Annotated in this window: 346 protein-coding genes and 4 pseudogenes (2 of these 350 only partly in view); 172 read left to right on the top strand and 178 right to left on the bottom strand. The window is 72.4% G+C overall.

The features are described 5' to 3' along the window. Positions 1 to 340, bottom strand: partial view of a hypothetical protein gene (locus NAEX_RS10925; RefSeq protein ID WP_096327449.1) — the beginning only. The gene continues 788 nt to the left of window position 1, outside the view; only the first 340 of its 1,128 coding nucleotides appear in the window; its start codon is at positions 338 to 340; its stop codon lies off the left edge, out of view. 547 nt (positions 341 to 887) lie between these two features. Continuing rightward, on the bottom strand, positions 888 to 1,616 hold the full coding sequence (locus NAEX_RS10920; protein WP_096327448.1) for a class I SAM-dependent methyltransferase: 729 nt from the start codon (positions 1,614 to 1,616) through the stop codon (positions 888 to 890). A 202-nt stretch (positions 1,617 to 1,818) separates the two neighbouring features. On the opposite strand from NAEX_RS10920, the gene NAEX_RS10915 reads away from it, so the two are divergent. The 6 genes from NAEX_RS10915 (at position 1,819) to NAEX_RS10890 (ending at position 7,043) form a co-directional block, all read left to right on the top strand. Further along, on the top strand, positions 1,819 to 2,319 hold the full coding sequence (locus NAEX_RS10915) for a GNAT family N-acetyltransferase (protein WP_096327447.1): 501 nt from the start codon (positions 1,819 to 1,821) through the stop codon (positions 2,317 to 2,319). A 334-nt stretch (positions 2,320 to 2,653) separates the two neighbouring features. Next, positions 2,654 to 2,893 carry a DUF6289 family protein gene (locus tag NAEX_RS10910; RefSeq protein ID WP_096327446.1) on the top strand — a complete coding sequence of 80 codons (240 nt, stop codon included), beginning with the start codon at positions 2,654 to 2,656 and terminating at the stop codon, positions 2,891 to 2,893. A 212-nt stretch (positions 2,894 to 3,105) separates the two neighbouring features. After that, on the top strand, positions 3,106 to 3,846 hold the full coding sequence (locus NAEX_RS10905; RefSeq protein ID WP_096327445.1) for a hypothetical protein: 741 nt from the start codon (positions 3,106 to 3,108) through the stop codon (positions 3,844 to 3,846). A 315-nt stretch (positions 3,847 to 4,161) separates the two neighbouring features. Next, positions 4,162 to 5,127, top strand: a complete 966-nt coding sequence (locus NAEX_RS10900; protein WP_096327444.1) for an alpha/beta fold hydrolase — start codon at positions 4,162 to 4,164, stop codon at positions 5,125 to 5,127. 258 nt (positions 5,128 to 5,385) lie between these two features. Next, positions 5,386 to 5,868 carry a hypothetical protein gene (locus tag NAEX_RS10895; protein ID WP_143140979.1) on the top strand — a complete coding sequence of 161 codons (483 nt, stop codon included), beginning with the start codon at positions 5,386 to 5,388 and terminating at the stop codon, positions 5,866 to 5,868. Between the two features lie 242 nt (positions 5,869 to 6,110). After that, a complete protein-coding gene (locus NAEX_RS10890) occupies positions 6,111 to 7,043 on the top strand; it encodes an AraC family transcriptional regulator (protein WP_096327442.1) in 933 nt (310 codons plus the stop codon). 15 nt (positions 7,044 to 7,058) lie between these two features. On the opposite strand, the gene NAEX_RS10885 is transcribed toward NAEX_RS10890, so the two are convergent. Continuing rightward, positions 7,059 to 9,224 (bottom strand): beta-propeller domain-containing protein, encoded by a 2,166-nt coding sequence (locus NAEX_RS10885; RefSeq protein ID WP_143140978.1) that lies wholly within the window; start codon positions 9,222 to 9,224, stop codon positions 7,059 to 7,061. 160 nt (positions 9,225 to 9,384) lie between these two features. Next, positions 9,385 to 11,166 carry a terpene cyclase gene (locus NAEX_RS10880; protein ID WP_143140977.1) on the bottom strand — a complete coding sequence of 594 codons (1,782 nt, stop codon included), beginning with the start codon at positions 11,164 to 11,166 and terminating at the stop codon, positions 9,385 to 9,387. A 403-nt stretch (positions 11,167 to 11,569) separates the two neighbouring features. On the opposite strand from NAEX_RS10880, the gene NAEX_RS10875 reads away from it, so the two are divergent. Together NAEX_RS10875 and NAEX_RS10870 are read left to right on the top strand one after the other, a co-directional pair. Next, positions 11,570 to 12,070: a hypothetical protein gene (locus tag NAEX_RS10875; protein WP_143140976.1), complete on the top strand. Its 501-nt coding sequence runs from the start codon at positions 11,570 to 11,572 to the stop codon at positions 12,068 to 12,070. A 451-nt stretch (positions 12,071 to 12,521) separates the two neighbouring features. Continuing rightward, entirely contained in the window at positions 12,522 to 13,739 is a 1,218-nt protein-coding gene (locus tag NAEX_RS10870) for a hypothetical protein (RefSeq protein WP_143140975.1), read from the top strand. A 50-nt stretch (positions 13,740 to 13,789) separates the two neighbouring features. Here the strand turns inward: NAEX_RS10870 and NAEX_RS49990 are convergent, their stop codons facing one another. Continuing rightward, positions 13,790 to 14,290, bottom strand: a complete 501-nt coding sequence (locus NAEX_RS49990) for a hypothetical protein (protein ID WP_170135638.1) — start codon at positions 14,288 to 14,290, stop codon at positions 13,790 to 13,792. On the opposite strand from NAEX_RS49990, the gene NAEX_RS10860 reads away from it, so the two are divergent. Next, a complete protein-coding gene (locus tag NAEX_RS10860; RefSeq protein ID WP_096327437.1) occupies positions 14,289 to 15,488 on the top strand; it encodes an ankyrin repeat domain-containing protein in 1,200 nt (399 codons plus the stop codon). The two genes, NAEX_RS49990 and NAEX_RS10860, sit on opposite strands and share 2 nt — an antisense overlap. 235 nt (positions 15,489 to 15,723) lie before the next feature. Further along, positions 15,724 to 16,785, top strand: a complete 1,062-nt coding sequence (locus tag NAEX_RS10855) for a hypothetical protein (protein ID WP_143140974.1) — start codon at positions 15,724 to 15,726, stop codon at positions 16,783 to 16,785. Positions 16,786 to 16,836: 51 nt separating this feature from the next. Here NAEX_RS10855 and NAEX_RS49985 read toward each other — a convergent pair whose 3' ends face one another. Both NAEX_RS49985 and NAEX_RS49980 read right to left on the bottom strand, forming a co-directional pair. After that, positions 16,837 to 17,598 carry an alpha/beta fold hydrolase gene (locus NAEX_RS49985; protein WP_218163361.1) on the bottom strand — a complete coding sequence of 254 codons (762 nt, stop codon included), beginning with the start codon at positions 17,596 to 17,598 and terminating at the stop codon, positions 16,837 to 16,839. Between the two features lie 445 nt (positions 17,599 to 18,043). Next, on the bottom strand, positions 18,044 to 18,313 hold the full coding sequence (locus NAEX_RS49980) for a hypothetical protein (protein WP_170135635.1): 270 nt from the start codon (positions 18,311 to 18,313) through the stop codon (positions 18,044 to 18,046). Between the two features lie 59 nt (positions 18,314 to 18,372). Between NAEX_RS49980 and NAEX_RS10845 the strand changes: the two genes are divergently transcribed. Then, positions 18,373 to 18,966: a GrpB family protein gene (locus NAEX_RS10845; protein ID WP_096327434.1), complete on the top strand. Its 594-nt coding sequence runs from the start codon at positions 18,373 to 18,375 to the stop codon at positions 18,964 to 18,966. A gap of 280 nt (positions 18,967 to 19,246) precedes the next feature. Further along, complete coding sequence (locus NAEX_RS10840; protein WP_170135634.1) at positions 19,247 to 20,113, top strand: sulfurtransferase; 867 nt, start codon at positions 19,247 to 19,249, stop codon at positions 20,111 to 20,113. Positions 20,114 to 20,271: 158 nt separating this feature from the next. On the opposite strand, the gene NAEX_RS10835 is transcribed toward NAEX_RS10840, so the two are convergent. Continuing rightward, a complete protein-coding gene (locus NAEX_RS10835) occupies positions 20,272 to 20,754 on the bottom strand; it encodes a nuclear transport factor 2 family protein (protein ID WP_096327432.1) in 483 nt (160 codons plus the stop codon). Positions 20,755 to 21,148: 394 nt separating this feature from the next. Further along, positions 21,149 to 21,934 (bottom strand): YoaK family protein, encoded by a 786-nt coding sequence (locus tag NAEX_RS10830; protein ID WP_096327431.1) that lies wholly within the window; start codon positions 21,932 to 21,934, stop codon positions 21,149 to 21,151. Positions 21,935 to 23,045: 1,111 nt separating this feature from the next. On the opposite strand from NAEX_RS10830, the gene NAEX_RS10820 reads away from it, so the two are divergent. Then, on the top strand, positions 23,046 to 23,699 hold the full coding sequence (locus NAEX_RS10820; RefSeq protein ID WP_096327429.1) for a hydrolase: 654 nt from the start codon (positions 23,046 to 23,048) through the stop codon (positions 23,697 to 23,699). Positions 23,700 to 23,748: 49 nt separating this feature from the next. Here NAEX_RS10820 and NAEX_RS10815 read toward each other — a convergent pair whose 3' ends face one another. After that, complete coding sequence (locus NAEX_RS10815; protein WP_143140973.1) at positions 23,749 to 24,645, bottom strand: helix-turn-helix domain-containing protein; 897 nt, start codon at positions 24,643 to 24,645, stop codon at positions 23,749 to 23,751. Between the two features lie 452 nt (positions 24,646 to 25,097). On the opposite strand from NAEX_RS10815, the gene NAEX_RS52035 reads away from it, so the two are divergent. Next, on the top strand, positions 25,098 to 27,443 hold the full coding sequence (locus NAEX_RS52035) for a M23 family metallopeptidase (protein WP_096327427.1): 2,346 nt from the start codon (positions 25,098 to 25,100) through the stop codon (positions 27,441 to 27,443). Positions 27,444 to 27,572: 129 nt separating this feature from the next. Here NAEX_RS52035 and NAEX_RS10805 read toward each other — a convergent pair whose 3' ends face one another. Continuing rightward, a complete protein-coding gene (locus NAEX_RS10805; protein WP_170135633.1) occupies positions 27,573 to 31,085 on the bottom strand; it encodes a serine/threonine-protein kinase in 3,513 nt (1,170 codons plus the stop codon). Between the two features lie 148 nt (positions 31,086 to 31,233). Continuing rightward, positions 31,234 to 32,139 (bottom strand): LysR family transcriptional regulator, encoded by a 906-nt coding sequence (locus NAEX_RS10800; RefSeq protein ID WP_096327425.1) that lies wholly within the window; start codon positions 32,137 to 32,139, stop codon positions 31,234 to 31,236. A gap of 117 nt (positions 32,140 to 32,256) precedes the next feature. On the opposite strand from NAEX_RS10800, the gene NAEX_RS10795 reads away from it, so the two are divergent. The 4 genes from NAEX_RS10795 (at position 32,257) to NAEX_RS10780 (ending at position 35,682) form a co-directional block, all read left to right on the top strand. Then, positions 32,257 to 33,036, top strand: a complete 780-nt coding sequence (locus NAEX_RS10795; protein ID WP_096327424.1) for an NAD(P)H-dependent oxidoreductase — start codon at positions 32,257 to 32,259, stop codon at positions 33,034 to 33,036. Between the two features lie 177 nt (positions 33,037 to 33,213). After that, positions 33,214 to 34,008, top strand: coding sequence for a hypothetical protein (locus NAEX_RS10790; protein WP_096327423.1), 795 nt, complete (start codon positions 33,214 to 33,216; stop codon positions 34,006 to 34,008). 637 nt (positions 34,009 to 34,645) lie between these two features. After that, positions 34,646 to 35,482: a DUF4241 domain-containing protein gene (locus tag NAEX_RS47635; protein ID WP_100793263.1), complete on the top strand. Its 837-nt coding sequence runs from the start codon at positions 34,646 to 34,648 to the stop codon at positions 35,480 to 35,482. Beyond that, the gene (locus NAEX_RS10780; protein WP_096327421.1) at positions 35,479 to 35,682 is read left to right on the top strand and encodes a hypothetical protein; all 204 of its coding nucleotides are present in this window, start codon (positions 35,479 to 35,481) and stop codon (positions 35,680 to 35,682) included. Before NAEX_RS47635 ends, NAEX_RS10780 begins: the two co-directional genes overlap by 4 nt. A 98-nt stretch (positions 35,683 to 35,780) precedes the next feature. On the opposite strand, the gene NAEX_RS10775 is transcribed toward NAEX_RS10780, so the two are convergent. The 12 genes and pseudogenes from NAEX_RS10775 to NAEX_RS10720 all read right to left on the bottom strand — a co-directional run bounded on the left by NAEX_RS10775 (position 35,781) and on the right by NAEX_RS10720 (position 65,537). After that, complete coding sequence (locus tag NAEX_RS10775) at positions 35,781 to 37,010, bottom strand: cytochrome P450 (RefSeq protein ID WP_096327420.1); 1,230 nt, start codon at positions 37,008 to 37,010, stop codon at positions 35,781 to 35,783. Next, positions 37,007 to 37,780: a thioesterase II family protein gene (locus NAEX_RS10770; protein WP_096327419.1), complete on the bottom strand. Its 774-nt coding sequence runs from the start codon at positions 37,778 to 37,780 to the stop codon at positions 37,007 to 37,009. The genes NAEX_RS10775 and NAEX_RS10770 overlap by 4 nt, the downstream gene beginning before the upstream one ends. Positions 37,781 to 38,061: 281 nt before the next feature. Next, positions 38,062 to 41,016 carry an acyltransferase domain-containing protein gene (locus NAEX_RS10765; RefSeq protein WP_245913674.1) on the bottom strand — a complete coding sequence of 985 codons (2,955 nt, stop codon included), beginning with the start codon at positions 41,014 to 41,016 and terminating at the stop codon, positions 38,062 to 38,064. A gap of 488 nt (positions 41,017 to 41,504) precedes the next feature. Beyond that, positions 41,505 to 42,842, bottom strand: a pseudogene (locus tag NAEX_RS54445) (type I polyketide synthase); the annotation flags it as partial. Next, positions 42,839 to 49,225, bottom strand: coding sequence for a type I polyketide synthase (locus tag NAEX_RS10755; RefSeq protein ID WP_096327417.1), 6,387 nt, complete (start codon positions 49,223 to 49,225; stop codon positions 42,839 to 42,841). The gene NAEX_RS10755 and the pseudogene NAEX_RS54445, both read right to left, overlap by 4 nt. Positions 49,226 to 49,374: 149 nt before the next feature. Beyond that, on the bottom strand, positions 49,375 to 53,568 hold the full coding sequence (locus tag NAEX_RS10750) for a non-ribosomal peptide synthetase (RefSeq protein WP_170135631.1): 4,194 nt from the start codon (positions 53,566 to 53,568) through the stop codon (positions 49,375 to 49,377). Then, positions 53,565 to 58,943 (bottom strand): type I polyketide synthase, encoded by a 5,379-nt coding sequence (locus NAEX_RS10745; protein ID WP_096327415.1) that lies wholly within the window; start codon positions 58,941 to 58,943, stop codon positions 53,565 to 53,567. Before NAEX_RS10745 ends, NAEX_RS10750 begins: the two co-directional genes overlap by 4 nt. Continuing rightward, positions 58,940 to 61,174, bottom strand: a complete 2,235-nt coding sequence (locus NAEX_RS10740; RefSeq protein WP_096327414.1) for a beta-ketoacyl synthase N-terminal-like domain-containing protein — start codon at positions 61,172 to 61,174, stop codon at positions 58,940 to 58,942. The genes NAEX_RS10745 and NAEX_RS10740 overlap by 4 nt, the downstream gene beginning before the upstream one ends. A 20-nt stretch (positions 61,175 to 61,194) precedes the next feature. Next, positions 61,195 to 62,541, bottom strand: a complete 1,347-nt coding sequence (locus NAEX_RS10735) for an NAD(P)/FAD-dependent oxidoreductase (protein ID WP_096327413.1) — start codon at positions 62,539 to 62,541, stop codon at positions 61,195 to 61,197. 88 nt (positions 62,542 to 62,629) lie between these two features. Next, the gene (locus NAEX_RS10730; RefSeq protein WP_096327412.1) at positions 62,630 to 62,884 is read right to left on the bottom strand and encodes an acyl carrier protein; all 255 of its coding nucleotides are present in this window, start codon (positions 62,882 to 62,884) and stop codon (positions 62,630 to 62,632) included. After that, on the bottom strand, positions 62,881 to 64,392 hold the full coding sequence (locus NAEX_RS10725; RefSeq protein WP_096327411.1) for an amino acid adenylation domain-containing protein: 1,512 nt from the start codon (positions 64,390 to 64,392) through the stop codon (positions 62,881 to 62,883). The genes NAEX_RS10730 and NAEX_RS10725 overlap by 4 nt, the downstream gene beginning before the upstream one ends. A 2-nt stretch (positions 64,393 to 64,394) precedes the next feature. After that, positions 64,395 to 65,537 (bottom strand): acyl-CoA dehydrogenase family protein, encoded by a 1,143-nt coding sequence (locus tag NAEX_RS10720; RefSeq protein WP_096327410.1) that lies wholly within the window; start codon positions 65,535 to 65,537, stop codon positions 64,395 to 64,397. Between the two features lie 216 nt (positions 65,538 to 65,753). Between NAEX_RS10720 and NAEX_RS10715 the strand changes: the two genes are divergently transcribed. The 3 genes from NAEX_RS10715 to NAEX_RS49970 all read left to right on the top strand — a co-directional run bounded on the left by NAEX_RS10715 (position 65,754) and on the right by NAEX_RS49970 (position 69,694). Beyond that, complete coding sequence (locus NAEX_RS10715; RefSeq protein WP_245913672.1) at positions 65,754 to 66,443, top strand: class I SAM-dependent methyltransferase; 690 nt, start codon at positions 65,754 to 65,756, stop codon at positions 66,441 to 66,443. Positions 66,444 to 67,634: 1,191 nt separating this feature from the next. Continuing rightward, positions 67,635 to 67,817, top strand: a complete 183-nt coding sequence (locus NAEX_RS49975; protein ID WP_096327409.1) for a hypothetical protein — start codon at positions 67,635 to 67,637, stop codon at positions 67,815 to 67,817. 368 nt (positions 67,818 to 68,185) lie between these two features. Continuing rightward, complete coding sequence (locus NAEX_RS49970) at positions 68,186 to 69,694, top strand: glycine-rich protein (RefSeq protein ID WP_170135630.1); 1,509 nt, start codon at positions 68,186 to 68,188, stop codon at positions 69,692 to 69,694. A 92-nt stretch (positions 69,695 to 69,786) separates the two neighbouring features. Here NAEX_RS49970 and NAEX_RS10695 read toward each other — a convergent pair whose 3' ends face one another. After that, positions 69,787 to 70,602, bottom strand: a complete 816-nt coding sequence (locus NAEX_RS10695; protein WP_211302391.1) for an arylamine N-acetyltransferase family protein — start codon at positions 70,600 to 70,602, stop codon at positions 69,787 to 69,789. A gap of 421 nt (positions 70,603 to 71,023) precedes the next feature. Here NAEX_RS10695 and NAEX_RS10690 point away from each other — a divergent pair, with 421 nt between their 5' ends. The 4 genes from NAEX_RS10690 (at position 71,024) to NAEX_RS10675 (ending at position 75,080) form a co-directional block, all read left to right on the top strand. Next, a complete protein-coding gene (locus tag NAEX_RS10690; RefSeq protein ID WP_096327406.1) occupies positions 71,024 to 71,962 on the top strand; it encodes a hypothetical protein in 939 nt (312 codons plus the stop codon). A gap of 737 nt (positions 71,963 to 72,699) precedes the next feature. Continuing rightward, entirely contained in the window at positions 72,700 to 73,008 is a 309-nt protein-coding gene (locus NAEX_RS10685) for a KGG domain-containing protein (RefSeq protein WP_211302584.1), read from the top strand. A gap of 290 nt (positions 73,009 to 73,298) precedes the next feature. After that, positions 73,299 to 73,706, top strand: coding sequence for a GFA family protein (locus tag NAEX_RS10680; RefSeq protein ID WP_096327404.1), 408 nt, complete (start codon positions 73,299 to 73,301; stop codon positions 73,704 to 73,706). Positions 73,707 to 74,372: 666 nt separating this feature from the next. Then, a complete protein-coding gene (locus NAEX_RS10675) occupies positions 74,373 to 75,080 on the top strand; it encodes a hypothetical protein (protein ID WP_096327403.1) in 708 nt (235 codons plus the stop codon). Positions 75,081 to 75,328: 248 nt separating this feature from the next. Here the strand turns inward: NAEX_RS10675 and NAEX_RS10670 are convergent, their stop codons facing one another. Further along, a complete protein-coding gene (locus tag NAEX_RS10670) occupies positions 75,329 to 78,241 on the bottom strand; it encodes a serine/threonine-protein kinase (RefSeq protein WP_096327402.1) in 2,913 nt (970 codons plus the stop codon). A gap of 91 nt (positions 78,242 to 78,332) precedes the next feature. Next, on the bottom strand, positions 78,333 to 78,962 hold the full coding sequence (locus NAEX_RS10665; RefSeq protein WP_143140971.1) for an RNA polymerase sigma factor: 630 nt from the start codon (positions 78,960 to 78,962) through the stop codon (positions 78,333 to 78,335). A gap of 118 nt (positions 78,963 to 79,080) precedes the next feature. Between NAEX_RS10665 and NAEX_RS10660 the strand changes: the two genes are divergently transcribed. From NAEX_RS10660 to NAEX_RS10625, 8 genes are all read left to right on the top strand, one after another. Continuing rightward, positions 79,081 to 79,476, top strand: coding sequence for a DUF6010 family protein (locus NAEX_RS10660; RefSeq protein ID WP_096327401.1), 396 nt, complete (start codon positions 79,081 to 79,083; stop codon positions 79,474 to 79,476). A 104-nt stretch (positions 79,477 to 79,580) separates the two neighbouring features. Further along, positions 79,581 to 80,399 carry a hypothetical protein gene (locus NAEX_RS10655; protein WP_096327400.1) on the top strand — a complete coding sequence of 273 codons (819 nt, stop codon included), beginning with the start codon at positions 79,581 to 79,583 and terminating at the stop codon, positions 80,397 to 80,399. Positions 80,400 to 80,755: 356 nt separating this feature from the next. Then, positions 80,756 to 81,175 carry a type VI secretion system baseplate subunit TssE gene (gene tssE, locus NAEX_RS10650; protein ID WP_096327399.1) on the top strand — a complete coding sequence of 140 codons (420 nt, stop codon included), beginning with the start codon at positions 80,756 to 80,758 and terminating at the stop codon, positions 81,173 to 81,175. A 7-nt stretch (positions 81,176 to 81,182) separates the two neighbouring features. Continuing rightward, entirely contained in the window at positions 81,183 to 82,913 is a 1,731-nt protein-coding gene (gene tssF / locus NAEX_RS10645) for a type VI secretion system baseplate subunit TssF (protein ID WP_096327398.1), read from the top strand. Further along, positions 82,910 to 83,923, top strand: a complete 1,014-nt coding sequence (gene tssG / locus NAEX_RS10640; RefSeq protein WP_170135629.1) for a type VI secretion system baseplate subunit TssG — start codon at positions 82,910 to 82,912, stop codon at positions 83,921 to 83,923. The genes tssF and tssG overlap by 4 nt, the downstream gene beginning before the upstream one ends. Beyond that, complete coding sequence (locus NAEX_RS10635; protein ID WP_170135628.1) at positions 83,920 to 85,284, top strand: FHA domain-containing protein; 1,365 nt, start codon at positions 83,920 to 83,922, stop codon at positions 85,282 to 85,284. The genes tssG and NAEX_RS10635 overlap by 4 nt, the downstream gene beginning before the upstream one ends. Next, on the top strand, positions 85,277 to 86,227 hold the full coding sequence (locus NAEX_RS10630; RefSeq protein WP_143140969.1) for a hypothetical protein: 951 nt from the start codon (positions 85,277 to 85,279) through the stop codon (positions 86,225 to 86,227). Before NAEX_RS10635 ends, NAEX_RS10630 begins: the two co-directional genes overlap by 8 nt. 302 nt (positions 86,228 to 86,529) lie before the next feature. Further along, entirely contained in the window at positions 86,530 to 87,804 is a 1,275-nt protein-coding gene (locus tag NAEX_RS10625) for an FG-GAP-like repeat-containing protein (protein ID WP_096327394.1), read from the top strand. Positions 87,805 to 88,216: 412 nt separating this feature from the next. Here the strand turns inward: NAEX_RS10625 and NAEX_RS10620 are convergent, their stop codons facing one another. Continuing rightward, entirely contained in the window at positions 88,217 to 88,792 is a 576-nt protein-coding gene (locus NAEX_RS10620; protein ID WP_143140968.1) for a hypothetical protein, read from the bottom strand. A gap of 194 nt (positions 88,793 to 88,986) precedes the next feature. On the opposite strand from NAEX_RS10620, the gene NAEX_RS10615 reads away from it, so the two are divergent. The 8 genes and pseudogenes from NAEX_RS10615 to NAEX_RS52850 all read left to right on the top strand — a co-directional run bounded on the left by NAEX_RS10615 (position 88,987) and on the right by NAEX_RS52850 (position 101,159). Beyond that, positions 88,987 to 90,741: an ATPase, T2SS/T4P/T4SS family gene (locus tag NAEX_RS10615; protein WP_096327392.1), complete on the top strand. Its 1,755-nt coding sequence runs from the start codon at positions 88,987 to 88,989 to the stop codon at positions 90,739 to 90,741. A gap of 90 nt (positions 90,742 to 90,831) precedes the next feature. Further along, positions 90,832 to 91,629, top strand: a complete 798-nt coding sequence (tssJ, locus tag NAEX_RS10610; RefSeq protein ID WP_096327391.1) for a type VI secretion system lipoprotein TssJ — start codon at positions 90,832 to 90,834, stop codon at positions 91,627 to 91,629. A gap of 18 nt (positions 91,630 to 91,647) precedes the next feature. Next, positions 91,648 to 93,012: a type VI secretion system baseplate subunit TssK gene (gene tssK / locus NAEX_RS10605; protein ID WP_096327390.1), complete on the top strand. Its 1,365-nt coding sequence runs from the start codon at positions 91,648 to 91,650 to the stop codon at positions 93,010 to 93,012. A gap of 3 nt (positions 93,013 to 93,015) precedes the next feature. Continuing rightward, positions 93,016 to 93,684, top strand: coding sequence for a DotU family type IV/VI secretion system protein (locus NAEX_RS10600; protein WP_096327389.1), 669 nt, complete (start codon positions 93,016 to 93,018; stop codon positions 93,682 to 93,684). 5 nt (positions 93,685 to 93,689) lie between these two features. Next, positions 93,690 to 97,244, top strand: a complete 3,555-nt coding sequence (locus tag NAEX_RS10595) for a type VI secretion protein IcmF/TssM N-terminal domain-containing protein (RefSeq protein WP_100793258.1) — start codon at positions 93,690 to 93,692, stop codon at positions 97,242 to 97,244. An 11-nt stretch (positions 97,245 to 97,255) separates the two neighbouring features. Next, positions 97,256 to 98,689, top strand: a complete 1,434-nt coding sequence (gene tssC, locus NAEX_RS10590) for a type VI secretion system contractile sheath large subunit (RefSeq protein WP_170135627.1) — start codon at positions 97,256 to 97,258, stop codon at positions 98,687 to 98,689. 23 nt (positions 98,690 to 98,712) lie between these two features. Then, positions 98,713 to 99,810, top strand: a pseudogene (locus NAEX_RS52855) (type VI secretion system ImpA family N-terminal domain-containing protein); the annotation flags it as partial. 359 nt (positions 99,811 to 100,169) lie between these two features. Next, the gene (locus NAEX_RS52850; protein WP_245913671.1) at positions 100,170 to 101,159 is read left to right on the top strand and encodes a type VI secretion system domain-containing protein; all 990 of its coding nucleotides are present in this window, start codon (positions 100,170 to 100,172) and stop codon (positions 101,157 to 101,159) included. A gap of 115 nt (positions 101,160 to 101,274) precedes the next feature. On the opposite strand, the gene NAEX_RS10575 is transcribed toward NAEX_RS52850, so the two are convergent. Next, positions 101,275 to 102,807, bottom strand: coding sequence for a serine/threonine-protein kinase (locus NAEX_RS10575; protein ID WP_143825554.1), 1,533 nt, complete (start codon positions 102,805 to 102,807; stop codon positions 101,275 to 101,277). A gap of 817 nt (positions 102,808 to 103,624) precedes the next feature. After that, positions 103,625 to 104,746 carry a hypothetical protein gene (locus tag NAEX_RS10570; protein ID WP_096327383.1) on the bottom strand — a complete coding sequence of 374 codons (1,122 nt, stop codon included), beginning with the start codon at positions 104,744 to 104,746 and terminating at the stop codon, positions 103,625 to 103,627. 146 nt (positions 104,747 to 104,892) lie between these two features. Between NAEX_RS10570 and NAEX_RS10565 the strand changes: the two genes are divergently transcribed. Next, positions 104,893 to 105,837, top strand: a complete 945-nt coding sequence (locus NAEX_RS10565) for a hypothetical protein (protein WP_096327382.1) — start codon at positions 104,893 to 104,895, stop codon at positions 105,835 to 105,837. Between the two features lie 278 nt (positions 105,838 to 106,115). Here the strand turns inward: NAEX_RS10565 and NAEX_RS10560 are convergent, their stop codons facing one another. Further along, positions 106,116 to 107,162, bottom strand: a complete 1,047-nt coding sequence (locus NAEX_RS10560) for a hypothetical protein (protein ID WP_096327381.1) — start codon at positions 107,160 to 107,162, stop codon at positions 106,116 to 106,118. Between the two features lie 114 nt (positions 107,163 to 107,276). Beyond that, the gene (locus NAEX_RS10555; RefSeq protein ID WP_096327380.1) at positions 107,277 to 107,561 is read right to left on the bottom strand and encodes a hypothetical protein; all 285 of its coding nucleotides are present in this window, start codon (positions 107,559 to 107,561) and stop codon (positions 107,277 to 107,279) included. Positions 107,562 to 107,725: 164 nt separating this feature from the next. Between NAEX_RS10555 and NAEX_RS10550 the strand changes: the two genes are divergently transcribed. Further along, positions 107,726 to 109,189 (top strand): Vgb family protein, encoded by a 1,464-nt coding sequence (locus NAEX_RS10550; RefSeq protein WP_143140966.1) that lies wholly within the window; start codon positions 107,726 to 107,728, stop codon positions 109,187 to 109,189. A 52-nt stretch (positions 109,190 to 109,241) separates the two neighbouring features. Here NAEX_RS10550 and NAEX_RS10545 read toward each other — a convergent pair whose 3' ends face one another. Continuing rightward, on the bottom strand, positions 109,242 to 109,652 hold the full coding sequence (locus NAEX_RS10545; RefSeq protein ID WP_096327378.1) for a hypothetical protein: 411 nt from the start codon (positions 109,650 to 109,652) through the stop codon (positions 109,242 to 109,244). Between the two features lie 164 nt (positions 109,653 to 109,816). Between NAEX_RS10545 and NAEX_RS10540 the strand changes: the two genes are divergently transcribed. Next, positions 109,817 to 111,370: a thrombospondin type 3 repeat-containing protein gene (locus NAEX_RS10540; RefSeq protein ID WP_096327377.1), complete on the top strand. Its 1,554-nt coding sequence runs from the start codon at positions 109,817 to 109,819 to the stop codon at positions 111,368 to 111,370. Positions 111,371 to 112,200: 830 nt separating this feature from the next. Then, positions 112,201 to 113,160, top strand: coding sequence for an SMP-30/gluconolactonase/LRE family protein (locus NAEX_RS10535; protein ID WP_096327376.1), 960 nt, complete (start codon positions 112,201 to 112,203; stop codon positions 113,158 to 113,160). A gap of 76 nt (positions 113,161 to 113,236) precedes the next feature. Here NAEX_RS10535 and NAEX_RS10530 read toward each other — a convergent pair whose 3' ends face one another. Continuing rightward, positions 113,237 to 114,382 carry a hypothetical protein gene (locus NAEX_RS10530; protein ID WP_143825553.1) on the bottom strand — a complete coding sequence of 382 codons (1,146 nt, stop codon included), beginning with the start codon at positions 114,380 to 114,382 and terminating at the stop codon, positions 113,237 to 113,239. 434 nt (positions 114,383 to 114,816) lie between these two features. Beyond that, complete coding sequence (locus NAEX_RS10525) at positions 114,817 to 117,453, bottom strand: serine/threonine-protein kinase (protein ID WP_170135626.1); 2,637 nt, start codon at positions 117,451 to 117,453, stop codon at positions 114,817 to 114,819. Positions 117,454 to 117,550: 97 nt separating this feature from the next. On the opposite strand from NAEX_RS10525, the gene NAEX_RS10520 reads away from it, so the two are divergent. Together NAEX_RS10520 and NAEX_RS10515 are read left to right on the top strand one after the other, a co-directional pair. Further along, the gene (locus tag NAEX_RS10520; protein ID WP_170135625.1) at positions 117,551 to 118,354 is read left to right on the top strand and encodes a hypothetical protein; all 804 of its coding nucleotides are present in this window, start codon (positions 117,551 to 117,553) and stop codon (positions 118,352 to 118,354) included. A 103-nt stretch (positions 118,355 to 118,457) separates the two neighbouring features. After that, on the top strand, positions 118,458 to 118,889 hold the full coding sequence (locus NAEX_RS10515) for a hypothetical protein (RefSeq protein ID WP_143140965.1): 432 nt from the start codon (positions 118,458 to 118,460) through the stop codon (positions 118,887 to 118,889). 242 nt (positions 118,890 to 119,131) lie between these two features. On the opposite strand, the gene NAEX_RS10510 is transcribed toward NAEX_RS10515, so the two are convergent. Beyond that, the gene (locus NAEX_RS10510; protein ID WP_143140964.1) at positions 119,132 to 119,695 is read right to left on the bottom strand and encodes a hypothetical protein; all 564 of its coding nucleotides are present in this window, start codon (positions 119,693 to 119,695) and stop codon (positions 119,132 to 119,134) included. A 287-nt stretch (positions 119,696 to 119,982) separates the two neighbouring features. Here NAEX_RS10510 and NAEX_RS10505 point away from each other — a divergent pair, with 287 nt between their 5' ends. Then, complete coding sequence (locus tag NAEX_RS10505; protein ID WP_096327370.1) at positions 119,983 to 120,465, top strand: carboxymuconolactone decarboxylase family protein; 483 nt, start codon at positions 119,983 to 119,985, stop codon at positions 120,463 to 120,465. A gap of 279 nt (positions 120,466 to 120,744) precedes the next feature. Next, a complete protein-coding gene (locus NAEX_RS10500) occupies positions 120,745 to 121,140 on the top strand; it encodes a hypothetical protein (protein ID WP_096327369.1) in 396 nt (131 codons plus the stop codon). A gap of 78 nt (positions 121,141 to 121,218) precedes the next feature. Here NAEX_RS10500 and NAEX_RS10495 read toward each other — a convergent pair whose 3' ends face one another. The 4 genes from NAEX_RS10495 to NAEX_RS53750 all read right to left on the bottom strand — a co-directional run bounded on the left by NAEX_RS10495 (position 121,219) and on the right by NAEX_RS53750 (position 130,896). After that, on the bottom strand, positions 121,219 to 122,235 hold the full coding sequence (locus NAEX_RS10495; RefSeq protein ID WP_143825552.1) for an IgGFc-binding protein: 1,017 nt from the start codon (positions 122,233 to 122,235) through the stop codon (positions 121,219 to 121,221). A gap of 460 nt (positions 122,236 to 122,695) precedes the next feature. Continuing rightward, positions 122,696 to 126,394: a hypothetical protein gene (locus NAEX_RS10490; RefSeq protein WP_143141530.1), complete on the bottom strand. Its 3,699-nt coding sequence runs from the start codon at positions 126,392 to 126,394 to the stop codon at positions 122,696 to 122,698. A gap of 530 nt (positions 126,395 to 126,924) precedes the next feature. Next, positions 126,925 to 130,455, bottom strand: a complete 3,531-nt coding sequence (locus NAEX_RS10485; RefSeq protein WP_170135624.1) for a M36 family metallopeptidase — start codon at positions 130,453 to 130,455, stop codon at positions 126,925 to 126,927. A 309-nt stretch (positions 130,456 to 130,764) separates the two neighbouring features. Then, positions 130,765 to 130,896 carry a hypothetical protein gene (locus NAEX_RS53750; RefSeq protein ID WP_256254130.1) on the bottom strand — a complete coding sequence of 44 codons (132 nt, stop codon included), beginning with the start codon at positions 130,894 to 130,896 and terminating at the stop codon, positions 130,765 to 130,767. 145 nt (positions 130,897 to 131,041) lie between these two features. On the opposite strand from NAEX_RS53750, the gene NAEX_RS10480 reads away from it, so the two are divergent. The 3 genes from NAEX_RS10480 (at position 131,042) to NAEX_RS10470 (ending at position 134,282) form a co-directional block, all read left to right on the top strand. After that, on the top strand, positions 131,042 to 131,419 hold the full coding sequence (locus tag NAEX_RS10480; protein WP_096327365.1) for a hypothetical protein: 378 nt from the start codon (positions 131,042 to 131,044) through the stop codon (positions 131,417 to 131,419). A gap of 355 nt (positions 131,420 to 131,774) precedes the next feature. Further along, positions 131,775 to 132,080, top strand: coding sequence for a response regulator (locus NAEX_RS10475; RefSeq protein WP_096327364.1), 306 nt, complete (start codon positions 131,775 to 131,777; stop codon positions 132,078 to 132,080). 318 nt (positions 132,081 to 132,398) lie between these two features. Then, positions 132,399 to 134,282: an IgGFc-binding protein gene (locus tag NAEX_RS10470; protein ID WP_100793576.1), complete on the top strand. Its 1,884-nt coding sequence runs from the start codon at positions 132,399 to 132,401 to the stop codon at positions 134,280 to 134,282. A 402-nt stretch (positions 134,283 to 134,684) separates the two neighbouring features. Here the strand turns inward: NAEX_RS10470 and NAEX_RS10465 are convergent, their stop codons facing one another. The 13 genes from NAEX_RS10465 to tssD all read right to left on the bottom strand — a co-directional run bounded on the left by NAEX_RS10465 (position 134,685) and on the right by tssD (position 151,023). Beyond that, positions 134,685 to 135,851, bottom strand: coding sequence for a hypothetical protein (locus NAEX_RS10465; RefSeq protein ID WP_096327362.1), 1,167 nt, complete (start codon positions 135,849 to 135,851; stop codon positions 134,685 to 134,687). Positions 135,852 to 136,137: 286 nt separating this feature from the next. Continuing rightward, positions 136,138 to 136,815 carry an IS630 family transposase gene (locus tag NAEX_RS10460; RefSeq protein ID WP_096327361.1) on the bottom strand — a complete coding sequence of 226 codons (678 nt, stop codon included), beginning with the start codon at positions 136,813 to 136,815 and terminating at the stop codon, positions 136,138 to 136,140. After that, the gene (locus NAEX_RS54440; RefSeq protein WP_476703776.1) at positions 136,706 to 137,149 is read right to left on the bottom strand and encodes a helix-turn-helix domain-containing protein; all 444 of its coding nucleotides are present in this window, start codon (positions 137,147 to 137,149) and stop codon (positions 136,706 to 136,708) included. Before NAEX_RS54440 ends, NAEX_RS10460 begins: the two co-directional genes overlap by 110 nt. Before the next feature lie 453 nt (positions 137,150 to 137,602). Beyond that, the gene (locus tag NAEX_RS10450; RefSeq protein ID WP_143825747.1) at positions 137,603 to 139,045 is read right to left on the bottom strand and encodes an IS1380 family transposase; all 1,443 of its coding nucleotides are present in this window, start codon (positions 139,043 to 139,045) and stop codon (positions 137,603 to 137,605) included. Positions 139,046 to 139,362: 317 nt separating this feature from the next. After that, a complete protein-coding gene (locus NAEX_RS10445; protein WP_096333576.1) occupies positions 139,363 to 140,766 on the bottom strand; it encodes an IS1380 family transposase in 1,404 nt (467 codons plus the stop codon). Positions 140,767 to 140,909: 143 nt separating this feature from the next. Beyond that, positions 140,910 to 141,665 carry an IS21-like element helper ATPase IstB gene (istB, locus tag NAEX_RS10440; RefSeq protein WP_096333575.1) on the bottom strand — a complete coding sequence of 252 codons (756 nt, stop codon included), beginning with the start codon at positions 141,663 to 141,665 and terminating at the stop codon, positions 140,910 to 140,912. Then, positions 141,649 to 143,163: an IS21 family transposase gene (gene istA, locus NAEX_RS10435; RefSeq protein WP_096327359.1), complete on the bottom strand. Its 1,515-nt coding sequence runs from the start codon at positions 143,161 to 143,163 to the stop codon at positions 141,649 to 141,651. The genes istB and istA overlap by 17 nt, the downstream gene beginning before the upstream one ends. Beyond that, positions 143,160 to 143,519 carry a hypothetical protein gene (locus NAEX_RS10430; protein WP_096332370.1) on the bottom strand — a complete coding sequence of 120 codons (360 nt, stop codon included), beginning with the start codon at positions 143,517 to 143,519 and terminating at the stop codon, positions 143,160 to 143,162. Before NAEX_RS10430 ends, istA begins: the two co-directional genes overlap by 4 nt. Positions 143,520 to 144,549: 1,030 nt before the next feature. Further along, positions 144,550 to 145,347 carry a PP2C family protein-serine/threonine phosphatase gene (locus tag NAEX_RS10425; protein WP_211302389.1) on the bottom strand — a complete coding sequence of 266 codons (798 nt, stop codon included), beginning with the start codon at positions 145,345 to 145,347 and terminating at the stop codon, positions 144,550 to 144,552. Positions 145,348 to 146,121: 774 nt separating this feature from the next. Beyond that, positions 146,122 to 146,895: an SIMPL domain-containing protein gene (locus tag NAEX_RS10420; RefSeq protein ID WP_096327357.1), complete on the bottom strand. Its 774-nt coding sequence runs from the start codon at positions 146,893 to 146,895 to the stop codon at positions 146,122 to 146,124. 109 nt (positions 146,896 to 147,004) lie between these two features. Continuing rightward, positions 147,005 to 147,706, bottom strand: coding sequence for a tail fiber domain-containing protein (locus NAEX_RS52030; protein WP_211302388.1), 702 nt, complete (start codon positions 147,704 to 147,706; stop codon positions 147,005 to 147,007). 70 nt (positions 147,707 to 147,776) lie between these two features. Beyond that, a complete protein-coding gene (gene tssH, locus NAEX_RS10410) occupies positions 147,777 to 150,407 on the bottom strand; it encodes a type VI secretion system ATPase TssH (protein ID WP_096327356.1) in 2,631 nt (876 codons plus the stop codon). A gap of 118 nt (positions 150,408 to 150,525) precedes the next feature. Beyond that, positions 150,526 to 151,023: a type VI secretion system tube protein TssD gene (tssD, locus tag NAEX_RS10405; protein ID WP_096327355.1), complete on the bottom strand. Its 498-nt coding sequence runs from the start codon at positions 151,021 to 151,023 to the stop codon at positions 150,526 to 150,528. 351 nt (positions 151,024 to 151,374) lie between these two features. On the opposite strand from tssD, the gene tssB reads away from it, so the two are divergent. Genes tssB through NAEX_RS10385 form a run of 4 tightly spaced genes read left to right on the top strand, consistent with a single transcriptional unit; the run spans position 151,375 to position 156,846 of the window. After that, a complete protein-coding gene (tssB, locus tag NAEX_RS10400; protein ID WP_096327354.1) occupies positions 151,375 to 151,884 on the top strand; it encodes a type VI secretion system contractile sheath small subunit in 510 nt (169 codons plus the stop codon). 37 nt (positions 151,885 to 151,921) lie between these two features. Beyond that, complete coding sequence (tssC, locus tag NAEX_RS10395; protein ID WP_096327353.1) at positions 151,922 to 153,412, top strand: type VI secretion system contractile sheath large subunit; 1,491 nt, start codon at positions 151,922 to 151,924, stop codon at positions 153,410 to 153,412. A 4-nt stretch (positions 153,413 to 153,416) separates the two neighbouring features. Then, on the top strand, positions 153,417 to 155,114 hold the full coding sequence (locus tag NAEX_RS10390; protein ID WP_096327352.1) for a serine/threonine protein kinase: 1,698 nt from the start codon (positions 153,417 to 153,419) through the stop codon (positions 155,112 to 155,114). 10 nt (positions 155,115 to 155,124) lie between these two features. Continuing rightward, positions 155,125 to 156,846, top strand: coding sequence for a penicillin-insensitive murein endopeptidase (locus NAEX_RS10385; RefSeq protein WP_096327351.1), 1,722 nt, complete (start codon positions 155,125 to 155,127; stop codon positions 156,844 to 156,846). Positions 156,847 to 156,966: 120 nt separating this feature from the next. Here NAEX_RS10385 and NAEX_RS10380 read toward each other — a convergent pair whose 3' ends face one another. Next, entirely contained in the window at positions 156,967 to 160,305 is a 3,339-nt protein-coding gene (locus NAEX_RS10380; protein ID WP_096327350.1) for an FHA domain-containing protein, read from the bottom strand. A 128-nt stretch (positions 160,306 to 160,433) separates the two neighbouring features. On the opposite strand from NAEX_RS10380, the gene NAEX_RS10375 reads away from it, so the two are divergent. Continuing rightward, positions 160,434 to 163,040 (top strand): type ISP restriction/modification enzyme, encoded by a 2,607-nt coding sequence (locus NAEX_RS10375; RefSeq protein WP_170135620.1) that lies wholly within the window; start codon positions 160,434 to 160,436, stop codon positions 163,038 to 163,040. Between the two features lie 81 nt (positions 163,041 to 163,121). Here the strand turns inward: NAEX_RS10375 and NAEX_RS47610 are convergent, their stop codons facing one another. The 4 genes and pseudogenes from NAEX_RS47610 to NAEX_RS10355 all read right to left on the bottom strand — a co-directional run bounded on the left by NAEX_RS47610 (position 163,122) and on the right by NAEX_RS10355 (position 166,930). Further along, on the bottom strand, positions 163,122 to 164,204 hold the full coding sequence (locus tag NAEX_RS47610) for a DUF4215 domain-containing protein (RefSeq protein ID WP_245913668.1): 1,083 nt from the start codon (positions 164,202 to 164,204) through the stop codon (positions 163,122 to 163,124). A 141-nt stretch (positions 164,205 to 164,345) separates the two neighbouring features. Then, entirely contained in the window at positions 164,346 to 165,236 is an 891-nt protein-coding gene (locus NAEX_RS10365; protein WP_256254088.1) for a DUF4215 domain-containing protein, read from the bottom strand. 31 nt (positions 165,237 to 165,267) lie between these two features. Further along, positions 165,268 to 165,582: pseudogene (locus NAEX_RS53745) on the bottom strand (DUF4215 domain-containing protein); the annotation flags it as partial. 79 nt (positions 165,583 to 165,661) lie between these two features. Then, entirely contained in the window at positions 165,662 to 166,930 is a 1,269-nt protein-coding gene (locus NAEX_RS10355) for a DUF4215 domain-containing protein (RefSeq protein ID WP_096327346.1), read from the bottom strand. 760 nt (positions 166,931 to 167,690) lie between these two features. Here NAEX_RS10355 and NAEX_RS10350 point away from each other — a divergent pair. After that, a complete protein-coding gene (locus tag NAEX_RS10350) occupies positions 167,691 to 168,941 on the top strand; it encodes a hypothetical protein (RefSeq protein ID WP_096327345.1) in 1,251 nt (416 codons plus the stop codon). A 448-nt stretch (positions 168,942 to 169,389) separates the two neighbouring features. On the opposite strand, the gene NAEX_RS10345 is transcribed toward NAEX_RS10350, so the two are convergent. From NAEX_RS10345 to NAEX_RS10320, 6 genes are all read right to left on the bottom strand, one after another. After that, a complete protein-coding gene (locus tag NAEX_RS10345) occupies positions 169,390 to 170,607 on the bottom strand; it encodes a TlpA family protein disulfide reductase (protein WP_096327344.1) in 1,218 nt (405 codons plus the stop codon). A 10-nt stretch (positions 170,608 to 170,617) separates the two neighbouring features. After that, the gene (locus NAEX_RS10340; protein WP_096327343.1) at positions 170,618 to 170,878 is read right to left on the bottom strand and encodes a hypothetical protein; all 261 of its coding nucleotides are present in this window, start codon (positions 170,876 to 170,878) and stop codon (positions 170,618 to 170,620) included. Positions 170,879 to 170,885: 7 nt separating this feature from the next. Continuing rightward, the gene (locus tag NAEX_RS10335) at positions 170,886 to 172,001 is read right to left on the bottom strand and encodes a hypothetical protein (protein WP_096327342.1); all 1,116 of its coding nucleotides are present in this window, start codon (positions 171,999 to 172,001) and stop codon (positions 170,886 to 170,888) included. Positions 172,002 to 172,016: 15 nt separating this feature from the next. Beyond that, entirely contained in the window at positions 172,017 to 173,315 is a 1,299-nt protein-coding gene (locus NAEX_RS10330) for a vitamin K epoxide reductase family protein (RefSeq protein ID WP_096327341.1), read from the bottom strand. A gap of 13 nt (positions 173,316 to 173,328) precedes the next feature. Then, positions 173,329 to 175,434 carry a serine/threonine-protein kinase gene (locus NAEX_RS53740; RefSeq protein ID WP_170135618.1) on the bottom strand — a complete coding sequence of 702 codons (2,106 nt, stop codon included), beginning with the start codon at positions 175,432 to 175,434 and terminating at the stop codon, positions 173,329 to 173,331. A 1,166-nt stretch (positions 175,435 to 176,600) separates the two neighbouring features. Continuing rightward, positions 176,601 to 178,127 (bottom strand): hypothetical protein, encoded by a 1,527-nt coding sequence (locus NAEX_RS10320; protein ID WP_096327339.1) that lies wholly within the window; start codon positions 178,125 to 178,127, stop codon positions 176,601 to 176,603. 77 nt (positions 178,128 to 178,204) lie between these two features. Between NAEX_RS10320 and NAEX_RS10315 the strand changes: the two genes are divergently transcribed. Beyond that, a complete protein-coding gene (locus tag NAEX_RS10315) occupies positions 178,205 to 178,696 on the top strand; it encodes a hypothetical protein (RefSeq protein WP_096327338.1) in 492 nt (163 codons plus the stop codon). A 233-nt stretch (positions 178,697 to 178,929) separates the two neighbouring features. Here NAEX_RS10315 and NAEX_RS10310 read toward each other — a convergent pair whose 3' ends face one another. Next, a complete protein-coding gene (locus NAEX_RS10310; protein ID WP_143140934.1) occupies positions 178,930 to 180,519 on the bottom strand; it encodes a GDSL-type esterase/lipase family protein in 1,590 nt (529 codons plus the stop codon). Between the two features lie 473 nt (positions 180,520 to 180,992). Between NAEX_RS10310 and NAEX_RS10305 the strand changes: the two genes are divergently transcribed. From NAEX_RS10305 to NAEX_RS10290, 4 genes are read left to right on the top strand one after another with little or no spacing between them, the layout of a single operon-like run. Next, positions 180,993 to 181,754: an MlaE family ABC transporter permease gene (locus NAEX_RS10305; RefSeq protein ID WP_143140935.1), complete on the top strand. Its 762-nt coding sequence runs from the start codon at positions 180,993 to 180,995 to the stop codon at positions 181,752 to 181,754. A 2-nt stretch (positions 181,755 to 181,756) separates the two neighbouring features. After that, positions 181,757 to 182,482, top strand: a complete 726-nt coding sequence (locus NAEX_RS10300) for an MlaE family ABC transporter permease (RefSeq protein ID WP_096327335.1) — start codon at positions 181,757 to 181,759, stop codon at positions 182,480 to 182,482. A gap of 2 nt (positions 182,483 to 182,484) precedes the next feature. Continuing rightward, positions 182,485 to 183,267 (top strand): ABC transporter ATP-binding protein, encoded by a 783-nt coding sequence (locus tag NAEX_RS10295; protein WP_096327334.1) that lies wholly within the window; start codon positions 182,485 to 182,487, stop codon positions 183,265 to 183,267. 9 nt (positions 183,268 to 183,276) lie between these two features. After that, positions 183,277 to 184,311, top strand: a complete 1,035-nt coding sequence (locus NAEX_RS10290) for an MlaD family protein (protein WP_096327333.1) — start codon at positions 183,277 to 183,279, stop codon at positions 184,309 to 184,311. 184 nt (positions 184,312 to 184,495) lie between these two features. Here NAEX_RS10290 and NAEX_RS10285 read toward each other — a convergent pair whose 3' ends face one another. From NAEX_RS10285 to NAEX_RS49965, 3 genes are all read right to left on the bottom strand, one after another. Then, positions 184,496 to 185,407, bottom strand: a complete 912-nt coding sequence (locus NAEX_RS10285) for a tetratricopeptide repeat protein (protein ID WP_096327332.1) — start codon at positions 185,405 to 185,407, stop codon at positions 184,496 to 184,498. Then, positions 185,404 to 185,979 (bottom strand): RNA polymerase sigma factor, encoded by a 576-nt coding sequence (locus NAEX_RS10280; protein WP_096327331.1) that lies wholly within the window; start codon positions 185,977 to 185,979, stop codon positions 185,404 to 185,406. Before NAEX_RS10280 ends, NAEX_RS10285 begins: the two co-directional genes overlap by 4 nt. Positions 185,980 to 186,050: 71 nt before the next feature. Continuing rightward, a complete protein-coding gene (locus tag NAEX_RS49965) occupies positions 186,051 to 186,896 on the bottom strand; it encodes a hypothetical protein (protein WP_096327330.1) in 846 nt (281 codons plus the stop codon). A gap of 233 nt (positions 186,897 to 187,129) precedes the next feature. Here NAEX_RS49965 and NAEX_RS10270 point away from each other — a divergent pair, with 233 nt between their 5' ends. After that, the gene (locus NAEX_RS10270) at positions 187,130 to 188,137 is read left to right on the top strand and encodes a hypothetical protein (RefSeq protein ID WP_096333573.1); all 1,008 of its coding nucleotides are present in this window, start codon (positions 187,130 to 187,132) and stop codon (positions 188,135 to 188,137) included. 81 nt (positions 188,138 to 188,218) lie between these two features. On the opposite strand, the gene NAEX_RS10265 is transcribed toward NAEX_RS10270, so the two are convergent. Further along, positions 188,219 to 189,064 carry a fatty acid desaturase family protein gene (locus tag NAEX_RS10265; RefSeq protein WP_245913664.1) on the bottom strand — a complete coding sequence of 282 codons (846 nt, stop codon included), beginning with the start codon at positions 189,062 to 189,064 and terminating at the stop codon, positions 188,219 to 188,221. A 122-nt stretch (positions 189,065 to 189,186) separates the two neighbouring features. Here NAEX_RS10265 and NAEX_RS10260 point away from each other — a divergent pair, with 122 nt between their 5' ends. From NAEX_RS10260 to NAEX_RS10230, 7 genes are all read left to right on the top strand, one after another. Beyond that, on the top strand, positions 189,187 to 190,194 hold the full coding sequence (locus tag NAEX_RS10260) for a fatty acid desaturase family protein (RefSeq protein WP_245913662.1): 1,008 nt from the start codon (positions 189,187 to 189,189) through the stop codon (positions 190,192 to 190,194). Continuing rightward, positions 190,191 to 190,931: a hypothetical protein gene (locus NAEX_RS10255; protein ID WP_096327329.1), complete on the top strand. Its 741-nt coding sequence runs from the start codon at positions 190,191 to 190,193 to the stop codon at positions 190,929 to 190,931. The genes NAEX_RS10260 and NAEX_RS10255 overlap by 4 nt, the downstream gene beginning before the upstream one ends. 54 nt (positions 190,932 to 190,985) lie before the next feature. Then, positions 190,986 to 191,906 carry a DUF4215 domain-containing protein gene (locus tag NAEX_RS10250; protein WP_245913661.1) on the top strand — a complete coding sequence of 307 codons (921 nt, stop codon included), beginning with the start codon at positions 190,986 to 190,988 and terminating at the stop codon, positions 191,904 to 191,906. A 125-nt stretch (positions 191,907 to 192,031) separates the two neighbouring features. Continuing rightward, complete coding sequence (locus NAEX_RS10245) at positions 192,032 to 194,200, top strand: FHIPEP family type III secretion protein (protein ID WP_096327328.1); 2,169 nt, start codon at positions 192,032 to 192,034, stop codon at positions 194,198 to 194,200. A 12-nt stretch (positions 194,201 to 194,212) separates the two neighbouring features. Beyond that, entirely contained in the window at positions 194,213 to 195,328 is a 1,116-nt protein-coding gene (locus tag NAEX_RS10240; RefSeq protein WP_096327327.1) for a tryptophan 2,3-dioxygenase family protein, read from the top strand. 4 nt (positions 195,329 to 195,332) lie between these two features. Further along, positions 195,333 to 196,487, top strand: coding sequence for an N-methyl-L-tryptophan oxidase (gene solA, locus NAEX_RS10235; RefSeq protein WP_096327326.1), 1,155 nt, complete (start codon positions 195,333 to 195,335; stop codon positions 196,485 to 196,487). A 119-nt stretch (positions 196,488 to 196,606) separates the two neighbouring features. Continuing rightward, positions 196,607 to 198,100: a GGDEF domain-containing protein gene (locus tag NAEX_RS10230; protein WP_096327325.1), complete on the top strand. Its 1,494-nt coding sequence runs from the start codon at positions 196,607 to 196,609 to the stop codon at positions 198,098 to 198,100. Positions 198,101 to 199,203: 1,103 nt separating this feature from the next. Here the strand turns inward: NAEX_RS10230 and NAEX_RS10225 are convergent. The 4 genes from NAEX_RS10225 to NAEX_RS10210 form a co-directional block, all read right to left on the bottom strand. Then, entirely contained in the window at positions 199,204 to 199,398 is a 195-nt protein-coding gene (locus tag NAEX_RS10225; protein ID WP_096327324.1) for an SEC-C metal-binding domain-containing protein, read from the bottom strand. Between the two features lie 138 nt (positions 199,399 to 199,536). Then, positions 199,537 to 200,736: a ComEC/Rec2 family competence protein gene (locus NAEX_RS10220; protein WP_100793234.1), complete on the bottom strand. Its 1,200-nt coding sequence runs from the start codon at positions 200,734 to 200,736 to the stop codon at positions 199,537 to 199,539. Between the two features lie 272 nt (positions 200,737 to 201,008). Beyond that, a complete protein-coding gene (locus tag NAEX_RS10215; protein WP_096327322.1) occupies positions 201,009 to 201,407 on the bottom strand; it encodes a hypothetical protein in 399 nt (132 codons plus the stop codon). 256 nt (positions 201,408 to 201,663) lie between these two features. Further along, positions 201,664 to 202,137, bottom strand: a complete 474-nt coding sequence (locus tag NAEX_RS10210; RefSeq protein ID WP_096327321.1) for a peroxiredoxin — start codon at positions 202,135 to 202,137, stop codon at positions 201,664 to 201,666. 81 nt (positions 202,138 to 202,218) lie between these two features. Here NAEX_RS10210 and NAEX_RS10205 point away from each other — a divergent pair, with 81 nt between their 5' ends. From NAEX_RS10205 to NAEX_RS10190, 4 genes are read left to right on the top strand one after another with little or no spacing between them, the layout of a single operon-like run. Beyond that, positions 202,219 to 202,446, top strand: a complete 228-nt coding sequence (locus tag NAEX_RS10205) for a hypothetical protein (protein ID WP_096327320.1) — start codon at positions 202,219 to 202,221, stop codon at positions 202,444 to 202,446. Position 202,447: 1 nt separating this feature from the next. Further along, a complete protein-coding gene (locus NAEX_RS10200) occupies positions 202,448 to 203,926 on the top strand; it encodes a sodium:solute symporter family protein (RefSeq protein WP_096327319.1) in 1,479 nt (492 codons plus the stop codon). Further along, positions 203,923 to 205,365: a formylglycine-generating enzyme family protein gene (locus tag NAEX_RS52025; protein WP_211302387.1), complete on the top strand. Its 1,443-nt coding sequence runs from the start codon at positions 203,923 to 203,925 to the stop codon at positions 205,363 to 205,365. The genes NAEX_RS10200 and NAEX_RS52025 overlap by 4 nt, the downstream gene beginning before the upstream one ends. 34 nt (positions 205,366 to 205,399) lie before the next feature. Continuing rightward, on the top strand, positions 205,400 to 206,377 hold the full coding sequence (locus NAEX_RS10190) for a hypothetical protein (protein ID WP_143825551.1): 978 nt from the start codon (positions 205,400 to 205,402) through the stop codon (positions 206,375 to 206,377). Here NAEX_RS10190 and NAEX_RS10185 read toward each other — a convergent pair. Beyond that, positions 206,346 to 207,110, bottom strand: coding sequence for a PP2C family protein-serine/threonine phosphatase (locus tag NAEX_RS10185; RefSeq protein ID WP_096327317.1), 765 nt, complete (start codon positions 207,108 to 207,110; stop codon positions 206,346 to 206,348). The genes NAEX_RS10190 and NAEX_RS10185 overlap by 32 nt on opposite strands. A gap of 80 nt (positions 207,111 to 207,190) precedes the next feature. Between NAEX_RS10185 and NAEX_RS10180 the strand changes: the two genes are divergently transcribed. Then, entirely contained in the window at positions 207,191 to 209,098 is a 1,908-nt protein-coding gene (locus NAEX_RS10180) for a hypothetical protein (RefSeq protein WP_096327316.1), read from the top strand. A 13-nt stretch (positions 209,099 to 209,111) separates the two neighbouring features. On the opposite strand, the gene NAEX_RS10175 is transcribed toward NAEX_RS10180, so the two are convergent. Then, positions 209,112 to 210,323, bottom strand: coding sequence for a VCBS repeat-containing protein (locus tag NAEX_RS10175; protein WP_143140937.1), 1,212 nt, complete (start codon positions 210,321 to 210,323; stop codon positions 209,112 to 209,114). Positions 210,324 to 210,689: 366 nt separating this feature from the next. Here NAEX_RS10175 and NAEX_RS10170 point away from each other — a divergent pair, with 366 nt between their 5' ends. From NAEX_RS10170 to NAEX_RS10155, 4 genes are all read left to right on the top strand, one after another. Continuing rightward, positions 210,690 to 211,178, top strand: a complete 489-nt coding sequence (locus NAEX_RS10170; RefSeq protein ID WP_096327314.1) for a hypothetical protein — start codon at positions 210,690 to 210,692, stop codon at positions 211,176 to 211,178. A 77-nt stretch (positions 211,179 to 211,255) separates the two neighbouring features. After that, positions 211,256 to 212,374 (top strand): hypothetical protein, encoded by a 1,119-nt coding sequence (locus NAEX_RS10165; protein ID WP_096327313.1) that lies wholly within the window; start codon positions 211,256 to 211,258, stop codon positions 212,372 to 212,374. 10 nt (positions 212,375 to 212,384) lie between these two features. Next, positions 212,385 to 212,762, top strand: coding sequence for a fluoride efflux transporter FluC (locus NAEX_RS10160; RefSeq protein WP_096327312.1), 378 nt, complete (start codon positions 212,385 to 212,387; stop codon positions 212,760 to 212,762). A gap of 436 nt (positions 212,763 to 213,198) precedes the next feature. Next, positions 213,199 to 213,588 carry a VOC family protein gene (locus tag NAEX_RS10155; RefSeq protein WP_096327311.1) on the top strand — a complete coding sequence of 130 codons (390 nt, stop codon included), beginning with the start codon at positions 213,199 to 213,201 and terminating at the stop codon, positions 213,586 to 213,588. 3 nt (positions 213,589 to 213,591) lie between these two features. Here NAEX_RS10155 and NAEX_RS10150 read toward each other — a convergent pair whose 3' ends face one another. Then, positions 213,592 to 215,490, bottom strand: a complete 1,899-nt coding sequence (locus NAEX_RS10150; RefSeq protein ID WP_170135616.1) for an amidohydrolase — start codon at positions 215,488 to 215,490, stop codon at positions 213,592 to 213,594. A gap of 463 nt (positions 215,491 to 215,953) precedes the next feature. On the opposite strand from NAEX_RS10150, the gene NAEX_RS49955 reads away from it, so the two are divergent. Both NAEX_RS49955 and NAEX_RS54230 read left to right on the top strand, forming a co-directional pair. Further along, positions 215,954 to 216,763 carry a hypothetical protein gene (locus tag NAEX_RS49955; protein WP_170135615.1) on the top strand — a complete coding sequence of 270 codons (810 nt, stop codon included), beginning with the start codon at positions 215,954 to 215,956 and terminating at the stop codon, positions 216,761 to 216,763. A gap of 13 nt (positions 216,764 to 216,776) precedes the next feature. Next, a pseudogene (locus NAEX_RS54230) lies at positions 216,777 to 217,738 on the top strand (ADYC domain-containing protein). 18 nt (positions 217,739 to 217,756) lie between these two features. Here NAEX_RS54230 and NAEX_RS10130 read toward each other — a convergent pair. The 6 genes from NAEX_RS10130 to NAEX_RS10105 all read right to left on the bottom strand — a co-directional run bounded on the left by NAEX_RS10130 (position 217,757) and on the right by NAEX_RS10105 (position 224,932). Continuing rightward, positions 217,757 to 218,578 carry a DUF2259 domain-containing protein gene (locus NAEX_RS10130; RefSeq protein ID WP_096327306.1) on the bottom strand — a complete coding sequence of 274 codons (822 nt, stop codon included), beginning with the start codon at positions 218,576 to 218,578 and terminating at the stop codon, positions 217,757 to 217,759. Positions 218,579 to 218,791: 213 nt separating this feature from the next. After that, positions 218,792 to 219,910 carry a rod shape-determining protein RodA gene (gene rodA, locus NAEX_RS10125; protein ID WP_096327305.1) on the bottom strand — a complete coding sequence of 373 codons (1,119 nt, stop codon included), beginning with the start codon at positions 219,908 to 219,910 and terminating at the stop codon, positions 218,792 to 218,794. Continuing rightward, positions 219,907 to 222,165, bottom strand: a complete 2,259-nt coding sequence (gene mrdA / locus NAEX_RS10120) for a penicillin-binding protein 2 (RefSeq protein WP_096327304.1) — start codon at positions 222,163 to 222,165, stop codon at positions 219,907 to 219,909. The genes rodA and mrdA overlap by 4 nt, the downstream gene beginning before the upstream one ends. An 18-nt stretch (positions 222,166 to 222,183) precedes the next feature. Further along, positions 222,184 to 222,783 (bottom strand): hypothetical protein, encoded by a 600-nt coding sequence (locus NAEX_RS10115; RefSeq protein WP_096327303.1) that lies wholly within the window; start codon positions 222,781 to 222,783, stop codon positions 222,184 to 222,186. Positions 222,784 to 222,879: 96 nt separating this feature from the next. After that, positions 222,880 to 223,887: a rod shape-determining protein MreC gene (mreC, locus tag NAEX_RS10110; protein WP_096327302.1), complete on the bottom strand. Its 1,008-nt coding sequence runs from the start codon at positions 223,885 to 223,887 to the stop codon at positions 222,880 to 222,882. 13 nt (positions 223,888 to 223,900) lie between these two features. Then, the gene (locus tag NAEX_RS10105; protein ID WP_096327301.1) at positions 223,901 to 224,932 is read right to left on the bottom strand and encodes a rod shape-determining protein; all 1,032 of its coding nucleotides are present in this window, start codon (positions 224,930 to 224,932) and stop codon (positions 223,901 to 223,903) included. A gap of 233 nt (positions 224,933 to 225,165) precedes the next feature. Here NAEX_RS10105 and NAEX_RS10100 point away from each other — a divergent pair, with 233 nt between their 5' ends. Genes NAEX_RS10100 through NAEX_RS10085 form a run of 4 tightly spaced genes read left to right on the top strand, consistent with a single transcriptional unit; the run spans position 225,166 to position 230,794 of the window. Then, positions 225,166 to 226,974: a peptidylprolyl isomerase gene (locus tag NAEX_RS10100; protein WP_096327300.1), complete on the top strand. Its 1,809-nt coding sequence runs from the start codon at positions 225,166 to 225,168 to the stop codon at positions 226,972 to 226,974. A 28-nt stretch (positions 226,975 to 227,002) separates the two neighbouring features. Beyond that, positions 227,003 to 229,714 carry a hypothetical protein gene (locus NAEX_RS10095; protein ID WP_096327299.1) on the top strand — a complete coding sequence of 904 codons (2,712 nt, stop codon included), beginning with the start codon at positions 227,003 to 227,005 and terminating at the stop codon, positions 229,712 to 229,714. Continuing rightward, positions 229,707 to 230,243 carry a GNAT family N-acetyltransferase gene (locus NAEX_RS52825; protein ID WP_245913660.1) on the top strand — a complete coding sequence of 179 codons (537 nt, stop codon included), beginning with the start codon at positions 229,707 to 229,709 and terminating at the stop codon, positions 230,241 to 230,243. The genes NAEX_RS10095 and NAEX_RS52825 overlap by 8 nt, the downstream gene beginning before the upstream one ends. 35 nt (positions 230,244 to 230,278) lie before the next feature. After that, positions 230,279 to 230,794, top strand: a complete 516-nt coding sequence (locus NAEX_RS10085; RefSeq protein ID WP_245913659.1) for an alpha/beta fold hydrolase — start codon at positions 230,279 to 230,281, stop codon at positions 230,792 to 230,794. A gap of 108 nt (positions 230,795 to 230,902) precedes the next feature. Here NAEX_RS10085 and NAEX_RS10080 read toward each other — a convergent pair whose 3' ends face one another. Then, on the bottom strand, positions 230,903 to 231,958 hold the full coding sequence (locus NAEX_RS10080; protein WP_143140941.1) for a hypothetical protein: 1,056 nt from the start codon (positions 231,956 to 231,958) through the stop codon (positions 230,903 to 230,905). Positions 231,959 to 232,101: 143 nt separating this feature from the next. Here NAEX_RS10080 and NAEX_RS10075 point away from each other — a divergent pair, with 143 nt between their 5' ends. Further along, positions 232,102 to 232,734: a hypothetical protein gene (locus NAEX_RS10075; RefSeq protein ID WP_143140942.1), complete on the top strand. Its 633-nt coding sequence runs from the start codon at positions 232,102 to 232,104 to the stop codon at positions 232,732 to 232,734. 116 nt (positions 232,735 to 232,850) lie between these two features. Continuing rightward, the gene (locus NAEX_RS10070; protein WP_143140943.1) at positions 232,851 to 233,612 is read left to right on the top strand and encodes a PP2C family protein-serine/threonine phosphatase; all 762 of its coding nucleotides are present in this window, start codon (positions 232,851 to 232,853) and stop codon (positions 233,610 to 233,612) included. Positions 233,613 to 233,710: 98 nt separating this feature from the next. Here NAEX_RS10070 and NAEX_RS10065 read toward each other — a convergent pair whose 3' ends face one another. After that, positions 233,711 to 235,069 carry a sigma 54-interacting transcriptional regulator gene (locus tag NAEX_RS10065; RefSeq protein WP_245913658.1) on the bottom strand — a complete coding sequence of 453 codons (1,359 nt, stop codon included), beginning with the start codon at positions 235,067 to 235,069 and terminating at the stop codon, positions 233,711 to 233,713. Positions 235,070 to 235,157: 88 nt separating this feature from the next. On the opposite strand from NAEX_RS10065, the gene NAEX_RS10060 reads away from it, so the two are divergent. Next, entirely contained in the window at positions 235,158 to 236,126 is a 969-nt protein-coding gene (locus NAEX_RS10060; protein ID WP_096327293.1) for a serine/threonine-protein kinase, read from the top strand. A gap of 158 nt (positions 236,127 to 236,284) precedes the next feature. Next, the gene (locus tag NAEX_RS10055; protein WP_096327292.1) at positions 236,285 to 237,433 is read left to right on the top strand and encodes an NAD(P)/FAD-dependent oxidoreductase; all 1,149 of its coding nucleotides are present in this window, start codon (positions 236,285 to 236,287) and stop codon (positions 237,431 to 237,433) included. Between the two features lie 292 nt (positions 237,434 to 237,725). Here the strand turns inward: NAEX_RS10055 and NAEX_RS49950 are convergent, their stop codons facing one another. Beyond that, positions 237,726 to 237,869, bottom strand: coding sequence for a hypothetical protein (locus NAEX_RS49950; RefSeq protein WP_170135614.1), 144 nt, complete (start codon positions 237,867 to 237,869; stop codon positions 237,726 to 237,728). A gap of 830 nt (positions 237,870 to 238,699) precedes the next feature. Here NAEX_RS49950 and NAEX_RS10050 point away from each other — a divergent pair. From NAEX_RS10050 to NAEX_RS10030, 5 genes are all read left to right on the top strand, one after another. Beyond that, positions 238,700 to 239,677: a hypothetical protein gene (locus tag NAEX_RS10050; protein ID WP_143140944.1), complete on the top strand. Its 978-nt coding sequence runs from the start codon at positions 238,700 to 238,702 to the stop codon at positions 239,675 to 239,677. 78 nt (positions 239,678 to 239,755) lie between these two features. Beyond that, entirely contained in the window at positions 239,756 to 241,621 is a 1,866-nt protein-coding gene (locus tag NAEX_RS10045) for an ABC transporter ATP-binding protein (RefSeq protein WP_096327290.1), read from the top strand. Between the two features lie 38 nt (positions 241,622 to 241,659). Beyond that, complete coding sequence (locus tag NAEX_RS10040) at positions 241,660 to 243,246, top strand: glycine--tRNA ligase (RefSeq protein ID WP_096327289.1); 1,587 nt, start codon at positions 241,660 to 241,662, stop codon at positions 243,244 to 243,246. Next, a complete protein-coding gene (locus NAEX_RS10035; RefSeq protein WP_096327288.1) occupies positions 243,243 to 243,524 on the top strand; it encodes an oxidative damage protection protein in 282 nt (93 codons plus the stop codon). The genes NAEX_RS10040 and NAEX_RS10035 overlap by 4 nt, the downstream gene beginning before the upstream one ends. A 94-nt stretch (positions 243,525 to 243,618) precedes the next feature. Continuing rightward, positions 243,619 to 243,840, top strand: coding sequence for an STAS domain-containing protein (locus tag NAEX_RS10030; RefSeq protein WP_100793238.1), 222 nt, complete (start codon positions 243,619 to 243,621; stop codon positions 243,838 to 243,840). A gap of 248 nt (positions 243,841 to 244,088) precedes the next feature. Here the strand turns inward: NAEX_RS10030 and NAEX_RS10025 are convergent, their stop codons facing one another. The 3 genes from NAEX_RS10025 to NAEX_RS49945 all read right to left on the bottom strand — a co-directional run bounded on the left by NAEX_RS10025 (position 244,089) and on the right by NAEX_RS49945 (position 246,663). Further along, entirely contained in the window at positions 244,089 to 244,604 is a 516-nt protein-coding gene (locus tag NAEX_RS10025) for a hypothetical protein (RefSeq protein ID WP_096327286.1), read from the bottom strand. After that, the gene (locus tag NAEX_RS10020; protein WP_143140945.1) at positions 244,601 to 245,425 is read right to left on the bottom strand and encodes a hypothetical protein; all 825 of its coding nucleotides are present in this window, start codon (positions 245,423 to 245,425) and stop codon (positions 244,601 to 244,603) included. Before NAEX_RS10020 ends, NAEX_RS10025 begins: the two co-directional genes overlap by 4 nt. A 1,031-nt stretch (positions 245,426 to 246,456) precedes the next feature. Next, positions 246,457 to 246,663 carry a hypothetical protein gene (locus NAEX_RS49945; protein WP_170135613.1) on the bottom strand — a complete coding sequence of 69 codons (207 nt, stop codon included), beginning with the start codon at positions 246,661 to 246,663 and terminating at the stop codon, positions 246,457 to 246,459. Here NAEX_RS49945 and NAEX_RS47590 point away from each other — a divergent pair. From NAEX_RS47590 to NAEX_RS10000, 3 genes are all read left to right on the top strand, one after another. Continuing rightward, complete coding sequence (locus NAEX_RS47590) at positions 246,607 to 247,437, top strand: DUF4184 family protein (RefSeq protein WP_256254086.1); 831 nt, start codon at positions 246,607 to 246,609, stop codon at positions 247,435 to 247,437. The genes NAEX_RS49945 and NAEX_RS47590 overlap by 57 nt on opposite strands. A 710-nt stretch (positions 247,438 to 248,147) precedes the next feature. Beyond that, a complete protein-coding gene (locus NAEX_RS10005) occupies positions 248,148 to 248,660 on the top strand; it encodes a DUF1993 domain-containing protein (RefSeq protein ID WP_096327282.1) in 513 nt (170 codons plus the stop codon). A gap of 217 nt (positions 248,661 to 248,877) precedes the next feature. Continuing rightward, positions 248,878 to 249,423 carry a hypothetical protein gene (locus NAEX_RS10000; RefSeq protein WP_096327281.1) on the top strand — a complete coding sequence of 182 codons (546 nt, stop codon included), beginning with the start codon at positions 248,878 to 248,880 and terminating at the stop codon, positions 249,421 to 249,423. 616 nt (positions 249,424 to 250,039) lie between these two features. Here the strand turns inward: NAEX_RS10000 and NAEX_RS09990 are convergent. From NAEX_RS09990 to NAEX_RS47585, 5 genes are all read right to left on the bottom strand, one after another. Continuing rightward, the gene (locus NAEX_RS09990) at positions 250,040 to 250,897 is read right to left on the bottom strand and encodes a hypothetical protein (protein WP_096327279.1); all 858 of its coding nucleotides are present in this window, start codon (positions 250,895 to 250,897) and stop codon (positions 250,040 to 250,042) included. A 923-nt stretch (positions 250,898 to 251,820) separates the two neighbouring features. Next, on the bottom strand, positions 251,821 to 252,873 hold the full coding sequence (locus NAEX_RS09985) for a M23 family metallopeptidase (RefSeq protein WP_096327278.1): 1,053 nt from the start codon (positions 252,871 to 252,873) through the stop codon (positions 251,821 to 251,823). A 160-nt stretch (positions 252,874 to 253,033) separates the two neighbouring features. Then, on the bottom strand, positions 253,034 to 254,479 hold the full coding sequence (locus NAEX_RS09980; protein ID WP_143140946.1) for a hypothetical protein: 1,446 nt from the start codon (positions 254,477 to 254,479) through the stop codon (positions 253,034 to 253,036). Positions 254,480 to 254,584: 105 nt separating this feature from the next. Further along, on the bottom strand, positions 254,585 to 254,848 hold the full coding sequence (locus tag NAEX_RS09975; RefSeq protein WP_100793241.1) for a hypothetical protein: 264 nt from the start codon (positions 254,846 to 254,848) through the stop codon (positions 254,585 to 254,587). Next, on the bottom strand, positions 254,845 to 255,180 hold the full coding sequence (locus NAEX_RS47585; RefSeq protein ID WP_100793242.1) for a hypothetical protein: 336 nt from the start codon (positions 255,178 to 255,180) through the stop codon (positions 254,845 to 254,847). Before NAEX_RS47585 ends, NAEX_RS09975 begins: the two co-directional genes overlap by 4 nt. A 421-nt stretch (positions 255,181 to 255,601) precedes the next feature. On the opposite strand from NAEX_RS47585, the gene NAEX_RS09970 reads away from it, so the two are divergent. Together NAEX_RS09970 and NAEX_RS09965 are read left to right on the top strand one after the other, a co-directional pair. Beyond that, positions 255,602 to 256,000: a BlaI/MecI/CopY family transcriptional regulator gene (locus NAEX_RS09970; protein ID WP_096327275.1), complete on the top strand. Its 399-nt coding sequence runs from the start codon at positions 255,602 to 255,604 to the stop codon at positions 255,998 to 256,000. Then, complete coding sequence (locus tag NAEX_RS09965; protein WP_143140947.1) at positions 255,993 to 258,557, top strand: M56 family metallopeptidase; 2,565 nt, start codon at positions 255,993 to 255,995, stop codon at positions 258,555 to 258,557. The genes NAEX_RS09970 and NAEX_RS09965 overlap by 8 nt, the downstream gene beginning before the upstream one ends. Positions 258,558 to 258,669: 112 nt before the next feature. Here the strand turns inward: NAEX_RS09965 and NAEX_RS09960 are convergent, their stop codons facing one another. Then, a complete protein-coding gene (locus NAEX_RS09960) occupies positions 258,670 to 258,858 on the bottom strand; it encodes a hypothetical protein (protein WP_096327273.1) in 189 nt (62 codons plus the stop codon). A 140-nt stretch (positions 258,859 to 258,998) separates the two neighbouring features. On the opposite strand from NAEX_RS09960, the gene NAEX_RS09955 reads away from it, so the two are divergent. After that, positions 258,999 to 259,544 (top strand): sterol desaturase family protein, encoded by a 546-nt coding sequence (locus NAEX_RS09955; protein ID WP_096327272.1) that lies wholly within the window; start codon positions 258,999 to 259,001, stop codon positions 259,542 to 259,544. 130 nt (positions 259,545 to 259,674) lie between these two features. Here NAEX_RS09955 and NAEX_RS09950 read toward each other — a convergent pair whose 3' ends face one another. The 4 genes from NAEX_RS09950 to NAEX_RS09935 all read right to left on the bottom strand — a co-directional run bounded on the left by NAEX_RS09950 (position 259,675) and on the right by NAEX_RS09935 (position 265,513). Then, the gene (locus tag NAEX_RS09950; RefSeq protein ID WP_096327271.1) at positions 259,675 to 260,151 is read right to left on the bottom strand and encodes a hypothetical protein; all 477 of its coding nucleotides are present in this window, start codon (positions 260,149 to 260,151) and stop codon (positions 259,675 to 259,677) included. A 332-nt stretch (positions 260,152 to 260,483) separates the two neighbouring features. Beyond that, entirely contained in the window at positions 260,484 to 261,047 is a 564-nt protein-coding gene (locus NAEX_RS09945) for an SRPBCC family protein (RefSeq protein WP_143140948.1), read from the bottom strand. Between the two features lie 212 nt (positions 261,048 to 261,259). Then, positions 261,260 to 264,109 carry a serine/threonine-protein kinase gene (locus tag NAEX_RS09940; protein WP_096327269.1) on the bottom strand — a complete coding sequence of 950 codons (2,850 nt, stop codon included), beginning with the start codon at positions 264,107 to 264,109 and terminating at the stop codon, positions 261,260 to 261,262. 153 nt (positions 264,110 to 264,262) lie between these two features. Continuing rightward, positions 264,263 to 265,513 (bottom strand): porin family protein, encoded by a 1,251-nt coding sequence (locus tag NAEX_RS09935; RefSeq protein WP_096327268.1) that lies wholly within the window; start codon positions 265,511 to 265,513, stop codon positions 264,263 to 264,265. Positions 265,514 to 265,566: 53 nt separating this feature from the next. On the opposite strand from NAEX_RS09935, the gene NAEX_RS09930 reads away from it, so the two are divergent. Continuing rightward, the gene (locus NAEX_RS09930; protein ID WP_096327267.1) at positions 265,567 to 266,619 is read left to right on the top strand and encodes an ABC transporter substrate-binding protein; all 1,053 of its coding nucleotides are present in this window, start codon (positions 265,567 to 265,569) and stop codon (positions 266,617 to 266,619) included. Positions 266,620 to 266,791: 172 nt separating this feature from the next. Here NAEX_RS09930 and NAEX_RS09925 read toward each other — a convergent pair whose 3' ends face one another. Beyond that, a complete protein-coding gene (locus NAEX_RS09925) occupies positions 266,792 to 267,193 on the bottom strand; it encodes a hypothetical protein (RefSeq protein WP_143140949.1) in 402 nt (133 codons plus the stop codon). Between the two features lie 111 nt (positions 267,194 to 267,304). Continuing rightward, positions 267,305 to 268,702, bottom strand: coding sequence for a HAMP domain-containing sensor histidine kinase (locus NAEX_RS09920; protein ID WP_170135610.1), 1,398 nt, complete (start codon positions 268,700 to 268,702; stop codon positions 267,305 to 267,307). 221 nt (positions 268,703 to 268,923) lie between these two features. Here NAEX_RS09920 and NAEX_RS49940 point away from each other — a divergent pair, with 221 nt between their 5' ends. The 7 genes from NAEX_RS49940 (at position 268,924) to NAEX_RS09890 (ending at position 277,331) form a co-directional block, all read left to right on the top strand. Beyond that, on the top strand, positions 268,924 to 269,634 hold the full coding sequence (locus NAEX_RS49940; protein WP_170135609.1) for a hypothetical protein: 711 nt from the start codon (positions 268,924 to 268,926) through the stop codon (positions 269,632 to 269,634). A gap of 113 nt (positions 269,635 to 269,747) precedes the next feature. Further along, positions 269,748 to 270,275: a cupin domain-containing protein gene (locus NAEX_RS49935; protein ID WP_170135608.1), complete on the top strand. Its 528-nt coding sequence runs from the start codon at positions 269,748 to 269,750 to the stop codon at positions 270,273 to 270,275. A gap of 561 nt (positions 270,276 to 270,836) precedes the next feature. Next, positions 270,837 to 271,400 (top strand): superoxide dismutase family protein, encoded by a 564-nt coding sequence (locus NAEX_RS09910; protein WP_096327264.1) that lies wholly within the window; start codon positions 270,837 to 270,839, stop codon positions 271,398 to 271,400. A 115-nt stretch (positions 271,401 to 271,515) separates the two neighbouring features. Beyond that, positions 271,516 to 273,204 carry a metallophosphoesterase gene (locus tag NAEX_RS09905; RefSeq protein ID WP_143140950.1) on the top strand — a complete coding sequence of 563 codons (1,689 nt, stop codon included), beginning with the start codon at positions 271,516 to 271,518 and terminating at the stop codon, positions 273,202 to 273,204. A 118-nt stretch (positions 273,205 to 273,322) separates the two neighbouring features. Continuing rightward, entirely contained in the window at positions 273,323 to 275,380 is a 2,058-nt protein-coding gene (locus NAEX_RS09900; protein WP_096327262.1) for an MYXO-CTERM sorting domain-containing protein, read from the top strand. 6 nt (positions 275,381 to 275,386) lie between these two features. Continuing rightward, positions 275,387 to 275,695, top strand: coding sequence for a hypothetical protein (locus tag NAEX_RS09895; RefSeq protein ID WP_096327261.1), 309 nt, complete (start codon positions 275,387 to 275,389; stop codon positions 275,693 to 275,695). A 610-nt stretch (positions 275,696 to 276,305) separates the two neighbouring features. Beyond that, the gene (locus NAEX_RS09890; protein ID WP_096327260.1) at positions 276,306 to 277,331 is read left to right on the top strand and encodes a hypothetical protein; all 1,026 of its coding nucleotides are present in this window, start codon (positions 276,306 to 276,308) and stop codon (positions 277,329 to 277,331) included. Positions 277,332 to 277,418: 87 nt separating this feature from the next. On the opposite strand, the gene NAEX_RS09885 is transcribed toward NAEX_RS09890, so the two are convergent. Continuing rightward, the gene (locus NAEX_RS09885) at positions 277,419 to 278,447 is read right to left on the bottom strand and encodes an aromatic ring-hydroxylating oxygenase subunit alpha (protein ID WP_096327259.1); all 1,029 of its coding nucleotides are present in this window, start codon (positions 278,445 to 278,447) and stop codon (positions 277,419 to 277,421) included. Positions 278,448 to 278,582: 135 nt separating this feature from the next. Here NAEX_RS09885 and NAEX_RS09880 point away from each other — a divergent pair, with 135 nt between their 5' ends. Beyond that, the gene (locus NAEX_RS09880; protein ID WP_170135607.1) at positions 278,583 to 279,575 is read left to right on the top strand and encodes an AraC family transcriptional regulator; all 993 of its coding nucleotides are present in this window, start codon (positions 278,583 to 278,585) and stop codon (positions 279,573 to 279,575) included. Positions 279,576 to 279,925: 350 nt separating this feature from the next. Here NAEX_RS09880 and NAEX_RS09875 read toward each other — a convergent pair whose 3' ends face one another. After that, on the bottom strand, positions 279,926 to 280,954 hold the full coding sequence (locus tag NAEX_RS09875; protein WP_096327257.1) for a hypothetical protein: 1,029 nt from the start codon (positions 280,952 to 280,954) through the stop codon (positions 279,926 to 279,928). Positions 280,955 to 281,088: 134 nt separating this feature from the next. On the opposite strand from NAEX_RS09875, the gene NAEX_RS09870 reads away from it, so the two are divergent. The 3 genes from NAEX_RS09870 to NAEX_RS09860 all read left to right on the top strand — a co-directional run bounded on the left by NAEX_RS09870 (position 281,089) and on the right by NAEX_RS09860 (position 283,409). After that, positions 281,089 to 281,643, top strand: a complete 555-nt coding sequence (locus NAEX_RS09870) for an RNA polymerase sigma factor (RefSeq protein WP_096327256.1) — start codon at positions 281,089 to 281,091, stop codon at positions 281,641 to 281,643. After that, on the top strand, positions 281,633 to 282,055 hold the full coding sequence (locus NAEX_RS09865) for an anti-sigma factor family protein (protein WP_096327255.1): 423 nt from the start codon (positions 281,633 to 281,635) through the stop codon (positions 282,053 to 282,055). Before NAEX_RS09870 ends, NAEX_RS09865 begins: the two co-directional genes overlap by 11 nt. A 97-nt stretch (positions 282,056 to 282,152) precedes the next feature. Next, on the top strand, positions 282,153 to 283,409 hold the full coding sequence (locus NAEX_RS09860) for a S41 family peptidase (RefSeq protein WP_096327254.1): 1,257 nt from the start codon (positions 282,153 to 282,155) through the stop codon (positions 283,407 to 283,409). A gap of 67 nt (positions 283,410 to 283,476) precedes the next feature. Here the strand turns inward: NAEX_RS09860 and NAEX_RS09855 are convergent, their stop codons facing one another. From NAEX_RS09855 to NAEX_RS09835, 6 genes are all read right to left on the bottom strand, one after another. Continuing rightward, a complete protein-coding gene (locus NAEX_RS09855; RefSeq protein WP_170135606.1) occupies positions 283,477 to 287,964 on the bottom strand; it encodes a serine/threonine-protein kinase in 4,488 nt (1,495 codons plus the stop codon). 255 nt (positions 287,965 to 288,219) lie between these two features. Beyond that, positions 288,220 to 289,062, bottom strand: a complete 843-nt coding sequence (locus NAEX_RS09850; protein ID WP_096327252.1) for a mechanosensitive ion channel domain-containing protein — start codon at positions 289,060 to 289,062, stop codon at positions 288,220 to 288,222. Beyond that, positions 289,062 to 289,322: a hypothetical protein gene (locus NAEX_RS09845; RefSeq protein ID WP_096327251.1), complete on the bottom strand. Its 261-nt coding sequence runs from the start codon at positions 289,320 to 289,322 to the stop codon at positions 289,062 to 289,064. The genes NAEX_RS09850 and NAEX_RS09845 overlap by 1 nt, the downstream gene beginning before the upstream one ends. Then, positions 289,300 to 289,875 (bottom strand): RNA polymerase sigma factor, encoded by a 576-nt coding sequence (locus tag NAEX_RS47580; protein WP_170135605.1) that lies wholly within the window; start codon positions 289,873 to 289,875, stop codon positions 289,300 to 289,302. The genes NAEX_RS09845 and NAEX_RS47580 overlap by 23 nt, the downstream gene beginning before the upstream one ends. A 55-nt stretch (positions 289,876 to 289,930) precedes the next feature. Beyond that, the gene (locus tag NAEX_RS47575) at positions 289,931 to 290,248 is read right to left on the bottom strand and encodes a hypothetical protein (RefSeq protein ID WP_100793246.1); all 318 of its coding nucleotides are present in this window, start codon (positions 290,246 to 290,248) and stop codon (positions 289,931 to 289,933) included. Between the two features lie 337 nt (positions 290,249 to 290,585). Further along, complete coding sequence (locus tag NAEX_RS09835; protein WP_096327249.1) at positions 290,586 to 290,996, bottom strand: hypothetical protein; 411 nt, start codon at positions 290,994 to 290,996, stop codon at positions 290,586 to 290,588. A gap of 1,068 nt (positions 290,997 to 292,064) precedes the next feature. Here NAEX_RS09835 and NAEX_RS09830 point away from each other — a divergent pair. The 4 genes from NAEX_RS09830 to NAEX_RS49930 all read left to right on the top strand — a co-directional run bounded on the left by NAEX_RS09830 (position 292,065) and on the right by NAEX_RS49930 (position 298,116). After that, on the top strand, positions 292,065 to 292,343 hold the full coding sequence (locus tag NAEX_RS09830; RefSeq protein WP_096327248.1) for a hypothetical protein: 279 nt from the start codon (positions 292,065 to 292,067) through the stop codon (positions 292,341 to 292,343). A gap of 918 nt (positions 292,344 to 293,261) precedes the next feature. Continuing rightward, on the top strand, positions 293,262 to 296,624 hold the full coding sequence (locus NAEX_RS09825; protein WP_143140951.1) for a serine/threonine-protein kinase: 3,363 nt from the start codon (positions 293,262 to 293,264) through the stop codon (positions 296,622 to 296,624). 195 nt (positions 296,625 to 296,819) lie between these two features. Beyond that, a complete protein-coding gene (locus NAEX_RS09820; protein WP_245913657.1) occupies positions 296,820 to 297,758 on the top strand; it encodes an ADYC domain-containing protein in 939 nt (312 codons plus the stop codon). 187 nt (positions 297,759 to 297,945) lie between these two features. Continuing rightward, positions 297,946 to 298,116, top strand: coding sequence for a hypothetical protein (locus NAEX_RS49930; protein WP_170135604.1), 171 nt, complete (start codon positions 297,946 to 297,948; stop codon positions 298,114 to 298,116). A gap of 96 nt (positions 298,117 to 298,212) precedes the next feature. Here NAEX_RS49930 and NAEX_RS49925 read toward each other — a convergent pair whose 3' ends face one another. The 4 genes from NAEX_RS49925 to NAEX_RS09800 form a co-directional block, all read right to left on the bottom strand. Next, positions 298,213 to 299,547, bottom strand: coding sequence for a hypothetical protein (locus NAEX_RS49925; RefSeq protein WP_170135603.1), 1,335 nt, complete (start codon positions 299,545 to 299,547; stop codon positions 298,213 to 298,215). 279 nt (positions 299,548 to 299,826) lie between these two features. Continuing rightward, positions 299,827 to 300,234 carry a hypothetical protein gene (locus NAEX_RS09810; protein ID WP_096327245.1) on the bottom strand — a complete coding sequence of 136 codons (408 nt, stop codon included), beginning with the start codon at positions 300,232 to 300,234 and terminating at the stop codon, positions 299,827 to 299,829. Positions 300,235 to 300,650: 416 nt separating this feature from the next. Next, positions 300,651 to 302,963, bottom strand: coding sequence for an nSTAND1 domain-containing NTPase (locus tag NAEX_RS09805; protein ID WP_096327244.1), 2,313 nt, complete (start codon positions 302,961 to 302,963; stop codon positions 300,651 to 300,653). Positions 302,964 to 302,977: 14 nt separating this feature from the next. Continuing rightward, positions 302,978 to 303,874 carry an SIR2 family protein gene (locus NAEX_RS09800; protein WP_096327243.1) on the bottom strand — a complete coding sequence of 299 codons (897 nt, stop codon included), beginning with the start codon at positions 303,872 to 303,874 and terminating at the stop codon, positions 302,978 to 302,980. Between the two features lie 140 nt (positions 303,875 to 304,014). Here NAEX_RS09800 and NAEX_RS09795 point away from each other — a divergent pair, with 140 nt between their 5' ends. Then, positions 304,015 to 307,299 carry a hybrid sensor histidine kinase/response regulator gene (locus NAEX_RS09795; protein WP_096327242.1) on the top strand — a complete coding sequence of 1,095 codons (3,285 nt, stop codon included), beginning with the start codon at positions 304,015 to 304,017 and terminating at the stop codon, positions 307,297 to 307,299. A gap of 336 nt (positions 307,300 to 307,635) precedes the next feature. On the opposite strand, the gene NAEX_RS09790 is transcribed toward NAEX_RS09795, so the two are convergent. Next, entirely contained in the window at positions 307,636 to 308,460 is an 825-nt protein-coding gene (locus NAEX_RS09790; protein ID WP_096327241.1) for a hypothetical protein, read from the bottom strand. A gap of 94 nt (positions 308,461 to 308,554) precedes the next feature. Between NAEX_RS09790 and NAEX_RS49920 the strand changes: the two genes are divergently transcribed. Genes NAEX_RS49920 through NAEX_RS09780 form a run of 3 tightly spaced genes read left to right on the top strand, consistent with a single transcriptional unit; the run spans position 308,555 to position 310,990 of the window. Beyond that, positions 308,555 to 309,697: a hypothetical protein gene (locus NAEX_RS49920; protein ID WP_170135602.1), complete on the top strand. Its 1,143-nt coding sequence runs from the start codon at positions 308,555 to 308,557 to the stop codon at positions 309,695 to 309,697. Between the two features lie 44 nt (positions 309,698 to 309,741). Continuing rightward, on the top strand, positions 309,742 to 310,296 hold the full coding sequence (locus NAEX_RS47565; protein ID WP_170135601.1) for an RNA polymerase sigma factor: 555 nt from the start codon (positions 309,742 to 309,744) through the stop codon (positions 310,294 to 310,296). Next, the gene (locus NAEX_RS09780) at positions 310,274 to 310,990 is read left to right on the top strand and encodes a hypothetical protein (protein WP_096327239.1); all 717 of its coding nucleotides are present in this window, start codon (positions 310,274 to 310,276) and stop codon (positions 310,988 to 310,990) included. The genes NAEX_RS47565 and NAEX_RS09780 overlap by 23 nt, the downstream gene beginning before the upstream one ends. 57 nt (positions 310,991 to 311,047) lie before the next feature. Here NAEX_RS09780 and NAEX_RS09775 read toward each other — a convergent pair whose 3' ends face one another. Then, positions 311,048 to 312,343 (bottom strand): VWA domain-containing protein, encoded by a 1,296-nt coding sequence (locus tag NAEX_RS09775; RefSeq protein WP_096327238.1) that lies wholly within the window; start codon positions 312,341 to 312,343, stop codon positions 311,048 to 311,050. Positions 312,344 to 312,892: 549 nt separating this feature from the next. On the opposite strand from NAEX_RS09775, the gene ligA reads away from it, so the two are divergent. Further along, positions 312,893 to 314,944: an NAD-dependent DNA ligase LigA gene (gene ligA, locus NAEX_RS09770; RefSeq protein WP_170135600.1), complete on the top strand. Its 2,052-nt coding sequence runs from the start codon at positions 312,893 to 312,895 to the stop codon at positions 314,942 to 314,944. Positions 314,945 to 315,101: 157 nt separating this feature from the next. After that, positions 315,102 to 315,815 (top strand): molybdopterin-dependent oxidoreductase, encoded by a 714-nt coding sequence (locus NAEX_RS09765; RefSeq protein WP_096327236.1) that lies wholly within the window; start codon positions 315,102 to 315,104, stop codon positions 315,813 to 315,815. Here the strand turns inward: NAEX_RS09765 and NAEX_RS09760 are convergent. Further along, the gene (locus tag NAEX_RS09760; RefSeq protein ID WP_096327235.1) at positions 315,802 to 317,061 is read right to left on the bottom strand and encodes a tyrosine-type recombinase/integrase; all 1,260 of its coding nucleotides are present in this window, start codon (positions 317,059 to 317,061) and stop codon (positions 315,802 to 315,804) included. The two genes, NAEX_RS09765 and NAEX_RS09760, sit on opposite strands and share 14 nt — an antisense overlap. Positions 317,062 to 318,479: 1,418 nt before the next feature. On the opposite strand from NAEX_RS09760, the gene NAEX_RS09750 reads away from it, so the two are divergent. After that, a complete protein-coding gene (locus tag NAEX_RS09750; protein WP_096327233.1) occupies positions 318,480 to 319,457 on the top strand; it encodes a TPR end-of-group domain-containing protein in 978 nt (325 codons plus the stop codon). Positions 319,458 to 320,158: 701 nt separating this feature from the next. Continuing rightward, positions 320,159 to 320,770 (top strand): hypothetical protein, encoded by a 612-nt coding sequence (locus NAEX_RS09745; RefSeq protein ID WP_096327232.1) that lies wholly within the window; start codon positions 320,159 to 320,161, stop codon positions 320,768 to 320,770. Positions 320,771 to 321,089: 319 nt separating this feature from the next. On the opposite strand, the gene NAEX_RS09740 is transcribed toward NAEX_RS09745, so the two are convergent. Both NAEX_RS09740 and NAEX_RS09735 read right to left on the bottom strand, forming a co-directional pair. After that, positions 321,090 to 321,506, bottom strand: a complete 417-nt coding sequence (locus NAEX_RS09740; protein ID WP_096327231.1) for a cupin domain-containing protein — start codon at positions 321,504 to 321,506, stop codon at positions 321,090 to 321,092. A gap of 4 nt (positions 321,507 to 321,510) precedes the next feature. After that, the gene (locus NAEX_RS09735; protein WP_096327230.1) at positions 321,511 to 322,359 is read right to left on the bottom strand and encodes a helix-turn-helix domain-containing protein; all 849 of its coding nucleotides are present in this window, start codon (positions 322,357 to 322,359) and stop codon (positions 321,511 to 321,513) included. A gap of 257 nt (positions 322,360 to 322,616) precedes the next feature. Here NAEX_RS09735 and NAEX_RS09730 point away from each other — a divergent pair, with 257 nt between their 5' ends. The 3 genes from NAEX_RS09730 to NAEX_RS09720 all read left to right on the top strand — a co-directional run bounded on the left by NAEX_RS09730 (position 322,617) and on the right by NAEX_RS09720 (position 325,136). Continuing rightward, positions 322,617 to 322,910: a hypothetical protein gene (locus NAEX_RS09730; RefSeq protein WP_096327229.1), complete on the top strand. Its 294-nt coding sequence runs from the start codon at positions 322,617 to 322,619 to the stop codon at positions 322,908 to 322,910. A 400-nt stretch (positions 322,911 to 323,310) separates the two neighbouring features. Continuing rightward, positions 323,311 to 323,763 (top strand): putative ABC transporter permease, encoded by a 453-nt coding sequence (locus NAEX_RS09725; protein WP_170135599.1) that lies wholly within the window; start codon positions 323,311 to 323,313, stop codon positions 323,761 to 323,763. A 431-nt stretch (positions 323,764 to 324,194) separates the two neighbouring features. After that, entirely contained in the window at positions 324,195 to 325,136 is a 942-nt protein-coding gene (locus NAEX_RS09720; protein WP_143140955.1) for a hypothetical protein, read from the top strand. A gap of 138 nt (positions 325,137 to 325,274) precedes the next feature. Here the strand turns inward: NAEX_RS09720 and NAEX_RS09715 are convergent, their stop codons facing one another. The 6 genes from NAEX_RS09715 to NAEX_RS09690 all read right to left on the bottom strand — a co-directional run bounded on the left by NAEX_RS09715 (position 325,275) and on the right by NAEX_RS09690 (position 330,997). Continuing rightward, positions 325,275 to 325,574: an aminoacyl-tRNA hydrolase gene (locus NAEX_RS09715; protein ID WP_096333566.1), complete on the bottom strand. Its 300-nt coding sequence runs from the start codon at positions 325,572 to 325,574 to the stop codon at positions 325,275 to 325,277. A 52-nt stretch (positions 325,575 to 325,626) separates the two neighbouring features. After that, complete coding sequence (locus NAEX_RS09710) at positions 325,627 to 326,361, bottom strand: hypothetical protein (RefSeq protein WP_096327227.1); 735 nt, start codon at positions 326,359 to 326,361, stop codon at positions 325,627 to 325,629. A 16-nt stretch (positions 326,362 to 326,377) separates the two neighbouring features. Beyond that, positions 326,378 to 327,451 (bottom strand): beta propeller repeat protein, encoded by a 1,074-nt coding sequence (locus NAEX_RS09705; RefSeq protein WP_096327226.1) that lies wholly within the window; start codon positions 327,449 to 327,451, stop codon positions 326,378 to 326,380. Between the two features lie 234 nt (positions 327,452 to 327,685). Then, entirely contained in the window at positions 327,686 to 328,078 is a 393-nt protein-coding gene (locus NAEX_RS09700; RefSeq protein ID WP_096327225.1) for a hypothetical protein, read from the bottom strand. A 127-nt stretch (positions 328,079 to 328,205) separates the two neighbouring features. Beyond that, positions 328,206 to 329,534: a restriction endonuclease subunit S gene (locus NAEX_RS09695; RefSeq protein ID WP_096327224.1), complete on the bottom strand. Its 1,329-nt coding sequence runs from the start codon at positions 329,532 to 329,534 to the stop codon at positions 328,206 to 328,208. Next, positions 329,531 to 330,997, bottom strand: coding sequence for a type I restriction-modification system subunit M (locus NAEX_RS09690; RefSeq protein ID WP_211302386.1), 1,467 nt, complete (start codon positions 330,995 to 330,997; stop codon positions 329,531 to 329,533). Before NAEX_RS09690 ends, NAEX_RS09695 begins: the two co-directional genes overlap by 4 nt. Before the next feature lie 68 nt (positions 330,998 to 331,065). Between NAEX_RS09690 and NAEX_RS47555 the strand changes: the two genes are divergently transcribed. Continuing rightward, a complete protein-coding gene (locus NAEX_RS47555) occupies positions 331,066 to 331,392 on the top strand; it encodes a hypothetical protein (protein ID WP_143825549.1) in 327 nt (108 codons plus the stop codon). 257 nt (positions 331,393 to 331,649) lie between these two features. Next, the gene (locus tag NAEX_RS09685; protein WP_096327222.1) at positions 331,650 to 332,312 is read left to right on the top strand and encodes an RNA recognition motif domain-containing protein; all 663 of its coding nucleotides are present in this window, start codon (positions 331,650 to 331,652) and stop codon (positions 332,310 to 332,312) included. A 464-nt stretch (positions 332,313 to 332,776) separates the two neighbouring features. Here NAEX_RS09685 and rpsI read toward each other — a convergent pair whose 3' ends face one another. Further along, complete coding sequence (gene rpsI, locus NAEX_RS09680) at positions 332,777 to 333,175, bottom strand: 30S ribosomal protein S9 (RefSeq protein ID WP_143140956.1); 399 nt, start codon at positions 333,173 to 333,175, stop codon at positions 332,777 to 332,779. A gap of 28 nt (positions 333,176 to 333,203) precedes the next feature. Then, the gene (gene rplM / locus NAEX_RS09675) at positions 333,204 to 333,638 is read right to left on the bottom strand and encodes a 50S ribosomal protein L13 (protein WP_096327221.1); all 435 of its coding nucleotides are present in this window, start codon (positions 333,636 to 333,638) and stop codon (positions 333,204 to 333,206) included. 292 nt (positions 333,639 to 333,930) lie between these two features. Between rplM and NAEX_RS09670 the strand changes: the two genes are divergently transcribed. The 5 genes from NAEX_RS09670 to NAEX_RS09650 all read left to right on the top strand — a co-directional run bounded on the left by NAEX_RS09670 (position 333,931) and on the right by NAEX_RS09650 (position 339,175). Further along, entirely contained in the window at positions 333,931 to 334,872 is a 942-nt protein-coding gene (locus NAEX_RS09670; RefSeq protein ID WP_170135598.1) for a GGDEF domain-containing response regulator, read from the top strand. Then, on the top strand, positions 334,872 to 335,789 hold the full coding sequence (locus NAEX_RS09665; RefSeq protein ID WP_096327219.1) for an NAD(+)/NADH kinase: 918 nt from the start codon (positions 334,872 to 334,874) through the stop codon (positions 335,787 to 335,789). Before NAEX_RS09670 ends, NAEX_RS09665 begins: the two co-directional genes overlap by 1 nt. A gap of 39 nt (positions 335,790 to 335,828) precedes the next feature. Further along, positions 335,829 to 337,562 carry a DNA repair protein RecN gene (gene recN, locus NAEX_RS09660; protein WP_096327218.1) on the top strand — a complete coding sequence of 578 codons (1,734 nt, stop codon included), beginning with the start codon at positions 335,829 to 335,831 and terminating at the stop codon, positions 337,560 to 337,562. 557 nt (positions 337,563 to 338,119) lie between these two features. Next, positions 338,120 to 338,302, top strand: coding sequence for a hypothetical protein (locus NAEX_RS09655; RefSeq protein WP_096327217.1), 183 nt, complete (start codon positions 338,120 to 338,122; stop codon positions 338,300 to 338,302). Positions 338,303 to 338,491: 189 nt separating this feature from the next. Next, positions 338,492 to 339,175 carry a hypothetical protein gene (locus NAEX_RS09650; RefSeq protein ID WP_096327216.1) on the top strand — a complete coding sequence of 228 codons (684 nt, stop codon included), beginning with the start codon at positions 338,492 to 338,494 and terminating at the stop codon, positions 339,173 to 339,175. Positions 339,176 to 339,309: 134 nt separating this feature from the next. Here the strand turns inward: NAEX_RS09650 and NAEX_RS09645 are convergent, their stop codons facing one another. Then, entirely contained in the window at positions 339,310 to 340,917 is a 1,608-nt protein-coding gene (locus NAEX_RS09645) for a serine/threonine-protein kinase (RefSeq protein WP_096327215.1), read from the bottom strand. 127 nt (positions 340,918 to 341,044) lie between these two features. On the opposite strand from NAEX_RS09645, the gene NAEX_RS09640 reads away from it, so the two are divergent. Both NAEX_RS09640 and NAEX_RS09635 read left to right on the top strand, forming a co-directional pair. Then, complete coding sequence (locus NAEX_RS09640) at positions 341,045 to 341,917, top strand: hypothetical protein (protein ID WP_096327214.1); 873 nt, start codon at positions 341,045 to 341,047, stop codon at positions 341,915 to 341,917. A 208-nt stretch (positions 341,918 to 342,125) separates the two neighbouring features. Continuing rightward, entirely contained in the window at positions 342,126 to 343,883 is a 1,758-nt protein-coding gene (locus NAEX_RS09635; RefSeq protein WP_143140957.1) for a CFI-box-CTERM domain-containing protein, read from the top strand. A 95-nt stretch (positions 343,884 to 343,978) separates the two neighbouring features. Here the strand turns inward: NAEX_RS09635 and NAEX_RS09630 are convergent, their stop codons facing one another. The 3 genes from NAEX_RS09630 to NAEX_RS09620 are packed head-to-tail and all read right to left on the bottom strand — an operon-like array spanning position 343,979 to position 345,987. After that, positions 343,979 to 344,443: a hypothetical protein gene (locus NAEX_RS09630; protein ID WP_096327212.1), complete on the bottom strand. Its 465-nt coding sequence runs from the start codon at positions 344,441 to 344,443 to the stop codon at positions 343,979 to 343,981. Between the two features lie 4 nt (positions 344,444 to 344,447). After that, positions 344,448 to 345,521: a PAAR domain-containing protein gene (locus NAEX_RS09625; RefSeq protein ID WP_096327211.1), complete on the bottom strand. Its 1,074-nt coding sequence runs from the start codon at positions 345,519 to 345,521 to the stop codon at positions 344,448 to 344,450. 1 nt (position 345,522) lies between these two features. Continuing rightward, positions 345,523 to 345,987: a DcrB-related protein gene (locus NAEX_RS09620; protein WP_096327210.1), complete on the bottom strand. Its 465-nt coding sequence runs from the start codon at positions 345,985 to 345,987 to the stop codon at positions 345,523 to 345,525. A 302-nt stretch (positions 345,988 to 346,289) separates the two neighbouring features. Here NAEX_RS09620 and NAEX_RS09615 point away from each other — a divergent pair, with 302 nt between their 5' ends. Beyond that, positions 346,290 to 348,125 (top strand): type VI secretion system Vgr family protein, encoded by a 1,836-nt coding sequence (locus NAEX_RS09615; RefSeq protein ID WP_170135597.1) that lies wholly within the window; start codon positions 346,290 to 346,292, stop codon positions 348,123 to 348,125. 13 nt (positions 348,126 to 348,138) lie between these two features. After that, on the top strand, positions 348,139 to 350,658 hold the full coding sequence (locus NAEX_RS09610) for a serine/threonine-protein kinase (RefSeq protein WP_096327208.1): 2,520 nt from the start codon (positions 348,139 to 348,141) through the stop codon (positions 350,656 to 350,658). A 116-nt stretch (positions 350,659 to 350,774) separates the two neighbouring features. Here the strand turns inward: NAEX_RS09610 and NAEX_RS09605 are convergent, their stop codons facing one another. The 13 genes from NAEX_RS09605 to NAEX_RS09530 form a co-directional block, all read right to left on the bottom strand. Further along, positions 350,775 to 351,446, bottom strand: coding sequence for a hypothetical protein (locus NAEX_RS09605; RefSeq protein WP_096327207.1), 672 nt, complete (start codon positions 351,444 to 351,446; stop codon positions 350,775 to 350,777). A gap of 126 nt (positions 351,447 to 351,572) precedes the next feature. Then, positions 351,573 to 353,189, bottom strand: a complete 1,617-nt coding sequence (locus NAEX_RS09600; RefSeq protein ID WP_096327206.1) for an adenylate/guanylate cyclase domain-containing protein — start codon at positions 353,187 to 353,189, stop codon at positions 351,573 to 351,575. Beyond that, entirely contained in the window at positions 353,186 to 353,887 is a 702-nt protein-coding gene (locus tag NAEX_RS09595; RefSeq protein WP_096327205.1) for a geranylgeranylglyceryl/heptaprenylglyceryl phosphate synthase, read from the bottom strand. Before NAEX_RS09595 ends, NAEX_RS09600 begins: the two co-directional genes overlap by 4 nt. A gap of 378 nt (positions 353,888 to 354,265) precedes the next feature. Next, the gene (locus NAEX_RS49915) at positions 354,266 to 354,787 is read right to left on the bottom strand and encodes an SMI1/KNR4 family protein (RefSeq protein ID WP_170135596.1); all 522 of its coding nucleotides are present in this window, start codon (positions 354,785 to 354,787) and stop codon (positions 354,266 to 354,268) included. Between the two features lie 104 nt (positions 354,788 to 354,891). Beyond that, positions 354,892 to 355,902 carry a hypothetical protein gene (locus tag NAEX_RS49910; protein ID WP_170135595.1) on the bottom strand — a complete coding sequence of 337 codons (1,011 nt, stop codon included), beginning with the start codon at positions 355,900 to 355,902 and terminating at the stop codon, positions 354,892 to 354,894. Between the two features lie 108 nt (positions 355,903 to 356,010). Then, positions 356,011 to 358,671, bottom strand: a complete 2,661-nt coding sequence (locus NAEX_RS09575) for a TonB family protein (protein ID WP_170135594.1) — start codon at positions 358,669 to 358,671, stop codon at positions 356,011 to 356,013. 28 nt (positions 358,672 to 358,699) lie between these two features. Continuing rightward, on the bottom strand, positions 358,700 to 359,473 hold the full coding sequence (locus tag NAEX_RS47550; protein ID WP_143140959.1) for an energy transducer TonB: 774 nt from the start codon (positions 359,471 to 359,473) through the stop codon (positions 358,700 to 358,702). Further along, a complete protein-coding gene (locus NAEX_RS09560; RefSeq protein WP_096327199.1) occupies positions 359,470 to 359,889 on the bottom strand; it encodes an ExbD/TolR family protein in 420 nt (139 codons plus the stop codon). The genes NAEX_RS47550 and NAEX_RS09560 overlap by 4 nt, the downstream gene beginning before the upstream one ends. Before the next feature lie 4 nt (positions 359,890 to 359,893). Further along, positions 359,894 to 360,619 (bottom strand): MotA/TolQ/ExbB proton channel family protein, encoded by a 726-nt coding sequence (locus NAEX_RS09555; RefSeq protein WP_096327198.1) that lies wholly within the window; start codon positions 360,617 to 360,619, stop codon positions 359,894 to 359,896. 12 nt (positions 360,620 to 360,631) lie between these two features. Further along, entirely contained in the window at positions 360,632 to 361,573 is a 942-nt protein-coding gene (locus tag NAEX_RS09550) for a hypothetical protein (protein WP_096327197.1), read from the bottom strand. A gap of 3 nt (positions 361,574 to 361,576) precedes the next feature. After that, positions 361,577 to 363,307 carry a porin gene (locus NAEX_RS09545; protein WP_143140960.1) on the bottom strand — a complete coding sequence of 577 codons (1,731 nt, stop codon included), beginning with the start codon at positions 363,305 to 363,307 and terminating at the stop codon, positions 361,577 to 361,579. After that, complete coding sequence (locus NAEX_RS09535; protein ID WP_096327194.1) at positions 363,304 to 363,732, bottom strand: hypothetical protein; 429 nt, start codon at positions 363,730 to 363,732, stop codon at positions 363,304 to 363,306. Before NAEX_RS09535 ends, NAEX_RS09545 begins: the two co-directional genes overlap by 4 nt. Before the next feature lie 48 nt (positions 363,733 to 363,780). Further along, positions 363,781 to 364,962 carry a hypothetical protein gene (locus NAEX_RS09530; RefSeq protein ID WP_143140961.1) on the bottom strand — a complete coding sequence of 394 codons (1,182 nt, stop codon included), beginning with the start codon at positions 364,960 to 364,962 and terminating at the stop codon, positions 363,781 to 363,783. Between the two features lie 898 nt (positions 364,963 to 365,860). Between NAEX_RS09530 and NAEX_RS09525 the strand changes: the two genes are divergently transcribed. Continuing rightward, positions 365,861 to 366,799: a helix-turn-helix domain-containing protein gene (locus NAEX_RS09525; RefSeq protein ID WP_170135593.1), complete on the top strand. Its 939-nt coding sequence runs from the start codon at positions 365,861 to 365,863 to the stop codon at positions 366,797 to 366,799. A 166-nt stretch (positions 366,800 to 366,965) separates the two neighbouring features. Here the strand turns inward: NAEX_RS09525 and NAEX_RS09520 are convergent, their stop codons facing one another. Beyond that, complete coding sequence (locus tag NAEX_RS09520; protein WP_143140962.1) at positions 366,966 to 367,328, bottom strand: translocon-associated protein subunit alpha; 363 nt, start codon at positions 367,326 to 367,328, stop codon at positions 366,966 to 366,968. A 426-nt stretch (positions 367,329 to 367,754) separates the two neighbouring features. Between NAEX_RS09520 and NAEX_RS09515 the strand changes: the two genes are divergently transcribed. The 3 genes from NAEX_RS09515 to NAEX_RS09510 all read left to right on the top strand — a co-directional run bounded on the left by NAEX_RS09515 (position 367,755) and on the right by NAEX_RS09510 (position 370,571). Further along, positions 367,755 to 368,039 carry a hypothetical protein gene (locus tag NAEX_RS09515; RefSeq protein WP_143140963.1) on the top strand — a complete coding sequence of 95 codons (285 nt, stop codon included), beginning with the start codon at positions 367,755 to 367,757 and terminating at the stop codon, positions 368,037 to 368,039. A gap of 351 nt (positions 368,040 to 368,390) precedes the next feature. Beyond that, a complete protein-coding gene (locus NAEX_RS49905) occupies positions 368,391 to 368,531 on the top strand; it encodes a hypothetical protein (protein ID WP_170135592.1) in 141 nt (46 codons plus the stop codon). Between the two features lie 336 nt (positions 368,532 to 368,867). Beyond that, positions 368,868 to 370,571, top strand: a complete 1,704-nt coding sequence (locus tag NAEX_RS09510; protein ID WP_096327189.1) for an ankyrin repeat domain-containing protein — start codon at positions 368,868 to 368,870, stop codon at positions 370,569 to 370,571. 255 nt (positions 370,572 to 370,826) lie between these two features. Here the strand turns inward: NAEX_RS09510 and NAEX_RS09505 are convergent, their stop codons facing one another. From NAEX_RS09505 to NAEX_RS09495, 3 genes are all read right to left on the bottom strand, one after another. Further along, positions 370,827 to 371,162, bottom strand: a complete 336-nt coding sequence (locus NAEX_RS09505) for a hypothetical protein (protein ID WP_096327188.1) — start codon at positions 371,160 to 371,162, stop codon at positions 370,827 to 370,829. 149 nt (positions 371,163 to 371,311) lie between these two features. Then, on the bottom strand, positions 371,312 to 372,703 hold the full coding sequence (locus NAEX_RS09500) for a sensor histidine kinase (protein ID WP_096327187.1): 1,392 nt from the start codon (positions 372,701 to 372,703) through the stop codon (positions 371,312 to 371,314). Between the two features lie 789 nt (positions 372,704 to 373,492). Continuing rightward, positions 373,493 to 374,875 carry a transposase gene (locus tag NAEX_RS09495; RefSeq protein WP_096325674.1) on the bottom strand — a complete coding sequence of 461 codons (1,383 nt, stop codon included), beginning with the start codon at positions 374,873 to 374,875 and terminating at the stop codon, positions 373,493 to 373,495. Between the two features lie 208 nt (positions 374,876 to 375,083). Between NAEX_RS09495 and NAEX_RS09490 the strand changes: the two genes are divergently transcribed. Then, a complete protein-coding gene (locus NAEX_RS09490) occupies positions 375,084 to 375,488 on the top strand; it encodes a hypothetical protein (protein ID WP_096327186.1) in 405 nt (134 codons plus the stop codon). A gap of 808 nt (positions 375,489 to 376,296) precedes the next feature. On the opposite strand, the gene NAEX_RS09480 is transcribed toward NAEX_RS09490, so the two are convergent. The 8 genes from NAEX_RS09480 to NAEX_RS09445 all read right to left on the bottom strand — a co-directional run bounded on the left by NAEX_RS09480 (position 376,297) and on the right by NAEX_RS09445 (position 386,831). Beyond that, complete coding sequence (locus NAEX_RS09480) at positions 376,297 to 377,874, bottom strand: cytochrome c family protein (RefSeq protein ID WP_143141257.1); 1,578 nt, start codon at positions 377,872 to 377,874, stop codon at positions 376,297 to 376,299. 5 nt (positions 377,875 to 377,879) lie between these two features. Further along, positions 377,880 to 379,586: a hypothetical protein gene (locus NAEX_RS09475; RefSeq protein WP_096327183.1), complete on the bottom strand. Its 1,707-nt coding sequence runs from the start codon at positions 379,584 to 379,586 to the stop codon at positions 377,880 to 377,882. A gap of 748 nt (positions 379,587 to 380,334) precedes the next feature. Beyond that, on the bottom strand, positions 380,335 to 380,973 hold the full coding sequence (locus NAEX_RS09470; RefSeq protein WP_096327182.1) for a SixA phosphatase family protein: 639 nt from the start codon (positions 380,971 to 380,973) through the stop codon (positions 380,335 to 380,337). Between the two features lie 231 nt (positions 380,974 to 381,204). Then, on the bottom strand, positions 381,205 to 382,083 hold the full coding sequence (locus NAEX_RS09465) for an efflux RND transporter periplasmic adaptor subunit (RefSeq protein ID WP_170135591.1): 879 nt from the start codon (positions 382,081 to 382,083) through the stop codon (positions 381,205 to 381,207). A gap of 284 nt (positions 382,084 to 382,367) precedes the next feature. Further along, positions 382,368 to 384,578 (bottom strand): peptidase domain-containing ABC transporter, encoded by a 2,211-nt coding sequence (locus NAEX_RS09460; RefSeq protein ID WP_096327180.1) that lies wholly within the window; start codon positions 384,576 to 384,578, stop codon positions 382,368 to 382,370. Positions 384,579 to 384,594: 16 nt separating this feature from the next. Then, a complete protein-coding gene (locus NAEX_RS09455; RefSeq protein WP_170135590.1) occupies positions 384,595 to 385,569 on the bottom strand; it encodes an efflux RND transporter periplasmic adaptor subunit in 975 nt (324 codons plus the stop codon). Then, positions 385,566 to 386,513 (bottom strand): ATP-grasp domain-containing protein, encoded by a 948-nt coding sequence (locus NAEX_RS09450; protein WP_096327178.1) that lies wholly within the window; start codon positions 386,511 to 386,513, stop codon positions 385,566 to 385,568. Before NAEX_RS09450 ends, NAEX_RS09455 begins: the two co-directional genes overlap by 4 nt. Before the next feature lie 90 nt (positions 386,514 to 386,603). Further along, a complete protein-coding gene (locus NAEX_RS09445; RefSeq protein ID WP_096327177.1) occupies positions 386,604 to 386,831 on the bottom strand; it encodes a hypothetical protein in 228 nt (75 codons plus the stop codon). Positions 386,832 to 387,549: 718 nt separating this feature from the next. On the opposite strand from NAEX_RS09445, the gene NAEX_RS09440 reads away from it, so the two are divergent. From NAEX_RS09440 to NAEX_RS09425, 5 genes are all read left to right on the top strand, one after another. Then, on the top strand, positions 387,550 to 388,371 hold the full coding sequence (locus NAEX_RS09440) for an OmpA/MotB family protein (protein ID WP_170135589.1): 822 nt from the start codon (positions 387,550 to 387,552) through the stop codon (positions 388,369 to 388,371). A gap of 26 nt (positions 388,372 to 388,397) precedes the next feature. Continuing rightward, entirely contained in the window at positions 388,398 to 388,547 is a 150-nt protein-coding gene (locus tag NAEX_RS49900; protein WP_170135588.1) for a hypothetical protein, read from the top strand. Positions 388,548 to 389,122: 575 nt separating this feature from the next. Beyond that, positions 389,123 to 389,899: a sel1 repeat family protein gene (locus NAEX_RS09435; protein WP_143141258.1), complete on the top strand. Its 777-nt coding sequence runs from the start codon at positions 389,123 to 389,125 to the stop codon at positions 389,897 to 389,899. A gap of 579 nt (positions 389,900 to 390,478) precedes the next feature. Beyond that, positions 390,479 to 391,135, top strand: coding sequence for a hypothetical protein (locus tag NAEX_RS09430; RefSeq protein WP_143141259.1), 657 nt, complete (start codon positions 390,479 to 390,481; stop codon positions 391,133 to 391,135). A 312-nt stretch (positions 391,136 to 391,447) separates the two neighbouring features. Continuing rightward, positions 391,448 to 392,566 carry a Type 1 glutamine amidotransferase-like domain-containing protein gene (locus NAEX_RS09425; protein ID WP_096327173.1) on the top strand — a complete coding sequence of 373 codons (1,119 nt, stop codon included), beginning with the start codon at positions 391,448 to 391,450 and terminating at the stop codon, positions 392,564 to 392,566. Positions 392,567 to 392,672: 106 nt separating this feature from the next. Here NAEX_RS09425 and NAEX_RS09420 read toward each other — a convergent pair whose 3' ends face one another. After that, complete coding sequence (locus tag NAEX_RS09420) at positions 392,673 to 394,883, bottom strand: DUF11 domain-containing protein (protein ID WP_096327172.1); 2,211 nt, start codon at positions 394,881 to 394,883, stop codon at positions 392,673 to 392,675. Between the two features lie 616 nt (positions 394,884 to 395,499). Here NAEX_RS09420 and polA point away from each other — a divergent pair. Continuing rightward, positions 395,500 to 398,169, top strand: a complete 2,670-nt coding sequence (gene polA, locus NAEX_RS09415) for a DNA polymerase I (protein WP_170135587.1) — start codon at positions 395,500 to 395,502, stop codon at positions 398,167 to 398,169. A 123-nt stretch (positions 398,170 to 398,292) separates the two neighbouring features. Continuing rightward, positions 398,293 to 399,090 carry a leucine-rich repeat domain-containing protein gene (locus NAEX_RS09410; RefSeq protein WP_096327170.1) on the top strand — a complete coding sequence of 266 codons (798 nt, stop codon included), beginning with the start codon at positions 398,293 to 398,295 and terminating at the stop codon, positions 399,088 to 399,090. A 26-nt stretch (positions 399,091 to 399,116) separates the two neighbouring features. On the opposite strand, the gene NAEX_RS09405 is transcribed toward NAEX_RS09410, so the two are convergent. The 6 genes from NAEX_RS09405 to NAEX_RS09380 all read right to left on the bottom strand — a co-directional run bounded on the left by NAEX_RS09405 (position 399,117) and on the right by NAEX_RS09380 (position 406,527). Then, the gene (locus NAEX_RS09405) at positions 399,117 to 399,659 is read right to left on the bottom strand and encodes a hypothetical protein (RefSeq protein ID WP_143141260.1); all 543 of its coding nucleotides are present in this window, start codon (positions 399,657 to 399,659) and stop codon (positions 399,117 to 399,119) included. A gap of 8 nt (positions 399,660 to 399,667) precedes the next feature. Beyond that, complete coding sequence (locus NAEX_RS09400; RefSeq protein WP_096327168.1) at positions 399,668 to 400,243, bottom strand: hypothetical protein; 576 nt, start codon at positions 400,241 to 400,243, stop codon at positions 399,668 to 399,670. Positions 400,244 to 400,744: 501 nt separating this feature from the next. After that, a complete protein-coding gene (locus NAEX_RS09395; RefSeq protein ID WP_170135586.1) occupies positions 400,745 to 403,492 on the bottom strand; it encodes a serine/threonine-protein kinase in 2,748 nt (915 codons plus the stop codon). 319 nt (positions 403,493 to 403,811) lie between these two features. Then, on the bottom strand, positions 403,812 to 404,843 hold the full coding sequence (locus tag NAEX_RS09390; RefSeq protein ID WP_096327166.1) for a ferritin-like domain-containing protein: 1,032 nt from the start codon (positions 404,841 to 404,843) through the stop codon (positions 403,812 to 403,814). 291 nt (positions 404,844 to 405,134) lie between these two features. Continuing rightward, positions 405,135 to 405,704, bottom strand: a complete 570-nt coding sequence (locus NAEX_RS09385) for an STM3941 family protein (protein ID WP_096327165.1) — start codon at positions 405,702 to 405,704, stop codon at positions 405,135 to 405,137. A 52-nt stretch (positions 405,705 to 405,756) separates the two neighbouring features. Then, positions 405,757 to 406,527 (bottom strand): hypothetical protein, encoded by a 771-nt coding sequence (locus NAEX_RS09380; protein WP_096327164.1) that lies wholly within the window; start codon positions 406,525 to 406,527, stop codon positions 405,757 to 405,759. A gap of 126 nt (positions 406,528 to 406,653) precedes the next feature. On the opposite strand from NAEX_RS09380, the gene NAEX_RS09375 reads away from it, so the two are divergent. Then, positions 406,654 to 407,841 carry a hypothetical protein gene (locus NAEX_RS09375; RefSeq protein ID WP_096327163.1) on the top strand — a complete coding sequence of 396 codons (1,188 nt, stop codon included), beginning with the start codon at positions 406,654 to 406,656 and terminating at the stop codon, positions 407,839 to 407,841. A gap of 30 nt (positions 407,842 to 407,871) precedes the next feature. Here the strand turns inward: NAEX_RS09375 and NAEX_RS09370 are convergent, their stop codons facing one another. Then, positions 407,872 to 408,942: a hypothetical protein gene (locus NAEX_RS09370; protein WP_096327162.1), complete on the bottom strand. Its 1,071-nt coding sequence runs from the start codon at positions 408,940 to 408,942 to the stop codon at positions 407,872 to 407,874. Between the two features lie 720 nt (positions 408,943 to 409,662). On the opposite strand from NAEX_RS09370, the gene NAEX_RS09365 reads away from it, so the two are divergent. The 3 genes from NAEX_RS09365 (at position 409,663) to NAEX_RS09350 (ending at position 415,743) form a co-directional block, all read left to right on the top strand. Beyond that, positions 409,663 to 410,949 carry a DUF1552 domain-containing protein gene (locus NAEX_RS09365; RefSeq protein ID WP_245913653.1) on the top strand — a complete coding sequence of 429 codons (1,287 nt, stop codon included), beginning with the start codon at positions 409,663 to 409,665 and terminating at the stop codon, positions 410,947 to 410,949. Between the two features lie 563 nt (positions 410,950 to 411,512). Further along, positions 411,513 to 413,432 (top strand): hypothetical protein, encoded by a 1,920-nt coding sequence (locus NAEX_RS09360; RefSeq protein WP_096327160.1) that lies wholly within the window; start codon positions 411,513 to 411,515, stop codon positions 413,430 to 413,432. 349 nt (positions 413,433 to 413,781) lie between these two features. Beyond that, positions 413,782 to 415,743, top strand: coding sequence for a S8 family serine peptidase (locus NAEX_RS09350; protein ID WP_096327158.1), 1,962 nt, complete (start codon positions 413,782 to 413,784; stop codon positions 415,741 to 415,743). Positions 415,744 to 415,794: 51 nt separating this feature from the next. Here NAEX_RS09350 and NAEX_RS09345 read toward each other — a convergent pair whose 3' ends face one another. After that, a complete protein-coding gene (locus NAEX_RS09345; protein WP_096327157.1) occupies positions 415,795 to 417,189 on the bottom strand; it encodes a Ca2+-dependent phosphoinositide-specific phospholipase C in 1,395 nt (464 codons plus the stop codon). 371 nt (positions 417,190 to 417,560) lie between these two features. Then, entirely contained in the window at positions 417,561 to 418,568 is a 1,008-nt protein-coding gene (locus NAEX_RS09340) for a hypothetical protein (protein WP_096327156.1), read from the bottom strand. Between the two features lie 58 nt (positions 418,569 to 418,626). Here NAEX_RS09340 and NAEX_RS09335 point away from each other — a divergent pair, with 58 nt between their 5' ends. After that, entirely contained in the window at positions 418,627 to 419,202 is a 576-nt protein-coding gene (locus tag NAEX_RS09335) for a 3'-5' exonuclease (protein ID WP_096327155.1), read from the top strand. Then, complete coding sequence (locus tag NAEX_RS09330) at positions 419,199 to 419,672, top strand: 3'-5' exonuclease family protein (protein ID WP_096327154.1); 474 nt, start codon at positions 419,199 to 419,201, stop codon at positions 419,670 to 419,672. The genes NAEX_RS09335 and NAEX_RS09330 overlap by 4 nt, the downstream gene beginning before the upstream one ends. A gap of 735 nt (positions 419,673 to 420,407) precedes the next feature. Here NAEX_RS09330 and NAEX_RS09325 read toward each other — a convergent pair. After that, positions 420,408 to 421,277 (bottom strand): PAS domain-containing protein, encoded by an 870-nt coding sequence (locus tag NAEX_RS09325; RefSeq protein WP_096327153.1) that lies wholly within the window; start codon positions 421,275 to 421,277, stop codon positions 420,408 to 420,410. Between the two features lie 93 nt (positions 421,278 to 421,370). On the opposite strand from NAEX_RS09325, the gene NAEX_RS09320 reads away from it, so the two are divergent. Further along, the gene (locus tag NAEX_RS09320; protein ID WP_096327152.1) at positions 421,371 to 423,203 is read left to right on the top strand and encodes a sodium:solute symporter family transporter; all 1,833 of its coding nucleotides are present in this window, start codon (positions 421,371 to 421,373) and stop codon (positions 423,201 to 423,203) included. 162 nt (positions 423,204 to 423,365) lie between these two features. On the opposite strand, the gene NAEX_RS09315 is transcribed toward NAEX_RS09320, so the two are convergent. The 4 genes from NAEX_RS09315 to NAEX_RS49895 form a co-directional block, all read right to left on the bottom strand. Beyond that, positions 423,366 to 425,822, bottom strand: coding sequence for a PAS domain S-box protein (locus tag NAEX_RS09315; RefSeq protein ID WP_096327151.1), 2,457 nt, complete (start codon positions 425,820 to 425,822; stop codon positions 423,366 to 423,368). Positions 425,823 to 426,156: 334 nt separating this feature from the next. Then, a complete protein-coding gene (locus NAEX_RS09310; RefSeq protein ID WP_096327150.1) occupies positions 426,157 to 426,627 on the bottom strand; it encodes a nuclear transport factor 2 family protein in 471 nt (156 codons plus the stop codon). Positions 426,628 to 426,826: 199 nt separating this feature from the next. Further along, positions 426,827 to 428,449 carry a hypothetical protein gene (locus tag NAEX_RS09305; RefSeq protein ID WP_143141263.1) on the bottom strand — a complete coding sequence of 541 codons (1,623 nt, stop codon included), beginning with the start codon at positions 428,447 to 428,449 and terminating at the stop codon, positions 426,827 to 426,829. Between the two features lie 930 nt (positions 428,450 to 429,379). Next, a complete protein-coding gene (locus NAEX_RS49895) occupies positions 429,380 to 429,706 on the bottom strand; it encodes a helix-turn-helix domain-containing protein (protein WP_170135585.1) in 327 nt (108 codons plus the stop codon). 610 nt (positions 429,707 to 430,316) lie between these two features. On the opposite strand from NAEX_RS49895, the gene NAEX_RS09290 reads away from it, so the two are divergent. Together NAEX_RS09290 and NAEX_RS09285 are read left to right on the top strand one after the other, a co-directional pair. Then, positions 430,317 to 435,386, top strand: a complete 5,070-nt coding sequence (locus NAEX_RS09290) for an AAA family ATPase (RefSeq protein WP_177326039.1) — start codon at positions 430,317 to 430,319, stop codon at positions 435,384 to 435,386. Between the two features lie 649 nt (positions 435,387 to 436,035). Continuing rightward, positions 436,036 to 437,259, top strand: coding sequence for a serine hydrolase domain-containing protein (locus tag NAEX_RS09285; protein WP_096327145.1), 1,224 nt, complete (start codon positions 436,036 to 436,038; stop codon positions 437,257 to 437,259). A 38-nt stretch (positions 437,260 to 437,297) separates the two neighbouring features. Here NAEX_RS09285 and NAEX_RS09280 read toward each other — a convergent pair whose 3' ends face one another. From NAEX_RS09280 to NAEX_RS09270, 3 genes are all read right to left on the bottom strand, one after another. Then, complete coding sequence (locus NAEX_RS09280) at positions 437,298 to 438,788, bottom strand: nitrilase-related carbon-nitrogen hydrolase (protein WP_245913651.1); 1,491 nt, start codon at positions 438,786 to 438,788, stop codon at positions 437,298 to 437,300. A 106-nt stretch (positions 438,789 to 438,894) separates the two neighbouring features. Next, positions 438,895 to 439,491 (bottom strand): PadR family transcriptional regulator, encoded by a 597-nt coding sequence (locus NAEX_RS09275; protein WP_096327143.1) that lies wholly within the window; start codon positions 439,489 to 439,491, stop codon positions 438,895 to 438,897. Positions 439,492 to 439,933: 442 nt separating this feature from the next. Further along, on the bottom strand, positions 439,934 to 440,491 hold the full coding sequence (locus NAEX_RS09270; protein WP_100793428.1) for a hypothetical protein: 558 nt from the start codon (positions 440,489 to 440,491) through the stop codon (positions 439,934 to 439,936). Between the two features lie 414 nt (positions 440,492 to 440,905). Here NAEX_RS09270 and NAEX_RS09265 point away from each other — a divergent pair, with 414 nt between their 5' ends. From NAEX_RS09265 to NAEX_RS09245, 5 genes are all read left to right on the top strand, one after another. After that, positions 440,906 to 441,916, top strand: coding sequence for a hypothetical protein (locus tag NAEX_RS09265; RefSeq protein WP_143141264.1), 1,011 nt, complete (start codon positions 440,906 to 440,908; stop codon positions 441,914 to 441,916). A gap of 73 nt (positions 441,917 to 441,989) precedes the next feature. Continuing rightward, the gene (locus NAEX_RS09260; RefSeq protein ID WP_170135584.1) at positions 441,990 to 442,571 is read left to right on the top strand and encodes an RNA polymerase sigma factor; all 582 of its coding nucleotides are present in this window, start codon (positions 441,990 to 441,992) and stop codon (positions 442,569 to 442,571) included. Beyond that, positions 442,561 to 443,376 (top strand): hypothetical protein, encoded by an 816-nt coding sequence (locus NAEX_RS09255; protein ID WP_096327139.1) that lies wholly within the window; start codon positions 442,561 to 442,563, stop codon positions 443,374 to 443,376. Before NAEX_RS09260 ends, NAEX_RS09255 begins: the two co-directional genes overlap by 11 nt. Before the next feature lie 68 nt (positions 443,377 to 443,444). After that, positions 443,445 to 444,467: a hypothetical protein gene (locus NAEX_RS09250; RefSeq protein WP_143141265.1), complete on the top strand. Its 1,023-nt coding sequence runs from the start codon at positions 443,445 to 443,447 to the stop codon at positions 444,465 to 444,467. Between the two features lie 62 nt (positions 444,468 to 444,529). Beyond that, the gene (locus NAEX_RS09245; RefSeq protein WP_096327137.1) at positions 444,530 to 445,156 is read left to right on the top strand and encodes a glutathione S-transferase family protein; all 627 of its coding nucleotides are present in this window, start codon (positions 444,530 to 444,532) and stop codon (positions 445,154 to 445,156) included. A gap of 132 nt (positions 445,157 to 445,288) precedes the next feature. Here NAEX_RS09245 and sigJ read toward each other — a convergent pair whose 3' ends face one another. Beyond that, entirely contained in the window at positions 445,289 to 446,173 is an 885-nt protein-coding gene (gene sigJ, locus NAEX_RS09240; protein WP_096327136.1) for an RNA polymerase sigma factor SigJ, read from the bottom strand. A 130-nt stretch (positions 446,174 to 446,303) separates the two neighbouring features. Here sigJ and NAEX_RS09235 point away from each other — a divergent pair, with 130 nt between their 5' ends. Next, on the top strand, positions 446,304 to 446,588 hold the full coding sequence (locus tag NAEX_RS09235) for a hypothetical protein (RefSeq protein ID WP_096327135.1): 285 nt from the start codon (positions 446,304 to 446,306) through the stop codon (positions 446,586 to 446,588). Positions 446,589 to 446,915: 327 nt separating this feature from the next. Here NAEX_RS09235 and NAEX_RS09230 read toward each other — a convergent pair whose 3' ends face one another. Further along, positions 446,916 to 448,079, bottom strand: a complete 1,164-nt coding sequence (locus NAEX_RS09230; RefSeq protein WP_096327134.1) for a cytochrome P450 — start codon at positions 448,077 to 448,079, stop codon at positions 446,916 to 446,918. Between the two features lie 25 nt (positions 448,080 to 448,104). Between NAEX_RS09230 and NAEX_RS09225 the strand changes: the two genes are divergently transcribed. From NAEX_RS09225 to NAEX_RS09215, 3 genes are all read left to right on the top strand, one after another. Further along, positions 448,105 to 448,905 (top strand): helix-turn-helix domain-containing protein, encoded by an 801-nt coding sequence (locus tag NAEX_RS09225; protein WP_245913649.1) that lies wholly within the window; start codon positions 448,105 to 448,107, stop codon positions 448,903 to 448,905. 1,048 nt (positions 448,906 to 449,953) lie between these two features. After that, a complete protein-coding gene (locus NAEX_RS09220) occupies positions 449,954 to 452,581 on the top strand; it encodes a serine/threonine-protein kinase (protein ID WP_100793429.1) in 2,628 nt (875 codons plus the stop codon). Between the two features lie 201 nt (positions 452,582 to 452,782). Further along, entirely contained in the window at positions 452,783 to 453,652 is an 870-nt protein-coding gene (locus NAEX_RS09215; RefSeq protein ID WP_096327131.1) for a sigma-70 family RNA polymerase sigma factor, read from the top strand. 605 nt (positions 453,653 to 454,257) lie between these two features. On the opposite strand, the gene NAEX_RS09210 is transcribed toward NAEX_RS09215, so the two are convergent. Continuing rightward, positions 454,258 to 454,716 (bottom strand): hypothetical protein, encoded by a 459-nt coding sequence (locus NAEX_RS09210; RefSeq protein WP_143141266.1) that lies wholly within the window; start codon positions 454,714 to 454,716, stop codon positions 454,258 to 454,260. 334 nt (positions 454,717 to 455,050) lie between these two features. Next, positions 455,051 to 455,332: a hypothetical protein gene (locus NAEX_RS09205; RefSeq protein ID WP_100793431.1), complete on the bottom strand. Its 282-nt coding sequence runs from the start codon at positions 455,330 to 455,332 to the stop codon at positions 455,051 to 455,053. Between the two features lie 126 nt (positions 455,333 to 455,458). Between NAEX_RS09205 and NAEX_RS09200 the strand changes: the two genes are divergently transcribed. Further along, positions 455,459 to 456,901 (top strand): IS1380 family transposase, encoded by a 1,443-nt coding sequence (locus NAEX_RS09200; RefSeq protein WP_143825747.1) that lies wholly within the window; start codon positions 455,459 to 455,461, stop codon positions 456,899 to 456,901. 244 nt (positions 456,902 to 457,145) lie between these two features. Here the strand turns inward: NAEX_RS09200 and NAEX_RS09195 are convergent, their stop codons facing one another. Continuing rightward, a complete protein-coding gene (locus NAEX_RS09195) occupies positions 457,146 to 458,561 on the bottom strand; it encodes an inorganic phosphate transporter (RefSeq protein ID WP_211302385.1) in 1,416 nt (471 codons plus the stop codon). A 287-nt stretch (positions 458,562 to 458,848) separates the two neighbouring features. Here NAEX_RS09195 and NAEX_RS09190 point away from each other — a divergent pair, with 287 nt between their 5' ends. Then, positions 458,849 to 459,715 (top strand): hypothetical protein, encoded by an 867-nt coding sequence (locus tag NAEX_RS09190; protein ID WP_096327128.1) that lies wholly within the window; start codon positions 458,849 to 458,851, stop codon positions 459,713 to 459,715. Then, positions 459,712 to 460,095 (top strand): hypothetical protein, encoded by a 384-nt coding sequence (locus NAEX_RS09185; protein ID WP_096327127.1) that lies wholly within the window; start codon positions 459,712 to 459,714, stop codon positions 460,093 to 460,095. The genes NAEX_RS09190 and NAEX_RS09185 overlap by 4 nt, the downstream gene beginning before the upstream one ends. A gap of 91 nt (positions 460,096 to 460,186) precedes the next feature. On the opposite strand, the gene NAEX_RS09180 is transcribed toward NAEX_RS09185, so the two are convergent. Beyond that, positions 460,187 to 461,373, bottom strand: the 3' portion of a protein-coding gene (locus NAEX_RS09180; protein ID WP_096327126.1) for a hypothetical protein. It continues 481 nt past the right edge of the window; the window shows 1,187 of its 1,668 coding nt (coding positions 482-1,668); its start codon lies beyond the right edge, outside the window — the gene reads right to left on this strand; its stop codon occupies positions 460,187 to 460,189.

Below are 461,373 nucleotides of genomic sequence, written 5' to 3'. Positions count from 1 at the left end.
CGGTCGTATCTTCGGTGGTGGTGCCGGTGGTCGTATCTTCGGTGGTGGTGGTCGTATCTCCGGTGGTGGTGCCGGTCTCGGAGTCCGTCGCCAGCGGCGAGGTCGACTCCTCGGGGGTGCCGGTCGTCGTCGTGCCGGTCGGCTCGGTGGTCTCGGGCTCCGGCTCGTCCTCGGTCGTGGAGGTCGAGCCGGTGGGGTCGGCGGTCGCCGTCGTCGCCGTCGTGTCGCCCGGACTCTCGCCGGGGCAGGCCGCGAATAGCCCGAGGCCCACGAGCAGCATGAGGGAGTCGAGGTGAAGGTCGAGCCGCTTCGGCAACGACAGGACAGGCCGCCTGGTCATATGAATCTCCGGGGGAAAGAGGGATAGCGCCCCGCGTCGCGGTCGAGGAGGGCTTGGCCGCGGGTGGACTTGCAGAGGTTAATTGCCGCCCGAACGCCGATCCGTCACGCGCAGATGACGCGATGCCCGGGCAGGGGGTCGGACGCCGATCGGACTCCCACAGGTGCTCCGGCGCACCACCGAGCGCCCTGGGCCGGCGCGGTCGTTCTTGAGTATGAATTTTCGGACATGTCCCCATAGACATACGCGCCGCGGGGGCGCTCAGCGCCGGCGGAAGGACGCGAGGAGCGTGTCGGCCTGGTCCGCGCGGATCTTGAGCATCGCTGGCACCCGCTCGACGGAGGAGGCTGCGACACCGGTGAGCGTAACCGAGAGCGCGACGACAGAGGATCGGGGTCGTCCGTGACCGCGAGCGGCGGCGCGGCGCGCCCGCGCAATGCATGACGGGCCGTCGTGAGCCGGACGCCCCGGCCCGGTGCGTCGACGCGCGCCGACGGAGAGGTCTTCCGCGGGACCTCTGCGCATCGCGGGCTCGTCGGCGCGAGCGTCAGCGGTCGGCCGCGACCAGGACGAACATCGGCCGCTCGCGCTCCTCCGCCAGCTCGGGCCGGGCGGCGACCTGCGCGTCGGTGGGGCTCCACTCCTCGACGTGGACGATCCGGAAGCCGGCCCGCACGAACAGGTTGAGGGTCGTCCCCAGCGTGCGGTGCTGCTTGACGACGCCCTCGGCGAGCCAGTTCGTGACCCGCGGGCCCTCGACGAGGTACCGGTCGAGCGGCCAGAACCGCCGACCCTCCGCGTCGACTCGCCAGCCCGGGCGACTCGGCGCGGTGTAGATCGGGTGCTCGGCCGAGACCACCAGGCGGCCGCCCGGCGCCAGCGCGGCGTGGACCCGGGCCAGCAGCCCGGCGAGGTCCACCACGTAATGCAGGGCCAGCGCGCTGTGGGCCAAATCGAAGCACGACGCCGGGAGATCGAGCTGCTCGAGGTCGGCGCGGCGGTACTCGATCGCCGGGTCGCCGGTGTCCGCCCGGGCGCGCGCCAGCATGTTCTCCGAGCGGTCGAGGCCGAGCACCCGCGCCGCGCCGTGCTCGCGGGCCCAGCGGCTGAACCAGCCGAAGCCGCAGCCGAGGTCGAGGACTCGCAGCCCCGCGAGCGGAGGCAGCAGCTCCCGCAACGCCGGCCACTCCGGCGCGCCGTCGAGGCCGTCGACGGAGCGTCCGAGCCGGCTGTAGCCGGCGAAGAATTGCGGGTCGTCGTAGATGTTCTGCGTCATGCGGCGGATGGCGTGTAGCACATCAGGGGGCCGAGATCCTTCAGCAGGGCGATGCAGGTCCCATGGTCGTTCGAACATGTTCATAGGAATGGATCGCATCGCCGGCGCGATCGCGTGTCCTTCAGACCATGTCCCGAGGGGGTCGCTTGACGGCTCGTGCTGTGGCATGTAATTTCGCCGAGGACCCGGAGGGTTCCAGCGAATGTCGCTCCTGACAGACGAGGCGCCGCTCGTGAGGAGCGCCGAGGCCGCGGAGATCGACCGCCTGGCCCGCCTCTGGTACGACGGCTGGCAGGACGCCCACGCGGCGATCTTGCCGGCGGAGCTGGCCCGATACCGCACCCTCGAGAGCTTCCGCGAGCGGCTGCAGGCGGCGCTCTCGACGGTCAGGGTGATCGACGGCCGCGAGGGGCTCGCGGGGCTCTGCATGATCAAGGGCGACGAGCTGTACCAGCTCTACGTCGCCGCGCACGCCCGCGGTACCGGGATCGCGGCCGCCCTGATCGCCGACGCGGAGGCCCGGCTGACCGCGGCCGGCGTGGCGCTCGCCTGGCTCGCCTGCGCGATCGGCAACGAGCGCGCGGCGAGGTTCTACGAGAAATGCGGGTGGCGCGGCGCCGGCAACAGGACAATTCCGCTGGACACGCCGAGCGGGGTGTTCCCGCTCGAGGTGTGGCGATACGAGAAGCGGCTGCGCCCGTAGGCGGGGGTCCCGGCGACCGTTCAGTTCGCCACGTGCGCGCGAACTGCGGGCGACCTCCCCGCAAAATCGAAGGCATCAGGGGGAAGCTGCGCGTTCGGTCGCTCTTCCGCGAGCGACAGCCCAGATCAGCGACGGCTCGTGCGCGCAGACCAGTTCGCGGCGAGCGCATGGGGAATTTCCGTTCGTGATCGCCGCACTGCCGACTCAAGCCCCAGACGGTGGCAGCATTTGGGGGGTGGCGAACCCACCATCACCTCTCTCGCCTTTCGCCGAATTGCGCTAAGCTGGACGGGTGCCGGGCCGCGGTGTCCGGCAAATCGCAAGGAGCGCACCCATGAACAAAGCCACACTCACCGCCCTCTTCCTGGCCTGCTTCGGGCTGGGAGCGCTGCTCTCCTCCCCCTCGGTGGAGGCGGCGAGCAACTGCACCTACTACAGCGACGCCGGCCGCACCACGGTCGTGGGCCAGTACGGCTACGATTGCTGCAACAACAAGATCGCCTGGGGCACCAAGACCCAGCATTCGAGCTGCGGCGCCTGCTTCATCTGCTACCCGCCTCCGCCGAATCCGTGAGGACAGGGCGGCGGGCCGCGTGCCGCCGCCTCCCGCCGCGCTGCGATCCGCGGCGGCGAGCCCGCGACCGGATGTCCTCCGGTCGCGGGCCAGGTCGGTGGTCCTTCACAGTGTCATGGCGCGCAGCCGGTCGCCGATCGACCGAGAGCGACGTGTTTGCAGGTCGGGAGAGAGGCTCTCCACGCGGACGGCGGCAGAAACAAGCAGCGCGGATGAGCCAGCCGGATCCGGTGTACATCGTCAGGGCGCCTGCCGCCGCCGCCGAACCCCGGCGCATGATCGGGGGCGCCGAGGTCGCGCGACGTAACCTGGTCGCGGTACAGTTGCTCGACATGGCCGTCTCGACCTGTCGCGGCTTCGGCCTCCTCCTCGCGCTCGGGGCGCTGGCGCTCGGCTGCAAGCCTGGGCCCGGTGACCCGGCGGGCGGCAGCACGGACAGCGCGGGCAGCACGGGCAGCACCTCGAGCACGACCGTGGGGGAAGACGGAACCAGCGGCGGGATGGTGCCGAATCACCTCTTTGGCACCTTTCATTCCCAGTCCTACACCGCCGGGCAAAAGTGGGAATCAGAGGTCGATGGCGGGATCCACTTGATTTGGTGGGGTAATGTCCTGATCGATCCGGACGGGACCATGGCGTATGAAGAGTACGCCTGTGGTCAACTGGTCGAGATACAGTCTTTCTCCTGGGTGATCGACGGAGACGCCATTCGCGTCGTCTCTGCGGATGGGGTCCCGTTCAAATATGCCGGGTCCGAGGTCGTCGAAGTCGAGATCGAACCGTCGGGCGTCTGCGGGGAGATCCTCATCTCGTCATTGACCCCGGCCGGCCATTCTCATACGGAAACTTGGGTTTTGGGGCATCTCTGCCCGGTCAACCCGGACCAACAGTCCTGCGACTTCGAGTTCGCCTGGTGCGAGGGCCCGCCCGAGCCGGTCGACGGGACCTGTTGAAGCGCGGCGGGTTCGGGCGGGGTGGGGGTCGGACGCGGGCCGGTGATCTGGGCGGGCGCGGAGCAGGCGAGCGAGGACGGGGGCGAGCATGGAGAGGAAGGGCGCGCGCGACGCAAGGGTCGACGATCCGGACGCGGCGCCGGCCGCCGCACGCGACCGTTCGCCGGGACGGAGAGCGCGCGGGGTGACGCGCAAGAACGGTCAAACGTCGCGGCGGCGGTGGACATACAGTCCGCTACCCGGCCGGGCCAAGAGCTCCCGCGACCGGGACGACCGCGACCACGGGCGTACGCCCGCACCGAACAGGAGGCTTGCATGAGACTCGCCGATGGCATCGATCTCCCGCTCACCGAGGAGCTGGCGAGGAACGTCGGCCCTGCCGGCATCGACATCGCCTACCAGCGCCTCGGCGACCCGGCCGGGCCGCCGGTGCTGCTGATCATGGGAATGGCCGCACAGCTGATCCACTGGCCCGATTCGTTCTGCCAGGAGCTCGCCGGCCACGGCCTGCACCTGATCCGCTTCGACAACCGCGACGCGGGCCGCTCCACGCACCTCACGAACGCGCCCGCGCCGAACCTGCCGGCCGTGCTCGCGGGGGACCTGTCGACCGTCAGCTACACGCTGAGCGACATGGCCGCCGACACGGTCGGCCTGCTGGACGTCCTCGGCATCGACAGCGCGCACGTGGTCGGTGCGTCGATGGGCGGGGCGATCGCGCAGACCGTCGCCATCGAGCATCCCGCACGCGTCCGCTCGTTGACGGCGATCATGTCGACCACGGGCGACGCGAGCGTCGGCCAGGCCGCCCCCGAAGTGCTGTCCGTCCTGTTCGCCGGACCGCCGGGAAACACGCGCGACGAGGTGGTCGCCCACGCGCTCCGGGTGTTCCGCGCCGCGGGCTCGAGCGGCTTCGACACGGACGAGGCCGAGCTCGCCGCGCGCGCCGGTCTGGCCTTCGACCGCGGTCACGACCCGCTCGGGATCGCCCGCCAGGCGGTCGCCTCGGTGGCCTCCGGCGATCGCACCGCTCGCCTCGCCGCGATCGCGGCGCCGACCCTCGTCATTCATGGCCTCGCCGATCGCCTGTGCGACGCGAGCGGAGGTCGCGCGATCGCCGCGGCCATCCCGGGGGCCGAGCTCTGGCTGGTCGAAGGGCAAGGCCACGACCTGCCGCCGGCGCTGCGGCCGGAGCTGGCGCGCCGGATCGCCGCGCACGTGCGGCGCGCTGAGGCCGGTCGTATCCGCAGTTTTCGTGCGAGCGCTCCAGGCGTCCAGTGACTGAAGGGGACGCCGCTCTTTACCGGGGCTCGCACGCCAACGCGAAGAGCTGCGCCACCTGATGTGCCCCGAATCGGGGCGGCGCGCCCGGGCGCGATTTCGCTCCCAACTTCTGGTGCTTCAGCCCGGTAGCACCAAAGCGTCGAGGCAGCACCCGCTCGAGCTCACGCATGGGCCATCGCGGAGGTCGCAATTCTTCGTAGCCGTCCGGCAACTTCGACCGCCATGAGAATGTTTTCCTGTTGTCTCCTCGGCTCCGTGCCTTTGCTGCTTGCGCTCATCGGCGGGTGTCGCGAGGACGATCCTTCCGACGGGAGCGACACCGACGCCGGGACGAGCAGCGGCGAGGAGCCGCTCTCTCTCCCCGCGGTGGGCGTCCTGGGGGACTGGTGCCCTAGCAATCAACCCAGCACGACCCTCAGCGTAAACATCGGCGTGGAACGGACGTGCGAAGAGACGATCGGGGAGGGTCCGGTCGTCAAGTACGACGTCGCGGGCCACAGCATCGACATGCTGAAGGCTGGTCAATCATGGAGCTCTGAGCAAGACTCGCTCGAGGTGTGGTGGGTCCCCGGCAGTATCGGCGGCGATATCCTCGCGGTGAGCGGCTCGCTCGAGGTTCTCTCGGTCTCGGAATCGCAGGCCGTTTTCCGCTACGAGTTCGTCAGAGACGACGGCCAGCCTTACGCCGGCGAGGCGACCGTGCTGATCTGTCGGCCCGATCCCCCCGGTTGTTCGTGATCTCGCTGATCGATCAGCCACGCGCAAGGTCCAGGACCACGGCATGCAAAGCGTCCGAGGATGCGTCGCTGTCGTTCGGTGACGAGGATCTTGGGGGCCGTCCGTTCCATGACGGTCTTCCGGCTGAACAAGCACCCCGGGGCGCGATTTCGCTCCAAACTTCTGTCGTTTCCAGCCCGGCAGCACTGGGCGGCGAGCCGGTCGCTGCCCATCATCGCTCTCGCTGAACGAGAGGAGCTGCGGTGTCCGAACAGCTCTCCGCATACGAGCAGCAGCGAGTGGCCTACGCCCAGGCGCACCTGGCGGCGCTCGCGTTCATCGATCGACACCTGTTCGAGCCGCTGGATCTCGAGCGCGTCGCCCGGGCGGCCGGTTACTCGCCCTGGGAGTTCTCGCGCCGGTTCGCCCGCATGCAGGGCGAGAGCGTGATGGCCTACGTGCGCGGGCGACGGCTCGAGACGGCGGCCGCGCGGCTCGTCGCCGATCCGCAGGCGCGGCTCATCGAGCTGGCGCTCGAGTGCGGGTTCACCTCGCAGGCCGCGTTCACCCGCGCGTTCACGCGGGCGTTCGGCGAGGCGCCGGGCCGGCTGCGGCGGAGCGTCGACGGAGCGTCGATGCTGCGCCGCCGTCGCGCGGCGCCGGGCACGAGGGCGCCGGTGCTCGCCGAGCGGATCGAGCAATTGCCGGAGCTCGCGCTCGTGGGCCTGTCCGGGCGCTTCTCGCCGGCGAACTACGTCGAATTCGCGGCGCTGTGGGAGCGGCAGGTGGCGCTGCGGCAGGCGGCCGGCCGCAGCCGCCGGGACGAGAGCTTCGGGGTGTTCTCGCATCGCGAGCCGGGCGGGGCCTTCGAGTTCGTCGCCGCGTCGCGGGCCTGGGCCGACGTCGCGCCGGCGCCGCTCGAGCGCGTGACGCTCCCGGCGGGGCGTTACCTGGTATTCCGGCATCACATGCACGAGGGGTCGATGCTCCCGCAGATGAACGCGGCGCAGGAGTCGATCGGCCGCGCGCGGCACCGCGTGGGAGCCACCTGGGACTTCGAGCACTATCCGGCGAACTTCGGCGAGGTGCGGTGGATCGATCATTATCTGCCGCTCGAAGCCGACATGCGCCGCGTCGCCCGCCCGGCCCCTGGCCGGCGGGCGGGCGACGCGCCTCACCGCGAATGGACGCGGTAGGTCGCTGCGTTCGTGTCAGTGCCCCGTCAACGGGATCGACGCGGCGGGGTGGGCCAGATCGTCGAGGTGCGCCACGTTGACGCGATCGCGGGCGATCGAGAACACCCAGTCCTCCATGAACACCGAGCGCTTGACCTTCGAGTTGGAGTCCGTCCACCAATTGCTGCACTTGCCGCTATACGTGTTCGGCGTCTCGGGCTCCTCGTGCGGGACGCCGCCCAGCGGGACGAAGCCGCCGTCCACGGTCACGCGGTAGACCAAGAGCCCGCTGAAGGTCATGAGGTCCCCGTATTGACCGCCCTGGCCGCCCTGACAGATGGTCATCGGCACCGCGAGCAGGTCGCGGGCCTTGAAGTAGGTGAACGCCAGGTGATCGGTGGCCGCGTCCGAGGTCGAACCGCGGGTGCCGATCACCTCCTTGTCGAGCACGTGGGGGTTCGCCAGATCGGTCACGTCGATGACCTGCAGCTGGATGCCCTGGAACCACGCGAAGTCGCCCTGATCGTCGGCGTCGTAGCCCATCGTCAGCAGGTGGTCCTCGTCCATGAGGTGCATGTACGTCGAGAAGCCCGGGATCTTGAGCTCGCCCTTGACGCTCGGCGCGCCAGGGTCGGAGAGGTCGAGCACGAACAGCGGGTCGGTCTTTTTGAAGGTCACCACGAAGCCGATGTCGCCGCGGAAGCGCACCGAGCGGATGTCCTCGGTCGGGGCGAGGTTGTCGACCCGGCCGAGCTCCACCAGCTCGTTCCCGTGCTCGCTCAGGATCGAGACGGTGCTGTGGACCTTCTCGTCCGGCAGGTATCCGGTGGTGGTGGCGATCCGCAGCGCGCCGTGCCGCTCGTCCATCGCGAACTGGTTGAGGACCCGACCCTTGACCACGCCGCTGGCGGCGTATTCCGCGGCGGCCCCGCCCGGTTCGAGCGCGAACTTGTGGATGGTGGTCGCCTGCTCGACGCCTTCCTCGAGCTCGGAGAACCAGGCGGCGTTCGGGTCGCGCTCGTGCCTCACCGCGACGTAGAACGAGTCCTTCGAGCCGTACACCGCGCCGGGGCGGCTCATGATCGTGCGGGCGGCCATGGGGGCCTCCTCGCCGATGGCGAAGGACACCAGCGACAGGAAACCGCGGGCGTCGCCGGTCTGCGCCAGGTACACGTCGTCGCAGTCCGACAGCGGGCCCTGCGTCACCTTCAGCCCGCCGCCCTTGACGTAGCGGGTGTCGCGGACCGACGGCAAGAGCCCGGACACCGGGGTCTTCTCGATGAGCTTCAGGTTGGCGAGGCGCACCTCCTCGAACAGCTCTTGCACCTCGTACGGCGTGAAGCCGTGGTCCTTCAGCCCGCAACCCACCGGCGGCAGCTCGTCTGGCCAGTAGGACAGGTTCGAGACGTCGAACTCGGGGAACACCACCGCGGTGTGGACGTCCCGCTCGATTCGGCGAGAGTTGAGGTACGAGCCGTTGAACACCAGCTCGCGCTTGAGGCGAGGCTTGGCGCGATCGGCGAGGTCCAGCACGGTGATCTGCAGCTTGCGCCCGTCGCCGGCGAACTCGCAATCGTAGCCGTACGTACACTCGCTGTCCAAGTCGACGGCGCCGCCGCCGGACCAGGGGTCGCCGAGCGACGGCTGGGCCGACTCGTCGAGGGAGGAGTAGATGACCGCCGTGTCCGCGTAGACGTACATCCGCCGCGGGGTGCCCTGGATCGGGAAAGAGGACAGCGCGTGCGCCTCGGCGGCGGGCCAGGCGTCGAGCACCCGGAAGCGACCGTCGGCGAGGACGTACAGGTAGCCGCCGTCGTTCTTCACGAAGTCGGCCTCGTCGACGTCGGCGACCTGCGTGTTGGTCTCCGAGTACTCGCTGGCGGTCGCGTCGGCCTCTTCCTCCTCTTCTTCTTCCTCCTCCTCCTCTTCCTCTTCGCCGTATTGCTCGCAGGAGTGAGTGGCCGCGAGCAGGGCCTCGTCCAGGTTGGCCTGCAGGCGCGTCTCCATGGCGTGGACGAGCCTGCCTTTCAGGTTGGCCGCGACGTCCTCGCACGAATCGGCGCGGACGAGCTCGGGCGAGGCGCCGTCGCGCTCCTGCCCGCCGGCCTCCTCGCTCGGCGCGTCCTCGCCGGACGCCTCGTCCGCGGGCGGCTGCCAGGCGCAGCCGAGCGGCCACGCCGCCAGGGACGTCAGGGTGAGCACGGTGATCCCTCGTGATATTCGCATCTTGAGCCTCCTCCTGCTGTGCACAGACCGGGAATGCGGGCAGGCCCGGCGAGGCGCCCGCCCGCGGGTTCGCAATCGACAGCGCCCGGCAGCGGTCGAGTGCGCCTCGGTGAAATCGCCACCGCCCGGCGGCGCCTCACTCGACAATCGCGGGTTCGTCCTCCTCCTCGGACCCGCCGTCGGCCTCCTCGTCCGCGAGCCCGGCGAGGCGCCCCGCGCGGCCCAGGGCCCCGAGGCGCTCGGCCAGCGGCGGCTCGGGCAGCTCGACGAGGACGCCGTCGGGCAACCGATCGACCATGAACACGTAGGCGTTCATGGCGTGGCAGACCGAATCGGTGCGCACGTAGCGTTCTCGCGTGTTCCAGAACAGGCCGCCGCGGGCGGTGTCCGGGTCCCGGGCCACGAACGAGTTCTCCGGGAAATACGTGTACTGCATCAGCAGGCGGAACAGCAGGACGACGGCGCCGCGGTATCGGGCGCAGCCGTCGAGGTCGCCGCCCGGACAGTCGAGGTAGAGCTCGGACAGGACCTCGGCCAGCCAGCCGTTGCCGCTGCTCGACAGCGAGGCCTGCCAGCGGCCGTGACGGTAGACGTCGGCGGGGTCGTCGATCTGCTGCGCGAGCAGCTCGTCCGCGCAATCGAACACGGTCCGGCGAATCGTCGCATCGTCGCTGGCGCGCGCGAAGTCGAACAGAGACAGGATCACCCACGAGCTCGAGATCGGGTTGGGCGCGCGATAGTCGTCGCCGAGGTAACAGCCCTCGCTCGCGACCCTGGCGGTGAGGCGCCCGGCGGTCCGCGCGGCGGCGTCGAGGTACGGCTCCTCACCGGTCGCTTCGTACAGGCGCGACAGCGCCGAGAGCACCTGGCCGGAGTAGAGCATCGACTCGCCGTCCGTCACGCTCCACGCGCCGTGCGCATCGAGGCGCAGCTCGGAGGCCACGCGGCCTTCGGGGCCCTGCATGGTCAATAGCCAATCCGCGGCCAGACGGGCGGCGTCGAGGTACGCGGCATCCCCGGTGAGGGCGTGCAGATCGATCAAGGTGAAGATCGACTTGGAGGCGGTGCCGACGACGAACCGCGGCTCGCGCTCCTGCCGGCCGAGGTCCAGCGAGTAGTGAAACGCGCCGTGGCCGGGCTGGTCCGGAGCGACGCGCTGCATCGACAGCAGGAACCCGGCGGCGCGCTCGATCGGCTGGCGCAGGCTCTCGTCGTGGTCGCGGGCGTAAATTGCGAGCAGCGTGTAGAGGGTGGACGCGGTGTAGATCGTGTGCAGTCGGTCTTCGAAGCCGTCGGTGGGGGCGTGGTAGTACTTGTGAACGCCGCCGAGCTCGGGATCCATCACGCGCAGGAGGTAGGCCTTGCCCTCGTCGATGCGCCGGCGCAGCATGGCCCGGTCGAGCACGCGCACGGGCACGAGGCCGCTGGCCAGCTCGACGCCCTGGCCCTCGTGCTCCACCAGCGAATACTCGTAGTCGGTCAGCTCGACGGCGAAGCGCGCCTCGGCCAGGCGCGAGCGAGCCGGACCGGAGGCGGCGAGGGCCCGCAGGGTGGCGTCCCGCAGGGCCACGCACAGCTCGTCGGCGGCCGCGGTCCCGCGGCCCACGACCGCACCTCGGTCGTACATCGAGACGGCGACGTGGAGCGGCTGCGCCGCGGTCCGCGGCAAGGTGCAGGGGACGTCCGAGTCGCCGGCAGCCACCTCGCGCACGAAGGCGACCGCGCGGTCGCGAAAGGCGGCATTGTCGAGCCCGTCGCCCGGCTCGGCGGCGCCGTCCCGCTCGCCCGGGTCCGGCTGGCAGGCCACGGCCGGGAGCGCGGCGATCGCCAGCCACGTCGCAATCGCGGTCGACCGCACGCGCGCGGCCGGATGTTCGACGTCCTTGCAATCGACCAAAATGCGTTCTCGCGGCGGCACTTCCGGCCTCGCTTCCAAGGTAGAGCCCGCAGACCCACGCAAACTATTCACCGGCGTGGGACGGCAGGGAGTAGACAGCGTTGATTTGCATGCTAGCGCCGGCCGCCGATGCGACAAGCAGGCGGCAGGTGCGACCCCGGAGCAGCCGACAGCGATCACATGGAGCGGGCACGGCCGCGCGTGGGCCGGGCCCCGGCGGCGATGCACGCGGGGCGCGCCCCGAGCCGAGCGCGTCGAGGCGCCCACGCAGCGGTCAGGGCGCCAGGCTCGGCGTCCGCGGGCCGTGGCGACGGAGCGGCCGAGCGAGCGCGAGAGCCGTGCGCGCGGTCGCGACGGACACCGCCGCCCACGAACCCGGCGGGCTTGACGAGGCCGGCGGTCGCTCGGCACGCTGGGTGCGCCCGTGGCGAGCTCCTCCTCTGATTCGATCCGCATGTACCTGGTGTTGATGGCCGCGATCGGGCCGGCGCTCGTCGCGTGGCGCGTGGCCGACACGATCGACTGGGGGCCGTGGTTCGTGCTCCTCGCCGCCGGCACGGTGGTCGCGGCGTTCGTCTGGCGCACGCCGCCGATGACCCGGGCGCGCGCGGCGGGCTTCTGGTTCGTCGCCATCGCGCCGCCGCTGTGGGTGCTGGCGGCCGGGCTGCTCGCCAACGCGTTCCTCGGCGGCGGGCCGCTGGAGCGCCACCCGTCCGAGGTGCTGCGCGAGGCGAGGGCGCGCAAGGGGGCGGACGCGCTGGTGTTCCGCGACTACCGACAGCGCAGCGACGAGCTCGAGGTCTCGCGCCTGAACCCGCATTTGGTCGGCCTGGCCGTCGGCGATCGCGTGGTCCTCGTCGTGCGCCCGGGCCTGTTCGGCTGGCCGCGCCTGGCGGGGATCGAGAAGGGCGCGCCGGCGGAGTAGCCGCGCGGGCGGCGAGCGTGCGACGGCCGCGGCGGGGTGGTCGCCGGCGCATGAAGTGCCATCAATGTCCCAAGGGACATTTTTTGCGACGGCCGCGAGCGAGCGACGGTCGTCGGGCGGAGGCGACCTCCCAGCGCCGAGGAGAAACTTCTCCGTCCGCAACTTCGCGGTGACGCGATGCGGTCGCCGCTGGCGAGAGGTCGGCCGTAGGCGGGCCGCCCCGAGTGGGAACCACGCGCCCCCGAGCGAAGCCGCGTCGGACTCGCCGCATCCGCGATCGCGGCCCGGCAGACTGCCCTGCGCCGACCCGACTCGTCGCAGCGCCGCCTTGCGCCGGCGCTGCGCACCTTCGGCGGATGCAATCCCCGCGCGACTTGATTCGCATCGGCCGATGTTTCCTCTCCGGCCTGACAACGACACGAGGCGCGCCCGGCGGGCGACGCTGATCGCCGTGACGCTCCTCGGCTCGGCCGCGGCTGCGTGCGGCGGTTCGACCCCGGGAGACGAGACGGGCAGCGGCTCCGACACCAGCGGGGGCACCACCGCCGAAGTAACGACCGCCGACACCGGCGGCGCGAACGGCACGGCGGACACGAGCACGAGCTCCACCGGGACGACCTCCGAACCCACGACCTCGACCACCGCGGCGAGCACGGAGGCCACCACGGTCGGGACCACGGCCACGACCACGACCACCGACGCGACCAGCGGGACGTCCGGGTCGACCACCGGCGACTCGCCCGCCTGCGTGCTCGCCGAGAGCGGGCCCATCGTCGTCGACGCCGACGACCAGGTGATCGAAAACCTGCACGTCGTGTCGACCCGCGGCCCGGCGATCACGGTCGAGGGGCACGCCGGAGTCACGATCCGCAACGTGTGGATCGAGCACGCGGGCGGCCCGGGGATCGCGATCGGGGCCGGCGCGGACGACGTCCACATCGAGAACGTCGCCATCGAGCACACCGGCGCGCCCGCCGAGGGACAAAACCCGTCGGACGGCCTCAACAACATCGAGTGCTACGGGTCGGCCCGCCCGGTCGTCAGCAACGCCCGCCTGGTCCGCGGCTCGAGCGGCATTTACCTCGTGGAATGCCCGGACGCGGACCTGAGCTTCCTCGAGGGCCACGACTTCCGCGGCCCGTTCCCGCGCGGGCAGCTCGTGCAGTTCGACAAGTCGAACGGCGGGGTGCTCGAAGATTTTTCAGTGATCAATCCCCAGGCCACCTCGTGGCCCGAGGACAACGTCAACATCTACCAGTCGGTCGATGTCGAGATCCGCCGCGGCATGATCGACGGCAACAACTCGCCGTCCGGGGTGGGGGTGATCTTCGACGGCGACCTGGCGCTCGGCGTCGTCGAGGACGTCGACGCGATCCGGATGGGCAACGGCTGCTTCTCGGACTACGCCGGGAGCGACGGCGTGGTGTTTCGTCGCACCCGCTGCCGCGAGAACATCTGCGAGGACCAGGGCCGCGGCCTGCCCCTGTCCAACGCGCTGATGTGGGCCGGTCACCCCGGATACACCAAGATCCGCCTCGAAGACTCGCATTACTTCGCGTCGTGCAACGGCAACCTGGTGTGGCCGGACGAGTCGTTCGAGGTGCTCGAGCTCGAGGAGCTCGACTTCACGATGCGCGAGCCGATCGTCGTCCAATTGTGCTGGGAGTGAGCGACGCTCGTGTCGGGCGATGTACGCGGCCGACACGAGGCAAAGGGCAGTCACGAGGGACGAGCGACGAGGGCGACGGACGCGGGCGATGCCTCGAGCGAGGAGGCGAGCTCGTCGTCATCGGGAAGCGCCTGGACGCAGGCCCAGGGAAGCGGGCGGTCCGGTGCGTCGCACGAACGCTTGCCATCGTCGCCGCTCCTCCCGTAGAACACGTTTCGCTGCGTCATCACTGATGTCCAAACTCGGCATTCACCCCTCGACCGAGCTCCGGGAGATTCGATGAAGAAGACGGCGAAGGCGAAATCATCCGCGTCGAAGACCGCACCCGCCAAGAAGGCGTCGGCGAAGAAAGCCACGACCAGGGCGGCGAAGAGATCGGCGGCGAAGAAATCGGCGGCGAAGAAGACGACGGCGAAGAAGGCCGCGAAGAAGACGGCCGCGAAGAAATCGACGGCGAAGAAGGCCGCGAAGAAGACGGCCGCGAAGAAGACGGCCGCGAAGAAGGGCTCGTGGGATCGCGGCGAGCATGTCGAGTCGCTGCGCCGGATCATGGCTGACCACTGGGAATTCGTGGACGCCTGGTTCGCGGACTCCGACCCGGAGCCTGACCGACGGCCGGAGCCGCCCCGGGCGCCCAAGGACGCCAGCGCCGCGCTGGCCCGCTGGGAAAAGGAGTACGGGGAGGCGTTCGAGGATTGCTTGCAGGCGCACTTCGCCGGCGGTCTCGCGCATCCGAGCCGGAGCTTCATGGAATACACGCTGCTCGAGCTGCCGCAGGCGTACGACCGGTGGAGCGGCCTCAACGACCTCGTCGACCAGGGCGTGTTCAAGGAGGCCAAGCCGCGCGCGCTCGCGGAGGACCAGGACAGCATCCGCTTCGTGTGGTGGAGCCGCGGCTTCATCCCCGTCGCCGAGGACGGCGGCGGCAACCTGATGTGCGCCGACCTGGACCCGGGACCGGGCGGCACCAGGGGCCAGATCATCAAGTGGGAGAAGACCGAGGGCCCGCTCGGCCCCCTCGCCGAAAACATCGGCGCGTACCTCGTCGACTACCGCAACTCCCTCGAGGACGGCTCGCTCGCGTTCGACGAGTCGGGGTTCCTCGAGCGCCGGAAGGTGCGCAAGAAGGGCTCGAAGACGCAGGAGGAGCTGTTCGCCGCCGTCGAGGCCGGCGACGCGGCGACGGTGTCTCGCCTGCTCGCGGCCGACAAGACGCTGCTCGAGGTCCGCAACCAGTACGACGAGCCGCTGATCATCCCGGCGATGCAGAAGAAGCACACCGAGGTCGTGCGGGCCTTTCTCGACGCCGGCGTCGACGCCAACACCCGCGGGCCGTCCGGCTCGCGCATCCTCGATTATGCGCTGAGCGCCCAAGCGGCCGGCACCGTGGCGCTCCTGCTCGAGCGCGGGGCCATCCCGCTGCTGGACGGCAAGTACGGCGCGCCCGAGAGCATCATCGCGTCCATGCTCAGCAGCGCGACCTTCTCGGACCACGCGCCCGAGGCCGACTACCTGTCGATGCTCGAGAGCCTGCTCCGCGCCGGCGCGGACCCCAACGTCGCGTGGTACGGGGAGACGCCGCTGATGAAGGCCGCGCAGTTCGGCAGCATGGCGCTGGTGAAGCGGCTGCTCGCGGCCGGCGCCAGCGTCGACGCGGTCGACGACAAGGGCAAGACCGCCGCCGGGCACGCGCGGTCGCGTCGCCGCAAGGAGGTCGCGGCCTTCCTCGACAGCCTCGCGGCTCGCTGACGCTCACCCGCGCAGGCCGCTCGAGCGACCGCGCGCAGGGGCGTGCGTGCGCGCGGCGCCGACTGGCGCTCGCCCACCTCGCCGACGCGCGCGCCCGTCACTGCCGCGATCGCGGCGCATGAATCTGCAGACCACCCGCGGCGCGCTCGTGCTGGGGGCCGTGAGCACCGCCGCGCCGCGCCCTTGACAGCACCCGCGAGGATCGGTGTTCCTGAGCTTCAGGGGGCGACGATTCATGCGAGGAACGGAGGCCGAGATGGACAGGACAGGCGTACGAGGAGCGGTTCGGCGAGCCGTCGCCGCGGCGCTCGTGCTCGGCGCGGCGGGGGCGAGCTGCACTTCGCAGCCGGCGACGAGCGGCACGGACACGCAGGCGAGCACCGGCGGCGACTCCGGCAGCTCCAGCGGCAGCGAGGGCACCACCAGCTCCGGGACCTCCTCCGCGACGACGGACGCCCCCACGAGCAGCACGAGCAGCGGGCCCGGCCCGGGCAGCAGCGACACCGGGACCACGGGCACCACCGGCGAGGCGACCGGCACCGGCAGTACCTCCATTTCCGACACGAGCACGTCCACCGGCGAGCCGGATCTGGGCCCGTGCCCGCCGGGGAAGTACCTCATTTGCGAGAGCTTCGACGACACCGAGGTGGGCGCGATCCCGCAGGGCTGGGTCCGCCACGGCGACCCGATCGCCGTCGCCGACGACGCGGCGGTGAGCGGGTCGCACTCGCTGAAGATGGGCCCGATCCCGGTGTGGGAGCGACGGATCTACCACGACGCGGCCGCGCTCGGCAGCGGACACTGGGGCCGGGTCCGCTACAAGGTGGCGCTCCCGGTGCCGGACGCGTTCGTCCATTCGACGATCGTGGCCCTCTACGGCAAGGGCCCGACGACCGGCGACCAGGAGGTCCGCGTCGTCGACACCGTGAAGGAGGACGCCGACGGCTGGAACAACGACGGCAACGGCAATCACTTCCAGTACCTCTACAATGTGCAGCCCAACGGCCCCGAGTTCGGCAAGGGCAGCGACTACGACTGGAAATTCGACGACCAGTGGCACTGCGCAGAGTGGCACATCGACGGGCCGACGCAGAGCTACGACTTCTACATCGACGGGGCGATCGTCGAGCAGATCAGCATCGCCAACGGGCCGGGCAATTACGCCGGCTCGGAGATCCCCGACGCCTTCAGCGAGGTGCGCATCGGCTGGGTCAACTACCAGGAGTCGCCCCCGGGCTTCACGGCGTGGATCGACGACGTCGCGCTCGACGACGAGCGGATCGGCTGCCAGGACTGACGGGCACGCGGGGCAGGCCGAGCTCGGCCTGCCCTGCGCGGAGCGCTCCGCTCAGGCCCGGGCGATCTGGACGAGGACGTCGTGGAGCCGGTCGGGCTGGGAGAAGAACGGCGAATGATCGGTGTAGAGCTCGTGGACCGCCTCGCACGGCATCGCCAGGACCATCGATCGCTGCGCCGCGGGGGTGATCGCCCGATCCTTCGCGCACGAGATGTAGAATCGCCGCACGCTGCCGTAGCCGGCGGCGGTCAGGGCGAGCGGCGTCGTGAACGGCGCGAGCGGGTTCGGCTTGAGCAGCGAGCGCGCGCGGTCGACGACCTCGCGCTCGCAATCGGCGTAGAAGATGTCCGCGACGGCGTCGCGGTTGACGTCGACGACGCCCTCCTCGGACCGGACGATCAGGTTCGGGGTCGCCAGCGAGTCGGCGTCCTTCAACGCGACGTCGAGCAACGTCGCGCCGTTCGGCAGCAGGAACGCCGTCAGGTAGACGAGCTTCTCGATCTTCGCCGGCCGCGCCTCGGCGACCATCGACACGACGGCGCCGCCCATGCTGTGCCCGACCAGCACGACCGGCCCGTCGATTGCGTCGAGCGCTGCGACCACGCGGGCGGCGTAATGGGCGAGCGTCACCGAGGCCGGCGCCGTCTCGTCGGCGCCGTGGGAGGGGAGGTCGAGCGGGGTCACGCGGTGCCCGTCGTCCGCCAGCAGCCGCGCCGTCGTCGCCCAGCACCACGCGCCGTGCCACGCCCCGTGTACCAGCACAAAGTGCTTCGACTCGCCGCTCGCTCTTTCGCCGCGCTCGTAGGATTTCATCACGTGTGCCTCATGCTCGATCGCTGGATCGCGTCTGTCGCACCGTAGTTGTGACGCTCGCTCACTGTCAATCCTCGCAGATTGCGGAGCGTCGTCGCGGACATATGTGCGGCGCACGGTCGAGCGCCGGACGTCCGTCGAAGGCCGCGCTCGGGAATGCACATGGCGTCGTCGTGCGGCGATGCCGGGGTGGTCTCGGCCCGCTCGGCGTCCGACGCGTGGGGTCGTCGATCGCAGCGAGGACCGCATCTGCGGCCCGATCGACCGCGACTGGCAGATCGCCAGGGCTTTGCTCCCTCGGCGTGGGCTGCCAGCGTTCATAAGATTTGGCCCGATCTGGATGAAGGCCGCGGGACCTATGAAGGCCGGCGTCCGCGCTCGCGCCCGAGCTCGCTCGGCGGGCAGCGTGAGGACACTGGCACTTGCCTGCGATCGCGCCGCCGTCTCACCCCGGCGCGTCGCGCTCCGCGCCGCCTTCGGCTCGCGCCTGCGTGCGCGACGGTTCGCGCCGCGGCCAGCGCGTCGGTTCGACGGTGCCGTCCTCGCAGACGGCGGTGCGGTGATCGCTGCCATGATTGCAGATCCGCGGCGTCCGGATCGACCGGCCCTGCGACGTCGCGGGCGGCGAGTCGAGGTCGGCCGGCGGCGGAAGTTCTCGTCGCCGACGCAGGATCACGGCATCGGGGACGAAAGATGCGCCGAGGCGACTCGACATGTTAGAAAACCTGCTGTTACCATGCCGGGCTCCCTTCTGAGCCGAGCCAGAGGTCGCCAATGTCCACCCGCGCCCCGAATCAGTCCTCCGAGGAGTACCTCGCCGCCGTGACCGTCGGGGAGCGGGTGCCTCACAACGGGCAGATCACCCTGATGGCCCCCGATCCGCAGTGGCCCGTCATGTTCGCCGAGGAGCAGGCCCGGCTGTCCGCCGTCCTCGGTGACCGCGCCCTGGTGCTGGAACACGTCGGCTCGACCTCCGTTCCCGGGCTGCCCGCCAAACCGATCATCGACATCCTGCTCGTCGTGCCCGATTCGAGCGACGAACCCGCCTACGTCCCGGACCTCGAAGCCGCCGGCTACGTCCTGCGCATCCGCGAGCCCGAATGGCACCAGCACCGCCTGCTCAGAGGCCCCGACCACCCCATCCATCTCCACGTCTTCTCTTCAGGCTGCCCGGAGATTGCGCGAATGCTCGGCTTCCGCGATCACCTCCGGGCCCATCCCGCCGCCCGCGATCGTTACGCCCAGGTCAAGCGCGAGCTCGCGGCCCGGACCTGGGCCCATGTCCAGCACTACGCCGACGCCAAGACCGACGTCATCGAAGCGATCCTGACGGAGGCCGGAGCGAAGCAGGGTCCAGGACTGCCGTGAGTCGGGCAGCGGCGGCGGCGTGGGCGGCCTGTTCCCATCACGAGCGCAGACGTTGACGTGCGGCGGCTGCAGGCCGGTCGGGCGCGCGGCAGGGCTTGCCCGCTGCGCTACAATGAGCGGGTGCCGCAGATCCAGCGTCCCCGGCAGTCCAGCCCCTCGTCGCCGCCGGCGGCCTCGACGGCGTCGATGTCCGCGAGCCCGACGCGTGCGCGCAGCGAGGATTGCGGGGCCGACCTGGGGAAGACCGACGCGGTCGCGGCGCCGCTGGAGGAGTGAGGCGATGATTCGTGCGTGGTCGATCGGGTTGATGTGTGTGGTCGGGAGCTGCAGCACCGGGACGGCCGCGAGCGAGGAGCCGCGCGCGCCGGCGGGCGTGGTGGCCGTCGACGCGTTGCTGCGCGCGCCGGCCGACCCGCAGCGCGTGATCGTCGATGTCCGCCCGGCCGAGGCCTACGCCGGCGGGCACATCCCCGGGGCGGTCCACCTCGACGTCAAGAAGCTGCGCGCCGAGGTCGACGGGGTGCCCGAACAGCTGGCGCCGCGGGCGGCGATCGAGGCGGCGATGGCGGAGCTCGGGGTCGAGCTCGGCGACGAGGTCGTGGTCGTCGACGAGCGTACGAGCCCGCCGGCGGCCCGTGTGGTGTGGACGCTGCGGTGGTTCGGCCACGCCGCCGACAAGGTCCAGGTGCTCGACGGCGGTCACGCGGCCTGGGTCGCGGCCGGGGGCGCGCAGACCGGCGAGGTGCCGACAGTCGCGACCGGTGAGGGGGCCCGGCTCGGCGAGGAGCAGCCGCAGCTCGGCGTCGACGCCGCGTGGATCGCCGCGCACCTGCACGACCCCGCGGTTTTGCTGCTCGACGTGCGCAGCGACGACGAGTGGGAGGCCGGACGGATCCCCGGGGCCTGGCACGTGCCCTGGCAGTCCGCCGTGACCGACGACGGCCGCCTCAAGGAGCCGCAGGCGCTGCGCGAGCTGTACGCCCGCGCCCTCGACAGCGAGACGGTGGTCGTCTACTGCAAGTCGGGCATGCGCGCGAGCCTGAGCTGGCTGGTGCTGCAGGTGCTGGGGCACGCCGACGCGCGCGTGTACGACGGCTCGTGGAACGAGTGGGGCGCGCGGCCGGATCTGCCGAAAGAGACGGGGTGAGGCCGCCGCTGGCGGCTTCGGCGTGTGACGCGAGCGGTCGCGGGCCGCCCGGGATGCGGGACCCGGTCGCGCGACTCAAGGGTGGCTGGCGCGATCGGGCTCGGCCGCTGTCTCAGGGGGCATGTCCTCGGGGACATGCCGCGATGCGACCTGCCGGATCACGCGGGCTGCTGCGGCTTACTGAACCACAGGGCGTTGACGATCAGCCAGCGCTCGCCGAAGCGGCCCATATGAAAATAGTCGACGAACCACGGGGTCTCGACGCGGACCACGGCGGCGGTGCCGGTCACGTCGAGCACGCGCACCGAGCGGTTCCACTGCTCCTTCGGCGTCTTGAGCGCGCCCTGGCGGGTCAGCTCGATGAGCTCGTCGGCGCTCATGCGCCGCAGCGGGAAGACCTCGCGCGAGGTCGGCCCGGCGCCGGCGACGGCCCGCTTGGCCAGGTCCGGGTGCAGCGCCCGCGCGACCCGGGCCGGATCGCCCTCGAGCTGGCCGTCGACGTAGTCGTAAGCGACGGCCTCGATCGCCGCGCGCGTCCTGGCGTCGATGGGGGCGGACGTCGCCGCCGGCGGCGGCGCGGCGGGCTGGGGCGCGGCGGTCGAGGTGAGGAACAGGGCGAGGGCGAGGGCGAGGGACGGCATGGCGCGATGTCGAAGGCCGAAATGCTAGCCGAGTCGCACCGGCGGCGCCGCGTGACGGCCCGACGATGGCCCATCGTTCGGCGAGAAGGCGGCGGCCCGTTCGCTGCGCGGGCCTCGCGCGCGCGGCGAAGGCTGCGAGGAATTCTCGCGCTCTGGTGAAACTTTCGCTGCGGGTCTCAATCCGGAGACCTGTCCTCGACGCCAGGAGGACGCGCCGCGAGGCGCTCGCGCGCGCGAATCGTCACAGGGTGGACTGGTTCGGGGGCCGTGCGTCGCGGGCTATCGCCGGGACCGTCGATTGCGCTCCTGTCGAATCGGACATGTTCTCGAGGTCATGTCGAGAACCGGCCCCGCGCGGGGCGCCATCGCCATCCTGTCCTTCGAGACATGTCTCTCACGGCAAGGCGCCGCCGGCGGCCGCGCGGGCGACGGCGCGGTCGCGTCGGCGGGCTCGTACCTCGCGGGCGATGCGTTCGGGCAAGAAGCTCAGGGTGATCGCCAGCAGCATCAGCGACGCGGGCAGCAGGAACACCAGGAACTCGAAGCGGTGGGCGAGCGGGACGGTCACCGCGGCGCCGGCGGCGAAGGCGGCGATCTTGCCGGCGCGCAGGGCGGCGTGGCGCTTGGCCAGCGCGAGCGCCTCGTCCTTGGAGAAGAACAGCTCGGCCAGGTGGATGCCGAGGTCGGTCGCGGGGCCGGTGAGGTGGGTGGTGCGGACCAGGAGGCCGGTGCTGGTGGCGATGGCGGCGTTCTGCAGGCCCATGGCGAAGCTGAGGATCGACAGCAGCAGGAAGTCGACCGGCTGGGTGACCGCGCCGCCGAACGTGCCGAGCAGCCCGAAGTGCCCGCCCACCGCGGTGAACAGCACCAGGCAGAAGGCGATCCACAGCGGCACGCCGAACAGCGGCCGCTTGCCCGCGTGGGCGCGCCCGTTGATGAGCAGGCCCGAGAGCATCGCCCCGCCGATGAAGCAGCCGAGCACGAGCGCGAACTCGAGGAACGGCATCAAGTGGACGACCTCCACGCCCAGCCGGGTGACGGTCCCTGTCACGTGTGTCACGTAGGTCTGGCAGGCCAGCAGCGCGGAGGCGTTCACGGCGCCGGCGGCGAAGGTGAACATCAGCCAGCTCGGGGCGTGCCGGGGCGAGAAGATCGATTCGGGTCGGTAGAGCGTCAGCATCGGCCTTGATCGCGTCTGTCGAATGCGGAGAGGCTATTTCGGTCCGCAGGCGCGACATGCCCCCATTGGGGCCGTGCGCCTGCTGCTCGTCGTCATAGTATAGTCGCGACACGATGAAAATCATCCCGCGATGGAAGAGCGCGGTCGGTATCGGTACACCTCCCCTCGCCATCGAGGGTGTCGGTGCGCGCCGGAGAGGTCCTCCGCGGCCCCCTGGTGCTGCACGGTGGGACCTACGAGGTGGCGGTCGAGCGCGTCCGGGTCCACTTCGACGAGCAGCACCTCACCCCACGCTGCCCAGCGCCGCGGCGCCGCCCGACCGCGAGAGCCGCCGCCGGGTGGCCGCCACGGAGCTGCCCCCGGAGCGCCGGTGCTGCGCAGCGGCGAGCGGCTGGTGCGAGAATTGGCGCTGCCGTTGCCCCGGAGCTCGAACCGAGCGAGGGGCCGCGAGCCTACGCGCTCCTGGCCGAGTCGCCGATCGCCGGCTTCGATTCGCGGGCGGAGCTGCCGCTGGAGATGATGTCCTGACCGCCGCGCTTCCGCCGCGAGCTGGAGAGAGGTCCGGCATCGACGCGGCGGGCGAGGGCGCCACGATGTGAGCGAGCGCAGATCGGCAGGGAGGATTGGAGGCGAGCCTCCGCGGGTGGTACGACGAATCCGTGTGCGCGGCGGAGGACGCGCTGGGGATCGGGTCGGTCGCGAATCATCGCCGGACCCGCGCCCACGGGGCCGTGAGGTGACGCGAATGACAGCCGGGAATGTGTGGCCATCGTTGCATCGCCGTCAGCGTGTCAGGGCCGTCATCGTTGCGGTGCCGTCATTCGCCCGGCCGCCGCTGCCGTGATTCTGTCCGGCCCGACAGCTCGCTCCGGCCGGGGCGTCCCGAGGTCAGGGGCCGGCAAAGGCGCGGGTCCGATACGAGGTGGTGGACTTCGCCGGCGGGTCGTCGTGCGAGCCGCGCGGAGGTCGGTGCCGGCCCGGAGCGCGGGGTCCGGCCGACCCGGCGCAGGGATCGACCAGGACGGCACGAGCGTGCAAGAACCCGCCGATGCTCCTGGCTAGATTCGGTCGGCGAGCGAGCCGCCTCGCGTGCGGCTCGCCAGGAGATGCCATGACTACCCGTAAAGCCGGCCTCGAGGCGTTGCTCACCCCCGACAATTGCGTCCTCGTGCTGATCGACCATCAGCCGTTCCAGTTCGCCAACCTGCACAGCCACGACCCGACGATGATCATCAACAACGTCGTCGCGCTGGCGAAGACGGCCAAGACCTTCGGCGTGCCGACGATCCTGACCACGGTGCTCGAGGAGCGCGGCGGCTACCTGATCAAGGGGCTGCAGGACGTGTTCCCCGAGCAGAAGCCGATCGACCGCACGTTCATCAACACCTGGGAGGACAAGCGGGTGGTGGACGCGGTCGAGGCGACCGGCCGCAAGAAGATCGTGATGGCGGCGCTGTGGACCGAGATCTGCCTGGCGATGCCGGCGATCCACGCGCTCGGGGAGGGCTACGAGGTCTACATCGTGACCGACGCGTCGGGCGGGGTGTCGCTCGAGGCCCACGAGATGGCGGTGCGCCGCATGATCCAGGCCGGCGCGGTGCCGATCACGTGGATGGTGTTCGGCTCCGAGCTCCAGCGCGACTGGGCGCGCGAGGTGAGCGTGCCGGCCCTCGCCGAGCACTTGATGACCCACGGCGGCGGCACCGGCGTGGCGTTCGCGTGGGAGATGCAGCTCCTCCGCACGGGCGGCCGCGGCCAGGCGTAGGCGCGGCCGAGGCTCGCGGTCGCTGCTGCGTGGCGGCGGCCGCCGGCGGTCACGGCTCGCGCCGACCTCGCCCGTGCACCCGGCGCCACGCGGCCGGGGTGGCGCCGACGACCCGACGAAACACGCGGGTCAGGTGCGACTGATCGCCGAAGCCGAGCTGCAGCGCGAGGTCGGCGAGCGAGACGTCGGCCCGCAGCAAGAGCTGCTGGGCCCGCTCGACGCGCGCGTGGAGCTGCCAGCGATACGGCGGCACGCCGGTCGAGGCCTTGAACGCGCGGCTGAAGTGCGCCTGCGACATGCCGGCGAGCGCTGCGAGCTCGCGCAAGCCGACCGGGGCCGACAGGTGCTCCAGCATGTATGCACAGACCTCGCGGAGCTGCCGCGGCGACAGGCCGCCCTTCGGCGAGGCGGGTGCGCGCGCGCGGACGGCTCGCAGGTACTCGACGACGAGCGCGAGCACGAGGCTCTCGCCGTAGAGCTGGCCGAACTCGCCGCCGCCGACGACCTCGGCCGAGAGGAGCTCGGCGAGGGCGAAGATCCGCTCGTTCGACAGCCATAGCCGCGGCGCGAGGTCGACGTCGTCGCGCAGCGGCTCGCCGAGGCGGGTCGACAGGTCGGCGGAATCGAACGACAGCGCCAGCTCGTGGCTGTACGAGATCCGGTCGCTGTAGCCCCATATGGGCATTCCCGCGGGGGTCAGGGCGAGGAAGCGGGCGCCGGGGTTGCGCGTGACCCCCGGCTTCCCGGGCGCGTGCCGGCCCTCGCAGTGCCCGCCCACCTGCTGCAGGAGGACGCCGAGCCGGGAGCGCGACCCGGTCAGGTCGAGGACGACGCGACCCTCGCCGGCGCTGTAGACGTCGATCGCGGCGACCTCGACGCCGCTCCAGACCTTCCGCACGGCACGGATCGCGCGAATACCCTCGCTGGCGGGGGGCTTGCCGGGCACGGCGGCCATCTTAGGCCAAACCCGTCCGGCGCGCGGGCCGGGCAGGAGGGCGCCGATTCGTCCCTCTTATGCCAAACCGGTCCGCCGCGGGTCGTCGGGCCGCGGGCGCACCCCTGCGTCGTGCCGGGCGCAGGCACATCCGCGCTCGCGGCTCCGACCCGCGTTCTTCGGGCGATTGGCCGGCGCGGAGTCGCGCGGAGGGACCGGCGGGGGAAAAAACGCGGCCGTCATGAACCGGCGAGGCACGAGCGGAACCACGAGGAGGAACGCCACGACGACACGCCGGCGCCAGGCCACTCGAGCGAGCGCAGGCGTGCCCATGCCGGATCTGCGGGCGCGACCGTTCGGGCTCGCGCCGGTGCCGACGAGCCGCGTCGTCGTGGTGCTCCTGCCGCCAGGCAGCAACCCCGAAGAAACCGTGCGCCGGCGCGACGCCGGGAAAGACGTGAGCCATGCCGATCGAATCGACAGATGCCATCAAAGGCGCTCCCCTGCCCATCGAGTTCGTGATCGAGCCGTTCGAGGACGGCAAGGTCCGTTGCCTCCGTGTCGCCCCACCGACCAATAAGGAGCCCGAGCGGGCGAAGCTCCATTTCTGGTCGTGGATCGACAACAACACCGCCAAGACCTTCACGTTGAAGGCGATCGAGGTGTCGTTCCCGGGGAGCGCGCAGGCGTCGAAGACGTTCCAGCGCGCCCTGAAGCTCGGGCCCGGCAGGACCCGCGTGCAGCTCGCGCCCGACGAGTGGGTCGCGCTGCAGGACATCCCCTCCACCGTCAAGGTCACCCTGCTGTTCGAGGGAGGCGAGCCGCCGGTCTTCCGCGTCTGGCCGCTCGCCGCCCACAACGTGTCGTACTCGTTCTTCGTCCGCCCCGAAGCCGACCCCGAGCTCGGCGAGTGCGTGCTCCTGCGCGAGCACGGCGGCGAGACCCAGTACTTCGGTCATGACGTGAACGTGCTCGGCTGGAGGGCCGACGGTACGCTCTCGTCGTACCGGACCGATCGGAAGCAGAACGACGACTACTTCGGCTGGGGACGCCCCGTTTATGCCATGGCCGACGGCGTCGTCGTGCACGCCCAGGACGACAGCGAGGACAACCTGGAGGCCGGCAATCGGACCTTCTACGCCAAGGACGGCGAGTTCTTCAGCGCCTACGAGATCGACGCCGTCGCGGTCGCGAGCCTCGCCGACGACAAGGAAGCGCTGTCCCGCATGCTGGTGGCGGTCGTGACGGAGGCGAACGTCATGCGTCTCATCGCCCTCGAGCAGACGAAGGACGGCGACAAGCTGAGCCTCCTCGCCGACGTGCCCGGCGGGCCGGCCGACCAGGTCTCGGTCGCGCGGCTGAGCAAGACCACCGCCGTCACGGCGTCGCTGCGCGGCGCGAGCGCGAGGCTGCAGCTGTGGCAACTGCCCGCAGGCAGCGCGGCCCTGACGGCGCAGGGCAGCATGAACCTGCCCGGCGTGGCCGAGGTGAAGGTCGTCGGGCTCAAGCCGAACCGGGCGCTGGTGGTGGCGCGCACGGCGTCGCAGAAGATGACGGTCCAGGTGTGGGGCATCCACGACGGCCAGTTCTCGGCCGCACCGATGGCCTCGGCGACCGACGTCTGCGCAGGAGCCTTCGACGTGCTGGCGGTCGAGGAGGGGGCGCGCGCGGTGACGGCGGCGCGCCAGCCCGGCGGCCAGCTCAAGGTCATCGTGTGGGAGTTCAAGCCCGACATCATCGCCGGGGTGCTGATCGAGCGCGAGGGCCAGGCCGTGGCGGGCGAGGTCTCGGAGGTGTCCCTCTCGGCGATGGAGAAGGACGACCTGGTGAGCACGGCGGTGCGCCGACAGGCGGACGGCGCGCTCGAGCTCATCACCTGGCAGCTCGGCGCGGCGGGGCAGATCGTGCAGCGCGGCAGCGTCGCGCTGGGGGACGGCGAGGGCGTCCAGGCGGCCGGCAACTTCCACAAATCGTCGGTGGCCACCGCGTTCCGGACGAAGGCCGGGACGCTGCGGATCCTGTCCCACGGCGTCGAGCAGGACGGCGCGACCGGGCCGGTGACGTACACGCTCCCCAACGTCCAGGACCGCGGACCCGTCGGGCCGATCGCCATCGACATCGTCCCGACCCAGATGCGAACCCTCGTGACGGCGGTGCGCGAGGCGACCGGGCGGCTCGCGGTCGCGCTGTGGCAACACACGGACAACAACTGCGTGTGGATCCTGCACGGCGAGGAGGTCGTGCAATACGCCCACCTCAAGCACGGCTCGGTCCCCAAGGCGCTGCTGACGGGGAAATATCCGGCGGTGAAGCGGGGAGACCCGATCGGCGCGATCGGCAATTCGGGCGCGTCCGGCGGGCCCCACTTGCACATTCACGCCCAGCGGATCCTGCCCAAGTTCACGAACGATCTGGACGGGCTGCGGGACAAGATCGTGGCCGCCGACGCGCGGGGCATCGGCCCGTTCCGGCCGCTGCAGTTCCACGGGGTGCAGGGGATGAAGCACGCCGGCGTGAAGCAGGGCGTGGCCCAGACCAACCCGCTGAGCCCGTTCTCGGGGCACGGCGCGGCCTTCGACGCCTACGTCGTATGGCCGTGGATCGGCGCTCACCCCAATTGCGGCGCGCTCTGCGGCAAGATCGGGCAGATCGCGGACGAGATCGCCACGCTGGAGGGCGACTTGCAACTCGAGCCCGCCCCGAGCCCGGGGCAGAAAGCCGCGATCTACGCCCAGATGGGGAAGCTCAAGAGCCAGCTGGCGCAGCTCAAGGCGAAGGCGCTGGCGCTCGGCTGCAGCTGCAGCGCGTGAGGGCGGGTCGCCTGTCGCAATGCTCGTCTGTCCCGGTCGACCTCGCCGCGGGGACCGTCGGGGCTGTCGGGCAGACGGCGCCGCCGGGTCGAGACCGCTCGTAGCTGTCCTCAAGGCCAGAACGTGCGATCACAGGGTCGCCCGCTGCCGCAGCCACGCGCGCAGCTCGGGCCCGCTCGGCGGCAGGATGTCGCTGAACTCGAGCTCCTCGCCGCTGCGGGTGCGCAGGGCCACGCCTCCGGGGGTGCGCGCGAGCGTCGGGTGCTCGCGCCCGACCGAGCCGGGGTAAATCGGCGCGTGCGTCCCGCTGGCAGGGTCGACGATCTCGAGCCCGCCGTCCTCGCCGAGGACCACCAGCGTGCGCTCGTCGAGGAACGCGAAGTCCCAGCCCGGCACGTCGCCGGTGCGCTCCGGCGCGTCGGGCCGGTCGAGCGACCAGCGCAGCAGCACCTCGCCGTCGAGCACCGCGACCGCCTGGCCCGAGGGGCTGTAGCGGATCACCGTTCCGAGCTCCGCGACTTCGCCGGCCACCGCGCCCGCCAGCTTCGTCTGCGCGCCGCTGCCGATGTCGAGGAGCGTCACCGCCGGCTCGCCGCGGCGGTACAGCGCCAGCGTCGCGCCCTCGGGCGCCAGCGCCAGCGCGGCGCGCTCGAGTCGGCGTGGATTGGCCGGTCGCGCCGGGATCAACGTCCGCGGCGTCCCCGCGCGGTCGATCGCCGTGACCGCGCCGCTCGAGCCGAGCGCCACCAGCACGCTGCTGTCGGGCGTGTAGTCGAGGAAGCGGTGGAAATCGACCCCCGCGAGCTCGCGCGGCGGCGCGGCCGGGTCGGTCCACTCGCGCAGCGTCCCGTCGGCGAAGCCGAGCGCGGAGCGGCTGCGATCGGGGGCGAACGCGCCGTCAGACAGCCAGTGCGGCGGAGTATCGAGCATGGCCGAACGGCCATGTCCGAAGAAGCAGCCCCCGCCTTCACCGTCGACCACCAGCGCCCGGCCGTCGTCGGCGACCGCGCCGACCACCCGCGTCGGCGTCCATGGCCCGCACGCCTCCGGCAGCAGCTCCTCGCCCGTCGCCTGGCCGATCCGCGTCACGCGGCCCTCCTCCTGGCGCACCACCCACGCGCGGTTGGGCGACCAGTCGGCGCTCGCGTCGCTCGACCCGGGCCGGACCGCGCGCACCGACGCCTGCGCCGGTTCGACGCGCGCCAGGCCCTCGGCACGGCGCAGCAGAAGCGTCCCGGCGTCGATCATCGGCGCCTCGCGCAGCGTCTGCGCCTGCGCGAACACCCGCGCGCCCGTGGCCACGTCGACCACCTCCAGCGCCTGGTCGACGCTCCACCACACCAGGTCGCCGTCGCGACTGGTCGTCGGGATGGCGACGATCGAGGACTCGCTGGACATAGCCCTGCGGACATATCGCGTCCAGCGATTGTGACCTTCGAGGTCCTCGGCCCAGGCGGTCGAGCTTCCGGCGATCATTCCGATGAACACCAGCGCGTCGCGGGCCGGGGCCACGAACTCCGCGTCGACGACCCGAGCCGGGCCGCCGCGCCGCCACACGAACGCCTTGCGCGCATGCCCCGGCCCCTGCTCGCGGTCGAGGCACAGGAGCGCGAAGGCGCGGCCGTCCGGCGTCCAACCATCGGTCCCGAGCGACGCGGCCTCGCCCGGCAATTCCGCGGCCTCGATCGCGCCGGTCTCGCGGTCCCACATCACCAGGGTCCGCTCGTCGCGCACGCCCGCGAGCATGCGCCCGTCCGGGCTCGGCTGGACCTGCTTCAGCCCCTGCACGGCCGCCGGCGCGTCGGGCCCCGGCAACGGCGCGGCTGTCCCCCTGGACAGATCGATCTGCGCCGCCGGCACGTCCAGTTTCGGCGTCCCCACCAGCGATGCGCCGCCCGGCGTCATGCGCCAGCGGTAGAACACGGCCGGCTTGTCGAGCTTCACCGCCACCTGCGCCGGCCCGGGCGCGCCCGGGCGGTGGACCGCGATCGCCGTCTCTCCCCCGTCGACCACGCGCACCGCCGCCCAGGTCGTCCGGTCGGGTGTCGCCACCAAAATGCCGCCCCCGCCGATCCGCTCGCCGTGGACCTGTCCCGAAGGCCATCTCCAGAGCTCCTCGCTCGTCGCCGCCAGCCATGTCCCGTCGGCCAGGCGCAGCGCGTCGCTGATGCGCCCCTTCGGCCCGGTCATCCACCCGCCGAGGCCGAGCTGCGCGTACGCGGCCGTCGCCAGCGCCCGCACCGCGTTGTCGCGGGCCGGATCGGGTTCGACCTGCGCCAGCGCCCCGAACACCCGCGTTGGATCGACGTCGAGCGCCAGCCGAGCCTGAGACATCAGCAGCGCCTGCGCGCGCTCTGCCGCGAGCTGCCGCGCCGACTCGGCCTCCGTCGCGCGCAGCTCCGCTTCCATTCGGCGCTCCTCCGCCACGTCCCGCGCCTGCCGCACGCGCACCTGCGACATCGCGTTCACGCCCGCCAGGATGACTGCGGCTGCGAGCCCGACCGTCGCCACCGCCCGGTGCCGCCGCCACCACAGCCGCGTCAATTCCCCCAGCGAGTAGTCGTGGGCGACGACCGCCTGCCCGGCGGCGAAGCGCCGCAGATCGTCGGCCAGCGCCTCTGCCGAGGGGTAGCGCCGATCTGGCGTCTGGGACATGGCCTTTTCGACCACCGCCACCAGCGCCGCCGGCACCTGCGGCGCCAGCTCGGCCAGCGGGCGGGGCTGCGCTCGCACCACGTCGTGCATCAGCTGGGCTGAGCGGCGGTCGTGGAACGGCGGCACCCCGGCCAACAGGTGGTAGAGCGTCGCCCCGAGCGCGTACACGTCGCTGCGGGCGTCGACCGGCTCGCCGCGGGCCTGCTCGGGCGGCATGTAGCGCAGCGTCCCCAGCAGCGAGCCCGCCTCCGTCATGTCCGACGCAGTGCCCGGGTCGTCGCCGGCGAGGTTGTCATCCGATGACCCTGGGGACAGGTCCTTGGCCAGCCCCCAGTCGATCACCACCGCCTCGCCGAGTTCGCCGATCAGGATGTTGGCCGGCTTCACGTCGCGGTGCACGATCGCCTGCCGGTGCGCGTACGCCAGCGCCTCGGCCGCCGTGACCACGTGGCGCAGCAGCTTCACCCGCGCGTCGAGGGCGTCGCCGCACTGGGCGATCCGCTGCTCGAGCGAGGAACCGTCGACCAGCTTCATGCACAGGAACGGTCGCCCCGCCGCGTCGCGCCCGAGGTCGTAGAGCGGCACGATGCCCGGGTGCTGCAGCCGGGCCATGATCGCCGCCTCGCGGACGAAGCGGCGCACCGCCCGGTCGTCGAACCGCAGCAGCTCCTTGACGGCGATGCGCCGGCCGAGCTTGCGGTCGACGGCCCACCGGACCGACCCGAGCCCGCCGCGGGCGAACACCTCGCCGAAGCGGTAGCGCTCGCCGGTCGGCTCCTCCTCGTGGCGTGCCTCCCAGTCGCCCTGCAGTCCGAGCCAGGATATCTGCTGCGACTTCACGGCGTCGGTGCTGCCGCTCGGCACGGCGTCGGCGCTGCCGCTCGGCGCGGTGGCTCCGAACTGCGACACGGCAGCGATCAGCCGGGCCTGCGCGCGGGCCAGGAGCTCGGGGTCGGGACCAGGTTGCGTGGGGAACGGTGACGCCATCGCTGGACGAGTGATGGTTCGCGGGGGTTTGATCGATGAGAAAAAATCAGCGCCGCCCGGGCGCGCGTCCGCGCGGCGCCGGCGCATGCAGGCGGCAAAGTCGCTGCGGGCACGGGGTCGCGGCGGGCCGGAGCTGTGGGCCGTGGCCTCACTCGAGCGCGCGCGCGAACGCCCGCACCCGCTCGCGGAACCAGGTGAGGGCCGGGTGGCGGGCGATTCGCCGGTGCCAGACCATCGCCACGGTGAAGCCGGGCACGGGGACGGGGGGCTCGAGCAGTTGCAGGCGGTCGGCGCGGTCGCGGGCGAGCCGTTCGGGGACCAGCGCGGCCATGTCCGAGCGGGCGACGAGCTCGGGCACCATCAGGAACGAGGGCACCGAGAGGACGACGCGCCGCTCGCGACCGTGGAGGGCGAGCGCGGCGTCGGTGGGACCGGTGAAGCCGCCGCCGCGCGGGCTGACGACCACGTGGTCGAGCGCGCACAGCAGGTCGAGGTCGATCGCGCCGGTCACCCGCGGGTGGTCCTTGCGGACGATGACGACGTAGCGCTCGTCGAGGACCTTGCGGCTGCGCAGCAGCTCGGGCGCGGTCTCGGGGGTGATGAAGGCGAGGTCGACCTCGCCGCGCTCGGCCTGGCCGGCGAGCTGGGCGGCGTCGAGGCTGCGCCAGGCGAGCCGCACGCCCGGGGCCTCGCAACGCAGGCGAAAGGCGAGCGGCATCAGCAGGGCGTATTGCATGTAGTCGGAGGCGGCGACGGAGATCGTCAGCCGGGCGGTGGCGGGGTCGAAGCTCCGGCCGGCGGCGAGCACGGCGCGCACGCCCTCGAGCGCCTCGTGCAGCGGCGCCTGCAGCTCGAGCGCGCGCGCGGTCGGGGTCATGCCGCGCTGGGCGGGGATCAGCAGCGGATCGCCGAGGAGGTCGCGCAGCCGCTGCAGCTGGGCCGACAGCGCCGGCTGGCTGAGGTGCAGGCGCCGCGCGGCCCGGGTGACGTTGCGCTCGGCGAGCAGGACGTCGAGCGCGACGAGCAGGTTGAGGTCGAGGCGGCTGCTATCCACCGCGGTGATAGCAGCACACAAGGCCGGCGATTTCAACGCGACGGCGGCCGGACTCAAGATCGGTGGCGTCCACCCCGGCGCGCGACGCCCGGTGGTCCCCCTCCCGAAGGACATGCCATGAAGATCCTCATCGTCTACGCGCACCCCGAGCCGCGCTCGCTCAACGGGTCACTCCGCGATCGCATGGTCGCGACCCTCACCGCCCAGGGGCACGAGGTGCTGGTCTCCGATCTCTACGCGCAGGGCTGGAAGGCCGCGCTCGACGGCGCCGACTTCCCGGCCGAGCCCGCGGGCGCGCCGCTCGACGTCATCGAGGCGTCGCACCGCGCGTTCGCCGAGGGGACGCAAACCGCCGACGTGGCCGAGGAGCAGCGGCGGCTGCTGTGGGCCGACGCGGTCATCCTGCAGTTCCCGCTGTGGTGGTTCTCGATGCCCGCGATCATGAAGGGCTGGGTGGAGCGGGTGTACGCGCACGGCTTCGCCTACGGGGTCGGCGAGCACTCGGACCGTCGCTGGGGCGACCGCTACGGCGAGGGGGTGTTCGCGGGCAAGCGGGCGATGCTGGTGGTGACGACCGGCGGCTGGGCCGAGCACTATCTCGAGCGCGGGATCAACGGGCCGATCGACGACCTGCTGTTCCCCATCCAGCACGGGATCCTGTTCTATCCCGGCTTCTCGGTGCTCGAGCCGTTCGTGGTCTACCGCGCCGGCAAGATGGACGCGGCGCGCTTTCAGAGCGTGGCGGCCGACCTCGACCAGCGGCTCCTGAATTTGTTCGACGAGCGGCCGATCGCGTACCGCATGCAGAACGGCGGGGACTACGAGATCCCGTCGATGACGCTGAAAGAGGGGCTCGAGCGCGCGGGGCAGCAGGGGTTCCGGCTGCACCGGAGCTGAGGGCTCGCCTCGCCGCCGGCATGGCGAGTTTGCGCGACCTCGTCCGGCGAGAGATGTTCTCGTAATCGCTTGAAGAGGGCGGCTGCCGGGCCGTCGAGACCGCGGCGCTCGGCCGGCGGTTGACACGAGGGCGCGGAGTTGTTCTCGTGACTTCGCATGCCCGCTCTCCGCCGAACCGTGCCCGCCGTCGTCTCCGCTGCGCTGCTCGCCTGCATTCCCGAAAAGGGCGGGACCACCGGCGAGACGACGACGCCGGCCACCGACGCCACGACCGGCGCCACGACCGGCGCCACGACCGGCGCCACGACCGACGTCGATCCGCCGACCACCGGCGGGACGACGCAACCGGCGGCGACGGACAGCGAGAGCACCACCACCGCCGCGGGCACCTCGACCGGCAGTGACTCCTCCGGCAGCGAGACCACCACCGGCTCGGAGACGAGCTCGGGCACGAGCGGCGACACGACCGACACCGGCAACGAACCGGTGCTGTGCGAGGGCACGAGCATGTCGTCGCTGCCCGGGGTGACGATCGTGTTCCCGCCGCAGCCGTGCACGTTCACGGTGGCCGAGGCGCAGAGCGGCGTGGTCTTCCACTACGAGGTCCACGTCGAGGCCGAGCTGCCGGACGTGCTGCGCTACCGCCAGGACGCCGGCGATTGCGACGAGCCGGGCCCGAGCGGCCTCATCGTCGCGCCGCAGATCTCCGGCATGGGCCAGGCCTACTGCTTTTGCAACCAGGGCCTGTGCCCCGGCCTCGACATCCCGCCGACCACCCTGCAGCCGGGCGTCTACCCCGGCGACCTCGAGTGGAAAGGCTTCAACTGGCAGGGCCCCCACGTCGACCTCGGGCCGCCCTTCCCGCCCGGCGAGTACGTCGTCCAGGAGCGCGCGATCGGCTCGTTCAAGAGCGAGGGCGCCGACGTCGACTACGAGGTGCTCGCGCAGCTCCCGATCACGCTGCTGCCTTGAGCCGATGCGGGGCGTTTCTTCACCTCGGCCGACTTGGTACTCGCCCCGATTCAACGACAAGAGCTCCCGTAAGAGCGCCTGTCTGCGGCGTCAGTCGAGGCCGCTCCTGGCTACGTGCTGCGAGAAATCCGCATCCGAAGCACCCCGACGCTCAACGTGGTCACAAGCTCTTCGGCGAGCTGTGCGATCGAGACGGATGCACCCCGCAGCTCGACCGTGCCGAAGCACTGCCGCTGGCCGCGGGGGGACGACGAACCAGACGACCAGCAGGGCGCCGAGCACGGGTGATCACGACAACCTCCAGATCGCCCGGGGCCGCGGCCTCGTCGTGCGCCTCGACGTGAACACCGGCGCGGCGCTCGGCCCGGCGGCGCTCGCCGAGCCGGTGAACGCGTCGCGCGGCGAAGTGGTGAGTTCACGAGATCGGCGAGGCGTACGTCGCTCGAATGAACGACGTGCTCGGGACCCTGGCCCAGCCGGCCGACGTGTCCGAGCCCGTCGTCGCGGGTCGCCGACCTCGATGGCTTGCGGCGCTCCCTGTCTCCGTGATAACCCGGAAGAGGCAGCGCACTCTGCCTTCTCATTCATGGCCAGGCCGCGGGAGCGAAAGGTCGTCCAGGGTGGTCCCTTCGCAGGGATGGAGGCCGAGCTCCTCGCGCCGGAGGGGGACGGCTGGCGCGTGCGGGTGGTGATGCTCGACCGTCCCTTCGAGACCGTGGTGCCCGGCGTGCACCTCGGTCTGGAACCGGCCCCGCCGCCCTCCGTCCGGATCCGGGCGATCGAGCTGCCGTGGGACCCCGCGCTGCTGTTCACCTCGCCCGACGCCGTCTTCGACCCACCCGGCGCAGTCGCGGTCCGACCGGGGCCCGCGTTGCTCCTGACGAGCGGACGGATCGTCGGCTTCGACCCGACCAACGCGGCGTTTCTCGCCGAGGACTACGCGCCTTACGAACGCTCCGTCGCTCCGGGCCTGTATCCTTCGTGGGTCTGTGTGGACGGGGGCACCGGGAACGTATGCGCGGTGAAGCACCGCTTCGCCGATCGACCGGTCGCGCGCTGGAGCGTCGCCGGCGTCGCCCTCGAGGAGCATCTGCGGATCGCGTCGCGCTTCAACACTCCGCCCGCGGAGCCGTTCGCCTACGAGTGCCGGGGCTTCGCAGCGTTCGTCGACGCGGACGCGAGGACGTGGATCCGCGAGCACGTGGACGCCCTTCGAGGTGCCGTCCTGGAGGCGATGGTGGGTGCCCCTGCCGACAGGACGGCGCGCGCGCCCGACCAGGTCCTGCGGCCCAGCGACGACGACCTCGGCCCGGAGTTGCTGGTGCTCAGGGCGCACGACGGCCGCCCCTGTCGCGCATGGTGGGGCGAGGACGACGACGGCAACCCGGTCGCGCTCGTGGCCGATCTGTACAGTCGCGGCTACCACCGCGCACGTGCGCGCCGGACCGCGCGCGCGCGTGCGAGCCGCCAGTGAGCGCTGCGAGGGCGCCGATCCTCGTGCTCGCGGCGGCCGACGTGGTGACGCAAGAGGCGCCGGCGGAGGTCGAGGCGAGCGCGCCGACGGGGCCGCCGCCGGCGAAGCAGGCGGCGCGCGGCAGCGCGGCCGGGGGCAACGTCGCCGCGAGCGGCGAGGAAGCGCCCGAGCCGGGGTGCCTCAAAGAACATGGTAGATAGGACATGTCCCATCAGACACTCTTATGAACACCCCGGCGACCGGAGTCCGCGGCGCGCGGACGAGCGCAAGGCCGCGGTGATGCGGCCTTGCGTGTGCCTCACGCGGCCGGGCCGAGGCGGACGGGCAGGTGGCTGAGCTTGCGCAGGAAGGCGTGGCTCTCGAAGGTCGGCGGGCCGGCGAGGGCGAGCTCGGGGTAGCGCGTGACGAGCGAGAGGACGGCGGTCTGGCTCATCATGCGGCCGAGCGAGGCGCCGGCGCAGAAGTGCGGGCCGCTGCCGAAGGCGATGCTCTGGGCCTGGCTGCGGCCGATGTCGAAGCGGTCGGGGTCGGGGAACACGTCGGGGTCGCGCAGGGCCGAGCCGACCAGGCCGATGACCATCTCGCCGCGGCGGATCTGCCGGCCGCCGAGCTCGAGGTCCTCGAGCGGGAAGCGCGGGACGCCGCCCTTGCCGAAGTGGTCGAAGCGCAAAACCTCGTCGACGGCGCCGCGGACGAGGCCGGGGTCGGCGCGCAGGCGGGCGAGCTGGTCGGGGTGGCGCAGGAGGTCGAGGACGGCGAAGCTGACGAGCTGGACGGCGGTGTCGGTGCCGGCGGTGATCATGCTGCCGGCGAGGGCGACGAGCTCGTCGCGGGTGAGCCGCTCGCCGGCCTCCTCGGCCTCGATCCAGGCGGTGAGCAGGCCCGGCTCGTGATCGCGGCGGCGCTCCTCGATGACCTCGTTGAGCATGTCGAGGCCGGCGGGGATCGGGGCGATGGTGGCGGCGAACTCGTCGGGCGAGAGGGCGACGCTGATCGAGTCGATGAGGGCGAGGCCGAACCGACGAAAGGTCTCCTCGTGGCGCTCGGGGATCTGCAGCATCCGGCCGATGACGCGCAGGGGGATCCGCTCGGAGAACTCGCGGGCGATGTCGACGTCGTCGCGGCCGGCGAGGCGATCGAGGACGTCGCCGACGATGGCGTCGACGTCGCGCTGGAGGCCGACGAGCGTCCGCGGGCTCATCGCCGGGGCGACGAGCCGGCGGATCCGCTGGTGGTCGACCTCGGGCAGGCGGAAGAGGCTGTTCTTCATCAGGGCCTGGTAGGCGGTCGGCTGCGCGCCGGCGGGCGGCGGGCTGGCGAACTCCCAGTGGCTGTCGTCGAGGCTGAACCGGCGGTCGCGCAGGACGGTGACGACGTCGTGGTAGCGGCTGACGACCCAGATCCGCGCGGGCTCCCAGCGGTACACCGGGGCCTGCTCGCGCAGCAGGCGATAGGTCGGGTACGGGTCGGCGATGAAGCCGAGGTCGCTGGGGTCGAAGACGAACGGTGCGGCGGTGGTGGCAGTCACGGGAGCTCCTGGGCGCGAGGCGCGGACAACAGACGCGAGAGCCGCGCGAGCAGGTCGGCCCGGGCGGTGTGGAGGAAGAAGTGGCCGCCGGGGAGGACGTCGAGGCTGAAGCTGCGCCCGGCGTGGACTGCCCAGGCCGCGACCTGCGCGGGCGGGACGCCGCGGTCGTCGCTGCCGGCGAAGGCGTGGAGCGGCAGCTCGAGCGGCGGCTCCTGGCGGTGGGCGTAGGTCTCGAGGACGGTGAAGTCGGCGCGCAGGACGGGGAGCATCAGGGCCCGCAGCTCGGGATCGGCGAGGGCGTCGTCGAGGACGCCGTGGCGCTGCTGCAGGGTGGCGACGAATTCGTGGTCGCCGAGGCGGTGCAGCGGGCTCGCGGGATCGGGCAGGTGCGGGCCGCGGAAGGCGGACACGCACAGGCGCTCGGGCAGCGGGCCGCGGCGGCGGCGAAGGGCGCGGGTCCACTCGAAGGCGAGCAGGGCGCCCATGCTGTGGCCGAAGAAGGCGAAGGGTCGGTCGAGCAGCGGGGCGGCAGCGGCGTCGAGGGCGGCGACGAGCGGCTCGACGGCGGTGAAGGCGGGCTCGACGAGGCGAAAGGCGCGACCCGGGAGCTGGACGGCGCAGACCTCGACGTCGGGCGGAAGACCTGCCGGCCAGGCGTGAAAGACGTGACCGGCAGCGCCGGCGTGGCCGAAGCAGAACAGGCGCAGGCGCGCGCCGGGGAGCGGGCGCGGGCTGTGGAACCAGAGCGCGGTGGGATCGCGGGCGGTCACGTGGCGGTCCTTTCGGGCGAGGCGAGGCGAGCGAGGAAATGGTTGGAGGGGGTGCGGTCGCGGGCGATCACGGAGAGGTCGCTTCGGGCGAGGCGAGCGAGGAAATGGTTGGAGGGGGTGCGGTCGCGGGCGATCATGGGAGGTCGCTTCGGGCGAGGCGAGCGAAGAAATGGTTGGAGGGGGTGCGGTCGCGGGCGATCATGGGAGGTCGCTTCGGGCGAGGCGAGCGAAGAAATGGTTGGAGGGGGTGCGGTCGCGGGCGATCATGGGGAGGCGGGCGATCACGCGGGGGTCCCTTCGAGGCGCGCGAGGAGGCAGGCGGCGAGGGCCCGGATGCTCGGGTGCTGCCAGACGAGCGAGGCGGCGATCTGCAGGCCGAGGCCGGCGCGCAGGGCGTCGCGCAGCTCGACGACCATGAGCGAGTCGAGGCCGAGGTCGGCGAACTCGCCGTCGACGGCGATCCGCTCGGGGTCGATGCGCAGGACGTCGGCGAGGAGGCCGACGAGGTGCTGCTCGAGCAGGCGCGGGCGCTCGTCGGCGGGGGCGGCGAGGAGGCGTACGCGGAGGTCGCCGCCGGCGGGGGCGGCGGTGGCGTGGAGGCGGACGCCTTCGAGCTCGGCGACCGGGTCGCCGTGCTCGTCGAGGATGACGAGGTCGCCGAGGACGACGCCGGGGTCGGCGGGGCGAAGACTGATATGACTCCAGAGACAGGTGCCGTGCGGGCGCGCGAGCAGGCGGACGCGGTCGATGCCGCCGCCGACGAGGGCGACCGGGGCGTCACCGGGGAGCACGGCGGCGGCGAGGACGTGGACGCAGGCGTCCATGACGGCCGGGTGCAGCGAGGTCAGGGCGCCAGGGGAGAGCGCGGGAGGGGCGACGACCCGCGCGAGCAGCTGCCGGTCGCCGCGCCACAGGCGATCGACGCCGCGGAAGGCGGGGCCGAAGCTGCTGCCGCCGGCTTCCAGGCGGGCGTAGAAGGCGACGAGGTCGATCGGCTCGCGGCAGGTCTCGCGCAGCTCGGCGAGCGAGGGAGCCCCGGGCTGGGAGGAGGCTGCGGGGGCCGCATGGACGCTGGCGGGGTGCGAGGATTGGGCAGGCGCGAGGTCGGCGGGGCGCGAGGGGCTGCGGGCGAGGTGCGGTGATCGGGCGAGCGCGAGGTCGGCGGGGCGCGAGGGGCCGCGGGCGAGGTGGGGTGATGGGGCGAGCGCGAGGTCGGCGGGGCGCGAGGGGCCGCGGGCGAGGTGGGGTGATTCGGCGAGCGCGAGGTCGGCGGGGCGCGAGGGGCCGCCGGCGAGGTGGGGTGATGGGGAGGGCGCGAGGTCGGCGGGGCGCGAGGGGCCGCGGGCGGGGTGGGGTGATTCGGCGGGCGCGAGGTCGGCGGGGCGCGAGGGGGCTGCGGCGGCCGGGCAGTCGCTCGTGAGGTGCAAGGATTCGCGGCGGTCGTCGAGGTCGGTGGAAGCGCTCGCGGGGCGAGCGTCTGCGCTGGCGAAGTGTGGTGATTCGGCGGGATTCGTGGCACCCGGGGATTCGACGGTGGCCGAGAGGTGGCGGGTCCACGGGTCGCGCGAACCGTGCGGACGGCTGGCGATCGTGATGCGCCAGCGGCCGTCGCCCTCGGGCACGAGCGAGGTCTGGAGCGCGCGGGCGGCGTCGTCGGTGAGGACGAGCGGGGCGGCGTGGTGGAGGTCGCTCAGGTGGAGCGGGGCGGCGGCGCCCGGCCCGAGGTCGAGGGCCTCGGCGGTGGCGGCGGCGACGAGGTCGAGGAGGACGGCGCCCGAGGCGACGGGGAGGTCGTGGACGCGATGGTCCCGCAAATAGGGGCTCTTCCGCGGATCGACCTCGCCGCGCCAGAGATGGCCGCCGGGCGGGTCGGCGAGATCGAGGTGCTCGCCGAGGCCCGCGGGCGCGGGCGCTGCCGCGGGGGCGCGACGCGGGGCGTAGTCGATCCAGTGGCGCTCGCGCTGCCAGGGATAGGTGGGCAGGGCCACGAATCGGCCCGCGGGCGCGTGCTGCTGCCAATCGATGGGGTAGCCGCGCGTGTGGAGGACGCCGAGGGCGGCGCGCAGGGCGGTGGGCTCGTCGAGGCCGCTGCGCAGGCTGGCGAGGGCGAGGTGCCCGGGGCCGGCGGCGCGCAGGGCGAGGTCGACGAAGCCGAGGAGGCTCGGGCGCGGGCCGATCTCGAGGAAGAGGCTGAAACCGTCGGCGAGGAGGCGAGCGATCGCGTCGGCGAAGCGCACGGGGGCGCGGAGGTTGTTGACCCAGTGGGCGGCGGTCAGGCGGGCGGAATCGAGGGGGCAGCCGCTGACGGTCGAGTAGAGCGGGACGCCGCCGGCGGTCGGCTCGAGGCCGCGGAGCGACTGCGCCAGCGGAGCGCACAGAGGGTCCATGTGCGGGCTGTGAAAGGCGATGTCGACCTTGAGGCGGCGAGCGTCGACGTGGTCGGCGGCGAGGCGCTCGAGGAGGAGGTCGAGGTCGGCGGCAGGGCCGGAGACGACGGTGGCGGCAGGGGCGTTGTGAGCGGCGACGACGAGCCGGCCGGCGAACTCGGCGAGGCGCGGGACGAGTTGCTCGGGGGCGAGGTCGACGACGGCCATGGCCCCGCGAGCGCGCGGGTCGGCGAGCAGGCGGCTGCGGGCGCAGACGATCCGGGCGGCGTCGTCGAGGCGGAGGGCGCCGGCGACGTGGGCCGCGGCGATCTCCCCGAGGCTGTGGCCGACGACGGCGTCGGGCCGGACGCCCCACGACTGCCACAAGGCGGCGAGGGCGACCTCGACGGCGAAGAGGGTCGGCTGGAAGACGTCGACGCGGGTCAGCAGATCGTCGTCGGCGAGGGCGGCCCGCACGTCGATGTCGCCGTGGCGCCGCACGGCGTCGGCTGCGTCGGCGAAGGCGCGGGCGAACACGGGCTCCTCGGCGAGGAGCTGGCGGCCGACGCCGGCACACCGGGTGCCCATGCCGGGGAAGACGAAGGCGAGCCGCGGCCGGCCGCCGGGACGCACGTGACCGTCGGCGACGGCGCGGTGCTCGCGACCGGCGAGCCAGGCGTCGAGGCCGGCCCGCAGCTCGCCGGCGTCGCGGCCGGCGATGGCGAGCCGGTGCGAATGATGGGTGCGCCGGCGGGCGGCGGTGTGGACGAGGTCGCGCAGGGCGGAGGCGTCCGGGAGGCGATCGAGCCGGTCCCGCACGCGCTCGGCGAGCTGGCGCAGCGCGCCCGGAGCGCGGGCCGACAGCGGCAACAGCAGGACGGGGTCGGCGGCGGGGCGATGCGCGGAGTCATCGCGGCCCGGGTGCGCATCCTGGAAATGCGGCGAGTTCGACGCGAGGGCGCCCGGCGCGGGCGGGGCATGACGGGGGGCGAGCGGCTGCGCGGGGCCGGGGGACGGCGAATGTCGAGTGGCGAAGTGGGGTGATTGCGGCGAGTCCGACGCGAGGGCGCCCGGCGCGGGCGGGGCATGACGGGGGCGAGCGGCTGCGCGGGGCCGGGGGACGGCGAATGTCGAGTGGCGAAGTGGGGTGATTGCGGCGAGTTCGACGCGAGGGCGCCCGGCGCGGGCGGGGCATGACGGGGGGCGAGCGGCTGGGCGGGGCCGGGGGACGGCGAATGTCGAGTGTCGAAGCGGGGTGATTGCGGGGAGTCCGACGCGAGGGCGCTCGATGCGGGCGGTGGATCAGCGGGGGAGGTCGAATCGCGGGGGGGTTCCTCGATCAGGACGTGGGCGTTGCTGCCGCTGAAGCCGAAGGCGGAGATGCCGGCGATCCGCGGGGCAGGGCCGGGCTCCCACGGGGTCGCCTCGGCGGCGACCACCAGCGGAGTGTCCTGTAAAGAAATGCGCGGGTTGAGGGTCTCGAAGTTGAGGTTCTTCGGGATCTGCCGGTGATGCAGGGCGAGGACCGCCTTTATCAATCCGGCGACCCCGGCGGCGGCCTCGAGGTGGCCGGTGCAGGTCTTGAGCGCGCCGAGGCGGCACAGCGAGCCGTCGTCGCGCGGCCGGCCGTACACGGCCTTGAGCGCCTCGATCTCGATCGGGTCGCCGAGAGGCGTGCCGGTGCCGTGGGTCTCGATGTAGGCGACCTGCTCGGGGGCAAGGCCGGCGCGGGCGAGGGCGTCGCGCAGGAGGGCCTGCTGCGAGAGGACGTTGGGGGCGGTGAGGCCGGTGGAGCGGCCGTCCTGGTTGATGGCGCTGCCGCGCACGAGGGCCCAGATCCGGTCGCCGTCGCGGCGGGCGTCGGCGAGGCGCTTGAGGACGACGACGCCGCAGCCCTCGCCGCGCACGAAGCCGTCGGCGGCGGCGTCGAAGGTGCGGCAGCGGCCGCTCGGCGAGAGGGCCTGGGCCTGCGCGAGCATGTGGGTGGCGACGGGCGAGAGGATCAGGTTGACGCCGCCGGCGAGGGCGAGGTCGCACTGGCGATCGCGCAGGCTGTCGCAGGCGAGGTGGACGGCGGTGAGCGACGAGGAGCAGGCGGTGTCGACGGCGACGCACGGGCCCTGAAGGCCGAGCAGATAGGAGAGCCGGCCGGCAGCGAAGCACTGGCTGTTGCCGGTGAGAGAATAGACGTCGAGGTCGGTCGGCTCGCCGGCGAGGACGCGCTGCTGATAGTCGAGGGTGGTGAGGCCGACGAAGACGCCGGTGCGGCTGCCGCTCAACGCCGGCTGAGGCTGACCGGCGTCCTCGAGCGCCTCCCAGGCGACCTCGAGCAAGAGGCGCTGCTGCGGGTCGAGGACGGCGGCCTCGCGCGGAGAGATGCCAAAGAAGCCGGCGTCGAAGCAATCGACGTGATCGAGAAAGCCGGCCCACCGGGTGGCCGGCGCAGCCTGCAGCGCCGGATCGAACGGCCAGCGCGCCTCGGGCAGCTCGCGCACGAGGTCGACGCCCCCCTGCAGGACGCGCCAGAACTCGTCAGGGCTGTCGGCGCCGCCAGGGAAGCGGCAGCCGATCCCGACGATCGCCAGCGGCTCGCGGACGTCCTGCTCGCGGGCCGCCAGCGCAGCCCGCAGCTCGGCGACCTTCTCGAGCGATCTTTTTAATAAGGTTCGAAAGTCAGGGGTCGAGGGGTCGCTCATGGCGGTCCGTGGCTAGGGTGCTCGGGGCGGGGGCGGAGCGGCAGAGGCCGCGATGGGGAAGGTGTTCCGAGGGACAGGTCGGGTGCCGGCGCGGCGAGCAAGGAGTTTGGTAATGTGTCTCTCGGGACAGGTCGGGGAAGAGCCTTGTCATGGGCCCCGAGGGGCAGGTCGTGTGCGAGCCTTCGGCGGGGTGCTGGGGCCCCTGGGGGTTGTTTCGAGAAGCGTGCAGCGGAGAGGGCTCTCGCTTTGTGTTCTGGGGGACATGTCCCTTCAAAAATGTCGGGAAGGTCATGTGAGAAGTTGCTCGCCGAGCTCGAGCAGCTCCTGATCGGACAGAGCGTCGAGGTCGAGGGCGGGGGCCTGGGCGGGGGCGGGAGCGGGGGCGGGGCGTCCCAGCCGAGGCGTTCGCCGAGGTGGCGGGCGAGGTCCTGGACGGTCGGCCAGGTCCAGATCAGGGTGGCCGAGAGGGTGAGGCCGAGGCCGGCCTCGAGGCGGTTGCGCAGCTCGAGGCCGAGCAAGCTGTCGAAGCCGAGCTGGCGGAACGGCAGCTCGCGGTCGACCCGCGCCGGGTCGATGCGCACGATCTCCGCGACCTGGGCGGTGATGAAGCGGTCGAGCGCGGCGCGGCGGCCGGCCAGGTCGCCGTCCTGCAGGGCGGCGCGCAGGGCCTGCGTGGCAGGGGCCGCGGGGCGAGTCCGCGGGCCGCGGCGCAGCAGCGGGGCGAGCACGGTCGAGGCGGCCCGCTGCGGATAGAACTCGAGCCACTGCTGCGAGTCGAGGAGGGCCACGCCGAGCTGCGAGCGGCCGCTGGCGATCGCTTCAAAAAGGATCGCGGCGCCGTCGTCGGGATGGATGTCGCCGACGCCGCGCGACGACAGGCGAGCGCCGGCGTCGGCGACGCGGCCCATGCCGACGCCGGAGAACAGGCCCCAGTCGATGCTGGTGGCCGGCAGGCCGAGGCGGCGGCGATGGTGGGCGAGGGCGTCGAGGGCGGCGTTGGCGGCGACGTAGTTGGCGAGGCCGGGGGCGCCGAGGACGGCGCTGACGGAGGAGTAGAGGACGAAGAAGTCGAGCGGGCGCTCGCCGGTGAGGCGGTGGAGGTTCCAGGCGCCGTACAGCTTGGGGGCGAGGACGGTGCGCAGGCGATCGAGGCTCTGGCCGGCGATGAGGCCGTCGTCGAGGACGCCGGCGGCGTGGAGGATGCCGCGCAGGGGCGGCAGGTCGGCGTCGAGTCGGGCGAGCGCGGCGGCGAGGGCGTCGGGGTCGGCGACGTCGACGCGGACGTGCTCGACGCGGGCGCCCTTTTGGGCGAGCGCGGCGAGGGCGTCGAGCTGGGCAGGATCGGGGGCGCTGCGGCCGAGGAGGGCGAGATGACGGGCGCCGCGATCGACGAGCCAGCCGGCGGCGAGCAGGCCGAGGCCGCCGAGGCCGCCGGTGATCAGGTAGGTGGCGTCGCTGCGGATCGGCGGCGGCTCGGCGGGCGGGAGCTCGACGGGGACGACGCGCGCGAGGTGGCGGCCGGCGCCGCGCAGGGCGACCTCCTCCTCGGGGTCGTCGGCGCACAGCTCGTCGACGAGGGCGGCCACGGTGGCGCGGTCGCCGTCGAGGTCGACCCGCTTGCACCGCAGCTCGGGGTGCTCGAACGGGACGGTGCGACCGAGGCCCCACAGGGGGGCGTGGGTGAGGTCGATCGAGGCGGCGTCGGGGAGGGCGGCGAGGTTCTGCGTGACGAACCACAGCCGCGGCGGATCGCGCCAGCCGAGGCGGGCGAGGGCCTGGACGGCGTGGAGGCCGAGGCCGTAGCCGCGGGCCTGGGCGGCGTCGAACGCGGCGAGTTCGTCGTGGAGGCCGACGCGGGTGCCACAGGTGACGTCGAGGGCGGCGAGGTCCTCGCGGGAGCCGACGCTGCGGTCATCGGCGGCGTCGAGGACGGCGCGGGCGGGAGGCGCGGACGCTTCGCCGGTGAGGGCGCCGAGGTGAATGAGGCCGCGCAGCGGGAGGCCTTCGCGGCGCTGCGCGAGCGCCTGGACGAGCGCGTCGGCGGAGGCGGCGAGCTGCGGCGGGAGCTGCTCGCAGACCTGATCGCGGGCGCGCAGGCCGGCGACGAGGGCGTCGGCGAGCGGGCCCGGGTCGGCGAGGAGCAGCCAGCGACCGGGACGCGCCGGGCCGGTGGCCGCAGGAGCGCGCTGCCACTCCGGGGCCATGGAGGGGATCGCAGGGCGCGGGGCGTGGCGCGCTCGCACGGCGGCGAGGTCGATGCGGCGCAGCTGCAGGCCGAGGGCGGACAGCAAGAGGCCGCCGTGCGGATCGTGGAGGTCGACGTCGGCGACGAAGCCGTCGGCGTCGGTGTGGCGCACGCGCACGTGGCTGTGGGCGACCCGGCCGGGGCGGGCGTGGAGGACGAGCCGCTCGATGCCGGCGAGCACGCGCGGGCCGGCGGCCCGATCGACGTCGCCGTGGGCCGCGAGCAGCACCTGGAAGGCGGCGTCGAGCAGGACGGGGTGCGGAGCGGCGTCGCAGGTCACGCCTTCCGGGACGGAGAGCTCGCCGAGCGCCTCGCCGGCGCCCGCCCACACGCGACGCACGGCCTGAAACGCGGGGCCGTAGGCGAGGCCGACGGCGGCGAGCTCTTTGTAATAGTCGGGGCCGTCGATGGCGGGGCGGGCTCGGAGGGCGGCGAGTGGGTCGAGAACCGAGCGCGCGGAGGGGCTGGCCGGAGAGACATGTCCTTCCGGACTGATCGGGGAGACGGCAGTGCGGGCCGCGGGCGTGTCGTGGCTGGTCGAATGGACATGTCCTTCCGGGCTGGTCGAGAAGCCGGCCGCGACGGCCGCGGGCGTGTCGTGGCTGGTCGAATGGACACGTCCTGGCGGGCTGGTCGGGGAGACGGCCGCGACGGCCGCGGGTATGCCAGGGATGGTCGAAGGGACATGTCCTGGCGAATTGGTCGGGGAGACGGCCGCGACGGCCGCGGGCCGGTCGTTGCTGGTCGAAGGGACATGTCCTGGCGTGCTGGTGCGTGCGCCAGCCCCGGGGGCGGCCGGAGTGGTCGGAGGGACATGTCCGAACGAGCTGGCCGGCAGCTCGCGGGGGCGGAGGGCGGCGGTGACGTGGACCTGCCAGGCGTCGTCGCCGGCGGGGCTGGCGATCTGGACGGTGAAGCCGTCGGGGTCGGCGCGCAGGACGGTCTGCAGCTGCACGCTGCCGCCGTCGGGGACGATCGCGGGGCTGTGGAGGGCGAGGTCGACGAGGGCGTGGGCGCCGGCGCCGACGGCCTCGGCGGCGGCGAGGGCCATGGCGATGAACTCGGCGCCGGGGACGAGGACGAGGTCGCCGAGGCGGTGGTCGGCGAGGTAGGGGGCGGCGGCGAGGTCGAGGCTGCGCTCCCAGAACCAGGTGCGGTCGAGCGAGGAGCGCAGGGCGCCGCCGAGCAGCGGGTGGGCGCCGTGGACCCGACCGACCGCGCCGCTGCGGGCCGGGGCGATCCAGTGGCGCGTGCGCTGCCACGGGTAGCGCGGCAGCGGGAGCGGGCGGCCGCGTCGCGCGTACAGCTCGGCCCACTCGACCGGGAAGCCGCGGGTGTAGAGGGCGCCGAGCGCGGTGAGGAGGACGGCGCGCTCGTCCTGGTCGCGCCGGCCGCTGACGACGGCGAGGTCGGACCGACCCCGCTCGTGGACCATCGACTCGACGAACGGCAAGAGGACCGGGTGCGGGGCGACCTCGACGAACACGGCCTCGCCGCCGACGAGCAGGCGATCGATCGCGGCGGCGAACTGGACCGGCTCGCGGAGGTTGCGGACCCAGTACTCGGGGCCGAGCTCGCGGCCGGCGACGTCGCGGAGGTCGACGGTGGAGGTCATCGGCACGCGCGCGGGCTTCGGCGCGAGGCCGTGCAGGGCGCCGAGCAGCGGGGCGCGCAGCGGGTCGACCTGCGGGCTGTGCGAGGCGACGTCGACCTTGACCTTGCGGCAGAACACGCCGTCACCGGCGAGCTCGCCGAGGATCTGCTCGAGCGCGTCGGGGTCGCCCGAGAGCACGGTGCTGCGCGGGCTGTTGCTGACGGCGATCGAGACGCGGTCCTCGCGGCCGCGCAGGCGCTCGCGCGCGGCGGCCTGCGACAGCTCGACGACGGCCATGGCGCCGCGCCCGCCGAGCGGGCGCATCAGTCGGCTGCGCACGCAGACGATCCGCGCGGCGTCGTCGAGGTCGAGGACGCCGGCGACGTGGGCCGCGGCGATCTCGCCCATGCTGTGACCGACGACGGCGTCGGGGACGACGGCCCAGGCGCGCCACTGAGCGGCGAGCGCGACCTGGACGGCGAACAGGACCGGCTGCAGGTGATCGATGCGGCCGAGCCAGGCGGCCTCGTCGGACCGGAGGGCGGCGATCGGCGAGAAGCCGGCGTGGCGCTGGACGGCGGCGTCGACGGCCTGCAGCGCGGCGCGGAAGGCCGGCTCGCGGGCGAGCAGTCGGCGGCCCATGCCGGCCCACTGGGAGCCCTGGCCGGGGAACACGAACACGACCCGCGGGCGGGCGCCGGCGTCGCGGCGGCCGGACTCGTCGAGGCTGGACTCGAGGCGCGCGAGCTCGGCGTCGAGCTCGGCGCAGTCGCGGCCGACCGCCGCGAGCCGCCACGGGTGATGGGCCCGACGCACACCTGCCCCCTGGGCCAGGTCGACGAGGTCGTCGTCGGCCCCGGGCTCGGCCAGCCGCGCCCGCCAGGCGCCGACGAGGGCCCGCAGGGCCTGCGGGTCGCGGGCCGAGAGCGGGAGCAAGACGGCGTCGGGGGGGTCGGCGCGGGTCGCATCGCGGAGCGCAGGAGCGGCAGCCGGCGAATCGCGGAGCGCCGGGTCGCGGGGCGACGCGTCGTGGAGCGGCGAATCGCGGAGCGCAGGAGAATCGCGGAGCGCCGGGTCGCGGGGCGACGCGTCGTGGAGCGGCGAATCGCGGAGCGCAGGATCGGTGTGCGACGAATCGCGGGGCGACGAATCAGGGTGCGACGCATCCGCGGAGGCAGGAGGGCGAGGCGCCGCGTCGCGGCGCTGCGATGATTCGCGGCGCGGGGCGACGCGCGCGACGGCGGGGGCCTCTTCCACGATGACGTGGGCGTTGGTGCCGCCGATCCCGAACGAGCTGATGCCGGCGCGGCGCGGCTCCTGGCCTTCGGGCCAGGCGGCCAGCGCGGCGTTGACGTGGAGGGCGCTGCCGGTGAGATCGATCTCCGGGTTGAGCTTGTTGAAGAACAAGCTCGGGGGGAGCTGGCGGTGGCGCAGGGCCAGGACGGTCTTGATCAAACTGGCGACGCCGGCGGCCGACTCGAGGTGGCCGATGTTGGGCTTGACCGAGCCGACGGCGATCCGGCGCGGCGGCTTCACGTCGCGGAACACGGTAGAGAGGGCGGCGAACTCGATCGGGTCGCCGAGGGGGGTGCCGGTGCCGTGGGCCTCGATGTACTGAATCGAGGCCGGGTCGACGCCGGCGACGCCGAGGGCCTCGCCGATCACCCGCGCCTGACCGGCCTGGCTCGGGGCGGTGAAGCCGACCTTGTGGGCGCCGTCGTTGCCGACGGCCGAGCCGCGGAGGACGGCGTGGATCGGGTCGCCGGCGGCCAGGGCGTCCTCGAGGCGGCGCAGGACCACGACGCCGCAGCCGTTGCCGAAGATCGTGCCGCGGGCGTCGGCGTCGAAGGCCCGGCAGCGGCCGTCGGGCGCGAACAGGGCCCCGGGCTCGTAGAGGTAGCCGGCGCGGTGCGGCAGGCGGATCGTGACGCCGCCGGCGAGGGCCAGGTCGCACTCGCGGTCGAGCAGGGCGGTGCTCGCCAGGTGCACGGCCACCAGCGAGGTCGAGCAGGCGGTCTGGACGGCGACGCACGGGCCGCGCAGGTCGAGCAAATAGGCCAGGCGGGTGGCGAGGTAGTCCTTGTCGTTGCCCATGAAGGCCTGGAACCACCCCGGCCAGCCCTGCGCCGCCGGGGCGCCGCGCAGGTTCTCGGCGTAGTAGGTGCTCATGGTCGAGCCGGCGTAGACCCCGATCGCGCCGGCGAAGCGCGCGGGGTCGCAGCCGGCGTCCTCGAGCGCCTCCCAGGCGCACTCGAGGAACAGCCGCTGCTGCGGGTCCATCAGCTCGGCCTCGCGGGCGCTGACGCCGAAGAAGCCGGCGTCGAACGACTCGATGTCCCCGAGGACAGGTCGCGCGCGCACGTACTCGGGCCGGGCGGCCAGCGCCGGGTCGACGCCCGCGGCCCGCAGGTCGTCGTCGCCGAGGCGGGCGACCGACTCGACGCCGTCCCGCAGGTTGCGCCAGAAGGTGTCGAGGTCGGGTGCGCCGGGGAAGCGCCCGGCCATGCCGACGATGGCGATCGCGTGCTCGGGGATGTCAGACATCGCTGCCTCGGTGGTCGTGGCGACGGCCTTGCGGGGCCAGATGAGGGTGGGCGCGGGGCCGCGTGAGGGGCCGGGCCGCGGTCGAGCTCGTGGCGTCGGCGCGCGCCGGGACGGCGGTGACGCGGAGGTCGTGCGTGAGCGGGAGCGCGTCAGGCATGGTCGCCTCCGCGGCCGCCGCGGCGCGCTCGCGCGGCCAGGCGGGCCTCGACGCGGCCCTGGGCCTGTTGGTGGATCTGCGCCGCGGCCTCGTCGGCGGCGCCGAGCTCGAGCTGGCCGGCCAGCACGCGCACGGTGGCGGCGCGGAACAGGGTGGTGACGGTGACCTGGCAGCCGAGCTCGGCGCGCAGGCGGCCGGCGATCCGCACCAGGTGGACCGAGGTGGCGCCGAGCTCGAAGAAGTTCTGGTCGCGCTCGAGGCGATCGACGCGCAGGACGTCGGCGACGATCGCGGCGACGCGCTCCTCGAGGCCGCTGGCGGCCGGCGCGGGGGCGTCGGTGTCGGCGACGCTGCGGGCGGCCAGGGCCTTGCGGTCGAGCTTGCCGTTGGCGGTGCGCGGCAGGGCGTCGACGAGGACGTAGGTGGCCGGGACCATGGCCTCGGGCAGGCGCGTGCGCAGCCAGGCGCGCAGGGCCGTGGGGCCGAGCGGGCCGGCCTGCGGGGGCGCGGGGTGGACGTCGGGCAGGCCGCCGACGTGGCTGTGGAGGACGACGTGGCCGTCGTCGAGGGCCAGCGGGCCGCGCACAGCGGCGTCGTCGAGGCCGCCGATCGGGCACAGGCCGAGGCCGTGCCGGGCGGCGGCCAGCATGAGGAGCTGGCTGGCGTAGCCGGCCTCGAGCAGGCAGAAGTCGCGGGCCTGGGCGCCGTAGAGCGGCTCGATCGCCCGCCGCTGGCCGACGAGGAGCAGCGAGAAGGCGGCGGCCGTGAACGCGGGGCGGTTGACGGGCGCGTGGATGCCGGCGTCGGGGAGGTCGTCGCCGAGGCGCACGAGGCGGTGCTCGACCGGGTCGTAGTGGTAGGCGCCGCCGTCCAGGCCCTCGACGCGACCTGGCTTGACGAACATGTACACCTGGACAGGGTAGAGGCTGCCGGCCGAGGGGTAGCCGCGGCGGGTCAGGTCGCCCTCCCGGTGGGCGCGCAGGCCGGCGAGGAGGCCGGCGAGGGCGGCCAGCGGGACCGGGTCGGGGCGGAAGCTGCGGTGGCTGCGGCGGGCGGCGACGAGGGCGGCCAGCGGGTCGCCGTCGGCGCCGGGCAGGGCGACGGCGGGGCGGCCGGCGAGGTCGCTGCGCAGCTCGTGGTGACGCAGCTTGAACTCGAGCTTGGCGGCCGGGTCGTCGAGCGAGGGGTCGGCGCCGTGCGGGCGCGGGGCGTCGGCTTCGGGCTCGGCCTCGGCCTCGTGCGGGACGACGAAGGCGACGAGGTGACGCGCGCCGCCCGGCTCGCCCCTGGCGATCACGGCGCAGGCGCGGACCTGCGGGTGCCGCCCGAGCTCGGCCTCGATCTCCTCGAGCTCGATGCGGACGCCGCCGACCTTGACCTGGTTGTCGGCGCGGCCGAGGAACTCGATGTTGCCGTCGGGGAGCCAGCGCCCGAGGTCGCCGCTGCGATAGAGGCGCTCGCCGGTGACGGGGTGGACGACGAAGGCCGCGGCGGTGCGGGCCTCGTCGCGCCAGTAGCCGCGGGCCAGGCCGGCGCCGCCGATCCAGAGCTCGCCGGGGACGTGCGTGGGGCACGGGCGCAGGGCGGCGTCGAGGACGTGGTAGCGGCTGTTGGTCAGCGGCTTGCCGTAAGGGATGCTGCGCCAGGCCGGGTCGACGGCGCCGATCGGGTACCAGATGTCCCAGATCGTGGTCTCGGTCGGGCCGCCGGAGGCGACCATGGCGACGCGCGGGAGGTGGGCGCGCAGGCGGTCGGGCAGGCCGACGGGGATCCAGTCGCCGGCGAGGATGACCCACCGCAGGGCCTCGGGGACGTCGCCGGGGCTGTGCTCGAGGTGCTCGACGAGCATCTCGAGGAAGGCGGGCACCGAGTTCCACAGGCTGACCCGCTCGCGCCGCATCAGCGCGGTCCAGTGGGCCGGGTCGCGCACGCTCGCGGCGTCGGGCACGACGATCGTGGCGCCGGCCGCGAGCACGCCGAAGATGTCCCACACCGAGAGGTCGTGGTGCAGGGCCGTCAGCGCGAGGCAGCGGTCGTCGGGGCCGACGCCGGCGCGCTGGTTGACGTCGAGCATGCGGTTCACGACGCTGCGCTGCTCGATCATCACGCCCTTGGGCTGACCGGTCGAGCCGGAGGTGTAGAGCACGTAGGCGAGGTCGCCCGGGCGCTGCGCCGGGGCCAGCGGGGCGTCGTCCTCGCGGGCGAAGTCGTCGCCGTCGACGCGCAGGCGCTGGACGTCCGCCGGCCACTCGAGGCGGGCGTCGAGGTGCGACTGCGTCAGCACCAGCTTCACCTCGGCGTGGGCGAGCAGCCAGTGGAGGCGCGCCGGCGGGACCGACGGGTCGATCGGGACGTAGGCGGCGCCAGCCATGTGGATGCCGAGCGCGGCGACGACCTGCTCCCAGCCCTTCTCCATCACGATCGCCACGAGCGCGTCCGGCACGGCCCCGAGCGCGCGCAGGCGGTTGCCGACCTGGCAGGCGCGGCGGTGCAGCTCGGCGTAGGTCAGGGTGCGGCCGCCGGCGATCACGGCCGGGTGGTCGGGCCGGCGCGGGACCTGGGCCTCGAACAGGCGGTGCAGCAGGACGTCGGGGATCGCCGCCTCGGTCCGGTTGGCCGCCTCGTACCTGGCCAATTGGTCAGGTGGCGTCAGCAGCAGCGGGCCGCGCCAGGCCTGCTCGTCGTCGGCGAGGCGGCGCAGCAGGCGGCAGTGGGCGGCCAGCATGTCGTCGACCATGCCGGGCGGGAACAGGCCCTCGACCGCGTCCCAGGTCAGGCGCAGGCCCTCGGCGTCCTCGTGGACCTGGTAGTCGAGCCACACCTGCGGGGTCTGGGTGAGGATGAACTCGACGCTGCCGAGCCGCCCCAGCGCGGTGTACAGCGGGGCGAAGCCCTTGGCGCCGAGGTTCAGCATGTTGGTGAAGACGATCGGCATGATCGCGCCGGCGTACTGCTGGCGGACCCGCGCCAGCTCGCGCAGGACCTCGATGCCGCTGACCTCGTGGTGCTCGAGGTCGTGCCAGAGCTGCTGCTGGATCGCCCGGGCGCGGGCCTCGAATTCGGCGTGGGCCGAGCCCTCGACGCCGAGCAGGATCATCGAGGTGAAGTCGCCGAGGATCGCGTCGACCTGCGGGTGCACCGGCAGGCGGTTGAACAGGGTGACGTTGAGGGTGAAGTCGGGGCCCTTGCCCCACGCGGCCAGGACCTCGGCGTAGGCGGCGGCGAGCACCGAGGAGACGGTCAGGTCGCGGGCGGTCGCGGCGGCCTTGAGCCGCTCCCACGTCGCGCGCTCGACCTTCGCGGTCTTGTGGACGAAGCGGGTGCGCCCCCGCGGGCCGCCGGCGGTGACCAGCTCCGGCGCGGGCGGGAGCTGCGGGACGCGCTGCTTCCAGTAGGCGAGCGACTGCTGGTAGGCCGGCGACTTGCGCAGCTCGAGCTCGGCGAGCACGTAGTCGCGGTAGCTCAGCTCGAGCGGCTCGAGCGCGGTGGTCGGGTCGAAGTAGACGCGGGTCCACTCGTCGAGCAGCAGCATGAGGCTGCCGCCGTCCATGTTGACGAGGTCGACGCTGAGGTGCAGGCGCGTGGCGCCGTCGGGCAGCAGGGAGGCGCGGATCTCGAAGGCCGGCCAGCGGTCGTTCGGCAGCACCTGGTGCGACAGCTCGTCGCGCACGGCGGCCAGGGCGGCGTCGACCTCGGCGGCCGCGCGCGCGCGCAGGTCGGCGACGGTGAAGCGATAGTCGGGGACCTGCTCGAGGATCCGCTGGCGGCCGTCGGCGGCGACGACCGAGTGCAGCATGTCGTGGCGCCGCACCATGCGGTTCCACGCCGCCTCGAGGCGCGGCAGGTCGATGCTCTTGCCGTCGACCTCGACGTAGAAGTGGATCGAGACGTCGCCCTGGTCGAACTCCGACATGCGGCCGACCCAGTAGGCCTGCTGGATGTCGGTCAGCGGGAACGGCTCGTGGCGGGCGGCGAGGTCGGGGGTGACGCGGGGGACGGCCGGCTGGGCGTCGGCCCGGACGTCGCGGCGCAGCAGGGCCAGGATCGCGGGCTTGTGCTGCTGGAGCTGCTCGCGCAGCCACGGGGTCAGCGCGCCGCGAGGCGCCCGCACGGTGAGGTCGTCGCCGTCGGCGGCGAGGCGGATGTTCTGCTGCGCCAGTTCGTTGAGGAGCTGTGTCACGTTCATAAGCGGGTCACTTCCCATTCCTCGGCGGCCCCGGCCGTGTCGCCGCGGTCGCGCATCGCCTCGACGAGGCGCTCTTCGGTCCATCGCTCGCCGAGCTCGCGGCCGAGCTGGCGCAGCGTCGTCCCCTGCAGGAACGACACCACCGGCAGCCGGACGCCGAGCCGCGCGTGGACCCGGTTCTTCAGCTCGATCGCCATCAGCGAGTCGACCCCGTGGTGCTTCAGCGGGGCGTCGTGATCGATCTGCGTGGGGGACAGGCGCAGCACTTGAGCGACCTGGTCGCGCAGGAACTGCTCGCACAGGCGCGCGCGCTCGGGCGGGGCCGCGGCCGCCAGCGCGGCCTGCAGATCGGGGTTGGGCTCGGTTTCGGCGATCTGCTCGCGCAGGCGCGCGAACAGGCCGCTCGTAACGATCTGCGGGTGGTACTCGAGCCAGCGCGCGGGGTCGAAGGCGGCCACGCCGAGCTGCAGCTCGCCGGCGGCGAGCAGGCGGCCGAGCAGCGGGCCGCTGGTCGACGGGTCGAGCGAGGCCATGCCCCGCTCGGCCAGGCGGGCGCCGCGGTCGGCTCGCGCCGCCGCCAGGCCGACCTCGGCGAAGGCGCCCCAGTGGATCGCCAGCGCCGGCAGGCCCGACGCGCGGCGGTGGACCGCGAGGGCGTCGACGAAGGCGTTGGCGGCGGCGTAGTTGGCCTGGCCCGGCGAGCCGAACAGCGACGAGGCCGAGGAGTAGAGGACGAAGAAGTCGAGCGGCAGGTCGCGCGTGGCCTGGTGGAGGTTCCAGGCGCCGCGGACCTTGGGCCCGAACACGCTGCGCAGGCGCTCGCGGTCCTGGTCGACGACGAGGCCGTCGTGGAGGACGCCGGCGGCGTGGATCACCCCGGCGAGCGGCGGAAGGTGCAGCTGCATCGACGCGAGCACGCGCGCGAGCTCGGCCGGGTCGGCGACGTCGGCCCGCTCGACCACGACCTGCGCGCCGGCCTCCGCGAGCGCGGCGATCGCCGCGACCTGGACGTCGCTGCCGACGCCGCTGCGGCCGACGAGGACGAGGTGGCGCGCGCCCGACTGCACCAGCCAGCGCGCGGCCTCGAGGCCGAGGCCGCCGAGGCCGCCGGTGAGCAGGTAGGTCGCGTCGGGGCGGGCGGTGATGCCGAGCGGAGGAGGCAACGGGCGCGGGACGATGCGGGCGACGCGACGGCCATCCGGGCGCAGGGCGACCTCGTCGTCGTCGCGGTCCGCGAGCAGCTCGCTCGCGAGATCGTCGAGGCCGTCGACCGGGACGTCGACGCGGGTGCAGCGGAGCTCGGGGTGCTCGTAGGCGACGGTGCGGCCGAGGCCCCACGCCATCGCGGCGGGGACGTCGAGCGGGAGTGATTCGCCGCCGACGTCCTGGGCCTGCCGCGTGACGAGCCACAGCCGCGGCGGAGCGTCGCGGCCGACCAGCGCCTTGATCGTGTCGAGGGCGCCGAGCCAGCCGCGCTCGCCGAGGTCGCTCGCGTGCCGCGGGAAGAGGCAGACGACGCCGCGGGCGGGCTCGGCGAGGGCGGGGCCGAGGTCGGCGGCGAGGCGATCGAGCGCGACGGCGGTGACGCGCTGGCGGCGACGCGCGAGCGCGGCGGTCAGCGGCGCGAGGTCGTCGGGGTCGGCGACGACGAGCCAGCGATCGGGTGCGGCCTGGGCGAGGCCGTGGGGCGCAGCGGAGGCGCGAGCGTCGCTCGGCGCGGTCGGCTCCCAGGCGACGGCGAACGCGGCCGGCTGGGCCTTCGCCTCGAGGCGCTGGACCCGGAGGCCGACGATCTCGGCGATGACTTCGCCGCCGGCCGTGAGCAGCTCGATGTCGGCGGTCGCGAACTCGCCGGCGCCGTCGCGCAGGCGGACGTGGCTCGTCAGGGCGGCGCCGGGGCGCGCGTGCAGGCGGACCCGCTCGACGGCGATCGGCAGGGCCGGGCCGCCGGCGCGCAGGCCGTCGGGCAAGGCGGCGAGGATCGTGTGAAGGCCGGCGTCGAGGAGGGCCGGGTGGATCCGGTGGCGCTCGGCGGTCGCCGCGAGCGCGGGCGAGAGGCGCAGCTCGGCCAGCGCCTCGCCGGGGCCGTGGACGAGCGACTGGACGCCGCGGAAGGCCGGGCCGTAGTCGAGGCCCTGGCGCGCGAGCATTTTGTAGAAGGCGTCGCCGGTCAGTGACTCGCGGCAGCGGGCGCGGATCTCGGCGAGGTCGCGGGTGATCGGCGGCGCGCCGTCGCAGCGGGTCGCGCGGGCGGTGGCGTGGATCGTCCAGGGGGCGTCGCCGGTGCGGCTGGCGAGCTGGATGGTGGCGCTGTCGGCTTCGGTGGTGACGGCGAGCTGGACCTGGCGCGGGTGCTCGGCGAGCACCAGCGCGGTGGAGAACGCGACGTCGGCGAGCCGGCATGGACCTGTCCCGAGGGACATCTCGGCGGCGGCCAGGGCCATCTCGAGGGTGGCGGCGCCGGGCAGCACCGTCGCGCCCTGGACCTTGTGGTCGGCGAGCCAGGGCGGGTCGTCGGCGGCCAGGTCGGTCTGCCAGAACTGCGTCGGCGTGGCGAGCGAGGCGGCGAAGCGGGACCCGAGCAGCGGGTGCTCGCGGCGGGCCTCGCCGGCGCGCGGGCGCTTGCGGGCGCTCGGCAGCCAGTGGCGCTGGCGCTGCCACGGATAGCGCGGCAAGGCCACGTGCGGGGCCTTGCCGGGCCACAGGCGGGCCCAGGCGACCGGGTGGCCGTGGACGTGCATCGCCGCCAGGCCGGCGAGCAGCGCGGCGCGCTCGTCCTGGTCGCGGCGCAGGCTCGCCAGCGCCAGGGCCGGGCCGTCGCCGGGCTCGCGCGCGTGGGCCTCGGCGGCCATCGCCGACAGGAAGGGCAGCACGACCGGGTGCGGGCTGACCTCGAGCAGGACGTCGTGACCGTCGCCGAGGAGGCGCTCGATCACCGGGGCGAAGCGGACCGGGTCGCGCAGGTTCTTCCACCAGTAGGCGGGGTCGAGCTCGGCGCCGTGGATCCGCTCGCCGGTGACGGTCGAGTGCAGCGGCACCGTCCCGGCCCGCGGGCGGATGCCGGCGAGGGCGCGCAGGAGGTCGTCGCGCAGCGGGTCGACCATCGGGCTGTGCGAGGCGACGTCGACCTTGACGCGCCGGCAGAACACCTCGCGCGCCTGCCACTCGGCGAGGCGGGCGTCGATCGCCGCGGGGTCGCCGGCGATCACGGTCGAGCGCGGGCCGTTGAGCGCGGCGACGGTGACGCGGCCGCCGTGGCGGGCCAGGGCGAGGGCGACGTCGGCGGCGGCGAGCTCGACCGCGGCCATCGCCCCCTGCCCGCCGAGGCGGCGCATCAGGCGGCTGCGCTCGCAGATCACCTGGGCCGCGTCGTCGAGGCTCAGCGCCCCGGCGACGCAGGCGGCCGCGACCTCGCCCATGCTGTGGCCGACGACGACGTCGGGCTCGACGCCCCACGCGCGCCACAGGGCCGCCAGGGCGACCGAGACGGCGAACAGGGTCGGCTGGACGACGTCGATCGAGGTCAGCGCCGGCGCGGCGGGATCGCCGGCGAGCACCTGCGACGGCGACCAGCCGGTGAACCGCCGCACGGCGACGTCGACCTCGGCCAGGGCGGCGCGGAACGCCGGCTCCTTGGCGAGCAGCTGCCGGCCCATGCCGGGCCACTGCGAGCCCTGGCCGGGGAACACGAACACGATCCGCGAGCGGGCGCGGACGCGGGCGCGGGCGACGTGGCAGTCGGCGTGGGCGTCGCCGTCGGCGAAGCTGCGCAGGCGGGCGGCGAGCTCGTGGTGGCTGGCGCCGACGACCGCGAGGCGGTGCTCGTGATGATCGCGGCGGCGGGCCGCGGCCGCGGCGACGGCGGCCAGCGGCGGGGCGCCGTCGGCCTGCAGCAGGGTCGCGAAGGCGCGCGCCTGGGCCTGCAGGGCCTGCGGGTTGCGGGCCGAGACGACGAGGAGCTGGGCCCGCGGGTCGTTCGCCGGAGCGACGGGCGCGGCGGGCGGCTCGGCGAGGACGACGTGGGCGTTGATGCCGCTGAGGCCGAACGCGCTGACGCCGGCGATCCGCGGCCGGCCCTCGTCGGGCCACGCGGTCGGCTCGGTCGGCACGGTCATCGCGTGGCTGTCCCACGGGACATGTTGGTTGCGGGCCTTGAGCGTCGGGTGGGGCGGGAACTCGCGCCGCGCGAGCACCAGCGCCGCCTTGACGAGGCCGGCGATCCCGGCGGCGGCGTCGAGGTGGCCGATGTTGGCCTTGAGCGCGCCGAGCCGCAGCGGGGCGGCCGGGTCGCGGCCGCGGCCGAGGGCGGCGGCGATCGCCCGCGTCTCGATCAGGTCGCCGAGCTCGGTGCCGGTGCCGTGGGCCTCGTGGTAGCCGACCTGGCGCGGCTCGACGCCGGCGTCGACCAGCGCGGCGCGGACCAGGGCCTCCTGGGCGGCGCCGCTCGGGACCGTGAGGCCGCCGCTGGCGCCGTCGTGGTTGATCGCCGAGCCGCGGATGACGGCGACGATCCGGTCGCCGTCGCGCTCGGCGTCGGCGAGGCGGCGCAGCACGATCATCGCCGCCCCCTCGCCGCGGCCGAGGCCGTCGGCGCCGGCGTCGAAGGTCTTGCACAAACCGTCGGCCGCCATCACCCGCGACTTCGAGAGGGCGATCGTCAGCTCGGGCGTGATCACCAGGCTGACGCCGCCGGCCAGGGCGAGGTCGCACTCGCCGGCCCGCAGGCTGCGGCAGGCCTGATGCACGGCCACCAGCGAGGAGGAGCAGGCGGTGTCGATCGCCAGGCACGGGCCCTGCAGACCGAGCAGGTAGGCGATCCGGCCCGGCGCGAACGACATCTCGTTGCCGGTCAACCAGTAGGTGTCGATCGCGGCCGGGTCGCCGTCGGCCAGCAGCTTGCCGTACTCGCTGCTCATGATGCCGGCGAACACGCCGGTGCGCGTGCCGGCCAGCGAGGCGGCGGCCACGCCGGCGTCCTCGAGCGCCTCCCAGGCGACCTCGGCGAGCAGGCGGTGCTGCGGGTCGATGCGCTCGGCCTCCCGCGGCGAGACGCCGAAGAAGGCGGCGTCGAAGCCGGCGACGTCGCGCAAGAAGTGGCCGTAGCGGCTGGCGACCTTGCCCGGCGCGGTCGGGTCGGGGTCGTGGTGGGCGGCGATGTCCCAGCGCTCGGCCGGGACCTCGACGCGGGTGGTGCCGCCGGCGCGGAGGAGCTGCCACAGCGCGTCGGTGTCGTCGATGCCGCCGGGCAAGCGGCAGCCGACGCCGACGATCGCGATCGGCTCGCCGCGGCCGCGCTCGAGCTCGTCGACGCGGGCCTGCAGCCGCTCGAGCGCGAGGAGGGCCTGCTTGAGCGGGGACAGGTCGGATGCGGTCATGGCAGGTACCTCCGGAGGTGCTCGAGCCGGCGCGCCAGCTCGGCCTCGGCCTCGACCTCGGTGAGCGCGGCGACCTCGCGGGCGCGGGCGTCGACCGGCGGCTCGGCGGCGACCGCGGGGAAGGCGGCGGCGAGCAGGCGCTCGGCGAGGGCGTCGAGGCGCGGGTGATCGAACAACAGGGTCGGGGGCAGGTCGCAGGCGAGCTCGCGCTGGAAGCGGGTCCGCAGGGCGAGGGCGGTCAGGGAGCTGACGCCGAGGTCGAACAGGCGGGCGTGCGGGGCGATCGCAAGGTCGTCGGGCAGCTCGAGGGCGGCGCGCAGGGCCTGCTCGACGTGGCGCTGCAGGCGAGCGCGGCGCAGGCCGGGCGGGACGTCGCGCAGGGCGGCGAGCAGGGCGCCGGCGCCCGGGTCGGGGGGGACGGAAGGGGCGGCCGTGGCGGCGTTCGAATCAATTTTTCCGGATTTTTCTGATTCTGCGTCCAGAAGCGGCGGTTCGGTGAGCCACTCGAGCCACATGCGCTCGCGCTGCCACGGGTAGGTCGGCAGCGAGACGCAGCGGCCGGCCGGAGCGACGGCGCGCCAGTCGACGGCCTCGCCGGCGAGGTAGGCGGCGGCCAGGCGGCGCAGCTCGGCGAGCTGGGCATCCTCGGAGCTCGCGGGGGCGATGCTCGGTTCGGCGGTGCTCGCCTCGCCCGCGAGCCAGCGCTCCAGCGCGTCGGCCAGCGCGGGGGCCGAGTCGCCGACCACCGCCACGCGATGCGCGTGGTGGCTGCGCAGGACCGCGGCGGTGAAGCAGACGTCGCGCAGGGCGGCGGGGTCGTCGCGATCGAGCCGGCGGAGCACGGCGATCATGCCGACGGCGACGGCTCGCAGGGCCCGCGGGTCGCGGGCCGACAGCGGCAGCACCCGCGGCCCGGGCGCGACCGGCAGCGCCTCGCCCGGCTCGGCGCTGGCGAGCACCGCGTGCGCGTTGACGCCGCTGAAGGACGTCGTGGTCACGGCGGCCAGGCGCGGCCGCTCGCGCGCCGGCCACGCGGTCAGCTCGGTCTGCGCGGCCAGGCCCAGGCCGGCGAGGTCGATCGCAGGATTGACGCGCCGAAGGTGCAGCGTCGGCGGCAGCTCGGCGTGGTGCAGGGCGAGGCAGACCTTGATGACGCTGGCGATCCCGGCGGCCGGCTCGAGGTTGCCGAGGTTGGTCTTGACCGAGCCGACGGCACACGGCCGCGAGCGCGCCGCGCCGCCGAGGGCCTGACCGAGCGCGGCGGTCTCGGTGGCGTCGCCCTGCGGGAAGCCGGTCCCGTGCAGCTCGACGTAGTCGACGTCGGCGGGGTCGACCGCGGCGCGGGCGAGGGCGTCGCGGATCGCGGCCGTCTGGGCCTCGGCCCGCGGGGCCATGATCCACGGGCCGCGCCCGTTGTGGTTGATCGCGACCCCGCGGACGAACGCGTACACGCGGTCGCTGGCGACGAGCTGCGAGCGCAGCTTGAGCACCACCAGGCCGGCACCCTCGCCGCGGACGAAGCCGTCGCCGTCGGCGTCGAGCGCCCGACACAGGCCTCGGGCCGACAGCACGCCGGCCTTCGACATGATGATCGCGCTGTCGGGCGCGAGGATCAGGTTGACCCCGCCGGCCAGCGCGAGCGTGCTGTCGCCGCTCCACAGGCTCTGGCAGGCCTGGTGCAGCGCGACCAGCGAGGCGGAGCAGGTGGCGTCGAGGGCGACGCTGGGGCCGCGCAGGTCGAAGGTGTAGGAGATCCGGTTGGCGGCGAAGGCCAGCGGCGTGCCGGCGGCGGCGTAGCCGTCGAGGCGGTCGCGGTCGCGCGACTGCATGCGCGCGTAGTCGTTCCAGGTCGCGCCGACGAACACGCCGGTGCGGCTGCCGGCCACCGCCTCGAGCGGGAGGCCGGCGTCCTCGAGCGCCTCCCACGCGACCTCGAGCAAGAGCCGGTGCTGCGGGTCGATCGCCCGGGCCTCGCGCGGGGACAGCCGCAGGGCCCGCCAGTCGACGCCGTCGACGGCCGGCAGGAAGCCGCCGCTGCGGCACAGGGTGCGCCCCGGCCGCTGCGGGTCGGCGTCGTACAGCGCCGCCGCGTCCCAGCGCGACGGCGGGACGTCGACGATCGCGTGCCGGCCGGCGCGCAGCAACTGCCAGTAGGCGGCGGGGTCGGGGGCGCCGGGGAAGCGGCAGCCGATGCCGACGACGGCGACGGGCTCGAGGACGGGCGTGGCCATGACGGTCTCCGCGCGGGCGCTCAGAACACCTCGGAGAACGCCGACGACGTCAACGAGCCGAGGTACTTGTGCCAGATGTGCTGGTCGTTGCGCTCGACCTCGCGGACGATCCGCCGCATCTCGGTCAGCACGGCCGGCTCGTCCTCGTCGTACATGTCGCCCTGCAGCAGCTTGAGCACGTCGATGCGGTGCCGCGGGTCCTGCACGAACGCGGTGAACAGCACGTTGAGGCGGTAGTAGAGGTTGATGAAGTGGTACCAGTTGCGGGTGCCGCGGCGCATCAGCGTCTCGAAGGTGCGGAAGCGGTCGTGGCGGAAGTCGCCGTGCTCGGCGGCGGCGAGGATGTCGTGCGAGATCAGCCGGCCGCTGTTGAGGGCGATGCTGACGCCGCTCGAGAAGATCGGGTCGACGAAGCGCGCCGCGTCGCCGACGAGGGCGAACCCGTCGCCGCAGATCTCCCGCATCGCGTAGCTGTAGTCGCCCTCCTCCTTGAGCGGCGTGACCTGCTGGGCCGCGCGCAAGCCCTCGTACAGCTCGGGGCGGCTCTGCAGGCACTCCCAGAAGAACTGCTCGCGGTCCTGCCGGCTCTTGGCGAAGTTCGCCTTCTGGGTGACGACGCCGATGCTGGTGACGGTCTCGGTGATCGGGATCTGCCACACCCAGGTGTTGGTCAGCGGCAGGAAGTGGATGAAGATGTACTCGGGCTGGCCGCGGCCGTGGGACAGGCGGGTGCGGTCGTAGCCCTCGAACCAGGTGTGCAGGGCGTATTGATTGAAGACCGGGTCGAGCACCTTGAGCTTGAGCTGGTTGCCGAGCAGGGTGTGCCGGCCGCTGGCGTCGATCACCATGCGCACGCGGGTGCGGATGTCCTGCTGGCCGAGCTTGAAGTGGACCGCCGGCTGGGTCGGGTCGGACAGGTCGACGCCGCGCACCCGCACGCCCTCGTAGACCTCGGCGCCGAGCTGGTGCGCGTGCTGCAGCAGCATCAGGTCGAACTTGGCCCGGTCGACGTGGAAGGTGTAGTTGCGGTCGACGCCGGCCTGCTCGCGCTCCTCGAAGCGGATGTCGACGTGGCAGTCGGCCGACAGGCCCTCGAACTGCATGGCGTAGACCGGCGCGCGGTCGGCCGACGTCCAGGCCGCGCCGTACTTCTTGGGGAAGCCGGCCTTCTCGAGCGTGTCGAGGAAGCCGATCTCCTTGAACACCCGCGTCGCCGCCGGCACCAGGCTCTCGCCCACGTGCGGCCGCGGGAACAGCTCGCGCTCGAAGATGACGCACTTGAGGCCCGCGCGCGCCAGGTACGAGGCGGTGGCCGTCCCGGCCGGCCCGCCGCCGATGATCCCGATATCAAAATCCACGTTCGACATTGACGATTCGCTCCACTGCAGACAAAAAGACTCTCCGGCCCCGCCGCGGGTGCGGCGGTGCGATTGCGGCGACCAGGCCCGGCGCAGGTCAGCCCTTCAGCGAGGCCACCAATGCGGTCAGCGCGCGCAGGTCCTTGAAGTGCTCGGCCGTGACCGACTCGAGCGGCACGACCACGCCGAAGTGCTCGCGCACGAAGCCGAGGAGGCGGGCGATCTCCAGCGAATTGAAGACGCCCCACTCGAGCAGCGGCGTGTCGGCGTCGAGGCCGATGTCCTTGCCGTCGAGGATCTCGCGGGCGACGTATTGTTTGAGGGTTTGTTCGATAGCGACGGACGTGCTCATGGCTGCTCTCCCTGAGATGAAGACGAGGCCGCCGCGAGCCGCGCCAGCGCGAGGCGGTCGACCTTGCCGTTGCCGGTCCGCGGCAAGGCGGCGATCGGCGTGAAATCATCGATGATCATGTATCTCGGCAGTCGCTCGGCGCAGTGGCGCTTGAGGCCGAGCAGCGACAGCTCGGCCGGCGGGGCGACGACGACGAAGGCGTGGAGGCGGGCGTCGATGCCGACGCCGCGCACCGCGACCGCGACCTCGCGGATGTCGGGGTGCTGCAGCAGCGCGGCCTCGATGTCGCCGAGCTCGACGCGGTGGCCGCGGATCTTCACCATGTGATCGCGGCGGCCGACGTACGTGTATTCGCCGCCGTCGTCGACGCGGACGATGTCGCCGGTGGCGTACGGCCCGCGCTGGGGCGGCTGCCCCCAATAGCCGAGCATGACCGTCGGGCCGGCGACCATGAGCTCGCCTTCCTCGCCCGGACCTGCGCGCTCGCCGTCGGCGCGGACCGCCCACACCTCGTCGCCCGAGCAGGCGCGGCCGATCGGGACCGGCGCGGTGCGATCGTCGGCCAGCGCCGTGACCTCGTGGAAGGTGCAGACATTGGTCTCGGTCGGGCCGTAGAGGTTGAAGAGGCGCGCCTCGGGGAAGCCGCGGCGGAGTCGGCGCAGCGGCTTGACCGGGAACGGCTCGCCGGCGAACAGGATCGCCCGCAGCGTCGGCGCGGCGGCGGCGTCGAGCGCCCCCTCTTCCATCATCAGCGCGAGCGCCGACGGCACCGAGTACCACACGCTGATCCGGTGACTCTGGACGAATTCCACCAGCCTGCGCGGGGCGTACGACAGACCCTCGGGCACCAGCGCGACCGCGCCGCCGGCGAGGAACGCGACGTAGAGGTCGAGCACCGACAGGTCGAAGTGGAACGGCGCGTGGTTGGCGAAGCGGTCGGAGGCGTCGGCGGCGATCGCCTCGGCCGCCCATGCGACGAAGGCGAGCGCGTTGCGGTGGCTGATGCACACGCCCTTGGGGCGGCCGGTCGAGCCCGACGTATAGAGGATGTAGGCCAGGTCGTCCGGCCCGCGAGCCGGGGGCGGCAGCGAATCGGCGGACAGGCGCAGCACCTCGTCCCAGTCGGCGTCGACGTGCAGCACCGCGAGCTCCGGCGGCGCGCCGGCGGACGCGAGCGCGCCCCGGCGGGCCTCGGTGGTCACGACGCAGCGCATCTCGCAGTCGCCGAGGATGCCGGCGATCCGGGGCGCGGGGCTCAGCGGGTCGAGCGGGACGTAGACGGCGCCGAGGCGCAGGCACGCCTGCATCACGGCGACGCCGCGGCCCGCCTTCTCGAGCCACAGCCCCACGCGGTCGCCGGCGGCCACGCCGCGCCGCGCGAGCGCGCGGGCCAGGCGATTGGCGAGCGCGTCGAGCTCGCCGTAGGTCAGGGTCGCGTCCGGGCCGATCACGGCCGGCGCCGCCGCGTCGCGGCGGGCTGATTCGATCACGAGGTCGGCGAGCAGCATCGTCACAGCCCCATTTCACGCGCGACGAGGTCGCGCTGGATCTCCGACGTGCCCGAGAACAGGGTCGCCGGCACGCTGTCGCGCAGCATGTGTTCGACGTTGTAATCGGCGGCGAAGCCGATCCCGCCGTGCAGCTGGATCGCGTCGAGGCTCGACTGGCGGGCGGCCTCGCTGATCGCCAGCTTCGCCAGCGAGACCTCTGCGACGGCCGGCTGGCCGCGGTCGCGCAGCCAGCAGGCGCGGTAGAGGAGGAGGCGGGCCGCCTCGAGCCGCAGCTTCATCTCGACCAGGCGGTGCGCGACGGCCTGGTGCTTGCCGATCGGCTTGCCGCCTTGCCGGCGGGTGCGCGCGTACTCGACGGTCTGGGCGAGCTGGCGCTCGAGCATGCCGACGTAGCCGGCGAACAGGCACGAGCGCTCCCATTGCATCGAGGCCTGGAAGATCGCGCCGCCCTGGCCCTCGCGGCCGAGCCGGCGGCTCGCCGGGACGCGGCAGCCCTCGAGGTAGAGCGAGCAGGCGGGCGAGCTCTTGAGGCCCATCTTCGCCAGCGGCTCGCCGAGGCGCAGGCCGGGGGTGTCGCGCGCGACCACGAATGCGGTGATCCCGAGGTAGCCGTGCTTGCGGTTCATCGTCGCGTAGACGACGAACTCGTCGGCGACCGGGCCGTTGGTGACGTAGCTCTTCGCGCCGTCGAGGACGTAGACCTCTCCGTCCCGGCGCGCTTCGGTGCGCAGGGCGAACGCGTCGGAGCCGGCCTCGCCCTCGGTGATCGCGTTGGCGCCGATCGCCGCGCCGCGCGCGAGCCCCGGCAGCAGCGCGGCCTTCAGCGCCTCGTCGCCGTATTCGACGATCGGCATCACGGCCGCGAACAAGTGGGCGGCCGCGGAGAAGACCAGGCCGACGTCCTCGCAGCCGCGCCCGAATGCCTCGACCACGCGCGCGGTGGTCAGCGCGTCCAATCCGAGCCCGCCGTAGGCCTCGGGGACGCAGAGCCCCATCAGCCCGAACTCCGCGCAAATGTCCCAATGGGTGCGGTCAAAAGCGTGATCGGCCCAGACGCGGCTGGCGCCGGCGAAGTGCCGCTGGGCGAGCTCGAGGGCCCGGCGATACAACTCGTCTTGCGATTCCGACCATTGAAAGTCCATACGGCACCCAGGTTTAATTCACGCGCTGGCGCGTGCCACGCAGCAATGGTGTGCGCGGCGGGGCTGGAATATACACAGGCGAGAACCACCAGCAAGGCCTTAATTCGCGCGATGCGTCGCGGGTTCGTGGGGCTTTAAAACGACATGATCACAACATCGGCCCGCGCTTGACTTGGTTGAATGCGGCTGATAACCACACCGCCGCTGGAGGTACATTTGGAACACGCGATCGATTCCGACGTCGCCGAGGCGATCGATATGGCCACGGAGGCGGGACAGGCGGCGTACACCCGCTCGTTCCTGCCGCGCTACGACTTTCTCGTCCTGAACCTCAACAACAACCTGCTGTGGCGCTGCCCGACGGCGCGCATGCTGGAACACTACGACGCGCACGTCACGGACCGTCACCTGGACGCCGGGGTCGGGTCGGGGTACTTCCTCGATCATTGCCGCTTCCCCGGGGCCTCCCCGCATATCGCGCTCGTCGACCTCAACCCCAACACCCTGCTGTTCGTGCGCGAGCGGATCCGCCGCTACGCCGACGTCACGCTGTACCGCCGCAACATCCTCAAGCCGCTGCGGATCGCCGAGAAGTTCGACTCGATCGGCCTCAGCTACCTCCTGCACTGCCTCCCGGGCCTCATCGAGGACAAGGCCGTCACCGTGTTCGACCACGTGAAGGAGTGCCTGAACCCCGGCGGGGTGGTGTTCGGCTCGACGCTGCTCTACGACCTCGCCATGAAGCACTTCTTCGCCCGCCTGGCCCTCGACGTCTATCAACGCTCCGGCGCGATGTCGAATCGCTGGGACACGCTCCCGGGCCTGGAAGCCGCGCTGAAGCGCAGCTTCTCCCGCTACGAGCTGCACACCGTCGGCTGCACCGCGTTCTTCTCCGGACGCGTGTGACACTGCCGTGAATGCCCCGATCGCCGCGGCGCGCCGGTGGTGCGCCGCGGCGATTCGCGTGCGGCGGCGGCCGCGCGAATCGGACGCGGTGTATCGATTGCCGACCGCCGCGATTCGTCGCTGCGACGAATCGGGGGCGCCGCCCGCGGGCGCGAGATCGGGCCGCGGCGTCGTCAGGTCCGGCGAATCGAGGGGATCCCCGGATTCGTGTCGAAGCTTTGTCCGATCGATCGGTCGATCGACGGCGGACGAACGCTCCGCGGCCGGGGCGCCGGCGAGGCCCGCGCGGGGGCCCCGACTGCCGGCATTCGGGGCGTTCGCGCCGTCGGCGTCGCCCCGGTTCCGTCGGCTCCGGCCCCCATGATTCGCCGGGGTCCCGGGATGTCCGGACAATCGTACGGCGCGTCGACCTCGTGGGACTGGTCCGGCAGGGGCGGTGAATGGTTCGAGGATAAAGGATGCACGCGGGCTCTCTCGCAGTGGACCGGTCACCGACCGCGGGCGGTCGCGGCCCGGCCGCTCGTCTGGTCTTCCACCGGGGAGTGACCGACCGTTCGAAAACAATTGCGGGGGTCGGCGAATTTCAGCGACCGGGAAGGCTCGTCGCAAAAGCGCGCCCCACGGCCGAGGGCGCCGAGTCCGCGAGCTCGCGCGCGTCCGCGACGGGCACGTCCTCGCCCGGCGCGCGCGGACGCAGCGTGGCTGGCCGATGGGACAGGTCGCCGCGGCGCGAGCAAGTCCGCGCCGCGGGGCTCACGCGCGTTGTCCCGGCCCGGGCCCGCGGTGACCGTCGGCGGCCGAGGTCCATGCAACAAGGAAGAACGAGCTCCGGGACGCGCCGACGGTCCCCTGCGGTGTGGGCCGTCCCGATGTGCCTGCTCCTGGTGATCGGCGGCGTCGTGCTGGGGGTGGGGCTGCAGAAAGGCGGGTTTCTGACGCTCACCGACGTCGGCGAGCTGCAGGACCTCCAGTTCGCGCAGACGAGCCTGATGCCGCTCGACGCGCGCAAGATCGTGTGGCAGCGGCAACAAGCACGGCACCCGCGGAAACTCGACTCGGTGTCCATCGACAGCTGCGCCGACGGCGTGGGCGCGGTGCTGAAGGTCCCGAAGGAAGCGGGCAAGGGCGTCGGCTTCCGCATGCGGCGCTCGTCGCCGAACGAGCGCTTCCAGATCCTGGTCGAAGGAGGATGTGCCGTTCCCCGACCTGGTGGCGGCGCTGCAGGCGATCGTGCCGACCATCGCGGCCGAGTACCCGGCGAAGGTGCAGGCGAACCGCGCCGACGTGGCCGCGTCCTGGGCGTACCAGGAGAAGGCGCGACAAGAGGAGGCCGACCGCCGGGCCCAGGCGCCCGCCTCGTACCCGACGAAGTGACGGCGACGCCGCGCGTCGCGCCCCGAGCGTTGATTCGCGCCGCGTTCGCCCGCCTGTTCGATGCATGCCGGCGATCGGCGAGGACGCGCCCCGCGTGGCGGCGCAGGACCGCGAGCGACCGTGTCGGCGCAGCAGCTCGCTCGCGTCCGCACGATCGCGGGGCGACCGCTCGCGCCCGTCGACGTGCCGTCGCGTCACTGCGCGCGGCGACGAAGGTCGACGCCGTTGCAACCGCCGAAGGTCCGCATCTGCCCACGAATCCCGCATGCGTGGCTCTTCGCCCCCATCAAGTCTTTCCGGTAAGGACGAGGGTGGAGGTGAAGATGCGATCGAGGGAGCTGTGGATAGTCTCGGCGGCGTTGTCGGCGATGTTGGCGGGCTGTAGCGACGACGGCACTGCGGGCACGGCGGGGCTCACGTCGTCCGGCACGGACGCGACGACCGGGCCGACGTCGACCGGCACGCCGGAGACGACGGACACGCCGACGACCGGGACGCCGACGACCGGCGGGACGATCAGCGGGACGACCGACGAGACGACGACGACGACGACGACCGGCGAGACGACGACGACGACCGGCGAGACGTCGACCGGGACGACCGACGACACCATGGGCGTGTCGACCGACACCACCGGGACGACCGCGCCGGTCTGCGCCGACCCGATGGCGATGTGCGGCGACGACTGCGTGGACCCGCTGAGCGACCTGCAGCACTGCGGCGGCTGCGACCAGCCGTGCGCGCCGGGCGAGATGTGCGCCGAGGGCAATTGCGTGATCACGTGCGAGGCGCCGCTGCAGGCGTGCGCGATGACCTGCGTCGACATCCAGACCGACGCGCAGCACTGCGGCGGCTGCGATCAGCCGTGCGGGGTCTGCGAGGCGTGCGGCGAGGGCACCTGCGCGCCGCTGGCGGCCCCACCGGCGCCGGCGGCGATCGTCGGGGCGACGGAGGGCTGCGCCAAGGCGGCGCTCGAGCTCGGCGTCGAGCCGGTGATGGGGGCGACGTCGTACACGTGGACGGTGCCGCCCGGCGCGACGGTGACGATGGGCCAGGGCACCGAGGCGGTCACGGTGACGCTCGGGGCCGAGAGCGGGCAGGTGTGCGTGAGCGCGAGCGACGACTGCAGCGCGTCGGCCGAGGTGTGCGTCGACGTGACGGTCACGGGCGGCGCTCCCGGCTCGCAGACGTTCGCGTTCACCGGCGCGCCGCAGATGTTCACGGTGCCCGAGTGCGTGTCGACCATCACCGTCGAGCTGTGGGGCGCGCAGGGCGGCGGGGCGCTGTGCTGCGACAACACGACCCAGGACGACGGCGGCAAGGGCGGCTACGTCAAGGCCGACCTCGCGGTGAGCCCGGGCGACGTGATCCACACGTACGTCGGCGGCAAGGGCATGACGCAGGGCCCCGCCGGCTGGAACGGCGGCGGCCTCGGCGGCCAGTGGGGCGCGGGCGGCGGCGGCGGCTCGGACGTGCGGATCGGCGGCCAGGCGATCGAGCACCGCGTGCTGGTGGCCGGCGGCGGCGGCGGCGGCAACTGCGGCTGCCCCGAGCACGGGGCCGGCGGCGACGGCGGGGCGCTGATCGGCGACGCGGGCTCCGACGGCGGGGGCGGGTTCACGCCCGGCGGCGGCGGGACGCAGGCGGCCGGCGGGGCGGCGGGCGCCAACCCGGGGGCGATGGGCGCGCTGTTCACCGGCGGCGGCGCCAACGGCGGCTCGTACCACGTCGGCGGCGGCGGCGGCGGTTACTACGGCGGCGGCGGAGCCTACGCCTCGGGCGGCGGCGGCGGCTCGTCGTACTTCGGCGACGCGGCCAACGCGTCGACGACGAAGGGGCTGCGCAGCGGCGACGGGGAGATCAAGATCTCCTGGTGAGCGGGTGCCTCCGCGGGCTTCGAGACATGTCCTGAAGAGAATGTTTTAAAGAACATTTCCGGAAGGAGATGTCTCGAAGCGCTTGCGCCGCGTCAGCGCGGCAGGCGTTCCAGAGCCTGGGCGAGCGCGGGGTCGTCCGGCACGGCGATCCCGAACTCGTCGGCGAGGACGCGGCGCAGCTCCGCGGTGCTCTCGAGGGCGCGGCGCTCGGTCTCGCCGCCGAGGTGGTGGACGGCGAAGTCGCGGCCTCGCAGCGCGAGCCGGCGATCGGGGAGGGCGCGCGCGGCGATCAGCCCGGTGCGGAAGTGCGAGCCCGGGTGGGTCGAGAGGAAGTAGTTGGTGACCTCGTAGTCGGGCTGGAACTGCTCCTGCAGGTCGAAGCGGTACAGCGAGCCCCACTCGCCGCGGACGAGCGCCTGCATGCGGAAGTAGCCGCCCTCCTCGACCAGCCGGAACGGCTCGTGCGGGGTCGACTGCTCGACGTCGCCGACGAGCCGGAGGACGCCGGTCAGGGTCAGCCCGCCGAAGCCGACGTCGACGATGTGCGGCCCGCCGTCGAGGTCGACGTGCAACAGCATGTGACTGCGCGGGGTGATCCGGCCCTCGGGTTGATTCCAGATCACCCGCGCCGCCAGCCCGCGGACCTGGAAGCCGAGCGCGCGCAGGACGTGCGACAAGAGCAGGTTGTGCTCGAAGCAGTAGCCGCCGCGGCCGTCGCGGACGAGCTTGCGCTCGAGCCCGGCGAGGTCGAGCGCCGGCGTGCGCCCGACCAGCGGGTCGAGGTTTTCGAACGGGATCGCGGCCGCGTGGGCCCGGACGATCGCGGCCAGCGTGGCGTACGTCGGCGCCGTCGACCCGTGGTGGTCGATGCGCTGGAAGTATGCGGGGAGATCGATCTCGGCGGTCACGGGCTCGAATGTACGCCCGAACCCGTCGGCGCGGAAAGCCGACCGCCGCGAGCGGGCCGCAGCGCGCAAGGCGGCGTCGCGCGAGACGCCCCGGTCGCCGACCGCGTGCCTCACGACCGCGCCCGGCGGGGCGTCGCAGCGAGCCGTGGACTGGATCGGCGGGCTGACGCCGAGCTCGCGGCCGATGTCGAGCACGATGTGGGCTCGTCGCCCGGTTCGAGCCGCAGCGAGGGGACCGGACTGAACCACTCGAACCGCCGGAGCGGCGCGCGGACCCACTGTCACAATCGCGGCGGGTGTCGAGGTCGTCGGCCAGCGAGGTTGTCGCGCGCGGCACCTGCTCGAGGCCTCGCGCACCCAGCCGGCGATTGTGCTGGGCAGGTCGTCGCGTTTCGTGTTCTCCTGCGCGAGGAGGTGACTCATGAAGAGGCTCTTGTTTGCCACGGTCCTGGCGAGCGCCTGTGCGGATACCGGCGATCCGCTGGCCACCAACCCGACGCCGGGCCCGAGCGGCACCGACGTCGGCCCGACGAGCCACGGCTCGGCGCACACCGACGCCGACGAGGCGAGCACGAGCGGCAGCTCGAGCGGCGGCGCCGTGACGACCACGACCGGTCCGACCGGCAGCAGCGGCGCCGGCGAGCCGACGACGACGATGGACGATGAGAGCAGCTCGAGCTCGGGCGCGGCGATGTGTCTGCCGGCGACCACGCCGTGCACCGACGGCGCGGAGTGCTGCGCCGGCCTCGAGTGCGGCACCACGAGCCTCGGGCAGGTGTGCTGCGGGGGCGAGGGGATCGGCTGCAACACCCCGAACGGCGAGGACTGCTGCGGCGCCCTGCTGTGCATCGCCGGCGTGTGCGGCTACGACGTCGACGCCGGCTGCGAGCCCCCGTGTACGGCCCCGCCGGCGCTGCTGATCGAGAAGCAGCGGCTGGCCACCATCGGCGGCTCGTTCCTCGGCATCTGCGGCGACGCCAATCACACCTACGGCTTTCACGTGCCGGCCGCCAACCTGCCGGCGGACGACTATTCGCTGGAGGGCCCGGCCAACGTGCCGGTGTGCGAGTGGCACGCGGCGGCGATCGACATCGGCATGGACTGGCCGGCCTCGCGCGACTGGCTCAAGTGGTTGATCGCGGGCATCGCCAGCGACGAGATCCAGGGCATCGCCGAGGTGATCGGCTCGTACGACGGCGTCGACGTCCGCTACTGGTCGGACTCGTCCGGGTGGAGCATCGACGGCGTCGCGTATCAGGGCAGCGGCCACGACACCTGGACGCACGTGTCCGTGTATCGCTCGACGACGCTCGAGGACCACGGCATCCTCGCCGGCTGGACCGCCAACGGCGGGCCGTGACCGCCCGCGGCGCGCGCGAGGGGAAATCACAGCAGGAGCGGCGGCCGGGGGGCGCGTCGATTCATGCGACGCGCTCCCCGGCGCCGGGTCGCGCCGGTCGCCCCGGCGTGTCCGAGCGGCAGCGCCGCGAGTCAAGGGATAGTCCTGAGCGAACGAGCGGGGTCGAGCGGCCCCCGGCCGTGAGCCGAGGAAATGGAGGCAGTCGAGGAGCCGGCGGCGGCGAGCCGCGCCTGCGGCGAAACTCGCGTGTGTTCGCGTTTTCGCCGCGGGAGAGGCGGATTTCGTCGACGACCGCAAGGGAAAGTACTGGCTTTCAATCACGTGGCCGGCGGCGGCTTTTGCGCTGCGGGTGCGCAGCGCCGGAATGCCGCGCGGGGTGGTTCTCGGCCCGGGCGGCCTCTGCAACGCCGGTTCGCGTCCGCTGCCGCGAATCGCGGCGCAGTCGATATTTTCGCGGATCGTGGCTCGGCGGACTTGCCCGCCTCGCGTTTCCGCTCACGATGCCCGCGAGCCCACCGAACGAAGGTCGGCGACGCGAAACGCAGTACGGCGAATGAGACGCGCTGCCATCAATCGCGCCGTCCCGTTCGGGGACGACACGACGAGCCACCGACGGCTCGACGTGGTCAACACCAAGCACGGAAAGCGAGACAGACGTCATGGCTAACAACAGCGACAACAAGAACCAGAACCGCGACCAGGACCAGAACCGCGGCGGCGGTCGCGGCTTCGCCGGCATGGACGAGGACAAGCAGCGGGAGATCGCCAGCATGGGCGGTCGCGCGGCCCACGAGAAGGGCACCGCGCACGAGTTCACGTCCGAGGAGGCGCGCGAGGCCGGTCGCAAGGGCGGCGAGGCCGTGAGCCAGGACCGCGAGCACATGGCCGAGATCGGGGCCAAGGGCGGTCAGGCTTCGCACGGCGGCGGGCAGAACCAGCGCCGCGACGAGGGCACCCGCAGCGAGCGCAGCGAGGACGACCCGCGTGGCTCCCGCTCGCAGGGCGGGCAGAACCAGGGCCAGGGCGGCCGCAACGAGCGGCGCTAAATGCCGCGCCGCACCCGACGGTCGCGCTCGTCCCGGCATCCGGGGCGAGCGCCCGCTTGTACGACGGAGCGCCGGCTGGTTCGCCCGTGAGGCTGAGGCCTCGCCGCACCGCGCTCGCGGAATCGACGGCAGCAGCGTATTCGGCGGTGACAGGGCCCGCGCACCGGAGGGAGGTGCCGAGGGGCGCCGGTCCCAGCGCTGCGCCGCGCGAGGAGCCGTTGCCAGCGACGGGCGGCCCGGGCTACGCTCGGTGCGCCGCCGACGCGGCGGTCCGAGCTCACGAGTCCACCATGCGTTCGCGAACAGCCTCTTGTTCCTGCGGTCAGCTGCGCATCGAAGTCCACGGCGAACCCCTCGGGGTCGGCGTGTGTCACTGTCTGGCCTGTCAGCGGCGGACCGGCAGCGTCTTCGCCGCGCTGGCCGCCTTCGCCGCGCCCTACGAGGTGTTCGGCACTGCCACCGAGTACGTCCGCGTCGGCGATCAGGGCGGCCGATTCAACTTCCGGTTCTGCCCCGTGTGCGGCTCGACGGTGTTTCACACCGAAGAGGGCGGCGAACAATCGTCGGTGGCCGTGGCCGTCGGCGCGTTCGCCGATCCGAGCTTCCCCCCGCCCGAGGACTCGGTCTATGATTGCCGGCGACACTCGTGGGTGCAATTGCCGCCGGGCGTGACGACGTTCGCCAAGGACCCGCCCTGATCGCGCCGGGAGCCGCAGGCGATCCGGCGACCTCGCGGGCGATCCGCGACGCCGGGGCGGATGGATGAGCTGAAGCGTATGCGCGGAGGAGACGCCTCGCAGCCGCCGGGTCGAGGCGGAGCGCGCGACGGGCGAGCAGACAGTCAAGACATTCCGGAGACGGTGAGCCGTCGAGAGCGCGCCGGCGAGGATGGCGGCGAGCGCGAGGGAGGCACCCGGTCGTGCCAGCAGGTGAAACCCGTTACAGCGCGGTGCGACGATTTCACGCACAGGCGCGCGCGGCCCTCGAATGTCCGAACGGGTGACCGATGCGAGGGGTCGATTTCTCCCGGCGGATCATCGAGGTCTCGCGCGCACCCCGTCCGACACGCGGGGCCGCAGGGGCGATGTCGGGAGCGAACGAGGCGGTCCTATCAATCGGCGGTCGGCGCGCGAATGCGTAGTCGGCGCCGGCGACGCCGAAATTTTGCCACCAGTGCAAATTATGACTTGACAAGTCGGAGCCACCAATGAAATGTGGCAACGTGCGAGCGGCCACAACAGGTCGCGCTGCGATAGTTCGATCGCTGTCTCGATCGCGCGAGGCGTGCAGGCAATGCGCGCTCGCCGGCGAATGACGCGCCTCGATCCGGGGCCGTCGTCCACCCCGACACCGGAAGGAACACCATGACTGAACCAGAGCACAAGCGCGCGCGATACTATCGGGTCTCGGCCGCGAATTGGCCGATCGAGAAGTACTTGCTGTGCGACAGCGCGCGGGAGGCGGCCGAGGAGTTCGCGGCGATGTTCGACCTCGGCGACCTGTTCGACCAGGTCGAGATCACGGTGTCGCTGGCCGGCGCGGGCGCCAGGCGGCAAACGCAGCAGTTCACGGTCCGCGCCTCGCACACGCGCGTGTACGAGGCGGTGTGGGGGCAAAACGTGAGCGAGCCGGAGCCGGAGGAGATCCTGGAATTCGAGGAGGCGGAGGAGATCCGCGACGTCAGGCTCGAGGACTCGGACGACGACGACGAGGAGGAAGAGTTCGGCGAATGGCTGCAGCTCGAGGGGTCCGAGCCGTTCTCGCAGCCGGCGCCGGCGGTCGCGGAGGTCGAGGCGGACGAGCCGCCCTGGCATGCGGCGCCGGAGGTCGTGGAGATCGAGGCGGACGAGCCGTCCTGGCGTGCGGCGCCGGAGATCGCGGCGGACGAGGCGGACGAGGAGCCGACGGTGATCAAGCTCCTCGTCGCCGCCAACGAGACCGAGCCGCCGCCCGACGACGAGCCCGACGACAGCTCGAGCTCCGGGCTGCGGCGCTTCGCCGGGCGAGCGACCCGCGGCTACGGCACCCTCGTCAAGGGGCTGTTCGGGCGCCGGCGCGGACGAGCCGCGTGAGCGCCGGGCCTTGCCCGGAGGAGCGCGCTCGCGGGCGTCATGCCCCGTCATGCAGCGCAGCGCGTGCGGACGTCGATTCGTAACAGTCGTGATCGCGCCGGCGCAGTCTCGGCGCCGGCCGTGCGGTGACGCGGGCGAATCACACGACTCGCCGATGCACCGATCGAGGCCGCGAAGGGCGGCTTACCGGGCGGTCATCGCATTCGTCGCAGTCCGGAATTCGCGGTCGACGGGGGAATGACGGTCCGTCACCCCGCCGGGCGGGTCGAATGGTCAGAGGCTTCGAGCAGCGCGGCGAGCCGGCGGAGCTCCGGATCGCGCGACTGCGAATCGTGCGCGACGGGGCGAAAGGCCCAGCCGTGCTCGGGCGGCCGGCCGAGGCGGGCGAGCGCCCGCGGCAGCGAATCGGGGCGGGCGTCGTGGGCTCGCGCGGCCGCGAGGCGGGCGTCGACGAGGGTGCGGGCGCGGGCGAGGTCGTCGCGGGCGGCCGCGAAGTCGCCGAGCGCGTGGTGCGTGAGGCCGAGCAGGGCGACGGTCGCCAGGCGCGACGCGTGGTCCGGACCCACCAGGGCCTCGCGCTCGCGCAGGGCCTCGCGCAGGCTGGCCTCGGCGTCGCGCGGGCGGCCTCCGGCCAGGGCGAGGCGGGCCTCCTCGACGTGGACGTCGGCGAGGGCCAGGCGGGCGAGGCCGTGGCTGGCGGCCAGACCCTCGCGGGCGCGCGCGAGCTCGCGGGCGGCCCCGGCCGGGTCGCCCTGGCTCGCCAGCAGGCGGCCGCGGGCGAGCGCGAGCGCCGGGGCGAAGCGGTCGTCGAGTTCGGCAGTCGCTTTGGACATGTCCTCGAGGACATCCAGCTCGCGCGCCGCGCCGTCGCGGTCGCCGCGGGCCAGGCGGAGCTCGACGAAGGCGAGCTGCAGCCAGCCGCGGCGATGGTGCGCGGCCGGCTCGGCGGTGCCCTGCAGGACGGCGCGCGCGGCCCCGAGGGCCTCCTCGGCGCGATCTTCCAGGCCGAGGCCGAGGTAGGCCCGGGCCAGGACGAGCGCGAGGTCGAGGACGACGGCCGGGCGCGCAGCGTGGACGGCGGCGATCGCCAGGCCGTGGCGGGCGGCGTCCTCGGCGAGCTCGAGCTCGCCGAGCTCGGCCCAGGCCCCGGCGGCGACGGTGAGCGGCGCCAGCATCTCGCGGGCAAAGCCGGCCTCGATGCCGATCGACTCCGAGCGCCACCAGGGCCCGTCCGCGGGGTCCATGGTCGCGCGGCGCACGAGCGCGGCGAGGTCGAGGCCGGGCGGGTCGTCGTGGCCCTCGAGCAGCGCGAGGTGGTGCCGGCGCGGCGCCCCGGTGGCGGCGCCGCGGACGATCTGCAGGTCGAGCGCGGCGAACTCGTCGACCGGCAGCTTGCGCGACGCGGCCGTGGCGGCGAAAAACGCCGCCTCGAGGGCCTGCCAGGCGCCGCGCCGGTCGCCGCCGGCGAATCGCACGCGGGCGAGCGCCCCGCGGCCGGCGAGCGCGAGCGCGGCCTCGTCGGCGGTGGCGGTGGCCACGGCTTCGGTGAAGCGCTGCTCGGCGGCCGCGAGGTCTCCGGCGGCGGCGGCCTGCTCGCCGCGCAGCAGCAGGGTGCGGACGGCCTGCTCGTGGCGCTGCACCTCGGGGTCGTCGGACCAGGTGGTGGCGACGAGGTGGTCGGGGTCGAGGCAACGCTCGGGGCGCGAGCCGTAGAAGAAGCGACGGTCGGGCCGAGGCCCGGTCGCCTCGCCGGCGACGGCGAGGTTGGTGGCGAGGTCGCGGCGAGCGGCGTCGAAGCAGCGCTGCATCTGTCCTTGCAGCCAGGTCGCATCGGCCACCCGGGCGGGCGGGCGGACGCAGCCCTCGATCCGGCGGTCTCGCCAGCGCTCGGCCTCGTCCTCGATCTCTTGGCCCGCGCGCTCGAGCTCGCGGCCCAGCGGCCGCGCGGCGGTGATGCCCCGCGCGCGCAGGACGGCCGCGCGGGCCTCGGGGCGCCACACCTCGGCGAGCTCGGCGTCGGCCGCCGCCTCGCAGGCGCGCCGGTGGCGGTGCTGCTGGGCGAGCGGGACGACGAGGCCGAGGGCGAGCGCGCCGAGGCCGAGGCAGGCGCCGGCGAACCACCGGCGACGGGCGCGGTCGCGGTCGCGGCCGAGCTCGGCGAGCAGGACCGTCATGGACGGCCAGCGGGCGGCGGGGTCGCGGGCGAGGCCGCGGACGACCACGGCGTGCAGCCACGCGGGCACCTGCGAGCCGGCCGGCGGCTCGACGGGGCGGCCGCGCTGGAGCGCCTGGTAGAGGTCGCGCAGCGTCGGGCCGTCGAACGGGCGCACGCCGTACAGCGCCTCGAACAGGGCGACGCAGAAGCTGAACTGGTCGCTGCGCGCGTCGTGGACGTGCTCGTGGAACTGCTCGGGGGCCATGTACGCCGGCGTGCCGACGACCCCGCCGGTCTGCGTCAGGGCGGTCAGCGGCTGGTGGCCCGCGAAGCCGGCCGTACGCGCGTCGGCGGCCTCGCCGAGCGAGCGGGCCAGGCCGAAGTCGAACACGCGGGCCCGCCCGTCGTCGCCGAGGACGACGTTGCCGGGCTTGAAGTCGCGGTGGACGAGGCCGGCGGCGTGCACGGCCTGAAGCCCGCGACCCGCGTCGATCAGCACCGCCAGCACCTCCCGCCACGGCCGCGGGCGCGCGCGCAGCCAGGCGTGCAGCGTCTGCCCGGGCACGTACTCCATGGCGACGAAGGCGCGACCGCCGGCGACCCCGACCTCGAACACCTGGACGACGTTGGGATGCGACAGCCGGGCCAGCGCGTGGGCCTCGCGTTGCAGCCGCGGCCCGTACTGCTCCTCGTGCAGCAGCTTGAGCGCGACCTGCCGCCCGAGGCGCTCGTCGTCGGCGAGGTAGACCGTGCCCATGCTGCCCTGCCCGAGGCGGCGGCAGATCCGGTAGGGGCCGACGCGCACCGCCTCGGCGGGCCGGTCGAACAGCTCGGCGGCGAGGGCGGCCTTGTGGACCCGGTGCTCCGGGTCGCTCGCGAGCTCGGGCCGCGGCAGGCGAGGCGCGGGCCCGGGGTCGTGCTCGCCGGTCGCGTCGCGCGGGTCGTGGGCGGTCACGTCCGCCATCTCGAGGTGAAGTCGCTGCTGGGAAGTCGCTGCCAAAGCCATCTCGGTCTCCGGCGCGGTGGTTCCGCGAGCAGGCCGGCTTGCTTAAGGTCGCGGCGATTTTTTTTCACCGCCGGCCAGGGCGCGGCCGCGCTCATCGCCCGGCCCCGCGCACGTGCGCGCGCACGGCGGCGATCCACCGCTCGAGCCCGGCGAGCGTGCTCTCGACGAGGTTGGGCGACCGGGCGGCGGCGGCGAGGCTCTCCTCGAGCAGCTGCCGGCCGCGTCGCACCCGCGAGCGGGCCGTGCCCGGCGGCAGCCCCAGCGCCGCGGCGATCTCGTCGGTCGTCATGCTCTCCCAGTAGTGCAGCTCGAGCACGACCTGATAGTCGAGCGGCAGGCGCTGCAGCGCGGCCAGGAGCAGCCGCAGCTCCTGCCCCGAGGCGGCGTGCTGGCTCGGCGACGGCTGCCAGTCGGCGACCGAGAGCTGCTCGAAGTCGACGACCGCGCGCTCGCCGACGCGGCCGCGGTAATGGCGGCACAGCTGGCGGTAAGCGATGCCGAACAGCCAGCTGCGGAACTCGCCGTCGCCGCGGAAGGCCGCCAGGCCCTCGATGCAGCCGAGGAAGGTCCGCTGGATCAGGTCGCGGGCGACGTCGCCGTCGACCTTGTTGAAGAAGAAGCGGGCGACGGGCTCGTAGTAGCGGTCGAACAGCGCGTGGCCGGCCGCGCGGTCGCCCTCGCGCCAGGCGTCGACGAGCTCGCGGTCGGAGGCCGGATCCACCAGCGACGAGAGTAGAGGTTCGCCGCCGCCCGTCAACCGCGCAGGTTGGCCGGATCCGGGCGACAGTTGGCGTCTTCGCCGCTGGCCCGCGCCCGGCCCCGCGGGCACGCTGGCGGCGATGTCCCACGAGTGTACCGTTCAGGACGCGGCCCTCGCGGTCGCGGTCGCCTTCGCGTTCGTGCTGCTGGCCTCGCGCCTGCGCGAGCCGACGCGCCGCCAGTTCATGGCGATCTTCGTCGCCGGCGCGGGCGCGGCCTACCTCGGCGGCGGGCTCGGCGGGTGGGAGTTCGCGTACACCGCGGCCGCCACCTACGTCGCCTTCCGCGGGCTGGCGTCGTACCGCTGGATCGCCGCGGCCTGGCTGATGCACGTCGGCTGGGACGTCGCGCATCACCTGTGGGGCCGGCCGATCGTGCCGTTCGTGCCGACGTCGTCGGCCCAGTGCGCCGTCGCCGACTCGCTGCTGGCGGTGTGGTTCTATTACGGGGCGCCGACGCTGGGGCCGCGGCGGTGATTCGACGGATGTCCGGAGGGACATGTAATGTGTTCTTTTAGACATGTCCTCTCGCGCATGCGCGGAGGCTTCCCGGCGGCGGCGACATCGGCGATGCTGAGGCGATGGCGGACGGCCGGCAGGAGACGGGCATCCTCGCGACGCTGGCGCTGCTGATCGGCGGCGGCTGCCTGCTGGTGGCGCTGCTCAGCGCGATCAACGTGGCGTTCGCGCTCGAGCTGAAGCTGCAGGTGTACGGCACGGACACCGCGCTGCCGCGCGACTGGGACGGGGTCGTCGGGCTGGCGGCCGTCGGGGTGTTGATCGCCGGGCTGACGCTGTTCGGCGGGCTGGTGCGGCGGAAATTCGCGGCGGCGAAGGGGCGGCCGCTGGTGCGCGCGGGCATCCTCGCCGGCGCGGCGCTGCTGCTGGCGGCGGCGTTCCGCGGGCTGCAGATCCTGGCGCTCACGCACACCTACGGCAGCATGCTGGCCTACTACGCGACCGACGGCGACCTCGACGACGTCCGCGCCGAGCTGGCCAAAGGGCCAGATCGGGCGGCGCTCGACCAGGCGGTCGGACGCGCGGCCCAGTACGACAACCACGAATCGCTGGCGCTGCTGCTCGCCGCGGGGGCCGACATGCGCGACTCGACCCGCGCGCCCTCGCATCGCCGCTGCGCGCTGGTCGGCCGCAGCCTGGCGTTCGTGCGCACGGCGCTGGCCCACGGGGTCACGCCCGACGCCTGCCCGAACGGCGAGACGGCCGTGTGGGAGGCGGTGCAGCGCGGCACGAGCGACGCGGAGGCGGCCGAGATCGTGGCGCTGCTGGTCGCGGCCGGCTGGTCGGCCACCGCGACGCCGTCCCACGACCGGCGGACGGCGGCCGAGATCGCGGCGGCGAAGCAGTGGACCCGCACCAGCGCGGCCCTCGCCTCCCCGTGACGCGCGAGGCCGCGTGCGAGGAGATCCACGAGGGGCCCCGCCGAGGCGCGCCCGCGCGTCCGCGTCGTCGCCGCGAGCAGGCGCGGACGCAGGTCGGGGCGGGCCCGCTCCCGCGGGTTCCCCCAGAGTCACGGCGCCGCGTCGCCTCGGCCCGCGGCCGCGGATGTCTTTTCAAACCTGTCCGATCAGTCATGCGACGGGGGCGGGCGTCCGCCGCGCGCGCTCGCATGCGCGCGCGGGGGCGGGGCCGCGAGGCCGGTGCCGTCTGGTCCGCGGCCCCGCCCGCCTGCTATCGTCGCAGTCCGCCGGGCCGGTGAGGCGCGGCGTCGCGCGCGACGGGGGGATCGAGCAGGCCGATGAATTCCACGAGCCAGGGGTCGGGCCCGAGAGCGCCGCGCCGCGGGTTGCTGGCGCGGCTGTCGACGGGGGGGCAGCGGATCGGCGAGCTCGAGTCGATCGTGACGCACCTGCAGGAGCTGCTGAACACGCGCTGCGGCGAGTCGTTGTCGGCGCCCGACTTCGGCATCGTCGACTTCGCCGACGTCGTCCACAACTTCCCCGAGGCGACGCAGGTGCTGCAGCAGAGCATCCGCGCGACGATCCTCAAGTACGAGCCGCGCCTGCGCAACGTCTCGGTCCACCCGGTCCCGAGCGGCGACACGCTGATGATCGCGTTCGAGGTGTCGGCGCGGCTGGCCAGCGGGGCCCAGCGCGGGGTGTTCCGCGTGCGCACCGAGATGACGTCGACCGGCAAGATCCAGGTCTCGGGGCGGTGAGGCGGCGATGAGCTTTTCGCACTACTACAAGAGCGAGCTCGCGTTCATCACCGAGATGGCGCGCGCGTTCGCCGAGGCCAACCCGGCCACCGCCGGCCTGCTCAAGGAGCGCAGCAGCGACCCCGACGTCGAGCGGCTGATCGAGGCGTTCGCGTTCCAGGCCGCCGGCATCCGCGCGCGCATGGACGCGGTGGCGCCGAGCATCGTCCACGGGCTCGCCGAGCTGCTGCTGCCGCACTACCTGCGGCCGCTGCCGGCGGCGACGATCGTCGAGTTCCAGCCCAACATGCGGGCGCTGCGGAACCGCCACCGGGTGGCCAAGGGGCGGGTGCTGCAGTCACGCCTGGTCGAAGGGACAGCCTGCAAGTTCCGCACGTGCTGGGACGTCGACCTCGCGCCGGTCGAGGTGGTCGACGCGTCGCTCGACGACTCGGTGGCGGCCCGCCCGGCGATCAAGATCACGCTGCGGCTGTCGGAGACCGGCAAGGGCGTGCTGGCCGAGTGCGAGCGGCTGCGGTTCTTCCTCCACCACCGCGAGCCGTCGCTGCCGGCGACGCTGATGATGTGGCTGTCGCGTCACTTCACCGGCGCGACCGCCAAGACCGGCGAGGGCGAGGGGGGCACGGTCCAGCTCGGGGCCAAGGCGGTCGAGCTGGTCGGGCTGTCGCGCGACACCGCGGTGTTCCCGTGGCCCGACACCGCGCCGACCGGCTACCGCGCGATCCTCGAGTACTTCACGCTGCCGGAGAAGTACCACTTCTTCGACCTGCTCGGGCTCGAGAAGGTCAAGCTGACCACCAACGAGCTGACGCTGCGCCTCGAGTTCGAGCGCCCGCCGCCGCTGCCGACCCAGGTCGGCAAGGACACGTTCCGCCTCCACTGCACGCCGGCCGTCAACCTGTTCGAGGTCGCGGCCGAGCCGGTGCAGTACTCGCCGCTCGAGCGCGAGCACCTGCTGCGGGCCGACGGCGTCGACCCGCGCCACATGGAGGTCTACGAGGTCCGCGGCGTGACCGGGGTCGGCCGCGCGACCAACACGCGGCGCCAGTTCCTGCCGTTCTACCGCTTCACCCACGCCGGCGCGGCCCGCTCGACGCCGCACTACTCGCTGCGCCGGGTCGAGGCGATCGACGACGGGGTCGACACGTACATCACCCTCGACGAGCCGGCCGGGTCGGCGCCGACGCAGGAGGAGTCGGTGTCGATCGAGCTGGTGTGCACCAACCGCGGCCTGCCGCGCGAGCTGCAGCCGGGCCAGATCACCGAGACCACCCCGGGCGCGATGTTCCGCGGCTACGAGAACATCACCCAGGTGACCGCGCCGATCCGCGTGCCGCTCGGCTCCGAGGCGCTGTGGCGCATGCTGTCGCACCTGGCGATCGGCCAGCGCGGCCTGGTGGAGGTCGAGGCGCTGCGCGCGTTGCTCGGCCTCTACAACCTCCAGGGCCTCGGCAACGTGCAGATCGGCCGCGGCAACGAGCGCCAGATCGAGTCGGTGCGCCGGCTGCAGCGCGAGACGGTGACGCGGCTGGTCTACGGCATCCCGATCCGGGCGGTCCGCACCCGCATCGAGCTCGACGAGACCGGCTTCCCCTCGGCCGGCAACGCGTTCGTGTTCGGCGCGGTGCTCAACGCCCTGTTCGGCTCGCTCGTCAGCCTCAACGCGGCCAGCGAGGTCGTCATCACCCTGGTCCCCTCCAAGGCGGAGTTCGCGTGGCCCGTGCAGATCGGCCTGTGAAGGAGACGGCGGAGTCGTGGGCCGAGCGCCTGGCCGAAGCGCCAGGCGTGGTCGACTTCTTCACCGCCGTCGACGTGCTGACCGCCGCCACCGGCGGCGGCGAGCTCGGGGCCGGCGAGCGCTTCCAGGACGAGCGGGTGCTGCTCGGCCACTCGCCGGGGCTCGGGTTCTTGCGCGCGGAGGTCGAGTCGGTGAAGCTCGAGCGCGGCCCCGACGGCCTGCGCGCCCGCCTGGTCGCCGACTTCTTCGGCCTCACCGGCGCGGCCACGCCGCTGCCGTTGCACATGGCCGAAGAGGCAGATCGCGACGACGACCACGGCGAGGTCGTGCGCGGGGTGCTCGGCCTGTTCCACCACCGCCTGCTCAGCCTGCTGTACCGCGGGGTGCGCCAGCTCGACTACCCGGGCGGCTTCCGCGAGGACGGCAAGGACCCGTGGACGCTGCGCGTGCTGGCGCTGCTCGGGGTCGGCGAGCGGGCGCGGGCGCTGTCGGTCGGCCAGGTGCTGCGCCTGGCGCCGGTGCTGGCCTCGGGCGTGCGCTCGCCGCAGATGCTCGAGGCGGCGCTGCGGATCGCCCTCGACGACTGCCTCGGGACGGCGACGATCCGCTGCGAGCCGTTCACCGGCGAGTGGATGCCGATCGACCCGGCCGAGTGGTCGCGCCTCGGCGGGGCCACGGCCGGCGTCGGCGCGACGGCGGTGCTCGGCACCAGCGTGATGCACCGCTCCGGCGCGGCGCGGGTGGTCGTCGGCCCGCTGTCGGGCGACAACTACAAGGAGTTCACGCCCGGCGGCCGCGCCTACGAGCGCGCCGCGGAGGTGCTCGATACCTTCCTCGACGAGCCGCTCCACCTCGACATGATCCTCGAGATCCAGGACATGACGTACCCGCCGGCCCGCCTCGGCGAGCGCCGGCTGGCCGACGATCTGTGGCTGGCCCGCAGCAAGCAAGCCGGCCTCACCACCCGCATGGCGGTGCCGATGGGCAAGCGGCGCGAGGGGGCGGCGTGATCAAAGGACAGGTCCCGAAGTTCAGCCTGGTCGTCACCGTGATCGACACCGAGGAGCACCGGCAGAAGCGCCACGAGTTCCAGCGCGCCCCGGTGCGGATCGGCCGCGACCCCGGCAACGAGCTCCACCTGCCGTACAAGTTCGTGTCGTCGTGGCACGCGGTCGCCAAGTTCGACGCCCGCGGGGCCCGCGTCGAGGACCTCGGCGGCGCCAACGGCCTCACCGTCGACGGCCAGCGCGTCGCCTCCGGCGGCCGCGTCGAGGTCCGCGGCCGCGTGAAGATCAGCATCGGCCCGGTCGAGCTGCTGTTCGAGCACAAGGTCGAGGGCGCCCAGCAGCAACAACAGCAGGACGGCCCGCCCGACCTGCTCGAAGAGCCAGCTCCGCGCGGCGCCCGTCCCCGCGGGTCCGCGCCCGGGCCGACGCCGCCGGACGAGCTGCACATGCGCGACCGCCGGTCGGCGCAGGGCGAGCTCGGCGACGGCGACGAGCCGCCGTCGCTGCTCGTCGAGGGCGGCACGCAGCAGATGAACCTGTCGCGGCTGCACCAGGCGATCCTGCGCCTCCGGCCGATGTACGAGAAGCTCCGCGAGGGCCACGCGGCCTGGGACGCGGCGTTCTCGGCGGCGATGGCCGAGCTGTCGACGGGGCGCGACCGCGGCGAGGCGCTGCTCCTGCAGCGCGAGTTCCCGCCCCTGTCCTTCGGGTCAGGTGACGGCCCGGCCGCGCTCGACCAGGGCGGCGCCGAGTTCTACCAGCAGGCCGAGCTCGGCGCGGTCGCCCAGGCCGCCGAGCAGGTGCTCGAGGGTCTGCGCGCGCCCGGCAACGTCGACGAGACCCGCCGCTTCCTCGAGCGCTGCGTCGCCGCGCTGCGGGCCTTCGCGGTCGCCACCGTCGAGCTGCAGGAGCTGATGCACCGCCAGGGCAGCGAGCTCGGGGTGCGCATCGAGGGCGAGGACAACCCGCTGCTGATCGCCGAGTCGGAGGCCGACCTGCTGCGCTACCTGCTCGACTGGCGCGCCACCCGCGAGGAGCGGGCGCACCAGCTGGCGGAGGTGTTCGCGGCGGCGATGGCCCACCTGCGCGGGGCGCTGCGCGGGGCGGTCGGCGGCGGGCAAAAGGTCGGCGAGACGCTGTCGCCGCGGGAGATCGAGCGCTCGGTGACGGCGACCTGGCCGACCCGCGCGGGCGCGCTGTGGCGCCGCTTCGAGGAGCGCTACGAGTCGGTGTTCGGCGACGGCGACGAGGGCCTCGGCCGGGTGTTCCGCAGCGCGGCCGGGCGAGCGATCCGCGAGGAGCTGGCGCGCGCGGGGATCCGCGTGCAGTCGAACGAAGACGCCGAGGAGGACGAAGATGCGTAGGTCGATGATGACGATGTTCGCCGGGACGGCGCTGCTCCTCGCCGCCGGCGCCTGCAAGCCGAAGGAGCGCGACCTGCCGATCTGCCCGTCGATGGTGGCGGCCGAGCGCGCCAGCGAGGCCGACACCCAGACCCTGCCGGTCGACGTGTGGTACTCGGTGCTGGTCCGCAACTTCAACCGCATGGCGATGGAGCCGCCCGACGAGCCGCGCGAGTGCAGCGGCCGGCCGATCGCGGTGACCTGGCCCGAGAACCTCAAGGACGACCCGCGGGCCGCCGCGCGCCCGCTCGACAAGCGCCGCCTCACCGACGCCGACGTCACGTTCACGCAGGGCGAGGACGGCGCGCTGCTGGTGTGGGCGCGGATCCAGGACCTCGGCAACGGCGACGCGCTCGGCCCGGTCGCGCTGGTCCGGTGGGTCGAGCGCGGCCTCGAGGTCCGCGGGATCGGCAGCGTCCAGGCCCCCGCCCAGCGCGCCCGCCTGCGCCTGGAGCCGCTCGGCGAGGACGCGAAGGTGCTGGTGGTCGAGAGCGAGACCTGTCCCAAAGAGCAGGGCACGAACAAGCCGTGCTCGCGCGAGGCCCAGCTGCTGCCGCTGGTCGAGCAGCGCTTCGTCAGCGCGCCGATGATCGAGGACGGCGTCGACATCGGCCCGGCCCGCTTCCTCCTGTCCGACCACTTCGAGCTGACGCTCAAGGACGGGTGGATCCGCCGCTACGACCTGGTCCGCATGCTCAAGTTCGAGAAGGGCGTGCCGATCGTCGACGAGACGATCCGCAGCAAGGACTGCGACCCCAAGAACACCGCGACGCCCTGCGAGGAGCGCATCGACGCCGCCGAGAAGCGCCCGCTGGTGTTCAAAGACGGGGTGTTCATCGCCCCCCGCAGCGCCTGGACCCGCACCCGGCTCGAGAACATGACGCAGGTGCCCGCCGGCGATTAGGCAGAGGGCAGGCGATTCGCGTTGGGGCACCCAACGCGGGTCCGCGTGGCAACGCAACGCGGGCGGGTGGGCCGGCGTGGTGCATGCGTGCTCCACTCCTGTGGCCCTGACGGGCGCAGGAGGCGGATGTGCCGCGGGCTCGCGCAAACATCGATACTGGCAGATGGCGCCGCCGTCCTCCGTGGGCGACGCCGAGGCCGTGCTCTGTCATCGGCGGCGACGGACACGCGCCGGGGAGAGGACGGGCCCAGCGGCATACGCTGCTCGGGGTCCTTGGATTCGTCCTGGCCTGCGGCGACGAGATGGCGCCATCGTCGTTCCCACATTGCGGCGACGGTATCCCGGTCGACGGCGAGGTCTGTCTCAAGGTCGAGCGGAAGCCGGCGGCATTCGGCGCAGGAGTGCTCGTCGCGGGCGATTTCGATGGAGACGGTGCGCGTGACTACTACGCCGACGGCGGCGGGCTCGGCGGTCGTTATTTGTTGGCACAGGAGCGCGCCAGGTCGTGGGATCTGCTGCACCAGGGGGATTTCCTCGGTGAGGATGGCCTCGATCACTCGGTCTACCGCGCGAGCGGGCGGGACTTCGACGGCGACGGCTTCACCGACCTGCTGGCGTTCATGCAGTACGAGTACTGGTCGTACGACGTCACGTCGGCCGCGTTCGGCGGCATCGTGCCGCACACACGCCCCGAGTACCGGTTCGACTACGAGCTGTCGCTCTTCTGGGAGTACGACATCGAGTTCGACGAGCCGGAGAACCGGTTCGACGGCGGGTTCGCCGACTTCGACGGCGACGGGGCGACGGAGCTGGTGTTCGCGCCCAACCTCCACCGAGCTTACGTGTTCCGCGTGAAGCCGGACTCGCCGCCGGGGCAGCTCTTCGAGCTCGACCAAGAGCTCGACCTCCGGCCGTTCGCGGCGCAGGACAACATTGTCACCGTGGTGGTCGATCTCGACGGCGATGGGCGCGACGACCTCGTGCTCGTCGATGGGTTCGGGCGCGTGTGGTCGATGCGAAGCGATGCGCAGGGAGTGCTCTCACCGGGGACGCTGACCGACGCGCCGGTGTTGCCGTCGATGGCGGCGACGGTGCTGGCGCAGGACGTCGATCGCGACGGGGTCGTCGACCTCGTCGGCGCGGCGACCACGTTCGTCGCCGGGGAGGGGCAGCAGCCAGGGGAGTTCGCCGTCGCGCGCGGCGAGACCGGCGGCGCCTTCACCCCGATCGCCGCCTGGACCGACGCAGGCCCGACGCAGACGAATTCGCCGTTCGGCCCGCCCGTCTACTACGTCCACCTCGTGCTGCTCGACCTCGACGCGAGCGGCTACCCGGCTCTCGTGTACGCGCTGCCGCAGGCGCGCAAGCTGGTGGTGCATCCGCAGGTCGGTCGCACGCGCGGGGCCGAGGCGGTCGAGTTTCCGCTCGACCTCGAGCCCGCGGGGATCTTCGCCGACAAGCAGGAGGACGGCACGGTCGATCTGCTGGTCTCGCTGTGGCTCGACGACAACGGCACCGAGGACGACGCGTCGGACGACCGCGGGCCGTTCATCGAGCGCTACCGCGTCGACCCCTGACGGGGTGCGCGACCGGCAGGGGCGCCGAGCGACGCGGCGTGGTGGCCGTCGATGCGGCCGCTCCGTCCACGCTCGCTGCATCGGCGCGGGGAGCGGGTCGTGGAGCATCGGTGTCCCTTCGAACATGTCGAAAAGGACACGCACCAGGCTGGAGAACACCGGACCGCCGGGGACGGTCGGGGAGGGCAGCAGCGGCGCGGGGATTCGCTCGGCCGCGACGGCGAGGCGAACGGCGCGTCATCGACGAACTGCGGTTCGCCGCGTGGCCGGGACGGGCGGTTCGGCGAGGGAGCAGATCTGTCGCGCGAGGTTCGCCGCGGGCAGCTGTCCGGGCCGTTGCGGACGCGCGGGCACCCGACTCGACGGTCAGGCGACCGCGCGGGCCGGGTGCGAGCTGTCCTCGCGGACAGGTTCAGTCCGCGCCGCCGGCGCGCTCGACGGCGGAGCGGGTCGGGCGGTAGGTGTCCTTGCGGATCTGCAGGTCGATGGTGAGGACCTTGCCGGACTTGCGGACCACGGCGAACACCTCGTTGGCCTCGGCGAGCGAGCGCTGCTTGGTGTAGCGCAGCTGGTTGCGCTTGAAGGTGTTGCGGCGGTAGCTGATCGGCTCGTCGTACTTCTCGCGGTCGGGGACCTTGATGAGGGTGTAGCGATCGAGCTCGGTCTGGGCGAAGGCGTAGCTGCAGGCGGTGTCTTCGCACTCGTTGTCGAAGCTGACCCACAGCACCGGCATGCCGTTCTGCTCGGTGGTGGCGACCACCTTGCCGGGGGTGTTCTTGCCGATGATGCGCTCGAGCGGGCGGTAGGCGCCGCGCTCGGTGATCTTGCGCTTGGTGACGTCGTAGCTCTGATTGACCGACGACTCGCGGTAGATCGAGATGAGCTTCTTGTTGGGGACCACGCGCAGGGTCTTGAGCTCGGAGTCCTTCTCTTTGATGCGTCCGAGCTCGCCGGGAGTGAGATCGAGCCGGCGAGCGCATGCGCTCACGCTCAGAGCCGTGAGGAGGAGCACCGCGAGGGGTCGACACCAGGCGAGCTTGCCTCGAAGGTCGGAGTTCGAAGGCGCCCGCAGATTCATGTGCCGCTCCACCTGGCTCATGGGTACCATAGGCCTTACCTTCCCGCCCGACTCGAGTCAATCATGTCGAGCAGACCGCCGCGCGCGCGCGGGAGCAACCTCTGATGATCCGCGTCACGATCCGCCGCCAAGACTCCAGCCAGGACGAGGTCCACGAGTTCACGCTGCCGCAGATCACGGTCGGTCGCGTCGACCGCAACCACGTGGTGTTGCCGAACAACCGCGTGTCGAGCGTCCACGCCCGCGTGATCGAGAACGAAGAGGGCATCGTGCTGGTCGACAACAACTCGACCAACGGCACCTTCGTCAACGGCGAGATGGTGCGCGGACCGGTGGTCCTCGCGCCGCACGACGCCGTCGACATCGGCGTGTTCACGCTCCACTTCGAGCGGGCCGAGGAGGGCCACGAGGTCCAGGAGTCGTACTCGGCGGGCCCCGACTTCGAGGACCCGCAGGCGTACGGCGAGCCGCCGGCCGAGTACGACGAGTTCCATGGCGGACCGGAGCCGATCGGCGAGCCGCCGGATCTGCTGCTCGGCTCGGCGGAGCCGACGCCCGCCGATCCGATCGCGGCGCAGGACGTGCCCGTGCGCGTGGTCGAGCAGGTCGGCCCGCCGGGCAGCGGCTCGTTCCGGATCTCGCCGGAGCCGGCCGCCGACGTGCCGGCCCGCCCCTACGGCGCGGATATGCGCCGCACGGCCGTGGCCCCGCGCCGCACCGAGCCCGACCCGGAGCCGCCGCGCACGCTCGACGACGCGCTCGCGCTGGCGTTCCGCCAGACGTCGGAGGCGCTGCTCGGCGAGCCCCCGGGGCCGCAGGCGCGGGTCCGCGCGCTCGCGGCCGCGCGCGAGATCGTCGAGCGCACGCTGACGATGGCCGACCCGCGTCAGCGCCGGCAGTGGATCGACTGGCTGGCGCAGGAGGTCGCGGGCACCGGTCCCCTCGACGACATCCTCGCCGACCCCGCGGTGTCGGAGGTGCTGGTCGCCGGCGCGAGTCACATCGAGGTCCGCCGCGGCGAGCAGCGCTCGCGCCACCCGGCCCGCTTCTCGTGCGAGCAGGCGGTGAACCTGGCGCTCGAGCGGCTGATCGGCACCCGCACCACCGCGACCGCGCCGATCGTCGACGGCGTCACCGAGGCAGGCGTGGCCGTCCACGCCGTCGGGCGACCGATCGCCGCCGCCGGCCCGATCCTCGTGCTGACCCGCGCGGCGGGCGACACGCTGTCGCTGTCGCAGCTCGGCGAGCGCAAGACGCTGTCGCCCGCGGCCGCCGAGATGCTGGCGGCGGCGCTGCGGCAGCGCCTCAATTTCCTTGTGTGCGCATCGACCCGCGCCGACGCGAGCGCGCTGCTCGGGGCGATGGCGATGGAGCTGCCCGGCGACGCACGAGTGGTCGTGGTCCACCGCGGCCCGGTGGCGGCGGCGCTGGCGAGCCGGGCGATCGTCCTCGACGCGGGCCGCGACGCCTCGGCGGCGGTGCGCAGCGCGGCGCGGATGCGACCCGACTTCCTGTTCGTGCAGGACGTCGGCGGGGTCGAGGTCGCGGAGCTGTGCGCGACGGCGAGGCGCCCCGGCGGCGCGACGATCGCGGCGCTGGCGGCCGACAACGTCGAGGTCGGGCTCGAGCGGATGCAGGCGACGCTGGCGCTGACGTCGGCGGGCGCCGATCCGACGCACCTGCGGGCCTACGTCGCGGGCTGCTTCGACGTGGTGGTGGCGCTGCGTCGCTCGCTGTCGGGGCGCGATATCGTCGCGCAGGTGGCCGAGCTGCGCCGCGGCGATCTCGTCGAGCTGTTCGCGCGCGCCGACGACGAGTCGCCGCTGCAGTCGACCGGTGTCACGCCCACGCTGGTGTGATGCGCGAGCGCCCGTGCGACCCCGTGAGCGGCAACGAGCACGGCGAATCGTTCTGCTAGAGCTGCGGCGGTTTCTGCTACCTTCGCCGCTGTGACAGGGCGCGAGGGAAGGGTGCCGTCGGCGGTCGTGTGGCCCGCGGCGCTGGTGTTGGCCGCGGCGGCGTTCGGCTGCCGGGCCGGTGACGAGTCGAAGCCGCCGTGCGAGGCGCAGCCGGCCGTACAGGCGCTGATCCAGGTGTCGGACGTCGTCAACGTCGGCGAGGGCGGCGAGTCGTGGCCGACGACGCTGGTGGTGTACCAGCTGAAGGGCATCACCAGCCTCGACCAGCCGCTCGACCCTGACGCGATCGCGACCGAGGGCGAGAAGGTGTTCGGCGACGAGTTCGTCGACAAGCGCGAGCTGGTCGCCTACCCGTCGACGGCCGACAAGCTGACGCGCGACAAGATGACGATCGCGCTCAAGCCGAACACCACGCACCTGGTCGTGGTGGCCCAGTTCCGCGAGAAGATCGGCTCGGCCTGGTACACCTCGATGGCGGTGCCGCCGAACACCCGCGACGACCAGTGCGCCGCCGTGGCCGAGGACGAGGAGCCGACGCTGCCGTGCCTGTACGTCTCGCTCGAGCGCAGCGAGCTGTCCGGCGGGGCGTTCGCGCCGTCGGGCTTCGAGCTGTCGACCTTCGAGACCGTGTGCGCGGCGCCGTCGACCGCCAAGAAGAAGCCGAAGAAGAAGAAAAAGAAGGCCGAGGTGCCCAAGGTGCCCAAGACGCCGCAGGTGCCGAAGACCCCGACGACTCCGACGACCCCGTCGGCCCCGAGCGCCCCGTCGGCGCCGAGCATGCCGTCGAAGCCGACGGCGCCGACCGCCCCGAAGCTGCCCGGACGCTAGGACTGAGAGGATTACGCGATGCTGAGCGGACGACCCGTGTGGAACGAGGGGATGCTGCTGTGCCCGCAGCACATGCAGCAGCAGGACCTGTATCACGAGCAGAACCTGGCGGCGCGGCTGGGGGCGATGACCGCGCTGTCCTGGGGCGTCGCGGCGATCTCGTTCGACGCCGGCGCGATCAAGGCGGGCCAGCTGGCGCTGACCTCCTTCCGCGGCGTCCTGCCCGACGGGACCGCCGTGATGTTCGAGGCGACCAGCCAGAGCCGCCCGGCGAGCCGCCCGATCGGGCCGGCGTTCCCGCCGAGCATGCGCTCGGTCGAGGTGTTCCTGGCCCTGCCGACCCTGCGCGAGGGCGTGGCCAACTACGCCGGCGCCGAGGTCACCGCGGGGCTGCAGCGCTACAAGACGGTCACGCGCAACGTGTTCGACCTGACGCTGGCCCGCAGCGAGCGCGAGCTGCAGTTCAGCGAGCCGAACCTGGTGCTGCTGTTCGGCAGCGAGCCGCGCGACGACTACGCGGCGATCAAGGTCGCCGAGATCGTGCGCGACGAGACCGGCGGCTTCCGCCTCAACGACGAGTACATCCCGCCGTGCCTGGCGATCGGCGCCGCGCCGGCGCTGCTCGCCTCGCTGCAGGACCTGCTCAGCCTGTCGGTGACCAAGCGGCGCCGCCTCGCCGAGGAGCGGCGCACCCGCGACGGCGTGCGCATCGAGTTCAACGCCCAGGACATCACCCGCTACTTGTTCCTGCAGACCTTGAGCGGCGCGATCCCGGTGCTCAAGCACTTCAGCGAGGCGCCGGCGACCTCGCCGTGGCCGGTGTACGTCGAGCTGTCGCGGCTGTGCGGCGCGCTGATGACGTTCTCCTCCGAGGGCGACCCGGCCGAGCTGCCGGCGTTCCAGTACAACGACCTGCAGAGCGCGTTCGGCAAGCTGACCAGCGAGATCAAGCGCCTGCTCGGCCTCGTGATCCAGGAGGCGTTCGTGACGGTGCCGCTGCGGGCCCGCCAGGACAACTCGTGGATCGGCGAGCTGCGCGACGACCGGCTGCAGCGCTGCACGCAGTGGGTGCTGGCGGTCGAGGCCGAGGGCGAGCAGCAGCAGGTCGCCAACGAGGTGCCGGAGCTGGCCAAGATCGCCAGCTGGAAGCGCATCCCGCTGGTCGTCAAGAACAACGTGCTCGGCGTGCCGCTGAAGACGGCCCACCGCCCGCCGCCGGAGATCCCGATCCGCCCGCGGCAGGTCTACTTCATGGTGACCACCGACGACCCGCACTGGCGCGAGATCCTCAACGAGCGGACCATCGCCATCTACATCAAGCCGCCCTACGACCCGCGGCGGGCCAAGGTCACGCTGATGGGGATCTTGGCGCGGGAGGACTAGCGCATGCACCGGATCTACGAGGTGACGCGGGTCTGCTTCGACCACGCGCTCCTGCTGCAGCAGCCCGAGGGCGTCACCGACGTGGCGACGCTCCACCGCAGCGCGGTCGACCAGGTCGAGGCGACCGAGGCCGCGGCGCGCAAGGCCGGGTTCGGGGCCGAGAACGCCCGGCTCATCAAGTACGCGCTGGTCGCCTTCATCGACGAGGTCGCCCAGGCCACGCCGGGGCCGGTCGCCGACTTCTGGGTCGACCACCTGCTGCAGCGCGACTACTTCAACGAGGTCCGGGCCGGCGAGAACTTCTTCGTCCACCTCGAGAAGCTGCTCGGCGCCCGCCGCGACGACGAGGACGCGCTCGACGTGCTGCAGGTGTACGCGACCTGCCTGTTCCTCGGGTTCCGCGGCAAGTACGTCGCGCGCTCGAACGAGCGGGGCTTCGACGAATTGTGCCGCCGCGTCGGCGACAAGCTGAAGGACCGGCTCGCGCTCGAGGACGGCCTGCCGCCCCCGGCCGAGGCCGAGTGGAAGCGTCCGGGTCGCACCAGTAACCTCGCGGTCTGGATCGGCGCGATCGCGCTGCTGTTCTCGGTCGCGCTGCTGTGCGGCTACGAGAGCGAGCTGTCCGAGGACGCCGAGGCGCTGGCTGGTCGGCTGCAGGAGGGCGTGCCGTGAAGGGGATGATCTACGTCCTGACGATCGCCGGCGCGGCGATCGCCGCGATGGTCGCCGCGGTCCGCTACCTCAAGCTGCCGCAGGAGTACGTGTGGTGGACGGCGGCGCTGATGGCGGTCGTCGTCATCATCGCCGGCATCGTCACGTTCATCAATTTCCTGCGCGCCAAGAAGGCGGCGGTCGACAAGGCCAACCCGAAGGCCAGCCAGGAGCAGCTCGACTTCGCCAACCGGCTGCGCGACGTCGCGGCCACGCTGAAGCACGTCGATCGCCACCAGCGGTCGACCGCGCCGGCGCGGCCGCGCCTCGTCAGCGCCCGCCTCGACGCGCCGTGGGTGGCGGTGCTCGGCCTGCAGGGCCACGGCAAGACGCGCCTGCTCGGCGCGCCGCACCCGAAGCGCCTGCCGGAGTACGACCACAACGGCCCGGTCAAGGGCGCCGACGCCAGCGCCGCCCCGGAGGACCGCCCGCGGCTGTTCAGCGCGCCGGGCCAGGCGGTGTTCGTCGAGGTCCCGCACGCGCTCGCGCACCGCGAGGACCTGCGCAAGTCGTGGCTCGCGGAGCTCAAGCTGCTGAGCAAGCGCGACCAGCCGCTGCACGCGATCGTGCTGTGCGTCGCCGCCGACGACCTCGTCACCGCGCCCGACCCGATCGCCCGCGCCGGCGAGATCGGCGACCTGCTCGCCGCGGAGGTCTCCGACCTGGTGACGAACCTGCAGGTCCACGTGCCGGTGTTCCTGGTCGTCACCCGCCTCGACCGCCTGTCGGGCTTCGGCGACGTGCTCGGCGCGTTCGAGACCCTGAGCGCGCCGCTCGGCTTCGAGCTGCCCGACGGCCGCAGCGAGGAGCTCGCGGTCAAGGAGCTGCGCTCGCGCTTCGACGCGCTGGCCGGCTGGCTCGACCGCCGCGCGCTGCGCCTGCTCAGCCGCTTCCGCGAGCCCGACCCGCCGCGCCAGGGCCGGATCTACACCCTCGTGCAGCAGATCGCCGGCATGCAGGAGCCGCTGGCCGCCATCGCCCAGCGCGTGCTCGCGGCCCGCGGCGGCGACCCGGTGCGCCTGCGCGGCGTGTTCCTCACCAGCGCGATGCAGGACGGCGAGCCGGTCGTCGACGCCGTCCTCGAGAACCTGGCCAAAAAGACACGCGGCAGCTTCACCCCGGCCGCGCCCGACCCGGCGCCGAGCAGGCGGATCTTCGCCGAGGAGCTGATCGGCACGCACGTGCTGCGCGCCGGCGGCCTGGCGCGCCGGACCACCCGCGCGCTGCAGCGGTCGGCGATCAAGCGGATCGCCGTCGGCGCGTCGCTCGGCATGGTCGGCCTGTACGTCGCGCTCGACTCGGCCGGCGCGGCCGGCCGCAACCGCGAGCTCAACCAGCAGACCGCCGACGCCAGCGCCGCGGCGGCGGCCGAGCTCGGCGGACGCCGGCGGGTCCCGGTCGAGAGCGGCAAGATCGTGCCGCTGCGCGAGCTCCTGGCCCGCTGGGAGGACGAGAGCGGCGACGACCGCGACGAGGTGCGGGAGTGGGGCCTGTTCCGCGACGAGGTCGTGCCGCCGCTGCGCAGCTTCTACAAGGACGCGATGTTCGCCGGCGTGACCTCGACCCTGCGCGACAAGGCCGAGGCGGAGCTGCGCGACTTCGCGGCCCGCTTCGAGTCGCCGGAGCTGATCCCCGACATCGAGGACCGGATCCGCAACCGCCTGTCGCTGCGGTTCTACCTGCTCGTCACCGGCGACAAGAAGAGCTACGAGATGCAGCCGATCTCGCAGGAGTCGAAGTTCCTGCGCGAGACGCTGCGGATCCGCTGGTCGGGCAGCGCGCGCACGCAGGTCGGCACCGCCGAGTACGCGGCGATCGAGCGCGCGGTCGACAAGTACATCGACCTCGCGCAGGACAGCGACTTCAACCTGCCGCGCGACCCGCTGCTGATCGAGCAGGCGCAGGAGATCCTCAAGCGCGAGGACTCGGTGCGGGCCGAGGTCGAGAAGATCGTCGACGAGGTCAACGGCATCCAGGAGCTGTCGAAGGTCAACCTGCGCACGCTGACCGGCCTGCCGGACCTCGAGAACGACGGCACCGAGGTGCGGGCGGCGTTCACGATCGAGGGCTGGGCCTACGTCAAGCGCGAGCTGGCGAGCGCGCTCGAGGCCGACTCGTGGGTGCTCGGGCTCGACCAGGCGCAGGCCAGCCAGCGCCAGCGCCGGCGCGGCGCCGAGATGCGGACCGAGTACTTCAAGATGTACACGGAGGAGTGGCGCCGCTTCATCCAGCGCACGCGGATCGCCCCTCCGACCAGCCTCGACGAGGGCAAGCGGCTGATGGGCGAGCTGGTCAAGGGCCCGCGCCTGCCGCTGTGGCGGGTGTTCGCCGAGCTCAAGCGCCACACCGAGATCGCCGACGACTACGACTACGGCGACAACAAGTCGCTGCTCGCCCTGCTGAGCAAGGACAAGGACAAGAACACCGGCGGGCTGGTCAAGGCCGACGCGGTGCGCAAGGAGTTCGCGCGCCTGGTGATCTTCGGCGTCGCCCCCGAGGGCAAGGAGGGCACCGCCGGGCTCGACCAGTACCACGGGCGGCTCAAGGAGCTGCGCGACGCGATCGGCAAGGCGCTCGAGAACAAGGAGGAGGAGAAGGCGCTGGTCGAGCAGCTGCGCGGCGCGATCGACTTCACCAAGTCGCTGGTGCAGGACGCCGAGCTCGACACCTGGACCGCGGGCACGACCAAGCTGCTGGTCACGCCGCTCGAGGAGCTGCTGCGCATGCTGGTCCGCGACCAGGGCACCGGCGCGGTGGCCGACTGGTGCGCGCGCATCGTCGACCCGATGTACGAGCGCTTCGACGGCCGCTACCCGTTCGCCGCCGACTCGCGCAGCGACGCGGCCGTCGCCGACTTCGAGGAGTTCTTCCACCCCGAGAACGGCTTCATCCGCAAGGCCCGCGAGGAGCTGTTGTCCGGCTACGTGGTGCTCGAGGGCAACACCGTCGAGCTGCGCGACCGCGGCCGCAACGACGGGCCCAAGCTCGACCCCGGCGTGATCCGCTTCCTCAACCGCGCCCAGGACATCGGCACGGTGTTCTTCCAGAACGAGGAGCTGCGCGTCGACTTCGAGCTCATCCTCGCCTGCAACCCGCAGGTCAGCAAGGTCGAGGTCACCGTCGAGGGCAAGAAGATCGAGTTCGCGTGCGGCAACGAGAAGCCGACGCTCATGCGCTGGCCCGGCAAGGAGGAGCACGGCGCGTCGCTCAAGGCCTACGGCCGCCAGACCAACAAGGTGCTGGCGATGTCCGGCGAGTGGGGCCTGTTCGAGCTGCTCGAGAAGCCGCCGTCGACGGTGCCCGAGTTCAAGGGCGACGAGGTCGTCAACTTCCGCTTCGACATGACCTCGTACAACCTCGGCGTGCTCGACGTGCGCGTGCGGCCGCGCCGGGTCCGCGGCGGCACCGCGTTCTTCGGCCTGCCGAACGGCAGCAAGCAGTTCCTGTCGCTGGTCCGCGCCGCCGACGTGCTGCCGCCCAAGCGGCTGTTCACCAACATGGCGCCCTGCGGAGGCAGCTGACCTTGGCGACGGTGCTCGAAGCGCTGCTCGAGGGCGTGCCCGAGAGCGACCGCCCCAGGGTCCGCCGCGGGCTCAAGACGGTGCTCGCCGGCCTGGCCCGCACGGCGGCCTGGCGCGCGCCGGAGCTGGTCGACGCGGTCCACGTCGACAGCATGATCGCCGAGCTCGACCGCCGCCTGAGCGCCCAGCTCGACCTCATCCTGCACCACCCGAACGTGCAGGCGCTCGAGGCGGCGTGGCGCGGGCTGCGGTTCGTGGTCGAGCACGTGCGCGAGGGCGACAACACGTTCATCGAGCTGGTCAGCGTGACGAAGCAGGAGCTCGCCGACGACTTCGCCGACGCGCCGGAGATCCCCCAGTCGGGGCTGTACCGCCTGGTGTACTCGAGCGCCTACGCGACCTTCGGCGGCAAGCCGTACGGGCTGATCTGCGCCGACTACGACTTCGGCCCGGGCGCCGAGGACCTCGGGCTCCTGCGCCAGTGCGCCGCGGTGGCGGCGATGGCTCACTCGCCGTTCATCGCCAACGCCGCGGCCGGCTTCTTCGGCCTCGAGTGTCTCGACCAGATGCCGCGCGTCCGCGACCTGCGGGCGATCCTCGGCGGCCCGCGCTACCGCCTGTGGCACTCGTTCCGCGACACCGAGGACGCGCGCTACGTCGGCCTGTGCCTGCCGCGGTTCTTGCTGCGCGTGCCGTACCGCGTCGACGGCGACCCGTTCATGCCGCTGCGCTACCGCGAACGCGTCGAGGACGACCACGAGCACTACCTGTGGGGCCGGGCCTCGTTCGCGTTCGCGGTGCGGGCGATCGACAGCTTCGCGCGCACGCGCTGGTGCGTGTACATCATCGGCTCGCGCGCCGGCGGGATGATCGAGGGGCTGACGCAGATCGGCTTCCCGTCGATGCCGGGCCTCGCGCCGCGCTGCCCGTTCGAGTGCCTGATCACCAGCCGCATCGAGCACATGCTCAGCGAGGAGGGCTTCATCGCCCTCGTCTACGACCGCGCGTCGGGCGGGGCGATGATCCACTCGGCCTCGTCGACCCAGCGGCCGCGCAAGTACGCCGACACCGAGGAGGGCCGCGCGGCCCAGGCCTCGGAGCGGCTCGGCGCCCAGCTGCCGTACATGTTCCTGGTGTGCCGGCTGTCGCACTACATCAAGCGCGTGCAGAGCGAGCGGCTCGGCCAGTGGGACAGCCGCCAGACCCTGCAGAAAGAGCTGACCGACTGGCTGCGCGGCTTCGTGTCCGACGTCGAGAACCCGCACTGGGAGACGCGGGCGAGGAAGCCGCTGCGCAAGGCCTCGATCAAGGTCGAGTCGGTCGAGGGGCAGACCGGCTGGTACCGCTGTCAATTGCTGCTGCAGCCGCACCTCACGCACAACAGCGCCTCGTTCACGCTGTCGCTGCTCGGGCGGCTGGAGAAGAGCACGGGCTCGCGCGAGTGAGCCGAGGGGAATAGGAGGGAGCCGTGGCGATCGCCGAGGTGTTCATCAAGGAGGCCGAGGCCCTGCTCGCGCCGATCTCCGCCGCCGAGCCCGGCGGCAAGAACCCCAGCACCGACGAGCGCTACCAGGAGCTGCGGGTCGAGGTCGACAAGGAGAACTCGCCGATCGGCGAGGCCGTCGGCTGGGCGCGCGTCGAGAGCCTCGGCCGCGAGATCCTCGGCAAGGTCGCCAAGGACCTCCTCGTCGCCGCCTACACCGCCTTCGCCCTGCACAAGACCCGCGGGATCCACGGCCTCGCCGTCGGCGTCCTCGTCGTCGACGGCCTGTTCGACCGCTTCTGGGACACGATGTACCCGCCGGTCGCCCGCCTCAAGGGCCGCGGCACCGCGCTCAAGTGGCTGCTCGAGCACGCCGCCGCGGCGCTGCAGAGCTACACGCCGCAGGTCTCCGACCGCGCGGCGATCACCGCCCTCGTCACCGCCAGCAAGCAGCTCCGCGGCCGCGCGCGCGACAAGCTCGGCGACCACGTGCCCTCCTTCAAGGAGTGGACCGACCTGCTCGAGAGCATCCAGGCGACCCTGCCGCCCGAGCCCAAGGCCGAGCCGCAGCCCGAAGCGCCTTCGGGACAGGTCGCTCCGGACATGTCCCAACAGGCAGCCGCCGCGCCGGCCGCTGCGGCCGCGCCGGCGCCCGCGGCCGCGGCGACCCCTGCGGCGCCGCCGGCCGCGCCGGCCGCCGCGCCCGAGCCGCCGCCGGCGCCGGCCAAGCCGACCCCGAAGGACATCGCCGGGCCGTGGCTGGCGCCGATCGCCGGCGCCAACCCGGCCGGGCGCGACCCGACCGAGTCGAGCGAGTACCAGGCGATCCTCGCCGAGATCGACAAGCTGCAGTCGCCGACCGGCGGGGCGATCGACTGGGCGGCGATCGTGCAGAACGCCGACACCGTGCTGAAGACGCAGGCGAAGGACCTGCGGGTGGTGTGCCACCAGGCGCTGGCGCGGTTCAAGACGCGGCGCATCGACGGGCTCGCGCTCGGCCTGGCGATCCTCGCCGAGGTCGCCGACGCGTTCTGGGACACCGCGTTCCCGCCGGCGGCCCGCCTGCGCGGCCGGGCGGGGGCGCTGCGCGGCATGCTCGAGCAGGTCGAGCCCGAGCTGGGCGCGTGGCAGCCGAAGCCGAACGAGCGCGCGGCGCTCGAGCAGCTCAAGGACAGCGCGACGCGGCTGCAACAGGTGACGCGCGCCCGCTACGCCGACCAGGCGCCCAACCTGCGCCCGCTGCTGCAGTCGATCGATCAGCTCTTGCTGACGATCCCCGCGCCCGAGCCGCCCAAGCCGGCCGCACCGCCGCCGCCGCCGCCGAAGGTCGAGGCCCGCCGCCGCCGCCGCCGCAGGCCGCACCGCCGCCTCCGCCTCCGCCTCCGCCGCAGCAGGCTGCGCCGCCGCCTGTCCCTCAGGCCAGCCCGCCGAAGCCGGCGGTGGTGGTCGAGCCGCCCAAGACCGTCGCCGCCGCGCCGACCGCCGACCTCGCCGCGGTCGACAGGTTCCTGCGCGGCACCGGCGAGGAGCTGGTCAAGCTGGCGCACGCGCTGCGTCGGGCCAAGACCAGCGACGCGCTGGCCTACCGCCTGCTGCGCTCGGGCCTGTGGATCTACATCGCCGCGCCGCCGCCGATCCGCCCCGACGGCAACACGGCGATCAACGGCCTGCCCGAGGGCGAGCGCAACCGCCTCGAGGCGCTGATGAACGCCGGCAAGTGGGCCGAGCTGGTCGAGAACAGCGAGTCGCTGCTGCCGATGAACCGGTTCACGCTCGACCTCCACCGCTACAGCATCGAGGCGCTGAAGCACCTCGGCCCGGACCACGACGCGGCGCTGCGCGGCCTTCTGGCCGAGGTCGGCGCCCTGCTGACGCGCCTGCCGAAGATCTTCGAGCTCAAGGACAACTCGGGCGCGCCGATGTGCAGCGACGCGACCCGGGCGCTGCTCGAGCGCGAGGCGCTCGGCGGCGGCGGTGGTGGCGGCGGTGCGGCGGCGGCCCCGGCTGCGGGCGGGCCGGCGCAGATCGTGATCGCCGCTCCGGTGGCCAGCGGGATCGACGACGCCGCGATCGCGCAGATCAAGGGCCTGCTCCGCGGCAAGCGCGAGGAGGGCCTGCGCCTCGGGGCCGTGCGCGTGCAGTCGGCCGTGGGCGGGCGGTCCCGCTTCCTCCGTCGCGTCGAGCTGGCCGAGGCCTGCCTCGACGGCGGCGAGCTCGGGCTGGCGCGCTCGCTGTTCGCGGGGCTGGTCGGGGAGATCGACGGGCAGCACCTCGACGCGTGGGAGCCGGAGCTGGCGGCCCGCTGCCTCGAGGGCCACGTCCGCAGCGCGCCGAAGGGCCAGCCGGCCGAGAAGGCCGCCGTCGACGCGGCGCTGGCCCGCCTCGCCGGCCTCGATCCGGTGCGCGCGGCCGCGCTGGTGCCGAAGAGCTGAGTCACGAGATGCCCTGGGGGACATGTGACATGTCCTTCCGAGCAGGCGCCGGTCGGCGGGCCGACGGCATGTCGCAGGGGACATGCCCTGGGGGACATGTCGATGGGACCCGCCGTCACAGCCGCAGGGCCAGGGTGACCTTCTGCGGCGACGCGAGCGCGGGGAAGCGGGCGCGCTCGGCCGCCTCCTCGATGCAGTTGCCGAGGTCCGAGCCGCGGGCCGGCTTGTGGGCGGTCGCGCTGGTGACCTTGCCGCTGGTGCCGACCTCGACGTCGACCTTGTAGGTGGTGCCGGGGATCCCCAGCTCCGAGCACGCCCGCAGCGCGCCCGACAGCCCGGCCGCGGCGGCCTTGATCTCGGCGTCGCCGAGCGCGGCCAGCGGCGCCTTGCTCGCGGGCGCCTTGGCGGCCGCGGACGGCTTCGGCTCCTTCTCCTTCTTCTTGGCGAGCGTGCCCGCCGGCTCGGGCGAGGCCGGCGGTGGGGTGTCCTCGGGGACAGGTTGAGCCACCGGCGTCGGCTCGGGCGTCGGGGGCGCGGGCGGGGTCGCGGGGGCGGGCGGCTCGGCCGCGGGCGCGGCGGCCAGCGACGGGGCTGGCTGTTCGGGCATGTCCTGCGGGGCAGGTGGGCGGACGGCCAGGAACACCGCGACGCCGACGACGGCGGCCAGACCGACGGCGGCGAGCGCCGGACCGAGGAGCCGGCGCGGCGGCGGGGCCTGGACCATCTCGAAGTGGATGTCGAACGCCCCGGCGGCGTCGATCTCGCGGATCGCCGCCGCCAGCTCGTCGGCGGTCTGGAACCGATCCTCGGGCCGCTTGGCCAGGCAGCGCAGGATCACCGCCTCCTGGCGCTCGCTGACCGGGTGGCTCGGGTCGACCTCGCTCGGCCGCGGCGGCGGCTGGTGCATGTGCATGCTCAGCACCGCCATGAACGCCTTGGCGCGGAACGGCAGGCGGCCGGTGAACATGCGGAACATCAGCACGCCCATCGCGTAGATGTCGGAGCGGCCGTCGAGCGGCTCCTCCTGGGCCTGCTCGGGCGACATGTACTCGGGCGTGCCGAGCAGCACGCCGGTCTGGGTCATCTCGTCGCCGGCGTCGCTGATGATCTTGGCGATGCCGAAGTCGAGCACCTTGACCAGCTCCTGGTCGCCCTGGCGGATCAGGTAGATGTTGTCGGGCTTGAGGTCGCGGTGGACCAGGCCGTGCGCGTGCGCGGCCGACAGCGCGGCGCACACCTGCAGGAGGATGTCGCGGGCGCGCTCCCACGGCAGCACGCGCTCGCGCTTGAGCACCGACTTGAGGTCCTCGCCCTCGAGGTACTCCATGACGAAGAACGGCGCGCCGTGGTCGGTCTTGCCGAAGTCGGTGATGTCGACGATGTTCGAGTGGCGGACCCGCGACGACGTCCGCGCCTCCTGCATGAAGCGATCGGCGATCTCCGGCTTGTCCTGCAGGTGGGCGTTGAGGGTCTTGATCGCGACCTTGCGGCCGATGTCCATGTGCTCGGCGAGGTAGACCTCGCCCATGCCGCCCTTGCCGAGGCGGTGATGCACGCGGTAGCGGTCGGCGAGCACCTCGCCCTCGTGAATGGTCGCCGGCGCCGGTACGGGCGGGTGGCTGAAGCTCGAGGAGTTCGAGCCCGACATCCGCGTCGGCGTGTCGGTCCCGGCCAGCGCGGCTGCCTGCGGCGGCGGGGTCGGCCCGGCGAGCTCGACGACGGGCTCGGGGACCTCGGCGTCGGGCTCCGGCGCGGGGGCAGCGTCGACGGCGGGCTGCGCGGGAGCGGAGACGACGGGCGCCGGCGCGGGCGTGGAGGGAGCGGAGAGGACGGGCGCCGGCGCGGGAGCGGCGAGGGTGGACGGCGCGGGAGCGGAGAGGACGGGCGTCGCGGGAGCGGAGAGGACGGGCGTCGTGGCGAGAGCAGAGGCGAACGGCGCGGGAGCGGGGACGACGGGCTTCGGCGCGGGAGCGGAGACGGCGGATGCGGGCGCGGAGACGACGGGCGTCGCGGGAGCGGAGACGACGGGCTTCGGCGCGGGCGCGGAGACGGCGGATGCGGGCGCGGAGACGACGGGCGTCGCGGGAGCGGAGACGACGGGTTTCGGCGCGGGAGCGGCGACGACGGGCGTCGGCACGGGAGCGGCGACGACGGGCTTCGGCGCGGGAGCGGAGACGACGGGCGGGGGCGCGGGGAGCTTGAGGCCCGGCGGGGCAGCCTGGACGGCGGGCGGGGGCGCGGGGAGCTTGATCGCCGGGGGCGCGGGGAGCTTGAGGCCCGGCGGGGCGGCAGGCTGGACGGTCGGCGGCGCGGAGCGCTTGAGGGCCGTGGGCGGGGCGCGGGGAGCTTGGCAGCGGGCGGGGGCGCGGCGGCGGGCTCGATCTCGGGCTCGACCTCGACGTCCGGCTGGGGCTGCTCCTCGGCACTCACGTCGGCCACGATACCGCAACACCAGCCCGCGGCGGTCACGCCCCGCAAGCGGCGCGCAGCTCGGCGCGGATCTCCTGCATCAGCGGCACGTACGCGCTGCCCCCCGGCACCACGTTGCACAGCGTGTCGATCGCGTAACGGTCCGGGGGCAGCGACTGGATGAAAGCGCGCAGCTTGGGGGTCGTCTCGGTGCCGAATCCGTCTTCGTTCTGGCTCGGGTCCCAGGCGCAGGCCGGCTCGCCCGTCTTGGGGTCGCCGAGCAGGCCGATCATGTAGAGGTCGTCGATCCCGGTCGGCTTGATGTTGATCAGCGAGCCGGCCCAGAAGCTTTCGAAGATCTCTTCGGAGCCGTCGTGGCCCTGGGCGTCGTTGTTGTCGTCGTCCTCGTCGGCCAGCAGGATCATCGTGAGGAACGCATCGGGGCGGTAAAAGCCCTGGTTGCAGCCCATGTTGAGCGTCGGGTCGAGCGCGCCGAACAGGGCGTCGACCGGCCGCTCGTCGGGGTCGCCCTCGGCGCCGATGTTGAACAGGCACTCGAGCGTCAGCGGCATGTCGAGGTCGGGCATGGTCGCGTAGGGCAGGCCCTCCGAGAACATGCACGGGTTGCCGTCGTCGTCGGCGCTGACGAGCGCGCCGAGCTTCTGGCACTCGGGCGGGTTGCTGGCGTAGGGGCCGGAGGTGACCACGCCGAGGTGGATGCTGCAGGCCTGGCGCAGCTCGGGGATCATCTCGTTGCCGAACGTGGAGATGAAGTCGAGCAGGATGAGGGTCTTGATCAGCATGCTCGGCGAGTTGTCGGCGACGAACAGGATGTCGAGGTCCTTGCACCGGCCGATCCCGCAGCCGCCCCCCGTGGTCTCGTCCTCGCCGGTGGACGTGCTCGTCACCGGCGTCAGCGTCGTGTCGGTCGTCGCCGTGGTCGTCGTCGACGTCGGCGGGGCAGCCGTCGCGTCGCTCGTGGTCGTCGTCGTGGTCGGCGTGGCGGTCGTCGTCGACGTCGGGCTCGTCTGCGCCGAGGGTCCGCCGCACACGCCCGCCTCGCAGCGCAGGCTCGGGCCGCAGTCGCTGTCGGCGGTGCAGGGCTGGCCGGACAGGAAACCGCCGGTGAAGCAGGCGCTGAGCGCGAGCGCCCAGGCGACGAGGAGCGGGCGCGCCATCGCCTGGCAGTATCGGCGAGGACGTGCCGGCGGTGCAACGCCGCCAACCTGTCCCATGCGACACGGGGCATGACAAACTGCCGATCGGGCGCGCGGAACTGCGCCTTGTGGCCTCGGGGGCCGGCGGCATATGATCGCGGCCCTTCATGGCGATGGCGACGCACGGGCGGCGATGGTTGTCCGCGGGGCTCGCGGCGGCGCTGGCCGCCCTGCCGGCGGCGCCCGAGGTCCGCGCCGCCGCCCCGGCGAAGGCGAAGGCGGGCGACGAGCTCAACGCCAAGATCAGCGCGCTCGCGCAGGAGGCGCAGACGCGCTTCGAGACGGCCGACTACGCCGGCGCGATCGAGCTGTGGACGCAGGCCTACGCCGCGCTGCCGAACGAGCCGGCGTACGACAAGCGGCGCAACGTGCTGGCCTACCAGATCGCCCAGGCGTGCGTCGAGGCCTACGAGCTCGACCCGCAGCTCGTGTACCTCCGCAAGGCCGAGCGGCTGTTCGACAACTACCTGAAGACGATCAGCGCCAAGGACAAGAACACCACTGCGAAGGTGCAGAGCACGCTCGACGAGCTGCGCGAGAAGATCCGGGTCGCCGAGGAGCGCGAGGCGGCCGACAAGCAGGCCGCGGCCGAGGCCGCGGAGGCGCGCGGCGAGGGCGGCCCCGGGCCCCACGTTGCGGCGCAGAAAGCGAGCGAGGCGCGCGAGGCCGAGGCCCGCGCGGTCGCCGAGCGCGAGGCCAAACGCGCGCGTCGCCTCACCATCGCCGGTGGGGCGCTCACCGGCGCCGGCGCGATCGTCCTCGGGGTGATGGCCTACGGCCTCGCCCGCGGCGCCCGCGTCGACCGCGACGGCGAGGCCGCCAAGGCCGACGGCGTCACCGACCCCGCCGTCTACCGCGACCTGCTCGACCAGGGCACCGCCGCCAACACCCTGGCGATCGCCACCGCGGTGGCCGGCGGCGTGCTGGTCGTCACCGGCATCGGCCTGCTCGGCGCCGGCGCGGCCGGCCAGCAGCGGGCCCGCCGCGACCTCGGCCTGGCCCCGACCTGGCTGCGCGGCGGGGCCGGAGTGGTGCTTCAGGGCAGGTTCTAAAGGACATGTCGCCCGGAGCATGCCTGTTCGGGCATGTCCTCGAGAGCTCGTGGAGGCGAACGGGCCCCCGCCCGCATGACCGACCGCCCGGACGGGAACGCGCGCTGCCCCACGCGCTCATGCGCGCCCGGCTGAAACGGCATGTGCTTTCGGACCGACGCACCGCGAGGCGCGGCTGCTCTCGCGGGGGCGCCGGAGCGGCCGCCGGGCCCGTGGATCCACGTGTCCATGGGAGCATGTCCGAAAGGGCATGTGCTTGGGGCGAGGCGCGGGGCGGCTCACAGGCGGCGGCGGGGGCGGCCGACGCGGCCGCCGGGCTGGGACACGCGGCGGGCCAGCTCGCTCATGAAGGCGTCGTCGGCGAGGTCGGGGTTGCGCTCGTGCAGGTGGGCGAGGAAGGCCTCGATGTCGGGCTTGTCGCTGCCCTGCTGCAGCCCCTGCATCACCCCGAGCAGCATGCGTTCGCTGCGGAGGCGCTCCTCGTCGAGGCGGCGGCGGAGGAGGATCGCCCGGCCGAACAGGATCGCCAGCACCAGCACCACCACGCCGAGCGCCCAGGCGATGATCGTGCTGAGCTGCATGCCCCGGTGGAGCAGGGCCTCGAGGCGGGTCCAGAAGTCGGCCTGGAACGCGTCGGCGCGCTCGCGGAAGCGCAGCTCCTCGAGGCCGTCGTGGCCGCCGATGATGATCTGGTGCGTCACCTCGCGCGCGACCAGGCCGAACGCCGGGGTCAGCTCGTCGGCGAGCGCCCGGCGCAGGCCCGGCGCGACGTCGCGGGCGATCATGGTCCGCAAGCTCGGGCCGAGCTCGTCCTCGATCACCGCGCGCAGGGCCGGGCCGACCTGGTGGCGCAGGCCGCGACCGGCCGACTCCATCAGCCCGTCGACCGTCGACTGCGTCAGCGACTGCGCCAGCGCGCGCATGTCCTGACGTGTCTCCGGGGACAGGCCGGCGCCCAGCACCTGCTGGACCGCGCTGCGGGCGGCCTCGGCCGCGGCGGGCCCGAGGTCCGACCGCAAACTGCGCGCGGCGGCGGCCGAGACCGCCTCGATGTAGCGGGCCGAGGCCTGGCGCAGCTCGGCCTGGCGCGCGTCGTCGGTCATCGACTCGACGACGCCGTCGACCAGCGTCTTGCTGAGCTCGCGGGCCGCGTGCTGCACCTGCGGGTCGAGCATCAACCGCTCGATGCGGCGCTGCGACTCGGGGTTCTCGAAGAAGCCGACGCCCTCGTCGAGCGCGGCCGGGACGGTGCGACGCGTGAGGTTTTCGGCGCTGAGGCAGCCGCAGAGCAGGAGGCCGAGGAGGAAGCCGATGCGAGCGCGCATCCCTCGTTCATGCGCGAGGCGACGCCCCGGCGTCCGCGAACTGCGACGGGACGGGCGCGCGGGTCGGAGGCGCGCGCGCCCGTCAGCGCGGGGGCGTCCGGGCGAGGTCGCCGCTCAACCCTTGCCCTCGGTCTGCGGCTTCTTCCCGCGCCGGCGGATCTCGCGCGGATCGTCGGAGTCGAAGCCGAGATCGCGGTGGCCGTCCGGCTGGGCGTCGCGGTTGGGCTGCAGGTGGCGCGGCCGGACCTCATCGGGATCGCCGCCCTGGTGGCCCTTCTGGCCGTCCTCGCGGTTGCGCGGCGTGTCGCTCGGGTTGACCTGGTTCAGGCCGGTGTTCGGCCCGCCGCGGTCGCGATCGGTGTCGTCGTGAGAGGGTTTGAATCGCTTGTGCGGGTCCATGCCCGAACCGTGACGTGGGCGGGTGGGGAGTCAAGGCGCGCGCCGGAGGCGAGCGGACAACGACGAAGCGTCGGTCTGGTGTTGCCCGCGGGCCGGGGGATCTGCCCTGGCGGCCTGATGCATGGATACCCGCTCTCAGGAGCGGTTGTGATAGCTTGCGGCCGATGGTTTCCACGCGTCGGTTGGTAGGGGGCATGTTCGCGTTCATCGGGCTCGTCGGCTGCGGAGACGACGGGCGAGCCACGGCCTCGGCGACGGCCGGACAGTCGGAGGGCACGGCCTCGACGCCGGGCACGGCCACCGAGCCGACGAGCGGCACCGGCAGCGCGACGCAGGCGACGACCGAGGACACCGGCACTGCCTCGAACTCGGCCAGCGAGGCGACGACGACGACCGCGCCGACCACCACGCAGGACGTGACGATCACCGGCACCACCGGCCCGACCACGAGCACCTCGACCGGCCCCGACCTCACCACGACCGGCCCCGACACGACCACCACCGGCGACCCGTGCGGCGGCGGGGGCGGGCGCGGCGGCTTCGACTTCAGCTACTTGTGGGTGGCGAACACCTCGCAGGGCAGCATCTCGAAGGTCAACACGAACACGCTGATCGAGGAGGGGCGCTACTACGCCGACCCCAACCCGGCGGGCGCCAGCTCGTCGCGCACGTCGGTCAACATCGACGGCCACTTCGTCGTGGTGTCGAACCGGGCCTCGTACAGCGTGACCAAGTTCGCGGCCGACAAGGGCGACTGCGTCGACAAGAACGGCGACGGCGTGATCACCACCTCGGCCAACAAGGACGACCTCCTGCCGTGGGGCAGCGACGAGTGCATGCTGTGGAACACGCCGGTCAGCCCGGCCCCGTTCGGCTACAACGGCGGCCCGCGCGGGACCGCGTGGGCCCCCGGCGAATTCAACCCGGCGACCTGCAAGTACGAGGACCAGAAGGTGTGGGTCGGCTGGCTCGACGCGCCGACGCACGCGATCATCGGCCGCTTCGACGGCGTCACCGGGGTGCAGGACGCGACCATCCCGCTCGACGGCTGGACCAGCCAGATCTCGCCGTACGGCGCCGCGGCCGACGGCAACGGCTACGTGTGGTTCATCAACGTCTATCAGGAGCTGGTCCGCATCGACACCGAGACGCTCGAGGTCAAGCGCTACCCGGGCGAGGGCATCCAGTTCTACGGCATGACCGTCGACGGCAAGGGCAACGTGTGGTTCGGGCCGTACAACAACGGCAACGTGGCGATGTTCGACGCCCAGACCGAGACGTTCCACCAGATCCCCAACTCCGCCGAGAACCACCGCGGGATCGCCGTCGACGCGAACGGCATGGCGTGGGTCGCCGCCAACGCCGGCGGCACGCACGGCTGCGGCCTCAACCAAATCGACACCAACACGATGACGGCGGTCCAGTTCCACACCTTCGAGCAGTGCTCGACCCCGGTCGGCGTCAGCATCGACGTCGAGGGCTTCGTGTGGATGGTCGACTACGGCGGCTGGGCCTACCGCATCGACCCCAACACCTACGCCAAGACCCAGGTGCTCATCGCCGGCGACCACTACACCTATTCGGACATGACCGGCGGCGGCCTGTTCAACGCCGTCATGCCGGGCTAGGCGCGCGAGGCGCCCTCGAGCGCAGGTCCTGACGCCCAAGCGCTTCGCCGAATCATTCGCCCCGGAGCATCAGCGGGTCCTCGCTCCACCAGAAGCCTGCGCGGCCGACCTCGTGCAGCAGCACGACCACGCCGGGGAGGTCGCCGTCGGTGCCCAGGCTGAACTCGTAGCGCAGATCGATCCACGGATCGGGCTCGCGCTCCTCGGGTTCGGCCTCGTTCGTCGGCTCTCCGTCGGCCACCTCGAGGCAGCGGACCCGGATGTGGTAATCGCCGACCTCCTGCCATTCGAACGCGCTGCGGAGCACGCCGGAGCCGGACCGCCATTCCATCGCGCCGGTGTGGTCGGGCTCGATGGTCCACACCTGGTTCATGAAGGGGAAGCTCCCGAGCGCCTGTCTCCACTCGCCGACCGGCGCGCTGCGGAACCGCTGGCGATAGCGCTCGAGCCTGGGCTCGCTCATGCGTCGAGGATAGCGCGAGCGCTTCGCTCTCGACCCCGTCGCGGACGACGTCTTCCGGGCGGCGACGGTGGGGCCGTCGCACCGCAGGCCGGGTCCGAACACCCGTAGCAGGTCGCCGGCGATGTCACCGCAATTTTTCCGCAGTCGACGGGTACTCCCCGCGCATGAGCCTCTCCCACCATCCCCGGCTGCGGTCGCTGGCGCTGACCGGCGCGTTCTTGTTGACCGCGTGTCCCTCCGACGGGACCACGACCACCGACTCCGCGCCGACCACCAGCACCGGCGGCGTCGACTCGACGAGCGGCACCGGCGGTGACTCGACCACGACCGTCGCCGACGAGCCGACCGGGACCACGGGCGAGCCGACGAGCACCGGCGAGCCGCCGACGAGCACGACGAGCACGACCGGCACGACCGGCGAGGATGAGGTGATCCCCGTGCCGCCGGCCTGCGAGGACCCGGGGCCGACGTGCATGGACCCGATCACGAAGTGCAAGCTCGACCAGGACCGCGACGGCTTCGTCTTCGAGTGCGACAACGCGCCGGACCTCCCCAACCCCGGGCAAGAAGACATCGACGGCGACGGCTTCGGCGACGTCGCCGACCTGTGCCCCGTGCTGGCGAAGGACGACAACTTCGGCGACGCCGACCGCGACGGCGTCGGCGACGAGTGTGACGTGTGCTCGCGGTCCCCCGGCGTCTACAACAAGCAGGTCGCGTCGGTGCCGTTCTACATGCGAGCGCGCCGCAACCCGGCGCAGGCCGACAGCGACCGCGACGGCGTCGGCGACAGCTGCGACAACTGCGTGCGCGTCGCCAACTGCGAGGGCTACGGCGACGGCCCCGGGCTCGCGCCGCACGTGGTCGGGCAGCCGACCGACGTGCAGGCGCCCGGCTGTCAGGACGACGCCGACGTCGACCTGATCGGCGACGCCTGCGAGGGCATGATGGTCCCCGGCGCCGCCGGTCCGGTCGGCTTCCTCGACGGCGACGACTTCGATCAGGACGGGCTCGCCAACCTCGTCGACGGCTGCCCGCGCCAGCCGGTCGAGCGGCGCGCGTGCGCCGGCGACGACGACTGCTCGAGCGGCGCGACCTGCAGCGCGGCGCAGATCTGCAACCACGCCGATCACGACGGCGACGCGATCGGCGACGCGTGCGACAACTGCCCGTGGACCGCGAACCCGGAGCAGCTCGACGAGAACGTCGACGACGACCCCGACCTCGACTTCATCGGCGCGGCCTGCGAGCAGCAGGCGGATTGCGTCGACCACGACAACCCGCGCCCGTTCGCGTTCTACGACGTCAGCGTCAACGGCTACTGCTGCGTGACGACCTACAACGGCCAACCGCTGGTCGACCCCGACGGCGAGCCGATCGACGTCGCCGATCTGCCGCCGCTGCCGCCCGGCGTGCTCGAGCTGCCGCCCGGCTGCGAGGAGGCGCTCGCCCACAGCGAGGACGGCAAGGCGCACAAGATGAAAGCCTGCCACGTCGACGCGCCGACCGACCTCTGGCAGTACTTGTGCCTGATGCCGGCCTGGGACCATGAGTTCGACGGGGTCCCCGACGGCTGCGACCTGTGCCCGTACGCGTACGACCCGAGCAACGCGATCTACGTCGACGCCGAGATGAAGGAGTGGCCCAACTTCGGCAAGTACTGCCAGGGCGACTACAGCGCGGACAACCTCGACCCGGCCAACATGTGCATGCCGTGAGCGCTGCCGTCCGGCGATTGATCCGCGTGCCCAAGCGTGATAGTGATTCACATGCATGTATGAATGAACATGTCGTCATGGACATGTTTTTTGAATCATGCGACCGCGGGCGTCCCGGCCGGAATGGACGCTCCACGTCGCGTGAGGTCTGACGGGCGACGATGACCTGAAGCGAGCTCACGGCTGCGCTGCTCCCCACGCGGGCAGCGCTGGGATCCAGGATGCAGAGCTCGCTGGGCGGAGGAGCGGGTGACCTCGCCGTGACGCTCGTGCAGCCGCTCGCGCTCGCGCGCAGGGGAGCGTGCCGATCGCTGCACCGCGCGCCACCGGGGCGTCGCGCGTGCGCCGCAGACGACGGGGCGGAGGCGGGCTGCCGGCGCAAATCGACCGAGGATCGGGGGCTCGCTGCTTCACCTCGAAGGCGGCGTGGCCAGCCGGAAGCATCGTATCCTCGTTCGTTCGCCCTGAATGTCGCAGATCGGCGAACCACGGCGGCCGCGGCCCAGGAGGGCGCGCGGGGCCGGGGGATGCCGCGTCCGGGTGCCGCCCGACCCCAGTTGCCGCCGGCGTGATGGTGAATCACGGTACAAGGACCGCGATCGGACGATCGAGTCGAACGTGAATCAGACCCCGATGAAACGGGGTCCCAGGTCGCGCGATCGCGGAGTCCATGCAGCGGACAGCGCGTTCGCCGGGGCCTGAGGCCGAGGAGGAGCCCGCGGTAAGCGCGTGACGTACCGCGCGGGCCGGGCAGCCTCGTCGCCGTGATCCGTTCTCTCCCTCAGATCACATACAGCTGGTTATTTCTCCGCCGACGACGAAAGGTCGCCATGAAGAACAAGGTCCTGCTGTCCATCGCCGCCGCGCTCCCCGTCCTCGCCTCGTGTGACATCCCCCTGCCGGAGCAGTACGCCCTGGCGAGCTCGAGCTCGCTGCCCGAGGGGATCGCCTACGACGAGTGGACGTACTCCTTCTTCGCCACCGCGATCAACGGCGGCGAGATCACCCGGATCTCCGGGCTCGGGCAGGAGCAGGTGTTCCACGCGTCGGACGACCCGATGGTGTCGTTCAGCGGGGCGCACGTCGACGGCGAGCGCCGCCTCCTGTGGGTCTGTCAGGTCGACGTCAAGACGGACCCGGTCCCGAACTCGAAGGTCGTCGCGTTCGACATCGACGAGGCCGCGCTGGTGCGCAGCATCGACCTCGGCGAGCCGTCGTTCTGCAACGACCTGACGACGGACGAGGACGGGGCGGTCTACGCCACCGACTCGGCCCTGCCGAACATCTACCGGATCGGCGAGGACGACGAGCTCGAGGTGTTCGCCACCAGCCCACAATTCGCGCCCGGCGGGGCGATCGGGCTCAACGGCCTCGACATCGCGCCCGGCGGCGAGGACCTGCTGGTCGTCAAGACGATGCCACCGGCGCTGTACCGGGTGTCGCTCGCCGACCCGACGGACATCGCCGAGGTGACGTTCTCCGGCGACCCGTTCGCCGTCCCCGGCGACCCACGGTTCCCGGGCCCGGACGGGCTCGAGTTCCTCGGCGACGAGCTCTACGTGATCTACGACGGGGGCGTGCAGCAGCTGACGTTCTCCGGCGACGACCACACGCAAGCGGAGGTGCGCACGACGACCTCGGTGCCGACCGGCCTCACCAGCGCGACGGTCGCGGAAGGGCGCCTCTACCTGATCGACAGCGAGGTCTACCGCGTGCTGTACATGTTCCAGCCGCCGGAGCTGCCGTTCAAGATCCTCCACCTCGACGCGTCGCTGTTCGCTGCGATGTGACCTCGGCCGTCGCCGCGATGCCTGAAACGGACCGCCGGGTCGCGCCGAGGCTGTCCCCGGGGACAGGTCTCGGAGGTCAGCCCGGCGGGTTGAACTCTTCGCAGGTCTGGTCGATGGCGTTGATGGCCTGGAGGAAGAAGGGGGCGTAGTCGGCCTCGCAGACGGAGCCGGAGATCCCGTGTGCGCCCCACATTTCGATGAATTCCTGCCAGTGGGCGCCCTGGACCGCGTTGGGGTCGTTGCCGGTCGTGCAGCCGAGCTCGGGGTGGGGGATGAGTCCGAGCACGACGACGGCGTTCTCGTCGCCGTTCTTGGCGGCGACGATCGAGGCCTTCCAGTCGGCGGGGGTGCCCTGGTCGGGGTCGTTGGGGTCGTCGCTGATGAAGGTGATGACGAGGATCGCGTCGTCGCGGAGGAAGCCGCCGTTGCACCCCATCGGGTAGTTGAGGTTCTCGCTGATGGCCTCCTGGATCGCGTTCATCGGCCGCTCGGAGGCGCTGCCGGCGGTGCCGACCTTGGCGACGCAGGCGAAGGTCCCGTACAGGTCGGGCTGGTCGGGCAGCATGTAGCGGTTGCCGCCGGTCACGTTGCACTTGAAGTTGCTGGCGAAGGAGCCGACCGGGTGGAGCACGCCGGCGCCGCGGATCGTGTCGCAGGGGTCGAGCGGGGTGGTGCAGGCGTGGTAGTTCGCCTCGGCGCAGAACTTGACGTAATCGGGGTCGTTCTGGTCGCACGGCTGCGCGCAGCGCCCGTTGGCGTCGGTGTCGACGACCATGATGTGGTAGTCGGTGACGTCGACGAGCGCGGTCTTGATGGCGTCGATGAAGCCGGGGAAGCTGGCGATCAGCGCGTCCTGGTTGTCCTCCATGCTGGTCGAGTTGTCGATCACGAACAGGAAGTCGACCTTCTTGCAACCGGCAGGCTCGCCGGTGGTATTGCCGCCGAGGTCGCTGGCGCCGAGGTCGAACTTGGCGCCGTCCGACACGCCCGAGGCGTTCGACGCGGAGGAGGAGGTGGTCGGGTCGCTGGTGCCGGTGGTGGTGCCCGTGGCGGTGGGCGTGACGTCGCCGGTGCTGGTCGCGTCGGTGGTGGTGGTGACGGGCACCGTGGTGGCGCCGGTGACCTGGGTCGTCGCGCTCGTGTTCCCGCGCCCGACGTCGTCTCCGCAGGCGGCAAGCACGGTCATCGCGATCGCAGACAGAGTGGCAATGGAGCGAGACATGGCGGCGAACATAACACCGGCCGCAGGCCCGAGTGCAGGCGCCTGCACGGGCCTGGGAGGCGGGAGCTCGCCATGGAGGGGACCCTGATCGCGGCGCGCCAATGGGTCGACGCATGGCGTGCCCGCATGCTTTACGCGATCGGCCGGTCCGCCCCGACAGTGCTCGTATTGCGGTCTCCGACGCACTGCTCGGAGCCGGGCCCCTCTCTCGAAGGATCCGCGGCTGGCCGATGCGGCGGGCGCGAGAGAATCGTCGCAGGCGCACACCCGATCGCAGCAGAGCTCGCTGCAATCGTCATCCTCGGCGCCGCGCCGTCACGTCGGTCGATCGCGGTCGATCGCAATGGCTCGATGGCTCGGCCCGTCCATGCCCTGTCGCTGCTTGACCCCGCCTCACCGAGGACCGACGGCGGGCATGGGGGCGGCGGACCGCCTCAATGCGTCGGAGGGCGCGAGCGTCGGGCCGGACGGTGGCGCGCGGCCAACCACACGTCGACCTCGGCCAGGGACTTGCCCGCTCTGGCATCGGCGGCGAAGGTGGGCCGGGCCGCGCGGGCCAGCTCGACCGCGCGTCGCGACTGCCCCAGCGCCGCGAGGACCTTGGCCAGCTCGAACTGCGCGTCGGCCAGCAGGAGCGGATCGCCCGCGGCGCCGCGCGTGAGCGCCTCCGCGAGCGCGGCGCGGGCCGGCTCGAGCTCGCCGCGGGCGTGACGCACCACGCCGAGCACGAGCAGCGACTCGGTCAGCAGCGGGCTGTCGGCGCCGTGCGCCCGCCGCAACACCGCGAGCGCCTGCTCGCAGGCGGAGGCGGCGGGGTCGAGCGCGTGCAGCAACAACAGCGTGCGGCAGCGGGTGAGCTGCGTCTGGGCGCTCTCCGGGTTGTCGGCACCGAGGGCCGCCTCGAGGTCGGCGACGGCCCGGTCGGCCTTGGCGAGCGCGAGTCGTCCGAGGCGCTCGCGCTCGCCGGGAGCGTCTGCCGCCTCGGCCTGATTGAGGACGCTGTTGGCCCAATCTCTCAGGAAGGACGCGGTCGTCGGATGGTGCTCGCCGTGCAGCCGAATCGCCATCTCGTGGGTGCGCCGCTGGTAGTCGTCGGCGGCCTCCCACGCGCCCAGCTGCTGGGTGCTCGCGCCGAGGAAGCTCAAGGTCGCCATGGTCGCGTCGTGATCGCCGACCAGGGTCCGGTCCCAGACGGCGAGGGCGCGCTCGAGACGGTCGCGCGCCCCGGCGGCGTCGCCCTTGTAGAGCAGGGCCTGTCCCTCGACCCGCGCCAGCTCGCCCGCGAGGATCGGCATCTGCAACCGCTCGACGAGCGGCCGGGCTCGCGCGGCGTAGGCCAGCGCCGCGTCGGGATCCCAGAACCCGACGCCGAGCAGCCCGACCAGGTTGACCAGCACCATGGCCCGGCGCGTGTCGTCGCCGGACGCCTCGGCGAGCTCGACCGCGGCCTCGTACCGGGCGCGTGCGCCCGCGAGATCACCGGCCGTCATGAGCAGGTTGGCCTCGTTGCTCAGCGCGGTGGCGGCGAGCGGGAGGTAGCCGACCCGCCGCGCGGTCGCCTCGATCGCCCGCACCGACGCCAGCGCGGCGTCGAGTCGACCGTCGTCGGCCGTGGCCATGGCGGCGCGGAGCTCCCGGCGCGCGCGCGCGACCTCCTCGCGCACCGCGGGATCGGGGCTCGGCAACAGCGAGATCGGTGCATCGGCGGCGCACCGCTCCGGCGACGTGAGCTGATACGACAGCCACTCGACCTGCTGCAGGACAGCGCGCTCCGTATGATCGACGGTGGCGAAGTACTCGCCGAGCTCGTCGTATCCCTCCTCGAGGCACGCGATCCGGCGCGCCGCGATCGCCCGGTCCTCGCCCGCGTCGCGGCAGAGGTCCGTGCGCATCTCGATCCAGCGGCGGGCGTGCTCGTCGAGGCGAGCCTCCATTCGATCGCTGAGGAGCTCGCCCCGCGCGAAGCCGGCGCGGGCGACGGCCGCGCGCAGCCGCTGCTTCTGTGCGGGGTTCCACAGCCCGTCCATGCGCGCTCGCGGCTCGTCGCACGGATCGACCGCGTTCACGAACGGCGGGTCCGGTGCGCCGGGGAGCGCCCACGCGACCGCCAGGGCGACGAAGGCCCCGAAGGCGAGGAGCCCGGCGACGCGCGGCCACCGGCGCTCGGTCGCGGCCGCCAGCGCGGCCACCAGCGCATCCATCGATGGGTAGCGATCCGCGGGCTGCTCGGCGAGGCCGCGGCGAACGATCCGCTCGAGCCGGCGAGGGACCCGTCCGAGGCACTCCTTCAAGGTCAGGCAGAGCGCGTACTGATCGCTCGCCGCGGTCGGCTCGCCGCCGGCACGCAGCTCGGGCGCCAGGTATCCCGGCGTACCGGCCCTGCCGCTCTCGGGGCTCGTCGGCCAGATCGGCGCGCCCGGATCCGTCGTCGCCCGGGCCAGCCCGAAGTCGGTGACCTGAACGCTGCCGTCCTCGCCGACCAGGATGTTGTCCGGCTTGATGTCGCGGTGGAGCACGCCGGCCCGGTGCGAGGCGGCGAGACCGCGGGCCGCGCCGAGACACAGCGTCGCGACCTCGCGCCAGTCGGGCCGCTTGCGCGCGCAGTGCTCCCGCAGCGTGCTGCCGCGGACGAGCGCCATCGCCACGAACAGCTCGTCGCCCGACTCGCCGGCGTCGAACACGGTGAGGACATTCGGATGCGACAGCCTGGCCATCGCTCGCGCCTCGCGCAGCAGCCGCTCGCGATCGGCCGGGCGGACGTCGAGCGCATGGATGAGCTTGACCGCGACGTCGCGGTCGAGGACGGGGTCGTGCGCGCGATAGACGAGGCCCATCCCGCCCGAGCCGAGGAGATCGGCGAGGGTGTAACGACCGATCACCACGCCGGTCATCGGGTCCGCGCTCCGGTCGCCCTCGCGGCGGACGCCCACCTGTCCGCGCGCCAGCCCGGCGACCAGCACGCGACAGTCGGTACACGCCTCGAGGTGAGCGTCGACGGCGGCGCGCTCGACCGCGCCCAGATCGCCCTCGAGATACGCGGCGATCGTCTCTTCTTCCGGACAGTCGTCCAACGCGCGCAATGTCATCGAGGTCGACGCGACGAGTCAACCGTCGCCGAGGCCGCAGTGTTGACCTGCGCGAAGTCGGAGATCTAGCATCGCGGCGCGGGTGAACGACCTGGTCGACTCGGTTCTCGCGCAGGCGCGCGTCGCGTGGCCGGGGACGGCCTGGCAGCGCGAGGACATCGCGCGCCTGCTGACCGGCGTGGACCCCCAGCTCTGGTCCGAGCCGTCCGCCGCGGACCGCCGCGCCGAGCTCCTCCTCGCCTGGGCCTGTCTGCTCGGCGACCGCGACGCCATTCGCCACGCCGAGGCCCGCTACATCCGCGACGTCGTGCCGAACCTCCGGGCGCTCGACCTCGCCGGAGCCGAGCTCGACGAGGTGGTCCAGACCCTGCGCGTCGCGCTGCTGATCGGCGCGCCCGGGGGTGCGCCGAAGCTCGCGCGCTACACCGGGCGCGGCGCGCTCGGAGGCTTCGTGCGGACCGTCGCGGTCCGGCTGGCGCTCGATCGCAAGCGCGCGCGGCAACCTCCGGATCTCGGCGAGCTGGCCCGGCGACTCATCACACCGCTGAGCGATCCGGACGTCGACTATCAGAAGGAGCTGTACACGGTGCGCTTCACCGAGGCGCTCGAGGCCGCGTGGGCGAAGCTGCCGATGGCCGAGCGGCTGCTCCTCCGCTACCACCTGCTCGATCAGGTCGGCATCGACGAGCTCGCGGTCATCTACCGGATCCACCGCTCGACGGCGGCGCGCCGCTGCGCGTCGGCCCGCCTGCGACTGGTCGCGGCCACCCGGGCGGAGCTCGGTCGCGCCATTGGGGTGAGCACGCGCACGGTCGACAGCATCCTCCGCCTGATCGCCACCCGCCTGGATGCCGGCCCCGAGCCGCTGCCCGTCGAACCGGCCTGATCGGACCGCGCGCGAGCCCGGATGCTCGCGCGTGTTTTTTCGCCGCGACTCCGGAGCCCGGTCTCCGTCTGGTCGGCGAACCCGTCCCAAAGAAGGCCACCTCATGCGTATCCATTTGCTCTCGTTGCTCGCCCTCTCCCTCATCAGCTCCGCGCCGGCCTGCAACGACGACGGCGACAACAACGCCGGAACCGACAGCGACAGTGACAGCGGCGGCGGCGAAGGCTGCGACGGCCCCATCACCGATTGCCCCCTCGCCGAGCTCTCGGAGGAGCAGCAGGCCACCTACTGCGACACGCTCCTGGCCGCGATCGACGACGAGCCCGGCACGCAGTACACGTGCGAGGCCGACGGCACGTACCTGACGGTCAACACGGCGGCCGAATGCCGCGCCAACGAGGTCTCGGCCGACTGCCCGATCACCGTCGGCGATCTCATCGACTGCTACAAGGCGGCCAAGGACGACGCCTGCGCCGCCTTCGCGGAGGACGGCACCTGCGGCCCCGTGTTCAGCCAGGGCGCGTCCTGCGTCTGATCACCTGCGGCGCAGCAGCGACGCCGCAACGGAGAGGACGATCCGCGCGGCGTGGATCGTCCGCGCGCCACGTGCCGGGATCCCATCGTCGTCGTCTTCGCCGTCGACGGGCGCGTCCGGCGAAGTCGAAGCCGCTCGTTGGTGCATTCATCCGCTGGTGCGATCCGCAGACCGCGGCCGCGTGCTGCTGGGCCCACGAGGCCGGGGTCGTTCACCGTGACGTGGAGCCGAACTGCCGGGCCTCAGCTGCCGCAGCCGGTGTCGGCCCACAAGCCGCAGTGGACGACGACGACACCGTCGTCGGCCAGCTCGACCTTTTCGAACTGCTCCATGTAGCATCGGCTGAACGCGCACGACATCATGGTGGCGGGGTCGCACTCGAGCGGGGCCGCGAAGCAGCTCGCGCATTCCTGCGGGATCGCCTTGCACTGGGTGTCTGCGCATTCGGGCTGGTCGGCGGGCTGCCAATAGCAGTACTCGCCCTCCGCGCACGAGCCGCACGGGTTGGCGCCGCCCGGCTCGATCCCACCGGTGGTGGTGGTCGTCGTGCTCGTCGAGTCGGTGGTCGTGTCGGTCGTGGTCGTCGTCGAGGGATCAGACGGCGATGACTCGGACGCGGTCATGCCGGTGGTCGTCGTCGTGCTCGAGAGGCCGTTCGTGGGGTCGGTGGTGGTGTCCGCTTTGCCGTTGGTCTCGTCGTCGGACCCCGTGTAATCGCCCAGGTCACCGTTCGGGGTGCAGGCCCCCGCGCCGAGCAGCAGGGCAGACAATGTGAGGATGATGTGGGTGGAGTGGGTACGTGTCATGGAAGGCCAGGAGTCAAGAGTTGCCGGTTATTTCCCGGCTCACCGCAGATCCGTGAGCCCGGCGTAGTCCTTGTGGTGGTAGCGACCTTCTGCCCCATGTTGTCGACATGGCCAGTCCTCGTCCGAGGATGCCCAACCGCTCGCCTTGTCACCCAGGCTGCGCGCTTCCACGCCCACGCGCTGGCCTCGCGATTTTCTCGCGGGTCGAGGTCACGTTTCCGGGGGCTCGCTCGTCAGGTCGGCGAATGAGCCGCGGCGACACGCTGCGGCCGTCAAGGAGACCTGTCATGCAAGCTCGAATGAAAAATCCCGTGTTTCTCGTGCCCGAGGCGCTGCCGCTGCTGCAGGCCCTCGGCAAGGCGACTGGCAAGGGGCTGCCGGCATCGACCATCCAGCTCGTGCACCTGCGCGCCAGTCAGATCAACGGCTGCGGCGCCTGCGTCGACATCCATGCCCGCGAGCTCAAGCAGCATGGCGAGAGCGACGTGCGCCTGTTCGGCGTCGCGGCGTGGCGCGACACGCCGTTCTTCAGCGAGGCCGAGCGGGCCGCGCTCGCGCTCACCGAGGCGCTCACGCGGATCAGCGATCGTCCGGACGCGGTGACCGACGAGATCTGGGCCGAGGCGGCGAAGCACTACGACGAGCAGCAGCTGGCCGTCCTGGTCCTGAACATCGCGCAGATCAACCTGTTCAACCGCCTGAACGTGGCGGTGAGGCAGGTCGCGCTCGGCCGCGCCTGGACCGCGGACGACCTGAAGGCGGCGGGCTGAGGCGCCGCGCGACTGGAGCGGCTGGAGCGGCTGGTCGAGGTGCTTGACGTGCTCGTCGACCTCGACCAACTCCTCCTCGCCGAGATGGATCGAGGGCCGCGGCCGTCGACGAGTCCTTGGCACGCTGCTGGCCGCTCCTGTTTCCATGAGGAGCCGGCAGCGCCATGGTCCTGCGAATCGCGGCCGTCGGGCCGCCGAAATTCAGGAGCAGGCACAGATCGGGCCTGTTTGCCCATGAGGTTGCTTGCGCCCAATGCAAGGTCGAGCACCGCAATTCTCATGCTGACGCATTTCGCGTTCGCACTGTGGTGCATGATCATGTCGTTCCCCGTGAACGGCGCTCATCACGGCTTCGTCGGTCCAGCCCATTCGGTCGGGCTGACCATCGAACAGCCCGCGGAGGCGCTGCAGCGCCCGGCGGACCAGCATGGTGAATTTCAAGGACGGCAGGCCCATCGCCTTCGCCGACCTCCTGGTCACGCGGGTCGCCGCCAGGTCAGGCAGGAGCTCGACGGCCTCGATCCCGCTGCCGGGGAGGGCTTGCGCTCGGCGCTGTGGACCGTGCTGATCTTCGCCGTCGAGTACGTGGCCGGAGCGGCCCTGTGTCGATTGACCGGCCGCTGCCCGTTGCGCGAAGGACGTTGGGTCACGACCCCCCTGCGGAGCCGCGTCTGAGCAGTGGCGCGAGCCCGATCCACCTGCCTCGCCCGATGTCAGGCCCAGGGGGCCGGAGTGGGAGGCGTTCCGAGCGGGCTACTCCGGGATGTTCGGGATGAACTTGAGGTCGGCCCCGCCGGGGTACCAGTAGCTGGTGTACTGCCCGTAGCCGTAGACCTGGATGCCGAACTCCTGGTCGCCGGTCAGGGCGTGGGTGCCGTCGCCGGCGTTCGAGAGCTGGGCGCGGATGACCCCGTAGCCGGTGTTGCCGATCGGGGTCGGCGCGGGCAGGGGCATGCCGTCGAGGGTGATGTTCGCGCCGACCGGCGCGGTGACGTTGACGAACGAGCTCTCGTAGTTGACCGGGGCGTGGAACAGGTAGTTGGTGCGGTACTGCTTGAGCGGCACCGCGATCGTCATCGCCGGGTCGCCGGTCATGCCGCCCGCCTGCTGGCCCTGCATGTATTCGGCGACGACGACCTTGGCGCTGGCGGTGATCATGAAGTCCTTGTCGGTGGCCGCGATCTCGAAGTAGTCGCCGGGGTTGGCGAGGGTCGTCGGCGCGCCGTCCTGCGGCGGCTCGTAGCTGATGGTGGTCCCCGCCTCGGTGGCGATCACCCGGACCATGCGCGGCTTGATGAACGGCTCCTGGTTGAGTGGCTTCACGAACGGGGTGGTGACGAGGTACTCCCGGGCGAGGCTCTCGTACGGGAGCATCGACTCCTCGAGGTGGTCGCAGGCCTCGACGTCGAACGGGATATAGGTGCAGAAGTGGGTCGCGATCACGTGGACCGGCTTGTCGGCGGTGACGTGGGTGCCGGTGAGGTCGGCGATGTCGGGCATGCCGGGCTCGCCGCCGCCGTGCCCCGAGAGGACCTGCAGGACGTCGCCCTCGTCGAGCGTGACGACGCCGGTGCCGTCGGCCGCGATCCCGCCGCCGGGGTTGACGATCTTGCCGGTCGCCGACGGGGTCACCGTCACCTGGGTGCCGTCCTGGCTGGCGACCACGGCGTAACCGCCGGGGTTCCAGCCGCCGTGGGTGTTGCGGATCGCCACCCAGTAGTCGGCGCTCCAGGCGTTGACCGGCACCAGCAGCGAGGCGTCGTTGGTCATCGAATATTCGTCGCCGATGAGCAAGGTCGTCCCCGACGGCGCCTACCGGGTGCGTTCGTGCCGTCGGTCGCCGAGGTCTCGGTGCGGTGGTGGTCGTGAACGCCGGTTCGGTGGTTGGAACGCCGACGGTGTCCGTCTCCGCGGTGGATGTCCCATCGGACATGCTCGTCGGGGCAGGATCTCCGCCTGACGATTCGTCCGAGGTGGTGCCGCTCGTCGTCCCGGGCGACGGGCCACAGCCCGAGGCGAGGGCGATCGACAGGGAGACCAGGCAGAAGGTGCGCATGCGCGGGAGCATACGCGGTTCGCCATCGACGAGCGGGACGGCCTCGACCGCAGCGACCGCGAGTCGCCCGACGCGACGGCTTCGAGGTCGACCCGATGCCGCCGTGTCGGCGCGACGATGCGCCGCTCGAATCGACCGAGGGCGCACGCCGCTCGTCCGGCTCCGGACGAACGCTCAGCCGCCGGTGAGGGCGTCGAGGTGCGCGAGGAGCTCGCTGGTCCGCGCATCGCCCGGATCGAGGCGAGCATCGAGCCGCCGGAGGAGCCGCCGACTCTCGCGGGTGAGCGCCTCGCGGGCCCGCTCCGCGTGCGCCGCGTCGCGGCCGATCGTGGCGACCGCCCAGTCGAGGAGCTGCAGCTCCTCCTCCCCGCGTTCGCCGAGGCTGGCGAGCGCGCGCCCGAATTCCGGCGTGGCCCGCAGCGCGGCGGCGTTCGCCGATTCGGGGGCACGCGCGAGCGTGAGGAGGATATTGGTGATACCGATCCGGCGGAGCTCGGCCGCCCAGACCGCGCCGAACTCCGACGAATCACGCGCGGCCCGGTGCCCGGCGGCGGTGACCAGCGCCCGCGTCTCGTCGGCGCGGCTGCCGAGAGCCGGCCAGATCTCGTGGGCCAGGTGGTAGGCGGCGCCGGCCTCGAGGGCCCGCTCGGCGCCGTCGAAGTTGCTCTGCGTCTCGAGGTAGGTCCCGCGCAGCAAGGTGGCTGCCGCCAGGGTCGGCCCGTGCCGGCGCCGGTCGAGCTTGGCGATCCGCAGATCGAGCCGACCGAGGAGCGTGCTCAGGGTGGTCTGCGTGAGTTCGTCGTCGTCGCCGCGGAGGTGGCGCTCGCGGGCGACGACCGCGTCGCTGCTGTCGAGGCTCTCGAGCCGCTCGACTCGGGCGAGGAGCTCGCGCAGCGCGTCGACATCCTCGGCGAGGTCGAACCAGCTGCCCTCGCTCTCGTAGGGATCGGGGCCGCGCGGGGCGAGGATCGCGGTCTGGCGGTATAGATCGAGCGCGCGCTGGACCAGCGGCTCCTCGCGCACGCGCCGGTTCAAGGCGGTGCGCGTCCGTCCGCGCGCCAGCGCCGCGAGCACGTCCTTCGCCTCGCTCTGGCCGAGCGGCAGGCGCTGGATGTCGACCCACGCGGAGGCGAGGGTCACGGCCGCCAGCACGTCGACGGCGCCGGCGAGGTTGCTGACGACCACGGCGCTGTCGGGGGCGAGGCGGCGGCTCTTCTCGAGCACGCGGACGGCTTCGTCGAGCATGCGGCGCTCGCCGGTGCAGTGATAGCGCTGGAGCATCGTCACCGCGGCATTGTTGGCGGAGCTGCCCTGGGTCTCGGCCTCGGCGAGGTACCCCTCGAGGACCTCGGCGAGCTTGCGATCGGCCTGCGCCCACGCTCCCTTGGTCATCAACTCCTCGGCCTCGATCGAGGCGAGCTTGCGGCGAACCCCGGGGTTCGTGAGGTCGGAGCGCTCGACCCATGTCCGCTGCTCCTCGAGCGTGGTGGCGAGGAGCGAGCGCAGCATCGCCGCGCCCTCGCGGATCGGCGACGATGCCGCGGCGTACACCTTCTCGCTGAGCGAGCGCGCGCGCTCGTTCATCCCGAGGCCGCGATAGGCGTGCGCGACCTCGAGGGCGATCGCCTGGTCGTCGGCGGCGAGGAGCGAGGCGAATTCACGATCGCCCTCGTCTCGCTTGCCGAGGCGGTGATAGACCTCGCCGAGCCCGAGGTGATAGCTCGGCACGCCCTCGGCCTCGGCCTGGATCGAGAGGAACGTCTGCTCGGCGGCGTTGAGCGCGGCAGCGCGGGCCTCGCCCTCGAGGCCGCCCGCGCGCTGGAGCTGGATGGTCCCCAGCAGGAGCGCCACCGGCACGACCTCGGCGGCGGCGGTGTAGGCGGCGAGGAGCGGCTTGAGCTCCCAGCTCTCGGCGAGCTGCTGCTCGAGCCATTGCGTGAAGATCACCGCCTGCTCCGGTTCGGGCGCGCGGTCCAGGCGCTGCGCCAGATCGGGCGGGAGATCGCCGGCGCGGGCGCGGTCGACGAAGCGCTGGGTCTCCTCGGTGCGGGCCTCGACGTAGGCCGCGCGCGCGTCCTCGAAGGCCGGGAGCCGATCGATCAGGACCCGGCGGAGCAGCGACTCGGCCTCGTCGACGCGGCCGAGCTCGGACCACACGCTGGCGAGCGCGACCTGACCGTCGAGGACGAGGCGGCCCGGCCCTCCGAAAGCCGTCAGCGTCGCGCTCGCCCCCTCCAGGTCGCCGGCGCCGCGCTGCGCCTGGGCGAGCGCGACCGCGATCGCCTGGTCGCCGGGGGCAGCGCCGAGGGCCGCGCGGAGCGCCTCGACGTCGCCGCCGGCGAGGAGCTCGGCGCGTCCGGGCTCGGTGAGGCTCCCGCGGGCGGCCCGGAGGCGCTCGGAGGCCCGCGCCACGGCGGCGTCGAGGCTGCCGAGACCCCGCGCGGCGCCGAGCCAGGTCTCGATCGCGTCCGCGAGCTCGAGCCACTGCGAGGGCCCGTCGTCGAGGCGGTCGATCAGCGCGGCGGCGGCGGTGACGGCCTGCGGATCGTCGGCGCTGGCGGCGTAGATCCGGATCGCCCGCAGCGGCCACGCGTCGGCGATCCGGCCGGCGAGCGCGAGCCGCAGCGCCCGCTGACGGCCGGCCAGCCGCTCGCTCTCCGCACCGTCGACCAGGCGGCGCGCGTCGGTGAGGAGGCGGATCTGGGCGTCCACGGCCTCGTCCGAGTCCTCGCCGAGCTGGGCGGCGAGCGCCTCGATCCGGGCGACCATCGGCTGCGTGCCGCGCTCCCCGCGAACCGACCGCGGGAGCGCCTCGAACCGGCGAATGACCCGCTTGAGCCGCGGGACCTCGGCGACCGTGAGCGGCTCCGCGAGGTCGGCGGTGGCGAGACGCACGATCGCCTCGATCGCCGGCAACGCGGTGTCGATGCCGGCCTCGGGGAACTCGGCGAGGGCGGCCTCGTAGCGGCCCAGGAGCGCCTCCCGCTCGGCGCCAGGCTCCTCGCGCTGGATCTCCGCGATCGCGGTGGCCAGCCGATAGTCGGGGGAGCCGAAATAGCGGCTCGCCGCGACCGAGAGCGCCGCCACCAGGAGCGAGGCGAGGAAGAGCCAGCGCCAGGTCCTCGTCGCCCGCGAGAGCGGCTCGCGGTGGAGGATGTAATAACCGCCCTCGTCCGCGGCCGCGACCCGATAGGCGTCGATTGGGACGAGCGGGACAAAGAGGAACGTCGCGTAGCGGGTCGTCACATAGGTGCCGTCGCTCCGGACGTCGCGCTGGCCGTAGACCCGGACGCCGCAACCGTTGAAGGTGAATAGGACGGGCGCACGCTTGAGCGGCTCCGGCGCGTCGACGATGACCCGGGCCGAGGCGACGAGCGTCGGCAGCAGCGAAAGGCCGCTGAGCTTGCGCGCGAGGAGCCGGGCCTCGTCGCGTCGCTGGTGACGCACGAGCCACCACGCGCGGATGAGCTGGGTGAAGTTCTCGAGGTCGCGGACGCCCTCGGCCGCGAGCGCGCCGGCCTCGGTTCCTGCGCCGAGCCGCGCCGCGGCGGTCACCGTCGCCATCGCGGCCTCGTGGTCGCGGGCGGCGCAGAGGAGGCCCGCGGCGTCCCCCAGCACGTCGGCGCAGAACTGGCGAACACGTGCGGCCTCCGGGTCGGCCGCGACGGCGAGCGCAGCGTCGGCGGCGGGCAAGATTTCGTCACGGACGAGGCGACGGACCTCGTCGAGCTGTCGGTCGTGGGCGCCCCAATCGTGGCGGAGCGGTGAGGGATCGAGGTCGTCGGCGCGGACGACCTCGGCCAACCTCCCGACGCTGGCGAGGAGCGCCTCGAGCCGAGGATCTATGGTGTTCGAACTTTCATGGCGATCCATGTCGTGCCTCCAGGCGATGCGGCGCAAGGGCCGCGTTCGCCAGCCGCGGAGTGTCGCACGATCCCGTGGCTCGGGGCGCCGCTCGGCGTGGGCGAAGGCCGCGGATTGTTTCCGGGTCGGCCCGCCCGGGGAGAGAGACTCGCAGGCGCGTCCACGCGCGGCAGCGGAGACGGCTCCAGCCGTACGACGTTCCAAGCGGCGACGGGCGGCGTCGCGACGCACCCGACCTCGAGGGGTGACCAGGCCGCCCGGAAGTCGAGGACGGACGCGGATGGGAAGTCGGAGGAGCGAGGCGTCTGGCGCGGGTGGATCGCTGCCGGCGTGACGGCGCTGCCCGAACATCGGAACACGTGCGCGACCATGCGGCGGCGGTGGACCAGGACGAGCAGGAAGGTCGGCCCACGTGCTGCTCCCGGCGGACGATCGGCATTGGTGCCGTCATTTTGCGGATCGCCGGGCGTGCGCCTGCGCTTCGCGGCCGCGAGCCCGTCGAGCTCGCGGCCGCGGGGAGCCGTCGACGCGCTCGCGGGTCAGCGATCGCGGCGGGAGCGGCGGCGCAGCGCCGCCAGGATCAGCAGCGGCGCGAACTGCAGCGCCGCGGGCCCGCGCTCGCCGTCGGCCGAGCAGCCGCAACCGTCCTCGCCGCTCGGCTGTTCGTCGCTCGTGTCGCTCGCGCCGGTGGCGGACGAGTCGTCGTCGCTGCCCGTGTCGTCCCCGGTCGTCGTCGGCGACGGGTCGTCGCACTCGCCGTCGTCGTCGATCCACTGCGGGAACGGACCGTCGACGATGCCCGCGAACTCGAAGTTGTCGAGGTCCCAGCCGTGTCCGCCGGTGGTCGGGTTGGTGCCGACGCGGAAGCGCAGCTGCACCGTCTCGCCGGCGAACGACGTCCCGAAGTCGAGCGAGACCGGGTCGCGCTGCGGGTACGAGGGGTTGAAGCCGACCACGCCGCCTTCGCCGAACAGCGGGTTCAGCCCGCCGAGGATCGGCGCGGTGTACGGGCTCGTCTTCACGTGTGCCGCGACGTCTTCCCACGTCACTCCGCCGTCGCGCGAGATCTCGATCACCCCGCCGTCCACGAAGGTCAGCATCGGATCGACCCGCACCTCGAACGCGTGCATGTGCTCGAAGCCGACGACGAACGGTTGATCGGGCGAGACCTTCAGCGGCGGCGAGGCGAGCCAGGTGTCGCTCACGGTGTTGGAGCTCGTGGCGTGCCAGATCGTGCCGGAGGTCGCCGACGGCACGCGCGACCACACGGCCTCGCCGCCGGTCCCGCCGATCGTCCACAGCGTGGCGGCGGACTCGACGTCGTCGACGCTCCCGCCCGCCGGCGTGCGGTCGGCGTCGAGCGCCGTCGGCAGGAGCAGGTCGGTGCTCGCCTCGCAACCTCCGGGGGTGTTGAGGCGCACGGTGAGCGTCAGCGGCGTCGCGCCGCTCGCGGCCGCGAGCTGGGCGTCGAAGCTGACCTCGACCTCCGCGAGCGGGCCGACCTCGGGGACGGCGATCGACTTGTCTGGCCCGAGGGACAAGTTGTCCGGCGCGCCGAGCACCTCGAGGGTGGCGCCGGTCAGCGGTGCCGCGCCGTAGTTGCGCACGGTGACGGTCAGCCGCCCCGACTCCTCGGCGTCGAGCAGCCCGTCGCCGTCGCACGAGTCGACCGCGTCGTCGAGGCTGGCGGCGACGAGCGCCCCCTGCGGGCGGACCTCGAAGTCCTCGACCACGCCGACGAGGTCCTCCGAGTCGTGCGGCGGCGAGACGGCGCAGGTGCCGGCGCCCCGGCGCGCGAACGCCTGCGCGGCGGTGACGAAGTCGTCGACGCTGTGCTGCCCGATCGCGGTGAGGAGCGCGTCTCGCTGCTCCGTGTAGGTCGGCTGGGTCGGCGCGAGCATCATGCCGGCGACGACGTAGTCCGACATCCGCCGGCGGACCGCGTCGAACTCGAGGTCGCCCGCGTGGAGCTCGTGCAGCGCGACGTAGACCTCCCACATCATGGTCGCCCACACCTCGCCGGCGTTGTGGACCCCCGAATTGGGCGACGTGCTCGCCTGCCTCGGCGCGCTGTCGGGCAGCGGCTCGCCGTCCTGGATGTGCCGGAAGGTCAGCGGATTCTTGCTCGTGTCGGTCGAATAGGTGAACCGCCGCAGGCCGAACCAGGGCCCCCCGGCGGGGGCGATGTAGCTGGCGTGGCCGTAGGCGCCGGCCAGGTCGTCGTCTGGCCGCAGGGCCAGGTGGAGGGCGATGAAGTCGCTCCAGCCCTCGCTCTGGGCCAGGCTCTGCAGGTTACCGGCGGCCACGAGGCGGTGGTGGATGTAATGCCCGTACTCGTGGGCGATGACGAGGTTGTCGAGCGCGACGTCGCGGTCGGGCGTGGTCAGCCCGCTCAGGTCCGCGACCAGCGGCCCGTTCAGCAGCGCGGCCTTGAGCGTCGCGCCGTCCTCCATCGACAGGCCGACGGTGGGGATCTGCGGGTTCGGGGCGCCGACCTCCCGGCCCGGCCGGAACGAGCCCTCGCCGGGCTTGTTGTTGACGAGGATGACGCCGGCCGCGCCGGCCGCGAGCGCGGTCTCGGCCTTGGGGACGAAGATGCAACCGCCGCCGCGGTCGATCAGCACGATCTTGCCGGCGACGTCGTTGACGAGCGGCTGGCAGGCGTCCGACGGCGTGCCGACGCCGTCGTCCGCGAGCACGAGCTCGGCGGAGAAGTCGAAGACCTTCGGCCCGAACACCGCGGGCTTGACGGTGAACGACGCGCCCAGCTCGGGGACGGTGAGGCCGGCGGTGTAGCTCTTCGGGCTGAACAGGGCCAGCTCCATCCACGGCGACTCGCCGTCGAAGGGCGTGTGCATCGTCGCGCGGTCGCGCTTCTCCGCGTACGCGGCGTCCTGCACCTCCACGCGCATGCGATCGCCGTCGATCCCGCCGCGGCCGAAGTTGTCGAACTGGGCCGCGCCCGCGGCCTCCTTGAAGCCCGAATCGTACCACCAGTCGTGCAGCCAATTGGTGGTGTAGAACGCTTGCACGATCGCCGCCGTCGCCTGCACCTCGTTCGCCAGCGGCTCGCCGGCGGTGTCGAAGATATAGTCGAACACGCCGGGCGCGCTGACGCCGGCGCGGAACTCACCGCTGGCGGGCTGGAACCCGCTCGGGTCGTGAAAATCGACGTAGGCGTCCACGTGGTTGCCGTACGTCTGCGTCGCGTCGGCCGGCAGCCACGGGTCGGCCTTGTCGTCGGGGTTGTGATTGAAGCCCTCCATCGTCACGAGGTTGGGCTCGACGAACTGCTGCGTCTGGTCCTCGGGATTGGGGGCGTCGAACGGGTACGGCGTGAAGTCCTCGGTCGGACCGTCGAGCGGGCGACCGTCGTCGTCGATGAACCCGCGGTACTGGAAGCCCGCGTGCGCGGTGGCTTCGCGGTGCCAGAGCACGCGGCCGTCGTCGGCGGCGATCACGTATTGATGGACGGCGGACTCGGGCTGCTCCCTGGTGAAGGACTGCACCTCGACGAGGTACGCCGGCGCCAGCGCGTCGCCGACGGGGATGTACACCGGCTTCACGCGCGCGGGCCGGCGCAGCTCGAGCCCGCCGGTCTCGCGGGTCCCCAGCACGAAGCGCTCGAAGTCGTCCGAACGCGGCGTATCGTCGGCGACGAACCAATTCGGCTCGACGGCCATGCCGTGGACCTCGCGCAGCGCGGCGGCGATCGCCGCGGTCTTCGCCGGCGCCGACGGGACGAGCGGGGCCGCGACGCCGGCCGGATGCGGGCTGCCGGAGATGGCCACGAGTCGGTGCGAGCGATCGAGCAGGACCTTGATGTCGTTGCCGAACAACTCGATGCCGCCGACGCTCTGGCGCAGCGCCACGAGCACGCCGCCGCGGCCGACGTCGTGCGTGAACAGGGCACGGGTGGCAGCCAGCGCCTCGCGCGAGACGCCGTACGCCTGGCGCTGCTGCTCGAGGTGCAGCCTGGCCGCCTGTTCGGCGCTGCTCGCCGGCGGCGGCGGGCCGTCGGCCGCGAGCAACAGCGAGGGCACGCCGCGCGCGGGGTGCCGCGCCGCCACGAGAGCCCGGTACGGGGCCTCCTGAGGCGCGGGTGCGGCGCGGGTCGCTGCAGCGAATGGGACGTTCGGACCGACGGCGTGCGCGTCGACTCCCCTCGGGGCGATCGCCAGGACAGCGGAGAACAAACAGGTGCGAAGACAAATGGTTGGATACATAGGGGTGCTCAGGAAGCGTCGACCTTCCCGCCCGTGGATCATGCCGGCGTTCCGAGACCTTTCTCGGCCGTCCCGGGCGACGGCCCGATGGTTTCGTGCGCAGCCCAGATTTTTCTCGCGCGCACGCGCCAGCGCAGAACTCACCGCTCCGCGCTACGGCATCAAGGCGCGGCGGGCCGCGGTCGTGACGATCTGCTCGATGCCTGTCCGATGGGACAGGTAACTCGGCGGCGTGCTGCCGGGCGCGAGGGCCAGGGCCGTGAGCTCGCACGGCTTCACGAGCAAGTCCGCTCGCTCGATTCATGCCGCCACTGCACCGACGTGGAGCGTGGCTCTTTTCGTCGCAGGAGGCGCACCCGCAGGGCGGCGCGGCGACCCCGGAGTGTGCTACCCTGGCGGGGTGTCAAGCGACATCCGACGAAGACTCTGCGTGCCGGCGCTCCTTGCGGTGTCGGCCGTGGCCGCGGCACCGGCCTGTAGCGACGACGAGAAGATGACGGCGCCGACGACGACGACGGCGGCGACGACGACGGACGCGACCGACAGCACGACGACAGGGACGAGCTCCGGCACGACGATGGACCCGACCATGGCGACGATGGTCACCGGGACGGACACCGGCGCGGTGCCCGATTGCCAGACGATCGAGGATCAACCGACCTGCGAGGCGACGCCGCTGTGCATGTGGCCGCCGGAGGAGTCGGAGTGCATGCTCGATTGCAGGCAGATCGACGACGAGGCCGTCTGCATGGCGACGCAGGAGTTCTGCACGTGGATCGACGGCAAGTGCGAAATGCTGATCATATGATAGCATCCCCGGCGGCCCGGTCGGGCTGCGAGACCATCTCCACCTATCTCGGCACCGCGTGCTGCGGCGGCACGTCCTGGTCGTGCTCCACCTGCTCACCGCCCGAGCGGCCGACCTCGCTGATGGCGTCGGGTCGGCAGGTCCTCGGCGTCGCCCGAACGCCGCGTCTCCCGCCGTGGTTCCCGGCGGCCTCTTGCTGACGCATAACGGCAGTGGCCGGAGATCATGTTGGGGGCTACGACGTCGACTCTGCCGACAGCCTGCGCGCGGTGCTCGAGCTCGACGGACACGACGTCGCCGTCGTCTACCGCGGGCGCGCGGCGCGCGAGAAGGCGCGGTCTTCCGTCCGGACATCGTGTTGTGCGACATCGGTTTGCCCGACATGGACGGTGATGCGGTGGCCCGGGCGCTGCGCGCCGACGAGGAGCTCCGGCGTTCCACCCTCGTCGCCCCGACCGGCTACGCGCAGCCCGATGACGCGACCATGGCCAGGTCGGCCGGCTTCGACGCCCACCTGGCGAAGCCCGTCAGCATGGAGGCGCTCGAGCAGGTCCTCGCCGGCGTCCCCAGGACGACCGCGGCGAGTAGGTGCATGAACCAGGGTCCCTGCCTCGGAAACGCTTCGCGCGGGCTCGCGTCCAGGCGGTCGTCGAGGGCATGACGGGCCTGGCGTCCTGTGGGGTGGCGAGCAGGGCTCACGATGGGGTCACGAAGACATCCCACGCGTGCGTGAGCAGCGGGGCCGGGGCGTCGGTGGGAACCTGCGCGGCGAACAGGACGTGACAGCTCCGTGCGCGTCGAGGGTCGCGGCCTCCACGGGCTGCTCCGTGGCGTCGCGGCGAGGCGCGTCGCTGGGCCGGCCAAGGCGCGGACCCGAGGCGCGAATTCGGGTTCGCACGAGTGACGTGTGCTTCGCCGAGGACGTGGGAGGTTGCGCACCTGCGGCCGACGGGTGAAACCGCCGCCGGTCGTCGATCCTGTGCCCAAGCACTCTTCGACGACGCGCGCCCTCATCCTCACTCTCCTCGTCCCTGTCGCGTGCGGTGACGACGCTGCCGAGCCGACCGTCTCCGCGACGCAGGTGTCGACGGTGACCAACCAGACGACCCTCGACACGACGGGTTCGACGGGCGTCACGACCGACGCGACGACCGACAGCCCGACGACGGGGATGACCGGGACGTCGGCGTCCAGCAGCGGGCCGACGACGACCAGCGCGACCACGACGGACACGACCACCACCACGACCGCGACCACGAGCCCGCTGACCGACAGCGACAGCGACACCGCCGACACCACCGACACCACCGGCGCGAACTGCTCGTGCCAGCCCGGCGAGACCCAGGGCTGCGACCCCGGCGGCCTCTTGACCTGCAAGGACGACTGTAGCGGCTTCGAGCCGGTGCCCTGCCCCAATGGACAGTCATGCGTCGGCGACCAGTGCACCGCGAAGCTGTGCAACCCCGGCCAGACGGTGTGCGAGGGCCTCGACGCCGAGAAGACTTGCAACGCCCAAGGCGACGGTTTCGAGCCGCCGGTGGCGTGCGGCGCGACGCAGGAGTGCTCGATCGGCGGCTGCACGGAGCTGTGCGAGCTGATCAAGAGCGACCCGAGCAGCGTCGGCTGCGTGTTCCGCGGCAACAAGATGCAGAACTTCGCCGAGGAGCCGACGGCGATCACCGTGGGCAACGTGTCGAAGACCAAGACCGCGACGGTGGCGATGTACTTCTACAGCGGCGGCGCCGAGCAGATGGTCGCCGGCCCGATCCAGGTCCCGCCCGGCCAGAGCGCGAAGTTCGACCTGACGATGCCGCCGCAGCCGGGCACCGGCAGCACCCTCCGCGTCGACTCGACCTTCAAGGTCGTCAGCAACGTGCCCGTGGTCGCCTACCAGCACTCGCCGATCGAGGCCGAGGCGCACAACGACTCGTCGATGCTGCTGCCCGACCACGCGCAGCAGAAGAACTACATCATCGCCGCGTTCACCCCGAGCCTGGGCGCCGGCCAGCCGGCCTACTTCAACGTGATCGGCGTCGAGGACGGCACGGTGGTGACGTGGACGCCGCCGACGCCGACGCTGGCCGGCGGCGGCGTGCCCGCGGTCGCCGCCAACCAGACCGGGATGATCACCGTCAACGACTACGACCTGCTGCAGGTCAGCGGCGGCGCCAACGACGTGTCCGGCACGATCGTGACGCTGTCGAAGCCGGGCTGGGTGGTCGGCGCGGTCCAGTGCGTCAACATTCCGGCCAACGTGACGTTCTGCGACCACATCGAGGAGCAGATGATCCCGATCGAGTACTGGGGCCTGAAGTACGTCGGCGCCCACGCGCCCAAGCGCGGCAGCGAGGACTACTGGTGGCGCGTGTATGCCAGCGAGGACAACACGACGATCACCACCGAGCCGCTGCAGCCCGGCTTCCCGGTCACGCTCGACAAGGGCAAGTTCTATCAATTCAGCACGCAGTCGAGCTTCATCTTCACCGGCGACAAGCCGTTCATGCCGGTGCAATACCTCGAGGGTCAGGACGGCGGCGCCGGCACCGGCGACCCCGCGTCGTATCAAATGGTGCCGGTGGAGCAGTTCCTCGACCGCTACGTGTTCGTCACCGGCATCGGCTACAACCCCAATTACGTGCAGGTGGTCCGCGACGTCGGCGCGCCCGACGTGCTCGTCGACGGGGTGGTGGTGTCCGGCTATTACACGGTCGGCGACTACGAGGTGGCCGACTGGAAGATCGGCGAAGGCACTCACCTGGCCGAAAGCGCGGCGCCGTTCGGGATCTACCAGGTCGGCTACACCGCGGTGACGTCCTACGCGTACCCCGGCGGGCTCCGCCTCAAGGTCATCAATCCGCAGTGAACGGCCCGCCACGAACGGCCGGCCTCGCGGCGCCGGCCGCTTCGCGCGTGAGGAGCCATCTCGAACGTAGCGTGGACAATTGTGATGATGTCCATGGCTTAGCCCGCTCCCCCAAATGCCCCCAATCCGCAAACCGCCGCGGATCTCCACTTTGGGGGCCTTCTGGGAGAGCGGGCGAGGGCGCGGATTGCGGCGGGTGGCCTCGGGTTGCCCCAAAAGTTGCCCAAAAACAGCTTCGGGTACCCATGATTGTTCTCGCTCGGCGTGCCGAGTCAGCGCAGCTCGAGCTCGAGGTTGTCGACGGCTGGGTCGTCGGCCGACAAGCTGGCAGATGACCTCCCGGAGGTCGAACTCCACCAGCGCGCCGGGCGGGCCTCTTCGCGTGGACAAACTCGCTCTGCGTCATGCAAGGCCAGGCCCACGACGGGATGCAGAACCCGAGGAATCCGAGCTCGGCAGAAGTTCAAGACGAGAAAGAAGATCCTGATAGGGGACGCAGGTGCGGCCAGCTTCGCACGCGTCGGGTGCACCAAGGTCACAGAGCGGCTGGCAGCACCCCTCGTCCTCGGGCAACGTTTCGCAAGCGGGGTCGAATTCCTTGGCGACACAGGCAAGTCCGCGCTCACAGTTGACGCCTGGGCCCGATCCATACGAGGAGCCGACGCCAGCCCCCTTTGGAAGATCGGAGCAAGACACCTCAATGACAGGGTCCGGGTTGCCCCCGTAGTTCAGGTAGCAGCCTTCGCCTGCAGGGCAAGGGTAATGCGAGAGCGGGTTGCATTCCTGCGGACCCTGCTCGACGAGGCGGGCGACGGCGAGGGTCGGCGGCGGGGCGCGCTCGACGACGGCCTCGAAGATGGGATCTTGCTGGGGCTTGCGGCCGAGGATGCTGGTCAGGCGCGAGCGCTCGCCGAGGGTGGCGAGGCGGAAGTTTGGGAACTTGCGCTCGATGCGAGCGGTGGCCGGCGCGAGGACGTGCAACGCCCAGTTGTCGAAGCGCTGCATGTGCATGGTGCCGGGCTCGCCCCAGAAGGCGTCGACGATCGGGGTGGCGGCCGGGGTGATCCGCAGGCTGTCGGGGTAGACGAGGCCGAGGTCGCGGAGCGGGACGAGGTACGCGCCGAGGCCGCTCAGCTCGCTCTGGCGAGAAATCAGCGGGTAATCGCGCGGGAGCGGCTTTTCGCCGGAGAACCAGGCCTTGCTGACGCCACGAGCGCCGCGCATGGCGTCGGGGTGTCCACGGCCGAGTGAACCGTTGCGCGATTCGAGGGTGGCGAGCGCCCATAGCCGCTCCCAGCGTTCGAACAGCCGACGGCGCTCGTCATCGTCGTCGGGCAGGCCGTATTCCTTGAGAGCGCGCTCGGCGAGATCGAGGCCGTAGAGGACGACGGCGAAGTACTGGGCCTGACCGCTGCGGGTGGTGAGCGCCGGGAGGAGAAAATAGCCGACCTGCTGGCCGAGGTAGTCGAGCGCGAGCGGGTCTTCGAGGACGAACTCGGACTCGCCAGGGAGTGGGGCGGCCCAGAGCAGGACCTCGGCAGGGCGCGCGAGGGGGACGAGGGCGATCATGACGCGAATAGATCAACACAGGAAGGCGTGCTCCACAAGGAGGCCTGCCCTGTGAACGGCGCGGTCGCCGGCTTGAACGGGTGGCGCCGGGCGGGCAGATCGTACAGATCACTCCAAAAATCAGGGTCGAGTTCCCACGACGAATCGCGGTCGTCAACCTCTTCGTCGACGGCGCGTCCGTCCGCGACGAGTTCGTCCTCGTCGTACTCTCCCGGAGTTCGTGTCCATCGGCGTCTCTTAGTTGGCTACGAACCGTGCCATCCGGCTGAAGCGCCGCACAGGCGAGCTAGTGCTCCGACCGCGACGTAGAGATCTGGTCGAGTTTGAACACCGCTCGGGCTTGCTCCTTGGTGAACCGCCAAGTGATCTTCCGCCGTCGCCGGTGGGCGTCCTTGTTCCACAAGGACGTGCGACGGCGCAATTCGGTGAGAGAGCCGATCCGGAGACGTCCAAGGCATTCACGTGACCACAAGCTCGCCTCGTTCTCAGCAGGGTTGAGCCAACTCCCGTGCTTGGGAGTATAGTGCACGGTAAAGCGGCTCCATAGCTCGCGCCCCGCATCATCGCCGAAGGCCATGCACAACGAGTTCTGGCGGTGGGTATTGAGGTTGTCCATGACGAGGTGAATCGTCCACGCCGAACGATATCGTTGGGCTATCTTGCGGAGAGCCCGAGCGAACTGCTTCGCCGTGCGGTTGGGCGTCGCGTAGGTCAGGTGGCGTCCTGCCTTGGGCTCGACGATGCAGAAGACATTTGCGGTTCCGCGCCGCACGTATTCATAGTCCTGGCGAGCCATGCGGCCAGGTGAGGCTGGCCGGCCAGGTCGAGCGGGGTCTCGAAGTACGACCGGTCGTTCATCCAGGGCGACGACCGGCTCCGACGCGTCGGCTGGTTGCGCCAGGGTGTCGAGGACGTCGTCCATCCGTGCGACGTACTCCTCGTCGATCTGGGGAACGCACCACATTTTTTTCCCGCCACGGCTTGAGCGCGTGGTTCTTCAACAACACCCGGATCGTCTCCCGGCCGACTTGCTCGACGAGCTTGCGTTTCATGCACTCCTCGACGATGAGCATGATTGTCCACCGAGCGCGTCCTTCGGGAGGTGGCCCGCAGACCATGGCGACGATCGCCGCTTCTTGCCGAGCGTCGAGCTTCCGCGGCGGGATCGGCCGCTTCGCGTCCTTGAGCGCGACTTCGACGCCCGCGGCGAGATACCGCTCTCCAACCCGCCGAACGGATGGGACCGCCGATCCAACCGCTGCCGCCGTCGCCGCCAGCGACTTCCCCTCGTCCAACATCTGCAGCATGCGTATTCGCTTCCAGGTCCGCTCCGTTTGCCGCTCCCGAGCCTTTCGCCGCAGGAGCTCTCGATCCTCGTCCTTGAGCTTGAGTCCGGGGAACCGGGGTCGTGGCTTCTTCCGCCTCATGGCACCCGTAGATCAGAATCTCGGACAGAGCGCAAATTCGCGCATGGTTTTTGATCGCTACGCTACGGTCGGAGCACTAGTCCGGATTTCTCACCACGGATAGGTGGGGCCCGGCAAGCGGCTGTCAAGCGGCTTGGCGGGAGGTTGTTGGACGCCGTCGACGTGAGCCGCGAGGCCGCGCTCGTTACGCCCGGGGCTGGCGCGAGATCGAGCTGTAAGAGGGATTACAAAGCCGGCTACGCGTTTTGGGTGACCTGCGCATAAGGACAGACGAATCCCGGCGCGCAGCGCAGCGCACCATTGTGTGACGGACGGCGAGGGCCGTCAGCGTCTCATGACGTGATGACGGTGGAGGTTCTCGAGGACGCGCCACCACACGTGCTGGAGTGGGAAGACTGAGCTTAGGGAGACGCGGATCCTGCGGACCGAGGCGGTGACGATGGCGCCGATCTTGAGCAGCCGCGTGCGGATCGTGGAGACCTGGGCGTGGGCGAGCTCGGTGCCGGCGAGGGCGAGTCGGCGGAGCTCGTTGAGGATCATGTAGGCGACGGACGAGAGCCACAGGCGGAGCTGGTTGGCGCGCAGCGTGTGGGCGCTGGTGCGGTCGGCGAAGAGGCCGAGTTGCTGCTCCTTGATCCTGTTCTCCATGTCTCCGCGAGCGCAGTAGAGGTCCTCGTAGAGCGAGCGCGCGTCGTACTCGTCATGCGAGAGGTTGGTGGCGACGAAGCGCGGATTCTCCTTGTCCGTCGTGTACTCGGCCTTGCCGACCACCCGGCGCTCTCGCGACCACGTCCGGTTGGTCTCGTAGCGAAAGTCCTTGAAGACGCGTGCTTCCTTGCCGGTCTGCTCGGAGGTGGTGCGGGCCTGCGTCATCTCGTCCTCGATCTCGGCGATCAGGCGCGAGTTCTTCTGCAGGCCGAGGACGAAGAAGAGGCCGTTGTCCTCGCACCAGCGCATGACCTCGTCGCGGCAGAAGCCGGAATCGCCGCGCACGATGATCCGGACGGCCGGCCAGCGAGCGAGGATCTGACTGACGATCCTCTCGAGCTCCTCGACCGCGCCGCTGACTGGCTGCTTGTCGGCGGTGTTCAGCGCGGCGCCAAGGATGAAGTCGCCGCAGAAGACGTACAGCGGCAGGTAGCAGTAGCTGTCGTAGAAGCCATGGAAGAAGCGACCCTCCTGCTTGCCGTGTACGGGGTCGTCCGTCGCGTCGAGATCGAGGACGATCTCGGCGGGCGGCCGATCGTGCGCGGCCAGGAAGGTGTCGACGAAGAGGCGCTGAATCCCGTGGTCGTCGTAGCTGATCTTCTTGTAGCGCTCGTCGCCGGCCACCGTGGGCTTCGCCAGCTCCAGGCGGTTCAGCGTGCTCTTGCCCGCCAGCGCATGGCCCCGGTCGCGCACCCGCTTGCGCTGCTCGCCGGTCGGATCGGCCTTGCCTATCGCCAGCGCGAGCAAGGCATCGTCGCGGAGCACGTCGTGGTCGTTCAGGTCCTCGTAACCACACAGCAGGCCCAGCACGCGCTGCGCGAGCAGTTCCTCGACGGTGTGCTCGACCCGGCTCGGGTCGCGGTGGTCCCGAAAGCAGGCCGCGAAGTCCCGAAACACACCTGAACTCTTGGTCAGCTCGCGCAGCAACAGCAGGCCGCCGTCCGAGCTGACCCGCCCGGCGTCGAAGGCGGCCTCGACACGCCTCCGCCCGGCCGGTTGAAAATCGAACTCGGTGCGGATACACCTTGTCGTGTTCCGGCCGTACCCCTGGGTGGTCAGCAATCGTTTCACACCCGCTCGAACTCGGGAAGTGCGGCCGGAATTCCTTCCCGTGGTGAGAAATCCGGACTAGTCCGGATTTCTCACCACGGATGGGTGGGGGCCCGCCAAGCGCCTGTCAGGGGGCTTGGTGGAAGGGTGTTGGACGCCGTCGACGTGAGCCGGGAGGCGCGCTCGTTACGCCCACTGCTGGCGCGAGATCGAGCTGTTAGATGGATTACAAAGCCGGCTGCGCGTTTGGGGTGACCTGCGCATAAGGACAGACGAGCCCCGGCGCGCAGCGCGGCGCGCCCTTTGAGTGACGGATGTCGAGGCCGTCAGCGTCTCATGACGTGATGGCGGTGGAGGTTCTCGAGGACGCGCCACCACACGTGCTGGAGCGGGAAGACCGAGCTTAGGGAGACGCGGAGCCTGCGGACCGAGGCGGTGACGATGGCGCCGATCTTGAGCAGCCGCGTGCGGATCGTGGAGACCTGGGCGTGGGCGAGCTCGGTGCCGGCGAGGGCGATCCGGCGGAGCTCGTTGAGAATCATGTAGGCGACGGACGACAGCCACAGGCGGAGCTGGTTGGCGCGCAGCGTGTGGGCGCTGGTGCGGTCGGCGAAGAGGCCGAGCTGCTGCTCCTTGATCCGGTTCTCCATGTCCCCACGAGCGCAGTAGAGGTCCTCGTAGAGCGAGCGCGCGTCGTACTCGTCCTGCGAGAGGTTGGTGGCGACGAAGCGCGGATTCTCCTTGTCCGTCGTGTACTCGGCCTTGCCGACCACCCGGCGCTCTCGCGACCACGTCCGGTTGGTCTCGTAGCGAAAGTCCTTGAAGACGCGTGCTTCCTTGCCGGTCTGCTCGGAGGTGGTGCGGGCCTGCGTCATCTCGTCCTCGATCTCGGCGATCAGGCGCGAGTTCTTCTGCAGGCCGAGGACGAAGAAGAGGCCGTTGTCCTCGCACCAGCGCATGACCTCGTCGCGGCAGAAGCCGGAATCGCCGCGCACGATGATCCGGACGGCCGGCCAGCGAGCGAGGATCTGACTGACGATCCTCTCGAGCTCCTCGACCGCGCCGCTGACTGGCTGCTTGTCGGCGGTGTTCAGCGCGGCGCCAAGGATGAAGTCGCCGCAGGAGACGTACAGCGGCAGGTAGCAGTAGCTGTCGTAGAAGCCGTGGAAGAAGCGACCCTCCTGCTTGCCGTGTACGGGGTCGTCCGTCGCGTCGAGATCGAGGACGATCTCGGCGGGCGGCCGATCGTGCGCGGCCAGGAAGGTGTCGACGAAGAGGCGCTGGATGCCGTGGTCGTCGTAGCTGATCTTCTTGTAGCGCTCGTCGCCGGCCACCGTGGGCTTCGCCAGCTCCAGGCGGTTCAGCGTGCTCTTGCCCGCCAGCGCATGGCCCCGGTCGCGCACCCGCTTGCGCTGCTCGCCGGTCGGATCGGCCTTGCCTATCGCCAGCGCGAGCAAGGCATCGTCGCGGAGCACGTCGTGGTCGTTCAGGTCCTCGTAACCACACAGCAGGCCCAGCACGCGCTGCGCGAGCAATTCCTCGACGGTTTGCTCGATGCGGCTCGGGTCGCGGTGGTCCCGGAAGCAGGCCGCGAAGTCCCGAAACACACCTGAACTCTTGGTCAGCTCGCGCAGCAACAGCAGGCCGCCGTCCGAGCTGACCCGCCCGGCGTCGAAGGCGGCCTCGACACGCCTCCGCCCGGCCGGTTGAAAATCGAACTCGGTGCGGATACACCTTGTTGTTGTCGCCGGCCACGATCCGCAGCGTAGCGCCGGTGTCCGGCGCCGGTGGGTAGCGCCGGTGTCGGACGCCGACGCAAATCGCCGGCGCACAGCGCCGGCGTGGACGTGATGCGGGAGCTGGCTGCGGGCGGTCAGCCTGGGGGTTTTGGCGGACGGCTACGGCGACGGGAGGTGCGTTCGTTGGCTTCCTTGAGGCGCCAGGATTCGCCGGCGATCTCGACGATCTCGACCTTGTGGCAGAGGCGATCGAGGAGGGTGCCGACGCAGGAGGCGCTGTGGAAGACGGCGGCCCACTCGCTGAAGGGCCGATTGGTGGTGATCACGACCGGCGCCTTGGTGTATCGCTGGGAGACGACCTCGAAGAGCAGGTCGGCGTAGCGGTTGCTGTAGGGCAGGTAGCCGAGCTCGTCGACGACGAGCAGCGCGGGCTTGACGTAGCGGTGCAGGCGACGGCGCAGCGCGGCGGCGCCGTCCTGCGCGGCGAGGTCACCGAGCATCGCGGAGGCGGTCGTGAAGCGGGCGGTGTAGCCCTGCAGGACGGCGTGGTGGGCGAGGTTTTGCGCGAGCATGGTCTTGCCGACGCCGTTGGGGCCGAGGAAGACGACGTTGACGGCTTCGCGGATGAAGCCGAGCTCGAAGAGTTCGTCGACGAGGGCGCGGTCGAGCTTCGGGTGCTTCCAGTCGTAGTCGGCGATCGGCTTCATCGCGGTCAGCTTGGCGGCGAGCATGCGGCGCTCGAGGCTGCGACGCTTTCGCTCGTGCTCCTCGATGTCGAGGACGGTGCGCAGCCACGGCTCGCGGACGACCTCATCCCAGCGTGCGTACAAGCCATGCAGGCCGAGACCCAGAGCGCGCCTTCGCAGGGCATCGTCAGGTGCGAGAGCCATCGTCACCCTCCTCATCCTTCGGCCGCAGCCGGTCGTACAGGTCGAGCGCGTGCGGCCTCACGACGACGTCGCGCAGCCGCGGGTTCGTGGGTACCTCGGCGGACAGCGGCGCGGGCCGCCCCTCGTCGGCGCGTCGCCGCTCGAGCAGCTGGCGCACGCTCGGCGGATGGACGAGTTCGCGGGCGTTGGCCTCGGCGAGCGCGGCGTCGAGCTCCGCGGCGCCGTACTGGTCGAGCAGGCGCCCGAGCTGCCAGGTCACGTTGCCGAGGTTCTGCCCGCGCTCGGCGCAGCGATGCAGGAAGCCGCGGCTGTGCGGCGCGGCGTGCTGCAGGCGGTCCATGCCGCGGTGATGATGCGCGGCGCGCTTGTCGGCGACGAGCGTCTCGATGTGCACAGGATCCTCGACGCGTTCGTCGCGGCCCCACGCACGCGGGTGCGTGGCGAGGACGGCGGTCCCGTCGACGATCCGCACGGTGTCCGGATCGGCGACCACCGCGAGCTGCCGGCGCACGTGGGTGTGCGGCACCGAGTAGTCGTTGAGGTCGAAGCGCACGTACGGCGTCTTGCCGACGTGCACCGGCACGACCTCGTCGCACGCGAAGCGCGTCTCGGGCAGCGGCAGAAGCCGCGCCCGCTCCTCGGCGAAGACTTCGCCGACCGTCCGGGCGCGATCCTCCGGGCACGGGCGTGCGGCGGCGATCCGCGCGCACCAGTCGGCGGCCTGGGCGTTGAGGTCGTCGAGATCCTCGTAGGTGCGCGCGGCGAAGAAGTTGTCGCGGATGTAGCGGATCCGCCGCTCCACACGCCCCTTCTCGTTGCCCCGCGCCGGCGCGCAGGGCTTCGGCGCGAAGCGGTAGTGACCGGCTAGGCGCAGCAGCGTCTCGTTGAAGCGGATCGCGTCGCCGACCCGCTCCAGCACCGCGCTCTTGAGGTTGTCGTACAGGAGCTCGCGCGGCACGCCGCCGAATGTCTCGAAGGCCAGCTGATGCCCGCGCAGAAAGCTCGGCATGCGCGCGTCGAAGAAGAAGTGCAAGTACACCATCCGCGACCAGCTCAGGACCATGACGAAGGCCATCAGCGGGCGCTCGGCCCGACCGATGCGCAGCTTGCCGAAGTGCGCCCAGTCGACCTGCCCCTGTTCTCCGGGCAAGGTCGCAAGACGCAGGTACGCCTCGGCCTTCGGCCGCGGCCGGATCGACGCGACAATCTCGCGGAAGCGCGAGCACTTCCCCGTGTACCCGCGCGCCTGCACCATCTGCAGCAGCCGGCTCGCCCGCAGCCGCGGGTACTTCTCCAGCATCTCGCGGATAAAGGGCAGGTACGGGTCGACCTTCGACGGTCGCGGCATCGTCACCGCCGGCACCACGCCGGCCTGGCCGAGCACGCGCGTCACGACGCTCGTGTGCACGCCGAGCTGCTCGGCGATCGTCCCGATCGGCCAGCCCTCCGCGTGATGCAGGCGGACAATCTCCGCCTCGGTTTCGGGCCGCGTCTTCACACGTCACCTCCGAGAAGGCGCAGCTGCCGAAAGTCACCGACGCCGCGGATCCGTCTCCGCGCGCCGCCGTGCACCCGCGTAGAAAAATCCACGAGCGGGCTGCGGTGCCCGCGAAGATCGGCGTTGGGAAACGCCCAGTCGATGTAATCCGGACCCCTCGCGTCCACATACTGCACAGCGTCGAGCCGCTGGCCCTGCCACATCGCCAGCCCCTCCAGCACCGTCATCAGCGCCCGCGGGTGCTCGCTGTGCAGCGGCAGCCGGGCCTTCAGCCGATCCCCTTCGCCGTCGATCACCAGGATTTGCAGGTCCGGCTCGCAGATCCGCAGCAGCGCTCTCCATCTTGATTGACTCACGATCGTCCTCGTCTCCGCAGATGGCGACCAGCACCACGCCGGCCTCGGCCACCTGCTCGTCGAGCATCGGCGCCGGCTCCGATGTGGCTAGACCGTGATCCATCACGATCTTCATCCGCCGCTCGGCGCGCCGCCTCGCCTCGGCCCTCGCGTGCATCCGCCGGCCGTGCATGCTCCGCGCGTAACGCCGCCTCGCCGCCCGCACCGACGCAAGCCGCTGCTGGGCCGCGCAGTCCTTCCCGCAGTACCGCTGCCCGCGGTCGCAGGCCCGGCACACCGAAACCTGCCGCCGGCACCTCCCGCAGTTGAACAGTCGCTGGCTCTCGTCCTCGATCGACCACGTGCCCGGCCACGCACTCCGCTGGACTTCCCCGAGCCCTCGCCGTACCCTCCTGCCGTCGCTTCTTTGTTGGCTGTCCTTTGGGGTACGGCCGGCTACGACACCGAGCGCTGAGAGTCGCTACCTCTCAGCGCTCACCTTTTGGCGGCCGCGCTCCCTCTACCCGACCCGCCAGCGTTCGCCGAAAACTTGACGCGCTGCTTGATCCTCATCCGCTGACCGTTGACGCCTCATCGGCGCTGCGCCTCGGATTTCGGCCGGCGTCGACACTTGTCGTGTTCCGGCCGTACCCCTGGGTGGTCAGCAATCGTTTCACACCCGCTCGAACTCGGGAAGTGCGGCCGGAATTCCTTCCCGTGGTGAGAAATCCGGACTAGCCGCGGCTGGAGTTTGATAGACACCCATCGAGGACGGAATCCTGGGCCCCATGGCATGCGTTTCTCGATCACGCGACTGCGCGCGTCCGCGATCTGAAGGAGCGGGTAAAGCCAACGACTCACGAGCACCGTCTGTCCGGAGTCGGTGAGGAGCACCCGCCGTCTCTACAAGCTCCACGACGGCTTCAGCCGCGTGAAGCGTCGTCGGCCTTTGCACGCTTGCAGGCCCAACCACTACATATAACGAGCTCGACATACCCGATCAGGCGCGCGCCAAGGCCTTCAGCGCGCCCGCTCGGCGTCGCAGCGCCAGCTAACCCGGCCCGAGGATCTCCACGAAGAGCGCAGTGATGTTGTCCCGTCCGCCGCGCCGTCGGGCATGTCGAACAGCGGCGGGGGCGGCGGCTTGGATGTCGAGCTGAAACAGGCGCCGCAGGACCTTCTCGCGATCGAAGTATTCGTGCAAGCCGTCGGAGCACAGCAGCAGCCGGTCTCCTCGCGCGACCGGTACGGCGTAAATGTCGACCTCCAATTCGTCAGCCAGGCCGAGCGCTCGGGTGATAGGCGATCTTCGGCCGCGCGTATGCTCCGGCAATGCGAATCCTTGCTTGATCCGCAGGTTGAGCAGGGTGTGGTCTTCAGTAACCTGTCGGATTTCTGGGCCGCGCGCGTGATACACCCTCGAGTCCCCGACCTGTCCCACCACCGCGACCTCGCCGGCGACGAGGACGACCGAGGCCGTCGTACACATCCCTGCATATCGACCATCCACCTTCGCCATCGCGCGGAGCTTTTGAGAAGCGTCCTGCATCGCCGTGCGGACGACCCCTTCGATCTTCACGATGGCTTCGCTACCGACCCAGCTCGCGTTTTGCCCGGGCATCGAGGCGCCTCTCGCCTTGGTTTCATGCCAGATCCGCTCCCAGAGCACGGACACGGCCTCGCCAGCAGCGAGGCCCCCAAAGGGCCTTCCACCCACGCCATCGGCGACGATGAACAGGCCGAGGCGACCATCCGCCAGGAAGGCATCTTCGTTGATGGCGCGCAGCTTTCCCGGATCGGTCATGCCGAAGTGCGTGGTGTGCGCGACGGACCAGGCCGAGCCGAGCAACGCCGAAGCCTGCGGCCATCGGAGCGCTGAGTGCGCAGAGCCGGACACCGGCCCTGGAAGAGCCGGATCGTCGGCCTGGGGCAGCCCGTCGCCCGTGGGGAAGAGAGCGAGTTTTCGGCGGCGACGGCTCATGGGGCTCCGGCTTGGCGTGAGCGCGCATCCTCGCACAGCGCGCAGACGCTCACAAGGATCGGCGTGGCCTGGCAAGCGCATCATCGCACGGCGCGTTATCGCTCACAATTGTCGGCGGCAGACCCCTGGCTTGGCCACTCCGTGAGCTCCGCAGGAGTCGAACCGGGCGCGACGAGACAGCGGGCTCAACGGTTACGAAGGGGACGGCTCGCCTCGGCCGACGCCTCGCCGCCTTGGGCGGCCCGAACGGCCGGGCGTTGGCGCCGGCCGTCGTCGACAGGTGGCTGCGGCCGGCTGCAGCATCAGGCCGGCGTGCCGGTGACGTCGCCGCACGTCATACGGCATTCGTGCCTGACGATCCTCGCGGATCGCGGGCTCGATCCGCTGCGGCTGCAGGCCCACGCGCGGCACAAGCACTTCGCCACCACGGAGGATTATATTAAGCGCCTGCAGCAGCAGAAGCGAGCCAGGGAGGCCGCCGCGGTCTGGGACATCGGCATGCCCGGCCGCGGGACGACGAGGGCGCCGGTTCGTCGCGCGGCACCCGCGCTCGAGGTCGGCGCGTACGTGCCGCAAGCGGTCTCGCCTCTCGCGGACCGCTTGCCTGAAAACCATCTTAAAAAATTCAAACCCCGTGTAGCCCTACTTCAGCTCGAACGTGGCGTGGACGATGGTGATGATGTCCTTCTCGAGCGACGACGTATCGTTGTTGCCGTCCCACGAGCCCTGGGTGGAGTTGGCGGGGTTGACGTTGATGACGCCCATGTCGGCGGTGCGGAGGGCGCCGATTTCGGCGCCGCCGGCGGAGGCGACGATGTTTTCGGCGCGGGTCCGGGCGTCGCGCGAGGCCTCGGCGAGCATCTCGATCTTGACGTCGCCGAGCTTGGTGTAGAAGTACTCCGGCGCGTCCGAGCTGACGGTCACGCCCTGCTCGAGCAGCTCGGTGACCTCGCGCGACATCTTCTCCACCAGCGCGACGTCGTTGGAGCGGACCTTGATCTCCTGCACCGCGTCGTAGCCGGTGAGCACCTGCTTCTCGATGCGGCTGTCGCCGGTGCCGTGATACTGGGTCTCGTACGACGGGTCGACGCTGGCCGAGGACAGCCAGATCTGGTCCTTCGGCACGCCGCGCTGGATCAGGAACTCCTCGGTGCGCTTGGCGTTGTCGTGGAGCGCCCGATAGGCCTCGGTGCGGCCCTCGGCGCTGGCCTCGACGGTCGCGGTCCACTCGATGAAGTCGGAGACGATACGCTTCTTGGCCGACCCCGTGACCTGGATCGTGCGGACCTGCGGGCGTACGCGGACGCGCTCCCAGGTGCTGCTGGCGATGTACGTGGCGAGGACCAGCGCGACGCCGACGCCGAGGAGGCCGAAGGGTCGCAGATCGAGGGAGGCGGAGAGCTTGCTCGGTTCCATGCTGACGGCGCCCTACGTGCGAGGTACCGCCAAGATTCCACGCCGCCGATCTTTCAGGACATGTCCCAAGGATCCATCGCCGTGAGGTCGGACACGTCCCCTGCGGACCTCAGGGCTGCGCGGGCGAGAGGGCGGCGAGGCGGCGCTCGAGGCGGTCGAGTCGAGCCCGCAGCTCGTCGTTCTCGGCCTCGGCGGTGACGAGGCGGTGGTACAGGCCCTGGATCGCGGCCAGCGACACGCCGGCGGCGTCGAGCGGGAAGATCATGCGGTCGGTGTTCCACAGGCCGAACGCGGCCTTGAAGTCCTGCGCCATCGGACCGAGGTGGCGGACGTCGGGCGCGTCCTGTTTGTAGCGCCAGGTCGTGATGTCGAGCGCGACCACGCGGCTCAGGATGTCGCCGGAATCGACGGCTCGCAGGTCGGTCTTGGCGTTGCGATCGCTTATCGGGCAATTGTCGCTGCAGAACTCCTCGCCGGGCGGGACCGGCACGCCGGCGCAACAGGTGAGGCCGTCGCAGCACTGCTGACCGGCGTTGCACGGCTCGGTCTGCTTCGAGCAGGCGCCCCCGGTGCTGCTGGCGTCGCCGCTGGTCGGGCCGGTGGTCGCCCCGGTCGTGGCGCCCCCGGTCAACGTCGCGGTGGCGCTGGTCGAGCCGATCGAGGCGGTCGCGTCCTGCGTGCTGGAGTTGCTTGTGGTCGAGGTCGCCGAGGTCGTCGAGCTCGTCGTCGACTCGGTGTTCTTGTCGCCAAGAGCGCCGCAGGCGAGCAGGAGGGTGAGGGCGAGGGGGAGCCGAGGACGACGAAAAGACATCCCCCGAGGATGGAGCATCCCCGGGGGTGGATCTACCTCGTCGCCCGCGGACAAGCCCGGGCGAACGTCGTCAGGCGGGCAACGGATCGAAGGTGATGTCCCAGGCCTCGCCTTCCTTGCCGAGGCCGATCCGGACCTTGCTCGGCTGCTGGCCGGCGGCGAACGTCTCGAGCAGCTTGCGGCTGAGGACCGGCATGAGCGAGCCGCGGAGGATGTGGTCGACGTTGCGTGCGCCGGTCTCGGACTCGGTGCAGCGGGCGGCCATGGCGTCGTAGACCTCGGGCAGCACCTCGGCCTCGATCTTGTGGCTGTCCCACAGGCGCCTCCGCAGGCCCTTGAGCTTGAGCTCGGTGATCTCGCGCAGCACCGGCGGCGGCAGCGGCTGGAACGGCACGATCGACATGCGGGCCAGCAGCGCCGGCTTGAAGTGCTTCGACAGGGTCGGCCGGATCGCCTCGACCAACTCCTCGGGCGTGCGCGCGGTCAGGCCGTTGTCGGTCAGCTTCATGATCGCGTCCGAGGCCAGGTTGCTGGTGAGGATCACGATCGTGTTCTTGAAGTCGATGAGGCGGCCCTCGCCGTCCGACAGCATGCCCTTGTCGAACACCTGGTAGAACAGGTTCATGACGTCGAGGTCGGCCTTCTCGCACTCGTCGAGGAGGACCACCGAGTAGGGCCGCTGACGCACGGCCTCGGTCAGCACGCCGCCCTCGCCGTAGCCGACGTAGCCCGGCGGCGAGCCGATCAGGCGCGACACCGTGTGCTTCTCCTGGAACTCCGACATGTTGATCGTCGTCATGAAGCGCTCGCCGCCGTAGAGCAGGTCGGCGAGGGCGGTGGCGGTCTCGGTCTTGCCGACGCCGCTGGTGCCGACGAACAGCAGCACGCCGATCGGGGTGCTCGGGTTGCGGATGCCGGCGTGGGCGATCCGCAGCGTCTCCGACACGACCTTGACGGCGTTGGGCTGGCCCTTGACGCGCTCGGTGAGGGTGTCCTCGAGGCGCAGCAGGCTCTCCATCGCGTCGCGCTTCATGTTGCCGACGGGGATGCCGGTCCAGTTGGAGACGACGCGGGCGACCGCGTCGCTGTCGACCTCGGCGTGGATCAGGCGCTCCTCGCCGCCGGCGGCGACGAGCGCGGCGTCGGCGGCTCGCTTGGCCTCGCGGAGCTCTTCGGTGGCGGCCTCGCCGGCGGCGCGCAGGGCCTCGCGGGCCTTGTCGACGGCGACCAGCGCCTCCTTCTCCTCCTGCCAGCGCTTCTCGAGCGCGGCGCGCTCGTCCTCGCCGGCGCGCAGCTTGTCGCGCAGCTCGGAGAGGTGAGCCAGGTCGACGAGGTTGCCCTCGCGGTCCTCCCGCTCGAGCGCGCCGATCTCCCGCTTCAGCGCGGCGAGCTCCTGCTCCTGGCGCAGCATCGCCTCGGGCCGCGAGGCCTGCTCGATCTTCACCCGCGTCGAGGCCGTGTCGAGCAGGTCGACCGCCTTGTCGGGCAGCTGGCGGCCGGAGATGTAGCGGTGGCTGAGCTTGACGGCGGCGATCAGCGCCTCGTCGCGGATCGTCACGGTGTGGGTGCGCTCGTAGGTGTCCCGCAGGCCGCGGAGCATGACGAGGGCCTGCTCCTCGGACGGCTCGTCGACCTTGACCAACTGGAAGCGGCGGGCGAACGCGGCGTCCTTCTCGAAGTACTTCTTGTACTCGGACCAGGTGGTGGCGGCGATCGTGCGCAGCTCGCCGCGGGCGAGCGCGGGCTTGAGGATGTTGGTGGCGTCGTTGTCCTTGTTGCCGACGATGGTGTGGGCCTCGTCGATGAACAGGACGATCGGCTTCGGCGAGGACTTGACCTCCTCGATGACGGCCTTGAGGCGCTTCTCGAACTCGCCGCGCACGCCGGCGCCGGCCTGCATGAGGCCCATGTCGAGCTCGAGCAGCTCGACGTCGTGCAGCGAGGACGGGACGTCGCCCTCGATGATCGCGCGCGCGAGGCCCTCGACGAGCGCGGTCTTGCCGACGCCGGGCTCGCCGACGAGGATCGGGTTGTTCTTGCGCCGGCGGGTCAAGATCTCCACGAGCTGGCGGATCTCCTGGTGGCGACCGAACACCGGGTCGATCTTGCCCTCGCGGGCCTTCTGCGTGTACGAGGAGGTGAAGCGGCGCAGCGCCTGCTCGCCGGCGGCCACCGGGGTGGCGGCCGCCGCTCCGCCGCCGCTGGCCGCGGGAGCCGAGGCGGCGCGCACGGCCTCCTTCGAGCCGGCGGTGATGCCCTCGAGGTCCTTGCGCAGCGTCTCGAGGTCGATCGCGGCCAGCTCGGCCAGCGTCTCGGCGCTGTAGCGGTGGCCGCGGGCGCACCACTGCTGGATCAGGTGGCCGGTGCGGATCTCGGTGGCGCCGTACTGCAGCGAGGCGACGACCCACGCGTCCTCGAGCCACTGGAAGAGGGTCTCGGCGAATACGGGGCGGCCGGCGTTGCCGGTGCGCATGGTCTCGAGGACACGTTGCACGCGCTGGCGCAGGCGGGCGGCGTCCTGGTTGAAGTGCGAGAGGATCTTCGCCGCGTCGGTGTCTTCGCCGCTCAGGATCGCGGCGAGCAGGTGCTCCGGCACGATCTCGTAGTAGCGGGAGCTGGCGGCGTGGGACACCGCGGCCTCGAGCATCGAGGTGCAGGTCGGGTTGAGCCTTCGAACGATCGCTTTCGGGTCGACGCGCATGCGGGTCTCTCGCGGGGATGTTTGGGGATGGAGGGGGAGCGCTATAGTAGAAAGGCGGGCCGGCCAGGCGCGGAGACGAACTCTCGCGCCAGGCCGTTTTATGTGCAACGAACGCTGCTTACGCGCCGTCGCTGTTCGACCACGAGTCGACGAATTCGGCGCCCGTGGGGACGAAGATCCACGTGATGGTGTGGTAGACGATGCTCACCGTCTCGAGCGGCGGGGCCTTGGCCTCGGCCGGGTCGAGGGCGTTGGGCGAGAGGCGCTCGATCGAGTCGATGCGGCCGTTCTCCAGCTTGACGGTGAAGAACTGCTCCGTGGTGCCGTCGCCGCTCGGATTGGGGCGGAAGAACTTGAACTCGGCGTCGATTCTCTCGTTGCGGCACAGGGCCTTGGCGATCAGGGGCGAGCTCTTGTCGATGCGCTTCACGACGCGGATGGGCGCGTGGACGCGGCGACCGACGGCGGCGCGGCTGCCGTGCTCACGCGCGGTGCGGACGCTGTCTTGGAATTCGACGCACTCGATCGAGTTCTCGCGACCGAGCGAGGTCTGCGAGCTCTCGCCCTGGATGTCTTGGCCATTCGCTTTCAGGTACAGATGGACGGTCTCAGCCATGCGGGACACCTTATCAAAGGCCCCGCGGCCGGCTACGGGCGCAACCCCGGTATTTTCGCGCCTGCGCGGCCTCCAACGCGACTTTGGCTCGCACAATCGCGCAGGTTCGAAACCGCGCCAGGTGTCACTTTCGCGCGAGCTCAAGGCGAAGTCCGGAGCGCCCTTATCCGCGTTACGTCGGCGTCAGCGTGCGGTGATTTCGCGCGCGCGCGATCGCGGCGCTCGTCGCACGCTCTGGACGTCGGACGGCCGGCCGTTCTATGGTCCATGCCGCAGAGGTGCCGCTGTCTGGCGCACCGCGGGGACAGACGGGGCGAGGAAAACAGTAGTGTCCGCGAGGATGGTGCCTTCATGAGCAAGGGTAAAGAGGGATCGGTCGCGCCGAAGGAGCGCGTGAACATCACGTACAAGCCGGCCACGGACGGGGCTGCGGAGGAAGTCGAGCTCCCGCTCAAGATCCTCATGCTCGGCGACTTCACCGGGCGGCAGGACGACCGGCCGGTCGAGGAGCGCGTGCCCATCAACGTCGACAAGGACAACTTCGACAAGGTGATGGCGGCGCAGAAGCTCGAGACCTCGATCAGCGTGACCAACAAGCTGACCGACGGGGACCAGGGCGACCTCTCGCTGAACCTCAAGTTCGACACGCTGAAGGACTTCCGCCCCGAGGGGATCGTCGAGCAGGTGCCGGAGCTGAAGGAGCTGATGGAGCTGCGCAACGCGCTCACCGCTCTCAAGGGCCCGCTGGTCGGCGGCAACGTGCCGGAGTTCAAGAAGAAGCTCGTCGAGGCGCTGCGCGACCCGGACAAGCGCGCGCGGCTGATCAAGGAGCTGGGGATCGAGGACAAGCCGGGGTCGTGAGGCGCCCGCGACCGAATCGCAGAAGGAGTTTTAGGACATGACGGACACGAATTCCCAGACAGCCTCGCAGCGGCAGACCGAGGTGCAGGACTCGCTACTCGACTCGCTGCTGTCCGAGACCAAGCTCGGCCCGACCGACGGCGAGGCCTATGAGCTGGTCCGCCGCGGCACCCGCAAGCTGATGGACGATCTGCTGCGCTCGAACGAGGTCGCGCCGAAGATCGACAAGAGCCTCATCGACGAGATGATCGCCGACATCGACCGCCGCCTCACCGCGCAGGTCAACCAGATCCTCCACCACCCGCAGGTCCGCCAGCTCGAGTCGTCGTGGCGCGGCCTCAAGTACCTGGTCGACCAGATCGACTTCCGCGAGAACGTCCGCCTCGAGATCGTCAACGCGACCAAGGAAGACCTCCGAGTCGACTTCGAGGACGCCCCCGACATCACCAAGTCGGGCCTGTACAACACGATCTACCGCAACAACTTCGGCGTGTTCGGCGGCAAGCCCTACGGGGTGATCTGCTCGACCTACGACTTCGGCACCGGCACCGAGGACATCCAGCTGCTCAAGCAGTTCGCGGCCGTCGGCGCCATGGCGCACGCGCCGTTCCTCGGCAACGCCTCGCCGAAGATGTTCGGCGTGCAGTCGTTCACCGAGCTGCCCAAGCTCAAGGACCTGCAGGCGCTGTTCGAGGGCCCGCAGTACGCCAAGTGGAACAGCCTGCGCGAGACCGAGGACGCCCGCTACCTCGGCATGTGCATGCCGCGGTTCATGCTGCGCGCGCCGTACGGCAAGCGCGAGAGCGAGCTGTCGGTCAAGCAGTTCGACTTCACCGAGGAGGTGATCGACAACCACGACGCGTACCTGTGGGGCCCGGCGTCGCTGGCGATGGCCGCCAAGATCGCCGACAGCTTCGCCAAGTACCGCTGGTGCCCGAACATCATCGGCCCGCAGGGCGGCGGCGCGGTCTACAACCTGCCGCTCCACCAGTACGAGCAGGGCGGCGAGATCAAGAGCAAGATCCCGACCGAGGTCTCGCTCGACGACCGCCGCGAGTACGAGCTCGCCGAGCAGGGCTTCATCGGCTTGGTGTTCCGCAAGGACTCCGACAACGCGGCGTTCTTCTCCGCGAACTCGATCCAGCGGCCCAAGGTGTTCGCCAAGACCGCCGAGGGGCAGGCCGCGCAGACCAACTACATGCTCGGGACGCGCCTCCCGTACATGTTCGTGATCACGCGCCTCGCCCACTACATGAAGGTCCTGCAGCGCGAGCAGATCGGCACGTGGAAGAGCCGCGCCGACCTCGACCGCGAGCTGAACAACTGGATCCGCCAGTACGTGTCGGACATGCCCGATCCGCCGGCCGCCACGCGCTCGCGCAAGCCGCTGCGCAAGGCCAAGGTGATCGTCGAGGAGGTCGAGGGACAGGTCGGCTGGTACCGCTGCAACCTGGCCATCGAGCCGCACCTCAAGTTCGAGGGCGCCGAGTTCACCCTGTCGCTCGTCGGCAAGCTGGACAAGTCCTAGCCAGGTGGCAGTCACTTCGTCACATCGAGTCGGCGCCGTCGTCGGCGGCCGCTACCAGCTGCGCGAGTCCCTCGGAGGCGGGGGAGTCGGGCAGGTGTTCCGCGCCTGGGACACCCAGGGTCAGAGGGCCGTCGCGCTCAAGATCCTGGACCCCGGGCGCGCCGGCGACGACGCGCTCGACCGCTACGCCAAGCTGGTCGCGACCGCCGGTCGCGCCGGCCACTCCGGGCTCGTGCTGCCGCGCGGGCTCGGGCTGGCCTCGCGCAACCCGCCGATCGTGGTGATGGACTCTCTGACCGGCGACGACGTCGGCAAGCTGCGCGCGCGCCTCGGTCGCATGCCGTGGATGCGCGCGCTCGAGCTGTGCGGCCAGACGGCGGAGATCCTCCACGCGGTCTATTCGAGCACGCGGGCGGCACACCGCGATCTCAAGCCGAGCAACATCTTCGTCACGGATCGCGGCGAGGTGCGGGTCCTCGACTATGCGATCGCCGAGCTGGAGCTCGTCTCGAACGACAGCACGCGCGTCGACTCGGCGCTCGGCAGCAGCGTCGACTACCGCGCGCCCGAGCAGCTCGAGGGCCGGCCGACCGACGAGCGCACCGACGTGTTCGCGCTCGGGGTCGTGCTGTTCGAGCTGGTCAGCGGCCAGCTGCCGTTCCACGGCCAGTCCTATTACGAGGTCGCGCGCAAGATCATGGCCGAGCCGCCGCCCAGGCTCGCCGACGTCGCGCCCGACGCGGGCGTGCCGGTCGGCGTCGAGGGCCTCATCCGTCGCGCGCTCGGGAAGCAGCCCGAGGAGCGCTTCGCCGACCTCAAGGCGATGGCCGACGCGATCGCCCACGTGCGTCGCTTCCCCGGGATCACTCCCGGCGCGCCGGTGACCGCGGCGGGCACGATGATCGAGGTCCGCGGCCAGACGCCGCGCCCGTCCGGCACCGTCACCGAAGAGGACGACGAGGACGACACGACCACGACGTTGATGCCGAGCAAGCGGCCCGGCCGCACCGGCGCGAACCTGCTGCTGCAGAAGTCGCCCGTGCCGCAGAAGCCGACGACGCCGCCGGCCGAGCGCACCGTCATCGCGCCGAGCATGTCCCCGAGGACAGGCACCACCGGGCCCAACAACAACCTCGCCGCGCTCCGGCCGGCGAGCGCGACCGTCGTCGACCCGCAGGCGCCGGGGCGCACGATCGTCGCGCCGACCACCGGGGCCGGGCGCACCGTCGTGGCGCCGACCACCGGCGCGGGCGGGGACGAGGCGCCGGTCGACCGCACGGTCGTGTTCCGCACCGACAGCCACCCGGCCGTCGGCAGCGGCGGCACGGTGGTGCTCGGGCAGGGCAAGCCGCCCCCGAGCGAGTCGACGATGATCCTGCCCGACCCGTCGGCGCCGCGGGCCGAGTCGACGATGATCCTGCCCGACCAGGGCGGAGCGCCGGCGCGGCAGGACACGACGATGATCCTGCCCGACCCGAACATCCCGCAGGGCGAGACGACGATGGCGCTGCCCGACGCGGCCTCCGCGGTCTCGTCGCGCGCCCGCCCGGCCGAGGCCACCATGGCGCTCGACGGCCCGACCGCCGCCGCGGTGGCCAAGCGGCCGGCCGAGTGGTCGCTGCAGAAGACGCTGATCATCGTCAACGTCGCCTGCGGCCTGCTGATCATGATCGGCCTGCTCGTCATGCTGCTGGCCAACTGAGGAGGACTCCGTGGCCGACGGACCTGTCTTCAAGGTCATATCACCGGACGGCGACGAGCGCCGGGTCGCGTTCAAGGGCCCGGAGATGCAGGTCGGCAGCAGCGTCGACTCCAACCTCGTCCTCGGCGGCCACGGCGTGTCCGGCAAGCACTGCCGGATCTCCATGCGGGGCGACAAGCTCATCGTCACCGACCGCGGCTCGCGCAACGGCACCTACATCAACTCGCGCCGCTGCGTCGAGCCGACCGAGTTCGGCCCCGGCGACCGCCTCAGCGTCGGCGCCTACGTGCTCGAGATCGCCGACGACGACCGCGACCGGAAGATCGAGCAGAAGCTGAAATTCGAGCCGGTCGCGCTGGCCCGCGGCGAGGACGAGCAGCGGGCGGCGGAGCAGCGCCGGCTGGCCCGCTACGCCCGCGAGTGGGTCGACCACGGGCGGGCGCGGCGGCTGCTGCTGCACGGCCGCGACCTGGCGCTGGCCGAGGGTTGGATGGCCGTGCCGGCGCAGCGGGCCGAGGTCGAGGCCGAGCCGCTGCTGCGCGAGTTCGTCGGCGCGAGCATGCGGGCGCACATGATCCGCCGGGCCGTGCAGTTCACGACCGCGGGCGTGCTGCTCGGCGCGCTGGCGATCTTCCTGTTCAAGCGGCCCGAGGCGGCGCAGCCCGAGCCGCCGCCCGCGACGCCGACGGCGGCGGTCGACGATCAGGTGGTCGAGAGGACAGGTTATTCGGGACAGGCGGCGCGCGAGGAGTGGATCGAGCACCAGGTCAGCCCGGGCGAGACGTTCGAGGACATCGCCCGCTACTACGAGGTGTCGCCGGTGCTGCTGCAGCAGTGGAACGGCGGGGTGACGACGCTGGTGCCGGACATGAAGCTCAAGGTCCGCACGACGCGTCCGCCGCGGCCGCCGCTGGTCCAGGAGTACTACACGGTCGGCGAGGGCGAGGACTGGCTGGCGGTGGCCAACCTGTACAGCACGAGCGTCGACAAGCTGCGCCAGTTCAACCCGACGGCGCCCGACCGGCTCAAGGGCGGCGAGGAGCTGACGCTGTGGATCGACGCCGGTCAGTTCGGGGCCAAGACGCCGAACCCCGACGACCTGCCGATCTTCATCGTCCCCGAGGGCGCGAGCTCGGTCGGCGGCGTGACCAGCGGGACGCTCGTCAACCCGGTCCAGCTGCTGCCGTCGGCGCTGGCCGACGTCCGCTGCGCCTCGCACGCCTACGCGACCAACTACACGCTGTCGCAGCTGCTGCGCGGGCTCTCCGAGTTCCGCGCCCAGGGCTTCACCAACCAGGTCATGATCGCCGACCTCAGCCTCAAGGACGGCGGCGGCTACGGGCGTCACAAGTCGCATCAGTCAGGTCGCGACGCCGACATCTGGCTGCAGGTGAAGCGCAAGCGCTACCTCGACGGCTGCAAGAACTGCAGCACGACGAGCTGCCGGCCCGAGCCCGAGGAGGTCGACTGGCGCACGACGTGGCGGTTCATCCGCGCGCTGCACTCGACCGGCGCGGTCCAGGAGATCTTCCTGTCGCACTGGCTGCAAGAGGAGCTGCACAAGGCGGCGGTCGCCGAGGGCGAGACGCCGGCCGAGCTGAAGAAGCTGATCCAGTGGCCGCGGCCCAAGGGCACGCCGGCGCTGGTGATGCACTCGGACGGGCATATCCATCACATCCACGTCCGCTTCAAGTGCGACCCGACCGACACCGCGTGTAGCAACGCGAAGTGAGCCGGGCCCCCGCGAGCGGGCGCTACGAGACGCGCACGTGCGAGACCGCCGGCGCGACGAATGGTGGCGCTCTCCGGGTAGGCACATTCGCCGGGGATTGTGCGGACCGCGGACGGCGGGCTACTTGCCCTCGCACAGCGGCTCGATTGGCTCGCCGGGGTAGAGCGTGCTCCACTCGTCGTCGCTGAAGTCGCGGCCGACGGTGCGGCAGGCCAGCGCGATCAGGAGGTCGTGCTTGAGCGGCCAGACGCGCAGGGCCCCGTCGGCGCCGCTGCTGGCGAGCAGGCGGCCGGTGCCGTCGACGCGCATGGCGCTGACGGGACCGGCGTGGCCGGTGAGGGGGATCGATCGCACCTCGCCGCCACGGCTGAGGTCGTCGACGAGCCACAGCCGCAAGGTCTTGTCGGCGCTGGCGGACACCAGGAGCTCGCTGCCTGGCTCGAAGAACAGGGCGGTGATGGCCGTCTCGTGACCCTTGAGCGGCTTGCTCCGCTCGGTCATGTTCTTGAGGTCGGTCATGTTGATGACGCCGTCGTCGCTGCCGGTCGCCAGCCAGCGCTTGTCGGGGCTGAACGCCGCCGCGCGCACGCGCGAGTCGTGAGCCACGGCCGAGCGCTCGGGCAGCTCGGCGGTCTTGCCCTTGTCGACGGTGCGGAGGATCGCGCGGGCGTCGTCGCTGGTCGAGACCAGCAGGTCGCCGCCGCCGCTGAACGTCAGCGACAGCACCGACTTCTCGTGCTGCACGACCTGCTGCTCGCCGCCGTTGCCGGTCATCGGCCACAGCGTGACCCGGTTGTCGGCCGCCGCGACCGCGAAGTAGGGGCTGCTGGGCGACACGGCCAGCGCGGTGATCGAGCGGCCGAGCGCGACGCCTCGGGCCGGGCTGTCCTCGGGGCCGTCGCTCTTCATCGACCAGGTGTTGATCGCGCCGGAGAAGTCGGCGCTGACCAGCCAGCGGTTGTCCGGGCTGAAGGCGACGTGGCTGATGAGGTCGTCGTGCTGGGCGCGCTCGATCGGCTTGGGCTCGCGCTCGCTGCCGCTGAGGCTGTAGATGAGGAGCTGGCGCTCGACGCCGACGGCCGCCCACACACCGTCGGGGCTGACGGCCAGCGCCTGCGGGGCCTGCTCGAAGGTGCGCTCGAGGATCCGCCGCGGGGTGCCGCGGTTGTCGAGGCGCCAGGCGCGGAGGGCCTTGTCCTGGCCCAGCGAGACCATGCGGCCGCCGTCGCTGCTGAGGCCGAGGCCGGTGATCGGGCCGCGGTGATCGCTGAGCACCGCCAGCGCGCCGCCGGCGTCGGCGTTCTGCAGCGGCCACAGCCGCAAGGTGCCGTCGGCCGAGGCGGACAGCAGCGAGTTGCCGTCGTAGCTCGGCAGCACCGACTCGATGGTGTCGACGTGCTCGTCGAACACGACCACCGGCTGGGCCGAGGTGTGGCGCTGGGCGGCGTCCCACACGTAGATCTTGTTGTCCTGGGCGGCGACGGCGATCCGCCGCCCGGTCGGGTCGGCCGCCAGCGCCTTCGGCTCGGCCTGCAGGCCGCGCAGGCCGACGCGCAGCGGCTCGCTGCCCTCGCGCATCATCTGGTCGAGCTCGGTGACGATGAGCTGCTTGTCTGTCCCGAGGGACAGGACGGCGCGGGCGCCGGGGAGGAACGCGAGGTCGACGACCGCGCCGGTGTGGCTGGCGAGCGCGTCCTGCTGCGCGCGCGCGAGCGTGCGGACGCGCCAGCGCACGACCTGGCCGATGCTGTCGCCGACCACGACCTCGTCACCCTCGCCGTTGACGGCGAAGGCGGTGGCGTCGCCGCCGATGGCGAGGTTGAGCTGCTTGCCCTTCTTGCGCCCGTCCTGCAGGTCGGTGGCGATCGCCTGCTTGCCGCCGAACGAGTACAGGCGGCTGCCGCCGTCGCGGAACACGAGCTGCTCGATGGCCCCGCTGTGCTGCCGCAGCTCGCCGAGCTTGGCGCCGGCGTCGGTGCCGCGCATGTCCCACACGGTGACGTTGCCGCGGCGGTCGCCCGTGGCGAAGAACCGGCCGTCCTCGCTGAAGCTGATCGCGGTGACCGGGTCGCGGTGGCTCTCGAGCTGCCGGGTCAGCTTCGGCGCGGTGCGCTGCTGCAGGTCCCACAGGTCGACCGTGCCCTTGCCTGTCCCTACGGCCAGCCAGCGGCCCTCGGGCCCGAGCGCGGCGACCTTGCCGGCGCCGCTGCTCGAGGGCAGCGTCTTCGGCTGGGTGGCGCCGGTGCGGTCGTAGAGGATGACGGCGCCGGTGTCGTCGACGGTGACGACGTCGCGCTCGTCGCGGGCGACGTCGGCGTGGCGGATCGGCGAGGCGCCGCGGCCGATGACGCGGCTGCGCTGGCGCGAGAGGGCGATCCGCAGCGCCCGCTCGGCGTCCGACTGGCGCGCGCACGGGCCGTCGGCGGCGCTCACGGCCCGCGTGCCGGCGAGGATCGCCAGCTCGAGGTCGGTCTGCTCGGCTGCCTTTTGGGCCAGGAGGTTGGCGCGCTGCACCGCGGGGTTGTCGGGGGTGCATTGTCCGGCGCCGGCCTCGCGCCCGGCGGCGGCGTCCTTGAGCACGAGGTCGTCGTGCAGCACGTGCGCCGCCACGTTGCCGCCGATCAGCGCGACGGTCAGCGCCCCGGCGCGCAGGCCGAGGTCGCGGATCCGGTGGCGACGATCGCCGCGGCTGGCGTAGATGAACTCGCGGTGCAGCTCGGACGGGCGCGGCCGCAGCTTGCGGTCGCTGGCGGCCCAGGCCAGGCCGCGCTTCAGCAGCGGGCCGTGCAGCAGGAGCCCCTCGGGCTTGCCGAGGTCGCGCCAGCGCCGGGCCAGCGGATCGATCTGGCTGCGGCAGGCCTCGTTCTCGTCGTTGACCGGACCGGTCGGCTTGCCCTCCGGCTCGGGCGCGGCCGCCGGCTCGGGCTCGGGCTGGCGCAGGTTGACGCGGATGCTGCTGTCCGGAAGGCCAGCTTCGGGCTCGGGCGCCGGCCGCGGGGCCCTGGGCGCGGGCCTGGCCGGCTCCGGGGCGGGCCTGGCCTTCGGAGCAGGTTCGGGCGCGGCCGCCTTGGCCGGCCGGGGCGCCTGCTTGACGGCGCGCTGGGTGGTCTGGTCGTCCTCGGCCCGGGGCTGGACGCGCGCGGTGCCGCGGCTGCCGCCGGCACCTGCCTCTCCGACCAGGTAGATCTTGACCTTGCCGACCTCGATCTCGTCACCGGCCTTGATCGGGGTCTTGGCGGCGATCCGCTTGCCGTTGACCTTGGTGCCGTTGCGCGAGCCGAGGTCCTCGACGAAGTGCTGGCCGCGCTCTTGGCTCAGGCGGGCGTGCTGTCGCGAGGCGCCGTCCTCGAAGTTGAGCTGGAGGTCGTGCTCGGCCTCGCGGCCGACGACGACCACGTCCTTGGCGAAGCGGAGCTCTTTGCGCGGCTGTCCCTCGCGTTCGACGGCGATATGAAGCATGAGCCGCCCGGAGGATATCACCGCGGGCCGGCGCACCCGCGGGTGCGAATGCACGCACTCGCCGCAAGGCCGCCGTCCGCGCGCTCGTGGGGCGCCCTGCGCGATGTTGCTCTGCTATGTTTCCGCGCGTGCGCCGGCCGGGCCCGAAGAGTTCGCGCGAGGTGGCGGGGCTGCTGGCCGCGCGCTGCCGGGCGCTGCGCGACGCGCTGCGGACGGCCGTGGCCGCGCCGACGTCGCGGCTGCGCACGCTCGCGGACGAGTGGTCGCCGGCGGCCTGCGGCGGCGAAGCGGAGTTCGCCGAGGCGCTGGCGCAGACGATCGCGTACGGGCTGTGGACCGATCGGCTCGAACACCCCGAGGCGAGGTCGGAGGTCGCGGGGGCGTGCGCGCGCCTGGGAGCGACGCCGGGTCCGCTGCTGCGCGCGCTGCGAGCGGCGGCGGACCACCGCGCGGAGATCGGCGCGGCGCTGGGGGAGCTCGAGGCGACGGTGGCGGCGATCGAGGCGGACTCGCTGGCGGGGCTGCGCGAGGGCGAGGGGGCGTACTTCTACGAGGAGTTCCTGGCGGCGTACGACGAGCGGCTGCGGCGTGAAGCGGGGGCGTACTACACGCCGGCGGAGGTGGTGCATGCGCAAATCGTGGCAGTGCGCGAGCTGCTGGCGCGCGAGTTGGGCGCGCCGCTCGGGTTCGCGGCGCCCGAGGTGGTGGTGACCGATCCGGCGTGCGGCACCGGGGTGTACCCGCTGGCGATCGTGGCGGACGCGCTGCGGTGCGTGCGGGCGAGCGGAGGCGACGGCGCGGGGTGTGCGAGTCGACTGGCCGAGAACCTCGTCGCCCACGAGGTGCTGGCGGGGCCGTTCGCGGCGGCGCACGCTCGCGTCACTCGGGCGCTGCGAGCCGCGGGGGCGCGGTTGCCCGATGCAGGGGTGCGGGTGATGCTGCGCGATACGCTGGCGCGACCGGACGGCCGTGAGGTCGAGGCGGGACGCATTCGCGTCTGTATGGGCAATCCGCCGTACGACCGCCGCGAACTGACGGAGAGCGATCGAGGGGGGTGGATCCGCCACGGCGATCCGGGGCGCGGCGAGCGGGCGCTGATGGCCGATTTCTTGCCCGACGCCGCGGTCGGCAAGCACGCCAAGAATCTTTATAATGCCTATGTCTATTTCTGGCGGTGGGCGTTGTGGTGGAGCTGCGAGCAGGCAGGGCCGGGGCTCGTCTGCCTGATCACGCCGTCGAGCTACCTGCGCGGGCCGGGCTTCGCGGCGATGCGCCGACACCTGCGCGCGGTGCTCGACGCGCTGTGGATCATCGACCTCGGCGGCGACGCGCTCGGCCCTCGCCGCTCCGCCAACGTTTTTAACAAGATTCGGACGCCGGTGTGCATCGCGGTGGGGCTGCGCAGGGAGGGAGGGGACCGCTCGCGGCCGGCGGAGGTCTTTTATACACGGCTGGGGGATGGGCTCAGCCGCGAGCAGAAGTTGCGAGCGCTCGGGGGGCTGCAATCATTGCAGGAGCTCGCGTGGTCGCGCGCGCCGGACGGGTGGGAGGCGCCGTTCGTCCCCGGAGCCTCCGGCGACTACGGTCTTTGGCCGCGACTGGTCGACCTGTTCCCGTGGCAGCACGCGGGGGCGCAGTGGAAGCGGACGTGGCCGATCGCGGAGACGCCGGAGCTGCTCGAGCGGCGCTGGCGGGCGTTGCTGCGAGCGGAGGATCGCGCAGCCGCTTTTCGGGGGACGGAAGCGTGGACGATCGCGCGGCCGGGGATCGATCTGTTCGACGGGTCGCCGCTGCCGGCGCTGGCGTCGTTGGGGGCGGATGCTCCGACGCCCCGGGTCGAGCGGATCGCCTGGCGCTCGCTGGACCGCCGCTTCTGTTTGGCGGACGGACGCCTCGGCGATCGCCTGCGGCCGGCGCTGTGGCGGGCGCAAGGGCCGGCGCAGGTGTACCTGACGACGCTGCTGTCGAGCGGGCTGTCGCGCGGGCCTGCCGTGATGGCGTGCGCGGAGGTGCCCGACCTGCACCACTTCCGCGGGTCGTTCGGCGACAAGGGGGTGATCCCGCTGTGGCGCGATCGGGGGGCGACGCAGGCCAACGTGACGCGCGGCGTCCTCGATATTTTAAGAGACATGTTCTCGCGGACAGTGACGGCGCAGGAGCTGTTCGCGTACGTGTACGGCTGCCTGGGGCACCCGGGGTACGTCGAGGCGCTGCGCGAGGAGCTGGCGGAGCCGGGGCCCCGGGTGCCGCTGACGCGCGATGAGGAGTTGTTTTCGCGCTGCGCGGCTGTGGGGGCGGAGCTGCTGGGTCTGCACACGTTTCGCGCGCGGCTGCGCGATGGGTCGGCGCGCTGCGTGACTCCTGTGGGCGCGATGCCGGAGAAATTTTCGTACGCGGACGAGGTGCTCACGGTCGGCGATGGACGGTTCGCGCCGGTGTCGCCGGCAGTGTGGGGCTACGAGGTGTCGGGATTGAAAATTGTGCCGTCGTGGCTGAGCGGCCGGATGCTGCAGCCGCGCGGCCGCACGTCGTCGCCGCTCGATGCGCTGCGGCCGAGCGCGTGGTCGGAGGCGCTGACGCAGGAGCTGCTCGAGCTGTTGTGGGTGGTCGAGCGCTCGCTGGCGCTGCACCGCGTGCAGGCGGACATCTTCGGGCAGATCGTCGCGGGCGAACTGGTGTCGGGGAGCGAGCTGCCGGCGCCGGCGGAAGAGGAGCGGGCTGAACCGCGGACATAGTCCGAGGTCACGAGCCCTCGATGCTTAGCGAGGCGCGGTGAAAGTTGACGAATCGTCGCATGTCCGAAAAGGACTGACGTGTCAAAGCGGGGCGGTCCGCTGAAAACAATAGAGGTGGAGCAGTTGTGAGCAATCCGCGGGGTTGTTGGCCGGGGCGTCGCTCCAGGTCGTATTCGTGGCCCCGGCGACGCCCAAGCGGCCCAGGGTCTCGACGGCCGAGGAGGTCCAGCTGTCGCAGTGATCGGCGCCGATGCGGGTGCCGTTACGAAAGGTGTTGGACCAGACCGGCGCGGGGAGGTCCAGAGGGGTGCCGGTCTCGTCGATGCCGATCGCCGCCTGGAGCGGCAGGGTGGTCAGCTCGCCCCATCCGTGGGCGACGACCTCGCCCGTGGTCAGCTTGTAGTAACCGGAGTAGAGGGTGTCGAAGCGGTCGCTGGTGGCGGGATCGGCCGTCGCGTCGCTGAGCCATGCGCTCCACTCGACGTCCGGCGGGAGCGCGAGCGCCTGCGCGGCCTCCAAGCATTTGGCGTCGGCGCCGTCGAGGCCGCCGAGATCGCCGCTGTACGTCGCCGCGGTGGCGAAGACGATCCGCGGGGCGAGGCACTCGTTGGAGCAGTCGTCGTCGTCGAAGAGGTTGCCGTCGTCACACTCCTCGGCGCCGTTGCGGAGCTGGTCGCCGCAGCTCGGACCGGGGCCGCTGCAGTCGTCGCTGCAGTGGCCATAGGCGCCGTTCAGGACGCCGTCGTCGCAGAGCTCGTTGCCGGCCCAGACCTTGCCGTCGCCGCAGGTGGCCGGGACGCAGCCGCCGAGGCAGGCGTCCTCGTCGCTGGCGTTGCCGTCGTCGCAGAGCTCGCCGGGGGCCTGGGTGCCATCGCCGCAGACGGGGGTCTTGGTGCAGTCGCTCTGGCAGCCGTCGTCGTCGATGGTGTTGCCGTCGTCGCACTGCTCGTCAAGGTCGAGCTCGCCGTTGCCGCACTGGAATGATGGAGTGACGCTGCAGTCTTCCTCGCAGCCGTCGCCGGGGGTTCGGTTGCCGTCGTCGCAGGCCTCGCCAGGGTCGAGCTCGCCGTCGCCGCACGCGGGGGCGCCGGTCGCGGTCGTGGTGGCGTGGGGCGTGGATGCGGACGTCGTGACTTCGTCCGTGGTCGTGTCCGTTTGGCTCACACTGCCTTCCGGATTGTAGAAGCAGCCAGGAGTGGCGATGAAGGCGAGGAGAGCGACGGCGCGAAAGAGCATGGCACTCGTGGGGGGCGCGCTCTGCAAGCGCGCTCTGCAAGGTCCTGTTCGAAGGGGAACGGCCGGGCTTCAGTTCTGGACGCAGTAGAGGTGGTGCAGCGAATTGCAGTCCGCAACAATTCCCTCGTTCGTCCACATTGCGTCGGTGGCGTTCGGGTTACCCACGCTGCTGGTGCCGGTGTTCGAATCCCAGTTGTTGCAATGCGAGGCTGCGTCGAGCGAGAGAATCTTGCCGTCGGTCTTGGTGTTGGACCAGGCGAGAGCGTCTCCCGCCACTGGGTTACCCTGCTCGTCCCGATGGATGGGGTTCTGCAAGGTACCCGAGGTGAGGCCCGCCCAATCTCTGGCGACGAGGATGGGTTCCGGACCGGGGAGGATGTACCAGCCCATGAAGCTCGTATCCATGCGCACCGCCGCGGACTGAACGTCGTCGCTGAGCCAGGCGGTCCATTCCGCCGCTGGAAGTTCGGCCGCTGCCACGATGCAACGACTATCCGCACCGTTGAGCTTGTTGACGTCACCCTTGAAGATCTGCGAGGTGACGAATACGTAGCGGAAGGCGACGTTCTTGCACGCGTTGCACAGGTCGTCGCCGTCGGGGCTGCCGTCGTCGCACTCCTCTTGCGGGACCTGGACCTCGCTGTCGCCGCAGCGCGGGCCGAGCTGGCACTGGGTGGTGCAGCCGTCGTAGGCGGTGTCGCTGTTGTCGCCGCCGTTGTCGCAGGCCTCGACGCCCTCCTGAATCTGGCCGTCACCGCAGATCGCGGCTTTGCAGCTCGACAGGCACTCGTCGGTGTCGACGTCGTTGCCGTCGTCGCACTCTTCGGTGCCGGCGAGGATGACGCCGTCGCCGCACACGGCGTTCTTGCAGGTGTTGGTGCAGGCGTCGGTGTTGTCGTCGTTGCCGTCGTCGCACTCCTCGCCCTGATCCTTGACGTTGTCGCCGCAGGAGGCCGGGATCTCGGTCTCGGTGCAAGTTGTTCTCGCAGCCGTCCATCGGGACGTCGTTGCCGTCGTCGCACTCCTCGCCTTCGTCCACCACGTTGTTGCCGCACAGCTCGCCGGCAGTCTTGGTGCAGTCGACCTCGCAGCCGTCGCCCGGGGTGGCGTTGCCGTCGTCGCACTGCTCGCCGGGCTCGAGCTTGCTGTTGCCGCACGCGGGCTTGTCGCCGGTTGTAGTGGGAGTAAAATTGTCAGTCGTTTCGTCGCCGGTGGTCGTGCCGGGCTGGCTCAGGGTGCCTTCGGGATTGTAGAAGCAGCCGTGAGCAGCGAGGAAGGCGAGGAGCACGACGGAGCGAGAGGGCATAGGTCTCCTGGAGCCTGCGGATAGGCGCAGTCCCGAGCGGCGGAAGCTCCGAGGAGGCCGTAGTCAGCCCACCTGAGCTTCAGTTTTGGACGCAATAGAGGTGGTGCATGGAATTGCAGTCGACGACGGCGCCATTATTCGCCCACGTCGCATCGGCGGCGTTCGGGTTGCCGACGCTTCCGGTTCCGGCGTTCGAATCCCAATTGTTGCAGTGCGAGGCCGTGTCGAGCGAGAGGATCTTGCCGTCGGTCTTGGTGTTGGTCCAAACGAGGGCGTCGGCGGCGACCGGCGCGCCTGACTCATCGCGGTTGATCGGGTTCTGCAGCATTCCTGAGGTCAGGCCGGCCCAATCGCGCGCGACGAGGACGGGTTCAGGGCCAGGGAGAACGTACCAACCCACGAAAGTGTCATCCATCCGTGCGGAGGCAGACTGCTCCTCATCGCTAAGCCACGCCACCCATTTCGGGTTGTCGCCGGGAAGACTGGCGTTGTCAGCGGCCGAAGTGCACTTGATGTCCCCGCCGTTGAGCTTGTTTACGTCGCCCTTGTAGGTCAGCGAGGTGACGAAGACGTAGCGGAAGGGGACGTCCTTGCAGGCGTTGCACAGGTCGTCGCCGTCGGGGCTGCCGTCGTCGCACTCCTCCTCGGGGGCCTGGACCTCGCTGTCGCCGCAGTGCGGGCCGAGCTGGCACTGGGTGGTGCAGCCGTCGTAGGCGGTGTCGCTGTTGTCGCCGCCCTTGTCGCAGGCCTCGACGCCCTCCTGAATCTGGCCGTCGCCGCAGATCGCGGCTTTGCAGCTGGACAGGCACTCGTCGGTGTCGACGTCGTTGCCGTCGTCGCACTCTTCGGTGCCGGCGAGGATGACGCCGTCACCGCACACGGCGTTCTTGCAGGTGTTGGTGCAGGCGTCGGTGTTGTCGTCGTTGCCGTCGTCGCACTCGTCGTCGCCGTTGACCATGCCGTCGCCGCAGGAGGCCGGGATCTCGGTCTCGGTGCAGTTGTTCTCGCAGCCGTCCATCGGGACGTCGTTGCCGTCGTCGCACTCCTCGCCGTCGTCCACCACCTTGTTGCCGCACAGCTCGCCGGCAGTCTTGGTGCAGTCGACCTCGCAGCCGTCATCGGGGGTGGCGTTGCCGTCGTCGCACTGCTCGCCGGGCTCGAGCTTGCCGTTGCCGCAGGCGGGCTTGTCGTCCGTCGTCGCGGTCTCGGTCGACGGCTCCGTCGTGTCGGTCGTGTCGGTGGTGGTCTCGGTGACGACGCCGCCGGTCCCGGTCTCGACCTGGGTGAGATCTTTCAGGCAGCCGGCAGAGAGAAGGGCGAGGACGACGAGCGAGGAGCGGGCGAGCATGGCGGTGCGCTTGCGGACATGGTCGACGCTCGCGCCGCCGAGCGCAAGGGTGCGGCGAGGCGCGCAGGCAGATCTCGCAGAAACGGCGATCTCGAGGCCGCGAAATGCGGAGACGCGCCGGCGCGCTCGCTGGCGGGCCGACCGCGCCCGGCGTGGGCGCGCGATGCGGGTGGGGAGAGGATCCGGCGCGACAGCGGCTCACGTGTGGCGGCCGCAGATGGGCCACGAGCGGGGGGTCCAGTGAGCCTCGCGTGTGCAAGGGACGCGCTGCTCCCTCGCGGGGTGCGGACGGTAAGACACGTGGGACCTGCGCGGTCGAAAGAGCTCGAGACGGGCGCGCGCCCGAGACGCTGCCGGGGGGACGGTGACGGCGGGTTCGCGCGCGGGACCAGCGGACGAAGTGCCGGTCAAGGGCGGCGGCTCGAGCTGCTGTCGGGCGACGAGACGCGTCGCTGCCGAGGGGCTCGAGAGGATGCGCTCGAGTCGCTGTGGGACGCAGGACGATGCGCCCGCGTCGCTGTCGGCGGGAAGCGGGAGGATGGGCTCGAGTCGCTGTCGGGCCCAGGAGGATGGGCTCGAGTCGCTGCCGTCGCGCGGCGAGGCCCGCGAGTGGCTGCCGGAGGCGGATGCTGCGCGCCGTCCCGATGCGCGCGGGCGAGCCTGGCCGTTGAAGCAGGTGGGGCGCGATCGGGGCTGCGCTTCGCTTGGCCCGCGGGCCGGTGGGGCTTATACTCGCGGCCCGGCCGGGGAACGAGGGCGCATGCTGATCGTGCAAGGTGTCGCGCTGGCGATGGCGATGGTGACGGCGGAGGCGCCTGCGGCGTCGGCCTCGTCGAAGGAACAGCGGGTCGCGGCGGCGTACCAGCAGTTCGAGAAGCAGCGGCACGTCGAGGCGGCGCTCGAGTTCGAGGCGCTGTGGCGCGACTTCAAGGAGCCGCGGTTTCTGTTCAACGCGGCGGTCACCCGCTACACGGCCCGCCACTACGCGCACGCGGTGGCGTACCTCAACGAGTACCTGGCGCTGGCGGAGGTGCAGGGGGCCGACCGCGACGAGGCGAAGGCGCAGCTCGAGGTCGCGCGACGCGAGGTGGCGAGCGTGCAGGTCCGCGTGCAGGCCGACGGGGTCGCGGGGGCGCCGACGGTGACGGCGCGGTATGTCAGCGAGCTGGCGTCCGACCTGCGGCCGCAGCTGCCGGTGCCGGTGTCGCCGAGCGGCACGGCGCAGAGCGGGGTGATCCAGCTCGACCCGGGGACATGGGTAATCCGCGCCGAGGCGCCCGGGGCCGAGCCCGCCGAGACGCAGGTGAAGGTGGCCGCCGGCGCGCCGCTGACGGCCGAGCTGGCGCTCAAGCCGCTGCCCCCAGAGACAGGTCCCCAGGACCAGACGAAGCCGCCCGCCGACAAGCCGTTCGACGGGCGCAAGATCGGTCTGGCGACGATCGGGGTCGGCGGCGGATTGACGATCGTCGGCGCGGTCGTCACGGGAGTGGCGCAGGGCAAGGAGTTCGGGCCGGCGCTCGAGACCGACGCGGCCGCGTGCATGTCCTGGTCCGACCTGCAGGGCTGCTCGGCCGAGCTGCGCGCGGGCGCGACGCTGCGGGGAGCAGGCACGGGGGTGCTCGGCGCGGGCGTGGGCCTGATCGCCAGCGGCGCGGTGTGGTACGCCCGCACGGAGCGGGCGCGGAAGATCGCCTGGTACGTCGAGACCGGCGTCGGCGCGGCGGCCGTGGTCGGCGGCATCGTCGGGCTGGTGCTCGGCGCGAACAGCTTCAACGAGGTCAACGCGACGGCGCCGGCGACCTGGGCCGAGCTGCAAGGCGGGGTGAAGGGGCCGGCGACGACGTTCGCGGTGTCCTCGGCGGTGGCCGGGCTCGGCGCCGGGTTGGTGGCCGGCGCAGGCCTCGGGCTCGGGCTGTCGCGCGGGCGCACGTCGCAGTACGCGAAGGCGCTGCAGATCGGCGGCGGGCCGGGGCGCGGGGCGCTCGGGCTGACGCTCAGCGGGCGATTCTGAGGCCGCGAGCGAGCTGTCCTCGAGGACATGTCGCGCGGCTGGCGCGACGGTACGCAGAGGCGCTGCGGACCTGCGGCGGGCCGGGGCGCGGGGCGCTCGGGCTGACGCTCCGCGGGCGGTTCCGAGGCCGCGAGCGAGCTGGCCTCGAGGACATGTCGCGCGGCTGGCTCAACCGGTACGCAGAGGCGCTGCGGGTCGGCGGAGGGCCGGGGCGCGGTCCGGAGGCCGCGAGCGAGCTGGCCTCGAGGACATGTCGCGCGGCCGGCTCAAACGGTACGCAGAGGCGCTGCGGAGCGGCGGCGGACCGGGCGCGGGGCGCTCGGGCTGGCGTTCCGCGGGCCGGGCGAGGGGTCTTCTGGGGCATGCCACGCGCCTGCTCGATCGGGCATGTCTCGATAGACATGCTTCCATAAGCATGTCCTTGTGGACATGATCTATCGACCAGGCCTTACTTCAGGCCCTTGGCCTGGCAGGTGTGGCGGTCGCTGGCGTCGGGCTTGCAAACCAGGGGAGCGTCGCAGGGGCAGTCCTGGCAGCAGGTCTGGCTGCTCTCGCCGCGGGCGGGCTCGCAGACGCCGTTGCCGCAGGTCTTGGGGCCCTGGGGCTTCTCGACCTTGGTGGTGACGGGGGCGCCCTTGAGGCGGGAGCAGCGGCCGTCGCCGGCGCGGAACTGGCCCGGAGGACAGGCGTCGGCGGGGGCCTCGACGGGCGGGAGGACCGGGGACTCGACGGCGGGGCCGCGCTTCTTGAGCTCGCCGCAGTCCTCGGGGCTGTGGTGGGCCGCGGTGTTCTCCTTGCCCTCGCAGCGGCCGTTGCCGGGCCACGACTTCTTGCACCACGCGTCGGGCGAGTCGTCGGACAGCTCGGCGTGCAGCTGGTCGAGGTGCTTCTCGAGGTCCTCGAAGTCGGCCTCGGTGAGCTGCTCGAACTTGGCCCAGCGGACGCGGCGGTTGCAGTCGAGGACGAAGGTGACGGGCAGGTTGCCGCGGAACAGCTGGCGCGCCTGCTCGCCCTCCAGCACCTTGACGAACTTCTCGTCGTAGCTGCGGTCGGCCAGCTTGACGGCCGCGTACGGCATGACGTCGGCGAAGTCCTGGTAGGACTTGCGCGGGTCGGTGTTGTCCTTGAGCTGGACGGGGACGAACTTGACGGCGTCGCTCCACGTCTCGGCCTTGCGGGCGAACATGGCCTTGAAGTCAGGCATCTCGGCCTTGCACGGGCCGCACCAGGTCGCCCACAGGTTGACGACGTGGACCGCCTGCGACGGCAGGACCTCCTGCGCGCCGAAGCGGACCTCGACCGCGGGCTTGCTGGGGTCGCGGATCGCCTCGAGCTTGACCAGCATGGCCGGCGAGATCTGGGTCCCGAACTTGCCGACGTAGCCGCTGCGCGGCTGGTCCTGCGGCGGCGCGACCTCCTCGGGGTCGACGATCAGCGCGGTCTTGCTGTCGAGCACCCGCGTGGTGTCGACGCAGCCCTGCTTCTCGCGCTGGAGCACGCGCGCGAGCTGGCGCCGCACTTCGCCCTCCTTGAGCCAGATCAGCATGGCGAGGCCGCAGGCGAGGGTGGTCAGCATGACGTTGACGACCGCCCAGCGGACGTACAGCCGGGCCTTGGCCCGCGCGGGGTCCGTGTCCTTGAGGTCGAGGCGGGTCGGCTCGGACATGGTCGTTCGGTCAGGTCTTGGGCGCGTTGACCGGCTGGTTGATCGGCTGGTTGACCGGCGTGTTGACCGGCTGCGGGGCGGCCGGCGGCGGGCTCACCAGCGCCTCTTGGCAGCAGGGGCAGGCCTGCAGCTTGCCCTGCAGCAGGTCGCGGGTCTTGCCGAGGCGGAGCACGAGCAGGAGGGCGACCAGCAGGCTGACGCCGGCGATGAAGGTCGTCAGGATGGCGACCAGCTTGTAGGCGAGCAGGGGCGGCGTCGGGGCGCTGGACATGGCGGTTTCAGCCGGCGGACTCGTCGAGGATGGTCTTGGGCGGCTTGTACTCGGTGCCGTCGCAGGGGATCGGGACGACCAGGACGACGCGGTTGATGGCGTTGAACAGCTCGGTCCAGTCGCGCGAGCTCTGGTCCTTGAGGTCGATGGCGCCGTCGAGCAGGCTCTGCATGCGCTTCTGGTTGGTCTCGTCCCACGCGACCACCGGCGATGGGGTCTTGTCGCCCGGCTTGTCCTGGACGTCGAGGTAGCTCTTCTTGAACCGCTCGGGGTTCAGCGGCTTGGCGTCGCGCATGGCGAACGGCTGGATCGGGATCTGCTTGCGCTCGGTCTCCGCCAGGCCCTCGTTGACGATCTCGCCGATGATCTGGGTGACCATGTCCATGCGCCGCACGGCGAGGTCGTGGTTCTCCTGGCGGTCGCCGTCGGGCGAGGCGCGGCCGATCACGAACACCTGCTTGGCCTTCGACAGCTCCTCCTTGAAGCGGCGGATCTGCTGCTTGTAGTGCTCGCGCACCGTCTTGGTCGGCCAGTTGGTGCCCTTCTTCGGCAGGCCGGTCGGGTAATGGACCGAGAAGCGGCCGGGGAAGGCGGCGAGGATCAGGTCGAACTGCGGGTCGTCGATCGCCAGCTGCTCCCAGTCGGCCGGGGTGCACGAGCGGGTCGAGACGAGGTCGCCGAGGCTCTTGTCGCGGCTGGCGCACTTGTTCTGCAGGTTGCGCACCGCCTTGGCCAGCTCCTCGTTGCGGGCGCACTCGAGCGGGGCCCGCTCGAGCTTGCTCGGGTCCTGGCAGCGCATCTGGTGGCACACGAGCGGCATCTCGCAGTCGCAGTCGCGGCAGCTCTCGCCCTCGCCGCAGATCGCCAGGTCGTCGATCGGGGCGCACTTGTCACCCATGCAGTACTGCCCCGGCGGGCACTTGGCGGAGCCCTCGGGCGTGCTGGCGTCGCAGTCGGCCGCGGGCGCGGCCTCGGCGGTCTTGGCGGTCTCGCCGGCGGCCTGGGCGAGCAGCGGATCCTCGGTGCGGAAGATCGCCACGTAGGCGATGAGCAGCACCATGAGGGCCATGAAGCCGGTCAGCACCAGCAGGAGCTTGGTCGTCGTGTCGAACTCGGAGGCCATGAGTGCCGGCTCGGATCAGGGGGCCTTCACCATGCCGCGGACGATGTTGATGATCGCGCGGGCGGTGTAGTCGGACTGCAGATGGTTGACGGTGTCGAGGCGCGGGGCGCCGTTCTCGAGCGGGAACACGTAGCCGGTCGGGACCTTGTAGTCCTGCTCGACGGCGAACTTCTGGTGCGCGGTGATCCGCGCCGGCCCGTCCTTGTCGTTGTTGATGCACTGAAACAGCTCGTTGTCCCGGTCGTCCGGGTCGATCTCGAGGCCGATGTCGACGGCCTTGCTGGCGACCCGCTCCGGGCTGAACAAGGGGCCGCCGTTCGGGTCGGGGTCGGCCTGCAGCGCGAACAGGGCGGCGATCATGTCGAAGCCGGCGCCGGGGCGCAGCTTCTCGACGCACTCGGCGGCCTTGGCCGCGAGGCAGGCGCCGCCGTTGAAGGCGTCGGGGTGGTGCTTGGGGTAGCCGGCCGGGAAGGCCTCGGTGTCGCAGGCGGCGCGCGGGGTGTGGAACACGTAGACCCGCGTCGGCACGTCGAGCTCCTTGCTGCGGATCGCCCGGCCGACGTTGCGGAACTCGTTGGAGCAGTGCGGGCAGCTGAGGTCGAGGAACAGGGCGATGCCGACCTTGGGCTCGGCGGCGCCGGTGACGATCACGGTGGCCGGCAACGCGGCGGTCGGGGCGGCGCAGCCGGTCTGGGCGTCGACGAACCGGCGCGTGGCCTGGTAGCCGACCGACTGCACGCCGAGGCCGACGACGAACACGACGCCGGCGACGAACACGGCGTCGAGCAGGTCGGCCTGGCGCCGCGTGGTCAGCCGCTTCCACAGGTTGCGCGGGGCGCCGTGGACGGCGAACAGGGCGCACATCAACAGCAGGGCGCTGATGACGTAGAGCGACAGGCAGTAGGGGCAGGGGGCCTTGAGGACCAGGAAGGCGTAGCTGCCGTAGACGGCGCTGACGGCGATGTCGAACAGCGCCAGGCCGAGCAGCAGCGGGCGGGCCGCGCCGCGCAGGAAGCCGGAGCGGAGGAACAGGCCGCCGGCGACCACCGCGACGACCAAGTAGAACGCCGAGCCCCACAGCGAGATCGGCAGGCCGAGCAGGGTCGACCAACTGCTCTGCAGCGCGTCCTCGCACGACATGCCCCCGATCGCGCAGGCGCCCTTGGTCGAGGCGCACGGGGTGAAGGTCATGCGGAACTTCAGCACCGTGAGGTACGCGCCGACGCCGATGCCGAGCAGGCTGAGCAGCAGCGCCGCGCCGGCGCCGAAGCGGGCGATGCCCGGGGGCTTGTCTTGAGGTGTCGTGGAGGACATGTCCCGAAGACCTCTAAGGAGTGGGGGTCGACAGCGGCAGCTTCTCGAAGGTCGCCTTGCCGTTGTTGTAGGTGTACGCGAACGCGCCGCCGCGCGGGCTGGGGTCGAACGGGAACTGTTCGAACAGGCCGCGCACGCACTTCCGCACCGCGGCGTTGCTCGAGATGACCTTGATCTTGTGCGGCGGCATGCCCGACTTGCGGACCTCGATGCTGAACTTCAGCTTGGCCGTGCTCTGGCCGGCTTCGTCGAGGCAGGTCTGGAAGAACTTGTGCTGGTCGCGCAGCTCCTTCTCGGCGCTGCGGTAGCCGAAGTCGGGGTCGGGCTGGCCGGCGCCCGCGGGCGCCGGCGCGGCCGGCTCGGGCGGCTTGGGGTCGGCGGCCGGCGGGGCCTCGATCTTGGTCGGCTCGGGCGGGGCCTCGACCTTGGTGGCGGCGACCGGCGGCGGGGTCTCGACCTTGCTGTCCGCAGGGACAGGCGGAGCCTCGGCCTTGGTGTCCTCGGGGACAGGTGGGGTCTCGACCTTGGTCGGCTCGACGGGCGGAGGCGTGCTGTCCGCAGGGACAGGCGGCGGCTCGACCGGCGGCGGGTTGACGGGCGGCGGCGGCTCCTCGGCCTTGACCGGCTCGGGCTCGGGCAGGTCGTCGCCGGCGGCGGCAGCGGCCGCAGCAGCGGCGGCGACGTCGTTCGGGCCGGGCGCCGGGGCGGCGAGCCACGAGGCGAGGCCGAACACCAGCGCGAGCGACAGCAGGGTGCCGCCGCGCACGACGATGTCCTTGCCGGTGACCGGGCGCGGCGCGTCGGTGTCGAACTGCTGCGAGCGCGAGATTTCGTCGCCCACCACCGGCTCGCTCGAGTGAGTCGCCGACTCGGCGTCCTCGAGGGTCGGGGTGCCGAGCGGGGTGGCGCCCGGCCGCGGGGTGCCCTGCTGCGGCGTGGGGTTCGGCGCGGGCGTGCCGATCGGCGTGGTCCCGGGCCGCGAACGCTCGGGGATCGCCATCAGGAACGGCTGGCTCATGTGCCGCACGATCGGCGCGCCGACGACGGCCTCGAGCGACTCGAGCAGCGCCTGGCCGAACTCGTCGGCGGTCTGGTAGCGCTTGTCCGGGTCCTTCTCGAGCGTCTTCAGCAGGATGTCGTCGGCGATCTTCGGGATGTTGCGGTCGGGCGCGCGCTTGCTCGGAGGCTCGGGCGCGGTGTGCTTCTGGTGGTAGAGCAGGTCGAGGACGTTCTTGCTCGAGAACGGCGGCGTGCCGGTGATGAGCTTGTAGAGCGTCGCGCCCACGGCGTAGATGTCGGAGCGGGCGTCGGGCGAGGCGTTGGTGGCGATCAGCTCCGGCGCCATGTACTCCGGCGTGCCGAGCAACACGCCGTCCTGCGTCAGCTCCTGGCCGCTGTTGGTGTCCTTGGCGATGCCGAAGTCGATCAGCTTGATGTGATCGGGGTTGCGATCGAGGGTGACGCGGAAGCAGTTCTGCGGCTTGATGTCGCGGTGGAAGGTGCCCTTGGCGTGGGCCGAGCTGAGGCCGCTGCAGATCTGGATCGCCATGTTCGCCAGGCGCGGCCACGGCAGCGGGCCGTCGCGCTGGAGCAGGCGATCGAGGTCCTCGCCCTCGAGGTACTCCATGACGATGTACACCTGCCCCGAGGGGGTCTGGCCGACGTCGTAGGCGCGCACGACGTGGTTGCTCGTGATGTCCATCATCGCCCGCGCCTCGGCGAGGCAGCGCTGCTGCATGTCGGCCTTGCCCGACAGGCGCGGGTCGAGCAGCTTGATCGCCAACTTGCCGCCGGTGCGGGCGTGTGTGCCCCGGTACACCGTCGACATGCCACCTGACCCAAGGGGCTGCTCCAGCTTGTAGCGGCCGTCGATCACCGAGCCGGGGCCGAGCGGCGCCGGAGGCTGCTTGGCCGGGGCGGGCCGCGCCGCCGCGGCGACGCTGCCCGTCGACGCGGTGCCGGGCCGCGTGTTGCCCGTGGGCGCGGCGGTGCCGGGCCGCGTGTTGCCCGTGGGCGCGACGGTGCCGGGCCGCGTGTTGCCCGTGGGCGCGGCGGTGCCGGGCCGCGTGTTGCCCGTGGGCGCGACGGTGCCGGGCCGCGTGGGCGTGACGCCCGGCAAGGACGATGTTCCAGGCCGCGTCGGCGTGCGTGCGGGCGGCTTGGCCGGAGCCGGCGCCGGAGCCGGAGTTTCGGGCCTGCCGGCCAACGAGGTCGGCGGCTTGCCGGGCGCCCTCATCTCGCCGGTGCTGGCGGTGGCAGCGGGACGTGGCCGCGGCGCCGGTTTCGCAGGCGGCCTGGGATCGTTGGGCGGCATATCAGGGGTCCCATCTTACAGGACACTGAGGCGCGACGGCGACAACGGGGCGATTACTTGTGTGCGCCGCGCCGGCAAGATGTCCGAAAGGTCATGCCGCGCGGCGCGATCACGCTCGCGTCGCGCATGACGAAGGCGGGCGCGATCGCGCGATGCGGTCTGTCTTTTCGGACATGTCAACGCTGCTCCCGGCGATCTGCCGCACAACGGACGGGGACGCGCGGGAACTGGTGGGGGCCGGCCCGAGGGCCGGTCCGCGCCCGAGTCCGCGGGCGCGCCGAGGGGCTCGAACGCGGCGAAGCGATTGCGGCGAGATCCCGGCGAAGGCGCGAGATCGGCGCGTCGACGGTGCGCGGGCGGCGTCCGGGTGGATGTCCCGGAGGTCAGGTGCAGACGCTCGCGTCGGCAAAGCTCCGCGTCGCCGCCCGCTTCGCTCGCCCCACGACCTGCGTCGGACCGCGAGCGACACGCTGCCTCGGGTCGCTCGCGCGTGAGCGTGACGAGGAAGTCGCTCGTGAGCGACGCGGCATCAAGCGGCGTGCTCGGTGCGGGTGCCCGCGCTGTCGCGGCGACACGTGACAGCGGTCGACGCGGAGGAGCCGCGGGCTCGCAGATTGGAACATCGAGCGCGAGCGGACGCGACGTCCTCGCTCCTCGCAGGTCGGTGGCGGGCGCAGGCATCCGCTGGGGTGCGGGTGGTGATGTCCGAACCCGGCATCGCGGATTTCCTTGTCCGGGCGCGTACGTCCGCACGGCCGCGGGGAGATCCGCTCCGCGGCGCTGCACAGCGAGGCGTCGAGCGCGACCTCGCCGTCGTCCGACCAGGAGCTCGACGAGGAAGGGGTCGAGTGAGGGGACGACGAGCGGGCGAGGCCGCCGCCCGGCCGCCGCGATCGCTCGTCCGCACCGGACAAGGGACCGGGGGCCGGCGTGGCCGGCTGGCTGAAGGAGCAGATGATCTGTCCCGAGGGTCAGCCGGGGATCGGGTCCTCGTCGTCGGGGATCAGGCAGGCCGAGAGCTCGAAGAACATGAACACGAGCGCCTTCTCCTGCGGCGACAGGCCCTGGGTCTCGCAGCCGGTGGGGAACGGCTCGCCGATGTTGTCGCCGGACGAGACGTGGATGTCGCTGTCGACGACGCGGCCGCACTGCTGCTCGGCGGGGACGCCGACCGGGGCGTTGAAGGTGAAGTACTGCACCGTGTCCTCGGGCGAGTCGGTGTAGACCCACCGCGTCGAGGTCATCTCGTTGACCGAGTCGACGGTGTACTGGGCCTCCTTGATCTCCATCTCGCCGTGGACCTCCGAGCCGCCGACGTGCAACATCCAGTCGGCCAGGGCCATGCCCTTCGGGAAGGTGGTGTCGATCTTGCCGGTGACCGGGTTGGGCAGGTCGGGCTCGCTGACGAAGTCGGCGGTGCTCGGCCACGGGTCGGGGCCGCCCTCGAGCCAGATGTTGTGCCAGTGGGACAGGAAGATCCGCCCGCCCAGGCCGGCGTAGTCGACCAGGTTCTGGCGCATCGCGTTCGACTTGGCGCCGCCGTTCTGCCCGCCCTCGCAGGCCATCAGGACCATGTCGTACTTCTTGTAGGTGTCGAGGCTGCCCCACAGGTTGCTGGCGCTGCTGAAGTCGGCGCCGCCGTTGAGGTCGTTGCTGTACTGGTCGGCGCCGCCGTCGCCCTCGAAGAGGTTGACGCGGCCGCTGCCGTCCTCGGGGGTGAACTCGCTGTCGTCGATGCCGATCTTGCGCAGCAGGCACTCGAGCGGGTCGGCGCCGCCGGTGACCATGGCGATCTTCGGGAGGTGACCCTCGCTCTGGTTCCTCGGCAGGCGGGTGAGGTCGTAGGGGGCGAGGTTGTCGGCGCAGGCGACGACCTCGGGCAGCACGACCTCGCGGCGCCACTTGCCCACGCTGACGACCAGCGGGATGTCCTGGCCCGAGGGCACGCCGGTGAGGGTGAACTCGCCCTTGGTGTTGGTGAGGGTGGCGACGATCGGGTCGCCGGGCAGGCCGTCGCCGCAGGTGTCGCAGGTGACGCCCTCGACCACGGGATCGAGCGGGCCGGCGGGGACGTAGACGGTGATGTTGTAGAGCGGCAGGGTGCCCTCGGGCGCGAACACGATGCCCGAGAGCGTGGTCTTGTCGGGGTTGCCGTCGCACGGATCGATCTGGCACTCGAGGCCGATACACGGCGGCGCGGTCGTGCTGGTGTCGGTGTCGGTCGCCGTCGGGTCGGTCGTGGTGGTCGTCGAGGTCGAGGTCGGCGGCGTGACGGTGGTGCTCGTCGCGGTGGTGCCGGTCGGCTCGTCGGTGGTGCCCGTGTCGGTGGTGCCGGTCGAGGTGCCGGTGCCGGTGCTCGGGTCGAGGGTGATGCCGGTCGGGGCGGTCGAGGTCGGGGCGGTGTCGGTGCCGCTGGCCTGGGACGAGTCGCCGCAGGCGACGGTCATGAAGGTGGAAGCGAGGCAGGCGAAGGCGATGCGCTCGGCGCGTTGAGCCATGGGACTCTCCTATGGCGCCGATCCTACGCGATCCGCGGTGGCCTTGACCTCGGGCTTTCGGGTAGAAACTTCCGAGGATGCGAGCGAGCGCGACGATCGTGGCGATGCTGTGCGGGTGCGCCCGCGCGCACGGGACTGCGGTCGTCGTACCACCGCGGCAGCCCCCACCTTCGCGCGCGCCGCTCAGCGAGCGCGGCGACGTCGAGATCGGGCTCGGCGCGGCGACGGCCGCGGTCTCGGGGGCGCTCGTCGGCGTCGGTACGTACGAGGCGGTGCGCGCGGTTCGTGTGCGCTCCTACTGCGCCGATCCGGGGTCGGACCCGGAGCTCGACCCGACGATCGTCTGCACCGGTCCGCTCGGGGGCGACCCGTTCGTCGCGGCGGTCGTGTCGAGCTCGCTGTCGTTCGCGTTCGCGGTGCCGATCGCGGTCGCCAGCGGGTTCCTGCTGCGCCGCGGGATCGTCACGCGGCGCGCGTGGAAGGCGGCGCAATCGGTGGGTAAGCTGTCTGTTCGGCCATGGTCGAACGGACAGACGCATGTGGGGCTGACGTTCGGCCTGGCGTTCTGAGCCGCGGTCGGCGGCGTCACGGAGAGGTGACGACGACAGGGACGCGGCGGTCGCGGGGGCTACCGGGCGCGAGGAGGCGAGGCGTGGTCGTGCGCGTAAGCGCCGGCGCGATGAGGCGCCACGCTGCGGTCGCGGACTTCACCACCGGCGATGCGGCGCTGGCGTCCCTGGAGGGTGACGCGGCGACACGAGCGTCAACGCGGGCGCGACGAGTGCGACCCCGTGGGCGGGCGTCAGGGCGCGGAGGCGGGGACGACGGCGAGCGGCGGGGCGTCGGGGACCCCGGGCTCGGGCCTGGTGGGCTCGGCCGGGACGGCCTCGGGCGGCACCGTGGGGTCGGGCTGCGGGGCCTCGCGCGCGAGCACGGGGTCGCCGCCGGGCGCGGGCGTCGGCGCGCCGCCGTCGAAGTCGAACATCAACGCGTCGGCGAGGGCCATGCCCATGCGGGTGTAGCCGCGGCGGTTGAGGTGGAGGTGGTCGGACATCGCCATGGCGGGCTGAGCCGCGACCCAGTAGGCCATCGAGCCCTCGCCGCCCATGAACTGGACGGTGTCCCAGAAGGCGCAGCCAACCTCCTGGGCCAGCTCGCGCTGGGCGGCGACGATGTCGGCGACGCGCGGGCGCGGGCCGAGCGAGTTGTCAGGGCGCTTGAGCGGGAAGTCGCCGGGGCCGACGAGCACGCAGCTGGTGTCGGGCGAGGCCCGGCGCAGGCGCGCGAGGACCTCGCGGAGGTTGTTCTTGTAGACGCCGATCGGCTGGTCGTCGTCGACCGACTCGTTGCTGCCGTAGGCGAGGATGACGAGGTCGGGGTCGCGCCGCTTGTAGTTGTCGGCCCACACGAACTCGTCCCACTTGAGGTGGTTCGAGGCGCGCGTGCCGCCGATGCCGAGCGTGTCGACGACCACACCCTTCGCCTCGTTCTCGACGGTGACGCCGAACAGGCGCACCTCGCCGTCGCCGACCGGACGGATCTCGATCGCCTCGGGCGGGCCGGGGCGCTCGAAGCTGTGATAGCCGGGGCCGGGCTGCTTGGCCTTGGTGTCGACGGTGAACGCCTTCTTGCCGGCGAACAGCACCTGGAACTTGCCGCCGCCCGGCTGGCGCAGGAAGTAGAGGTCGTAGCGGCTGACCGCGGGCGGCTCGGCCTTGCGATCGAGCGGCGGATTAAAGGAGATCCGCGTCACGTCGCGCTTCTTGCTGGCCGAGGCGCTGGCGCCGAGCAGGCCGTAGTAACCGTCGTCACGCGCGTCCGAACGCTGGGCGTGCTCGACCTTCCAGCCGCGCGAGCTGTCGATCGTGCAGCCGAACGGCCGGGTGTACTTGCTCGGCTTGGCCAGCGGATAAAAGCCGAGGCCGCCGTCGCCGAAGCGCTTCTGCAGGTAGGCCCGCAGGTAGGTCGGGTAGATGTCGGCCGCGGTGTGCGAGGCGCCGTACACCAGCACGCGGACCTTGCCGTCCTCGTCGAGGCCCTGCTCGAGGCGGCGCAGGGCCTCGTGGAAGTGCCGCAGCGGGTCGTCGGCGCCGCGCTGGAGCAGGATGAACTGGCCGAGGGCGTTGCCGTTGATCGCCGGGGCGACGCCGGTGCCGGCCGGCCCGGTGCCCTCGCTGCCGGGCAGCGCGTCGAGGTTGCCGGGGCCCGCGCCGGGCATCATCGCGGCCTGGAGCTCGGTCCCCGCGGCGACGGGGATCACAGGGAAGGGTTGACCGGCGCTGTCCTCGAGCAAGGCCGCTCGCTCGCCGAGGATCGCTCGCTGAGCCCACAGCCGGGCGTCCCGCGCGGCGTCGGTGAGCGCGGGCGTGGGCCCCGGCGGCGGTACTTGCACCTGCACCGGCTCGGGCGCGCCGCCGGAGGTCGGCGCGGAATCGGGGGGCGGGACGGCCTGTGCTTGTTGCGCAGGCCCGGGCGTGACGCATCCGGGGCCACACGCGAGACCCAGGGATGCGACGACGGCTGCCGTTACGAGCCGCATGTTCACCGGCCTCACCCGGGAACATTGGCCGCTCGCGCGGAGGGAGTCAAATTTGCCGGAAACGAGCGCCCCGGGGGGGCTAGGAGGCTGCTGCGCGGAATCGCGCGAGCCGCCTCGGCCGCATTTCCGCGGCAGAAGCAGGGCTCTTGGAGCAGGCGAGGCCGCGGCCAGGTCCGTGGAAACGCCCAGCAGCGGTCGCGCATGCGGCTGCGAGAGCTCCCTGCCTCCCCGCGGCGACGAGAAATTTGTTGCGTTCGGGACCTGGTCCACGGTTAAAAGGCACGAGGGAGCATGTCGGCGGAACGTCACAAACCGGGGAGGCGGCCGTGTTGAGCCGGTCGTTCCGCTGGTTCGAAGCGTGCGCCGCGTTCGTCGAGTTCTTCTGTGCTGTTTGTCGTTGCCTGGTGACGGGTCCGCGTTACTTGCGTGAAACGTTGCGGGTGATGGACCTGCTGATCCGGCGCTGCTTGATCCCGGTGGGGCTCGCGGTCGCGCCGGTGGGCGCCGTGATCTCGCTGCAGGGCGCGGGGCTGTTCCGCATGTTCGGCGCCGAGAGCCTGCTGTCGTCGCTGCTGGCGACCGCGATCTTCCGCGAGTACAGCCCGGCGCTGGCGTCGGTGATGGTGGCGGCGCAGGCCGGCTCGTCGATCGCGGCGCGGATCGGGACGATGAAGGTACGCGGGCAGATCGACGCGCTGGCGGTGATGTCGGTCGACCCGATCCGCTACGTGGTGGTCCCGGGGCTCGTCGCCTGTGTCATCGTCACGCCGCTGCTCAGCGTGCTGACGACGCTGCTCGGGCTCGTCAGCGGGTGGTTCTTCGCGGTGCCGGTGATGGGCGTCGACCACGGGTCGTTCCTCGCCAACCTGTACGCGCAGGTGTCGCTGGTCGACCTGTGGGTCGGGCTCGGCAAGTGCATGGCCTTCGGGACAGCCGTGGGCCTGATCGCCGGCTTCCTCGGGCTGCGCACCAGCGGCGGCGCGACAGGGGTGGGCAAGGCGGCCAACGACACCGTGACGATGACGATCGTGCTGATCCTGGTCGCGGACTACTTCGTCAGCATGGTGCTGCTGAGGCTGGGGGTGTAGGCGTGGAGTTCCTGCACTTCGTCCGCCGCGCGCTCGTCGCCCAGTTCAACGGGCCGCCGCCGCGCGACGAGTTCGTGCGCCACGCGCTCGACGCCGGGGTCGGCAGCCTGCCGCTGCTCACGCTGCTGACGATCTTCGCCGGCATGAACCTGTCGGTGCAGGCCTACGGCACGTTCGTCCGCTTCGGCGGGCAGGACCTGCTCGGGCTGTTCTGCGGGGTCGGCGGGATCCGCGAGCTGTACCCGGTGATGGCGGCGGTGATCTGCGGCGCCCGCATCGGCGCGACGCTGGCGGCCAGCCTGGCCAACATGCAGATCAGCGAGCAGGTCGAGGCGCTCGAGGTGATGGCCGTCGACCCGATGCGCCTGCTGGTGGCGCCGCGGCTGTGGGCGGTGACGCTGATGCTGCCGCTGCTGTGCGGCTACGCCGACGTGGTCGGCCTGGCGGCGAGCTACTGGGCGGCGACCGAGCAGATGGGGGTCAACGGCGGGACCTTCATGGAGCAGGTCCGCGACATCGTCCACCTCGGCGACCTGGCCGCGGGGGTGTTCAAGGGCGTGGTGTTCGGCTGGCTGGTGGCGATCGTGTCCTGCTACCACGGCTACCGCGCGCTCAAGCGCGACGGCGCCGAGGGCGTCGGGGTGGCGACCAACCGCGCGATCGTCCACTCGGCGGTGCTGTGCATCGTCCTCAACATGTTCCTGTCGGCGCTGCTGTACGTGAGGTGATCATGGCCGAGCAGCAACCAGCGATCACGCTCGAGAAGGTCTGCAAGTCGTTCGGACCCAACCGCGTCCTGCACGAGGTGTCGCTGACGCTGCCGGCCGGGAAGATCATGGTGATGCTCGGGCCGTCGGGCACCGGCAAGTCGGTGCTGCTGCGCTGCCTGGTCGGATTGATGAAGCCGGACTCGGGCCGGATCTTCATCGAGGGCCAGGACATCACGGGGCTCGACGAGCGGCGCTCGGCCGGCCGCGAGCAGATGTTCGCGCTGCGCCGCAAGTTCGGCATGCTGTTCCAGGACGGGGCGCTGTTCGACGACATGTGCGTCGGCGACAACGTGGCGTTCCCGCTGCGCCAGCACGCGAAGCTGTCGGAGCGGGAGATCGCGGCGCGGGTGGCGGAGGACCTCGAGCGGGTCGGCCTGAAGAACGCGCAACGCAAGATGCCGGCGGAGCTGAGCGGCGGGATGCGCAAGCGGGTGGCGTTCGCCCGGGCGATCGCGCTGCGGCCGAAGATCGTGCTGTGCGACGAGCCGTCGTCGGGCCTCGACCCGGTGATGTCGGCGACGCTCGACGAGCTCATCCTCGACCTGCACCGCACGCTGGGCATGACGTTCGTGGTCATCAGCCACGACACCGCCGAGGCGCGCAAGATCGCCGACTACGTCGGGCTGCTTTACAAGGGCGAGCTGCAAGCGTTCGGGCTCAAGGACGAGGTGCTCCGCTCCAATCAACGGGCCATCAATCAGTTCTTCGAGCGATCCACGGAGGGGCCGATCCAGGTCCTGTGAGGTGAAGCCATGAATACGCGCTACCTAACCCTCGCAATCTTCGTCACGGTGACCCTGGCCGCGCTGGCCGGGCTGGCGTGGACGCTCGGCGCGTTACCGAAGGCAGGTCACCACTACCGCCTCCACCTCGACGACGCCGGCGGCCTGGTCGAGGGCAACGCGGTCCGCATCGCGGGGGTGCAGATCGGGCAGATCCAGAAGATCGGGATCGACGGCAACCGGGCGCTGCTCGAGCTGCGGATCAACCCCGATGTACCGATCTTCGCCGAGACGTGCGCGTCGCCGCAGATGAAGGGCCTGCTCGGCGAGAAGTTCTTGCATCTGCGCCAGCCGGGCAGCGGGACGCCGCTGCCTCCCGGGTCGGAGATCCCCTGCGTCGACCCGAGCGTCGACATCGGCGAGGCGCTCAACGCGATGAACGGGGTGGTCGAGGGCGACGAGGCGCTCTACGGCCACGTGGTCCGCATCGTCAAGCGCGTCGACACGCTCACAAAAGCGCTCGACGAGGGCGGCCTGCCCAGCGAGCGCCTCGACCGCATGCTCGGCGAGGTCGAGACGATGCTGACCGACGCGAAGGCGATGCTGGCCGAGAACCGCGAAGACCTGCGCGCGATCGTCAAGGCGACCCGATCGCACCTCGAGAACCCGAACGTGGGGCGGATCATCGACCGCGGCGCTTCGCTGGTGGCGCTGGTCGACCAGAAGGCGCCGGGGTTGCTGACGAAGGTCGACGGCCTGCTGACAGAGGGCTCGGAGATGCTGGCCAAGGGCGAAAAGCTCATCGACGCGGTCGACCCGGCCGAGGTCGAGACGATGGTGGCCGACGGCGGCGCGGCGCTGAAGAACCTGCGCAAGCTCAGCGAGGAGTTCCAGGGCGTCGGCAAGGCAGTGATGCCGATGATCAAGGACCTGGCGACGGTCGCTCACCGCGCTGCGGCGATCAACGAGCGGCTCATCCGCGACTTCTTCCAGGTCGAGGGCTTCCGCGTGCGCCTGGCGGTGCCGTACGGGGTGCGCGGGAAGCTGGCGAAGCTCGAGGAGTGAGACGCGCGGGCTGGCGGCGGGCGGTCGACGGGTCCCAGGACGCGTCGACCGTCTGATGCGCTTTCGGGACATGTTCGCCCGGACAGACTGTCCTCCGGACGGGTGCCCGCAGGACTCGCCCGCGCGCTCGCCACGAAGATGTCCACCGGGACATGGCTTCGTGGACAGGCCGCGCTGCCGGGCGTCAGCGCGGGCGGAGGCCGGTGCAGGCGGGGCCGGGGCCGAGGCGGCCGAGGGCGCCTTCGACCTCGTCGGCGAGCTGCTCCTTGCCGGGGTAGCGCTCGAGGTAGAGGGCGTAGGCGCAGCGGGCCTCGTCGGTGCGGGAGGCGGCCTTGAGGAGGCGGGCGAGGTCGAGCAGGGCGGCGCGGGCCGGCGGGCTGTCGGGGTGGGCGGTGACGAGGAAGTCGAGGACGCGGATGGCGGCGTCGCGGCGGCCGGCGGCCAGCAAGGCGTCGGCCTGGCGGGCGAGGTCGGACGGGCTGGCCTTCGGGTCAGGTGCGTCGTCCTCGGCGGGGGCGACGGCCAGCGGGGTGCGGGCCCCGTCCGGGGCGATCCACGTGGCCACGCCGGTGCGCAGCTCGGTCTCGGTGCGGGTGCCGGCGACGACGATGACGACCCGGCCCTGGGCGATCTCGACGGTGCCGCCGGCCGTCTCGACGCGCAGCAGCTCGGGGCCCGCGTGCGCGGCGACGGTGACGTCGTAGCGGCCGTCACCGAGCTCGACCTGCCACTCGCCGCGCACGCCGGCGGGCGGGCCCTCCTCGGCGACCACGCGCACGGCGGCGGCCAGCGCCGGGGCGGCGACGTGCGCGGCCTCGCTGCTGTTCGTTGCGACAGGTTCCAAGGCACCTGTCTTGGAGGACATGAACGAAGGGCGGGCCCAGACCAGCGCCACGGCGGCGGCGACCGCCAAACCGGCGCCGGCCCACAGGCGGCGACGGTCGCGGCGGCGGGCCTGGAAGCCGGCGAAGATCGCGTCGGAGCTGACCTTGAGGACAGGTGCGGGCGCGGACCGGGCGGCCTGGACCAGGCGCAGCAGCTCGGGCGAACGGACGGCGGGCTCGCCGTGGTCGGGAGGGCGAATCTCGGGGGTCATTCGTCCCTCCAGGGGATCCCCAGGGCCGCGCAGAGCAGCTGCTCGGCGCGGCGGGTGCGGTAAGAGACAGTGCTGATCGGGACGCCGAGAGCGGCCGACGCCTCGTGCAAATTCATGCCCTCGATCGCGCGGGCGACGAAGGATTCGCGCAGCTTGTCAGGCAACTCACCCAGGGCGCGATAGAGGCGCTCGCGCTGCTGCGTCGCCTCGAAGTCGGCCTCGGGGGTGGCCACGGGGTCGTCGCCGGCGCGGGCCGAGGCGATGTCCTCGCGGCGACGGCGGCGACGCTGCGAGTCCCACCAGTTGCGCACGCGGTTGGCGGCGATGGTGTAGAGCCAAGTGCCGAGCTGGGCGTCGCCGCGGAAGCGGCCGATCGCCGAGAAGGCGGAGATGAAGACCTCCTGGACCAGGTCGTCGACCGACGACGCGTCGCCGGTCATGCGGAACACCTGGCGAGCGACCCGATCCTTGTAGGCCTCGAAGATCGCGGCCTGGGCGGCCCGGTCGCCGTCCTGGGCGGCTGCCAGGACGGCAGCGCTCTCCACGTCCCTGACTGCGGCACGCGGCGTCATGGCCGGCCAGAGTGTAGCGGAGGTGAGCACGCAGCTATAGACCGTGTCGGTCGCCGCGAATCCAAGTCCGCTCAGCCGAAGATGACGCCGATGACGAGGCCGAGCATCCACTGCGCCGGGCCGCGCCGGAACCGCGCCCCGTGGCCCGCCACCGACCGCGACGGCGAGACGAGATCGACCCCCGTGCGGGCGCCGAGGAACACGCGCCGACCGCGGTATTGCAAGGTCGCGCCGATCTCCGTCGACGACGTCCAGTCGACGTCGTTGTGACGGAGATCGCGGACACGCGACCGCAGGGCGTGCGCGAGGACATGTCCTCCGAGCCAGATCTGCCGTTTGAGCAGCGAGGCGCCAGCGGCCAGTCCGCCGCCGAAGCGGAGGTGGAACACCGACACGTCCTCGGGCGCGGTGCCCCCGAAGCCGAGGCTGGCGATCGGTTGCAGGTGATCGCGCAGCAGCCAGGCGCCGCCCATCACGTCGGCGCCGCCCTCGACCGAGCCGGACCCGACCTCGATGCGCGGTCCGAGGCCGAGCCAACCTTGTAAAGGAGGCGGAGACGGGCGCAGGGGGGCGGGTGGAGGTGTCGCAGGCCTGTCCCCGCGCAGGGGGGGCGGGGCCTCATCCATGAGGAGGGTGAGGCTGGCGGCGAGTTCGCGGCTGCGGTCTTCGCGGGTGTCGCCGGCGAGGACCAGCCGGCGCGTGCGCGTGGCGCCGTCGGGGCCGCGGAGGCGGACGGCGAGTTCACGCTCGTGCGGGCCGCCGCGGACGCGGATCGTCCAGGTGTCGAGGTCGTCGCCGACGCGGGCGCGCAGGCCGGCCTCGGTGAGGCGACGGTCGACGGCGTCGGTGTGCAGCTCGAGCGGGGCCGCGGCGAGGGCGAGCCAGGCGACGACCGCGAGCTGAGGCGCCAGGGCCACTGGGTGCAGTGGTGCCAAAAATCGCGGCATTTGACCAGCGACGCGGCAGGCGCCGGCCGCACGCGGCAAGATCGCCGGCTCGCCGACGAGCCTCGGCGACGGTGGTGCGACGCGGGCTCGTCGCGAGCTCGCTGCGAGGCGTGAGGCAGAGCGGCGGGGCGTCGCGACGACTTCGAGGTCGACGCTCGCGGTATGCCGTGGACAGCGGCGAGCGCTCGCGGCACCCTCGCGCCGTGCCTGTCGACCGCGACCGCTGGAACGCCTGCCGCTTCGATCCTGCTTCGCCGGCGGGGCACTACGAGAGCTACTTCCAGCGGGCCAACCACCCGACGCGGCCGCTGGCGTGGTGGATCCGCTACACCGTGTTCTGTCCCAAAGGACAGCCGGAGCGGGCGGTCGGCGAGCTGTGGGCGATCTGGTTCGACGGCGAGCGCGGGGTCATCGCCGCGGCCAAGCAGACCGTGCCGTGGGAGCGCTGCGCGTTCGCCCGCGATCGCCTGGACGTGCGCGTCGGCGAGGCCACGCTCGACGCCCGCGGGCTGCGCGGGGCGGCGGCCGGGGCGGCGCACGCGTTCGCGTGGGAGCTGACGTACGAGAGCCCCGAGCCGCCGCTGCTGCTGCTGCCGGCCAACCTTTACGGCGGCGGGTTCCCCAAGGCAAAGTCGCTGGTCGGGTCGCCGAACGCGGTGTTCACCGGCACGGTCACGGTCGACGGCGAGGCGCACGCGATCGACGGGTGGGTCGGCAGCCAGTCGCACAACTGGGGCGCGCGCCACACCGACCGCTATGCGTGGGGCCAGGTGGCCGGCTTCGACGGCGCGCCGGACAGCTTCCTCGAGTGCGCGACGGCGCGGGTCAGGCTCGGGCCGCTGTGGACGCCGCCGATGACGCTGCTGGTGCTGCGCCACGAGGGCGAGCAGATCGCGCTCAACTCGCTGTGGCAGGCGGCGCGGGCCCGCGGCGAGGTGGCGGTCGGCGGCGCCGAGTTCGAGTGGCGGCTCTCGTCGCAGACGCGGGAGGTCGCGGTCGAGGCCCGGATCTGGGCCCCGCGGCAGGCCTTCGTCGGGCTGGCGTACGCGAACCCGCCCGGCGGGGTCAAGACCTGCCTCAACAGCAAGATCGCCCGCTGCGAGCTGCGCGTGCGCCGGCCGGGGCGGCCGCTGGTCGAGCTGCGCAGCGATCGCGCGGCCTTCGAGGTGCTGACCGACGAGGCCGGGCACGGGGTGACGGTGGTGGCCTGAAGGGCATGTTCGAAGGGACATGCTCATCCGAACATGCGCGAACGGGCATGCCCCGAAGAGCATGCCCGCGGCGGCGGCGGCTCACTGCGCGCGGGCGGCGGCGCGGCGGGCCAGGACCTGCTCCATCTTGGCCGGGTTGAAGATGTTGGCCCGCTTGTGGTGGTTGGCGTGCATGTAGAGGCCGAACCAGATGCGGTTGCCGAGCCAGTAGAGGCCGTGGTCGAGGTTGACCGGCTTGTAGTCGCCGGTCGGCGACTGGGCGTTGTGGGTGGCCCAGTTGAAGTGGGCGACGTGGACCCAGCCGACGGCCTGGGCGGGCAGCCACAGCATGAGGAAGGCCTCGGGGCCGAGCAGCAGCCAGAACGCGAGGTTGAGCGGGATCATGACCGAGAAGCTGAGGACGCTGCGCAGCTGCTCGCGCCGGCGCATCTCGGGGGTGTCGCCGAACTGGTCGTAGGCCTGGTTCTGCAGCTGCTTCTCGACGTTGACGAGCATCGTCCGGGCGAGGAAGCGCCAGAAGCTCGGCATCACGTGGTGCGGGTCGCGCTCGGGGTCGTCGGAGTAGCGGTGATGACGCTGGTGGATGATCTCCCACGAGGCGTAGCGGGTGATCACGAGGACGCCGGCGATCTCGCCGATCAGGCGGTTGATCGGCCGCGGGAAGTTGCCGTGGCAGCAGTTGTGGATGAAGACGTTGAGCAGGATGTGGACGTAGATGACGAGCGGCAGCAGGGCGAGGTACCACCCCTGCCACTCGACCAGCGGCCCCTGCCCGGTGGCGAGGATCCAGGCGTCGAGGGCGAGGAAGGCCAGCAGGTACGCCCCGTCGTACAGGAAGTAGAACCACGGGTTCCTGCGGTACTGGACCGAGGGCTGCGCGGTGAGCCACGTGGACAGGTTGGTGGCGATGCCGGTGTGAGCGGTCACGGTGCAGACGGGCGCGGACGGGCGCGGGGGCAGGGATATCACGCGCGCCGGGGCCCGTCGAGATTGTCCCCACGCGCGCGAAGATTGAGGCCGTCCCGCGCGCGCAGTATGGTGCCGCGGCGATGGCCTCTCAGGGCGAAGCCGCCGGTGCGAAGCCGGCTGCGCACGAGCGCGAGCGCGAGCGCGAGACCTGGCTCGTGCGCCATCCGACCGAGTGGCGGCAGGTCGGGATCGTCGGCGCGTACCTGGGCCTCCTCGGGCTGATGTACTTCGTGCCGGCGTGGCGCCACCCGCTGCCGTTCGTGCTGGCGTGCCTGCTGAGCTTCCTCAACGCGGTCGTGATCCACAATCACATGCACCGCGGGATCTTCCACTCGCACCGGCTCAACCTGATCTGGCGCAGCGTGCTGAGCTTCGGCGCGCTCTACCCGGCCTCGGCCAACGTCCCGGCGCACAACCTGGTGCACCACCACTTCGCCGACGACGGCCAGCCCGACTGGGCCGACCCGTCGCACGTGGCGTTCCGCTGGCACCTGCTCAACCTGATCCACTTCCCCAACATCGCCGGGCCCAACACGTTCGCGGGGGTCGGCCGCTGGGCCCAGGTGACGAAGCAGCAGGGGTTTACGCGCCAGTACACGACGGAGCTGGTCGTCGCGTTCGGGCTGACCGGGGCGGCGCTGCTCCACGACTTCTGGGGCGCGCTGCTGTTCATCGTCCTGCCGCAGCTGTACGGCGCGCGCTGCATCCTCCGCATCAACCTGATCCAGCACGACGCGACCGACCCGTCGAGCGAGTACAACCACTCGCGCAACTTCGTCGGCAAGTGGTTCAACTGGATCATGTGCAACAACGGCTACCACACGATCCACCACAACCGCGCCGGCCTGCACTGGAGCGAGCTGGCCGAGGCCCACCGCCGCGAGGTCGCGCCGCGCATCGAGCCGCGCCTCGACGAGCCGAGCATGGTGCTGTACCTGCTGCGCACGTTCCTGCTGCCGCGGCGCCGGCCGGTGATGCGGGTGCGCGACGGCGGTGAGGCGGAGCAGCTGGCGCGGGCCAGTCGGCGCGCGGCGGCCGAGCAGCAGGCGGCGCGCGAGCAGTCGGGGCCGGAAGGGGCGGCCGCGTGACCGGCTTCTCGGCGGCGCTGGCGTACGCGGCGCTGGCGATCTTCTGGCTCAACACGCTGCTGATCGCGGCGGCCGGCTGGGGCGAGTGCGCGCGGCTGGTGCGGCGCTGGGGCGCGCGGGCGCGGGTCGGCGTGGTGGTCGAAGGGACAGGTCCCGAGGGGCAGGTGGCGATCCACCGGGTGCGCCAGGTCGGCCGCTCGAAGGGCGACGCGGCGATCTGGTTCCACGACCGCGCGTACGAGGGCGAGGTGCTCGGCGGGGTGGTGGCGGTCGGGTCCGAGCGGGTCGGGCTGGCCGGCGGGACGGTGTGGGTCGGGCGGGCGCGGCAGCGGGCGGCGGCGGCCTGCCCGGGCGCGGAGGCGTTCGCGGCCGCGCGGCCGGCGGCGACCCGCGCGGCCGGGTGGACGCGCGCGGTCGAGGTGTCCATCGGGACAGGCGATCGGGTGTGGCTGTCCCAAGGGCCAGACGGCACGCTGATCGCCGACGCGGACCCGCGAGGGTGGCGGCGCAAGGCGGTGGGGCTGACGGCGGCGCTGGTGGCGGGGCTCGTGGGGGTCGCGGGTGTTTGCACCGCGCTGTGTCTGTGGCCGCCGGTGTTCGGGACGGTGAGCAAGCTGGGGGCGTTCGCGACGCTGGTGGTGTTCAACTTGTTCCAGCTGTTCGGCAAGCTGCACCACGAGGCGATCCAGCCGCCGGCGACGCTGGCGTTGCGCGGGGTCTGGCGCGCGCCCGCGTGAGGGCGCGGGTCCGCGACTGGCGCGGGGCGACGGGCGTCGAGTAGAGTGCGGCCGGTGTCGTTCGCGCGGTCGCAGGTCCTGATCGTCGTCCTCGCAGCCTCCGGTTGCTTCTCGCCGGCCGGGGTCGACGGCGGCGCGACGAGCAGCGAGACGAGCGCGGCGACGACCGAGGCGACGGCCGGGCCGGAGACGACGGAGGCCGGCACGAGCACGAGCACCGGCGCGGCGCCGACGACGGGGCCGACGGGGACGGTGACGTCGATGGCGACGACGACGACCGAGCCGGTGACGTCGACCGAGCCGCTGACGACGACGACGCCCGACACGACGACGACCGACGAGACGACGGGGACCGTCTGCGGCGACGGGACCGCCGATTTCCCGGTGGAGGAGTGCGACGACGGCAACGAGGTCGACGGCGACGGCTGCAGCGCCGGCTGCGAGCTCGAGCTGCCCGACAAGCAGAAGCGCTTCGTGTTCCTCACCAGCGCGACGTACAGCGGGCTCGAGGTGGGCAAGCTCGCAGAGGCCGACGCGCGCTGCAACGCGCTGGCGAAGGCCTCGGCGGTCCCGACGGTCAAGGATCGCAATTTCAAGGCGTGGCTGTCGGACGGCCGCGTAGCCGCGATCGACCGCATCAGCCCGTTCAGCGGCGAGTTCGTGCTGGTCACCGGCGTGCCGGTGGCGAACAACTCGACGGCGTTCACGACCGGCGGGCTGATGGCCATGATCAACGTGACCGAGACGGGCGCGCAGATCCCCTGGTTGATGCGGTCGTGCGGCGGGAGCAGCGACGGCGTGTGGACCGGCACCCACGTCGACGGCACGGCCGACGCGGCCAACTGCAACAATTGGCAGGCCGATCGAGGGCAGGGGTTGATGGGGGCCTTCGGCGCGGTCGACGGCAACTGGACCCAGTGCTCGCCGCGCAGCTGCGACAACCGCTTCCGGCTCTATTGCATCGAGAGCGAGTGAGCGCGCCGCCGCGGTCCGCGGCGGTGAAGTGCCTGCGGCAGTGATCCGCGGCGGGCGAGGGGCGAAATCGCACTGAACACTTGCCGATCTTGGCGCGCGTTCGCGCGCGGCTAGCCTGGGCGGCCATGCGCATCGGCCGAGCCGCGGGCTCCGGACAGGATTTCTGGGCGGTTCTGCCGGGCTACGGGCTGGTGCTGTGGGTGCTGGCGGCGGTGGTCTGCGCGCTGTTGCCGCTGCCGCGGTGGCTGGTCGACCTGCTGCTGACGCTGAGCCTCGCGGGCTCGGTGACGGCGCTGGTGGCGAGCGTGACGGTGCGGCGCAGCGCGGAGCTGCTGGGGTTCCCGCGGCTCATCCTGCTGATGACGCTGACGCGGATGGCGCTCAACGTGACGACGACGCGGCTGATCCTGCGCGACGCCGACGCGGGCGAGGTGATCGCGGCGTTCTCGACGCTGGTGATCCAGGGCGACCTGCTGGTCGGGGCGGTGGTGTTCGCGATCGTGACGGTGGTGCAGTTCGTGGTGGTGGCCCGCGGCGGCGAGCGGATCGCCGAGGTCGCGGCCCGCTTCGCGCTGGACGGCTTGCCAGGGCACCAGGCGGCGATCGAGGCCGACCTGCGGGCGGGAACGATCTCGGCGGCCGAGGCGTCGCGGCTGCGGGCCCGCCTGCGCGAGCGCTCCAACTTCTACGGGGCGATGGACGGGGCGGCGAAGTTCATCCGCGGCGACGCGATCCTCGGGGTGGTGCTCACGAGCATCAACGTGGTCGGGGGGGTGGCCGTCGGGCTGCGCGACGGGCTCGGGCTGATGCCGTCGCTCGAGCTGTACGGGCGGCTGGCGATCGGCGACGGCCTGCTGGCCCAGGTGCCGGCCCTGTTGGTCGGGCTCGCGGGGGCGCTGCTGGTGGCGCGGGTCGACCGCGAGGAGCCGACGACCCGCCGCGCGACGTGGTGGACCCCGGAGCTGCTGGCGGCCCCGGCGGGGCTCCTGGCCGGGCTGGCGCTGGCGCCGGGGATGCCGACGGCGGCGTTCGGCGCCACCGCGGCCGGGCTGGGGGCGCTGGCGTGGTGGACGCGGCGGCGGCGGAGTCGACCGGGGCGGCGAATTGTGGTCTGTCTCCCGGGACATGATGAAAAGGACATGCAGGCGCTGCGCCGGCCGCTGGCCGAGCTGCGCCGCCGCTGCAGCGAGGCGCTGGGCGTCGAGGTGCCGCCGATCGTGGCGACGGCGGGGCCGAGCTTCGCGGTGCGGCTCGGCGAGCGGGCGCTGAGCGCGCCGGAAGACCTGGGCGAGCGTGCGGAGGAGCCGGCCGCGCGCGCCGCGATCGACCTGGCCGACGAGACAGGAGAAGGGCGGCCGGGCGGCGGGACGCGAGAGGTCCGCCAGGACCCGACCGACCAGGAAGGGAGGAGCGCGGACACGCGGGCAGAGAGGGCGCGGAAGCTCCACCCGGTCGAGCGGGCAGGCCTGGAGCGGAGCGGAGGAGGGGGCGAAGCGGTCGTGGATGTTTTCAAGGACATGGTCGACCGCGCAGGTCCTCACGGACATGGCTGGGAGGACAGGGTCGTGACGGCGGTGTTTCGGGCGGTGATGCGCGGGGCGGAGGCGCTGGTCGACCTGGATACGATCGCGGCGGCGCTCGAGGCCCACCGCGCGCGCGAGCCGGCGGTCACGCGGGAGGCGCTGGCGGCGGTCGGGCCGGCCGAGCTGCTCGAGCTGACGCGCGGGCTGCTGCGCGAGCGGGTGCCGCTGCCGCAGTTCGCGGCGCTGCTCGACGCGGTCGCGTCCGAGCCGCTGCTGCGGCAAGCGAGCGAGCGGGGCCGCTGGCTGGCGGCGCTGCGCGAGCGGCTGGCGCCGCACTGGGTCCATGAAGTGGTAGCCGCGCACGCCCGCGTCGGCCCCGTGACGTGGACGCGGCCGGTGGGTGACGCGGAGGCGGCGCTGCTGTCCCGGGCGGTGCACGGCGAGCGGGGGCTGCGGCTGGGGCTCGACGCCCGTTCGCGGCAGGCGTGGCGCCGGCGCGCGCTGCAGAACGACGTTGTCGGCGGGAGGATCGAGGTTGGGCCGCCGCCGATCGTGGTCTGTTCGCCGCGGGCGCGGCCGGTGTTCGCGCTGCTGCTGGCCCGCGGAACGCCGCACGTGACGGTGCTGAGCACGGTGGAGCTGCAAGAGGCCGAGCTGCCGGTGCCCGGAGATCCGGACGGACCTCCGGCGCGGTGGTTCGAGGCGCCGGTGCAGCACGCGGGCGGCGCCTCACGCGGCCGGACGTTGCCGGGTGAGCGCGACACGGCGTAGCTTTCGCGGCCTATGGCCGGCAAGGCGACGCTCTACTGGGATTACATCAAGCTCGAGGAGCTGCTCTCGCTGCAGACGGGCGTCGAACCCGACGAGTCGGAGCTCGAGAACGACGAGGTGATGTTCATCACCATCCACCAGATCGACGAGCTGTGGTTCAAGCTGGCGATCCGCGAGCTGGTGCGGGTCCGCAACCTGTTCGCGCAGGAGAAGGTGCGCGAGCAGTCGCTGTCCGACGCGGTCCGCGGCATCCGCCGCACCGCCTTGCTGTTCGACCAGGTGGCGCATCACTTCCGCCTGATGGAGACGATGACGACCCGCGACTACCTCGGCTTCCGCGACAAGCTGAGCCCGGCGAGCGGGTTTCAGTCGGCGCAGCTGCGGGAGATCGAGATCCTGATGGGCCTGAAGGTGGACGACCGGATCCCGCTCGGCCACGACAACAGCTATCTGCGGGCGCTCCGCTACCCCGACGGGCGGCCGTCGCCGGCGTCGCAGCGGGTCGAGGCGCGGCTCAAGGACGTGCCGACGCTGCTCGAGGCGATCAACGAGTGGCTGCACCGCACGCCGATCCAGGGCTCGACGCCCGAGCAGGAGGGCGACACCGAGAACGTGCGCCGGTTCGTCGAGAACTACCTCAAGGCGCAGGCGATCGAGGCCGAGGAGGCGATGATCCTGGTCCGCGACTCGGCGCCCGGCGAGGCCGACCGGCGGCGGATCGAGGAGCGCTACAAGCAGGAGCGGATCAAGGCGCGCGAGTTCCTGCTGGCCGAGGAGGTGCCGGAGGAGGATCGCCCGCGGGTCGCCCGGGTGCGGGCGGCGCTGCTGTTCATCGAGAGCTACCGCGAGCTGCCGCTGCTGGCCTGGCCGCGCGAGGTGCTCGACGGGCTGGTCGAGCTCGAGCAGGCGTTCGTGATCTTCCGCCAGCGGCACGCGCGGATGGTCGAGCGGGTGATCGGCCGCCGCACCGGCACGGGCGGCTCGGCGGGCGTCGACTACCTCGAGCAGACGGCGCTGCGGTACCGGGTGTTCCGCGAGCTGTGGGCGGTGCGCACGCTGATGATCCGCAAGACCGCCCTGCCGCCGCTGCGCGGGCCCGACGTGTACGGCTTCGTCGCCAAGGAGTGATGCGATGCGCGGGCCGAAGGTGATCGTCGTCGGCGGCGGCACGATGGGCTCGGCGACCGCGTGGGCGCTGGCCGCCCGCGGGGCCGAGGTGACGGTGCTCGAGCGCTTCTCGCACGTCCACGAGTACGGCAGCCACTCCGGCTACACCCGCATCATCCGCGAGTCGTACCACGAGGGCGCCGGCTACGTGCCGCTGGTCCGCCGCGCCGACGCGCTGTGGCGGGCGCTCGGCGAGAAGGCCGGCGAGACGCTGCTGGTGCGCACCGGGATGGTCGAGTTCGGGCCGGAGGACGACCCCGACTACCAGGGCGCGATCGCGGCCTGCGTCTCGGCCGGGGTCGAGCACGAATTGATGGACGCGGCCGCGGCCCGCCGGCGCTTCCCGATCGCGGTGCCCGCAGGTTGGACGGCATGCTTCACGCCGTCGGGCGGTTACCTGCGCGTTGGGCCATGTCTCGAAGCTTTAAAACGAGAGGCCATGTCCCTCGGGGCAGCTTGGCGGACGGGCGCGAGGGTCCGCGAGGTCGCGCTCGGCGAGCGGCCGCGGGTGCTGCTCGACGACGGCGCGCTGCTGCCGGCCGACCAGGTGGTGGTGACGGCGGGGGCGTACCTGCCGGGGCTCTTGCCGGGGTTCATGCCGGGCAAGCTGAAGGTGCTGCGGCGGGTGCTCGCGTGGACGCGGCCCGACCCGGCCGAGATCGACCGGCTGGCGGCGATGCCGGTGTGGGCGTCGTTCGGGCCGGCGGGCTTCGTGTACGGGTTCCCGTACGGGCACGAGGGCGTGACCGGCTTCAAGCTGGCGTGTCACGTGCCGCCGCCGGAGGTCGGGGCGGCCGAGGCGGGGGTCGACCCCGAGCGAGTCGACCGCGCGATCCACCCGGCCGATCTCGCGCCGCTCGCCGCGTTCCTCGCCGAGTATTTGCCGGCGGGGCGGGGCGAGTTCGTCCACGCGACGGTCTGCCTCTACACCTGCACGCCGTCGACCGACTTCGTGATCGACCATGTCCCCGGGGACAGGCGGGCGTGGGTCGCCGGCGGGTTCTCCGGGCACGGCTTCAAGTTCGCGCCGGCGATCGGCGAGCTGGTGGCGGACGCGGTGCTCACGGGAGCGGCGCCCGAGGCCCTGCGGGCGTTCGCGCGCGCACGCCACGCGGGGTGATCGGCCCGCGGCGTGGGCGGACAAATCCGCGCCGCTCGCCGTCCGGGCCGCCGAAGCGCGCGGATGCGCGTCCGCGCCCGTTGCTGGCCTGCGGGGCTTTTGCCAGCATCGCGGGGCCAATGTCCGACCCAGCGTTCAGCGGGATCCCCGAGGCTCTGGCGACGGCCGTGCGTGCGGTCGACGTGCCGCACGATCTCCGGACGCTCTTCGAGCGGCTGGCCGTGCCGCTCGCGGTCGAGATCGAGGCGCCGGTCGAGGACGCGCCGCCGCTGGCGCTGCAGCTGCTGCGGCTCGCCGGCCACGGTTCGTCGCTGCGGCTGGTAGGGGCTCGCACGACCTCGAGCGGGCCGAGGGTGCGCTTCATCCATGGCATGAAGGACCTGGTCCTCGGAGCAGGCGAGCTCGCCGACGGGATCCCCGCGCTCGGGCGGCGGATCGCGCAGCGCCTGCTCGACGCCGACGAGGCCGCGGGGGCGCTCGAGCGCTTCGCGCGCGAATCGCCGCGGCAGGAGGCGCTGCGGCGGCTGACGCGGGCGATGCTCGAGACGGGCAGCATCGACCGACTGCGGACGATCCTGCTGATCGGGATGACCTCGGGGCTGGCCCTGGGGTTCAGCCGGGCGGCGCTGTTCGTGTACGACGAGGACGGGCGGGCGCTGGTCGGCGAGTCGGCGATCGGGCCGGCCGACGCGGCCGAGGCGGCGCGCGCGAGGGCGACGGAGTGGCCGGGGCTCGAGCCGCGGATCGCCGAGGTGGAGGCGACGGAGCCGCGCTACGAGAATTTCGTGCGCACGATCGCGGTCGACGTGACGGCCGACCCGCGCGACGAGATCGGGCAGGCGCTGGCGGCGAGGGGGCCGCTGCTCTTCTCCCGCGAGCGGCCGGTGAACCCGGCGCTGGCGGCCCTCGAGCCGCCGCGCGAGTTCCTGGTCGCGGCGATCCGCCTGCGCGACAAGGTGCTGGGGATCGTGGTCGCCGACGACCCGTACGGGGCCGCGCCGATCGACCCGCAGGCGCGCGAGTTCATCGGCTTCCTGCTCGACACCGCCGCGCTGGCGTCGGAGAACCTGCGGCTGCACGAGAGCGTGGAGACGCTGGCCCGCCACGACGAGCTGACCGGGCTGTTCAACCGCCGCGAGTTCGAGTCGCGCATGGCCGACGAGCAGTCACGGGCCCAGCGGCTCGGCTCGCAGTGCGCGCTGCTGCTGTTCGACGTCGACTACCTGCAGCGGGTCAACCTCGCCCGCGGGCACAAAGCCGGCGACGAGCTGCTGCAGTCGGTCGGGGTCCTGCTGCGCTCGACGCTGCGCTCGCACGACATCGTCGCCCGCCTCACCGGCGACGCGTTCGCGGTGCTGGTGACCGACACCAACCACGAGCAGGTGCTGGCGATCGCCCGCCGCGTCGGCTCGCTGGCCCTCGGCATGGGCGTGTCGCTCAGCGCCGGCGGCTCGCTGTGGCCGCGCGACAACCACGAGATGTCGGTGCTGTTCTCCGAGGCCGAGGCGGCGCTGATCGACGCTAAGCGCGGCGGCCGCGGCCGCGCGGTGATCGACGGCGACGAGGCGCCGATGCTGTTCACCCCGCCGGGCGACGACGACGCGCTCGATTGAGGCGGTCCGCAGCGACATGTCTCACGGGGCATGTCGGCGTCGCGGCGAGCAGGGCGGCGGAACGGGCCCGGGCGTGGAGCGGGGCGGTGGGAGACCGGGCGCCGTGGGCGGGCGCGCCGGCGGAGCGGCAGCTCGCGGACGGGACGGCACGCGAGGCCTCGCAAGGCGGTCGCGGGCGGTCGAGCGAGCTCCGGGGGAGCGAGCGCAGCGCACGCGCGGCGGGTGTCCTCGGGGACATGCCCGCGCGGACACGTGGATGCGCGTCGCCGGGCGGGCCGGGCAAAACCCTGGCGCGAGGGAGCGGCGGATGATCGTGGATTCTAGGACATGTTCTGGGGGACATGTCCGGGCGAGCGCGCGGCGAGGCCGGGTCCGCCTCCGGATCGCGGGGCGAGCGCGGCGCGGGAGGGCCGGCGGGTGGAAAAGGTCCTGAAGGACATGTCGAGGCGAGCGCGACGTGGAACGGCCGGGCAGAGCCCCGGCGCGGAGCGAGCGCGGCGCGAAGCCGCTGTCGTTATGGACATGTCTCCAGGGACATGTCGAGGCGAGCGCGGCGCGAGGCGGGACAGGAAGGGTCTCGCGGAGCGAGCGCGGCGCGCAGGGGGATGTCGGTATGTACATGTCACGGAGGACATGTCGAGGCGAGCGCGGCGCGAGCGGGGGGCGAGACGGCGGCTCGCGGAGCGAGCGCGGCGCGGACATAGCTGGCGCACGAGACATGTTTTAGGGGACATGTCGAGGAAGGCGGCGCAAGACCCCGGCGCGACGCGAGCGCGGCGCAGGTCCTGGCGCGCGGGGAGCCCGGCGAGCGAAGCGAGCGCGGCGCGTGGCGGGTCGATCGAACATGTTTTGAGGGACACGTCGGCGCGGACGCGGCGCGGAGCGAGCGCGGCGCGGGCTCGTCGACCGGCCCGCGGGCGAGGCGGGCGAACGACGCCGGCGGGGCGACGGCCGGCTGGCCGATCGGACATGTCAGGAAGCGCATGTCCTGGCGGGCGCGGCGAGGCAAAACCCTGGCCCGACGCGAGCGGCCGGCGACGGATCTTTTTAAGAATAATGTCCTTCAGGACATGCGGCAGGGGCATGTCCGGAGGCGCAGCCGCTCAGGCGTCGCAGCACTTCTTGTACTTCTTGCCGCTGCCGCACGGGCAGGGGTCGTTACGGCCGATCTTGGGGGCGGTGCGGACGTAGGGCGCGGGGCCGTGGTCGCAGTCGGGCCCGTGGACGTGGCCGTGGTGGTGATCGTGGTCGTGGTCGTGGTCGCAGTCGGGGCCGTGGACGTGCTCGTGGCCGGGCATGCGAGGGACTATGCGCGAGCGGGCCAGCGGGCGGCAAGGCGCACCGGCAGGGGTCCGGGGCGCCCCTCGGCGTGTGGCGTGGGGCATAGGCCGGCGTGCGGGCGGCGATCCGGACGCCCGGTCGTGACCCCGGCGCGGTCAGCGACCGAGGGTTTTGACGTCGAGCCAGCCGTTGGCGTGGGCCGCGATCACCACGGTTCCGTCCCAGCCCGTCCCGTAGATCGCGCGGTCGATCGTGCGGCGCTGGAAGATCTCGGTGACCTTGTCTTGATAGGCGCCGCGGAAGCCGACCATCGCCTGCAGGGGGGCGCGGCGGCCGCGGACGCCGTACTCCGGGTGCACGAGGTGCTCGAGCGCGACGATGTGCGGGTGGCCGTACTTGCGAGCGGTCCACGGAATATTCCGCTCGTACGGGCCCATCGAGATCACGGCCACGCGCGGGCTCATCAGGGCCATCTGGTAGTGAATGGTGGCGTTCTTACTGCCGTGGTGGCCGACCTGGTAGATGTCGACGTCGAGCAGCTCGGGCCGCTTCTCGTAGCGGTCGGCCAGCCGTGACAGGCCGATGAGCTCGAGGTCGCCGGTGAACAGCGCCGAGGCCTCGCCGTAGTCGACCCGGACGACGACGCTGTGGTTGTTGGGGTTGTCGCCGTAGGTGCTGACGTCGTGCGTGACGGTGCCCCACAGGGCGGTCAGCTTGGGGTCGGTCGAGGCGCGGGCGCAGCCGCCGATCGGGTCGATCACGGCGTTGTGCAGGCCGTCGGCGGGCACGTCGCCGGCGCCGACGGCGAGGTACTGGATGTTCTTGTCCGGGTGGCTGCGCAGCCAGGCGTGCACGGCCATCTGCTGGGTCGCGCCGGGGTCCTCGGTGCCGTCGTTGTGGCTGTGCGGGGCGTCGGCGCCGTTGTCGACCACGTTCTTGACGGTGTAGCGCTCGAGCACGCCGAGGGCGCCGCGGTTGTGGTCGATGTGCGGGTGAGTGACGAGCAGCAGGTCGAGGGTGCGGTTCAGATCGGCGCGGCGGGCGAAGAAGGCGTCGAGGTAGGCGTAGAGCGCGGCCTCGCCGTCGTACAGCTCGTTCTTCTCGCCGCCGGTGTCGATCAGCGCCGCGCCGCACGGGAACTCGAGCAACGTCGCGTCGCCCTGGCCGATGTCGATAAAGTGCAGCGTCATCGCGTCGGCCGGGTCGGTGCCGGGCGGGCGCGTGGTCGGGTCGCGGTCGGGCGCCCGCGGCGGGAGCGTCAGGCTCGGGTCGGGCTTGACCTCGATCGGCGGAGCCTCGTCGTGCGCACCGCAGGCGCACACGAGCACGGCGAGGGCGAGCACGCGGAGTCGCACGCGCGGATGATAGCAGCGCGGCGCAGGCCACGAACTCGTGGGCTGCGCCGCGTCGGGAGGGTGAAGTTGGCCCGGTGGGCTCGGGAACCAGACGGCCAGGGAGCGTCCGGTGGTGCTTGAGGACAGGTCACGCGACCTGTCGAAAGAGACACGTCAGACGTGATCGCCGCTCGGAGGGCGACTCGTTCCAGGTGCGCCCATCACGCACTCCGAGCGGAGGCGCGCGCCGAAAGGCCCGCGCAGTGGGGTCCAGAGGGCCCAGAGGGCCTCTGTCAGGCCGCCTCCGGTCGATCGAGCGGCGAGGGCTCGGAAGCGCCTCCCGAGGGCTGCTCGGTCGGCGCCTGCGGCGCTCGCGCGGTCGTGACCGGGCCGCGCTCCTTCTTGGCGAGGCGGCGGATCATCCGCCGGAGCGACTTGGCGATCGCGTGCCCGGTGGGCAACACGACGGCGACCGTGTCGCCGTGCTCCTTCTGGATGATCACCGTGTGCTGGCCGATGACGAGGCGGATGGTGTCCTCCCCGGTCTGGCCGAACAGCTGCAGCGAGGCATCGAGGACGGGCGACCAGCTGTCGACGCCCCGGAAAGCCCGTGGGTGGTTGGGTGAGTCGATCGTGACGGCGACGACGCCCGGGGCGGCCGCCAGGTGTTCGATGTTGGCAAAGAGGCTCATGGCTGTGTCTCCTGCGTCGAGCCGCGCTGGGCTGCGGGCGCCGCGCTCGACGTTCGGTCAACCATGGTCCGTCTTGGGGGACGGTGCCACCGGCGCCCTGCGGGCATGCATCACACTGAAGGTTTGTTGAGGGATGGCCGGACATCGTTCCAGGCCCCCCCTACACCCCGTAAAGCCTACCTTCCCCGGTTCGCCCGGGGGTCCCCAGGGGGTGGGGTCTAAAGACAACGACTCGAGTGGAGCATGCTCACCGAGCTCAAGCGGATGCGAGACTTCGCACGATCTCGAGGGCCTCGGCCACGTGCTTCTTGGGCCGGACCTGCGACGAGAACACGTGCCGCACCACGCCGCGACGGTCGATGATGAAGGTGACGCGCCCATCGATGAGGCCCAGCGTCTTCTTCACGCCGTAGCTGGCACGCACCGCCCCGCCGCGATCGCTGAGCAGGCGAAACGGCAGGTTGTGCTTGGCCGCGAACGCCTTGTGGGCCTCGACGCCGTCGCTGCTGATGCCCACGACCTCGGCGCCGGCGTCGGCGAACACGCTGTAGCTGTCGCGGAAGCTGCAGGCCTCGACGGTGCAGCCGGGCGTGTCGTCCTTGGGATAGAAGTAGAGGACGACACAGCGGTCCTTCAGGAGATCGGCGAGGGCGACGGTGCGGCCCTCCTGATCCTGCAGGCTGAAGTCGGGGGCGACGTCGCCGACGGCGATCGGGGTGCTGCGACTCATGCGCCCGCGAGTGTACCGCCGGCCGCGCAGGGCCGGAAGGGCCTGTAAACGGCGCGAATTTTCTCGTATCAGTGAAGGCCCATGCGCTGGGTTCGCCTGTCGCCGCTGTACTTCGTCGCCTCGACGGCGATGCTGGTGTGGCCGCTCTATCCGCTGCTGGGCGACCACATCGAGCCGCGCGTGCTCGGCGTGCCGTGGTCGCTGGCGTACGTGGTGCTGGTGATCCTCGCCAACACGGCGGTGTTGGTGGGGCTCTACCTGAGCCGGGCCGTCGACGACGTCGAGGCCGAGGACGAGCGCCGTGGCTGACATGGGCGCGGTCGCGCCGTACGCGGTGTTCGCCTACCTGGCGGCCTCGCTGGCGGTCGGCCTGTGGGCCGGCCGGCGCGGCTCGGGCGGCGCCGACGACTTCGTCACTGGCGAGCGCTCGTTCGGCCCGGTGCTGATGTACTTCGTCATGGGGGCGATGATCTTCAGCGCCTACGCGCTGCTCGGCACGCCGCAGCGGGTCATCAGCAAGGGCTCCGACGCGTTCTACATGCTGGCCTACGGGGCCGCGGCGTTCGTGCCGGTGTTCTACTTCGGGGCCCGCGTGCGCCGCATGGGCGCGCGCCTCGGGCTGGTGACGCAGGCGGAGCTGATCGGGGCCCGCTACGACAGCCGGCGGATCACCGCGGTGATGGGCGCGGCGTCGCTGCTGGCGTTCGTGCCGTACCTGGCGATCCAGTTCAAGGGCGCGGGCATCGTCATGCACCTCGCGCTCGGCTGGTCGCCGCTGGTCGGCGCGGCGGTGGTCTACGCGGTCGTCGCGATCTACGTGATGTTCGGCGGGATGCGCGGGGTCGGCTGGACCAACGTGCTGCAGGGCGTGGCCATGCTGGGGGTGGTGTGGTGGCTCGGGCTGGCGATCCCGGGCCAGCTGTTCGGCGGGGTGGCGCCGATGTTCGACCGCGTGATCGCCGAACACCCGGAGTACCTGACGCTGCCCGGGCCGCCGCCGGGGACGTCGTCGTTCCAGTACACGGCCGAGATCGTGATGTCGACGCTCGGGTTCGCGATGTGGCCGCAGGTGTTCATGAAGTGCTTCACGGCCCGCAGCGCGCGGGCGGTGCAGTACTCGGCGGTGACCTACCCGAGCTTCCTCGTGTTCCTGGTGCCGCTGCTGTTCCTCGGCTACGCGGCGCTGCTGTTGCCCGGGGCGCCGCGCGACGAGGGCGTGCTGCTGTGGCTCGTCAGCCGGCCCGAGATCGGCGGGCCGTGGGTGTTCGCCGCGTTCTGCACCGCGGTGCTGGCGGCGTCGATGTCGACCGGCGACTCCCTGCTGCACGGCGGGTCGTCGATCTTCGTCCGCGACGTGCTGGTCTCGGGGCTCGGGCTGCCGCTGTCGGAGCAGGCGCAGGCGCGGCTGATGCGGATCGGCGTGGTCGTGCTGTTCGCGCTCGGGCTGGTGATGCTGATCGTCGCCAGCAAGGTGTCGATCGTCGACCTGCTGCTCCTGGCCTACGCGGTGCCGGTGCAGTTCCTGCCGCCGGTGATGCTCGGCCTGTACTGGCGGCGGGCCAACCGCGTCGCCGCCGAGGCCGGTTTGTTCGTCGGGCTCGGGGTCGCGTTCGCGCTGTTCCTGGCCAAGATCCTGGCGCCGGGGCTGTACGCGTGGTGTAACCCGCTCGACCTGCAGATCGGCGCGGTCGCGCTGGTGCTCAACGCGATCACGATGTTCGTGCTGTCGCTGACGACCCCGCCCATGGCACAGTCCCACCTGCAACGCTTCGAGTTCCGCAGCCCATGATGTCCCGCGCGCTCCTCGTCGTCCCCCTGTGTCTGGCCGCCTGTGAGGCCACGAGCCGCCGCTTCGCCGCGCTCGACGCTCCGCCGCCCGCGCCGGTGGCCGTCGGCGAGGCCCGGCCGCTGTCGGAGCTGAAGAAGGTGACCGAGCTGTCCGAGACCGAGAAGGCCAAGCAGGCCAAGGAGATGCCCGAGTGCGGGCGCGGCAGCGGGCGCGACATCCACGGCGAGTGCGTGCCGATCGGGCTGTGGGAGACCGAGCACGTGCAGCGGGTCCAGATCCCCGGCGGCGTGTTCGTCATGGGCAACGTGCCCGACCACTTCAACTCGGCGCCGTCGCGCGAGCTGCCGGCGGTGCGCTGGTCGGGCAACCCGCCGCGGCACGAGGCGCTGCGCAGCTTCTGGATCGACCTCCACGAGGTCACCCGCGGGGCCTACGCGAGCTGCGTGGCGGCCGGCGCGTGCACGCCCGCGGTCTGTCCCGAAGGCCAGGCCGATCCGGCCAAGGACCTCCAGCCGGAGGTCGCCGACGCGCTGCCGCAGACCTGCGTCAGCCACCAGCAGGCCGAGGCCTACTGCCGCCACGCCGGCGGCCGCCTGCCCAGCGAGGCCGAGTGGGAGTACGCGGCCCGCGGGCCCGACGCCCGCGTGTACCCGTGGGGCAACCAGGTCAAGGACGACATCCCGCAGGGGCTCTATCCCGCAGGACATGTCCGACTGGACAGCTCGTACTTCGGCGTGCGCGGGATGGGCAGCGACGCGCTCGAGTGGGTCGCCGACACCTACGACGCCGACGCGGCGCTGCGCCCGTTCGTCAGCGAGGCGTTCCGCGCCGCCGACGGCCCGCTGGCGGTCGCCCGCGGGGTGTTCGAGCAGTCGGCGTTCTGCGGCGAGGACGCGGCCTGCAGGCCGCCCGCGGGTGAGCCGGTCCGCCACGTGTACAAGTACGGCAGCGTCGGCCAGCGCCGCGCCGCCCGCGAGACCCGGCCGCCGAAGTTCCCGGGGGTCGAGCTCGAGGGCTGGGACATCGCCGTCGCCGACCACCGCCTCGGGTTCCGCTGCGCCGCCGACCTGCGCGACGAGGACAAGCCGCTGCAGGTGCCGGCCGCGGTGGCGCCGATCCCGATCGTCCGCTCGGAAGGCTCGCTCGAGCTGTTCGGCGGGGTGGTCGAGGCGGTCAACCAGGAGGAGGCCCGCCGCTTCTGCGCGGCGCTGCGCGTGCCGTACGGCAGCGAGGCGCTGACGGGGTTCCGCCTGCCGCAGCTGCTCGAGATCCAGCAGCTGGCGGCCGTGTTCCGCGGCCCGGGGCCGTTCTGGGCCGAGGACGGGGCGGCGATCCAGATCGCCGACACCACGCCGCCCGAGCCGGACGCGCCGTGGCGCGAGCTGATGGTCGGCGGCGAGACGGCCCTGGCGGCCCGCTGCGTGCGCACGGTGCAGTGAGCGGCGGGTCGCTCCCGGTCCGACGAGGGGCCGGTTGCGGACGACGCGAACCGTTCGAGCGCCGCGCCGTGCCTGGTCCTCGCGATGGTACGGTGCGCGAGATGACCTTCGACGCTGCGCTGCTCCGCACGTCACTGCCCCGCTACTACAATGCCGCGCAGGTCGCCGAGGTGGCGGCGGGGCCGCTCAATCTCCATTCTGGGGCAGCAAGTTCAACGAGCTCGTCGCCGCGTACTTCGGCGGCATCGCGGGCGAGGAGCCGTGGACGTCGCTGGCCCCGTTGCTTCGCCGGATCCTGGGCGAGGCGCTGGCGACCGACGAGGCCGTCGAGGGGCTGCTGCCCCCGGACGCCGACTTCACGGCGAAGGACAAGGACAAGCCGATCAACGCCCTGCATCGCACCTACTCCGTCGCGTGCGGGTTGAAGACCAAGGCGCTGGTGGAGTGGATCGCTACCGGCGAGCGTCAGCCGCGGTGGTTCGAGCGGGCCTTCCGGATCTACTCTCGCGACTTCGCGCGCCAGTACGCGAAGAAGAAGCCGAGCCTGCAACACGGCGTCTATCCGCTGGTCCAGCTCGCCTGTGCGGCAGAGCGTGCGGCGGAGGCGAGCGAGATCCTGATGCGCGTCCTCCCCGACAAGAAGTTCGTGCCGGCCAAGGCGCGCAGGATCGCCGAGTTGGCGCTGTCGATGGCCGCCGACCCGCGGCCGCTGCGAGACCGCGCGGAGCGCTTCCTCCGCGCGAACGTGCGTGAGCGGATCGATCACGGCGGCTACGGCGACGTCGCGGAGTATACCTCTACGTCGCAAGCCTTGCCGGTCTCCCGGGCTCACCGGCGGAGCTCCTCGCGCGCGCGCCGAGCTTCGCTCGCCCGTGAGCGCTCGGCCGGCGGCCGCGGCCAGGCTGGCTCGGAGAGCATGTCCTCGAGCACAGGTCTGGATGCGCATGGCGCATCGAGCATGCCCTTTCGGACATGCCCGCTCAGCCGGTGTACTCGACGAACAGCGCGGTGATGTTGTCGCGGCCGCCGTTGATGTTGGCGTGGCGCACGGCGTCGCGGGCGGCGGGGGCGAGGTCGGCCGAGAACAGGCGGGCCAGGAGGCCCGGCTCGTCGAGGTACTCGTGCAGGCCGTCGCTGCACAGCAGCAGCTTGTCGCCGGGGGTCAGCTCGAGCTGGCGGACGTCGACCTCGACGAACTCGCGGTGGCCGACGGCGCGGGTGATCACGTGCTTGAGGTGCGACAGCTTGGCCGCCTCGGGCGTCATCGTGCCCTGGCGGATCTGCACGTTCACCAGCGTGTGGTCGTCGGTCAGCTGCACGTGCTCGCCGGCGTGCCAGAGGTAGACCCGCGAGTCGCCGACCCACGCCACCGTGGCGACGTGACCGGCGACCAGCACCACCGAGGCCGTCGTCGACATGCCCCTTCGGTCAGGGTCCATCTCGCCCATGGTGTGGACCATGTAGCAGGCGCTCTGGATCGCCCCGCGGAGCAGGGCGGCGAGGCGCTGGCGGGCCGCTTGATCGAGCTCGCCGCCGTGGCGGGCGATCTCGATGTCGGTCGCGTCGCCCTTGACGAAGTCGACGATGAACTCGACGGTCTCCTGGCTGGCGATCTCGCCGCGGGCCCGGCCGCCGACGCCGTCGCAGACGATGAAGAGGCCGAGCTGGGCGTCGGCGAGGAAGGCGTCCTCGTTGCGACTGCGCACCCGGCCGACGTCGGTGTAGCCGTAGTGACGCGTCCCCATGGCGACGGCGACCTTAGCACGGGCCGGTGGGAACGCGCCCGCGCTTGTTGTACCCTGGCGACGATCGACCTGGAGCGCCCATGACTCTGCCGCCCATCACGCTGCGGGGAAGCAGCCGGATCCTCGCCCTCGCCGGCCTCACGCTCGGCGGCTGCCTCGACCCGACCGCCGGCGGCGACGACGCTTCGGCGACGGCCGCGACCGCGACCGGCGGCGTCACCAATTCACCGGGCACGGCGGCGCCGACGTCCGACCCGCCGACCTCGACCACGACCCCGGGGACCGCGACCTCGCCGACGTCGACCGGCGAGCCGACGACCACCGACGGCACCACCGGCGACCCGCCGCCGGAGCCGCCCGACCTGTGGTGCCCCGACGGCCCGCAGGGCGGCTGCGCCGCGCAGCCCGACGCGCCGCTCGAGGCCGGCGCGGCGGTGCTGTCGATCCTGCCCCACTGCTGGGAGAAGTGGGTCGACGTCGACATGGACAACGCGTGGAAGCCGGCCGACGACATGCTGCTCGACTGCGGCTGCGACCAGAAGTGCCCCGGCGACCCCGGCTACACGGGGCCCGACATGGGCGAGGGCGACGGCGAGCTGCAGCCGCTGTTCATGGCCGGCTTCGGCCACGACCGCCCGGCCTACGGCGTCCGCGACGCGACGCACGGTTTGGTCGGCGCGGGCGACGGGCTGTGGGCGCGGGCGGTGGCGTTTCGCCAGGGCGAGTCGACGCTGGCGATCGTGGCGATCGACACCGTCGGCTACTTCAACAACGACGTCGAGGCGATCCGCGAGATGCTGCCGGCGCAGGACATCGACCTCGACTACCTGATCGTGCACGCGACGCACAACCACGAGGGCCCCGACACGATGGGCCTGTGGGGCGAGGACCTGTTCACCTCGGGCTACTCGCCGGAGTACCGCCAGCAGGTCCGCGAAACCATCGCCGAGGCGATCGTCGGCGCGTTCAAGGACATGCGCGAGGTCGCGTCGATGCGGGTCGGCGAGGTCGACGTGTCGACCTACCACCCGAAGGGCATGGCCAACCTGATCCGCGACTCGCGGGACCCGTGGATCGTCGACGAGACCATCTCGGCCGCCCACCTGATCGACACCGAGGGCATGCCGATCGCCACCCTCGTCAACTACGGCTGCCACCCGGAGACGCTGGCCGACGACAACTACCTGGTGACGTCCGACTTCGTCCACGCGCTGCGCCGCACCGTCGAGACCGGCTCGGAGTGGCAGACGGCGGCGGGCAAGCCGGGCCTCGGCGGGCCGGCGATCTACATCAACGGGGCCGTCGGCGGGATGATGACGACGCTCGGCGTCAACGTCGAGAACCCCGACGGCGAGACCTACCAGGCGGCGAGCTTCGAGAAGGCCGACTCGGTCGGGCAGATGCTCGGCGAGATGGCGCTCGACGCGGTGGCGATGGGCGAGGAGATCACGGGGCCGGCGCTGCGCTTCGCGGCCAAGCGGTTCCGCGCCGGGGTCCGCAACACCAACTTCAAGCTGATGTTCGACCAGAAGGTGCTCGAGCGGGAGGTGTTCAACGCCGACATGCCGGGCGAGGAGGAGATCGAGACCGAGATGGCGCTGGTCGAGCTCGGGCCGATCCAGATGCTCACGGTCCCCGGCGAGCTCTTGCCCGAGCTGGCGATCGGCGGCTACGACGGCTCGCACGTCAACGCCGACGGGGTGCCGCTGATCAAGCCCGACAACGTCAACCCGCCCGACCTCCGCGCGGCGCCGAAGGGGCCGTACCTCGAGGACCGCATGGGCCTCGTGTACCGCTGGATCGTCGGCCTCGGCAACGACGAGCTCGGCTACATCATCCCGGAGTACGACTTCGAGCTGGCCGAGACGATGCCGTGGATCAACGAGGCCGAGGGCAACCACTACGAGGAGACCAACTCGCTCGGGCCCGACATGGCCGCCCTCGTCGACCAGTTCGCCGACCTGCTGATTCACTGGTCGAAGTCGTGAGCCGGGCGGGCCGTCAGTCCTCGGCCAGGGCGACGAGGACGCCGCCGTGGCCGAAGCCGACGATGTCGAGGCGATCGTCGCCGTCGACGTCGGCCAGAGCGCGGACGTGGACGCCGACGCGCCAGCCCTGGTCGTAGCCGAAGTCGTCGAGCGCTCGCTGGGGCTCGCGGAAGCCGGTCTTCCTGGCGGTGGCGACGATCACCCCCGTCTGGCCGAAGCCGACGATGTCGTCGCGCTCGTCGCCGTCGATGTCGCCGAGCTGGCGCGGGTGACGGTCGACGCGCCAGCCCTGGTCGTCGCCGAAGTGGTCCAGGACCCGCTCGGGCTCGTCGAACTCGCCGCTGCGGCCCACGGCCAGCAAGGTGCCGGCCTCGCCGAAGCCGACGATGTCGGGCCGGCCGTCGCCGCCGACCTCGCCGAGCAGGCGGACGTGCTTGTCGATCCGCCAGCCCTGGTCGTAGCCGAAGTCCGACAGCCACATCTTCGGCTGGCCGAAGCGGTCCTCGCCGGCGCGGGCGACGTACACGCCGTCGTCGGCGAAGCCGATGATGTCGGCGCGGCCGTCGTCGTCGACGTCGCGGAGGAAGCGGGGGGTTCGCTCGACCCGCCAGCCCTGCTCGTAGCCGAATTCCGCCAGCCACAGCGCGGGCTCGCGGAACTTCGAGCCGGTCGAGGTGGCGACGTGGACGCCGCCGTTGCCGAAGCCGACGATGTCGGGCAGGTCGTCGTCGTCGACGTCGGCGAGGAAGCGCGGGTGGCGATCGACGCGCCAGCCGCGGACGATCGTGAACTCGTCGACCCACAGCTTGGGCGGCATGAACTTGCTGCCGGTCGACAGCGACACGAACACGCCGCCGTTGCCGAAGCCGACGATGTCGGCCCGGCCGTCGTCGTTCATGTCGAGGAGGAAGCGCGGGTGCTTGTCGATCCGCCAGCCGTTGCTGTACGAGTAGTTGTCGACCCACATCTCCGGCGCGTCGAAGCGTTCGCCGGTCGACAGGGCGACGACGACGCCCTGCTCGCCGAAGCCGACGACGTCGGCCCGATCGTCGCCGTCGACGTCGGCCAGGAGGCGCGGGTGCCTGTCGACGCGCCAGCCGCTGGTGACGCCGAAGTCGTCGGCCCAGAGCTCGGCCTCGGCGAAGCCGGCGGCGCGGACCTCCGGCGCGGCGGTGAGCGGCAACATCAGGCCGGCGAGCGCGCCGGCCACGGGCAACTTCCTCATGATCGAACCTCCTGGGGCGGCGATCGGGGGTGTCCGAAAGGACATGTCGATGATCGCGGGTGGGGGACGCGGTTTGTGCCGCCGGGCCGCGACCACGCAAGCGGCGGAGGCCGAGAGGCAGGGCGGGCGACGCGGGAACGGGCGTCGCGGCCGGGCTGCGCGCGCGCCGGGCCCGGCGAGGCGGGCTCGCGCGCGCGCGAAGGCCGTTGCTCAGGGCGCTCCCCGGGCCCGACGGGCGGGCCGGGGGCTGCCGGCGGCAGGATGACTGCGTCTCTCTCTCGACGCGGGCGCTCGCCCGTGTCGCGTGGCCGGCGCGACGCGAGCGGACCGGCGTACGCGGCGCGGCGCTCGTGGTAGGGTCCGCTCATGCGCGGCGCTTCGCTGTTCGGGTCGTTCGTGTTCGTCTCGTCGCTCGCCCTCGGGTCCTGCGGACCGCCGCCGCCTCCGGGCTACTGCGCCGGTCCGGTGTGCGGCTGCAGCGGCGGCGACAACTGCGTGCTCGACTGTCCGGCGGCCGGCTGCGACGCCGAGTGCCACGACGTCAGCAACTGCGACGCCGGCTGCGGCGACATGTGCAACCTGTCGTGTCACAACAACTCGAACTGCGACCTCGAGTGCGGCGACGCCTGCTCCGTCGACTGCGAGTCGGTGAGCAACTGCGAGGTGGCCTGCGGGGCCGACTGCGCGGTCGACTGCCGCAACCTGTCGAACTGCGACGTCGTGATGATCAGCGGCGAGGCCTCGTGCGAGGGCGTCGGTAGCTGCGAGATCCGCTGCGCCTTGCCCGACGGCAGCACCGAGCCGGCCTCGGACTGCGGCGACGGCCGCTTCAGCTGCCCGGTCGGCTCGTGCTGAGCCCCCGCGGCCGCGGAACGTCGTACAGGAGCGGCGACGCGATTGCGCGGTCAGGGTCGACCTGGGACACTCGGTTCATGTCGCAGACTTCGCGGGCCCTCACCGTGACCTTCGCCGCGGCCGTCGTCGCCGGCGCGTGCAACTTCCTGTCCTCGGGGGCAGGTCAGACGACGTCCAACCTCGCCAACGTGGCCGGCGGGATCGCCTGCCCGGCGCTCTCGAGCGGCGGCGACGCGCTCGGGGTGAAGTACACCGCCAAGGCCGAGCTCAACGCCAAGGTCGGGGCCTTCGTGCAGGCGGCCAAGGACCTGCAGCGGCTGGCGGTCCAGTGGGACGCCGAGGTCACCTCGGCCTGCCGCAAGATCGGCGCCGACATCGGCGTGAACCCGGCGGCGATGCAGCCGAACCAGAACGCGACGGCCTCGCAGGCCGCGTGCGGGGCGGTGGCGGCCAAGGTCCAGGGGTTGCTCAAGGGCGGGGTCAAGATCGAGGCCGACTACACCCCGCCGAAGTGCGAGGTCGACGCTTCGGCGCGGGCCCGCTGCGACGGCCGCTGCAAGGTCGAGGTCGACCCCGGCGAGATCGTCGCTCAGTGCACGCCGGCCAAGCTGTCCGGCCGCTGCCAGGGTACGTGCAAGGGCCAGTGCGACGGCCGCTGCTCGGGCCAGTGCCAGGGCAACTGCGCGGTGAAGGACGCCCAGGGCCGCTGCGCCGGCAAGTGCGAGGGCACGTGCACCGGCCAGTGCGACGCGACGTGCCACGCGTCGTGCCAGGGCACCTGGCAGGCGCCGAAGTGCGAGGGCCGCGTGACGCCGCCGAAGGTCGACGCCGACTGCAAGGCGAGCTGCGAGGCGAGCGTGAAGTTCTCGGCCCAGTGCTCGAAGCCGCGGCTCGAGGTCAAGACGTCGAGCAACGCGCAGGCGCTCGGCAAGCTGGTGGCGTCGCTGTCGGCCAACCTGCCGGTGCTGCTGACGGCGCAGATCAAGCTGGGGCGGGAGATCGCCGGCGAGGTGCAGACGCTGGTCCGCCTCGGCGGCGAGCTGCGCGGCAAGCTGCAGGGCGCCGGCGAGCAGGCGATCGCGTGCATCACGGCGTCGGCGTCGGCGGTGGCGACGGCGTCGGTCAGCATCAACGTGTCGTTCAAAGCCAGCGCGTCGGTCTCGGGGGCCGTCGGCGCGAGCGGCAAGGCCGGCTGAGTCTTTTTCGATGAGCGGCTGGCACTGGCTCGGGCTGTTTCTGGCCGGCGGCTGCGGGGTGTGCCTGCGGTTCGCGCTGGCGCTGCAGATCGATCGCTGGGCCGCGACCGCGCTGCCCCACGCCGGCACGCTGGGGGTCAACCTCATCGGCTGCCTGGCGATCGGGGTGCTGGCGCCGCTGCTGCCGCAGGGGCCCGCGCGCACGATCGCCACCGCCGGGCTGCTCGGCGGGTTCACGACCTACAGCGCGTTCGCGCTGCTGTCGGTCGAGCTGGCCGGCGAAGCCCGCTGGGCCCCGCTGGCCTGGCAGCTCGGGCTGCACGTCGGCGGGGGAGCGCTGATGGTGGCGCTCGGCGCACGCCTGGGCCGGCTGCTGGCCGCGGCGTGAGCGGGCAGGTTCGCCGGGTGTCCGCGACGGGCCGGCGCGCGGGGAGAGAGATGTCTTAAGGTTTATGTCCTCGGGGACATGCAGATCGTCGCGGTGGCTGAAGCGGCGTGAGCGCGGCGCCGGAGAAGGTCACGGCGAGCGGGACCCATTCGACGCGGACGGTGGCCGCGACCGGCGACGCTTGAGGTCGCTTGAAGCGACCTCGCCGCGCATCCCAGGACATCGACGCTTCGCTCCCGCGAGGTCGCTGCCGGGGCTGAGCCCGCCGGGGCCGTCGGACGAATTCGAGCGCCATCGCCGGCATGGCGGGATCGCGCGCCGCCCAAATCGGCGGCGATGGGCCTGTTTCTCCTTGAAATAAATTTGTACGTTGTATACTATACGTCGTACGCAAAAAGCGGCGAGAGCCGCCCATTTTTCTTTCAAGGAGGGGTCCGTGCAGATCACCGGCAGTGCGGTGTCGCTGACCGTCGACGATGTCGCCGCGTCGAGCGCGTTCTTCAGCAAACACCTGGGCTTTCGCGAGACGATGGCAGCCGACGGGTTCGCGTCGCTGCGCCGCGACGACGCGGGCGTGGATCTGGTGCTGCTGCGCCGCGGCATCGAGGTGCTGCCGCCGGAGCTCCGGGAACAGCGAGCGGCCGGGGTGATCGTCGCCTTCGTCGTCAAGGACCTCGAGGGCGAGGAGCGGCGGCTGCGGGCCGAGGGCGTGCCGATCACGATGCCGCTGCGCGAGGAGCCGTGGGGCGAGCGGCTGTTCATGATCACCGACCCCAACGGGGTGGTGATCGAGCTGGTCGAGTGGGCGACGGCGCCGGCGGCGTGAGCCTCAGCGCGGCGGCCGGGCCTGGTAGACCGGGACGCCCTTGCGGTAGGTGGCGAGCGGGCGCAGCGATCTCAATTCATCTGTCCGAACGGACAGGGGGTTGCGGTCGAGGATCACGAGGTCGGCGACGCGACCGACGGCGAGCTCGCCCCTGCGCTCGCCGTCGAACACCTGGTGAGCGCCGTTGCTGGTGAGCCCGCGGAGGCCGTCGAACACGGGGATCCGCTGGGTCGGGCCGAGGACCTTGTTGCTGCGGGTGGTGCGGCCCACGGCGCTGGCCAGCAGCAGCATCGGGTCGGCCGGGAGCGCCGGGGCGTCGGTCTGCAGGGTGAAGAGCAGCCCGCGGGCCAGCGCCGACGCGGCCGGGTCGAGCCGCGCGGCGCGGGCCGGACCGAGCGCGACGTCGCGGTACCAGTCGCCCCAGTAGAACAGGTGGGCGCTGGCGAACGAGGGCATCATCTGGAGCTCGCGCATGCGATCGAGCTGGTCCTCGCGCAGGGTCTGGGTTCGCAGCAGCACCGGGCGGCGATCGGCGGCGCGCCGCCGCTCGAGCACGCGCTCCCAGGCGTCGAGGTACTGGTCGGCCGCGGCGTCGCCGTCGGCGTGCGCGAGCACCTGCCAGCCCTGTTCGACCGCGAGCTCGAGGATCTGCTCGACCTCGGGGGCGGCCATGACAGCGGTGCCGCGCCAGCCGCGAGGCTTGCCCGGCGGCGGGGTGGCGTACGGCGTGCCGAGCCAGGCGGAGCGCGACTGCAGGCCGCCGTCGAGCACGAGCTCGATGCCGCCGAGCTTGACGCTGCGCTCCCAGGCGCCGAAGCGCTGGCCGACGAGGCGCTCGGCGTCGGCCACGCTGGTGACGACCGGATAGACGACGACGTCGACCTCGTGCTTGTTCGCGCGGGCGAGCCGGCGGTAGAGGTCGAGGTCGTCGGGGCCGGCGGCCGCGTCCTGCACGGTGGTGAAGCCGCGGCGCACGTACTGGCGCTCGGCCTGGACGAGCCGCGTGGCGAGCTCGTCGTCGCTCGGTCGCGGCAGCGCGCGCGTGACGAGGAAGACGGCGCTGTCGGCGAGGACGCCGCTCGGCTCGCGCGACCGGGGCCGACGACCGATCTGCCCGCCCGGGGGATCGGGGGTGTCGGCGATGATGCCGAGCAGGCGCAGCGCAGGAGTGTTGACGATCGCGACCGCGCCCGAGGCGTGATGGACGACGATCGGGTGCGTGGTGGAGACGGCGTCGAGGTCGTCGCGCACGAGCTGCCGCGCCTCGCGGAGGCGCGAATCATCGTAGTTCCAGCCGACCACCCATTGCCCGCCGGCGAGCTTGCGCCGCTTGATGTCGGCCCGCAAGACCCGCTGCAGGTCGGCGATCGAGCGGACAGTGCCGGTCGGCGGCGGCGCGAGCTGGACTTGCTCGCTGCGCAGGGCGACCGCGCCGAGGTGGCCGTGACCGTCGATGAAGCCGGGCAGGAGAGCCTTGCCGGCGAGGTCGATCTGTTCGGTGTCGGCGTCGGCGATCTTCAATATTTCGGCCCGCTCGCCGACGGCGACGATCTCTCCGCGGCGCACCGCGAGCGCCTCGGCGACGATCGGGTTGCCGGCCCCGTCGACGCGCATGGTGATCACCGGGCCGCCGAAGAAGATCCGGTCCGGGGCGGTCGCCGGCTCGGCAGATCGAGTCGGCGGCTGCGGCGTGCGGGTCGGCGGCCGCGTGCCGGGCGTGGTCGGCTTGCTCGGCGAGGCGGCGGCGGTCGTCGGTCGCGCCGGCTTGCCCTTGCTCGGCCGCGCCGGCTTGCCCGCCGTGGGCCGCCCGCGGCCCGGCTGCGGCCCGCTGCCGGAATGATAGCTGTAGCTGCAACAGAGCAGGGCGACGGTGATCGCGGTGATCGGGACGAGGCGATGCATCGACCGGGCCTCCGCTGCATCGATAGCACCCGCGTCACGGTCGTCGAGACGAGCGGACGGCCGCGCGGCTCCGAGTGGCATGATTCGGCCGTGCTCGGCCGTGACGGCGGGCGAGCCGAGCAGACGGCGGATCATGCCGAGTGGCATGATTCGGTCGTGCTCGACGTTCGGGACGGCGACGGCCTCGTGCGAGCGCGCGGGCGCGGGAGCTCGCAGCAATGGCCGGGCAGCCGGGAGAGATCGCAGGCGCCGTCGGGCTTCGCCGGGCCCAGGTGGCCTTTGCGCGCATGCTGAGGATCGCGCGCGTCTCCCCGGCGGGAGGTGGAGCGGCGGACCGAGCCGGGGGGCGGTGCCGCGAAAACGATGTTGGCCGCCCCTCGCGGAGCCGGCGCGCGGCAGCCCCGCGAATGCGCAGAGCGAACTCGTGCGGTTCGAATGCGCGATGTCCTCGCCGAGGGACGGCTTGCGGCCGCTCGATCGCTGCGATACCCAGGATCGCGTAGCAGGCGGAGGGACGAGGATGCCGGTGGAACTGGGCGAAGACGGCGCCGATGCGGCGCTGAGGACGGGCGGGCTGCAGAGCAATGGGATCGAGCTGAACGGAGTGCAGCCGAACGGGATCGAGCCGAACGGGATCGAACCGAACGGAGTGCAGCCGAATGGGATCGAGCCGAACGGGATCGAGCCGAACGGAGTGCAGCCGAATGGGATCGAACCAAACGGGATCGAACCGAACGGAATGCGGGTGAACGGGATCGAACCGAACGGCGTGCAGCCGAATGGGCTCGAACCGAACGGCATCGAGCCGAACGGGACGCGCTCGAACGGAGTGGAGGAGAACGGGGTCGAAGAGAACGGGATGCGCCAGAACGGGGTGGAGGAGAACGGGGTCGAAGAGAACGGGATGCGCTCGAACGGGCTCGAGCTCAACGGGCCAGGGGTGCAGGGCACGGGTGAGGAGGCGAAGATCCACGGGCGCGGATCCAACGCGATCGAGCCCAGCGGCGCGGCCACGCAGGGCGCCCGGGGACAGCGATTGCGCGCGCTGCGAATCAACGGGGTCCGCCTCGAGGCGGGGGCGAGCGGGCTGCGGGTCGACGCGATCGTGGTCAACGGGCTGAAGCTCGAGGCGAGCGGCGGGCTGGTGATCGAGGAGGTCGAGGTCGAGGCGCCGAAGCCGGTGATCTTGACGGCGCCGGCGCCGGCGCCCGACTTCGGGGCGGTGACGGTGTCGTCGATCGAGCTGCCCGACGGACGGCGCTTCGATTCCTGAGAAAGGTGGAGCGATGTTTCGGGCGGGGCTGCGAGGTGGAAGGTGGGGCCTGCTCGGCGTGGCGTTGCTGGCTGGCTGCGACGCGCCGGCGAGCGAACCGGCGCCGAAGGCGACGCTCGCGGCGCTGCCGGCGGACGAGCCCGCCACCAAGGCCGAGGTGGGCGCGGTGGCGGCCGGGGAGCGCGCCCCGACCGAGGCGCCGCCGGTGACGCAGGGCAGCCCGGCGTCGGCGGGGGCGCTGAAGGTCGAGATCGACAAGACGGCCTTCCGCATCACATTGCCCGACGGACATGTCCTTTCAGACAAGGAGATGATCGGCGTGGTCTTGACGGTGCGCGACGAGGACAGCGCGTGGCGGAAGGTCCGTGTCGAGAAGGTCGAGGTCGATCCGCGCGACCCCGAGTTCACGCTCTACGAGCTCTCGGTGCAGAACCCGCAGACCGGCGCGTGGGCGCCGATGTGCGCGCCGGGGCCGGACGGGCTGGCGCGGGCGATGCCGCTGGCGGGCACGTGGACGGGCGACGGGCGCCACGAGGCCGCGGAGGGGGCGTTCAACGTGACGTGTACGTCGGGGGCGATCGGCAAGTGCGTCCGCTTCGGCTACAAGCCGTGGGCGACGGCGCGCGACGGCAGCAACCTGTGGGATTATCATCAAGCCTGCGTGCGCATGGTGCGTGCGACTATTGCGGCGACGGCACGGCGTCGACGAAGAACGGGATGCTGATCAACATCGGCGACCGGCTGGGCATCCAGGAGGTCGACGAGGCGCCGGAGTTCGCGCTCGAGGCCGGCTGGGGGCCGGCAGGGGCGCTCTGCGTGCATCACCCGCGGGTGCCGGAGAACGCCACGCTGGCGCAGCTCGAGGCCAAATGCCCCGAGCGCCTGCGCGGGCGCACGGGCGCGGCGTGCACACGGGAGGCGTTCGCGGCCGACCCGCAGTATCGATTGTTCAACCTGTCGGTGCCGCCGAAGTAGGTCGACGACGGGCGGCGATCACCAGCCGGCGGGCAGGCGGAAGGCGTTCGTCATCCACGAGGTGCGGTCGCCCTCGAAGCTCAGCTCGGTGGTCGCGGTCATGACGGCCATGTGCGTGCCGTCGGGGCTGGTGAACACGAGGCCGCGGTCGAGGTCGTAGTTCCAGATGTAAGGGCGCCGGCGCAAACCCGGCTCGAGCGGCAACGGGGCCTGACCGTCGAGGGTGAGGTCGAGCTTGAAGGCCGCGCCCTTGCCCTCGTGGGCGCGCTCGCGGTCGCCGCCGAGGACCTCGAGGGTGGCGACGGCGGTCTTGCCGGAGGGCAAGAGGATCGCGTAGGCCCTGGTGCCGGGGCGTGTCGCGGCGGCCTGCTGCGGCTCGGTCGGCGCGAGCAGGTGGCCGAGCTCGATGCCGTGCGCTTGCAGCAAGGCGGTGCGCCGGGGCGCGAGGGCGGCCCGTAGATCGGGCGGGTCGCACGGCTCGGCGTCGGGGCTCTTGGGGCGCACCTCGACGTAGCCGCCGGGCACGAGCGTGTCGCTGTCGGCGTCGACGACGAACAGCCGCGCGGCGCCCTCGCAGGTGGCAGCGCCCGGACCGGCGTCGAAGGTCTCGAACGCGAAGTAGCGGCCGTCGCGCGACCAGCCCCAGACCGTGAGGTGATCGATCTGCTGGCGCGGGTCGCCCGGCTGCTCGAACGGGCCGCCCAGCGTCGCAGGCGACGGGCTGGAGGCGGCGGGGGCCGCCGCCTCGACGGCCGGGACCGCCGGTGCAGCGGCCGGAGGACCGCTCGGAGCGGTGCAGGCGCTGGCGAGCAAGACGGCGCAGGCGAGGCGGGACGGCATGGCCGAGGTTTACCTTTTGCGGGGGAGCGGCGCCAATTTCGAGCGAGGATGTCCCGAGAGACAGGTGCGTGCCGTGGCGCTCGACCGGACGAGCGGACGTGGCGAGCGGGGATGGAGATGTCCGATCGGACATGTGACGCGGCGCGGGCCGGCGCGTGACCTCGGGCGGCGATGCGCCCCCCGCGAGGGGACGGTGCGGGGGAGAGCGACGGGTCACCCGCGCTGGTGTCGCGAGCGGCTGACGCTCATCAGGATGCCGATGCCGAGCATCATCGCCAGGGCGTTGGAGCCGCCGACGCTGAAGAAGGGGATCGTGATGCCGGTGACGGGCAGGAGCTGGAGGACCATGCCGACGTTGATGACGACGTGGAAGAAGAACAGGGCGGAGACGCCGACGCACAGCAGGGCGCCGAAGCGGTCGCGGGCCTGGGAGGCGAGGCCGAGGCCCCACAGCACCAGGGCGACGAACATCACCAGGACCATGGCGGCGCCGAGGAAGCCCCACTCCTCGGCGTAGACGGCGAACGGGAAGTCGGTGTCGCCGTAGGGCAGGAAGTCGAGGGTGTTCTGGGTGCCCTGGCGGACGCCGCGGCCGAAGAAGCCGCCGTTGCCGACGCCGATCATGGCCTGGATGGTCTGGTAGCCCTCGTTGTCGGCGTAGGCCTCGGGGTTGAGCCACACGTCGATGCGCGAGCGCTGGTACTTGTGCATGAAGAAGGCCCAGCCGAGCATGAACAGGGTGACGCCCGTGGTCATCAGGGCGAGGATGCTCTTGAGGCTGAGCTCGGTGAGGGCGAGGATCGTCAGCGCGACCAGGCTGCAGATGATGCCGGTGCTGAGGTCGGGCTGGTTGACGATCAGCGCGACCGGCACGAGGAACATGATGAACGGGACGATCAGGTGCCGGACCTTGCGCGGGGCCTTGCTCGGCCGGTCGCTGAGGTAGCGCGCGAGCGCGGCGATCAGCAGGATCTTCATCAGCTCCGACGGCTGGAACTGGTAGTCGCCGAGCTCGAGCCAGCGGCGGGCCTCGTTGCGCATGACGCCGATCAGCGGGACGAGCCCGAGCAGGCCCAGCCCGAACAAGTAAGCCGCGTAGGCGAGCCGGTGCAGGACGCGGTAGTCGAGGGCGGCGACGATCGCGGCCGCGATCGTGCCGAGGCCGAGCCAGCGGATCTGGACCTGGATCTTGCCGCTCCAGTCGCCGGTGCCGGCGCTGTTGAGGTTGATCAGCGCGAGCGCGACGATGCCGGCGACGAGGGTGACGATCACCCAGTCGATGTTTTGCACGATCCGGCGGAACAGCGAGCGCGGGCGACCGATCGACGTCACGGCAGGACCTCCTTCGCGGCGTGCTTCTTCTTCGCGGCGTGCTTCTTCTTCGCGGCGTGCTTCCTGGTCGAAGGCTTGTCCGTGTTCTTCTTGCCGCCCGGCCGGCTCGGGCCCGGCGGCGGGCTGGTCTTGGTGACATGTCCGGAAGGACCTGTCTCTTCAGACTTGGGCGGGGGCGGCCCGAGCGGGCGGTCGCCGGGCAGGCGGGCGCCGGTGAGGGCGACGGTGCGGTCGGGCGCGGCGTTGCTGTCGCCGAGGACCTCCTGCTTGCCGCGCTGGCCGGGCAGCGGCGGGGGGACGCCGCCGGGGCGGCGCGGCTGGGGGGTCTCGGAGCGGCTGCCGAGGTAGCTCTCGATGACCTTCATGACGATCGGCGCGGCCGCGTCGGCACCGACGCCGCCGTGCTCGACGAAGGCGACGACGACGATCTTGGGCGCGTCGGCGGGGGCGTAGCCGGCGAACCAGGCGTGGTCCTGGGTGAAGTCGAAGCCGGGGATCGGGCCGGGCTTGGGGGTCTTGGTCTTCTTGTCGAGGGCGCCGACCTGGGCGGTGCCGGTCTTGCCGGCGACGACGACGCTGCCGAGCCGCTCGCTGTAGGCGGTGCCGAGCTCGTTGTTGACGACGCCGACGAGGCCGGCGTGGATCCGGTCGCGGTCGGCCGGGAGGACCGGCTCGAGGTCGCGGCGCACCTGCGGCTTGTTCTGCAGCACGAGCCGGCGGTCGGGGGTCTCGATGCGGTCGACGATGTAGGGGGTCATGACGCGGCCGCCGTTGGCGATCGCGGCGTACAGCACGGCGACCTGCAGCACGGTGGCGGTCACGTTGCCCTGGCCGATCGCGCTGTTGAGGCGGACGCCGCGCTGGTAGGTGCCCTCGCGCGCCTCGAACGCCTCGGTCGGGATGCGCCCCTTGGCCTCGCTGTTGATGCCGATGCCGGTCCGCTCGCCGAGGCCGAGCCGGCGCGCGAACAGCTCCATGCGCTCGAGGCTGAGGACGGTGTCGATCGCCAACGTGTAGAAGTAGACGTTGCACGACTGCACGATCGCCTGCTCGAGGTTGACCGGGCCGTGCTTGTGGGTGCACTTGAAGCGGCGACCGCCGTAGTTGACGTAGCCGTCGCAGGTGATCGTCTTCTCGGGGTCGAAGGTCGGGTCGTCGAGCGCGGCCAGGGCGGAGACGACCTTGTAGGTCGAGCCGGGGAAGTAGTGCTCCTGCACCGTGCGGTCGATGAAGGGCTTGAGCGGGCTCTCCGACCAGGCCTTGTACTGGTCGCGTCCGATCGGCTGCTGCCAGCGGTTGGGGTCGATCGCCGGGACGCTGAGCATGGCGACGATCCGGCCGGTGTCGGGCTCGATGGCGACGAGCGCCCCGGCGGGCTTGTCGGCGAACGCCTCGGCGGCGACGCGCTGCAGGTCGAGGTCGAGGGTGAGGTAGACGTCCTGGCCGGGGATCGGGTCCTCGTCGGGCGGCAGGGCGGCGAGCGCGTCGCGCGGCGGATCCTTGACCGGGTGGTGGTGCACGTCGACGACGCGCGAGCGCTTGCCGGGGCGGCCGCGCAGGTAGTTCTCCCACTGCCGCTCCATGCCGGTCTTGCCGACGCGGTCGCCCGGGCGGTACGAGCCGCCGGAGTTGGCGAGGCCCTCGGGGGTGATCTCGCCGACGTAGCCGGTGACGAAGGCGGTGAGCTCGCCGGCGGGGTAGAAGCGGCGGGCGGACTCGCGGATCTCGAGCCAGTCGCCGAGGGCGTCCTTGCGGGTCTGGATCCGCGCGAACTCCTGCCAGGTCAGGTTGCCGCGCACGGCGAACGGATAGATGCCCTCGTCGCGGTCGCGCCGGCGCACGATCGCGGCCACGAACTGCTCGCGGTCGGCGGCGTCGACGAAGTCGATCAGGTCGGCGAGCGCGTCGATCTGGGCGTCGGACAGCGGCACGCGCGAGCCGGTCTGCGTGCGCGCGTTCGGGTCGTCGGTCTCGACGATGACGCGCGGCCGCGGGGTGACGTAGAGGGTGTAGGCCGGGCGGTTCGAGGCCAGCGGCCGGCCCTGGGCGTCGAAGATCCGCCCGCGCAGCGCCGGGGCCTCGATCGTGTCGATGAAGTTGCGCTCGGCCCGGCGCACGTAGTGCTCGCCCTCGAGCACCTGCAGCTGGCACAGGCGGCCGAGCAGGACCAGGAACGCGAGCAGGACCACGAGCACCATCGCCTGCAGCCGGGGCCGCAGGGCGCGCAGGTCGTCGGGCTCGCGTAAGCTGGTCATGGGGTCATGTCCACTCGTTCATGTCCAATCGGACGGGTCGGATTCCTCGAGCGGGGGGCCGGCGTTGCGGGCCTGCAGCGGCGAGCGGCGGGCCGGGCGGGGGCGGCGGCCGAAGGCGCGGTCCCAGGCGCCGAGGGCCAGCTCGGCGAGGACGAACACGCCGGGGGCGGCGAGCACGGTGGCGAGGGCGTGCCAGCGGGCCTGCAAGAGGCCGGCGACCAGCGCCTCGGTCTCGACGCCGAGGCGCCGGCGGGCGCTGAAGAGCAGCGCGAAGGTGACGAGGTCGACCAGGGCGGCGGCGACCCCGGCCGCGAGGGCGCGGGCGATCGGGCCCTCGACGGCCAGCCGCCGGCTCGACCACACCAGGGCGCAGCACGACAGGCCGTAGGCCAGCGACAGGAGGCCGATGGGCGTCCCCTGGGCCATGTCCTCGAGGTAACCCAGGCTGACCGCGACCCAAAGGCCGCTCGGCAGCGACAGCTCGCGCCCGAACACGACGTGGGCGACCAGCGCGGCCGAGGTGGCCGGGAGCATGACCGTGAGCCCGAGCGTCTGCCCGAGGCCGCCGACGGCGGCCAGGAGCAGCCAGCCGAGGGCGATGTAGATCAGGGGGCGCATGGACCAGAGGACGTGGGGTCGCGCGGGGACGGGGAGGGTCGAACGTGTCCGGAGGGACAGGCCCGGAGCGAGGTCGCGGAGGGCATGTCCGATCGGTCATGTCCTGAGGGATAGCCCCGCTGCACGGGCTCCGCGGCGCCGGTCGCCGGGCGCGCTCGGACATGTCCTTGCGGACAGGTCGGGAGCGGGGCGGTGGCGATCGGGAGGAGCATGGTCTTCGGGTAGGTTACTGCAGCGGGCCGAGGCCGTGGGCGGCGGCGGGGGGCGGCTGGAGCCCTCGGGGTCGGGGGCGGGGGCGCTGGCGAGCACGACCCACACCATGTCGAGGCGGTCGAAGCGGACGGCGGGGACGACGTGGACGCGCTGCTGGGCGCCGACGACGTCGTCGACGCGGACGACCTGGCCGACCGGCTGGCCGCGGGGGAACAGCTCGTCGACGCCGGAGGTCTGGACCAGGTCGCCGACGCTGACGCCGAGATCGGCGGCGACGTGGACGACGCAGCGGTCCTCGCCGATGCCCTCGAGGATGCCAGGCGCGCGGGTGCTGGCGATCTCCACCGCGACCTTGCTGCGCGGGTCGGTGATCAGCATGACCTCGCTGTGGTCGTCGGCGGCGCGGTCGATGCGGCCGACCACGCCGGCGTCGGCGATCACGGCCATGCCGGGGCGGACGACCCGGTCGCCGCGGTCGAGCCGGAGCTTGACGACGCGGAAGAACGGCGACTGCTCGACGCCCGCGACCTCGGCGGCGATCATGTCCTCGGCGACCTTGTCGCGCATCTGCAGCGAACGCCGCAGCTCGCGGTTCTCTTCCTCGACCTGCTGCAGGCTGCGCAGGTCGAGCCGGAGCTTGCGGTTCTCGGCGGCGAGCGCCTCGTTGTCGTCCTGCAGGCGGGCCTGCAGCAGCCAGCGCTCGAAGAACCGGCCGGCGTTGCCGGCGGCGTAGCTGATCCCGGCCTCGAGCGGGGCGCCGACCTTGACGACCATGCGGTCGAAGCCGCTCAGCGCGCGCGGGTCCTGCAGGCTCGAGCGCAAAAGGAGCGCCGGGATCCCGAGCAGGACCGCGACCAGGACCGCGTTCTTGGCGCTGCGGAGGCCCGCCATCCTCCGGGACTCCTTACTGGAGCGCGACCTCGCGGAGGAGGTCGAGCTCGTCGAGGACCGCGCCGGTGCCGAGGACGACCGCGAACTCGGGCTCGTCGCACACGAAGCACGGCAGACCTGTCTCGTCGGACAGGAGGACGTCGAGGTTGCGCAGCTGCGAGCCGCCGCCGGTGAGGACGATGCCCTTGTCGACGATGTCGGCGCACAGCTCGGGCGGGGCGGCCTCGAGCACCAGGCGCACGGCCTCGACGATCGCGGCGACCGGCTCGCTCACGGCCTCGCGGATCTCCTCGCTGTCGACGACGATGGTCTTGGGGATCCCGCCGACCAAATCGCGGCCCTTGACCTCCATGGTCATGAAGTTGCGGGTCGGCGCGGCGGTGCCGATCTGGATCTTGATCCGCTCGGCGGTGCGCTCGCCGATCAGGAGGTTGTACTTGCGCTTGACGTGCCGGACGATCGCCTCGTCGATCTTGTCGCCGCCGACGCGGATGCTCTTGCAGGCGACGATGCCGGCGAGGGAGATCACCGCGACCTCGGCCGTGCCGCCGCCGATGTCGACGACCATGTTGCCGCCCGGCTCGGTGATCGGCAGGCCGGCGCCGATCGCCGCGGCCATCGGCTCCTCGATGAGGAACACCTCGCGCGCCCCGGCCGCCAGCGCCGAGTCCTTGACCGCCCGCTTCTCGACCTCGGTGATGCCCGAGGGCACGCAGATGACGATCCGCGGCTTGACCAGGGTCTGGCGGTTGTGGGCCCGGTTGATGAAGTGCCGCATCATCGCCTCGGTGACCTCGAAGTCGGCGATGACGCCGTCCTTCATCGGCCGGATGGCGGTGATGCTGCCGGGCGTGCGCCCCAGCATCTCCTTGGCCTCCTTGCCGACGGCGACGACCCGCTTGGTGCTGCCCTTCTTCTGCACGGCGACCACGCTGGGCTCGTGGGCGACGATCCCCCTGCCCTTGACGTACGTCAGGGTCGTGGCGGTCCCGAGGTCGATGGCCATGTCGTTGGAGAACAGGCCGTATACCCAGTCAAAGAGCATGCTGCGCGCGGCGTTCGGGTGTACCCGCCGAAGCAGTCGACGGCAAGTCAGCGGCGTTGTGCGGGAGGCTTGCGGCTTTTCTCACAATAGGCGGCCCGGCGGCGGCTTCGGGCCCTGGAGCGCGGAGCGCCGGCTCCGCGGCGGCCAACGCGGCGGCCCCCCGGCGTATTCCGCGGGCCCAAAGGCGGCCCGGAGTTTCCCGGGGGCCGTCTTACCGCTAGCTTCGCGGGGACATGACGGACGAGACGACCGCGGCCCCACGCGGCACCACGATGAAGACAGTCGGCGCATGGCTCCTGCTCGGGATGCTGGCGCTCGCCTTCGGCCTCAGCTTCGGCCTGCCGAGCGACGCGATCACTTGCGGCGTCGAGCCGCTGGCCAAGACCTACGGCACCAACGTGGTGGACGAGGACTTCCAGTACGAGTTCCGCGCCATCTCGCTGACCACGCGGATCCCCGAGGACCCCAAGATGCAGGAGATGCTGGGTCTGCGCGAGGAGGTGCTCGACGCGATCGTCGAGCGCCGCGTGCTCGGCGAGATCGGCCGGCGGATGGGCCTGGTGGCCGACCTCCGCGACGCCGAAGATCTCACGGCCGACGGCCATCTGATCGTGCTCGGCAAGACGTGGGACTGGCTGGCCGGCCAGGCGTTCAACTACGCCGCGTTCGAGCGCAACTGGCTGCCGCGCTTCGGCGTCGGCGAGCGCCGCTACCTCGAGTACCAGCGCGAGGAGGTGCTGGCCCGCACCGTGCGCGACGTGCTGGCGAGCGTGATCACCGTGTCCGAGGCCGAGGTCCGCAGCGCCTACGACCAGCGGCAGAACCAGCTGTCGCTGCGCTACGCCCGCTTCGAGGCCGGGCGCTTCGCCGACCTGGTCGACCCGTCGCGGGCCGACCTCGACAAGTACGTGGCCGAGCACAAGGACGAGCTGGTCAAGCAGTTCGAGTCGCAGGGCACGCGCTTCCTCAAGCTGCCGAAGCAGATCCGGCTGCGCTTCATCGAAGTCGAGAAGCCGCAGCCGCCGGCGGTCGACGCCGACAAGGCGACGCAGCAGCAGCACGCGACCGACCTGGCGGCGGCGCGGGCCAAGATCGACGCGGCGCTGGCCAAGCTGCAGGCCGGCGAGGACTTCCGCGCGGTGGCGCGGGCGACGTCGGAGGACGCGGACACGGCCCGCCGCGGCGGCGACTACGGGTGGGTGACGCTCGAGGGCACCGGCACCGGGCTCGATCCGGTGGTCGACGAGGCGGCGCGCAAGCTCGAGGTCGGCGCGCGCTCCGAGGTGGTCGAGAGCGACGAGGCCTTCTACATCGTCAAGGTCGAGGGCCAGCGCGAGGGCGACGTGCCGCAGGACGAGGCGATCCTCGACCTGGCCGAGGAGGCGCTGGCGCGCGAGCGCGGCAAGGCGCTGGCCAAGCAGGCCGCGGCCGAGGCGCTGCAGGCGCTCAAGGACGGGGCGACGATGACGCAGCTGTTCCGCTCGCCCGACGCGCTCGGCGGGCCGGCGGCCGGCGGCATCGACCAGCTCGAGATCCCGACCGACCCGCCCAAGGCGCCCAAGCCCGACGACAAGCCCGAGCTGCGCGTCACCGGCCTCTTCAGCAAGGAGAAGCCGATCCCCGGCCTCGGCGTGAACCCCGAGATCACCAAGGCCGCGTGGGCCGCCGACCCCAAGGCCGAGTTCATCGACCAGGTGTTCGAGACGCCCGACGGCTTCATCCTCGCCGCCGTCGAGCGCAAGGAGACGGCCACCGACGAGGGCTTCGCGGCCGCCCGCGCGGCGCTGTACCGCGAGCTGTCCGAGGCCAAGGCGGCCAAGGTCACGGCCCGCTACGCCTACCACACCTGCCTCGGCGACAAGGCCCGCGGCGACATCGTCCCCTACAGCGAGCGGGTGTCGCGGATGATGACCTACGACACCAAGGAAGCCTTCGACGAGAAGGGCAACCGGGTGCTGCGGCCGTACGTGATGTGCGACCGCGTCGGCAACCGCGGCGGCATGCTCAACCTGGCGGCGCTGACCGGCGGCGGCGGCCGCTAGCTGGCTGAAAGGACAGGTCGCAACGGCCATGGCGTCGGCGACCGGTCGGGACGGACAGGCGAGCGGCCTCGGCCTCCGCCTCGAGCTGGCCCAGGGGCCAGGCGGCCCGCGGGTCCGGCTGCACGCCGGCCCGGCCGACCTGGCGCCGGGCCTGCGCCTGGCCGCGCTGGTGGCCGAGCCGGTCGGCGAGGCCCGGCCGCGCTCGGCCGCGGCGCTGCGCGAGGGGCCCTGGCGCGCGCTCGAGGCCAGGCTCGAGGTGAGCGCGGCGGCGCTCGAGGGCGCGGCGCGGCAATTGTGCGGGGTGGCGATCGGGACCTGGCCGATCGGTCAGGTGGCCGTCGACGCGGTCGGCGAGTCGGTGGTGCTGACGCTGGCCGGGCCGCGCGACGACGGCTGGCCGGCGCTGGCGCAGATCGAGCTCGGGGTGGGAGTCGTGGACGGGGAGATCGCGGTGCGGGCCCGTCGCGTGTGGGCGACGGGGCCGCTGGCGCCGTCGGGGGCGGCGCTGTGGATGGCGGCGGCTCGCGGGCTGGCGCGCGGGCGCGAGGGGGTGGTGCGGCTGGACGGGGCGACGCTGCGGGTGACGCCGGAGTGGCTGCTGCGGCGGGCGTTCCGCGCGGCCGGGGCCGCCCCGCCGCGCTCGCGCGGGCTGCAGGTGACGCGCGTGCGCGGCGAGGGCCGCGGGCTGCGGGTGGTGCTCGCGGACGTGGCGCACGGGGCAGGTCCGGAAGGGCATGTGCGAAAGGGCATGCCAGAAGGGACATGGGCGCGAGGACATGCGCGCGAGGACATGTCCCTCGCGCCCGACGACCCGCTCGCCGAGCTGCGGGCGGCGCTGCGGGCGGGCGACCGCGCGGCGGCGCTGGCGGCCCTGGGCTACGCGCCGGCGCCGACGCACCCGGGGGCGCGCCGGCTGACGCGGGCGCTGGCGCAGGTGCAGGCCGAGCTGCTGCGCTTCCGCGACCCTGCGGGGGCGGCCGCGGCGGTGCGCGCGTGGCTGGCGGCGGCGCCGGACGATCCGGAGGCGTGGTGGCGGGTGACCGTGGCGCAGGCGCGCGCGGGCGAGGCGGAGGGGGTGGTCCGCGGGCTGGCGGCGCTCGAGCGGATGCCGGGCCCGCCGGCGGCGCGGCTGCGGCGGCGTGTGGCGCGGGCGCTGGTCGAGGCGGAGCAGCTCGGCGCGGGCGGGCGGGCGCGAGCTGTCCTCGAGGACATGTCCCTCGGCGCCGGGCCGGCGGCCCAGGCGGAGGCCTGGCGGGCGCTGGCGATCGCGCGGGCGGGCGACCCGCAGGCGGCGAGCGAGGCGGTCGAGGCGGCGGTGAGCGCGGCGCTGGCCGCGGCGGCGCGGTGCGAGCGAGCGTGGTGCGAGGCGGCCGAGCTGCACGCGCGGGTGGCCGCGGCCGGGCGCCGCTGCGGGCGCGACGTCGCGGAGGCGGAGCGCGCGGCCAGCGAGGTCGCCGAGGCGGCGCTGCGACTGGCGCGCGAGGGCCGGCTGCGGCAGCTCGGTGAGGCGATCGCGGGGCAGACCCGGCGCGCCGATCGCAAGCGGGTGCGCACGGAGCTGCAGGCGCGCGCGGCTCGCTCGCTCGACGCCGGCGCGATGCTGGCGCTGGCGGAGATGGTCGAAGAGACAGGTGAGCGGGGGCGGGCGCAGGCGCTGCGGCAGGTCGCAGGTTTTCTGCTGCCGGGGTGGGCGGTGGACTCGCGCGAGGGCGGCTCGGAGGGCCGGCTCGCCGGCTCGGGCGAGGCAGCGGGCGAGGGCGGCTCGGAGGGCCGGCCCGCCGGCACGGGCGAGGCCGCGCGTGGTGGGTCGCAGGCGCACGGCGAGGGGCGTGAGCCGGCAGGCGCGAGGGCGGGGAGCTCGACCGCGACGGAGCTCATGAGCGTGGAGCGCATCTCGGCCGGGCAGTCGCGCGCGGAGAAGTCGGAGCAGAGGTCGGTCGTCGACGCGTCGAGCGACACGTGGGGCGCGAGCGACGAGGGCGGGGAGCCGCGCGAGGCGATCCGTCGCAGCTTGCGCGAGCTGGTGGCGGCGACGGCGGGGATTCGCGCGGCGCGCGAGCTGACGTTGGTGGACCTGGAAGAGGCGGCGCGCGTGTCGGCGCTCGTCGAGCCGGAGGTGCAATGGTTGCGGGCGGCGACGGGGCTGCGATTGCCGGTCCGCGTCGGCCGCGGCGGGCCCGAGGGCGGCGTGGCGATCCGCAACGAGCGCGAGCCGGCGATCGTGGTGTACCCGGCGATCGTGCGCCAGGACCCGCGCGAGCGGCGGTTCCGCCTCGCGCTGGCGGCGGAGCTGGTCCGCGGCGGGCTGGCGATCGCGCTCGACCCCGCCGGCGCGTCGCTCCACGAATTGCTGGCGGCGCTGGCGTGGCTGGGCGAGCCGTCGCAGGTGCCGACCTTGCCGGGGGCGCAGACGATCGTGCGACTTTGGCAAAAGCGCGGGGTGACGCCGGAGCGATTCGCGTCGGAGCTGCGGGCGCGGCTCGCCGGGCAATTGCAAGGATGGCGGGCCGACGCGGCGAGCGTGACGCGGCTGGCGACGCTGCTGCGCGGCGATCACTGCGTGGCGGCGGCGCGCCTGGCTGCGGCCTTCGACGGGGCGCTGCTGGCGATCGGTCGCGACGCCCGCCTGCCGGCGCCGGTCGACGAGGCCGGCGCGCGCCGGGTGTGCGCGACGGACGAGGCGCAGCGGCTGTTCCGCGCCGCCGGGCTGTTCTTCGCCGCGGGAGATGAACATGGCTGAAGAGACAGATTGCTTCATCACCACGGCGCGCCTGCAGGTCCGCCGGTTCCGCGCCGAGGACGCGCCGACCCTCGTGGCCTACCGCGCCGACCCGGAGGTGGCGCGCTACCAGGGCTGGACGCAATTCGACGAGGCCGAGGCGCGCGAGTTCATCGCCGGGCTGCGCGCCAGCCGACCGGGGGTGCCGGGCGTGTGGTACCAGTTCGCGCTGGCGCTGCTGTCCGAAGGGACATTGATCGGTGACGTGGGGCTGCGCGTGACCGCCGGCGAGCCGACCACCGCCGACATCGGTTACACGCTGATGACGGCCCAGCAGGGCCGCGGGCTGGCCAGCGAGGCGGTCCGCGCGGTCTGCGAATACGCGTTCTCGCAGCTCGGGGTGCGGCGGATCCAGGCGACCGTCGACGACCGCAACGTGCGCTCGCTGGCGCTGGCGCGGCGCTTGGGAATGATCGAGGAGGCGGCGGTCGAGACGATCTGGCGCGGCGAGCCCTGCGTCGATCGCATCTTCGTGCTCACGCGCGGGTGAGGCGAGGGGATCGGCAGCCGACCGGTGCGCCGCCGGTGTTCTGGCTGCCGGGCGGCCCGGGCCTGAGCGTGCGCGGAGCGTTCGCGGCCAACGACAGGGGCAAGCTGCGGACCTGGCTCGAACTGCGCGCCGTCGCGGACCTGGTCGTGCTCGAGCAGCGCGGGGACTCGGTGCGCGGCGAGATGCTCACGGACACGCGCGAGGCGTGGCCGCAGGACCGGCCCGCCTCGGTCGAGGCGTCGGCCGAGAGCATGCGCGCGCGCGCCCGAGCGGCGGTGCATGCCAACCCCGACAAGGACCTGTCGGGCTACGACATCGCCGAGTTCGTGGCCGACGTCGACGACCTGCGCCGCGCGCTCGGCTACGAGAAGATCAGCCTGTTCGTCGGCAGCTTCGGCTCGCAGTGGGGCCTGGCGGTGATCCGGCTGCACCCGCAGATCGTCGCGCGGGCGGTGCTGTCGGGGGTGGAGCCGCCGGACAACGGCTACGACATGCCGTTCTATCTGCTCAGGACCGAGCCGGCCGCGAAGCAGGCAATTTTTAATTTTTGAAGAGCGGCCGCACGCCAGGGCTGCCGGCGGAGGTGGTCCTGCCGCCGCCGCGACCGCCGCGCTGAAAGTTGGACATGCTTGTCAGGACATGTCCGATAGTGCATGCCACTATTCGAACGCGTACCACCACAGCGGGACGGCGTCGCCCTCGCTCATCGTATAATAGCCGGAGGCGTCGGGGGCGATGGCGAGGGTCTCGCCCTGGAGCTCGATGGCGAGAGCGATCGGGCATGGCGCGCCGGCGAAGGCGTCGGCGATGGTGGCACCGGGCGGGCGCAGCCACAGGAACGCCTGGGCGTAGGTGCGGACGGCGATGAAGTCGCCGGCGGGCGAGATGTCGCCGCCGGTGGCGACGACGGCCGGGAACTGGACCGGCGCGACCTCCTCGAGGGTGTACGGGCCGCCCGCGGCGACCGGGCCAGGGAGGCGGAAGATCCGGGTCGGATCGCCCTTGGCCACGATCACCAGGTCGCCGGTCTGCGGGTCGACCATCAGCGTCTCGGCGTTGTGCGGCTCGTCCGGGTAGACCAGCTCGATCGCCTCGACGCCGCTCACGCTGACGGTCGCGCCGCCGGCGGCCGCGGCGTCGGGCTCGGGGACGCGGTAGACGGTGATCGAGGGCCGCACCTCGGGGTTGTCGCCGATGTCGCCGAAGTACAGCCATTCGCCCTCGGTAGGACCTGGCCCGGAGGACATGTCCTCCCAGTCGATCGCCACCGCGCCGTCGACCTCGAAGGTGCCGAGGCGCGCGCCGTCGCCGTCGACGGCGAAGAAGCGCGGGCCGTCGCCAGAGTCGTTGTGCAGCCAGAACACGCCGGGCTGGGCGCGGCTGGCGACCAGCCCGGAGGTCTCGTAGATCTGGTCGTCGGCGACGATGCCGACCTGCGCCGGCGGAGCGACGACGGGGCAGCGCGCGAGGCCGCCGGTGGTGGTGTCGTCGCCGGTGGTGGTGGTGGTCGAGGTGGTGAGGCCGCCGGCGGTCGTGGTGCTGGGGCCGTCGCTGGTGGTGAGCGGGGCGCCGGTGGTGACGGGGCCGGTGGTGGTCGTCGAGGTCGTGGTGGTGGCTTCGGCGGTGGTGCTGCTCGCAGACGCACCGGCGGGCCCGGCGTCGTGACAGGCGATCACGAGGGAAGCGGCGGCGAGGACGATGCGAGGGGGAGCCACGGGGAGCGAGGATAACATCGGCGGCCGGCGTGCTCGCGACGCGGCCGTCACACGCGGGGCGGCGGCTTTACCGAAAGTCCGCGAACGCCTACCATCGCCCGACGGAATTCGCGTGTCACGCGGTGGTGGTGCGCTCGCACGCGGTGAGCGAGGCGTGGCCGTGGCCGCACTGGATCGGGGCGCTGCCGACCGAAGAACGACGCGCCGACTTCGTGGCGCCGTCGACGTCGATCCACCCGTATCGACGCGGGGAATTCCTCCGCACGATCGCCCTGACGGGTGCGCTGGATCGACTCGAGGTCGGGACGGTGATGGCGGCGATCGCGTCGTTCGGGCGCGCCGGCGACGACGAGGTCGAGGCGTCGGCGGTGGCGGAGGTGCGGCGGATCCTCGACCTCGATCAGGTGACCGTCGGCGGGGGGATCGAGGTGACCGTCGAGGGGGTGGTGGTGGTGACGCCGCAGTGCTGCGCGGGGCTCGAGCAGTGGCGCGAGTGGCTCGCGTTCCTCGACGGCGGGCCGGAGCCGTGGGGCGGGCATGACCCGATGCTGCGAGTGACGCGGACGGCGTCGGGGTCGATCGCGTTCGGCTATGAGGATTCGGCCGAGTGTCTCGTGGCGCCGGAGCGGCTGCGCGCGGCGCTGGGGGCGGTGGAGGCGGAGTTGGCGGCATTCGCTGGGCTTTTGGCGGGGTGGGCCGAGGTGCACGTGCCGGGGCTCGCGGAGGCGCTGGTCGACAAGCTGGGGCGGGACCTGGCGCTGCGGCCTCCGCGCTGAGGTGGCGAGTCACCAGCCTTCCTGGACAGGGGCACGCCGGGTGGGGTGGGCGGTCGCCAGGCGGGCGTGGGCTTTCGCGGGGTTGGCCGCGGCGCGCGGCTTGGAAGGTGGAGGGCATGCATGCCTTCACCGCCAGCGCGCACACGTTCGTCGGTCGCCGCAAACACAACGAGGACGCTTATCTGCTCGACCCGGTGGAGGGGGTGTTCGCCGTGGCCGACGGCATGGGCGGCTACGCCGGCGGCGAGGTGGCGAGCCGGCTGGCGGTCGAGTCGCTGGCGGAGTTCTTTCAGCACGTGGCGGTCGACGCCGAGGCGACCTGGCCTTACGGGCTGGACCCGTCGCTGACCCTGGCGGAAAACCGCGTCGACGCGGCGATCCGCCTGGCGAACCGGCGGATCTGCGAGGGCCGCCAGGGCTCGCTGCGCGACATGGGCTCGACGATCGCGCTGGTGTCGCTGCTGGGGCGCTCGGCGATCGTGGCCCACCTCGGCGACAGCCGGGTGTACCGCCTGCGCGAAGAGACAGGTGGGCCGGTGCTCGCGCAGCTGACCCGCGATCACTCGCTGTACGAGCAATTGCGCGAGGGCGGGGTCGCGGTGCCGCCGCTGGCGGAGTTCGGGTACGCGAACGTGATCACGCGGGCGCTGGGGCCGCACGAGGAGGAGCGGCCGGAGCTGCACCGCGTCGAGCTGCGCGCCGGCGACCGTCTGCTGCTCTGCACCGACGGGCTGACGGGGCCGCTGCCGCCGGAGACGATCGCGGCGCTGCTGGGGGCCGGGCCGGTCGAGGAGGTGTGCGAGCGGCTGGTCCACGAGGCGTTCCTCGCCGGGTCGCGCGACAACATCACGGCGATCGTGATCGCGATGACGGGGTGAGGATGGGTGGTGGGAGAGCTGCTCGCGCTCGATCGGGTGTTCGATCGAGCATGCCCGGGAGGACATGCCTGGAAAGGCATGTTCAGATGGACATGTCCTCAGTCGTCGACGCCGCCGTCGGGCACGAGGCCGTGCTTGCGCAGGAGGGTGCGCAGGTGCTTGCGGTCGACCTCGGCGGTGCGGGCGGCGGCGGAGATGTTGCCGTCGCTGCGGGCGAGCAGGTCGCGCAGGTAGCTGCGCTCGAACGCGTGCAGCAGCCGCTGCTTGGCCTCGGCGTAGGGGAGGTCGGCGCGGACGCTGAGCTCGTCCTGGGCCGAGCTGTCCCCGGGGACATCCAGGCGGAGGTCGGCGAAGCGGCGGGCGGCGGGCGAGAGGGCGAGGGCGCGGTCGAGGGTGTTGCGCAGCTCGCGGACGTTGCCCGGCCAGTCGTGGGCGGCCAGGCGCGCGAGGCCGGGGCCGTCGATGTCGCCGGCCTCGAAGCCGCGCGCGGCCAGGAGGGCGCGGGCGGTCACGGCGAGGTCCTCGCGGCGGGCGCGCAGCGGCGGGAGGGCGACGCGGAGGACGCTGAGGCGATAGTAGAGGTCGGGGCGAAACGCGCCGGCGGCCACGGCGGCGGCCAGGTCGCGCTGGCTGGCGGCGACGACCCGGACGTCGACGGCGACCTCGTCGTCGCCGCCGACCGGGCGGACGGTGCGGGCCTCGAGCGCCCGCAGCAGGCGCGACTGCAATGCCAGCGGCAGGCTGTCGAGCTCGTCGAGGAAGAGGGTGCCGCCGTGGGCGCGGGCGAAGGCGCCGCGGCGGGCCTGCATCGCCCCGGTGAAGGCGCCCTTGACGTGGCCGAACAGCTCGCTCTCGACCAGCGACTCGGGCAGGGCGCCGCAGTCGAGCGCGACGAACGGGGCGCGGGCGCGGGCGCTGGCGCCGTGGATCGCCCGCGCCGCGACCTCCTTGCCGGTGCCGGTCTCGCCCTCGAGGAGGATGGCGACGTCGCTGGCGGCGGCCAGCTCGAGCACGGCGAACACCTCGCGCATGACGAGGCTCTCGCCGACCAGGTCGCCGAAGCGGCGGCTGCGACTCGGCTCGAGCGCCAGCGCCGCGGGCTCCGGCTGGATCCGCAAGGTCGTGTGGCCGACCCGCAGCACCGCGCCCGCGGGCACGGCGAGCCGGCCGACGGCGGCGCCCTGGTAGAGCGTGCCGTTCTTGCTGCCGAGGTCGGCGAGCAGGAACTGTCCTTCGGGACCTGTCTCGATGCGCAGGTGCTTCCGCGACACCCGCGGGTCGCGTAGCACGAGGTCGCACGCGAGGTCGGTGCCGACGACGACCGGGGCGCCGGCGATCGCGGCCGCGCGGCCCATGTCCGGGCCCTCGACGACGACCACCTGACAGCGCCCGGGGCGAGCGTCGCTGGCCGGGAAGTCGGGGTGGCCGAGGGCGACGGTGGCGACGGTCGAGCTCACGGGGGCAGCATAGCGGCCTTTTTGCCGCGAAAGAGCGGGCCGGCGGACGAGGAGACAGGGGGCGCGACATCGCGTAGTCTGGCTCCTCGTGAGCGAGCCGCTCCCCGCGACCCTCGGGCCGTATCGCGTCGTGCGCCGGATCGGCCAGGGCGGGATGGCGGAGGTGCTGCTCGGGCTGCGCTACGGGGCCAGCGGGTTCGAGAAGCAGGTGGCGCTCAAGCTGCTGCGCCCGGAGCACCGCGGCCGCGCGGAGATCGAGCGCCTGCTGATCGCGGAGGCGAAGATCGGGGCGCGCTTCAGCCACCCGGGCCTGGTCCACGTGCACGATCTCGGGCTGCACTTCGGGGCCTACTTCGTGGTCATGGACTTCGTCGACGGCGCCGACCTGGCGGCCCTGCTGGCCCGAAGGCCGCTGCCGCTGCCGCTGGCGTTGTGGCTGGCCGAGCAGGTGGCGCACGCGCTGGCCTACGTGCACGCGCTGACCGACGAGCTCGGGCGGCCGCTGGGGCTCGTCCACCGCGACGTGAGCCCGGGCAACATCCTGGTCTCGCGGACAGGTGACATCAAGCTGGCCGACTTCGGGATCGCCAAGGCGACGGCGCTGCGCGACATCACGTGGGGGCGGATGGTCAAGGGCAAGTTCGCGTACATGTCGCCCGAGCAGGTCGCCGGCGAGGCCGTGACCGCGGCCTCGGACCAGTTCGCGCTCGGGGTGACGCTGCACGAACTGCTGCTGGGCCGCCGGCCGTTCGACGGCCCCGGGCCGCTGGCGACGATGGAGAACATCCGCCGCATGCCGCTGCCCGACGACCCCGAGCTCGCGGCGCTGCCCAGCCCGCTGCCCGAGCTGCTCCGCCGCAGCATGGCCAAGCAACCCGCCGAGCGGTTCGTCGACCTCACGGAGCTGTCCCTGCGCCTGCACGCGGCGCGCCGCGGATTTCCACCCGTGGGTCCCGGCGATGTCGGCCGGTGGGTCCGCGAGGCCCTGGTCACCCCCGAGACTCCCGAGTCGCCGCCCGGCGGGCCCCCGACGCTGGGCCTCGACACGCAGGGTTGAGGCCGCGGCAATCCCCGGGGCACGCGCCGGAAAGCCTGCGGCGGCACATCGTCGCCCCCATCTGACAATCCCCGTCGGGTCGATGTTGTGACCTCGATCGCATTCGGGGCAGCGAGCGGCCTCCCACCCCGGGCGGCGTTGGATTAGCGTCCACGCATATGCGAAAGCCAAGAGTCATCGTCGTCGGCGCGGGTCCTGCGGGAGGCGCCTGTTCTCTATCGCTCGCTCGCACCGGCGCGTTCGAGGTGCTCGTGCTCGACAAGTCGCAGTACCCGCGCATCAAGGTGTGCGGCAGCGGGCTGTCGCCGCACGCGCTCGACGTGCTGGTCAAGCTCGGGCTGCGCGAGCGGTTCGCGCCGCAGCACGGGGTGATCGACACGATGCTGGTGCGCGGGCCGGAAGGCGGCGAGCAGAGCCTGCACGCGGGCATCGAGGCGTGGGTGGTGCCCCGCGTCGAGCTCGACCACGGGATCGTGCGCGCGGCGACCGAGCACGGCGCCGAGCTGCGCGAGGGCACGAAGGTGCTCGAGCTGCTGCGCGACCCGAGTGGCCAGGTCCGCGGGGTCAAGGCCGAGAGCGGCGAGATCGAGGCGGACCTGGTGGTGTGCGCCGACGGCTCGCCGTCGCGGTTCTCGCGCGACGAGCACCCGAAGACGACGATCCGCACGATCATGGGCTGGTGGCGCGGGACGCCCTACAACGGGCGCACGGCCCACATGGTGTGGGACCGCCGGCTGTCCGGCTATTACGCGTGGATGTTCCCCGAGCCCGGCGAGGTGGTGAACATCGGCCTGACGATCCCCGAGAACGCGCCCGAGGCCGGTCGCCTCAAGGCGCTGTTCCAGGAGCTGCTCGACGAACACTGGGGCGACGGGCTCCGCGACGCCGAGCAGGTCGGCAAGTGGATGGGCCACCCGGCGGTGATCACCAACCGCGTCGGGCCGGTCGCCGAGGCGCGCGCGGTCTGGGTCGGCGAGGCGGCTCGCCTGGTCTCGCCGGGCACGGTCGAGGGCATCGGCTTCGCGCTCGAGAGCGGCTGCATCGCGGCCGACGTGGTCACGCGCCATTTCCAGCGCGAGCGCGGGCTGTCGATGCTGGCGACCGCGAGCTACCGGGCGCGCCTGGCCGCGGCGATGCTGCCGAAGTTCTGGGCCGGCGAGGCGCTCGCCCGCGGGGTGCAGGTCCCGCAAGTGCGGCGGATGGCCGATCGCCTGGTCCACAGCCCGCTGGGCGCGTGGATCGATCGCACGATCTCGACGGTGCTCGGCGACAACCGCCGCGAGGTCGCCGCGCGCCAGGCGAGCTGACGCACGCGCGAAGAGAAGGCGACGCCCGCGAGCCGTGAGGTCCGCGGGCGTCGGCATGTCACGAGGAGAAAGTGGCGCGCGAGCCGGGCGGCGTGCGCCAAGACGGCGACGCCCGCGAGCCGTGAGGCCGCGGGCGTCGGAATGTCACGATGGAGAAGGTGGCGCCGCGACGCGGGCCGCGTGCGCGAGAAAGGGCGACGCCCACGAGCCTTGCGGCTCGCGGGCGTCGGTGGATGCACGGGGACGATCAGGGGGGGACGAAGTCACCCGTGCGGATTGAAAAATCTCGGCCTCACTCGGACTTCGCGACCGCGAAGGTGCGCAGCACCTCGCGGTGGAGCCGGTTGCTCTCGATCCGGTCGCGGACCTCGGAGGTCGCGGCCGCGACCGCGGGGAGGATGAGGCCGAAGAGGGCGATAAAAGCGAGTGCGTCCATGACAGGGGCTCCTTACTTGTCTCTTCGACTAGCGAAGCATGTGCCAGGTTTCGCGAACGTCAACGCTTCGAAATTACATGTGTTGTCACGAACGGCAGGAGAGGTGGCTACTCGAGTTGCTGGCGACCGCATCGGCCGTGGCCAGTGGGACAGACAACCACGAATTTCGAGAACGCCCGCGAGGCCGCTCGCAGCGCCGAACGAGGCGCTTCAGGTCGGTCGACGCGCGAGCCAGCGAGGGGCTCGCGACTCGTCGCGAATGTAAGCAGCCGTATGAACCAGGCCACCCCGCGGCGTCGACGTCGTCGCGGTCCGACACGTCGCGCGCGAGGCGATCACGCGCGGCTGTCGAGCGGCGCGAGCGGCGTCGTCGTCGATGTCGCGCGCTCATCGGCGGGCCCGCGCTGCGGCGAAGGGCGAGGCCGGCGTCGCGCGGGCGAAGGAACCCACTGTCACGACCCCGGGCGCGCGACCCGGTCGCCGGGGAGCGGTCAGGGAGATCGGCCGATGCTTGGGCCGCCGAGGGACATGCGCCGCGGCAAGTGGTCGGCCCGAGCCCGCGAAGGTCGACCCTCGCGCGCACCGGCGGAGCCGCAGTCGCCGCGTGGCCTTCGCCCGAACGGCGAGAATGCTCGTGGATCCACGCCGGCGGCCGTCTCCCGCAGGCGAGGCCGAGGGGCCCCGAACAGAGGTCCGGCGCCGGCCGGCGAGGGCGCGGGCCGGAAAACGGGCCTCCGGCGCCATGTCCGGGCCGGGCGAACCCTGGAGAAATTTCGCGCGCGACGGGCTTGTGATAAAAGGCAGGAATGCTCTCCCGTCTGCATACCTCCTTGCTTTCCTCGTTGATCCTGCTCGGCGCCGCGTGCGGCGACGACGGCAACACCTCGGCGACGGATACGTCGACGGGCACGACGGACACGCCGACGTCGACCGACCCGACGACCTCGACGACGACGGTGGACAACCCGACGACGACCACGACGACGACGGACGACACGACGACGACCACCACCACGGGGGAGCCGGAGACCACCACTCCGACGACGAGCACGACCACGGGGGTGATGCCGGGCGACTGCGACGCGCCGGCCGACGACGCCGACGAGGACGGCGACACGATCGCCAACAAGGACGACAACTGTCGCTGCGACGCCAACCCGAACCAGCTCGACTTCGACGGCAACAGCGTCGGCAACGTGTGCGACGCGCCGCTGACCTTCACCATCGCCGACGGCGCGCCGCCCGAGTTCAACACCCTGGCGACCAACGCGACCGCGTCGCAGCTCATCGCCATGTGCCAGTTCCCGGTCAACATGGTCGTGACCGGCGGCCAGGTCGAGGTCTCGCTCGACGACGAGGGCACGGGCAAGATCTACGCGGCCACCATCAACATCGCCGACACGCCGCAGCTCGAGTGCGACATCCCGTTCATCGTCAACGTCAAGCTGGTGATCAAGGACCTCGTGATCACCGGGCCCGATCCGTTCACGGTCGGCTTCCCGTTCACGGTCGACGACCACAACAGCGGGACGATCACGGGCATGATGGACATGATTCACAACATCATCGTCAACGGCATCATCGACGTGCAGGAGTCGTCGAACGAGATGCTGGCGATGCCGGGCGAGTCGCCGCTGGAGGACGTGCCGGGCTCGTTCCCCGCCGGCAACGTCACCGTCGCCGACGGCGGCGAGCAGGTTACGATCGACTTCGCCAACGGCAACCACGTCGTCTTCATGCAGACCACGAGGGGCGGCCTCGAGATCAAGCTGACCGGCCTCACCGGCAAGCTCCGTTTGCGCAAGTGAGCCCGCGTGCGCGCGGCCGAGGCGCGCGCTCGCCGGCCGTCAGGCGGCGGCGGTGACGTGTTAGGCTCGGGGTTCCTCATGGCCCAGCCGCCGAGCCCTGCGACCGTGCTCCAGCCGCCCGCAGGCGCGGGCGCGACCGCACCCGAACAGAAGATCAAACCCGTCGAGCGACTTCGGCGGGTTTTCTCGTACACGCGCCCGTACACCGGCCGGCTCGTCGCGGCGCTGGTGTGCCTCGTGATCGCCGCGGGGCTCGGGCTGGTGTACCCGTACTACTTCGGCGCGCTGGCCGAGGCGGCGTTCACCAACGCGGCCGCGGCCGACACCGAGGCGGCGTACCGCGAGCTCGGCGACAACACCGTGCTGCTGCTGGCGGTGTTCCTGGCGCAGGCGGTGTTCGTGTTCTTCCGCCATTACCTGATGACCTGGCTCGGCGAGCGGGTCGTCGCGGACCTGCGGATCGCGCTCTACCGCCACCTGGCGGTCATGCCGCAGAGCTTCTTCCACCGCACGCGCACCGGCGAGCTGCTGTCGCGGCTGTCCGACGACGTCACGCGCCTGCAGAGCACCGTCGGCCAGGACCTCAGCATCTTCCTGCGCAACGTGCTGACGCTGGTCGGCGGGATCGCGGTGCTGTTCTGGATGAACTGGAAGCTGACGGCGGCGATGCTGGCGGTGGTGCCGGCGTTGATGATCGCCGCCAACTACTGGAGCCGGATCATCCGCGAGCTCAGCCGCAAGGCCCAGGACGAGCTGGCGACCGCCAGCGGCGCGCTGCAGGAGGGGCTGGCGGCGATCGAGACGGTGCAGGCGTTCACGCGCGAGGAATTCGAGGTGCGGCGCTACGGCGGCGCGATCGAGTCGACCTTCGGGCTGTTCATCAAGCGGGCGATCGCCCGCAGCTGGTTCGCGGCGGTGATCAGCTTCTTCGCCTTCGCCGCGATCGCGGGGCTGTTCTGGCTCGGCGGCAGCATGGTGATCGAGGGCGAGATCACGGCCGCCGAGCTGACCAGTTTCATCTTCTACACGCTGATGGTGGCCGGCTCGGTCGGCGCGCTGGCCGAGCTGCTCGGCGGGCTGCAGTCGACCTTCGGCGCGACGGCGCGGATCTTCGAGATCCTCGACACCCCGCCCGACATCGCCGACCCGCCCGCGCCGGTGCCGAACCCCGTCGTGGCCGGCGAGATCCGCTTCGTCGGCGTCTCCTTCACCTACGGCGACCGCGACGTCGCCGTCGTCCGCGATATCGACCTGCACATTCGGCCAGGTGAGGTGTGCGCGCTGGTCGGCTCGTCGGGCTCGGGCAAGACGACGCTGGGCCGGCTGGTGCTGCGCTTCTGGGACCCGACGGCGGGGGCGATCCTGCTCGATGGCCACGACCTGCGGGCGCTGCGGCTCGAAGACCTGCGCGGGGCGATGGCGATGGTCTCGCAGGACCCGGTGCTGTTCAGCGGGACGATCCGCGACAACATCCGCTACGGGCGGCTCGACGCGACCGACGCGGAGATCGAGGCGGCGGCGCGGGCGGCCAACGCCGACGGGTTCATCCGCGAGTTCCCTCTCGGCTACGACACGGTGGTCGGCGAGCGCGGGGTCAAGTTGTCCGGCGGTCAGCGGCAGCGGGTGTCGATCGCGCGCGCGCTGCTGCGCGACCCCAAGGTGCTGATCCTCGACGAGGCGACCTCGGCGCTCGACGCCGAGAGCGAGCACCTGGTCCAGGGCGCGCTCGAGGTGCTGCAGCGCGGACGGACGACCCTGGTCATCGCCCACCGCCTCAGCACGATCCGCGACGCCGACCGGATCGTCGTCCTCGACCACGGCCGGATCGCCGAGACCGGGCGCCACGCCGAGCTCCTGGCGCGGGGCGGGGTCTACGCAAGATTGGTCGCCCGCCAGGCCGCCGCCGCCGCCGACAGCCCCGGCGAGGTCCCGGTCGGGCCGTAGCGCCTGGCCGGAGGCCTGTGCTACACCTCGCGGCCGCCATGGACGACAGCCAGAAACCGGACCTGATGGACAAGATCGTGTCGCTCTGCAAGCGACGAGGCTTCGTGTTCCAGAGCTCCGAGATCTACGGCGGGTTGCGCTCCGCCTACGACTACGGCCCGATGGGCGCGGAGCTGAAGCGCAACCTGATGAGCGAGTGGTGGCGCTTCATGGTCCACAGCCGCGAGGACGTGGTCGGCATCGACGCGTCGATCATCATGCGGCCGGAGGTGTGGCAGTCGAGCGGCCACCTCGCCAACTTCTCGGACCCGCTGGTCGACTGCAAGGTCTGCGGCGAGCGCTTCCGGGCCGACAAGGCCCCGCGCAAGGCCGAAGGCGAGGACGCGCCGATCACCCTCGGCGACAAGGGCCGGGCCAAGGCGGCGCAGGAGAAGCTGACCGAGGCGGGGGTCAAGCTGCAGCGCGACGGCAGCACGCTGACCGGCGCCAAGGCCGGCGCGGCCGGCTACGTGTGCCCGAACTGCGGCTCGCCGTTCATGAGCGACGAGCGCCGCTTCAACCTGATGTTCCGCACCAGCCTCGGCCCGGTCGACCCGATCGGCGACGTCGTCGACATCGTCCGCAAGGCGATGGCCGAGGGCGCCGACGACAAGGCGCTGCGGGCCAAGGTCGAGGGCGCGCTGGCGGCGTCGTCGGTGTACCTGCGGCCCGAGACGGCGCAGGCGATGTTCGTGCAGTTCCTGAACGTGCAGCAGAGCCTGTCGCTCAAGGTCCCGTTCGGCATCGCCCAGATGGGCAAGAGCTTCCGCAACGAGGTCACCGTCGAGCACTTCATCTTCCGCTCCTGCGAGTTCGAGCAGATGGAGTGCGAGTACTTCGTGCCGCCGGGCGAGGGCCCGAAGTACCTCGACTACTGGATGAACGAGCGCATGAAGTGGTGGCGGTCGATCGGCATCAAGGCCGACAACCTCCGCTTCCGCAAGCACGGCGACGACGAGCTCGCCCATTACTCCGACGGCTGCTACGACGTCGAGTACAAGTTCCCGTGGGGCTGGGACGAGCTCGAGGGCATCGCCAGCCGCACCGACTACGACCTCAAGGCCCACGCGGCCGGGTCCGGCAAGAAGCTGACCTACTTCGACCCCGAGGCCGTCGACCCCGAGACCGGCAAGCCCGGCCGCCACTACGTGCCGCACGTGGTCGAGCCGGCCGCCGGGGCCACGCGCGGGGTCCTGGCCGCGCTGTGCGACGCCTACGACGAGGAGCCCGGCGACGCCGACGGCAAGGGCGCGCGCACGGTGCTGCGCCTGCACCCGCGCCTGTCGCCGATCAAGGTCGGGGTGCTGCCGCTGGTCAAGAAGGACGGCATGCCGGAGGTCGCGCGCAAGGTGGTCGAGGCGTTCTTCGGCGCCGGCGTCAACGCCAAGTACGACGAGCAGCACGCGATCGGCCGCCGCTACGCCCGCCACGACGAGGTCGGCACGCCGTACTGCCTCACCGTCGACACGCAGACGCTGCAAGACGAGACGGTCACGATCCGCTACCGCGACGACCGCCGCCAGGAACGCATCAAGATCGCCGACGCGGTCGACACCGTCCGCAAGGCTCTGACGGAGACGCCATGAACACGCCCCGCATCGTCCACTGCAAGAAGCTGAAGCAGGACCTGCCGGCCCTGCCGTTCAAGCCGTTCCCCAACGAGTTCGGCCAGCTGCTCTACGACAACATCAGCCTGCAAGCGTGGCAGATGTGGATCCGCGAGTCGCCCAAGTTCATCAACACGTACCGCCTCGACCTGCAGTCGAAGGAGGGCCGCGACTTCCTCGAGAAGCAGATGCGGATCTTCTTCGGCTTCGAAGAGGGCGAGCTGGCCGACACGGCCTTCGTGCCGCGCGAGGGCTGACGCCGCGCGGGCGCGCGGCGGGTTGCGGACGCGCGCGGGCGAGCGGCGCGTCGCGGCGTCGCGTTCGTGCCGCCGGGCGGGTGACCTGGGTGCGGTGCCCTTCACCGGCAGCGACAACGGCGACGAGAGTACGCTCTTCCTCAGCGGCCACCTCGATGAGCACTCGGTCGCGGAATTCAAGGCGCTGACGGACGCACTGGTCGCCGAGGGGCGGCGTCACGTCGTCCTCGACATGTCCGGGCTGGAGAACATCGAGAGCGTGCGTTGGCCGCCATCGCCGCGGTTTACAGCACTCCCGCGAGGCCGGGGGACGTGATCGCAGCCTGCGCCCGGGACACGAAGGACGAGCGGGTCCAGTGCCAGCCCGCCAGCGAGGGCGGCTGGTCGTGCGATTGTGTCAAAAAGGGGGTCGTCGAGGCGCGTTGCTCGCCGGGGCTGACGGACCCGAACGCGGACGTGTGCCACCGGTTCAATTGCTGCCCGCGAGCGGCGTGAATCGTGGGTAATGTGAATTCGCGCAGTGATGTGATTCGCACCGCGCCGGACCACGAAATGCGCGGGGACTCAGCTCGGGCGTCGGGGCGGCAGCGGCGGGCGGTCGTCGCCGCTCGCGGCCCGGTCGAGCGCGCGCCAGGTGTGCGGGACCAGGGCGACCGCGAGCGAGCCGCCAGCGAGCGCGGCGATCACCAGGGCGCTGCGGCTCTCCGAGCTCGCCAGCGCGAGCAGCAGGGCGCAGGTGGCGGCGACCCACAGCGGGACGGTCCGCGCGAGCGACGGCGGCGGACGGGTGACGGCAGGCCGCGGCGGGCGAGGTGCCACGAGTCGCCGGCGGACGTGCCGTTCGACGAGGCCCATCAACAAAAATGGATAGAGGACGATGAGCAGCAGCAGCGGCGAGGACAGCGCCGGGTAACGCAGGACGACCCACTGGACGCCGATCGCCACCGGGACGGCGGTGGCGAGGACGAGCGGGAGGAGCAACCACTGGCGGCCGGCGTCGTTCCAGAACCACAAGGTGGGCAGCACGCCGAGCCGCTGCGGGCGATCGAGCAGGGATCGCGGGGCGGGGAGGTGGGTCATTGCTTGCCGTCGCCCGAGCAATCGCTCTTCCAGCACTTGAAGGCCGCCAGGCACTTGGCCCCGGAGGCGAGGCAGGCGGCGGTGAGCGGCTTCCAGAAATAGGCGGCCGCGCAGATGCCGATGGTGGCGCCGCAGTCCTTCTTCACGCTGCCCTTGTCGACGTCCTGGCACACGCTGGGCGGGAGCGCCAGGCTCAGCGCGGCCTGCAGGCCGGCCTCGTCGCGCTCGAGGCCGCTGTCCCACACGCCGGTGATGGCGTGGATCACGAAGTAGGCGTCGCGCCACGGGGTCGAGGCGATCAGCACGGGTTCGAGGGCGGCGTTGAGGGCGTCGGGGTCGCCGTCGACGAGCCAATCGCCGGTCGCCGGATCGAACTCGACCGCGGCCGCGGCGGCGCCGACTTCGGCGGTGTGACGCAGGCGGTGACTCGCGGCGTCCCAGCTCTGGTCGACGCGGCCGACGCCCGGAAATTCGCCGCGCACCGTCAGCGCCGCCGCGGACCATTCGACGCGGACGTGGGTGGCGTCGGGGGCGGCGAATGACATGAGCGCGCGATCGGCCGCACAGTCGGCCTGGAGCGTGTTCCCAACCCCGTCGAGGCCGGTGATGCCGCTCGCGCCCGGCGTCAGCACATAGCCGCGTGCGGCGGCGTGTTCGCTCCATTGCGCGAGCCAGGCGGCGCATGAATCAGGGGACGCCGCGGCGCCCGGCGAAGCGGCGGCGACGGCGACGAAGGACAGCCCGACGACGACCCCCGAGGTCGCGGCGAGCGAGCGGCGAGCCGTCCGCCCGCGACGAAGACCCGTGGATGCATCGGCCATGTCTCGAAGCTAATCCGGTCGCGGTGACCCGCCACGAACGACGCGCGGCGGGACAGGCGGCCGACGCCGTTCGCCTGTGAAAGCGAGGCGAAGATGGCCCGCCGACGCGAGCGAGCGGCGACGCCGAGGGCGGACGGTGAACGCGTGGGGCCTGCGCCGATTCGGGGAGGTCAGGCGAGCGAGCTGCCGACGTCGCAGCGGTCCTGTGATGAATGGTGAGGTGGGTGCAGTGAGCTGCTCCCGGGCGCATGCCGCGGCGGACGCCTCCTGCATGATCCGAAAGTCAGGCCTTCGGCGGCAGCAGATCGATCTGCACCACCTCGTCACGGCCCCGCGGCCCGCCGCGACGGCGGGTCGGACCTGTCCTGAAGGTCATGTCTTCTCGGGCGCGAGCAGGGCGGTGAGCAGCGGCAGCAGGTCGGTCTGCGTCACCTTCGCCAGGGGGTCGGGCGGCGAGCCGCGCCTGCGCTTCGCCCTTGTCCTGGGCCAATTTGAAAATCGCCGGCACGCCCACTTGCAACGTGGCCGCTCCGTCCGTCACCTCGCTGCGAGTCACCGCCAGGATTTCCGGCGATCCATCACCGTCGAGATCGCCGCGACGACCTCCTCGAGTAGGCCCGGCCGCATGGCCGTGGGCGACCCCGACGGGCCCTGCACCACCCCCAGGCGTCCGGCGGCGACCCCGACGAGCAACTCGAGCCGACGCTCAACCCGAGTCCGAGCGCGAGGGAGCCGGCGAGGATGCCGAGCCCCATCCGCAGGCCCTGCATCTGCCGAAAATCCGTCGCCAGCCGGTCGTGGAGCCGTCGCTGTTCACCCTGAAGCTTCTCCAGCCGCTCCTGAGTCTGCTGCAAGAACTCCTCGTCACGGGAGCGCCGGCCCGCGTGCGCGACCTACGGCGAATCGGAGCGCGGCCCCTCCGGGTCTCGTTGGCCGCGACATGGGCCTCCGCGTGTCGGTGCGCGCGACTCGACGCGGCCGACCGGCGCCGCGAGCGGGCGCGCGCCCGTCGCGGCCGTTGTTGTCCTCGTTCAGCCAGCCAGCTCGGACCACGGCACGAAGTCGATCTTGAACTTGTTGCCGGCGGTCGCGACGGCGAGGAAGTGTCCGGGCGCGACGGCCAGCCCGACCAGTTGGCCCGACGCGCGCGGCAGCACCCGGCGGACGCGCTTCGCCGCGCGGTGTTCTCGCGCGCCCGGCCGTGCGAGACTCCCGCGACCGTCGACCCGAACCGGCATGCCCCTGACCTTCCCTCGCACGCCGCCGCGGTCCTTCCCTTGCTGCACCTGCGCGGCGCCCGGCGCCTGCCCGCCAACGCGCTGGTCCTGGGTAGCACCGCGCCGGACCTCGTCTACCTCGTCGGCACGCTCGGCGCGGCCGCGCACCACCCCCGCGGGCTGCTCAGCTCCTGCCTGCCGGCCGGCCTCCTCGCGTTCCTCTACGTCGAGGCGCTGCTGCTGCCGGTCGTCGGCCCGTGGCTTGTCGCGTCGTCGCCGGCGCGCGCCCGCCCGACCCTCGCCCGCCTCCTCGGCCCGCGCCCCCTCCCTCGCACGTTCGGCGCCTGGCTGCTCGTGCTGCTCGCGCTGCTCGTCGGCGCCGCGACGCATCAGCTCTGGGACGGCTTCACCCACGCGTGGATGTGGCCGGCGCGGGCGCTGTATCCGACGACGACCGTCTCGCTGCTCGGTCACACGGTCCTGCTGTCGCGGGCGCTGCAGCATCTCTCGGGCGTGCTCGGCCTGGTCGTCGTGGTCGCGTACCTCCGCCGGGCCACGGCCCCCGCGCTCGCGGCGAGCGAGCCGGGCGAGCGCGCCGACGCGGCGCGGCGGCTGCTGGCCCTGCTCACGGTCCCGCTCGTCGCGGGCTGCGTCGCCGCGTTCATGCAGCTCCGCGACCCGCACCCGCTGCTCACCCGTGCGCTGTGGGACGCCGCGTGGTCGGCGACGGCGTGGTTCGCTCTGCTGCTCGGGCTCGAGTGCCTGGGCCTGCGTCTGTATCGCGCATCGCGGTAGGACGGCCCGCCCTCAATGTCCCAAGGCGCAGCGGCGCCTACCATTCGAGCCTCGCGCCCCTGGTACGACTTGATCTTCTGGACCACGCGCGCCCCCGCGAGGTCCCAGGACAGCCGTCGGAATTCGTCGCTCGCCGCGTTCCACCCCAGCCTGTGCCAGTCGGTGTCGCTGCTCGCGGACCTTCGCGTCCATGAGGTCCTGCTTCTCCTTGTTCGCCGAGCGAGCACCAAAGATCGCGGTGGCGAAGGCCGCCACGATCGCCCCGGGACGCCCGGGAGGGCGACAACCCGCCTCACAACGTCTGCGTCAGCTCGGCTTCGGAAGCCGTGACGCGCACGCTCGGCGGATCGCCCCCAGGACCGCCTGCGCGCCGATCATCGCCGCGACCGAGGCGAGACAGCCGACACCGCCGCGGACCGTGGGGTCGGTGGCCGCGCGCACCGACGCGAGCGCCGAGGTCGCGGGCTCGACGTCGACGCCGCCGACATCCAGGCGCTCGTCGTCGGCTGCCTGGCCATGCGACGCTCCGCCGGCGCTCACGACCCCGATCGCCTGCTCGCGGTCGTGCGCTGCGCGCGTGAGCGTCCGTCGTCCGGGCCGCCGACCCACCTGCCCGCTTGAGATCGCGCCGTGGACGGAGGGACCGCTGCCCTGGTCAGTCGACGCGGCGGCGCGTGCTACACACGTCCCGGTCTACCAAGGAGACGATCATGAACCTCTACGATCCCTTCGTGCCGCAGCTGATCAATACTCTGGGCCAGGCTCTCCAATGGCTCTCCAAGGCCCGGGTCCTTGCCGAGCAAAAGAAGTTCGACATCGACGTGCTCCTCGCAGCACGTCTTGCGCCGGATCAGTACCCGCTCGTGAGGCAGTTCCAGATCCTGAGCGACGGGGCCAAGTTCACGGCCGCGCGTCTCGCCGGGGTGACGCCGCCTGTCTTCGAGGACAACGAGAAGACCATCGAGGAGGTGCGCGTCCGCCTCGAGAAGACGATCGCGTGGCTGAAGACCCTCGAGCCCGCGCAATTCGAGGGCGCCGACACCCGGACCGTCACCCTGCCGTTCGCGCCGGGAAAGGGGCTCAAGGGCATCGACTTCCTGGCCAGGTTGGGCCTGCCGAACTTCTACTTCCACGCCACCACCGCCTACGCGATCCTCCGCCACAACGGCGTGGACGTGGGCAAGATGGACTTCCTCGGCGAGGTGCCGTTCTTCGACGTCTGACGTGGCTACGTCCACCGCCCTTGCTTGCCAGGCTAGGGCCGTCGAGACAGCGCCGCAGCGCATCCGGGCTCCTGTGTCGACCCGGAGCCCCCCGCCGGGCCGAGCCCTGAAGCCGGCCCCGCGGCGGCGCCGGGCGCACGATAAGATCACTGCCATGGTCACGCCTGCGCGGGGAACGTCACGGCCCCGGAGAGAATCAGCGCTCACATCGGAGGACTTGCTCGAGCAGCTCCTCTCGCTCGATCCCTGGGAGGCGACGCGCGCGGCGAAGGAGCTGCAGCGGCGCAAGGACTCCTCGGTCGCGCCGGCGCTGCCGAAGATCCTGGACGCCCGCTTGCGGATCTACCGGCGCTCGACGCAGAGCCAGAGCGAGTGCCACGCGGTGCTGGACACCCTGCAGGCTGCGGCGGCCCTCGGCGCTCTCTGCGGCGACGAGGCCGGGGCCGCGCTGTTCGCCAAGCTGAGCCGCCTCGCCTCCGTTCGCCAGCCGTGGAACATCGCCTGCGCCGCGGCGGAGCAGCTCGTGCGCTTCAAGTCGGAGCGCGCACGGGTGGAGCGTCGGTTGCTCGGTCTGCTCGCCGCCCTGCGCGAGACACCCGGCTACGAGGGGGCGAGGACGGTCGCCATCGCGGCCTTGAACGCGCTCGAGAAGATCGGCCGCCTCGCGCCGCTCGCCGAGCTGCGCGCCCGCGAACGATCGAAGCCGATCAAGGAGGCGCTCGACATCATGATGCGAAACCCCCGTCGCTCTGCGGCGAAGTGAGCGCGCCGCGCGCATCCAGTGTGCGGTCCGCGGCGGGCGTGTCCTGCACGTCGATCTCGTCCCGTGCGACGTGCCGCGGTCAGCCGGACCTGGGTCCCGTGCATATCGCCGTCGCCAGGCTGCGTGGGCTCGTCGGCGAGGTCGCCCCAGGTGACGAGGCCGAAGTCGACCACCCGCGCGCGGCCGATCTCCTCGCGGGTGAGCTCGCCCGCCGCCACGTGCGGCTCCGGCAGCCGCCGCCCCGGGGCGTCGCGGCGAGTCTCGACGAACCCGCCCGTGGGGCGGCGAGAACGGCGGCTGGGAGCTCGGCTTGAGCAGTCAGCCTCCGTCCCTCTGAGGCCACCGTGCCCAGGGGGATCACGGACAGCGGTTCCCGTCGCTCGAGAGCGCCCGCATCGCCGGACAGCTCTACGACGTCACCGCCTACCTGATCGCCATCACCGGCGACCTCCAGCGCTCGCCCCGGCAGCAGCGCGAGCAGGAGCTCAAGCAGCAGCGGCGATCGCCCCGCTGCCACGAGCTCGCCGAGGTCGACAAGAAGCCGCCCGCTGCCCACGAACACCCCGTCCTACCCGGCCGGCACCTCGGGCCTCACCAGAACTTCCACCACGGCTTGCTAGCGCTTCATCGGCACCTTCGTGGCCTTCGCAGACGGCGTGGCCTCGCCGGCGGCCTTGGCCTGCCGCTCCATCCTCGCGAGCAGGTCGCGATTCATGCCGTTGTTCTGCGCGAGCGCCAGACCATCCGCGCTTTGAAGGAGCTCACCTTCCGCGAGGAGCTGCTCGCATACTGCACGCGTGCGAGCGACGTCCCACGGAGGACGAGCCTCGGCGAGGTGACGTTCGATGTCGGAGCGGCTCATGAACCCGACGTCGGGAAGGAAGTACATCACACCGGCCCAATCGTCGTTGAGGTCGGGCTCGGCGGCGGGCTCGTTCGCCTCCTCGTCTCTGCGCTTCCGGGCGGCGCTCCGCAGGCGCTTCGACGAGGTCACTTTTCCGCCCTTGTCGACCGAGACGGTGATGACCGCATAATTGGCAGAAGCCGCTTCGACCAGGTCGAGATCGATTCCCTCGATATCCCGTTTGCGGAGGTGTTTCGCGAAAGCTGCAAGCCCGCGCTCGTCCCAAATCAGCTTCCAGCCCGGCCACACCCGCGCGACGTGCCTCAGGTACTTGGCGGGATCGCGATTCAGCGCGGCGGCGCATGCAGCGCTCTCTTCGTCGAGAGACTGCAGGTCGGCACCGACGTCGCCGAATCCCATCATGACCACCTCGTCGAAGTCGAGCAAGAAGCCAGCCTCGGCGAAGCCTGAAGGCATGAGCCCGCCGGCTTCCTCCAGTGCCTCCACCCACTTGCGCGAAGCCGCGGGCCCTTCTTGGAGCACGAGCGCGCATTCGAGCGCAGCCCACTGATCGGCGAAGACGCGCGCGACCCGATGCTCGATGACGACGAAGTTGGCGCGGTGACCCATGCGCCACGGATGCTAGTGCCGCGCGGTGGAATTTTCACGGGATTCCGGAGAGCATTCGTGACACGAGCTCCTGCTCCTGCTCGTGAACCTCCATCTTCACCTCGGCGAGTGCTGGAGGAGGTGAAGGAGCGGGAGCAGGTAGCGACGACTACTTGACGGTGAGGAGGGCGTAGAGGCGCTGGGCGACGGGGAGGCACCGGTGGATGTCAGCGACCTCGGCGTCCCGAGCAGCGTGGCGTAGCCGTCAGCACGCTCGACTACGCGCCGTCGTCGGCCTCGAGCTCGGCCCGCCGCCCACGGCTGCCCCCTCCCGGGGCACCGCCGACCTGCCACGCGGCCTCGACCTGGAGTCGTGCCTGTGGAGCTCCAGGCGTCCTGCTGTTCCGCTGACCGCGTGCCTCCCCGGGCGACGCGCTCGACCCCGTGCGGCCTCGTGGCCCTGCCGGGCGCGACTTCCCGTCGAGTTCGTGGAGTTCGTCATGACTTCACCGCGCGTTCGCCGCTCTCGAGACCGCAGGTCTCGTCGGGCGGTGCACACTGACTGCAGGTTTTTCGCGCCTTGAGGCTGCCACCCGGCCGAGGAGTGGCGCCGCGTTCGCAGCAGCCGCGGTCGCCTCGCACGCACAACGAACGGAGCTCGCGGAGCCTACGACCTGCAACGGTCGTCATACCCGAAGTAGTCGTCCTCGCCGTCGAACCTTGGTCAACCTTCGAGCAACGCCCGTCCGCTCGCGCCCAGTTGCGCCTCGCGGCAGAGCAGCACCCCGTGGGGCCCGCGCAGGTCGTCGAGGACGAGCGGCACCTGCGTCACCACCGGCCACGGCGCGCCGGCGGAGATCAGCGTGGCCAGCGGGAGGCCCGCATCACGGCGTCCAGCTTGGCGCGGTCGGTCGACTGGAACGGCGCGAGCGGATACATGCCGGTCACGGGCAGTTCTGCGAGGTGACGGTCTCGCCGGTGACCGGCACGCCGTCGTCGGGCACGTCCTCGAAGGACACGGCGATCGACTGGCAGAAGCCGCCGCCGCAATTCTCCTGGCGGGCGACGTGCGCGTGCGGGCCGGTCGACCAGCCGGTCGAGCCGGTCAGGCCGACGACGCTGCCGCGCGGGACGACCTGGCCGAGGCTGACCTGGACGGCGCTCAAATGCGCGTACACCGAGCCGGTGCCGTCACCATGCAGCAGCGTCACGTAATTGGTGTACGGGTTGCACTCCTGGCCGCCGCCGTTGTAGCAGGGGTCGCCCGGCTTGGTGTCGCCGTACAGGCTGCTGACCGTGCCGTCGGCGATCGCCACCAGCGGGGTGCCGGTCGCCAGCGAAAAATCGAACGCGTAGGCCGAGTTGCCCTGGTGGCTGAAGTCGCCGAAATTGCCCTGGGTGACGGTGGTGCTGGTGCCGCACTGCAGCGGCAGGAAGAAGCCGTCCTCGTCCGGCGGCCGCTGCTCGGGGATGCACTCGACGAAGCTGCCGAACACGTAGCCCTCGGGCCACGGGCCGTCGATCCGGTACCACGTGTCCTCGCCGTCGATGTTCTCGCCCTGGACGATCGCCAGGACGTCGTGGACCGAGCCGTTGGTCACGGTGCCGATCGCGGCCATCGCGGTCGACGGGGTCGGCCGGACGTTGAGCACGTCGTTCGGGGTGACGACGCGGATCTGCGGGCACGGGTCGAGCGGCTCGCCGGTGGTGCCCGTGGTGGTGCCGGGGTCGGTGGTCGAACCGGTCGTCGTCGGATCGAGGGTGGTGGTCGTCACCTCGCCCGGGTCGGTGGTGCCCTGCGTCGTGGTGGTCGACGTCGGCTCGGGCTGCCCGGTGGTGGTGGTCGTGTCGGGCTCGCCCCCGGTGGTGTCGCTGCTCTCGCCCGCGTTGGTGAAGAACGGCGAGCTCGCCGAGTCGGTCGCCTGCGGCTCGCCTCCGGTGGCGCATGCGGTGCTGAGGACGACGAGCGCGAGCCAGGGGCGCGGACGGACGTGCATCCTTCGGGGGTACTCGAAAGCGCGCACGAATTCAAGCCTCGCGCCCGCGCCGGCAGACGTCCGCGCGGGCTGCTGCGACCTGTATCCGAGGGCATGGTGATGCAGACATGCTCAAGGGAGCATGTCGTATCAAGCATGTCCGAAGGGAAAGACGCGGCTTTCAGTCGTTGGGCGGCTCGAACGAGAGCTGGGCCTGCCGCAGCTCGTCGCGCACGCCGGGGTAGGCGGGGGCGGGGGCCATGGCGACGACGTGGAAGGCGCGCAGGCCGAGGACGTAGATGGCGTAGTCGATCTCGAAGGCGCCCTCGGCCCCGGCCACGCTGGCGTGGAGGATCTGGCCGCTGACGTGGGTGCCGGCGAGCGGCTCGTCGGGGTGGAAGCTGGCGGTGGGCCAGCTGCTGCGCAGGCGCTCGGGCATCTGCTGCATCAGCGCCGCGGCGGTGGTCTCCTCGCCGAGCGGCTCGAGCACGACGGTGAGGTGGGCGTCGACGTCGGGCCGCAAGATCCACCGGTCGCTGTCGGGGTTCTGCTGCGCCAGCATCTCCGGCGAGGCGGCGATCCAGCGCTCGTTCGGCGCGGTGATGGCGTAGGGCGCGGCGGCGCCGACCACCCGCCCGGCCCCCTTCGGCAGGGCGGCGCTGGCGGGCAGGACGAACGACTCGAGCGCGGCGCGCAGCTCGGGCTCGACGGCGGCGAAGTTGTGCGCGCCGGTGAAGCCGATGAGCTGATAGGCCGAGCCGTAGGCGGTGACGAGGCCGGCGAGATAGTCGATGTGCTGGCCGTCGACGGTGGCGCGCATGCGCAGCAGCTTGCCGGTGTCGGGGTAGCCGGGCAGCGGGGCGGCGTCGAGCAGCTCGAAGTCGCTGGCGGCGCCGCGCATGTTGCCGACGACGGTGTCGACGAACGGGGCCAGCGGGACCATGGTGTCGGGCACGCGCTCGGCGATGATGAGGAGGTGCGCGTCGAGGTCGGGGCGGATCAGCCAGCGATCGGCGAGCGGGTTGTCCCGCCGGGCGGCCTCGTCGGTGCGCAAGAACCAGCGATCCGAGGGGGCGCGCAGGCGGTAGTCGACGAGCCCGCCGACGACCTCGCCCGCAGGCTCCCCGGCCAGCTCGCCGCGGGCGCTGAGCACGGCGCGGGCGATCGGGTTCTGGCCGGACAGGACGATGTAGACGCCGAGGCCCTCGAGCACGAGGTAGAAACCGAACAGCAGCGCGGCGAGGCCGATCCGCAGCCTCCTCGGGTGGCCGACGAGCAGCAGCAGGAACGCGACGCTGACCCCGACCTGCATGCCGGCGGCCAGCCAGTCGCCCGCGAACGCCCGCATCAGCGTGAACAGCAACAGGCCGAGGCCGACGCGGATGATGCTGAGCCCCACGGCGCCGGTGCTGCCGCTCACGAGGCTGACGCCGAGAGCGATGTCGATGAGCGCGGTGACCGGAAAGCTCGGGGTCAGCAGGTCGGGCTTGGCCTGCTCCGGCATCAGGAAGGTCTCGGCCAGGACCAGGACGGCGTTGACGATCATCAAGCCGCCGGCGATCCGCGGGCCGGTGGAGGCCTTGAGCCCGAGCGCGACCTCGTCGAATGGAGTGCCGGGAAGGTTCACGATCGCCAGCGTATCCGCCCGCCGCCAGGCCGACAAGCGCGGGTTCGCCCCGCACGCGCGCGGGCGCGGCACCAGGGGCGCGAACGCGAGGGCGAACGGGGACGATCAGGCGAACTGCGCTGCGGCCGAGGTGAGGCGGGTGCCCGGACCTCGCCGGATCGCGAGAGGGCCGGCAGATCGATGGCCGTGGAGCGCGATCACCACGTCGCTGATCTTGCGGCTGGGGGACGTGCACCGTCGGGCGCGGATGACGAGCTCAATCTCGAAGCCGCCGTCGTCGTGGAGGAGGGCGTGACTGTGACCGAGGAGGTCGACGCCGACGACGAGGTCGAGATCGCCGTCGGCGTCGAGGTCTTCGGCCTCGATCACGCAGGTGCTGTCGGGCTCTTCGAGGACCCGGCGCACTCGCTGAAGCCCGTGCCCTCGTCGTTGCGGAGGAGCTGATTCGGCTGGGTGGGCGACGGCGCCGCGGCTGTCGGCGAAGACGAGGTCGACGAAGCCGTGGCGTCGACCTCGTCTTCTGCGACACACTGCCGATGCCGGGCTGGATCGATCTGCCACAGCGCCGCCTCGGTGGCCGAGGGAATGGACGCGAAGATCTCGGCGAGCGGCGACGCGATACGACGACCTGCACCGTCGGTCGACGCGTCGATGAGGTCCCTCGAACGCGCAAGGATGTGCGGCGCTTGCGGGTCGCTCAAGAATCGAGGGAGGGCGAGTGCAGGGGGTGAATGCGAGTGCGACGGACGCCGGTCGAGCGGATCGCTCCGGTGCTGCGACCAAGGCCTACCTCGATCGCGGCGGCCCGACATCGGCGCGAGGAGCTGCGCCGAGCGGATCGCTCCGGCGGGAGTCATCGCCCTCGTGGGTGAGTGAACAGCGATCGGTGAAAGCCTCGTCGGCCGCCGGCTCGGGCCGAGTGCGAAGGCGAGGCTGCGACGCGAGCCCGCCGAAGATCCAGCGGGACACGTGCGACCGGCATGGCGGCTGTTGAAACGAGGTGGGGCGATTTCGCGCATGACGCGCGGGGACGCTTGGTGGCAAGCTCGGGGGTCGAAGCGGGGGATCGGCGGCGCGGCCGCTTGACGCCCTACTACACGTGTAGTACTACGGCTGTCGTTCATGAGCGAGTCACACCAACTCAGCGATCTGCAGCTCGGCCTGCTGCGGATCTTGTGGGACCGCGGCGAGGCGACCGCGACCGATGTCCACACGGCCTTGCTCGAGCAGGATCGCGAGCTGGCGCCGACCACGGTGTCGACGATGCTGTCGCGGCTCGAGAAGAAGGGCACGGTGACGCACCGCGTCGAGGGGCGACAGTTCATCTATCGCGCGCTCGTCAGCGAGGACGAGGTCCGGCGCTCGATGCTGTCGCGGGTGACCGATTACTTCTTCGGCGGCGACGTGTCGGCGCTCGTCAGCCACCTGGTCGAGGACAGGGACGTCGATCCGGACGACGTCGCGCGCCTCAAGCAGCTCCTGGCCCAGAGATCCGGCGACGCGGAGGACGACGATGCTTGACCCTGCAGCCTCTCTCGCCGGCCCGGCGGTCCACACGATGGTGAGCTGGCTGGGCACGTACTTCGTGCACAGCTCGGTGCTGATCGGCGGGGTGTGGGCCTTCACCCGCTTCCTCCCGCTCGACTCGCTGACCCGCAGCCTGTTGTGGAAGATGTCGCTGGTCGGCGGGCTGTTCACGGCGACGCTGCAGACGGGGCTCGGGGTGGAGCCGCTGCTGGGCAGCGTCCACGTCGAGGCCGGCTCGCTCGCGCCGGCCGAGGTGGCGCCGGCGCCGGCCACCGCGATCGCACCGCCGCCTCCGCAGGTCGTCGAGTTCGCGGCGCCGGTGATGAGGCCGCAGCTGCACGGTTGCGCCGGCTGCGAGCCGCAGGTGATGATGCTGTCCGACGAGGGCGTGACGGCGGTGTTCGCCGCGCCCGCGCACGTGCGGATCGAGCACGCGGCGCTCGTCGAGCCGGTGGCGATGATCGAGCCGGCGGTGTTCGCTGCGCCGGCGATCGTGCCGGCGATGGCTCCGCCGGGCCCGCCGGCCCCGCCGATCGCGGCTCCGGCGCCGCCGGTCGAGTCGCAGGCGGGGGTGGCGGCGTGGGTGTTCGCCGCGCTGTTCGGACTGGGGGCGACCGCCTCGCTCGGCCGGCTCGGGGTGACGGCGATCCGGCTGCGCCGCGGCCTCCGCGGGCGCACGCCGCTGCGCCAGGGGCCGCTGCGCGAGCGGCTGCAGCGGCTGATGGCGCACGTACGTGTCCCTCAGGACAGTGTCCGTTTGACCATGTCCGAACGGGTAGGTTCGCCGATGGCCCTGGCCAACCGCGAGATCGTGGTGCCCGCGCGGGCGCACGGGCTGGCGCCGCGCCAGCAGGAGGCGATGCTGGCCCACGAGCTGGCCCACGTGCTGCGCCGTGACCCGGCCTGGCAGGTGCTGGCGTCGGTGCTCGAGGCGGCGCTGTTCTTCCAGCCGCTCAACCGGGTGGCCCGCCGCGGGATGCAGGAGGCGGCCGAGGAGCTGTGTGACGACTGGGCGGTCCGCCACACCGGCTCGGGGCTGCACCTGGCGCGCTGCCTGACCGAGGTGGCGCAGTGGCCCGGGCGTTCGGACCTGGCCGGGAAGTTCGCCAGCCCGATGGCGGGCAAGAGCTCGCTGCTGGTGCGCCGGGTCGAGCGCCTGCTCGACGCCCGCGAGCGCGAGCGCGGCCGCTGGGCCCGGCGCTGGCGCGGGCTCCTGGGCGCGGCGCTGCTGGCGACGGTGGGCCTCGGCGCGCCGGGGCTGTCGCTGTCGGTCGCGCGCGCCGAGGTGCCCGAGCCGCCGGTGCCAGCCGATCCGCCGGAGCTGATGCCGGAGCCGGTGTTCGCGGCGATGCCCGCGGCGCCGACGACGGTGCTCGGCGTGGCTCCCACTCCGCCCGCGCCGCCGACGACGGTGCTCGGCGCCCCGCCGACGCCGCCGATGGCGGCGATGCCGGGCGTCGCACCGACGCCGCCCGCGCCCTCGGAGGCGGTCGACGGCTCGCCGACGGCGAAGCAGCGCCGCGCGGTGCGCAAGGCCGAGCGGCACGAGCGGAAGGCGGCCGAGCTGCGCGAGCAGGGGCAGCCGGGCTCGTCGGTCCAGGTGTTCGTGCCGACGCCGAACTACGTGCTGCGGGCGCCGGGCTTGCGCGTCGGGCCGCCGCCGCCGCCGCCTCCGCCGCACGCGGTCGGCCCCGTGCCGCCCGTACCGCCGACGCCGCCGGCGCCGCCAGCGCCGCCGGCGTACCGCTTCACGGTGGACGACGATGACGAGCACGACGACGACAGCTGTGCGGATGACCATGGCGCGTCGCGCCGGCACGTGGTCGTGGTGCCGCGGGTGCCGGAGAAGCTGCTGCGCGAGGGCGGGAAGGCGGCGGTCCAGGCCAAGGTGATCGACGCCAGGCAGCTCCGCGACCTCGAGCGCGCGGCGGCGGCGATCGCCAAGCAGGCGAGCAAGCTCGACGCGGCCAAGATCGAGGAGCTCAAGCGCCGCGCCGAGGCGCTGGCCCGCCGCGCGCCGGAGCTCAGCTCGCAGCAGCTCGCCGAGCTGACCGGGCGGGCCGAGAAGATCGCCGCCGAGGTCGAGCGCAAGGTGGAGCACCTCGACCTGTCCGGCCTCGCCGACGCGCTCGAACACCTCGACGTCGACGGCATCGCCGACGAGGTGGAGCGCGAGGTGGAGCGCTCGCTGCGAGCGTCCGCCCGCGAGCACGGCCGGGCCCAGGCCGAGGCGGAGCGCGAGCTGCGTCGCGCCGAGCGCGAGCGCCAGCGGGCGCTCGAGGACGCGCGGCGGGTCCAGCGTGAGGCCCAGCGCGAGGCGCTGAGCGAGCAGCGCCGCGTCGACCGCGAGCGCCTGCAGGTCGAGGCCGAGGGCCGCCGCGTCCAGGCCGAGGCCCGCCGCGCGGCCGAAGAGGCCAAGCGGGTCCAGAGGGCCCGCATCCGCGCCGGCGAGGCGGTCCGCCGCGAGGTCGACCTGGCGCTGCGCGACGGGGTGATCGACGCCGAGGAGCAGCGCCGGATCGAGGAGGCGGCCCGCAAGGCCGGCGGGTAGCGCGGTCGGGTGTGGTCCGAAGGACAGGCGCGAGAGGACAGGTCTGAAAGGACATGTGCTGGAGAGCCTGCTCTCCAGCGCATGTCCTTTGGGGCATTCTTCGCTACCCCGCTCAAAGCGGGGTGAGGACGGCGTGGCCGTGACCGGTGCGGACGCCGGGCTCGGTGAAGGCGTTGACGGGGATGCCGAGGTAGGACGAGCCGCCGCCGCTACCGCCGTGGGTGTTGCCCCGCGCCCCGGGGCCGCCGAAGCCGACGCCGCCGGGGCTGTCGAACGGCCGCGCGCGCCGGGCTTCGAGCATGTCGACATGCACATGTCCCTTGAGTCATGTTTGCAAAAAAGTTGTAACGCGGTTCGCAGCGCCGACGGGCGGAGCGGGGCGGTCGCCCGAGCATCACGTCGCCGGGTTCGAAGCCGTGGTGGACAGACACTTGCAGATGAATCGAGGGCTTCGGGCCGGCCGCGTCGCTGCCGCTGGCGATCGCCGCGCCGCTCGGCTTCGTCGTCGCCGACGGGGTGGCCTACGCGATCCACCGGGTGTCGCACGAGCACCCGCTGCTGTGGCGCATGCACGCGCTGCATCACTACCCGCGCGAGCTCTACGCGCTGATGTCGACGGTCAACGCGCCATTGCTGGTGTTCTTCTTCCGCACGCTGCCGGTGCTGGCGCTGGTGGCCTGCGGGTTCGCGCCGGACGTGATCTTCGCGTGCGCGATGTTCGACACGGCGCTCGGGCTGTCGTCGCACACCGGGGTCGACATGCGCAATCCGTGGCTGTCCCGATTTCGGAATACGCCGGAGGTGCATCGCTTGCACCACAGCGCCGATCCGGCGCAGATCGGCAACCACTCGCTGCTGCTGACGCTGTGGGACCACCTCGGCGGGACGTACGTGGCGCCGGGGCCGGCGGTGCCGACGCTGGGCCTGAGCCAGCCCGCGAGCATGCGGCGCACGTGGCTGGAGTTGTTGCTGCTGCGCCGGCCGTGAGCGCGCTTCACTGGACCGCTCCGCTCGAGCGGCGCCGAATCGTCGGGGCGCGGGGGCGCCGGTCGAGGTCGTATGACCGGATGGACATGTCGAAGTAGACATGCGCGGAAAAGCATGTCCTCATGGACAGCTACCGCAGGCCGGCTTCGATCTGGGCGAACAGCGCGCGCCATTGCTCGTGCTCGCCGCTCGGGCCGCTCATCGTCCACGCCGCCTGGCTCGAGACGTCGCGCTCGCCGTCGTAGAGGCGCGGGGCGGCGATCACGCGGGTGTGGCTTGGGTCGACGCGGACGAGCCGGAGGTCGTACTGGCGGTACAGCACGGCCGAGCTGGTGCCCTCGAGGCCGAGGCTGGCGCGCACGCCGTATTGCTTGCGGGCGGTGGTGATCCGGCCCTCGGCGGCGCCGACGAAGAGGAGCTGGTAGCCGAGCGCCGGCAGGGCGTCGCGGGCGGCGGCGAAGGTCGCCTCGTAGGGGGCGGCGAAGGTGCGGGTGCCGAACGACTGCTGCTCGCTCTCGGTGAGGTGCGTGCGGTGGCTGAGACAGCCGAGGAGCAGGACGGCGAGGAGCCACGGCGCGAGGCGCGAGAGGACCGACCAGGGCTGCACGCGGCGAGGGTCGCACGAGCGGGGGACGGGGAGAAGCTGGCGTGCCGCGGCCGGAGCAGGGGCGCTCGCGCTCGGTGAGGCGCGCTCGAGCGGGTCCGATCAGGGGCTCGAAGGCGGGGGAGGCGCGAGCGTCAGCCCTGGTGCGAGGGCTCGCGCCTGCTGCCCGCGAGGTGGGGGAGGCGAGAGCGTCAGCCCCGGTGCGACGGCTCGCGCCGAACGCGAGGGCGACGGCGCCGGATGCGAGGGCGTCGGGTGAGGCGAGAGGGTTCAGCCTCGGTGCGACGCCTCGCGCCGACCGCGGGGTCGACGGCGCAGGATGCGAGGGCTCGCGTTCAGCCGCTACCGACCGCCTCGGACAGGTTGTGCATCAACTTGGCCAGCACGCGCTTCGTCTCGGACTGGATGATCGCCTCGGGGACGGCGACGTTGGGCATCGTGCGAGTCCTGAACGTGACCGTCGAGCCGCCGGCGGCGGCGTCCTCGACCACCCACTCGTTCCAGTACTCGACGAAGTGCTCCGAGGCGACGAGCGTCTCTTTCCAGCCGTGCGCGGTGGGGCAGCGGCGCGTCTCGAGCTCGAAGGGCGAGAGCATGCCGCGGGTCTTGAGCTTGACGCGCTCGCAGCTGCCGTCGGGGGTGGCCTTGGCCGACACGGTGAAGGGCGAGAGGCCGTGCGAGCGCTCGGCGCTGCCGAGGACCTGGCGCACGGCGGCGGGCGCGGCGGCGAGGGTCATGCTGGCGACGACTTCGCCCTTGGCGGTGATCTTGGTGGAAACTTTCGGCGCCTCGGCGGCGGCGTCGGCGGTCGAAGCGGCCACGATCGCGGCCGCGGCGACGGCGGACAGCGCCCAGCGAGTCATACCGACGGGGAGGGTTGTCACGCGAGCGGCGGTCATCGAGCCCAAACTATAGCGCCGAATGTCTATTCCGGGCCCGGGCCCTGTGGCCGAGATCGAGGCCGGCGCGGATCTGCGCGGGCGGCGGACGCGGCTTGGGGGCCCGCGGGCCGGGTCTGAAGGAGCAAACTCAGGCGCCCGGAGCTGCAGCAGTTTGCGCGTGACGAGGGGAACTCCGGGGTTGAGGGTCGGATGCGAGTCCGTGGGCGATCTCAGCCGGCGCCGGTCAAGCGCCCGCGCAGCGCTGCGACCTGGTGCCGCCGCCACGCGTAGGCCTCGCCGGCCGCGGCGTACCAGCGGTCGGCCTCGTCGAGGTCGCGGAGCGCCCGAGCCTGCCCCTCCGGGTCGGGCGGCCCGGCGAGCGCGAGCTCGGCGTGGGCCACGCGGGCCCGCGCGAGCTGCTGGTCGCTGACGACGCTGCTCGCGGTGGCGGCGACCGCGACGAAGTCGTCGATCGCGCCCTGCAAGGCGGTGCGGGCGGCGGCGAGTTCGCCGCGGGCGCGCAGGTGGAGGCCGAGCAGCAGCAGCACGCCGGCCCGGCGCTCGCGCACCCACCAGGTGTCGTCGGCGAGGTCGCTCCGCAGGACGCCGCGCAGGCGGACGACGGCGTCGTCGTGCGCGCCGCGGACGAGGTCGAGGTGAGCCCGCACGACGATGTCCTCGACCAGAGTGGAGCGCGGGTCGATGAGGCCGAGAGCGCGGACCCGCAGGGCAGTGGCGGCATGCTCGTCGCCCGCCTCGTCGGCGTGATGGGCGAGGTGAACCAGGCAGCGGGCGCGCACCGGCGAGGCGCCGGGCGAGAACCGCTCGAGCGCGTCGCAACCGGGTCGCAGGAGGGCGTGCGCGACCCGGGGGTCGAGGGTGTAGAGGCTGACCAGCACCCGCAGCTCGATCGTCCGCGCGTGCGCCGGTCCGAGCTCGCGCTCGAGGATCGCCAGCGCCTCGCGCAGCGCGAGCTCGCGGGGCCCGGGCTCCTCGACGAGCATGGCGAGGTTGGTCAGCGTGTACGCGACCTCGACCCGCGCCGGCCCGGGCGCGGCGCGCTGGACCCCGAGCGCCTCGTCGAGCAAGCGGCGGGCCCGCTCGAGGTCGCCGGTCGAGCGGGCGAGCACGGCGGCGTTGTTGAGGAAGAGGCCGCGCAGGCGGTCGTGCGGCGGCAGGCGGGCGACCAGGGCTTCGGCCATCGGCAGCTCGGCCAGCCCGCGCTCGATGCCGCCGGCCTGGCGCCCGCGGACGAACACCAGCAGCGCGGCGGCCTCGGCGGCGATCTCGTCGGCGCCGGCGCGGACGGCGGTGAGCTGGGCGAGCTGCAGGCGGGCGGCGGCGTCGTCGGCGTCGTCGTGCAGGCGCAGCTCGCCGCGGCGCAGCAGGGCCTCGGCGAGGGTCGGCGCGTGGCCGATCGCCTCGGCCTCGCGCACGAGCGCGTCGGCCAGCGCCAGCGCGGCCGGGGTGCGGGCGACGCGGTCGAGGGCGGCGACCTTGACCAGGCCGTCGCGCACGGCGGCGACCCGCACGGCGGCCTCGGGGTCGCCGGGCGGCGGGACGGCGGCGTCGAGGGCGGCGACGTCGCTGCAGCGCGCCAGCGGCGGCAGGCCGCCGACGAGCTCGAGCGCGTGGAGCGAGACCTCGGGGTCGCGCTCGCCGAGCAAGGTGGCGGCCTCGACGAGGGCGGCCTTGCGCTCGGCGAGGCAGGCCATGCGGCGGTCGAACAGGTGATCGGACTGTTCGCCGCGGCGGTGGGTGAGGCAGGCCTCGTGGTGCTGCGCGGCCCAGGCGGAGGCGTAGGCGTCGAGGGTGGTGGCGACGCGCGGCCACACCTCGGCGGCGAAGGCCGGGCCGGCGGCGATGAAGTTGTCGGCGGCGGCTCGCCGCTGCGGCGCGTCCCAGGCGGCGGCGATGTCCGCGGCGCCGCCGCTGCAGTGGTCGAGGCCGGCCTCGTGGGCCTTGAAGGCGAAGAAGCTGGCGGTCGCGCCGAGGCCGGCGAACGCCAGCAGGACCCGCTGGCGCCTCATCCACCGCTGCAGCCGCTCGGCCAGAGTGTAGCTGTGGGCCGAGACCATGCGCCCGGCCTGGAACCGGCGCAGGTCCTCGGCGAAGTTGGCGGCGCTGGGGTAGCGCAGCTCGGGGCGGGCGGCGGTGGCCCGGTGGGCGATCGCCGCCAGCTCGCGCGGCACGCCCGGCACCCGCTCGCGCAGGTCTCCGAGGTCCGCCGCCATCACCCGGGCCGCCAGCGCCGGGCCGCTCGCCTCGGCGAACGGCGGGCACCCGGCCAGCACGTGGTAGAGCAGGGCGCCGAGGGCGTAGACGTCGCTGCGGGCGTCGACCGGCTCGCCGCGGGCCTGCTCGGGCGGCATGTAGCGCAGCGTGCCCACGATCGCCCCGACCTCGGTGAGATCCTCGTCGGTGCGGCTGCGCTGGCCCGAGCAAGTGGTCTGCTCGGCCTCGCTGTCGCCCGGCTGGGCGAGGTCCTTGGCCAGGCCCCAGTCGATGACCACGGTCTCGCCGAACCGGCCGATCAGCACGTTGGCCGGCTTGAGGTCGCGGTGGAGGACCTTCTGGTCGTGGGCGTAGGCGATCGCGTCGGCCACCGCGATCACGTGCTCGATCAGGCGCAGGCGCTCGCCGAGGTCGCGGGCCTGCCGGATCTTGGCGTCGAGGCTGGCGCCGTCGACCAGCTTCATGCAGTAGAACGGCTCGCCGGTGGCGCGCCGGCCGAGGTCGTACAGCGGGACGATGCTCGGGTGCTGCAGGCGGGCCGTGATCGCGGCCTCGCGGGCGAATCGGCGCTGGGCGTCGGGGCTGTCGCGCAGCAGCTCCTTGATCGCGACCACGCGGCCGAGCCGGCGATCGTGGGCGCGCCGGACCACCCCGAGGCCGCCGGCCGCGAACACCTCGCCGAACACGTAGCGGGTCTCGCCCGCGGACGGCGCCTCACTCGGCGGCCAGGGCGAGCGGCTGCGGCGGCGGGGCGGCGTCTCCAGGGTGGCGACGAGGGTCGGGTCCTGCGGTCCGACGACCTCGCAGCCCGGTCGCTCGTCCGGGTCGGCGGTCCTTCGAGACATGTCCCCCCGGACATGTCTTGCCAATGCCTGGTCGCCCGGCTCCACCGGCACCGCACGCACGCCGAACGTAATGGGCAAACCCGCCGCGCCGTGCAAGGCGCGCCGGCGCTCGAGAGCCGATCTGACAGCGTTCTCGAAGCGACGGCGGGCGGCTCACAGCGCGACCTGAAGTTGCAGGCGGACCAGGTCGCCGGCCCGATCGGCGGCGCCGCGGTCCCAGGTCCGGAAGTAGTCGAGCTGCAGCTTCAGGTTGTGGCCGGCGAAGTAATAATTGAGGCCGCCGCCGAGCTCGTTGCGGTCCGGCATCGAGGTCACGGAAAGTCCGCGGATCCCGCTGGTGCGCAGGGCCGGCTCGAGGCCGGTCCGGGGGATCAAGAACGCCGCCTGGGCCATCCAGCCGTGGCCGTTGCGCGCGGCCTCGACGGGCAGCGGGGCCCCCATGTCGTCGACCGCGTGGCCGGGGTTGCGCCGGCCCTGGCGCCACAGGAACGCGGCCTCGAGGCTGAAGCCGGCCCACTTGAACATCATGTCGGTGGTGAGGTTGTGATAGTTGGTGGTGCCGCCGTCGAGCGGCGGGCTGCCGAGCACCCCGCGGTTGTTGCGGGCGCGGTCGTTGAAGGCGTAGGCGAAGCCGAGGCTGAGCCTCGGTTTTCGCAGGCGGGCCTGGTCGCTGGCCTCGTAGTCGTCGAACAGGCCGAACGGCAGGAAGTCGACGCGCGCGGTGTACATCAGGCCGGGGTCGCTGAAGCGGTTCTGGTCGCGGCCGTCGCCCATGAAGACGCCCGCGTAGTAGCGCAGCTTGCCGAGCCCGCCGAGATCCTCGGAGCGGACGTCGAGGCCGATGTCGCGGTCGACGTTGAACTCGGCGTTGGCCAGCGAGCGGTCGATCAGCAGCGGGTTGATGTCGGCGATGTTGCGCTCGCGGGTGTACATGACCCGGTAGAGGCCGATCCGCAAGTTGGCGTCGCGCAGGCGGTCGAACACCACGTAGTTGTCGAGCAAGGGGCCCGAGCGGGCGACCCCGTCGACGAAATTGAGCTCGCGCGGGGCCACGGCCAGCTGCACGAAGTACTTGATCGACTTGCTGAACACGTTGCCGGACAGCACCAGGCGCAGGCGGCGGATCTCGAACGCGTGGTCGTAGGCCGCCCCGGCCTGGCGCCGGCCGCTGTACAGGAAGCCGGTCCGCAGGCTGAGCGACAGCGCGTAGCGGCCGTCCTTGCTCTTCACCTCGAGGCCCTTGCCCGGGGTGAACTTGAGCGGCCCGTCGCCCACGGTCGCCGGCGCGAGCAGCAGGTGCTCGCGCGCCGGCGGATAGAAACGGTCAGGGTCGGGCGGCGGAGCGCCGGGGGCGGACGGCGGCGGCGCCGGCGCGAGCGCGGCGAACAGGAGCAGATGGAGCATGGCGCGCGGGGCGAGGGGTAGCCCAGGACCGGCCCGGAAGACCAGGTCGGGCGATGTTCAGTATGCTGGAGAAGATCTACTATGGTAAACCCTCCTTCGCCATGCCGCTGTCTCGCCGCCGCTTCGCCGCCAGCCTCCCCGCCCTCGCCCTCGCCGGCGCGTGCCGCCCGCCCGGCGAGAACACCGGGGCGCTGCGGCTCGGTTACTTCCCCAACATCACCCACGGGACGGCGCTGGTCGGGGTCGAGCGCGGGCTGTTCCGCGAGGCGCTGGCCGGCCAGGGCACGGCGCTGGAGACGTTCACGTTCAACGCCGGGCCGGCGGCGATCGAGGCGCTGCTGTCGGGGGCGCTCGACGCCACGTACGTCGGCCCCAACCCGGCCGTCAACGCCTACGTCAAGTCGAAGGGCGAGGTGAAGGTGATCGCCGGCGCGGCCACGGGCGGGGCGTTCTTCGTCGTCCGCCCGGAGATCGGCGGGCCGGGCGACCTGCGCGGCAAGAAGGTCAGCACCCCGCAGCTCGGCGGCACCCAGGACGTGGCCCTTCGGACATGGCTCATCGGCCAGGGGTATAAAGTCGACGAGTTCGGCGGCGGCGACGTCAGCGTCACCCCGCAGGAGAACGCACAGACGCTCGAGAGCTTCCAGTCGGGCGAGATCGCCGGCGCCTGGGTGCCCGAGCCGTGGGCGACCCGGCTGATCCTCGAGGGCGGCGGCAAGGTGCTGGTCGACGAGCGCGACCTGTGGCCCGACCGCCGCTACACGACCACCGTCCTGCTGGCGCGCAAGGGCCAGATCGAGGCCCGCCGGCCGACGATCCTGGCGCTGCTGCGCGGCCACGCGGCCGCCAACGATTGGATCGCCGCGCACGCGAGCGAGGCGAAGGAGGTCGCCAACGCGGCGATCAAGAAGGTCACCGGGAAGGCCCTGGCGCCGGCGACGATCGACCGCGCGTGGCAGAACCTCGAGTTCACGTCGGACCCGGTGCCGTCGGCCCTGATCCGCAGCGCCGAGGACGCGCAGAAGCTCGGCTTCGTCAAGCTCGGGGGCGCCGACCTGCAGCAGCTGTTCGCGCCCGAGCTGATCGCCGAGGCAGAGAAGAGTTGAAGGCCCGGGCACGCTCAAGGCGGTCGACGACGCGACGGCCAAGGAGCGCGGCTACGCCGGGGTGTTCCACTTCCCGGAGCTCCCGCTGACCTGCACGGCCGGGACGCTGACGGGCACGACCAGCGCCGAGATCGAGCCCGCCGCGAAGTGATCCGCGGGCGCGTCGCGGCGCTCACACGCCGCCGCAGTCCTCCTCGCCCTCGACGCAGGTCGTCCGGTGGTCCAGCCGCGCCTGCCGGAGGCAGGCGAAGCGCTCCTCGATCACGGTGTTGCCGAGGCAACCGGCGAACACCTCCGGGGCCTTCAAGGTCACGACGTCCACGGCGTCGACGACCGTCTCGCACAGGTCCGCGACGCCGCCGGTGGTGTAGCGCGCGGCCCCGTCGCCGAACATCTCGAAGCGACCGAACTCGTCGAACTGGCCGCCGCCCGAGCGCCGGTTCCAGCTGATGCTCCCGACCTTGCGGTCGCGCAGGGCCGCGAGCGCGCAGTTCAGCGACAGCTCGAGCAGGGCGTCGTCCTGTCCGCCGGTGTCCTCGTCCTCGACGAGCACGGCGGTCTCGCACAATTGCACGCTGCACGGATCGCCCTCGGCGCAGTCACAGCCCGCGGCGTCGTGACGTCGCCCGTGGGCGTGCGCCGCCCGGCCGCGACTTCGAGGCGCCCGCTCGCCGGCGGGGGGCCGTCACGAAGCATTCAGGGCGGGCCCGCGGCGCGGCAAGTGGACGCGGAAGGTCGAGCCGCGGCCGGGGGCGCTGTCGACGTCGACCGCGCCCCCGTGGGCTTGCACGAGCTGCAACAGCACGTGGAGGCCGAGGCCGACCCCGGGGATGGCGTCGCGCGACAGGCCCACGCGCGAGAAGGGCTCGAAGATCCGCCGGACCTCGGCCTCGCTCATGCCGACGCCGTGATCGCGGACGGCGACGGTGGCGAGGTCGGCGGTGGCGGTCACGGAGATCTCGACCGGGCCGCCCTCGGGCGAGTATTTGACGGCGTTGCTGATCAGGTTGACGACGATCTGGGTCACCCGCAGCGGATCGCAGCGGACGAGGGTCGGCTCGGGCGGCAGGTCGAGGGCGAGCTGGTGGCGCGGGTAGCCGTCGAACAGCGCCGCCGACTCGCGCACCAGCTCGCGCAAATCGCTGTCGACCGGTCGCAGCTCGAGCTTGCCGGCCTCGATGCGGGCGATGTCGATGAAGTCGCCGACCATGCGCTCGAGGTGGCTGGTCTGGCGCGCGACGATGTCGAGGGTGCGACGCGTGCGGACGGCGGACTCGGGGTCGCGGGCCTGCGCGGCGAGGGCCAGGCGCAGCGCGGCGAGCGGGTTCTTGAGGTCGTGGGCGACGCCGCCGAGGAAGGTCATCTGGGCGGCGCGCTGGGCGGCGAGCACGTCGGCCATGGCGTTGAAGCGGCCGGCGATCTCGCGCAGCTCGTGCGGGCCGACCTCGTCGGCGCGGAGGTCCCGACGGCCGCGGGCGAACGCCTCCATGGTCGCGGCCAGGCCGATCAGCGGCCGGAACGCCCGCGTGCGCAGCCACCACGCCAGCAGCGCGGCCGCGGTCAGCAGGAAGGCGCCGCAGCCGAGGCCGATGCGGTTGGCGAGCCTGTCCCAATGGTCAGCCTGCTCGCGGGCGGCCAGCGACTGGGCGACGTTGACGGCGACGAACCGATCGGTGGCGTCGAGCGCGGCGGCCCGCAGGCGGGTCAGCTCGCCCGGGGCGATCCGGTGCTCGCGGGAGGCGTTGAGGTACAGATCGATGCGGTTGGCGGCCTCGAGCAAGGCCGCCGCCTCGTGGGCGGTGACGACGTAGTGCCCGGCCTGCTGCACGGTCTCGCGCAGGTCGCCGCGGAGGTGGCGGACGGTCTGGTCGTGCGGGCCGACCTGGGCCAGCAGGTCGAGCAAGAGCTCGATCTCCCGCGCCAGCCGCACGCTCTCGACCGAGGCCGCCAAGCTGTTGTTGGTCTGGTGAATGTAATGGGTCAAGAGCAGCAGCGCCGCCGTGACCGTGAGCGCCGCGCCGAGCACCACGAGGGTGACGGCCCACGAGAGCGTGCGCAGGCGGATGCCCCGGCCGGTCGGCATGGCAAGCCCCGGAGTGACGCAGGCCCGGGTCGGGCGCCGCGCGCACCGGCCGAGGCGGGGCGGAGCGCCCAGGAGCGGCCGTGGGTGGGCACGCACCGGGCAGCGGCGCGGGCGGCGTCGGCAGCTCCGAGACGCGCGGATGACATGGCTGAAAGGACATGTCCTCCGGGCCGGCGACGCCGAGAGCGCGCGTGTGGTAGGCTGGTCGCCAGGATTTTTGCATGCCGAAGCGCCTGACGACGACGATTCCGGGTGCCTTCGGAGAGCCGTTCCTGAGGTGGCTGGGCGCCGCGACCGAGGAGACATGGCGCCGGGTGGCGGAGCCGACGCTGGCGGACTACGAGGAGAACGGCGCGGGCGGCTGCCACTGGCGCCGCGGGACCCGGTGGACGGGAGGGCTGTCCGACGCCGAAGTGGAGCGGATCGAACAGCGCCACGAGGTCCGCTTCCCCGCCGACCATCGCCTGTTCCTGCGGGTGCTGCACGCGACCGAGCCGTGGATGCAAGGCGCGGGGTTCGGCGCCGACGACCGCATGGTGCCGTACGAAGCGCCGGGCTTCTACCACTGGCAGCGCGACGAGGCGGCGATCCGCGCCGCGTTCGCCGGAGTGATCGACGGGCTGGTGTTCGACGTCGAGGAGAACGCGCTGTGGCGCGACAGCTGGGGCCCGCGGCCCGGCGACGCGGACGAGCGCCGCGCCCGCGTGGCGGCGCTGGTGGGCCGGGCACCGCGGCTGTTGCCGATCTACGGCCATCGCTACGTGCTCGCCGAGGGCCCGACGCTGGTGCTGTCGGTGTGGCAGAGCGACATCATCGTCTACGGCCGGGACCTCCGCGACTATCTCTTGCACGAGCTGATCGACGTCGAGCACGAGCGACCCGCTCCCGTCGACACCGCCGCGATCCCGTTCTGGGGCGAGCTGATCGGCTGACGCCGGTCCTCGACGGTCTCGTCGATCGCCCCATCACGATGGGCCCGTCGCCTGCGGCGACCTTGCCGGCGCGATCGCGGGCCCGTACCCTCGCGCGCGAGGTCCCCCCGACAATGCCGGAACGTCCTGCCAATATCATCAATGTCGCCGATGTCCCCGAGGAGCGGTCGCTGCCCGGGGTGTACGAGGCGCCGTGGAAGCCGCTCACGCCGGCGACGACGCGGCCCGGCGCCCTCGGCGTCAATCAGGTACGGCTGCCCAAGGGGCGGACGACCTCCCCGTTCCATTACCACCTGCGCGAGGACGAGGCGTTCTTCATCCTCTCGGGCCGCGGGGTGCTGCGCTACGGCGACGCGCTGTACGACGTCGGCCCCGGCGATTGCATCTCGTGCCCCGCGGGCACCGGCGTGGGCCACCAGCTCGCCAACCCGTACGACGAAGACCTGGTGTACCTGGCGATCGGGCCCGACGACCCGCACGAGGTCTGCGTCTACCCGGACAGCGACAAGGTGATGGTCCGCGCGCTCAAGCAGGTCGGCTATCTGCACAGGGCGCCGTACCTCGACGGCGAGCCGGAGCAGCCGAAAATTTTTGCGATGATCGCCGCCCGCGAGCGCAGCGAGACCTCGGGCGGGAGGTGACTTGCGGGACAGGCCGGCGCGCGGCATCGTCCGGCCGGCTGCGCGGCCGGTCGGCCTGTCCGAAGAGACATGCCAGAGGCGCGGGGCGAGCGGGCGGGTGGTCGGTCCGACAGGACATGCCGGAGGCGTCATGTGGGCCATGTCCGACCGGACATATTGCGCGATCGCCCGGCGGGTGAGGCCGAGAACCTGCGCGGAAGGACATGTCCGTGCGGTCATGTCGCGGCCGCGGCGGCCCGGGCGCTGCTGCCGGCGACGGCGGGGGTCGACCTGTCCTTGCGAACATGTCTTCGCCTCGCGCGCCGTCTCCAGCGGCCTCCGGCAGCGACCAGGCCAGCGGCCGTCGCGGGCGCCGGCCGGTCTTCCGCGGCCCGCGCGGCGCGGCGGAGATCGTCCCCTCCACGGTCGGACCTGCGGAGCCGCCGCTGCGCCCCATCTGACGGACTCGACAGGGTCGTAGGGCGCGGCGAGCGAGCGACCCCAGCCGCGGGCGGATCGTCGCGCGCGCGAGGTTGCCGGTGTCGGGGCTTGGCCCACGCTTGCCGATCGAGGAGTCCACACATGCGCCAATCGTCAGCGTTCACCGTCGCGCTCTCACTATTTTCGCTATTGGGGCCGCTCGCCTGCTCGTCCTCGTCCAGCGGCGAGGAGGGCGCGGCGCTGGCGACCCTGGAGCCGCTGGGCGGCAGCGACGTGCGGGGGACCGTACAGTTCACCCGGGTCACGCCCAATCGCATGCGGGTCCGCGCGCAGTTTCAGGGGCTCACGCCCGGACTGCATGGATTCCACATTCATGAATTCGGCGACTGCTCGGCCGCCGACGGCAGCAGCGCCGGGGAGCACTTCAACCCCCAGAACAAGAAGCACGGCGGGCCGGGAGGGCCCGAGCACCACCTCGGCGACCTGGGCAACATCAAGGCCGACGCCGGGGGGCGGGCCGCGATCGCGATGACGACCGACGTGATCACGCTCGACACCGGGCCGCGCGGGGTCCTGGGCCGCTCGGTGATCGTCCACGCCGACCCCGACGATCTGTTGACCGACCCGGACGGCAACTCCGGGGCCCGACTGGCGTGTGGGGTGATTCGCGCGCTGTCGGGCACGACCCAGCCGATCCTTCCATAGCCGCAAGGAGGGCCCGCGATCCGGCCCGCCGTACCGGCACGTGGTCGTGACAATCGCGGGCGAAAAATTGCCGCGCCTCCGCCGGGCTGATGCACGGCGTTGATAGGCTCGGTGCATGGCGTTTCGGCGGAGCATGCGCGCTGGCATCTTCCTCGGTGGATACGTCTTCTCGGCGGCCTGTCACGTGGACATGCCCCCGGAGCTCGCCAACGCCGCACACGTGCCCTGCGGCAACGGCGAGCCGCGCGCGTGGGTGATGGCCCCCGAGCTCGAGGCCCTGAGCGCGCGCCTGGAGGCGGCCGGCTTCACGGTCGACCCGCTGCCGCTCGACCGGTCGCCGTGGGGCCTCGACGGCCTGATCGTGCTCGGCTCGGGCGCCAGCGAGCTGCCCGAATACGCCGAGTACATGCAGAGCTACGCCGACGACCTGTACTTCTTCGTCGACGAGGCCAACGTGTTGCTCGAGCTGGCGCAGTCGGCCGACGCCGAGGCGGTGCCGCCGTTCTTGCCGACGACCCACACGGCGCGGCGCGGCGCGGCCAAGCTGGTCGAGCTCGAGGTGCTGGACCCCGATCATCCGCTGCTCGCGGGCGTCGAGATCGACGGCGGCCGGCTGGCCTGGCGCGGCGAGCTCGGGCGCGACGCGTTCGTCGAGCAGGGCGGCTTCGAGGTGGTGCTGGCCGGGGCGGGCGACGGCTCGAACGGGGCCCTGCTCGAGGGCGCCTACGGCCAGGGGCGGATCGTGCTGGCCAGCCTGCCGCTCGACGCGCCGACGGGCTCGGACCTGCAGCAGGAGGCGTTCATCACCCACTTCTTCGCCAACCTCGCGACCCACGTCGAGGGCGTGTGCGTGCGTAAGACCTCGCCGATCAAGCCGACCCCGCCGCCGCAGTCGCTGCCGTTCACCGCCGGCTCGACGGTGTTCGCGGTGCTGCCCGACACCCAGGTGTACTCGCTCCGCTACCCCGGGGTGTTCGACGCCCAGACGTCGTGGATCGCCCGCAACGCCGAGGCGCTGAACATCGCTTACGCGTTCCACCTCGGCGACATCGTCAACAACAACACCGAGCTCGAGTGGCGGCGCGCCAGCGGCTCGATGAGCCTGCTCGACGGGATCGTGCCGTACGGGATCGTGCCCGGCAACCACGACTACGGGCCGTCCGGCGACGCGTCGACCCGCGACACGCTGATGAACGAGCACTTCGACTTCGAAGACGCGAAGCTGAACCCGAGCTTCGGCGGCGCCTTCGAGGAGGGCAAGCTCGACAACACCTATCATTTGTTCTCCGCCGGCGGCCACGAGTGGATCGCGATCATGCTGGAGTGGGGCCCGCGCGACGCGGTGATCGACTGGGCCAACGCGGTGATGGAGCAGCACCCCGACCGCCTCGGGATCTTCGTCACCCACGCGTACCTCAACAACAACGACCGCCGCTACGACCACAAGGACGCCTCGTTCCCGCAGGACTTCAACCCCCACGAGTACGACACGCCCGGCGGGGTCAACGACGGCGAGGAGCTGTGGCAGAAGCTGGTCCGCCGCCACCGCTTCGTGCTGACGCTGAACGGCCACGTGCTCGGCGACGGCACCGGCTACCTCGAGAGCGTCACCGACCGCGGCAACGTGGTGCACCAGATGCTCGCCAACTACCAGATGCGCGAGCTCGGCGGCGAGGGCTACCTGCGCCTGCTCGAGCTGCTGCCCGACGGCAAGACCATGCACGTGCGCAGCTACTCGCCGCTGTTCGACCGCTACCTGCTCGGCAGCGATCAGCAGTACACGATCGAGCTCGACGTCGAATGATCGCGCGTGTGGGCCCGCGACTGCCGGCGCCAGTCGACGCAGGCCCCGGGCTTGCCCACGCGGCCGCGCCCCGCCCGCGGGCGCAACCGCCCGCGGATCTTGTCTACGCTGCCCGGGCATGCGTACAGTTCCGCTCCTCACTGCTTCGACGCTGGTCCTGACCGCCGCGCCCGCGCTGGCGGCCGATACCCTGACGATCGTCGAGACCGTGCTCGACCGGCCGACGGTGGTGACGCTCGGCGTGCAGGTGCTGATCGGCGACGACGACGACCGCGACGCGGCGATCGAGCTGCGCTACCGGGCGATGGGCGAGGCCGAGTGGCAGGTCGGCGCGCCGCTCCACCGCGTGCGGCCGGAGGTGGTCAACCTGCAGGTGCCGCAGCAATTCGCCGGCAGCGTGTTCGACCTGCGGCCCGACACGACCTACGAGCTCGAGCTGCGCGCCGTCGACCCCGACGGCCTCGACGAGACGTGGACGGTGACGGCGACGACGCGGCCGGTGCCCGGCGACCCGGCGGCGCCCCACGTGATCCAGGTCAGCGACGCCGGCCAGCTCGGCGACGCGCTCGGGGCGGCCGAGCCCGGCGACGTCATCGAGCTGGCCGACGGCACCTATGGTGGCACCTGGTCGATCGACAGCAGCGGCACCGCCGACGACCCGATCGTCCTCCGCGGCGCCAGCACGGCCGGCACGATCCTCGACGGCGAGGGCGCCGGCGGCAACGTGATCGAGGTCTACGGCAGTCACGTGCACGTCGAGCGCCTGACGATCCGCAACGCCAACCGGGCGATCCGCTTCCAGACCGCCGGCGCCGAGGGCAACGTGGTCCGCCGCGTCCACATCGAGGACGTGAACCTCGGCATCGGCGCCCGCGAGGACCAACTCGACTTCTACATCTGCGACAACACGCTGAACGGGCCGCTGGCGTGGCCGAACGTCTACTCCGACGACGGCGGGGCCAACGCCAACGTCGACGGCATCGTCGTCCAGGGCTTCGGCCACGTCGTCTGCCACAACGAGCTGGTCGGCTGGGGCGACGCGATCAAGACGGCGCAGGACGGGGCGCGGGCGATCGACGTCTACGGCAACATCACCCGCTCGGCCTACGACAACGCGATCGAGCTCGACGGCTCGGCCGGCAACACACGGGCGTTCCGCAACCTGCTGCTGAACTCGTACGCGCCGCTCAGCTTCCAGCCGATCTTCGGCGGGCCGGCCTACGCCCTGCGCAACGTGGTCGTCAACGTCAAGGACGAGCAGACCAAGCTGCACGCCAACAGCAACACCGGCGAGACCGTCGGCGCGGTGATTCTCCACAACACCTTCGTCAGCCCGAACCGCGCCAACCAGGTCCTGACCACCGACACCGCGCACGACTTCCGCCTGGTCAACAACCTCTACGTCACCCGCGCCGAGCCCGAGAACGGCGAGACGGTGCTGCTCGGGCTGCCGATCGACAACGCGGAGATCGATTACAACGGCTACTGGCCCGACGGGCAGTTCGACTTCGACGCGGCCGGCGACTGGCCGGACTTCGCCAGCATGCAGGCCGCCGGGGTGTTCGAGGCCCACGGCACGCTGCTGACGGCGGACATCTTCGCCAGCGGCTACGTCGCGCCCACCAGTTACATGCCGGTCGTCGAGGAGGTCGACGTGAGCCTGTCCCAAAGTTCATTCGCGATCGACGCCGGCGCGCCGCTGACCGGCTTCGGCGGGTTCCTCGGCGCGGCCCCGGACCTCGGCGCGCTCGAGGCCGGCTGCGCGGCGCCGCATTACGGCCTGCGCCCCGAGGGCGTCGACGAGGTCACGCCGCCGCCGGCCTGCGGCGATTCGGGCGGCGACACGACCGACGGCGAGACGTCGGACGGCGAGACGACCGAGGGCCCCGATACCAGCGGGGGCCCGACGAGCGATGGTCCGACGAGCGGCAGCGATCCCACCGACGGGCCCGATCCGTCGGGCGGCGACTCCGGCCCGACCACGACCGCGACCACCGGTGACGGGCCGACCGGCGGGGGCTCGACGGACGCCACGGCGAACGACGGCTCGACCGATTCGGGCGCGACCGCCGGCTCGGACGGTTCGAACGATGGTTGTGGCTGCCGCGCGGCCTCGCGCCCGCCGGCGGTGATGCTCCTGGCCCTGCTCGCATTCGCCCGTCGCCGCCGGCGATGAGCGGACATGCACGAGCCCGCCATGTTCGGTATCGTCCCCGGCACCATGTCCGAGACGTACTACAAGATCATCGACGGTAAGAAGTACGACAAGCAGATGCTCGAGATCGCCGAGCAGACCACCGCCGGCAAGGGCGACGGCCGGATCTCCCTCGCCGACGCCCATCGCCTCATCGGCGCCGTCACCGACGGCGGCAAGTACACCGACATCGAGAAGGAGACGATGGCGTACATCCGCGAGAACTACAAGTTCACCGACGAGGCCGACTCGTGGTTCCGCGAGGAGATCCGCCGCTTCGCCGCCACCCGGGCCTGATCCCCCTTCAGAGCCCTGATTCGCAGCACCTGATCCACCGAGAGGATCGACGATGACGCGGGCGCCGGACCCCGGCCCGCGTCATCGGTTTGCAGCTTGAAGCTCTGCAGCGCCGGGAGCAAGGGGCGCAGATGTCGGCCCGCCCCTGGACGTCGAGGTGGCGGGAGTCCCCTTGCGGCTTCTGGAGCCCGTCCTGGGGCTCGTCAATTCGACGGCGGTGTCGTTTCCCTCTGATGTATTCCACGTCACCCTGTCTACCGGGGCTGTGAGGCCCGATGGCAATCGATCGATGATGTCGTCTTCGTCGTCGATCAGGTGAACGGGAGCGACTCTGCTGGAGTCCTCGCCCTAAATATCACGTACAGTACGGTCGACGCGGATGTGTCGGTGACCATTACCACTCAGTGAAGCCATGACGCACCGAAACTTCACGAGTGGACCGCGAAGCGTGGGAAGCTGGTGCTTTGTCATGTCGTGCCCTATCTTGGCGGGATGCGGAGACCCACCTCTCCCTCCGTTCGAGCCGCCGTCCGAGTCGCAGTATTCGACCGAGAAGCTGGAGGTCGCCAGCGATTTCCCGGCTGAGCTTTGTTCAGGGAACCTCGCGCTGATGGACGCACAGCTTCGCTGGCTGGAGCAGGAGGCAGGGCGAGAGCTGCGCGAACCGACGTGGCTCATGATGTACCCCGACGACGCGACGATCGACGCGTGTCTGGACCTTGAGAGCGAACCGGTGGCGGGATGTTGGGATGCGCCGGTCGTCCACACGACCTGGGGCGCGGCGTCTCATGAGCTCGGACATGCGTATGCGCATCCGGTGCGCGCCAGGCCGTTGAACCTGTTGCAAGAGGGTCTTGCGGAAGCCACGGAGGGGACCGTGCATGGCAGGATGCGCGGCTCGCGGGAGAAGCTGGGCGATTACCTGTTCGAACCCGTCGGGACGAACACCACGGTCTATGAGGCTGCCGGGCATTTCGTGCGCTGGCTCCTCGAAGAGTACGGAATGACGACGACGCTGGAGATGTACGCACGCACCAGGCCGGGGATGTCCGAGGCCGAGCTGTCTGCGGTCTGCGAGGATGTCCTGGGCGTCGCGCGCGAGGGGCTCCTTGCCGGTTACGTCACCGACGCCAAGGACTACTATCCCGGCGTGGGTCCGTTCGCGTGCGGCCAGGGCGCGGAGGCGCTCGAGTGGCACGAAGACGGGGTGAGCTGGGAGGGCGAGATGTCGTGCGACGACGGCCACTCGATCGGGCGCTACCTCGCGAACGGCGAGGTCGAGTTCTGGCGGCGCTGGCGGGTGGAGGTGCCGGTGACGGCGATGTACGAGGTCACGACGTCCGCCGACGGCGGCGCGATGACGCGTTGCCTCACCACGCCGATCGATGAGGCTTCTCTCCCCGCCATGGTCGACGGGCTCGAACACGACTGGTGGGGGTTCGGGCCGCTCTACCGGCCGCCCGGGATCGGGACGCAGGTGCCCCTCTTCCAGGCGCCGATCTTGCTCGAGGCGGGCGTGTACGACTTCTGGATTGCGGAGCGGACCGACGAGCACCTTCTCGGCGAGTATCCGCCTGCATCCATAATGTATGTCGAGGCGCACGGCGCTCGCCGGTTCGCCTCTCTGCGGGCCTGAACCCATCCAGGTACTCGTGCGAGCCCCTGATGACGAGCCAGTCGTGGCATTCGCGGCCGCGTCGTCTCGACTGTCACGAGCGGCCCGTCAGCTCGCGGCGGCGTCCTTCTGTTCGCCGCGAGCGTCGCGCTGGGCCGCGAGGCGGCGGCGGTAGAGGCTGTACCACAGCACGATCGCGCGGTCCGACGGCACGAACCGGCAGGCGTGCAGCGGCATCCCCGAGCGGGCGACGGCGCGCTGCTGGGCGAGGTCGTCGGGCTGGACCAGGCGCAGCTCGCTCCACACGGCCAGGCGCGCCAGCAGGCCGCCGATCACCGGGATGTCGAGGTGGTAGCGGAACACCAGCGCGGTGCGGGTCGCGTCGATCGGGGCCATCGCCACCAGCAGGCGGCCGCCGCGGAACTCGCCGAACACGAGCGCCGGGAACTTGCAGTTCAAGGTGATGCCGAGGCCGCTGCGGCCGTCCCACGGGCGGTCGTCGTCGCGCCGCAGGGTGCCGCCGCTGTGGACGATGTCGCCGTCGAGGCGCGCCTCGTAGGGGTCGAGGCGGTGGCCGAGGCCCGGCGTGACGCGGCGGTGGGCGAACGGGGTGTGGTGAATGTCGAGGTTGCTCTCGATCGCCAGCGGCAGCGGGACGTCCCACTCGAGCGCGCCGGTGGCGGTGTTCCAGCCCTCGCCGTCGGGCATGCCGGGCGGCCAGAACGGCTCCGGATACTCGTCGCGCGGGGCGCCCCACCACAGCCAGACGAAGCCGTGGGCCTCGCGGACGGGGTAGGTGCGGGCGGCGAGCTCGGCGGGGATTCGGAAGCCCTGGCCCTCGCAGGGGGCGGCGACGCAACGGCCGTCGGGGGCGAAGCGGAAGCCGTGGTAGGGGCACTGCAGGGCGCCGTCGACGACGCGGCCGGCGGCCAGGTCGGCGCCGCGGTGCGGGCAGGCGGCGTCGACGGCGGCGATCCGGCCGCCCGGGCCGCGGAACAGCGCGAGCGCGCGGCCGAAGCGGCGCAGCGCGAGCGCGCGAGTCCGCGGCACCGCGCGGGCGCGGGCGACCGCGTACCAGGCGTCCTCGATGTACTCGGCGTGGTCGCGGCGGATCTGGAACAGGGGTTCGTGGCGCATGCGTGGCTCCTCGCGGGCCGGTTATGCTGTGCGGGGCCCGGCCCGTCCTCAGGGTGGCGCGGCGGGTCCGGGGCCGCATTCATGCACCGCGCCAGATCGACTGACCGAGCGCGCCACCCGGCGACCGCGCCGACCATGGGCTCGCACCTCCCGGCCCGGCTGTTCGCGTTCGCCGTCGGGACGGGGCTGGCCGCCGACGACCTGCACGCGCGTACGGGCCTGGGCGCGGCGGCGCTGGCCGACCCCGACGGGCGCGTGCCCTTGCTCGGGGTGTACGCGCTGATCGAGGCGGTGTGCGAGCGGCTCGGGGACGTCGCCAGCCTGCGCTTCGTCGCGGCCTTCGACGCCGGCGACCTCGACGCGCTCGGCTTCCTGCTGGGCAGCAGCTCGGACCTCGCGGCGGCGCTCGATCGCTTCGTCGCGTTCCAGGCGCTGTACACCGAGGGCGAGCGGTACGAGGCGGTGGCGGTCGGCGACGACGCGGTGGCGCTGCGCTACCACCCGTTCGGCCCGCCCCGGCGCGCGCACGCGTGGATGGCCGAGGTCACCTTCCTCGACTTCCTGGTCAACGCGCCGCGCTGGCTCGGGCGCGAGCTGGCGGTGCGGGCGGTCCGGATGCGGCGCGGGCCGCCGGCCGACGCCGAGCTGCGGCGCGCGCTCGGGCCGGTCGAGTTCGGGGCGCTGTGCGACGAGCTGGTGCTGCCGCGCGCCGAGCTGACGCTGCGCATGCCCGGCGCGGACCCGGCGCTGCACGCGTTCTTCGAGCGGTTCGTCCGCGGGCAGCTCGCGCGGCTGCCGGCCGACGGCTCGGTGCGGGCGCGCGTGCGGCTGCAGGTGGCGCGGCGGCTGCACCGCGGCGCGCCGACGCTGCACGCGCTGGCGGACGAGCTCGGGCTGGCACCGCGGACCCTGCAGCGCAAGCTGCAGGCGGAGGGCGAGACGCTGGCCGGGCTGGTCGACGCGGTCCGCCGCGAGCGCGCGGCCGAGCTGCTCGCGGGCCCGCAGCCGCTGTCCGAGGTGTCGTACCTGCTCGGCTTCTCGGCCCCGAGCGCGTTCTTCCGGGCGTTCCGCCGCTGGACCGGCGAGACGCCGGAGGGCTACCGCGCGCGCGCGCGCGGCCAGAAGTGAACATGTCCTCGGGGACATGTCACCGGTCGCGCCGGGCCGCGGGGTGGAGGCGAGGATATGTCCTGAGGGACATGTCGAGGCGCGCGCGGGCTACCGGGTCGGCGCCAAACCGCGGGGGGGGAGATGAGGTATGTCCTCACGGGGTGCCGCTGTCGGGCCGGCTCCGGAGGCGACTGTGATAACATGTCTTCAGGGACATGTCGATGATCGCGCCGGGGTGCGGCTGCCGGTCGGCCCCGAGGGCCGCGCGGCGGAGGCGAGGAGATGTCCTGGGGACATGTCGGCGCTCGCGCTCTGCCGCCGGCAGAGGCGGCGCGGCGTGTGAATGTCGTTGGGGACAGACAGAACGATCAGTTGTAGATGAACGCGTCGTCGCCGTCGGTGACGGTGATGACGAGGATCGTGTCGGCCTTGACGGCGGGGTCGAGCCCTTCGTACGCGGTCAGCAGGCTCTCGAGGTGCATCGGCCCGTAGGCGACGACGCTCAGGATCTGCTTGACCCACGCGTCCTCGGGGGCGACGTTGGCGCTGCTGAGCTGGATGTCGCTGAGCTTGCCGTTCAGGATCGTCTCGGCCTGGCCGACCGTCCACGGCGCGTCCTTGGGGAAGCCGACCGCCCGCACCACGCTGACGCCGATCTTGAGGCCGTCGATCTCGGCCAGGAAGTCGGTCTTCTTGCCCATCGGGTCGGTGTAGACGATCGTCGCCTCGGTCTTGAGCAGCGCGGCCATCTCGCAGCGCGCGAGCACCTCGTAGGCGACGATCTCCGAGTACAGCGAGCCGGGGTTGAGGTTGCCCTCGTCGTAGATCTGCTGGCCGCCCGGGGTCAAAAGGTCGTAGTCGTAGCCGAGCACGCCGAAGTCGATCGCGCCGGTGAACACGAACGGGTCCGGCGATTCGAGCTCCATCAGGTCGATGAGCCCGCAGTCGCCCGAGATCACGCCGAGCTCGCCCGGCTCGCCGGTGGTGTCGCCGGTGGTGGTCGAGGTGTCGCCGGTGGTCGTGTCGCCGGTCGAGGTGCCGGTGGTGGTCGAGGTGTCGCCGGTGGTCGACGTCGAGGTCGTGGTGGTCGTCGTCGAGAGGTCGCCGGTGGTGAGGTCGCCGGTGGTCGTCGTGCTGCCGGTCGGGCCGACGCCGGTGTCGGTGAGCTCGCCGGTGGTGGTCGAGGTCGTCGTCGACGTCGGGTCTTCGGAGGTCGAGGTCGAGGTCGAGGTCGTGGGCGACGACGTCGCGGTCGTGTCCGCGGTGGTGCCAGGGCTCGTCTCGCCGGTGCTCGCCGCGTCGGAGGTCGTGATCCCGCCGTCGCCGCCGCAGGCCAGCAGCAGCGCCAGGAGCGACGAGGGACGGGCGAGCGGGCGGGCGAGCGCGGGCATCGACATCGCCGGCGACAGTATCAGGAGCGCGCGGCGGGGGCGCGGGCGCGCGGAGGCGTGCGCTCGCGCACCCGGCGTTCGCAGGGGTCGGCGCCGACCGGCGAACGAATCGGCCGGCTCGGGCATACCTGGCGACGAGGATGCCCGAGGTCCCGGACGAAGAGCTCGTGGTCGCGCTGCGCGGCGGGGAGCTGGCGGCCTTCGACCGGCTCTACGCGCGCTACGAGCGGCGCCTCTACGGCTACATCCGCCGGATCGTCGGCGAGTCCGCGGTCGCCGACGACCTGTTCCAGGACACTTTTTTAAAGGTGCTGCGCGATCGCAGCTACGACCCCGCGCGCGGGCGGTTCGCCCCGTGGTTGTTCGCGGTGGCCCGCAACGCCTGTCTCATGGCCCAGCGCAGCGAACGCAGCCACGCGTCGCTGCGCGAGCGGGCCGAGGCGCAGCTGCGGCCGGCCGAGGCGGCGCCGCCCGACGCCCGGCTCGGCGAGGCCGCACGCGTGCAGGCGGCCATGGCCGCGCTGCCCGAGGCGCAGCGCCAGCTCATCCTGCTCAAGCAGCTCGGCGAGCTCAGCTACCGCGAGATCGCCGGGCTCATGGGGGTCGCCGAGGGCACCATCAAATCGCGGCTGCACGCCGCCACCCAGGCGTTTCGCCGCCTGCTGACGGAGGGAGGCTCCGCCGATGAACTGTGAAGAGTGCGACGCGTCGCTGATCGACTACGCCTACGACGAATTGGCGCCCGAGCCGCGCCGCGCGGTGACGCGGCACCTGGCCGAATGCGCGGCCTGTGCCGTGGCGTACTGCCGCCTGCGCGCCGACCTCGACGGAGCTTTGCAGGCCGCCCACGAGGCGCCGCCGCCGGCCGTGCGCCAGCGCCTGCGGGCCGAGGTCGAACGCGCGTTCCGCCCGAGCTGGTGGCGGCGCGGCCTGGCGCTGGTGCAGCGCCCGGTGCCCGCGTACGCGGTGCTCGCGGCGCTGGTGCTGCCGGCGGCGCTGTGGCTGGTGCGCGCGTCGGGGCGCGACGACCCGGCGAGCGCGACGTCCCCGCGGGTGCGCGGCTACGACGCGGCCGCGCCGCCGCTGATCCACCGGCCCATTCTCTGATCGTCGCGCTTCGACGGGCGACCGGCCTTCGCCGCGCGCCCCCGCCGTTCGACGTCACTTCGCCAATGTACACACCTGACTCTGGAGACATGTGACCATGCGCAGACCGCTCTCGCTGTTGACCCTGGCCCTGTTCGCCTGCGACCCGGCGACCGACGACGTCGCGGAGGCGCCCGAGGAGGCGAACGTCGAGGCGCCGGCCCTGGCCGAGGCGCCGGCGCCCCCGCCGGCGGAGGCGCCCCACAAGCCGCAGACCGAGGCGATGCCCGACGCGGAGCAGGCGTTCGCCAAGGCGCGCCAGCTGATCGCCGAGCACTACGTCGATGCGACGATCGACGCCGGCGCGCTCTACACCGGCGCGGTCGAGGGCATGCTGGCGCGGCTCGGGCCGCCGACCCCGCACCCGATCAACGAGCTGCTGACGCCGCGCCAGCTGGCCGAGCTGCTGCACGGCACCGGCGGGACGATCGTCGGCGTCGGGGTGATGATCGAGCAGATCGCGGGGGTGCTGGTGATCCGCGACGTCGTGCCCGGCGGGCCGGCGGCCACGGCGGGGCTGCAGCGCGGCGATCGGATCCTCGAGATCGACGGCGCCGCGATCAAGGGCAAGCCGATGGTCGAGATCGTCGACCAGATCCGCGGCCCCGCCGGCACCGGCATCGACCTGTTCGTCCAGCGCGACACCGAGGAGTGGCACGAGAAGCTGGTGCGCCAGACGGTGGCGATCCCGAACGTCGAGTCGAAGCTGCTCGGCGACAAGGTCGGCTACCTGCGCCTGCGCGGGTTCGCCGAGACGACGCCGGCCGAGTTCGACGCGGGCGTGGAAGCGCTGCAGACCCAGGGCGCCGAGGCGCTGGTGCTCGACCTGCGGGCGTGCCCGGGCGGCCTGCTCGCGGCGGCGATCGCCGTCACCGGCTCGCTGCTGCGCGATGGCCAGGCGATCGTGACCACGACGATGCGCGGGGAGCCGGCCAAGGCGGCCGCGGCCCAGGGGGACGGCCGCTGGAAGGACCTGCCGCTGGCGGCGCTGATCGGGCCCGAGACGGCCTCGGGCGCGGAGATCTTGGCCGACGCGCTGGCGGCCCACAAGCGCGCGACCTTGATCGGCGCGCCGACGTTCGGCAAGGGCACGGTCGAGAGCATCCACGAGCTCGGCAACGGCTGGGCGATCAAGCTCAGCGCCGGCCGCTTCGTCGGCGCCGGCGGCGAGCCGCTGCCGGGCCGGGGGGTCAAGCCGCACCTGCCGGTGCCGGTCGCGGCCGAGGCCCAGCCCGACCCGCTCGAGGCGGTGCCCTCCGAGGCCGACGCGGCGCTGGCGGTGGCCAGGACCTGGCTCGAAGACCAGGTGAAGTGAATATGGCTCAGGGGGCATGTCTCCGAGGACATGTTCAGAAGGATGCGCCAGCGCCCGGGGCGGCCGGCTAGCCGCCGGCCGGCTCGCGGGTGAGCGCCGCGAGCTCAGGGCGGGCGCGGACGACGTCGCCGACCAATAGCGGCATCTCGCTCTCGGCCTGCGCCCGGTCGATCGCCTCGCGGGCGCGGGCGGGGTCGCCGGCGGCGGCGGCGAGCGAGGCGAGGTCGAGCCACAGCAGCCAGCGCTCCGCGGCCTGCGGCGCGTCGGGGGGGAGGTCGGCGGCGAGGACGAGCGCGCGCTCGAGGTCGGCGCGGGCCGGGGCCGGTTCGCCGGCGCGGAGGTAGGCGCGGGCGCGCCAGGTCAGCAGGTCGCAGGCGCGGGCGCGGCTGTCGGGGGACCCGGCCGCGGGCGCCAGCGTCTCGGCGTCGAAGCTGCCGAGCACGGCGAGCAGCGCGTCGCGGGCCCGCGGGTCGGCGAGGTGGTTGACCGCGGCGATGCGCCACAGCGCGTGGTTGGCGGCGAGGAAGCGCTCCGGGTCGAGCTCGCGCAGCAGCGGGCCGAGCAGCCCGGGCTGCGCGCGCAGCCAGGTCAGCAGGGCCGGCTCGAGCGGCCCGGGCGCGTCGAGCAGGCGGCCGAGCAGCGCGCGCGCCTCGGCGACGCGGCCGACCTGCAGCAGCGCGTGGGCGCGCCACACCTGCTCGGGCGGCGCGAGCGGGCCGAGCTGCTCGAAGCTCGCCAGCGCCGCGACCGCGTCGCCGCGGACGAGCGCGCTCGTCAGGCTCGCGCGCGCGGGGTCGGCCGGCGGCTCGTCGACGGCCCGGAAGCCGCGCAGGGTCACCTGGTGGAGCTCGGCGGTCAGCCACGACGGGTCCTCGTGGTACGTGCGCACCACCAGGCGATGACGGCCGGCGGGCGGGAGCTCGCCCGTCAGCGGCTCGCGCTGCGTGCGGGAGGTGCCGTCGGGCAGGGTCAGCTCGCACGCGATCTCGCCGAGCGCGGGGATCACCGACACGCGCATGGCCAGCCGGGTGGCGACGGCGGTGCTGCGCGGCGCGAGCGGGGGCTGCTGGAAGTCGGCCAGGCGCCGCTCGCCGAGGCCGCACATGAACACGCGCGCGACGTCGACGCCCCCGCGGCTGGTGCCGATCGTGTGCACGCCGACCCACGCCGTCGGCGCGCCCGAGGGCCCGGTGTCCGCGGGGACGAGCGCGACCTCGAAGCCGCTGCTCCACTCGGTCTCGTCGATGGTGAAGTCGGCGGCGAGCTCGATCAGCTCGCCGCGCCACTCGACCGGCAGCGAGGCGAGCGGGCCCGCGGTGTCGGCGGCGATCGCCAGGCTGCGCGCGCCGGGGCGGTGGCGCAGGCCGAGCGGCTCGTGGAGGGTCCACGCGGGCGCGAGCGGGCGGTCGAAGGCGAGGTCGACGCGCTCGCGGCCGACGGCGACGAGCGGCGCCCACCGCCGCGCGATCGCCAGGCGGACGTCGCCGGCGAGCGCGGGCAGGCGCCCGAGCGCGGCCAGGGTCTGCTGCGCGCCCTCGTAGTCGCCGAGGCGGAGCTGGGTCCGCATCGCCCCCTGCAGCGCGTCGGCGGCCAGCTCGGGGGCCTCGGCGGCGCTGCGGAACAGCGCCTGGGCCTCGCGCTCGCGGCCGGAGCGCTCGCGCAGCACGGCGGCGGTGTAGTAGGCCGTGGCCCGCGACGTCGGCCGCGAGGCGCGGTGGCCGAGGTCGGCGAACTCGCTGGCGGCGTCGTCGAGCAGGCCGAGGCCCTGCAGCGTCCGCGCGTGGCGCCAGGTCCGGTTCCAGGCCGGGTCGTCGAGCTCCGGCTCCTCCGGCGGCGCCGGCGGGTCCGGGACCTCGGCCAGCGTCTCGTCGCCGGCGCCGACGACCCACAGCCGCGTGCCGCCGTCGACCTCGGCGACGTTGGCGATCAGCTCGTCGGCGGGGTCGTCGTCGAGCTGCGCGAACGCGAGGACCTGCAGCTCGCCGAGCAGCACCGGCGTGAACGCGCCGTCCTCCTCTTGCAGGTACAAGAGGGTGTGCGTGCGGTCGGCGTGCGCGAACTCGAGGGCGATGTCGTCGCGGCCGTCGCCGTTGGCGTCGCCGACCTTCGGCGGCCACGAGTCGAAGCGGAAGACGCCGGCCGGCAGCGGGGGCGCGAGCAGGTCGCGCCGGACCAGGCGGTCGCCCTCCTGGGCGTAGATGTACACCCCCGCGGGGTCGCCGTAGGGCCGGTCGGGCGGGAACACCAGGGTGCTGGCGTCGACGTGCGCGTTGTGGGCGACCAAAAGGCGCGAGCCGTTGGCCCCGCGCAGCGGCGCGAGCCCGAGGACCATGCCGAGCTTGTCGCGCGCGACGGTCTGCAGCGTCCGCGTCGCCGGGTCGAGCCGGAGCAGGCGGACGTCGTAGGCGCGCCAGCTGTTGAAGCTCGCGGCCAGCTCGGTGCGGCCGTCGCCGTCGAGGTCGACCGGCACGAGCCCGCTCGGGATCGACTCGAGCGTGTCGCTCGCGGAGTAGACGACGCGGCGCTCCCACCGGCCGTCCGGGGTCGGCGTCAGCGAGATCAGCTCGCGCGCCGTACCTGTCCCGACGTACATCTCGCGGATCCCGTCGCCGTCGAGGTCGGCCGCGGCCATGGCCGTCGGGATCGCCTCGTCCCAGGTCAGCACGGGCGCGAGGGCGTCGGCGTCGGCGCGGTAGAGCGTGGCCTGCTGCCCGCTGGCGGAGCCGCGGCCGACCGCGTACAGCGGCGTGCCCGGGGCCACCTCGAGCTTCTTCGTGCCCGCGGCGGTCGCCAGCGCCTGCACCGGCGGCAGCCCGGGGGCGCGCGCGGCGATGTGGACCGCCCGCGGGTCGTCGTGCAGCGGCAGCACCAGCACGCGGTCGGCCTCGACGTACACCCGCTCGACGTCGCGGTAGCTCGTCGCGCCGGCGCCGACCAGCGCCTCGGCGAGGGCGCGCACGCTGGCCGGGCCGCCGCGGGCCAGCTCGGCGCGGGCGGCCGCGAAGTCGCGGCGGCCGAACGCGACGTCGCGGCGCAGCGCCGCGAGCTCGGGCGCGGCGCCGGGGTGCTCGCGGTCGAGCTGGCGGAACAGGCTGGCGAGCGCGTCCCAGTCGAGCCGGGCGCGGAACAGCTGCGCCAGGCCGACGAGCGCCGCGAGCTGCTCGTCGGGGGCCACGGCGCGCACGTAGGCCGAGGCGAAGGCGGTGCGGGCCGCGTCGCCGTCGCCGTCGTCGCGCCGGCGCACCGCCTCGTGCAGCCACGCGCGCGCGAGCGCCGGGGTGCCGTCGTGGCGCGGGTCGGCGACGAACGCCTCGAACGCGCGCGCCGCCGCGGCCGCGTCGCCGACGCCGCGCGCCTCGGCGATCCGCGCCTCGGTGGCCACCAGCGAGCGCTCGGCCGCCTCCTCGACCTGGCGGCGCAGCCACTGCTGCCGCAGCTCGACGGCCAGCAGCACGAACAGCACCGAGGCGAGCGCGCTGGCGACGGCCAGCCCGGCGACGCGGAGGCGCTGGCGCCGCGCCGCCAGCGGGTCGCTGGCGAGCTGGTCGAGCAGCTCCCCCATCGCCGGGAAGCGGTCCTCGGGCCGCCGCGACAGGCCGCGGCGCAGCACCGCCCACAGCCACGGGGGCACGCGCTCGCCCGGCTCGCGCGGGGCGCCGGCGAGGACCGCCTGGCGCAGCTCGGCGAACGTCTCGCCGGCGAACGGCCGCACCCCGCACAGCGCCTCGTAGAGCGCGGCGCAGAAGCTGAACTGGTCGGAGCGCGGGTCGGCGAGCCGGTCGGCGAATTGCTCGGGGGACATGTACGCCGGCGTCCCGAGGATCGTCCCGGCCGCGGTCAGCCGCACCTGCGTGCCCTGCAGGTCGACGCCGTCGGCGGGCGTGGGCTCGTCGTCGAGGTCGCCCCACGTGACCAGCCCGAAGTCGACCACCCGCGCGCGGCCGTCGTCGCCGACCAGCACGTTCTCGGGCTTGAAGTCGCGGTGGACCAGCCCCTGCGCGTGCGCGGCGGCGAGGCCTCGACCTGCCTGGACGAACATGTCCAGAAGTTCTCGTTGCGAGCCGCCGGCCTCGCGCCAGCGGGCCGTCCACGCCCGCAGGGTGCGGCCGGCGACGTACTCCATGGCGATGAAGATCCGCCCGGCCGACGCGCTGACCTCGAAGATCTGGACGACGTTGGGGTGCGACAGCTGGGCCAGCGCCTTGGCCTCGTGGAGGATCCGGCCGTGGGCGGTGCCGCCGCGCGAGTCGGTGCGCACGCGCTTGATGGCGACGCGGCGGTCGAGCTGCTCGTCGTAGGCGACGTAGACGACGCCCATCCCGCCCTGGCCGAGCACGCGCAGCAGGCGGTAGCGCCCGAGCCGGTCGCCGGGGGCGTCGGCCTCGGCGACGCGCGCCTGCTCGAGCCCGCCGTCCAGGCCCAGGTCGTCGTGCGTCGCCGCGAGCGTCATCGCCTGGGCCGACGAGGGCGTCGGGGCGGACAGGCCGGCCGCGCTCTGTTCGACGGTGATCGCCGCCGCCCTCGCGCTCCGCGCCTGTGCCTCGGAGATCGACACGCGGCCAGTATGCCAGCCTCGCTCGGGGTTCTCAGAGGACATCGCACCGCTCCATCGCGTGTCTGATCGGGTGGCACATCGCAACGACTCCTTCGGCGCGCGACCTCGTCCGAGGCGCGCACGGCCGTGACCTCGCCGCTCGAGAGCGGCGGGCATCCAACTGTCAGCTTCGATACGCGCCGCCGCGGCGGCGCTGTTTGCGAACTCCGCTTCGCGTGGACGCGTGTCCGCGTGAAGCCTCGCCTTACCGCTCGCTCAGGCCTCGTCCGGCGGTTTACTGTCGAGGTCGGCGCGGGCCTTGGCGCCGAGGCGCGACAGGCCGATGTTGTGATCGAGGAGCACCTTGCAGGGCACGGCGACCTCGCCGTCGGCGGTCTTGAGGACCACGCAGACGCCCAAGTAGCGGATGACCACGCCCTCGACGTCGCCGACGCGGATGGTGTCGCCGGGGCGGGCCAGCCGGCTGAGGAAGTGACCGGCGACGAGGTTGTGGAACGAGTGGCGCGAGCCGAGCGCGAACGCCAGGGCGATCGCGGCCGCGGTGATCGCCGCGAGCACGATCAGCAGCGTCTCGACCAGCGACGTCTCGAGCCCGGCCTGATCGCCGGCGACGATCACCGCCACCGTCATCACGCCGTAGTAGGCGAGGTTGCCGAGCAGCTCGGGGCGGTCGACGTCGCCGCGGCGCTGGCCGAAGCCGACGGCGGCGCGCCGGACCACGCCGGCGATGCCGGCGCCGACGCACAGCACGAGGCCGGCGGCGGCCAGGCGCGGCAGGAAGGCGATCAGCGCCGCGGCGCCCTCGGACAGCGCCTCGAGCCCGAGGATGTCGGCCGCGGCGGCGCCGGTGGCGAGCAGGCCGGCGGCCCACACGAGCCAGCCGGCGAGGTGGGCCACGCCCTTGCGGACGCCGATCGCGTACAGGAGCCGGGCCGCGCCGGCGCGCTCGGCCAGCGCGTCGAGCCCGGTCTTCTCGATCGCCCAGCGCGTCATCCGGCTGGCGATCGCCGACGCGACCAGGCCGCCGATCACGACGGCGACGAACAGCGCGGCCGTGGGCAGCAGCCGGCTGGCCTCTTGTGCAAGATCCTCGAACATCACTGGTCCTCCTCGTCGTCGTGTGAATCGTCGGTGGCCTTCGCGGTCAGCAGCGAGCCGGCGATGTTGCCGGTCTCCACCGCCACCGACGCGAGCAGGGCGACCGCGCTGGGCGGCCGCACCGCCTCGACCGCCGCGACCTGATCGATCTCGTGCTTGACGCGGTCCCCGAAGTCGGCCGCGAGCGACACGAGCTCCTCGCGCAGCACCTCGAAGACGCCGTGGATCCAGTCCGAATCAAGCTCGTCCGGTGTCGCCACGTCGACCTCCCCTCTTGTCGTACTCGCGCTGGAACTCGGCCCGCGCCCGCGTGAGCCGCATCTTCGCCGCCGATTCGCCGATCTCGAGCACCTCGGCGATCTCCTTGAGGGGGAGCTCCTCGACGAAGCGCAGCACCATGATCTCGCGGTAGGGGTAGGCCAGCTCGTCGAGGACCCGTTTGAGCAGGTCGCGCTCGCCGAGCTGGCCGGTCATCGTCTCGCCGGCGAGCGACATCGGCAGGCCGCTCTCCTCCTCGTAGCGGGCCCGGGCGCGCGAGTCGCGGCGGTGGTTGAAGGCCAGGCGGCGGGCGATGACGCGGAGCCAGCCGCGGAAGCGGGACCCGTCGCCGCAGCTCTCGATCGCCAGGAAGGCGCGGACGAACGCGTCCTGGGCCACGTCCTCGGCGTCGCTCTGGTTGCCGAGCAGGTGCGTCAGCAGGCGGACCAGCCACAGCTGGTGGCGATCGACGAGCGTCTCGAAGGCCAGCTGGCCCGGGATGCCGCGCTGGGCCGCCGCTCGCACCAGCGAGGCGTCGTCGGGCTCGGTCGTCATGAAATCGCCCTGGTGTCCCCCGGCGGCCCCGATTTCGCCCTGCGAGCGCGGCATGTCAAGCGCTCCGCCCGCCTTCGCGGCCGCCGCGCGGCGCCGCGTGACGGCCTCGCAGCGGGTCGCCGGGGCCCCGCGTGCGGGCCGATTCGGCGTCGCCCGGCCCGCCGACATCGGCGTCACCGGCCCGCGCGGCGCCCGGACGGCGAGGGCCGGCGGTCCGGCAGGGCCGCGCGATTTCCCGCACGGGGACGGGGAGGCCGCCATCGACGTCGCCGGCCGCGGCCGGGGGGTCGAGGTCAAGCGCCGGCGTGGAGCCGGCCGCGCCGCCGGCGGGCAGCGCTGCGCTGCGATGCGGCGGCGTGAGGTGCATCGACATGCTGGAGTCTCCGCATTCGAATCGGTGGGGAGAGGACGCGGGCTCACGCGGCGCGTCCCGCCGGATGGGTGCATGGGAAAAGACTCACCGCAGCGCGAGGCGTCGCGCCGCGGCCGAACCGGCGCGAGCGGCGTCGCCGTCGCGCGTCCGCGGGGGCGCGTCGAACTGTAAAGATTGAAGTCTCATGGCTCCGTCTCCATGGCCCGCACCGAGGGCCGGATCGACGCGACGGTGCGACGAGCGGCCCGCGCGCGGGCGCGGCGGGCGAACAGCGAAAAGAATGTGCCAGCGAACAGCGGCCGGCCGGGGCCGGCCTCATGTCCAAAAGGACATGTACTCACTTACGGGCGACGACGGCGGCGCTGAGGATCCCCTTGCCGCTGGGGCTCGCCGGGGCCGGATCTTTCTCGAGGGTGATCAGCACGGTGAACGCCGAGCTGGGCGAGCTCACCTCGAGCTGGCCGCGGCGGTTGTCCTCGTCGTAGGCCAGCGCGCCGGCCCGCACGGCCGGCAGATCGCCGGTCACGAGCCATACGACGAAGGCTGTGGCCTCGGTGTCGAGGCGGGACGGCGGCGCGAGGTTGGTGACGTCGAGCGTCACGGCGTAGGTGCCGGTCTTGTTCTTCTTCGCCACGATCTTGGCGTCGGAGCCGAGCGCGGGCGCGTGCGTGGGGGCCTGGACGGTGGTGGCGCAGGCGGCGGTCGAGAGGAGGAAAGCGGTGAAAAGCGGAGCGATGACGCGTTGCATGATCGGAAGTCAGTCGTCGAAGGGTCTGTCGTATTCACACGGCTCGAGGCGATGGGGTCACATGAAAAATCGAGGGTGCTGCGCGGCGAGGATGTGTGTCAACGCTCGTCCCGGGACGCGGGCCATGCGGTGCGCCCCGCGCCTCGCCGAGGCGAGGGGATGGGCGCGGTGAAGGGAGGGGCGCTGTATGAGCCGGGGACGGGCGTCGAGCCGCCTACCGTATGCACACGGCCCGGGCCCTGCGGGTCACAAAAAATTTTCACGCGGGTCGCGGGCGGGCGCGGGCGGGCGCCCGCCCACCGCGCTGCAGGCGGGCAGGCGCGCGCGGGTCTGCCGACGAGGGGGTCCGCGGCGCCCGGTCCGGCGAAACCCGCAGACATCGCCGGGAGACCGCGCAGGCCGGCTCGCGGAGCGCGGTGGGGGCGGGGACGAGCGGCAGCGCCCGGCCCCCCGGGCGTCGCGTGAGCACCCGAGCCGGCGCTCGCGCCCTGTGAAGGGGGTCGCCCTTCCACGCCGGGTTCGCGGCGGACCTCGAAGCGTACGGGCTCGTCGCGCGGCTGCCGAACCCGCGGCGAGCTGGCGCTCGCGGTGTGCACGGGCGCCGCCGGACGCCGTCCTCGAGCGAGCCATACGTCTGTCGCGTCGACTGGCGCCATTCGTCCCGAATTCGCGGATGCGAGGCGGCGAATCGCTTCGCCGCGGCGAAGGCTCGCCCGCGGGCGATTCGCAGGACCCCGCGCGCCCCGGCGCGCTCGGCCGCCGCGGAGCGTCGTGAGCGACATCCATCCGCTTCGTCGCCGCGACTGCGAACCCGTCGCACCTCCGTGGCGGCCGGGTGGGATGCCCCGAGGAACGAATTCCCATGCGCTCCACCACGATCGTGCCAATCGGCGTACGATGCACAATCTCGCATCTTCGAGAGCTGCACCGCGACGTCGACGCGACTCGAGCTCCAGGCCGAGGAAGCTCAGCGGGAAGTAGGCCGCCCGCAAGCCGCCCTCGAACGACGGCCGGCGCAGGGGCTCCTGCGGTGCGGTCGCCGGGTCGTAGAAATCGTGGTAGCGGCGAATGACGGAGTCGGTGTTGGAATCGCTGGCCGGACCGACGGAGTCGGTGACCGAATCCGAGCCGACTGAATCGGTCGCGGAGATCTGTCCCTCCGTGGGCGCGGTGCCCTGCGAGTCCGAGTTGGAGTCGGAGCCGCTCTGGCTGTGGCTCGCGGACGCGGACACGCTGGCGCTCGCGCTCGCGGCGTCGGTGGCGGATGCCGGGCCGGCGGAGCCGGCCGAGTCGGACGCCGAGTCGGTGGCGTCGCCGTCGATCCATCGGTCGCTATTGCAAGCGTAGCCGCTGATCATCAGCGAAGACGCCAACGCGAACAGGCGTATTTTATAGCGTCGCATGTCCATCGTTCGATCCTCCCACGCGCCGCGGCCAGGAGACGGCGCCTCTCACCATTCTCGCTTCCGACCCTCTCATGGCTCCGATCCTCGATCAAGCGCCGACCCAAAGCCAAGACCGACCGGATCCGCAGATGTGCCGGCCGCCACAACGGCGCAGATTCGGGCGGAGCGCCGCGATCATTGCCCGCCACCGCGTAACTGCCCTCGGCGCTCCGGCGCCCGCGCTCGGCCGTTCGGCGCAAGACGCGGCTCTCGGCGAGAGAGCGCCCTGGGAGCTCATCCGGTGGGGCGCTCTGCCAGTGTTCGCGCGGCGGCATACATTCCGGCCGGGAATCGTTTCTCGTTAACGGTGTCATCCATCGCCGCGACTTGAGAGTGACGCCGCGAGCGGGCTCGACAGTAGTTCGCCTGCACACAATGGAGTCGATGCAATCGCATGGACAAACTCTCGACGATCGTTGTATGTGACGGACACGGGCGCTCGCGCTCGCCGGGCCGAGGCGGCCGTGTCCGCGTCCGCGGCGTCGCGGACCGATGTGCGGACGAGCGACCGTTGCCCACAATGAGCCGGTGCGGTGGGACACCGGCGCTGGTGTTGAATTGTCCGACACGGACGGGCGCGGCGACGATCTCGCGCCGTCGAGACACGTGAATCGGAGTTCGCCGTCGGCGTCCGCGCATTGCGCTTGAACAATGTTCCATTGGCTGGTGAGAACGTGTTTCACCGCGGCGACGGGCCGTCGCGGCGGAGGAAATTCGCCTGCACGCGAGTTAGTGTGGAGATCCGCGGGCTCGTCGACGGTCGCTTGATCGGTTGGAGCGCGTCTTGTAAGACTCCGGTCCGCCGCCGGACGAAGTCGTCGTGGATTCACCTCACCGCCCGCTTCCCGGCGCCTGGGATCATTTCTCCGAGCTCGATTTGCACCGCCTCGATCTGGCGGCGCGGATCCTGGCGCGCAAGTCCGCGCGCTGTCAGTCGCGCGACCTGCTGGTCCAGGCAGGCGAGGAGATGGCGCGCTCGGCCGAAGAGGCCAGCGTCCTGACCGCGATCGCCGTGCTCATCCGCCTCAGCGCGGCGGCGGTGAGCTCGGCCGAGGCGTCGAACGAGGCGACGATCCGCGACCACGCGGCGCGGCTGCTCGAGGCGCTCGGGGATCCCGACGACGCCGCGCTGGTCCGGGGGTGGCTGCGCCACGTGCCGTGGCAGGGGGTCGGCATGACGACGCTGCGCCGGATCCGTCGCGCGCTGCAGCGCGGGCTGTCGGCCGGGACTCCCCGTGTGCCGGTGTCCGACATCGACGGATGGAGCGATTTGCTCGACGCGCTGGCGCGTACCCTCGCGGTGGAGCGAGATAACGAGGTCTGGCTCGACGCGGCCGAGGGCGTCACCGACCCAACCGCGCTGACGGGGCGAGCCGAGGCGACGCGGGCGCTGCTGGTCGAGGGCGCGGCGCTGGTCCGCGCCGGCGGCCCTGCCTCGACGCGCCGCAACGTGAGCTCGCAGTCGGGCCAGACGGTGCGGGTGTCGACGCGAATCGTGTCGGTCCAGCCGGGCGAGACGATCGGCCGCTTCACGGTGCTCGAACGCCTCGGCAGCGGCGCGATGGGGGCGGTCTATTCGGCCTACGACCCGGAGCTCGACCGCAAGATCGCGCTCAAGATCCTGCACACCCGCGGCCAGGACAACTCGGTCCGCGGCAACGCCCGCCTGCTGCGCGAGGCCCAGGCGATGGCCCGCCTGGCGCACCCCAACGTGGTCGTGGTCCACGACGTCGGCACGCACCGGCAGGACGTGTTCCTGGCGATGGAATTCATCCGCGGCAAGACGCTGCAGGCCTGGTCCGAGGAGCGCCCGCGGAGCTGGCAAGAAGTGGTGGCCGTGTACCGCCAGGCCGGCGCCGGGCTGGCCGCCGCGCACGCGGCCGGGCTGGTCCACCGCGACTTCAAACCCGCCAACGCGATGCTCGGCGAGGACGGGCGCGTGCGCGTGCTCGACTTCGGCCTGTGCGCCACCACCACCACGCGCATCGAGTCCAACCTGCGCGCCGGATCAGGCGCCGAGTTGCCGCTGTGGGTCGGCCGCGAGTTCGTCGGCACGCCGGCGTACATGTCGCCGGAACAGTTCCGCGCCGAAGCCGTGGGCGCGGCCTCCGATCAATTCAGCTTTTGCGTGGCCTTCTACGAGGCGCTCTACGGCCAGCGCCCGTTCGCCGGCGAGACGACCCAGAGCATCGCGCTGTCGGTGGGCTACGGCGAATTGCGGGCGCCGCCGGCCGGCGCCCACGTGCCGGCGTGGCTGCTCGCGGTGGTCGCCCGCGGCCTGCGCGTCGAGCCCGAGGCGCGCTGGCCTGCGATGGAAGAGCTGCTGCGAGCGCTCGACCGCAGCCGCACGCGCGTGCGGCCGACGCTGGTCGCGGCGACGCTGGCGGCCGTGCTGGCCGGCGGCGGCGGCTACCTGGCGGCCAAGCCGGCGCCGCCGGTCGACGAGACCTGCAACGGCTCGGGGCAGGAGATCGCGGCGATCTGGGGCGCGGGCGAGCGCGAGGAGATCGATCACCGCTTCGCAGGCCTCGGCCCGTACCACTCGACCGAGCTGTGGCCGCCGATCGCCGCGGCGCTCGACCACTACGCCGGGAGCTGGATGACGGCCCACAAGGAGGCGTGCCTGGCCCACCGCCGCGGCGAGAATTCGGAGGCGCTGCTCGATCAACGAATGGTGTGCCTGGCCCAGCGCAAGGCCGGTCTGCGCGAGGCGATCGCGGTGCTGCGCGCGGCCGACGGCGAGGTCGCGGCGCGCGGGCTCGAGATCATCCGCGGCCTCCTGCCGGTCGAGGATTGCGCCGACCTGCGCGCGCTGGCCAGCGAGGCGCCGCTGCCCGACGACCCGACGCTGCGGGCGGCGCTGGAGGAGCAGCGCGCGCGGCTCGAGCGGGTCGGCGCGCTCGACCGCGCAGGTCGCGAGGTCGCGGCGATCGAGCTGGCCGAAGAAGTGGTGGCCGCCGCCGAGGCCCGCCACTCGCGGCCGGGGCTGGCCGAGGCGCTGCTCGCCCGCGCCCGGCTGACGATTCACATGAACGGCCGCTGGGCCGACGACGAGGCGCTGCTGACCCGCGCCTACCTGACGGCCTTCGGGGCCGGGGTCGACGAGACGGCGCTCGAGGCGTTGGCGCTGCGGATCCACCGGCGCAGCCGCGAGCTCGGGCAGGCCGAGCAGACGCGCGAGGACATCGCGTTCGCCCGCGAATACGCGGCCCGCCTGCAGGGACCACCGCGGCTGTCGGGCCAGGTGCTTAACAACATGGGCTCGGCGCTGCTGGCGATCGGCGACCTGCACCAGGCGGAGGTCACGCTGCGCGAGGCGCTGGCGGTGCGGATGGCGGCCCTGGGCCCGCGCCACGTCGACGTCGGCTTCACGCTGAGCAACCTGGCGCTGGTGGTCTCCAACCCGGCCGAGCGCGAGACGCTGGTGCTGCGGGCGCTCGAGATCTTCGAGACCGAGCTCGGGCCGGCCCACCCGCACAGCGCGGTGATCCGGATCGTCGCCAGCGTCTCGCTGACCGACCCGCGCATGGCCGCCGAGGTGCTCGAGCGCGGCTGCTCGGTGCTCGAGCGGTTCGCCGCCGATCGCGTGGCCCAGCGCGCGATGTGCCAGGCCCACCTCGGCCAGCGCCACGAAGAGGCGGGCGAGCTGGCGGCGGCCCGCTCGGCCTGGCGCGAGGCGGCGGCGCTGGTGCGTCGACTCGCGCCGGACGACACCGCGTTGACGCGCCCGGAGGTGGCGCTGATCCGCGGATACGCGGCGCTGCGCCTCGGCCCGACCGGCGACGAGATCGCCGAGCTGCGGGCCGCCTTTGCGCCGTCGGGCGCGGGCGGCGAATGGTGGCTGGCGGTCCAGCAGGCCGAGCTGCACCTGTGCCTCGGCCTCAACCTGGCGGCCCGGGGCGAGCTCGCCGAGGCGCGCGAGCACCTGGAGGCGGCGGTCGCCGGGCTGGCGGCGATCACCGGCGCGGCGCAGGCGCGCGACGTGTCGCTGCCGCGGCTGCTCGCGCGGGCCCGCGTCGAGCTGGCGAGCGTACTGTTGGCGACTGGTCAGGACGCGGACGACAGGCAGCGCGCGCGGACCGAGCTCGACGCGGCCGAGCAGTGGTTCCGCGGGGCCGGCGACGCGTTCGCCTGGCGCCTGGCGGCGATCGAAGGCCTGCGCGCGAAGGCCCGGGGGCGCTGAACGGCGAATCATCGCTCAAGGTGCGAGCGGGGCTTGCACGCGGATTCAGCACAGATCATTGAGTCATGACATTTGTGCTTGACGGAGACGGACGCCGGGGGCTAGTGTCCGCTGCGTCGGGGCGGGGAGGTGGTCATGCGCGGTCCGGTTCTTTGCGGCACAATCGTGGGTGTGAGTGTATTGGCGAGCGGATGCGTGGAGGCGCCTTCGGACGAGGAATGGGGGGAGGAGGCGATCGCGTCGCGCGACGGCGGGTCGACGACCTGCCCGGTGTGGCGCTGCGGGTTCAACTCGGCGGAGGTCAACGGGCGGGCCATCCGCGAGCTCAACCTCGACGGGCTCCCCAACGCCGACGGGGTGCGGATCGTCGGCTTCGTCCCGCCGGCGCTGGGGCTGCTCAGCCTGCAGAAGTTCGAGCTCGACGTCGAGAAGGGCGCGCTCGTGGCCCGCTCGGCGGGCGGGACCACGCTGCGCGGCAGCCAGCTCGTCGGCGCGACGATCCTGGTCCAGCAGCCCGGCTCGCTGCTGCCGCTGCCGATCACGGTGCTCGGCCACCAGAAGATCGATTCATGGGCCGAGGGCGCGCCGCAGGTGTCCACCTATGCGCTGGTGTACCCCGATCTCGACGCGCTCGTCGGTGTGCGCAATGTGTGTACCGGCGACCTACTCGACGTCCTCACGAGCGCGGTCACCGTCATCGGCGGCGAGACCTACGACCTCGAGACGAAGACGATCCAGCCCGACAAGCCGCGCTGGTTGACGCTCGCCTGCGCCGGCTCGGCGGCGGCGAAGCTGCAATTGATGAATTACGGCCCGCAGTCCGACTTCGACGGCGCCGGCCACCCCGCCAGCCTGGAGCAGCGCCAGGCGACGCTGCGCATGATCACCGCCGATTACTGCGGCACCGGCCACAGCTATACGCAGAACGGCACGCCCCTCCACTGGGAGAACGCGGCCGGCACGGTGGTCAGCCCCGGTGAGCTCGGCGCGGTCGAGGCGGTCTGGTCGGCCGCCGGCGCGCTCTGCCTCGAGGCCCAGCGCCTCGCCGGCGCCGAGGTGGGCTGCGACCTGCCGGCCTGCGACGCGTTCTCGCTGGCGGAAGGCGAGTGGGTCACGTACGTACCGGGCGCGTGAGGCGGCGAGCCCGGGGCAGTAGAACGCGTTCTGCGGACGGGACCTTCGCGGATCCGCGCCACGAACCGGGTCGTGGCATGAATCTTCCGAGTGCCCGGCGGCCCGCAAATTCGCAGTACCCTCCGCCGGAGGCGAGGACCTCTTCGGCGGACTTGGTCCAGACGAACGGCCTGGGTTCGTCGTTGCCGTGCTCGAGGCCGAGAGCCTGCGCGTCGACGGCCTCGTGGTCGAGCTCGATGTCGCGTTCGCGATCCGGGCCGGCTGCGACACTCGGCCCGCGCTGGTGCGCGGGCCGAGGCAGCGGCTGACGGTGGCGCCGCGCGACTCCACGGGCACGCCGCGCAAGCAGCGTGCCTGACGACCACCTTCGGTCGAGTCGGTCGTCGTGGTCGGACTCTCTCACGCTGTTCGTGAGCGCGGGTGTCCGCTCAGGGGCCGGCGGTGGCGCGGATCCTCATCGCTGCGCGACGGAGCTCCACAGCGCCTCGCCGAAGCGCTCGCGCACGGCGTCGCCGATGCTCTCGTAGACCGCGCCGGCCACGTCGTACCGGAGGGTCTCGGCCAGGCGATAACGCAGGGCCTCGACGAGGTGTTCGGGGTTGATGCTTCCGCCGAGCGTCGTCTGTTCGGCGATGACGGACCGGAGGGCGCCGCCCAGCCGCTCGCGGAGGGTGTCCTCGATTCGCTGCTTGACGAGCGACTCGAGGCGCTCGCGCACCGCTTCGCCGACGCGCTCGCGGACGTTCTCGATGATCCGCTCGCGGAGCTGCTCCATCATGAAGCCGCCGTGCTGCCCGCCGAACTGCCCGCCGTACTGCCCGCCGAACTGGCCGCCGTACTGCCCGCCGCCGAACTGGCCGCCGTACTGCCCGCCGCCGAAATGGCCGCCGTACTGCCCGCCGCCGAACTGGCCGCCGTACTGCCCGCCGCCGAACTGGCCGCCGACGAACCGCTCGGCCACGGCCGAGCGGACCGCCTCGCGCAGGCGCTCGCGGACGACCTCTTCCACTCCGTCGCGGATGAGCTCGCGCAGGCGGTCCCGCATGCCCTCGCCCAGGCGCCGCTCGAACGTGTCGATCAGCTTGTCGCGGACGAGCATGACGATGACCTCGAAATCGCCACCCTTCGCCTTCGCCTGCGAGATGGCCGCGTTCAGCGCCTCCGGGAGCCGCTCGCGGAACGCCTGCTGCACGCGCTCACGGACCGTCTCGCGCAGCCGCTCGCGGGCCATGTTGACGATGTGCTCGCGGATCTCGGGCTCGATGCGCTCGCGGATCTTGAAGGCGATGTTGTCCGTCGCGTTCCAGTCGAGAAATTGCGCGGTCGGCCCCTCGCTGAGGGTCTCACGGATCGTGTTGTGCAGGCGCTCGCGGAGGGCCTCGCCGACGCGCTCGCGGAGGGCCTCGACGAGGCGTTCATGCACCATCTCACTGAAGCGCTCGCTCACTCGATTGGTGACGGTGTCGAGGTTCATGCCGCCCGGCGCGCCATGGCCTTCGAGGAAGGCGTTGCGGATCTCCTGACCCAGGCGCTGGCGCACGAGGTCACGGACGCGATCCTTCATCGCCTCCATCAGACGATTGTGAACTGCCTCGACCACCTTCTCGCGGATCGCCTCGCGGACCCGCTCGTGCATCAGCTCGCCGAGCTTCTCGAGCTGGCCCTCGGGGATCTGGCCGCCGAAGCCGCCGAACTGCTGCCCGAATCCGCCTTGCATCTGCTGCAAGGCGGCCTGGATCGCCTGGTTGAGCAGTTGCATCTCATTGTTGTCCATCTGCTGCTTTCCCATGTCTCCTCACTCCTCGGTCGTGTTCGTTGTGCTTCGGCTTCGACGTCTTGTCGGGGCATCGCTCGCGGCAATACGAGGGCGTCTCGCCGGCTCGTCGAGCCTGCGGATGCCTTCGCCGGTGCCGTGTGGTGATCGAGCGATGTGCCCGACGGGCAGTCCGTCGTGCGCGGTCATGCCTTTGGCCCATGACCGGCGCCGGTTAGATGGACCGGACTGAGCAGGCCGTCAAACACGGGCGAAAATGGGCTGAGCGCCGATATGGTCGCCGCCGATCGGACGCTACAAGATCGCGTCGTCCGTCCGGCCGAACGGGCCGTGCCGGTCGTGGTCACGCGACACGCCTCTGCTCATTGTTATCTCGCCGAACTGCGGATCGACGGGCGGCGCCGCTCCCTGGTCATCGGGTCGACGGAACAGCAATCGGCGTCGGCGCGCTCTCTCGGAGCATTCATCGATCGGGACCGCCTGTGCGCGCGCCCGAGCGTCGGCGCCGCGCAGAGCATCGATACGTGCGAGATGCCCCGATGATATGCGCAGCAGGCGCAGGCGCAGGAGGTCGACGGAGGCGGATGAACCGCGCAGAAACGCCCGGGGGGCCGACGACGACACGATGTCTCTTACGGTCTGCGCGCCGTGGAATCGGGTCGCGGGATCGGTCGACCTGGCCTCGAGCTCGAGGAGCGGCACTGAACGGTCCGCCCATGACTGTGCGGCCCATCGGGTAGCTGTCGCTGTTCGGATGTGACCTCCATGAAGCGACTGGGCCGCGCGGTGCTTCTCTTTGCCCTGGGGCGATGGCGCGGGGGCGATTCAGGGGAGCACGCAAAGTGACACTGCCTCGGACGAGCGGGGGCGGATTTCGGCGGCGTTCGCATCGTGCATGGTGACTCCGGCTCTCCACCCGCGGTCTCATGTTCGTGGGCAGACCTCGCGGTGGCGTCCATCGCCTTCGTCGCCGGCGGCGGCGGGGACGGCTGGTCCTATCAAACCGGCGGCGAGCCTCGCACAGTCTTCCGACAGACGCCCTCCTGCCATTCGCCGCGAACGCGAGACGTCGCCCGCTCGCGGCGGCGAGCGGGGCGGTGCGAGGCCGCGGAGCCGGCTCACTCGGCGGGCTGGGCCGGTTCGGGGCTCGCGGGCGGGGCGCCGGCGGGCGGATGGCTCGCCGCTGGGGCCGCGGCTGCGCGGACGCACGGGTTCTTCGGGCTCAGGCCTTCCTCGTCGCTCTCGACCTCGGTCTGGCGGCGCTGCTGGACCGCGCGGAGGACGATGCGGGCGCTCAGCAGGTCGGGCTGGGCGGCCAGGGCCTCGCGGGCGCAGCGCTCGGCGTCGAGGAACCATTCCTTGGTGAGGTAGAGCGAGGCCATGCTGCCGAGGCTGGGGCCGTAGTCGGGGACCTGGGCGAGGGCCCTGCGGTAGGACTGCTCGGCGGTCTTGAGGTCGCCGGCGGTCTGGGCGATCCGGCCGAGCATGTCCCACGAGGGGGCGCTGGCCGGGTCGCGCAGGTGGGCCCGCTCGAACCGGCCGCGCGCGTCCTCGGTGCTGCCGCGCTGCAGCAGGACGAAGGCGTCGCGCCACAGCTCGCGGGCCATCTCGCGCGCCCGGGCGTCGCCGCTGGCGCCGCGCTGCGGGGCCTCGAAGCCGGACACCTCGGCCAGCACGCGCACGCGCTGGCGAATCTGCTCGGCCGCGGCGGCGTCGAGGTCGGCGCGCAGGCGCTCGAGCTCGGGGCCGCGCGAGGCTGTCTCTTTGGACAGGGCCTTGAGGTCAGCCTCGACCACCGGCCGGGCGGCGGTCGCGGCGGCCAGCTCGGCGGTCAGCTCGGCGTGGCGCTGGACCAGGCCGGTGAGGCGGGCGCCGAGGCCGGGCAGCTCGGCGGCGACGGCGACGAAGTTGGTGAGGTCGGCGGGCTCGCCGTCGCGGCCGCGCGGGCTGAAGCGGGCCATCGTGGCGATGACGCCGCGGGTCGCCTGGACGTCGTCGGCGAGGCCGACGAAATCGACGTCGAGGGCGCGCGCCTGGGCCCGCAGGCGCTCGACGGCGTGGGCGCCCTCGGCCCGCGCCAGCGCCTGCTCGAGGTCCTCGCGGGTGCGGCTGGCGGCCGCGAGCTCGGCCTCGACCCCGGTCTTCTCGCCCTCGAGGCCGCGGTAGGTGTCGAGGGCCCACTGCACGCCGAAGTACCCGGCGACGCCGAGGCCGGCGAGGAGGAGCAGCAGCAGGGCGACCCGGCGGGCGCGGCGGCGGCGGCGCTGGCTGTCGAACCATACCGCGTTGGACAGGCGCATCGGCTCGAGCAGGCGGTCGTGGGCCAGCTCGTACCAGCGGGCGCCGAGGCGCTCCTCGGCGCGGATGAGCCGCTCGTGCTCGAGGCGGTCGACCAGCTTGTTGGAGAGGCCGCCGGTGTTGCGCTTGCCGCGGATCGCCGCGCTGCGGCCGCCCTCGGGGGTGAGCAGCTTGTCGCCGATGAAGCGGCGGATCTTCGCCTCCGCGCCCCAGCCGGCGCGGGCGCGGGCGATGCCGGCGTCGACGTAGCGGATCAGCGCCTCGTCGGGGTCGCGCGGCTTGGCCATCGCGCCGCTGCGGCCGCCGCGGCGCCACTTCTCGTCGCACGCGAGCTGCAGCTGCATCGGCTCGATGAACTCGCTGGGGACCAGCGCCAGCTTGCCGAAGGTGCGCACGCGCCGGTGGCCGAGGTCGGTCGCCAGCTTCTCGGCGTCGGCCCGCGAGAACATGCCGCCGGCCGCGTGGGTCATGACCTCGATCGCGGCCGGGCGGCGCAGCGGGTCGAGGCGGAAGCGGACGCGCAGGAGGTCGGGGAGGAGCGCGGCGTAGCGCTCGAGCTCGGCCAGCTGCTCCTCGCGGATCGCCAGGCAGATCCGCACCGGCCGCTCCTCGACCCCGCGCTCGGGCTTGGCGAGGCACTCGACCAACTCGTGCAGGAACGCCTCGCGCTGCTCCCACTGGGTGGTGTGGGTGGCGAACAGGTCCTCGAATTGATCGATGATCAGCGCGAGCGGGCGCTCGGGCCGCGGGTCCGGCATCGCCTCGAGGTACGAGGTGATCGTGTGCTTGACGACGCCGTCGATGTCGCCGTGGTGCCAGTGCATCAGCACGTTGGCGCTGTAGACGTTGCGCAGGTGGATCGGGTTGGTGCCCGGGGGCAAGAGGCCGCCGGGGCGCGCGATCGGCATGACCATGAAGCCGGCGCGCTCGAGCTCGGGGACCAGGCCGGCCGCCAGCAGCGAGGTCTTGCCGGCGCCGGTCGGGCCGTAGAGCACGGTGAGGCGGTTGGCGATCACCAGGGCCGCGAGGTCGCGGCGCTCGCCGGCGCGGCCGAAGAAGCGGTCGCGCTCGCCGGCCTCGTAGGGGCGGGGTCCGGGGAAGGGGCTCTGCGGGCCTGATTTGGGTGCGGACATGGACCTCCAGGGCGCTATTCGTGGTCGCGGAGCCAGCGCTCGCGCAGCTCCTGCAGGAACCCGAGCGGGGTCCCCCAGTACAGCTTGATGCGCTGCTCGCCGAAGTGACGCTCGAGGTAGTGGATCGCGGCGTCGTTGCCCTCGGGGCGGACGTGGACCGAGAGCGTGCCCTCCTGCAGGCCGCGGTAGTCGGCGCCGCCGAGGCTGCGGGCGAGGGCGCGGAAGTTGGCGTCGGTCAGCGGCTGGCCGATGAACAGCAGCGGGCCGCCGCGCAGCGCCCGATGGACCGTGGGCGGGACGATGTTCGGGTGGCGCGCGGTGGCGACGAACAGGTCGTAGTGGTCGGTCTCGGTCAGCACCAGCGACTGCGGGAAGGCGGCCTGGCCGAGCAGGTGGAACACGAACGGCTCGTCGGCCGAGGGCTGGTAGTGCGGGTCGGCCTCGAACGGGGTCTGCATCGCGGCCGAGCGCAGGGTCTCGTGCCAGCGACAGAAGTCGAGGCGCGGCTTCCGCGGCGTGCGCCGCTCGTCGCGGCGGAGCTGGGCCGCGCGCAGGGCTCGCGCGAGCAGGTCGTCGTAGCCGGTGGTGATGTACGTCGAGAACGGCAGCTCCGCGAGCAGCTGCAGCGCGTCGGCGCCGGGCTCGGCGGCCGCCGCGTCGGCCAGCGCCTTGGCCAGCTCCTCGCGCAGCCACCGGGGGCCCTTCTCGAGCTCGAGGTACTGGGCCACGCGCGGCAAGTTCCAGCGGTCCTCGAGCGGATACTGGTACTCGTCGGCCCACCGCATCGCCAGGTCGCCCGGCAGCGGCAGCCGACCGAGGGCGACGCCGGGCCCGAGGAAGGGCGTACACTCGCCTCGCTCGATCCGCGACAGAAGCTGGCTCCATTCGGCGTCGGTCAACTGCGAGGGCATGCTTCGGCTCCCGCGCCAACGGTACACGGACGCTCGCGGCGCCGCGAGTCCCCTGCCGGCCCCACGGGCCTCGGCCCGCCGAGGCCGGCGGAGGTCCCTCCGCCGACCGGGCGGCGGGGCGTTCGTGCTACGGTTGGCCGGTGCAGCGCGATTCGGGAGATCCGCCGCGAGCGGGGGCCGCTGGACCCGCGTCGGCGTCGGACCTGGCCCAAAATGCAGGTGCGCTGCGCCGCCTCGCCGACGCCGTGCCGCACCTGCTCTGGACCTTCGGCGGCGCCGGAGACCTCGAATTCGTCAACAAGGCCTGGTTCCGCTACGCCGGCGTGCCCGAGCAGCTGCCCCCGGTCGAGGTCATGGCCCGGGTGATCCACCCGGACGACCTGCAAGCGCTGGCGGCCCGTCACGCCGAGGCCCTGGGCAAGGGAGAACCCTATGAGTGCGAGCTCCGGGCCCGGCGCCGCGACGGCGACCTCCGGTGGCACCGCGCCCGCGTCGAGCCGGTCCGCCTGGCGGCGGGGCCGGTCGAGCGGTGGGTCGGCACGGCGACCGACATCCACGCGACCCGCCAGCGCGTCGCCCCGGGCCGGGAGCTGGCGTCGGCGCTGATGGCGTTCCACGGCGACGACGAGGTGCGGGCCCAGCTCGACGCGCTGTTCGAGGGCGCCTCGGTCGGCCTGGCGCTGCTCAACCGCGAGCTGCGCTACGTGCGGGTCAACCGGGCGCTGGCGGAGCTCAACGGCGCGTCGCCGGAGTCGCATCTGGGCCGCACGCCGGGCGAGATCTCGCCGCACCTGGCGGCGACGATGCCGCTGCTCGCCGAGGTGCTGCGCACCGGGGTGCCGTACGCCAGCGACCACTTCACGCTGCACGGCGAGCGCGTGTGGTACGTGTGCTTCTACCCGGTGCGCACGCGCGGGTCGGTCACCGGCGTGGCGGTGACCGTGTTCGAGCTGACCGAGCGCGTGCGGGCCGAGCAGGGCTACGAGCTGGTCAACCGCGCCACCAACGAGGCGCTGCGCGACTGGAACGTGAAGACCGGCGAGACCCGCTGGAACGCGGCGATCACGACCCGCTTCGGCTACCGCGCCGACGAGATCGCGGACGACATGAACTGGTGGCTCGCGCGGATCCACGTCGACGACCGCGAGCGGGTCGCCGCCGGGGTCGAGCGCGCGATTAAGGACGGCGCCGAGCGGTGGAGCGAGGAGTACCGGTTCGCCCGCAGCGACGGCAGCTTCGTCCGCGTGCTCGACCGCGGCTGGATCGCCCGCGACCTGGCCGGCCGGCCGACGCGCATGGTCGCGTCGATGTTCGACGTCAGCGAGCACCGGCGCGCCGAGACCGAGCTGACGGCGATCCTCGACGGCGCGCAGATCGGCTTCGCGGTGTTCGACCGCGAGCTCCGCTACCGCCGGATCAACCGCGCCCTGGCGGCGATCAACGACCTGCCGGTCGAGGTCCACCGCGGCCATCGCCTGTCCGAGGTGGTCCCGTCGATGGCGCCGCTGATCGAGCCGATGCTCGAGCGGGTCCGCGACCGCGGCGAGACGATCAGCGACGTCGAGGTGTCGGTGATGCTGCCGCAGCGCCGCGGGCTGCCGGGACACTTCCTCGTCAGCTACTACCCGTGGGTGCTCGAGGGCAACATCGAGGGCATCGTCGAGACGGTGCTCGACATCACCGGGCGCAAGCGGGCCGAGGAGGCGATGGCGCTGCTCGCCGAGGCCGGGCGGGTGCTGGCCGAGTCGCTCGACGGCGACGCGACGCTGGCCCGGGTGGTCGACCTGGTGGTGCCGAGCTTCGGCGACTGGTGCGTGATCCACCTGCGCCGCGACGACGGCTCGTTCGCGGTCCCGGCGGTGGCCCACATCGACCCGGCGATGCAGACCCGCCTGCGCGCCTACGTGGCCGCGCAGGGCCGCCTGCCGCTCGACCGCGACGGCGAGCACACCTACGCCCGGGTGATGGCGAGCGGGCGCTCGCTGTTCGTGCCGGAGACCGACGCGATCGTGGCGGGCATCGCCCGCGACGCCGAGCACCTCGAGGCCCTGGAGGGGCTGGCGGTGCGGTCGTCGGCGATCGTGCCGCTGCCGGTCCAGGGGGCGATCCTCGGCACCCTGTCGGTCGGCACGTGGAAGGGCTCGGGGCGGCTCTACGACCACCACGACCTCGCGCTGGCCGAGGAGCTCGGGCGCCGGATCGCCCTGGCCCTCGACAACGCCCGCCTGCTCGAGCTGTCCCGCCGCGAGCGCGCCCGCGTCGACGCGGCCAACCGCGCCAAGGACGAATTCCTCGCCATCGTCTCGCACGAGCTGCGCACGCCGCTGCAGGCGATCCTCGGCTGGTCGCGGGTGCTGCGGCGGAGCGGCCTGAACGAGGAGCAGCGGCAGAAGGCGATCGACGCCATCGACCGCAACGCGTCGGCGCAGGCGGGCCTGATCAAGGACCTGCTCGACACCACGCGCATCATCACCGGCAAGCTGCAGCTGCGGGTCGGCCCGGCCGAGCTGGTCCAGATCGCCGAGGCCGCGCTCGACATCGTCCGCCCGGCCGCCGAGGCGAAGGGCGTGCGCCTGGCCTTCTGGCCCGACCCGCCGGTGATCCCGCTGGTCTGCGACGCCGAGCGCGTGCAGCAGATCCTGTGGAACCTGCTGAGCAACGCGGTCAAGTTCACCGAGCGCGGCGGCAAGGTCGACCTCACGCTCGAGCTGACCGGGCGCAACCAGGTGGTCATCCACGTCAAGGACACCGGCCGCGGGATCGGGGCCGAGTTCTTGCCCCACATCTTCGACAAGTTCCGCCAGGAGGACTCGGGCACCACCCGCCAGCACGGCGGGCTCGGGCTCGGGCTGGCGATCGTGCGCCACCTGGTCGAGGGCCACGGCGGGACGATCACCGCCCACAGCGACGGGGTCGGCCAGGGCGCCGAGTTCGTGGTCCGCCTGCCGACCCGCGCCAGCCAGGCCGGCCGCGTCAGCGCGGTGGCCTCCGGCGCCGCCCCGGGCCCGGCCGTCGACGCGGCGCCGCGCGAGGCCGACCTGCGCGGGCTCAAGATCCTCATCGTCGACGACGAACGCGACGCGCGCGAGCTGGTGGCGGCGTTCCTCCAGCCGACCGGCGCCGTGGTGCTGACCGCCGAGAACGGCGAGCAGGCGCTGACGCTGGTCAACCAGCAGCGGCCCGACGTGATCGTGTCCGACATCGCCATGCCCGGCGAGGACGGCTACGACTGGATGCGCCGCCTGCGTCAGCGCCCGGTCGGCGACGGCGGGCGCACCCCGGCGCTGGCGCTGACCGCCTACGCCCGGCTCGAGGACCGCACCCGGGCGCTCCTCGCCGGCTATCAGAAGCACCTCGGCAAGCCGTGCGAGCCGTTCGACCTGGTCACGGCGATCTGCGAGCTCGCCGGCCGCGACGGGCGCTGAGCGGCGCCGGCGATCCGTCGCCGCGGTGGTGGAGCATCCGGCGGTCGAAGCATTCGGGGATGTCGAACGACTGGCGTCATGTCCGCCACGGCGACGCGCTCCGGCGGGTCGTCGTCCGGGCCGCTGTCGCTCTCGCCGGTCGAGGCGGCGGCGGCGGCGGCGTGGTGTCGGACGCGGAGTCGTCGGAGTCGGTGGATCGTCCGAGAGCTCCCTGGGGCCCGAGGCAGCCGCATGCGAGCAGGGCGGGGAGGGTGACGAGGATGCGATGGAGGGTCTGCGCGGTAATGTTATTATTCTCGAGGGGCCGTAGGGTCTATGGAGGATCGGGGGGCGGCATCAGGGGCCGGGCGTGAGGACGATCCGCGCCGCGAAATTGTGCTGCGAGAAATCGGCGAGATCGCACCCCGGCAAGTCGCGGTGGTTGAGGAGGGCAGTGCCGACGTTCAGCTCGTAGCGCGCAGGGGCGCCGAAGATCGCCCTGGACGGCGGGAGCACGGTGATCGCGTCGTCGGCCTGGCTGAACTCGACAGCCATCTTCTCGCGCGGCGACTCGCAGGTGGGCGTGATGGGGCACGCGCCTGCGCCGGCAGTCATGGTCCAGGGCGCGAAGAAGTCGGGGGCGCCCGCCGGTGCGAGGGTGACCGCCCGGACGCCGGCGAGCAGGAGCGTGGCCTCGCTGTCGGGCCGGCGCAGGGTGAACCACGTCTCGTAGCGGTTGCCGAGCGAGCGATAGTCGAACGCGACCTCGTCGCCGACGGCGAAGACCGGCGAGAGCCGGGCGTCGCCGAGAGCGATCCGCACGCCCTGGCCGGCACAGTCGAGGGAGAGGTGCGCCGGATCGAGCTGCAGGTCGGCGACCGCGCACGCGGCGGCGAAGTCGTCGGCGGCGAAGTCCGGGTCGAACACGACGTTGTGCCAGGCGGCGCTCAGATCTGTCCGCTCGGCGCACGCCGCTTCGCTCGCCGGCTCCGGCCCGTCTTGCCCGCCGCTCGAGGTGGGCGCGCCGCTGGTGGTGGTCCCCGCGCTCTCGGTGCTGTCCGCGGGGTCGCTGTCCGTATAGACGCCGAGGTCGCCGCGAGGCGGGGCGCAGGCCGGGACGGCGGTCGATAGGAGGATGAGGACGGCGAACCAATTGCGCGCGAGGACGGGGTCGATAGACATGCGTCGGGTGGTTTCCCGGACGCGTCGACTTCCGTGAGCCAGGTCGCGAAAATTCCCCGCGGGCCGGGGCTGGCGTCGCGCTAGTCTCCCGGCCGTGGGACCCCTCGTCCTCGCGCTCGTCGCCGCGCTGCCTGCGCAAGACGTCGACGTGACCTGGCGCGGCGATCCGCGCTGCACTCAACATGGCTTTCAGGACAGCCTCGCGCGCTACCTCGCCGGCGCCCACGAGTCGCGGCCGGTCCGCGTGACGGTCGACGTGCGCCGCGACGGCGACGGCCGCTGGACGGCGACGCTGGACCTGGAGGCCGCCGAGGGCCGCAGCAAGCGGACCCTGCGCGGCCGCTCGTGCGCGGAGATCGGCGACGCCGCGGCGTTCGTGACGGCGGTGGTGGTCGACCCCGGCGTGCTCACGCGCCCCGCCGAGGGGTCGATCGTGCCGGCGCCGGACGCCGCGCCGGCGGACGGATCTGTCCCGGGGGACATGTCATCGGAGACGTCCGCGGGGGACGCCGCGGCGAGCGCGGGCGACCTGACCCCGGGGACAGGTGGGTCCGAGGCCGCCGTACCGGTCGCGAGTGACGCGGCGTTCGTGACGGCCGGGAGCGAGTCCGCCCCGCCCGCCGAGATCGAGGCCCTGGGCCCCGCATCGGGCGCGGCCGACGAGGCTGTCCCTTCAGGCCTGTCCGAAAAGCCAGCCAAGAAGTCGGCGCGGCCGCGCGGGTTCGTGCGGGTCGCGGGCGGGCTCGAGGCGCTGGGGATGCCGCGGGTGGGGCCGGCGGTCGGGCTCGCGGCCGGGCTGGTGGGCCGGCGCTGGCGGGTCGAGGTGACGGGGCTGTACCGGGCGCCGACGACCGCGTACACGCAGATCGACCCGCAGGCGGGGGCGCGGGTGCGGCTGTGGGCCGTGGGCGCGCGCGGCTGCGGCGTGCCGCGGGCGGGGCAGGTCGAGTTTCCGCTGTGCGGCGGGCTCGAGGCCGGGCAGGCGATCGGCGCCGGGGTCGGGTTCGCGGGCGGGCGGACCGACCGGATCGCCTGGCTGGCCCTGGTGTTCGGGCCGGCCGTCGCGTGGGCGCCGCGGCCGTGGCTGGCGCTGTGGTTCGGCGCGGACGTCGGCGTGCCGCTGCTCGGCGGGACCTTCAGCGCGGCCGGGCTCGGGCGGATGTTCACGATCGCGCCGGTGTCGCTGCGGGCGGCCCTGGGGCTCGAATTCCGGTTCGGGCGCGGCGGGGCCGGCTGAGCTCACGGATCGGCGGCGAGCCGGGAAACCACCACGAGTCCGCCGTGAAGCCGACCGCCGCCCACGAACCCAGCCCCCGACCGAGGTCGACGCCGAAGCTCGAGCAGGTCTATCGCGACCACGCGGACTTCGTGTGGCGCCTGCTCCGCAACTTCGGGGTCGAGGGGGCCGGCCGCGACGACGCGTTCCACGAGGTGTTCCTGGTGGTTCACCGCCGCCTGGCCGATTACGACGGGCGCGCGAGCATCCCGTCGTGGCTGTTCGGGATCACCCGCAACGTCGTGCTGCACCACCGGCGCAGCCACGCCCGCCACCTCCGCCGGCTGACCGTCGCGCCCGAGCCGAGCGTCGGGCCGGCGCCCGACGAGGTGATCGCCGCGATCGAGGCGCGGGCGCTCGTCGATCGCTTCCTCGCCACCCTGTCCGAGGAGCACCGCCTGGTGTTCATGCTCGCCGAGCTCGAGGGCCTCAAGGTGCCCGAGATCGCCGAGCAGCTCGGCGTCAATCTCAACACCCTCTATTCCCGTCTCAACAGCGCGCGCAGGCGATTCGCCAGCTTCGTCGCCGGAGGTCGCGATGGATCCGCAGAGTCTCAATGAGCAGAAGTGCCGCGACGTCGTCGCCGCCTACCGCAGCGAGCGCATGCCCGCCGACGCGCGGGCGGCCGCGTGGGCCCGCCTGCAGGCGGCGATCGCCGAGGAGGACGAGGCGCCGGCGGTGCGGCCGGCGAGTCGCCGGCGCGACCTGATGTGGGGCGCGGTGCTGGTGGCGGCCGCGGTGCTGCTGCTCGTCGTCGGGGCGCGCGAGCGGCTGCTCCAGCGCGACACCGGCGACGCGGGCAGCCAGGCGGCCCACGACGCGGCGACGACCGACGCGAGCGCGGAGGCGAGGCATGTCTCTCGCGGCGCCGCATCGGCGCCGGGCGAGGCGCCGCCGGCCGCGCCGGAGCCCGCGCCGGCCGAGTCGACGCCGGAGCCGCAGCCGCGCGTGCAGACGCCACGAACTGCGGATGTCCCGAAGGACAGGTCCGCGCTGGACGCCGAGCTGGCGCTGCTGCGGCGCGCCCGCGAGGCCCTCGGCCGCGAGGACGCGGCCGCGGCGCTGACGTCGCTCGAGCAGCACGCGCGCGAGTTCCCGGCCGGCCACCTGGTCGAGGAGCGCATGCTGCTGCGCGCGCAGGCGGAGTGCGAGCTCGGCCGGCGCGCGGCCGCCCGGGCGACCGCGGCCGAGCTGATGCGGGCGTTCCCCGGCTCGCCGCACGCGAGTACGGTCGCGGGGCTGTGCGCCGAATGACGAGAGCACGCGCCGCGGTGGCGACGGGTGCTCCTGGGGTGATTCGCCGGCGGTGCTTCAGACGCCCTGGACCGACTGGGTGATCAGGCGGACCAGCAGCTTGTTGAGCAGCTCGACCTGGTACTCGCCGATGGTCGGCTCGAGGTGCTCGCCGCCGATCCCGCTGTGGCTGGTGAGGAACACGTAGGTGCCGCCGGTGGCGATGTCGATGAAGCGGAGGAAGAACTCGGTGCTCTTGTCGATGCCCGAGGAGGCGACGGGGATGATGCGCACGCCGGCGGCCGCGGCGTCGGTGACGCTCTCGTGGATCAGCGCCAGGTCCTGCGCGCCCTCGTGCGGCGGCGCGTCGAGGACCAGGAACGCCAGGCGCGACACCGCGGAGGGGCTCCAGTCGTGGTTGTGGATCGTCGAATCGAGCGCCTCGCTGACGGCCTCGGGGAAGTCGCCGCCGCCGTCGTAGTTCTGCGCGGCGAGGTCGGCCAGGGCGGCGTCGATGTCCTCGGTGAACGGGAACTCGCGCACGAGGTACGCGTCGCCGTGGTCGCGGTAGAAGTTGACGCTGAGGCGGATCTTGAACGACTGGCCGATGTTGTCGCGGATCTCCGCGATCACGTCGGCGAGCTCGACCTGCAGGTACTCGAGCTCGTCGCCCATCGAGCCGGTGGTGTCGATCATGAACAGCAGGTCGAGGACGTTCGCCGGGGCCTCGGCGCCGTCGAGGCTGGCGATCGCGGGGTCGCCGGCGAACGGCTGGGCGTCGGCGATCGAGACGGTCGAGTCGCCCGAGGTCACCTGAATCGTGAAGGGGCCCTCCGCGGGGGCGCCGAGCAGGCCGTTGAACAGCTCGGCCCGGCCGCGGACATCGGTGCGGGCGGTCCACACCGGCTGCTGGTCGCCCGCCAGCAGCACGACGTCGGCGTCGACCACCGGGACCTGGTCGGCGACCGCGACCACGGCGAAGCGCTGGCTGGTGTAGAGCTTCCACAGGTCCTGCATCGGCGCCCAGACCTCGTTGCCGAGCAGGCCGAGCCAGAAGTCCCAGTGGTCGAGGTCACGCCATTCGCCGGCCGTCAACTGCCCGGGGTCGATCGGCGCCTCGCCGCCCGTGTCACTGTCACTATCGCCGCCCGACTCGCCCGCGCCCGTGTCCCCGGCGCCGGTCGGATCGGCCCCGCTCGTGCCGGCGCCGGTGTCGCCCGGGCTGTCGGTGCCGCCGCCCGAATCGCCCGGATCCCAGCCGTCGCCCGTCTCGCCGCCACCGCTGCCGTCGCCCGAATTCGGCGAGCTCGCGTTCGTGGCGGTACCACCATAATCGCTGCCCGAATCGTCGCCACAGCCGACGGCCAGAGTCATGAGCGGAAGAGCGAGGAGAGCCAGACGCAGGGGACTACAGGCGCGAGAAGTCATAGGTCCCCCGAGATCTTCAAGAGGCGTGCCACGGGCTGGATGGAAGCAAGCCCCGGTTTCAGGCCGGCTCCGCGGGCGAGCCCGCGCATCCGCACGACACCCGCGTCATGGTCGCCTCGCCGATCACGGGCGCTCGCGTCCGCGGACTGGAGGTCGGGGAGGCGGCACCTTGGGATGAGTCCGATCATTCAGGGCACCGTGATGATGGGAATCGCGGCGCATGCCGGCGCTTCGCGTCGCGCCCGAACCCCGATGGTCAGCGCGATCATCGATCTCGGCGCGGTGAGGATCGAGATCCGCGGCCCGGTCGCGAACCTCGGCGTCCACTCGCACGCGGTCCTCGGCGGCGAGACCTCGTCGACGCCGCAAGGGTCGTTCGCTCGCGGCGCTGCGGGCCTGGCCGGCTCGCTGCAGGGCTCCTGCGGCCCTCCTGCTGCGTGCGCGAAAGCGAGCGGGCGACGCGCGGGCGTGGGCCTGATAGCATCCCGGCCGCTCATGAGCGCCTCGACGACCCCAGCCTCCGACCTGCAGACCCTCGATGCCGCCGCGGTGAAGGCCCGGCTGCCCTCGTTCACGGCCGACGAGCTCGAGGTGCTGATCCGGCGGGCCAACAAGGAGTACTGGGACGACCACGCGCCGACGCTGCCGGACACGCTGTACGACCAGCTCATCGAGCGGCTGAAGCGGGTGCGACCCGACGCGCCGGTGCTCGACGAGATGGGGCCGCAGGCGGCCGAGGCGCCGGCGATGGACGCCGAGGAGGCGCTGCAGCTGCCTCCCGAGCAGCGGTTCGGCGCGGCGGTCCGCCACCAGCGGCCGATGCTGTCGCTGGAGAAGTGCTACAACGAGACCGATCTGCAGAGCTGGGCCGGCAAGTTCAACGGCGAGATCCTGGTGATGCCGAAGATGGACGGCGTGGCCTGCAGCCTGCGCTACGACAAGAAGGGCAAGCTGGTGATGGCGGCCACCCGCGGCTCGGGCACCGAGGGCGAGGACGTGACGATGAACGCGCTCGAGGTGAAGGACATCCCGCGCACGGTCGCCTCCGGCGGGATCGAGCTCGAGATCCGCGGCGAGCTCTACATGAAGCTCAGCGACTTCGCCAAGTACAAGGGCGACTTCGCCAACCCGCGCAACCTGACGGCCGGGTCGATCAAGCAGAAGGAGCGCAAGAACACCCGCAACGCGCACCTGAGCTTCTTCGCCTACGACATCATCGGCCCCGAGTTCGACAGCGAGCGCGACAAGTTCGAGCTGCTGAAGAAGCTCGGGCTCGGCGGCATCGACCACGAGTTCGTCGACCGCGCCGGGCTGCAGGCCAGCTACGACCGCTGGGCCCGCAACCGACCGGAGCTCGATTACGAGATCGACGGGGTGGTCTACCGCACGGCCTCGGTCAAGGAGCAGAAGCGCCTCGGGCTCACGGGCCACCACCCGCGCTACGCGATCGCCTACAAGTTCCAGGGCGACTCGGGCGTGACCGACCTGCTCGACATCCTCTGGTCGGTCAGCCGCACCGGGGTCATCACGCCGGTGGCCATGCTCGAGCCGGTCGAGCTCAGCGGCGCGCGGATCGGCCGCGCCAGCCTGCACAACCTCAACATCTTCGAGTCGCTCGGCCTGACTCACAACTGCCGTGTCGAGGTGACCCGCCGCGGCGGCGTGATCCCCAACGTCGAGCGCGTGGTCGAGTCGGGCCCGGCGTCGCGCCCGTTCGACCTGCCGACGCAGTGCCCCGCGTGCGGCGGCCCGATCGAGCGCCGCAAGAAGCGCGACGGCGAGAACCTGTGGTGCGCCGAGCCGAAGAAGTGCGTGCAGGCCCGCCTCGGCGAGCTCGAGCACTTCGCCAAGGTGGTCGACCTGCAGGGCTTCGGCCCCAAGGTGATCGGCGCGGCGGTCGACGCCGAGCTGCTCAGCACGCCGGCCGACTACTACCGCCTGCGCGCGGTCGACCTGCAGGAGCTCGAGCGCCTCGGCGAGAAGAGCGCGCAGAACCTGATCGACCAGATCGAGGCGCACCGCGAGCTGCCGCTGGCGGTGTTCCTGCAAGCGCTGGGGATCGAGCACCTGGGCAAGCAGAACGCGCTGCTGCTGGCCGGCGAGTTCCGCACGCTCGAGCGGATCCGCGAGCTCACCCAGGCCGACCTCATGACGGTGCGCGGGATCAAGGACGCGATCGCCGACGCGATCGTCCGCGGCCTCGCGGCCCGGGCGGAGCTGATCGACGCGTTGCTCGAGTTCGTGACGGTGCTGCCCGGCGAGGCCGCGCCGGCCTCGGTCGAGGGCGCGGCGCTGTCCGGCAAGAGCTTCGTGTTCACCGGCACGCTCGAGGCGTTCACCCGCGAGGTCGCCCAGGCCCGCGTGCAAGCCCTCGGCGGCGAGGTGCCGTCCGGCGTGACGAAGGCGCTGTCCTACCTGGTGGTCGGCGCCGGCCGCGGCGCCAAGTCGAGCAAGCAGAAGAAGGCCGAAGAGCTGATCGCTGCCGGGGCGCCGCTGAAGATCCTCAGCGAGGCGGAGTTCCTCGAGATGGTCGGCTCGCTCGAGTGAGCGCGAGCAGAGACAGGGCTGGTGAAAGGGACATGTCCTTCAAAGCATGTCCCTCGTGACAGCGGGCGCGCTCGGGCGGGGCGTTGGAGGATAGGCCTGAAGGGACATGTCCCACGTGATGCGTGCGGACGTGGGTGGGCTCGAGTAAAATGCCGGTATGAGCGAGGACGCGGACGACAAGGAGCGGCGGATCGTCGAGGCGCGGCGCAAGCTGATGGAGCGCTGGGAGCAGCGCATGCGCGACACGCCGGCGCTGTCCGACGCGCGCCCGCAAGGCTCGGGCCCGCCGAACCGCCACGGGATGCCGAAGCTCCCGGTCGGCCAGACGGTGACGAAAAAGTGGCCGGTGCTCGACCTCGGCCGCAAGCCGATCGTCCCCAAGGACAAGTGGCAGCTCAAGATCGACGGCGCGGTCGAGCAGCCGCTGACGCTCGACTGGGCCGCCTTCATGGCCCTGCCGCAGACCACCGACACGAGCGACTTCCACTGCGTGACGTCGTGGTCCAAGATGGACATGACATGGGTCGGCGTGCGCTTCGCCGACCTGATGGCGCTGGTCCACCCGACCCCCGCCGCGGTCCACGTGATGTGCCACGGCTACGACGGCTATACGACGAACGTGGCGCTCGAGGAGGCGCTCAAGCCCGACGTGCTGCTGGCCCACACGGTCGACGGCCACGAGCTGCCCATCGAACACGGCGGGCCGGTCCGCATGATCACGCCGCAGCTGTACGCGTGGAAGGGCTCGAAGTGGATCAGCCGCATCGAACTGCTGACGCGCGAAAAGCTCGGGTTCTGGGAGATGAACGGTTACAGCTCGACTGCTCACCCTTGGCGGGACGACCGCTATAGCCGTCTCAGAGGGCTTTAGTGGGGTTTTGGCGTGATTGCCGCACCACGTTGCTGCGGCGGGTTGCGGGCGCCTGTGTCACAGTTGTGCCAACCGCGGTAATCCCGCACCGCGCCTTGACCAGCGCCTGCGTCGCTCGCTCCATGCTGTCCCCCGTGTCGTGGAGGTAGGCCTCGACGGTCGTCGCGAGCTGGCGGTGACCGAGCATCTTCTGCACGGCCACCACGTCCGCGCCGCCCTTCAGGGCCGAGGTCGCGCAGGTGTGGCGCAGCACGTGCGGGCCCTTCTGCGGCAGGCCGACGGCGGCCTGGGCACGCGCCAGTCGGTCGCGCACGCCTCCGCGGCTCAGGCGGCCGCCGAAGCGGCCTTCGAGGAGCGGAGCGGTGGGTGGCCGGCCCTCGACGAAAGGGCGCAGGGCGTCGACCAGGCGCTCGGTGAGGCCCACGGTCCGCGCCTCGCCGTTCTTCGGCGGGGTGATTTCCCCGTCGTCGTTCAAGGCCCGCTCGACCCTGAGCGTGCGGGCATCGAGGTTGACGTCGCGGACCTCGAGGCCGATGAGCTCACCGACCCACAAGGCCGCCTCTCCGCACACGAGCACGGTGGCTCGGTGCGCCGGGCTCAGCTTGGTCGCCGCGACGAGGAGCGCCTCGAACGTCGGATCGTCGTACGCCTTCGGCGTGGCGATCTTGCGCGACTTGACCTTCTCCAACTTCTCGGGCTGGGTGGGCCGGAGGCGGAGCACCCGGCAGCGCGCCAGCATGGTGGCGAACATGCTGATCGTCGTGTTGATCGTGGTCGCGTTGTACCCCCTGGACTGCATGTCCGAGCGGACACGGCTCGCTTCGAGCTCGCCGGCCTCGGCGACAGGAACGTCGCCGACGACTGCGATCACGTGAGCGAGCTTCGTCCGCTTGGCGGCGACGGTCGAGGCGGTGTTGCCCCGGCCGGCGCAGTCGGCGAGGTAGATCTCCATCGCCTCGCGGATGGTCTTCGGCCGCTGCTGCTCCGCCGCCCTGACCGGCTTCTCGGCAGCAGCCTTCCCCTCGGCGGCCTTTCCTTCTCGGCGCTGTGGGGGCGGCCTGCCGGCTTCGATCTCCCGGCGGACCTGCTCGCCCCATCGCAGAGCCGCCGACTTGCTGGTAACCGTGAATGGCGCGTTGTATCGGTAGCGCTCCGGCTTGAGCTTTCCCGGCGCCAGGGCCCAGATGACGACCTGGAGGCGTGGCGTTCGGGTGCCGTCCTTTCTTTCGTGCACGTGGACACTCATCTGCGCGTCTCTCTTCCGCGCAGCCCTCGACTTCGACCGGTAGCGTCCGGGGCGGCGCAGGTCAAGGGGCTCAGGCGAAGATCACGGCGAGCCAGTGCTCCACCACGTCTCGTCGCCAGCGCCGACCGAGCCCGGGGATCTTGATCGAGGCCGGTGCCTGGCCGCGGGCGACCATGTTGGCTATCTGCCGCGATGTCGTGCCCAGCAGCGTGGCAAGGTCGCGAGCCGTGAGAAGCAGTGGGGAAGGCGCCGTTCCTGCCAGGGGGCCGTGCTCCGACTCGGGCTGCAGGTTTCCGCTCTCTCTATCACCGGCCATATCCACAGCAACCTGACCGCGCCGAACACTGCGGCGACGCCGAGACGATGGAGGTCCGGGCAGGCGCGCCTCCCCGCTCGGGCTCACGTCGCCTATGTCCAAAGGAACAGGCCGTTGCTCGCTAGCTAGGAGCCAGCTACCGCCCCGCTCCAGGACCGCGGGCTACAACCCTGTGCAGGTCGTCCCTGTCTCCGGCGCGCGCCGGGTCGCCGTCTTCCGGGATGCCGCGTGCGCCCTGCTCGGCGACCACTCCGTCGTCTGCTGGGGCGAGGACGGCGCTCTGTTCGGCGCGGTTACACGGCCCAGTTCCTCGAGCCGCGCCCCGTCGTCAAGAACCGCGCGACTGAAACGCGGTTCCACCTCAACAAGGAATCAGGCCCAGCAGCGAGCCTATGCGGGCGTCTTGGAGGAATCTTGGTGAAGTGGTGCATAGGCCCAGCTAGGCCCCTCTACGGGCCCGAATTCGAGGGAGTGTCTCGAAATTTGCGCAAAACGCGACAAATCGAGACGCGATCCGTCGAAACACCCCCCGCTCGCCGAAAGCCGTGAATTCTCCATCGGACGGGTGTTTCGAGAGGGATCGCGAGTGTCACGCGCGGGTCCCAGGCGACTCGGAATCCTCCTGGTTTGGCGCCCCACACGGCCACCAACCGAGCGAGCGAGCGCACCGCCGGGATGCGCCTCGCGCGGGAATTGTGTGTATCATGACCGCGATGACAGGATCGCCGCGCTGCAAGTTAGCCTCGCTGACCCTCGCCGTGCTGTGCGCTTGCACGAGCCACGCACCCGCCCGCGCCAAGGTCGGCGCGAGCGCGAACGGGCCGAAGCGCGAGGTGACCGGGCCCGGCGAGCCGGCGGCCGCGCCTGTGCCCGAACCCGCCGCGCCGCCCATCGCGGACGGCGACCCCGGTCGCGCGGGGGCCCCGGTCCCGAGCAGCCCCACGGGGACGGCGAACCTGCAGGCCCGGATCCGACCGCGGTCGACCCCGAGCCGAAGGCCAACCTCGACGCGGGCGAGGGCCTGAAGATCCAGCTCGGCAAGGAGGGCGACCTGCGCGTCAGCGACGGGCACCGCAGCGCCCCGATCACCACCGGGGGGGATGTGGATGCGCTGAACAAGGTCACCAACTTGCCCGAAGGACAGGTCAAGATCCGGTTCGAGACCACCTGCGGCGAGGAGCGCGAGCTGGTGTTCACCCGCCCGGCCCTGCTGGCGCGGGTGGCCAACGCCGCGGGGCTGCGGGCCCACCGCAAGAAGGACTACGCGACCGCGGCCGCGGCGTTCGTCCGCGCGACCAAGCTCGACCCCGACTTCGACCTGGCGGCGACGAACCTCGCCTGCGCCCTCGCGCTCCAGGGCAAGACCGCCGAGGCGATCGCGGCCCTGAAGCCGTGGATCGCGCGCGAGCCGGTCAAGATGTATGCGAAGATCCTCGCCGACGACGAGCTCGCCGCGCTGCGCGAGGCCCCCGAGATCGTGGCCCTGCGCGCCGCGAAGCCGGGGACCGCGAAGCTCGCGGGCGACGTCGCGATCCCGGCCCCTGAGGTGTTCCACGCGCCGGAGCGCGGGCTGTTCGCGGCGGTCCGGCAGGAGCAGTCGTGGGGCTCGAGCGACGGGACGGCGCGGCTCGAGGTGTTCGACAGGACAGGTAAGCAGGCGGCGGAGCTCCTTCTCATCGACTGGGCTGACGCCGAGGACGGCGACTGCGGCGGGATCTGCGTGCGCACGGCCAGCCGGGCCCGGATCGACGGGCGGGTCGCCGTCGCCGATCGGCTCCTGCGCGACCTCGGGTTCGTCCCGCTGCCCGGCGCCGAGGTCGGCCAGACTATCGCCAGCGACGACGACGCGTCGAAGATGCGGTTCACCAAGGCGAAACTCGCGCTCGTGCTCCGCGAGGAGGTGCTCCACGTGATGCGCGGGGGCAAGTCCGTCGCCCGCCAGCCCGACGCGCTGCACCTCCTGACCTGGGCGGTGCACTCCGCGGAGCTCGGCGTCGTGGTCTACTCGAGCATCCGACCGGGCGCGGAGGGCTGCGAAGGCACCGATCCGACGGCGCTCGGGATCGTCGCCGTGCCGTGAGCGCGACCGGCCCGGCGCACGCATCGAACCGCCTCAACGTCGCGCCCGGGTTTGGCGGAAGAAATGCTCTACGTCCCCTACCTGCCAATGTCGTGTGAGACACGGGCCCCGCGAAATTTAGAGAGCAGGGCGAGTCCGTGAATCAAGAGCATGATCAACCAAATCATCAAGAGAAGCGGCAACGGGGAGCAATCGAGTAGGCGGGGCACCGCGGCGACGAGTCAGCAACGGTGTAGCGGCGTCGAAAATCTTGCTGCGCCGGCGGCAACGGCGTCGCTCATCAGGAGGGCCCTCCAAAGGAGCGGCAACGAGGAGCAATCGAGTGGGCCGGGCGAGAACGCGTCGAGGTCGTCGGATACCGACGCGAAGAGTCAGCAACGGTGTAGTCCCATCGAAATTATTGCTGCAGCTGCGACGACGCCGACGATCTTTGGGCCCGAGGCGCACGCGAGGGTGGAGTTCGGCCTGAACGTTGCCCCGATCGCGGAGCGCCCGACCGCCGCGGAGCCCGAGCTCGCGGCCTCGCAGAACGGCGACACACAGCTCCGCGCGAGTCGTCAGGAGAGCGTTGCGCCGAGTTCAGCAACTTCCCGTCCGACTCGCCGCACGCGCGGTGTATCCGCGACGCACTCGCCGGCCTCCACATCCGCGCCGAGAACCCCCGCCGCCACGTCTTCTTTGATGCTACGTAGGAGCCCGCCATGCTGATGCGCTTCACGCTTGCCCTGACGATGCTCGCGCCGCCATCACAGGAGGCGGCCGACGCGGCCTTTAACGCCGGAGACTTCCGCAAGGCCCTCGACCTCTTCCGCGAGCTGGCCGCTGACCCGAGCGTCCACCGCCCGGACGCACTTCACGGCGCGCACGCTAGCCTCATCGCCCTGCACGGAGCGACCGGCGAGGGCGAACACCTCTGCCACGCCCTTGAGCTGACCCGTGAGCTGTTGGCGAGCGGGCCGTTCGCGGACGCCGAGGAGCGCGCGGCATGGACAGAGATCGAGGCCCGGGACGTCGACAGGGTCAAGCGGGCAGGCGTCACCTGTGCCGCCGCGTCGGATACGACGCCCGCCGGAATCCCCGTCGCAACGGCAGATTCCCCTGCCGGCGGGTCCCCCGCCGGGTCACTCGCCGCAGCGATCCGGCCGCCAGGACCGCGGGCGGGTGAACCGGACGGGAGAACTTCGGGCCGGGTGTACGGCGTCGGTCTTGGTCTCACCGCCGCCGCCGGCGTCCTATTTCTCACCACGGGAAGGAATTCCGGCCGTACTTCCCGAGTTCGAGCGGGTGTGAAACGATTGCTGACCAGCCAGTAGCGGAAGAGTCGGGTAAGACCCCCGCTCAAACCGTGCGTGCGAAAATCCCGTATACGACTTGCGGGCTTCCTCTCGGGCCGACGCATGACGCGGCCTCCGGTGTTGCACGGTGCCCCGTCGTCGATGGAGACCGTGCTCCTGGCACGTGGCCTGCGCCGCGTGGGGTTGTTGGGACCTGTCCTGCAGGCCATGCCCTCGCGGGGCGTCGCTCAAGAGCTTGGGGCGCAAGTACGGGCCGGGGGCCCATGGAGAGCAACCGCGTCGCCGACACGAACAGCGTAGCGTTCCTCGCCGGACTCGGCGTTGCCGCTCGTCGGCTTCATGCGGCGTCCTCGGACGGAGGGCGTGTCTCGGTCCCCTTGCCCGGGGTGATGAAGATCAGCTGGGACGGGGCCTGCACCCGCACGCGGTGCCAGACACCCTGCGGTACGATGCATGTCTGAAAATCGCGCAGCTGCGCGACGCGATCTCCATCGGCCTCGTGGAAGACCACGTCGATGGCCCCCGAGAGCAGGATCAGGATCTCGTCGCCCGCGGGGTGCATCTCGCAGTGATCCGAGTCCTGTTCCAGGTGGAACAACCCGAGCAAGCGACCCTCCAGCAGGTCGTCGCGCTGCATGAGCGTCTCCCAGAAGTGTTCGTCGACATCGACGGCGGACGCACCGCCCAGGTTCGACAGGTGGACGTAAGTGCGCGCGAGGGTGAAGGCCGAGAGGTGTTTGGTGTCGGTCGTCATGCCGTCATCGTGCGGGTGCGGCCGTCGCGGGGATTGTAGAAATTTCACGGGCGACGAGCGGCACGTGCGTCGAGTCGACGTGCGACCGTGGCCGGTACGCCGTCGGGTTCATCCCCGAGAACTCGCGAAACTCGTGGATCAGGTGCGCCTGGTCGAAATAGCCGGACTCGACGGCCACCCTCGCCCAGTCGATCCGCCGCCCCTGGCTGGCGACGTCGAGCACGCGATGAAATCGGAGCACGCGGGCGAAACGTTTCGGCGTGAGCCCCACGATCTTCTGAAAATGACGGATGAAGCGCGCGGAGGTCATCCCGAGCTGCTTCGTCACCTGGGTCACGCCGATCCCGCGACCGAACGAGCTCACGGCGAACAGGACGGACGGATCGGGCTCCAGCGGCTTGATCGCCTGGGCGAGCAGCGCATCCTCGAAGGTCCGCAAGATCGCCTCCGTGTCGGCGGCCGCGAGCAACCGTTCGCGCAGGAGGGCCCCCGGACGGCCCCACAGCGCGTCGAGCTCGACGTGCGTCTCGGTCGCATCGGCCGGGGCAGCGAGGAAGGGAAACGCACCGCCGGGCCGAAAATTGATCCCGACGATGTCGCGCTGCTCGTCCGTGTCGATGGCCACGGACTTGGTGTGGGCGCCGCACACGATGGCGCCGCGCAGGCGATGAACGACCGCGTCGCCCTCGCCCGGGTACAAGCGCATCTCGTCCTCGTGCAGATTCACGAGGATCTGCATGGTGCCCGTGGGCAGGACGCGCTCGTACGCGTGGCCGAAACGGCCCCGGAAGCGCCATATCGAGGCGACGAACGGGGCGAGCGCGGGCGATGGCGAGCGGCTGACGAGCGGCATTCTCGACAGCAGGGTGCGACACACCGGCGGTGATCGCCAGGCCCGCGAGGCGGGCGTCGGCGTCGACGACAAGCAGGGGCTGCCCCGGAAGGGGCGTGGGCGGCTTGGAGCAGCGGTCAGGGTCGTCGGTTCGGCTGCGGACTCTCGACCGCGTGCTTACGTCGGCTACCGAACGGCGAGTACAACACGGCCGACCTCGTGCAGGGCACGGTGGCGGTGGTCCACAATTTCCCGGCGCGGTGACGGCGTAGGCGCCGGTGGGTCCCGCGCACCTGCTGGTCGCGGGTCGAGGCGCTGTTCCGCCACGATGTCCTCACCAGCAGTCGGAGTCCGTCATCGAGCCCGGCGCTCGGGGCGCCGGGCTCGGCCAGGACGCGTTCACCGGCCTCGTGTATGCGTCGATGTCGTCGCTCGAGGTCCTGGCCATCGAGCCGTTCACCGGGATCTTCGAGGTGTTCGCCACCATGCCCGACCAGGGGCGCGTCGCCGTCGCCCGCGCGGCAAGCTCGACTGCGTGCCCGCCGAGCCCCTGCAGCCGCAGAAGGGCCTGATCCAGCGCTGGGACTTGCCGGCGTCGATCGGACGGGCGACCGCGCGGCGACGGCGGCATTGAGATGTCTCACGGGACATGGCCCTCCGGGCATGGCGGAAGGGATATGCACGACCGGCGGACGGGGGCCGCGGGAACGGCGGACGAACGGGCGCTCGCGCCGACGGACCGGTGCCTGCGGGCGAGGCCCGCCGTCCCGGGAGGGTCGGGCCGTAGGGTCGACGCCGGCTGCGCGAGGTCGGGCGAGCGATAGGCGGGGCTCGGCCGGCGACCAGGCATCCACGCGCCGATCGAGCCCGGCGCTCCCGGGCGGGCGAGGGGCGCGGCACGAGGTGGCCAAGGCCGCTTGCGAGGCTGCGGGACCGCGTCATCTCTCGGGCTCGACGTCGTGCGAGGTCCTCATGGCCCACCACCTTCTCGTGTACGGAGCGTTCGGCTGGTGCGCGGAGATCCTCTGGACCGCGTTGTGCGCGCTGATCACCGGCGTGCGCGGCGATCTGGGCGACGACGTCGGGCCGCAGAAGCTGAGCCGCGAGCAGCGTCTGCGGCTGCTCGGACACACGTACCTGTGGATGTTCCCGCTGTACGGCGTGGGCGGGCTGGCGTTCGAGCGGATCCACGAGGCCATCCGAGCCTGGCCGTGGTACGGGCGCGGCGCGCTGTGGACCGTGCTGATCTTCGCCGTCGAGTACGTGGCCGGGGCGGCCCTGTGTCGATTGACCGGTCGCTGCCCGTGGGACTACAGCTATTCGCGATATCACCTCCACGGGCTGATCCGCTTCGACTACGTGCCGGTGTGGTTCGCGTTCGGGCTGGCGCTCGAGCGGGTCCACGACGCGATCGCGGCGATGTGAGCGGACGCGGGGGGCCCGAATGAATGGCGAGACCGCGTCCGACCGGGCGCGAGCGGCCCCAGGGGCCCGGGCGCGCGTGGACAGTCGTCGCGGCGGGGCACGCGACGGACCGCGCACGCGGGAACCCGAGGATCCTGCCGAAACGCGGTAATCGCCGCAAACGGCACGGCTGCGTGCATTCGCGGGATAACTCGCATTGCCCCACTCCGGCGGCCCGTGGGAGGCACGCGGGTCATGGTCGAGCTCGCTGCGCTTCTCCGAGCACCGCCACGCGGAGCGCGGCCGAGCCTGCTGTGATTATTCACCTCGGGACGAAAAAATCATGCAAATGGGGGAGTGTGCGAAACACGTTCTATATGTCTCAAAGAACACATCGCACATTGCGATCCCGCGCGTGGCCCGCGGCGGCGGTGTGATGTACCCTCGCGGCCATGCAACTCTCATTTCTTGTGAAGACGCCGGTGATTCCTCTGTTCGTGGCTCTGCTCGCGCCGCTCGGCTGCGGTGACGACAAGGGCGGCGACACGGAGACCGGCGTCGCTACGGATACGACCCAGGGCTCGGCGACCCAGGCGACCCAGACGATGGGCGGGACGGACGACACGGCGGGCACGGCCGGCACCGACACCACGCCCGGCACCGACACCACGCCCGGCACCGACACCGAGACCGTGCCGACGACCGCGGGCCCGACGACGGAGGACCCGACGGCGGGCGGCAACGGTCAGTTCTGCCAGGAGGAGTGCGCCGGGGATGCGGACTGCACGATCCAGGGCGTGGACATGGGTTTCACCTGCCAGAACAGCCGCTGCGTCGGCGCAGCCTCCACCTGCTCGACCGACACGCAGTGCAACGCGACCATCAGCGGGTGGGTGCTCGACTGCGCGGCCCAGGCGGACTGCATGATGGGCTACGCCTGCGTCGACATCGGCGACGGCGTCGGCAAGTGCGCCATCGTCCCGAGCGACATCATCATGTGCTCGACCCTGACGCAGGAAGAGATCATGGTCGACCCGATCGAGGGCGGGGCGCAGATCACCGTCTGCGGCAAGACCGGGGCCAAGTGCGACAACGGGGCCTGCTTCGACCCGTGCGAGGCCAACACCGATTGCCCGGCGCAGGGCGGCCACCCGGTGTGCAACACCGGCACCGGCCGCTGCGAGTGCGGCTCGGACGACGACTGCGCGGCGTCCGGCCTGCCCGGCTTCACCACCTGCAACAACGGCGTCTGCGGCTGCGCGCAGGACTCGGACTGCGCCGGCACGATGTACTCCGACAAGTGCTACGAGGGCGTCTGCGGCTGCTCGACGGTCGACGTGTGCCAGAACCCGCAGGCGTTCGACGGCACGATGAAGGTCTGCGAGGGCGTGTGAGCCCGGGGTCACCGGTCGGCGCGCCGTGAGGCCCGTCGACCGGCGGCCGGATCGATGGACGGGCACCGTGCATCGAGTGCCACGATTCGCGGCGATTCGCGGGTCGTGGCATTGGCAATTGCCGGCGGCCGGCCCGATTCACGCGCGGTAGAGCGGGAAGAACTGGAAGGCCCGCGGCCACTCGGCGCGCGGCTTGAAGGCGAGGGCCACCTCGGCGCCGCCGAGCGCGGACTCGGTGATCAGGACGAAGTCGCCGGCGGCTCTGGCGGCCGCGAACTCGGCGTCGCCGACCTTGCACACGGCCTTGCGGAACGGACCGGCGAGCCACTGCGCGACCTCGGGCTCGTCGCGGAAGCGCAGGTAGGCGGCCAGCGAGGCGTGGGCGCAGGCGACCATGGCGAACCCGAGCGGGACGTCGGCGCGGATCAGGATGTACATCTTCACGGATCGGTCCTCCGCGTGGCAGAGATGTTCGAAGGGACAGGTGCGCTCAGGGGCGCGCGCGCAGGTCGGCGGGCGGATCGGCGAGGCCGAACATGCAGCCGTTCTGCGTCAGCTCCATCGGCGCGGACAGGGGCATCGTCGCGTCGAAGCTGACGAGCTGGCCGCCGGCGTCGAGCTCGACGTGGACCTCGGCGGACAGGCCGTCGAGGACGGCGGGGTCGGGGAGCTCGTCGGGCGGGATGATCGGGACCACGCCGAGGACGCCGCCGAGGATGTCGTCGCAGCCGACGTAGTAGTAGACCTCGCCGCTGAAGAAGTGGCCGGCCGGGTTGATGTTGTAGCCCTCGACGTCGACGGTGAGGTCGAAGACGACCGAGTCGCCCGCCGGCTCGTAGCCGCCGAACTCGGGGTAGAGGCCGAACATCCACGAACCCTGGCCGCCGCACTCGAGCGGGAGGGTGACGCCCTCGGCGAGCTGGGCGTGCTCGAAGTCGTAGAGCTCGAGGAAGGGCGCGGGGGCGTCGACGTCGAAGCCCCAGCAGTACGCAGATTCACCGGTGGTGCTGCTCGTGGCGGTCGTGGTGGGGTCGCCGGTGGTCGGTGCGTCGGTGGTCGCGGCGGTGGTCGAGGTCGTCGACGAGGCGTCTTCGCCGGTGCCGGCGGTCGTGCTCGCGGCGTCGGTGGTGGTCGTGCTGCCGGAGGCGTCGGTGGTGCCGCCGTCGTGGGGGGTACACGCCGCGGCGGCGAGCAGGAGCAGGGCGTGCTGCAAGTTCAAGCGCATGCGGCATGGTACGCGCTCACGGGCCCGGGTGCTGGAGGATGACGCCGACGTGCGGCGGCATGCCGGCGAGGTTGCCCCCGACGGCGAAGCGCGGACCTTTGGCGAAGCCGAACGCGGCGTGGAGCAACAGGTGGGTCGGGCTCGGCTCGGGTTCGGGCTCGAGGCTGCCGGTCGTGATGCGCAAGATCTGGCCGCCCGAGCCGGTGACGAAGCCGGCGCCGTCGCTGTCGATCCACACGCCCGAGAGGCCGGGTCGATCGAGCGTGGCGCCGGTCCAATCTTGACCGTCCCACCAGGCGAGTCGCGCGTTCGCTCGCCCGCCGACGGCGAGGCGCGCGTGGGCCGGACCGCTGACGCTGATCAGGTCGGCGATCGAGCCGACGTCCTGCTGCGTCCACGCGGCGCCGTCGTACTGCAGGACGACGCCGAGGTCGCCCACGGCGGTGACGTCGGCGGCGCTCGTGCCGACGATTTTGAAGAGGGCGTGGCAGCCCTCGGGGAGCGGCGGGAGGGTCTCGGGCGACCAGGCGTCGCCGTTCCAGCGCAGCACGGAAGGAGCGCCGACGAAGCCGTCGCCGCCGACGCTCCAGATCGCGTCGGGCCCGGCGCCCCAGATCCCCCACAGCGGGACGTCGGCGCCGGTGGCGATCGTCGTCCAGGTGTCGCCGTCGCGCCGGATCGCCACGCCCGCCTCGCCCACGGCCCACAGCGCGTCGCCGACGCCCGCGAGCCAGTGGAGCCGCGTGGTCCCCGGCGGCAGCGCGAGCTCGGTCCAGGCGGCGCCGTCCCAGTGCAGCGCGAGGCCCTTCGAGGTCGGGCCGACGCCCTGGCCGCCGACGGCGATCACGTCGTCCGGCTGCGGGCCCCACACGCTGAAGAGCGCGCCCTTGTCGACGCCGGGCTCGAGCGCGACGGTCCAGCCTGCGGGTTCGCCGGTGGTCGGGGCGTCGGTGCTGGGATCGAGGGTGGTGGTCGCGGCGGTGGTCGTGCCGGTGCTGGTGCTGGTGCCGGTCGAGGTGGCGCTGGTCGCGGGGACCGAGGAGCAGGCGCCGAGCAGGAGCGCGGCGCAGGCGCGCGGACGGGCGAGCATGCGGGCGACTGTAGCGCGAGGAGCGGCGGACGGGCAGGGGAACGGTGCGCGGAGCGGCCGCGACTTCGCGCGCGGGCGGCCGCCAGACGGCATGTCGCAGCGGACATGTCCTGAAAAACATGTTGAGACGGCAGCAGGCCGGGAGGCCGCCGCGGCCTCGCGTCATCCCTCCGTGGTGTGTCGATGGAGTCGGGAGCGCGCGGGGCACTCGCCCGGCCCGGCTGCGAGGCCGCGTCAATCGGTGTTGCGGTGGATCAGGAGCTGCAAGGGGGTGCGCCCGGTGGCGGGCGGCAGGCCGAGGACGCAGGCGAGGCCGAGCGCGAGGTCGACGACGGCGATCAGCGCGACGATCTTGCCGGCGGTGGCGGGGAAGTCGAGGGCGAAGGTGAGGACGAAGAAGCTGAGGCGGCTGATCCCGCTCCAGTACGCGAACGTGCCGTAGCGGCGCAGGTCGCTGGCCGACAGCCACAGCACCAGCACGCTGAACAGGGCCAGCAGCGACGGCAGCCACAGCCAGAACGGCGAGGGCGGGGCCGCGATCCCGAGCAGCGGCAGGACCCCGGGGACCAGGAACGCGGCGATCATGCTCGCGTTGAAGAGGGCGCAGATCCGTACGAGCTTCTTCATGCGTGCGAGCCTGTTCATGCGTGGGCCTCCGCGTGCGACGTGCGCGTGGGCCACGATACCCCCGTCGCGCGCTTCGGGCCAGCGGGGCGCCGGAGCGACATGTCCTCGGGGACATGTCACGCCACGTTCACGGACGCAGGCGGGCCTCGGCGGACATGAGGCGGAGCAGCAGCTCGTCGCGGGCGGCGACGAGGGAGGCGCGGAGCTCGTCGCAGGCGCCGATCTTGGCGAAGTAGGGGGCGGTGAGGGCGTCGAAGGCGTCGCGCATCATCACCGGCGGGTACTCGATGACGAGGGTGCGCAGGTCCTTGAGGGTGATGTGGCCGAGGCCGGTGGTCTGCTTGGCGCGGGCGAAGGCGAGCAGCCGGGGCTTGAGGCTGCGCAGGAGGCCGAACATGTAGGCGCGGTCCTCGGGGCGCTTGGTGGCGACCTTGAAGATGTGCTGGTTGAGCCAGGCGGGGCCGCCGAAGTAGAGGAAGGTGTCGATCGAGGTGTCGGGGTTGCCGGACCACGAGAGTAATAGGTCGCCGCGGTCGATCCGGCGGCCGCCGTCGCGGTGGACGCAGTAGCGGGTCTGGCGGGTGATGCCTTGCTTGAGCTCGCCGATCTTGATGATCGGCAGGCCCTCGCCGGCGGGGCTGAAGTCGGTCAGGCCGAAGGCGCTGCCGTTCTGGAACTCGGCCAGCTCGGTCAGCGGGAGCAGGCGGTAGGCCAGCGGGAACCGGCGGTCGCCCTCGACGGTGAAGGCCGGCGCGAGTCGGCTGTAGAGCGCCTCGTCGACGGTGGGGTGGCGCAGGCCGTTCTCCTTGGCGGCCGTCGGTTCATGGTCGATGAACCATGTACGAAAGAGCAGCTCGACGAGCTGGACGAGGACGGCCCGCTGGTCGTCGCACAGGCTGATCCGGCGGTCGAGGGCCGAGAGGGCGCCGGCGATCGCCCGCTGCTCGGCGAGCGGCGGGAGCAGCAGCGGGGTCTGTCGCAGGGTGCTGAGGTTGGTGTGCGGGACGCCGGCGGCGATGGTCCAGTTCTCGACGTAGCGCTGGACCTCGGGCGAGCGGCACCAGTAATAGACGTACTCGGGGTCGGCGCGCGAAAGGTCGCAGGTCAGCTTCATCTGGCTCTGCGACAGCAGGAAGCGCCGCCACGGCAGGTCGTCGGGGACGAGGCCGACCTGCGAGACGGTGCCGCGCTGGGTGAAGATGACGTCGCCCGGGTAGGCCTGCGAGCGCCGCAGCGCGTCGGCCTTGCTCGGATGCACGAACACCAGCTCGTCGGGGTAAAACCGCCGCTCGCCGTGGCCGAGGTTGCAGCCGCGGATCACCGGCACGCCGTCCGGGTCGTCGACGTAGTCGGCCTGGGTGAGGTCGGAGCCGAACGGGCCGCCGGCGATCGCGTTGTCGCTGTCGGCCTTGATGGCGTCGAGGGTGCAGCGCACCCAGTGGGCCGGCACACTCACGGGACCTCGACCCGCGCCAGCGCGTCGGCGATCTCGCGGTCGAGCGCGGCGGCGCGGTCGAGCTGGTCGAGCAGCTCGCGGCGCAGCGCGGCGAACTGCTCGGAGAACGCCGGCGCGGCGTTGGCCGCCTCGGCCGGCCGCACGTGCCGCGTCGGCGCGAGGATGAACTCGTGCTCGGCGAGGGTCGGCAGGTCGACGGCGCGGCAGCGGCCGGGGACGTCGGCGTATGGCTTTTGCGACATGCTCTCCGCGACAGGTGCTCCGCGCCAGGCGTGGTAGAGGCCGGCGATCTCGGCCAGCTCCTCGGGGCGGAGGGCCAGGTGGGTGCGGTCGAGCATGGCGCCCATGTCGCGGGCGTCGATCATGAGGATCTTGCCGCGGCGGTCGCGGCCGCTGGCCTTGTCGCGGGCGAGCAGCCACAGACACACGGGGATCGCGGTGCTGTAGAACAGGCGGGCCGGCAGGGCGATGATGCCGTCGACGAGGTCGGCCTCGACGATCCGGCGCCGGATCTCGCCCTCGCGGCCGCCGACGGTCAACGAGCCGTTGGCGAGCACGAGGCCGGCCAGACCCTGCGGCGCAAGGTGGTAGAGGATGTGCTGCACCCACGCGAAGTTGGCGTTGGCGTCGGGCGGCAGGCCGAAGCAAAACCGCGGGTCGTCGGCCAGCGCGGTGGCTCCCCAGGCGCGAGCGTTGAACGGCGGGTTGGCGAGGATGTAGTCGGCCCGCAGGTCGGCGTGGAGGTCGCGCATGAAGCTGTCCGAAGGTTCGGCTCCGAGGTCGCCCTCGATGCCGCGGATGGCCAGGTTCATGCGGGCGAGCCGCCAGGTGGTCGGGTTCGACTCCTGGCCGACGATCTTGAGCTCGCCGCGGTGACCGCCGTGCTCCTCGAAGTAGCGCTCGCTCTGCACGAACATGCCGCCGGAGCCGCACGCGGGGTCGTAGATGGTGCCGCGCGTCGGCGCGAGCAGGGCGACCAGCAGACCGACGACGCTCGGCGGGGTGTAGAACTGACCGCCGTTGCGACCCTCGGCCGAGGCGAAGCAGGTGAGGAAGTATTCGTAGACGCGGCCGAGGACGTCGTGCGCCTTGCGGCCTTGCGACCCCAAATCGGGGATGTCGTCGAGGAGGTGCAGCAGCTCGCCGAGGCGCGCCGCCTCGAGGCCGGGGCGCTGGTAGATCTGCGGCAGGATCCCGCGGAGCGTCGGGTTCTGGGCCTCGATCGCGGCCATCGCCTGGTCGAGGTCGCGGCCGAGCAGCGGCGAGCGGGCCTTGCCCAGCAGCGTGTCCCAGCGCGCCGCCGCCGGCACCTTGAAGCCCCGCGTCGGCGGCGGCTTGGCGCCCGCGGCGCGCAGCGGCGGGCCGGCCTCGCCGACGAACTTGAGGAAGAGGAGGCCGAGCACGACGTGCTTGTATTCGGCCGCGTCCATGTTGTTGCGCAGGCGGTCGGCGGCCTGCCACAAGGTGGCCTCGAAGCCGAGCTCGCCGCGGGCCTGACTCTTGGCTCCGCGCCGCTTGGGCGGCGCCGCCGGTGCGCCCGCAGCGGGAGGCGCGGGGCCCCCGGAGCCGCAGGTGCGGGTGGGGGCGCCGGCGAGCGGCGCTCGATGAACAGGAGGCGGTCGATGAGGTCGGCCGGATCGCCGTACGCCTCGCGCAGGCCGACGAATTCGCAGACCTCGCGCAGCTCGAGGACACTGAGTCGCTCGAGGAAGCCGCGGAACTGATCGTAGCGGGCGGTGCAGAGGAGGTCGATGAGTTGGCCCCGCTGGCGCTGCGCGGGCTCGGGGATCTGGAGGACGCGGGCGAGCTCGATCAGGCGCGGCGTCTCCAGGGCCGCGAGGATCATTTCGTGGCGTGAGAAGAACATGAAGCGGGTGCCGTCCGGGGAGGGGGCGCGCCGGCGCCGGGCGCGGGGGCGTGACGCAGTTCGGGGCCGCAGGCCCGAAGGCCGTGGGGTAAAGGCCGTGGGGTTGTACGACATTTCGGCCCCGCTTGTGGCCCGGGCTGCAGGACCGTCCGCGCCGCGAGACCGGGCGCGGATTGACAGAGACAAGGATCGCGAGCAGCATCCGAAGTGAGGCGCCGCGCGCACGCGCGACAGAGCGAAGAGAGCGAATGGCGAGGAAATTATTTGTCGGTGGCCTGAGCTGGAACACGACCGACGAGGGGCTTCGAGCCGCATTTGGCCGCTTCGGCACGGTGACCGAGGCGAAGGTGGTGACGGACCGCGAGACCGGACGCTCGCGCGGCTTCGGCTTCGTCGCGTTCCAGAACCCGGCCGACAGCGAGTCGGCGATGCAAGCGATGGACGGCGCGACGCTCGACATGCGGCAGATCCGCGTCAGCGTCGCCGAGGACAAGCCCCGCGGGCCACGCCCCGACGGCCCGCCACGCTCGGCCGATGGCCCACGCCCCGGCGGACCCGGCCGCCCGTTCAACGACCGCGGCGCGCCCGACTCGCGGCCGCAGCCGCCCCGCGAGGCGCCCGCAGGCGATCGCGGGTTCTCGCCCCGCCCCGCCGGGCCCCCCGCTGGACAGGGGCGCCCGCCTCGCAACTTCGACTCGGGCCCGAGTTACGACCGCGGCGGCCCGCCCGCGCGTGGCTTCGCGTCCGCCCCGCCGCCTGGACCGGCACCGTCGGAGGGCCGCGGCCGACGCGACCGCGACCGCGACCGCGGACGCGACCGCGACGAGGGCGAAGGCCGGGCGAAGAAACGCGGCGGCCGCGGCCGACGCCGCCACGAGGACGGCGACGGCGACCTCGACATGGACTACTAGATCGCGGGCGTTGAACGCACGGCGGCGGTCGGCACGGCCGCCGTCGTCGCGAAGGGCGATCGATCGAGTTCGCCAGGACGCCGAAGCACGGTGGCTCGTCGGGTCGGCACGGCCGCGACGAGGCGCTTGCGAAAAGGCGTTCCCCCGCCGGACCGCGTACGACGAAGGATGGGGCCAGGGCGCGCGGGCGGTGAGCCGTCGGGACCACGAGGGGCGCGCCGGGCAAGCAGGCCGCGCGAAGGCAGGGCACGCGTACGACGAGCGACCGGCTGCGCGTGGCGGGTCTTGTGAAGGACGCCTGGGACAGGGCGCTTCGGACATGTCTTCGAAAACATGTCCAAAGGCGCATGGTCTTCAAAGCATGCTTTGAAAGCCATACCGCTTCGGGGCGCGCTGCGGGAGCCGAAAGCAGCGAGAGCGGAGCTGCGAGGCTCCGCTCTCGGGTGCACGAGCCGCGGTGGGGCTCAGCGCTTGCTGAACTGGAAGCGACGGCGGGCGCCGGCGCGGCCGTACTTCTTGCGCTCGACGGCGCGGGAGTCGCGGGTGAGGTAGCCGGCGCTCTTGAGGGCGCCGCGGACCTCGGGGTCGACCTGGAGGAGGGCGCGGGCGATGCCGAGACGGATCGCGCCGGCCTGGCCGGACAGACCGCCGCCGTTGGCCGTGGCCCACACGTCGTACTTCTCGCGGCTACCGGCGGCGACCAGGGGCTGCTCGATGAGCTTGAGGTTGGTCGGGCGGCAGAGGTAGCTGTCGGCCTCGCGGCGGTTGATCAGGATCTTGCCTTCGCCGGGGAACAGCCACACGCGGGCGACCGCGCTCTTGCGGCGGCCGGTGGCGTAGTACTTCATCGTGTCTTTGGCCATGAGACGAACCGTGGAATGAGACTGGAGTTCAGAACGGGAGCTTGTAGGGCTTGGGCTGCTGCGCCTGGTGGTTGTGCTCGGGCCCGGCGAACACCTTGAGCTTGCTCACGGTGGCGCGACCCAGCGGCGAGCGGGGAAGCATGCGGCGGACGGCGATCGTGATCAGCTCTTCCGGCTTCTTGGCGAGCAGGGTGCGCGCCGAGGCGGACTTCATGCCGCCGGGGAAGCCCGAGTTGAAGTAGTAAAACTTCTTGTCGAGCTTGTCGCCGGTGAGCTTGACCTTGTCGGCGTTGATGCAGACCACGAAGTCACCCACGTCGAGGTGCGGGGTGAACGTGGCCTTGTGCTTGCCGCGAAGGATGTTGGCGATCTGACTCGCAGCGCGGCCGACCGTGAGACCGGTGAGGTCGATCAGCAGCCAGTCGCGGCGGATATCGGCGGGATTGGGGTAGTGCGTACCCATGGGACGGGGATGGATACGCGAGCACCCCGGGGCTGTCAAGCGCGGGACGCGGCGTTGGCGTCGCCTGCGAGGCTTCCGGCGGGGACGCGGCGTGAGGTTCGGGCTCAGACTCACATGCCCGGCGGCGCCGGCGGACGGGCGATCTCTACCGGGGCCGCCGGCGCGGGGAGGGCTGGGCCCACGCCGGCGACTCGGCCATACTGGAGCCCGTGGTTTGCGGGCAGACTCCATTCCCTCGGCCCCGCGGGTCCGAAGGTCACGGCCCGGTGGGCCTGAAGGTGAGCTGAACGGCGTGACGGCGGCCCAATCCAGCTCCGGCGTGAAGATCTTGGTGGCCGACGATTCGCCGGGAGATCGCGCGGTGGCCCGCGCGGTGCTCACCGAGGCCGGCTTCGCCGTGGTCGAGGCGACCGACGGCCAGCAGGTGCTCGAGCTGTACAACCGGGAGCGCCCGGCGCTGGTCATGCTCGACGTGGTCATGCCCAAGATCGGCGGGCTCGAGGTGTGCCGGATCCTCAAGGCCAAGGCCAGCGGGTTCCTGCCGGTCCTCATGGTCAGCACCCGCAACTCGGTCAACGCCCGCGTCGAGGGCCTGCGCAGCGGCGCCGACGACTACCTCGGCAAGCCCTACAACCCCGAGGAGCTGCGCGCCCGCATCGACGTGCTGCTGCGGACGCGGGCGCAGTTCTCGCTCGGCGACGGCGCCGAGGGCGACGGGCCGCGGGCGCGGCGGGTCGAGCTGGCGCCGGAGGAGTTCCGCCGCCGCCTCCAGGAGGAGTTCGAGCGGGCCGAGCGCTACAGCGATCCGCTGGCCTGTCTGCGGGTCGAGGTCGACGAGGGCGGCGAGGGCGCGCGGCCGGCGGTCGAGCTGACGCCGGCGCTGCACGCGATCATCGAGGGCAACGTCCGCAAGATCGACCTCGTGCAGCGGACCGACGACCGCGGATTCTTGCTGATCTTGCCGAACACTCACTTCCCGGGGGCGCTGACGGTCGCCGAGCGGGTCGCGCGCGAGGCGAGGCGGCCGCTCCTCCACCCCTCGTCGGCCCGCGCCGCCGCAGCCGGCGGGTTCTCGGTGTCGATCGGGGTGTCGTTTTATCCCAACAAGGACACGCGCTCGCTGCAGGACCTGCTCGACCTGGTCGACGCGGCGCTCGAGCGGGCCCGGCGCGAGTCGGGCGGCAAGATCTGCCTGTTCCAGCACCAGGGCTACCTTTACTCGCCCGACGACTGATGTCGAAGCGTGTCCCCATCCCCGCGGTCCGCCGCGTCCTCCTTTATCCGCGCGACGGAGCGCGGGCGTTCGAGGCGACCCTCAACGCCACCCGCTGGCTGCGCGAGCACGCGGTCGCGGTCAAAGTGTGCGCGCTGACCGAGGGCGCGGGCGCCGAGGCGCTGCGGCGCGAGGGGGCCGAGGTCGTGCCGCACTGCGACGGGCTGGCCGAGGACTGCGACCTGGTGGTGGCGCTCGGCGGCGACGGCACGCTGCTGCGCGCCAGCCGGTGGGCGGCCGAGGCCGGGGTGCCGGTGCTGGGCATCAACCTCGGCGACCTCGGCTTCCTCACCGCGTACCAGGCGGAGCAGGGGGAGATCGGGCTGGCGGCGGCGGTCCACGGCGAGCTCGCGTGGGAGCCGCGGCTGCGCATGCAGGTCGAGCTGCAGCGCGGCGGCCGGGTGTTCCTGCGCGAGACGGCCTGCAACGACGCGTACATCAAGCACGGCGAGTTCCCGCGGCTCCTTTCGCTGGCGACCGACGTCGGCGGGCAGTTCATGGCCACGTACAAGGCCGACGGGCTGATCGTCTGCACGCCGATGGGCTCGACCGCCTACAACCTGGCGGCCGGCGGCCCGATCGTGGCCCCGTCGGCGACGGCCTTCACGATCACGCCGATCTGCCCGCACAGCCTCACGCACCGGCCCGTGGTCGTCGACGCCGCGTCGCTGATCGAGATCACCTACGAGGGCCCGGTCGAGGGCGGCGCCTTCCTGACGATCGACGGCCAGACCAGCGTGTCGCTCGAGCTCGGCGACCGCGTCGTCATCGACGCCGCGCCGGACCCGCTGCGCCTGTGCCCCCCGGAGTACAGCGTGTTCCGGGTCCTGGCCACCAAGCTGGGCTGGAGCGCCGGGATGGGCGGCCGGACGCGCTGACGCGCTGACGCGCGGCGGTGCGCATGCTATAGCGCCGTCGTGCTCAGCTACTTGCACATCCGCGGGCTCGCGCTGCTCGACGACGTCGCCCTCGAGCTGGGGCGCGGGATGAACGTCCTCACCGGCGAGACGGGCGCGGGCAAGTCGATCATCGTCGACGCGCTGGCGCTCCTGCGAGGGGCCCGCGGGCGGGCCGAGATCGTGCGCCAGGGGGCCGACGCGGCCCGGGCCAGCGCGCAGTTCGAGCTCGACGCCGGGGCGCTGCGGCGGCTGGCGCCGGCGCTCGACGAGCTGGGGATCGAGGAGGGCCGCGAGGCGCTGGTGCTCGAGCGCGTGGTCGGCCGCGCCGGCCGCGGGCGCTCGGTGGTCCAGTCCGTGCTCACCACCCAGGGGATGCTCGAGCGGGTCGGCGAGCAGCTGATCGACATCTGCAGCCAGCACGAGCACCACTCGCTGACGCACGTCGCCCGCCACATCGACCTGCTCGACGCCTACGCCGGCCTCGACGCCGAGGCGACGGCCTACGCCGAGCAGTACCGCGCGTGGCAGGCGGCGGCCCAGGCGGCGGCCGACCTGCGCCGGCGGGCGGCCGAAGGGGCGGCGCGCGCCGACTTCCTGCGCTTCCAGATCGAGGAGATCGAGCGCGTCAATCCGGAGCCCGGGGAGCTGGCGGCGCTGCGCCAGCGGGCGCTGCTGCTGCGCGACGCCCACCGCTGGACCGCGTTCGCCCGCCAGGCCCACGACGTGCTGTACGAGTCCGACGACGCGATCGCCGGCCGCCTGGCGATCCTGCTCGACGAGGCCCGCCGCGGCGCCGACAGCTCGCGCCTCCTGGGGGAGATCCAGGAGCAGTTGGTCGCGGCCCAGGTGGCGTGCGAGGAGGCGGCCGCGGCCGCGGCCCGGTTCGCCAACGAGATGTCCTTCGAGCCAGGTGATCTGGAGCAGGTCGAGGAGCGCCTGCACGAGCTCGAGACGCTGAAGCGCAAGCACGGCGGCGACCTCGAGGCGCTTCCGGCCAAGCTGACGGCGATGCGCGAGGAGCTGTCGCAGCTCGAGCACGCCGACTCGCACCTCGAGGCGCTCGACGCCCGCGAGCAGGAGCTGCTGGGCAAGTGCCTGCAGCGGGCGGGGCAGCTGCACGCGCGCCGGGCCGCGGCCGCCGAGGGGCTGGCGCGCGCGGTCGAGGCCGAGCTGGCGGCGCTGCACATCCCGCGGGCGCGCCTCGAGGCCAGGGTGGAGGAATTGCCGCCGGGGCAGCTCGGGCCGCGCGGGCTCGACCGGGTCGAATTCATGTTCTCGGCCAACCCGGGCGAGCCGGTCGCGCCGCTCAACCGGGTCGCCTCGGGCGGCGAGCTGTCGCGCGTGCTGCTGGCGATCAAGAGCGTGCTGTCGACCGGCGACAGCGTCACGACCTACGTGTTCGACGAGGTCGACGCCGGGGTCGGCGGCGCCGTGGCCGAGGCGATCGGCCGCCGCCTGTACGCGGCGTCGCGCCAGCGCCAGGTGCTCTGCATCACCCACCTGCCGCAGATCGCCGCGTTCGCCGACGCCCACTTCCGCGTCGAGAAGCACACCCAGGCCGGTCGCACGATCACCCGCGTGGTCAAGCTGACCGACGAGGAGCGCGTCGAAGAGCTGGCCCGCATGCTCGGCGGCTCGCGCGTGACCACCAGCGCCCGCGAACACGCCCACGCCCTGATCGCCGAGGCCCGCGCGACGCCGACCCGCAAGAAAGAGCCGCGCACCGGCCGGCGCGCTCAGGCGCAGTCCTGAGGGGCGGCGCGTGCTCGAGGACCTGTCCTCCGGGACATGCTTGGATGGGCATGTCCCCGCGGGCACGCCCGATCGAGCGGGCCCGCGGGCGTACGTCGAGCGCGCAGGTCCTCGCGCGGTGCCATGTGTCCCGAAGGATAGACCTTCACCGCGGGGGCGGGCTCGGGGCGACGGACGGGAGATGTCCCGAAGGACAGGGCGCTTCGCCCCGCGCCTCCGCGGAGGTCCCCGACCACGGGTTCGCATGCCCGGAAGGACATGTTTTCTCGGCCGCGCGGGGGGCTGCCGGGCGCGCTAGGGGGGGCCGCGCAGCTGCGTGTCCGCCCGGCCCTGATGGCGCGCTCGCGTCGGGTGCCAGGTCGGGCGCTCGCCGGGGCGCGATGTCTGGATGGGCATGTCCATAGAGACATGGCATAAGGGCCAGATCTCGCATTACGGCCGGGCCCGGGAGAGGGGCCGGCCGCGGGCGGCGATCTCCGTGTCCGCGCACCCCGATGTTGGGGCGGAAGCGGCCCGGATGATGTTCTAGAGCGGTCCACCGCGACCACTACGCGTGGGTGCCGAGCTGCTTCAGCCGCGCCGGCGACTGCGAGCGGGCGTTTGCGATCTTCAAGGACGACTTCATCGCCCAGCGCCTGCCCGACATGAAGGACAAGGCGCAGGCCGAGCAGATCGCCCGTCAGTCGTTCGAGGGCTTCCCGGGCAACAAGAAGTGCGCCACGAAGACCGCCGCGAAATGAGGTGACGATGCGCGCGCGACGGAGCTCCCTGGGGTCGATGTTGTTGTTGTTGTTGTTGTGGAGCTCCGTCGCCTGCGACGTCCGCCCGTCGCACGCCGAGGACAAGTGCCCGCCGTGCGAGTGCAAGTGCAACTGTGACGACAAGGTTGCGGCGGCGCCGGTGCAGCGTCGCCGCCCGGTCAGCCGCCGGTGCAGGCGACCCCGCCGGACCAGCCGGCCGGTCCGTACGCCCCGCAGACGGCCGAGATCGGCGAGCTCGTGGCCTCGGCCACGCGCAAGATGAACTTCGACGACGGCAAGGGCTGCCTCGCCGACCTCGACAAGATCCACGCCATCGACGCCAAGTACGACGCGCGCCTGGCCGTGACCCGCGGCATGTGCGAGATGCTGACCGGCCGCTGCCAGGAGGGCAAGCAGCGCATCGCGCGGTGGTACCAGGAAGAGACCAACATGCACCCCGAGCGGGCCACGGCCACCGCCGAGTCGCTGGCGTCGATGCGCTGCCGCGAGGGCGATTCGACCGACCGCGACCGCCTGCTGCGCGCCTACTTCGACCTGTTCGACGGCGCGTACATGAACAAGAAGACCGTCGCGAACTGCAAGGCGGCCCTCGACGTCGCCCGCGCGCTGATCCCCAAGGTCAAGCCGCAGGGGCCCGAGGACTCGCAGATCCGCGACAGCCCGCGCGCGCTGTTCCACACCGCCGCCACCTGCTTCGGCCGCGCCGGCGACTGCAAGACGGCGCTGGCGGTCTACCGCGAGTTCTATCCGAGCCTCGACACGGTCAAGGACCAGGCCACCCGCGACAAGATCATCCAGGACTCGTTCGACTCGTCGATCATCCACTGCGGGCCCAAGGCCAAGTCGCCCTGAGCCGAGCTGCACGCGGGCGCGAGCGGCACGAGCGGGCGCTCGGACATCGGCATGTACTTAAAAACATGTTTTTTAGAGCATGGCCAAGGGAGCATGTTATGCAGGACATGCTCTCGAGAGCAGCAAGCCCGCCGTCACAGCGAGACCTTGCGGCCGAGCGCCAGCTTGGGCTCGAAGGGGGTCGACAGCACCGCCTCGGCCAGGCACTTGCCGAGGGCGTCGTGCACGGAGGGCACCGAGCGGGTGACCTTGCCGTCGAGGCCGACGGCGTAGTCGATGACGATCTTCGGCCCGCCGACCGCGCCGTGGGCCTTGCGGCACTTCTGGGCCTTGCGCTCGACCTGCTTCAGCGGGTCGAGCGGCGCCGCGGGCTTGACGGCCTTCTTCTTCTCGACGGCGGGCGGGGGCGCGACCTCGGGCTCGAGCGGCGGGAGGGCCTCGTCGGCCGGCGGGGGCTCGGGTGCGGGCTCCGGCGGCGGCGGATCGAGCTCGGGTCGCGGCTCCGCCGGGGGCCGCGGCTCGGCCTTGGCGGGTGAAGGGGTTTCAGGCGACGCAGCGGGCGCGGCGACGGGAGGCGGCGGGGCGGTGACCGGCGGTGGAGGCGGCGCGTCGCCGCGGGTGAGCGCGAGGGCGACGGCGGCCGCGCCGAGCAGGCCGGCGCCGGCGAGCGCGAGCGACGGCCGCGAGCGCCGCGGCTGCGGGGGCGCGAACACGGCGGTGGGGCTGGTCTGCGTGCCCTCGCCGGGCGTGGCGGCGTCGTGCGACGCGGCGGTCACGGCCTCGCGCCGGCTCGAGTCCGTGTACGCGGGCTGGAGCGTCGGGGTCTGCGGCTCGCGCGGCGGACGAGCGGCGGCGACCGGCGCGAGCGCCGGGGCCTCGCGCTGCAGGAGGTCGGTCAGCGCCTGGCCGACCTCCTGCATCGACTGGAAGCGGTCACCTGGCTTTTTAGCCATGGCCTTGAGGACAATGGCGTCGAGCGCCGGCGAGATGCCGGCGGCCGGGGCGAGGCTCGACGGGGCCGGCGGCAGGGCCTCGCAGTGCTGCATGGCGACCTGGATCGGCTCGCCGGTGAACGGCACCCGGCCGGTCAGCAGCTTGAACAGCACCACCCCGAACGAGTAGATGTCGCTGCGGCGGTCGAGGTTGGCGTTGCGGATCTGCTCCGGCGACATGTAGCTCGGCGTGCCGAGGGTGACGCCGGTCTCGGTCAGCTCGGAGTTGTCCTCGGCGCGGGCGATGCCGAAGTCCAGCAGCTTGCAGATCTCCCCGCCGTCGCGGCGCCGGGCCAAGAACACGTTGGAGACCTTGAGGTCGCGGTGGATGAGGCCGCTGTCGTGGACGCAGGCGACGGCGTGGGCGATCTGGATCGCCCACACGCAGGCGTCGTGGGGCGAAAAGGGGTGCTCGGCGCGGCGGCGCAGGCGGGCGTCGAGGTCCTCGCCCTGCAGCAGCTCCATGGCGAAGAACACCAGCCCGGACGGCTCCTCGCCGAAGGAGTAGATGTCGACGATGTTGGGGTGGTCGAGCGAGGCGATCATCTGCGCCTCTCGCAGGAATCGCTCGACGCTGGTGCGGTCCTCGGCCAGCCTGGCGTGGAGGAGCTTCAGGGCGCAGCGACGCCTCAGCCGCATGTCCTCGCCGAGGTACACGTCGCCCATGCCGCCACGACCGAGCAGGCCGAGCACGCGGTAACGGTTCTCCAGCACCGTGCCGATCACCTGCGCGTCGCGGTCAGGCACCATTTCAGGCTGTCTACCACCGATGCGCGCGCGGCTTCAACGCGGGGCGCTCGCGAGGCGCAATAGTGCGCGGCGCGATCCCGAGGACGCATCGCCGCGGCCGCAGACGGGATGTGCTAGGTTTCGCGGCATGGTACGCGGTCGCGTGCGAGGGCGCAGCGGGAGGCTCTTCGCCTGGCCCCTCTGCGCGTCGCTGTCGCTCGGGCCGGTCGTGGCCACCGCGGCCCCCGCCCCCGCCGACGACCTGGTGGCGTTCGATCGCGGCTTCCGCGAGGGGCAGGAGCGGTTCAATCGCGGCGAGTACCTGGCGGCCGCGCGCACGTGGAGCGCCGCGGTCGAGCGCCTGCGCGAGTCGTCCGACAACAAGGACAACCGCGCCGCGGTCTACAGCTACATCGCCGACGGCGATCGCAAGTCGGTGCAGAACGGCGCCGGCATCGACATCGTGCGCGAGGGCCTGGCGGTGCTCGACGGCTACGCGGCGCAGTTCACCGCGGCCTATCCGGGCGAGCCGCTGCCGGCCCAGGTGGCCGAGACGCGCGACCAGTTCCGGGCCGCCAGCGACGCCGCCGTCGCGCCCGCGCCACCGCAGGACCCGCCGTCGCCGTCGTCGGGCTCGAGCGACCCCGTCGACGCGCCGGCGCCGGCCAAGCCGTGGCGAGGTCTGACGATCGGCGGCGGCGTGTCGCTCGGCCTCGGCCTGGCCAGCCTCGGCCTGTTCGCCGGCGGCTTCGTGCGCGCCCGCGAGGCGGAGCGGCAATACGACGACCCCGCCAACGCGTGTCCGCCGAGCGACCCGACCGGCGAGTGTGCGGAGATCGATCGCCGCGGCCGGTCGTCGTCGGCGATGGCCACGGTCGGCGTGATCCTGGCGCCGGCGCTGCTGGCCGCTGGCGCGGCGATGCTGGGGATCGGGCTGAGGCGCCGCGCCGCCGAGCGGTGGGCGGTGACTCCCACGTTCGGCCCGCGCTCGGCGGGGCTCTCGTGGGTGCTGCGGTTCTGACGCGAGCCGCTCGCGTCGCGGCGCGAGTGATGGGCCGGCCGGCTCGCGGGTCGCTGGATCGTCACGTCACCGGGCCTTCCACGTCCGGGCCCATCGACCGCGCGGGAGCGCGTCGAGGTCGCGGCTCCACGCCGCATCGCCGCGACTCGCGCGACCCAGGTCGTCGCGGTCGGCGATGGCCCGCGGCCGGCTGTGCTATCGTCGCCCTGTGCCGCGTTCGCTGACGCTCCCGATGGCCGCGCTCCTGCTGGCGCTCGCGCCGGCTCCGCGCGCGGCCGCGGCCGACGAGCCGGTGCTGGTCGAGTTCCACTTCACGCCGGTCCCGGGCGCCCAGATCGCGATCTGGCTCGAGGACGCGCAGGGCAAGTACGTCCAGGACGTAATGGTGACCCAGGCGGTCGGCAAGTACGGCATCGGCAACCGGCCGGGGATCTGGAACTTCCTGTCGAGCTGGCGCGCGCCGTACGGGCCGCGCACGTCGGTGCTGCCGGTGTGGGCCCACCGCCGCGGCAAGACGTACCCGAAGATCATCCTGCACGACGAGGATCCCGGCGACCTCGACTCGCTCGGCTTCCACGAGAACACCTCGTCGGACGAGCCGTACTTCTGCCGCCCGCTGTCGCCGCCCGAGCACGAGATCATCTCGGTCGACACGATGACCTGCCCGTCGCCCAAGGTGTTCAACTCGGACAAGGGGCAGTTCGACCCGGGCGGCGAGATCAGCTGGTACCCGCCGCGCAACGACATCCTCGGCTTCGACCCGTTGCTCGACGCCGAGGAGATCCAGACCTACGCGGAGCTCAACGACCTCGACGCGGTCACGGCCGCGACGCCGCCCGGCGAGCAGGCGGCGTTCGTGACGGTGCTGGTGCGGCCGGAGGCGATGGCCGAGCCGCCGCTCACCGCGTATCTCGAGATCAACCTCGAGGCCGACGAGAACGCCTCGTACAGCTTCGACCGCGAGACCGACCACTACGTCGACCCCGACCTCTCGGCCTACGGGGTCGAGTACCTCGGCCAGCCGGCGGTGGTCTACGCGGTGCCGTTCGACCCGCTCACCAAGGGCTTCCGCGGCACCTCCGAGTACGCCGGCTACGCCGACTGGAACGGCGCGACGGGCACGCTCCACCCGCCGGACGCGACCATCAGCACCGCGAACGGCAGCGGCGCCGATCGCCTCAAGGTGATGACCAAGAACGGCGAGACGTTCCGCTGGGGCGTCTACTCGCACGGCGGCCCGGGCGACGGCGGCACCACAGGCGACGGCGAGAGCGACAGCGACGGCGAGTCCGACGGCGTCACCGGGGCCGGCAGCACGACCGAGGACGATCCAGGCGACGGCTGGGGCACGTGCGCGCAGGTCCAGGCGCTGGCGCCGGTCGAGGACCTCGCGCTGGTGAGCGAGTCGTTCGACCGCGTGCAGGTCAGCTTCCGCCTGCCGCCGCCGGCCGACCCGACGATCGCGCTCAAGGAAGTCCAGGTGTACTCGATCGCCAGCAACGCGCCGCTGACGGAGGAGCTGCTCGGCGCGGCCCACCAGTCGACCTTCGCCGCCGGCGAGCTGAACACCACCGAGGGCCTGGTGTCGGTCGAGATCGGCGAGCTGTGGGGCGACTACACCTACCAGTTCGCGGTCCGCTACGAGGACGCATGCACCAACCGCAGCCCGCTGGTGACGGCGCAGATCACCACCGAGGCGCAGAAGTTCCAGACCGTCGACACGTTCTGCTTCCTCGCTACCGCCGCCTGGGGCGCGCCGTGGACGGCCCAGGTCGCGGCCCTGCGGACGTTCCGCGACGATTTTCTCAAGACTTCGCCGACCGGCGTCGACCTGATCCGCTTCTATTACGCCCACAGCCCGCCGCTCGCGCGGGTGATCGCCCGCGAGCCGCTGCTGCGCGGGTTGGCCCGGGTGGTGCTCCAGCCGGTCGCCGACGCGGCGCTGCTGGCGACGGCCGGCGGGTGAGCTTCGGGACATGTCCTGAAGAGCAGGCTGATCGAGAGCGAGGCGATGGCGCGTTCGTCTCGGCCGGGGCTGCTCCGCGGGATCCGTGGCGCCGTTCAGCGCGCGACCGGCGGGGCGCCGTCGCGGACCGCGTCGTCGAAGACCTCCCCGAGCAGGTCGGCGGCTTTCGGGTCGCCGCTGCGGACCGCGAGGATCAGGCGGGCGATCGGCTCGGCGATCGGCAGCACGTCGACGCGGCCGCTCGCGCGCTCGATCCGGAGCTCGAAGCGGTCGTCGGTCCGCTGCCAGAACGACCGGGCGTGGGCCTGGATCGTCTCGCCGAGGTACTGGGCCACGCGGCGGGCGACCTCCTCGAGCGCGCCCGGGGTGTTCGAGGCCAGCGTCTCGGCGATGACCGGCGCCAGCTTGGCGAGCGACTCGCGGCTGAAGTCGAGCTTCTGCCGCCAGAACATCAGCCGCGGCGGCATGAAGTGCTGCTCCAGCCAGCGTCCGGCCAGGTCGGCCTCGACGATGAACCTCTCGAGCAGGTCGTCGATCTCGTCGTCGTCCGTGTGCGCCATGGCCTCATCCCCTCGCCGGAGCATGCCACGACGTGTCGCAGTCGTGGCCCTCGGGAGGCTTGGTCTCGATCGCTTTTTGGAACGCCGAGTTGAGCGCGCCGAGCAGGTCGGGGGTGCCGAGCTCGAGCGGGCCGGCCGACATCAGCGAGGTCATCAACTTGTTGAGCCGCTGGTTGCGCGTCATGCCGGGTCGGACGCCCTGCTTGCCGACCAGGTGCGTCCAGTTCTGCGACCACCGCTGGTACGACCAGGGGGTCTTGCCCTCGGCGGCCTTCCTGGCGAGGTAGCGCTGCCACGACTGCGACCGGGCGACGGAGCTGGTCGCGTTCCACGAGCCGACGCGGGGCAGCTTGCCGGCCGCGGCCCCGCCCATCATGCCGAGGGTCAGCTCGATGCCGATCGCGGCGTACCCGGGGTCGACGCCGAGGGCGTTGCCGACGGCCGTGTTGATCGCCTTGTAGGTGCCGTAGTCCGACTGGTACAGCCCGACCGCGGCCAGCGAGCCGAGCGCCGACGCCGGGTAGACGGCGATCGTCGTCGCCGTCATGACGAACCCGAGGCGCGGCAGGATGAAGTCGAGCAGCCCCTTCTCCGTGCCCTTGACGCGGTGCTTGGGGCCGCCGACGAACACGTTCGGGGAGCCGGCGCCGACGATCGCGTCGCACAGCAGCTGGTCGCCGACCCGCGTGACCGGCGCGCAGTGGACGAGGACCGTGCCGCTGCCCTCGACGACCGCGGTCTCGCCGTGCGGGAAGACGATCGGCAACCAGCACGGTTCGACCTTGCGACCGACCGCGACGATGTGCCGGTTGTTGACATGCACGTCTTCGTAGCCCTGCGTCAGCGCGCCGGTCGTGATGTTCGAGCCGAAGGCGCGGGCGAGCAGCTCGCCGGCGATGCCGCCGCCGACCGCGCCGGCGGCGGCCAGGGCGATGAGGGCGGCGCCGCCGGTCGCGGCGGTCGCCACGGCGATCGCCACGACCGCGACGGCGCCGACCACCGCGCCGATGGCGAACCCGAGCAGCCCGGGGCTGTGCTCGATCGGATCGGTGACGCGTGCGACGGCTGCTCCGGTCATGTCACTTCACCGCCGGGGTGAATCGTGCGCCTTGCAGCACCGCCTCGAACGTCTCCTTGAACTCCGGCAGGCGGCGCAGCGCGGCCGACGTGATCACGCACGCGACCTGCCCGGGGGCGTACATCACGCTGGTGTGGGTCTGCCGGTAGACGACGCCCTGGGCCGTCCACGTGAACTCGATCTCGAGCGCCGGCTGTCCGCCGAGCCTGGTGTCGCGCCGCTCGATCAGCGCGAACCCCGGCAGCGTCCGCGCCAGCTCGATCATCAGCCCGTCGACGAAGCGCGGCAGCTTCGTCCGCGCGTCGGTCGATTCGACGCGCACGACGACGCTCGCGCCGTCTTCGCCCTCGTGGCCGTTGGTGAATGCGACGAGCGCCTTCTTGCCCCAAGTCTTCGGTATCGGCAGGAACATGCCCTCGCCGGCCGACATCTCCTCGAAGTCCTTCATCGTCTCGTCCGTCTTCATGTCTTCGCCGCCACCTGCGTCGCGTCGCGCGGAGGGGCGACGATATCAGCCCGACGCCGCGGAGTCATGCGCCACGGCTGAGCGCGCGATCGCGGGCGCGCCCGCACGAGCGTGCGCGCGATCGTTCGTCCGAAACTGATCATATTCGTGATTGAGCGTTCACGTTCGCCCGCGCGCACGTTTGACCTCGCGTCCGCGGCGGGTGTAACCTCCGAATGCGGAGCGCGCGCCCGCTCGAACTACGTATGACTGTCGATAATACCCGTCTCACCGTATTCGAGCTGAAGGTCGCGGGAACTCCCATGGGGGTCGTCCGATTCACCGGACGGGAGGCCATCTCGAGCCTGTTCGAGTTCCACGTCGAGGTCGCGGATCTGGACCTCGACCCCGAGACCCTGCTCGGGCAGCCGGCGCTGCTCGAGATCCGCGGCCTGGACGCGCCGCGGCTCGTCCACGGGGTCGTCATCGAGGCGGAGTACGTCGGGCAGACGCGGAGCCACCAGCTCTACGAGCTCACCATCGCGCCGCTGGCCCACCGGCTCGCCCTGCGCCAGGGCTGCCGCGTGTTCCAGGACAAGACGACCGAGCAGATCGTGACCGACGTGCTGGTCGCGGCCGGGATCCCGCGCGACTTCTTCACCTTCGATCTGACCGCCGAATACGGGCCGCGGAATTACTGCGTGCAATATCGCGAGAGCGACCTCGCGTTCGTCAGCCGGCTGCTCGAAGAGGACGGGATCTTCTTTTACTTCAAGCACGAGGAGGCGCGGCACGTGTGGGTGATGGCCGACCACGTGGAGGCGCACCTGCCGATCGAGGGCACGCCGACGCTCGACTTCAACCCGCCGATGGGCGCGGTCCAGGACCGCGAGCACATCCTCGAGTTCCGCTTCGGCGGGCGCCTGCGGCCCGGGAAGATGTCGCTGCGGGACTTCAACCTCCACCGGCCCGACCTCGGGCTCGAGGCCCAGGAGGCGGCCCGGGCGAACGCCGAGCTCGAGGTCTACGACTTCCCGGGCGAGTACCAGGAGCCCGGGCGCGGCGGCCCGCACCAGGGCCAGTTCCTGGCGAAGACGCGGCTCGAGGAGCTGCAGTCCGACCGCAGGTTCGGCTCCGGCGTGAGCGACAGCCCGCGCCTGTCGGCGGGGCGGACGATGACCCTGGCGGGCCACCCGAAGCACGAGCTCAACGCCGAGTACCGCATCGTCCAGGTCGAGCACACCGGCAGCCAGCCGCAGACGCTCGGCCAGGACGAGTCGGGCGCGACCTCGTATCGCAACCGCTTCACGGTGACCGAGCTGCGGCTGCCGTTCCGCCCGGCGCGGCGGACCCCGCGGCCGGTGATGCGCGGGGTGCAGACCGCGACCGTCGTCGGCCCCGAGGGCGAGGAGGTGCACACCGACGCGGAGGGCCGCGTGCGCGTGCACTTCCACTGGGACCGCGAGGGCCTGCACAACGAGACGAGCACGACGTGGGTCCGCGTCAGTCAGGCCTGGGCCGGCAACGGCTGGGGCGCGATGTTCCTGCCGCGGATCGGCCACGAGGTGCTCGTCGACTTCATCGAGGGCGACCCCGACCGGCCGATCGTCATCGGGCGGATCTACCACGGCGGCAACGACACCCCGTACCCGCTGCCGGCCGAGAAGACCAAGAGCACGATCAAGAGCGACAGCTCGCCGGGCGGGGGCGGCTTCAACGAGCTCCGCTTCGAGGATCGCAAGGGCTCCGAGGAGATCTTCCTCCACGCGCAGAAGGACTGGAACACGCAGATCCTCAACAACCTGACCGAGACCGTCGGCGTCGACTGCACCGAGTCGATCGGCCAAAACCGCACGGCGACGATCGGCACCAATGATTCGACCCTCGTGGGCGCGGTCCACACGGTGACGATCGCCCAGCCGTCGACGCCCCCGCCGACGGTCCCGGCGACCGGCACGACGATGCAGGACACGTTCTACAAGGTCACGAGCGGCGCGGCGCGGGTCGTCCTGAACGGGCCGGACGTGTTCATCATCGCCGAGGGCAGCATCTCGGTGTCGGCGGGCGCCAACCTCACCCTGGCCGCGGGCGGCAACATCAGCGTCCTCGCCGCGGAACAGCTTGTCCTCAACGGTAGGCTGGTGAAGATCAACTGCTGAGCGGCGAGCGCCCGTGCCCGAAGCCTTCGCACCCGCCGCCGGCCAACGCTTCGCCGGCCGCTTCGAGCTCAGCGCGCTCCTCCGCGGCAGCGGGCCCGCGCGCGTGTTCACGACCTCGGACGGGTCCGCCAGGCCGCTCGTGCTCGTGCTCTTCGATCCGGCCGCCTGCACCCCGACCGCGTGGTCGGAGCTGATGCGGGTCGTCACGGCGGCGACCGAGCGGGCGCTGCCGGGCGTCGTGCCGCTGCGCAACGTCCCGCCCGCGCCGCCCGACCCGCCGTTCTGCCTCGCCGACCCACCGGTCGGCTGGAGCTTCGATCGCCTGCGAAAGGGGGGTCCGCCGTCCTGGCAGAAGCAAGGCGCGCCGGCGTGGGAGCGGGCGCTCCGCCTCGGCGAGCGGGCGGCGGCGATCCTCGAGGCCGCCCACGCGGCGCTCGGGGTGCCGCACCGGGCCCTCGTCCCGCAGCGTCTCGTCGTCACCGAGGCCGACGAGCTGCTGATCCTCGACTTCGGCGTCGGCGAGCTCGAGCCGGTCGCCGGTCGAGCCGACGACTGCGGGTACCGGGCGCCCGAACAGGCCAACTCCCGCGGCGATGTCCGCAGCGACGTCTTCTCGCTCGCCTCCGTGCTGTTCGAGCTGATCGCGGGCGAGCGCCCGTCGCCGAAGCTGCCGCCGCGGCTGCGGTCGCTGGTCCCGGGGGTGCCGCGAGCGGTCGACGATCTGTTCGCCGAGGCGCTGGCGGTCGAGCCGTGGCAGCGCTACGCGGGCATGGGCGAGCTCCGGGAGGCCATGCGCGAGGCCCTCGGCCTCGGCCCCGCGCCCGCGGTCTCCCTGTCCGCGTCGGTGGTCCGATCCACGCCGCCGGCCGCCGAGGCGCCGCCGAACCACGCGGAGATCGATCTGTCGCGCAGCGACCTGCCGGTCTTGCCCGGATCCGCGAGCGCGCCTGCCCCCGCGAGCGCGACGCCGCCGAGCTCGGGCTCGATCGGTTCGTCGCCGCCGGGCAGGGTCGCAACGCCGACTGTCGAGCTGCCGGCGCCGCCGGGCCCTGCGCGCTCGATCGTGTCGGCGCCGCCGGGGGGAGTCACGACCCTGCCGCTCTGGGAGCCGCCGGCGTCGCCGAGCCCTGCGGGCTCGAGCGCGTCGACGCCGGGTAGGGTCGCATCGCCGACCCTCGAGCTGCCGCCGGCGCCGAGCCCTGCGGGCTCGAGCGTGTCGGCGGGCAGGGCGGCATCGCCGACCCTCGAGCTGCCGCCGGCGCCGAGCCCTGCGGGCGCGAGCGTGTCGTCGTCGGGCAGGATGGCATCGCCGACCCTCGAGCTGCCGCCGGCGCCGAGCCCTGCGGGCGCGAGCGGGTCGACGCCGGGCAGGATGGCATCGCCGACCCTCGAGCTGCCGCCGGCGCCGAGCCCTGCGGGCGCGAGCGTGTCGGCGGGCAGGGTGGCATCGCCGACCCTCGAGCTGCCGCCGGCGCCGAGCCCTGCGGGCGCGAGCGGGTCGACGCCGGGCGCCGTCGCACAGCCGTCCGCAGAGCCTTCGTCGCCGAGCCCTGCGCGCTCGAAGATGTCGGGGCCGCTGCGCGGGCCGCTCCTGCCGCCTCTGGAGCTGCCGCCCACGCGCTCGAACGCGTCGACGCCGCCGCGCGGGCCCATCCTGCCGCCCGTGGAACCGCTGCCCGTCCGGGCGATGCCGTCGTCGCCATCGACGAGCGTGGCCTCCGCGGCGAACAAGACGGAGATCGACTGGACGCGGCCACGCCCCGGGACGTCGTCGGCGAGCGCTCGCCCACTGCAGTACTCGAAGCTGTTGCAGCCGGACCCCGACGAGGTCGACGTCCTCGGGCCGCGGTCAAACCCGCCCGCCGCGAAGACGGAGGTCGTGCCGCAACCGCTCGTACAGGCGGCCTTCACCCCGGCGAAGACGGAGGTCGTGCCGCAACCGCTCGTACAGGCGGCCTTCACCCCCGCGAGGACGGAGGTCGTGCCGCAACCGCTCGTACAGGCTTCTGTCACCTCCGCCCGGACCGAGCACTTCCCGCGATCCCCGGCCGGCCCGGCCGAGGAGACGATCGAGCTCCCCTCGCAATCCATGGCGCGCCTGCGATTCGGGGACGAGAGCACCCACACACCGGCAGCGCATGCGGACCGGGCGGAGCATCCTGATGAGGACGAATCGGCGCCGGCGCATCGTCCCGCTCGGACCGAGATCTTCGTCAGCAACAGCGTGAGCGGGCGTGCCGAACGCACCGAGATCCTCGTCGGCGACGACGCGACTGCGGCTCGCTCCGAGCGCACCGAGATGTTGTCGCCGGGGCCGGCCTTCGCCGAGCCGCCGCACCTCGAACGCGGCGTCGAGGCCCAAAACGCGGCGGTCCGCTCCGCGCAGCCGACGTCTGCGCCGGCCGCCGCGCGCCAGCCGGCGCCGCGCGCCCCCGAGCCGGCGAAGGCGTCCGGGCCGCCGATCAAGCTGCTGCTCATCACCGTCAACGTGGTGTTGTTGGTGGTGATCGTGCTGGTCCTGGCGCTGCGCTGACGCCCGGTGCGGGTCTCCGCACGAGCGGAACAATCACCCTATGTCTTTCCGGACATGTCGAGACCGCGGCGCCTCGCATGAACCGGAGGACATGTCCTATGATAAATCAATAAAGGTCAGCGGCGGAACGGCAGCGCCTTGTACTGGGCGACCACGGCCTGCTGCTCGTGGACGACGGCGAGCAGGCGCTGCCAGCGGGCGTTGACGTCGGCGAGGGCGGCGACGCGGGTGGACATGGCGGCGTGGCTGGCCTCGACCGCCTCGAGCTGCATCGACGTGCGCGCGCCGGCCAGCCAGGCCACGGCGGGGGCCATCATCAGCATGAAGCTCATCCACAGCGACAGGCGGAAGTAGCCGCCGACGCCGGGGACCGCGGCGGCGCAGATCAGGGCGAACACCAGCGCGCTGACGCCGAGCAGCAGGGCGACGGGGCCGGCGATCTGGACCAGGCGGAGGACCGTCGGGGGCGGGGGCGGGCTGTCGCGGCGGGCGGCGACCAGGCGGACGGCGACCTGGCGCGAAGGACATGTACCTTGGGGCACCTGCTCGGCGTAGCACTGGGCGCTGACCACCGCCGAGAACTCGCCGCGCGACACCGACACGCGCACGCCCTCGACCAGGCCGTTCAGCTCGGTGGCCTCGGTGCGGAAGCCCTCCGAGGGCGGGAAATGCATCTGGCACGCGCTCTCGACGGTGTCGGCGACGCTGCGCACGAGCTCGCCGGCCTGCCGCACCGTCCATGCGGGCCGACGTACCGCCCACTGGTAGTTCAGGTCGCTCGTCCCCATGACAGATCTTTGTACTCGCAGGCGAACGCCCCGTCCACAGCGGGCGGCCCGGGCGCGAACGCGGCGGCGAACGGGACCGCGCGAGCAGGCGCGCCCGCGAACCGCGGCGACCCCGAGCGCCGGCGTTCAGGGCTGCAGGCCCAGCAGCGGGAACACCGCGGTGGGGCGCGATTTGCCCTTGAGGTGGACCGTGACCGGGGCGCCGACGGTCGCCGCGTCGCCGAGCAAGGTCCGCGTGGCCTCGGAGATCAGGACGTCGGAGCCGACTTCCTTACACGCCGATTCGATGCGGGTGGCGGTGTTGACCGAGTCGCCGATGAGCGTGTAGTCGAGCCGCTGCGGCGCGCCGATGTTGCCGGCGATCGCCTCGCCGGTGTGGACGCCGATGCCGATCCGCAGCGGCTGCAGACCCTCGGCCGCGAGCGCGTCGTTGAGCCGCGCGAGCCGGCGCTGCATGCCCAGGGCCGCGCGGGCCGCGGCGCGCGCGGACAGCTCGGGAGCGAGCCGGACCGGGGCGCCGAACACGACGAGGATCGCGTCACCGATGAACTTGTCGATGAGGCCGCCGTGCTCCATGCACTCCTCGACCATCTCGGTGAAGTAGCGGTTCAAGATCCGCACCACCTGCTTCGGCGGCATGTGCTCGACCAGCGGGGTGAAGCCGCGGATGTCGGCCATCAGGATCGTCGCCGTGACGAGCTCGCCGCCGAGCTCGAGGCCGCCCTGCAGCACCACGTCGCGGACCTGGCGGGTGACGTAGCGGGTGAAGGCGTCCTTGATGAAGTCGCGCTCCTCGAGCCCGCCGAGCATGCCGTTGACGGCGGCGCTGAGCTGGCCGACCTCGTCGCCGCCGATCGGCAGGGCCCGCCGCGACAGCTGGTCCGGCGTCAGCGTGCCGACCAGGTCGGTCAGCTCGCGCAGCGGGTCGGTGGTGTGGCGCGTGACCAGCAGGCAGCCCGAGAGGCTGACGAGCAGGCCGATCGCGGTGACCACGAGGATGTGCAGCGCCAGCGCCGTCGGCTCGTGGGCGGCCACCGCCGCGCTCGCGCCGCGATAGGCCAGAGTGCCCGAGATCACCGCGCCGGCGAGCTGCACGCCGACGATCACGATCGCCATCTTCGCCCCGAGGCCGAGGCGGACGATCCCGGGGCCGGTCACCGGCAGCATCGGGCTGCGGGCGATCAGGGCCCGGCGCAGCGGGCGGGTCGCGGCGTCGGTGTAGAGCCAGGCGAAGATCGCGTCGAGCACGGCGGCGAGCAGCCCGCCGACGGCGATGTGGAGGCCGAGCCACGCGTCGCCGGTGATGGCGATCATGATCGCGGCGGCGCTCAGGCTGACGGCGACCGCGGACAGGCCGATGAAGATCGACAGCCGCGCCGGCCACGACAGCGCCTGGCGCCAGGCGTCGAGGTCGACGCTGTCGCTCGGGCGGCGCAGCCACGGCTCCAGGCGGTCGACGAGGCGGCGGTGGCGGAGGTAGACGACGGCGATCGAGGCGGCGACGAGGCCGGCGAGGATGACGAGGAATTGCGGCAGCGCGCCCGGCGGGAAGACGGCGGCGAGGGTGATGTAATAGGCGCCGACGGCGGCGGCGGTCGAGCCGATGGCGATGGCGCCGGCGAACACGCGCAGCAGCCGGCCTGCAGGCGGCAGCGGCAGGTCGGGCCTGGGGACTGCGATCGGGCGGGTGAGCAGGCGCAGGCGGGGGGACGTGCCTGCGGGGTCGTGCGGCGGGTCGTTCACGCGGGCCTGAGCAGGGCGTCGTGGAATTCGCGGGCGAGGCGGAGCGGGTCGCCGGCGTCCTCGAAGATGTCGGAGGGCGTGACGACGGTGTCGGCGCCCATGTGCAGCGCCTCGCGGCCGCTCGCGGGGTCGAACTCGTCGGAGATGACGAGGTGGAGCCCGGGCACCTGCTTGAGCGCGGCGATGAGGCCCGGATCGATCGCCAGCGCCGGGTCCTCGTAGTCGAGCGCGAAGTAGCGGTAGCCGATCATCCGCGCGTAGGTGGCGTAGCCGAGGATGATCTTCGGCGACGGGACCAGGAACGCGTCGAAGTACCAGCGCGCGGTGCTGTTGCCCATGATGAAATAGGCCAGCGGGATGAAGTTGAGGCCGCGGCGGGCGACGTGCATCGCGGTGGCCACCGAGCCGGACCCGAACGGCCGCGCGTAGTGCGAGTTGGAGTTCATCACGTCGGGCAGCAGCACGACGTCGGCCGGCGCCAGCGCGTCGGGGCCGCTCGGGTAGAGCACGACCTGCAACCGGGTGTGCTCCTTGAGCTTCATCGTCAGCCCCGGCAGGTCGGCCGAGCCGGTGCCGCCCAGCAGCACCTGGCGGTAGCCGATCCGCTCGAGCTCCCGATAGAAGGCGAGGTCCGAGAAGCTGTCGGGGTCGAGCAGCGGGATGTAGCGCTCGAACACGAAATTGCGGTCCTGCTCCACGACTGGGCCTCCGGTCCTCCGGCCCGCTGGGCCTTGCGAGCCCCAGGGTAACGCAACCGCGGTCCGCGCGGATGTGCGAAAACGAGCGGCCTCGAGGTGGGGGCGTGGGTTCCCTCGCGCCCTGCGGCGCCACCGATCGTGACAGTGGGGTCGGCGACGGCGGACGGCAAATGTCGAGACCGGCGCGATTGTGGAGAGTGAGCGCGCGCGGTGCCGACAATCCTCGCGCGACGACGGATCGTCCCGGTCGACCACGGTCCCGACACGCGCGCTCGCTGCGGGGCGATCGACGAGGTCATGGGCACGATCGAGGACGCGCCCGCGAGCGGTGAGCGCAGGTTCACGGCCGGGATCGACGCGGAGCGGCGCGGCGCCACGTCAGCGCGAGCGCATCAAGGCTTCGAAGCTGGGAAACAGCGTGATCCCGATCTCGTAGTCCCAGTTGCACACGCCCCAGGGGCCCTTGCCGGGGTGCAAGAAGATGTACTCGTTGCCGTCGCCTTCCCCGATGAGGAGCGTCTCGCGCCCGAGGTCGACCCCCTTCAGCTCCGGGGCGTGGTCCTCCATGACCGAGTCCACGTCCGCTTTCGAAGCGTGCGACCACTGGATCTCTTCGACCGGCAGGAGGCTGGCCAGGCCGTTCGGGAACATCAAGCAGCCGTACCAGCCGTTGGAGACCGCGAGGAACGCCCGGTAGTCCGCCGGCAGCGACAGCCCCAGGCGCGCCTCTGCGGCGCGGAGCGCCTCCTCGGACGCCGGCGGGCGGCCGAGCCAGTGGTCCGCGATCACGCGCTCGTACACCTCCGGTTCCAGACAGAAGTCCGCCTCGTCTTGCGCCTCGTCGAGCAGGTTGTCGCTCAGTTCCCGCAAGAGCTTCTTCCAGTTCGCCGGCTTGGGCATGGGGCCCCATACCACGGGCGAGCCCGCGCGCTCAATGCTCTCTCGGCTGCGTCGGCGAGCCTCGCCGCGGGCCGGAGTCTGCGGCTCGGCCGGGTCGAAGCGGGTCACTCGACGCGGACGGACAGCTCGCGCCAGACGGCGGCCCCGCGATCGTCGCGGACCACGATCCAGAGCGTGTGATCGCCGGCCGTCTCGGGGGCGGTCCACGTGTTGTCGCTGAAGGCCTCGGGCTCGTCGGGCGAGCGACCGGTGCGCGCGGCGGTGTAGCGGCCGCCGGTGGCGTACCAGGCGACGCGGATCGCCTCGCGCGTCGTCACCAGCTCGAGGGTCGACGGGTCGAAGCGCAGGTAGGTCTCGGCGCCGCCGCAGCCGATCGGGCCGCCGCAGTCGCCGGGGCAGCTGTCGGCGGCCTCGTCGAGGGTGCACAGGCCGTCGCCGCACGTTGGTTGTTCGGGACATGTCTCCCAGACCAGGCGCAGCGGGAGCTCGTCGCCGGGGGCGACGGTCACGGCGACGCCGGGCTCGAGCGCGTCGCCGTCGCGCTCGAGGGCGACCACCGCGGGCGCGCGGTTGGGCCGGGCGCGGGTGCGGTACTCGGCGGATTGCTGCGGGTCGGCGCCGGCCAGGCCGCAGGTGATCCGCAATTGGAACAGGGTGAGGTCGGCGTCGTCGTCGCCGGCGGAGACCCGGAGCGGTTGATAGTAGCCGCCGGTGATGTCGGGATCGACGGGGCGCCCCGCCGGCTGGTCGCCCACCGCGGGCGGGGGCTCGGGGCCGAACAGGCGGCAGCCGTCCGCGGGGGCGGGCGCGGTGACGGCGAGACCTGTCCCGAGAGGCAGGATGGCGTCGCCGTCGCGCTCGAGGCAGGCGCGGCTGACCGGCCCGAGCTCGGCGAGCGGGCGGCGGGCGCCGCAGAAGGCCCACTCGAGCGGGCCGTCGACGAGGGTGCCGCCGGCGTCGACGTAGAGGGCCGACAGCGCGACCGGCTCGCCGGGGACGACCTCGGCCGGCTCGGCGCGGACGGCCAGGACGCGCGGCGCGTCGACGCGGGCGAGGTCGACAGCGAGGTCGGGGACGCACGCGAGCAGCGGGGCGGAGGCGAGGAGATGGCGCATGGGACCTGTCCTCAGGGGCAGCTCAAGGTCAGACGGCGGGCGGGGTCGGGGACGCGCGGAGCGTCGCGGTGAATGCCATGATATGTCTCTCAGGACATGTCATTGCGGTCAGAATTCCCACTGCAGCCCGAAGGCCGGCAGGACGGGGAAGCCGCGGATGTAGTCGCGGGCGGCGAAGTCCGGCGAATAGGCGATCTCCTCGGCGTTCTTGCGGTTCCAGGCGTTGAGCACCTCCAAGAAGACGTCGAGGTGGGTCCTGGCGATGGCGAAGCGCTTGCCGATCCGCAGGTCGAGCTGGACGAAGGCGGGGATCCGCGTCGAATTGTGGGCGCCGAACACCGGCTGGAAGCGGTCGAAGGTCGAATCGTGGTAGGCGCCGACGACGGGGGTGCGCGGGAAGCCGGTGGCGTAGCGGAACCGGCCGCTGATCTCGAAGCCGCGCGGCAAGGCGTAGGCGAGCACGGCGGTGAGGATGTGGGTCTGGTCGTAGTCGGACAGGCGCACCGGCGCGTCGGGGCCGTTCTGCCGCTCGGAGCGCATGAGGGTGTAGGCGACCCAGCCGAACAGGCCCTTGTACATCTCCTGCCGCAACAACAATTGGGCGCCGTAGGAGCGGCCGCTGCCGATCGGCGCCAGGGCCTGGCCGGGCAGCGGCGAGTCGACCGGGCTGCGCATCGCCAGGCGACCCGACCGGGTGAAGAAGCCGGTGACGTCGAGCGAGAGGGTCCTGGTGAATTGGACCGCGGCGCCGACGACGGTGTGCAGGGCGCGCGAGGTCGGCAGGCGCGGGTTGCCGAACACGGCCGAGAGATCTTCGACCGCGGGCATCTGGCGGTAGAGGCCGGCGGCGCCGCGCAATTGCACGCGCCAGTGCGGCTCGCCGACGACGGCGAAGCGCGGCTCGACGGCGAAGTCCTGCTCGAACAGGCCGACGGCCGGGGCGCCGCTGGCGGGCGGGTTGCGGCGGCTGACGCTGCGGGCGTATGGATCGACGCGCAGGCCGGGGAGGACGCGCAGCTTGCCTGACCAAAAGGACAGCTCGGCCTGGGCGTAGGGCGCGAGCCCGATCGTGGTGGTCTGCCAGTCGTCGCCGCCGATCTGGTCGGGCGGCGGCTGGCCGAACACGCGGATGTCGCCCTCGCGCGCGGGCAGGCCGAGCGAGCCGCGGCGCGCGAGCGAGGTGACGTTGACCTCGGCGTCGAGGCCGACGTCGAAGTGAAGCCAGCGGGCGGCGCGGATCCGCCGATTCGCCCGCACGCCGACCAGCCAGCTCGACGAGGCGAGCGAGGTGGCGACGTCGCCGTAGCTGCTGACCTGGCGGGCGCGGGTGTAGCCGACGAAGGGGGTGACGGTGAGGCTGCCGCCGTCGTCGTCGTCGCGGGTCCAGCGGGCGTAGACGCGGCCGAAGTCGAGGCGCCGCTGGTCGAGGACGGCGAGCGCCGGGTCGGCGCTGGGGATCCCGCGTGAGAACCGGTCGCCGCTGGCGAGGCCGACGATCTCGATGCGGTCGCGCGCCGAAGGTTTGATGGAGAGGCGCAGCTGGCCGTCGCCGTAGCGGGGGATCGGCAAGAAGGCGCGGGCCGACGGGTCGAGCAGCCGGTCGGCCCACAGCTTCAAATAGGAGGCGCGGGCGGCGAGGGCGAGGCGGACGCGCTCGCGCTTGTCGAGGGCGACGGAGACGACGGCCGAGGCGTCGAGGGTGTCGGCGGCGAGGCGGCCGCGCACGCGCTTGCCGTCGGGCGTGCGCGTGCCGACCGAGACCATGCCGCCGAGGCCGCGGCCGAACGCGGCGCCGTAACCTCCGGGCACCAGTTCGATGCTGTCGACCAGCATCGGGTGAATCACCGAGCGCAGGCCGCCCTCGTGGTAGAGGCGCGGGATCGGCACGCCGTCGACGTAGACGCGGGTGTCCTGCGGCGCGGCGCCCCACACGATCAATTGGCCCGAGCCCGCGGCGCTGCGGGCCACGCCGGGCAGGCTCTCGACCACGCGCAGGACGTCGCCGGAGGTGCCGGGGACCTTGCCGGCCTCCTCGGCGCGCACGGCGGTCGACACGACCTCGCGCCGCAACGGCGGGGCGACGACGACGATCTCGAGGTCGTCGCCGCTCGGCGCCTCGGGCTCGGGGTCGACCAGCGAGACCTCGTAGGCGAGGTCGTGCTCCTTGCCCGACTCGAGCTCCTCAGTGATCTCGAGCGCGGGCAGGCGCTCCCCGGCGAGGGTGACGGAGGCTGTCCCCGGGGGCAGGTCGGTGAACGCGAAGCGACCGGCGGCGTCGGTGACCGCGACCGCGGGCGCGGCCAGGCCGGGGGCGCTGACGGTGACGGTGACGCCCGCGACCGGGACCCCGGTGCCGCGGCGCTTGACCACGCCGTGGAAGGCGGCGGTGGTCGGGGCGGCGGACGCGAGCTCGAACTCGTAGCGGTACGCGATCTTGATCGCCGACGGCTTGCCGTCGATCTCGGCCGGGCTGAACCTGAACTTGCGGGCAGCCGCGACGGCGGCGGCGTCGAACGCCGGGCCGGCCGACTCGGTGACCTCGGCGCTCTCGACCGCGCCGGTCTCGTCGATGTGGAGGCGCAACACCACCGCGGCCTGGCGCCCGGCGGCCCGCTCGCTCTCGGGGTAGGTGGCCGGCACGAACTCGACCAGCTCGGGCGCGCGGGTCAGCTGCGGCGCCGGCGGGCCGTAGGCGCGGGCCGCGGCGCCGGCCGGGGCGAGCGCGACCAGGGCCGCGAGCAGCGCGAGGCCGGCTGATTTAAAATACATGTTCGAAAGGACAGCCATGCGCTCGCGGTCACAGCGTGAACTTGATCGAGATGGTGAGCGTGGTCGCGACCGGCTTGCCGCAGCGGGTCGCGGGCTCGAACCGGGCGGCCCTGGCGGCGACCTTGGCGGCGTCGTCGAGGTCGGGGTGGAGCGAGGCGAGCACGGTGACGCCGGTGACGCTGCCGTCGGCGGCGATCGCCAGTTGCACGCGGACCTTGCCCTCGATCCCGGCCGCCCGCGCGGCCTCGGTGTACTGCGGCTGCGGCAGCTCGAGCGGCTTCGGCTTGACCTCGGGCTCGGCGCACTCGTCGGCCCCGGCCTTCTTCGGCCTGGCGTCGAGCGAGCGGGTCCGGGTCTCGACCTTCTCGCGCTTGCCGCCGCCGCTGCCGCCGGGGTCGCCCTGCGGGACGGACAGACCGCCGGGGCCGCCGCCGTTCGACAGCTGCACGCCGAAGTCGGGCACGTCGGGCGCGGCCGGCGGGGCCGGGGGCGCGGGCTCGGGCGCGGGCCTGGGCTCGGCCTTCCTGGCCTTCGGGGCAGGTGGTGCGGGCGGCGGCGGGACCGCGGGCGCGGGCTCGGGCGGGGCCTCGGCGGCCGGCTCGGGCGGCGGCGGCTCGGGCTCGGGCGGTTTGGGCGGCTCGGGCGGCGGCTCGGGCGGGACCTCGGTGACCTTGATGACGATCGGCGGGGGCGGCGGGGGCTCGGGCCTGTCGACGTTGCGCACGCCCAGCCACAGCGCGCCGTGGAACAGCGCGCTGATGACGTAGACCGCGCGGGCCGGCAGGCGTCGCCGCTCGCTCATCGCGTCTTGCGCTCCACGTTGACGGCGAAGCTGGTGATGCCCTCGACGCGGGCGAGGTCGAGGACGTGGACGACGGCGCCGTGGTCGGCCCGCTCGTCGGCGCTGACGACCAGGGTCATGCCCTTGTCCTCGGCGTAGAGGCCGCGCAGGCGGGCGCTCAGCTCGGCCTCGCTGACCGGCTGCTTGTTGAGGTAGAGCGCGTGCGAATCGGTGATGGTGACGGCGGCGACCGTGGCGGTCTCGCCGTCGCTGGTCGCCGTCTTGGGCAGCTCGACCTTGAGCGTCTGCGACACGATGTAGGTCGCCGAGACCATCATGATCACGAGCAGCACCAGCATCACGTCGACCAGCGGCGTGACGTTGATGGCGGCGATCGGCGCGCGGCGGCGGCCGCCGGTGTCTGTCGTTCCGGCCATGTCCCTACGTTCCTCCGCTGCGGATCGGCTCCAGCGCGCGGCGGGCCGCGCGATCGGGCAGGCGCGCCAGGTTGTCGGGGTCGTGGGCCCCGGCCTCGGCGTGGGCCTCGGCCAGCTTGAGCCAGGCCGACAGCAGGCGCGCCAGCGACAGCACGCTGTTCTCGAGCTCGCCGGCCTTCTTCTGGGCGACGTTGAAGCCGATGACCGCGGGGATGGCGACGAAGATGCCGACGGCGGTGGCGACGAGGGCCTCGGAGATGCCGCTCATCACGTTGCCCATGGCGGCCTGGTCGCCGGTGCCGAGGTAGGAGAAGGCCTCGATGATGCCGAGCACGGTGCCGAACAGGCCGACGAACGGGGCGTTGTTGCCGATCGTGCCGAGCAGGACGGTGCCGCGGTCGAGGCCGGCGCGCTCGGAGGCGAGGCCGCTCTCGACGGCGTCGAGGAAGGCCGCGGCGCCGCCGTCCCGGAACAGCATGGCCTGGCGCAGGACCTCGGCCTCGACGGTCTTGCTGCCGGCCAGGGCGGCGTCGATGCGGGCATCGTCGCGGGCGGCGATGGCGGCGAGCAGGTCGCGGCGCAGCTTGTCGCCGCCGGCGCGGTTCTTGCGGAAGAACAGCCAGCGCTCGACCATCGCCGCGATCGACAGCACCGACAGCGCGAACAGCAAGTAGAGCACCCAGGTCGCGCCGAGCAGGGCGATCTTGATCAGTTCATCGACGACGTTCATAAGGCACGGTCCTCACGGTTGCTTGCTGGCCATCACGTAGAGCGGGGTTTGGCCGCCTCCCGTGGCCTGGAGGTCGACCAGCGCGCCGCCGGTGCGCGCGTCCTCGACGAGGGCGAAGGTGCCGTCGTCGCGCTCGACCCGGCGGTACACCGCGGCCGAGAACAGGGTGCCGGGTGCCCCGCAGGCGTCGAACAAGTCCGCGTAGATCAGATAGGTGCCGCGCGCCGGCGGCTCCTGGAACACCACCGATTCGCCGTTGCGGCCGTCGATCGCGCAGCCGGCGTTGCTGTCGCGCGAGAGCCGGCCGGTGGTGGGATCCTCGACGACGCCGGCCGGGACCTCGGTCTCGACCTTCTCGCCCGAGGTCGGCGTGGCGTGGGCGATCTTCTTGCCGCTCGGGGTCTCGACCACGAGGTCGAGGTCGACGTCCTGGTCCCACGCGAGCGTGATCACCAGCGCGGGCGGCGGGATGGTGGCGTCGCAGGCGTTGAGGTTGTCGGGCAGGCCGTCGTCGCGGATGCACACGTCGGCCTCGAAGGCGGGGCCGCGCCGGCCGGCCTCGTCGATCGCGGCCAGCAGCAGCTTGTGGACGCCGGGCGGGGCGCCGCCGCCGATGTCGTGGCGGAGCTGGAAGTCGCGCTCGCCGGGGAACATCGGGTTTTTGTCCTGGACCGGGCGCACCCACCAGCCGCTGCCGAGGCCGTCGAAGCGGACGGCGATCGCGTGGGCGTCTTCGGTGGTGCGGCCGGACAGCAGGCGATCGCGCTGACCGACGGTGAGGATGCCCGAGGAGGTGTCGAGCGAGGTGACCTTCGGGCCAGCTTCGACGAGCGGCGGCTCGTCGTCGAGCAGCTCGCCGTCGGGCACGCGGATCGGCTCGAACAGGCCGATCTGCTGCTCGACCTCGCCGGTGCAGGCGGCCGCGAGAACCAAGGCGAGCAGCGCTGCGCGCATTGTTTAAAACTCCCCCTGCAGGCGGACGATGAACTGGTCGTTCTTGAGGTCGGCCGGGACGCCGCGGCTGTCGCGGCCGAGCGCGTCGAGGACGGCGTCGTACTGGAACACCAGGCGGCCGCGCACGCCGGGGATCCAGTTCGGCGGCAGGAGGGCGCCGGCGATCGGGGAGATCGTGTGAATGGCGGCGGCCCTGGGCACGAACTCGCCGCGGCGGCGGTCGAGCAGGTCGGTGTTGGGGTCGTAATAATCGTAGCGCGCGCCGACCACGGCCCGGCCGAACAGCTCCTGGATCACGGCGACGTAGCCGTGGAGCTCGCGCAGGTCGGCGCCGACGACGACCGGGTCGGCGACGATGAGGTCGCGGTCGAGGTTGCTGGCGATCGTGCCCTCGGCGAGGATCTGCGTCCAGCCGGCCTTCGAGCGCAGGCCGACCTGGAAGTCGGCGCCGACGGCCCAGCGGCGGAAGTTGACCGACGGCGTGGCGGCCTGGCCGGGCACCGCGACCAGTTCGCCGGTGTCGATCGCGCCGTTCTCGTTGAGGTCGCTCCACTCGAGGCGGTTCTTGGTCGCCTCGCTGCCGCGGTGGAAACCTGTCCCGTAGAGCAGGCTGACGCCGCCGCTGACGGCGTGCTCGCCGGGGCGGGCGGCGAAGCCGAAGCGGCCGAGGTAGTCGGGGGCGCGGGTCGGGTCGGTGGTGTTGCGGGCGCCGGCGCGATCGTCGAGCGGGGCGCCGTTCATGACCGCGAGGTCGTAGCGGAACGCCGCGACGCCGCCGCGCACGCGCACGCCGACGTCGACGGGGCCGGGGAAGAACGCGAGCGAGCCGAGCGAGCGCTCCATGAACATCATCTCGCGCTGGCCGAGGCGCAGCTCGTGGCCGAACGGGGCCTCGGTGAGGCCGGCGGTGACCATCCAGTAGGGCGGCCGGGCGGCGTCGGGGTTGCGCCAGACGAAGCTGGCGTTGGCCTGGCGGACGCCGACGAACGGGCCGCGGGTGGTGCTGCCGTCGAGCTCGAAGTCGAAGGCGACCCATTTCCAGTCGCCGCTGACGCGCAGGCGGCCGCGGCGGACCATGAAGCGGTTCTGGTTGAGCGTCGCGCCGCCTTGCTGGATCTGGTCCTCCGACAGCTGGCTCCACTGGTATTGCGATTGGATGTAGCCCGACACGCGCACGCCCCACTGCGACACGCCGGCGCCGGGGCCGAAGCCGACGTGGGTCGGCGCGATCTCGGCGCGGCCGACGTCGCCGACGCGCACGAACGGGGTGCGCTGTTTGGCCTGGTGCTGCTCGGCCTTCTCGGCGGCGCGCGCTTTCTCGACCGTCTCGAGGCGAGTCTGCACGGCCGCGAGTTGCTCGCGCAGGAGGGCGATCTCGGGGTCGGGCTGCGCGGGGGCGGAGGGTTGCGATTCGACCCCGGGCGCGTCGACCGGCACGGCGTCGACGTCGGGCGGGGCGGGCGAGGTCGTCGATGCGGGTGGCTTATTCGCAGCCGTCGGCGGTGAAGAAATCGCGGGCGAGGTCTTGTTCGCAGTCGTCGGCGTCGTCGGAGCCGTCGAGGTCGTCGGCGTCGTCGGCCTGGGCGGCTGGGTCGCTGGAGAAGAGGTCGGCGCGGGCGCGTCGTCGTCGTCCTCGATCTCGATCGAGACCGAGGGCGCGGCGCTGGCGACGTGCGGGAGCGCCAGGACCAGCGCGCCGAGCCACGACAGGGGGCGGGGGTGAGGGGCGGTCACGGCAGCGGCGGCAGCGTCCCGTCCTCTTCGAGCAGCGGGAGGCGGTCCTTCGTGTTGGGGAAGGGCTCACAGGTCGCGTCGGTGCACGCGTTGAGGTGCTGCTTGTGGGTGGTGGGCGTGCAGCTCCAGCAGCCCTCGGGGGTCTCGCACTCGGCAGGGTCGCCGGTGGTGCCGGTGGTCGGGTCGGGCGGGTCGTCGGTGGTGGCGCCCTGAGTGGTCGAGGTCCCGGTCGGGTCGTCGGGGGTGGTGGTGCCGGGCTCGGTCGCGGTGGCGTTGCCGGTCGGCGTGGCGGAGGTCGCGGGGTCGTCGGTGTCGTCGCCGGGCGGCTCGACCTGCTCCGAAGAGCAGGCGCCGACGAGGCCGACGGCGAGCGCGAGGGCGCGGGCGGCGACGCGGGCGCGGACGGTGGGATGAGCGATGGGCATGGGACTCCTGGAGGCTTCGTGGGTGGCGCGAGGGACAGGTCGCAAGGGTCAGATCACCTCGCAGTACCCGTGGCGGCAGACGGGGGCGTCGGCGCCGCAGTCCCCGTCGCCGGCGCACGCCTGGCAGTCGGTCCCGCCGGCCGCCCGCGCCTCGAAGTAGCAGCCGCACGGCGCGTCGGGCTGGAAGCTGTAGAGGGGCCCGATCTCCTCGTCGCGCCACACCTGCATGGCGCACTGCGGGATGGTGCCGTTGTCGATGATGATGTCGAGCAGGGGCAGGCCGTCCGGCAGCGGCTCGGCGCCGGTGAAGAAGCCGACGAGGCGCCGGGTCTCGGGGTCGATGATCTCGCCGTCGCCGTCGACCGGGACGTAGAAGTTGTACGGGCTCCACAGGTCGTAGTGACCGTCGCGGACGTTGCGCTTGTCGAAGGCGGTCGCGGTCGAGTCGGGCCAGTAGGCGCAGCTCTGGTCGTAGGCCTGGTAGGCGAGCGTGTGGACGGTGTCGCGGTTGAGGTCGGCGACCTCGGTGCTGACGAAGCCGAGCGCGTTCTCGGGGTTCAGCGACTGGCCGACGCTCGAGATCATGGCCTGGTTCGTGCCGACGTCGATGCCCTTGAACTTGGTCGGCGGGATGCCGGCCCCGAGGGCGATGGCGATCAGGGCGGCCGAGGTGGCGTTGCGGCTGTACAGCTCGGCGTCGACGGTCCACGGGGCGACCTGGCCGAGCGCGGCGCCGAAGCCGTAGACGAAGTAGACCGCGGCGGCGCTGATGTTGGTCTGGCTCGAGTCGTTGGAGGCGATGAGGCTCCACGAGGTGATCGGGCCCGGGAACTCGGCGATGCCGTCGGGGATGGCGTCGACGCCCTCGCACAGGGTGCCCTTGACGCCGAGCATGCCGAAGTCCGGGTCGGCGCCGGTCAGCGGCAGGTCGCAGGTCTGCTCGGTGCCCTCGGCGTCCCAGTAGTTGGCGGTGCCGGTGATCTTGGTGCCGTCGACGAAGTAGGTGATGCCGAAGCAGGCGCCCGGGCTCTGGTAGACGAGGTCGATCGGGGCGTCGATGGCGTGCAGGGCCGCCGCGACCTTGGCCAGCAGCGGCTTGCTGGCGCTGCCGCCGATGCCGATGACGGGGTTCGGGAGATCCGCGCAGGGGGCGGCCAGGACCCCGCGGGGCGCGAGGGTCAGGCCGAGTGCGGCCGCCAGCGGGACGTACAAGGCGAGGCGAAGGGACATATTTGGTGGAGGAATCCATTAAAAAAGAAGGTGTGCAAGTTAAACTGAAACGACGGATCTGCGGCGCCATGGCGGATTTTTGCCGGCGAACAGCCGGAGGACGACGTGTCGTCAACGTCTCCCTCGACGGAGGATTCTTTCAAGGTGTCTGTGCGTTAATTTTAATGAAGGAGCGAAAACGCGCGAGAGGGCCGGAGCGAGGATGCCCGGAGAGACAGGTCTCGAGAGATAGGGTGATTGCGTCGGGTGTTCGCCGCCGGCGCGCCGAATGCAGTGAGCGCGCCGGACAATGGCGTGACGGTTCCGTCGGGTGAATCGACGGTACCGCCATACGCGGCGATCACCGGGTGACGAGCCGTCGGGAGGCCGCCTACACGCGGGCGTGATGGGATCACGCGGGGGCGGGCGCCGACGATGCGCATTCGCCGTCGGCGGCGAGCCCCGAGCCGCGCCCCCCGCAGGTCCGTCGGCGCGCCGAGGGCGAGAATCGGCGCAACACAGTGAATGCTGCGTGCCGACGGATTCACATAAGGAGCACGGTGTTCGCTCGCTCGGGGCCGTCCCGACGGCGCGGGCGATGGTTGCAGGCGACGGGCGCCCGTCTGCTCGACTCCTCTTCACACCCTGCGAACCTCGTCCTGTCGCCTCGCCCGACCCGTTCGGGGACGGCGGAGCATGCCTTGAACTGCTGCGTTCGGCTCAGGTGCGGTCGATGATGGCCGTCGTGTCGGCGTCCGGCGGGGTCGGGCCGGCGTCCCAAACCCCGAAGGCCGGCGCCTCGGGTCGCCCCAACGTTGTTGGCGAGAGCGAGTGACGGTTCGCCGGCATTCCGGGGAATAGGGGGTGCATGTCGAACCTTCAGAGAACTCGTGACCGCGCGCCGGCGCTCGCAGCGGACATGTTCCTCGCGAAGACGGCCCGGTTGAAACAAGCGACGGGGCTCGCCGAGTATCGAAGTTCGCCCACCGGCTCGTACGTGGTCTCGACCTCGTTCGTGGTCTGGTGCGCCGATCCTCGGTTCTACGGCGTGACCATCTGGGGTCGCCCGGGGGAGGCGGAGATCCGGCGGCTCTGCCAGTTCCTCGACGTGGAGGTGCGTCCGGAGGCCCTGCCGCACGCCTCGCTCGTCGATCTGCGCCGGCTCCACAGCGTCGATCCGCTGGCATTCGCGGCGTTCGCCGCCCACCTGCAAGCGCGCGCGCCGCTCTACCGCGAGCTCGTGACGTGCCAGGCGCGGGTCCGCCCGAACGGCCTCCCCGGCGCGATCGTGGCCGGCTTCGACAAGGTCGTCCGCCCCGCACACCCGGTCGCGGTCCTCGAGTCCCCCGGCGAGGCGCTCGCGTGGCTCGGCCGCAGCGATCGGTCGGACCTGATCGAGGAGCTCGAAGAGATCGTGGCCTCGGCCATGGGCGAGCTGAAGTACGTGCAGCGCCTGCGGCGGGTGCTGGTCCCGCCGCTGTCCGAGGTGACGCTGGAGAGCGCGGCGCGGCAGCTCGGACTGTCGACGCGAACGCTGCAGCGCCGGCTTCGAGACGAGGGGACGAGCTTTCAGGCGGAGCACGCCGCGGCGCAGGTGCGCGCGGCGCAGGCGCTGCTGCGGGACCCCGCGCTGACGCTGACGACGATCGCCCTCGAGGTGGGGGCAAGCTCGCTCGCCAACTTCAGCACGATGTTCCGGCGGCACACGGGCGAGGCGCCGAGCGAGTGGCGGAGGCGCGTGCGCGGAGCCCTGGGCGCGGGCCCGAGAGCGGCGCCGGCGGGCGCGATCGAGGCGGGTGCCGGCTCGATGGGAGGGGTCGGCAGGATCGAGGACCGCGCCGGCGGACGAGGCGCATGACCCACGACGCGGGGCGCTCGCTCATCGTGTGCCCGGACGTTCCTCGAACCACGAAGGAGCCGCTCGATCTTCGAGCTCGCAGCGCAAAGCGCCCCGCGCCGGGGTCGACCCGGCCACGGAGCGCTCGCCGCTCGGCTCGTAGCGAGCCTCAAACCTGCTGGTCGGTCTAGACGCCGCCGCTCCAGGGCACGTCGCACTTGATGCATTGCGTCAGGACCGAGCACGGGCCCGGCGTGATCTCGGGGTCCAGACACTGGATATTGGCTCTTTCGCACTGGCCCGTCGTGGGGGTCCACTGCTCGCAGGTCGCCAACGTGGGTCGGCTGGCGTCGACCAGGTCCTCGTCGGCCTCGAGGGAGGGGCGGCTTTCGCCGTCCTCGTCGTCGCTCTCGGCCGCCTCGGCCGCGACGAGGTTGTCGACGTCCTCGTCGTCGAGCTGGGCCTGCAGGGCCTCGACGTCGCTGTCGTCGGGCGAATCGCAGCCGGTGAAGGACGCGGCCGAGAGCATCAGGGCAAGGGCAGGAAGCATGGTTTTCATAAGTGAACGCTCCTCGCTCACGTCGATCCCGGGGGTCGCGTGAGCGCTGGTCGATGATTCCCCGTCGCGGCGAACGTAGCAGGCGTCTCACCGCGCCGACTTCTCGGATCCCGCCAATCGCTTCTCCGATCCCGCCATCGGCCCCCCTCGAGCTTCGACGGGGCGAGGTGCGAGGAGGGTTTCGCCGCCGCTCTGGCGGCGCAGAACGACGAATACATCGTTCCGACAGAATCGTATAAGGAGCGCTGCGAGCGCTCGCTCGGGGCCGTCCCGACGGCGCTGGCGCTGGTTTGCAGGCAACGGGCCGCGGCCGTGCTTGACTCCTATACGTATTCTGCGAATCTCGCCTTGTCGCCTCGCCCGAATCGTTCGGGGATGGCGGCGCATGCTGGAACTACTGGAGACTTGGAGGTGCCTATGCGTTTGGCTCAAGTGTGGTCGATGATGGCGGTCGTGTTGGCGTTCGGCGGGGTCGGTCTGGCGTCCCAGACGGCGTCGGCGCTCTGTTGCAGCGCGCCGATCTGCCAGCGGGAGGAGCCGCCGCCGCCGCTGTCGTGCTGGAACTGCGACCCCGAGTGCGTCGAGGAGGAGCAGATGTCGGTGATCCCCGAGCTGGTGTACGACGAGGTCGAGGGGCTCTGCTACGAGACCGACGGCGCGGAGGCGGTGCCCTGCGCGGGCGCCGATGCCGACGAGCGCTAGCCGCGTCGGTGAACCGATGGCGCGCGCGCGGCTGCGCCGGCCGTGTGCGCGCCGAGGCGCGACAATCGTGGCACGCGGGCGGCGCCTGAATCGTCGCACGTGGTCCGGCCGCGGTGAATCGGCGCGTCCGCGAGCGGTGCCCGCAGCGCCGCCGACAAGCTCGCCGTCCGCGTGCGCGGCGGACGGCGGGCGCCCGAGACTTGGCTTACTCCGGCGAATCCGCGGGTTCGTCGGAGCCTTTCGCCATTGGGTCGGCGTCCGAGCGCTCGGTGCGAATCATCGGACCGTCGGCGTCGAGCTGCGGGGGCAGGTCGCGGCGCGGAGGCCCAGGAAGAGGCGTACGGGCAGCCGTTGCTGGCGGCCTGTCCGGCCCGCGGGTCGTGGACGGCCGCGCTCGAGCTGTTGCGGGCGATGCCGCAGGACCTGAACGGCGGGCCGCAGCGCGGGCTGGCGATGTTGCTGAAGGCGACCGATCGCGACGGGTTTTCATAATGGTAAAGAAATATGAATGCCAATCATGGCACGGCGCGCTGCGCGGTGCGGTGATTCGCGGGCGAGCCGGGCGTCGCGGCCGGCTTCGTGTGCCCGATTCCGGGTCGCGGGTGATACGGGGTATGTCGTCATCCTCGGCGCATCGCCCGGAAGGAATGGATGCGCGTCACGGTGTCGACGCTCCGGGCGCTCCTGCGGAGCACCGGAGGGGTACCGGGACAAGGCGGATACGGCCCGGATTTCCCGGCCCGGGGCAGGGGCGGCCGCGTGGCCGTGGCGACGGGCTTGCCTGCGGAGGGCGGCTGTGCGAGCACAGCACGCCACGGAGCCGACGCGATGGGCAGTGATGTCTCGACGAAAATCATCATCTATAGCTCGGTCGACGGCCGGGTCCGCCTGACGACCAAGCAGGGGGTTACGTTCGACGCGCGGCTGCTCCGCTGGGAGTACGGCCCGAAGCGCGTGGCGGTGATCCAGCCGATCGGGTTCGCGGTGAGCTTCGGCGAGTTCGTGCCCGAGGTGCTGCGCGTGGCCATGAATCAGCTCGTCGAGGCCGGACGGGTCGAGGAGCCCGCGGCCGCGCCGGACGTCGAGAAGCTGCGCAAGGCGGTCGAGTGGCCGATCGAGCTCGCGCCGAAGACGACGGCGGCGGCGGTGAAGCGGGCCGAGGCGGCGCTGGCGGCGGCCGCGACGGGCGACGAGGCGAGAGCCGCGGTGCAGGCGGCGATCGAGGCCGGGGCCACGAAGGGGCTGGCCGTCGCGGTCCAGCGGCTGGGCGGCGAGGCCCGCAAGGAGCTCGCGCTCGCGGCGACGGAGGCCGGCGCGGGCGAGGTGCTGGCGGCGCTGCTCCCCGGCGCGGAGGTCGACCGGGACTGGCTGCTCGTGCGCGCGGCGGCGAAGGGCAAGCTGCACAGCGTGGCGACGCTGCTGACCGCCGGGGCGAACGTCCATGCCGCGGCGGCGCTCGAGCCGGGCGCGCAGTACTCGGCGGGCGAGGTGCGCTCGGTGCTTCATCACGCCGTGGCGCACGGGCACCGCAGCGTGGTCCGCCGGCTGCTCGCGGCCGGGGCGCGCGTGACGGACAGCGCCGCGCTGACCTGGGCGGTCGTCGGCGCGCCCGACGAGGTCACCTTCGAGCTGCTGATCGCGGCGGGGCTGGACGTGAATGCGCGCGACCGTCACGGCGATCCGCTGCTCCTGGCGCTCGGCCGCGACCGGCAGCACGCGATGCTCGCAGCGGCCATCGCGGCGGGGGCCGACGTGAACGCAAGCTACCCGGACGGGTCCACGTTGCTGCTGCACGCGATCGCGCTGGCGATGCAGAAGGACAACTCGACGTCCTTCATCCAGGACCTCTTGCGCGCGGGGGCCGACGCGAACGCGGGGCGTCTGAACGGGCGCAATCCCCTGGCGCTCGCGCGCGTGGTGCCCCACGATCCGGGGGCGAACCGCGGGGAGCGCTGGATCGCCGGGTGGCTCGAGGAGGCCGGCGCCGTCGCGGTCGAGGACGCCGACGCCGTCGCCGTCGCGCCGGAGAAGCCGCCGGAGAAGCCGGCGTGGCAGGCGCGGATCGACCAGACGCTGGCGCGCACGGGCCACTACGAGGTGGCGGGGATCCGCTTCACGCCGCAGCCGGGCGGGGTCCGGGCCGAGATGACGCAGGTGCGCGGGCCGGCGTGGGGCGGGCTCGGCAGCGACACGATCGCGGTCGTCCGCGCGAAGCTCGAGCACCTGGTCGGCCCGCCGCACGACCGCGGGGACGAGTACAAGTCGACGTTCGAGTACTGGTTCGCGGGCACGGTCGACGGCACGAGCCTGGCGCTGCGCGTGTGCGACTGGAAGGCGCACGAAGTCGCGGTGACGCTCGAGGTGCACCCCGACGCGGCGCTTCGCGAGCGCGTCGCGGCCGGGTTCCGCGAGCTGCTCACGATCTCACCGCTGGCGCCGTTCCGCGACCGCTTTCGCTATGACGACGAGGCCGGCCGCGTGTACCGCAGCGACGGGCGCACGGCCCTCGCCGAGCTGGCGAAGTCGCGGTGAGCGGCCCGGCACGGGCAACGCCGGTGAACGGTCGCAGCGTCGGCCGGGAGCCGCGGGATGTTCGTCGTGAGCGCTGATGCGAGCGACGCGCGGTGCGAGACGGCGACGCCGAGGTGAGGGCGCCTCGACCCGCTGGAGGCGCTGCGCGGCGGCTCCCGACGTGCACGCTGTGCTGCGCCCAGCGCTCTCACTGAGGTCGATGGGAGGGCGCTTGGGGCATGCGTGCCGGGTCGTGCGGTCGACGGATACCGCGCGTCACTTCGGCCGCTCGAGGGCCGCGAGTTCGGCCTCGATCTCCTCGTACGATCGCCGGTCGGTGTGCGAGAGATCGACCTCGATCGTGGGATCGTCGGGGAACTCCTCGTCGGTCAAGAAGCTGCGGTCGGCGACGTCCTCGCCGGTCGCCCATTGCCGGTGCTCGACGCAGTCGCCGCCGCGCTTGTGGTGGTGATGGCCGTCGACCGAATCGGTGGCCCACACGCCGTGGCCGCAGTCGTGCCCGAGCTTGTGGTGGTGGTGCCCCGCCGCGTCCGAGGTGGCCCACCAGCCGTGATTGCAGTTGCGGCCTCGCTTGTGGTGATGATGTCCCATGCTGCCTCCGACCCGCTAGCGTTGCGCAGGCCTTCGGCGCCGCACCTCGTCCCACCCGGTGGTCGTGACCGCGGTTACGGTCGAGGCGAGGAAATGCGCAGGCGGGCGCGGCGACCTGGTCGGTGCGACGATCGCTGCGAGCGTGGGCGTCAGCCGGGCAGCGGGGCGGGCACGCCGCCGGCGACGCGCTGTTCGAGCGGCGCGCTCGCGGTCTCCGCGGCCCAGCGGCGCGGGACGGTGAGCGTGAAGGTGGTGCCGACGCCGAGGGCGCTGTCGACGGTGATGGTGCCGCCGAGGAGCAGGACGATCTCGCGCGTGAGGGTGAGGCCGAGGCCGGTGCCGCCGGCGCGGCGCGTCGGCGAGTCGTCGACCTGCACGAAGGGCATGTAGACCCGCTCGAGGTCGTCCTCGGCGATGCCGATGCCGGTGTCGCGGACCTTGAACTCGAGGCGCGCCTCGCCGTCCTCGACGCGCTCGCGCACGGTGAGCTCGACGGCGCCGCGCTCGGTGAACTTGCAGGCGTTGCTGAGCAGGTTGAGCAGGGCCTGGCGCAGGCGCACCTCGTCGGTGAAGACGGTGCCCGAGGCGGAGCCGGTGAGGGTGAAGGTGTTGCGCTGGGCCGCGGCGAGCGGGGCGACGAGGCCGTGCAGGCGGGCGAGGAATTCGCCGAGGTCGAACCAGTCGGCCCGCACCTCGAGCTTGCCGACCTCGACCCTGGAGAGGTCGAGGATGTCGCTGATGATGGCGAGCAAATGATGACCGGCGCCGCGGATCTTGCCGAGGTCGGCGCGCACGGCCGGGTCGTCGGCGTCCTCCTGCAGCAGCTCGGAGAAGCCGATGATCGCGTTGAGCGGGGTGCGGAGCTCGTGCGACATGTTGGCCAGGAAGACGCTCTTGGCGCTGTTGGCCAGCTCGGCGCGCTCGCGGGCGGTCTTGAGGTCCTCGACGGCGCGGGCCTGGCGGCGGAACAGATCGCGGCTGCGGGTGGCGTCGATGAAGGCGGCGATCGCCGTCGTCACCAGCAAGGCGTCGAGGAGCATCAGCTTGCCGAAGTTGTGATACGGCCCCGCAGGGCTCGGCGGCACGAACACCAGCATGAGGGTGGTGAGCCCGAGGTTGAGGCCGAGGATCCACCAGATCAGCCGCGGCCGCAGGGCGAGGCCGGAGATGATCACGCCCAATGCCATGAACCAGATGCCGTCGTTCAGCTCGCGGAAGCGGAACAGGATGGCGACGGCGACGCTGGTGCTGAGGTTGGCGCTGACGAGGATGCCCGCGAGGTCGACCCACCCGCGCCGCGCCAGGACGGCGCCCAGCGCGTAGTTGGCGATCACCGAGGCGAGCACGACGAGGCTCATCGGCAGATCGCCGGCGGGGTCGGCGAGGACGATGGGTATGATCAAAAGGGCGGTGATCGCCGCGAAGGTGATGCACAGGGCGATGAACGAGCGCGCCCGACGCACCACGTCGTGATTTTGGCTGTGGACGGCGAAGATCCCCCGCAGCAGCGGCGATGATCCTGTGGAGGACGGGTCAGGCATGCCCGGACCCCCAGCGTGCCATGGAGCCTCGCGAGATGTCACGGACAACTGTCCGCGAGAGATGATGCAAATCGTAGGAGCCGCCGTCGAGACCGGTGGATGGATGGCAGGGGAGGTAAGCGGGCCGCGGTGCGTCGCCGACGCGCACGCACGACGCTCGCTTCGCCGCGGCGAATCGTCGGCCCGCGTCCGCAGAAGGCGATGAATCGTGGGTGGGCGGATGCGCGCGGGATTGCGGCGATCGGCCGCGCAATGGCACGAGCGCGATTCGCCGGTGCCACAAAAATAGCCTTTGGGACATGTCGATGCAATCGTCGGCGGCGGCTCTGGGCCCGCGCCGGCTCGACAGCCGTGGGCCCGTGGTGTCCGCCGCGCCGGCCGACTGACTGCCCCGCCCCTGCAGTTTATGAGCTGCAGCGCCGGCGTCCCCTGCTGCCGGGCCTACCTGGGTGCCGGCCCGCAGCCGGGGCGACGCAGGCGAGTTCCACGGCTGGCAGGTGTGGGCGCCCGGCGACCAGCTCTGGTGCGCCCCGCGGACCCTGCGAGGAGCAGGCCCCGGTCGCTCGAGCGAAGGCCGCTCCGGCGCGCTACCGTGGGCCGCGGCGCGCTCCCGCAAAGACGTGAAGCCACGGGCCCCCCAAGGTTGCGATCGGTGAGCATCAAGGGCACGACGGCGTCGGCCGTGGATATTGGTCCAGCGTGAATGACATCGAGGGAGGGGCGCTCTGGAGGTGGGCGCCCATGGGCGCCCATAGCAGCCCGAGGTAGAAGTCGGTGAGACGAAATCGCTCATGCGTATCTCGAGTGAGCGACGTGCTCTGGAAGTCGAGCTCCCGGTAGGGAGTGCCGCGAATGGCGGTCAAGAAGCGCTCCGAGCCACCGCAGAAGCGTGAGGACAGCCACGAGCACGGCAGAAAGCGCGGCCCGAAGGCCCTGGAGGGCCCTCGGTTTCCCGATTCCGTGGACCTTTCGCATGATCAAGCTCAGGTTGAATCCGGCGGCGTGGATGACCAGCCGCTTGAGGATATTGTCGTGACCGCGGACGTGGACCCTGCGCATTCCGCCGGAGTCGAGCATGTGCGCGAAGGGCCGTTCGACCAGCTCGCTGCGCTTCTTCTGCAGTTCCTTGCTCTTGCCTCGCTTCACGCGGCGGCGGTTCCGGTGCACCGCCTCACGCTCGGCCTGCTTGTCCTTCCACCGCCGGCGACCACGCGCGGGCTCCGGGATGTAGCTGCGTACGTCGACCTCCTCGAGGCTCGTGAGCACGTCGTTGCTGTGGTAGCCCTTGTCGGCGACGACCTCCTCGACGCGCTCGGCGATCTGCTCCCTGGCCTTCTCCGAGCCCTCTTGGCGCACCTCCGCGAGATTGGCGTCGGCGACCTCCAGCGTCTTCTCGATGGTCTTCGTGTCGCCCGCAGCGCCGCCGTGCACCGTCACGCCGACGATGGCGCCGGTCTCGAGGTCGACCGCCTGCTCGTGCTTGTGCGCGAGGTGGGTGCTGCCGTCCTTCATCTTCATGATCTGCGCCTCGGGATCGTGCGGGTGTACCCACTCGTCGTTCGAGCCCTTCTTCGGCCGCTTGCGGTCCAGCCGCGCCAGGTCCTCGCGCGTCGGTTCCTCGATCCCCTCGGCCTTCGCCAGGTCGGTCAAGTACTCCTTGTACGCGCGTCCGTCGTCGCGGCGCACGATCGATCGCAGCGCCGCGTTCGCCTCAAGTGTCGTTGCGTCGATCCCGAGCGTCTTGCCGCGCAACAGGCCATGCTCGGCGACCAGCTCCAGCACCCGCGTGAACACCCGCTCGTGCACGTCGGTGCTCAGCCGACGCCGCGTCCGCGAGATCGTCGAGTGATCCGGCGGCTGCTTCTCCAGGCCGAGCCCCAAAAACCGCCGCAGACTCAGCGAGTCGGCGACCCGCCAGGCGATGCCCCGCTCGCTGCCGATCCCCTCGAAGTAGCCGATCAGCAAGCAGCGGAAGTACACCCCCGGCGCGAGGCCCGGTCGTCCCATCACCTCGGCGTAGAACGGCTCGCACTGCTTCTCCGCGAAACGGTCGAAGCCGTGCTTCCGGAGCAGCTTGTCGAGCGCCTCGTAGAACGGGTGCCCGAGCCCCTGCAACTTGTCATACGTGATGAACAGCGTCGGCTGCTCCCCGTTGTCGTGCCCCATGGCCATGGCAAAGCCACTTTATCAGCTTTCATCGCAGAGCGCGATACCGCGCGCCGCTCCGCTGCTCGCGAGGTTCCTCGCGGCGTGGTTGCCGCGACTTTCACCACGGGCTGATAGGCGCCCGCCGTGGTCGCCGGAGCCAGTTTTTGCCGCTGAATCCCCCGATTGACTCCTGAATCCGGATGAGCGTCGCTTGCGAGGCAAGGAGGACTCCATGAAGAAAATCCTGACCATCGCCGCTCTGCTCACCGCGCTGACCGGGACCGCGTTCGCTGCGACCAACTACGATCTCACCATCGAGAAGCCCGCCGCGAAGGTGAACGTGAAGGCGGTCGCGGCGGTGAAGCTCACGGCCAAGGGCGTGTATCGCATCAACAGGGAGTTCCCGGCCAGGCTGTCGCTCACAGCGCCCGACGGCGTGACGCTGGACCGCACCAAGCTGATGGCCGCGGACGCCAAGATCACCGAGAAGGAGCTCAAGTTCGAGATCGGACTGACCGCCTCCACGGCCGGCAAGAAGACGATCACGGGTGAGCTCAGGGGCGCTGTGTGTAATGACGCAGATTGCATACCCTTTACCGAGAAGGTCAGCATCGAGGTCGGCGTCGCCGCCCAGTAGCGCGACGAGGTCCCAGCGTGCGGACCATCGCTCGGACCCGCGATCGAGCCGGCGAGGTCGTTCCGCGTCCCAGCCGTAGCGCGCCGCCGCCGAACGAGCTCGCCTGCCACGACATGTCGCCGGGAGCAGCAGCGCGGAACGTCCTCGCGCCGGCGGCTCGGGCCGCAGCGCGTGCCCACGGCCATCACGATCTTCCTCGCCCTCTTTCGACATTCGGCCTCCGAGGACCTCGTAGGCCCCCGGCGGCTCCTCGTCACGACGCAGATCGTCGGACACTTACGGCTCGGGGTGGCTGGGTTACACCGAGAAGCTCGCCTCGCTGTCGGGCCTGGCCGAGGTCACGAGCCTCGACGGGCTCCGGCTCGACGGCAACCTGGCGCTCGTCGTCTCTCGGGGCTCGGCGCGCTCGCGCAGGTCGCCGGTGACGTCGAGATCCTCGACAACGACCTGCTCGCCGACGTCTCGGGGCCTCGCCGCGCTCGCTGCCGTCGACGGCCGCCTCGTGGTGGTCGACAACGCGGCGCTCGAGCAGGCCGACGCCGAGGCGTGGGTCGCCCCGATCGCGGTCGGCGGAGCCGCGAGATCGGCGACCACAAGAACGGCGCGTCGCCGCACGATCCCTGACCGTGGCCCGAGGACGGCGAGTGCGACGAGGTCGGCGCCGGCCTGAACCTCTGCGTCGCCTACAGCGACGGCTTCGATGGCTGCCACGAGGCCTGCCGCTGACCTTTCGGGCATGTCGCGCGAGACATGCCCGAAAAGACGTTCGCGCTGCGTCGGCTGCGCTCGGGTCGCCGACGCGCGCGCGTCACTGGATGATCCGTCGCGGGGGCCGGTAGCCGGCCTTCGCGGCGGCGGTCTTGAGCGGCTTCGGCCGGCCGGTGGCGACCGGCTGCGCCTCCTGGAGGGCGAAGCTGAAGTCCGACGGCAAGGTGGTGCTGCCCGAGATCGTGGCGTACTGGTGGCAGTCGATGCACTTGCTGCGCTGGTCGTAGGTCTCGAGCACCGTGTTGGCGAGGTTCGAGTCGGGCGACGGGCTGTTGAACACCTGCGGCACGCCGACCGGCTGGCTCGATTGCTGCGGCGGGTTGGTGCTCCACTGCACGGCGACGACCTGGTAGTTGAGCCACACCGAATCGGGGTAGGCGGCGCGGATGGTCGACCAAGCGGTTTGGTTGACGGCCTGGGCGTCGCTGTCGAGCGGGGCCAGGCGGGTGACGCGGATCGGCGCCGGCGCCGGGCAGCCGTCGCCGATCCAGTACTGCGGCGGTTGGTTGGCGTCGCAGCCGACGGTGACGGTCGCCTGGTTTTTGTATTGACAGGCGGCGGGGACCTGGACGGTGCGCGGCTGACAGCTCGGGTCGTAGAAGTTCCAGACCTTCTGGGTCGTCGCGGCGTCGGCGGCGTCGGGGGCGTTGTCGACGTGCTCGAAGGTGGCCCACACCCAGGTCGGCTGGGCCTCGGTCTTGTGGATGATGTGCAGGCCGACGAGGGCGATCGTCAGCGCCTGGCACTTCTGCGTGGCCGGATCGACGACGACCGCCTGCGCCAGCTTGTAGCGGTTCCACTGGGCGTCGCTCGGGTTCGGGACCTCCACCCAGGCGGCCTTGAGCTCGAGGGCGCCGACCGCCGAGGGCTGGAAGGTGCCGATCGGCAGGGCCAGGGCGGTGCTCGGGTTCTTCTGATAATAGGCGGCCTGACCGTCGCGGTTGTAGAGCTGGTTCTGGACGATCGCGTCGTACTCGTCCTCGCTGACGCGGACCTCGTACCAGACGTTGTTGCCGCGGACGTCGCCGAGCCACGCCGGGGCGTTGCGCGGGGCGGCCTGCTGGCCGTCGCCGGACTCGAACTCGCTCGAGAATTTGGTCGAGGTGGTCAGCGGAACGACGGCGCGCGCGGCGGCGGCGGTCAGGCCGGCCTCGGCCAGGCACTCGGGGGTGATCGCCGGCGGGGTGCCCCACGGCGGCGGGGCGCTGCCGTCGGGCTGGAACAGCTGGTGGCTGCTCATGTAGCCCTGCCAGGCGACCGGGCCGGTGTCGCCCGGGTCGCCGAAGCCGGCGCCGCTGGCGACGGGCCAGTTGAGGGCGATGAACTCCTGCCAGCCGAAGCAGTTGGCGTCGCGGTCGTTGTTGTGCGGGTAGATGTCCGGCGGGACGGTGCCGTTCAACTGCAGCGGGACGGCGCACTGGTAGGCCGAGGCGCTCGCGCCGGCGGCGGTCGCCTTGGCGTCGGGCGCCTCGGCGGCGGGTGTCCCGGCGTCGGACGCCTTGGCGTCGGCCTGCTTCGGCGGCTGCTCGCGCGGCGCGGTGGCGGGTCCGGCGGGCTCCTGCCCGGCGCCGCAGGCGAGCGGGCCGAGCAGGGCGAGCAAGAATGGTCTCGAAGACATGGTCTTCAAACCATGTCCTTGGTGACAGGGTCGACGACGTTGAGCAGCGCCGGCATGGCGATGGTCGCCGTCTGGCCGGGGTTGCTGACGAGGGCGTCGCGCAGGCCGGGGGCGGCGTCGTCGTCGACGCTGACGTGGAGGTCGAGGGCGTAGCTGGTCGACGGGTAGGTGTTGCCGGGGATCGCGTAGGTCACCGCGCGCATCGGCCCGGCGGCGAGGACGTGGACGCCGGCGCCGAACGAGACGTTCGGGATCTGCGGCGGGTCGAGCAGGCCGGTGAGGACGAGGGTCAGGGACCGCCGTCGCGCGCCGGGCTCGATGTGCGGCGCGATCATGGTGCTGTTGCTGGCGAGGTTCATCGGCTGGCCGACCGGGTTGGCCACCGGGGTGGCGATCATGGCCTCGAACACGGGCGTGTTGAACAGCTGCAGCGCCTGGGCCTGCGAGACGGCCGGGCTGCCGGCGCACGCCTGTACGGCCGGGCCGGGCTTTTGCGGCAGGGCCATGGCGGCGATCTGCATGTTGAAGGTCTGGGCGATCTGGGCCGCCCACTGGACCTGGACGCCGTCGACCTGGAGGTCGCTGATCGTGAAGCCGAACGAGCGGGGGACCTCGAACACGGCGTGGAGGATGAAGTTGCCGGGGAGCTGGTTGCCGGCAGGATCGGTCAGCGACTGCTGCCCGCGCTTGACGGTCCAGAAGGTGCGGGGGTCGACGCCGCCCGGGGCGGTGATCCGGTTGAAGTTCGGGGTCTGGATGTAGAGGCCGGGCGGATTGGCCAGCGTCGCCTTGGCCGGCGAGATGGCGGGATTGGGCGGGGTGACGACGAGGTTGACGCTCTGGCCGATGTGCGGGTCGGAGTTGCGGCCGATCTGGCCGTACTGCGCGCAGCAGATCAAGGTGCTCGGGTTGGCGTTGCCGCTGGTGCGCGGGGTGGTGGCGGTCGAGCCGAGGCCGATCTCGGTCTGCAGCGTGTTGGGCGTGCTGGTCAGGTGCATCGCCCCGCCGGCGTCGGCGGTCGAGGCGGTGCCGCGGTTCCACTTGTTGAGCGGGTCGTAGGCGGGCCGGCCGGTCGAGGCGTCGATCACCGGGTTGCCGCTGGCGTCGCGCAGGTAAAGGTCCTCGAGCGCGATCTGCGGCTTGTCGAGGGTGCTGCGGTACAGCTCGACGACCCGCTGCGGGCTCACCATCCACAGCGTGTTCCAGTACTCCGGGTTCTCGCAGGTGAAGTCGATGCGGACGATCTGCCCCTGCGCGTTGCGGGTGATGCTCCACTCGCAATACTCGTCCTGCCAGCCGCGCGGGCCGTAGGGGCCGTAGGGCTTCTTGGTGGTGTCCGAGGGGTCGCACGGGTCGGCCGGGATCTGGCCGAAGGTCCGGCCCTTGGTGTCATAGCCGGTGTCGGCCAGCGACCACATGTCGGGGTTGGAGGTGTTCGGGAAGTAGTATTTGATCCGCCCCGGTACCGGCGACCAGACGATCTGCGCGTATTGCCCCTCGCTGATGTCGGTCGTGGTCGGATCGAAATACCAGGTCTGATCGCTGGAATTGGTGGCGGTCCACGGGTTGCCCGTGATCCCCTGGCGCGTGAACCCGCTCAAATTGGTGTTCCAGAGCTGGTTCATCCGATTCTGCAGCGCGGCGTCGGGGAAGTCGACCTGGCAGGCGGGGGTCTGAAAGGTGGTCCATTGGCTGGACTTCGCGGTGGTCATGACGGCTCCTGGGTTCGCGGTGGAGTGGTGGCAATCGGCGATAAGCGGCCTCGACGCGCCACTTTCGCCGATCGAGGCACGAGCCCGCCCTACACGCACGGCGGGCCGTGGTGCTGGCGGCGATCGAACTCGCACCCGCACCATACGCCGAAATCAATTCGCCATGCTTTAAAAAAGATGCGACGGCCGTATGCACCGAGTCGGTGAAGTGAAATGCGTAGAGTGCGAAATCGCCAAAGATGACCTTGTAAACAACCCGGACGCCGCGAAAATCGCCGGTGACGCGACGACCCCGGACGACGGTCAGGTCACCCGTTCCGCGCGGTCGTGAACGTTATCGGCGTTGCTCGATCCGCTCGAGCTCGCTTAACGGCATTCGCGGCGCGCGACGCGGCGCGACTCGGCGCCGGCGGGGGCGCGCGACGACCCGCGCGCTCACAGGAGATCTCGGGCGCCGAGGCGCGGGCCAATGCGACGAGGCGAGAATCAAGGAGGCGGCGAACGCCGGGCCCGGCGATGCGAAGCGGCTTGCGCAATGCGGCGAGCGCGATGGGAAGGGGACGATCGACGCGACGGGGCGAGCGTGGCGGCACGGCGGAGCCCGGCACGCGGAGGCCGCTCGCGGGCAGGCGCGGGGCGTCGCCGACGATGCCCCGATTCCGGGCCGGGGTGCGGCGGTCTGGCTGCGGGCCGAGGAGACATGCAGGGCACGAGCGCGGGAGCTCGGGGGATCGGTGCTCGCGCCGGCTCAGGGGGTCGGTGTGTTCGGGTGGTAACGCAGCTCGAGGGTCTGCGTCGGGCCGCTCGCGGGCGCGGCGGGCAGGGTGACGAAGAACAGGCGATCGTAGGCGCCGTCGGGGAGCGCGGGCTGGCCGCCCGCGTCGACGGTGTCGCGCACCTGGCCGCCGAGCGCGCCGATCAGCGCGGGCACGGTGTTCGAGTGGCCGGCGACGACGGCGACCGCTCCGGCCGGGAGCGCGCGGAGGGCCGCGACGAGCTCTTGCGGGGCGGCGGCGGGCAGGACGGTGATCTGCAGGTCGCTGGCGTCGGCGAGCGGGCGCAGGGTCGCCTGGGTGCGGCGATACTCGCTGGCGAACAGGTGGGTGACGCCGGCGCGGGCGAGCAGGTCGGCGAGCGCCTGCGCCCGCGCCTCACCGGCCGGACTGAGGCTCGGGTCGCGCGGGTCGTCGGCGGCTTTCTCGCCGTGGCGGACGAAGATCGCGGTCGTCAGCGCGACGGGGACGGCGGGTTCGTCGGCCGATGGCGGGGCCTCGGGGGCCGCTGCCGGCTTGCAGGCGGTCCAGGCCAGCGACAGCAGGCTCGCCAGGCCCAGCGAGGCGAACAGACGACGGGACGGCGGGGTGAGGCGAGGACGGGCGCGGCGCATGGTCGTCGACTCGGATGCCCGGAACGGCCGGGAGGTTTCGCGCGCGGGCTCCCGGCCGCGGCCGGCGTTCGGCAGCAGGGCCGGGCCTGGCCGGTGCCCCGGTGATCCGGTCCGCTCGCGCCGCTCATCGCTCCAAAGACCCGGGGACCGAGACCTGGTCGATCGGGCATGCCTGACAGGGGCGCCGTGATCGACGCATTCCCTCTGCTTTGTGCAAAGCCATGCGGTAATTCACCCGCCGGTGAAGCGGACCTGGGCGACGGCGCCGACGCGCAGGGTCGCGGGCTCGTCGCCGTGCAGGCGGGCCTCGGCGAAGATCAGCCGGGTGCCGACCTCGATCTCCGGGGCGATCGTGATCACCTCGCCGGCGACCTCGGGGCCGTCGGCGAAGCGGACGGTGACGGGAGCGCCGAGGCGCAGGGCCTGGCTGCGGGCCTCGGGGACGGCGAAGCGGAGCACGCGGGCGTCGGAGATCAGGCGGACCACCGGCTCGCCCGCGGTCAAGGTGGCGCCGGCGTCGACGTGGCGGCTGGCGATCACGCCGGCGAACGGGGCCCGCAGCTCGGCCTCGGCGATCCGCGCGGTGGCCTCCTCCATCTTGCTGCGCTGCTGCCACATCGAGGCCCCGGCCCCGCGCTTGCGCGCGGCCGCCAGCTTCTCGGCGTAGCGCTGCTCGCGGAGCTCGGCGCGCGAGACGTAGTCCTCGAGCTGCTCGACGTCGGCCCGCGCCATCCTGGCCCGCTCGAGCTCGAGCTCGAGCCGCTCGAGCTCGGCGCTCGAGGCCTTCCACGCGGCGGTCGCCACCGCCAGCTCGCTGCGATCGCCGCGCACGTCCATCTCGGCGACGACGTCGCCCTGGTTCACGTGGTCGCCGACCTCGAGGTCGAGCCGCGCGAGCCGCGAGAAGCCCGACGAGACCAGCACGACCTCGGCCTCGGGCACCAGCACGCCCACCATCGGCGCCGGGGCGGGCGCCGGGGCGGGCGCCGGGGCGGCGACGTGCTCGGCCGGCTCGGCGTCGGCCGGCGCGGGGGCCGGCTCGCTGCAGGCCGCCAGCAGGGCGGCGGCCAGCCAGGTCGCCACGCGTGCGCGGAGGGAGGAGGCGGACATGTCCGAAGGGACAGGCAGTGCGGCGCGCCGCGACGAGGCCGCTGCGGGGCGCGACGGGAGCGCTGCGCCGTAGGGCAGAGAAGACATGTCCGGAAGGACATGCCGAGCCGTCGCCCCGGGGTGCGGCGGGTCACCGCGTGGCGGATGGGACATGCCCGAAGAGACAGGCGGCGTGGCGTCGGCAGCGGGCTCGCTGCATGGCGCGAAGGACATGCCCGAACAGACATGGGCATTGCGACATGTCCTCGACGACATGCCCGAAGGCGCGCTCGACCGCGGCCGCGTCACGCCGCCCCCTTCTCGTACAGCCGGCGGTACTGCAGGCAGCGGCCGAGCAGCTCGTCGTGGCGGCCGGCGTCGACCAGGCGGGCCTGGTCCATCACCAGGATCACGTCGGCGGCGATCACGGTGCTGAGGCGGTGGGCGATGACGATCCGCGTGCAGCGCAGGGCCGCGAGGGAGCGCTGGATCGCCGCCTCGCTGATCGTGTCGAGGTTGCTGGTCGCCTCGTCGAGCAGCAAGATCGCGGGCTTGCCGGCCAGGGCGCGCGCGAGCGCGAGCCGCTGGCGCTGGCCGCCCGACAGCGAGGCGCCGCCGTCGGCCAGGATCGTCTCGTAACCCATCGGCAGGGCGGCGATCGCGTCGTGGATCGAGGCGGCGCGGGCGGCCTCGATCACCTCTTCCAGGGTCATGTCGGGGCGACCGAGGGCGATGTTGTCGCGGATCGACACGCCGAACAATTCGCCGCGCTGGGTGACGACGCCGAGCTGCTCGCGCACGCTGCGGAGGTCGAGGCCGGCGAGGTCGAGGCCGTCGTAGAGCACGCGGCCCTGCTGCGGGCGGTAGAGCCCGACCAGCAGCTTGGCGAGGGTCGACTTGCCGGCCCCGGAGGCGCCGACGACGGCGACGAACTGGCCGGGCTCGATGTCGACCGAGACGTCGACGACCGCCGGCGGGACGCTGTCGGCGTAGCGGAACGAGATCGCCTCGGTCTTGATCCGCCCCGACAGCTTCGGGGCGCGCTTGACCCGGGCGGGATCTTGCTCGGGCTCGGACTGCATGACGTCCTCGATGCGCTCGAGGTAGCTGCCGAGGAGCTGGAACTTGAGCGTGACCGCGACCAGCGCCGACAGCGGGCCGAGGAAGCCGGCGCCGAGCGCCGACAGGCCGAGCATCGCGCCGAGGCTGAGCTCGCCCGAGAGCACCAGCGTGGCGCCGGTGCCGAGGATCACGAGCGGCGCGGCCATGCTGAAGCTGCCGAGCAGCGCGCCGACCAGGGCGTCGAGCCGGCCGCGCCGCAGCGAGACGTTGAGCGCGTCGACGAACAGGTTGGACCAGCGGTCGACGGCGCGGAACTCGGCGCCCATGCTCTTCAGCGTCTCGATGCCGCCGAGCAGCTCGACCTCGTAGCTCGAGGTCTTGGCCTGCGCGGCCAGGCTCTCGCTCATCAGCTCGCGCTGGACCCGGCGCGTGGCCCAGTAGAGCGAGAGCTGGACGGCGCCGAGGAGGACGACGACGCCGCCCATCAGCGGGCTGGCCCAGAAGATGAGGACGAGGTAGAGGCTGACGAGGGTGCCGTCGAGCACCGCCGAGAGCGCGCCGGAGGTGAGGATCTCGCGGACCACGGCGTTGCTGCCGAGGCGCAGCATGAGGTCGCCCGTCGAGCGCCGCTGAAAGAAGGCGTAGGGCAGGTCGACGAGGTGGTCGAGGAAGCCGATCGTCATGTCGGCGTCGAGCAGGGTGCGCAGCTGGACGAGCAGGTTGGCCCGCACCCACGAGCTGATGAAGGTGAAGACGACCATCATCGCCAGGCCGCCGACCAGGACCTGCAGCAGGTCGAGGTCGCCGCGCGGGAGGATCCGGTCGACCAGCAAGGTGGTCATCAGCGGCAGCGCCAGCGCGAGCAGCTGGACCAGCACCGACATCAGCAGCGAGCGGGTCCACAGGGCGGGGTGGGCGAGGATCTTGGCGAGGTAGCGGCGCACGAGCGGCCGCCGCCGCCGCTCGGGCGCGAACGCCTCGCCCGGCTCGAGCAGGAGGGCGACGCCGGTGAAGGCCTGGTCGAACTCGGCGGGGCTGATCCGCCGGCGACCGTGGGCGGGATCGAGGATGGAGACCCCGCGCCGGTCGAGGCGGTCGAACACGACGAAGTGGTTGAACTCCCAGTGCAGGATGGCGCCGCGCGGGACGAGGCTCAGATCGTCGAGGTCCTCGACCTGGACGCCGCGCCCGCGCAGGCCGTAGCTGCGGGCGGTGCGGAGGATGCCGAGCGCGCTGACGCCGTTTTGGTCGGCGCCCATGGCGAGGCTCAGCTCGTCGAGGCCGACCTCGCGGCCGTAGTAGCGCAGCACCATCGCCAGGCAGGCCGCGCCGCAGTCGGCGGCCGTCATCTGCTGCACGTGCTCGAGCTGCCCGCGCGGCCCGGGCGCGCCGAGCCGGCGCAGCGCCGGAAAGCGGCGAGACAGCGCGCGGTCGGGCTCGGGCGAGGTGCTCATGGCGGGCCGCCGGATCTTAGAAGTGCTGCAGGGCCGGGACCAGCGTCTCCAGCAGCGTCGCCGAGCGCACCTTGGCCTCGAGCGTGCCCTGCATGCCGTCGTACACCCGGTACTCGGTGCCCTCGGCGACGAAGGTGTCCGACGGCAAGACGGTGACGACGACCACCACCGGGCCGGTCAGCGCCAGCGCGCCCTCGCGGTCGCGCCCGAGGTAGCGCATGGCCTCGGCCGGGCCGACGACCTCGTCGGCGACCGAGCGCACGACGACGTCCTGGCGGCTGTCGGGGAAGCCCTCGAGCGCGAGCGACAGGCGGGTGTCGGCGGCGCCGAGCAGCGGCCGGTAGTGGCCGGGGAACAGGCCGACGACCACGGTCTGCGCGGCGTCCTGCTCGATGGCGACGACCGCGTCGCCCGGCGCCAGCGCCTGGCCCGGGCGCACGCGCACGTCGGACACCACGCCGGGCTCCGGCGCGACCACCGAGCGCTCGGCCGCGCGCGCGCGCGCGAGCTGGAGCTGCCCGTCGAGCGCGGCCAGCCGCTCGCGCCGGCCGTCGTCGGCCGGGGCGCGCAGCAGCTCGACGAGCCGCTGCTCGTACTCCCGCTCGACGCGCGCGAGCTCGGCCTGCTGCGAGGCGTCGTCGAGGCGCACCAGCACCTCGCCGGCCTCGACGCGCTGGCCGAGGCGCACGCCGATGGCCTGCACGGTGCCCGACGCCGAGGTGGTGACGACCAGCCGGCCCTCGCGGCGGACCACCGCGCGGCCCTCGGCGTACTCGCCGACGCGCACGGTGGCGGCGAACACGAGGCCGGCGCCGACCAGCAAGATCGTCACGGTGACGGCCCAGCGCGTCCAGGTGGGGACGATGTGCAGCGGGTGCCCGGGCCGCGAGGCGCGGCGGTGGGCCTCGAGCGCCGCGCCGCGGAAGACGACGCGGCGCGCGGCCTGGTCGGCCGCCTCGTTGTTGCTGGGCTCGCTCACGGGGTCCTTCACGCGCCGCGCTGTGCCCGATGCGCGACGAGAGCGTCGCACAGCGGGCCGCCGATGTCGACGCCGGCGCGCGCCTCGAAGCCGAGGAACATCGCCGACGGGTTCAGCTCGAGGATCTTGTAGCGGCCGTGGCGGTCGGCCTTGATGTCCATGCCGGTGTAGCGCAGGCCGATGATCTCGGCCGCGCGCACGCACTCGCGCGCGACCGCGTCGTCGAGCGCGATCGGGTCGATGCGCTGCTCGTGCTGGCGGAAGTCGATCGCGTCGGTGACGATCCGCAGGGCGCACACGACCCGGCCGTCGATCACGTAGACGCGCACGTCGTCGCCCGGCAGCAGCTCCTGGAAGCACACCGGCGCGGCCCGGAGCTTGTCCAGCCGCTCGTCGCCGAGGTCCCTGGCCTCGACCTTGCGGGTCGCCGCGCCGCCGGCGACGGGCTTGTAGACGACCGCGCCCTGGACGTCGCAGAACCGCCGCACCGCCGCCGGGTCGTTGCTCCACAGCGTGGCCGGCACCGGCAGGCCGGCGGCCTGCAGCAGCGCGAGCTGGTACGGCTTGGTGATGTTGTGGCCGCTCGACGAGGGGTTGTAGAAGGCGGCGCCCTGGGCCTCCCAGCGCAGGAGGATCGCCGACAGCAGCGTCGCGCGCTCGCGGAACGCCAGGGTCGTGCGCCGCCAGTCCTCCTTCATCGCCTCGTCGGCGTCGACGCCGTAGGCGGCCGGGTTCTGGTAGAGGCTGCGCACGTACACGGCCGCCGGCCGGCCGACGCGCCGGCCCTCGATCACGACGTCCTCGGGCGCCTCGCCCAGCGCGATCGGCAGGTCCTCCGGGAACCGCTGGGCGTCGAGCACCACCGGCTCGCAGCCGCGGGCGCGCACCCCTTCGAAGACGGCGGCCGCGTGCGGGTCCGAGAGCGAGCCGACGATGACGATCGGTGAATCAGGCATGGAAAAAAATTTCAGGAGGGAAGAGGTTGCAGGTGCAAGCAGGGCGAGGCGCCGGGGGGCAGCGCGCTGCCCCCCGGCGTCAACGGGGGGTTACTCCTCGCCCAGCGCCTTCGTGGTCGCCTCCGGACCCTCCTCGCCGAGGGCGAGGGTGGTGACATCCGGGCCCTCCTCGCCGATGGCGAGCGTGGTCGGCTCCGGGCACTCCTCGCCGATCGCCTGCGTGGTGTAGATCGGGCCCTTGCCGCCGGTGACCTGGCCGAGGTCCTCGATGAACAGGTCCTTCAGCTGCTTCTTGCTCTTCTTGTCGTTCTTCTTCATGACGTTCTCTCTTCTATTGCGGGTAATGACCAAAGGAATGGTGGACGGACGCGCATTCGTCCGCGCGTACGAATGCGCTCACTCGGAGGCGCCATTCGCGCCACGAAGCGGTACTGAGAATGCACGATCCGCCGCGACAAGGCACCATTATTTTTTCATCGCCGAGTCCGCTCATAGTCACGCCGATCTCGAGCGATATTCGTGATCCGCCCGCAAGGACGGCGCAGCCCCGCCCCCAACGCTGTTCCGTGTGCGGCCCTAGGCCCCCACATGTGTGAAACTCGCGCGCATTCTCGGGACTGCGATGTGTGTATCTCCGCCCTCCGCGAGGAGGCCGCGCATTGCGCGACGAACGCGACCGGTGATTCCCCCGATCGCCGGCGATCACCCGATCGTCGAATCATGGCCGTGATCGAGGTCACCGCAATAAAAGCACGGCGCCGTGTCCGAGTCGGCCGGTCGGCGGACATAGCCAGGTACGCCGGCGCGATGCAGCGAAATGGTGTCCGAGCCGGACGACCGGCGGACATCGCGGCGATCGCCGCGCGGTGATCGGCGATCGGCGACAATGCAATCCGTCACAATCACCAGAGTGGCAGATTCGCCGGCGCTCGCCAGCGAACTCGGGTGTGCGGGCCAGCGACCCCGACCGCGGGCCGGCGCACCGTTCGACGATCGCGGGCTTCTGCGGCGGACGCGAGTCCGCTACGCTTTCGCCATGCCGAACAAGCACCTCCGCGCAGTCTTCGTCATCGCCGCATTCATGGCAGGTCCCGCCTGCGGCGCGCAGCAACCGACGGGGCCGGCCGCGGGCCCGTCGCGCGAGGGGGCGCCCGAGGCCGATCGCGGACCGGACCCGCGGGTGCAGGCGCTCGAGGAGGAGCTCTCCGCGGCCAAGCGCGAGCTCGACGCGCTGAAGACCGAGAGCGAGCAGCTCCGCAAGTCGGAGACCGAACTCAAGGCCAAGGCCGACGAGGCCGAGGCGCTGCAGAAGAAGCTGACCGAGGTGGTCGGCAAGTTCGGCGACGTGACCACCGAGGACGGGATGGTCCGCGTCGAGCTGGTCGACAAGATCCTGTTCCCCGTCGGCGAGGCCGACCTGACCGACAACGGCCGCGAGGTGCTGGCGCAGGTCGGCGCCGCCCTCAAGGACATCGAGGACAAGCAGGTGTGGGTTCAGGGGCACACCGACGACTCGCCGATCGTGATCCGCAAGCCCAAGAAGGGCGAGGACCCGAAGGCCAAGAAGGGCGACAAGAACGCCAAGGACGCCAAGGACGCCAAGGCCGACGCGAAAGCCGCGAAGGAGGAGGCGACCCCCGAGCCCAACGACGCGGTGCTGCCGTTCGTCACCAACTGGGAGCTGTCGGCCGCGCGCGCGCTGACCGTCGTCCACTACCTGCAGGACGAGGCGAAGATCGATCCGTCGCGCCTCGCGGCGGTGGCGTTCGGCCAGTACCGGCCGAGCAGCAAGTCGAAGGCGAAGAACCGCCGCATCGAGATCGTGCTGTACCCGCGGGCCAAGCTGGCGCCGAAGTGAGGCGGGCGCGGCGAGGCGCAGCGGCCGTGCGCGGTGCGAGGGGACCCGGGGCACGCAGGCCGCCGCACCGCCTGGTCGACTGGGCGCTGCGCGAGGCGCTGGGCGTGGTCCTCGATTCGCCGAGCGCCGACCAGGTGCCGGCCGCGGCGAAGGCCTGGTACGACCGCGCGGGTTGACCGCGTCGAGCGGGCGATCGCCGGCGCGAGCCGGCACGCGGGGCCGCCGGTCGATCGCGGCGGAGGTCGGGTCCGGTCCGACCCGCCGCTCGCCGACCCGGGCCGCGATGGGACCCGGTCGACGGAGGACTGTGCCCGGCGCCCCGTGCCGGCCGCGAGTCTGGTCGGCGCGGCGCACCGCTCGGCGAGCCGATGCTGGCCGCGGGTCGGATCGACCGAGGATTGCCCGGTTCGCCGCTCGGCGACCGCCGGCGGGTCGCGGGAGCCCATCGGTGCCGGCGGCGGGCCTGGTCGCCCGAGGAGCGCCGCCTCGTCGCTCGGCGACTCGTGCTGGCCGCCACGCGGCGGGTCGATGGGCCGCTGGCCCGACGGCGAGGTCGACCGCGCGAGCCGCGGCGGGGGAGAATCGCCGGACTGCGCCCCGCCTCGCGGACGCCGTTCGCCGGGCCGGGGGCGACTCTGCGCATGGGCTGGGGGCGGGGGCCGACGATCTGAAGCGGAAGCCCGCGAGTCGCGCGAGCGGGATGTCGCCGGCCGGCGTCGCCGACGAGCGCCAGGCGTGGCATGCTGGGAGCATGAAGGGCCGGTGCCTTCGGCTCGCGGCGCTGGCGGCGACGGTCCTGTCGCTGCCGGGCTGCCACGTGCCCATGGAGCCCGAGACCTCGCCTCCGCCGCCGCCGGCCAGCGCTTACGACGTGCTCGCCGACCGCTGCGACCGCGGCGACGGTCCGGCGTGCGTCGAGATGGCCGCGCAGTACCGCGAGCTCGGCGAGCTGCCGCTGGCGGCCGCGTACGCCCGCCGGGCCTGCGACCTGGCCAGCCCGTTCGGCTGCGCCGCGCTGGCCCGGGCGTTCGAGCGCGGCGAGGGGCTGCAGCGCGACCCGGCGGCGGCGACGTCGCTGTACGTCTCTGCCTGTCTCGGAGGACATGCCCCTTCGTGCATCTCGGCGGCGGCGGGCCTCGGCGAGCCGGACGCGGCCGAGTTCATGCGCCGGGGCTGCGGCGCGGAGCCGGTGCTGTGCCCGGCCCGCCGCGAGCCGGCGTTCGTCGGCGTCGACCCGCTCGACCAGGCCAACGTGGTCCTCGCCATGGCCGAGCGCCGGCTCGAGCTCGGCGACTGCTATCGCCGCTCGCTCGCGCGGCAGCTGACGCTGCACGGACGGGTGGCCCTCGAGATCGCCATCGCCGGCGACGGTCGCGCCCGCGCGGTGGCCATCCTCGAGAACATCCGCGAGGCGCCCGAGGTCGGCGCGTGCGTGGCCGACATCGCGGCCTCCACGCTGTACCCGCCGACGACGTCCGGCGAGATCGCCGTGGTCCCGTGGCGGGTGCTGTTCGAGCCGGGGCGGTGAGGATGCTCGATCGGGCATGCGCTGAAGAGCATGTCTGAAGGCGCAGGTCCGGCGGGTGGCCGGCGCAGCTCGCCGAGGGGGCATGCATCAGCCTCGGCCGCGGGCGGCATTGCTGCGAGGCGACGAAGAAGACCGCGGCGACCGGCCGCGCTGCGGCGGCCGGCTGCTCGGCGCATCGCGTGGGTGCTCGCCGATGACGAGCGAACAGCCGCGCAGCGGCGGGTCGACGCGTCGCGTCGATGCTCGCCGGAGAGGAGCGAACAGCCGCAGCGAGCCGGTCGTTCGCCGAGGGGACGAGCGGCTGGGCGAGCCTGGCGGGCTCCTCCGCGGACCTGGACGTGGCGACGCGCTCGATTCGCAGGGGGGCGTCTTCGTGACATGTCCTTGAAGGCATGTCATGCTATTCTCGGAGTCGCGCCGATGGAGGCATCATTCGCCGCGGCGGACGGCCGCTCGCGCGCCGCGATCGTGCGCCCCGCCACGGCCCCGCGCGGCCGCGCCCGCGCGGACGTGGGGCCGCGTCACACGCCGGACCGTCCGCGCTGGCGCGGGCTGCGATCGGCGATACGTTGGCCCGTGATGATTCGCCTGCGCTTCTCTTGCCTCGCAGCGCTGCTGGTGCCGGGCCCGACGCTGGTCGGCTGCGTGGTCGAAAAAGACCTCGACGTCGCGGGCGGGAGCGCGGGCGGGAGCGGCGTGCACCCCACGGGTTCGGCGGAGCCGGGGACCGGCGAGTCGACCCTCGCGGTCGGCAGCGGCTCGACCACCACCACCTCCGGGGGTCCCGACGATCCGCCGACGAGCGGGCCGACCGGCGACGTCGAGCCCGGGACCACGACCGCCGATCCGACGAGCACCACGACGAGCGACACGAGCGCCACGACGGGCGACGCGAGCACCACGACGGGCGACGACGCGCCGGCGGTGCTGGGCTTCGCCGCCGACATTCAGCCGATCTTCTCCGATTACTGCACCTGTCACGGCGACGGCCAGCCCGAGCCGGACCTGGGGATCGGTCGGGCCTACGACAGCATCGTCGGCGTGCCGGCGAGCGACGTGAAGGGGATGGCCCTGGTCGCGCCCGGGTCGCCCGAGGACAGCTACTTGTGGCACAAGGTCGCCGGCAGCCAGAGTCAGGTCGGCGGCGCGGGCAAGCGCATGCCGCCGAACGACGAGCTGCAGCCGGGAGACCTGGCGGCGATCGAACAATGGATCGCCGACGGCGCGCTGCCCTGACGCGAGGAGCGAGCCGCAATCGGGGCGAACGTGCTCCGCGGGGGGTGCAGGGCCGCGAGCTCGCGCGACGTGCCGCGTCGGTGCGCAGGGCCGCGAGCTCGCGCGGACCCTCGCCGTCCTCGCCTCAGCCGACTGCGCGACCGCCTCGACGCGCGGGTCATCGACCGGCCGGCGCGCGTCGTCGGTGGCCCGCGAGCGCCGCGCGCCCGCGTCTTCAAACAAGGGCCCGGGCGCGCCCAGCCCGCGGGCGGCGCTCACCCGGCGTCGTGCGCGTGATCCCGGGCCGCCCGGCTTGCGTTACCATCGCGGCCGATGCGAGGCGCAGTCCTGTTCAACGGCAACGCCGAGACCGTCGACGCCCTGGTGCAGACGGCGGCGCCGCTCTTGTTGTCGTCGCGGCACGAAGATCCCGCGGTCGCAAGCTCGCGGCGCGTCGTGCTCGTCACGGCCGCCTGGGGCGACGGGGAGCACGACGAGGCGCACGTCAAGCGGGCGCTCAACGGCATCGGCCTGCCGTCGCGGTTCGAGAACGGCTACGACACCAACCTCGTCAACCTCTCGCTGCTGCACGAGGTCCGCGGGCTGGCGCGCACCGCCCCGCGCCTGCTGGCCGCGTGGCACGAGGAGCGCCGGATCGCCGAGATGGCGCGGGCCTTCTACCTCGAGCACAACGCCCACCTGATCCAGCTGTTCCGCCGCACGCTGGCGGTCGCCAAGCGCGAGGACCCGTCGATCACGGTCGCCCGCCTGGCCGGCGACCAGGGCCATTACGGCACCGGCGGCAAGCTGCTGCGCTACACGCTGTCGCGCGAGCTGCGGCACGCGCTCGACACGCTCGAGGCGAACGACGACCACCTGGTGAGCCTGCTCGACCAGATCGAGCAGCGCACGTTCGACTCGGTGGGGCTGCACTACGACCCGGCCTGGCGCGCCGCCCAGCAGCGGCTGGAGCAGCGGATCCTGTCGGCCAACAGCATCATCGTGTTCGGCGGCCACCTCGACCTGCTGCTCGACGCGCTGCGGTTCTTCCGCCTGCGCGACGCGCTGGCGGAGGCGCTGCGCCGCGGCACGCAGCTGGTGGCGATGTCGGCCGGGGCGATGGTGCTGTGCGAGCGGGTCATCATCTACGACGACTTCGCCACCAAGCGCCGCGACTTCCAGCTCTACGACCGCGGCCTCGCGCTGGTCCGCGACATCCAGCTGTTCCCCCACTGCACCGAGCGGATCCAGACCGACGACCCCGACAACCTGGCTTACCTCGCGCGCCGCTTCCGGCACCACGCCTGCGTCGGCCTCAACCAGCGCTCGTTCCTGCTGTTCGAGCTCGGGCCGCACCGGGCCGCCAGCGTCGGCGAGGACGACTGCGTGATCGTGTTCGACCCCGAGGGCCGCAAGCTCAGCTACCACCGCGGCGAGATCATCCGCATGTGATCCACGGGGCCCGCGGGTCGACGACGGTCGGGTCCGCGGTCCGGCGTCGCAGCGACCGGGGCCGCCCGAAGGGACCTCGTCGAGGAGTCGTCGCACCGCCGAGGGCTCAGCGGGCCCGCGGGCGCGGCACGCGGGCCAGCCCGGCCAGGATCAGCAGCAGCGGGCCTGCGCCGTCGCCGGGCCGGTCGTCGCAGGCGCAGCTGAGGACGGCGTCGACGTCGTCGTCGTCGACGAGGTCGCCCGGCGACGGCTCGTCCTCCTCCATCTTTGTGTCGAGGCACACGCCGATCGACGCGTTGGGCGACGAGCAAAACTGTCCCAAAGGACAGTAGTTGCCGAGGCCGCGGCAGCCGTCGACGCAGAGGCCGGACAGGCACACCCGGCCGGAGAAGAACCCGCCGCACTCGCTGTCGAGCTGGCAGGGCGCGCAGGCGCCGTCGATCGTCCCGTCGCAGTCGTTGTCGAAGCCGTCGCACAGCTCGGGCAGGGGCAGGCCGGGGACGGCGTCGCAGACGACGCCGCCGAGGCCGTCGCACACCAGCGCGCCGACGGCGATGCACGCGCCGAGCCCGGCCGAGCAGGGGGCGCCGAGCGCGAAGTCCTCGTCGACGAGGAGGTCGCAGTCGTTGTCGAGGCCGTCGCACAGCTCGGGGCCCGCGAACTCGCACACGCAGGCGCTGGTCAGCGGGTCGCACGCCTCGAACGGGCCGCAGTCGAGGTCGTCCAGGCACTCGACGCAGACGTTCGGCACCGGGCCGAGGTCGCACAGCGGGAGCCCGAGCGGGCAGAGGCTGAACTCGTCGCACTCCTCGACCAGGAACTCGAGCGGCGGCAGGCCGAGCGCCGGCGGGGGGAACACCGCCAGCGGCGCGCCGAGCTCGCCCGCGGCCTCGACCGTGGCCTGGTGGGCGATGATGCCCTCGGCCGCGTCGTCGATGACGACCTGGAAGCGGACCACCGTCGACGCGCCGATCGCCAGCAGGCCGCCGGCCTTCTCGTCGGCGCCGACGCCGAGGCGGACCACGAGCTCGTCGTCGATGCACTCGCCCGCGTCGTCGAGCGCGACGTCCGACAGAAACCCCGGGACGGGTCCCTCGACGATCTCGAGCGTGCCGGGCACGAAGGTGACGCCGGACGGCAGCTCGTCGGTGAGGACGACCCCGACGGCCGCGTCGTTGCCGACGTTGGTGACCTCGATCGTGTACTCGATGAGGTCGCCCGGCACGCACGCGCCGCCGTCCAGGTCCTCCCAGGTCTCGACGATCGAGAGGTCGGGGGCGGCGGTGGTGATCGAGACGACCGCGGTGGCCAGCAGGACGGAGTCGGCGGCCGTCGTCACCGCCAGGGGCAGCAGGGTCTGGAGCGGGTCGAGCCGGTCGGAGATGTCGAGGATGTCGAGGTCGAGGCCCGAGGTGCTGGCCGCGAGGCCGGACAGGCGCGGCAGGTCGCCGGCGACCCACACCGGGAAGCCGAACGCTCCGCGGGTGCCGTTGAAGAAGTCGTCGACCGGGTTGAGCGCGTCGCCCAGCGGCAGGTCGGCGAGCAGCACCTGGTCGCCGAGGACGTCGTGGTCGCCGGCCAGGCCGACCACGCCGAGGGTGCCGCCGACGCCCACCTTGGGGATGACGAAGCCGTCGAACGCGGCCTCGCACGGCTGCTGCGGCAGCGCCCGGTCGAGGCCGTCGAGCACGCTGATGCTGCGCAGCGGGTCGGACGGCCGCTCGAACACCACCACCATCCACCACGCCGCGAACACCTCCTCGTCGAACAGGTGCGCCACCGGCCGCACCTCGACGCCGCCGACGCGGAACAGCCCCGGGCCGAGGTCGACCACCAGCTCGCTGACGTCGGCCGTGCACACGTAGCTGCCGTCGGCGCTGACGTAGCAGGCGTCGGCCGCCAGCTCGACGTCGAGGAAGCCGGGCCGCTCGAGCTCGACGTTGCTGTCGGCGCCGGCGACCTCGAGCTGCGCGCCCCAGTACAGGAACGCGTGCGTCGGCACGGCCCACGGCGGCAGCAGCAGCACCGCCGAGCTGCGCGCGTCGTCGGCGTCGATCGCCACGTGGGCCGCGGCCTTGCCGGCCAGCGGCGAGTCGGCCCGCCACAACACGTCGGCGGCGCCGTCGAGGGTGGCCGCACCGCAGTCGCCGACCGCCCCGACGAGCGGCGCCGGGGTCCCGGGCGAACAGTCGTGGGCGAGCGTGTTGCCCAGCAGCACGAAGTCGCCGCGCTGGACGATCTGCGCCCGCCGCAGCAGGGCCGCGCCGGCCGGGCGCGCGACCGGCAGGCCGAGGCCCAGCGCTGCGATGATCGTCACTCCCCACCGCCGCATCGGTTCTCCGTGGCGATATAATGTGGTCGGCGGGCCGGAGATTTCATGCGACCCGTCGCACATCTCGCGGGCCGCGCGGCGCGGCGGATCTGTTTGTCGAGACAGGTGATATTGGTGGCAGCGACGACGGCCGGCGCCTCGGGGCGCACATTGAACATACCGGCGCCCGAGGTGCGCCGCGCAGAATAGCCCGCGAATCGACCGGCGCGGCCACGCGCCGGCCCGCGCACGCCCGCGGGATCGGGCGCGGACCGGGCGACCGGCGGCGATTGGCGGCAGGCGGCAATCATCGGACCGCGCCCCGAGGCGGAGATCCGGCTCACCGCGCGGACGATCGTCCTCGCATTCGCTCGGGCCACGGACGAGGGCCGGCGATCGGGTCCGCCCCGCGAGCGTCGGCGTGAGACGAGGGCCCGCGGCGCGTCGGGCTCGTCGCGCGCGGGCCCGCGGCGCGCGACGGGTCGCGCGTGCGGCGATCGCGGGCCGAGCTCGGCGACGTGCGAGCGACGCCGGGCCGCGCTGCGCGGCCGTCCGCTGCGACGCGCGGCCCGGCCCGGGCGGGGGCTCGCGCGCGAACGCGCCCCGGCGTATGATGCCGCGCATGGCGAAGGCAGAGCGGCTCGTGCTGGTCGACGGCTCCTGGCTCATCTATCGGGCCTTCTTTGCGATCCCCGCCAACCTGCAGACCAAGACCGGCCTGCCGACCAACGCAATCTTCGGCTTCGCGACGATGTTCCGCAAGCTGTTCTCGGGGCGCATGCCGGAGCGTGGGGCGGTCGTGTTCGACTCGCCGGCGGCGACGTTTCGCGAGCTGAAGTACCCGCAGTACAAGGCGCAGCGGCCGTCGATGCCGGGCGAGCTCGCGCAGCAGCTGCCGGTCATCGACCGCCTGGTGGCGACCCATCGCTTCCCGCTGCTGCGTCAGCCCGGGTACGAGGCCGACGACATCATCGCCACGCTGGCGCGCAGGGGCGTCGAGGCCGGGCTCGAGGTCGTGATCGTCGCCGGCGACAAGGACCTGGCGCAGATGGTCGGCGACGGCATCCGCATGCAGGACACGATGCGCGACGTCACCTACGACGCCGAGCTGGTGCGCAAGAAGTGGGGCGTCCCGCCGGCGCGGATCCCCGACCTCCTGGCGCTGATGGGCGACACCGTCGACAACATCCCCGGCGTGCCCGGCATCGGCCAGAAGGGCGCCGCCGGGCTGCTCGAGAAGTACGGCTCGCTCGACGGCGTGTACGAGCACCTGGACGAGCTCAAGGGCAAGCAGAAGGCCGCGCTCGAGGAGCACCGCGAGGCCGTCAAGCTGTGGCGCCACCTCGCCACCGTCGACGACCGGGCCGAGCTCGTGGTCGGCGTCGACGACCTGCGCCTCACGCCGCCCGACCCCAGGGAGCTCGACGCGCTCTACCGTGAGCTCGAGTTCTTCTCGCTGCTGACCGGCGGCGGCGACGCCAAGGTCGGGGACGCGCCCGACATCGAGGTCGAGGTGCCGACCACCGTCGAGGCCGCGCGCGCGGCGATCGACGGGTTGCCGGCCGGGCAGGCGGTGGCGGTCGTGCCGCTGTTCGAGCCGCCGGCGCGGGTCCACCACGCGCACCTGGTCGGCGTCGCGCTGGCGACCGCGGGCCGCAAACCGCTCTACCTGGCCTTCCGCGGCGTCGGCGAGACGCTCGGCGACGGCGCGATCGAGCTGCTGCGCGGCCTCCTCGGCGACACGAGCCGGCCGAAGTACGTCCACGACGTCAAGCAGCTGGCGATCCTCGCCTGGCGGCACGGCCTCCGCCTCGGCGGCGAGCTGCTCGACACCATGGTCGCGTCGTTCCTCGTCGACCCCGTCAAGTGCATCCCGCACGGCCTCGACCAGGTCGCCCGCGAGTACGTGCAGCGATCGATCCCCGCGGTCACCACCTTGCTCAAGAGCGGCAAGTCGGCGCGGCCGCCGAGCGCGGTCGAGGTCGGCGCCGCCGCCGGCTACGCCGCCCAGCTGGCCGACGTCGTCCTCGCGCTCGGCCCGGTGCTGCAGCGGCGCCTCGGCGAGGCCGGGCAGGCGGCCCACTACGAGGCCGTCGAGCGCCCCCTGGCCTACGTGCTCGCCCGCATGGAGCTGGCCGGGATCCGCGTCGACCGCGACGACCTCGCGCGCATGGGCGAGGAGTTCCACCGGCGCAAGGCCGAGATCGAGGCCCGGATCTACGCGCTCGCCGGGCACGAGTTCAACATCGGCTCGACCAAGCAATTGGCCGACGTGCTGTTCGAGGAGCTCAAGCTGCCGGTGATCAAGAAGAACAAGACCGGCTATTCGACCGACGCCGAGGTGCTCGAGCGGCTCGCCCCGAAGCACGAGATCGCCCGCGAGATCCTGGCCCAGCGCGAGCTGGCCAAATTGATCAATACGTACACCGACGTGCTGCGCGACGCGATCGCCCCCGAGACCGGGCGCATCCACGCGACCTTCCAGCAGACCGTCGGCGTGTCGGGCCGGCTGATCTCCACCGACCCCGACCTGCAGCGCACGCCGGTGCGCACGCCCGAGGGGCAGCGGATTCGCCGGGCCTTCGTCGCGCCCGAGGGGCGGCGCATCATCTCCGCCGATTGGAGCCAGATCGAGCTGCGCGTGCTGGCCCACTTCAGCAAGGACCCGCGCCTCGTCGAGGCGTTCCGCGACAAGCTCGACCTCCACCGCCGCACCGCCGCGCTGCTGTTCCGCGTCGCCCCCGAGGCCGTGACCAAGGAGCAGCGCAACGTCGGCAAGACCGTCAACTTCGCCACGATCTACGGCCAGGGGGCCACCGCGCTCGGGCAGATCCTCGGTATCGCCCGCAAGGAGGCCCAGAGCTACATCGAGCAGTATTTTGAGTATTACGCCGGGGTCCGCGCCTGGCTCGACCGCACGATCGCCGAGGCCCACGGCAATGGCTACGTGACCACGCTGCTCGGCCGGCGCCGCTGGATCCCCGAGCTGACCAGCCGCAACGACACCGACCGCGCCGCCGGCGAGCGGATCGCCGCCAACACGCCGATCCAGGGCTCGGCGGCCGACCTTTGCAAATTGGCGATGCTGCAGATCGACCGCGAGCTGCCGGCCGCGGCCCCGGACGCGCGCATGCTGCTGCAGGTCCACGACGAGCTGGTGTTCGAGGTGCCGGAGGCCGAGGTGGCGGCGACGGTGGAGGTGGCGCGGCGGGCGATGGAGCAGCCGTACCCGCTCGACGTGCCGCTCGAGGTCGGCATCGGCGTCGGCCAGAGCTGGGGCGAGGCGCACTGATTTTCGGGCGCGCGGGAGCGGCGAGCGGACTCGCCGCGCCCGCAGACGCTGCCGATCGGCCGCTGCGAGCGCCGGAACGGCCGCTCTCGTGAGGGCGGCCCGCCTGCGTGTACCATCGGCTGGATGCACGTCGTCGACCTGTCCCATGGATCGCTCGAGGTCGCGGCGCTGCGCGACGTGCCGGCGCTCGAGCTGCGGGCCGACGATGTCGAGCCCGACGAGCTGGCGACGGCCCTCGCGGTGCTGCGCGACGCCCGGGGCCTCAAGGCGCTGCGCCTGCGCTCGCGCGTGCGCGCGCTGCCGCCGGCGCTGACGGAGCTGCGCGGGCTGCAGCAGCTCGAGCTGGTCGACGACGAGCTCCCGGGGCTGCCGGCCGCGATCGCCGAGCTGACGCGCCTGCGCAGCCTCCGGCTCGAGCTGTTCCACCTCGCCTCGCTGCCGCGCAGCATCACCGCGCTGACGCGGCTGCGCGAGCTGTACGTCGACTCGCACCACCTGGCCCGCCTGCCCGACGACCTCGGCGCGCTGCAGGAGCTGCGGGCGCTGACGCTGCTGCTGCGCCACGTGTACCTGCACGACTGGGAGCGCCCGGCCCACTTCGCCCCGCGCTTCGAGCCGTCGGTCGAGGCGCTGTTCCGGCTGCTGTCCGGGCTGCCGCGGCTGTCGTCGCTGACGCTCGGCGAGCCGGGCAGCTGCGGCTATCCGGAGAAGATTTTTAATAGATTGCCCGCGGAGCTCGGCGGCCTGCAGGCGCTCGAGGAGCTGACCTTGACCGCCGTCGCCCACCGCATGCCGATGCCGCACGGGATCGTGATGCCCGGGCTGCGGCGGCTCCGCGCGGGCCTGTACTGCTTCGACGCGACCGAGGACGAGCTGCGGGCGATGTTTCCCAACGCGGTGATCGGCCACGACGATCCGTGAGGATCGAGCCATGACGCCGGTCGGCCTCACTCGGGCAATTCGGGCCTTCGACAGAGGCGCCGCTCGACCGCACCGAGCCAGACGACATACACCATGACCATGCCGATGCCCCACAGCGGGCCCGTGGCAAATACGACGAGAGCGCCGAGTGACAGCTCCAGGCTGAGCCGTACGGCTCTTCCGAGGTTCCCGAAGTGGTGACGGAAGAAGGCTCGTTGAAACTCCTCCGTGGCGCAGAAGCCAAGAGGTTGATCCGGGCCGGCCTGAACCAAGGCCGTGGACTGTGCGGGTGCGGACTGTGCGGGTAACCGGGGCGGTCGTCGTCGGATGCGATCGCGCGTGAACCGCTCGATGAGGCCAGCAACAGGGAGCTGTGACAGACTATACACCCATATTTGCCACGCCGACAGACTGAACAGGCTGTCCAACAGCATGAGCGCGATGAAGGCCAAAGCCATCGCCCCCATACCCAGCGGGGTCCGAATCGCGATGTTCCAGAATTCACGGGTCGGCCAGAAACCCAGGTACTGGGCGGGGAAGGGCCGCTTCCCGTGGATGGAGAGTTCCATGCGGCCCTTCACCGTCTGTCCTTCTTGTTCTGGGCCTTGTCACACTTGTTCTTCACATAGGCCCCGGCGGCGAGCGCGGTCGTGGCGCCACAGGGACCGCAGCCGGTCACTGTGACGATGCCGACCGTGGCGGCCGCAAATGCTCCAGCGAGCCAACATTTCCATCGCTCTCCGTCCTCCCCGAGGCCCCCGAGCTCAAGGCCTTCATCCAACCAGAGCTGCACGGTGCTGGCGGCGATGCGGGCCGCGCGCTTCGGGGATGGGGATGTCGAGGAGTGACCGAGCTCGCCCGCGAACTCCCAATCGACGAACTGAAGGTCGACGAGCGGAGCGCGATCGATGCTCAATGCAGCCGTGCCGCTCCCGCTCGCATCGAGCCGCAACGCAATGCTCACCGGGCCGACGTCCGGCAGGTCATAGTCGATCCGGCCGGCGATCCCGTCCGTGAAGTTGAATGAGGCCGCGAGGTCGCGAATGTGGCTCGGCGACGTCAGTGCTTCAGCGAAGGCCGCCTCGACCTCATCGCAAGCCGACGTCGGGGCAGGCAAGGAGAGGAAGAGGAGGGCGATGGTCTGCATGAGCATCCTGGGACGATGAATGAGGTTACGTGACCTGCAAGGGGCGGGGCCCGCTCTCCTCGATACCGTCGCCAGCGGCGATTTTGCGTCTCCGGGGAGCTGGCGAGGCCCCCGCCCATGTCGCGCGCCTGGCCGCCAGGTGCGGTGACCTCGGCAGCGCGGCTGGCGAATCTGGCGAGCGAGCAGCCAGAGCTCCGCCGCGGGGAGCGCCGCGATGGGCGAGCGAGCTGCCCGATCCTGCGTCTCCGATGGTGCCCTGGCGCGGACTTGCCGGGGTGTGCCGACCGTCTAGGAAGCCCTTGAGGCCAGCGGCGCAGGGCCGGGCGGGCCCGCCAATCCGCGGGGACAGGTGCGAGTGCGCCCCCCGACTTGCCCTCTCTCGCCGTCGCGGCCTGCAACCGCGACGAGGGCCAGGACACCGGCTTCACGTGTGCGCGGGCCCGTAGCTGCCGCGGTGATCATTCCTCGAGGGACATGTGTGAAGATTCATAGAACATGTCCTGAAGGTCAGGTGCCAGGGTGCGTCGCCAGCCACGCGGACGCGCGGGCGAGGGCCGGCGCGTGGCCCAGCTCGCGCCAGTAGGTCTCGGCCGCGGTCGCCAGGCTGCGGGCGCGGGCGCGGTCCTGCTGTGATTGCCACAGCGCCTCGGCCAGCGCGAGCTGGACGTTCGCGCGCTCGTCGACCGCGGCCAGGGACAGGGCCCGCTCGAGCAGCGGGAGGGCCTGCGTCGGGCGGCCGGCGGCCAGCTCGAGCTCGGCGAGGCCGAGGAGCGACTCGGCGACGCTCGGGTGCAGCGGGCCGAGGGCCTGCTCCTGCAGCGCCAGCGCGCGCTCGTGGTGGAGCCGCGCCTCCTCGCGGCGGCCGAGGTCCCGCAGCGCGCGCCCGAGGCCGTTGAGGACCTCGGCCAAAAGGTGCGACTGGGGGCCGACCGCCTTCTCGCGCAGCGCCAGCGCCCGCTCGTGGGCCTCGCGCGCCTCGTCGAGGCGGCCGAGGCCTCCCAGCGCGTTGCCCAGGCCGTGGAGCATGCCGTTGGTGGCCGGATCGTCGGGCCCGACGGCCCGCTCGCGCAGCCCGAGGGCCCGCTCGTAGACGTCCCTGGCCTCTTCGTAGCGGCCGAGGGCCACCAGCGCGGCGCCGAGGTGGTTCAGCGAGAAGGCGTTGGCCGGGTGCTCGGGGCCCAGCACCTTCTCGCGCAGCGCCAGCGCCCGCGCGTCGGCCTGGCGCGCCTCCTCGTAGCGGCCGAGCCCGAGCAGGGCGCGGCCCAGGTTGGTGAGCGACAGGGCGGTGTGGGGGTGCTCCGGGCCGAGCGCCTGCTCGCGCAGCGCCAGCGCCTCCGCGTGCCGCTGGCGCGCCTCCTCGAAGCGGTCGAGGTTCGTGTACATCAGGCCCAGGGTGTTGTCGGCGTCGGCGCGGACGATCGGGTCGTCCGCCAGCTCCACCGCCGCCTCGAGCGCCAGCGACAGCTGCAGCGCCTCGTCGCCGCGGGCCTGGCGGCCGCCGACCACGAACAGCAGCTGACTCCACGACCGGGCCGCGAGCCGGGTGTCCTTGCCCCGCGCCGCCGCCACGATCGCCTGCCGCGCCAGCGCCTTCGCGCCCTCGTAGTCGCCGGTGGGCTCGCGCAGCTCGGCCATCGCGAGCAGCACCCGTGCGTGCAGCGGCGCGTAGCCCAGCGGCTCGACCTCGCGCAGCAGCGCCTCGCCGAGCGCCAGCCCCTCGGGGTACTTGCCGGCCTCGTACAGCGCCTCCAGCCGGTCTGCCTGGGCCTCCAGGGTTTCGACGCGCGCGCGCACCGTCGCGTCCTCCGGCGGCGGGACGGCGGCCGTGAGCGCGTCGGCGTCGGCGCAGAAGTCGAGCGAGGGCAGGGTCTTCACCGCCTGCACGGCCTGATCGACGAGGCCGCGATCGGGCCCGCTCGCCAGCAGCTCGGTCAGCGCCCGCAGGCGGCTGCGCCGGCGCTCCAGGCACGACTCGCGCAGCGCCGCGAGGCTGCCCGGCGGCGCCGCCGACGCCTGGGCCTCGCACACCTCGGTCCGCATCGTCACCCACGCGGCGGCGTAGTCGTCGAGCAGCGCCGCGGTCCGCCGGGCGGTGTCGGCCGCGTACGGCACGCCGGCGGCCGTCAGCGCCTGCGCGACGCGGGCCTTCGTGTCCGCGTCCCAGATGCCCGCGAGGTGCCGGTCCATGCGTCCGCAGCCGCGCTCGCGGTCGGCGAGCCAGCCCCACACGAGGAGCCCGCTCAGGACCGCGAGCAGCAGCGCCAGGCCGGCGGCCAGGGCCCGCCCGCGGCGCCGCGCCTGCGGGTCGTCGGCGAGCTCCGCCAGCAACACCTCCATCGACGCGGGGCGCCGGGACGGGTCGAAGGAGAGGCCGCTCGACACGGTGCGGGCGACCCACGCCGGGACGTCCGAGGCGGCCGGCAGCGGCTTGACCCGGCCGGCCACGTAGGCCTCCAGCAGCTCCGGGAGGGTCTTGCCGGCGACCGGGAACTGCCCGTACAGCGCCTCGTACAGCGCGACGCAGAACGAGAACACGTCGGTGTGGACATCCGCCGGCCGGCCCTCGAGCAGCAGCTCCGGCGCCATGTAGCGCGGCGTGCCGACCAGCGTGCCGGCGACGGTGAGGTCGTCGGCCGCGAGCGGGCCGCCGGACGACGTCCCCGCGTCGGCCGCGGCGGCGAGCGCCGGCGGCTCCGAGGGCCGGCTGTGGCGCGCCAGGCCGAAGTCGGTCACGCGCGCGCGGCCGTCCTTGCCGACCAGCACGTTGTCGGGCTTGAAGTCGCGGTGCACGAGCCCGGCGGCGTGGGCCGCCGCGAGCCCGCGCCCGGCCGCGAGGAAGGTCTCCAGCACCTGCCGCCAGGACCGAGGCTGCTCGGCGCACCACTCGCGCAGCGTCTGCCCCTCGACGTACTCCATGGCGATGAACAGCGCCCCGTCGGCCAGCGTGCCGGCGTCGTAGACCGCGACCACGTTCGGGTGGCTGAGCCGCGCCATCGCCTGCGCCTCGCGCACCAGGCGGGCCTGCTCCTCGCGCCCGCTCGAGCCGTCGGCGCGGTGCCGCAGCAGCTTGAGCGCCACGCGGCGGTCGAGCCGGGCGTCGTAGGCCGCCAGCACGAGGCCCATGCCGCCCTCGCCGAGGAAGCCGAGCACGGTGTAGCGCTCGGCCAGGCGCTGGCCGGGAGCGAGGGCCGCGGGCGTGAGGCGCTCGTCCGCCGAGGGCAGCGTGGGCCCCCCGGCGTCGAGGGTCTTCCGCATGGTCGTGGCGAGCCCCTCCGAACCGGAGGAAGGAGCCGCCTGCGGCGTTGGATCGCTCATCGGCGCGTCGAAACGCCAGTCTAGCCGACGGATCCGGCCGCGCGCGAGGCACCGCGCGGTCCGTCTCGACGGGCGAACTCGCGCCGGGGCCTCTCGCCGGTCCGCGCCCGCAGTCTGGTGATTCGCCGATGTCCGGTGAATGCGCGCACTGCCCATTGGTGGCAGTGCCTGGCCGCGCGCCGCAGCCGGCGTGCGGCCGAACGCGGCGCCGCCGCGCCGGATCGACGCGGCGGCCGATCGCCGGCGAGGAACCCGCCGGTCAGCCGGCGCTGCCCTGGACGTACTGGAATGCCGGCACCCCGCCGGCGGCCCACACGGCGACGATCTGCCCGGGCAGCTTCCACATGCTGTCCAGGTCGAGATCGGCGGTGCCGGAGAAGCCCTGCTCCAGGGCCACGAGCAGGCTCGTGAAGCCGAGGTTCAGCTGCTGCTGCGCCGCCGCCAGCCCGCTGCTGCCCGTCTGGGGGTAGGTGCGCAGCGGGCCGCCGCTCTTCAGCATCGCCTGGACCATGCGGAAGCGGGCGAAGTGGCTGACGCGATCTTCCAGGTCGCCGAGGTCCTCGGGGCGCAGGTCGGGGGCGATGAACGGCCCGCGGCTGCCCTCGCCCTGGCCGATGATGGCCTGGACGATCCGGTCGGCCTGCTTGCGCGCCGTGGCGCTGTCGCCGGCGATCACCGCGCTGAAGCCGGTGTAGTCGTCGTCGGGGTAGGACGGATCGGCGAACTCGCTCTTCTGCCGGTGCTCGGCCGCGGGGTCGTAGAGCTCGTCCCACAGCTGATCGAGGCCCTGCTCGATCGCTTTGTAGAACTGGCCGATCGAGTCGTAGACCGGCTGCGGCCCGTTCGGCGGCGGATCGATCTTCGGCTCGGGGGTCTCGATCGCCGCCAGCAGCGCCATCTGCGGGGCGTTGGCCGGCCCGAGCTGCACCGGCAGGTGCACCCCGATCCACGGCGGGAACCGGTCGTAGCGCGGGGCCCAATCGCCGGTGAACTTCGGCGCGTGGCCCCGCGCGGCGAACAGGGCGTTATACAGGTTCGCGGCCAGCTCGAGGTGCAGCATCTCCTGCACCGCGATCGAGTAGATGTTGTTGAACGCGAGCTGCTCGCGGCTGCGGTTGGGGTTCTTCGGGCTGCGCACCGGCGTCAGCGTCGGCGGGTGCTGGGCGTCCGACCCGGGGACCTGCAGCGAGTAGGCGGCCGTCAGGTAGAGCGGGATCGTCCACAGCTCGAGGTAGACGGCCTTCTGCAGGTGATCGAGCAAGGCTTCCCGGGTCCAGGAATCGTTACGCATTCGTGACTCCGATTCGACAGTCCAACTTCGAGGTCATGCACGGTATCACGGCATGACGGTGCCGTCAAAGGCGGCGCGCGTGACGAACACGCCGAAACGCTCGCTCCGGGCGCCCGCCCGCGCCCGCCCGGCGCCCGCGGGCACTGTACGTATTCGCTTGCGGCGGCGCGTTCTTGTGCGACGAATCCGGATTCACGCGTCCGGCCTTGCTGCCTGCGGCTCGCGCAAAAGGCCGCCGCAGCCCCGATTTCGGCGCATCGCCGGCTGCGCGTCGAGCATTCGCGACGGGGCTCACGGGCCCGGGTCCGTGGCCGCGGGCGCGGCGTACGTCGCGGCGTAGGCGTGGACGAGCGCGGCCAGGGTGGCGAAGTCGACCTTCAGGCCGTGGGCCGAGACGCACAGGCCGTCGGCGCCGAGCTTGCGATTGGGACCGCGGGTCCAGCGAGCGGTCCGCGTCAGGGGCAATCGCCGCTCGACCTCCGGCGCGACCGCGATCACGAGGAAGCTCTGGCCGTTGAAGGTCCAGGTGGAGAGCCGCTCGATCGCGGGCCAGGGGATGAACGCCCGCGCGACGCGGACGTCGCGGAGGCCCGCCGGCGAGATCGTGATCACCGCCTCCGGCGTGAACCATTGCCGCAGCACCACGACGGAGCAGGAGCCGAAGAACAGCGCGCCGACGATGCCGAGGCCGCGCACCACGGGGTCGCCCGCGAGCTCCGGGACGATCGGGACGACGAGCAGCAGCGAGAGCGAGGTCATCACCAGGCCGGCCGCGAGCACGCCGAACATCTTCAGCGGCGAGTGGAGGAGCTCGAGCGTGCGCGAGGTGTCCACGAATTCGTTCGACGAGGGCGCCGGCATGACCGATCCATGGTGGCTCGGGGGCCCGCGCGCGTCGAGCCGGCCCGCGCGATCACGGCATCGAGCAGGCGTAGAACGCCGTGAAAACGTCCTCGCAGCCGGCCACCACCGGGCGCTCGGCGTCGTCGCAGGTGAACGTCGGCTGCTCGCCGGCGCACGCCCGCAGGTCGGAGAACTCGGCCTTGCAAGCGCCGACCTTGCTGGCCTCGCAGCCGGCGACGCACTCCGCCTCGTCGGGCGGACCGCCGGCGCACATCGGCACGATCACGAAGTCGCAGATCGCGTCGCACTCGAGGCACGGCTCGGGGAACACCTCGATGCGGTGCCACATGCCCTCGCTGCAGGTCCACTTGTTACAGAACAGGCACTTGTCGGAGCAGTCGGTCGAGCACGAAGCGCCCTCGGTGGTGCAGGGGTCGCCCTCGAGCGGCGGGTCGTTCGGGTCGCACGCATCCTCGCCGCACTCGGGGCCGGGGATGTTCTCGAACGGCACCCACAAGCCGTCCTCGCACCGCGTGCCCATGAACGCCACGCACGGGTCGTCCTCGAATTGGCAGACCTCGTCCTGCGTCGTGCAGGGCGCGCCCGCGGGCGGCAGCATGCCCTCGCAGGCCACGGGCTGATCGCCGGTCGCGGCGGTGGTCGGCGCCGTGGGATCGGTGGCGGTCGCGTCGGTGGTGGTCGTCGCGGTGCCGGTGCTCGCGTCGGTGGTGGTCGTCGCGGTCGACGTCGAGGCGTCGGAGTCGGAGTCGCCGCTGCCACCGGGGCAGGCGGCGAGCGTGAGGAGGGCGGTGGACAGCAGGGTGAACCAAGCGAAGCGCATCCGCGGAAGATGCCCGAGCGATCGAGCCGGCACCAGGCTCCGGCGAGCGGGCGGTCCGTGAGGCGAGGCCGCGCGGGCGAAGGCGGCCGCGCACGCCCGGGTGCAGTAAGATGGTCCGTAGACCGCATGTCGTCCGCAGCCGACCCCATCCATGCCATCGACGCCGAACTGGCGTTTTCGCGGAGCGAGGATGTCTCGCTCGACGCGCGCGGCCTGCGACGCGCGCGGACGCTCGACCCGGACACGCGCGCCGACCCGCGCTCGTACGATCGGCGGACCTGTCGCGCCCACGATTGCTCGGCCCCGGGCGGCCTGCAGCCCGACCTGCGCGAGCACGGCTTTTCGCACATCGACCTGTCGCCGCGGCGCGAGCTGCAGGCCGCGCTCGAGCGGGTGCGCGTCGCCGGTCGCCTCGGCCCGGCCGACGTCGCCGAGCTGCGCCGCCACCTGCTCGGCCGCACGTTCGCGCTCCCGGGCGGCGAACGGCTGTGGCTGCTGTTCATCGCCCGCGAGGGGTTCTTCATGCGCCGCGCCGGCCCCAACGGGATCGCGCTGGCGCGCGAGCCCAACCCCGAGATGAACGAGCACGACGCGGCGGTGGCGGTCCACGCCGACCAGGACGTCGAGGGCACGCCGCTGCGCCAGCTGCTGCACGGGGCGGCGCCGTGGCTGTTCCGCCACGAATCACCGCACCGCCGCAATCGCCTGTCGCGTCTGGCATTGATCAATGTGTGGATCCCGCTCGACCAGGTGACGCGGCCGCTGGTGCTGATGGACCGCCGCTCGCTCGACCGAAAGAACCACCAGCTGCGCTACGGGCTCATCACCGACGCGATCCTCCGGCGCGGCGAGGACATGCGGGTCAACGACATCTGGACGTTCTTGCACGACGACGCGCAGCGCTGGCACTTCACGTCGGAGATGGACGCGAGCCGGGCCTACGTGTTCGAGACCCTCGCCACGCCGCACGGGTCGTTCATCCTGCCGGGCGAGGAGCGCGCCGAGGCCCGCTACCGCCAGCTCCACGAGGTCGTCGCCGCGGCGCGACGGGGCGACGCCGAGGCGGTGACGCGCGCCCTGGCGCTCGCGGACGACGGCCGCTGGCGCGCCCCCGCGACCGCCTCGCTGGCGCGCGCGATCGCGGCGATGGAAGCGCTGCTCGCCGAGGCCCGCGCCGATCCGTCGGCGCGGGTCAATTCGAACTGGTGCACCCGCGCGACGGCGGCCGCCGAGCGGGTGGTCCGCAAGTCGATCGAGATGCGGGCGGTGGCGCTGCTCTTGCCGCGGCTGTGGCCGCGCTCGCGTCGCGGCTAGCTCGCGTTCGGGATCGACGCCCCTGCACCGTCAGCCCGCGCTGATCGGCAGCGTCATCACCGGGGCCGAGGTCCTGACGTCGGTCGACAGCAGCTCGACCGTCTGGCTGAGGAACGAGAACGTCGACTTCGAGTCGAGGTCGGTGTCGTCGATGTACCACCAGCGCCCGCGGTACGACACCGCGACGAACGCGTCGGAGGGGCGGCGATCGGCGTGATGGACCCGCATGATCTTGCCGGTGACGCGGGTCCAGTCGAAGGCGGCGCCGTCGGCCCCCTGGGTCCGCGTGACCTTGCCGCGGCGGAGGTCGAGCTCGGGCGGGTCGACGCCCTGCGAGGCGTAGTACATCGCGGCGAGGAGCGACCGGGTCACGAGCGGCACCAGCGACGGATCGTTCGAGCGCAGCGTCGCGCCGAACAGCAGCGTCGTGGTCGGTTGCGGCAGGCCGAGCACGCGGGCCAGCTCGGCGACCTGCGGGTCCTCGGCGCGCGACGGGTCGATGTGAATGACGAGGACCGGGACGTCGCCGCGGCGAGTCTCGCCGAACTCGAGGTGACCGTCGCGCCACAGGTTGCGCAAGATCTCGCAGGCGCGGAAGAAGTCCTCGTACTGCGGCGCGTTGTCCGGCGTCGGCCCCGACGCGCGCGGGGCGTTGGGCAGCGGGCCGATGCGCTGGACGAACACCTTCAAGATCCGGTCGATCGCCCAGCCCGAGTGGTAGAGCAGCAGCAGGACCCGCGGCTCGATCGGGGTCATGAAGAGCTGCCCGAACCGGCTGCCGTGCAGCGGGGCGTAGGTGATCGTGGGCCGCTCGGTGTAGAGCACGCTGCCGCTCGGGGTCACGGTGTTGATGCCGCCGGCGTTGCCCGAGACCCCGGTGCCGAGCTCGAGCGACAGGCTGGTGGCGATGCTGGTCACCTCGAGGAACAGCGGCGGGTCGCGGTAGCGCAGGCGGACCAGGTTCAGCAGCAATTGCTCGGCGTCGGTCCGCTGCACGGTCTGGTTGTATTGCCCGCGGCCGTACTTCATGGACTGCGGCCCGACGGTCTGGCAGGCGATCAGGGCGAGCGAGAGGGCGAGGAGCCGGCGGGCGAGGGACACGGCGCGCGAGGGTAACGCGACGGTCGCCGGCTGGGTATCTGCGAAGCGACCGCGCGGCGATGGACCGGGCTGGGCCATGGCTTGCGAGCGCCGGGCTGAGCCGTTTTCCGGCGCACGAGAAGCCGAGTGAGCGGCGAGCTCACGGATGAGCCCGGCCGGGGTGTTCACAGCAGAACTCCGGGGCGCGGGGCGTATCGTGACCCCTTGTCGCTCTCCGGCTCGCGCTGGGAGTCTGGTGATTTTCGCGCGTCATGGACGCGGTTGGTGGGTACGGATTGTTCGTAGGCGGGCACGGGCGGTGAGAGTCCCATCATATGTCTTCAAGGACATGAGAACGTCGCGGTGAGGCCGTCGCGGGCAGTCTGCGCGACCGTTGGAGAGCGACAGCGGGTGAACGACGGTCAACAGCCCGGTCCTTGGCCAGGTCGGCGGGCATCCGTCGGGCGGGAGAGCGTGACGTCGGGCGAACGCGAATTCGTGGTCTCGGCCGGCGAATGTGGCAAATTGGTGCTTCTTCGCGGCGCGACGGATCGGCGCGGCATCGGGGCATCGCCGGTGGCGCGATTCGAACCTTCCGCGCGGACGGGAGCGAGCAGGATGAGGCGACGGATGTTCTTGCGAGGCGCGGGCGGGGTCGCGGTCGCGTTGCCGTTGCTCGAATCGCTGGTCGGGCGGCGGGGCACGGCGCGAGCGGCTGAGCCCGGTAACAGGCGGCTCGTCGTGTTCTTCACCTGCAACGGCGTCAACATGGAGACATTCTTTCCGCAGACGCCCGGCCCGCTGACCATGGAATCGCTGAAGGGGTCGGCGCTGGAGCCGCTGGCCGCATATCGCGACAGGCTGCTGATTCCGCGAGGTCTGCACATGGTGCCGAAGGGGTGGGGGCACGATCCCGGCACCGCGGGCAACGACCACGCCATGGGCATGGGTCACAAGCTCACCGCGCAGCCGCTCGATCCGGACACGCTGTATGCGACCGGCATCTCCGTCGATCAATTCGCGGCGGCGCAGCTCAATCAGGGCGGGCGACCGTCGCTGACGCTCTCGGTCGGGTGGCGGCACCCCGACCACCTCGGCCACATCTCGTACGCGGGCAGCGGCATGCCGGTGACGCCCGAGGGCAACCCGTGGCTGACGTACCAGGACCTCATGGGCCTGGGCGGGCTGTCCGAGCTGGAGAAGCTGCGGATCGCCACGCGACGGCAGAGCGTGCTCGACCTGGTCGAGGACGAGTTCAAGGCGCTCAAGGCAAGAGGGCTCGGCCACGCCGACGCGATGAAGCTCGAGATGCACGCCGACTCGATCCGCGACCTCGAGGTCGAGATGGCCGGCAACGGTTTGGTCGCCTGCGCCCTCGACCCGGCACGCGCGGCCGAGCTCGAGGCCGTCGACCCCGACTCGGTGCTGCTCGACGCGCAGTTCAAGGCGATCGGCCGCATGCAGCTCGACGTGCTGGCGATGGCGATCGCGTGCGGGGCGACGAACGTGGCGACGATCCAGTGGGCCTCGGGCTCGGGCGGCCCGATCTACCAGTGGGACGGGATGGACCACGAATACAACCACCACAAGCTGTCGCACGGCAACACCAAGGACGACGACAGCGGCGAGGAGGTGGTCGGGTACCGCGAGATGCTGTCGCAGATCGATCGCTGGCACGCGTCGCAGTTCGGGTACCTGCTCGATCGCCTGTCGGCCTACGAGGAGGGCGACGGCACGGTGCTCGACCGCTCGGCGGTGGTGTGGATGCACGAGCTGTCCGACGGCAAGATCCACTCCTACGTCGACCTGCCGACGGTGATCGCCGGCAGCGCCGGCGGCTACCTCAAGCAGGGGCACTACATCGACCTCGTCGCCGGGCAAGATCCGTGGGACCTGCGCTACCCGCACAACCGCCTGCTGGTCACGCTGCTCAACGCCGTCGGCTGCAGCGGCGACGCCGGGGCGCCGATCACCGAGTTCGGCCGCAAGGGGCTCGACGAGGGCGAGTACAGCGAGCTGCTGGCCTGATTGTGACGCCGTACGAGCCGACCCGTCGGCCGGTAAGGGACGCCCAGCTCGTCGACGTCGCAGGCGTAGCGCCCTCGCCGAATGCCGTCGCTCCCGCGAGCGCTGCGAACAACCGCGCGAGAGCGTCACGCTCCGGGAGCGGGCCCCCAGTGGCCCCGTGTCCCCGCAGGTGCCCCGGAGCGGCGAGGTCCTCGACCACCGGCTCCGCGCCGGGTGCTCGGCGGGCGTCTCCACTCGCTGTTGCCTCGAAACGATGGGGCGCGGTCGGCGCCACGATCTGCGCGCGATGATCGGGCCAGGGGTGCAATTGATCTACCGTGGACGGTCACCCGTCCCTTGCGAAACCTCCGCGCCTCGTCACGTCAGGCCGTCTCGGGTCGCTTCGCGTGTTCTTGCTGGCAATCGTCCGTGAAGCGCTCGGAATCAAGCCACGCCATCATCATGTCCCTTACCCGACAATTCGTCGCCAGTGAGACTGCCCACAACGTGCCCACCCACGGGCGGGGCGCGCCGCGGCCAACAGAGTTGGGCCTTCTGCGGCCAGTCGCACGACTTCAAACGTCATGAACAACACCACCCTGGATCTTCGTTGGATTTACCTCTCTACGCTGCTGCCCCTGCTGCTCGCCGGCTGCCCCGCGGAGCCCGGCCCGGCGATGGAGACCGACGGCTCGGCGACGACCGGGACGACGACGGACGAACCCACAGCCACGGCGCCGACGACCTCGACCGGTGATCCGCCCGTGGACCCCACCACGCCTACCACCGGTCTGGGTGAGGACACGACCACCGGCACGGTCGACACGACCGGCCCGGTCGACACGACGGACACGGTCGACACGACGGACACCGTCGACACGACGGACACGGTCGACACGACCGGCACGGTCGACACGACCGGCACGGTCGACACGACCAGCGGTTCCACCGACACGACCACCACGACGACCGACACGACCGAATCGAGCAGCTCGAGCGACGGGACGACCGCGGGAATCATGTGCGAGCCGGGGGCGACGCTCGTCTGCCCGTACTCGGGCCCGCCCGGGACGCTGGGGGTCGGCGCATGCAAGGCGGGGCAGCAGACCTGCGCCGAGGACGGCATGAGCTGGGGGCCGTGCGAGGGCGAGGTGACGCCGACGATCGAGGCTTGCCCCACGCCGGACATCGACGAGAATTGCGACGGCCTGACGCTCGGCGGGCCGGCGAGCGAGTGGGGGCTGGCGGCGGGCAGCACGGGCTACGACGCCGGATCGAGCGTGGCGATCGACAGCACCGGCGCGGTCGTCCTGGGGGCCGAGAGCGAGGCCGACCTCGACTTCGCGTGCGGGCCGCTGGCGGGCCAGGGGTTGCTCGACGCGATCCTCGCCAAGTTCAGCCCGGGCGGCGAACTGCTGTGGGTCAAGCGGATCGGCGACGACAAGCACCAGCGGATCTCCGCCGTAGCGATCGACAGCCAGGACAACATCGTCGTCACCGGCTACTGCGACGGCGCGGCCGACTGGGGCGGCGGGCCGCTGTCGGGCGGGGACGAGATGGACCTGCTGCTCGCCAAGTACGACGTTGCCGGCAATCACTTGTGGAGCCGCTGCTTTACCCACCACGGCAATCAGTGGAGCGGCAACCCGGTGGCGATCGGTCCGGGCGACGAGATCGTCACGGGGTGGGGGCTCTACGGCACCGTCAACTTCGGCGGCGCCGACCTGTTCGCCGCCGACGAGGACTTCGCGCTGGCGACGTTCACCCCCGACGGCGACCACGTGTGGAGCGCCAGCTTCGGCACCGACCACCTGGACTACGTGGTCGCGCTCGACGTCGACGACAGCGGCACGATCATCGCCGCGGGCGACACGCCCGAGGGCACGATCGACTTCGGGGGCGGTCCGCTGCCGGGCGGCACCTTCCTCGCCGCGTTCGACCTCGCGGGCCAGCACCGGTGGAGCCGCACCTTCCCGCACCAGATCGGCGCCCTGCGGCTGACGAACGTCAAGTTCGACCCTGACGGCCGCCCGGTCGTCACCGGCGTCTATTACGAAGATCAAGTGTTCGGCGACGCGGCCCTGCCGTTCCTCGGCGGCCTGCTCGACAACTCGTCGTTGATCAGCCAGTTCGACGCCGACGGCCAGCAGCTCTGGACCACGATCCACGGCAAACAGGGGACCGTGGAGCTCATGGGGCTGGCGATCGACGACACCGGCACGATCGCGCTGACCGGCAACTTCGAGGGCGACGCCGAGCTCGCCGGCGTGCCGCTGCAGGGCGGTCCGACAGAGCGGGGCTTCGCGGCCCGGCTCGCCGGCGATGGTACGTACATCGGCCACCGGGCGTTCGGCGGCGGCGGGGCGTTCTCGTACAGGGCGGCGAGCGACCCGCAGGGCGCGCTGGTCGTGACCGGCTGGTATGAGGAGCCGATCGACCTCGGCTGGGGCCTCACGCCTTACCTCGGCTCCCTCGATCTGTTCCTCGCGCGCTTCGAGCTGTGAGCCGACGGCCGCGTTTCGCTCGGGTGAGCTCGATTGCGTTGCGTGAACATCGAGCCGCTCGCACCTGCCCGGCGTTTCGATCTGCCGAGGCGAACGCGGCCCATGCGGGCCGGGCATTTCCGTGATCTTCTCGTCGGTCGAGAGGGCGGGGCTCCCGAGCTCTGCTCGATCACATTTGGGGAGCTCGGGTTCGCGCCATTCGTCACCGGCGAGCAACCAGGTCTGCGACCGCTCGCCCCGAACTTCAAGATGCGGACCGCCGGCGTCGTGCTCATGGGGGGCGCAGCCCTCGCTGTTTTTTAATTCTCGCCAGCGATCGTCGGCAGCCCGGCGATCACTGGACGAGCATATGCTCAAGACTACCAACGCATCGCTTATCCTCGCGTTCCTCTGTCCGGCGGCGTGCGTCGATTCCGACGCTGAATCGCCCGCCATCGCCGCGCGACCCGAGAGCGAGCGGCTCTCGCGTCCCGTCGTCGACGCCCGCCTGCAAGCCGCGCTCGATGAGGGCCGCGACGGCGCCGTCATCGAGCTCGACCTGCGCGTCGACGTGCCGCGGTTCGCTCCGCCGGAGCTGCCGCCGATGACGGCCACCATCGACGTCGCCGACGGCCTGCCGCGCTACACGCTCGACGGCCAGCCGGTCGACGAGGAGCGGCTGCGGGCCCGCACCGACGCCGATCGCCGGGCGATCGACGCCGGTCTGACGCGTCAGTTCGAGGCCCGTCGACGTCTGGTCGCCGCCGCGATCGCCGACGGCGGGGTCGAGGACGCGGTGGTCGAGCGCGGCGACACCTGGTTCCGCGTGCGGCTGCCGCGGGAGCGCGCGCAGGCGCTGCTGCGCGCGCTCGACGGCCGGCTCGAGTGGGCTCGCCTGGCCGACGACGGGCAGCAGCACACCGGTCTGCGCAACAATACGCACGACGGCAACCTCAACGGCAACGCCCTCGATGAAGGCGAGGACGGCGCGCTGGAGCGGATGGGCATCATCGACTTCGCGCACGCGTACGACATGCGCGGGCAGGGGATCGGCATCTGGCACAACGAGGGCTTCGCGCCCTGGCCGTACCGGCCCGAGCTGATGGACGCCGACATCGAGTACCTCTCGACCGGCCACTGGCAGCCGGTGCTCAACGGCGGCTCGTGCCGTTACGACGAAGAGTGCTGCTCCGGCCAGTGCACCGGCACGCTGCTGTTCAAGACGTGTTCGGGCAACGCCTGCTCGTGCGGCGTGGACCCGCAGGGCAACTGCATGGGCGCGCCGCGCGGGTTGGAGCACGCGACGCTCGTCGCCATGTGCGCCCACGCGGCCGCGCCCGACGCCACGATCTATCACACCACCACGACCTTGGAGGACTGCATGCTGCACAGCGCCGTCACCGCGCAGACGTCGCCGCCCGTGTACGTCGGCGCGCAGGCGTGGAGCTTCGTCAACAACGACGACACCAACGGCAGTTACAACGGCCTCGGCCACTGCATGGCGGAGTGGGACGACTACATCCGCACCTCGCGGATCGCTCACTTCTCCTATGCGGGCAACGATGAGGCGGTCCGCGTCTTCATGCCGGCGCGGGCCTACAACGTGATCGGCGTCGGACGCTACGACCATTACCTCGAGGACATGGTCGAGCCGTCGACGTTCCTCAACCCGACCACCGGGCTCGAGAAGCCCGAGATCCTCGCGCCCGGCACCAACCTCACGCTGGGGCCGGACGTGACGACCGGCGGGACGAGCCTGTCCGCGCCGCTCGCCGCCGGTTTCGCCGCCGATCTCATGAGCGGCTCCGCGTTTTTCCGCAACCAGCCGCAGGCGGTCAAGGCGTACATGATCGCGGGCGCCCACAACGTCAAGTACGGGCCCGGCTTCAGCTCGATCAACGCAGCGCGCGACGGCGCCGGGCGCATCGACTACCTCGATACGTACTTCTACCGCTCCGGCAAGGTGTGGAACGGCGGCAACGACGACTTCTTCGACGCGCAGGAGAAGATCGTCGAGACCTACACGCTGCAGGCGGGCAAACGCTATACCGTGGCGATCGCGTGGCTGGCCGACGGCGAGTGGGCGTCCTTCCAGACCCTCGATCCGTTCGGGCTCAACCTGCCGACGCTGAGCCAGCGACTCAAGCTGACCGTGTCGCGACCGGGGTACGGCAGCTGGAGCGAGTATGTCCCGGAGAACAACTTCCAGCGCGTCGACCTCGTCGTGCCCGCCGGCGGCACCGGGCCCTGGACCGTCACGATCGAGCGCATGTACAACGCCGGCGTCGACGGCGTCGACCTCGCGCTGACGGTCGGCGAGCACGACAACTGACGGGCGGCCGCCGCGGGCCCGATGCCGACGCTCCGGGCCCGCGTCCGCGCGTCACCACCAGTTCAGCTGGAAGCGCTGGGCGCCCGTGTCGTTGCAGTCGTAGTGCCACAGCTGCACCCCGTCGGCGGCGCTGCTGTTGGGCACGTCCATGCAGCGGCCCTTCATGCCGCGGAACGAGCCGTTCTTGTCGAGGCGCCACTTCTCGCTCTCGCCGCCGTCGCACTTCCAGATGTGGTGGCGGTCGCCGAGGTTGCCGTTGCCGCCCTCGATGTCGTAGCAATAGGCGGTGTTGCCGGCCGAGCGCAGCTGGCCCGCGCCGGTGTAGATCCACGCCTGGTTGGGGTCGCCATTGCACGACCACTGGATGATGTCGGTGCCGTTGGAGTAGGCGCCGTTCCACACGTCGACGCACTTGCTGCTGGCGTCGTTGACCATCTGGAACTGGACCGGCACCGAGCCGCGCAGGCCGACCAGCGGGAGCTTGTCGTCGAAGGTGTCGGCGCTGTCGCGGCTGATCATCGACGCGCCCCAGCCGATCGCGAGGTACATGCGCCAGAACTCGTCGTACTCGTAGTCGTTGCTCCACAGGTTCAGCAGCTGGCGGTTGGCGTCGGCGCGGGCGGCGATGCTGTCCCAGCCGGCGGGCGAGCCGACGTTGCCGCAGATCACCCACTTGTTGGTGTCGTACTCGTCGAAGTCGTTGGCGTTGCCCCACCAGTCGAAGTCGGCCGGGCTGTCGGCGTTGGGACAGACGAAGAAGTTGGCGTTGTAATGGTACCGGCGGACGTAGTTCTCCTGATAGTCGTTCTTGTCGCCCGTCGGCCCGCCCATGATGAGGACGATGACCTTGCCCTGCAGCGCGCTGAGGGACGGCCAGCCCTGGAAGTAAACGCCCTGGCGCAGGCTGTCGTAGCCGGTCCAGGCGCGCAGCTCGTTGGGCCGGTACAGCTTGCTGCCGAGCACCTCGGCCACCTGCGCGTGCAATTCGTCGTACTGCGCGTCGCCCCAGGCGTAGGGGCTGATCGCCTTGAGATCGATCTGCACCGTGATCGGCAGGTGGCCGGGGTTGTAGTCGCTCCAGTTGCGGATGTCGTGCAGACAGTCGCGCAGGTAGCCGCCCTGGCCCCAGCGACAGTTGTTTCCGGTGTCGCTGTCCAAGAAGTCGTGCTTGACCGGGAACTGCTTGACCCCGCCGACCTGCTTGTATTCATGAATGTCGAGCTCGAGCGCGTAGAAGCCGTCCCACAGGGCAAAGTCGAGGTTGGGGTATTTTTCGGTGTCGCCATAGGTGTTGTGCGGGCGGGCGAAGTACACGTCGTTGTAGGAGTCGCTCCACCAGTATTCGAGGGCGCTGGGGGCGTCGGCGAGGGCCGTGACGGGGGCGGCGGCGACGGCGAGGCCGGCGAGCAGGGCGAGCGAGCAGATCTTCGAGTGCGTCATAAGCATCCGGGTCAAGGGCGGTGGTGTGATGATTCAGCGGCGCTCCGCCGTCCGCACGCGGTCGTGCGCGGGCGGACGACTTCGCGGTGCTCGCCGGCGCGGCGATCCCATGCGACGGCGCGAGCGCGGCGAAGCGACGGAGCTTCGGGGCGTGCGGGCGGGCCTTCGCCCCCCGTACGTTGCAGTCGGGGGGTGAGTGTCGTCTGCCGCGCCCGCGGATCACGAGGCGGGCGCGGCGAGGGCAGCGCGAGCGCCCCGGGTGCCGGTGAGCACACGCAACGACGAGCTCCACGGGCCCGTGAAACCGCTGCGGACGCGTGAATTCGCGGCCCTCTCGCGGTTTCACGGCGCCGCGCGGGGCCGAAGCGAGGCAGCGCTCACGAGTGCTGAGCGTCGCTGCCGCGGCGCGCCTGGCGGTCGACGCGGGCCAGCAGCTCGTGGTCGTCGAGGCGGCGGGCGATCGCGAGGGCACGCGCGCGGGCGACGTCGCCGTCGGGCTGGCCCTGGATGCGGGCGACCAGCAGCAGGCCCATCGCCCGCAGGCGGGTGTAGCCGCCGTCGCCGGCGTGCTCGCAGGCTCGCAGGGCCAGGCGCAGGGCCTCGTCGGGGCGGCCGGCGCGGAGGCAGCCGAAGGCGAGGCCGGCGTCGCGGCGATAGCTGGCGAACGGGTGGACGTCGCTCGCGGGCAGCGACTCGAACAGCGCCAGCGCGGCGGCGTGCTCGCCGGCGCGGTTCAATTGATAGGCGCGCTGGTCGACGAGGCGCGCGCGGAAGCAGGCGGCGTCGGCGGGCTCCAGCGCGGCCGCGGCGAGCGTGCGCTCGATGGCGTCGAGGGCGGCGAGCACCGGCTGGCCGCGCTGGCTGGCCGCGTAGGCCTGGACCAGCGCGAGCTCGACGCGGGCGTCGTCGTGATCGGCGAGGCCGGCCAGCGCGGCGGTGGCCCGCGCCAGCTGCGCCTCCGCCTCCGCGAGCATGCGCGCCCGCAGCGCGCAGCTCGCGTGGCCGAGGTGCAGCCACACGCGCGCGCGCGAGGTCGACACCGGCGGCCGGTCCCACAGCCGCAGCTGGTCGCGGCACAGCGGCAGCGGCAGGTCGCCGAACGGGCTGTGATAGAGGCCCATCCAGCGCACGCGCGACTCGACCGGCGCGGGCACGCCGAACACCCGCAGGAGCCGCTGGCCCCACACCCCGCCGTCGAGCTGCCCGCGGCGCCGCAGCCGTCGCAGCGCGCGCTCGATCGAGGCCACGTCGTCGCCGGGGGCCTGCTCGATCAGCTTCCACGCGACCGCGGCGAGCGTGCCGTGCTGCTCGATCAGCGCCGCCAGCAGGTCGCCCCAGGTGAAGCCCGCGGCGTGTCCGGAATCTTGTCCGCCCTCGTCGGCCACGCCCGCACTATACCTGGCCGCGAAAGGAAGCTTTGCCGTTTGAGCAGCTCCAACGACCATGTCTGAAGCCATTGCCCGCTACCTCGTCGTCGACCTCGAGGCGACCTGCGACGACCTCGGGGCCCTGCCGCGCGAGGAGAGCGAGATCATCGAGATCGGCGCCGTCCTGGTCGACGGCGCCACGCTGGAGCCGATCGCCGAGTTCCAGTCCTTCGTCCGCCCCGTCGTCCACCCGCGGCTGTCGCCGTTCTGCACCGAGCTGACGACGATCACCCAGGCCGACGTGGCCCGCGCGCCGACGTTCCGCTTCGTCGCGCCCAAGCTGGCCGCGTTCGGGCAGGGCGCGCTGTTCTGCTCGTGGGGCGGCTACGACCGCAACCAGCTCGAGCGCGACGCCCGGCGCGCCGGCATCCGCTCGCCGCTGGGGCCGCGCCACCTGAACCTGAAGGAGGCGTTCGCCCGGGCCGCGGGCGAGGGCCAGAGCGGCACCTACGGCGCGCTGCGGCGCGTGGGGCTGAAGCCGACCGGCACGCACCACCGCGGGATCGACGACGCGCGGAACATCGCCCGCCTCTTGCCGTACGCGCTCGGTCGCGCGGCGATCGGCGCGCCACGCGAGCGGAGGCCGCGATGAGCCGCGACAAGCTGTGGATCATGGTCGACGTCGAGACGTCGGGGCCGATCCTCGGGCGTCACTCGCTGACCGAGCTCGGCGCGGTGGTCGGCTCGGCCGAGCGCGGGGTGATCGATCGCTTCGAGGTGCTGATCACGCCGCTCTCGGACGAGGTGATCACGAGCCGCGGCTCGTTCGCGCGGGCCCGCAGCTCGGGCCTCGCGCCCGCGGAGGCGATGCGCAGGTTCGCCGCCTGGACCCTGCCGCACCGCGAGCGTCGGGCCGGCTTCATCGCCCGCCCGGCCGCGTTCGACTGGCCGTGGATCGTCTGGTACGCCTGGACCTTCCTCGGCGAGAACCCGTTCGGCTTCAAGGCGGTGTGCGCATCGTCGTGGTTCGAGGCCCGCGGCCGCAGCTTCCGCGTCGACCTGCCCCACCGCGCGGTCGACGACGCCGACATCCAGCTGCGCCACTTCCTCGCCCACGCGTGAGGCGGGGTCGCGGCGAGCCCCTCGTGGTGGGTGCGCTCGTACCGAGGCAGGCCCTGCCCACGCGTCAGCGGGCGAATGGCATGTCGAAGAGGACATGTCCATGAAGACAGTTGTGGCGAGCGATCGCGGCGGCCACGGGCCGGGGGGATAGGGCCGCCGGGCCCGGGAGACGGCGTCAGGCGTGCCCGTCGCGCCTGGAACTGGCCGGAGCGGCGGCCCGGGTGGGCGACCTGGCCCGGAGGGCAGGTGAGCGTCGGCGGCGGCGAGGACGAGGACAGCCTGCTGGTGCGCCTCGGCGCCGGCGGCGAGGAGGAGGCGACGCGGCTCCACGACCTGTCCGCCGAGGATGACGAGGAGCGTCGCGCTCGCCACGACGCCCGCGGGCGACGTGTTCGCCCTCGCCAACGAGTTCACCCTCGGCCTCGGCAACCGGATGCGCCTCGACCGCTACGACGCCGGGTTCGAGCTGGTGTGGAGCGTCGAGGACGACGGCCTGTTCGAGGCGACCACGGCGCTGGCGGTCTCGCCGCTCGGGCGGGTCGCCGCCGCGGGGGTGCAGATCGCCGACGACGGGGCCGGCGAGACGGCGTGGTGGCTGCGCTCGTATGGATCGCCCTTGCCGTGCTGCGATATGTCCCGAAGGACATGGGATGAATGGACGCGAGCCGTTCGTGCGCGTCGGGCGATCCGGGGTGGTGCCGGCGGCTCGTCGGTCGGCGAAGCGATCCAGGCGCCTCAAAACGCGCGCGGTCCGTCGCCGATGGCCTCGCCGACGGCGTCCTTGAGGCTCGCGCGCACGGTGATGCCGGCCAGCTCGCCCGCCGACGCGGCCAGCGCGGCGGCGACCTCGGGGCGGACGCCGGTCAGCACGACGCGGGCGCCGAGCAGGCGGACGGCCTGCGCCGCCTTTGATAGTTTCGCGGCGGCGGCGACGTCGAGCTCGCCGACGCCGGTGACGTCGACGATCGCGACGCGCGCGCGCGCGGCCGCGACGCCCTGCAGGAGGGTGGCCTGCGCGTGTCCCAGGCGGGTCGCGTCGAGCCGGCCGATCAGCGGCATGACGAGGACGTCGTCGCGGATCGGGATCAGCGGCGTCGACAGCTGCAGCAGGGCCGCCTCGTGCTCGCGCAGGCGCTCTTGCTGGCGCAGGTTGTCGCGCAGGGCCTGCTCGTGGCGGACCTCGTCGGTGATCTCGCGGACCACGACGACGACGGTGTCGGCGGTCAGCGGCGAGGCGTTGGCGCTGAACCACAGCTCCTCGCCGCGGATCGTGCGGCTGTAGACGCTGTTGACGACGCGGTCCTCGGCGAGCGCGCGGCGGATGTCGGCGACGAAGGCGTCGGCGTGGCCGGGGGGCAGGACGTCGTGCATGGTCTTGCCGAGGAACTCGGGGGCGGGCTTGTAGCGGGCGCCGGGGGCGGTCTCCGGCAGGCGCAGGTAGCGGCCGTCGCGGTCGACGATCAGCACGGCGTCGGTCATCGCCGAGAACATGGCCCGCAGCTCGGCCTCGGAGGCGCGCAGGGCCAGGGCCTCGGCCTCGAGCTCGGCGACCCGTCGGCGCAGGCGCACGAGCTCGGCCTGCGGGGTCTCGGCGGCGTCGGTCATGGGCGCGGGGGACTGTAACGCAATCGCGCGGCCCGGCGACCCCAGCGCGCAGCGACTTGCTCGCGCGGGCGGCCCGGACCAAACCTCGCGCGCGTGCTCGACCTCGTCCTCGTCCTCGCGTTCGTCGCCTACTCGGTGAGCGCGGGCCTGCGGGCGCGGCGGCTGGCCTCGCGCGATCTCGGCGAGTTCTTCCTCGCCGGTCGCACCCTGCGCGGCTGGCAAGCGGGCGCGAGCATGGCGGCGACCCAGTTCGCCGCCGACACGCCGCTTTTGGTCACCGGGCTGGTCGCGGCCGGCGGGCTGTCGCGGCTGTGGCTGCTGTGGATCTACGGGCTGTCGTTCCTGCTGCTGGCGTACGTGTTCGCGGGGCCGTGGCGGCGCGCGCAGGTGCTGACCGACGCCGAGCTGGTCGAGCTGCGCTACGGCGGCCGCGGGGCGCTGGCGCTGCGCGCATGCAAGGCGCTCTACTACGGCGGGGTCCTGAACGGCGCGGCCCTGGCGATGGTCGTCGTCGGCGCGGTGCGCTTCACCGAGGTGTTCCTGCCGTGGCACGCGTGGCTGCCCGAGGCGTGGTTCTCGCCGGTGCTCGCGCTCGTGCGCGCGTTCGGCGGGCAGTTCGTCGCCATCGGCGGGGTCGCGCCCGACGTCGCCGGCGCCGACGCGCTGCTCAGCCTCGTGGCCCTGCTCGGGTTCACGGCGATGTACTCGCTGACGGGAGGCCTGCGCGCGGTGGTCGCGACCGACGTCGTCCAGCTCGCGATCATGCTGGTCGGCACGGCGCTGTACGCCGGGGCGGTGCTGGCGGCGGTGGGCGGCCCCGCGGACATCACCGCCGCGCTGGTGGCCCGCCACGGCGAGGCGCAGGCGAGTCAGTGGCTGTCTCTTTGGCCAGGTGACCAGGCCGGCCCGGCGCTGCTGGTGGTGCTGGTGCTGCCGTGGCTGTTCCAGGCCAGCGCCGACGGCACCGGCTACCTGGCCCAGCGCTGCATGGCCTGCAGCGACGAGGTCGAGGCCCGCCGCGCGGGGCGGGTGTTCGCGTGGCTGCAGATCGTGATCCGCAGCGTGCCGTGGGTGATCACCGCGCTCGGGCTGCTCGTGCTCCTGCCCCCGGGGCCAGGTCCGGTCGACGTCGCCGCGCGCGAGCAGACGTTCGTGCAGGGCATCGACCTGCTGCTGTCGCCGGGCGCGCGCGGGCTGATGCTGGTGGCGATGCTGGCGGCGCTGGCGTCGACGATCGACACGCACCTCAACTGGGGCGCGAGCTACTGGAGTCACGACGTCTACGGCCGGCTGTGGTGCGAGGCGCTGCGGAAGCGCAAACCATCGGGCCGCGAGCTGGTGTGGGTGGCGCGCCTGGCCAACGTGGCGCTCCTGCTGGTGGCGCTGATCCTGGCGGCGCGGATCGGGTCGATCCAGGCGGCCTGGCACGTCAGCCTGCTGTTCGGGGCCGGGATCGGCGCGGTGCTGATCCTGCGCTGGCTGTGGGAGCGCATCAACCTGTGGTGCGAGTTCGCGGCGATCGCCGTCAGCCTGGTGCTGGCGCCGGCGCTGCTCGCCGGGTCCGACGACGCGCACTGGCGCCTGGCGGTGATGGCGGCGGCGTCGACGGCGGTCACGACGATCGTGGCGCTCTGCACCTCGCCGGGCGATCCGGCGGCGCGGCTCGCGTTCTACCGCCGCGCCCGCCCGCTGGGCTTCTGGGGCCGCACGGCGGCCGCCGCCGGCGACGACCCGGCCACGCCGCGGCAGGCCCTGGTCCGCGCGCTCGGCCACGTGGTCCGCGACGGGCTGGCGCTGTACCTCGCGCTCTACGGGGCGATCCGGCTGCTGTTCCCGCTGCCCGGGGCCGGCCGCGCCGGCGCGATCGCGGCGCTGGCCGCCTCGGCCGCGCTGGTGCTGTGGTCGCGCGAGCGGCCGGTCGAGTGATTCGCGCGGCGCGACGCCGGCAGGGTGTCGAGCGTCCTATGTCTCGAGGGACATGCCGCGATTCCGGCGCAGCCGGGCGCGCCGATCGTCACATGTCTGAAAGAACATGCGATGATTCCCGACGGCGATGGTCAATGCCTGTCCCCGAGGACATGCGATGATTCACGGCGGGGGCGGCGCGACCGGCTGGGCGACGGCGGCGGTCGGGGCCTGGCGCGGCAGGTTGACGCGGAAGGTCGAGCCGACGTCGGGGGCGCTCTCGACGCTGACGGAGCCGCCCATGGCCTCGGCGACGTGGCGGGTGACCCACAGGCCGAGGCCGAAGCCGCCGTAGTGGCGCTCGGACACCGCGCGCTCGAAGCGCTGGAACACGCGGGCCTGATCCTTGGGCGAGATGCCGATCCCGCGGTCGCGCACCGACAGGAGGACGCTGTCGGGCTTGGCCGTGAGGCCGATGTCGATCGGCTTGCCGGCGCCGTACTTCATCGCGTTGGCCAGCAGGTTGCTGACGATCTGCTCGAGGCGGGCGCGATCCCAGCGCCCCTCGACCCGCGCCGGCATCTCGAGCCGGAGCGCGCAGCCGGCCCGCTCGAGCCGTTCGGCGAAGCCGTCGATGGTCTCGCGCACCAGCGCCACCAGGTCGAGGGCCTCGGGCTCGAGGCTGAAGCGCCCGCTGGTGATCTGCGAGACGTCGAGCAGCTCCTCGATCAGCCGGTGCAACCGCTCGGTCTGGCGCACGACCCGGTGGATCTTCGGCGCGGCGACGCTGGTCGCCAGCTCGCTGCGGCCCCGGCACAGCTGCTCGAGCCGCCCGAGCTGCAGCATCAGCGGGGTCAGCGGGGTGCGCAGCTCGTGCGAGGCGACGGCGATGAACTCGTCGCGCTTGTGCAGCGCGATCTGCATCTCGCCGTAGAGCCGCGCGACGTCGAGGGCCTGGGCGATCCGCAGCCCCAGCTCCTCGGCCAGGGCGAGGTCGTCGGCGTCGAAGGCCCGCGTGCGCGCGCCGAGGAGGAGGACGCCGAGCCGCTCCGTGCGGGCCGTCAGCGGCACCAGCACGGTCGAGCGGTAGCGCAGCCGCTCGGCCAGGCGCTCGCCTTTCGGCACGCCCGGCAGCACCGGCGTCTCGCCGTCGATCTCCACCACGGTGAACCGGACCTCGCCGTGGCGCACGAGCCCGAGCAGCTCGCCGTGGCCCTCGCCCAGCCGGCGCGACAGCTCGTGGTAGCGCGCCTCGAGCTCGGCGTCGTCGCCGGCGATGGCGACGGGGTGCGCCGGGCCGAACTTGCCGTGCTCGTCGAGCAGCTCGACGACGGCCAGGTCGGCGGCCTCCGGCACGAAGTGGCGGACGACCTCGTCGAGCGAGGCGATGACGTCGAGCGAGGCGGCGAGGAGCTTGCTCGTCTCGGACAGCAGGACGGCGCGCCGGCGAGCCGCGCGCTCGACCCGCAGCAGCCGCTCGTTCTCCGCCTCGGCGTGCTTGCGCGCGGTGATGTCGAAGAACGAGGTGACGACGGCGCTGGGCTGCTGCGGACCGGCGAGGTAGAGCGGCCGCGAGTTGACGGAGATCCAGGTGAGCTGGCCGTCGGGCTTGTGGACGCCCATGATCACCCCCGACTGCGGCTCGCCCGAGGCGAGGGTGGTGCTCGAGGGGTGGGTGTCGCCCGGGAACGGCGAGCCGTCCTCGTGGATCGTGCGCCAGCGCGGATCGAGGGAGGTCCGGCCCAGCATCTGGTCCTTCGTCAGCCCGAGCAGGCGCTCGGCGCTGGCGTTGCAGGTGTGGATCGTGCCGTCGCGGCTCTGCAGGACGATGCCCTCCTCGAGCGCGGCGATCGAGGTCCGGTAGCGCTCCTCGCTGACCCGTAGGGCCTCCTCGTTGCGCTTGCGCTCGCTGATGTCGAGCACGCCGCCGAGCAGCCGCGTGACCCGGCCGTCCTCGTCGCGCAGCGCCTTGCCGCGGGCGAGGACCCACACGAGGCCGCCGTCGGGCCGCACGACGCGGTACTCGATGTCCTGGAAGGTGCCGCTGGTCAGGCTGCCATGGACGTTGGCGTCGACGCGCGCGCGGTCGTCGGGGTGGATGCACTCGAGCACCCCGGTGTAGTCGGTGGGCGCGAGGCCGCGGCCGTGGATCCGGATCATCTCGTCGTCCCACACGAGCTCGCGCGTGCGCACGTCGAGGTGCCACAGCCCGAGGCCGGTGGCGGCGGCGGCGAACTCGAGGGTGTCCCGCTGCTCGCGCAGCCGCTGCTCCATCGCCACCCGCTCGGTGACGTCGCTGGCGATGAGCGTGAGGGCGACGACCCGCCCGTTGCGCTGCACCGGCCCGACGCGGGTCGCGTAGCGCCTCGGCTCGCCCGGCGTGACGCGGGCCAGCGCCTCGAAGAAGCCGGGCTCGCCGGTCTCGACGACCCGGCGAAAACAGGCGCGGGCCACCTCCTGCGACTCCGGCGCGAGGTACGAGAACACGCTGCGCCCGATCAAGCCGATCATCGCGTACCGCGGGTGCGTGCGGTTGATGAAGCGAATGATCCCCTCGGGCGAGATCATCGTCACATAATCCGGGCTGTTCTCGAGCAGGGAGAACAGGAACGGGGAGACGCGTTCGAGCTCCGTGAACACGGAGCAGGACGGTTCTGTCGCGCGGAGCGTGGACACGAGACCACCCCAACAATACCGAGCGCCCGGCCGGACTCGCACCCTAAAATAACGGTAAATCTCGCCGCCCTCGGCGCTCGACGTCGGGTGTATCGCCGTCCGCCCCCGGTCGCACGCGCACGCGCGGGGGCCGCCCGACGGCCCCGTCGCTCGCGCCGGATCAAGACCGGCTCAAGCGGGGTTCCCTCCGCGTTCGCGCGCGACGGCCGCCCGCTCGCGGCTGCAGACCATCGGACCGCTGAGCCGGCCGTACGCGCGGCGAATCACGAGATGTCCCGAGGGACAGATTGCCGCGAGGTCACAACCCGAGCTCGCTCAGGCCCGGGTGGTCGTCGGGCCGGCGTCCGAGCGGCCAGTGATACTTGCGGTCGGCGGGGGCGATCGGCAGGTCGTTGATGCTGGCGTAGCGGCGCACCATCAGCCCGTTCGCGTCGAACTCCCAGTTCTCGTTGCCGTAGCTGCGGAACCATTGCGCGGAGTCGTCGTGCCATTCGTAGGCGAAGCGCACGGCGATGCGGGCCCCGCCAAAGGTCCACAGCTCCTTGATCAGGCGGTAGTCGAGCTCCCGGGCCCACTTGCGCTGGAGGAACCGGCGCACCTCCTCGCGGCCGACCGGGAACTCGGCGCGGTTGCGCCAGCGGGTGTCCTCGGAGTAGGCCAGCACGACGCGGTCGGGGTCGCGGGTGTTCCACGCGTCCTCGGCCGCGCGGACCTTCTGGCGGGCGGTCTCCTCGGTGAACGGTGGCAGCGGCGGGCGAGCTTCGGGCATGGGCCCATGCTGTGCGGGTGATCGGTCCGTCTGTCAATCGGGAAGCGGCAGGCGGCCCCGGGCGCGGGGCGTCGCCGGCGGCGGGCGCGAACCGAGGGGCGCGCGCCCGGAGAGACGGCGCGCGGCCGGGAGGACATGTCTTCGTCAACATGTCCTCGCGAGCATGCCCGTTCGGGCATGCCCGGTGGACCATGCGGCCTCAGGGGCGATCGGCGCCGGCGAAGTCGGGGGCGCCCTCGACCGCGGTGCGCGGCTCGCCGTCGATGTCGACCGTCGGGTCGCCGATCTGCCACACGGCGGAGTGGTCGAGCAGGGCGGCGCCGGGCCCGAGGTGGTAGCTGCCGCCGGCGTAGTCGGCGAAGATGGACGCGAGGCTGTCGACGCCGATCGTGGTGATGTTCGGGCCGTCGAGGCCGGCCGCGGTGGTGACGGTGTCGGCGATCGTCAGCTCGACGTCGGGGCACTGGATCTCGCCGCCGACGCCGGCGAGGATCGAGTTGCGGATCGTCACCGACGCGGGGTCGAGGCAGTTCAGCACGCCCTTGCCGCTGGCGCCCTTGTCGACGACGGTGGTGTAGAGGAGGCGGAGCTTGCCGCCGCCGAGCGACTGCAGCGGGGCGCCGGTGAGGGTGTCGCCGAAGATGCTGTTCTCGGCGCCGACGATCCCGCCGATGTCGGAGGTGGCGCCGGCGTTGACGAGCCGGAAGCTCGAGCGCCGGACGGTGAGCTGGCAACGGACGGCGTGCAGGGCGGCGCCGGGGACGTCGAAGACGTTGACCTCGTCGAGCCAGACCTGGCCGCCGTCGCCGCAGCTGGCGACGCTGGGGGGCATGCCCTTGGTGACGTACAGCCGCGAGACGTACAGCTTGCTGTCGATCGGCTGGAGGTTGACGTCGTCGGCGACGCGGAACACGGCGTCGGCGGTCGGGACGGTGAACACCACGCCGGGCTCGCCGAGCAGGGCGATGCGCTTGCCGGAGACCGCGACGTGGACCGGCCGGGCCTGCACGCCGGGCTTGATGTAGACGATCTGGAACGGCTTCGGGTCGGCGACGGCGCGCTCTACCGCCTGTTCGACGGAGCAGCACTCGTTGCCGAGGACGCACTTGTCTCCCTCGGCGCACGGGACCCCGGGATCGACGTACCAGCGGCCGGTCGCGAGCTGCGGGAAGCAGGCGCCCACGTCGAGCTCGCAGGCGGTGTCGGGGCACTCGCCGTGGTCCCGGCACCCGCGGCAGGTCTGGGTGCGCGGATCGCAGATCGGCTGGATCGCGGGGCACTGGGTGTCGACGGTGCAGCCGACGCACTGACCGTCGGCGCAGGTCAAGGTGTCGCCGCAGTGCGCGTCCTCGACGCAGGTGACGCAGGTGTTTTGCTCGGGGTCGCAGTGCAGCGGGACGCCGCAGTGGTCGTCGACGGCGCAGGCGACACACTCGCCGCCGGCGTCGCAGTGCGGCTTGGCGGGGTCGAGGTCGGCGCAGGCGAGGCCGTGCGCGGCGAGGTCCTGGCAGCCGACGCAGCCGCCCCCGGCGCAATAGGGCGTCGGCGCCTGGCAGGCCGGGCACGGGCCGTCGCCGGTGTCGACGGCCGTGGTCTGGGTGGTGGGGTCGGTCGTCGTGGTGGTCGGCTCGCTCGTCGCGGTGGCCGGCGCGGCCGTCGGGTCGCTGTCCGTCGCGCTCGCGGGGCCGGTCGCGGCGGTCGAGTCGGTCGGCGCGGTGGGGTCGGCCGTCGCGTCGGTGGTCTGTCCGCTGGGATTGAAGCAGGCGCCGACGACGAGCGACGTCGCGGCGGCCCCCGCCAGGCTTCGCAATAATGTCAACATCGATAAACAATCCTCGTCATGGGTCGACGGCGAGAACGCTGCCGTCGACCGGTCTGTCGAGCCTCGCAATGGCGACCGGGGCCTCGCACCCCGGCGGCGAGAATATGCCAGCCGGCGGCCCGCTCCGGCGGAGAAGTCGTCTGCCTGCGAGCGCTAACTCACCGCGCCTCGCGGAAGTGTACGCTGGAGTCAACGTGCGACGAGAGGGTCTCGTCGGCATCGCCGACCGGCGCGAGCGGTCGTGCGATTGGCCGCGGGCGACTCCCCGCATTCCGCGAGGTGCAGGACCGCGTGACGCTGCCGGTCCACGTGATCGACGACGCGACGCGGCCGGCGAGTGCGAGCCGGGCGAGGCGACGCCGCGCTTCGAAGCGGGCGGCGGGCACATCGACACGAGCTCATTCCACCGCGGGCGGCCGCTTCATGGGGGCAGCGAGGACTGCAACACACCGCCGACGCCGAGCTTCGGCGCGCCGATCGAGTTCGCGCCGTCGTCGGCCGCGGCGGCCGAGTTCGACCTCCCCGCCGGCGCCCGCAGTTGCGTCCGCGTCGAGCGGCGACACGCCGCGTTGGCCCTCGACCGCGACGACGGGCAGGAGCTGTTCGCTCGGCCGCTGGCCTGTCCTTGGGGGCATGTCATCACAACGACTTTCCGGCGCCCGCCGAGATCGACCGCGATCCAGCCCCGACGCCGATCGCCGCACTGGCGCTTCGAGCTCGTCGAGATCGACCTGGGCCATTCGGCCCGCGACCGCGACGCGAACCGCGGATTCGCGCGGGTCCGGTTCGTCCAGCGCGCGCAGGGCCAGCGCCGCTCCGGCGAGGTCGTCGGCGTGCGCGCTGCGAGTGCGCGCGCGACCTCGCGCTCCGGCACCGACGCGGACGAACGACGCGCGCGACCACGCGTGCGCGCATTCGGCCGCGTCGAGCTCACGAGGGTCCGGTCGACCCCGACGACGGAGTTCGCGGCGGGGCGGCGCCTCGGGTCCAGTTGAGCCGCAGCTTGATGATGCGGCGCTTCATGGCGTGACGGGTGATACCGAGGAGTTTGGCGGCGCCGACGATGTTGCCGGCCCGCTCGAGCGCTTCGATGCAGAGGCGCCGCTCGGCGTTTTCGAGGTTGAAATCTTCAAGGATGAACTGAGGCATGCCGGGTTTGTAGCGCGCGACCGTGGTCTGGCGCGGATCAAGCCAGGCTGAATATCCGCGCGCGAGAGCGTGCGTCGTTGTGGTGACCGCGTCGTTCGAGCGATCCACGCCTGCGAACCGACGATTGCGGCGGACCGATCGAGTCCGCGGTCCGCCGCCGCGACGGGGAGGCGGGCGAGCCCGGCCGAGCACGCCAGAGGCGCGCCGAATCGCCGCAGTCGAGGACGCCGACCCGTTCGCAGGCAGGGCGCTCGCGGCGGAGCTCTTCCGGGCCGATCCTGCCGGACGGACGATCGGTGAATCGACGGCGCGGGCGCGAGTGATTGGCGGCTCGATCGGCCTCGCCGGCTCGGAGGGGCGAGGTCCGCGAGGGCGGGCCTCGCGAGGGCGTCGGAGGTCGACGGCGCCGGTCCGGTCGGGCTGTGGTGATTGGATTGTGGGCAGCGGGCGCCGGGCGAGGTCGGGGTCGGAATCACCGGTGCGGCTCGAACGGCCCGAAACGCGATTTCGCGCGCGTTCTCGGGTTGCGCCGTGCGCGCGGGTCACGGTGTGCATTGGTTGCGGATCGCTCGCATGTGCCTACATGCAACCGCTCCGCGTGCGCCGACGCGGAGGCTTTACCCGCTCGTGAGTTGGATCGTACCCTGTTCGTAGGAGGACGCTGATCGCCGGCCTGCCCGGCCGCGGTGATTGTCCGCAGACGGTACGGAGCACAATGATGGCAGGACAGGCCGCGTACACGCTGACGGAGAAGCTGCACGAAGGGGCAGGGGTCGTCATTCACCGGGCGATCCGCGCGCGAGACGGGGCGCGGGTGGTGCTCAAGATCGGCAAGGGCGGGGCGCTGGCGCCGGCGGTCCAGGGCGCGCTGCGCCACGAGTTCGCGGTGCTGCGCTCGATCGACCTCCCGGGCGTGATCAAGGCCCACGCGCTCGAGGCGATCGGGGACGAGCTGGCGCTCGTGCTCGCGGACTGCGGCGGCCGCTCGCTCGACGTGCTGTTCCAGGCCGGCGCGCTCGACCTGGCGACGGTGCTGGCGATCGGCGTCGAGGTGGCGGGGACGCTCGACCTGCTGCACCGCTATCCGCTGCTGCACCGCGACATCAAGCCGCACAACATCGTCTACGACCCGGCGACCCGCCGAGTGACGCTGATCGACTTCAGCCTGGCCGTCACCGCCGGCGAGGAGCCGCAGCGGGCCGCGACGGTGGAGCGCACCGCCGGCACGCTGGCGTACATGTCGCCCGAGCAGACCGGGCGGATGAACCGGCCGATCGACGCCCGCTCGGATCTCTATTCGCTGGGCGTGACGCTCTACGAGCTGCTGACCGGCGCGCTGCCGTTCGAGGTCGTCGACGCGATGGAGCTGGTCCACAGCCAGCTGGCGCGGGTGCCGGTGGCGCCGGCGGTGCGCTTCTCCGGGGTGCCGCAGGTGGTGTCCGACATCGTGATGAAGCTGCTGGCCAAGGCCGCGGAGGACCGCTACCAGAGCGCGGCCGGGCTCAAGGCCGACCTGCAGCGCTGCGCGGCGGAGCTGGCGGCCCGCGGCGCGATCGAACCGTTCGCGCTCGGCCACGCCGACCGGCCGTCGACGCCGCGGATCCCGCCGCGCCTGTACGGGCGCCAGCGCGAGATGGACGCGCTGCTCGAGGCCTTCGTGCAGGTCGCCGACGGCGGGGCGATGCTGCTATTGGTCCGCGGCTATTCGGGCGGCGGCAAGTCGGCGCTGGTGCATACATTGGCGGCGCCGGTGGCCCGCGGCGGCGGGTTCTTCGTCGAGGCCAAGTGCGATCAATACGACCGCGGGGTGCCCTACGCCCCGATCGCGCAGGTGTTCCGCGAGCTGTGCCGGACGCTGCTGGCAGCCCGCCCCGAGGCGCTCGAGGCGTGGCAGCGGGCGCTCTCGGCGGCGCTCGGCAGCAGCGGCAAGCTGCTCACCGACCTGATCCCCGAGCTCGAGCTGATCGTCGGGCCGCAGCCGGAGGTGCCGCGGCTCGGGCCGGCGGAGTCGCAGAACCGCTTCAACCTGGTCTTCACCGCGCTGCTGCGGACGTTCGCCGCCGCCGACCACCCGCTGGTGCTGTTCTTCGACGATTTGCAGTGGATCGATCCGGCGTCGCTGCGGCTGCTGCAGGAGATGCTGTTCGACGCCGAATGCGGGTACTTGCTGGTCCTCGGCGCCTACCGCGATCACGAGGTCGGCGCCGGGCACCCGCTGCCGGTCGCGCTGGCCGAGCTGCGCGCGGCCGGGGTCGAGCTGGGCGAGTTCCACCTCGGTCCGCTCGAGCTCGGCGACGTCGAGGAATTGCTGGCGGACACGCTGGTGATGCCGCGGCCGCAGGTGGCCGCGCTGGCGCGGATCGTCGCCGACAAGACCCACTGCAACCCGTTCTTCATCGGCCAGTTCTTGCTGATGCTGGCCGAGGAGCGCCTGCTGCGCTGGGACGCGGCCGGCTGCCGCTGGGTGTGGGACGACGCCGAGGTCGCGGCCTGCGACGTCACCGACAACGTGGTCGAGCTCGTGACCGGGAAGATCCGCCGGCTCGGCCCGGCCGCCCAGCGACTGCTGCAATTGGCGGCCTGCGTCGGCTACCGCTTCGCGTGGCGCACGCTGGCGGCGATCGCCGACGAGCCCGACGCCGGGGCGGCGCTCGGCGAGCTGGTGCGCGAGGGATTGGTGGTACCGCTGGCCGGCGGGGCGGAGAGCGAGGAGCAGCTGCGGTTCTTGCACGACCGCGTGCAGCAGGCCGCCGATTCGCTGCTGACGCCGGCGGCGCGGACGGCCGCGCACCTGCGGATCGGACGGCTGCTCCGCGATCGCCACGCGGCGGGGGTGCCCGACGAGGCGCTGTTCGAGGTGGTCGGCCACCTCGACGCCGCGCTGGCGCAGATCGCCGGCGAGGAGCGCGAGGCGCTGGCGCGGCTCAACCTGCGGGCGGGCCGGCGGGCCCGCGCGGCGGCGGCGTACCACGCGGCGCGGCAGTACTTCCAGGCCGGCTGCGAGTGCCTGCCGGCGGACGCGTGGTCGCATGATTACGCGCTGACGTTCGCGCTGCGGGTCGAGCTGGCCGAGTCCACGCATTTGTGCGGGGCGTTCGCCGAGGCCGACGCGCTGTTCGCCGAGGCGCTGGCGCACGCGCGGTCGCGCGGCGAGCGGGCGCAGGTGTACAACCTGCGGGTCCTGCTCTACGCGGCGATGGGCGACTTCGAGGGGGTGGTGGCGGCCGCCGCCGCGGCGCTGGCGATGTACGACGTGGTGCTGCCCGCCGACGGGCCGGCGCTGCAGGCGGCGATCGCGGCCGGGTTCGCGGCGGCGCAGGCCAACCTCGGCGAGCGGCAGATCGCGGCGCTGCTCGACGCGCCGCCGGTCCGCGACCCCGACGTGGCGACGGTGATGCAACTGCTGGCGTCGATGTCCGGGCCGGTGTTCGTCGGCAAGCCGTCGCTGTTCCCGTGGGTCGTGCTGCACATGGTCAACCTGTCGCTGCGGCACGGGGAGGTCGCCGGGTCCGACTACGCCTATTCCGTGTACGGCCTGATGCTGGCCGGGGTGGCCGGCGAGCTCGGCAAGGCCTACGAATTCGGCGAGCTCGGGGTCAAGCTCAACGAGCGCACCGGCGACGTGCACACCCGCTGCATGGTCCACTTCCTGTTCGGGACGTCGATCGTGTTCTACCGCCAGCCGTACGCGGCCGGCGAGGGGTACCGCGATTCGGCGCGGCGTGGGGCGCTGGAGGTCGGCAACTTCGCGTACGTGTCGTTCTACTGCCTGCAATCGGCCGCGCAGGCGCTGCTCGCCGACGCCGACATCCGCGGCGCGGCGGCCCGCTTCGACGACCTGACGGGGCTGCTGCGCAAGACTCGCGACGCGGCCTCGACGGCGGTGGTCGAGTTCATGCGGCGCATCGCCGTCAACCTCACCGGCGCGGCGCCGACGATCGCGCTGTCGGGCGACGGCTTCGACGAGGACGCGTTCGTCGGCCACATGCCGCAGGGCGGGCTGGTGCCGTGGCTGTACGCGATCGGCAAGCTGCGGCTGGCGTATCTGTACGGCGATTACGCCGAGGCGCAGGCGTTCGCGGCCCGGGCCCGCGCGCTGCAAGCCTCCGGCGCGGGCATGGGCCACAACTACGCGACGGAGCAGAGCCTGTACGCCGGGCTGACGGCGGCGGCGCAATTCGACGAGGCGGACGCGACGGAGCGGCCGGCGCTGGCGCAGGAGCTGGCGGAGTCGCGGGCGACGCTGCAGGGGTGGTCGACCAGCAACCCGGCCCAGTTCCTGCCGATCCAGCTGCTGCTCGACGCCGAGGCGGCGCGGCTCGCCGGGCGCGACGCGGAGGCCGCCGGGGGCTACGAGCAGGCGATCGCGGAGGCGCAGGCGCGCGGGTTCACGCTGCACGCGGCGCTGACCAGCGAATGCGCCGGGCGCTGGTACCTGCGCCGCGGGCGGCGTTCGCTGGCGACGGCGTATCTGCAGGACGCGCAGGCCGGGTTCATGCGCTGGGGAGCGACGGCGAAGGCGAATCAGCTGTCGGCCGCGTACGACGAGCTGTTCGCGCCGGCGCCGACGCGAGCGCCGCACGCGTCGGGCCGCACGACGACGACGACGCGGGTGCTGAACGGCAGCTCGCTCGACGTCGAGGGGCTGCTGCGCGCGGCCCAGGCGGTCGCGGGCGAGCTGGTGCTCGACCGTCTGCTCGATCGGTTGATGCGCATCGTGATGCTCCGCGCGGGCGCGCAGCGCGGCTTCTTGCTGGTGCCGCAGGACGAGTCGTGGGCGATCGCGGCGGAGATGCGGACGGCCCCCGACGAGGTCCACGTCGGTCACGAGCGCCCGATGACCGAGGACGCGGCGCTGGCGACGTCGGTGGTGCGATTCGTCGGCCGCAGCCGCGAGGGCCTGGTGCTGGCCGACGCGAGCGCGGAGCCGCGGTTCTCCCGCGATCCGTACGTCGCCCGCCACCAGCCGAAGTCGGTGCTGTGCCTGCCGCTGCTCCACCAGGGCCGGCTGTCGGGGGTGCTCTACGTCGAGAACAACGCGGCCCGCGACGCCTTCGTCGCCGAGCGCGTGGAGCTGCTGCAATTGCTGTCGGCACAGGCGGCGGCGGCGATCGAGAACGCGCGCCTGTACGCGAGCGTGCAGCAGGCCCACGAGCAATTGACGCGGGCCAACGAGCGGCTCGAGCTGCAGGTCGAGGCCCGCACGCGCGACCTGCAGGCGGCGATCGATCAGCTGCAGGCGGTCAACGCCGATCTGGCCCGCCAGGGCGAGGCGCTGCGCGAGGCCCACGCGCAGACGCAGCGCGAGATCGGGGAGCGCGAGCGCGCCGAACGCGAACGGGCGGCGGCGCAGGCGGAGATCCTCCGCGTCCAGGAGGAGCGCCTGGCCGACATGGCGGCGCCGCTCTTGCCGATCACGGAGACGATCGTGGTGATGCCGCTGATCGGCCTGATGGACGAGGCCCGCGCGAGCCAGGTGCTGGCGACGGCCCTCGAGGGCTCGGTCCGCACGCGCGCGCAGGTGGTGATCCTCGACATCACCGGGGTGCGCCAGCTCGACGCGTCGGCGGCCGCGATCCTGGTGCGCGCCGCGGCGGCGCTGCGCCTGGTCGGCGCGCAGGCGATCTTGACCGGAGTGCGGGCCGAGACGGCGCAGCTGCTGGTCCGCGACCAGGCGCCGCTCGACGGGCTGATCACGCTCGGGACGCTGCAGAGCGGGATGGCCCACGCGCTGGCGCAGACGCGCAGCGGGACGCGGACGCGGCGAGACGACGCGCCGAGCCGGTGAGCCGAGAAATTTTTCAAGAACGTGAATGTCCATGAGGGCAGGTCCCGTGGGACATGTCCTTGTGGCTGAACTGCATTCGTGGTCGAGCTCGCGGCGGCGAGACGGCGCTGCTTGTCCGGTACATGTTTTTTGGACAATGTCCTGCGAGACATGTCCTTGCATAGGGTGACGCGGACGGCCGCCTCCCTCGAGGCGACGGCGTCAGTGCCGGAGCCGTGCCGCTCGCCCATCTCGGGCCGACCGGCGAGCTGGTGCTCACGTGGGTGCGGCGAGGTGGCGCCCGGCTCCGGCGCTGCCCGCCGCGGACCCCTGCAGCCGAACCCGCTGGCTCGAGAGCGCTTGGCTCGTCGCGTGGGGCGACGATACATGACGACGACCATCGAAGCGGTGGCGAAGGGGGAGCGCGGCCTTCGTGGTCGGTCAATCGAGGTCACCGGCTAGGAAGGCGATCGGCGGGATTGTCGGGGCGGTGATCGTCGTCGGCAGGCTCGGGCGCTGAACCGGGCTCGACCGTGCGAGTCGCTTCGGGCTCGGTGGATGCGACCGGCGCGAACTCGTGCGCTTCATCCTGTGTGGGCGGCGAAGGGGCACCGATGAGTTTCCCGCGGCGCCCCGGTCCACCCCTCGGAACCGACGAAAAGAGGCGACGATGGACCGAACATCTCTGGAACGGAAGCAGAAGTTCTCGAAGACGCGGCTCGGCCGCATGCGGGCGGGGCTGGCCGGGTACGTCGAGCGCGGCGAGGTGCCGGGGCTGGTCGCCGTGGTGAGCCGCGGCGACGAGACCCACGTCGAGGTGATGGGCAACCTCGCGGTCGGGGGGCCGCCGGTGCGGCGCGACAGCATCTTTCGCATCAGCTCGATGACCAAGCCGGTCACGGCGGTGGCGACGATGATCCTGGTGGAGGAGTGCAAGCTGCGGCTCGACGACGCGGTCGACGCGTGGATGCCCGAGCTGGCCGAGCGGCGGGTGCTGCGGGCGATCGACGCGCCGGTCGAGGACACGGTGCCGGCGGAGCGGGCGATCACGGTCCGCGACCTGCTGACGTTCCGGCTCGGCTTCGGGATGGTGATGGCGATGCCGGGGACGTACCCGATCCAGCGCGCCGCCGCGGCGCTGGGGCTCGAGATGGGCCCGCCCGCGCCGGCGAAGGTGCCGCCGGGCGACGCGTGGCTGGCAAAATTCTCCACGCTGCCGCTGATGTACCAGCCGGGCGATCGCTGGCTCTACAACACCGGCTCCGACCTGCTGTCGATCTTGATCGAGCGCGCCTCGGGCCAGCCGTTCCCGGCGTTCCTGCGCGCGCGGATCTTCGAGCCGCTCGGGATGAAGGACACCGGGTTCTTCGTGCCGGAGGCGCAGATCGATCGCCTCGCCACGAGCTACTGGCCGCAGCCCGACGGCTCGCTGGCGGTGTACGACGAGAGCCGCGGCGGGCAGTGGAGCCGCCCGCCGGCGTTCGCGTCGGGCGCGGCGGGGCTGGTGTCGACGGCCGACGATTTTTCGGCGTTCGCGCGCATGCTGCTGGCCGGCGGGACCTACGGGGGCGAGCGGATCCTGTCGCGCCCGTCGGTCGAGCTGATGACGACCGATCACCTGACGCCGGCGCAAAAGGCCAGGTCGGGCTTCACGCCGGAGGACTTCGCCGCGAGCGGGTACGGCTTCGGCGTCTCGGTCGTGACCCGACGCGACCACGCGTATGCCCCCATCGGCCAGTACGGCTGGGACGGCGGGCTCGGCTCGGTGTGGCGCTCCGATCCGCAGGAGCACATGATCACGCTGCTGTTCACGCAACGCATGTGGTCCTCGCCGCAACCTCCGCCGGTGTGCCGCGACTTCTGGACGCTGGCGTATCAGGCGATCGACGATTGAGGGCGGGCGGCGCGCGACTCGGGCCGGCGGAGGAGCGCTCACCCGGCCTGCGGCGACCCGCCAGGCCTCGCCCGCGCGCGCCGCCGCCGGGCGATCCCTCCCACGACGGACCAGCCCACCCACCCGAGCGCGAGCAGGCCGGAGAGCGTCCCGACCGAGTCGCCGATGCGCGCGTAGAGCGTCGGCACGCGCCCCACCGGCAGCTCCGCGCGCAGCACCCGATCCTCCGTCGCGAAGTGGTCGAGCTCGCCGTACACGCGGCCGTAGCCGTCGACCGCCACCGACAGGCCCTGGTTCGCCTGCCGCACCATGCTGAAGCCCTGCTCCACCGCGCGGAACACCGCCTGTCGCATGTGCGGCCCGAGGATCCCGCGCCAGTCGCTCGCCGGCAGCAGGAGCAGCTCGAGCCCGCGGGACGTCGGGTCGGCGAAGTGCGCCGGGAAGTCCGCATCGAAGCAGATGGCGCCGCCCAGGTTGCCCACGTCCGTGTCGCGCAGCACCGGCACCTCCGGGCTGCCGGGAACGGAGTGGTCCGCTTCCCAGCCCGGGACCGGCCGGGCTTTCACGTAGCGCCAGGCCACGCTCCCGTCCGGCGTCATCAGCACGAGCTCGTTGCGCAGCATGCGTTCCGCCGCGGGGTCGAGGCTCGCCACCGCCATGCCGAGCCACACCCTCCGCTCGCGCGCCAGGGCGCTGCCGCGGGCCAGCAGGGCCGGCAATTGCTCGGCCAGCACCACCGCGTTGCCCTCGGACCAGAGGATGAGCGCCGCGCCACGCTCGGCCTCGCGCTCCGACAGGCGCAACAGCGCCTCGTTCACCGCGGCCGAGGCCTCGGCGAAGGCGCGCCAGTCTTCGTCCGCGAACGCCTCGCCCTGGATGAGCCGGGACAGCCCCGCCTCGCGCCCCGCGGCCACTTCGCCCGCCACGGTGATGCCGGCGACCCGCACGGGCTTGCCCACGCTCCCCGCCCGCGCGAGCCGCAGCGCGCCGAACGCGACGATCGCTGCGAGCACGCCCGCGAACACGGCGACGCCGCGCAGCACCCGGCGCCCGTCGTCGCGGTGCTCGCAGGCCCAGTTGGCCACGGAGGCGAACCACGTCAGCACGAAGGTCAGGCCCCACAGGCCCGTCACCGACACGAGCTGCACCAGCGCGGGCGCGCCGGCCTGGGTGTACGCCAGCGAGCCCCAGGTGCCGAAGGGGTTGCCGAGGCTGCTGAAGAACTCGAGCCCCGTCATCGCCGCCGGCAAAAAGAGCGTCCCCGCGAACGACGCCCGCGGCCCCACGACCAGCCGGTCCGCCAGGAACACCAGCGCCAGGAACAGCGCGCCGCCGAAGGCCATCCCGAAGCTGCCGGCGACGGACCCGGGGAACACCTCGAGGTTCGCCACGCCGGTGGCGAGCGTGTTGACGCAGAGCATGGCGGCGAAGCCGACCCCCGGCCGCTGCCGGCGGACGAAGTAGAGCATCAAGGCCCCCATCCACCAGCCGGGCAGCAGCGACGCTTCCGAGTTCAAGAGCATCGACATGCCGGCCCCGCCCGCCAGGGCGAGCCACGGCAGGAGCCGTCGCAGGGGTTCATCGCCCGTCCGCCTGCTGGGCCTCGAGCTTGGCCCACGACGCCGCGCGCCGGCTTCACCGCGCATCCTGTTTCCCCCTCTTCTTCTTCGCAGCCTGCGCGCGTGCCAGGCCCTGCAGCGTCGCTCGAGCCTCGTCGCACCAGCGCAGGTGCGCCTCGAGCCCGAGCAACCCCGCGCGGATCGACAGGTGCCAGTACGGCAGCTCCGGGTCGCCCTCGCGCTCGCGCCGGGCGTCCTCGTCGATGCGCCGCAGCGCGTCCAGCAGCCCCTCGGCCTCGGCCCGGCTGCGCTCGACGTGCGCCAGCGAGTCCTTCGGCCCGACCCGGGCGCCGAAGAAGAGCTTGAGCAGCAGCTCGTTGCGCTCCACGTGCGGCACCACCGGCCGGCGCAACCAGCCCGCGCACACCCGCCGCCCTTCCGTCGTGACCCGGTACACCTTGCGCACCCGCCCGCCCGGCGAACGCTCCTCCCGATCGAGCGCGATCAGCCCCTCGGCCTCCATCCGCTCCAGCGTCGGGTACAGGTTGCCGTAGCTCTCCTGCCAGAAGTGCCCCACCGTCTGCTCGATCGCCCGGCGCAGGCCGTAGCCGCTCATGGGCTTCCGGCACAGCATGCCCAGGACGGCGAACCGGCAGGTGTTCTCTCGCGCCATGGCGGACCTCTGCGCGCCTATATATCAGTCTGATAGACGTGCGCCAAGAGCCAGGAGGCCCCGGGGCGGGGCGACGCGCCGGCGCGCCCACCCGGGCCGGCTCCGCGCGTCGATCGATCAGTCTGATAGAAGCTCGCCGAGAGCCGGGCCGCGGGTGGCGCGACGCCCCGCCGGCGCTCGCGCCCGGGCCCGCTCCACGCGCGCTCGTGAGGGCTGTTCCGCGGCGCGTCGTCCCCATGACCGCGACGACCCGTTCACCCCGGCGAGGGCCGTCGAGTGCTTCCGCACCGGGGGCCGCAGGGGCCCGGGCGGTTCGACGCGGGGCCGGAAGGAGGCGCGACTGCGGCGGGGAAGGGCGGCAGCGTCCGCGGCGTGACCGCGATCGCGGCCGGGTCACCCCGACGAGCGGAGAATGATCATACCGGGCCCGCGCGGCGCAGGTTCACGGGGGGGCCAGCGGATCGGTGCACGTCCGCTTCTTGACGACCTTGCGCGGGCGCTGCACGTCGATCTCGACGGCTGTCGGCGCGATCGCGCCGAGCGAGCGGATCGAAGGCGGCTCGGGCGGCATCGGGTGGCCGCAGCTCTCGATGCAGGTGCCGCGCTTGACGATTCGCCGGATCTCGACCTCGGGGAGCACGACCGTGATCGACCAGCCGTCGCCGCGGCGGCGATAGCGGTGCTCGGCGGCGACGAGGCAGCCGCACGGCTCGTCGTACGCGCACTGCTGCTCGAGGAAGCCGAGCTCGTCGCTGCCCTCGCGGACGACGAGCCGCGGATCGACCTCGGAGACGCGCCAGCGCGGCGGCCCCGGCTCCTGGTCCGGGGGATAGTAGTCGTCGACGACCGGCGGGACGTCGCCGGCCGTCGCCTCGGCGACGGGATTTGCGATCGCGTCGGCGGACGCGTCGGCGCGGGCCTCCGGCCTGGCGTGGGTACACGCGCCCGCCGTGACCAGCGCGAGGATCAGCGCGCACCGGGGCCAGCGAGCGCGAGGCATGCGACGAGCGTAAGAGATCGTCGCGTCGATCGCCAGCGCCGGGCGTGGACTGATGCGCGCGCAGCCGCCGTTGACGGTCGCGTCGCGGATCGACGCGGTCGGCGAGGCGCGCGTCGGTCCGCTCCGACCGGGATGAGCCAATGGCGGCACCTCGACGCCGGCGGCCCGCTGCCGGCCTCGTCGCTCCGGAGGCTTCGAGTGACATGTTTTTTGAGACATGTCCATCGAGACATGTGACGGCGATGGGGACGTCCCGCGCGCGCCCGGGAGCTCGCCGAGGACGTCCCGGCGCGAGCTCGCACCGGCCGGCGTCCGCGTTTGCATCACGGAGCGGCTCACGTATCCTGCGGCGACCGCATGGGCCGGGCATCGCTCTCTCGCTGCAGGCCGGGGCTGTTGGCCCTGTGCATGGGCGTGAGCGCCCCGGCCGACGCGCGGGCCGCCGCGGTGCCGACGCTCGAGTGGGACGCGCCGGCGGGGTGCCCCGACGTCGCCGCGCTGAAGGCCGAGATCTCCCGTCACCTCGACCCCGTGGCCGAGGCGGCGGCGACGGGGAGCATCCGCGTGCAGGCGCGTCCGGGCGGCGCGGGCTGGCAGGTCGTCGTCGCCATCGCCACCGACGGGCGCACGCAGGAGCGCACGCTCGCGGTCGCCAGCTGCGACGCGGCGGTGCGCGCAGCGGCGTTCGTGATCGCCATCGCCGTCGACCCGGCGCAGCGCGAGCCCGAGGACGTCGTGCCCGCGCCGCCGGCCCCGGCGGCGCCGCCCCAGCCGCAGCCCGAGGCCGGGCCGGGGCCGAAGCCCGAGGCGACCGCCGAAGCCGAACCGACCGCCGCGACGGCCCTCGCGGAGGTCGAGCCGCTGCCCGCCAAGGCGCCGCCGGGCCCGCGCGCGCGCCGTCGTCGAGCGGTCCGCGGGCTCGTGTCCCTCGGTCCGGGCGTGCAGGCGGGGATGCTGCCGGTCGGGGCGGGCCTGGCCGCGGGGGCCGGGCTGGCGTGGCCGCGGGCGCGGCTGACCCTGGGCTACGCGCGGTGGTTCACGAGCGAGGTGCGGCGCGGGGGCGAGCGGCCGTACGGGGCGGAATTTTCGGTCCACGCCGGGCAGCTGCGCGGCGGTCCGGTGCTGCGCGCGGGGCCGCTGGAGCTGCCGCTGCACGCGGGGATCGAGCTGGGCGCGCTGCAGGCCGCGGGGAGCGGCGGCGAGCCCAACTACGAGGCGACGGTGCTGTGGGGGGCGGCGCTCGTCGGGGCCGGGCTGGCGTGGGCGCCGCGGGCGCTGCGAGGGTTCTTCGCGCTGGGCCTGCAGGCGGAGGCCGCGATCGCGCTGCGCCGCCCGCAGTTCGTGTTCGAGGGCGACGCCGAGGTCCTCCGCGTCGGCCCGGCGGGGTTCCGCGGGTTCTTGCAGGTCGAGGCGCGGTTCCCGTGAGCGATCGTGCGCCGGCGAAAAAATCGTGCGCCGGGGTTAATGCGATCGCTCGCCGGCGGAAAAGATCGACCCGGTGAGCAAGACGCTCGACACGCCCCTGACCTCGGCCGAGTTCGCGGCCGAGGTCGAGTGCGGCGCGCCGAGCCTGCGCGAGGTGTTCGCCCGCCACCTCGGGACGGTGTGGCGGATCGCCCGGGCCTTCGGCGTGCCGGCCGACGACGCCGACGACGTCGCCCAGGAGGTGTTCCTGGTCGTGCATCGGCGCCTGCACACGTTCCAGCCGTCGCGCTCGCTGCCCGCGTGGCTGTTCGGGATCACCCGCAACGTGGTGCTGATGCGCCGCCGCGCGCACACGCGCCGCGAACGGCGGCTGTCCGCGGTCGAGCCGCCGCTGCCGCCGCGCGAGCCCGAGGCGTCGTTCGAGCTGCGCCAGGCGGCCGCGTTCATGCAGGAGTTCCTCGACGGGCTCGACGAGGACAAGCGCATGGTGTTCCTGCTCGCCGACATCGAGGGGCTGACGGCGTCGGAGATCGCCGAGGCGCTCGAGATCCCGCTGGGCACGGTGTTCTCGCGGCTGCGGGCCGCGCGGCTCAAGCTCGAGCAATTCAGCCAGCGCCTGCGCGCTCGCTCCCTCCGGAGGCCGCATGACCGATGAACCGACGTCCCGCGCGCTGATCGCCGCGTACAAGGCCTGCGCGCGCCCGTCGGCCGCGGCGGAGGCGGAGCTGTGGGCGACGCTGGCCGCGGCCGAACGCGCCGACGCCCGCGACCCCGGCAGGCGGTCGCCGAGCCGGGCGCCCTGGCTGGCGCTGGCGGCCGGCTTGCTGCTGCTGGCGGCGTGGCAGCTCGACCTGGCCCGGATCTTCGCTTCAGGACATGTTTTGCAGGACATGCGAGATCTGGCCGCGTACGACGCGGCGGAGCCCGATCCGCTGGAGGCGCGGCCGCGTGAGGAGTCCGCGGGCGCGGTCCGCTGGCTCGAGACGGTGAAGCGCGAGGCAGAGACGCGGGCGAGCCCGGGGCGGCAGCGGGCCGCGGCCGGTCATGGTCGCGGCTCGCCGGCGCGAGCGAGCAGGGCCGCCGCGGACGAGCCGGGGCTCGCCGAGGGCGGGGACGGGGCGCCGGGCGCCGACGCGCGCGAGGGCCTCGCCGGCGACGGCGACCGCGTGCTCGCCGAGATGGCGCTGCTGCAGGAGGCCCGGGCGGCGCTGCGCGGCGGCCAGCCGGAGACGGCGCTGGCGCTGCTCGACCGCCACGCGGAGAGCTTCGCCGGCGGCAGCATGACGGAGGAGCGGCAGGCGCTGCGCGTGCTGGCGCTGTGCGCCGCCGGCGAGGTCGCGCGCGGGGCCGACGAGGCGGCCGCGTTCCTGCGCGCCCACCCGCGCTCGACCTACGCGGCGCGGGTCGCCGCTGCATGCCCCGAGGGACATGTTCAGAAAGACACCTCGGAGGATCGGTGAGGTCGGCGGCGCAGAATGTTTAATGAGGTGAGCGGCCGGCGGCGAATGTCTGCGCGAGGACCATGAGCATGCGAATCGTATCATCTCCATTCATCACACGCGCGGCGGGGCTCCTGCTCGGCGGGCTCGCGCTCGTCGCCTGCGACCCGAAGATCTTGCTCGGCGAATTCGGCGACACCCAGGGCTCGGGCAGCGGCGACAGCGAGGGGCAGAACTCCGACGCCGGCACCGAGGGGCAGAGCTCGGGCGGCAGCCAGGGCTCGGGCGGCACGGAGGGGCAGACCTCGAACGCGACCGAGGGGCAGAGCTCCGGCGGGGCCTCGAGCGAGTCGCAGACCGGCGGGGAGACCGGGGAGACCGGGGAGACCGGCGAGACCGGGACCATCACCGCGACCAACACCAGCGGCGACACGGGCGAGCCGGCGTGCGACCCATGGGCGCAGGACTGCCCGGCGGGCCAGAAGTGCGCGCCGTACGACGCCACCCCCGACGGCCCGACCTGGGAAAAGTGGCGCTGCGTCGACCTCGACCCGACGCCCGAGGAGGCCGGCGACCCGTGTCACGTCACCGGCGACTACAACAGCGGCGAGGACGACTGCGAGGCCGGGGCGGTGTGCTGGGACGCGGACCCGGTCACGTTCGAGGGCACCTGCGTCGCCCTGTGCGAGGGCTCGCCGGAGTCGCCGACCTGCGACGCCGGCAGCCACTGCGTCGTGCTCAACGACGGGGAGCTGAACATCTGCCTGCCCGACTGCGACCCGCTCGCGCAGGACTGCGCGGCCGGCGACACCTGCATCCCGTTCCCCGACTCCGACACGTTCATCTGCGTCCTCGACGCCAGCGGCGCCGAGGGCCAGGCGTTCGACGCCTGCGAGTACGCCAACGCCTGCGACCCGGGGCTGTTCTGCAGCACCGAGCTGGCCCTGGCCAGCGAGTGCGACCCGATGGCCCTGGGCTGCTGCATCCCGTTCTGCGACGTGAGCGCGGCCAACAGCTGCCCGGGGGTCGATCAGGAGTGCCTGCCGTGGTTCTCGCCGATGGAGACGCCGCCGCCGGGCCTGGAGAACCTGGGCCTCTGCGGCCTCCCGTGACGCCGCGGGCCGCTTGAGCTCCGCGGGGGCGCGCGGGTATCGTCGCGTCCCCGCGGAGGCGCATGTACACGCTCTATTACTCGCCCGGCTCGGCCAGCATGCTGGTCCACCTGCTCTTGCTCGAGATCGGCGCGCCGCACGAGCTGCGCCGCGTCGACCTCGACGCCGGAGCCCAGCGCGACCCGGCGTATTTGCGCCTCAACCCGGGCGGCGTGGTGCCGACGCTGATCGTCGACGGCGCGCCGCGGTGGGAGACCGCCGCGCTGGCGCTGCTGCTCGCCGAGCGCCACCCCGAGGCGAACCTGGCCCCGCCGCCGGGCTCGCCGGCGCGGGCCGACTACCTGCAATGGATGCTGTACCTCGCCAATTCGCTGCAGCCGGCGTTCCGCTGGTGGTTCTACCCCGAGGCCGAGGGCGTCGCGGCGGAGGCGGTGCTGGCGGCGGCGCGCCGGCGCATCGAGGCGGCCTGGGACCGCCTCGACGCCCACCTCGGCGCGGCCGGGCCGTACCTGCTCGGCGCGGAGGTCGGCGCGCCCGACCTGTACGCGACGATGCTGATGCGCTGGTCGCGGAAGATGCCGCGGCCGGCCACCGAATGGCCCCACCTGGCCGCGCTGGCCGGCCGCGTGAAGGCGCGGCCGAGCTGGCGCCGCCTGTACACGATCGAGGGCCTGACCGAGTGGGCGTGAGGCGGCACTCGGGACATGTCTGAAAGGACAGGGCGGTGCGCCGGGCCGCGGGCCGTCACATGTTTGAAGAGACATGTGACGTCGCTCGCGGCCCTGGGGCGAGGTGTTTGAAGACATGTCTCGAGGGCCAGGTCACTCGTCGAGGTCGGCGAGGTCGAGCCGGCTCAGCCGCTCGGGGTCGACGAGGGCGTCGATGGCGGCGATCCGGCCGCCCTGGACGATGAAGCTCATGACCGAGAACGGCCGGCCGTCGGGGGCGACGACGGCCCCGGCGGCGCCGTTGACCACGGCCGGGCGGACGAACGGGCTCATCGCGGCGAAGCCGAGCGAGTGCTCGGCCACCGCCCGCGGGCCGCGGGCGACCACCGAGACGTCGGCGCGCGCGGTGCCGCCGTCGGCGCGCAACACCACGTCGGGGGCGAGCAGGGCGACGAGGGCGCCGAGGTCGCCGGCGCGCGTGGCCGCGAAGAAGGCCGACACGACCTCGCGCTGACGCGCCAGGTCGGGGTCGGGCACGGGCGCCGCGTCGCGCACGCGCCGGCGCGCGCGGCTGGCGAGCTGGCGCGCGGCCTCGGGCGTACGCCCGACCAGCGCGGCGATGGCGTCGAACGACACGCCGAAGCTGTCGTGCAGCACGAACGCGAGCCGCTCGGCGGGCGCGAGCTCGTCGAGCACGACCAGCAGCGCGAGCCCGACGGACTCGGCCAGGAGCGCCTCGCGCTCCGGGTCGGCGCCGCCCTCGCGCTGCACGACCGGGTCGGGCACGTGCGGGCCGAGCGGCTCCTCGCGCCGGGTGCCGCGCGAGCGCAGCAGGTTGAGGCAGATCCGCGCGACCACGGTCGTGAGCCAGGCGCGCAGGTTGTCGACCGCGCTCGCGTCGGCGCGGCTCAGCCGCAACCACGCCTCCTGCACGGCGTCGTCGGCCTCGCTCAGCGAGCCGAGCATGCGATAGGCGACGCCTCGCAAATAGGTCCGATGCTCCTCGAAGCGGTAGGTCAGCCGGTCGCGCTCTTCCATCGGTCACGTCCCTCGGTCGCGGTGGGTCTGTCACCAAGGAGACCGCCGAAGCCGCGCCGACGTGACCACGAGGCCACGCGGACGGGGCCCGTTCGGCCGGAAAACGAGGAGGATTCAAGTGAGGACGCTCATGGTTCGTTACACGGTCCCGCCGGAGCACGCGCCGCAGGTCGACGCGGCGATCGAGCAGCTGTTCGCCGCGGTCCGCCGCCAGCAGCCCGCCGGGATCCGCTACTGGTACGGGCGCCTGGCCGACGGCGCGACCTACGTGGCGCTGCTCGAGCTCGACGAGGGCGTCGACAACCCGCTCCTGGCCCTGCCCGAGGCCAGGCAATTCCAGGCGGAGCTGCGGCGCTACGTGGCCGCGCCGCCGCCGGAGCCGGTGACGGTGCTCGGGTCGTACCGCTCGGCCTGAATGATAGGATATGTCCTGAGAGACATGTCGCCGAGGGAATGCTCGCACGGGCGGGGAGGGCCCGGACGGCTCCGCGCGTCGGCGGCGATTTCACGCCGGCGCGCGGCCGAGCGCGCGCAAAGGTGGTCCTCGTCGGCCGCGGCGGCGCGGGTAGAATTCGGGGCGGAGGAGGTCCCGATGAAGACGAAGAGCAAGGTCAAGGCCGGCACCAGCCATCACGGCTGAGCGACCCCGCCGAGCGCCCCGTTCGCGGGGCGCTCGGCGTGTCCGCGATTCGTCCGCGTCGCCGTCGTTCTGGCGCTCGCTCGGCCGGGTTCTGGACGCAGGTCAGGGGTCGAAGCGCAGGCGCAGGCGCTCGGGGCCGTGGACGTGCAAGGCCTGGCGCGGCGGCCACGGCTCGTCGTGGGCGAGGCGCAGGTTGGGCAATCGCAGCAGCAGGTCGGGCAGGGCGATCCGGGCCTCGAGCCGCGACAGCGGGGCGCCGATGCAGAAGTGCCCGCCGTGGCCGAAGGCGAGGTGCGGGTTGGGGTCGCGGGTGATGTCGAAGCGCCCGGGCGCGGTGAACACGGCCGGGTCGCGGTTGGCGGCGCCGAGCATCGGCAGGACCTGCTTGCCGGCGGGGATCGTGCGCCCATGCAGCGCGACGGCGCGACGCGTCACGCGGAACACGGCCTGCACCGGCGAGCGATGGCGAAGGACCTCCTCGATCGCCGGAGCCAGCAATTCGCGGCGGTGCAGCAGGAGCTCGCGCTGGTCGGGGTGGTCGATGAACGCGAGCACGGCGTTGCCGAGGAGGTTGGTGGTGGTCTCGTGGCCGGCGACCAGCAGCAGCTGGAAGAACCCGAGGATCTCCGCCAGCGACAGGCGCTCGCCGGCGATCTCGGCCGCCTGCAGGCCGGTGAGCAGGTCGTCGCGCGGGACGGCCCGCCGTTCGGCGAGCAGCACCTCCACATAGGCCCGCATCTCGTCGGTGACGGCCGCGTAGGCGCTCTGGGCCTGCTGGGCCGCGTCGCCGCCGGTGAGCGTGAGGCTGAGGCCGAGCATGACGTCGCTCCATCGCCGCAGCCGATCGTAGTCGTCGGTCGGGGCGCCGAGCATCTCGGCGATCACCATCAGCGGCAGCGGCAGGGCGTAGTCGGCGACGAGCTCGAGCTCGCCGCGCGCGACCACGCGATCGAGCAGGGCGCGCGAGAGCTCGCGGATCCGCGGCTCCAGGGCCGCCACCGCCCGGGCCGTGAAGGCGCGCATGATCAGCGCGCGCAGCCTGGCGTGGCGCGGAGGATCGCTGAAGATGAGCCAGTGCTCGACGCTCGAGCCAGGGGCGACGGCGGAGCCGAACGCCTCGTGGTCGGCGAGCGCGCGTTTTGCGCCGGCGTGGTCGAGGACCAGCCAGAGGTCGGTCGGCTCGACGTGATGCAGCGGCGAATCGCGGCGGAGCTGGTCGTAGAGCGGGTACGGGTCGCGGCGCATCGCGGGCGAGAAGAAGCTCATGCCGGGTCGTGTACGCTGTGCGGCGGTGAGGCGCTTGAACGAACCGCAGGTCGCGGGGGTGATCGCCGAGGCGTTTGCGATCCGGGCGTCGACGGCGACGCGCTCGTCGCTGCACGCGCAGCACGGGGCGGCGCTGTTCGTCGGGCTCGACGCGGACGTGGTGGTCGGCGAGCCCGGCCGTACGCCGATCGCGGGGCGGGCGGTGGTGGTTGCGCCCGATCGAGCGCACGCCGCCGTGAGCCCCGGGCCGACGCTCGGGATGCTGTTCGACCCCGAGCGGATGCCCCACGTCGCCGCGTTCGCGCGCGCCGGCGACGGGGCGTTCGCGCTGACGGGCCGCCTGGGCGCGCGCGTACGCGAGGCGGCGCTGGCCCAGCGGGCGGCGATCTTCGAGGCCTCGACGCTCGCGGGGATCGCCGAGGAGACCGCGGCGATGTTCGCTGCTTCGCGTGACAGAGACGTCGATCACGAGTGGCCGCGCCGGCTCGATCGCCGCGTCGCCGCGGTCGCGCGACGGCTCCGCGAGCCGCACGTCGATCACGGGCAGACGAGCCTTCGCGTCGACGTCGGCGACGCCCACCTGCGCGCGCTGTTCGCCCGCGACGTCGGGCTGCCGATGCGCACCTATCGCTTGTGGCACCGACTGCTGCGCGCGCTGCGGCGCCTGGCCGAGACGGACGCGACCGCGGCCGCGCACGCGGCAGGGTTCGCCGATCTGGCGCACTTCTCGCGCACTTGCCGGCGGATGCTCGGCTATACGCCGACGGTGCTGCGGCGCGGGGAATTGTCGACAGCCGCGAATGCGCCGAGCCTGCGGCCGGCGTGACGAGGACGTGCGGCCGGGGGCGGTGGAAATGATGGCAGCCGCGGAGGAGCCCGGCTCGCCGTCGGCGCGACGGTGCGGCCGCTGCGGTTTGGAGAAATGGCGGCACTCGTCGAGCGGCTTCGGGCGAGAAGGGGCGCCCGGCCTCGCGGCGGCGTGGCGTGCTGCGGCGCGAATTGACGGTACTCCGTGATTGGAGCGCGGGCTCGGGGGCGCGAGGCGAACTTCTCGAGGGGTTGTGATCTGATAGGACATGTCCTTTGGAACATTTGATCGCGCAGATCCACGCGGACGTGGCCGCCTCTCGAACGCGGGACCTGCCCTCGTGCGAGCGTGAGCATCGGGCAGGGCCCCAGTGGACAGGTCTTTTGGGACAGGTTGGCGCGCAGATCCACGCGGCGCGGACGACCTCGCGCGCCGCGGTCGCGTCGCTTCCTTGTTATCGTCCCGGCGCGAGGGCGATGACGGGGCGGGCAGACGAGGGCGGGGACGGCGGCGGCGGGCAGGGGCTCGCCGGGGGCGCTGCGTGCCCGGGGACGAGGGTCGGGGGGCGTTGGCGAGGGCCGGGGAGATGACGGGCTTCGGGACCGACTGCCTCGCGGAGCACACGCTCGACGCGCTGAGCGGCGGGCGGCTGTCGCCGGCGGAACAGGCCGCGGTGGCGCTGCACCTCGACGGCTGTGACGCATGCCGCGAGCTGCTGGCCGCGCTCGCGCGCGTGGACGAGCCGGAAACCAAGTCACGATCGCAGGATGCCGCGCTCGTGCGTGGGGACGCGGAAGATGGGCCGGGCACGTCGCCGGGGGTCGTCGCGCGGGTGGGAGCTTCGGCGGATGAGCGGCCCTCGTCGAGGTCCGTCGCGGGAATGAGAGCCTCGGAGGAGGGACAGGGCGCGACGGCAGGGCACGTCGCGCGCCGGCGGGCTGCGGAAGATGGGCAGCGCTCCGTCGCGGGCGTGGGAGCTTCGGAGGACGGGCGGGGCGCGTCGTCGGGGTTCGTCACGCGCGTGGGAGCCTCGGAGGATGGGCGGGGCGCCTCGTCGCGGTCCGTCGTGCACGCGCGCGGGGACGACTCGGAGGATGAGCCGCAGCCGGACGCGCGGGGCGGGGGGGCGCGGCCGCGGCTGCACGCCGGCGAGCGGGTCGGTCGCTACACCGTGCTGCACCTGGTCGGCGCCGGCGCGATGGGGAGCGTCTATGCCGCCTACGACCCCGAGCTCGATCGCCGCGTCGCGCTCAAGCTGGTCCATCATGGATTGCTGGCGGGGGCCGCGCGCGAGGCTGCGGCGGCGCGGCTGCTGCGGGAGGCGCAGGCGCTCGCAAGGTTGTCGGATCCGAACGTCATCACCGTGTTCGACGCCGGGCGCTTCGAGGGGCAGGTGTTCCTCGCCATGGAGTTCGTCGAGGGCGGCACGCTGCGGCAGTGGTTGGCGAGCGAGCGGCGGACGCCGGAGCAGATCGTGGCGATGTTCGTGGCGGCCGGGCGCGGGCTGGCGGCGCTGCACGGGGCGGGCCTCGTCCACCGCGACTTCAAGCCCGACAACGTGCTCGTCGGCGGCGACGGGCGGGTGCGGGTGTCGGACTTCGGGCTGGTGCGCGTGGCGGCGGCGGCGACGGTCAGCGTGGAGGAGACGTTCGACCCGGCGCGGCCGCTGCCGAGCGGCGGCGAGGCGATGACGCGCACGGGGGCGCTGCTCGGCACGCCGGCGTACATGGCCCCGGAGGTGTGGCAGGGGGCCCCGGCGGACGCGCGCAGCGATCAGTTCGCGTTCTGCGTCGCGCTGTACGAGGCGCTGCAGGGCGCGCGGCCGTTCACGCCGGCGGCGCTGGCCGGGGGGGCGCCGGGGCTGGTGCCGGCGCGGGACGATCGGATCCCCGCGGGCCTGCGCGCGCCGCTGGCGACCGGCCTGGCGCGCGCGCCGGAGCGGCGCCACGCGTCGATGACGGCGCTGCTCGACGCGCTGGGGGGCGGGCTGACGCGGGTGCGGCGGCGGCGGGCGGCGCTGCAGGTGGCGCTCGCGGGGCTGGGGGTCGCGCTGGCGGCGGGGGGCTGGCAGCAGGCGCGCGCGCGCGAGCTCGCGGGCCGGGTGGCGGCCTGCGCGGCCGCGGGGGCGCGGATCGACGAGGTGTGGGGCGAGGCGGCGCGGGCCGAGGTGGAGCGGTCGTTCCTGGCGACCGGCAAGGCGTTCGCGCCGGCGACCTTCGCCAAGACGGCGCCGTGGCTCGACCGCTGGGCCGCGGACTGGCGCGGCGCGGCGGAGGCGGCCTGTCGGGCGCACACGGTCGAGGCGAGCTGGGACGCCGAGCTGCGCGCGCGCGCCGAGGACTGCCTGGACGAGGCACGCGCGGGCTTCGTCGCGCTGGTCGACGAGCTGCGCGACGCCGACGCGGTGGTGCTGTCGCAGGCCACCAACGCCGCCGCCGAGCTGGCGCCGGCCTCGGCCTGCACGCAGCCGGCGGCGCTGCGCGAGCGGGCCGACGTGCCGCCGGGGCAGCGCAGCGCCGCCCGCGAGCTGCGGGTCCGGCTGGCCGGGGCGCGCTCGCTGCAGGCGGTGGGCGACTACGCGGCGGCGCTGGCGGCCGCGCGCGCGGCGGTCGGGGCGGCGCGGGCCTCGGGCCTGCCGGGGCTGGTCGCCGAGGCGGAGTTCCGGGCCGCCTGGTTGCACGAGAAGCGCGGCGAATTCGCGGCCGCGGAGGCGGGCCTGCTGCGCGCGCTGGCGGCCGCCGAGGAGGCGCGGGCGCGCGGGCTGGCGCTGGCGATCACGACCGACCTGGTCTACGTGGTCGGCTACGCGGCGGCGCGGACCGCCGAGGGGCGGGTGTGGGCCCGCTCGGCCCAGACCCAGCTGGCGCTGCACGCCGGGGCGTCGCCGCTCGAGGAGGCGCACCTCGACAGCCGGCTCGCGGCGGTCGACGACGTGGTCGGCGACTTCGCCGAGGCGGCGCGCCTGCACGCGCGCGCGCTGGCGGTGCGCGAGCGCGAGCTGGGCCCGTGGCACCCCGACGTCGCGCGCAGCCTGGTCGGCCTGGCGGCGGCCCGCCACGCGCTCGGCGAGCTCGCGGCCGCCAGCGACCTCTACGAGCGCGCGCTGGGCATCCAGGAGCGCGTGTTCGGGCCGGAGCACCCGGACGTCGCGCTGATCCTGCACAACCTCGCCGGCGTCCGCTACGGCGCGAAGGCGCTGGACGAGGCGGTCCGCCTGTACGAGCGCGCGCTGGCGATCTCCGAGCGCGCGCTCGGCCCGGACCACCCCGGCGTCGGCGAGACGCTGCACGACCTCGCGGTCACGCACCGGGCCCGCGGCGCGGTGGCCGAGTCGCTGCGCCTCCAGACCCGCGCGCTGGCGATCTACGAGCGCGCGCTCGGGCCCGACCACCCCCACGTGGCCAGCAGCCTCAACGGTCTGGCGCTGCTGCGCCTCGACATGGGCGCGCCGGACGAGGCCGAGCGGCTGTTCACGCGCGCGCTCGCGGTGTACGAGCGCGCGCTCGGGCCCGCTCACCTCGAGGTCGGCGCGGTCGTCTACAACCTCGCGCAGCTGCGCCGCGACGCCGGCGCGACCGCGGAGGCGAGCGCGCTGTACCGCCGCGCGCACGCGATCTTCGCCGCGGCCCGCGGGGCGCAGCACCCGGAGGCGGTGGAGATCGCGCAGGAGCTGGCGGACATGGAAGGGCGCTGAGGCGAGCGCGCGCGGCTCGGGACGCGTGGAGATGTGCACGGCCGGCGAGCGCTGCTGCGAGCCCATGTTGCGCGGGACGAGTCGGGAGCACGGCTGGCGACGCGCTGATGCGAGCGCGTCCACGCCGACGAGCCGCGCGCGGCGTGCGGGGCATCGCGGCTTTACGGCCCGGGGGCCGGGCAGTATCGTCGCGCCCGAGCGATGCGCGACGCGACCATCCTCGACGACGCGGCCGTGGGCGCGACGGAAGCCGGCTCCGATGTCTCCGCCGAGGCGCTGCTGGCCCGCCTGTACGCCGAGGGGCGCGCCGCCTGGCCCGACCTCGACGTGGCGCGCGCGGACTTCGTCGCCCACGCCGAGCGCCACGCGGCCGAGCTCGCGGCCCTGCACGCGGCCGACTTCTACCTCGCGTGCGCCTGCCACCTGCGCGTCGCGGGCGCGTCGGCGGCCCTCCAGGCCCGCCACGGCGCCGAGCTCGAGGCGGTGCTGAAGAGCCGCAACGTGCCGGCGGCCCAGCGCGACGACCTGCGCCAGGCGCTGTGGGAGAAGCTGCTGGTCGGCCGCCCGGGCGCGCCGGCGAAGATCGGGGACTACGCCGGCCGTGGCCCGCTCGGCGGGTGGTTGCGGGTCGCGGCGGTGCGGATGGCCCTCAACTTCCGCGAGCAGGCGCGCGCCGACCGGCTTGTGCCCGCGCCGGAGCTCGACGAGGCGCAGCACCCCGCGTCGCCCGACCCCGAGCTGTCGTTCCTCAAGTCGCAGTACCGCCGCGAGGTCGAGCAGGCGCTGCGCGACGCGCTGGCCGGCCTCGGCACCGACGAGCGCAACGTGCTGCGCCTGTACTTCCTCGACCGCCTGAGCATCGACCGGATCGCCGCGGTCTACGGCGTCCACCGGGCGACCGCGGCCCGCTGGGTCACGCGCGGCCGCGAGGCGCTGCTGCGCGAGACGCAGGCGCTGCTCGAGCGCCAGCTCAAGATCCGGCGCGAAGAGGTCGACAGCATCCTCGGCCTCGTGCGCAGCCAGCTCGAGCTGTCGATGAGCGGGCTGTTCCGCGGCGCGGGGCGCGAGTAGGCGCGGGGCATCGGAGCCGATCGAAGCGGGCCCGGGCGAGCCTGCGGTGGTAGGTCGCGCAGGCGGAGCGAGGTGGAACGAGGGAGCATGTCCTTGCGGACATGTGATCACGGGCCGCCGCGGGGCCGACGGTGATGAGTATGTCTCTTGGAACATGTGATCGCGGGCTGCTCGGCGGGGCAGCGAGGCCGCGGGGGGCGGCGGAAGATGGCTCTTCAGACATGGGATCGCGGGCTGCTCGGCGGGGCAGCGAGGCCGCGGGGGCGTGGCGGCACACGTCTTTCAGGACTCGTCAGCGCGGGCGACTCACCGGGCAGCGGGGTCTCGGGGCGCGGTGGGACGTGTCTTTTCAAGGACGTCATCGCGGGCTGCTCGGCGTCGCCGCCCGGGTCCCGGGGCCTGGCGAGGGGACATGTCTTCAAGCGCATGTCACGAGGCGCCCGGAGCCTCTCCAGAACCTCGCGAGCGGGGGGCCAGTGATTCGGGCTCGTGCGGGCCCCTCGCAGGGGCTGTCGCTCGCTGGACGGGTTAGCCCGAGACGCGCCCGGCGGGCGCGTGACCTGCGTGGCGAGACCGCGTGCGAGCCCGAATCACTGGCCCTCCGCTCAGCCGAGGAACTGACAGCCGCAGCCGCAGCTGTTGTAGAACGGGACCCACCCGATTTCGCAGATGAACAAGATCTGCTGGCACAGGTCCTGGCTGTGCGACACGAACGTGCGGCCCGGCTCGGCGCACAGGACCGGGCGGGGGAGCTCGGCGCACACGCCGGGGCAGGTCGGGCCGCCGGCGAACTGCTGGCAGTCGTCGTGCGGGTCGTCGATGCAGACCTGTCCTTCGGCGCAGCCGAGCCCGAGCGCCTCGCCGCACGGGACCGCCTCGCAGCGGCCGCGGCAGGCGGCGCGCAGCGGGTCGCAGTCGTCGTCGGGGTCGTCCTCGCACTGAGTCCCGAACGGGCACGGCGCGTCGCCCGGCGCGCCGCACGGCGGCGGCGGGGGCGGCGCGGCGACCAGATCGCAAGCTGTCCCGATGGCCAGGAGACCGGCCATGCCCGCGGCCAAGCACATGCGTCGCACCATCTCGCTCGCCCCCTCGGAGCCGCGGCAGGCGCGACGTCCTGCGGGAGAGTCTGAAACCAAGTCCGCGCCCGGCTACCGCGGGCGCCTCGCCGCTGTGCCGCGGACCACGCGGCGAGCCGCCGTGACCCCCTGCGCCCGGTCGATCGCGCGGTGCAGCGGCCGAGGCGTCCGCGGCGGGGCGGCGAGCAGGCGACGCGACGACGAGCGGCGGGGGCGTCGCCCGCTCGCGCGGTCGTCGAGGCGAGGACGAGCTCGAGATCACCGCGTCTCGCCGCAGGTCAGGCGGCCGGGCGGCCGACGCGAAGAGAGGCCGCGTCGCGCGTCACTCGGCGCGCACGTGCGTCGGTACGATGTAGGTCTCGTCCTCGTCGTCGAGCTTGATCGTCCAGCAGCCGGGGCGGGCCGCGACCAGCGTGAAGCGGGTCTTGGACGGCAGCTTGCCGTCGCCGAGGCGGTCCTGCTCGCAGCCGCTGTCGAAGAAGGGCGTCTCGCGGGTGAGGCGGTAGGTGCCGCCGACGTCGGCGTCGGGCGGCGTGGTCGACTTGTCGCAAGCGACAGCCGCGATGGCGAACACCGGCACGAGGAGCGAGGACCTGCTGCGCATCGAAGCGACCTCCGGGCGCGCATTGTAGCCGCTCGCCCGGGCGCGACGCCGCGCTAATCCGGATTTCTCACCACGGGAAGGAATTCCGGCCGCACTTCCCGAGTTCGAGCGGGTGTGAAACGATTGCTGACCACCCAGGGGTACGGCCGGAACACGACAAGGTGTATCCGCACCGAGTTCGATTTTCAACCGGCCGGGCGGAGGCGTGTCGAGGCCGCCTTCGACGCCGGGCGGGTCAGCTCGGACGGCGGCCTGCTGTTGCTGCGCGAGCTGACCAAGAGTTCAGGTGTGTTTCGGGACTTCGCGGCCTGCTTTCGGGACCACCGCGACCCGAGCCGGGTCGAGCACACCGTCGAGGAACTGCTCGCGCAGCGCGTGCTGGGCCTGCTGTGTGGTTACGAGGACCTGAACGACCACGACGTGCTCCGCGACGATGCCTTGCTCGCGCTGGCGATAGGCAAGGCCGATCCGACCGGCGAGCAGCGCAAGCGGGTGCGCGACCGGGGCCATGCGCTGGCGGGCAAGAGCACGCTGAACCGCCTGGAGCTGGCGAAGCCCACGGTGGCCGGCGACGAGCGCTACAAGAAGATCAGCTACGACGACCACGGGATTCAGCGCCTCTTCGTCGACACCTTCCTGGCCGCGCACGATCGGCCGCCCGCCGAGATCGTCCTCGATCTCGACGCGACGGACGACCCCGTACACGGCAAGCAGGAGGGTCGCTTCTTCCATGGCTTCTACGACAGCTACTGCTACCTGCCGCTGTACGTCTTCTGCGGCGACTTCATCCTTGGCGCCGCGCTGAACACCGCCGACAAGCAGCCAGTCAGCGGCGCGGTCGAGGAGCTCGAGAGGATCGTCAGTCAGATCCTCGCTCGCTGGCCGGCCGTCCGGATCATCGTGCGCGGCGATTCCGGCTTCTGCCGCGACGAGGTCATGCGCTGGTGCGAGGACAACGGCCTCTTCTTCGTCCTCGGCCTGCAGAAGAACTCGCGCCTGATCGCCGAGATCGAGGACGAGATGACGCAGGCCCGCACCACCTCCGAGCAGACCGGCAAGGAAGCACGCGTCTTCAAGGACTTTCGCTACGAGACCAACCGGACGTGGTCGCGAGAGCGCCGGGTGGTCGGCAAGGCCGAGTACACGACGGACAAGGAGAATCCGCGCTTCGTCGCCACCAACCTCTCGCATGACGAGTACGACGCGCGCTCGCTCTACGAGGACCTCTACTGCGCTCGCGGAGACATGGAGAACAGGATCAAGGAGCAGCAACTCGGCCTCTTCGCCGACCGCACCAGCGCCCACACGCTGCGCGCCAACCAGCTCCGCCTGTGGCTCTCGTCCGTCGCCTACATGATCCTCAACGAGCTCCGCCGACTCGCCCTCGCCGGCACCGAGCTCGCCCACGCCCAGGTCTCCACGATCCGCACGCGGCTGCTCAAGATCGGCGCCATCGTCACCGCCTCGGTCCGCAGGATCCGCGTCTCCCTAAGCTCAGTCTTCCCACTCCAGCACGTGTGGTGGCGCGTCCTCGAGAACCTCCACCGTCATCACGTCATGAGACGCTGACGGCCCTCGCCGTCCGTCACACAATGGTGCGCTGCGCTGCGCGCCGGGATTCGTCTGTCCTTAGGAGCATGTCTCTCAGAACGCGGAGCCGGCTTTGTAATCCCGCTTACAGCTCGTTCTCGCGCCAGCCCCAGGCGTAATGAGCGCGGCCTTGCGGCTCACGTCGATGACGTCCAACGACCTTCCGCCAAGCCGCCGAACAGCCGCTTGGCGGGCCCCAGCTATCCGTCGTGAGAAATCCGGACTAACAGAGCATCGCGCGGAACACGAGGAACAGGATCCCGGCCAGCAGCATCGACGCCGGCAGCGTCAGCACCCACGCCGACGCGATCTTCAGCACCGTGGCCGCCTGCAGCCCGGCGCGCTGGGCGACCATGGTGCCTGCGACCCCCGACGACAGCACGTGCGTGGTGCTGACCGGCAGCCCGAGGCCGGCGGAGATCCCGATCGTGCTCATCGCCACCAGCTCGGCCGAGGCGCCCTGCGCGTAGGTCAGGTGCTCCTTGCCGATCTTCTCGCCGACGGTCACGACGATCCGCTTCCAGCCGACCATGGTGCCGACGCCGAGCGACAGCGCGACGCAAAAAAGCACCCAGTTGGGCGCGTAGTCGGTCAGCTCGCGGAGGTCGGCGCGCGCTTCTTTGACCCGCTTGGCCTCGTCCTTGGGCAGCACCAGCGCGCCCGACTGGTCGAGCTTCTTGAGCGTCGAGTCGATCAGCAGCACGTCGCGGCGGACCGCGAAGCGCTGCTCCGCCGGCACCTCGTCGGGCCGGGCCGCGCTGCCGAGCGTCGCCTTGAGCGACTGCAGCTCGTCCTCGACCTCGTCGAGCTTCTTGCGCACGTCGGGGGCCGAGGTCGCGGCCGAGCCGAGCGCGTCGTGGATCGTCACCACCGCGGCGCTGGCCTCGCGCATCTGCGGCTCGCTCAGCGCCAGGTTGATGGCGAACCCGGCCGGCACGATGCCCATCAGGATCAGCATCACCAGGCCGACGCCCTTCTGGCCGTCGTTGGAGCCGTGGGCGAAGCTGACGCCGGTGCAGGTGAAGATGAGGATCCCGCGGATCCACGGGGGCGGCGGGCGCGAGCCGAGCGGCGCGCGGTACAGCTGCGGGTCGCGGACGAGGCGCTTCGCCAGCAGCAGCAGCAGCGCCGCCAGCGTGAAGCCGATCAGCGGCGACAGCAGCAGGGCCATGCCGACGTCGGTGACCTTGGCCCAGTTGACGCCGGCGCCGAACTCGTGGCCCGGCAGCATCGAGTTGGCGATCCCGACGCCCAGGATCGCGCCGATCATCGTGTGCGAGCTCGACGACGGCAGGCCGAAGTACCAGGTGCCGAGGTTCCACAGCGTCGCCGCCAGCAGCAGCGACAGGATCATCGCCAGCCCGAGGCCGACGCCGCTCGACACCAGCAGCTCGATCGGGAGCAGGTGGATGATGCTGAGCGCGACCGCGAGTCCGCCGACGAACACCCCGAGGAAGTTGCAGATCCCCGACAGGATGACCGCCGTCCACGGCCGCAGCGAGCGGGTGTAGATCACGGTCGCCACCGCGTTGGCGGTGTCGTGAAAGCCGTTGACGAACTCGAACCCGAACGCGATAAGGAGCGAGATGACGAGCAGGACTCCGGTCGTCGTCGTGAGTCCGTGGAACATCGCCTCCATGGGGGTTCTCCTCGGTCGAGGCCGCCAGCGGGCCGCCTCTGCGCCCGGAAATCTACGCGGGGTCGCGCGCTCTGTCAGTCACAGGAAGGCGGCAAAAAGGGGAGAGAACGTGACACCTTGGTGACAAGCGCGTGACACGACAGGCGAGCGGCGCCGCGCACGATGCGCGCCTGAGCGCTGCGTCGGGGTCGCCCGGCCTCCCCTTGCAGCCGCCTCGCCGTCCGGTCAAGCTCGAGAGCAGACGCCGTGGCGTCGCCGCATGACCGTTACGACCTGTCCTTAAGCTTATGTCCAAAAGAACATCTGTTACTTCCCGCCCGCTCCTGCTGGCGTGGCTGCTCGCCCTCGGCGGGTGCTTCGACGACTGCAGCAGTGACCCCTACGATCCCCAGCCCGGCCCGGGCGAGCTCGGCAACGGCGAGTTCCACTACCGCTGCATCGGCGAGGACGATCCCGCCTGTCCCGACGGCGAGTCGGTCGGCAACTTCCCCGCCCGCGTCGCCGTCGGCGGTCGCTTCGAGCTCGACTACACCTGGAACGAAGATCGCTCGCGGCCCCCACCCGACCTCCGCTCCGGCTCGGCGGAGCGCCTGGCGCTGAAGGGGGAGATCTTCACCGCCCTCGCCGCCGGCTACACCGCCGTGCTGGCGCTGCTGCCCGACAGCGCCATCGGCGATCTGATCCACATCCACGCGTCGACCCCGACCGAGGTCGCCATCCAGCACCAGCGCGTCGACTACACCGCCTACACGATGGCGGAGGGCAGCGAGCTGCAGTTCGACGCGATCACCCGCGACGACGACGACTACGTGCTCGCCGGCCTGCTCGACTTCACCTTCGAGGCCGCCGACGACGGCGTCGTCGAGGTGGTCGGCACCGGCAAGGGCCACGTGATCCTGCGCGCCCGCACGGCCGGCACCACGATCGTCCGCGCCAGCCTCGGTGAGCTCGCGGCCGAGCTCGCGGTCACCGTCGAGTCGGGCGAGGCCCCGCTCACCACCACCGGCACCGACAGCGACGCCACGACCGACGCGACGACCGACGCGACCACGGCCGAGACCACCGACGCGACGACCGACGCGAGCGGCACGACCGACGACACCGGCACGACCGACGCGACCGGCACGACCGACACGACGGGAGGTGCGCTGTGACCCGCCTCGCCTCTGCCTTCACCGCCGTGGCCACGGCCGCGCTGCTGGCCGCCTGCGGCCCTCGCTACCAGACGGTCACCTTCGAGCTGCGCAGCCAGCCGCCGGTGCCCGTGCGCCTGTCCGGCGAGGAGATCGAGATCCCCGCCGGCATCGCGGTCTCGGTCCACGTCACCATCGAGAGCAGCGCCCGCATCGAGTTCACCGACGAGGACGCGCTCTCGCTCGACAGCCAGGACCGCGACATCCTCCTCTCCGACGCGACCCCCGGCGCCCACAACTTCGTGCTCGTCGGCGTGGCCGTCGGCGAGACGTGCCTGGCCGTCGAGGTCGAGCACGAGGAAGAGGAGTGCATCCCGGTCCGCGTCGTCGCGGCCGAGTGAGCGCGGGCCGGGTAAGCATGTCCGTGAGGGCATGCTTTCAAGGGCATGCTCCGAAGGGCATGCCCGGAAACGCATGTCCCCCGGGACAGCCTCAGGGCTCGCCGCCCTGCAGCGCGGCCAGCCGCTTCTGCAGCGCGTCGGCCTCCTTGTCGCTCGGGATCAGCGCGAGCAGGGACGACTGGGCCTCGGTCTGGGCGGTCGAGACCAGGGCCGACAGCTCGCGCAGGTCCTCGGCGCTGACCTGGACGCCGTCGATGAAGCGCTGCGCGAGCACCAGGTCGACCTGCTGCAGGCGGCGCTGGTAGCCGGTGAACACCGCGAGGCGAGCGGCCGCGCGGGCGCCCGCGACCTCGACCAGGCGGCCCTGGAAGCCGACCTTGCCGAGCAGGGTGAACACGGTGCCGGCGCCGGCCAGCACGAGCGCCTGGAACGCGTCGTAGCCCTGGCGGAAGGTCAGCAGCAGGCCGGCCGAGATCGCGGTGACGCCGACGAGGAACACCACGATCCACATGCCGACCGAGATCCAGGTGGCCACGCCGTCGCCGAGGGCGATCCAGCGGATGTGCTCGCGCTGGCGGTCGTCGAGGTCGGCCACCACCTTGCGCCGGCTCTCGAGGTCCTGGTGGCGGATCTGCAGGCGGTCGAGCGCCACCGAGCCGCCGAGCTCGATCAGCAGCCGGCGCGCGGCTGACTCTCGGGTCATGTTGCCGCAGCGCAGCCCGGCCGCCAGGGTCTCGACCACCGCCCCGCGCTGCATGCTGCGCAGCGCCGACGCCAGCTTGTCGTCGCGGTCGGCGCTGGCGGTGGCGACGTCGAGGATCCGCTCGACCGCGCGCGGGGTGGTCAGCAGCAGCTCGAGCGCGCCGGCGGCCTCGAACGCGACGCCGGGGCTGGCGCTGTCGAGCTCCGCCATCAGCAGGTCGGTCTGGGCGATGCCGAGGCGGCCGATCGCCCGCACCGCCAGGCCGACCATGTCGTAGTACTCGCGCCGCCGCCGGTTGGTGACGACGAAGCGCGCCAGCGTGTGCGACGCCTCGGCCGCCCGCGACGTGCCGCCGAAGCGCGCCATCACCGACACCGCGTCCCAGGTGTACGAGGCGAACGGGGCGGCGTCGACGATCGCCTGCACGCGGTCGAACGCCTGCGCCAGCGGCGTGGCCCGCAGCGCCCGCAGCGCCGCGCTCTGGGCGTGCGTCGGGTCGACTGGCCCTTCGACCAGGTAGCGATTGCCCGCCGGCACCGGCTGCGGCGCGCCGTCGATGCACCAGAGCAGCGCCG

The sequence above is a fragment of the Nannocystis exedens genome (assembly GCF_002343915.1).
Classification (GTDB): domain Bacteria; phylum Myxococcota_A; class Polyangia; order Nannocystales; family Nannocystaceae; genus Nannocystis; species Nannocystis exedens.
This window is presented reverse-complemented; position numbering and strand designations above follow the sequence as displayed.

Bases quoted from the DNA above. Each gene is read 5' to 3' on its own strand.
- NAEX_RS10920 (WP_096327448.1), bottom strand. From the start codon at position 1,616: ATGACGCAGAACATCTACGACGACCCGCAATTCTTCGCCGGCTACAGC.
- NAEX_RS10915 (WP_096327447.1), top strand. From the start codon at position 1,819: ATGTCGCTCCTGACAGACGAGGCGCCGCTCGTGAGGAGCGCCGAGGCC.
- NAEX_RS10910 (WP_096327446.1), top strand. From the start codon at position 2,654: ATGAACAAAGCCACACTCACCGCCCTCTTCCTGGCCTGCTTCGGGCTG.
- NAEX_RS10905 (WP_096327445.1), top strand. From the start codon at position 3,106: ATGAGCCAGCCGGATCCGGTGTACATCGTCAGGGCGCCTGCCGCCGCC.
- NAEX_RS10900 (WP_096327444.1), top strand. From the start codon at position 4,162: ATGAGACTCGCCGATGGCATCGATCTCCCGCTCACCGAGGAGCTGGCG.
- NAEX_RS10860 (WP_096327437.1), top strand. From the start codon at position 14,289: ATGGCTGACCACTGGGAATTCGTGGACGCCTGGTTCGCGGACTCCGAC.
- NAEX_RS49990 (WP_170135638.1), bottom strand. From the start codon at position 14,290: ATGATCCGGCGCAGCGACTCGACATGCTCGCCGCGATCCCACGAGCCC.
- NAEX_RS10855 (WP_143140974.1), top strand. From the start codon at position 15,724: ATGCGAGGAACGGAGGCCGAGATGGACAGGACAGGCGTACGAGGAGCG.
- NAEX_RS49985 (WP_218163361.1), bottom strand. From the start codon at position 17,598: ATGAAATCCTACGAGCGCGGCGAAAGAGCGAGCGGCGAGTCGAAGCAC.
- NAEX_RS49980 (WP_170135635.1), bottom strand. From the start codon at position 18,313: ATGTCGAGTCGCCTCGGCGCATCTTTCGTCCCCGATGCCGTGATCCTG.
- NAEX_RS10845 (WP_096327434.1), top strand. From the start codon at position 18,373: ATGTCCACCCGCGCCCCGAATCAGTCCTCCGAGGAGTACCTCGCCGCC.
- NAEX_RS10840 (WP_170135634.1), top strand. From the start codon at position 19,247: ATGATTCGTGCGTGGTCGATCGGGTTGATGTGTGTGGTCGGGAGCTGC.
- NAEX_RS10835 (WP_096327432.1), bottom strand. From the start codon at position 20,754: ATGCCGTCCCTCGCCCTCGCCCTCGCCCTGTTCCTCACCTCGACCGCC.
- NAEX_RS10830 (WP_096327431.1), bottom strand. From the start codon at position 21,934: ATGCTGACGCTCTACCGACCCGAATCGATCTTCTCGCCCCGGCACGCC.
- NAEX_RS10820 (WP_096327429.1), top strand. From the start codon at position 23,046: ATGACTACCCGTAAAGCCGGCCTCGAGGCGTTGCTCACCCCCGACAAT.
- NAEX_RS52035 (WP_096327427.1), top strand. From the start codon at position 25,098: ATGCCGATCGAATCGACAGATGCCATCAAAGGCGCTCCCCTGCCCATC.
- NAEX_RS10805 (WP_170135633.1), bottom strand. From the start codon at position 31,085: ATGGCGTCACCGTTCCCCACGCAACCTGGTCCCGACCCCGAGCTCCTG.
- NAEX_RS10795 (WP_096327424.1), top strand. From the start codon at position 32,257: ATGAAGATCCTCATCGTCTACGCGCACCCCGAGCCGCGCTCGCTCAAC.
- NAEX_RS47635 (WP_100793263.1), top strand. From the start codon at position 34,646: ATGGAGGCCGAGCTCCTCGCGCCGGAGGGGGACGGCTGGCGCGTGCGG.
- NAEX_RS10755 (WP_096327417.1), bottom strand. From the start codon at position 49,225: ATGTCTGACATCCCCGAGCACGCGATCGCCATCGTCGGCATGGCCGGG.
- NAEX_RS10750 (WP_170135631.1), bottom strand. From the start codon at position 53,568: ATGAACGTGACACAGCTCCTCAACGAACTGGCGCAGCAGAACATCCGC.
- NAEX_RS10745 (WP_096327415.1), bottom strand. From the start codon at position 58,943: ATGACCGCATCCGACCTGTCCCCGCTCAAGCAGGCCCTCCTCGCGCTC.
- NAEX_RS10740 (WP_096327414.1), bottom strand. From the start codon at position 61,174: ATGGCCACGCCCGTCCTCGAGCCCGTCGCCGTCGTCGGCATCGGCTGC.
- NAEX_RS10735 (WP_096327413.1), bottom strand. From the start codon at position 62,541: ATGTCGAACGTGGATTTTGATATCGGGATCATCGGCGGCGGGCCGGCC.
- NAEX_RS10730 (WP_096327412.1), bottom strand. From the start codon at position 62,884: ATGAGCACGTCCGTCGCTATCGAACAAACCCTCAAACAATACGTCGCC.
- NAEX_RS10725 (WP_096327411.1), bottom strand. From the start codon at position 64,392: ATGCTGCTCGCCGACCTCGTGATCGAATCAGCCCGCCGCGACGCGGCG.
- NAEX_RS10720 (WP_096327410.1), bottom strand. From the start codon at position 65,537: ATGGACTTTCAATGGTCGGAATCGCAAGACGAGTTGTATCGCCGGGCC.
- NAEX_RS49970 (WP_170135630.1), top strand. From the start codon at position 68,186: ATGTTGGCGGGCTGTAGCGACGACGGCACTGCGGGCACGGCGGGGCTC.
- NAEX_RS10690 (WP_096327406.1), top strand. From the start codon at position 71,024: ATGAAGAGGCTCTTGTTTGCCACGGTCCTGGCGAGCGCCTGTGCGGAT.
- NAEX_RS10685 (WP_211302584.1), top strand. From the start codon at position 72,700: ATGGACGAGGACAAGCAGCGGGAGATCGCCAGCATGGGCGGTCGCGCG.
- NAEX_RS10680 (WP_096327404.1), top strand. From the start codon at position 73,299: ATGCGTTCGCGAACAGCCTCTTGTTCCTGCGGTCAGCTGCGCATCGAA.
- NAEX_RS10675 (WP_096327403.1), top strand. From the start codon at position 74,373: ATGACTGAACCAGAGCACAAGCGCGCGCGATACTATCGGGTCTCGGCC.
- NAEX_RS10670 (WP_096327402.1), bottom strand. From the start codon at position 78,241: ATGGCTTTGGCAGCGACTTCCCAGCAGCGACTTCACCTCGAGATGGCG.
- NAEX_RS10660 (WP_096327401.1), top strand. From the start codon at position 79,081: ATGTCCCACGAGTGTACCGTTCAGGACGCGGCCCTCGCGGTCGCGGTC.
- NAEX_RS10655 (WP_096327400.1), top strand. From the start codon at position 79,581: ATGGCGGACGGCCGGCAGGAGACGGGCATCCTCGCGACGCTGGCGCTG.
- tssE (WP_096327399.1), top strand. From the start codon at position 80,756: ATGAATTCCACGAGCCAGGGGTCGGGCCCGAGAGCGCCGCGCCGCGGG.
- tssF (WP_096327398.1), top strand. From the start codon at position 81,183: ATGAGCTTTTCGCACTACTACAAGAGCGAGCTCGCGTTCATCACCGAG.
- NAEX_RS10630 (WP_143140969.1), top strand. From the start codon at position 85,277: ATGCGTAGGTCGATGATGACGATGTTCGCCGGGACGGCGCTGCTCCTC.
- NAEX_RS10625 (WP_096327394.1), top strand. From the start codon at position 86,530: ATGGCGCCATCGTCGTTCCCACATTGCGGCGACGGTATCCCGGTCGAC.
- NAEX_RS10615 (WP_096327392.1), top strand. From the start codon at position 88,987: ATGATCCGCGTCACGATCCGCCGCCAAGACTCCAGCCAGGACGAGGTC.
- tssK (WP_096327390.1), top strand. From the start codon at position 91,648: ATGCTGAGCGGACGACCCGTGTGGAACGAGGGGATGCTGCTGTGCCCG.
- NAEX_RS10600 (WP_096327389.1), top strand. From the start codon at position 93,016: ATGCACCGGATCTACGAGGTGACGCGGGTCTGCTTCGACCACGCGCTC.
- NAEX_RS10595 (WP_100793258.1), top strand. From the start codon at position 93,690: ATGATCTACGTCCTGACGATCGCCGGCGCGGCGATCGCCGCGATGGTC.
- NAEX_RS10575 (WP_143825554.1), bottom strand. From the start codon at position 102,807: ATGTCGGGCTCGAACTCCTCGAGCTTCAGCCACCCGCCCGTACCGGCG.
- NAEX_RS10570 (WP_096327383.1), bottom strand. From the start codon at position 104,746: ATGGCGCGCCCGCTCCTCGTCGCCTGGGCGCTCGCGCTCAGCGCCTGC.
- NAEX_RS10565 (WP_096327382.1), top strand. From the start codon at position 104,893: ATGGCGATGGCGACGCACGGGCGGCGATGGTTGTCCGCGGGGCTCGCG.
- NAEX_RS10560 (WP_096327381.1), bottom strand. From the start codon at position 107,162: ATGCGCGCTCGCATCGGCTTCCTCCTCGGCCTCCTGCTCTGCGGCTGC.
- NAEX_RS10555 (WP_096327380.1), bottom strand. From the start codon at position 107,561: ATGGACCCGCACAAGCGATTCAAACCCTCTCACGACGACACCGATCGC.
- NAEX_RS10550 (WP_143140966.1), top strand. From the start codon at position 107,726: ATGGTTTCCACGCGTCGGTTGGTAGGGGGCATGTTCGCGTTCATCGGG.
- NAEX_RS10545 (WP_096327378.1), bottom strand. From the start codon at position 109,652: ATGAGCGAGCCCAGGCTCGAGCGCTATCGCCAGCGGTTCCGCAGCGCG.
- NAEX_RS10540 (WP_096327377.1), top strand. From the start codon at position 109,817: ATGAGCCTCTCCCACCATCCCCGGCTGCGGTCGCTGGCGCTGACCGGC.
- NAEX_RS10535 (WP_096327376.1), top strand. From the start codon at position 112,201: ATGAAGAACAAGGTCCTGCTGTCCATCGCCGCCGCGCTCCCCGTCCTC.
- NAEX_RS10530 (WP_143825553.1), bottom strand. From the start codon at position 114,382: ATGTCTCGCTCCATTGCCACTCTGTCTGCGATCGCGATGACCGTGCTT.
- NAEX_RS10515 (WP_143140965.1), top strand. From the start codon at position 118,458: ATGCGTATCCATTTGCTCTCGTTGCTCGCCCTCTCCCTCATCAGCTCC.
- NAEX_RS10510 (WP_143140964.1), bottom strand. From the start codon at position 119,695: ATGACACGTACCCACTCCACCCACATCATCCTCACATTGTCTGCCCTG.
- NAEX_RS10505 (WP_096327370.1), top strand. From the start codon at position 119,983: ATGCAAGCTCGAATGAAAAATCCCGTGTTTCTCGTGCCCGAGGCGCTG.
- NAEX_RS10500 (WP_096327369.1), top strand. From the start codon at position 120,745: ATGCTGACGCATTTCGCGTTCGCACTGTGGTGCATGATCATGTCGTTC.
- NAEX_RS10495 (WP_143825552.1), bottom strand. From the start codon at position 122,235: ATGACCAACGACGCCTCGCTGCTGGTGCCGGTCAACGCCTGGAGCGCC.
- NAEX_RS10490 (WP_143141530.1), bottom strand. From the start codon at position 126,394: ATGGATCGCCATGAAAGTTCGAACACCATAGATCCTCGGCTCGAGGCG.
- NAEX_RS10465 (WP_096327362.1), bottom strand. From the start codon at position 135,851: ATGATCGCCCTCGTCCCCCTCGCGCGCCCTGCCGAGGTCCTGCTCTGG.
- NAEX_RS10460 (WP_096327361.1), bottom strand. From the start codon at position 136,815: ATGTGGTGCGTTCCCCAGATCGACGAGGAGTACGTCGCACGGATGGAC.
- NAEX_RS54440 (WP_476703776.1), bottom strand. From the start codon at position 137,149: ATGTTGGACGAGGGGAAGTCGCTGGCGGCGACGGCGGCAGCGGTTGGA.
- istB (WP_096333575.1), bottom strand. From the start codon at position 141,665: ATGGCTCTCGCACCTGACGATGCCCTGCGAAGGCGCGCTCTGGGTCTC.
- NAEX_RS10420 (WP_096327357.1), bottom strand. From the start codon at position 146,895: ATGGAACCGAGCAAGCTCTCCGCCTCCCTCGATCTGCGACCCTTCGGC.
- NAEX_RS52030 (WP_211302388.1), bottom strand. From the start codon at position 147,706: ATGTCTTTTCGTCGTCCTCGGCTCCCCCTCGCCCTCACCCTCCTGCTC.
- tssH (WP_096327356.1), bottom strand. From the start codon at position 150,407: ATGCGCGTCGACCCGAAAGCGATCGTTCGAAGGCTCAACCCGACCTGC.
- tssD (WP_096327355.1), bottom strand. From the start codon at position 151,023: ATGGCTGAGACCGTCCATCTGTACCTGAAAGCGAATGGCCAAGACATC.
- tssB (WP_096327354.1), top strand. From the start codon at position 151,375: ATGAGCAAGGGTAAAGAGGGATCGGTCGCGCCGAAGGAGCGCGTGAAC.
- tssC (WP_096327353.1), top strand. From the start codon at position 151,922: ATGACGGACACGAATTCCCAGACAGCCTCGCAGCGGCAGACCGAGGTG.
- NAEX_RS10380 (WP_096327350.1), bottom strand. From the start codon at position 160,305: ATGCTTCATATCGCCGTCGAACGCGAGGGACAGCCGCGCAAAGAGCTC.
- NAEX_RS10355 (WP_096327346.1), bottom strand. From the start codon at position 166,930: ATGCTCGCCCGCTCCTCGCTCGTCGTCCTCGCCCTTCTCTCTGCCGGC.
- NAEX_RS10350 (WP_096327345.1), top strand. From the start codon at position 167,691: ATGCTGATCGTGCAAGGTGTCGCGCTGGCGATGGCGATGGTGACGGCG.
- NAEX_RS10345 (WP_096327344.1), bottom strand. From the start codon at position 170,607: ATGTCCGAGCCGACCCGCCTCGACCTCAAGGACACGGACCCCGCGCGG.
- NAEX_RS10340 (WP_096327343.1), bottom strand. From the start codon at position 170,878: ATGTCCAGCGCCCCGACGCCGCCCCTGCTCGCCTACAAGCTGGTCGCC.
- NAEX_RS10335 (WP_096327342.1), bottom strand. From the start codon at position 172,001: ATGGCCTCCGAGTTCGACACGACGACCAAGCTCCTGCTGGTGCTGACC.
- NAEX_RS10330 (WP_096327341.1), bottom strand. From the start codon at position 173,315: ATGTCCTCCACGACACCTCAAGACAAGCCCCCGGGCATCGCCCGCTTC.
- NAEX_RS10320 (WP_096327339.1), bottom strand. From the start codon at position 178,127: ATGGCTCAACGCGCCGAGCGCATCGCCTTCGCCTGCCTCGCTTCCACC.
- NAEX_RS10315 (WP_096327338.1), top strand. From the start codon at position 178,205: ATGCGAGCGAGCGCGACGATCGTGGCGATGCTGTGCGGGTGCGCCCGC.
- NAEX_RS10295 (WP_096327334.1), top strand. From the start codon at position 182,485: ATGGCCGAGCAGCAACCAGCGATCACGCTCGAGAAGGTCTGCAAGTCG.
- NAEX_RS10290 (WP_096327333.1), top strand. From the start codon at position 183,277: ATGAATACGCGCTACCTAACCCTCGCAATCTTCGTCACGGTGACCCTG.
- NAEX_RS10285 (WP_096327332.1), bottom strand. From the start codon at position 185,407: ATGACCCCCGAGATTCGCCCTCCCGACCACGGCGAGCCCGCCGTCCGT.
- NAEX_RS10280 (WP_096327331.1), bottom strand. From the start codon at position 185,979: ATGACGCCGCGTGCCGCAGTCAGGGACGTGGAGAGCGCTGCCGTCCTG.
- NAEX_RS10260 (WP_245913662.1), top strand. From the start codon at position 189,187: ATGGCCTCTCAGGGCGAAGCCGCCGGTGCGAAGCCGGCTGCGCACGAG.
- NAEX_RS10245 (WP_096327328.1), top strand. From the start codon at position 192,032: ATGCGCATCGGCCGAGCCGCGGGCTCCGGACAGGATTTCTGGGCGGTT.
- NAEX_RS10240 (WP_096327327.1), top strand. From the start codon at position 194,213: ATGGCCGGCAAGGCGACGCTCTACTGGGATTACATCAAGCTCGAGGAG.
- solA (WP_096327326.1), top strand. From the start codon at position 195,333: ATGCGCGGGCCGAAGGTGATCGTCGTCGGCGGCGGCACGATGGGCTCG.
- NAEX_RS10230 (WP_096327325.1), top strand. From the start codon at position 196,607: ATGTCCGACCCAGCGTTCAGCGGGATCCCCGAGGCTCTGGCGACGGCC.
- NAEX_RS10225 (WP_096327324.1), bottom strand. From the start codon at position 199,398: ATGCCCGGCCACGAGCACGTCCACGGCCCCGACTGCGACCACGACCAC.
- NAEX_RS10215 (WP_096327322.1), bottom strand. From the start codon at position 201,407: ATGAGCCTCTTTGCCAACATCGAACACCTGGCGGCCGCCCCGGGCGTC.
- NAEX_RS10210 (WP_096327321.1), bottom strand. From the start codon at position 202,137: ATGAGTCGCAGCACCCCGATCGCCGTCGGCGACGTCGCCCCCGACTTC.
- NAEX_RS10205 (WP_096327320.1), top strand. From the start codon at position 202,219: ATGCGCTGGGTTCGCCTGTCGCCGCTGTACTTCGTCGCCTCGACGGCG.
- NAEX_RS10200 (WP_096327319.1), top strand. From the start codon at position 202,448: ATGGGCGCGGTCGCGCCGTACGCGGTGTTCGCCTACCTGGCGGCCTCG.
- NAEX_RS52025 (WP_211302387.1), top strand. From the start codon at position 203,923: ATGATGTCCCGCGCGCTCCTCGTCGTCCCCCTGTGTCTGGCCGCCTGT.
- NAEX_RS10185 (WP_096327317.1), bottom strand. From the start codon at position 207,110: ATGGGGACGCGTCACTACGGCTACACCGACGTCGGCCGGGTGCGCAGT.
- NAEX_RS10180 (WP_096327316.1), top strand. From the start codon at position 207,191: ATGACTCTGCCGCCCATCACGCTGCGGGGAAGCAGCCGGATCCTCGCC.
- NAEX_RS10175 (WP_143140937.1), bottom strand. From the start codon at position 210,323: ATGAGGAAGTTGCCCGTGGCCGGCGCGCTCGCCGGCCTGATGTTGCCG.
- NAEX_RS10170 (WP_096327314.1), top strand. From the start codon at position 210,690: ATGCGCGGCGCTTCGCTGTTCGGGTCGTTCGTGTTCGTCTCGTCGCTC.
- NAEX_RS10165 (WP_096327313.1), top strand. From the start codon at position 211,256: ATGTCGCAGACTTCGCGGGCCCTCACCGTGACCTTCGCCGCGGCCGTC.
- NAEX_RS10160 (WP_096327312.1), top strand. From the start codon at position 212,385: ATGAGCGGCTGGCACTGGCTCGGGCTGTTTCTGGCCGGCGGCTGCGGG.
- NAEX_RS10150 (WP_170135616.1), bottom strand. From the start codon at position 215,490: ATGCATCGCCTCGTCCCGATCACCGCGATCACCGTCGCCCTGCTCTGT.
- NAEX_RS10130 (WP_096327306.1), bottom strand. From the start codon at position 218,578: ATGCCGTCCCGCCTCGCCTGCGCCGTCTTGCTCGCCAGCGCCTGCACC.
- mrdA (WP_096327304.1), bottom strand. From the start codon at position 222,165: ATGACCAGCTTACGCGAGCCCGACGACCTGCGCGCCCTGCGGCCCCGG.
- NAEX_RS10115 (WP_096327303.1), bottom strand. From the start codon at position 222,783: ATGCGCCCCCTGATCTACATCGCCCTCGGCTGGCTGCTCCTGGCCGCC.
- mreC (WP_096327302.1), bottom strand. From the start codon at position 223,887: ATGGCGGGCCTCCGCAGCGCCAAGAACGCGGTCCTGGTCGCGGTCCTG.
- NAEX_RS10105 (WP_096327301.1), bottom strand. From the start codon at position 224,932: ATGCTCTTTGACTGGGTATACGGCCTGTTCTCCAACGACATGGCCATC.
- NAEX_RS10100 (WP_096327300.1), top strand. From the start codon at position 225,166: ATGACGGACGAGACGACCGCGGCCCCACGCGGCACCACGATGAAGACA.
- NAEX_RS10095 (WP_096327299.1), top strand. From the start codon at position 227,003: ATGGCGTCGGCGACCGGTCGGGACGGACAGGCGAGCGGCCTCGGCCTC.
- NAEX_RS52825 (WP_245913660.1), top strand. From the start codon at position 229,707: ATGGCTGAAGAGACAGATTGCTTCATCACCACGGCGCGCCTGCAGGTC.
- NAEX_RS10070 (WP_143140943.1), top strand. From the start codon at position 232,851: ATGCATGCCTTCACCGCCAGCGCGCACACGTTCGTCGGTCGCCGCAAA.
- NAEX_RS10055 (WP_096327292.1), top strand. From the start codon at position 236,285: ATGCGAAAGCCAAGAGTCATCGTCGTCGGCGCGGGTCCTGCGGGAGGC.
- NAEX_RS49950 (WP_170135614.1), bottom strand. From the start codon at position 237,869: ATGGACGCACTCGCTTTTATCGCCCTCTTCGGCCTCATCCTCCCCGCG.
- NAEX_RS10045 (WP_096327290.1), top strand. From the start codon at position 239,756: ATGGCCCAGCCGCCGAGCCCTGCGACCGTGCTCCAGCCGCCCGCAGGC.
- NAEX_RS10040 (WP_096327289.1), top strand. From the start codon at position 241,660: ATGGACGACAGCCAGAAACCGGACCTGATGGACAAGATCGTGTCGCTC.
- NAEX_RS10035 (WP_096327288.1), top strand. From the start codon at position 243,243: ATGAACACGCCCCGCATCGTCCACTGCAAGAAGCTGAAGCAGGACCTG.
- NAEX_RS10025 (WP_096327286.1), bottom strand. From the start codon at position 244,604: ATGACCCACCTCCCCGCCCCGCGATCCCTGCTCGATCGCCCGCAGCGG.
- NAEX_RS10020 (WP_143140945.1), bottom strand. From the start codon at position 245,425: ATGGCCGATGCATCCACGGGTCTTCGTCGCGGGCGGACGGCTCGCCGC.
- NAEX_RS49945 (WP_170135613.1), bottom strand. From the start codon at position 246,663: ATGCCGGTTCGGGTCGACGGTCGCGGGAGTCTCGCACGGCCGGGCGCG.
- NAEX_RS10005 (WP_096327282.1), top strand. From the start codon at position 248,148: ATGAACCTCTACGATCCCTTCGTGCCGCAGCTGATCAATACTCTGGGC.
- NAEX_RS09990 (WP_096327279.1), bottom strand. From the start codon at position 250,897: ATGGGTCACCGCGCCAACTTCGTCGTCATCGAGCATCGGGTCGCGCGC.
- NAEX_RS09985 (WP_096327278.1), bottom strand. From the start codon at position 252,873: ATGCACGTCCGTCCGCGCCCCTGGCTCGCGCTCGTCGTCCTCAGCACC.
- NAEX_RS09970 (WP_096327275.1), top strand. From the start codon at position 255,602: ATGAGCGAGTCACACCAACTCAGCGATCTGCAGCTCGGCCTGCTGCGG.
- NAEX_RS09965 (WP_143140947.1), top strand. From the start codon at position 255,993: ATGCTTGACCCTGCAGCCTCTCTCGCCGGCCCGGCGGTCCACACGATG.
- NAEX_RS09960 (WP_096327273.1), bottom strand. From the start codon at position 258,858: ATGCTCGAAGCCCGGCGCGCGCGGCCGTTCGACAGCCCCGGCGGCGTC.
- NAEX_RS09945 (WP_143140948.1), bottom strand. From the start codon at position 261,047: ATGACCGCCGCTCGCGTGACAACCCTCCCCGTCGGTATGACTCGCTGG.
- NAEX_RS09940 (WP_096327269.1), bottom strand. From the start codon at position 264,109: ATGTCTCGAAGGACCGCCGACCCGGACGAGCGACCGGGCTGCGAGGTC.
- NAEX_RS09935 (WP_096327268.1), bottom strand. From the start codon at position 265,513: ATGCTCCATCTGCTCCTGTTCGCCGCGCTCGCGCCGGCGCCGCCGCCG.
- NAEX_RS09930 (WP_096327267.1), top strand. From the start codon at position 265,567: ATGTTCAGTATGCTGGAGAAGATCTACTATGGTAAACCCTCCTTCGCC.
- NAEX_RS09920 (WP_170135610.1), bottom strand. From the start codon at position 268,702: ATGCCGACCGGCCGGGGCATCCGCCTGCGCACGCTCTCGTGGGCCGTC.
- NAEX_RS49940 (WP_170135609.1), top strand. From the start codon at position 268,924: ATGCCGAAGCGCCTGACGACGACGATTCCGGGTGCCTTCGGAGAGCCG.
- NAEX_RS49935 (WP_170135608.1), top strand. From the start codon at position 269,748: ATGCCGGAACGTCCTGCCAATATCATCAATGTCGCCGATGTCCCCGAG.
- NAEX_RS09910 (WP_096327264.1), top strand. From the start codon at position 270,837: ATGCGCCAATCGTCAGCGTTCACCGTCGCGCTCTCACTATTTTCGCTA.
- NAEX_RS09905 (WP_143140950.1), top strand. From the start codon at position 271,516: ATGGCGTTTCGGCGGAGCATGCGCGCTGGCATCTTCCTCGGTGGATAC.
- NAEX_RS09900 (WP_096327262.1), top strand. From the start codon at position 273,323: ATGCGTACAGTTCCGCTCCTCACTGCTTCGACGCTGGTCCTGACCGCC.
- NAEX_RS09895 (WP_096327261.1), top strand. From the start codon at position 275,387: ATGCACGAGCCCGCCATGTTCGGTATCGTCCCCGGCACCATGTCCGAG.
- NAEX_RS09890 (WP_096327260.1), top strand. From the start codon at position 276,306: ATGGACGCACAGCTTCGCTGGCTGGAGCAGGAGGCAGGGCGAGAGCTG.
- NAEX_RS09885 (WP_096327259.1), bottom strand. From the start codon at position 278,447: ATGCGCCACGAACCCCTGTTCCAGATCCGCCGCGACCACGCCGAGTAC.
- NAEX_RS09880 (WP_170135607.1), top strand. From the start codon at position 278,583: ATGGGCTCGCACCTCCCGGCCCGGCTGTTCGCGTTCGCCGTCGGGACG.
- NAEX_RS09875 (WP_096327257.1), bottom strand. From the start codon at position 280,954: ATGTCGATGCCCGCGCTCGCCCGCCCGCTCGCCCGTCCCTCGTCGCTC.
- NAEX_RS09870 (WP_096327256.1), top strand. From the start codon at position 281,089: ATGCCCGAGGTCCCGGACGAAGAGCTCGTGGTCGCGCTGCGCGGCGGG.
- NAEX_RS09865 (WP_096327255.1), top strand. From the start codon at position 281,633: ATGAACTGTGAAGAGTGCGACGCGTCGCTGATCGACTACGCCTACGAC.
- NAEX_RS09860 (WP_096327254.1), top strand. From the start codon at position 282,153: ATGCGCAGACCGCTCTCGCTGTTGACCCTGGCCCTGTTCGCCTGCGAC.
- NAEX_RS09850 (WP_096327252.1), bottom strand. From the start codon at position 289,062: ATGTTCGAGGATCTTGCACAAGAGGCCAGCCGGCTGCTGCCCACGGCC.
- NAEX_RS47580 (WP_170135605.1), bottom strand. From the start codon at position 289,875: ATGACGACCGAGCCCGACGACGCCTCGCTGGTGCGAGCGGCGGCCCAG.
- NAEX_RS47575 (WP_100793246.1), bottom strand. From the start codon at position 290,248: ATGTCGATGCACCTCACGCCGCCGCATCGCAGCGCAGCGCTGCCCGCC.
- NAEX_RS09835 (WP_096327249.1), bottom strand. From the start codon at position 290,996: ATGCAACGCGTCATCGCTCCGCTTTTCACCGCTTTCCTCCTCTCGACC.
- NAEX_RS09830 (WP_096327248.1), top strand. From the start codon at position 292,065: ATGACGGAGTCGGTGTTGGAATCGCTGGCCGGACCGACGGAGTCGGTG.
- NAEX_RS49925 (WP_170135603.1), bottom strand. From the start codon at position 299,547: ATGGGAAAGCAGCAGATGGACAACAATGAGATGCAACTGCTCAACCAG.
- NAEX_RS09805 (WP_096327244.1), bottom strand. From the start codon at position 302,963: ATGTCCGCACCCAAATCAGGCCCGCAGAGCCCCTTCCCCGGACCCCGC.
- NAEX_RS09800 (WP_096327243.1), bottom strand. From the start codon at position 303,874: ATGCCCTCGCAGTTGACCGACGCCGAATGGAGCCAGCTTCTGTCGCGG.
- NAEX_RS09790 (WP_096327241.1), bottom strand. From the start codon at position 308,460: ATGTCTATCGACCCCGTCCTCGCGCGCAATTGGTTCGCCGTCCTCATC.
- NAEX_RS09780 (WP_096327239.1), top strand. From the start codon at position 310,274: ATGGATCCGCAGAGTCTCAATGAGCAGAAGTGCCGCGACGTCGTCGCC.
- NAEX_RS09775 (WP_096327238.1), bottom strand. From the start codon at position 312,343: ATGACTCTGGCCGTCGGCTGTGGCGACGATTCGGGCAGCGATTATGGT.
- ligA (WP_170135600.1), top strand. From the start codon at position 312,893: ATGAGCGCCTCGACGACCCCAGCCTCCGACCTGCAGACCCTCGATGCC.
- NAEX_RS09765 (WP_096327236.1), top strand. From the start codon at position 315,102: ATGAGCGAGGACGCGGACGACAAGGAGCGGCGGATCGTCGAGGCGCGG.
- NAEX_RS09760 (WP_096327235.1), bottom strand. From the start codon at position 317,061: ATGAGTGTCCACGTGCACGAAAGAAAGGACGGCACCCGAACGCCACGC.
- NAEX_RS09745 (WP_096327232.1), top strand. From the start codon at position 320,159: ATGCTGATGCGCTTCACGCTTGCCCTGACGATGCTCGCGCCGCCATCA.
- NAEX_RS09740 (WP_096327231.1), bottom strand. From the start codon at position 321,506: ATGACGACCGACACCAAACACCTCTCGGCCTTCACCCTCGCGCGCACT.
- NAEX_RS09735 (WP_096327230.1), bottom strand. From the start codon at position 322,359: ATGCCGCTCGTCAGCCGCTCGCCATCGCCCGCGCTCGCCCCGTTCGTC.
- NAEX_RS09725 (WP_170135599.1), top strand. From the start codon at position 323,311: ATGGCCCACCACCTTCTCGTGTACGGAGCGTTCGGCTGGTGCGCGGAG.
- NAEX_RS09720 (WP_143140955.1), top strand. From the start codon at position 324,195: ATGCAACTCTCATTTCTTGTGAAGACGCCGGTGATTCCTCTGTTCGTG.
- NAEX_RS09715 (WP_096333566.1), bottom strand. From the start codon at position 325,574: ATGTACATCCTGATCCGCGCCGACGTCCCGCTCGGGTTCGCCATGGTC.
- NAEX_RS09710 (WP_096327227.1), bottom strand. From the start codon at position 326,361: ATGCGCTTGAACTTGCAGCACGCCCTGCTCCTGCTCGCCGCCGCGGCG.
- NAEX_RS09705 (WP_096327226.1), bottom strand. From the start codon at position 327,451: ATGCTCGCCCGTCCGCGCGCCTGCGCCGCGCTCCTGCTCGGCGCCTGC.
- NAEX_RS09700 (WP_096327225.1), bottom strand. From the start codon at position 328,078: ATGAAGAAGCTCGTACGGATCTGCGCCCTCTTCAACGCGAGCATGATC.
- NAEX_RS09685 (WP_096327222.1), top strand. From the start codon at position 331,650: ATGGCGAGGAAATTATTTGTCGGTGGCCTGAGCTGGAACACGACCGAC.
- rpsI (WP_143140956.1), bottom strand. From the start codon at position 333,175: ATGGCCAAAGACACGATGAAGTACTACGCCACCGGCCGCCGCAAGAGC.
- rplM (WP_096327221.1), bottom strand. From the start codon at position 333,638: ATGGGTACGCACTACCCCAATCCCGCCGATATCCGCCGCGACTGGCTG.
- NAEX_RS09665 (WP_096327219.1), top strand. From the start codon at position 334,872: ATGTCGAAGCGTGTCCCCATCCCCGCGGTCCGCCGCGTCCTCCTTTAT.
- NAEX_RS09645 (WP_096327215.1), bottom strand. From the start codon at position 340,917: ATGGTGCCTGACCGCGACGCGCAGGTGATCGGCACGGTGCTGGAGAAC.
- NAEX_RS09640 (WP_096327214.1), top strand. From the start codon at position 341,045: ATGGTACGCGGTCGCGTGCGAGGGCGCAGCGGGAGGCTCTTCGCCTGG.
- NAEX_RS09630 (WP_096327212.1), bottom strand. From the start codon at position 344,443: ATGGCGCACACGGACGACGACGAGATCGACGACCTGCTCGAGAGGTTC.
- NAEX_RS09625 (WP_096327211.1), bottom strand. From the start codon at position 345,521: ATGACCGGAGCAGCCGTCGCACGCGTCACCGATCCGATCGAGCACAGC.
- NAEX_RS09620 (WP_096327210.1), bottom strand. From the start codon at position 345,987: ATGAAGACGGACGAGACGATGAAGGACTTCGAGGAGATGTCGGCCGGC.
- NAEX_RS09615 (WP_170135597.1), top strand. From the start codon at position 346,290: ATGGGGGTCGTCCGATTCACCGGACGGGAGGCCATCTCGAGCCTGTTC.
- NAEX_RS09605 (WP_096327207.1), bottom strand. From the start codon at position 351,446: ATGGGGACGAGCGACCTGAACTACCAGTGGGCGGTACGTCGGCCCGCA.
- NAEX_RS49915 (WP_170135596.1), bottom strand. From the start codon at position 354,787: ATGCCCAAGCCGGCGAACTGGAAGAAGCTCTTGCGGGAACTGAGCGAC.
- NAEX_RS49910 (WP_170135595.1), bottom strand. From the start codon at position 355,902: ATGCGCCATCTCCTCGCCTCCGCCCCGCTGCTCGCGTGCGTCCCCGAC.
- NAEX_RS09575 (WP_170135594.1), bottom strand. From the start codon at position 358,671: ATGTATTTTAAATCAGCCGGCCTCGCGCTGCTCGCGGCCCTGGTCGCG.
- NAEX_RS47550 (WP_143140959.1), bottom strand. From the start codon at position 359,473: ATGAGCGAGCGGCGACGCCTGCCGGCCCGCGCGGTCTACGTCATCAGC.
- NAEX_RS09560 (WP_096327199.1), bottom strand. From the start codon at position 359,889: ATGGCCGGAACGACAGACACCGGCGGCCGCCGCCGCGCGCCGATCGCC.
- NAEX_RS09555 (WP_096327198.1), bottom strand. From the start codon at position 360,619: ATGAACGTCGTCGATGAACTGATCAAGATCGCCCTGCTCGGCGCGACC.
- NAEX_RS09550 (WP_096327197.1), bottom strand. From the start codon at position 361,573: ATGCGCGCAGCGCTGCTCGCCTTGGTTCTCGCGGCCGCCTGCACCGGC.
- NAEX_RS09535 (WP_096327194.1), bottom strand. From the start codon at position 363,732: ATGCCCATCGCTCATCCCACCGTCCGCGCCCGCGTCGCCGCCCGCGCC.
- NAEX_RS09530 (WP_143140961.1), bottom strand. From the start codon at position 364,962: ATGTCCCTTCGCCTCGCCTTGTACGTCCCGCTGGCGGCCGCACTCGGC.
- NAEX_RS09525 (WP_170135593.1), top strand. From the start codon at position 365,861: ATGTTCCTCGCGAAGACGGCCCGGTTGAAACAAGCGACGGGGCTCGCC.
- NAEX_RS09520 (WP_143140962.1), bottom strand. From the start codon at position 367,328: ATGCTTCCTGCCCTTGCCCTGATGCTCTCGGCCGCGTCCTTCACCGGC.
- NAEX_RS09515 (WP_143140963.1), top strand. From the start codon at position 367,755: ATGCGTTTGGCTCAAGTGTGGTCGATGATGGCGGTCGTGTTGGCGTTC.
- NAEX_RS09510 (WP_096327189.1), top strand. From the start codon at position 368,868: ATGGGCAGTGATGTCTCGACGAAAATCATCATCTATAGCTCGGTCGAC.
- NAEX_RS09505 (WP_096327188.1), bottom strand. From the start codon at position 371,162: ATGGGACATCATCACCACAAGCGAGGCCGCAACTGCAATCACGGCTGG.
- NAEX_RS09500 (WP_096327187.1), bottom strand. From the start codon at position 372,703: ATGCCTGACCCGTCCTCCACAGGATCATCGCCGCTGCTGCGGGGGATC.
- NAEX_RS09495 (WP_096325674.1), bottom strand. From the start codon at position 374,875: ATGGCCATGGGGCACGACAACGGGGAGCAGCCGACGCTGTTCATCACG.
- NAEX_RS09490 (WP_096327186.1), top strand. From the start codon at position 375,084: ATGAAGAAAATCCTGACCATCGCCGCTCTGCTCACCGCGCTGACCGGG.
- NAEX_RS09480 (WP_143141257.1), bottom strand. From the start codon at position 377,874: ATGTCTTCGAGACCATTCTTGCTCGCCCTGCTCGGCCCGCTCGCCTGC.
- NAEX_RS09475 (WP_096327183.1), bottom strand. From the start codon at position 379,586: ATGACCACCGCGAAGTCCAGCCAATGGACCACCTTTCAGACCCCCGCC.
- NAEX_RS09470 (WP_096327182.1), bottom strand. From the start codon at position 380,973: ATGCGCCGCGCCCGTCCTCGCCTCACCCCGCCGTCCCGTCGTCTGTTC.
- NAEX_RS09465 (WP_170135591.1), bottom strand. From the start codon at position 382,083: ATGTCCGCCTCCTCCCTCCGCGCACGCGTGGCGACCTGGCTGGCCGCC.
- NAEX_RS09460 (WP_096327180.1), bottom strand. From the start codon at position 384,578: ATGAGCACCTCGCCCGAGCCCGACCGCGCGCTGTCTCGCCGCTTTCCG.
- NAEX_RS09450 (WP_096327178.1), bottom strand. From the start codon at position 386,513: ATGCCTGATTCACCGATCGTCATCGTCGGCTCGCTCTCGGACCCGCAC.
- NAEX_RS09445 (WP_096327177.1), bottom strand. From the start codon at position 386,831: ATGAAGAAGAACGACAAGAAGAGCAAGAAGCAGCTGAAGGACCTGTTC.
- NAEX_RS09440 (WP_170135589.1), top strand. From the start codon at position 387,550: ATGCCGAACAAGCACCTCCGCGCAGTCTTCGTCATCGCCGCATTCATG.
- NAEX_RS09435 (WP_143141258.1), top strand. From the start codon at position 389,123: ATGAAGGGCCGGTGCCTTCGGCTCGCGGCGCTGGCGGCGACGGTCCTG.
- NAEX_RS09430 (WP_143141259.1), top strand. From the start codon at position 390,479: ATGATTCGCCTGCGCTTCTCTTGCCTCGCAGCGCTGCTGGTGCCGGGC.
- NAEX_RS09425 (WP_096327173.1), top strand. From the start codon at position 391,448: ATGCGAGGCGCAGTCCTGTTCAACGGCAACGCCGAGACCGTCGACGCC.
- polA (WP_170135587.1), top strand. From the start codon at position 395,500: ATGGCGAAGGCAGAGCGGCTCGTGCTGGTCGACGGCTCCTGGCTCATC.
- NAEX_RS09410 (WP_096327170.1), top strand. From the start codon at position 398,293: ATGCACGTCGTCGACCTGTCCCATGGATCGCTCGAGGTCGCGGCGCTG.
- NAEX_RS09405 (WP_143141260.1), bottom strand. From the start codon at position 399,659: ATGGAACTCTCCATCCACGGGAAGCGGCCCTTCCCCGCCCAGTACCTG.
- NAEX_RS09400 (WP_096327168.1), bottom strand. From the start codon at position 400,243: ATGCTCATGCAGACCATCGCCCTCCTCTTCCTCTCCTTGCCTGCCCCG.
- NAEX_RS09395 (WP_170135586.1), bottom strand. From the start codon at position 403,492: ATGCGGAAGACCCTCGACGCCGGGGGGCCCACGCTGCCCTCGGCGGAC.
- NAEX_RS09390 (WP_096327166.1), bottom strand. From the start codon at position 404,843: ATGCGTAACGATTCCTGGACCCGGGAAGCCTTGCTCGATCACCTGCAG.
- NAEX_RS09385 (WP_096327165.1), bottom strand. From the start codon at position 405,704: ATGCCGGCGCCCTCGTCGAACGAATTCGTGGACACCTCGCGCACGCTC.
- NAEX_RS09380 (WP_096327164.1), bottom strand. From the start codon at position 406,527: ATGCGCTTCGCTTGGTTCACCCTGCTGTCCACCGCCCTCCTCACGCTC.
- NAEX_RS09375 (WP_096327163.1), top strand. From the start codon at position 406,654: ATGTCGTCCGCAGCCGACCCCATCCATGCCATCGACGCCGAACTGGCG.
- NAEX_RS09360 (WP_096327160.1), top strand. From the start codon at position 411,513: ATGAACAACACCACCCTGGATCTTCGTTGGATTTACCTCTCTACGCTG.
- NAEX_RS09350 (WP_096327158.1), top strand. From the start codon at position 413,782: ATGCTCAAGACTACCAACGCATCGCTTATCCTCGCGTTCCTCTGTCCG.
- NAEX_RS09345 (WP_096327157.1), bottom strand. From the start codon at position 417,189: ATGCTTATGACGCACTCGAAGATCTGCTCGCTCGCCCTGCTCGCCGGC.
- NAEX_RS09335 (WP_096327155.1), top strand. From the start codon at position 418,627: ATGTCTGAAGCCATTGCCCGCTACCTCGTCGTCGACCTCGAGGCGACC.
- NAEX_RS09330 (WP_096327154.1), top strand. From the start codon at position 419,199: ATGAGCCGCGACAAGCTGTGGATCATGGTCGACGTCGAGACGTCGGGG.
- NAEX_RS09325 (WP_096327153.1), bottom strand. From the start codon at position 421,277: ATGACCGACGCCGCCGAGACCCCGCAGGCCGAGCTCGTGCGCCTGCGC.
- NAEX_RS09310 (WP_096327150.1), bottom strand. From the start codon at position 426,627: ATGCCCGAAGCTCGCCCGCCGCTGCCACCGTTCACCGAGGAGACCGCC.
- NAEX_RS09305 (WP_143141263.1), bottom strand. From the start codon at position 428,449: ATGTTGACATTATTGCGAAGCCTGGCGGGGGCCGCCGCGACGTCGCTC.
- NAEX_RS09290 (WP_177326039.1), top strand. From the start codon at position 430,317: ATGGCAGGACAGGCCGCGTACACGCTGACGGAGAAGCTGCACGAAGGG.
- NAEX_RS09285 (WP_096327145.1), top strand. From the start codon at position 436,036: ATGGACCGAACATCTCTGGAACGGAAGCAGAAGTTCTCGAAGACGCGG.
- NAEX_RS09280 (WP_245913651.1), bottom strand. From the start codon at position 438,788: ATGTCGATGCTCTTGAACTCGGAAGCGTCGCTGCTGCCCGGCTGGTGG.
- NAEX_RS09275 (WP_096327143.1), bottom strand. From the start codon at position 439,491: ATGGCGCGAGAGAACACCTGCCGGTTCGCCGTCCTGGGCATGCTGTGC.
- NAEX_RS09270 (WP_100793428.1), bottom strand. From the start codon at position 440,491: ATGCCTCGCGCTCGCTGGCCCCGGTGCGCGCTGATCCTCGCGCTGGTC.
- NAEX_RS09255 (WP_096327139.1), top strand. From the start codon at position 442,561: ATGACCGATGAACCGACGTCCCGCGCGCTGATCGCCGCGTACAAGGCC.
- NAEX_RS09250 (WP_143141265.1), top strand. From the start codon at position 443,445: ATGCGAATCGTATCATCTCCATTCATCACACGCGCGGCGGGGCTCCTG.
- NAEX_RS09245 (WP_096327137.1), top strand. From the start codon at position 444,530: ATGTACACGCTCTATTACTCGCCCGGCTCGGCCAGCATGCTGGTCCAC.
- sigJ (WP_096327136.1), bottom strand. From the start codon at position 446,173: ATGGAAGAGCGCGACCGGCTGACCTACCGCTTCGAGGAGCATCGGACC.
- NAEX_RS09235 (WP_096327135.1), top strand. From the start codon at position 446,304: ATGGTTCGTTACACGGTCCCGCCGGAGCACGCGCCGCAGGTCGACGCG.
- NAEX_RS09230 (WP_096327134.1), bottom strand. From the start codon at position 448,079: ATGAGCTTCTTCTCGCCCGCGATGCGCCGCGACCCGTACCCGCTCTAC.
- NAEX_RS09215 (WP_096327131.1), top strand. From the start codon at position 452,783: ATGCGCGACGCGACCATCCTCGACGACGCGGCCGTGGGCGCGACGGAA.
- NAEX_RS09210 (WP_143141266.1), bottom strand. From the start codon at position 454,716: ATGTGCTTGGCCGCGGGCATGGCCGGTCTCCTGGCCATCGGGACAGCT.
- NAEX_RS09205 (WP_100793431.1), bottom strand. From the start codon at position 455,332: ATGCGCAGCAGGTCCTCGCTCCTCGTGCCGGTGTTCGCCATCGCGGCT.
- NAEX_RS09195 (WP_211302385.1), bottom strand. From the start codon at position 458,561: ATGGAGGCGATGTTCCACGGACTCACGACGACGACCGGAGTCCTGCTC.
- NAEX_RS09190 (WP_096327128.1), top strand. From the start codon at position 458,849: ATGTCCAAAAGAACATCTGTTACTTCCCGCCCGCTCCTGCTGGCGTGG.